The organism is Cyclobacterium sediminis (assembly GCF_054781075.1).
The window spans coordinates 115,344-476,410 of the sequence record NZ_BAAGVC010000002.1; the positions used below are offsets into that span (position 1 = coordinate 115,344).

General features: G+C 38.4%; 262 protein-coding genes, 3 tRNA genes, 1 pseudogene and 1 riboswitch (1 of these 267 only partly in view). Of the genes and pseudogenes, 169 read left to right on the forward strand and 97 right to left on the reverse strand.

Annotation, left to right across the window (positions count from 1 at the left end):
- The 36 genes from ACYVHJ_RS01075 to aroF form a co-directional block, all read left to right on the forward strand.
- Positions 1-303, forward strand: the final stretch of a protein-coding gene (locus tag ACYVHJ_RS01075; RefSeq protein WP_460511768.1) for a GumC family protein. Its footprint begins 2,127 nt before the window's first position; 303 of the gene's 2,430 nt are visible here — the last part of the coding sequence; the start codon falls outside the window, past its left edge; its stop codon occupies positions 301-303.
- A 512-nt stretch (positions 304-815) separates the two neighbouring features.
- Entirely contained in the window at positions 816-998 is a 183-nt protein-coding gene (locus ACYVHJ_RS01080) for a hypothetical protein (RefSeq protein WP_460511770.1), read from the forward strand.
- 1,002 nt (positions 999-2,000) lie between these two features.
- On the forward strand, positions 2,001-3,299 hold the full coding sequence (locus ACYVHJ_RS01085) for a nucleotide sugar dehydrogenase (protein ID WP_460511772.1): 1,299 nt from the start codon (positions 2,001-2,003) through the stop codon (positions 3,297-3,299).
- Between the two features lie 96 nt (positions 3,300-3,395).
- Positions 3,396-4,832 carry a lipopolysaccharide biosynthesis protein gene (locus tag ACYVHJ_RS01090; protein WP_460511774.1) on the forward strand — a complete coding sequence of 479 codons (1,437 nt, stop codon included), beginning with the start codon at positions 3,396-3,398 and terminating at the stop codon, positions 4,830-4,832.
- Positions 4,832-5,914, forward strand: a complete 1,083-nt coding sequence (locus ACYVHJ_RS01095; RefSeq protein WP_460511776.1) for a DegT/DnrJ/EryC1/StrS family aminotransferase — start codon at positions 4,832-4,834, stop codon at positions 5,912-5,914. Before ACYVHJ_RS01090 ends, ACYVHJ_RS01095 begins: the two co-directional genes overlap by 1 nt.
- A gap of 7 nt (positions 5,915-5,921) precedes the next feature.
- The gene (locus tag ACYVHJ_RS01100; RefSeq protein WP_460511778.1) at positions 5,922-7,328 is read left to right on the forward strand and encodes a pyridoxal-phosphate dependent enzyme; all 1,407 of its coding nucleotides are present in this window, start codon (positions 5,922-5,924) and stop codon (positions 7,326-7,328) included.
- Position 7,329: 1 nt separating this feature from the next.
- The gene (locus ACYVHJ_RS01105; RefSeq protein ID WP_460511780.1) at positions 7,330-8,337 is read left to right on the forward strand and encodes an ATP-grasp domain-containing protein; all 1,008 of its coding nucleotides are present in this window, start codon (positions 7,330-7,332) and stop codon (positions 8,335-8,337) included.
- 167 nt (positions 8,338-8,504) lie between these two features.
- Entirely contained in the window at positions 8,505-9,638 is a 1,134-nt protein-coding gene (locus ACYVHJ_RS01110) for a TDP-N-acetylfucosamine:lipid II N-acetylfucosaminyltransferase family protein (RefSeq protein WP_460511782.1), read from the forward strand.
- Positions 9,639-9,752: 114 nt separating this feature from the next.
- Positions 9,753-10,805, forward strand: a complete 1,053-nt coding sequence (locus ACYVHJ_RS01115) for an SDR family oxidoreductase (protein ID WP_460511784.1) — start codon at positions 9,753-9,755, stop codon at positions 10,803-10,805.
- A gap of 210 nt (positions 10,806-11,015) precedes the next feature.
- Positions 11,016-12,137, forward strand: a complete 1,122-nt coding sequence (gene wecB, locus ACYVHJ_RS01120; RefSeq protein WP_460511786.1) for a non-hydrolyzing UDP-N-acetylglucosamine 2-epimerase — start codon at positions 11,016-11,018, stop codon at positions 12,135-12,137.
- A gap of 187 nt (positions 12,138-12,324) precedes the next feature.
- Positions 12,325-13,797, forward strand: a complete 1,473-nt coding sequence (locus ACYVHJ_RS01125; RefSeq protein WP_460511788.1) for an oligosaccharide flippase family protein — start codon at positions 12,325-12,327, stop codon at positions 13,795-13,797.
- Between the two features lie 4 nt (positions 13,798-13,801).
- Positions 13,802-14,911: a polysaccharide pyruvyl transferase family protein gene (locus ACYVHJ_RS01130; protein WP_460511790.1), complete on the forward strand. Its 1,110-nt coding sequence runs from the start codon at positions 13,802-13,804 to the stop codon at positions 14,909-14,911.
- 16 nt (positions 14,912-14,927) lie between these two features.
- Entirely contained in the window at positions 14,928-16,136 is a 1,209-nt protein-coding gene (locus tag ACYVHJ_RS01135; protein WP_460511792.1) for a glycosyltransferase family protein, read from the forward strand.
- Positions 16,136-17,293, forward strand: a complete 1,158-nt coding sequence (locus ACYVHJ_RS01140) for an EpsG family protein (protein ID WP_460511794.1) — start codon at positions 16,136-16,138, stop codon at positions 17,291-17,293. Before ACYVHJ_RS01135 ends, ACYVHJ_RS01140 begins: the two co-directional genes overlap by 1 nt.
- A gap of 136 nt (positions 17,294-17,429) precedes the next feature.
- Positions 17,430-18,452: a glycosyltransferase family protein gene (locus tag ACYVHJ_RS01145; RefSeq protein ID WP_460511797.1), complete on the forward strand. Its 1,023-nt coding sequence runs from the start codon at positions 17,430-17,432 to the stop codon at positions 18,450-18,452.
- Positions 18,453-18,472: 20 nt separating this feature from the next.
- Positions 18,473-20,356: a heparinase II/III domain-containing protein gene (locus ACYVHJ_RS01150; protein ID WP_460511799.1), complete on the forward strand. Its 1,884-nt coding sequence runs from the start codon at positions 18,473-18,475 to the stop codon at positions 20,354-20,356.
- Positions 20,353-21,585, forward strand: a complete 1,233-nt coding sequence (locus ACYVHJ_RS01155) for a glycosyltransferase family 4 protein (RefSeq protein WP_460511801.1) — start codon at positions 20,353-20,355, stop codon at positions 21,583-21,585. Before ACYVHJ_RS01150 ends, ACYVHJ_RS01155 begins: the two co-directional genes overlap by 4 nt.
- A gap of 7 nt (positions 21,586-21,592) precedes the next feature.
- Positions 21,593-22,198, forward strand: coding sequence for a sugar transferase (locus ACYVHJ_RS01160; RefSeq protein WP_460511804.1), 606 nt, complete (start codon positions 21,593-21,595; stop codon positions 22,196-22,198).
- The gene (locus ACYVHJ_RS01165) at positions 22,185-22,838 is read left to right on the forward strand and encodes an LbetaH domain-containing protein (RefSeq protein WP_460511806.1); all 654 of its coding nucleotides are present in this window, start codon (positions 22,185-22,187) and stop codon (positions 22,836-22,838) included. Before ACYVHJ_RS01160 ends, ACYVHJ_RS01165 begins: the two co-directional genes overlap by 14 nt.
- 29 nt (positions 22,839-22,867) lie before the next feature.
- Positions 22,868-23,989, forward strand: a complete 1,122-nt coding sequence (locus tag ACYVHJ_RS01170) for a DegT/DnrJ/EryC1/StrS family aminotransferase (RefSeq protein ID WP_460511808.1) — start codon at positions 22,868-22,870, stop codon at positions 23,987-23,989.
- A 305-nt stretch (positions 23,990-24,294) separates the two neighbouring features.
- Positions 24,295-24,906 carry an acetyltransferase gene (locus tag ACYVHJ_RS01175; RefSeq protein ID WP_460511810.1) on the forward strand — a complete coding sequence of 204 codons (612 nt, stop codon included), beginning with the start codon at positions 24,295-24,297 and terminating at the stop codon, positions 24,904-24,906.
- A 41-nt stretch (positions 24,907-24,947) separates the two neighbouring features.
- A complete protein-coding gene (locus ACYVHJ_RS01180) occupies positions 24,948-25,070 on the forward strand; it encodes an acyltransferase (protein ID WP_460511812.1) in 123 nt (40 codons plus the stop codon).
- Between the two features lie 778 nt (positions 25,071-25,848).
- Positions 25,849-27,771 carry a polysaccharide biosynthesis protein gene (locus ACYVHJ_RS01185; RefSeq protein WP_460511814.1) on the forward strand — a complete coding sequence of 641 codons (1,923 nt, stop codon included), beginning with the start codon at positions 25,849-25,851 and terminating at the stop codon, positions 27,769-27,771.
- A 708-nt stretch (positions 27,772-28,479) separates the two neighbouring features.
- Positions 28,480-29,568 carry a hypothetical protein gene (locus ACYVHJ_RS01190; protein ID WP_460511816.1) on the forward strand — a complete coding sequence of 363 codons (1,089 nt, stop codon included), beginning with the start codon at positions 28,480-28,482 and terminating at the stop codon, positions 29,566-29,568.
- Between the two features lie 95 nt (positions 29,569-29,663).
- Positions 29,664-30,281 carry a hypothetical protein gene (locus tag ACYVHJ_RS01195; protein WP_460511818.1) on the forward strand — a complete coding sequence of 206 codons (618 nt, stop codon included), beginning with the start codon at positions 29,664-29,666 and terminating at the stop codon, positions 30,279-30,281.
- 140 nt (positions 30,282-30,421) lie between these two features.
- Entirely contained in the window at positions 30,422-31,189 is a 768-nt protein-coding gene (locus ACYVHJ_RS01200) for a hypothetical protein (RefSeq protein ID WP_460511820.1), read from the forward strand.
- Positions 31,179-32,315 (forward strand): YjbH domain-containing protein, encoded by a 1,137-nt coding sequence (locus ACYVHJ_RS01205; RefSeq protein WP_460511822.1) that lies wholly within the window; start codon positions 31,179-31,181, stop codon positions 32,313-32,315. Before ACYVHJ_RS01200 ends, ACYVHJ_RS01205 begins: the two co-directional genes overlap by 11 nt.
- 741 nt (positions 32,316-33,056) lie before the next feature.
- Positions 33,057-34,994: a polysaccharide biosynthesis protein gene (locus ACYVHJ_RS01210; RefSeq protein WP_460511824.1), complete on the forward strand. Its 1,938-nt coding sequence runs from the start codon at positions 33,057-33,059 to the stop codon at positions 34,992-34,994.
- 239 nt (positions 34,995-35,233) lie between these two features.
- Entirely contained in the window at positions 35,234-36,640 is a 1,407-nt protein-coding gene (locus tag ACYVHJ_RS01215; protein ID WP_460511827.1) for an anthranilate synthase component I family protein, read from the forward strand.
- 22 nt (positions 36,641-36,662) lie between these two features.
- A complete protein-coding gene (locus ACYVHJ_RS01220; RefSeq protein WP_460511829.1) occupies positions 36,663-37,244 on the forward strand; it encodes an anthranilate synthase component II in 582 nt (193 codons plus the stop codon).
- Positions 37,244-38,254 (forward strand): anthranilate phosphoribosyltransferase, encoded by a 1,011-nt coding sequence (trpD, locus tag ACYVHJ_RS01225; protein WP_339903007.1) that lies wholly within the window; start codon positions 37,244-37,246, stop codon positions 38,252-38,254. Before ACYVHJ_RS01220 ends, trpD begins: the two co-directional genes overlap by 1 nt.
- Positions 38,255-38,256: 2 nt before the next feature.
- Positions 38,257-39,078: an indole-3-glycerol phosphate synthase TrpC gene (trpC, locus tag ACYVHJ_RS01230; RefSeq protein ID WP_460511832.1), complete on the forward strand. Its 822-nt coding sequence runs from the start codon at positions 38,257-38,259 to the stop codon at positions 39,076-39,078.
- Complete coding sequence (locus ACYVHJ_RS01235; protein ID WP_460511834.1) at positions 39,075-39,749, forward strand: phosphoribosylanthranilate isomerase; 675 nt, start codon at positions 39,075-39,077, stop codon at positions 39,747-39,749. Before trpC ends, ACYVHJ_RS01235 begins: the two co-directional genes overlap by 4 nt.
- Positions 39,736-40,914, forward strand: a complete 1,179-nt coding sequence (trpB, locus tag ACYVHJ_RS01240) for a tryptophan synthase subunit beta (RefSeq protein WP_339903004.1) — start codon at positions 39,736-39,738, stop codon at positions 40,912-40,914. Before ACYVHJ_RS01235 ends, trpB begins: the two co-directional genes overlap by 14 nt.
- A gap of 5 nt (positions 40,915-40,919) precedes the next feature.
- Positions 40,920-41,693: a tryptophan synthase subunit alpha gene (gene trpA / locus ACYVHJ_RS01245; protein WP_460511836.1), complete on the forward strand. Its 774-nt coding sequence runs from the start codon at positions 40,920-40,922 to the stop codon at positions 41,691-41,693.
- Positions 41,690-42,709 carry a 3-deoxy-7-phosphoheptulonate synthase gene (gene aroF, locus ACYVHJ_RS01250; RefSeq protein ID WP_460511838.1) on the forward strand — a complete coding sequence of 340 codons (1,020 nt, stop codon included), beginning with the start codon at positions 41,690-41,692 and terminating at the stop codon, positions 42,707-42,709. Before trpA ends, aroF begins: the two co-directional genes overlap by 4 nt.
- A gap of 1,093 nt (positions 42,710-43,802) precedes the next feature.
- Here aroF and ACYVHJ_RS01255 read toward each other — a convergent pair.
- A complete protein-coding gene (locus ACYVHJ_RS01255) occupies positions 43,803-43,979 on the reverse strand; it encodes a hypothetical protein (protein WP_460511840.1) in 177 nt (58 codons plus the stop codon).
- 46 nt (positions 43,980-44,025) lie between these two features.
- Here ACYVHJ_RS01255 and ACYVHJ_RS01260 point away from each other — a divergent pair, with 46 nt between their 5' ends.
- Positions 44,026-44,223, forward strand: coding sequence for a hypothetical protein (locus ACYVHJ_RS01260; RefSeq protein ID WP_460511842.1), 198 nt, complete (start codon positions 44,026-44,028; stop codon positions 44,221-44,223).
- Positions 44,224-44,517: 294 nt separating this feature from the next.
- Here ACYVHJ_RS01260 and ACYVHJ_RS01265 read toward each other — a convergent pair whose 3' ends face one another.
- Positions 44,518-45,012, reverse strand: coding sequence for a DoxX family protein (locus ACYVHJ_RS01265; protein ID WP_460511844.1), 495 nt, complete (start codon positions 45,010-45,012; stop codon positions 44,518-44,520).
- A 52-nt stretch (positions 45,013-45,064) separates the two neighbouring features.
- Complete coding sequence (locus tag ACYVHJ_RS01270; RefSeq protein WP_460511846.1) at positions 45,065-45,631, reverse strand: Crp/Fnr family transcriptional regulator; 567 nt, start codon at positions 45,629-45,631, stop codon at positions 45,065-45,067.
- A gap of 344 nt (positions 45,632-45,975) precedes the next feature.
- Between ACYVHJ_RS01270 and ACYVHJ_RS01275 the strand changes: the two genes are divergently transcribed.
- From ACYVHJ_RS01275 to ACYVHJ_RS01300, 6 genes are all read left to right on the forward strand, one after another.
- Positions 45,976-46,752 (forward strand): phenylalanine-4-hydroxylase, encoded by a 777-nt coding sequence (locus ACYVHJ_RS01275; protein WP_460511848.1) that lies wholly within the window; start codon positions 45,976-45,978, stop codon positions 46,750-46,752.
- A gap of 69 nt (positions 46,753-46,821) precedes the next feature.
- Entirely contained in the window at positions 46,822-48,414 is a 1,593-nt protein-coding gene (locus ACYVHJ_RS01280; RefSeq protein WP_460511850.1) for a sialate O-acetylesterase, read from the forward strand.
- 96 nt (positions 48,415-48,510) lie between these two features.
- Complete coding sequence (locus tag ACYVHJ_RS01285) at positions 48,511-49,008, forward strand: DNA topoisomerase IV (protein WP_339904621.1); 498 nt, start codon at positions 48,511-48,513, stop codon at positions 49,006-49,008.
- Positions 49,009-49,027: 19 nt separating this feature from the next.
- The gene (locus ACYVHJ_RS01290; protein ID WP_460511852.1) at positions 49,028-50,932 is read left to right on the forward strand and encodes a DNA topoisomerase IV subunit B; all 1,905 of its coding nucleotides are present in this window, start codon (positions 49,028-49,030) and stop codon (positions 50,930-50,932) included.
- Positions 50,933-51,136: 204 nt separating this feature from the next.
- Entirely contained in the window at positions 51,137-53,731 is a 2,595-nt protein-coding gene (locus ACYVHJ_RS01295) for a DNA gyrase/topoisomerase IV subunit A (protein WP_460511854.1), read from the forward strand.
- 11 nt (positions 53,732-53,742) lie between these two features.
- Positions 53,743-54,435, forward strand: a complete 693-nt coding sequence (locus ACYVHJ_RS01300) for a TrmH family RNA methyltransferase (RefSeq protein WP_460511856.1) — start codon at positions 53,743-53,745, stop codon at positions 54,433-54,435.
- Between the two features lie 88 nt (positions 54,436-54,523).
- On the opposite strand, the gene ACYVHJ_RS01305 is transcribed toward ACYVHJ_RS01300, so the two are convergent.
- A complete protein-coding gene (locus ACYVHJ_RS01305; RefSeq protein ID WP_460511859.1) occupies positions 54,524-54,940 on the reverse strand; it encodes a DUF6157 family protein in 417 nt (138 codons plus the stop codon).
- A gap of 853 nt (positions 54,941-55,793) precedes the next feature.
- On the opposite strand from ACYVHJ_RS01305, the gene thrS reads away from it, so the two are divergent.
- From thrS to rplT, 4 genes are all read left to right on the forward strand, one after another.
- The gene (gene thrS / locus ACYVHJ_RS01310) at positions 55,794-57,749 is read left to right on the forward strand and encodes a threonine--tRNA ligase (RefSeq protein ID WP_460511862.1); all 1,956 of its coding nucleotides are present in this window, start codon (positions 55,794-55,796) and stop codon (positions 57,747-57,749) included.
- An 85-nt stretch (positions 57,750-57,834) separates the two neighbouring features.
- On the forward strand, positions 57,835-58,386 hold the full coding sequence (gene infC / locus ACYVHJ_RS01315; protein ID WP_339903834.1) for a translation initiation factor IF-3: 552 nt from the start codon (positions 57,835-57,837) through the stop codon (positions 58,384-58,386).
- 22 nt (positions 58,387-58,408) lie between these two features.
- On the forward strand, positions 58,409-58,603 hold the full coding sequence (gene rpmI / locus ACYVHJ_RS01320) for a 50S ribosomal protein L35 (RefSeq protein WP_339903835.1): 195 nt from the start codon (positions 58,409-58,411) through the stop codon (positions 58,601-58,603).
- A gap of 94 nt (positions 58,604-58,697) precedes the next feature.
- Positions 58,698-59,042 (forward strand): 50S ribosomal protein L20, encoded by a 345-nt coding sequence (rplT, locus tag ACYVHJ_RS01325; protein ID WP_014021145.1) that lies wholly within the window; start codon positions 58,698-58,700, stop codon positions 59,040-59,042.
- 601 nt (positions 59,043-59,643) lie between these two features.
- Here rplT and ACYVHJ_RS01330 read toward each other — a convergent pair.
- Positions 59,644-59,720 (reverse strand) — tRNA-Met (locus ACYVHJ_RS01330).
- 93 nt (positions 59,721-59,813) lie between these two features.
- Here ACYVHJ_RS01330 and ACYVHJ_RS01335 point away from each other — a divergent pair.
- The 8 genes from ACYVHJ_RS01335 (at position 59,814) to bshB1 (ending at position 68,692) form a co-directional block, all read left to right on the forward strand.
- Positions 59,814-60,215, forward strand: coding sequence for an START-like domain-containing protein (locus ACYVHJ_RS01335; RefSeq protein ID WP_460512238.1), 402 nt, complete (start codon positions 59,814-59,816; stop codon positions 60,213-60,215).
- Between the two features lie 224 nt (positions 60,216-60,439).
- Positions 60,440-62,269 (forward strand): LptF/LptG family permease, encoded by a 1,830-nt coding sequence (locus ACYVHJ_RS01340; RefSeq protein WP_460511865.1) that lies wholly within the window; start codon positions 60,440-60,442, stop codon positions 62,267-62,269.
- 63 nt (positions 62,270-62,332) lie between these two features.
- Positions 62,333-62,608 carry a 30S ribosomal protein S15 gene (gene rpsO, locus ACYVHJ_RS01345; protein WP_303612426.1) on the forward strand — a complete coding sequence of 92 codons (276 nt, stop codon included), beginning with the start codon at positions 62,333-62,335 and terminating at the stop codon, positions 62,606-62,608.
- Between the two features lie 100 nt (positions 62,609-62,708).
- On the forward strand, positions 62,709-64,844 hold the full coding sequence (gene pnp / locus ACYVHJ_RS01350) for a polyribonucleotide nucleotidyltransferase (RefSeq protein ID WP_460511868.1): 2,136 nt from the start codon (positions 62,709-62,711) through the stop codon (positions 64,842-64,844).
- A gap of 100 nt (positions 64,845-64,944) precedes the next feature.
- Positions 64,945-65,808 carry a sigma-70 family RNA polymerase sigma factor gene (locus tag ACYVHJ_RS01355; protein ID WP_014021150.1) on the forward strand — a complete coding sequence of 288 codons (864 nt, stop codon included), beginning with the start codon at positions 64,945-64,947 and terminating at the stop codon, positions 65,806-65,808.
- A 155-nt stretch (positions 65,809-65,963) separates the two neighbouring features.
- Positions 65,964-66,902: an NAD(P)/FAD-dependent oxidoreductase gene (gene trxB, locus ACYVHJ_RS01360; RefSeq protein WP_460511870.1), complete on the forward strand. Its 939-nt coding sequence runs from the start codon at positions 65,964-65,966 to the stop codon at positions 66,900-66,902.
- 11 nt (positions 66,903-66,913) lie between these two features.
- Entirely contained in the window at positions 66,914-67,945 is a 1,032-nt protein-coding gene (locus ACYVHJ_RS01365; protein ID WP_460511872.1) for a peptidoglycan DD-metalloendopeptidase family protein, read from the forward strand.
- Positions 67,946-67,975: 30 nt separating this feature from the next.
- Positions 67,976-68,692 carry a bacillithiol biosynthesis deacetylase BshB1 gene (bshB1, locus tag ACYVHJ_RS01370; RefSeq protein WP_460511874.1) on the forward strand — a complete coding sequence of 239 codons (717 nt, stop codon included), beginning with the start codon at positions 67,976-67,978 and terminating at the stop codon, positions 68,690-68,692.
- A gap of 85 nt (positions 68,693-68,777) precedes the next feature.
- Here bshB1 and pdxH read toward each other — a convergent pair whose 3' ends face one another.
- Positions 68,778-69,416, reverse strand: coding sequence for a pyridoxine/pyridoxamine 5'-phosphate oxidase (pdxH, locus tag ACYVHJ_RS01375; protein ID WP_460511876.1), 639 nt, complete (start codon positions 69,414-69,416; stop codon positions 68,778-68,780).
- Positions 69,417-69,514: 98 nt separating this feature from the next.
- Between pdxH and ACYVHJ_RS01380 the strand changes: the two genes are divergently transcribed.
- The 4 genes from ACYVHJ_RS01380 to ACYVHJ_RS01395 all read left to right on the forward strand — a co-directional run bounded on the left by ACYVHJ_RS01380 (position 69,515) and on the right by ACYVHJ_RS01395 (position 74,295).
- Positions 69,515-70,084, forward strand: a complete 570-nt coding sequence (locus tag ACYVHJ_RS01380) for a YqgE/AlgH family protein (RefSeq protein ID WP_339903033.1) — start codon at positions 69,515-69,517, stop codon at positions 70,082-70,084.
- Between the two features lie 59 nt (positions 70,085-70,143).
- Positions 70,144-72,177 (forward strand): DUF349 domain-containing protein, encoded by a 2,034-nt coding sequence (locus ACYVHJ_RS01385; protein ID WP_460511878.1) that lies wholly within the window; start codon positions 70,144-70,146, stop codon positions 72,175-72,177.
- 147 nt (positions 72,178-72,324) lie between these two features.
- A tRNA-Thr gene (locus ACYVHJ_RS01390) sits at positions 72,325-72,397 on the forward strand.
- A 611-nt stretch (positions 72,398-73,008) separates the two neighbouring features.
- Positions 73,009-74,295, forward strand: coding sequence for a sialidase family protein (locus ACYVHJ_RS01395; protein WP_460511880.1), 1,287 nt, complete (start codon positions 73,009-73,011; stop codon positions 74,293-74,295).
- A gap of 432 nt (positions 74,296-74,727) precedes the next feature.
- Here ACYVHJ_RS01395 and ACYVHJ_RS01400 read toward each other — a convergent pair whose 3' ends face one another.
- A complete protein-coding gene (locus tag ACYVHJ_RS01400; RefSeq protein ID WP_460511883.1) occupies positions 74,728-76,683 on the reverse strand; it encodes a hybrid sensor histidine kinase/response regulator transcription factor in 1,956 nt (651 codons plus the stop codon).
- A 443-nt stretch (positions 76,684-77,126) separates the two neighbouring features.
- On the opposite strand from ACYVHJ_RS01400, the gene ACYVHJ_RS01405 reads away from it, so the two are divergent.
- The 8 genes from ACYVHJ_RS01405 (at position 77,127) to ACYVHJ_RS01440 (ending at position 92,675) form a co-directional block, all read left to right on the forward strand.
- A complete protein-coding gene (locus ACYVHJ_RS01405; protein ID WP_460511885.1) occupies positions 77,127-78,023 on the forward strand; it encodes a phage tail protein in 897 nt (298 codons plus the stop codon).
- Positions 78,024-78,033: 10 nt separating this feature from the next.
- Positions 78,034-86,649 (forward strand): LamG-like jellyroll fold domain-containing protein, encoded by an 8,616-nt coding sequence (locus tag ACYVHJ_RS01410; RefSeq protein ID WP_460511887.1) that lies wholly within the window; start codon positions 78,034-78,036, stop codon positions 86,647-86,649.
- Positions 86,650-87,573 carry a hypothetical protein gene (locus tag ACYVHJ_RS01415; protein WP_460511889.1) on the forward strand — a complete coding sequence of 308 codons (924 nt, stop codon included), beginning with the start codon at positions 86,650-86,652 and terminating at the stop codon, positions 87,571-87,573. It abuts the gene before it with no gap.
- 3 nt (positions 87,574-87,576) lie between these two features.
- Positions 87,577-87,987: a hypothetical protein gene (locus ACYVHJ_RS01420; protein ID WP_014021175.1), complete on the forward strand. Its 411-nt coding sequence runs from the start codon at positions 87,577-87,579 to the stop codon at positions 87,985-87,987.
- Positions 87,988-88,056: 69 nt separating this feature from the next.
- Positions 88,057-88,740: a transposase gene (locus ACYVHJ_RS01425; protein ID WP_460511891.1), complete on the forward strand. Its 684-nt coding sequence runs from the start codon at positions 88,057-88,059 to the stop codon at positions 88,738-88,740.
- Positions 88,741-88,936: 196 nt separating this feature from the next.
- Positions 88,937-89,338 (forward strand): transposase, encoded by a 402-nt coding sequence (locus tag ACYVHJ_RS01430; RefSeq protein WP_460511892.1) that lies wholly within the window; start codon positions 88,937-88,939, stop codon positions 89,336-89,338.
- Positions 89,339-89,935: 597 nt separating this feature from the next.
- A complete protein-coding gene (locus ACYVHJ_RS01435; protein ID WP_460511893.1) occupies positions 89,936-91,141 on the forward strand; it encodes a glycoside hydrolase family protein in 1,206 nt (401 codons plus the stop codon).
- 208 nt (positions 91,142-91,349) lie between these two features.
- Positions 91,350-92,675: an amidohydrolase family protein gene (locus ACYVHJ_RS01440; protein ID WP_460511894.1), complete on the forward strand. Its 1,326-nt coding sequence runs from the start codon at positions 91,350-91,352 to the stop codon at positions 92,673-92,675.
- Between the two features lie 69 nt (positions 92,676-92,744).
- Here ACYVHJ_RS01440 and ACYVHJ_RS01445 read toward each other — a convergent pair whose 3' ends face one another.
- From ACYVHJ_RS01445 to ACYVHJ_RS01495, 11 genes are all read right to left on the reverse strand, one after another.
- Complete coding sequence (locus ACYVHJ_RS01445; protein ID WP_460511896.1) at positions 92,745-93,434, reverse strand: TVP38/TMEM64 family protein; 690 nt, start codon at positions 93,432-93,434, stop codon at positions 92,745-92,747.
- 126 nt (positions 93,435-93,560) lie between these two features.
- Complete coding sequence (locus ACYVHJ_RS01450; RefSeq protein WP_460511898.1) at positions 93,561-94,136, reverse strand: pentapeptide repeat-containing protein; 576 nt, start codon at positions 94,134-94,136, stop codon at positions 93,561-93,563.
- A gap of 462 nt (positions 94,137-94,598) precedes the next feature.
- Entirely contained in the window at positions 94,599-96,053 is a 1,455-nt protein-coding gene (locus ACYVHJ_RS01455; RefSeq protein WP_339902123.1) for a TolC family protein, read from the reverse strand.
- 56 nt (positions 96,054-96,109) lie between these two features.
- Positions 96,110-99,280 carry an efflux RND transporter permease subunit gene (locus tag ACYVHJ_RS01460; RefSeq protein ID WP_460511901.1) on the reverse strand — a complete coding sequence of 1,057 codons (3,171 nt, stop codon included), beginning with the start codon at positions 99,278-99,280 and terminating at the stop codon, positions 96,110-96,112.
- 19 nt (positions 99,281-99,299) lie between these two features.
- Entirely contained in the window at positions 99,300-100,523 is a 1,224-nt protein-coding gene (locus tag ACYVHJ_RS01465) for an efflux RND transporter periplasmic adaptor subunit (protein WP_460511903.1), read from the reverse strand.
- 167 nt (positions 100,524-100,690) lie between these two features.
- Complete coding sequence (locus ACYVHJ_RS01470; protein ID WP_460511905.1) at positions 100,691-101,026, reverse strand: hypothetical protein; 336 nt, start codon at positions 101,024-101,026, stop codon at positions 100,691-100,693.
- A gap of 286 nt (positions 101,027-101,312) precedes the next feature.
- A complete protein-coding gene (locus ACYVHJ_RS01475; RefSeq protein ID WP_460511907.1) occupies positions 101,313-102,887 on the reverse strand; it encodes an SLC5 family protein in 1,575 nt (524 codons plus the stop codon).
- Between the two features lie 71 nt (positions 102,888-102,958).
- Positions 102,959-103,840, reverse strand: coding sequence for an inositol oxygenase family protein (locus ACYVHJ_RS01480; protein WP_460511909.1), 882 nt, complete (start codon positions 103,838-103,840; stop codon positions 102,959-102,961).
- A 267-nt stretch (positions 103,841-104,107) separates the two neighbouring features.
- Entirely contained in the window at positions 104,108-105,790 is a 1,683-nt protein-coding gene (gene menD, locus ACYVHJ_RS01485) for a 2-succinyl-5-enolpyruvyl-6-hydroxy-3-cyclohexene-1-carboxylic-acid synthase (RefSeq protein ID WP_460511911.1), read from the reverse strand.
- A 2-nt stretch (positions 105,791-105,792) separates the two neighbouring features.
- Positions 105,793-107,001, reverse strand: a complete 1,209-nt coding sequence (locus ACYVHJ_RS01490; protein WP_460511913.1) for a chorismate-binding protein — start codon at positions 106,999-107,001, stop codon at positions 105,793-105,795.
- A gap of 5 nt (positions 107,002-107,006) precedes the next feature.
- On the reverse strand, positions 107,007-107,426 hold the full coding sequence (locus ACYVHJ_RS01495; RefSeq protein ID WP_460511915.1) for a hotdog family protein: 420 nt from the start codon (positions 107,424-107,426) through the stop codon (positions 107,007-107,009).
- A 53-nt stretch (positions 107,427-107,479) separates the two neighbouring features.
- On the opposite strand from ACYVHJ_RS01495, the gene ACYVHJ_RS01500 reads away from it, so the two are divergent.
- Positions 107,480-108,103: a histidine phosphatase family protein gene (locus ACYVHJ_RS01500; protein WP_460511917.1), complete on the forward strand. Its 624-nt coding sequence runs from the start codon at positions 107,480-107,482 to the stop codon at positions 108,101-108,103.
- On the opposite strand, the gene ACYVHJ_RS01505 is transcribed toward ACYVHJ_RS01500, so the two are convergent.
- From ACYVHJ_RS01505 to ACYVHJ_RS01515, 3 genes are all read right to left on the reverse strand, one after another.
- A complete protein-coding gene (locus ACYVHJ_RS01505; RefSeq protein ID WP_460511919.1) occupies positions 108,098-108,508 on the reverse strand; it encodes a hypothetical protein in 411 nt (136 codons plus the stop codon). The two genes, ACYVHJ_RS01500 and ACYVHJ_RS01505, sit on opposite strands and share 6 nt — an antisense overlap.
- A gap of 98 nt (positions 108,509-108,606) precedes the next feature.
- Positions 108,607-109,374 (reverse strand): zinc ribbon domain-containing protein, encoded by a 768-nt coding sequence (locus ACYVHJ_RS01510; RefSeq protein ID WP_303612464.1) that lies wholly within the window; start codon positions 109,372-109,374, stop codon positions 108,607-108,609.
- A gap of 3 nt (positions 109,375-109,377) precedes the next feature.
- On the reverse strand, positions 109,378-110,478 hold the full coding sequence (locus ACYVHJ_RS01515) for a Nif3-like dinuclear metal center hexameric protein (RefSeq protein WP_460511922.1): 1,101 nt from the start codon (positions 110,476-110,478) through the stop codon (positions 109,378-109,380).
- A 44-nt stretch (positions 110,479-110,522) separates the two neighbouring features.
- Here ACYVHJ_RS01515 and lpxK point away from each other — a divergent pair, with 44 nt between their 5' ends.
- From lpxK to ACYVHJ_RS01565, 10 genes are all read left to right on the forward strand, one after another.
- On the forward strand, positions 110,523-111,593 hold the full coding sequence (gene lpxK, locus ACYVHJ_RS01520) for a tetraacyldisaccharide 4'-kinase (protein ID WP_460511924.1): 1,071 nt from the start codon (positions 110,523-110,525) through the stop codon (positions 111,591-111,593).
- Entirely contained in the window at positions 111,574-113,532 is a 1,959-nt protein-coding gene (locus ACYVHJ_RS01525; RefSeq protein ID WP_460511926.1) for a putative porin, read from the forward strand. Before lpxK ends, ACYVHJ_RS01525 begins: the two co-directional genes overlap by 20 nt.
- Positions 113,533-113,541: 9 nt before the next feature.
- Entirely contained in the window at positions 113,542-114,153 is a 612-nt protein-coding gene (locus ACYVHJ_RS01530; protein ID WP_339901248.1) for a MiaE family protein, read from the forward strand.
- A gap of 232 nt (positions 114,154-114,385) precedes the next feature.
- A complete protein-coding gene (locus tag ACYVHJ_RS01535) occupies positions 114,386-115,630 on the forward strand; it encodes an ABC transporter permease (RefSeq protein ID WP_339901250.1) in 1,245 nt (414 codons plus the stop codon).
- 11 nt (positions 115,631-115,641) lie between these two features.
- Positions 115,642-117,330, forward strand: coding sequence for a GMC family oxidoreductase (locus tag ACYVHJ_RS01540; RefSeq protein WP_460511929.1), 1,689 nt, complete (start codon positions 115,642-115,644; stop codon positions 117,328-117,330).
- Between the two features lie 136 nt (positions 117,331-117,466).
- A complete protein-coding gene (locus ACYVHJ_RS01545; RefSeq protein WP_460511931.1) occupies positions 117,467-119,056 on the forward strand; it encodes a sulfatase family protein in 1,590 nt (529 codons plus the stop codon).
- Between the two features lie 657 nt (positions 119,057-119,713).
- Entirely contained in the window at positions 119,714-121,510 is a 1,797-nt protein-coding gene (locus tag ACYVHJ_RS01550) for a helix-turn-helix domain-containing protein (RefSeq protein ID WP_460511933.1), read from the forward strand.
- A gap of 101 nt (positions 121,511-121,611) precedes the next feature.
- Positions 121,612-122,256 (forward strand): CatB-related O-acetyltransferase, encoded by a 645-nt coding sequence (locus ACYVHJ_RS01555; protein ID WP_460511935.1) that lies wholly within the window; start codon positions 121,612-121,614, stop codon positions 122,254-122,256.
- A gap of 457 nt (positions 122,257-122,713) precedes the next feature.
- Complete coding sequence (locus ACYVHJ_RS01560) at positions 122,714-125,113, forward strand: TonB-dependent receptor (protein WP_460511937.1); 2,400 nt, start codon at positions 122,714-122,716, stop codon at positions 125,111-125,113.
- A gap of 24 nt (positions 125,114-125,137) precedes the next feature.
- Positions 125,138-126,082, forward strand: a complete 945-nt coding sequence (locus ACYVHJ_RS01565; RefSeq protein WP_460511939.1) for a DUF4249 domain-containing protein — start codon at positions 125,138-125,140, stop codon at positions 126,080-126,082.
- A 118-nt stretch (positions 126,083-126,200) separates the two neighbouring features.
- On the opposite strand, the gene ACYVHJ_RS01570 is transcribed toward ACYVHJ_RS01565, so the two are convergent.
- Positions 126,201-127,001 carry a response regulator gene (locus tag ACYVHJ_RS01570; protein WP_460511941.1) on the reverse strand — a complete coding sequence of 267 codons (801 nt, stop codon included), beginning with the start codon at positions 126,999-127,001 and terminating at the stop codon, positions 126,201-126,203.
- A 553-nt stretch (positions 127,002-127,554) separates the two neighbouring features.
- Between ACYVHJ_RS01570 and ACYVHJ_RS01575 the strand changes: the two genes are divergently transcribed.
- Positions 127,555-132,057, forward strand: a complete 4,503-nt coding sequence (locus ACYVHJ_RS01575) for a T9SS type A sorting domain-containing protein (protein WP_460511943.1) — start codon at positions 127,555-127,557, stop codon at positions 132,055-132,057.
- Positions 132,058-132,123: 66 nt separating this feature from the next.
- Positions 132,124-132,522, forward strand: a complete 399-nt coding sequence (locus ACYVHJ_RS01580) for a hypothetical protein (protein ID WP_460511945.1) — start codon at positions 132,124-132,126, stop codon at positions 132,520-132,522.
- 155 nt (positions 132,523-132,677) lie between these two features.
- Here the strand turns inward: ACYVHJ_RS01580 and ACYVHJ_RS01585 are convergent, their stop codons facing one another.
- Positions 132,678-134,225 (reverse strand): hypothetical protein, encoded by a 1,548-nt coding sequence (locus ACYVHJ_RS01585; RefSeq protein WP_460511947.1) that lies wholly within the window; start codon positions 134,223-134,225, stop codon positions 132,678-132,680.
- Between the two features lie 415 nt (positions 134,226-134,640).
- Here ACYVHJ_RS01585 and ACYVHJ_RS01590 point away from each other — a divergent pair, with 415 nt between their 5' ends.
- Positions 134,641-134,790, forward strand: a complete 150-nt coding sequence (locus tag ACYVHJ_RS01590; protein WP_460511949.1) for a hypothetical protein — start codon at positions 134,641-134,643, stop codon at positions 134,788-134,790.
- Positions 134,791-134,991: 201 nt separating this feature from the next.
- On the opposite strand, the gene ACYVHJ_RS01595 is transcribed toward ACYVHJ_RS01590, so the two are convergent.
- The gene (locus ACYVHJ_RS01595; protein WP_460511951.1) at positions 134,992-136,887 is read right to left on the reverse strand and encodes a tetratricopeptide repeat-containing sensor histidine kinase; all 1,896 of its coding nucleotides are present in this window, start codon (positions 136,885-136,887) and stop codon (positions 134,992-134,994) included.
- An 895-nt stretch (positions 136,888-137,782) separates the two neighbouring features.
- Here ACYVHJ_RS01595 and ACYVHJ_RS01600 point away from each other — a divergent pair.
- From ACYVHJ_RS01600 to ACYVHJ_RS01615, 4 genes are all read left to right on the forward strand, one after another.
- Positions 137,783-139,387, forward strand: a complete 1,605-nt coding sequence (locus ACYVHJ_RS01600) for a hypothetical protein (RefSeq protein ID WP_460511953.1) — start codon at positions 137,783-137,785, stop codon at positions 139,385-139,387.
- A gap of 234 nt (positions 139,388-139,621) precedes the next feature.
- Complete coding sequence (rbsK, locus tag ACYVHJ_RS01605; protein WP_460511955.1) at positions 139,622-140,533, forward strand: ribokinase; 912 nt, start codon at positions 139,622-139,624, stop codon at positions 140,531-140,533.
- A gap of 47 nt (positions 140,534-140,580) precedes the next feature.
- Positions 140,581-141,582 (forward strand): nucleoside hydrolase, encoded by a 1,002-nt coding sequence (locus ACYVHJ_RS01610; protein ID WP_460511957.1) that lies wholly within the window; start codon positions 140,581-140,583, stop codon positions 141,580-141,582.
- A 92-nt stretch (positions 141,583-141,674) separates the two neighbouring features.
- Positions 141,675-142,673: a GRP family sugar transporter gene (locus tag ACYVHJ_RS01615; protein WP_460511961.1), complete on the forward strand. Its 999-nt coding sequence runs from the start codon at positions 141,675-141,677 to the stop codon at positions 142,671-142,673.
- A gap of 107 nt (positions 142,674-142,780) precedes the next feature.
- Here the strand turns inward: ACYVHJ_RS01615 and ACYVHJ_RS01620 are convergent, their stop codons facing one another.
- The 5 genes from ACYVHJ_RS01620 to fabG form a co-directional block, all read right to left on the reverse strand.
- Positions 142,781-143,104 carry a four-helix bundle copper-binding protein gene (locus ACYVHJ_RS01620; protein ID WP_460511963.1) on the reverse strand — a complete coding sequence of 108 codons (324 nt, stop codon included), beginning with the start codon at positions 143,102-143,104 and terminating at the stop codon, positions 142,781-142,783.
- 65 nt (positions 143,105-143,169) lie between these two features.
- The gene (locus ACYVHJ_RS01625; protein ID WP_460511965.1) at positions 143,170-144,030 is read right to left on the reverse strand and encodes a serine hydrolase; all 861 of its coding nucleotides are present in this window, start codon (positions 144,028-144,030) and stop codon (positions 143,170-143,172) included.
- The gene (locus ACYVHJ_RS01630) at positions 144,027-145,574 is read right to left on the reverse strand and encodes an AbgT family transporter (protein ID WP_460511967.1); all 1,548 of its coding nucleotides are present in this window, start codon (positions 145,572-145,574) and stop codon (positions 144,027-144,029) included. Before ACYVHJ_RS01630 ends, ACYVHJ_RS01625 begins: the two co-directional genes overlap by 4 nt.
- 496 nt (positions 145,575-146,070) lie before the next feature.
- Entirely contained in the window at positions 146,071-146,904 is an 834-nt protein-coding gene (locus ACYVHJ_RS01635; RefSeq protein ID WP_460511969.1) for a sulfurtransferase, read from the reverse strand.
- A 96-nt stretch (positions 146,905-147,000) separates the two neighbouring features.
- On the reverse strand, positions 147,001-147,747 hold the full coding sequence (gene fabG, locus ACYVHJ_RS01640) for a 3-oxoacyl-[acyl-carrier-protein] reductase (protein ID WP_339905500.1): 747 nt from the start codon (positions 147,745-147,747) through the stop codon (positions 147,001-147,003).
- A gap of 218 nt (positions 147,748-147,965) precedes the next feature.
- Here fabG and lpdA point away from each other — a divergent pair, with 218 nt between their 5' ends.
- The 6 genes from lpdA (at position 147,966) to ACYVHJ_RS01670 (ending at position 153,821) form a co-directional block, all read left to right on the forward strand.
- Positions 147,966-149,363: a dihydrolipoyl dehydrogenase gene (lpdA, locus tag ACYVHJ_RS01645; RefSeq protein WP_460511972.1), complete on the forward strand. Its 1,398-nt coding sequence runs from the start codon at positions 147,966-147,968 to the stop codon at positions 149,361-149,363.
- Between the two features lie 52 nt (positions 149,364-149,415).
- Entirely contained in the window at positions 149,416-149,949 is a 534-nt protein-coding gene (locus ACYVHJ_RS01650; protein ID WP_460511974.1) for an RNA polymerase sigma factor, read from the forward strand.
- Positions 149,949-150,788, forward strand: a complete 840-nt coding sequence (locus tag ACYVHJ_RS01655; protein WP_460511976.1) for an anti-sigma factor — start codon at positions 149,949-149,951, stop codon at positions 150,786-150,788. Before ACYVHJ_RS01650 ends, ACYVHJ_RS01655 begins: the two co-directional genes overlap by 1 nt.
- Positions 150,789-151,026: 238 nt before the next feature.
- Positions 151,027-151,482: a DUF2721 domain-containing protein gene (locus ACYVHJ_RS01660; protein WP_339906096.1), complete on the forward strand. Its 456-nt coding sequence runs from the start codon at positions 151,027-151,029 to the stop codon at positions 151,480-151,482.
- Positions 151,482-152,516, forward strand: coding sequence for a threonine aldolase family protein (locus ACYVHJ_RS01665; RefSeq protein ID WP_460511979.1), 1,035 nt, complete (start codon positions 151,482-151,484; stop codon positions 152,514-152,516). Before ACYVHJ_RS01660 ends, ACYVHJ_RS01665 begins: the two co-directional genes overlap by 1 nt.
- A gap of 42 nt (positions 152,517-152,558) precedes the next feature.
- Entirely contained in the window at positions 152,559-153,821 is a 1,263-nt protein-coding gene (locus ACYVHJ_RS01670; protein ID WP_460511981.1) for a replication-associated recombination protein A, read from the forward strand.
- Positions 153,822-153,826: 5 nt separating this feature from the next.
- On the opposite strand, the gene ACYVHJ_RS01675 is transcribed toward ACYVHJ_RS01670, so the two are convergent.
- Positions 153,827-154,270 carry a hypothetical protein gene (locus ACYVHJ_RS01675; RefSeq protein ID WP_460511983.1) on the reverse strand — a complete coding sequence of 148 codons (444 nt, stop codon included), beginning with the start codon at positions 154,268-154,270 and terminating at the stop codon, positions 153,827-153,829.
- 114 nt (positions 154,271-154,384) lie between these two features.
- On the opposite strand from ACYVHJ_RS01675, the gene ACYVHJ_RS01680 reads away from it, so the two are divergent.
- On the forward strand, positions 154,385-154,957 hold the full coding sequence (locus ACYVHJ_RS01680; protein ID WP_460511985.1) for a TlpA family protein disulfide reductase: 573 nt from the start codon (positions 154,385-154,387) through the stop codon (positions 154,955-154,957).
- Between the two features lie 161 nt (positions 154,958-155,118).
- Here ACYVHJ_RS01680 and ACYVHJ_RS01685 read toward each other — a convergent pair whose 3' ends face one another.
- From ACYVHJ_RS01685 to proB, 8 genes are all read right to left on the reverse strand, one after another.
- Positions 155,119-156,270: an efflux RND transporter periplasmic adaptor subunit gene (locus ACYVHJ_RS01685; RefSeq protein WP_460511988.1), complete on the reverse strand. Its 1,152-nt coding sequence runs from the start codon at positions 156,268-156,270 to the stop codon at positions 155,119-155,121.
- Positions 156,271-156,284: 14 nt separating this feature from the next.
- Entirely contained in the window at positions 156,285-160,619 is a 4,335-nt protein-coding gene (locus ACYVHJ_RS01690; protein ID WP_460511990.1) for a CusA/CzcA family heavy metal efflux RND transporter, read from the reverse strand.
- 236 nt (positions 160,620-160,855) lie between these two features.
- Positions 160,856-162,247, reverse strand: a complete 1,392-nt coding sequence (locus tag ACYVHJ_RS01695; RefSeq protein WP_460511992.1) for a sensor histidine kinase — start codon at positions 162,245-162,247, stop codon at positions 160,856-160,858.
- Positions 162,244-162,912 (reverse strand): response regulator transcription factor, encoded by a 669-nt coding sequence (locus ACYVHJ_RS01700; protein WP_460511994.1) that lies wholly within the window; start codon positions 162,910-162,912, stop codon positions 162,244-162,246. The genes ACYVHJ_RS01695 and ACYVHJ_RS01700 overlap by 4 nt, the downstream gene beginning before the upstream one ends.
- A gap of 223 nt (positions 162,913-163,135) precedes the next feature.
- Positions 163,136-167,680, reverse strand: a complete 4,545-nt coding sequence (locus ACYVHJ_RS01705; RefSeq protein WP_460511996.1) for a malectin domain-containing carbohydrate-binding protein — start codon at positions 167,678-167,680, stop codon at positions 163,136-163,138.
- 380 nt (positions 167,681-168,060) lie between these two features.
- Complete coding sequence (locus ACYVHJ_RS01710) at positions 168,061-168,732, reverse strand: class I SAM-dependent methyltransferase (protein ID WP_460511998.1); 672 nt, start codon at positions 168,730-168,732, stop codon at positions 168,061-168,063.
- A 590-nt stretch (positions 168,733-169,322) separates the two neighbouring features.
- A complete protein-coding gene (locus tag ACYVHJ_RS01715; RefSeq protein ID WP_460512000.1) occupies positions 169,323-170,573 on the reverse strand; it encodes a glutamate-5-semialdehyde dehydrogenase in 1,251 nt (416 codons plus the stop codon).
- A 29-nt stretch (positions 170,574-170,602) separates the two neighbouring features.
- Positions 170,603-171,688, reverse strand: coding sequence for a glutamate 5-kinase (gene proB, locus ACYVHJ_RS01720; RefSeq protein WP_339903736.1), 1,086 nt, complete (start codon positions 171,686-171,688; stop codon positions 170,603-170,605).
- 334 nt (positions 171,689-172,022) lie between these two features.
- On the opposite strand from proB, the gene ACYVHJ_RS01725 reads away from it, so the two are divergent.
- The 4 genes from ACYVHJ_RS01725 (at position 172,023) to ACYVHJ_RS01740 (ending at position 179,764) form a co-directional block, all read left to right on the forward strand.
- Positions 172,023-173,381, forward strand: coding sequence for an alanine/glycine:cation symporter family protein (locus ACYVHJ_RS01725; RefSeq protein WP_339903733.1), 1,359 nt, complete (start codon positions 172,023-172,025; stop codon positions 173,379-173,381).
- Positions 173,378-174,484, forward strand: a complete 1,107-nt coding sequence (locus ACYVHJ_RS01730; RefSeq protein ID WP_460512003.1) for a glycerate kinase family protein — start codon at positions 173,378-173,380, stop codon at positions 174,482-174,484. Before ACYVHJ_RS01725 ends, ACYVHJ_RS01730 begins: the two co-directional genes overlap by 4 nt.
- Before the next feature lie 184 nt (positions 174,485-174,668).
- The gene (locus ACYVHJ_RS01735) at positions 174,669-176,696 is read left to right on the forward strand and encodes an LruC domain-containing protein (RefSeq protein ID WP_460512005.1); all 2,028 of its coding nucleotides are present in this window, start codon (positions 174,669-174,671) and stop codon (positions 176,694-176,696) included.
- 428 nt (positions 176,697-177,124) lie between these two features.
- Complete coding sequence (locus ACYVHJ_RS01740) at positions 177,125-179,764, forward strand: histidine kinase N-terminal 7TM domain-containing protein (RefSeq protein WP_460512007.1); 2,640 nt, start codon at positions 177,125-177,127, stop codon at positions 179,762-179,764.
- Between the two features lie 62 nt (positions 179,765-179,826).
- Here ACYVHJ_RS01740 and ACYVHJ_RS01745 read toward each other — a convergent pair whose 3' ends face one another.
- From ACYVHJ_RS01745 to ACYVHJ_RS01755, 3 genes are all read right to left on the reverse strand, one after another.
- Positions 179,827-180,147 carry a 2Fe-2S iron-sulfur cluster-binding protein gene (locus ACYVHJ_RS01745; RefSeq protein ID WP_339904341.1) on the reverse strand — a complete coding sequence of 107 codons (321 nt, stop codon included), beginning with the start codon at positions 180,145-180,147 and terminating at the stop codon, positions 179,827-179,829.
- A gap of 15 nt (positions 180,148-180,162) precedes the next feature.
- Positions 180,163-181,167 carry an NAD(P)/FAD-dependent oxidoreductase gene (locus ACYVHJ_RS01750; RefSeq protein ID WP_460512010.1) on the reverse strand — a complete coding sequence of 335 codons (1,005 nt, stop codon included), beginning with the start codon at positions 181,165-181,167 and terminating at the stop codon, positions 180,163-180,165.
- A 94-nt stretch (positions 181,168-181,261) separates the two neighbouring features.
- The gene (locus ACYVHJ_RS01755; protein WP_339904344.1) at positions 181,262-181,696 is read right to left on the reverse strand and encodes a MarR family winged helix-turn-helix transcriptional regulator; all 435 of its coding nucleotides are present in this window, start codon (positions 181,694-181,696) and stop codon (positions 181,262-181,264) included.
- Between the two features lie 168 nt (positions 181,697-181,864).
- On the opposite strand from ACYVHJ_RS01755, the gene ACYVHJ_RS01760 reads away from it, so the two are divergent.
- Positions 181,865-182,650 (forward strand): Rossmann-fold NAD(P)-binding domain-containing protein, encoded by a 786-nt coding sequence (locus ACYVHJ_RS01760; RefSeq protein WP_460512012.1) that lies wholly within the window; start codon positions 181,865-181,867, stop codon positions 182,648-182,650.
- Here the strand turns inward: ACYVHJ_RS01760 and ACYVHJ_RS01765 are convergent.
- The 4 genes from ACYVHJ_RS01765 to ACYVHJ_RS01780 form a co-directional block, all read right to left on the reverse strand.
- On the reverse strand, positions 182,645-183,625 hold the full coding sequence (locus ACYVHJ_RS01765; protein ID WP_460512014.1) for a c-type cytochrome: 981 nt from the start codon (positions 183,623-183,625) through the stop codon (positions 182,645-182,647). The genes ACYVHJ_RS01760 and ACYVHJ_RS01765 overlap by 6 nt on opposite strands.
- 128 nt (positions 183,626-183,753) lie before the next feature.
- Positions 183,754-184,770: an ABC transporter ATP-binding protein gene (locus ACYVHJ_RS01770; RefSeq protein WP_339902625.1), complete on the reverse strand. Its 1,017-nt coding sequence runs from the start codon at positions 184,768-184,770 to the stop codon at positions 183,754-183,756.
- A gap of 11 nt (positions 184,771-184,781) precedes the next feature.
- Entirely contained in the window at positions 184,782-185,765 is a 984-nt protein-coding gene (locus tag ACYVHJ_RS01775; protein ID WP_460512017.1) for an iron chelate uptake ABC transporter family permease subunit, read from the reverse strand.
- A 43-nt stretch (positions 185,766-185,808) separates the two neighbouring features.
- A complete protein-coding gene (locus ACYVHJ_RS01780) occupies positions 185,809-186,942 on the reverse strand; it encodes an ABC transporter substrate-binding protein (protein ID WP_460512019.1) in 1,134 nt (377 codons plus the stop codon).
- 104 nt (positions 186,943-187,046) lie between these two features.
- Positions 187,047-187,259, forward strand: a riboswitch (cobalamin riboswitch).
- Between the two features lie 187 nt (positions 187,260-187,446).
- Here ACYVHJ_RS01780 and ACYVHJ_RS01785 point away from each other — a divergent pair.
- Positions 187,447-189,333: a TonB-dependent receptor gene (locus ACYVHJ_RS01785; protein WP_460512021.1), complete on the forward strand. Its 1,887-nt coding sequence runs from the start codon at positions 187,447-187,449 to the stop codon at positions 189,331-189,333.
- The gene (locus ACYVHJ_RS01790) at positions 189,330-190,373 is read left to right on the forward strand and encodes a YncE family protein (protein WP_460512023.1); all 1,044 of its coding nucleotides are present in this window, start codon (positions 189,330-189,332) and stop codon (positions 190,371-190,373) included. The genes ACYVHJ_RS01785 and ACYVHJ_RS01790 overlap by 4 nt, the downstream gene beginning before the upstream one ends.
- Before the next feature lie 356 nt (positions 190,374-190,729).
- Here the strand turns inward: ACYVHJ_RS01790 and ACYVHJ_RS01795 are convergent, their stop codons facing one another.
- From ACYVHJ_RS01795 to ruvC, 4 genes are all read right to left on the reverse strand, one after another.
- Positions 190,730-191,326, reverse strand: a complete 597-nt coding sequence (locus ACYVHJ_RS01795; RefSeq protein ID WP_460512025.1) for a hypothetical protein — start codon at positions 191,324-191,326, stop codon at positions 190,730-190,732.
- A gap of 3 nt (positions 191,327-191,329) precedes the next feature.
- Complete coding sequence (locus tag ACYVHJ_RS01800; protein ID WP_460512028.1) at positions 191,330-192,604, reverse strand: LVIVD repeat-containing protein; 1,275 nt, start codon at positions 192,602-192,604, stop codon at positions 191,330-191,332.
- Between the two features lie 138 nt (positions 192,605-192,742).
- A complete protein-coding gene (locus ACYVHJ_RS01805) occupies positions 192,743-193,159 on the reverse strand; it encodes a nucleotidyltransferase substrate binding protein (protein WP_460512030.1) in 417 nt (138 codons plus the stop codon).
- Positions 193,160-193,230: 71 nt separating this feature from the next.
- Complete coding sequence (ruvC, locus tag ACYVHJ_RS01810; protein WP_460512032.1) at positions 193,231-193,806, reverse strand: crossover junction endodeoxyribonuclease RuvC; 576 nt, start codon at positions 193,804-193,806, stop codon at positions 193,231-193,233.
- Between the two features lie 38 nt (positions 193,807-193,844).
- On the opposite strand from ruvC, the gene ACYVHJ_RS01815 reads away from it, so the two are divergent.
- From ACYVHJ_RS01815 to ACYVHJ_RS01860, 10 genes are all read left to right on the forward strand, one after another.
- The gene (locus ACYVHJ_RS01815; RefSeq protein WP_460512034.1) at positions 193,845-194,963 is read left to right on the forward strand and encodes a glycosyltransferase family protein; all 1,119 of its coding nucleotides are present in this window, start codon (positions 193,845-193,847) and stop codon (positions 194,961-194,963) included.
- A 43-nt stretch (positions 194,964-195,006) separates the two neighbouring features.
- Positions 195,007-195,258 (forward strand): hypothetical protein, encoded by a 252-nt coding sequence (locus ACYVHJ_RS01820; RefSeq protein ID WP_460512036.1) that lies wholly within the window; start codon positions 195,007-195,009, stop codon positions 195,256-195,258.
- Between the two features lie 2 nt (positions 195,259-195,260).
- Positions 195,261-196,478 carry a PP2C family protein-serine/threonine phosphatase gene (locus ACYVHJ_RS01825; protein WP_460512039.1) on the forward strand — a complete coding sequence of 406 codons (1,218 nt, stop codon included), beginning with the start codon at positions 195,261-195,263 and terminating at the stop codon, positions 196,476-196,478.
- Between the two features lies 1 nt (position 196,479).
- A complete protein-coding gene (locus ACYVHJ_RS01830) occupies positions 196,480-197,106 on the forward strand; it encodes a polysaccharide deacetylase family protein (RefSeq protein ID WP_460512041.1) in 627 nt (208 codons plus the stop codon).
- Positions 197,107-197,109: 3 nt separating this feature from the next.
- A complete protein-coding gene (locus tag ACYVHJ_RS01835) occupies positions 197,110-198,210 on the forward strand; it encodes a glycosyltransferase family protein (RefSeq protein ID WP_460512043.1) in 1,101 nt (366 codons plus the stop codon).
- A complete protein-coding gene (locus ACYVHJ_RS01840; protein ID WP_460512045.1) occupies positions 198,207-198,989 on the forward strand; it encodes a TatD family hydrolase in 783 nt (260 codons plus the stop codon). The genes ACYVHJ_RS01835 and ACYVHJ_RS01840 overlap by 4 nt, the downstream gene beginning before the upstream one ends.
- Complete coding sequence (locus ACYVHJ_RS01845; protein ID WP_303612528.1) at positions 198,979-200,055, forward strand: asparaginase; 1,077 nt, start codon at positions 198,979-198,981, stop codon at positions 200,053-200,055. Before ACYVHJ_RS01840 ends, ACYVHJ_RS01845 begins: the two co-directional genes overlap by 11 nt.
- 160 nt (positions 200,056-200,215) lie before the next feature.
- Positions 200,216-200,302, forward strand: a tRNA-Ser gene (locus ACYVHJ_RS01850).
- A gap of 921 nt (positions 200,303-201,223) precedes the next feature.
- On the forward strand, positions 201,224-201,490 hold the full coding sequence (locus ACYVHJ_RS01855; protein WP_339905684.1) for a hypothetical protein: 267 nt from the start codon (positions 201,224-201,226) through the stop codon (positions 201,488-201,490).
- Positions 201,491-201,495: 5 nt separating this feature from the next.
- On the forward strand, positions 201,496-201,807 hold the full coding sequence (locus ACYVHJ_RS01860) for a type II toxin-antitoxin system RelE/ParE family toxin (RefSeq protein WP_339905686.1): 312 nt from the start codon (positions 201,496-201,498) through the stop codon (positions 201,805-201,807).
- A gap of 591 nt (positions 201,808-202,398) precedes the next feature.
- On the opposite strand, the gene ACYVHJ_RS01865 is transcribed toward ACYVHJ_RS01860, so the two are convergent.
- Both ACYVHJ_RS01865 and ACYVHJ_RS01870 read right to left on the reverse strand, forming a co-directional pair.
- Positions 202,399-203,622 carry a M56 family metallopeptidase gene (locus ACYVHJ_RS01865; protein WP_460512049.1) on the reverse strand — a complete coding sequence of 408 codons (1,224 nt, stop codon included), beginning with the start codon at positions 203,620-203,622 and terminating at the stop codon, positions 202,399-202,401.
- Complete coding sequence (locus tag ACYVHJ_RS01870; RefSeq protein ID WP_339905689.1) at positions 203,619-203,993, reverse strand: BlaI/MecI/CopY family transcriptional regulator; 375 nt, start codon at positions 203,991-203,993, stop codon at positions 203,619-203,621. Before ACYVHJ_RS01870 ends, ACYVHJ_RS01865 begins: the two co-directional genes overlap by 4 nt.
- Before the next feature lie 496 nt (positions 203,994-204,489).
- Here ACYVHJ_RS01870 and ACYVHJ_RS01875 point away from each other — a divergent pair, with 496 nt between their 5' ends.
- Positions 204,490-204,858 (forward strand): hypothetical protein, encoded by a 369-nt coding sequence (locus ACYVHJ_RS01875; RefSeq protein WP_339902466.1) that lies wholly within the window; start codon positions 204,490-204,492, stop codon positions 204,856-204,858.
- A 358-nt stretch (positions 204,859-205,216) separates the two neighbouring features.
- Here the strand turns inward: ACYVHJ_RS01875 and ACYVHJ_RS01880 are convergent, their stop codons facing one another.
- Both ACYVHJ_RS01880 and ACYVHJ_RS01885 read right to left on the reverse strand, forming a co-directional pair.
- Complete coding sequence (locus ACYVHJ_RS01880) at positions 205,217-206,389, reverse strand: PQQ-dependent sugar dehydrogenase (RefSeq protein ID WP_460512052.1); 1,173 nt, start codon at positions 206,387-206,389, stop codon at positions 205,217-205,219.
- A 332-nt stretch (positions 206,390-206,721) separates the two neighbouring features.
- Complete coding sequence (locus tag ACYVHJ_RS01885; RefSeq protein ID WP_460512054.1) at positions 206,722-207,633, reverse strand: class I SAM-dependent methyltransferase; 912 nt, start codon at positions 207,631-207,633, stop codon at positions 206,722-206,724.
- Positions 207,634-208,478: 845 nt separating this feature from the next.
- On the opposite strand from ACYVHJ_RS01885, the gene ACYVHJ_RS01890 reads away from it, so the two are divergent.
- The 7 genes from ACYVHJ_RS01890 to ACYVHJ_RS01920 all read left to right on the forward strand — a co-directional run bounded on the left by ACYVHJ_RS01890 (position 208,479) and on the right by ACYVHJ_RS01920 (position 213,903).
- On the forward strand, positions 208,479-209,294 hold the full coding sequence (locus ACYVHJ_RS01890) for a MotA/TolQ/ExbB proton channel family protein (protein ID WP_014021353.1): 816 nt from the start codon (positions 208,479-208,481) through the stop codon (positions 209,292-209,294).
- 60 nt (positions 209,295-209,354) lie between these two features.
- Positions 209,355-209,684 (forward strand): hypothetical protein, encoded by a 330-nt coding sequence (locus tag ACYVHJ_RS01895; RefSeq protein WP_014021354.1) that lies wholly within the window; start codon positions 209,355-209,357, stop codon positions 209,682-209,684.
- 1 nt (position 209,685) lies between these two features.
- Complete coding sequence (locus tag ACYVHJ_RS01900) at positions 209,686-210,324, forward strand: ExbD/TolR family protein (RefSeq protein ID WP_339902469.1); 639 nt, start codon at positions 209,686-209,688, stop codon at positions 210,322-210,324.
- A 1-nt stretch (position 210,325) separates the two neighbouring features.
- Positions 210,326-210,787 (forward strand): ExbD/TolR family protein, encoded by a 462-nt coding sequence (locus ACYVHJ_RS01905; protein ID WP_303612534.1) that lies wholly within the window; start codon positions 210,326-210,328, stop codon positions 210,785-210,787.
- 371 nt (positions 210,788-211,158) lie between these two features.
- Positions 211,159-212,580 (forward strand): MBL fold metallo-hydrolase, encoded by a 1,422-nt coding sequence (locus tag ACYVHJ_RS01910; RefSeq protein ID WP_460512058.1) that lies wholly within the window; start codon positions 211,159-211,161, stop codon positions 212,578-212,580.
- Between the two features lie 222 nt (positions 212,581-212,802).
- Positions 212,803-213,384: a YeeE/YedE family protein gene (locus ACYVHJ_RS01915; RefSeq protein WP_339902471.1), complete on the forward strand. Its 582-nt coding sequence runs from the start codon at positions 212,803-212,805 to the stop codon at positions 213,382-213,384.
- A gap of 27 nt (positions 213,385-213,411) precedes the next feature.
- Positions 213,412-213,903, forward strand: a complete 492-nt coding sequence (locus ACYVHJ_RS01920; protein WP_460512060.1) for a DUF6691 family protein — start codon at positions 213,412-213,414, stop codon at positions 213,901-213,903.
- Between the two features lie 107 nt (positions 213,904-214,010).
- On the opposite strand, the gene smc is transcribed toward ACYVHJ_RS01920, so the two are convergent.
- Positions 214,011-217,571: a chromosome segregation protein SMC gene (gene smc / locus ACYVHJ_RS01925; RefSeq protein WP_460512062.1), complete on the reverse strand. Its 3,561-nt coding sequence runs from the start codon at positions 217,569-217,571 to the stop codon at positions 214,011-214,013.
- Positions 217,572-218,068: 497 nt separating this feature from the next.
- On the opposite strand from smc, the gene ACYVHJ_RS01930 reads away from it, so the two are divergent.
- Complete coding sequence (locus ACYVHJ_RS01930; protein WP_460512064.1) at positions 218,069-218,530, forward strand: bactofilin family protein; 462 nt, start codon at positions 218,069-218,071, stop codon at positions 218,528-218,530.
- Between the two features lie 114 nt (positions 218,531-218,644).
- On the opposite strand, the gene ACYVHJ_RS01935 is transcribed toward ACYVHJ_RS01930, so the two are convergent.
- Positions 218,645-219,184: a hypothetical protein gene (locus ACYVHJ_RS01935; RefSeq protein WP_460512066.1), complete on the reverse strand. Its 540-nt coding sequence runs from the start codon at positions 219,182-219,184 to the stop codon at positions 218,645-218,647.
- 353 nt (positions 219,185-219,537) lie between these two features.
- Between ACYVHJ_RS01935 and ACYVHJ_RS01940 the strand changes: the two genes are divergently transcribed.
- The 4 genes from ACYVHJ_RS01940 (at position 219,538) to ACYVHJ_RS01955 (ending at position 223,396) form a co-directional block, all read left to right on the forward strand.
- Complete coding sequence (locus ACYVHJ_RS01940) at positions 219,538-219,981, forward strand: hypothetical protein (protein ID WP_460512068.1); 444 nt, start codon at positions 219,538-219,540, stop codon at positions 219,979-219,981.
- A gap of 47 nt (positions 219,982-220,028) precedes the next feature.
- Positions 220,029-221,225 (forward strand): NRAMP family divalent metal transporter, encoded by a 1,197-nt coding sequence (locus tag ACYVHJ_RS01945; RefSeq protein WP_460512070.1) that lies wholly within the window; start codon positions 220,029-220,031, stop codon positions 221,223-221,225.
- A gap of 82 nt (positions 221,226-221,307) precedes the next feature.
- Positions 221,308-222,324 (forward strand): NAD-dependent epimerase/dehydratase family protein, encoded by a 1,017-nt coding sequence (locus tag ACYVHJ_RS01950; RefSeq protein WP_460512072.1) that lies wholly within the window; start codon positions 221,308-221,310, stop codon positions 222,322-222,324.
- 10 nt (positions 222,325-222,334) lie between these two features.
- Positions 222,335-223,396 (forward strand): dihydrodipicolinate synthase family protein, encoded by a 1,062-nt coding sequence (locus ACYVHJ_RS01955; protein WP_339901630.1) that lies wholly within the window; start codon positions 222,335-222,337, stop codon positions 223,394-223,396.
- 7 nt (positions 223,397-223,403) lie between these two features.
- On the opposite strand, the gene ACYVHJ_RS01960 is transcribed toward ACYVHJ_RS01955, so the two are convergent.
- A complete protein-coding gene (locus ACYVHJ_RS01960; protein ID WP_460512075.1) occupies positions 223,404-225,164 on the reverse strand; it encodes a GDSL-type esterase/lipase family protein in 1,761 nt (586 codons plus the stop codon).
- 151 nt (positions 225,165-225,315) lie between these two features.
- Here ACYVHJ_RS01960 and ACYVHJ_RS01965 point away from each other — a divergent pair, with 151 nt between their 5' ends.
- Positions 225,316-227,499 carry a hypothetical protein gene (locus ACYVHJ_RS01965; protein ID WP_460512077.1) on the forward strand — a complete coding sequence of 728 codons (2,184 nt, stop codon included), beginning with the start codon at positions 225,316-225,318 and terminating at the stop codon, positions 227,497-227,499.
- 260 nt (positions 227,500-227,759) lie between these two features.
- Here the strand turns inward: ACYVHJ_RS01965 and ACYVHJ_RS01970 are convergent, their stop codons facing one another.
- The 5 genes from ACYVHJ_RS01970 to mtaB form a co-directional block, all read right to left on the reverse strand.
- Positions 227,760-228,467 carry a 3-keto-disaccharide hydrolase gene (locus ACYVHJ_RS01970; RefSeq protein WP_460512079.1) on the reverse strand — a complete coding sequence of 236 codons (708 nt, stop codon included), beginning with the start codon at positions 228,465-228,467 and terminating at the stop codon, positions 227,760-227,762.
- A gap of 24 nt (positions 228,468-228,491) precedes the next feature.
- Entirely contained in the window at positions 228,492-229,880 is a 1,389-nt protein-coding gene (locus tag ACYVHJ_RS01975) for a neutral/alkaline non-lysosomal ceramidase N-terminal domain-containing protein (protein ID WP_460512081.1), read from the reverse strand.
- 27 nt (positions 229,881-229,907) lie between these two features.
- On the reverse strand, positions 229,908-230,582 hold the full coding sequence (locus ACYVHJ_RS01980) for a ThuA domain-containing protein (RefSeq protein ID WP_460512083.1): 675 nt from the start codon (positions 230,580-230,582) through the stop codon (positions 229,908-229,910).
- Positions 230,583-230,587: 5 nt separating this feature from the next.
- Complete coding sequence (locus ACYVHJ_RS01985; RefSeq protein WP_460512085.1) at positions 230,588-231,973, reverse strand: BNR-4 repeat-containing protein; 1,386 nt, start codon at positions 231,971-231,973, stop codon at positions 230,588-230,590.
- A gap of 135 nt (positions 231,974-232,108) precedes the next feature.
- Positions 232,109-233,428 (reverse strand): tRNA (N(6)-L-threonylcarbamoyladenosine(37)-C(2))-methylthiotransferase MtaB, encoded by a 1,320-nt coding sequence (mtaB, locus tag ACYVHJ_RS01990; protein WP_460512087.1) that lies wholly within the window; start codon positions 233,426-233,428, stop codon positions 232,109-232,111.
- Positions 233,429-233,661: 233 nt separating this feature from the next.
- Here mtaB and ACYVHJ_RS01995 point away from each other — a divergent pair, with 233 nt between their 5' ends.
- Positions 233,662-235,824 (forward strand): glutamine synthetase III family protein, encoded by a 2,163-nt coding sequence (locus ACYVHJ_RS01995; RefSeq protein WP_460512089.1) that lies wholly within the window; start codon positions 233,662-233,664, stop codon positions 235,822-235,824.
- A 143-nt stretch (positions 235,825-235,967) separates the two neighbouring features.
- Here the strand turns inward: ACYVHJ_RS01995 and ACYVHJ_RS02000 are convergent, their stop codons facing one another.
- From ACYVHJ_RS02000 to ACYVHJ_RS02015, 4 genes are all read right to left on the reverse strand, one after another.
- Positions 235,968-236,438, reverse strand: coding sequence for a hypothetical protein (locus tag ACYVHJ_RS02000; protein WP_339901647.1), 471 nt, complete (start codon positions 236,436-236,438; stop codon positions 235,968-235,970).
- 98 nt (positions 236,439-236,536) lie between these two features.
- Positions 236,537-237,544, reverse strand: coding sequence for a zinc-binding alcohol dehydrogenase family protein (locus ACYVHJ_RS02005; RefSeq protein WP_460512092.1), 1,008 nt, complete (start codon positions 237,542-237,544; stop codon positions 236,537-236,539).
- Between the two features lie 125 nt (positions 237,545-237,669).
- Positions 237,670-239,640: a DUF3857 domain-containing protein gene (locus ACYVHJ_RS02010; protein ID WP_460512094.1), complete on the reverse strand. Its 1,971-nt coding sequence runs from the start codon at positions 239,638-239,640 to the stop codon at positions 237,670-237,672.
- Between the two features lie 4 nt (positions 239,641-239,644).
- Positions 239,645-241,474, reverse strand: a complete 1,830-nt coding sequence (locus ACYVHJ_RS02015; RefSeq protein ID WP_460512096.1) for a DUF3857 domain-containing protein — start codon at positions 241,472-241,474, stop codon at positions 239,645-239,647.
- 344 nt (positions 241,475-241,818) lie between these two features.
- On the opposite strand from ACYVHJ_RS02015, the gene yiaK reads away from it, so the two are divergent.
- On the forward strand, positions 241,819-242,835 hold the full coding sequence (gene yiaK / locus ACYVHJ_RS02020; protein WP_460512098.1) for a 3-dehydro-L-gulonate 2-dehydrogenase: 1,017 nt from the start codon (positions 241,819-241,821) through the stop codon (positions 242,833-242,835).
- 183 nt (positions 242,836-243,018) lie between these two features.
- On the opposite strand, the gene ACYVHJ_RS02025 is transcribed toward yiaK, so the two are convergent.
- The 3 genes from ACYVHJ_RS02025 to ACYVHJ_RS02035 form a co-directional block, all read right to left on the reverse strand.
- A complete protein-coding gene (locus tag ACYVHJ_RS02025; protein WP_460512100.1) occupies positions 243,019-245,877 on the reverse strand; it encodes a family 78 glycoside hydrolase catalytic domain in 2,859 nt (952 codons plus the stop codon).
- A 121-nt stretch (positions 245,878-245,998) separates the two neighbouring features.
- Positions 245,999-247,504 carry a pyruvate kinase gene (locus ACYVHJ_RS02030; RefSeq protein ID WP_339903853.1) on the reverse strand — a complete coding sequence of 502 codons (1,506 nt, stop codon included), beginning with the start codon at positions 247,502-247,504 and terminating at the stop codon, positions 245,999-246,001.
- 170 nt (positions 247,505-247,674) lie between these two features.
- On the reverse strand, positions 247,675-249,057 hold the full coding sequence (locus tag ACYVHJ_RS02035) for an MBL fold metallo-hydrolase (protein ID WP_460512103.1): 1,383 nt from the start codon (positions 249,055-249,057) through the stop codon (positions 247,675-247,677).
- A 592-nt stretch (positions 249,058-249,649) separates the two neighbouring features.
- On the opposite strand from ACYVHJ_RS02035, the gene ACYVHJ_RS02040 reads away from it, so the two are divergent.
- Positions 249,650-249,871: a FeoA family protein gene (locus ACYVHJ_RS02040; RefSeq protein ID WP_339903851.1), complete on the forward strand. Its 222-nt coding sequence runs from the start codon at positions 249,650-249,652 to the stop codon at positions 249,869-249,871.
- 3 nt (positions 249,872-249,874) lie between these two features.
- A complete protein-coding gene (gene feoB, locus ACYVHJ_RS02045) occupies positions 249,875-251,986 on the forward strand; it encodes a ferrous iron transporter B (RefSeq protein WP_460512106.1) in 2,112 nt (703 codons plus the stop codon).
- A 170-nt stretch (positions 251,987-252,156) separates the two neighbouring features.
- On the opposite strand, the gene ACYVHJ_RS02050 is transcribed toward feoB, so the two are convergent.
- From ACYVHJ_RS02050 to purL, 9 genes are all read right to left on the reverse strand, one after another.
- A complete protein-coding gene (locus ACYVHJ_RS02050; protein WP_460512108.1) occupies positions 252,157-253,635 on the reverse strand; it encodes an efflux transporter outer membrane subunit in 1,479 nt (492 codons plus the stop codon).
- 14 nt (positions 253,636-253,649) lie between these two features.
- Complete coding sequence (locus ACYVHJ_RS02055) at positions 253,650-256,805, reverse strand: efflux RND transporter permease subunit (protein WP_460512110.1); 3,156 nt, start codon at positions 256,803-256,805, stop codon at positions 253,650-253,652.
- Between the two features lie 45 nt (positions 256,806-256,850).
- A complete protein-coding gene (locus tag ACYVHJ_RS02060) occupies positions 256,851-257,996 on the reverse strand; it encodes an efflux RND transporter periplasmic adaptor subunit (RefSeq protein ID WP_339902275.1) in 1,146 nt (381 codons plus the stop codon).
- Positions 257,997-258,635: 639 nt separating this feature from the next.
- Positions 258,636-260,288 (reverse strand): hypothetical protein, encoded by a 1,653-nt coding sequence (locus ACYVHJ_RS02065; RefSeq protein WP_460512112.1) that lies wholly within the window; start codon positions 260,286-260,288, stop codon positions 258,636-258,638.
- Between the two features lie 500 nt (positions 260,289-260,788).
- Entirely contained in the window at positions 260,789-261,445 is a 657-nt protein-coding gene (locus ACYVHJ_RS02070) for a hypothetical protein (RefSeq protein ID WP_460512114.1), read from the reverse strand.
- A gap of 1 nt (position 261,446) precedes the next feature.
- Positions 261,447-261,962, reverse strand: coding sequence for an RNA polymerase sigma factor (locus ACYVHJ_RS02075; RefSeq protein ID WP_460512116.1), 516 nt, complete (start codon positions 261,960-261,962; stop codon positions 261,447-261,449).
- Between the two features lie 373 nt (positions 261,963-262,335).
- On the reverse strand, positions 262,336-263,340 hold the full coding sequence (locus ACYVHJ_RS02080; protein ID WP_460512118.1) for an LLM class flavin-dependent oxidoreductase: 1,005 nt from the start codon (positions 263,338-263,340) through the stop codon (positions 262,336-262,338).
- Between the two features lie 224 nt (positions 263,341-263,564).
- Positions 263,565-264,656 (reverse strand): alkene reductase, encoded by a 1,092-nt coding sequence (locus ACYVHJ_RS02085; protein ID WP_460512120.1) that lies wholly within the window; start codon positions 264,654-264,656, stop codon positions 263,565-263,567.
- A 498-nt stretch (positions 264,657-265,154) separates the two neighbouring features.
- Positions 265,155-268,847, reverse strand: a complete 3,693-nt coding sequence (gene purL, locus ACYVHJ_RS02090) for a phosphoribosylformylglycinamidine synthase (protein WP_460512122.1) — start codon at positions 268,845-268,847, stop codon at positions 265,155-265,157.
- Between the two features lie 344 nt (positions 268,848-269,191).
- On the opposite strand from purL, the gene ACYVHJ_RS02095 reads away from it, so the two are divergent.
- From ACYVHJ_RS02095 to ACYVHJ_RS02110, 4 genes are read left to right on the forward strand one after another with little or no spacing between them, the layout of a single operon-like run.
- Complete coding sequence (locus ACYVHJ_RS02095) at positions 269,192-269,800, forward strand: TetR/AcrR family transcriptional regulator (protein WP_460512124.1); 609 nt, start codon at positions 269,192-269,194, stop codon at positions 269,798-269,800.
- A 4-nt stretch (positions 269,801-269,804) separates the two neighbouring features.
- Positions 269,805-271,151, forward strand: coding sequence for a TolC family protein (locus ACYVHJ_RS02100; RefSeq protein ID WP_339904160.1), 1,347 nt, complete (start codon positions 269,805-269,807; stop codon positions 271,149-271,151).
- Between the two features lie 20 nt (positions 271,152-271,171).
- Entirely contained in the window at positions 271,172-272,302 is a 1,131-nt protein-coding gene (locus ACYVHJ_RS02105) for an efflux RND transporter periplasmic adaptor subunit (protein WP_460512127.1), read from the forward strand.
- Between the two features lie 7 nt (positions 272,303-272,309).
- The gene (locus ACYVHJ_RS02110; RefSeq protein ID WP_460512129.1) at positions 272,310-275,717 is read left to right on the forward strand and encodes an efflux RND transporter permease subunit; all 3,408 of its coding nucleotides are present in this window, start codon (positions 272,310-272,312) and stop codon (positions 275,715-275,717) included.
- 101 nt (positions 275,718-275,818) lie between these two features.
- On the opposite strand, the gene ACYVHJ_RS02115 is transcribed toward ACYVHJ_RS02110, so the two are convergent.
- Positions 275,819-276,526 carry an L-ribulose-5-phosphate 4-epimerase gene (locus ACYVHJ_RS02115; RefSeq protein ID WP_460512131.1) on the reverse strand — a complete coding sequence of 236 codons (708 nt, stop codon included), beginning with the start codon at positions 276,524-276,526 and terminating at the stop codon, positions 275,819-275,821.
- A 235-nt stretch (positions 276,527-276,761) separates the two neighbouring features.
- Here ACYVHJ_RS02115 and araA point away from each other — a divergent pair, with 235 nt between their 5' ends.
- Positions 276,762-278,237 carry an L-arabinose isomerase gene (araA, locus tag ACYVHJ_RS02120; protein WP_460512133.1) on the forward strand — a complete coding sequence of 492 codons (1,476 nt, stop codon included), beginning with the start codon at positions 276,762-276,764 and terminating at the stop codon, positions 278,235-278,237.
- A gap of 97 nt (positions 278,238-278,334) precedes the next feature.
- Here the strand turns inward: araA and ACYVHJ_RS02125 are convergent, their stop codons facing one another.
- The 4 genes from ACYVHJ_RS02125 to ACYVHJ_RS02140 form a co-directional block, all read right to left on the reverse strand.
- Positions 278,335-279,156, reverse strand: a complete 822-nt coding sequence (locus tag ACYVHJ_RS02125) for a hypothetical protein (RefSeq protein WP_339904523.1) — start codon at positions 279,154-279,156, stop codon at positions 278,335-278,337.
- 210 nt (positions 279,157-279,366) lie between these two features.
- Entirely contained in the window at positions 279,367-279,696 is a 330-nt protein-coding gene (locus ACYVHJ_RS02130; RefSeq protein ID WP_460512136.1) for a high-potential iron-sulfur protein, read from the reverse strand.
- Between the two features lie 108 nt (positions 279,697-279,804).
- Positions 279,805-281,703, reverse strand: coding sequence for a PVC-type heme-binding CxxCH protein (locus tag ACYVHJ_RS02135; protein ID WP_460512138.1), 1,899 nt, complete (start codon positions 281,701-281,703; stop codon positions 279,805-279,807).
- 128 nt (positions 281,704-281,831) lie between these two features.
- Entirely contained in the window at positions 281,832-284,231 is a 2,400-nt protein-coding gene (locus ACYVHJ_RS02140) for an alpha/beta hydrolase (RefSeq protein WP_460512140.1), read from the reverse strand.
- Between the two features lie 483 nt (positions 284,232-284,714).
- Here ACYVHJ_RS02140 and ACYVHJ_RS02145 point away from each other — a divergent pair, with 483 nt between their 5' ends.
- From ACYVHJ_RS02145 to ACYVHJ_RS02165, 5 genes are all read left to right on the forward strand, one after another.
- Entirely contained in the window at positions 284,715-286,940 is a 2,226-nt protein-coding gene (locus tag ACYVHJ_RS02145; RefSeq protein ID WP_339904035.1) for a sodium-translocating pyrophosphatase, read from the forward strand.
- 292 nt (positions 286,941-287,232) lie between these two features.
- Positions 287,233-287,910, forward strand: a complete 678-nt coding sequence (locus tag ACYVHJ_RS02150) for an alanine racemase (protein WP_460512143.1) — start codon at positions 287,233-287,235, stop codon at positions 287,908-287,910.
- 8 nt (positions 287,911-287,918) lie between these two features.
- Positions 287,919-288,872: a LicD family protein gene (locus ACYVHJ_RS02155; protein WP_460512145.1), complete on the forward strand. Its 954-nt coding sequence runs from the start codon at positions 287,919-287,921 to the stop codon at positions 288,870-288,872.
- Positions 288,869-289,288, forward strand: a complete 420-nt coding sequence (locus tag ACYVHJ_RS02160) for an adenylyltransferase/cytidyltransferase family protein (protein ID WP_460512147.1) — start codon at positions 288,869-288,871, stop codon at positions 289,286-289,288. The genes ACYVHJ_RS02155 and ACYVHJ_RS02160 overlap by 4 nt, the downstream gene beginning before the upstream one ends.
- Positions 289,289-289,766: 478 nt before the next feature.
- Positions 289,767-290,768: an N-acetylmuramoyl-L-alanine amidase family protein gene (locus ACYVHJ_RS02165; protein WP_460512149.1), complete on the forward strand. Its 1,002-nt coding sequence runs from the start codon at positions 289,767-289,769 to the stop codon at positions 290,766-290,768.
- A 55-nt stretch (positions 290,769-290,823) separates the two neighbouring features.
- On the opposite strand, the gene ACYVHJ_RS02170 is transcribed toward ACYVHJ_RS02165, so the two are convergent.
- On the reverse strand, positions 290,824-291,177 hold the full coding sequence (locus tag ACYVHJ_RS02170) for an Hpt domain-containing protein (RefSeq protein ID WP_339902920.1): 354 nt from the start codon (positions 291,175-291,177) through the stop codon (positions 290,824-290,826).
- Between the two features lie 148 nt (positions 291,178-291,325).
- Between ACYVHJ_RS02170 and ACYVHJ_RS02175 the strand changes: the two genes are divergently transcribed.
- The 3 genes from ACYVHJ_RS02175 (at position 291,326) to ACYVHJ_RS02185 (ending at position 294,779) form a co-directional block, all read left to right on the forward strand.
- On the forward strand, positions 291,326-293,590 hold the full coding sequence (locus tag ACYVHJ_RS02175; protein WP_460512152.1) for a Tex family protein: 2,265 nt from the start codon (positions 291,326-291,328) through the stop codon (positions 293,588-293,590).
- Positions 293,591-293,751: 161 nt separating this feature from the next.
- A complete protein-coding gene (locus ACYVHJ_RS02180; RefSeq protein WP_460512153.1) occupies positions 293,752-294,009 on the forward strand; it encodes a hypothetical protein in 258 nt (85 codons plus the stop codon).
- Positions 294,006-294,779: an XRE family transcriptional regulator gene (locus ACYVHJ_RS02185; protein ID WP_460512155.1), complete on the forward strand. Its 774-nt coding sequence runs from the start codon at positions 294,006-294,008 to the stop codon at positions 294,777-294,779. Before ACYVHJ_RS02180 ends, ACYVHJ_RS02185 begins: the two co-directional genes overlap by 4 nt.
- Before the next feature lie 12 nt (positions 294,780-294,791).
- Here ACYVHJ_RS02185 and ACYVHJ_RS02190 read toward each other — a convergent pair whose 3' ends face one another.
- Positions 294,792-295,553 (reverse strand): hypothetical protein, encoded by a 762-nt coding sequence (locus ACYVHJ_RS02190; protein WP_460512157.1) that lies wholly within the window; start codon positions 295,551-295,553, stop codon positions 294,792-294,794.
- Positions 295,554-295,711: 158 nt separating this feature from the next.
- On the opposite strand from ACYVHJ_RS02190, the gene ACYVHJ_RS02195 reads away from it, so the two are divergent.
- Positions 295,712-296,332: a 2OG-Fe(II) oxygenase gene (locus tag ACYVHJ_RS02195; protein WP_460512159.1), complete on the forward strand. Its 621-nt coding sequence runs from the start codon at positions 295,712-295,714 to the stop codon at positions 296,330-296,332.
- 13 nt (positions 296,333-296,345) lie between these two features.
- On the opposite strand, the gene ACYVHJ_RS02200 is transcribed toward ACYVHJ_RS02195, so the two are convergent.
- The 3 genes from ACYVHJ_RS02200 to ACYVHJ_RS02210 form a co-directional block, all read right to left on the reverse strand.
- Entirely contained in the window at positions 296,346-296,765 is a 420-nt protein-coding gene (locus ACYVHJ_RS02200; protein ID WP_339902914.1) for a DUF4174 domain-containing protein, read from the reverse strand.
- A gap of 140 nt (positions 296,766-296,905) precedes the next feature.
- On the reverse strand, positions 296,906-298,966 hold the full coding sequence (gene metG, locus ACYVHJ_RS02205) for a methionine--tRNA ligase (RefSeq protein ID WP_460512162.1): 2,061 nt from the start codon (positions 298,964-298,966) through the stop codon (positions 296,906-296,908).
- Positions 298,967-299,139: 173 nt separating this feature from the next.
- Positions 299,140-300,474, reverse strand: coding sequence for a sulfatase family protein (locus ACYVHJ_RS02210; RefSeq protein WP_460512164.1), 1,335 nt, complete (start codon positions 300,472-300,474; stop codon positions 299,140-299,142).
- A gap of 232 nt (positions 300,475-300,706) precedes the next feature.
- Here ACYVHJ_RS02210 and ACYVHJ_RS02215 point away from each other — a divergent pair, with 232 nt between their 5' ends.
- Positions 300,707-302,287, forward strand: coding sequence for a beta-N-acetylhexosaminidase (locus tag ACYVHJ_RS02215; RefSeq protein ID WP_460512166.1), 1,581 nt, complete (start codon positions 300,707-300,709; stop codon positions 302,285-302,287).
- 46 nt (positions 302,288-302,333) lie between these two features.
- Here ACYVHJ_RS02215 and ACYVHJ_RS02220 read toward each other — a convergent pair whose 3' ends face one another.
- Positions 302,334-303,632, reverse strand: coding sequence for a serine hydrolase domain-containing protein (locus tag ACYVHJ_RS02220; RefSeq protein WP_460512168.1), 1,299 nt, complete (start codon positions 303,630-303,632; stop codon positions 302,334-302,336).
- 300 nt (positions 303,633-303,932) lie between these two features.
- On the opposite strand from ACYVHJ_RS02220, the gene ACYVHJ_RS02225 reads away from it, so the two are divergent.
- Positions 303,933-304,952 carry a cation diffusion facilitator family transporter gene (locus ACYVHJ_RS02225; protein WP_460512170.1) on the forward strand — a complete coding sequence of 340 codons (1,020 nt, stop codon included), beginning with the start codon at positions 303,933-303,935 and terminating at the stop codon, positions 304,950-304,952.
- Positions 304,953-305,430: 478 nt separating this feature from the next.
- On the opposite strand, the gene ACYVHJ_RS02230 is transcribed toward ACYVHJ_RS02225, so the two are convergent.
- Positions 305,431-307,461, reverse strand: a complete 2,031-nt coding sequence (locus tag ACYVHJ_RS02230; protein ID WP_460512172.1) for a M3 family metallopeptidase — start codon at positions 307,459-307,461, stop codon at positions 305,431-305,433.
- A 45-nt stretch (positions 307,462-307,506) separates the two neighbouring features.
- Here ACYVHJ_RS02230 and ACYVHJ_RS02235 point away from each other — a divergent pair, with 45 nt between their 5' ends.
- Both ACYVHJ_RS02235 and trxA read left to right on the forward strand, forming a co-directional pair.
- On the forward strand, positions 307,507-308,040 hold the full coding sequence (locus ACYVHJ_RS02235) for a DinB family protein (protein WP_460512174.1): 534 nt from the start codon (positions 307,507-307,509) through the stop codon (positions 308,038-308,040).
- Positions 308,041-308,073: 33 nt separating this feature from the next.
- Positions 308,074-308,442, forward strand: coding sequence for a thioredoxin (trxA, locus tag ACYVHJ_RS02240; protein WP_339902681.1), 369 nt, complete (start codon positions 308,074-308,076; stop codon positions 308,440-308,442).
- 10 nt (positions 308,443-308,452) lie between these two features.
- Here the strand turns inward: trxA and ACYVHJ_RS02245 are convergent, their stop codons facing one another.
- Positions 308,453-308,932, reverse strand: coding sequence for a PaaI family thioesterase (locus ACYVHJ_RS02245; protein ID WP_339902680.1), 480 nt, complete (start codon positions 308,930-308,932; stop codon positions 308,453-308,455).
- Positions 308,933-309,243: 311 nt separating this feature from the next.
- Here ACYVHJ_RS02245 and ACYVHJ_RS02250 point away from each other — a divergent pair, with 311 nt between their 5' ends.
- Complete coding sequence (locus ACYVHJ_RS02250; protein WP_460512177.1) at positions 309,244-310,044, forward strand: M48 family metallopeptidase; 801 nt, start codon at positions 309,244-309,246, stop codon at positions 310,042-310,044.
- Positions 310,045-310,091: 47 nt separating this feature from the next.
- On the opposite strand, the gene ACYVHJ_RS02255 is transcribed toward ACYVHJ_RS02250, so the two are convergent.
- From ACYVHJ_RS02255 to ACYVHJ_RS02265, 3 genes are all read right to left on the reverse strand, one after another.
- Positions 310,092-312,506 (reverse strand): glycoside hydrolase family 31 protein, encoded by a 2,415-nt coding sequence (locus ACYVHJ_RS02255; protein WP_460512179.1) that lies wholly within the window; start codon positions 312,504-312,506, stop codon positions 310,092-310,094.
- A 200-nt stretch (positions 312,507-312,706) separates the two neighbouring features.
- A complete protein-coding gene (locus tag ACYVHJ_RS02260; protein WP_460512181.1) occupies positions 312,707-313,099 on the reverse strand; it encodes a hypothetical protein in 393 nt (130 codons plus the stop codon).
- A gap of 251 nt (positions 313,100-313,350) precedes the next feature.
- A complete protein-coding gene (locus tag ACYVHJ_RS02265; RefSeq protein ID WP_460512183.1) occupies positions 313,351-315,207 on the reverse strand; it encodes a M1 family metallopeptidase in 1,857 nt (618 codons plus the stop codon).
- 209 nt (positions 315,208-315,416) lie between these two features.
- On the opposite strand from ACYVHJ_RS02265, the gene ACYVHJ_RS02270 reads away from it, so the two are divergent.
- Positions 315,417-317,693 (forward strand): efflux RND transporter permease subunit, encoded by a 2,277-nt coding sequence (locus ACYVHJ_RS02270; protein ID WP_460512185.1) that lies wholly within the window; start codon positions 315,417-315,419, stop codon positions 317,691-317,693.
- On the opposite strand, the gene ACYVHJ_RS02275 is transcribed toward ACYVHJ_RS02270, so the two are convergent.
- Positions 317,668-318,723: an endonuclease/exonuclease/phosphatase family protein gene (locus ACYVHJ_RS02275; protein WP_460512187.1), complete on the reverse strand. Its 1,056-nt coding sequence runs from the start codon at positions 318,721-318,723 to the stop codon at positions 317,668-317,670. The two genes, ACYVHJ_RS02270 and ACYVHJ_RS02275, sit on opposite strands and share 26 nt — an antisense overlap.
- A 416-nt stretch (positions 318,724-319,139) precedes the next feature.
- Here ACYVHJ_RS02275 and ACYVHJ_RS02280 point away from each other — a divergent pair, with 416 nt between their 5' ends.
- The 4 genes from ACYVHJ_RS02280 (at position 319,140) to ACYVHJ_RS02295 (ending at position 324,840) form a co-directional block, all read left to right on the forward strand.
- On the forward strand, positions 319,140-319,610 hold the full coding sequence (locus ACYVHJ_RS02280; RefSeq protein WP_339905421.1) for a DUF2911 domain-containing protein: 471 nt from the start codon (positions 319,140-319,142) through the stop codon (positions 319,608-319,610).
- Complete coding sequence (locus tag ACYVHJ_RS02285; protein WP_460512189.1) at positions 319,607-322,015, forward strand: penicillin acylase family protein; 2,409 nt, start codon at positions 319,607-319,609, stop codon at positions 322,013-322,015. The genes ACYVHJ_RS02280 and ACYVHJ_RS02285 overlap by 4 nt, the downstream gene beginning before the upstream one ends.
- A 1-nt stretch (position 322,016) precedes the next feature.
- A complete protein-coding gene (locus ACYVHJ_RS02290; protein WP_339905966.1) occupies positions 322,017-322,379 on the forward strand; it encodes a hypothetical protein in 363 nt (120 codons plus the stop codon).
- Positions 322,380-322,665: 286 nt separating this feature from the next.
- A complete protein-coding gene (locus tag ACYVHJ_RS02295) occupies positions 322,666-324,840 on the forward strand; it encodes a bifunctional alpha,alpha-trehalose-phosphate synthase (UDP-forming)/trehalose-phosphatase (protein WP_460512191.1) in 2,175 nt (724 codons plus the stop codon).
- Positions 324,841-325,023: 183 nt separating this feature from the next.
- On the opposite strand, the gene ACYVHJ_RS02300 is transcribed toward ACYVHJ_RS02295, so the two are convergent.
- A complete protein-coding gene (locus ACYVHJ_RS02300) occupies positions 325,024-325,737 on the reverse strand; it encodes an NUDIX hydrolase (RefSeq protein ID WP_339904911.1) in 714 nt (237 codons plus the stop codon).
- 1,297 nt (positions 325,738-327,034) lie between these two features.
- On the opposite strand from ACYVHJ_RS02300, the gene ACYVHJ_RS02305 reads away from it, so the two are divergent.
- From ACYVHJ_RS02305 to ACYVHJ_RS02380, 16 genes are all read left to right on the forward strand, one after another.
- The gene (locus ACYVHJ_RS02305) at positions 327,035-330,298 is read left to right on the forward strand and encodes a SusC/RagA family TonB-linked outer membrane protein (protein ID WP_460512194.1); all 3,264 of its coding nucleotides are present in this window, start codon (positions 327,035-327,037) and stop codon (positions 330,296-330,298) included.
- Between the two features lie 18 nt (positions 330,299-330,316).
- The gene (locus ACYVHJ_RS02310; protein ID WP_460512196.1) at positions 330,317-332,089 is read left to right on the forward strand and encodes a RagB/SusD family nutrient uptake outer membrane protein; all 1,773 of its coding nucleotides are present in this window, start codon (positions 330,317-330,319) and stop codon (positions 332,087-332,089) included.
- Positions 332,090-332,659: 570 nt separating this feature from the next.
- Positions 332,660-334,525, forward strand: a complete 1,866-nt coding sequence (locus ACYVHJ_RS02315; protein WP_460512198.1) for a heparinase II/III domain-containing protein — start codon at positions 332,660-332,662, stop codon at positions 334,523-334,525.
- A complete protein-coding gene (locus ACYVHJ_RS02320) occupies positions 334,522-336,723 on the forward strand; it encodes a polysaccharide lyase family 8 super-sandwich domain-containing protein (protein ID WP_460512200.1) in 2,202 nt (733 codons plus the stop codon). The genes ACYVHJ_RS02315 and ACYVHJ_RS02320 overlap by 4 nt, the downstream gene beginning before the upstream one ends.
- A gap of 70 nt (positions 336,724-336,793) precedes the next feature.
- Positions 336,794-338,206: a BNR repeat-containing protein gene (locus ACYVHJ_RS02325; RefSeq protein ID WP_460512202.1), complete on the forward strand. Its 1,413-nt coding sequence runs from the start codon at positions 336,794-336,796 to the stop codon at positions 338,204-338,206.
- Positions 338,207-338,264: 58 nt separating this feature from the next.
- Positions 338,265-339,749 carry a hypothetical protein gene (locus ACYVHJ_RS02330; RefSeq protein WP_460512204.1) on the forward strand — a complete coding sequence of 495 codons (1,485 nt, stop codon included), beginning with the start codon at positions 338,265-338,267 and terminating at the stop codon, positions 339,747-339,749.
- Positions 339,750-339,768: 19 nt separating this feature from the next.
- A complete protein-coding gene (locus tag ACYVHJ_RS02335) occupies positions 339,769-341,904 on the forward strand; it encodes a heparinase II/III family protein (protein ID WP_460512206.1) in 2,136 nt (711 codons plus the stop codon).
- A gap of 20 nt (positions 341,905-341,924) precedes the next feature.
- The gene (locus ACYVHJ_RS02340) at positions 341,925-343,877 is read left to right on the forward strand and encodes a heparinase II/III family protein (protein WP_460512209.1); all 1,953 of its coding nucleotides are present in this window, start codon (positions 341,925-341,927) and stop codon (positions 343,875-343,877) included.
- Between the two features lie 908 nt (positions 343,878-344,785).
- Positions 344,786-345,736, forward strand: a complete 951-nt coding sequence (locus ACYVHJ_RS02345) for a hypothetical protein (protein WP_460512211.1) — start codon at positions 344,786-344,788, stop codon at positions 345,734-345,736.
- 1,025 nt (positions 345,737-346,761) lie between these two features.
- A complete protein-coding gene (locus ACYVHJ_RS02350) occupies positions 346,762-348,567 on the forward strand; it encodes a helix-turn-helix domain-containing protein (protein ID WP_460512213.1) in 1,806 nt (601 codons plus the stop codon).
- 959 nt (positions 348,568-349,526) lie between these two features.
- Positions 349,527-349,922, forward strand: a complete 396-nt coding sequence (locus tag ACYVHJ_RS02355) for a VOC family protein (protein WP_460512215.1) — start codon at positions 349,527-349,529, stop codon at positions 349,920-349,922.
- A 694-nt stretch (positions 349,923-350,616) separates the two neighbouring features.
- Positions 350,617-352,788: a ligand-binding sensor domain-containing protein gene (locus ACYVHJ_RS02360; protein WP_460512217.1), complete on the forward strand. Its 2,172-nt coding sequence runs from the start codon at positions 350,617-350,619 to the stop codon at positions 352,786-352,788.
- Between the two features lie 118 nt (positions 352,789-352,906).
- Positions 352,907-354,610 (forward strand): right-handed parallel beta-helix repeat-containing protein, encoded by a 1,704-nt coding sequence (locus tag ACYVHJ_RS02365; RefSeq protein ID WP_460512219.1) that lies wholly within the window; start codon positions 352,907-352,909, stop codon positions 354,608-354,610.
- A 1,403-nt stretch (positions 354,611-356,013) separates the two neighbouring features.
- Positions 356,014-356,712: a hypothetical protein gene (locus ACYVHJ_RS02370; RefSeq protein WP_460512221.1), complete on the forward strand. Its 699-nt coding sequence runs from the start codon at positions 356,014-356,016 to the stop codon at positions 356,710-356,712.
- Between the two features lie 289 nt (positions 356,713-357,001).
- Positions 357,002-357,472 (forward strand): DUF4738 domain-containing protein, encoded by a 471-nt coding sequence (locus ACYVHJ_RS02375; RefSeq protein ID WP_460512223.1) that lies wholly within the window; start codon positions 357,002-357,004, stop codon positions 357,470-357,472.
- Between the two features lie 163 nt (positions 357,473-357,635).
- Positions 357,636-359,174, forward strand: coding sequence for a rhomboid family intramembrane serine protease (locus ACYVHJ_RS02380; protein ID WP_460512225.1), 1,539 nt, complete (start codon positions 357,636-357,638; stop codon positions 359,172-359,174).
- Between the two features lie 287 nt (positions 359,175-359,461).
- Here ACYVHJ_RS02380 and ACYVHJ_RS02385 read toward each other — a convergent pair.
- Positions 359,462-359,709 (reverse strand): annotated as a pseudogene (locus ACYVHJ_RS02385) (IS91 family transposase); the annotation flags it as partial.
- Between the two features lie 424 nt (positions 359,710-360,133).
- Between ACYVHJ_RS02385 and ACYVHJ_RS02390 the strand changes: the two are divergent.
- Positions 360,134-360,415 (forward strand): type II toxin-antitoxin system RelE/ParE family toxin, encoded by a 282-nt coding sequence (locus tag ACYVHJ_RS02390; protein ID WP_460512227.1) that lies wholly within the window; start codon positions 360,134-360,136, stop codon positions 360,413-360,415.
- Between the two features lie 8 nt (positions 360,416-360,423).
- Positions 360,424-360,726, forward strand: a complete 303-nt coding sequence (locus ACYVHJ_RS02395) for a helix-turn-helix transcriptional regulator (RefSeq protein WP_460512229.1) — start codon at positions 360,424-360,426, stop codon at positions 360,724-360,726.
- A gap of 146 nt (positions 360,727-360,872) precedes the next feature.
- Here ACYVHJ_RS02395 and ACYVHJ_RS02400 read toward each other — a convergent pair.
- Positions 360,873-361,067: hypothetical protein (locus ACYVHJ_RS02400; RefSeq protein WP_460512231.1), on the reverse strand; the 195-nt coding region annotated here is incomplete at its 5' end.

Sequence of the window (361,067 nt, forward strand, 5' to 3'; positions counted from 1 at the left end):
ATATTGGATACCCCACCGGTGGGTTTGGTTTCTGAGACCTTAGACCTAATCAGGTTAGCAGATATCTCCCTCTTTGTGGTACGCTACAATTACAGTGAAAAGCAGTTCATAGACCATATCAATAATTTAAAAAAGCAGGCCATATTAAAAGAAGCTTATATGGTTTTTAATGGGGTGGATAAGGATGCCCAGCACTATGGCTATGGAACGGGCTACGGTTACGGTTATGGATATGGCTATGGCTATTATGCAGAAGACAATAAAGAAAGGAACTTCTTTAAAAAATTGTTTAAATTAAAGTAGCCAATAAGCTTAAGGCCATTATTAACCCTTTGCCCTATTATTTCACCTTTTAATCTCAAGGCTTTACTTGGGAGTTGTTAAATCTTTCTTTTGCTTACTGCTCTTTCCCATCAAATGGGACTGAGGAGGCGAAGCTGTATAAAGTTGGATACAGATAAGCAAAGCACCACTAATCAAATTCGAAACCGTCTCTCCTAGGATAAACAAACTTCCCCTTAAAAAGGGGGAGTTGGCTGCAAAAGAATTTTATCACAGGACTTAAGAAATTGAAGTGGACAAAAGCACTACAAATCAAAACTCAAACCGTCTCAATTAGAAAAATCAAACTCCCCTTAAAAAGGTGGTAAGGGGGATTTTGGACGGCTTTTTCTTTACCGGCGGCTGAGCGGAGTCGAAGCCATAGGTTAACCTATACTTAAATCCTCAAAAAACTCAGCAACAAAGTATCTCTAAAAGCCTAAAGGGCTGAAACTATAATAGTCAAGGGTGAAACCCCTTGTCAAAGAGTTGAAATGACCTTGATTTTGGAAATGGGGAGTCGGCTGGAAAAGAATTTTATCGCAGGACTTAGGAAATTGAAGTTGACAAAAGCACTACTAATCAAATCCGAAACCGTCCCACCTAGAATAAACAAACTCCCCCTTAAAAAGGTGGTAAGGGGGATTTTGGACGGGTTTTTCTTCACCGGCGGCTGAGCGGAGTCGAAGCCATAGGTTAACCTATACTTAAATCCTCAAAACACTCAGCAACAAAGTATCTCTAAAAGCCTAAAGGGCTGAAATTTTAATAACCAAGGGTGAAGCCCCTATTTCTTTTTGGAAAAAGGTAATTGGCTGCAAAAGAATTTTATCGCAGGACTTAAGAGATTGAAGTTGACAAAAGCACTACAAATCAAATCCGAAACCGTCCCACCTAGAATAAACAAACTCCCCCTTAAAAAGGGGGTAAGGGTGATTTTGGACGGCTTTTTCTTCACCGGCGGCTGAGCGGAGTCGAAGCCATAGGTTAACCTATACTTAAATCCTCAAAACACTCAGCAATAAATTATCTCTAAAAGCCTAAAGGGCTGAAACTATAATAGTCAAGGGTGAAACCCCTGGTAAAAGAGTTGAAATGACCTTGATTTTGGAAATGGGGAGTCGGCTGGAAAAGAATTTTATCGCAGGACTTAGGAAATTGAAGTTGACAAAAGCACTACTAATCAAATCCGAAACCGTCTCAATTAGAAAAAACAAACTCCCCCTTAAAAAGGGGGAAAGGGAAATTTTGGACGGCTTTTTCTTCACCGGCGGCTGAGCGGAGTCGAAGCCATAGGTTAACCTATACTTAAATCCTCAAAACACTCAGCAACAAAGTATCTCTAAAAGCCTAAAGGGCTGAAATTTTAATAACCAAGGGTGAAGCTCCTATTTCTTTTTGGAAAAAGAGAGTTGGCTAGAAAAGAATTTTATCGCAGGACTTAAGAGATTGAAGTGGACAAAAGCACTACTAATCAAATCCGAAACCGTGCCTCCTAGGATAAACAAAATATTCCTTAACAAGGGAGCTGCTTCTATTCTGGGATTTTCGAGAGTGGATTGCTAGTAAAAAAAATTATATTCCGTTATGATTTAAGTTATGATCAATAACATAATTTAAATTCACTTATATTTGTATTTCTATCTATTGTAATCATTACAACTAATATTTTTAACCTCATGAGTACTCCTTTAAAAGATGTAAAAATTGCTGTAATTGGGCTGGGATATGTTGGACTTCCCCTGGCTGTTGAATTCGCTAAAAAATTCCCGGTAGTTGGTTTCGATATAGCCTCTAATAGGGTAAAAGAACTAAATGATGGCCATGACTTTACCCTGGAGGTAGCTGATCAGGACCTACAAGCGGTGCTCTCTACCGCCAGCCCCAAAGAAAAAGGACTTTTTAATACAGACAATGCAGCTGACTTGGCAGACTGCCAGGTGTATATTGTAACCGTTCCTACACCTACAGATCGGCACAACCGACCGGTATTGACCCCTATGCTTAAGGCCTCTGAGACCATTGCCCAATACCTAAAAAAAGGAGATGTGGTCATTTATGAATCTACTGTTTATCCGGGAGTTACGGAAGAGGAATGTGTTCCTTTATTGGAAAAAATAAGCGGAATGACCTTTAATAAAGATTTTTATGCCGGCTACTCTCCGGAAAGAATCAATCCGGGAGACAAGGAGCATACCGTTGCCAAGATTTTAAAGGTTACTTCCGGTTCTACGCCTGAAATCGCAGAATATGTGGATCAGCTTTACCGGGAGGTAATTGTAGCAGGGACACATAAGGCCAGTTGTATTAAAGTGGCGGAAGCTGCCAAAGTGATTGAAAACTCTCAAAGGGATATCAATATTGCCTTTGTCAATGAATTGTCTAAGATATTTAATTTACTGGACATTGACACCCAGGAAGTGTTAGAGGCCGCTGGAACAAAGTGGAATTTCCTTCCTTTTAGACCCGGTTTGGTAGGTGGTCACTGTATCAGCGTAGACCCATTCTATCTTGCGCAAAAAGCCCAGGAAGTAGGGTATCATCCGGAAATTATATTAGCAGGCCGTCGATTAAATGATTCCATGGGCAAGCATGTGGCCACTGAGGTCATCAAGCATATGATGCGCAAGGATTTAAAAGTCATTGACAGTAAAGTTTTGATTCTTGGTTTTACTTTCAAGGAAGACTGCCCTGATGTTCGCAATACCCGCGTAATCGATATTTATTCAGAATTGAGGAATTTTGATATAGATGTAGATGTATATGATCCTTGGGCAAACCCTGCCGAAGTAAAGCATGAGTATGGTGTGGACATTATCGGTGGCAAGGATTGCCCTTCACTTGAGGAATATTCTGCAGTGGTATTGGCAGTGGCACACAAAGAATTCAAAGCCTTACCCATTCAAAAAAGCAAAAACTTAGTGGTATACGATGTTAAGGCTGTGTTGGAAAAAGACAAAGTGGACGCAAGACTTTAGTGGAAGCGCGACTTTGCCCGAATTATAACAAAGCTATAGTAGTTGGCCTTTTCAAAAGATAAGCTGGTACAAACCCTTAGGTTGAATTAAGCTTATATGTCATTAAAAAAACAGACGCTTTCGGGCATCTTATGGACCTTTACAGAGACCTTTGTACTCAGGGGTTTGTCCTTTATTGCTTCAGTGATTCTTGCCAGACTCCTTGGTCCAACAGAGTTCGGTTTAGTGGGCATGATCAGTGTATTTATTGCCTTGGGGAATTCGTTGGTAGACAGCGGACTATCAGCATCCTTGATCCGGACCAAAAATGCGGATGAGTCAGATTATGCCACTGTCTTTTATCTAAACCTGGCTTTGAGTGTGATAGTATACGGCGTTTTTTATTTGGTAGCCCCACTGATTGCCTCTTTTTTTGAGCAGGAGTTATTGGAATTAATTGTCAGGGTATACTGCCTTACCTTTATTTTTTCAGCTTTTTCTGCTGTTCAATTGGCCATGCTCCAAAAAAAAATGAAGTTTAAGCAAGTCATGAAGTGTAAGGTCCCGGGTACCATTTTAGGGGTCGTTGTAGGTATAGGTATGGGCTATGCGGGTTTTGGGGTTTGGAGTATTGTTTGCATGTTTATGTGTACCCAACTTGGAACCTCTATCATGCTTTGGTTAACTTCTTCTTGGACACCCCGTTGGGTATTCTCCAAAGAAAAACTCAAATACCATTATAATTTTGGTTACAAGCTTATGCTTTCAGGGCTTATCGATACCTTTTATAAAAATGTGTACAAATTAATCATCGGCAAGTTTTTTGCGGTTCAGCAGTTGGGCTATTATGAGCGGGCTCATTCTTTCAATAACCAATCGGTAACCATGTTTACCTCAATTATTAGCAAGGTTTCTTATCCTTTGCTATCTCAAATTCAGGACCAAAAGGAACGTATTGCTGTCATTTACCGACAATTGATCCAATTCTCCTTTTTTGTGATAGCCCCAATAATGTTGGGGGCAGCAGCTTTGGCAAAACCTTTGTTTTTGTTGGTTTTGGGAAAACAATGGTTACCTGCCGTTCCTTTATTTCAAATTCTTTGCTTGTCCGGAATGTTTTATCCGGTGCATTCTTTTAATATCAATGTATTGAAGGTGTATGGTAGAAGTGATTTATTTCTAAAACTGGAAGTAATAAAAAAAGCAATCATTACGGTAAGTATCTTAATAGGTTTCCAATTTGGAATATATGGTTTGGTTTGGAGCAGTGTATTTACTTCCCTAACCGGGCTGATGGTTAATACCCATTATAGCAGTAGAATGATCCAATACACCAGCCTCCAACAATTTAAGGATATTTTCCTTACTTTAATAAAAGCAAGTGTTATGGCAGGATTAATGTGGGGAATAACATTGTTGATGCAAAATAATTCTCAACTTTGGCAGTTAGTTTTAGCAGGTGCTGCAGGCCTTGTATTTTATTTTCTTTTAAACTATGCGTTGAAAAGCCCACAACTGAATTTTGCTTTGGATCTGATTAAAAAGAAAAATTAATGATTCCTGTTACCAAGCCATTTCTTCCTCCTCAAGCCGAGTACGAAAAATACCTTTCAGGTATTTGGAAACGGAACTGGTTAACCAATATGGGGCCGCTGTCCAGCGAGCTGGAGATGCAGTTGAAGGAACATCTGGGTATCCGTCATTTGTTGTATGTGACCAATGGCACCATTGCCCTTCAAATAGCCATTAAAGCGCTGGAGCTAAAGGGGGAAATCATTACTACTCCTTTTTCATTTGTGGCCACCAGCAGTAGTATTGTATGGGAAGGCTGCACCCCGGTATTTGTCGACATTGATCCCAATTCTTTAAATATAGATCCAAAGAAGATAGAGGAGGCCATTACAAAAAAAACAAGTGCCATTTTGGCCACCCATGTTTATGGTAACCCTTGTGATGTTAAAGCAATAGACAAAATTGCGAAGAAACATCATCTAAAAGTGATTTATGATGGAGCCCACGCCTTTGGCGTTACAATTGATGGGAAATCAATTTTTGATTATGGGGATATCTCTACCTGTAGTCTTCATGCTACCAAGCTTTATCATTCCATTGAAGGAGGATTAGTTGTTACGAAGGATGCCGGCTTTCTTAAGAAAATGGCGTATACCAGGAATTTTGGGTTCAATGGACCTGAGGCTTTTGCCGAATTGGGAATTAATGGTAAGAATTCAGAGTTTCATGCCGCCATGGGACTTGCCAATTTGAATCATGTGGGAAATATTCATGCCCAGCGAAAAGCCTTGACAGAACGGTATGACAAGGTGCTAAGAAACCTTAAAGCACAGAAACCTGAATGGCATAAAGGAGCAAGTTTAAATTATGCCTATTATCCTTTAATTTTTGATAATCAGACGCAAATGTTGAATAGCTTGTCAAAACTTCAAGGGAATGGGATTTTCGCCAGACGCTATTTCTATCCTTCTCTCGCGACTACACTTCCCTATTTAGAACCTAAGCGTATGGAAATTACAGATGATATAGCCGGACGTATTTTGTGTTTACCCTTGTTTTTTGACTTAACATTGGAAGAAGTTGACTTAATAGGTCGTTTATTACTCAGGGTACAAAACAATTGATTTTATAATGAACGACTTAAAATTTACAAATAAGGTTTCTTTAAAAAGCCTTTACACGTTCATACTTAAGTCTGACAATTTTTTTAATCCTTCGCTAAGTACTAGGGTTTCATTGGATGATTATGCCCAAAAACTTTACAAAAAAGCAACTGTTTTTGCATATGTAAATGGAGAAGGCAGCCTGGTAGGAGCAGTAGTTGTTTACCAAAATGATCCGGATAAAATATACGCCTACATTCCTTTTCTTTCAGTTGCTAAGGAATACAGAGGTAGAGGAATTTTTAAAGATCTTTTTAAAAAAGTTGAGTCAAACTTATATGAAAAAGGATTTCAATATTTAGGTTTAGAAACATGGTTGGGAGGGGATGCCCTGGCCTATTATTTGAAAAATGGCTTCTATATCAAAGACGTCATTAAAGATCGTCCTAACAATGGGATCAGTATAAAATTAAATAAAAGCCTTCAGTTTAAAGAAGATAATTTCCCGTTTTCGCCAACTCCTTTGCAAGCTTTTCCAACTTTGGGGCAAGCCCTTGGTATTAATCTCTTTATAAAGAGAGATGATCTATTTAATTTAACCGGCGGAGGTAGTAAAGCAAGAAAACTTCAGTACATTTTAAGAAAGGCTTATAATCAAGGTTGTAATGCCGTTGTTACTGCAGGAGGCTCACAATCCAACCATGTTCGGGCAACTGCTATTATGAGCTCGGAATTGGGAATGAGAATGAAGGCCATTATTCATGATGATAAAACAGAAAGGGTAGGAAACCTAAAACTAACCCAAATGGTAGGTGCTGACATTTCTTTTGTAGCAATGAAAGATGTGAAAAGTTCAATGGATAAAGCCACCATAGAATATGTTGAGAAAGGCTATCGCCCTTTTTATATTTGGGGAGGTGGTCATTCTGTAGAAGGGGCATTTGCTTATTATAGGGCCATCTACGAACTTAAAGATCAACTTGGGGATAAAGTTCCCGATTATATTGTATTGGCGAGTGGGACAGGAACAACTCAGGCAGGAATCGAAGTAGCTGTAAAAGAAATTTATCCGGATTGTAAAGTTCTTGGGGTTTCGGTGGCTAGGGATAATGAAAGAGGAACAAATTCAATCCTTTCCAGTATTCAAGAACTAGAGCGTACTTTGAAAATTAGTACCGGAAAAATCGAATCAATTTTCTTTGATGACAGTAAAATGGGTTCAGGGTATGAAGATGTTTTTCCGGAACTTTTAGAGGTCATCTCTAATATGGCTAAAGATCATGGTTTAATACTGGATCCAATTTATTCCGGAAAAGCCTTTTATGGGCTTAAGAAATATATAGAGGAAGGAATAATTCCATTGGGATCGAATGTTGTTTTTTGGCATACCGGAAGCCTAATTAATACGTTGACCTCTTCAAATATTGTAAATTGATATGAATATACTTTTAACTTCAGTGGGAAGACGGTCTTATATGATCGATTATTTTAAAGAAGTTATAAAAGGTACAGGCTTGGTTCATGCTGCGAATAGTGAGGAAACTTATGCTATGACTCTCGCGGATCAAAAAGTCATTTCTCCTCCTATATATGACAATTCCTACATAGATTTTTTGCTTAATTATTGCCAAAAACACCAAATAGCTGCTGTTATTTCTCTATTCGATATAGATCTTCCTGTTTTATCACAAAACAAAGAAATTTTTGAAAATCAGGGGGTAAAACTTGTTGTTTCCGATTTCCCGGTAACAGAAAGATGCAATGACAAATGGTTTACTTATTGTTTTTTAAAAGACAATGGAATTGGTACCCCTCTTTCATTTATTAGCCTTGAAGCCTGTAAAAAAGCTTTGCAAAATAAAGATCTCCAATATCCCTTAATAATAAAACCGAGATGGGGAATGGGGTCTATAGGTATCTATCAAGCTGATAATGAGCAAGAGTTAGAGGTTTTGTATAAAAAAACACAAAATGCGATTACTAGTTCTTATTTGAAATATGAATCCGCTGCTGACATAAACAAAGCGATTATTATTCAGGAAAAAATAAAGGGTGATGAATATGGCATTGATGTATTGAATGATTTAAAGGGAGAATTTATTTGCACCGTGGCCAAACAAAAAATGGCTATGAGAGCAGGGGAAACCGATATTGCACGGGTTATTTCACATCCAGATTTAGAGAAATTAGGTAATCAACTATCACTTTTGCTGAAGCACATTGGGAATCTGGATGTGGATTGCTTTTTAATCGATGATAAAATATATGTGCTGGAATTAAATTGTCGATTTGGTGGGCAATATCCTTTTTCGCATTTGGCAGGGGCTAATTTTCCAAAGATTATTGTTGATTTACTCAATGAAAAAGAGGTTGATGAAAATGATTATACAATTGCATCAGGTACGGTTGGATGCAAGGATTTAAAGGTTGTGCGTTTAAATTAATGCCTTTATAGAGTAAAGTTACCCTTTAGGGTTAGTGCCAAATCAATTAAAGCTTATACCTTCTGATCTTTTCCTGCTAAAACTTGTGAATTTTGTTCAGAAAGCCGGTTTGTTGAGCTGGATTTAAAATTAATTATTCCTGAAAGATTTCTTATTTACCGATTTAAATGAAGATAGCCCATTTTTTAAATGACAATAAATTTGTAGACAAGCACATTAAAAAATTCATTGACTGTGATTTTGAAAATGATTTTTTTTATCTAAATCCTAAGAATAACTATTCCGGAAATCATAAGGACAGGGTAGTTTATTTGGCTCCGGAATCGGAAGCTTACACTTCTGTAGTAAATACTATTGAAACCTATGATATCGTTATTCTTTACTATCTCAATTCTGATAAATTTAGATTGGTTGAGGCCATCAAAGACAGTAAAGTTAAGATCATTTGGTCTTTTTATGGCGCAGAGATTTATGATCTTCCCTCAGTTCGCCAGCAAATGCTAAGTGAGAGAACACAGAAAGCTTTAAAAAGAATTTCATATAAACTAAATTTTGCAAAATTAAGGAAGTTAATAGGTCGTTATCGTAATCGATTGAAAAAGAGAAGAACCAAAAGTCAGTGGATGCAGCAATCCTTTCAAAGAATAGATTATTTTCTTTGGTACAACAAGTATGAGTATGACCTTCTAAATGAACTTATGGGACAAAGGCTTCCTTCCTTTATGCAAGCTTCATTAAACAACCCATTGAATGAAGTGGTTCCTGAAAAAAATAAGACCAATGGAATTTTAGTTGGAAATTCGGCCTCTTATTTTAATAACCATTTGGATGTTTTGGATCTATTGACCACAAATCGATACAAAGGCAAGGTTTCTTTGCCTTTTAGTTACTTAAAAAACGACAACTATGTCCCTCTAGTTAAAAATTATGTCGGACGCTCAGATTTGGCGATCAGTATTATGGATGAGTTCATGACCTATACCGAATATATTGCATTTATCAATCAACATAAGGCCGCTATTTATCCTTCCTACAGGCAAATGGGCTTGGGCAATATTTTTATCGCCATTAGATGTGGACTTAAGATTTATTTAAGTGATAAGAATCCAACTTTAAAATGGTTACGGGAGAAGGGGATGAAAATATACAGTCTGGAAAAGGATTTTTCAAATGACCTAATTAAGAATAACTTAACTTTGGAAGCTGAATTTATTGATGAAAATAATAGAATTTATGGTTCTATGGTTTCGGCCGAGCAGGATAGGCTTATGTTTAAAAAATTTAGTAATATGATCAAATAGTATTTGCATTTTGTAGCTTTTGGATGAGCTAAAGATTAAGGTCCTGAAACTAATGAAGTCTCTATTGATCTGGGTTGAGAACCTAAGATTTAAAATAATTAATATTTGATTTTTATGAATTACGAAGTAAAACACAAAAAAGTACTGGTGACCGGAGGAGCGGGCTTTATTGGCTCCAATCTAGTAGATTCCTTATTGGATAACGGAAACACAGTAGTTTGTTTGGATAACTTTTCCACCGGTAAAATTGAAAACTTGAAGGATGCCCAAAGCAATCCCAACTTCACCTTAAAGGAAGGAGATATAAGAGACCGAAATACTTGCATGGAAGCAGTGGAAGGTTGTGATTATGTTTTGCATCAGGCTGCTTTGGGTTCTGTACCTCGTTCCATAGAAGATCCCATTACAAGTACTGAGGTAAATATTATTGGCTTTGTCAATATGTTATTTGCAGCCAAAGAGGCCGGAGTAAAGCGTTTTGTCTATGCTGCAAGTTCTTCCACTTATGGAGACCATAAAGCTTTACCCAAGGTGGAGCATGTCATTGGCAATTCCCTTTCTCCTTATGCCATTACCAAATATGTGGATGAATTGTTTGCTAAAAACTTTTCAGATATCTATGGGATAGAGACAGTAGGCCTTCGCTATTTTAATGTATTTGGTAGAAGACAGGATCCTAATGGTGCCTATGCTGCGGTGATTCCCAAATTTATTTCAAGTCTTATGAAACACGAGAGTCCAATTATCAATGGAGATGGCAGCAATTCAAGGGACTTTACTTATATTGACAATGTGATACAGGCCAATCAATTGGCAGTAGCAGTGCCCACAACAGTTTTTAAAGAAAGATTAAAAGAATACCAAAATCAAGTTCCGGGTGTACCTGGAATTAGTGAAGCCGCTACCATTTCCGAAGTTTTTAATGTGGCCTATGGAGAATCTTCGACACTTAACGAACTAGTGAATTTATTGAAGGAAGAACTTAATACATTTGACTCTCTAATTGCGGAAATACCCGTTGTTTTTGGACCAGAAAGAAGAGGGGATGTTCCACATTCTATGGCATCTATAGAAAAAGGAAAAGTAATCTTGGGGTATAAACCTTTATGTTCTTTTTCTTTAGGGTTAAAAAGGGCTTGTGATTGGTATTGGGAGAATTTGAATTAGATTATGTGATTACTAGAATAGGTTTTATTTAGGGATTCCTTGAAGAGTTTAATCGGAATATTATTTTTTATAATCCTTTTATATTAAATTATTTATTACAGTAGTAGTTATTTTTTAATACATTATTCTGATTATTAATAAGGTTGTTATAGAAACGCTTTTAGGTTGATTTTATTTAGTAATAAAAAAATAAAAAATATTATGACATCCATGAAAAAAGTACTTATTGTTTTTGGCACAAGGCCTGAAGCCATAAAAATGGCTCCTTTAATTAAAGAATTTGAAAAAAATTCAGATGTTTTCGAAATGCGGGTATGTGTAACTGCTCAACATCGTGAAATGTTAGATCAGGTACTTTCATTTTTCGATATTAAACCTCAGTATGATTTAGATTTGATGAAACCAGGACAGGACCTCTATGGACTTACTTCTGCTATAATACTTGAGTTAAAGCCGGTTTTGGAAGAATTTAAACCTGACTTTGTTTTTGTTCACGGTGATACCACTACCACTATGGCCTCAAGCATCTCAGGATTTTATAGCGGTGCTAAAATTTGTCATATAGAAGCTGGATTACGTACATTTAACAAGTACGCCCCTTTTCCAGAGGAAATAAATAGGCAGATTACAAGCCGAGTCACGGATTTTCATTTTGCACCTACTGAAGCCTCACGTAATAATTTAATAAAAGAAAATATAGATCCAAAGACAATCATAGTTACAGGGAATACAGTAATTGATGCATTGTTTCAAAGCGTTGAAAAGGTAAAACGAGAACCTAGTAAATTGGTTAAGAGTTTAGATCAAAAACTGAAAAACTCCCCATTACTTTTGGTTACTGGTCATAGGAGAGAAAATCATGGTGAAGGATTTGAACAGATTTGTGAAGCCCTAAAAACTATCGCCATATTACGTCCAGAAATAAAAATAGTTTACCCAGTTCATTTAAATCCGAAGGTAATAGAACCTGTAAACCGTATTTTGGGAAAAATAGATAATATATCTCTTATTGAACCATTAGCATATCATGACTTTATATGGATGATGGACCGAGCTAAAATAATTATTACGGATAGTGGAGGGGTTCAAGAAGAAGCACCTAGTTTAGGTAAACCAGTGCTAGTTATGCGTGAAACTACAGAGCGGCCAGAAGCAGTTGATGCAGGAACTGTAATTCTTGTTGGTACAAACAAGGAGAAAATTACAAATGAAGCATTAGCACTATTTGATGATACTATTCATTTTGAAAAAATGAGTAATAGACACAACCCATATGGGGACGGGTTGGCTTGTGGAAAAATCGTTAAATTTTTAAAAGAAAGTGTTGAGTAGTGAAATAAGTATTAATAAAGAAGAACCGATAAGAAATTATATCATTCTCAAAATTAATTGAGATAATGATATAATTTGATTCTTCAATTACCTCTTTTTAATTCTTTAGTAAAAAATCTTAATAGTACTACAAACAACTTACGAAATCTTTCATAGGTTAGTTGTGCGTTTATATTTAGACACGTCAATGAAGAGATTTCTATTAAAAAATAAACTAATTCAAAGAGTCAAGAGTTCACCAAAGGCAATTAACCTATTTAGAAATAGTTTTTGGTCTATATTAGGGGCGACTTTGTCAAAAGGTTTATTGTTTGTTACTTGGGTTATAGTTGCTAGAATTCTAGATTCCGATGGGTATGGACAATTTGGAATAATTCGAAGTACTGTTTTAATGTTTACCACCTTTGCGGGTTTTGGTTTGGGAATTACAGCATCGAAGCATGTATCCGAATTTATACAAAATGATAAAGTTAAAACCGGTAAAATTTTAGGTCTTACAATGGCCTTCGGAGTAATAATGGGATTATTAATTGGAATTACTTTCTTTTTTCTATCCCCATGGCTAGCAACTAACACGTTAAAAGCTCCCGAGATAACCGGAGAATTGAAAATTGCGTCTTTGATATTATTTTTTAGTTCATTAAATGGTGCGCAAATTGGTGCGTTGCAAGGTTTTATGTCTTTTAAAATAATAGCAAAGATAAATGTAATCCAATCGGTTGTTTCATTTCCCCTTTTTATTCTTGGGGCAATTTATGGTGGTGTTTATGGAACAATTTGGGCTTTCGCATTCAGTTATATCTTAATTTGTTTGTTAAGTAATTATGCTATCAAATTAGAAGCAAGAAAACGTGAAGTTATTATTAATTATAGGCAGGCTCTTGATGAACGTTCGTTAATATTTAGTTATAGTTTGCCAGCATTTTTAAGTGGTTTGATGGTAACTCCCGTTAAATGGTACACAGACTCCTTACTAGTATCTCAATCTGGATTTTCTGAAATGGGAATATTTACAGCTGCACTTACATTTAACAACATAATTCTTGTTGGTGCTGGAATGCTGAGTGCCCCTTTTATTTCCATTATGGCGCGTGATAAAAATAATGATGAGAACTCAAATTTTTCACGTTTTAATATTTTAGGTCCTTGGGCCATAGGTATATTTATTGCTAGCCCATTTTTGATTTTCCCAGAGCTTGGAGGAGCTTTATTTGGAAAATCCTATCAAGGAGAGTCTTTTAATTTAACTTTTGCCATAATAATGCTTTATACGGTTATAATTATGTTTAAGCAAGGGTTAGGAAGAATTATGATTGTGCATAACTTGCAATGGTGGAGCTTTTTCAGTAATCTATTATGGGGTTGTATATTAATTACTTGTTTTTTATTTGTTGAAACTAAAACAGCGGGTTTTCTTGCAATATCTTATTTGGTAGCCTATGTGGTAAGTACAGTAATTGTCCTTCCCGTCTATTATAAAAGAAAAATTATTCCATTGAATACAATAGAAACTTTGGAATCTTTTATTATTTGGGCTTTGGTAATTCTGATCACTTTTATTGGGTATTTTGTTATAAATATTTACTGGAAGATTTTACTTTTAATTGTTTGCTGGGCTTGTTTTATCTTGTTATTTAAAAAGTGTTTTCAGAAATCCTAAAATTATGAATAGAAAAATAGTATTAGTCAAAGGTGCATATGGCGATGCAAACATAGGTGATGATTTATTACTTGAAATTGTCATAGAAGCTCTCAATATTCAAGGGTTTAATAATAGTAATATAGTTGTAACCGCAAAAAATTCTAACTATATGACTAATAAATTTTCTAATATAAAAGTTATTAGTCCAGCTAGAAGTCGTTTTGTTAATTCGCACTATTTAATTTTAGGTGGTGGTACACAGTTTTTCTCATTTAAAAAAGTGCCAGTAAATAAAAAAAATAAATTTGGAATATATTTTAATATAATAATTAATGATTTCGGAATTATTTTTGATTTTTTAAAAAGTAAGTTCTCTAAAAAATTAGATTCCAAAAAGATTGCATTGGGGATAGGGCTTGGGCCATTTCACAACGAAAATAAAGAGAATAAAGTAAAATCCGAACTTGCTTCTTTTTCCCAAGTGCTATGCCGTGATAAACAATCATTATATTACTGTGAGAAATGGGGAGTTAAATCTGAATTAATTGCTGATATGTGTTTATCTGACTTATTTCGCAAAAGATATCCTTATCATCACTTTTTAAATCAAAATAAAAAGAAAGTTCTTGGAATTGTGTTACGTGATTGGATTCAAAATGATTCTGGAAATATTATTAATAATCAAATATTTGAAATCATTTCTGAATTTAGTGAATTTGAAGTTAAACTTTTTGTTTTTTCAAAAATCAAGGATAAAGAACTCATATCTCATATTAGAACAAACAATATAGTAAATGAAGACAATTTCTATATTTGGGATCCTGATTCTGACGATTTTTCTAACTATTTAAATAAAATTAACTTATGTGACTTTATAATTACAAGTAGATATCATGCAGCTATCTTTGCATTAAATTTTAATATTCCAACGATTTGTTTAGCAATAGATCCAAAATTAAAATTTTTAAGCCAAGAAGTAAATGGTTTTTCATATTGTGAAATTTCGGACATTCCTGACTTACGCAAATTAATTTTAAAGCAGCTACCGATTTATAATCAAATTCAAAAAGAAATAGCCAATTCCTATACTTTACTGAATAAAAGGGCTAATAAAATATTGAATATTTTCTAAATATTGAACTAATCTTATGAAAACTAAAATATTAATGGTTGCTCCTAATTCTATACCTTTATATGGAGCTGAATCAATAGTTAATGTTAAGTTATTAAAATTATTAACCAATAATAATTTTGAAGTAGATCTAATTTCGAAAAGAAATAAATGGGAAAACTATCCAGCAGAAGAAGATCTTAATAAGCTTGATGTTAAATTGAATGATTTTAAGATTGTAGTTGTTGATAATAAATTATCTTTTAAGACAATTTTACAACATATAAGGACATTTTTTACCTTTGGAACAGTGTTTAAAGGAGCTCACTGGGCTTTTATAGTGATTAGTGAACTAAAAAACAATTTAAAAAGAAATAAATATGATTATGTTATTACAAAAAGCTCTCCAAGTTTATTGGTTGGTTATTATTTGAAACGCAAATATGGATACAAATGGATTGCCTCTTGGAATGACCCTTATCCAAATTTGAAATACCCATTTCCTTATGGGAAAGGCATTGATGCTAAATTGCCATGGTTTCAAAAAAAAGTTTTGAAAATTATGGAACAGGCAGATTGTCATATTTTTCCTTCTGAAAGGCTTAAAGACTATATGTGTAAATATATTGACATTAAGGAAAGTAATATTCATATTATACCCCACATTGTATTTAAAGAAAAAGAAATAAAAAAGAATAATTGTACAGATATGCTCCGTATTTTGCATTCTGGTAACGTTAAATCACCACGTAATCCGCGCTCATTTATTTTAGCTATACGTAGGTTATATAATGATAATCCATCCATAAATTTAAAAATAGATTTTGTAGGGGTTTATGATGCAGATTTGAAAACCTTTATTAGTGATAATAAACTTAACAATATAATTTCATTATTACCGCCTAATAAATATCAAGATAGTTTGAAAATTATTCCTAACTATAATTTGGCTATTATTATAGAGGCTGAATGTGAAGAAGGTATATTCTTACCTACGAAAGTTGGTGATTATATGCAATATCAAATTCCTATTTTCACAATTAGTCCTAAAAATGGTTTGCTAAATGATCTTTATCAAAATAATTATATACAGTATTTTTCTGATAATTCTGATGTAGGTAGTATATATGATGAATTGAAATCTATAGTTATTGATTTCCAGAATAATAACCTGAAAAAAAGTAAATTTAACAATTCTTATAACTCTTCACATGTTTTACTTTCTTATCAAAATATTAATATATAATGTTAATATACTTACTAACTTTTTTAGTTTGCGTTTATTTAGATCAAGTTTTAGATAATAAATATTTGTTCTTAAGGCAAATATTTTTATTTTATCTTTATATTTTTTTTTGTTTTGGATATACAGTAGGTACTGATTGGAGATTTTATGAAAATCTTTACAATTCAGGTTCAGATAAATTCTTATTAAATTCTCCAATTGATCAAGGATTCTATTATTTTATTTATTTTAGCAGAAAAATAATACCTGATTTTTGGTTGTTTATAGGATTAGTAAAATCATTGTATTTATATAGTCTTATTCGGATAGTAAAAATTTTCTCTTCTAAAATTTTTACTATTATTGCTATTTTAATGAATTTTCAACTTTTATTTATGCTAGTTGATAATCCATTTAGATTTATGTGTGGATCTATTTTTTTATTATTTGCTACTCCATATCTTATAAATAGAAACTTCATTAAATATTATTTATTATCAATTTTAGCTATTTCATTTCATTATACTTTGGTTATTCCTGTTTTGTCTTCGCTCTTAGTTGGATTTCGAAATAATACTATATTTAAAAATAATTATATTTACATTGTTATTTATATATTTGCTTCGTTTGTTAGTTTATTTCCAATTTTTATTATCTTAATAAGAGAATATTTGGCTCAAATAATTCCTCTTTTATCGAATAAATTATTAGATAGTTATACAATTGAAAGTAATACTTCTAATTTTACAATAGGTAGTTTAATAAAATTATTATTTTTTATTCTATTGATTTTTAAAAGACATTTATTTGATCGTATTCACTATGGTCAATTTTTATTTTTTATGTCATTTTTATACCTTACTTTTTCGAGAGCTTTTATGAGTCTTCCCACGGGATTTCGGTTTAGTATCTATTTTTCATTATTTTTTTGTATAGCACTTTATTTTATTTTTATAAATAGTAAATTTTATTTAAAATCTGCTATTGTTATTCTTATTATTATTTCCATGTCTCGTGAATTATATTCATCTTATCATTTTATTCCTTATACAAATAGTATTTATTACATAGTTTTTGATAATCACCTTCCATATAATTATCGTGACAAATTTAACAAAAATGAATTTAATATTAGGACTGGTGGAGTTGTTGACGAGAAAGAATATATTATACCTTAGGTTTTAGTTTATTTTATTTATATTATCAATTGCTTTTTTTAAATTTAATATATTAAATCTACGCTCATTATTTTTTGCTTAATAATTTTATTTTTTACTTTTATACAAATAATTATTTGAAATCCATTTAAAAAATATGAAGAAGGTTTTATTTTTAATTGATCATGCTCCGAATTACAGGGAATCATTTCTACGTGAATTGTCTCATCTTTGTCATTTAACAGTTTTAGCACATTCCTGTGAAAGAGATAACCTAACCCCTCCTATTAAAAGGATAGGTTATAATTATATTGAACTAAAACAAACATATGGCAAAAAACTTAGGTTTAATTTCGAACTACCTAAAATTATTCGATCAATTGACCCTGATGTAATTTGTGTTGCCTTAAATCCTAGATATCCTGTAAGAATTATTAATTTTTTGTTTTCAATTTCATTATGGAGCAAATGGATATGGTGGGGGCAAATATTTGGAAGATCAAATAATTTTATTTTAGATAAATTACGATTATATCTGCTAAAAAAATCTTTTGGAACCTTGGTTTATACAGATGATATTGCTAATAAACTGAGTGGTATTAATGTGGTAAGTTTTAATAACAGTCAATTTTCTTCCAAAGAATTTAAAAAGTTGGATAATATCATTGATAATTCATTAAAATTTCTTTTTGTAGGACGTCCCCAAAAAAGGAAAAATTTAGAATATATAATCACTTTAGCTAATAAAAATCCTAATTTTAAATTTAGACTTGTTGGTCCTGGTATGTTAAATTATTTTAGTGATTATGATATCCCAAACAATATTGAATTATTTGGAGCTGCACAAGGTGAAAATTTGACTAATCATTTTAAATGGAGTAATTTGGTTTTGAACCCAGGGCATGTTGGTTTATTAGTTATGAATGCAGCATGCCACTGTAGACCTATTATTATTAATTCTGATGTGAATCATGCTCCTGAAATTATTTTGGCTCAAGAGTCAGATCAATTTTTTTTAAATTTTAATTCTGATCAAGATGTAGATCTCTTTTTCTCTAATCTTTCACAAAATAAAGATCTCATAATTAATAAAGGTAATTTATTATATTCTAATGGACTTAAAAAATATACTGTTGAGATGATGGCGAAAAATCATATGGAAGTATTTAATAATGTTTGAGTTTTTATATAATTTAAACAATGAATAAAAAAATATTTCAAGTATTAAAAAATATGGGGATTAAATACCTCATTTTTAGATTTTTTTTTGAATTCAAGAAAAAATCTGGTTTACTTAAGAGGAAATTCCCTGTAGCACCAAAATTGTTACATTATTATAATTTAAATAATTGGAAAAGTAATTTACCACCTTTCTTTTTTGAAAATATTGATTTTTATAAATTTAAAGGAGATATTCAAAATATTGAATTTATTATTTCTGAATATAAAAAAATTTCTTCATATAGATATAAATATTTCTCTAATATTGAATATGATTTAGGTCCAAACTATGATTGGGTTACTAACCCTGACACTAAATTTCAATATTCGAATCTAACTCATTGGGTTGATATAAATGATTTTTCTAAAGATGCCGGTGACATTAAGTATATATGGGAACCATCACGTTTTTCCCATATTTATACGATCATCAGGTATGACCTTCATTGTGACAAGGATTGTTCTAAGCAAGTTTTTGATGAAATTTCAAATTGGATTGATAACAATAAAATTAATGCCGGACCCAATTTTAAATGTAGTCAAGAAATTTCTCTTAGAGTTTTAAATTGGGTTTTTGCTTTATATTATTATAAAGATTCTAATAATTTAACTCCTGAATTATTTTCAAAAATTCAACATTATATTTTTTGGCAAATAAAACATGTTTATGATAACATCAATTTTTCGCGTATTGCTGTTCGAAATAACCACGCTATTACTGAAACTTTAACCCTTTATATAATTGGGACTTTATTTCCGAATTTTCCCGGGGCAACTAAATGGAAATATTACGGAAAAAAATGGTTTGAAGAAGAAATATCTTTTCAAATTCATGATGATGGTACTTATCTTCAATTTTCCATGAATTATCATAGAGTTGTTGTTCAATTATTGACCTGGGGCATTAAATTGGCAGAATTAAATGGAGATAAGTTCAAAGAAGTTGTCTATGTCAAAGCTAAAAAAAGTCTTCAATTTTTGATAAATTTAATGGATGTTAATACTGGGTGGCTTCCAAATTATGGTCCAAATGATGGGGCCTTATTTTTCAAACTCAGTGATAGTCATTTTAGAGATTTCAGACCTCAACTTGAGGCGCTTTCATACGCCTTACATTTACAATGGCCATTTAAAAAATTTTCTGATGCATTATGGTATGGGTTAGATCAAAACGAAATAACAGATAGAATTTGTAATGAAAATGGTTTACTGAAATATAATTCTGGTGGATTTTATTTATTTAAAAATAAAAATAGTTTCAGTTTAATAAGATGTGGTGACCATCGTACAAGACCTACTCAAGCAGATAATCTTCATTTGGATATTTGGTATCAAGGTAAGAATTTACTTCACGATGGTGGTAGTTTTAAATATAATACTTCTGAAAAAAATGTAAAATATTTTAGAGGTACAGAATCTCATAATACCGTAATGTTAGGAGATCTTGACCAAATGGAAAGAGGACCTCGGTTTATCTGGTACCATTGGACACAATGTGATTTTGCAAATGTAAATGAATATGATGAGTATTATCTCTTTGAAGGTCAAATTAAAGCTTTTCAATATGTCAGCAAAAATATTCGACATAAAAGAAAGATTAAATTTTATAAGTATTTACCTATCTGGGAAATTGAAGATGAGATTTTAGGAAAACCTGAAGATTTAATTCTAAGACAAATTTGGCATACAAATTTCCTCAATGAATTAAATTTTTCTTCTCGGAGTAATCATAATAATACTTTAAATCCCTCATATAAAGAAGGCTTTTATTCTGAATTGTATGGAAGTAAGTCATCTTGTGATCAAATTGAGTTTTCGACATATGAAAATAAAGTAATAACAACAATAGAAATTAAATTATGAAAATTCTTTTAATTCATCAATATTTTAAAGAGTCGGATGTCACAGGTGGCGCGCGTTTTAATGAAATGACAAGAATATGGCAAGAACAAGGACATGATATTACGGTTATTGCTGGAGATTTAGATGGACAATCCTCAACAAAACGAAAAGAATACAAAGGGAAATTCATATCAAAAAAGGATCAAAATGGAATTGAAGTATGGAGATGTCATGTTTCTGAAAGTTATAACGTTAATTTTTTAGGTCGTTTATGGGGTTATTTTTCATTTGTGTTTTCTGGGTTATTTGCTGGTTTATTTAAGGTTAAGGGCAAATTTGATATAATATTAGTTACCAGCCCACCATTATTTGTCGGGATTATTGGGTATTTTTTATCTATAATTAAAAGAACTCCATTTGTTTTTGAGGTGCGGGATTTATGGCCTGAATCTGCAATAGATACTGGGGTTTTAAAAAATAAACTTATTATAAAATTCGCTTATTGGTTCGAAAAATTTGTTTATAGTAAAGCTCGATTAATTAATGTTTTAACTCCGGCTTTTTATAAAACTTTGGTTACTTCCAAAAATGTTTCAAAGGATAAACTAATAATGATACCAAACGCAGCAGATTTTGCTTTAGCTGACGATTTGCTAGTTAATTTTGATAGATTAGCCTTTAGAAAAAATAATGGTTTTGAAGACAAATTTGTTATAACCTATGTAGGGGCTCATGGAGTAGCAAATGGCCTTGATCAAGTCTTGGAGACTGCAATTTTGTTAAAAGATACCAATGTTTTATTTGTGTTGGTAGGTGCAGGTATGCAAAAACAAAAGTTGATTCAAAAAGCCAATGATCTTAATCTTAAAAATGTTAAATTCTATGACCCTGTTCCTAAAAAAGAAGTATTAAAATTTATTTTAGCATCTGAAATGGGAGCTTCTGTATTACTTAAAAATGATACCTTTAAAACAGTTTATTCTAATAAAACTTTTGATTATATGTCTTGTAAAACTCCTATTTTGATGGCAATTGATGGAGTGTCTAAGGATTTAGTGGAAACGGCAGATGCAGGTGTTTTTGTAGAACCAGAAAACCCAGTAGATTTTGCTAATAAAATTAAGTCATATATTCATAATCCTGAGAAACTCGAAGTACAAGGTTTAAATGGCTTTAAATATGCAAAGGCTAATTTTGATCGTGATGTTTTGGCCAATACTTATTTGAAACATTTATTAAAAATTAAATAAGAATATAATGTATAGGTTGTACTTTAAAAGAATAGTGGATTTTTCTGTCGCTCTTGTTGGAATTATTTTACTTTTACCACTTTTGATTTTGATTTGGTTTATGTTGTTAATTGCTAACCAAGGAAAGCCTTTATTTTTTCAACCAAGACCAGGTAAAGATGAAAAAATTTTTAATATTATAAAATTTAAAACCATGAATGATAAGATAGATTCTGATGGTAATTTGCTTCCTGATTCTGATCGTTTAACTAAAGTAGGTAATTTCGTAAGAAAGACATCGTTGGATGAAATTCCACAACTGTTTAACGTTTTAAAAGGAGATATGAGTTTAATAGGTCCTAGACCTCTTCGAACATTTTATTTACCCCTATATTCTTCTGAACAAAATAGACGACATGAAGTGAGACCTGGAATAACCGGTTGGGCTCAAGTGAATGGAAGAAATACAATTAGTTGGACTGAAAAATTTAAATATGATGTATATTACGTGGATAACTTCAGCTTTAGTTTAGATATGAGAATTTTTTTTCTCACGATTTCGAAAGTTTTTAGGGCCAAAGATATTAACACAAGTGAAAAGGTAACAATGGAAAAGTTTAATGGAGAAAACTAATATGAAGAAATGCATAATAGTTGGTGCTGGTACTTATGGCCAAGTTTATTCTAAATACTTGTCCGAAGAATATGAAATTCTGGGTTTTGTGGATGATAATCCAGAACTATTCAATCATATTGTAAATGATTATAGAGTTTTGGGTGCTGTCGATGTATTATTTGAACAGAACAGATTCAATATTGAGACAATTAGCATATTTGTTCCAATAGGAGACAATTCCGTTAGAAAGGAAGTTTTGGAAAAAGCGAGAGCTTTTGGATATTTGACTCCTTCTTTTATTCATGAATCTGTAATTATTGATTCATCGGTACAAATTGAAGACCCTGTTTATATCCTTCCTGGAACAACCATTATGCCATATACTAAAATTTCTAGAGATGTGATGGTAAGTATGAGTGTAAATATAGCTCATCATGTTCTTATTAAAGAAGGGTGTTTTTTTTCATTGGGATCGAATGTAGGCGCCTCCATTGTGATAGAAGAATTAGCTTATATAGGGATGGCAGCTACATTAATGACCGGAGTGAAAAGGCTTGGGGCAAATTGCCTCATTGGGGCAGGATCGGTTGTAATTAGAGACGTGCCTGATAATGTTATAGTTGCAGGTGTTCCTGCGAAATTTCTTAAAAATAAATGATATTGTTTACTTTTCAAGTATAAAAATTAATGAACAATAAAATATGGCTTTCCTCTCCCCATATGGGAACGAAGGAGTTTGAATATGTAACAGAAGCTTTTGAAACCAATTGGATTGCTCCTTTAGGGCCCCATGTCAATGGTTTTGAAAGTGATATTGAGAGAAAATTAGGACAAAATGTTTATGCAGCTGCACTAAGTTCAGGGACTGCAGCATTGCATCTTGCTTTAATTTTACTGGATGTAAAGGCCAATGATGAAGTGCTTTGTCAAAGTTTGACCTTTTCGGCCTCTGCAAATCCTATTACCTATCAGGGTGCTAAACCTGTTTTTGTAGATAGTGAGCAAGAATCTTGGAATATTGATCCTGAATTATTGCGTGAAGCTATTTTGGATAGAACTGCTAAAGGTAGTAAACCAAAAGCAATTATTGTGGTGCACCTATATGGAATGCCTGCAAAAATGAAAGAGATTATAACAATTGCCAAGGAATTTGATATCCCTGTGATAGAGGATGCAGCAGAAGCTTTAGGATCAAGCTTAGATGGTCAAGCAATTGGTACTTTTGGAGATTTGGCAATCTTGTCATTCAATGGAAATAAGATCATTACTACCTCAGGTGGAGGTGCTCTGGTATCTAAAAATGAAAATTGGATACAAAAAGCAAGGTTTTTAGCTACTCAAGCCAGAGATCCCGCACCTCATTACCAGCATTCGGAAATAGGATACAATTATCGGATGAGTAACGTTTGTGCAGCCATTGGTCGCGGACAGATGGAGGTTTTAGATAATCGGGTTAAAAGTAGAAGAGAAAATTTCGACTTTTACAAAAAAGCATTGCAAGATATTTCTGAAATTAAGTTTTTAGAAGAGCCGCGTGGATTTTATTCTAACAGATGGTTGACAACTGTTTTGTTTCAAGAAACGTCACGCAGAGAAATTGTTCGCCTTGCATTAGAAAAAGTAAATATAGAGTCTAGGCCTTTATGGAAACCAATGCACCTGCAACCCGTTTTTAAAAACGAGACCTCCTTTCTCAATGGTGGTTCACAAAACCTGTTCGATAAGGGGCTATGCCTTCCCTCAGGGTCAAATCTTTCAGCCTTGGACTTAAATAGAGTAGTAGAGCAAATTAGGAATATTTTAGTTTGAGGTTAGCAATGCTTCCAGGTAATATTATTCAAACTAAAGAATACTATAAACTAGAAGAACTATATACCTGAATTTTTAAAATAATTCTTTTTATACCTTTTAAATTTTACTCCACCCATCTCTAGATTTAGATGTCATGATATATTCATTTAGGAATAGTGGAGCTTAGATGAAATTTTTAATTCTTGATTAAAAAAACCAATGATGTGATTTATGGTAAATAATAAGAAATTATATTTTTTTTTAAAAAACTGTATTAAATTGTGTTTTTGTGAATTGTTTTAACTTATTTAATTGTAGGATAAATGTATATTTTTGGTGCATCTGGACAAGGTAGAGTAATTATTGATATGATTGATTCCGGAGAGACCATTCACGGAATTTTTGATGATAACCCTCATATAAAGGAGGTGTTAAAATATCCGGTATCAACTCTAGATATCTATAACTTTGATTTTGACCATCCGTTTTTTATTGCTATTGGGGATAATAAAATCAGACAATCTATTGCTCATAAATTAAAGAATTACGTAAAGTTTGAAACTATAATTCACTCTTCTGCTATTATTTCAAAAAGGTGTGAAATTGACGAGGGTAGCGTTGTCATGGAAGGCGTAATTATAAAAGTTAATAGTAAAGTTGGAAAGCAAGTTATAATAAATACAGGGGCCTCCATTGATCATGATTGTATAATAAGTGACTTTGTTCACTTGGCTCCTCAAACTACATTATGTGGAGACATTTTTATCGGGGAGGGTACGGTTGTAGGAGCAGGTTCAACAGTTTTACCGGGAATTAAAATTGGTAAATGGTGTAAGATAGGTGCCGGAAGTGTTGTTAATAAAGATATGTCTGATGGTGCCATCTGGATAGGGTCTACATTAAAAAGTCATCGTGTTGGTAACATTTTAATTTAACATTTTAGTAAATCAATTGTTTTGTGTTAAATCTATACTAATTGCTAGGAGCAAATAGTACCGTGCTTCCCGGTGTAAAGGTAGGTAAATGGTGTTCCATAGCTGCAGGAGCCGTGATCAGCAAAGACCTTCCAGATGGAGCTTCACAGAAAGGCTATGGGTAATATTTTCTCATTTATAGGCCAAACCCCTTGCTTTTGCTCAATTCATTGCACACTAAATAATTACTCCAACTCAAAAAATTGGAAAGCTAAACAAAGATTTCAACAGCATTTATTAAGTTTACCATTTCTGGTCTCTAGCCATACCACTTATTATTGATTATAAAACCATGAGTTGTGTAGTGGCTCAGCTCAACTAACAATTTACTAATGATGTCTATGGATTATTTTTATAAAATTATAATAATCAGTAGAAATAGGGTTTTGCCTCAATAATATTAGCTCAAAGATGAAAAAACTATAAAGTGAAAATCGTATCTTTGTGCCTAAGAAAAATTAAAGTTTTATACCCCATTTGTTTCCTTGTTTTTAAAAATTAATCAACCTTGACCCAGTTGGATGGAAATAAAATGATTGAGAATTATATTAAACTAATCGATTTAAGCAACCAAAATATCAGTTTTTAGCTTTCATAACCTAATAAAGTATCAGGTTATTGATGTTAATGTCATATTATTTTGATATTTCTTGAACCTGTCTAGTTCATTGGTTTGCTATTAATATAGTTTTATTACTACCTTAAGGTGTGGAGCTATTAATTTCTTGGAAAATAGGGTGGCTATAATGGTTATTCCATTTTATGGTAAAACAAATATTTAATAATGTTGCGTAGTCATTGAAATATTGTTTGCCTTTGCCTGAGTCGTTTTTGCTAAATTTGTGTAGTCGGGATATTTATTGTTTTTATTATTGATAAAATTTTAAAGAAAAATTGAAAAAAGTGCTGAAATCAAATTTAAACCCGGTAAAGAATTTTTTGAAAAATGACCGCCATATTCATCCTTTGGTGATATTATCGGTGGATATTCTTATCGTATTTACTTCCTTTTCCCTGGCTTTTCTGATCATTGGTGGATTCGGTTTCGACCAGATGGAATTTGTTCAGTACCTAACAGCCACCGCTTGCTTTTGTGCCATCGCCTTACCTGTGGTTTATTTTTTTAAGTTACATACCGGATTGCTAAGGTATTCCAATACAATTGACCTTTTTAATATTTTGGCAGCGACCTTAACTTTTTCACTTCTTTATATATTATTTTATTATAGTTTGGGGCATTATTGGATAGCATTGAACGCCAAATTTTTAATGCTGGTTTTGCTGGTTAATTTCTTTATTAACTCCACTTTATTAATTGCCCTTAGGTTATTGGCTAAATCAACCTACCTTATTTTAGTGACTAAATTTATGAATAAGGCTCAGCATAAGGTGCTGATCTATGGCTCGGATCAAAATGCTGTATTGGTGAAGCAAGCCTTAAACAATGACCCTGATATAAATTATGTTGTAGAAGGGTTCTTAAGTACTGATCGCAGCATGCTTAATAATTACCTGGAGCAAAAGAAGGTTTATCACATTAAGGACTTATCCAAACTACAGAAACAAAAACAGATTCAGGAATTACTAATTACCAATGAAAATTTAAATGAGCGCGAAAAAAGAGTGGTAATAGAGCGATGCATTCGCTTGGGAATTAAAGTGCTGACCATTCCGGCGGCCAAAAATTGGCTTTCCGGAGAATTGCCCAGCAAACAAATTAAAAAATTACGGATTGAGGACCTATTGCAACGCAAACCCATAGTAATCGATCAACAGAAAGTAAAAAGTGATCTTCAAGGAAAGAAGGTTTTGGTAACCGGAGCAGCCGGTTCTATCGGTTCGGAAATTGTTCGGCAGGTGCTTTCTTATAAGCCTTCTTTATTGATTTTATGCGACCATGCAGAATCCCCCTTGCATGAGGTGCAATTGGCCATGGAGGATGAATTTCCCGGAGCTAAAATGGAGGTGGTTTTGGCCGATGTCAGCAATTATGAGCGGATGCATAAACTGTTTAATATTTGTCGGCCTCAAATGGTGTACCATGCAGCGGCTTACAAACATGTGCCCATGATAGAAAACAATCCTTTTGAAGCCATATCTGTGAATGTTGGTGGGACCAGAAATATTGCTGACCTGGCGGTTTCCTTTGGGGTGGATAAATTTGTGATGGTCTCTACAGATAAAGCGGTAAACCCTACCAATGTAATGGGAGCCTCCAAGAGATTGGCCGAAATTTATACCCAATCATTAAACGGACTTGAAACCTGTAATACCAGGTTTATTACTACCAGATTTGGCAATGTACTAGGCTCCAATGGTTCGGTAATCCCACGATTCCGTTCTCAAATCAAAAAAGGGGGGCCGATTACTGTTACCCACCCGGATATCACCCGTTATTTTATGACCATCCCTGAAGCTGTACAGCTGGTATTGGAAGCAGGAACCATGGGCAATGGCGGAGAGATCTATGTCTTCGACATGGGGAAACCCATTAAGATTGTGGACCTGGCCAAAAAGATGATTCAACTGGCAGGTCTTGAAGAAGGGAAAGACATTCAAATTGTGTATTCAGGATTACGTCCGGGGGAAAAGCTCTATGAGGAATTGCTTTCCAATGCTGAACTGACGCTCCCTACGCACCACCATAAAATTAGTATTGCCAAAGTAAAAAAATATTCCTATTCTGAAGCCAATAATTCCATTAGTGAATTGTTGGTCATTAACAAACATCATGACAACACCGCTGTTGTACTCAAAATGAAAGAGATCATTCCGGAGTTTATAAGTAAGAATTCTATCTATGAGGACTTGGATAAGGTTGGTTGATATAACTGACAAGAAAATTTTGCTTAATAGCAGATAGCCTCTTTCTAAATAATTTTTAAACCACCAATGGCCAAAGGATTTAATCCTTTGGCCATTGGTGGTTTAAAAAGACGCACAGTGAGGGGCCTTTTTTCCAAGCGAGTAATTTTCTGTTAGTATTATAATTCTATTAAGTTTATAACTGTACATTTTTTTCAGGACGTGCGGTCTATTAAATAAATTAGTATAAGGATAATAGTATAGGTATGCCAATACCTGATTTGGTATAAAATGCCAAAGTTTTAGGAAAGCTTTCTGACTATTTAACAATGACAAAATTTCGTTAATAAAATGTAAGGGAGCGACTTATTATGTGTTTAAATCCATAAAAATGTATTATTAACCTAATAAAAAGGTACTCATCTAAATTTTAAAGATTTTATAATAGGGATTTTTAGCAAAATAGTTTTTTAATTTATAATTTAGGTGTTCAAATACGATTCTAGTATAAAGCAGTTGTTTCAGAGCTTTTGAATTTCAGTATATAGAAAACAATGAATTCAAGCCAACATTTGATTATATAATGGTATAAAATAATTCGTGGAAGATTTGAGCAGGTAGTGTTGAAGTTGAGATGTAGCAGGTAGCGAGGGTGATGGCGGTGAGAAGGTGAGAATTATTTTTAAGCGCGTCTACAAAAACCAATGTTTATATAAATTCCAATCTTTCATGAAAAATCAACTTCTATTAAATCTGAAAAAAGGGATGGCTTGGCTTTCCTCCCTTATATTCATTTTTCTCCTTGTCTGTTGCGCTCCGGATGAGCTTGAGCTTATACCTTCATACGATCAGATGGTTGATGAATTTGAAGAGGTAAGTGATCTGCCTGAGCTGAATGATCCGGACCCGGATATTGATGATCCGAATTACGAACCTTTGAATACGCCGGTCTTGCTGTCAAATTTATTAAAAGAAATTGTCGCTTTCTCCGACGACGACAGTCCCATTTCTGAATTTTCCAAGAGCAAACTCCGAGATTTAAATTCAAAATTAAAAGAAAAGGGACTAAAGTCTGGTACGCTATCCGAAATTGATATGGATTTTTTAACTTACCTAATGAATCCTGACAATTCGATTGATCCTGAGTTGGATGTGCTATTGACTGAATTGTTTGAACTTCCCGATCTTAAGGCTTCCCTTCCCGAAATTCTCCAATACGGAGAATTAACCACTCCTGAAGCAATTTCGGACTACATTTCATCGTCTAAAATAGGAACGGGTAAAGAAGGGTTGCGGCAGCTAGATTCTGATCTATATGCCATCTGTGCCGAAAAGGCAAATAGAGCTTTTCAGCACAGGCTTGAAGCCCTCACCGAGCAGTTGGTAGAGCAAGAGGATCAGATCAATGACAATTACCTACGCAGGGCCTATGATGCCGAAGAAAGACTGATTGAGCGGAATGTACTTGTTCATGAGCTGCTAAAGGAACAGCTAGTAGAGTACCAGGTAATAATCAACAAAATCTTAAATGCAGCGAGAAAAGCTGTTCTGGCAGGAGATTTAGACCTTCAGGAAGACCTGTTGGCTTACGGTCTCATTTATGCTACCAATATTAGACTGCAGATGGCAGGTTGGTTCTTGAGTAGCATTTCCTACAACCATGTTTTCTACGAATTGGAAATTAATAGTATTACAATTTTGAGAGAGGATCGAATTGCGGCTGTCAAGCAATATTACCTAGAAGGGGTAGAAATGGCAGAAGAAATTCTGGCCAGAGCTATCCGTGTTTACTGTCACAATCAGGGGTCAGGAAGTTAAGACCTTGACAATTGGCTTCCATGGTATTTAAATGTATTAGTTGGGGACTGCTATTTTGCTGTTGGGCATGCAGTCCCCTTATTGCTCAAATAAAGATGAACCAGGTAAGTCTGGGACTCTCTTATTGGCAACGGACCTATTCGGGGGAAGATGAACGTGCGTTTTTATTCAATTATCCTGGTTCGGGTAATTATCAGTATGGCGGTCTACTGCCATCCTTATCTGGCGAACTTGGTATATATAAGGGGTTGGCTATCGAAGGACGAGTGGGGTATTGGCGTGGAAATTTTGAATCCCATGGCTTGACAAGGAATAATCTTAGAATGGCCGAGCGGATCGATCAGATCATAATTCCCGCCTATGGGGGAATGGTTTTTAATTTTCATAACATCATTCCCAAATACTTAAATGGTTACGTGGGGGCAGGTCTAAGTAGGTATTTCTTAAACAACCGCTTTACTAGAAAAGTGGAGAATGGTATAGGTGACCTGAAGGATTTGTCTTTTCGAGGAAACAATTATGGTGGCAATGTAAAGGCAGGAATCGAATACCTCTTTCGTAAATATTTTAGCATTGTGCTGGAAAGCCGTTACCATCTTGGCGCTTACGAGCAGTCCTTGCAAACAGACAATACTGCAACCCCAGTATTGCAAAGTATTGATTTGAGGGGACTTGAAACAGGTCTATTTATTAGGTATAGTTTTAGTTATTGACTCAGTCCGAACGTGTCTTAAAGTGAAAACCTCTGCAAGCTTGCATCAAATGAATTAATTATTACATGGTCAGCCACTATTGCCAATTATATAAAGTTTTTATTCAACGGCATTTGCCGGTGTTTTTTACCTGCTTGGTAATGTTCTCAACATTGGCATTGCCGGGGAGTCTCAATGCACAGATAAATGTACTAGCAAAACCTGGCTATATCATGACACCCAATGCCCAATGGAAGTCCGGAAATGAGCTTTCATTGGGTTTTTCCTATGTGCCGAAAAGTTATGCCATCAACCATTTTGTGGGGGACTATTATACCGAAAATATCTATGGAGTGGGCGTCAGACTGGCGCATTTTATGGAAGTCTATCTCAATATCACTCGAGTGGGAGAACGTGCAGGAGACATAGGTATAGGAGACCGCCATGTCAGTTTTCGGTTTCAATTGCTTGCTGAAGAAAAGCGTGGAATCAGCGCAGTACTACTTGTGTCAGCCCCATTTGGAACCAACCACCATCTAAATCATGATGCGCTTCTCTTAGAGAAGACAGGAAAACTTTCTCCTAGCGTTCGCATTAGGCTGACAGGAGGATATGCCCTTCCCTTTGTGGTTTCCATTCCTACGGGTGAGGGTGATCGGTCTCTATCCATTTTGCTAAAATCAAAGGAACAAGCAAATATCCGGTACCTCTCTGGTTTTTTTGGGGGACTTTCATTCGATTGGAAAGAAAAAGCAGGTTTTTCCCTTGATCACGATGGAAATACTTTGAACGCAGGCGTATTTGTCAAGCCCTTACCATGGTTACAGCTGCAAGGACATACCTTTGAGTGCAAAGAACTAGGATTCAACTTTTCTTTGCATTTCCCCCTTTCAGTTGCACCCAAAGAAATGCGCGTAGATGAGAAATAGTTGCTGGTTGATAGGATGGGTACTCTATATGGGCTTGGGTGTTCCTGGGTACGGGCAAGTAGACAAAGGGATACTCATGAAAAAAGGTTTTGAACAAGTTCAAGTGCTAAGGGCTGATAGCGGTAAAGTGATAAGTTGGGAACATCGAAACTTTAGAAATCCATACCACAGTTTGATATGGGCAGACCGGAAGGTAGCGGACACCCTTGTCACTGGATTTATCCCCCTTTACATGAACCGACCCATGGGCTATTACGATCGGAAAACATTGGTTTATAGTTCTATAACTCCCGAACAGAGAGCTTTTCTTTTGACAAATAACTCTCTTCCTGCCGGCTATCGGTGGAATTTCCGCATTGGCCCTGACTTTTCTGCTCGTTTTGGGGACATGGAGGCACCTTTCCGCTCACGTACCAACTTGATCCTGGATACCCGTGTTTACCTTTTGCCTGGGCTGAGTGTTCAGACCGGTATATCGGTTCCAATACAGAACAACCTTGGTCCTTGGGGGACCCATTGGCGTTTGGCACCATCGCATCTCCATTATTTTGCCATTCCCAAACCCCACCATTTTCTGGGAATCACAGCTGGAACCTTTTTTCAAGACCGATATGGTATTCATGTACAATATCGCTACGATGATTTTGATAAACTTTGGCGCATAGGGATTGAGTCAGCTTATACCGGCTATTATTTTATTCCTGGGAGTAAAGTTTATTTGGCCCAGCTGAAGGATCTAATTTTGCTGCTTGATGTGGAATATCGTTTGAGGAGTACGGACCTGACGCTTCGGTTCAGCGGTGGTCAGTTTATTGGCCGGGATCGAGGGGTTAGGTGTGATTTGATACGGCAATACGGTGGGGTAGACATCGGAATTTTTATGGTCAAGACCAATAATGGTACTTCAGGAGGCTTTCAATTTGCGTTTCCTCTTTTTCCCGGTAAAATCGCGAGAGGAAAAAGATGGGAACTGCGTACCACTGAGGAATTTCGTTGGGAGTATAACTATTCAAATGCCGCTCCAATAGGACGTAATTTCCGTCTGGGAATGCCTAAACTTTCGGACCAATTGCGCCAATACAATTCGGCCTTTATTCGGAACCAAAATGTTAAACGAAACCAATGATTGGATAAAAAAATAGTAATGGTTTGTATTAGTCTGTCTTATAAAAAGCTTCTTTGGTATATTGATTGGTGTTTTAATTAATTTTGCCGGAATGAAAATAAAATCTCATTTTTCATGGCCTTGACTTATTATATATAGAAAAGAAGAAGTTAAAGAGGTGCTTTTCTGCTTTATTTTAAAAAAATACGATTAAAAAAATTTTTTATATAGCACCATTTAAAAATTAAGAAGTGCAATTAATAATATGTGAAATGTGTAAATGGGTATTCAAACGATAATTTTGTTAAAATCACTTAAAAGAAATAAAGAATTGTTTGAGTTCAGTTTTATTTGATAATAGTACATTTTAACTTATTTTAGTATATTTGGGGAGTCTTGAAATGGCTTTAAATTTAACTGGTTTTTCATTAAATATACATCTGAAACTAGATCAAAATGTATCATCTAATTAACAAATCATTTTTCTGATGAATATGCGAATAATTCATTTTTCCGGTAACAGAAGGATATCCAAAAATAATTGAAACATTACTAATTATTATTATTATTAATTAGTAAATTTAAGTAATTTAAATAGAGCTAATAGGTTTAAAGTTAGTGTATTATAAGTTTTTGTCAAGGTTGCTAGTTTTTATAGATTCAATGATGAATAATTTTATTTGAGCAATTTTTAACAGGACTTTATTCCACAGATAATTTGTAAAGCACTATACAATGGGACTATTATAACCAACCTTTTTTATGATCAACTTGAGCAAAAAAATCAACATTCTTCCCAGATGGATCATTGCATTTCTGGATGGGTTCATCATGTTTCAATGTGTAATCCTGGCATTTTGGCTTAGAGCTAATTTTGACTGGGCAGCATTGACTGATTATCCGGTAATAAGGTCTGCAGCCTCCTATTTGATGATAGGTGCCATGGTAATGTTTTTTACGAAAAGTTATGTTGGGATTGTTAGGCATACTTCCCTAAGTGATGGTTTGTTGTTAATGAGAACCACCATAATAACGGCAGTGGTTGCCTATTTGGTTGATTTTGGCTACAGTGTTTTCTTGGTTCCTGGGAAGCATTTTCTTCCTTTGTCTGTATTGGTGATCACATCCGTATTGACCTTGTCTTTTTTAATGGTTTATCGCCTATTTGTAAAAGAAGCTTTCAGTCTTATCAAAAATAAAGTTGAACCGGATTTGCCGGAAAAAGATGTTTTAATTTTTGGTGCCGGCGAAGCAGGTATTCTTATTCATAAGGCAATCTTGAAAAATACCCATTATAAGTTCAATGTCCACGGATTTTTGGATGATGACCCTAAAAAGCAAAAGAAAAAGGTTGAAGGAATTAGGGTTCATGGTGGTTTGGATAGATTGGACAGCTTGGTGAAAGAAAAAGGAGTAAAAGAATTGATTATTTCGGTGATGGACCTTTCTCCGGCAAGAAAAAGAGAAATCATTGACAGGTGTATTACACTCAATATACATGCGCTTACCATCACTCCTGTAAATGAATGGGTGGATGGTAGCTCCAAAACTGGCAACTTAAGGGAAGTAAATATTGAAGATTTATTGAGTAGGGATGCCATTGATCTAAAAAATAAAAATGTAGCAAGTTACCTCAGTGGAAAAACCATTTTGGTAACCGGAGCTGCAGGTTCCATAGGAAGTGAGATTTGTAAGCAAGTGGCCAGAGCTAATCCCGGATTTTTGATCATGTTGGATAAAGCAGAATCGCCTTTACATGAGCATGAAATCAGGTTGGAAAGTGAGTTCAAGGATTTGGCTTTACAAACTGTTTTGGCTGATGTGACAGACGAAGAAAACCTGGAGCACATCATGAAAACTTACAGACCTGAGGTGATCTTTCATGCAGCAGCCTACAAACACGTGCCAATGATGGAGAGGTATCCTATTCAAGCAGTGCGCTGCAATGTGCTTGGCACCAAGACGGTAGCCGACCTGGCCGTAAGGTATGGGGTAGATAAATTTGTCTTGGTAAGTACCGACAAAGCGGTGAACCCAACCAATGTGATGGGGGCCAGTAAACGTATTGCTGAGATGTACATTCAAAGCCTGGATAAAAAGCTTAGAGAATCCGGTAATGGTGGCACTCGATTCATTACTACAAGGTTTGGTAATGTGCTAGGTTCCAACGGATCTGTTATTCCATTGTTCAAAGAACAAATTAAAAAAGGAGGTCCGCTAACGGTTACGGATGCAAAAGTTACCCGTTATTTTATGACTATTCCTGAGGCTTGTGACCTGGTATTGGAAGCCGGAGTAATGGGTAATGGTGGAGAGATTTTCGTATTCGATATGGGAGAACCGGTTAAAATCATTGATTTGGCCAGGAAAATGATTCACTTGAGTGGCAAAAAACCTGATGTAGACATCATGATTCGGATCACAGGCTTGAGACCGGGTGAGAAATTATATGAGGAAGTGCTTAATGACCAAGAGAAATCTTTGGAAACGCATCATCCGAAAATTAAAATCGCTCAAGTAAGGCCTGGAAATTTCGACGAAGTTAATTTGGATGTCTCCTTATTGATGGAAATGAAAGGCAATGAAGGGGAAATGACTTTGGTGGGACAAATGAAAAAAATGGTTCCTGAATTCTTAAGTCATAAATCAAGGTTTGAAGCCATTGATAATGAAGCGATCGTTCATGAATTAAAACCTTAAATTGATGCTTTATAGTATAGTAAAGGAACAATTTTAAAAATATCTTAAAATACCTTTTTAAAATCGACGCCCTTTTCTATATTTGCTCAACGTTATGAAAAATCAGAATCAAAATTGGTGGTGGCTTTCTTACTTCTTTTAAAGGGGAACAGCTAACTATTGCCAAATTTTGATCAATCGATATACTTAGGCTTGCTGGATTCCCGGCAAGCCTTTTTTTTATTTTAAATACCCAAATAATGAATAAAATAAGAATCAAAACCCGGTATAAAAAGCTATTGGCAGATACCATCACTCCGGTGAGTATTTACCTTCAGATTCGCGACAGGTATAACAATACCATCCTTCTGGAAAGTTCTGACTACCATGGGAATGAAAACAGTTATTCCTATATCTGTTGTGAACCCATGGCAACTTTTTCTCTAATAAACGGTGAAGTCCATCAGTCATTTCCCGACCAGAGCACTTCTGTGAAGAAGCTTGAGAAAACAGACAATATTATGGATGAGCTTAGGCAGTTTGGGAATACCTTTCAAGAAGAGGAGATGGACTTTAAGTTCATTACCAACGGTCTGTTTGGCTATATTCAATATGATGGGGTAAGTTATTTTGAAGACATCACCATCAACAATCCTCAAGCTTCAAGTATTCCCTTGATTCACTATGCGGTGTACAAGAACATGATTGTGGTGGATCATTTCAAAAATGAGCTTTATATTTTTGAACATTATTTGGAAGGTGGAGAAGAGGAGTCGGGAATTCCAAAAATTGAAATGATTCTCAATAATAAAAATATCCCAAGCTATTCATTTAGCCTGGATGGCAAGGAAACTTCCAATTATACCGACAATGAATTTTTAGATATTCTTGCCAAGGGAAGGGATCATTGTTTTCGGGGAGATGTCTTCCAAATAGTATTGTCCCGCTCCTTTTCAACCGGGTTTAAAGGAGATGAGTTTAACGTTTATCGGGCATTGCGTTCCATCAATCCTTCTCCTTATTTATTTTACTTTGATTACGGTTCTTATAAGATTTTTGGTAGTAGCCCGGAAGCTCAAATTGTAGTTAAGGGCAGAAAGGCAACCATTTATCCGATTGCAGGGACCTTTAAACGTACAGGAAATGATAAATCGGACGCTGAATTGGCAGTGAAACTTTATGATGACCCCAAAGAGAATTCCGAACATGTAATGCTGGTAGATTTGGCCAGAAATGATTTAAGCAGGTCTTCTGAAAAAGTGAATGTGGAAGTTTTTAAAGAGATTCAATACTATTCACATGTCATTCATTTGGTTTCAAAAGTGATAGGGGATCTCCCTGAGGGAGCCAACCCGCTCCAGCTGGTTGCTGACACTTTTCCTGCGGGTACCTTGTCAGGTGCCCCCAAATACAGGGCCATGGAACTGATAGACAACCTTGAAAATAGCGCAAGGAAGTTTTATGGGGGAGCCATAGGCTTTTTGGGTTTCAACGGAGATTTTAATCATGCCATTCTGATCCGTTCATTTGTATCAGAAAATAACCAATTGCGATTTCAGGCAGGAGCAGGTGTAGTGGCCAAGTCCTCCATTGAGAGTGAACTTCAAGAGGTCAGTAATAAGCTGGAAGCCTTGCGGGTAGCCCTTAAGTCTGCGGAGACAATTTAATTAAATAGAAAAGCATTTACAGATGAAAATACTGGTACTGGACAATTATGATTCTTTCACCTATAACCTGGTGTATATTATCCGAGAATTGGGTTATGGAGAATCAATGGATATTATTAGAAATGATAAAATAAGCTTAGAAGAGGTGGATGCCTATGATAAGATATTGCTTTCCCCGGGCCCCGGACTTCCTTCTGAGGCAGGGATTATGCCTGAACTGATCAAAAAATATGCGGCAAGTAAAGATATTTTAGGGGTATGTCTTGGGCACCAGGCCATTGGAGAGGCTTTTGGAGCAGGACTTATCAACCTAACAGAGGTGGTTCACGGTGTAGCGAGCAAAATAAAGATCAAACCTGATTTATTGTTTGAAGGCTTGCCTGAATATTTCACCGTAGGCAGGTACCATAGTTGGGTGATAGATGCCACGATGCTACCTGAAGTGCTTGAGGTTACCTCCAAAACGCCCGATGGACAGATCATGGCCATCAAGCACAAAGAATTTGATGTACGTGGCTTGCAATTTCATCCCGAGAGCATTCTGACTGAAAATGGGGTGCAAATCATAAAAAACTGGATTGAAGGTAAAAAAAATAACAATTAATGAAAGAGATACTCAACCACCTGATAGAACACAAAACCCTAAGCAAAGAACAAGCAAAAGGGATATTGAAAGAAATGACTTCCGGTGAAGTAAATACAAGCCAGATGGCTGCTTTCTTGACCATATTTATGATGCGAAGTGTGAGGGTTGAAGAGTTGATGGGATTTAGAGAGGCCATGCTCGAAAGGTGTATCGCTGTAGATATCCCTGAATATGATGCCATTGATTTGTGTGGCACAGGAGGGGATGGCAAAGATACCTTTAATGTCTCCACCCTGGCATCTTTTATTGTGGCCGGCGCAGGGCAACCGGTAGCCAAGCATGGCAATGTGGGGGTATCCTCGGTTTGCGGATCTTCAAACCTTTTGGCTCATTTTGGTTATGAGTTTACCAATGATGTGGATCAGTTAAAAAGCAGTCTGGATAATGCCGGGATTTGTTTTTTGCATGCCCCTCTTTTCCATCCGGCCATGAAACACATAGGTCCGGTGCGCAAAGAGCTGGGGGTAAAAACTTTCTTCAATATGCTGGGCCCTATGGTCAACCCGAGTTTCCCAAAAAAACAATTGGTAGGTGTTTTTAGTCTTGAACTTGCACGGCTGTATGGTTACCTGTACCAAAACAATGATGTGAGATTTAGTATCTTACATGCCCTGGATGGATATGATGAAGTCTCATTGACAGGTGATCTTAAGTGGATTTCTAACGATGGGGAAAAAATTGTTAGTCCGGAAGAATTAGGTTTCAATACCATAATGCCTGAAACCATCAAGGGAGGAACCACCATTGAGGAATCTGCAGATATTTTCATGAAGATTTTGAAAGGTAAAGGAAGCCCAGAGCAAGAAGCAGTGGTAATAGCCAATGCTACCCTTGCCCTCACCACGTCTAAGCCGGATTGGAGTCTGGATACCGCTAGAGAAAAAGCTACCGAAACCTTAAAAAATGGTACAGCACTCAAAGTTTTCAAAGAATTGATAAATCCTAAAACCTCCATAAATATTAGCTAAGAATGAATATACTGGAAAAAATAATTGCTCGAAAAAAGGAGGAAATAGAAGAGCGTAAAGCCCTTTACCCACAAAAATTGCTGGAGAAAAGTTTGTTTTTCGAAAGTGAGGTGGTTTCCATGAAAAAATATGTCAGCCACCCTGAGAAGACCGGGATCATAGCTGAATTCAAAAGAAGATCGCCCTCCAAAGGCCTTATCAATGGGACAGCATCGGTGGAGCAAACCACAATTGGTTATATGCAAGCCGGAGCTTCTGCTTTGTCTGTGCTGACTGACAAGGATTTTTTTGGAGGAAGTGAAGCAGACCTTGGCCTGGCAAGAAAATTCAATTTCTGCCCAATTTTACGGAAAGACTTTACTGTAGATGAATACCAAATCATAGAGGCCAGGTCCATTGGAGCAGATTGTATCTTATTGATAGCAGCCGCCTTGGAGCCAAAACGACTCAAAGAATTGGCTGTTTTTGCCAAAAACCTGGGTTTGGAGGTCTTGTTGGAAGTGCATGATGGGGAGGAATTGAAAAAAAGCCTTAACGAGCATGTAGACCTAGTAGGTGTAAACAACCGAAACCTAAAGACCTTTGAGGTGAATATTCAAACCTCTTTGGATCTGGTGGAAGCCATACCCGATACCTTTACCAAAATTTCAGAAAGTGGCATTGCTGATCCGGCCACTTTGGTCCAATTAAAACAGGCAGGTTATGATGGGTTTCTGATCGGAGAAAACTTCATGAAGACCATCCGTCCGCATCAGGCAGCCTATAATTTTATGCAACAATACAGGAAGTTATTGGCAGCTCCCAAGGGACAGGTAGCCGTATGATCATCAAGGTTTGCGGCATGGCTGAGCCTGAGAATATTTCAGGTTTGTTGGGAATAGCGGGAGTTGATTGGATGGGGATGATATTCTACCCTCCTTCAGGTCGTTATGTGCCTAATTTTGGACAAGATGCTACCCGCTATAAGGGTATCGCTTTACCCAAAGTGGGGGTGTTTGTCAATGAAAGCACAGAAGAAATCCTTAGAATAGTAAAGGATTACGGCCTTTCCATGGTTCAACTTCATGGAGATGAATCTACGGATCAGCTACAAGCCCTCAAAGAACAGACCGAAGTAAAACTGATCAAGGTTTTTAGGGTAGGAGCAGACTGGAGTTGGAAGTCATTGGAACCCTATATAGACCTGGTGGATTATTTCCTGTTTGATACAGATGGTCCTTCCTACGGGGGCACAGGCCATCAGTTCAATTGGGAGCTATTAGAATCCTATCCTTATGAGACGCCTTTTCTGTTAAGCGGAGGAATAACCCCCAAAGATGCGGAAAACCTTCTGGCTTGTTATGAGGCTTTTCCTGCCATGGTGGGAATTGATATCAATTCAAAATTTGAAATTTCCAAAGGCGTCAAGGATTTGGAAAAAATAAAGACATTTACGGCAGCAATCAGAGATAAAGCTGCCACAGCGAAAAAAAAGAAAACCGATGATAAAGATTGATGAAAATGGATTTTACGGAGATTTTGGGGGAGCCTACATCCCTGAAATGCTGTATCCCAACATAGAAGAGCTTAGAGAAAATTATGAGCAAATCATGGCTTCTGAAGCTTTTAAGGAAGAGTTTGATCGACTGCTCAAAGATTATGTGGGAAGGCCTACTCCTTTGTTTTTGGCCGAAAGATTGTCGAAAGAATATGGAGCAAAAATCTACCTTAAAAGAGAGGACCTTTGCCATACCGGAGCCCACAAGATCAACAATACCATAGGGCAAATTATCCTGGCCAAAAAACTCAATAAAAAGCGGATTATTGCCGAAACAGGGGCTGGACAACATGGGGTAGCCACAGCTACTGTATGTGCCTTAATGGGAATGGAATGTACGGTCTATATGGGCGCCATTGATATGGAGCGTCAAAAACCCAATGTGGAGCGCATGCGGATTCTTGGCGCCACAGTGGTGCCTGCCAATTCAGGTAGTAAAACCCTTAAAGATGCTACCAATGAAGCCATGAGGCAGTGGATTAACAATCCTGTTGATACGCATTATATTATTGGGTCGGTGGTTGGACCTCATCCATACCCTGAAATGGTTGCCAGGTTTCAGTCGGTAATTTCTGCTGAAATCAAAACACAACTCTTAGAAAAAGAGGGAAAAGATAGCCCGGACATAGTTGTTGCCTGCGTAGGAGGAGGAAGCAATGCTGCAGGGGCGTTTTTCCATTATTACAATGACGAGAAAGTAAGATTAATAGCGGTGGAAGCGGCCGGCCATGGCGTAAGTTCCGGTAAGTCTGCAGCCACCACACAACTGGGAAAACCGGGCATTCTTCATGGAAGCAAGACATTACTTATGCAAACGGAAGATGGACAGGTAGTGGAGCCCCACAGTATTTCTGCAGGCTTGGATTACCCGGGGATAGGTCCCGTGCATGCCCATTTATTTGCCTCAGGGAGAGGAGAGTTTTTGGCAGTAGAAGATGAAGATGCCATGAAAGCAGGAATAGAATTGAGTCGTTTGGAAGGAATTATACCGGCCATAGAATCGGCCCATGCACTTTCTGCCTTGAAGCAGCTAAAATTCAATGCGTCGGACATCATCGTAATCAACTTGTCAGGGAGAGGAGACAAGGATTTGGAAACATATATTAAATGGGGTAATTATTAATGACCATGAATCGAATAGACGAATTATTTAAAAATAAGGATGCCAATATCCTTTCTATATACTTTACAGCAGGTTTCCCAAAGTTGGACGACACCATGGAGATCATGGAAGCCATTGAAGAGGCAGGTGCAGATATTATTGAAATAGGTATTCCTTACTCTGACCCTGTAGCCGATGGCCCTACCATTCAGGATAGCAATAATGTGGCCCTTAACAATGGAATGACCCTTAAACTGTTGTTTACGCAATTGAAAGGCTTAAGGAGTAAATTAAATATTCCTGTGGTATTGATGGGGTATTTAAATCCTATTGTGCAGTTCGGAATGGAAGATTTTTGCAAAAAATGTCAGGAAGTAGGTGTTGATGGAGTGATTATTCCTGACCTGCCAATGCAGCAATATACCGATGCCTATAAAGATTTGTTTGACCATTATAACCTTAGAAATACCTTCCTGATTTCTCCGCAAACCTCTGAACAAAGAATTCGGGAAATCGATAGCAAAACAGATGGATTTATCTATATGGTCTCTTCGGCAAGTATTACAGGAGCTAAAAAGGAGGTAAGTCCTGAGCAAATTGCCTATTTTGAGAGGGTGAGAGATATGGGACTTAAAAATCCACGATTGATAGGTTTTGGTATATCAGATAAGGCCTCTTTTTCCACCGCCTCGACCTACTCACACGGAGCAATTATTGGGAGTGCTTTTATCAATGTTGTCAGGGAGGCAAAATCCCTCAACGAAGAAATTAAAACATATATTAAAGGCGTCATATCATGATCGTACAGCTAAAGACAGACATAAGCCCGCAACAAACCCAAAAATTGATCGAAAAGATCAATGGCTTAGGCTATAAGGTGAGCGAGGTCAAAACACAGGTTGGGAATTACCTGATAGGTATTGGAAAAGCTTCCTATGACATTAGAAAAATTGGGGCCATGGATGGTATTTTGGACATCCATGTGGTATCTGATGAATACAAACTAGTGTCTAAAAAGTGGAAAGCAAAACCTACATCCATTGATCTTGGAGATGGAATTGAAATTAAAGATGGAGATATGGCCATTATTTCCGGGCCTTGTTCCATAGAATCCGAGGAGCAAATCGAACGGGTAATTGCTCACCTAAAAGAGAACAAGGTAAGCATGATGCGAGGTGGAGTCTTCAAACCCAGGAGCAGTCCCTACGCATTTAGAGGACTGGGCATGGATGGCCTAAAGCTTTGGTACCAACATGCAAAGGCTGCAGGAATTAAAATCGTAACTGAAGTCATGCAGGTGTCGCAGATAGAAGAAATGCACGATTATGTGGATATTTTTCAAGTAGGCGCCAGAAATACACAAAATTTCAACCTTTTGGATGAATTGGGTAAAATTGACAAAGCCGTGTTAATCAAAAGGGGAATCTCGGGAACAATCGAAGAACTGCTTCAATCTGCGGAATATGTGTTTTCAGGAGGGAACGAAAAACTCATTCTTTGTGAGCGCGGAATCCGTACCTATGAAAGGGCAAGCAGAAATACCTTAGACCTGAATGCAGTTCCCATTTTAAAGTCTAAATCCCATTTGCCTGTAGTGGTGGATCCTTCTCATGGTATTGGTATTCGGGACTTTGTACCACAAATGGCCTTGGCAGGGGTGATGGCCGGCGCAGATGGAATCATTTACGAATCCCATGAGCATCCGGATAAAGCCTATTCCGATGGACAGCAGACCTTAAACTTTACCCAAAGTAGTGACCTGATTGGCTACATTAGGAAAATCTTTGAGATAAGAAAATCATTTGATTTGCATTAAGCCTTTGTCAGTGGATTGATCAATTTGTTTAACAGTTATATAAACATCTGTAGATCAGTTTTTTGCTATAATTTTGTCAGTATTGTAGTTTTTCTATGATGCTGACAAAATCTTTGTGCCACTCGATGGCAATAGGTTTAACTCGAATTAGGTGATCATCCCTCTTTTGGGCTAGCGGTTTTTCCAAGAGATGCTATCCCATATTCAGCAAAAGTCACCCCATTGCTGAAAGCTCAAATTCCCCCTTTTTAAGGAGGAAAAGGGTGTGGCAATCTCATCACTTAGGAGATTCCTTCGCCTTTCAACGCGCAAGGCCCCTGCAAAGACTCGGAATTATCTTTCGGCCACTGAGCCTGTCGAAGTGAGCCAGATGTGCTTGTTAAGTCATTGCGAACCCTTTTTGGGGAGGCTTTGCGGAGGAAAAGGGTGCGGCAATCTCATCACATTGAAGATTCCTTCGCCTTCCAACGGGAAAGGCCCCGCAAAGTCTCGGAATTATCTTTCGGCCACTGAGCCTGTCGAAGTGAGCCAGTATGTGCTTGTTATAGCGAACCCTTAGGGAAGGGCAGTGGTGAGGCAAGGGTGTGGCAGTCTCGCCACTGTTGAGATTCCTTCGCCTTCCAACGCGCAAGGCTTCCGCAAAGTCTCGGAATGACGTAAAATAATCGTCATCAGTCCCTATCTTTCGGCCACTGAGCCTGTCGAAGTGTGCCAGTATGTGCTTGTTAAGTCATTGCAAACCCTTAGGGAATGGCAGTGGAGAGGCAAGGGTGTGGCAGTCTCGCCACTGTTGAGATTCCTTCGCCTTCCAACACGCAAGGCTCCCGCAAAGTCTCGGAATGACGAGAAGTTACCCGTCATTGCGAACCCTTAGGGGAGGGCAGTGGAGAGGCAAGGGTATGGCAATCTCATCACTGTTGAGATTCCTTCGCCTTCCAACACGCAAGGCTCCCGCAAAGTCTCGGAATGACGAGAAGTTACCCGTCATTGCGAACCCTTAGGGGAGGGCAGTGGAGAGGCAAGGGTGTGGCAATCTCATCACCTTGGAGATTCCTTCGCCTTCCAACGGGAAAGGCCCCGCAAAATCTCGGAATTATCTTTCGGCCACTGAGCCTGTCGAAGTGAGCCATGATGTGCTTCTTTCGTCCCTGCGAACCCTTTTTTGGGGAGCGGGAGTGTAGGAAAAGGGTGTGGCAATCTCATCACATTGGAGATTCCTTCGCCTTCCTTCCCGCATGGCCATCGCAAAGCCTCGGAATGACGAATACATTCACTTCCGCCTTGTAGATTTTTGGCGTTAACAAATTTAAGAAGCGATGGCAAGGGCACAGGCACTGTATGACGAAGTTTTTGGTTTATTTAACATTAAAAAGCAACGAAACAATTATACCAAAAGCAAGGAGTTTGCCTGTGTGCGGGAGGCCTTAAACTCGAAATATGCAATAGACAATCTATTACGTGCTGAAATCGCTTCAAAATCAGCCACTTCGTTGCTGTTTTCAATTTCACTATAGCGGTGCTATGCTAAAATCTCCAAACAGCCTGATTTTCTTGCGATTGCAACACTCATCACGAATCCTATGACATAATCCGGGTTAAATTTTAGCCGAAAAGATACTCAGCGGCGGGGTTTTTCCTGACTAGCTCCGCTTGAGGACAGGCCACTGACTAGCTGCGCTGGGCTGGTTGCTTAATTTTTTAATCCCGATACGTTTCACTACTCGGGACATGCACTGCAGCAAAAAAGTGACAATCGAAATGGTGAAAGACTCCCCTTTTCTTTCCTATAAACAATAAAAATTTCTTAACTAAACGACATTGATAATCCGGGTTGAAGGTTTATTCCTTTTTTCGAATTTTATGGATGAAAAATACACCCATATAATAAATAAAAATTGCAAAGGAACCCTGAACCATAGATATGTCAATCCACTGCCATTATGGTTTGCCGCTTGATAATCGATCTGTTCAAAAGCCGCCTTGACATTTGCAGGAAGAATCAAAATAAAAAATAAGATCAGCAGGTATCCTGTCACTTTTCTAAACCGAGGCAGATGCAACCCAATGGCCCCAAATATTTCAATAATACCCGTAAAAAAAACAAGCTCTTTTTTATAAGGTAAAAAGTCAGGGACCATCATTGCCATCCCTTCTGTGAACATAAAGTGTCCCAAAGCGGTAAATAACAACATGGCAGAGAAGCCTATTCTGGCAGCTAGAGTGAAATTATATTTACCGTGAACAAGTTTGAGATAACCTGTAACAATAAGGGTTATGGTAATTAGAAGGATAAACGGTTTCATTTTTTTTTTTCCAAAGGTGGGGATAATTTTTCCTTAAGAAAATGAACCCGGGTTAAGAAATTCGCTTTCTTATTCTGCTGAGTGCCTGAGGAGTTACTCCCACATAGGAAGCAATGTATTTGAGTGGAATCTCCAAGATTAAATTTGGGCGCTTTTTAAAAAGAGCCCTATACCTTTCTTCCGCCGTTTGTTCTAAAAAGGAAAGTTCTCTTTCTGATTTGATTAGGAATTGGCTTTCAGCAGCCAGTCTTCCAATGGTATTCCCAATATTGGTGTTGTCGTATATAAACTGCAAGTCTTCATAGGAAATGCGCCAAAGGCTGGTTTGGGTCATGGTTTCTACTTGATAGGTACAAGGTTGCCGACTTAAAAAAGAATCATAAGCACTGACAAATTGCCCTTGAAAACAAAAGCCGAAAGTTAAATCATTTTCTATTTTAGGAATAAATAGCCTGACAGCCCCTTTTGCAATAAAAGACAAATGAGATTCTATCTCTCCAACTTTCAATAAGCTTGATTTTTTAGGGTATTCACTTTTTTTAAGTTTGGAAGAAAACAGGGCCCAATCTTCATCAGAGATAGCCACAAGCTGTTCAAAATAATTTCTTATTTGTTCCATTTACTTTTTTGACATTTTTGGGCAAGTTAATGTAAACCATTAAGGTAGCAAGGGGCAGCAAACTATCCTGCAATAATGGCTAGGTAATAAGGATGGCGTAATTCTCGGGGAAATTCAAATAACTTCAATCTGATGAAGTAAATTTTTAGCTGTTGTATGCTTTTAACAAATTTTAAAGTATATAAAATAGTGTAAATCAGTGATGTTTTTTTTATTGGAGCAAATCTTTTCCAAACAGAGATGAAATTACAATCCTTTGCTTTAAAAATTCGTTTAAATGCTAAGTAAGTTTTTAAAGGACGAAGTTAATGCCTTTAAAAGCCATTCAATTTTTGCGATAAAAAATGAAAAATATACGTTCCAAGAGAATATTCACTGACCCCGGCTTAGGCCTTTTTCAACAAGACATAAGGACCTATAATGCTGAAGATTATAAAGTTTGGGAAATCTTATTTAAGAAACAGTCAAAAAAACTGCAGGCCGTTGCTGCGCAAGGGTATTTGAAGGGGTTTCAGGCTCTGCACCTGAATGAAGAAAAAATAGTAAACCTAAAGGAAGTGTCTTACCCATTAGGGATGAACACAGGATGGCGGGTACAGGTGGTCCCGGGGCGGGTTAATGATGGCTTGTTTTTTACTTTACTGCAAGCCAAAAAATTCCCTGTTACTTCTTGGCTAAGAAGTTTGGATGAATTGGATTACCCGATAGCTCCTGATTTATTTCATGATGCTTTTGGCCATCTTCCCTTATTGATGAATGAAAGCTTTTCTCAATTTTTAGAGGGTTTAGCCACTATCTCCTTAAGGTATATCGACAATCCATTGGCTTTAGAATTGCTTGAAAGGGTTTATTGGTACACTGTGAAGTATGGTCTAATTAGGGAGAAAAACGAGATTAAAGCATATGGAGCAGGAATACTTAGTTCCTCCGGTGAAATACATTATAGCCTTTCGGATGAACCCAGACATTGTGCCTATGAGGTGGAGGCAGTATTGAATACCCCTTTTTGGAAAAATAAATTTCAGGACAGGTATTTTATTGTGAATGGTTTTGATGAGTTAAGGGACTCCCTTCCACTTATCGAGGAAAAAGTAGCCGAACTTTTGCAAAAAGCGGAGTGAAAACGGGTGATTTTAATGGAATTTTTTTAATCTTAGCACATCTTTTTCTATAAAAATCCATTCACCTTTATGTCCGTCCTTATAAAGAAGTTCTTATTGCTAGCATTTTTATTGCCCATCACTTTTATTCTCCAAGCTCAGGAGATTGATAGCTTGGATATTTATTTGGCCATAGGTCAATCCAACATGGCCGGGAGGGCAGAAATCATAGCGGATTTAGAAGCTCCGATAGAAGATGTTTTTCTTTTTACCGGAAAAGAATGGCTGCCGGCCACCAATCCATTAAACCTGTATTCAACAGTTAGGAAAGTGGTGAGCATGCAACGACTAAGCCCTGCCTATGGTTTTGCCAGAAAAATGCATGATTACAACCAGGATAAGAAAATTGGTCTGGTGGTCAATGCCAAAGGAGGAAGTGTAATTGATGAATGGATGCCGGGAACCTTGTTCTTTTCAGAAATTATCTCTCGTGCAAGACTCGCTGCAGAAAGTGGTAAGATCAAAGGCATTATCTGGCATCAAGGCGAAGGTGATGTAAAGGAAGCCGATCAGTACTTGGGGAAAATAAGTCACTTGATTACCGCCCTGCGTGACAGCCTCCATTTACCCGATTTGCCTTTTGTGGCCGGACAATTGTCAGAGGACAAAATTAGCCGAAAGGCGCTTAATGACACTTTGTTAAGCCTTCCGAAGTTGATGCCTCATACTGGACTGGCCCTTTCTTTTGGAACAACTACCTTCGATAGTACCCACTTTGATAGTCCGAGTCAGGTTTTATTAGGAGAGCGATATGCCGATCAAATGATACAATTAATGGAAGCAAAAAATAGTAGGAAGAGTTTTTCTTTTGGTGTATTGTCAGACATACAGTATGCCGACGTTGAAACTGCAGGAAAGCGAAACTACCGGGGGACTTTGGAAACCCTTAAACGAACCATTCCTTTTTTAAACGCCTATGACCTTAAATTTACTGTGCATCTGGGGGATTTAATAGACCGTAATTTTGAAAGTTTCGATGCCCCTTTGTCCATTTTAGAAGAGAGTAAAGCTCCTCTTCATTATGTTTGGGGAAATCATGATTTTTCAGTAACGGATAGCCTTAAACAAAAAGTAGGCAAAAAAGTAGGGAACGAAAATGGATACCATTCCATAGAGGTTGGAGACATGGTATTTATGATGGTCAATGGAATGGACATAAGCATGGAAGGACATCCGGAAGGTTCTACCCAACATGAGGAAGCTTTGATGATGATGGAAGGTTTAGAAGCAGAAGGAGCAAACAATGTGAAGCCTTGGAATGGAGGCGTAGGGGAGGAACAATTGCAATGGATGGAAGCTTTGGTCAATAAAGCAGAGGAGGAGGGAAAGCGTGTGGTGGCGTTTTGTCATTACCCGCTATTGCCGGAAAATGGGCTACATTTACTCAATCACAAAGAAGTGCTGGACAGAATAGGCCATTCCCCAGCCATGGTGGCTTGGTTTTCAGGCCACCATCACGCCGGCAACTATTACAAGGATGAAAACGGCATGCACCACCTGACTTTTTTAGGCATGGTGGAGGCTGAATCTCCTGCACTTGGCGCTATTGTCACAGTGGAGAAAGATAAATTAATCATTCATGGCATAGGAGATGAAGCGGATCGGATCCTGAATTTCAGGTAAATACCATGCCTTTGAATTTTCTTTTCAAAAAGGCCGGAGGACTTTCCGCTTTTGGTACTGGATTAATTTTTATATTTGCTGGCTAAATAGAAAATTATGTACACCCGTTTTGCTAAATTCTTTTACTTCCTTTCAATAGGATTGTTTTTGTTTGTTTTTATGTATGCTTATGCTTCCATGCCGGACTTTGCCACTTACGAGCAAAACAGCAAAGGATTGCCTGTAAAGCAAGTGAGTAAGGAAAGCTTCTTTTACTTTACAGTCATTCTGTTTTTTGTATACAATGTCCTATTGGTGATACCCGGTAAAATGATAGAAATGAAAGGCAGCAATGCCCTACACAGGCTTTTTCCGGTAGGAGATAGTTATAGGGATCGGATTTTAGCATGGATATATTCCTTTATCGGTGTGGGTAACCTATGCCTGAGTATAATGGTCTTTTATATCCATAGCCTTACCAATCAAAATGAGATTAGGAATACTGAATACAATGTTTTCTTTTACCTTGTCCCCATTTTACTGGCTGCATGGGTGATAGGCTTATTTATAGTACTGGTAGGCAAAATGAAACAGGTAAAAACAGGTACAGTTTAAGGCAGAAAACAGTTAAAATATGGCAGGAAACGTACAATACACTGAAGATAGTATAAAATCCCTCGATTGGAAAGAGCATATCCGATTAAGACCGGGTATGTATATTGGTAAGCTGGGAGACGGTAGTGCGCAGGATGATGGTATTTATGTTTTGGTAAAAGAAATCCTTGACAACAGTATCGATGAGCACATGATGGGAAATGGTCGAACCATTGAGGTGAAGATCAGTGAGCACAAAGTCGAAATCAGGGATTATGGTAGGGGAATACCCTTGGGGAAGGTCATTGATTGTGTTTCCAAAATCAATACGGGAGGTAAATATGACTCAGGTGCCTTCCAAAAATCTGTAGGATTAAATGGGGTCGGTACCAAAGCAGTGAATGCCTTATCAGAATATTTTAAGGTTCAATCTTTTAGAGAAGGCCAAACAAAAGTTGCGGAATTTAATAAAGGAGAATTGGTAGAAGATCGTCCGGTGGCCAAAACCTCGGAAAGAAATGGTACCAAGATTGTTTTTTCTCCGGATCCTTCGGTCTTTAAGAACTACCATTTTATACCGGAATACCTTGAAAACCAAATTTGGAATTATGCTTTCCTGAATAGTGGGCTAACCATTAATTTTAATGGGGTCAAATATTTTTCTCAGAATGGCCTGTTGGACTTATTGGACCGAAAGGTGGATGATGATAGCAGAAGATATCCTACCATACACCTTAAGGGCAATGATATCGAAATGGCCCTAACCCATACCAACCAATATGGTGAGGAGTATTACTCCTTTGTCAATGGGCAGTTTACCACTCAAGGTGGAACACATTTGGCAGCATTTAGAGAGTCTATTGTTAGGTCGGTCAGGGAATTTTTCAAAAAAGATTATGATGCTGCGGATATAAGGCAAGGTGTGGTGGCTTCCATTGCAGTAAGGGTGATGGAACCTGTTTTTGAGTCCCAAACCAAAACCAAATTGGGCTCTCACAGTGTAGGACCTGATGGACCTACTTTGCGGACATTTGTCAATGACTTTGTAAAAGTAGAACTTGACAATTACTTGCACAAACACCCGGACACTGCCAATGCTATACTGAAGAGAATTCTTCAATCGGAGAGAGAAAGGAAAGAAATCTCAGGCATCAAGAAATTGGCCAATGAGAGGGCCAAAAAAGCCAATCTTCACAATAAGAAATTGAGAGATTGTAGGGTTCATTATGATGACAATAAGGCTAAGGAGGAACAGAAGAATGAAACCATGCTCTTTATTACAGAGGGTGACTCCGCATCCGGATCAATCACCAAGTCAAGAAATGTGCAGACGCAAGCAGTATTTTCTCTGAGAGGAAAGCCACTCAATTGCTTTGGGATGACCAAAAAAGTGGTGTATGAAAATGAGGAATTTAACCTCTTGCAACACGCCTTGAATATTGAAGATGGGATAGATGGATTGAGGTATAGAAAAATAGTCATTGCCACTGATGCCGATGTCGATGGGATGCACATTCGCTTGTTGATCATGACCTATTTTCTACAATTCTTCCCTGATTTGGTGAAAAATGGACACCTTTTTATTCTTGAAACCCCACTTTTTAGGGTGCGAAACAAAAAAGAAACCATTTATTGCTATTCTGATGAAGAGCGTCAACGTGCCATTCATAAATTAGGTAAAACATCAGAGATTACGCGATTTAAGGGGCTTGGAGAAATTTCTCCCAGTGAATTTGGTGGCTTTATCGGTGAAAATATCCGTTTGGAACCCATTATCCTAAACAAGGAAACTAAAATTGCTGATTTGTTAGGCTTTTATATGGGAAAAAATACGCCTACCAGACAAGAGTTTATTATTAATAGACTGAAGGTTGAAAAAGACCTGGATCTGGGAGCAGAGGATAAGACTAACGGGGAAGAAAGTGAAGAAAAGGAAGTGGCCTAAAGTAAGGTTATTACTCCTGAATTACCCGCGAGTTAGCTGAGCTATAGCTTGTACTAATGTCTAGGGTTTTTGCTTAAGACTCCGCTCAGTATAAGGAAGAATAGAGGCCGACAGGAAAAATTTTCATACAAAATCAACCCTATAAAAGGGCTAAAGTATTTTGAGATTGTTCTCAAATACTCAAGTAAAAAATGAAGTTAATTCATGAGTGAAGAAAAAGATTTACCAATGGATGGAGATGAAGGCTTACAAAATGTTGTGCCTGTTTCCGGAATGTATCAAGATTGGTTTTTGGATTACGCTTCCTATGTTATTTTGGAGCGTGCAGTCCCTGCTATAGAGGATGGGTTTAAGCCTGTGCAACGCAGGATCATGCATGCCATGAAGGAAATGGATGACGGCCGTTTCAATAAAGTGGCCAATATCATAGGGCAGTCCATGCAGTACCACCCTCATGGTGATGCCTCCATTGGTGATGCCATAGTGAATTTAGGGCAAAAGGACTTGCTGATAGAAACCCAAGGTAACTGGGGGGATGTAAGGACAGGAGATGGAGCAGCAGCCGCTAGGTATATCGAGGCCCGACTTTCCAAGTTTGCACTTGAGGTAGTCTTTAACCCTCAAACTACAGAATGGCAGCTTTCCTACGATGGAAGAAAAAAAGAACCGGTTACCCTTCCGGTTAAGTTTCCATTATTGCTGGCGCAAGGGGTAGAAGGCATTGCTGTGGGCTTGAGTACAAAAATCCTTCCGCATAACTTTTGCGAGTTAATAGAAGGTTCCATCCAAATCCTTAAAGGTAAGAAAACGAATATTCTTCCCGATTTCAATATGGGAGGCTATGCCGATTTTTCTGAGTACAATGAAGGACTTAGGGGAGGGAAAGTTAAAGTCCGCGCTAAAATAGAAGAGGATGACAGTAGAACGCTGTTGATTAAGGAAATTCCTTACGGAACCACCACCAACTCCCTGATTGAGTCGATCATTAAGGCCAATGACAAAGGGAAGATAAAGATCAAAAAAGTTGTCGACAACACCGCCAAGGATGTAGAGATAATGGTGCAGTTGGCACCGGGGCAGTCACCCAATATGACCATTGATGCCTTGTATGCTTTTACAGACTGTGAGGTTAGCATTTCACCAAATGCCTGTGTAATTATTGATGACAAACCTGTTTTCCTTTCCGTTAACAAGATATTGGAATACAATACCTTCCAAACCAAGGATTTGTTGAATCAGGAGTTGGAAATCAGGAAAAGTGAATTGATGGAGAAATTGCTTTTCTCTTCTCTTGAAAAGATTTTTATTGAAAACAGGATTTACCGTGACATTGAAGAGTGTGAAACCTGGGAAGCTGTTCTTGAAACCATAGACAAGGGCTTGGAGCCTTTTAAGCCTGATTTTTACAGGGAAATCACCAAGGAGGATATCATTCGTTTGACAGAAATTAAAATCAAACGTATTTCCAAGTTTGATACTTTCAAGGCAGATGAGCTGATGCGTAAATTGAATGAGGAACTCGAAGAAGTGAACCACCACCTGGAAAACCTAACCGATTATGCCATTCAGTACTACAGCAATTTGCTGAAAAAATATGGAAAAGACCGGGAAAGGAAAACAGAAGCGAGAACCTTTGATACCATTGCAGCCAATATAGTTGCAGCAAACAATGCCAAACTTTATGTGAATAGGGCAGATGGATTTGTAGGCTACGGCTTGAAAAAAGATGAATTTGTTTGTGAGTGTTCAGACCTGGACGATATCATTGTTTTCCGAAGAGATGGTGTCTGTATGGTCACCAAAATTCAGGACAAAGGGTTTGTAGGTAAAGACATTATCCATGTGGCAGTCTTCAGAAAAGGGGATGAAAGGATGGTATACAACCTGATCTATCTGGATGGAGGATCAGGAAGAACCATGATCAAGCGATTCCAGGTTTTAAGTGTAACAAGGGATAGAGAATACGTGCTTACCAAAGGCACCAAAGGGTCCAAAGTACTGTACTTTACAGCAAATGCCAATGGAGAAGCAGAAATTGTGACAGTATTTCTTACTGCAGGCGCCAAGGCAAGGGTGAAGGTATTTGATTTTGATTTTAAAGATCTGGAAATCAAAGGGCGTGGGGCTAAAGGAAATATACTCACCAAATACCCGGTTAGAAAAATCCAGCTTAAAATGGAAGGCGTGTCCACTTTAGGTGGTTTGGACATTTACTTTGACCCATCTGTAGGTAGGCTAAACACAGATGAAAGAGGTGACTTTGTCGGTAATTTCTTAGGGGAAGACAAAGTGTTGGTCTTTTATAAAGATGGAAGTTATGAATTGACCACCTTTGAACTGACCAACCGCTATGAACCTGAGAACATTTTGCTGATCGAAAAATATGATCCTGAAAGCGTGGTGTCATCCATATATTATGATGGTGTACACAAGATGCATTATGTGAAAAGGTTTGTGATCGAAACCTCTACCTTAAACAAGAAATTTAACTTTATCTCAGACCATAAGCAATCCAAGCTAACCGTAGTCTCCACAGAAAAACAGCCTCAGGTAAAAGTAAAGTTTAAGCTGGATAAAGAGGTGGAAGAAAAGGTTTACGACATGGACATGTTGATAGATGTAAAAGGATGGAAATCTGTCGGTAATCGATTAAGTAACCATAAAGTGATGAACATTTCTTTGGTGGAATCAGCCAAACCGGAAAAGAAAAAGGAGAACACCGAAAAAGACAATGGATCGGGAGAATCAAAAGATGCTTCCGGAGATGATGATGACAAAGAACAATTAGGGCTGTTTTAACCCAAGCCGCTATGGAGCAATTGGACAAGGATGAACTGGCTTTTTTAGCCTATCTTTCCGAATTTATCACCCCCCATAAAAAAGCTTTAATAGACAAAGTACTGGGAGAGAGGACCCGGTACATTACCCTAGTTCTAGAAAATATTTACAAACCACACAATGCCTCAGCCGTTCTAAGAACGGCTGATTGCTTTGGTATTCAGGATGTCCATGTCATTGAAGGGGATAATAGCTATGATATCAATCCCTATGTGACCCGAGGAGCTGCTCAATGGGTAGATTTGCACAAATATGACGATGCATCGGGAAATGCAACAGCGGACTGTATCCAACAGCTCAAGCACAAAGGTTATAAAGTTTTGGCCACCAGTCCTAGAGAAGGTAGTTTGCCGGTGAGTGATTTGGCAATAGATCAGCCACTTGCTCTAATTTTTGGCAATGAGCATGAAGGGGTAAGCCAAACGGCCATGGATGCGGCAGACGGTTTGGTGCATATACCCATGAAAGGATTTACTGAAAGTTTTAATATTTCAGTCAGTGCTGCCATTTGCTTGTATGCCCTTCAAGAAAAAATTGGCCGGCATCCAATTGATAATTATTCCTTAAAGGAAGCTGAAAAGTTAAAATTAAAATACCATTGGTACCAAGAGATTGTCAAACATTCAGCAGCCCATAAACGGTCATTCTTTCAAAATAGAAAATAAGGAAGGGCATCTTTTTTTAGGCTGTTTGCACAATTGATTTCTGAAGAAAGCAGTGGCAGAATGAAAACTTGCAAAAAATCTGGATGACTTAGGCCTTTTTTGACCGCATGGCCTTAACTTTAGTAATGGAGTGGTCCTCAATCAATTTTTTGTACTCCCTAGTTTCTCTACCGAAAAGCGCAACTTTACCATCTTTATTACTATGGATTCCAAAACCATACCTTTTCGTTAATGGAGAAGCTCTCAGGCAAGCTTGACCTTTTGAAAAAAAATGGCTTTTGGCTTCGGGGTACTCCTCTTGGCTTAGGTCTTTGCGCAAGGCGTAAATAGCAAATAGCAACTCATCTGAAGTAAATTGGTAAGGTTTTTTGCTGATCATTTCATATTGCAAGTTGGCAACTGATTTTTTATTTCCCTTGAGTGGAGGGATTTCCCCCATCTCTGCCTGGCAATCGGCTGCAACTTCAATAAAAGTGTTAAGGTAATTGGTGGAATGAATTTTCATATTTTATAAGGATAGTTAAGCCGTTAATTGACCAACTTACGCTACCATAAAACCAAATGGTTACCTGCTCAATTTAATCATTTAAGCCTTCTAATCGGTGACAATGCAATCTTTTATTCAATTATTGTAGGTATTTCTTTTAAAATGAAGAAGTTTTTCAAAAGCCCTAAATACAATTGTTATCTTCTATTTTGAGACGATTGGTAGAAATGTTTTTTTGATAAAGGAGATTATGGTTTCTAGTTTGGATACAACTGATAGTGGCGATGGCCCCTGAATAGTAACCTGAGTTCGTTTTAAAATAATTAAAAAAATAATCTTTCCGGGAATTAATATTTTAATGTCGTAGCAATTGAAATGACAATCATTGTTTTTAACTTATTAAATATTTATTACCTAAATAAGAAAGTCATCGGTAACTATTGCGAGTAAATGTGTTGCTGAAGTCGAAGAAATCACAAAACGGCGAGACTGTCACACCCATGCCTCACCACTACCGTGGGAAGCTCCAACAAGAGGAGGCTGTTTCACTTTTTCTTATCTTAGTAAGCCCCAAATGGGTTCGCAGTGACGAGGGAGAGCCGTTTGTAAAGACAATTTAAATCTAGCTGAGGTTAGTAGAAGGAGTCAAAATAATTTTATTTTCCTAAAATCTGAAGTAAATGGTCAAGATATGCAAGGGCTAATCTTTTTTTTTACCCCGTTGAATTTGCATATTTGCAGTTCATAAATCAGGAAAATGCTTTACTTTTGAAGCCTTGCGCTATAATCGTAAAAAAATCACTGGTTTTGGCGAAGAATGAGTTTAAAAGCACCTGTTTGTAAAGGTGATTTATCATAAATAAAAGAATGCATGTCAAGTAGTGGTAATGAGATTAAAGTAACATTTCCTGATCAATCAGTCAGGGTTTTTGAAAAGGGAGTAAACAGTTTAGAAATAGCATTAAGCATCAGTGAAGGTTTGGCCAGAAATGTATTGGCGGCCAAAATCAATGGTGAGATTTGGGATGCTACCAGGCCGATTGACCAAGATGTAAGCATTGAGTTGCTTACCTGGAAAGATGAAGGTGGGAAATCTACCTTTTGGCATTCATCTGCCCACTTGTTGGCGGAGGCATTGGAAGCTTTATATCCCGGTATTAAATTTGGAATAGGCCCTCCTATTGAAAATGGGTTTTATTACGATGTAGATTTTGGAGGAAAAACCCTGGAAGGTGCGGAGTTAGAGAAAATAGAAGCCAAGATGATTGAATTGGCTCGTCAAAAGAATGAATTTGTCAGAAGAGACATTTCCAAGAAAGAGGCGGTTGACTATTATGAAGAGAAAGGGGATGAGTACAAACTAGACCTTCTTGAAAGGTTGGAAGACGGAACCATTACATTTTATGAGCAAGGAGGGTTTACAGACCTGTGTAGAGGACCTCATATTCCGCACACCGGATTTGTTAAGGCCGTTAAATTGCTGAACATTGCCGGGGCCTATTGGAGAGGGGATGAGAAGAATAAAATGCTTACCCGTATTTACGGCATAACTTTTCCAAAGGCGAAGGAATTGAAAGAATACCTTCATATGCTTGAAGAAGCAAAGAAAAGGGACCATAGAAAACTTGGCAGGGAATTGGAATTGTTTACTTTTTCAGAGAAAGTTGGCTTAGGCTTGCCTTTGTGGTTGCCCAAGGGTACCTTATTGCGTGAGCGGTTGGTTTCTTTTCTGAAGAAGGAACAAGATCATACAGGTTATCAGCAGGTAATCACACCACATATTGGCCACAAGGCATTGTATGAAACTTCCGGGCATTATGAGAAATACGGTAAGGATTCATTTCAGCCAATAGCTACCCCACATGAAGGGGAGGAGTTTTTATTGAAACCAATGAACTGCCCCCATCACTGTGAGATTTACAAACACAAACCGCGGTCTTATAAAGACCTGCCGGTAAGGTATGCAGAGTTTGGTACCGTATACCGGTATGAGCAGAGCGGGGAGTTGCATGGATTGACCAGGGTGCGTGGTTTTACCCAAGATGATGCCCATATATTCTGTAGACAGGATCAGGTAAAAGAAGAGTTTATCAAGGTAATAGACTTGGTCTTGTATGTTTTCAAAGCCCTGGGCTTTGATAATTATACTGCTCAAATTTCTTTGAGAGATCCTGAAAATATGGACAAATATATTGGGGATGAGGAAGCGTGGAATAAGGCAGAGCAGGCCATCATAGAGGCAGCCGAAGAAAAAGGCTTGGATACCGTTACTGAAAAAGGTGAAGCAGCTTTTTATGGACCGAAACTGGATTTTATGGTCAAAGATGCTTTGGGAAGAAGTTGGCAACTGGGAACCATACAGGTAGATTATCAGTTACCCCAACGGTTTGAATTGGAATATACCGGTTCAGACAATCAAAAACACAGGCCGGTGATGATTCATAGGGCCCCTTTTGGATCTTTGGAACGATTTGTGGCAGTATTAATTGAGCATTGTGCTGGGAATTTCCCGCTTTGGTTGGCACCGGAGCAGTTGGTGATCTTACCTATATCTGAAAAATATGCCGATTATGCCTCCAAGGTTAAAGCTTTATTGGCAGACAACGATATAACAGGCGAGATTGACAACAGAGATGAGAAGATTGGCCGGAAAATCAGGGATGCTGAAGTGAAAAAGATTCCTTTTATGGTGATTGTAGGAGAAAAAGAGCAGGAAGAAAATAAAATATCACTAAGAAAACATGGGGAAGGAGACATAGGCTCATTTGAATTGAGCGCATTTGTGGACTTCTTTCAGGGAATCATTAGGGAATCATTGAATAAATAACAGGAATATAATTTGTTGATTTTTAATATTTAAAAAATTATTAGATATTTGCAATCTGAAACTTTAAAAAACAACCATAGCTATTTTGAGAGGAAAAAGAACTTATACTCCGAGACAAGAGGAACCATATAAAGTAAATCAAAAAATTAGGGCCCGAGAGGTCAGGGTTGTAGGAGATTTTGTAGAGGGAGGAAACGCGGTTATGGCGACTGACAAAGCAGTAGCATTGGCCGAGGAAAATGGACTTGATCTCGTTGAAATTTCTCCTTCCGCTGCACCTCCGGTATGTAAGGTGATCGATTATGCTAAGTTCAAATATGAACAAAAGAAAAAGCAAAAAGAGATCAAATCCAATGCTGCCAAAACTGTAGTGAAGGAAATTAGGTTTGGACCCAATACTGATGATCATGATTTCGATTTTAAATTGAAACATGCCATCAACTTTCTAAAAGATGGTGCTAAAGTAAAGGCATATGTTCATTTTGTTGGTCGTACCATTGTTTTTAAGGAAAGAGGGGAAATGCTTCTATTGAAATTCGCTCAGGCCCTAGAAGACTATGGCCAGGTGGAGCAATTGCCAAAAATGGAGGGGAAAAGAATGAACATATTTGTTTCTCCAAAAGCAGGTAAGAAATAATTCAACTAATATATATACGGTAATGCCAAAAGTTAAAACTAAATCAAGTGCTAAGAAAAGGTTCAAGCTTTCTGGGTCTGGAAAGATAAGAAGGAAGCATGCTTTCAAAAGCCACATTTTGACTAAAAAGTCTACCAAAAGGAAGAGAAATCTTACCAAAATGGGAGTCGTTCATGAGTCAGATGAGGGCAGAGTAAAAGACATGCTTAGAATCTAATTAAAAATTATCAGGTTATTTAATTCACCAGACCTTTGGTTTACAAGTCTATTCAGAAACACTGAAAGCACCAAAAGTCAAAAACTAAAAAAAAATGCCAAGATCGGTCAATTCAGTAGCTTCAAGAGCTAGGAGAAAAAAAGTATTAAAAGCAACCAAAGGTTACTTCGGAAGAGGTAAAAACGTTTGGACTGTAGCAAAAAACAAGTATGAAAAAGGACTTCAGTATGCTTACAGGGATAGAAAAGTAAAGAAAAGAGAATTCAGAGCACTTTGGATTCAAAGAATCAACGCCGGAGCCAGACAATATGGCATTAGCTACTCTCAATTTATGGGATTGCTTAAAAAAGCGGAGATAGATCTTAATAGAAAGGTCCTTGCAGATCTTGCAATGAACCATCCGGTAGCTTTCAAAGCCATCGTTGAGAAAGTAAAATAAGAAGCTTTTAAGCTATATAATTTAAAACCCTCCTTGGAGGGTTTTTTTTATGCCTAAATTCCCTAAAAGACTTGAATATTGGTGCCTGGAGTAAGGAAACCGATAAGAAGGAATGGTTATGCCGTTCATGTTTTCCTTCACTTTTAATAATTGGCTAATGAAATTTATTAAGATTGCTAACCCTAAATAAAAATGAACCCTTGCAGTCTTTAAATAAAAACGATTTAAAAGACTGAAGTTGAATGTTTGGATGCTAAATCCCGATCCAAACAAATCCCATTCAATAATGAGGGGAGGCCGGATTTTTTTATTTCTTCCATACTTCGGATAAAACTGATATTCAGCTTAATTTCCCCGGCATAATTATTCCCAAGCTTTAGAATCCGGACTTAAAAAGGTTTATTTTTTGAAATTTTCATTATATTACTCAGGGTTTACCTATCTTTTGCAAGTCATATGGCTTATTTTGTTTAATTAAGCCTTAGTTAATAAAAATAGGGGTGTTTTACCACATTGGGTAGACCAATTTGAGGATGGTGTGATAGGTTTTAGAAAATGAGGGCCATAAAAAAAGGTCTCTAAATCTAAGAGACCTTTTAATTGGTAGCGAGGAGGGGAGTTGAACCCCTGACCTCAGGGTTATGAATCCTGCGCTCTAACCATCTGAGCTACCTCGCCAATTGGGAATGCAAATATGTGAGTATAATCCTTGAATTGCAAATCAAGTACCTAAAAAATATTGTACTTTTTACAACAAGAATTAAAAAAGCCATGGAGAAAATCAAATTTGTTTCAGATTATCAGATAAATAGCTCCAAAAAGATTATTTATCCATATTTAAGCACAGCAAGTGGATTGTCACAATGGTTTGCCGATGATGTAGTAATTAATGAGGATAAAGTTTATAATTTTATTTATGATGGTGAAGATCATTATGCGCGTGCAGTTATTATGCGGACCAATCATCATGTGAAATTTGAATTTTTCGATCCTGAGGAGGAGGAAGATTTCGATACCGAGCATTTCTTCATCGAATTTAAGTTGGATGAAAACGAACTCACCCAAACCATTTACCTGCGTGTAATAGAATATAGCGACGCCTTTGATGAGCAAGAGCAGCAGTCAATTTGGGAAGGTTTGATAGGATCTCTTAAAGAGATTATTGGTGGATAAAATGACTTTTAATTATCATTTTTAACATAATATGCTCAATTTTGTCAAGGGTTTAACCCATCGGTTTAAATGCAAAGCAAGCAGGTGCTGAATGTTGATGAAAAAAGCTTGAAAAATAAGTAGTGGCTTCTTCATCCGTTTTAAGTACAAATAGCGTTAAAGGCTATGGGCACTTGTATGGCATGGGCTGATTGGTGTTTGCAAATGAAAAGTAAAAGCATTGAATGAAAAAATTAGATAAGCTAGTATTGGGGTCATTCCTCAGTCCTTTTCTGCTTACTTTTATCGTGGTAGATTTTATTTTGCTCACGGTGAATATGCTTAAATATTTTGATGAGATTTTTGGTAAGGACCTGCCTTTTATGGTCTATATGGAACTCATTGGTTATTTTGTAATAAGCATTTCTCCCATGGCCTTGCCTTTGGCTGTATTGCTTTCTTCATTGATGACATTTGGAAACCTGGGAGAACATTTTGAATTAACAGCCATCAAGAGCAGCGGCATTTCCCTCAACCGTACCATGCTTCCGATTGGTGTTTTTGTAGCCATTGTTACCGTATTGGCATTTCTATCCAATAATTACATTGTTCCTCGTGTAAATCTCAAAACCTTTAGCTTGTTGTATGATATCCGGATGAAATCTCCGGCATTTGATATCAAGGAGGGGGTGTTTTACAACGGAATACCGGGATACAGCATCAAAGTCAACAATAAATTAGATGAAGTGCGCCTCAAAGATGTATTGATCTATGACCACACTTCAGGACAGGGTAATCTTCACATGATTACTGCTGATTCAGGTAGGATGGAACCCTTCTTTAACGATCGCTACATAATGTTGACCCTTTATAATGGGAACAGTTACCAGGAAGGTACAGGAAGAAGAGGTGGGGGAAAGGTTCCCCAGACTTTTAGCAGAACACAATTTGAAACCAATAAAATGGTTTTTAATTTGGATGCTTTTGAATTGGATCGAACGGATGAAAAACTTTGGTCCAACAGTAAATCCATAAAAAATATTAGTGAAATAAGGGTTGACTTAGACTCAATGGAAAGAGAAATCAATCACTTTCACTTTTTTAACTATGCCAACACTGAGGCTTCTTACAATTATTTTGGTAGATCCCGGAAGCTGACACCGCCCAAGGATATCTTGGATAAAAAACTGGAAAGTGACTCGCTTAAAAATTTAAAGTACCAGGCCGAACAAGACCTACTTCAAAATGATGTGAACATAGAGCGGGCAGGGGCGGAAGTTTCCGAAACACCCATTTCTCCTACCGCTGCAGGTGATACAAACACAAGCAACCCAACAACAATTGATTCAAGTGAGAGAGAGGCTCAGACTGTTAAACTGGCACAAAGAGCAAGCAGTAAACCTTCGGCTGAATTAAGTGACAGCCTTGCTCAATCCAAAGACAGCTTAGACAAAGTTTTGGAGACTAATAAAAAACCCGACATGCGGGAAATCAATAAAAACAGTGCTTTAAAGACCGAAAAGCAGGTCATACAGCCCTTATCTGCTGATCAAGAAAAGCGCCTGGACTCTTTATTGTCGACGCCAAGATACCGACACTCGCGGGCCTCTGTAGGACTCACATCAGCAAGAAACATTAAAAACAATTTCACTAAGAATAAAACCCAAGTCAATGAAGTAATGAGGCAATACAGGCATTTTACTGTTGCTTGGTACCAAAAGTATACCCAGTCATTGGCTTGCTTCGTAATGTTCATGATTGGAGCGCCATTGGGAGCTATTATCAAGAAAGGCGGACTAGGCATGCCGGTTTTGTTGTCCATCATTTTTTTTATCATTTATTATATGTTGACAATCACCGGAGAGAAATGGGCAAAGGAAGGTTTGTCAGATCCACTTTTCGGAACCTTTTTCTCCAATATGGCATTGATTCCGTTCGGTCTGTTTTTTTTAAAGCAAGCCCGAAAAGATGCGAGATTATTTGAACCCGATTTTTACCAAGGAATTTGGGAAAAAATAGTTAAATTATACCAGAAAATGATCCGGAGAAAAAAGTTAAAAGAAGATGTTTTATAATTTGGAATAAAACAGCTACCTTTGGCTCTGTTTTAAAAAATTTAACATCATATTTGACTAAGCATGTATTTAGCGAAAGAAGAAAAAGTAGAACTATTCAAGAATCATGGTCGGTTGAAGTCAGAAAGTGATACAGGGTCTCCTGAGTCACAAATTGCCCTGTTTACTTACAGGATTAAGCACCTGACGGAACACTTAAAGACCAACAAAAAGGACCATTCAAGCAGAAAAGGTCTATTGAAATTGGTAGGTAAAAGAAGAAGTTTACTGAATTACCTTATTAAAATTGATATTGAGAGATACAGGAATGTAATTGCTGACCTTGGTATCCGTAAATAATACTTGTAGGGTTCCTTTATATAAGGGACCTTACTTTTTTACTTCCTTCTGTTATTAAGCCTTATTTTTAAAACTATACACTTTACATACTCAAAAGTATATGTTACCAAATACAATTTCAAAAACTATCACTCTTGAAGATGGTAGGGAAATAATCATAGAGACAGGTGCATTGGCCAAACAAGCTGATGGTGCTGTTGTAATTAAAATGGGCAAAGCTATACTACTAGCTACCGTAGTAACAAAAAAAGAAGCAGGTGAGGGGGTTGATTTTCTCCCTATGTCTGTTGATTATCAGGAGAAATTCGCTTCTTCAGGAAAAATACCTGGAGGATTTTTGAAGAGAGAAGGAAGATTATCTGATTACGAAATATTAATTAGTAGGATGGTAGATAGGGCCATTAGGCCTATTTTCCCGGATGACTACCATGCGGACACGAACATAAGCATCACTTTGATGTCTTATGATGAAGACGTTTTACCTGACTGCCTTGCCGGTCTTGCTGCTTCAGCAGCACTTGCTGTATCTGATATTCCTTTCAATGGACCGATCTCGGAAGTTAGGGTAGCAAAGATTGATGGCAATCTTTTTATTAATCCTACTCCAACAGAATTAGAAAAGGCTTCTTTGGAGTTGATTGTAGCCGGTTCTGAAGAATTCATCCTTATGGTAGAGGGTGAAGGAGATGAGGTTTCTGAAGATGAAATGGTCGAAGCCTTACAGTTCGCTCATGAAGAAATCAAAAAACACTGTCAAGTTCAAAAAGAACTGACCAAACTTGTAGGCAAAGAAGAAAAAAGGGCCTATAGCCATGAAGTTAATGACGAAGCACTTCATGCTAAAATAAAAGAGGATTTGTACGATAGTCTGTATGACGTGGTTAGCAGACAGATCCCAAACAAATCGGAGAGATCCGAACTAGTCAAGGCTATCAAAGAAAAATTTGTAGAAAGTCTGGGTGAAGATCACGAATACGACGAAAGCCTTATAGGTAGGTATTTCGGTAAAGTTCATAAAGAAGCTGCCAGAAATTTCACCTTGAATGAGAAAAAGAGATTAGATGGCAGAGAGCCTGATGAGGTCAGACCAATATGGTCTGTAGTGGATTACTTGCCATCAGCTCATGGGTCTGCAGTTTTTACCAGGGGTGAAACCCAATCCATTACCACATGTACCCTAGGTACAAAGCTTGATGAGCAAATGGTAGATGGAGCAGTTTTATCCGGGTATAACAAATTCTTTTTGCATTATAATTTTCCTGGTTTCAGTACAGGGGAAGTTAAACCTAATAGAGGACCGGGAAGAAGGGAAGTAGGTCATGGTAACCTTGCCATGCGCGCGCTTAAGAAAGTGTTGCCTGCACCGGAAGACAATCCTTATACCATTCGGGTTGTTTCTGATATTTTGGAATCCAATGGTTCCTCATCTATGGCTACTGTATGTGCCGGATCATTGGCGCTAATGGATGCCGGTATTGCCATCAAAAGTCCAGTTACAGGTATTGCCATGGGCATGATTTCTGATGCAGAGACAGGAAATTACACTATTTTATCTGATATTTTGGGTGATGAAGATCACTTGGGAGATATGGACTTCAAAGTGACAGGTACATCCAAGGGGATTACGGCTTGCCAGATGGACCTTAAAGTAGAAGGTTTGGACTATGAAGTATTGAAAGAGGCCCTTTATCAGGCCAGAAAAGGAAGGTTACATATTTTGGATGAAATCAACAAAACCTTGCCATCCGCAAGACCTGAATTCAAGCCACATACCCCAAGATCTTATAACATGCAGATTCCTAAGGAATTGATTGGTGCAGTTATCGGTCCCGGAGGAAAAGTTATCCAGGAAATTCAAAAAGATACAGGAGCCACTGTCATTATAGAAGAGGTGGATAATATTGGGAAAATCAATATTTTCTCAAATAACCAGGAGTCTATGGATGCTGCCATTGGCAGGATAAAAGCAATCGTTGCGCAGCCGGAAATTGGAGAGACTTATACCGGTAAAGTGAAGAATATCATGCCTTTTGGTGCCTTTATTGAGTTTATGCCTGGTAAAGATGGATTGTTGCATATTTCTGAAATCAAGTGGGAGAGACTGGAATCCATGGATGGAGTCCTGGAATCTGGCGAGGAAATTGCAGTGAAGTTAATAGATGTAGATAAAAAGACAGGAAAATACAAATTGTCTAGAAAAGCATTATTGCCTAAGCCTGAAAGAAAGGACAAATAAGCTGGAAGTTCTCTAAATTAATAGGTCATGAAATATAAAATGAACTATTTTTAAGGGAACATCTGTTATCAATGCGTTAAAAAATAATCAATAAAATTGAATGAGGCAGCTTAAAATCAGTAAACAGATTACCAACAGGGAAAGTCAATCTCTGGATAAATACCTTCAAGAGATAGGTAAGGTAGATTTATTGACAGCAGATGAAGAAGTGGTTTTGGCCAAGAGGATCCGTGAAGGTGACCAATTGGCCTTGGAAAAATTAACCAAAGCCAACCTTAGGTTTGTTGTCTCCGTTGCCAAGCAATATCAAAACCAGGGCTTATCATTGGGAGATTTGATCAACGAGGGGAACCTAGGTTTGATTAAAGCCGCCCAGAGATTTGATGAGACCAGGGGTTTTAAATTTATATCTTATGCCGTTTGGTGGATTCGCCAATCTATTCTTCAGGCCCTTGCCGAGCAATCCAGGATTGTAAGGCTTCCACTAAATAGAGTGGGGTCCTTAAATAAGATTAGCAAAACCTTTTCTGAGCTTGAGCAAAAGTTTGAACGTGAACCTTCACCTGAAGAACTTGCGGAAGTTTTGGAGGTGACTGCGGGAGAAGTAGTGGATACCATGAAAATTTCCGGTAGGCACGTATCTATGGATGCTCCATTTGTTCAAGGAGAGGAAAATAGTTTGCTTGATGTATTGGAAAACGACGGTGAAATTAAACCTGATGATGGTTTGATGAATGACTCCTTGAGGAAGGAAGTTCAAAGGGCTTTATCTACGCTTACCCAAAGGGAAGCGGATGTCATTACCCTTTATTTTGGACTTAATGGCGAACATGCCATGACTTTAGAGGAAATAGGAGAAAAATTTAACCTCACCCGCGAAAGGGTAAGGCAAATCAAAGAAAAAGCCATTCGGCGACTTAGACATACCAGTAGAAGTAAAACTTTGAAGCCTTATCTGGGATAAAAATTTAAACAAAGTTAAGAATTAAGAAAGGGCACTTTGCCCTTTTTTTATATCCCACAAAAAAATCCCATTCGAGTAAACTTTTTTGTTTTGCTATGGTGTTAGTATTCGAAAGAATTTCACTTTGTGAGAAGTATTGAACAATTGATAAAACAATGGACAAAGAAATAGAAAAAATAAAGGTTCTTATTATTGGATCAGGTCCGGCAGGCTATACTGCCGCTATTTATGCATCTCGTGCAGGGCTTTCTCCTGTAATGTATACGGGCGTCCAACCCGGTGGTCAGCTGACCATCACCAATGATGTAGAAAATTATCCCGGATATCCAGACGGTGTCATGGGTCCCCAAATGATGGAAGATTTCAGAAAACAAGCGGAACGCTTTGGAACTGATGTGAGGTATGGGGTAGTGACAGACATAGATGCAGGTAATAGACCTTTTAAAGTTACTGTAGATGAGGGAAAAACCCTTCTTGCAGAAACCGTAATTATTTCTACCGGTGCATCTGCAAAATGGCTGGGTATAGAAAGTGAAACCAGACTCAACGGTAAAGGTGTATCTGCTTGTGCTGTTTGTGATGGTTTTTTCTTTAGAGGAAAAGATGTGGCCATCGTAGGAGGTGGAGATACTGCCTGTGAAGAAGCAAGTTATTTGGCCAATATCTGTAATAAGGTTTATATGTTGGTGAGGAGAGATGAACTTCGGGCTTCTCAGATCATGCAAAATAGGGTGATGAAAAACCCTAAAATTGAAATCCTTTGGAACCATGAAACGGTTGAGGTTTTAGGTGATGAAGAGGTGAGCGGTGCCAAGGTAAAAGACAGGATTACAGGAGAGGAGAAGGATTTGGCTGTGGAAGCTTTCTTTGTAGCCATTGGACATCAACCCAATACTGCTATTTTTGAAAATCAGATTGATATGGATGAAAATGGTTATATACTTACCCAACCGGATAGTACAAAAACCAATGTTCCCGGGGTATTTGCATGTGGAGATGCTCAGGATCATGAATACCGTCAAGCAGTTACTGCTGCAGGAACAGGCTGTATGGCAGCTTTGGACGCAGAAAGATTTTTGACTTCACAAGAATAGGTCTATAATTTATGCGTTTAAAAGAAAGGTGGCTCTTGGTTCTTCTTCTTTTGACGTCCGTAAGCTTTGGTAGTATCGCACAAAATAAAAAGAGAGATAAACATAAAAATGGTGTAGTAGAACAAAATCTGGCCGTTCCTTCTGGTGCGCTGAATTTTGATGCTGATCAATATCGCAGTGATTTAGAAAAGGCCACAGATGCTTTGATTTTCAAAGATGGCCTTGACCTAAAAAAGCGACTGTCTCTGGTAAGTGAAAATAGCGATGCTTTTATCTGGGCACCTACACATGTGATGGTGGAAGTGGCAGAGAAGGTATTGATTGATAGTATTTGGATTACAGCCCATGAATATTACGGACGCTGGGACAGTCATAAAATTAACAGTTATGATTTTGATCCAAGAGAGTTTAAAGATACGATTCCAGTAACATTATATAATTCCTATTATGGCTCCGGTTGGAGCGCTCCTCTGGAGAATACCAAAATCAATTCAGATTTTGGGAGAAGGCGCTACCGATGGCACCATGGGATTGATTTAAAATTAAAAACCGGTGACCCGATCAGGTCCGCATTTGATGGTATTGTTCGCATTACTTCCTATGAGCGGTATGGCTATGGGCATTATGTGGTGATTAGACATAGAAATGGGCTTGAAACCATCTACGGACATCTTTCGAAGAAGCAAGTGAAAGTGGGGCAGGAAATTAGAGCCGGTGATATCATTGGTCTTGGAGGAAGCACGGGTAGAAGTACAGGGCCTCATTTGCATTTTGAGATTCGGTATCAGGGGCTGTCTATCAATCCTAAAGAAATTTTCGATTTTGAAATTGGGAGAATTAAGTCGCCCATTTATACAATAACTGCCCAAAGTTTCGATCATGAAATTAAAATGCGGGAAGCTGTATATCACCGGATTCGAAGTGGAGATAATTTATCTGTCATTGCTCGGCGATACGGAGTTAGGGTAAGTCAGATTACCAGATTAAATGGAATTAGTACGCGAACTATTCTTAGAATAGGAAGGCGTCTGCAAATACAATAAGCGTTTTAAAATTCATTTTAAAGGATAAAAATGAAATTGGATATTTTGGCCATAGCTGCTCACCCTGATGATATTGAGTTGGCATGTAGTGGCACCTTGGCTTCTCATATAGATAAGGGCTATAAGGTCGGTATATTAGACCTTACAAAGGGAGAAATGGGTACCCGTGGCACACCGGAGATCAGAATGCTGGAGGCAGATGCTTCTGCAAAAATTTTGGGGCTTAGTGCCCGGGAAAATTTGGGCTTTAAGGACATCTACTTTAAAGATGACCTGGATCACCAAACAGCCATAGCTAAGGTGATTCGAAAATACAAGCCGCAAATAGTGCTTGCCAATGCTGTTAGAGACAGGCATCCCGACCATGGAAAAGGGGCAAGCCTGGCTTCCCATGCTTGTTTTATAAGTGGTTTGAGGAAGTTAGAGACTACATTGGATGGAGTTCCTCAGGAAGTTTGGCGGCCAAAGTATGTTTACCACTACATTCAAAATGAATATATAGTGCCGGATATCGTTGTTGATATTTCTGATTATTGGGAAACCAAAAAAGATAGTATTCTTGCTTTTAAGTCTCAATTTCATAACCCTGACTCCAATGAACCGGAAAGCTTTATTTCAAGACCTGAATTTCTGGACTTTATTGAAGCGAGATCTCGGGAGTTGGGACATAAAATCAATGTTGAATTCGGTGAAGGTTTTACCGTTGAAAGGGTTGCAGGAGTGAAAGATCTTTTCAACTTAATTTAACCCGTTGTTTTTACCCCAACAGGGACAGATCATTTGTTATCCATGTTGGGGTACTATTTTTAATAGCACTTTATTGCTATAGCTGTTAAGGAGCCAATCGCTCCATGCTCCATTCAGGTGCTCCCTCTTTGCGTTTGTATAAAACCCTGTCATGCAATCGTGCGGGTCTGCCTTGCCAAAATTCGATGCTAGAAGGCATTAGCCGATACCCTCCCCAATGTTCGGGTCTTTTCATCGCTTCCGATTGAAACCTTTTTTCAGTTTCCTGTTGTCTTTCTTCCAGAAAGCTTCGGTTAGGGATCACCTCACTTTGGGGGCTTGTCCATGCGCCTATTTGGCTTTGAATTGGCCTGCTTTTAAAATATTCATCAGATTCTTCAGTAGAAGTTTTAGTAACTACCCCTTCAATTCTTACCTGCCTTTCAAGTTCAGGCCAGAAAAATGTCAAAGATGCATTGGAGTTTATGGTGAGCTGCTGTCCTTTCTTACTGGAATAGTTTGTAAAAAAAACAAAGCCTTCGTCAGCCCCTTTAAGTAAAACAATTCTACCTGATGGATGGCCATTTTCATTTACGGTACACAGGTGCATGGCTGTCGGTTCATTTACTTTTGCAGTCAGTGCTTCAGACAACCATACTTTGAATTGTTCCAAAGGGTCCTTATTTACCTCATTTAAATTCAATTTCTTAGAAGAATATTCTATTCTTATGTCTGCTAATTTCATTTTATGATTATTTGTAGCTGAAATTTAAGTTTGGAATACAAATATATTGGTTTTAAGATTTTTTGCTTTATATTAATGCCTCATATAAATCACAGTTGATGGTTGATAGGTCCAATATAAAGCCAAAATCGGGAAGTTTGTTGATTTCTGAACCTTTTCTACAAGATGAAAATTTTGTTAGGTCTGTGGTTCTTTTGTGTGAAAACAATGAGTTAGGTTCTTTCGGTTTGGTGTTGAATAAGCTGTCTATATTCAAATTGGACGAGCTCATGGAAGGTTGTGAACTATTAGGTAAGGAAGTATATGTTGGTGGCCCCGTGGAGCAAAATACGCTTCATTTTATTTATTGTGGAGAGCAACTTCTGGAAGATAGTGTGGCATTAGGAGATCAACTGTGGTGGGGAGGTAATTTTAATGAATTAATGGAGAAGTATAAGTCCGGCTTACTGGATATTGCTAATTTTCGTTTCTTCTTAGGCTATTCAGGTTGGGAAGAAGGGCAATTGAGTGAGGAATTGCTGGAAAACACATGGATAGTTTGTGACAATATCCATACGAAAAAGATCTTTAAGGTAGCTCCGGATGAATTATGGCGAGTTATTTTAAAGAATATGGGGGGTGATTTCCAAGTATTGGCAAATTATCCGATTGACCCAAGACTAAATTAGCTCAAAATTGCTACTTTTGTTTAGTATGGATTGAATTACGCAGGAATATTTTAAATATTATGGATAACGAGAAAGAAATGTCTGAAAATGCAGACAAGGTTACTGAAGGATTGGCAAATAGTCAAAAATCAGGAGAAGAAGCTTCTACCGAAAAGGAGGAAACACCAAGCAGTGATGTGACTGGTGAAAGTTCACCAACAACTGACCCAAAGGATGAGGAAAGCAGTTCTTCATCAAGTGTGAATCAGAAAGAAACAGTTGCTGAGGAACAAAAAGAAATCAATGAAGAAGCATCTTCAGATAAAACTGAGGTGGCTGAGACTTCAAGTGAAACCAGCCCGGCTGCCAAAGAAGATTCAGAAGAAAGTGAAGAGGAAGAAGAGGAATTTGATTTTCACAATTACACCAAAGCTCAACTTATTAAAGTGCTTAAAGACTTTGTACATGAACAGAATTTTGTTCGAAGAGATAGTTTGGTACAAGAAATTAAAAATCAATACGACGAATATTATTTAAAAGAGCAAGCACAAGCCCTTGATCAATTTCTCAAAGAAGGAGGAGAAAAAGATGGTTTTGTATATAGAGGAACAGACGAAGACCGCGAGTTTTTCGCATCCTACCAATTGTTTAAAGAGAAAAAACACCAACAATTCAAAGACCTTGAAAAATCCAAGGAAAAGAATGCCAACAATAAAAACCTTATTCTAGATCAATTAAGGGCTATTGTGGATGGGGAAGAGACCACCAATAGTATTGAGACTATAAAAAAGATCCAAGATGAATGGAAAAAAATAGGCCCTGTTCCCCATAGTCAAAATAAAAATCTTTGGGCTTCCTATAATGCTTTAATGGATAGGTTTTATGACAACCGCAGTATCTATTTTGAGCTGAAAGAGCTAGATAGGAAAAAGAACCTGGACAGTAAATTAGAGCTATGCAGCAAAGCAGAGGCTTTGTCTGAGGTGGAAGATGTAAAGGAAGCCATTAAAAGTTTGAATGACCTGCACGAAGAATTCAAACATATAGGGCCTGTACCCAGAGAAGATCAAGAAGCCTTGTGGCAACGTTTCAAAAGTGCTTCCGATGCTGTCTACAACAAACGTAAAGCGTATTATGACAGTCAGCGAGAAGTTTTCAAAGCCAATCAGGTACTGAAGGAAAGACTAATTGAAAAACTAGAAGAATTCAAGTCCTTTAAAGCTGAGAAAATTAGAGATTGGAATACTAAAACCAAAGAAATCCTTGCCCTTCAAAAAGAGTGGGAGGCCATTGGTCCTGTACCTAGAGAAGCAGGTAAGGAGATCAACAAAACCTTTTGGGGACTATTTAAGCAGTTTTTTCACCATAAAAATTTATTCTTTAAGGAATTAGATGAGATAAGGCAACAGAACAAGGAAAAGGCTGAACAACTAATTGAAAGTGCAGAGTCTTACTTGGACAGTACCGATTGGAAAAATTCCTCCAATGAACTAATACAATTGCAAAAGCAATGGAAGGAATTGGGACCAATGCCTGAAAAATTCCGTGACGACCTATACAATCGCTTTAAAAAAGCATGTGACACCTTCTTCGATAATAGGAGAAGTGCAAACAAAGAAAACAATAAGGCCTTTGAAGAGAATCTTGTGGCCAAAGAAAAGGTATGTCAGGAGATTTTAGATGCTGCAAAGGATGAAGACCAAACAAGCTCAGAAAACCTCGAAAAGCTTATCCAGCAATACAATGAAATAGGTTTTGTGCCAAGAAAGAGCATGAAGGATATTTCCAATAAATTCAATACGGCTGTAAACGAATATGTTTCCAAACTAGAGCTTGAAGGGGAAAGTAAGGATGATTTTCTATTCAGACTTAACCTTAACAAACTTCAGGCAGACCCGAATAGCAATAAAGTTCTGAATAAAAAGGAGCACGGTATTCGCAGACAGATCACGGATTTGGAAAACAACATTACTTTGTGGAGAAACAATTTGGAGTTTTTTGCTGCTTCAAAAACGGCCGACAAGCTGAAAGATCAATTTGAGGAGAAGATTGAGAAAGCTGAGCAGGAAGTGGATAAACTCAAAAAGAAACTTTCAATTATCAGAGAATTTTAATGCCTTCACTATGAGTAAAATAGGTGTTTTGTTAGAAATTTCTTCTCAAAAGTTTTGATTTCATAGGAGTATAAAACTATATTTGCACTCGCAATCAGGGAAAAAGACTTCCTGATGACACTTTTAAAAGGGTGTATTTATAGAGAAGCCTCCTTAGCTCAGCTGGTAGAGCAACTGACTTGTAATCAGTAGGTCGTTGGTTCGATCCCGACAGGAGGCTCTTGATTTTCAAACCCTTACAGGATTTTTCTTGTAAGGGTTTTTTTGTGGCAGTGGTTCTATATCCGGTTAGTAAAAAGAGAAAAGAAGCAAAATTATCATAAAACATAAATATGGTATGGATTGCAAATTATTAATTGTACTTTTTAAGCTATCCTTCTCCCAATATTTTTTCAAAGGATAAGTCTTTCCTTGCAAAAGAGGTGAGGTTAGTTTTTTTGTTTATGCTCCTTTTGTTTTATAAATGGAATTAGAATTGGTGTTATTTTTTGTAATTTATGCAACCAATTCAAGATAAATAAACGATTAAGTCTCTTTTAGAATCTATGCTCTCAAAGAAGATTCTTATTTGTTGTTTTGATCCTGGCTAAAACTTTCTGGATTCTAATGCTGGCTTTAAGTGGTTGAATGAATATCTCTCTCCTCCAACTTGTCAATTTCTCAAAAAAAATGAGGTCAGAAGAAGTAAGGAATCAAATGCTATATGCTGAAGGAAGGATATTAACTCTAACGGTAGAACCCTTTAAAGTAGGGCTGGAAAGTGTAGGACTATAAAAAGAGATGACTATAATTACTTATTTTATTCACGATAGACTTTTACTCAGTAAGCAAATGTTAAGAACTTTCATCCAATTATTTTTCTGCCTTACCCTGGGAATAGCCATTGGCTGTAATGAAAAAAGAACTGATGAAGATGAAGCATACACAGTAGAACTGAAAACCATTGCCAAAGGCAATGAAAAGGAGTTTACCTGGACGCATGCGCGTTCAGCAGTAATTCCTTCTGAACCTCCAAAGGTAATCACCACCATGTCTCAAACCCTTAAAAAGGGCTCAGATGTGTACCATGATTTGTTTCAGATAGAAAGCCTAGATATGGGGGAAACCTGGACTTCACCTGAAGTCATACCTTCTTTGACTATCATTAAACAAGACAATGGCTATCGATCCCTGGTTGATATGTGGCCTCAATGGCATTCGAAAACCGATAAAGTAGTAAATATAGGTACCTCCCCTTTTTATTCTAACGCAAAGACACATGACGGTTGGAAAAAGAAAGTGGTCTATGCTTATCTTGATGCTGAAGCAGAACAATGGAGTGCTCCTCAATTTCTGGACCTTCCAAAACTGGATCATGACGGAATGCTTTTAATGGCCCCGGCAGCCGGCAGTGCTCAATGGTTGGAGTTGCCCGATGGAGATATTCTCCTGCCTATATTTTATTTTAAGGTTACAGAGGAACAGGCCTCCTTAGCAATGAATAACCCGGAGGAGGCGTTCAGTATTGGTAATTTGATGAAAAGTGATGATTTTGGGTTCAGTACTACTGTTGTTCGGTGCTCTTTTGATGGAGAGCATCTGATTTATCAGGAACATGGTGATGAGTTAATACTTAAGCAGGGTAGGGGAATATATGAACCATCCATTACCTTATATAATGGCGAGTATTATCTTACCATGCGCAGTGATAAGAGTGCCTATGTTGCCAAAAGTACAGATGGCCTGCATTTTAGTACTCCTAAGGAGTGGACTTTTGATGATGGTGCTGTATTGGGTAGTTATAACACACAACAACATTGGGTGAGACATAGTGATGCCTTATATTTGGTATATACGAGAAGGGGAGCTAATAACGATGAGGTTTTCCGTCATAGAGCACCACTTTTTATGGCCAAGGTAGATCCTGATGAACTTCAGGTAATTCGTGATACAGAGCGGGTAATGGTTCCTAACAGGGGAGTAGCTTTAGGTAATTTTGGCATAATGGAGGTCAATCAAAATGAGACTTGGGTTACAGTGGCCGAGTATATGAGAGGAGAAGAAAACGTACCAGCAGATAATAGTGTTTTTACTGCCAAAATCAAGTGGAAGCGTCCAAATTTGAATTCAAAACAATAATTAAAAGATTTAATTAATACTAAGAGAATTGTAGAGTTTCCTACTACTATTTTTTATGAGATGATAAGAGCAAAATTTTTTAATAAAAACAAACCCAAAGTAATAGGTACGTACATTACAACTTGTAAATTAAAAGGTGTTTGTAATATTTTAAGGATCATAAAATTACCCTTTAATGTTTATCCATATAACATTGGAAACTGAATCAACTTGGTGGATTGTTGGACTTTCAACGACACAAGCAAATGATATTTCTTCAACTTTTGGTCTGATTTTGATGTCGATTTAGTTAAAATCTAATTCAGCTGTAAGAAGAAAAAGGGAATGATCAGGAAAATAATCTCTTGTATTATTCTACATTACTTTGACCAAAACCTAGTTCCATTGGTTAGGTACTTAGTTGATTTTTCTTTTATCGTTCAAAGTCACTTGCTAGAATTTATAATTAGGCTTGCTGCCAAATCGCTCGTAGTATTTTTTTGAAAAATAGGAAGAATGTTTAAATCCAACCTCGAGAACAAGTTGTTTTAAGGAGTGAACCTGCCTATTTTCTAGTAGCATTTTAGCTTTCTGTAATTTAACTTCTGTTATAAGTTCATTAGGGGATAAACCTGTTTCACTTTTTATTTTTCTAAATAAAGAACTTGATGAAAGATTAAAATGCTCGGCAAGATCAGTTTGATTGATTTTACTTTTCCCGGATTGTTCAAAAATATATGCCTGTAATTTATCAATCCAATTGTTAGAATCATTTTGGGAGGGGTCTATTTTTTCCTCCAGTTGATACCTTGTACGTTTGTTGTTATTTATTAATGCATTATTTATCCGTATGATCAATTCTTCTTCTTCAAAAGGTTTAAGTAAATAATCGTCGATACCAAGTCTTAAGGTAGATAATTTGATTTGGTTATCTGCCCTCGCAGTAAGCATCAAAATTGGAGCAGAATGTTGTAGGGATTTAAGTTTTGAAATGAATTCTAATCCATTCATATTTGGCATCATATAATCTGTAATGATAAAATCTACGGCTTGACTCTTTATTATTTTCAAGGCTTCATGGCCATCCCCGGCTTCCAGACATTCGTATTTACATAGTAAATCTTTAAGGTAGAGTCGCATATCATAAGCATCATCGACCAATAAAATTTTAACTTTTTTATTAGAAGAAGAAAAATGTTCCAATATCTCAAGTTTGCTTATTTCGCTATTTTTAACACTATCTCTTTCCTTGATTTTCTCAACCTTAGGAAGGTGTATAACAAAAGTGCTCCCAACTGAAGGTTTGCTGGAAACCCTAATTGTTCCTCCAATTTTTGTAATTATCTCTTTGCTGAAAGCCAGTCCAACACCACTTCCACCGGATTTATTGAAAGAGTTGTTTGCTTGATAAAATCGATTAAATATTAATTCTAAATCATTCTTTTCTATACCTATGCCATCGTCCTCCACACCAATGGTTATTGAGGTTTGGTTTTCCTTTAGGAATAGGGTTACTTTCCCATTCTTTCCCGTATATTTTAAGGCGTTCAATAGAATGTTATTAAGTGCCCGTTCCAGATATAGCTTATCACCCAAAACGAATTTTGGTGAGGTACTTGTATTTACCTTGAACGTTATTTGCTTTTGCTTAAATAAAGGTTCAAAAGAAGTAGCTATTTTCTTCAATAAATCAGTCAAGTTTATTGGATGTAAGCTCATGCTGAAATTGGTATCCTGCATTTTGGCTAAATCGATTACATCATCTACTAATTTTTTTATTTTATCAGCTTGGTTATTGAGCTGGGTCACGATGGACTGTATTTGAGCATCATTTAATTCGGAGTTGTATTTTTTAAGTTTATTGATTTGACCTTTGATAAGTGTCAAAGGGGTACGGACCTCATGAGAGACATTGATAAAAAACTGAGACTGCTGTTCGTTAATATCGGCTATATTTTTTCGCTCTATTTCTAAAGCAATTTCACTTTTTAGATTTTCTTGTTTGAAATAGTAAACCAAAACAAATACAATTGCGAAAACCATGAAGATGAAACGATCAGGGCCGAAATAATTTTGTGGATAATGGAGAAAAAAAATATTGGGTATTATGAAAAGAACAAGGGACAATACAAATGAGGAAAAAATATAAAAACGATTGTTGGTAAACAAGAGTACAAAGGCAGGAGCTAAAAGGTATCCGGCTTCTAACATTTTACCTGATATAATGAAATTGGAGAACATAAAATTGCTAAAGTAAACCAAGAAAAAAAATAGGGCAATTGCCATTTTATTTCGGCTTATCCACTGAAGGTACAATACAAGTGAAATGCCTGCAAAATTGGCTAGATGGGTAAAGATATAAACAGGTGGCTTATTGGGTTCAAAAATTTCAGCAATAATTGAAGCCATTTCGATTAATATCCAAAATCCACAAAAGATATTTAAGAGCTTTATTTGCTTTTGTTTTTCTCTAGGTTTTTCAGGATCAAACCCGATCAATGAGATTGCTTTATAAAGGTTTAACCAATGTTGTCGAATTGTATTCAATTGAATTTAGGTGTTGAGTTATTGACCATTTTCCATTTAAAAATAGTTATTATAAAATTTTTCCAGCCGGTTTGACCGCAATAATTCAATACCAAACCTCCTCAAAGGTTAATTTGACCGGTTGATTACCCAAATTGACCTGTTAGTGATTCAGTTTGATTGATTTTTGACCTTTTCCTGATTTACTTTTAGGTGCGTTATTCCCATTATACTGCTTATAAATACCTAATAATATTTGGTTAAAAATTAGAAAGGAGGGTTGATAGTTCTCTTTTGTCTTGAATGTCTTTATTAAAATAATTACCATGAAAACTCAACTTATTCTCATTGTATTAATAGTATTCTCTTGTTCTTTTTCTTTGGCTCAGACTTCTGCTGAAATGGCTGATATAGCGATACAAGGTATTGCAAGAGATGACAATAATACGGCTAAAGCAAATGCCCAAATTTCCCTTACTTTCGAGTTTTTTTATTTTGATAGCAATAATGGAAATGCTAAAGTTGAAGTTGGGGCTCCAGAAACAGTAAGCCTAAATACTGATGCTTTTGGTGTATTTTCCCATGTTATAAGTCCTGCTGCTACCAATAATTCCATATTTGCTAATCAGCAAATCTATTTAAAAATTACTGAGGGGAATGTTCTTGTGTCAGAGGAAAAACTAAAGCACGTTCCTTATGCAATAGCAGCTAATAACGGGGTGCCGACCGGAGCTATCATGCCTTTTGTTGGGGCTACAGCTCCAATTGGTTGGGTGCTGTGCGATGGACAATCTCTAACAAATATCAATGGGGCTGAAAATCTCATTGCTTTACTGGGGAGTACCAATGCACCAGATTTGAGGGCTATGTTTTTAAGAGGGGTAGGGGTCAACGCTGATGCCCAGTTTGCCGATAATAGAAGGGATGGTGGTATAAATTCCACACAGCAAGATTCCAACATGGCGCACAACCACAGCGTGGATTTAACTACTTCTAATAATGGTGAACACTCACATCCCTTAAAGTTAATGAACAGGAAGTTTGTTAATGATGGTAATAGCGGTTCAACAGCGTTTAATATACAAGCCCAGGATGGAGGGGTATCTACAGTAAAAACCGATTTAAGTGGGATACATACCCATGCTGTTTCCGGAAATACGTCTTCTGAAGGAACTGAATCTCGTCCTATAAACTATGGGGTGAACTACATCATCAAATTATAATTTCAGGGGGATGAGAAAATTATTTCTTACACTGATATTGAGTATGTTGATTTCCTTCCTTTATGCACAACAGGAGGAAGGAGCCAAGGAAGTTACTGTCTCACAAGCCATACAAAATGAAGGTTTTACAATTCAGGTAGGGCTGCCTTTTTTAGGAACATCCAATAACACCACTCCAACAGATTTACGTTTTCCATGGGATGTACTTTACCTGTATGGTACTTTTGCAGAAGAATCTTTTAGTGTTTCCAAAGGTTATTTTGGTGATAAGATTTTGATAGAATGGCGACTTAGAAATAATATTTACAACATTACAAACATCAAAATTTTACGTAGAGAACTTGGAAGTAATGAAAATTTTCAACCAATAGCTGATATTACCCCACAGCCCTCCGGTACCTATGAAGACAAGTACGTGGATGGAGGAAAACTGTATGAATATAAAGTGTTGGCTGAAAATGTAATGGAGGATGAAGAGCTTTATACCAATTATATCACAGGTATAGGGTTTAGAAATCCTACTGCGGTCATTACCGGAAATGTTAATTTTGAAGGTGGAAATCCGGTGAAAAACGTAACGGTAGTTGCCGAATCGAGTGGGAGTTCCATAAGCTATGGGAGTAGTTTGAAAATCCCTTCTAACGCTAAGCTTGAGATCAATAAATTAAATAAACCAATTGATTCGTTGGCTACTTTACAGGCTTGGGTAAAACCGGACATCAATAGTCCTTATACTGATGATAATGGGAGCCCGATCAGGCTGTTTAGACTAACTGAGGCAAACGGTAATAACATAGATGTTAATGTCAGAGTAAAAATATTGGCAAACGAATTGGAAGTTAAAATAAAAGAGAGTTTGTTCCTTATCAAAAATGTATTTCCTTCTGGAGATATCGATGCCCGAGGTGATGATATTATGGTCCCTGTAGCTAATTTCAATGATTACTTTACTCATTTTTCGATACAGTTGAGGGATGGAATGGCTCCATCCCTATTTATCAATGGCCGCCCAATGACAAAGGAGTACCGGGATGCTGTACATAAAGCACGAGCCGAGATAGACCAAAATATAAATACTCCATATTTAGAGATTTCCGAGGATATAAGTCTTATTAATTTTCAACTAGGGAAGGCTGTTTGGAACAAGGTCAGAATAGGTGGTGGAAAAACAGCTCTGATCGATGAAATTCGCTTATGGAATCGCATAGAAACAGCCGCTGCTATCCGAACAGATTATAAAAGGTATATCAGTGGTGACGATCCGGGTTTGATAGTCTATTTAAGCGCCAACGAAAATCAAGGGGATTATGCCTATGATGCTTCACGAGAAGACTATACATATAATAGAAATCACGGTAAATTAGAAAATATCACTTTTGTATCTGGACCTGGTGCAATCCCATCTGCTAGTCAATTGGGAATCTTAGGGGTAACCGATGAAAATGGCAATTATCAGATTAATTCCATTCCCTACTCCGGAACAGGAGAATCATTTAAAATTACCCCTGTTTATGGCCAACACAAGTTTGAACCCAATCAACAACTGGTCTTTTTAGGTCAGGGCTCAGAGGTGGTAAATAAAATTGATTTTATCGATAAGTCCTCCTTTATCTTTAAAGGAAAAATATTGTACGATACCAGAAAGGTGTTCCCTTCCTACGTAGAGGTAAATGGTGGAAATTTGTCCGGATTGAATGATGGAGATGAATATGTTACAGGTCCCGGAATTATCGATGAAAACTATAATCGATATGAGAAGCTTACAGGAGTAAATGCAGGCACTTATAATAAAGGTGAATATTGGATTAATTACTATGATGAGAACGACTCTACCAATTTTCGACTGGAACGCTATGCCAGTATTCCAGTCTCCGGAGCTACGATCTACATTGATGGACAAATCGTAATTGATGAAAACAATACACCTGTACTGTCGGATGAAGCCGGTAATTTTGAAATTAGTGTACCTATTGGAAATCATTTTATACGGGTTGAAAAAAATGGTCATTCCTTTTCTTACAATGGTAGATTTCCTGCTGAAACCGGTACTTTTAAAGAATTTTTTGAAGATGCTCAGGAGCCGGTGGTATTTATTGATGAGACCAGAGTAACTGCGGTTGGACGTGTAGTTGGTGGAGCAGTGGAAGCAAGTAAGCCAATAGGATTTGGTGAAAATGGGCTTTATGTAATCAACGATACAATTGAAAATTTTAAGCCCATTCCTTTGGTTGTTAGTTCGAAAAATAATATAGGGGTGGCTAGTTTTGCGTTTCAGTATGATCCACCAGGTGCCGGAGGTGTCACCGATTACACAAAATTTAACTTTAAAACGAATAGCGAATCCGGCGAGTATCGTGTTGAAGTGATGCCATTGAATTATGAAATTGAAGGGGGAGATACACCAGGCTTAACAATTTCCAGTAATGAGAGCATTAATTCAGCTATAATTGGAACATCAAATGAAAGTATAAATTTTTCAAGTATTCCACCGCTTTTAACTCCGGAGTTTATTCTTCCAAACAATGATATTTTGGAAGGGGTACCCTTTCATTTTGAAAAAAGCTTTGTGTACCGTTCTACGCCAGTATTGCGTGTCATCGACCAAACTTCAACAGATTCACTACAGTTTTTTAATGCAGATAGTAGTGAGTACTTTATAAGCACTGAAGGGTTAACCCACCCGGCAGACGCTAGTAAAGAGGTGTTGATTTATGAGCAGGCTGCAAGTTATGCCATAACCCTATCCACATTTGAAAGATACGTGAACATGGATGGAGACAGTATAATTGAAGATGTTGTGCCAATTATAGATGGGGAATTAAAAATCAATAATAATTTAGCAATTTTAGGCTCTGAAGAGATCGAAAAGGATACAGTAGACAATAGTATTTCCTATTATTCGTTTCAAGGGGGTGTTCCCAATACTACGTTCCCATATACACGAAGTTTGGATATACAGTATGTTATTGGGGGGATTTCTTATCCGGCAGAAAATTATATTCCTGACGGGATTATACTAGGAGGGGCTCCTGATGGGACTTCTGCTCCACCCCTTACAGTAGCTCCTGAAATCCCGGATATTATTCTCCGAGACCCTCCCGGGTCCAACAGTTTTGCATCCATAGAGGCAGGTCAAACCTTAAGTTTTACCACAGAATCCATGTCCACCTTATCCGGAGGGCTTTCTCAAACCTTAAAATTAATGATGGGAGGAGCTGTTACCTTTGTTGGGGGAGTTCCGGGAGCCTCGATTGAGGTGAAAACAGAAGTGGTCAATGACCTTACCGGCAATATAACGCTGGAAACTTCTTCTTCAGATGCTTTAAGTTTAACAAAAACCTATACGTTTAATCAAACCATTTCGACCAGTGATGACCCGGAATTTGTGGGTGCTGATGGGGATTTGTATATAGGGAACGCTAGTAATTATGCCATAGGATCTTATGATGACTTTAAAGCTGACATTGCACCGATTGGAGATCCGAACAATAATTATAGGTTGACCAATGCAAATGGTGATGACATTTATTTAAATAAGCAAAAAGCTATATATATAAATACTAAACCGACCAATACCTTTTTTGTATACTCTCAAAAGTACATAATTAACGATTTAATACCTCAATATGAGTTGATTGCAGAAAATCTCAGAAATCATATTCCTGTAGAAGGCGCCAATAGTTTGTTTTGGTACGAAGAACAAATCAGGTTGTGGCGTAAGATTATTCTTGAAAATGAACGAAAGAAATATTTGGCTTTAAATGAATCTGATTCGTTTATAAAAGCTGCTGATGATTATTTAGATATTTATATGTCTGATTTAGAGAATGAATTAAATCGTTCAGATGTTGGTGTTCCTTACCAAGCGTTATTGAAGGAAAAACTTGACCTTGCCGCTAGGAATAAATCATTGGTAAACTCCCAATCATCCGGTAATATTTCATTTGATTCGGGTGTAGGCGAAGTAAGTAGGAGTGTAGAAACAGAGCTTATTAATTCCTCCTCTTTGGCTTATAATATTGAGTTGGAAGAAAGCTTGCAATATGATATAGGATTTGAAATTAATGATGCGTTAGGCCTTGTTTCTACCACTGTCTTTTCCTTGGCTCAAGATTTTAGTGCAGGTATTACCAAAGAAGAAGCTGAAACTACGACCTTTAAATATACCTTGAAGGACAATGATCCTGCAAACATTTTGAGTATTGATGTTTTTAACCTATTTGATGGTAACGGACCGATTTTCACAACTGTTGGAGGTAGAACATCTTGCCCATATGAGGGCAAAGAGTTGTCTCATTTTTATAATCATTCCTCCTATGATCCTGCTAACCCCATTGTTGCTCTGGCAGAGGCGGATAGGGAAACCTTAAGCAATGCAACTCAAAAGGCAGAAGATCCTCAAATTACCGTAGAGGTTGCAGAAATATTTAATATTCCGGAAGGCAATACCGCAGAATTTCATCTGTCTTTTCAAAATTTAGCAGATGCAACTAGTGATAATGCAAATTTTAATTACTTTGAGTTAATAATCGACAATACATCAAATCCTAATGCACCTGATATCAATGTATCGCCCAATGGAACCGTAATATTTGTACCTTACGGACAAACTGTAGATTATACTTTGACCTTGGATAAGAAAATTGCAGATGTCTACGATTATGAAAATATAAGGGTGGTTTTACAATCACTTTGTGATCCTGTAAACGTTTTTGATGACGTTTTAATATCGGCCCATTTTATTCCAACCTGTTCTCAAGTAAAAGTAAGTGCACCTCAGGATAATTGGGTATACAATTTAGATGCAGCTTATGATAATCATTCCGACCTTTCAAAGCCCTTGTTGATTACCTTATCAGATTATAATCAGACATTTGATAACTTCAAAAAGATAGATTTAGAATACCGTTTAGCAACATCGCCAAACTGGACACGCCTGTATACCTACTACAATACGGAGGCATTTTACGATGAGGCTGTCGGGAATGGCGAAACGGAAATTGCGTTGATTGAAAAACCAAACATTAATTTTCCTTTTGATATTGCAGGACTTCAGTTACAAGATGGAGTTTACGAAATAAGAGCAAGAAGTATATGTGAAAATGGTACAGTATATATTTCTGACGTAATTTCTGGAACAGTTAATTTAGAAGCCCCAAGGCAATTTGGTACACCATTTCCTATAGATGGTATTTTAGGAGTGGGAGAAGACCTCCGGGTAAAATTCAACGAAAATATGTATTTCAATAGTGCAGTAAGCACCATTGAGATAAAAGGACAATCCAACCAACTGCCAATTGATCATAGTGTTTCTTTGTATTTTGAGGGGGATAGTAACACGGTAACTATTGAAAGCCCAAGGTTAGTGTCCGGTGATTTGACCCTTGAGTTTTGGATGAATAATTCCACTACAGAAAGCACAGCTACAATTGTTGAACAAAAAGACGGGCTAACCATCAACTTGGAGGACCATGAGATATTTGTAACCCTTGGGGATATCACAGCCCATGGAACTATCGCAAATGACGAATTATCTCATCACTATACATTTTCGCATAACAATGAATTGGGAACGCTAAGTATATATGAGGATGATAGGGAAATAGGTGGGGGTGCCGGCTCGGCAAACACAGCATTTACAAATAACAACCCCTTAATTATTGGTGGAAATTCTTTCATTGGAAACATTCATGATCTCCGGTTGTGGTCAGTATCAAAAACTTTGAGCGATGCATATGCCGGGATGTATAGCAAGCTCCAAGGGAAAGAGGCTAATTTGGTAGGTTATTGGCCGCTGAACGAGGGACGTGGAGAGCTTGCTAATGATCTTGCACGATTTAAACATGCATTAGTGAAAGCGGAATGGGATATTAAGCCTAAAGGAACTGCTTATTCCTTTAGTAATGGGCAATACTTGGCCTTGGATGATGTTGGTTTTGTTCAGTTGACCAATGAAATGGATGCAACTATTTCCTTTTGGATCAAAACAGAAACTCCGCAAGAGGCAACTATTTTCTCAAATGGAAGAGGAATAGGTGATGGCACACTAGAAGGAAAGGATCCGATCCAGTCCAACGGTTTGGCGAACAAATGGTCGATCAATATGAATTCATCCGGAGCTTTGTATTTGGCCAGTGAAGAAAATACCTATGTGTTAACCGCTGCAAGTGTCGCTGATAATTCTTGGCACCACATCACACTATTATTCAATCGAAATGGTGCTCTAAGAACCTACGTGGATGCCCAACAAGTATCCTCCAATCCTATGACTGATATAGGTGGGTTTTCCGGAGATAAGGTTTGGATAGGAGCGAGAGGATTTAGAGATCTAGGGAATAATGAAACAGTGGACCGTGTTTTTACTGGAAAAATCGATGAATTCCGTCTTTGGAATACCCTTAGGAATGTTGATCAAATTTCTAGAGATAGGTACCATGAAATTGATGTGGAAAGTATTGGCCTATTACTTTATGCCAGAATGAATGCACCTAACACTGCAACTGATAAGGGGCCACTATATTACCACGTTGTCAGTGGTGGAGAAATGAGCACTTCCTATGGTACGATGAATGTCGGTGCTGTTAATTTTTCAAATGATGTTCCTGCCATAAAGCCTGAAAGAAACCTAATCAAATTCCAGGTGAATCATGTGATCAATGAAGATGAAATGATTTTGGAACCTGTGATTTCAGATTGGGCAGTGGTAGAAGGACAGGTATTAGATATTACCGTTCATCGAATGTTTGATGCTTCTGATAATATGCAACAATCCCCAATAACCTGGACAGCTTTTATACAAAAAAATGAGATGAGTTGGTTTGTAGACGGCCACAACGATGTTGTTGACCTTACCAAAATTGGTGAAGAAGCTACATTCTTTGAAATAAGCATCTTAAACAAAGGGGGGCAAACCCAGCCCTTTGCGATTTCTGGCATTCCAAGTTGGTTATCTTTGAGCAGTTCTTCGGGAACATTGTTGCCGGATAGTAAGGTAGTGATAACAGCTAGTGTTGATGAAGGTCTGGCAACAGGAGAATACATAGAAGACCTATATTTACAAACTGATTTCGGGTTAGACGAGAAACTACAATTGAAACTTAGGGTCTTAGCAGAAGATCCTGATTGGGTCATAGATCCGAATAGTTTTAATTATAGTATGAATATTGTCGGTCGGGTTAGCATAGATGGTGTTTATTCTGATGACATTTATGATAAAGTTTCAGCTTTCTCTAATGGTGAGCTAAGGGGCGTAGCGGACATGGTTTGGGATGAGGCCTATCAGGAATACTTTGTGTTTTTAACGGTCTATAGTGATTCGGCTTACAGTGATTTAATTAATTTTAAAATATGGGATGCTTCAAAAGGACAAGTTGTTCAGGCAACTTTAGATGAGAAGTTGACGGTTACTTTTAATGAAAACACCATAATAGGCACTCAGACTAATACCTCAATGTTTGAAAATTCAGGGGTTGTAGAGCAAATAATACAATTGAATCAAGGATGGACATGGTTGTCTCTAAATGTTGAGGATCAAAATTTTTCAAATTTAAATGTATTAACAGAAGGAATGGTTTTAGAAACGTCGGACAGGCTAATGAGCAATAGCCCCTCGAAATTAGAAACCTATTTTAAAAATGAGAATTCTCCTGAATCCAGTTCATGGAATGGTGAAATAAGTGAGCATGGTGGTTTATCTACTTCTTACATGTATAAAGCGAAGTTTAATAGTCGACAGGATTTAATTCTTTCCGGTTCTTCTGTCAATTTAGATTCATGGAGTTTTCCTATCAAGCTCAATTGGAATTGGTTACCCTATCCTTTAAAAAACAATGTTGCATTGAATGAAGGTCTGTCATCTTTCGATGCTCATGAAGGGGATGTTATTAAATCTCAAAATCAATTTGCCATATATGATGAGGTAAATGGTTGGAGTGGTACTTTAAATTATTTAGAAGCCAATAAAGGTTATATGCTGCGATCTAGCCAAGAGCAAATATTCACCTACCCTAGGTTTTTATGGGATTTCTCTAATTCCCGAATGTCGAATCTTAAGATTCAAACACCGGAGGAAGTGATACCGGCTGAATTTGCTAGATTTTCGGACAATATGAATGCAGTAGTGTTGTTACCCGAAGGCTACCACGAACTCTTTGCAATTGATGATAAGGGTGGTTTAAGAGGAAAAGCAGTAAATCAAGTGATTGGGAATCAAAATTTAAGTTTTATTACTGTTTTTGGGGAGACCAATAAGGAGTTAACCTTCTATATAGGTGATGGTGAGCACATGATTCCTACCCACAAAACTTTCCATTTCACTGCAAACAATGTGCTTGGAACGGTAGAAAATCCGGTAGTATTAGGGAATGAAATATTGGGTGGAATTAAAATTTTCCCCAGCCCTTTCAAAGAGGAATTGCAGATAAAGCTAATTTCCAACCAGGATGATTTTATCAATATTCAATTGTTTAATACGTTTGGTCAGTTGGTAAATACTTATGGGAAAAGTATAAATAAAGGAATTAATACACTCATACTTAACCCCGATGTGGGGAGTGGGCTTTATATTCTGAAGATTAAATTCAAGAACACATTCCTACCTTATACTTTTAAGGTTATAAAAGAATAGATGATGAAAGGATCAATTATTAGGCTGGCAATACTCTTTTTTTTCTGTACAAATGGTTATGGGCAAGAGCCTGAATGGGTGGTAGAGGAAAATAACTTCGAATATACCATGTCATTTGTTTCATTCTTAAATATTGACGGTCTTAATTTAAATAGTACGAGCGATAAAGTTGGTGCATTTGTAAATGGAGAATGTAGAGGTACTACCAATTTGATTTATGTGAAAAGCAAAGACAGGTATTATGCGTATTTTAATGTGTTTTCTAATACCCTAGGTGAAACCATCCATTTTAAGGTTTATGATTCTGAGAAAAATCAAGTATCAGATATATCCGAAACAGTAAAATTTGAAACCAATGCCTTACGCGGTAATTTATCGCAGGCTTTCAGTATTGCAAGTCCTGCGCTAAATAATGAAGCGCAATTACTTGACTTTAGTTTTAAGGATATTGAAGTAGTGAATAAAACTGAAAATGACCAAGAGATGGTTCTTTATCTTAACAAGGGGGTTAATCCCACCTTACTAAAAGGTGTTTTTGAATTAAGTGATGGTAGTAAATTATTCCATAGAGGTCAACAACTAATCTCGGGTACGAGTGTGCTGGATTTCTCAAGTCCTGTATACCTGGATGTTTTATCACAGGATGAATCAGTGAAAAACCAATGGATAATAAGTGTACGTTATAGCATAACATCAAGCACTATAAAAATATACAAAAAGGATGCTGTTTGTTACAATGGAGGAGCCATCAAAGTTGTATCGGATCAAAATGGAGGGGAAGTTATTTTATTTAAAGACCAGATTGAATATGCAAAATTGCCTATTGTCAATGGGGAGGTGCTTTTTACGGATTTACTGGCCGCCGATTATCTATTGAAAACGGGTGATCTTGAAAAAAACGTAGAAATAATTTTAAAAGAGTGAGTCATGAAAATTGCAAGAAATATATTTATACTAATTTTTTTGACCATTTATTGTGTCAGCTGTATTAAGGAGGACAATACAGGTCTTTTAGGGAATGAAGAAAGGTATCACCCAATTGGAATTAAATTTGTTTATGAAGATGGAACTGAAGTGCTAGATTCAGATTGTATTTCTCCCGATATTAAATACGCCGTTCAGATCGAAGTTACAACAAACAATAACCGCAATACAAACGCTTCAAAAATCGAATATACCATAAATGGGTCACCTTACAGTATGTCGTTTATAGAGGAAGGGGTAAAAAGTAATCCGGTGACACTGGTAAATGGCAAAAATATTGCAGAATTAGTGAAAACAGCCGTATCAACAGAATTGACTTACGTTGAACAAGGTGATTTTCAATTGATAGAATGAGAAGGAAGAAGGCATTTTTTCTAAGTTTCTTAGATTAATTAAAGACTTTTAAAAATGTAAACCAGTATATTGAATCTGGGTAATGATTTAGAGGAATTCCTTACTATTGGTTGCCCAAATGGATTTAGTTTTAAATTTAACCCGAAATATCAATGTCGTTTAGTTAAGAAATTTTTATTATTTTTAGGAAAGAAAAGGGAGCGTAGTTTTTTTGAAAATAATCTAACAACAATCAAGTCCTTTTCCTTTTCGAAGGACTTTTTAAAACTATTAAAAAACAATATAGAAAATGGATTAACACGCGATAGGTTCCGTACGACTGACACAGCGTTTGTTCGTCAGCGGTGTTTGGGTTTTACAGATCTTATCTACTTCATGTTGGGCCTGGGTAAATCGAGTGTTCAGCAAGAACTTGATAATTTTTTTTCCGACAAATCGGTCAGCTATTCCAAAGGAGCATTCAGTCAGCAACGATCCAAACTAAACCCGAAGGTGTTTACATGGCTCAATGAACAACAATGTTCTTTTTATTATAATAAAGCTAGCCATATCCGTAAATGGAAAGGTTTTCGGCTTATAGGTATCGACGGCAGTACTTTGCAGCTTCCTTACAGCAAAGAGTTGGCAAAAGGTTTTGGCCATTTCGAAACCCGGACTGAAAACGGGAGAAAAGTAGTGTTGGCCCGTGTTTCCCAAGCCTACGATGTACTCAACCAAATCAGATGCCAAGATCAAACATTACAGGACAAGTGAACTTGCTCTGTGTGAAAGTCATCTTCCCTGTCTAGGGCAGGGCGACCTGCTTATAATGGATAGGGCTTATGCGGCCTTTTGGCTCATGTCCTCATTGGTTCAGCAACAGAAATCCTTTGTCATCAGGGTAAAGGCAAACAGATGGAAACATGCAAAGGCATTTTTAGCATCTACCCAAAAACAGTAGATCATAGAGGTGTCCCCTTCCAAAGAGGCCTTAAACAGGTGTAGGGAAAGGAATATTCCTACTGAGGCACTCAAGTTAAGGCTGGTACGGGTACCGATTGCATCAGGAGAAGACCATATATTGATAACCAACCTAGTTGACCATAAGAAGTACCCTGTCAAGGAAATACGTGAGCTTTACAGGAAAAGATGGCCTGTTGAAGAGTCTTTCAAGCTACTCAAAACTAGGGCGGAACTTGAAAACCTGAGCGGAAAGACGGCCAGGGCCGTTCTCCAGGATTTTAATAGAATCATTCTCAGGGCCAACTTGAGCAACATCCTCAGTAAAACACTTACCAAAAAAGGGATTGACTACTGTAATAAAAAACGGAAAAAACACTTATCAGATCAACAGAACCCAGGCGTATCGTAAAACCAAATCTATAATTGATCAACTCAAACAAGGAATGGACAAAATCATTGGAAAAATATCTGATTATGCTTTCAAACTGTTGCTTCAACTTGAAATAGTACGGCCCAACAGGTCAGTTCCTAGAATAAAAAGGTATAGTGCCAGACCCAGTAATTTTATAACTTATAAACCTTAACTAAACGACATTGCCCGAAATATGCAATAGACAATCTATTAGGTGCTGAAATCGCTTCAAAATACCCAATCGTTGCTGTTTTCAATTTCACCATAGCGGTGCTATGCTAAAATCTACAAACAGCCTGATTTTCTTGCGATTGCAACACTTCCCGTAAACACGGGACAGGCTTCACCCCTATCCATTGTCAGGGCGGAGAAATCCTATTACATAATCCGAGTTTAAAATGGTTATAATATTGAATTTACTTACAATTATTCGATAAATTCATGTTTTAGTTATTTTCTCAATTGCCTAAATAAACAGTTGTGAAGATTAATCCATATAGATTTGAACTCCTTATGCCCAAGTATTTAATTGCGTTTGTAATAAGTGTCTTTTTCGTAAACTTTATATTAATAAAACCTGCTAATGTCTTTGCAATGACTGGGCAGGCATCAGTCAGCCCCAATGACTTTGATGGTACAGATACAGAGCGAATTTCACAAGCCATTCAAAAAGCCAAAAACACTTCGAATTTGGTACGTATACCAAGGGTTAATGCCAACGGTACCAACATTTGGATGATCGATAGTGCCATTTTATTGCCAAGCAATCTCACTTTGGTTTTGGACAATTGTACCCTTCAACTTTCTGATACCAGCAGGGACAATATGTTTAGATCTGATAATGTAGGATTAGGCATAACTGATCCTGGCTGGAATGAAAATATAAGCATTTATGGGGTTGGGAAAGCAATTCTGAAAGGAGCTAATAATCCACGGGCAACAGGGGATGGAGCGAGAATGCTTACTTTGAACCCAAAGCTTGAACAAGAAAAAGGAAATTGGAGAGTAAGTTACGGAACTGATGCCGGAAAACCGAACCGAAAGCAAAAAGGCGACTGGCGAAACATTATGATGCTAATTGGCTATGTAAAGCACTTTACTATTAAAAATGTAAGGTTTGAAAACACCCATGGCTGGACCATAAGTTTTGAACGCACTATAGGTGCCGAACTATCTGACCTAACCATTTTCAATGAGGAATTTGTAAGGGTCAATGGAGAACAGCATATGGTCTCTAACAAAGATGGGATCAATTTAAGGCAAGGCTGTAAGAATTTTAGAATTGACAATATTTCCGGAATTACCGGAGATGATTTTATAGCACTATCCAATCTCGATACAGCCCCTGAGCTTATTAAAAAAAGTGGCGACATTACCGATAGTATGGTTACTGCCAGTAGGTGGTATGGACCAGAAGATGATATAGAACAGGTAGTGATAACCAATATTTCCTGTGAAAACAGGTATCGGGCCATTGCAATCAGGGCCAGTGATCAGGCCGGAATTCACCATGTTTATATCAATGGAGTGATTTTTAAAGCCAACGAGGGTCGACATGACGCCATCCTTATTGGAGGCAAGGGATATGGTGAAGAATCCTTACCGGGTAAAATCAATAATATACATGCCATGAATATTATAGGGAATGGTCAATCTTTAGTAAGGATTCAGGCACAAGTAGCAGATTGTCATTTTATGAATGGAATGTACTCAGGGGAAAATACTTCTGCTACGCTGTATGAAATCGACTCTTTATCTACCTCCAATGTCACACAAAATACTTGGATCAAAGTGAAATAAGGAGTTTTATCCCTTTAATTCTTAAACTTTAATTTCTATAATTAGAAATAACATCTTAGCTTTAGAATAAAATGGTGGAAAAAGAAGGATTTTGTTTTAACAGATAAGGATAATTCTTTATTCTTAATAGGTTATGGTAACGTAAACTCTTCGGGTTTTTACCATTTCTTTTTCAATAAAAAGATTTCTATCACAAAAAATATAAAAAATGACCGGAGTTAAAAGTTCTAGACCCTTTATAGTATTATTGTGCTTTGCCTTGCTTTTTACCGGTAAGGTATTTTCCCAGAATGGAGCCAATCCTTCATTATTGGAGATAAACCCTCCAAATGGGCCAACGGATGATATGGTAAAAGCCATTGTAGGTGTTCGTCTCATCGATGGTTTGGGTGGTCCTGCCACTGAAAATGTGACGGTTTTGGTCAAAGGAAACAGAATTGTTGAAATCGGATCAAAAAATCGGGTGAGCATTCCTGAAGGTGCAGAAGTTACAGAAGGAAAAGGGATGAGCCTATTGCCGGGGTTAATTGACGCTCACTTCCACAGTGCCAATAATAATAAATCCCTAAGCAGGCTTTTAAAATATGGAGTCACCACCATGAGAGATCCGGGGCATCCCATCAGGTTTTATCAGGCGCAGCATTTTGCTACCGGCGAAATGCCTAGGGTTTATGTGACCGGTGCACACCTCGATGGCTACCCTGGGGTATATGTTCAACAAGCCACTCTGGTAAAAGATGCAGATCATATCCGATCACAAATTGGGGAGTATGTAGAAAATGGAGCTTCGGGAATCAAAATTTATTTTAGACTTCCATTGAAGTATATTGGAACAGTGATTAAAACAGCAGACTTTCACAAGATACCTGTTGTGGCACACCTGGAATTGGTTGATGCCGATGATGCAATTAGGGCCGGTTTAAAAGGAATTGAACATGTTACCTCTTTTGGTACTTCTATTGCTGATCCTAAAGATGCAGAAGAATTCAGGAAATCTGTTCAGGAGGACAGTAATAATAGAAGAGCAGGTAGGTATCAGTTGTGGTCAAAAATAGATTTGTCTTCAGACAGGGTGAAGGAAGTCCTTGCTTTGGCTGCCAAAAATAATGTTGTTTTGTCCCCTACCATTGCCACATTTGAAAAGCAATTTGGAGATGATGGCGTGAAAGAATATGAGGCGAAAGGGTTTAAAAACATGCTTGATTTTGTTGGCATGGCGCATAAGGCAGGGGTAAAAATTGTTACAGGTTCTCACAATACCGGAAGATACGTAAAACCGGGGCTTGCTTATCAAAGAGAAATGGAATTGCTTGTGCAAGCAGGAATGAGTCCCATGGAAGTGATCTCTGGCAGTACGATTATCAATGCAGAATATTTCCGTACGCAAGAAAGATTGGGAAGCATTGAGAAAGGGAAGTTGGCCGATTTAATTCTGGTGGAGGGGGATCCTTCTGAGGATATTAAGTCCATGTATGCTATCAATAGGGTGATGCTAAATGGCGCATGGGTAAAAAACAGTGGGACGATTGACTAATCGCTAGAAAATCAATTGAATTTCTCTTTATTGCTAAGTCCTCCACTTTATTGTTTTTAAGTGGGGGACTTAATTTTTATTTCTTCTTCTTTTATCCCACCAAACATAAAGTATAAAACTTACCAAACTCACAGCCCCTAACCAAATTAATCCGGTTTTCATATCCTCTCTGTTTTCTCCCAAGATAGCGATAGCTGCTGTTAAGGGCAATATGCCTAACATGGTGGAGCCGATAAATCTCCAATAACCCATGCGTAGCATACCGGCTATTATACTGATGGCATCATTGGAGAGGAAAGGGGATAACCTGGTAACAATAACAGCCCAAAATCCATAATCCTCCAAAAAGCCGGTAATTTTCTTATCGGTTTTTTCTCCGAGCAAACGGTCAATAACCGGTGTACCGAAATTCACACCAACACCATAGCCTATGGTTGAGGCTGTGAAGATAGCAATAAAAATAATTCCTGATCCTAGCCATGGCCCGTAGGCCAAAATGGTGACCACCATCAATAAGAAAGAAGGAATGATAAACATAAACATTTGGACCACCATTGCCGCAACAATTATTAATGGACCCCAAAACTCAAACTGGTTTACCCAATTTGATATTCTTTGTTCATCATTGCTTCCCAAAACCTCCCACGCTTCGTTGAAAAATTGATGGACGGATGAATTGAAGAAATACAAGCTGATCAAGCTTCCTAAAAATAAAATTGAAAAGATATAAGGCCATTTAGATGTTTTTCTTTTTGACATTTGCAAATTATTTGAATCAACCATTGAAAAATTTAATAGGTTGTTCACTAAAATAATGCCGAACTGAAACAGTTAGCATTAAAATTTCAAAACAGGGAATATTTATCACTAGGACCGATAAAAAGGTCAATAATCCACCTCTATATTGAATTTTGATAACAAACCGGGCAATCCGGAAAGGGAGAATTTCGCTTTTTTGATCTTGTTGTTTGCCGGATCAAGGTTGTAGTTAATAGCTGTTCTAAAATCAGCTTTTTCTAAAATGCTGTTATAAAAGGTGGCATGTAATAGGTCACAGCTATCAAAAATAGCAAAAGTAAGGTCGGCATTAGAAAAGTCAACATCCTTCAATGAGCAGTGGTCAAACTTTGTTTTCTTTAAGTTTTTGGCTTGAAAAATGGAGTAATCGAGAGTGCAACCGGTGAAAGAGGCAGCAAACAAAAAGTCATCACATTTGCTGAAATCTATTCCCATTATTTTACAATGTTGAAATGTCACGCTTTTAAAAGCAGCATCTACAATATTGGTCATGGAAAAGTTACAATTGGTAAATTGGCAATCCATAAACTCTATTCTATACAGGTCACTATTAGAGAAATTACAATTGGAGAAGTGACATTTTTCGTAGGCTTCACCGGCCATTCGGTTTTCTGAATAATCGATTTGATCAAAGGTAGTTTTGTGAAATGATTCACTTGCCATAGCTTATAAGAGTTGATGAAGGTTAAGGGGAAGTCTGACTTACTTTGGCGAATTTAAGTCAATGTGGGCATTAAAAAAATATCATTGCTTTTAATCGTGCATATTTTCACCTGTTCCATAGAAAGAAATACCCAGATTAGATTAGGGGCAGCAGTCTCACCTTGAGGGTGATTCTCATGGCTTTCAAATTCCCCCCAAAGCCCTAAAAGGACGGTTTTTTCATAAGTTTAAGTAGCACTCAGGTTTTTACGTAGTATCACTTCAAAATCAGCCTCATCTTTGTTGTTTGAGATTTTCTTGCGATTGCAAAACTCCCTGAGAAGGCTCAGGAAATCCTATGATGTAATAGGAGCTACAATAGTAGTTAATAATTTTGTCTGACTTAGAGAAACAAAAAATCCCCAAGGAATAATTGTCTTGGGGATTTGATAAGCAATTCGCTCAGTTTTGGGTGGAGTTTTTTTACTCTTCCCAGCCCCCACCTAATGCTCGGTAAAGGCTCACAATACTTTGTAATTGTTGAACTTTTAATTCTATATAATCTAGTTCAGAGGCCAAAGAATTGGATTGACTATTGATTACATCTAAATAATCTGCATAACCAACTTTAAACATGGTACTGGCATTGTCCACAGATCTTCTCTGCACGAGTACCTCATCTGTTTTGAGGGTTAACTCTTCTTTTAAAGTTTGGTACTCATTGACCAGACCTAACACTTCCAAATAACCACCCAAAACTGTTTGTTCATAATCATACAAGGCTACCTTTTGTTTGGCTTTGGCTGTTTCGTAAGCTGCCTTGATCCTGCTTCTGTTAAATACAGGAGCAACCAAGCCACCCCCTATTTGGTAGATTGTTGAAGCAGGGTTTAGAAATAGTTTGCTAAAATCAAAGGCATTGAATCCTGCCATCCCATAAAGGTTGAATGTTGGAAAAAAGGCAGTACGCGCGATACCCACTTCCAGGTTATTGGCCTGCAAGGTTTGTTCTGCAGCTCTAACATCAGGTCGTTTGGTTAATAGGGTAGAAGGTAGGCCTATTTCCAACACCGGAGGTAAAACATTGACTTCAGACAGTGATTCTCTTTGAATATTCGCAGGATAAGTTCCTATAAGGTAGGAAAGGTTTAACTCTGCTTGCTTCAATTCTCTACGTTTTCTTACAAGGATGCCTTTAGAATTCAACATCAATGCTTCAAACTGATCTATAGACAATTGACTTTCTTTACCGGCATTTTTTAAACTTTTTCCAAGTTCAAAAGCTTGTTCTTGAAAGGAAATATTGGACAATAAGGTTTCGATTTCTTCATCCAAGCCGATAATATTGTAATAGTTTTTAGCTATTTCTGCAATCAACCAGGTACGAGCAAGGTTACCCATTTCTACGGAGGACATGTATTCAGATAATGCCTGTTTTTTCCGCATATTTAGTTTACCCCAAATGTCCAACTCCCAATTGAACTCAGCACCAACCATAAAGTCGGTATATGGCTTGGGAATTCTTTTATCTTCGGGGACGGTAGAGGAAAGGTTGGTATCATCATTTCCTACACCATCCATGGTATAATCACCGAACTTTCTGACACTGCTTCCGGCGGTTAGATTGAGTTCTGGCAATTGCCCCATTTTGGCTCGGGTCATTGCTGCGCGCGCAATCCTTATATTCGCCAGGGTTTTTGCAACTTCCTGATTGTTTTCAAGTCCTTTTTCAATCAAACGATTTAGATGCTCATCAGCAAAAAAGGATCGCCATTGCACCATGGCTAAATTGGTACTGTCCCCTACAAGTTGGGTGCCCTGATAACTTGATGGTGGCACCTTGATATTCTCCAAAGAGGCTTTTTCTACCTTGCAAGAAGATAAGCTACTTAGTACCAAGAGGATTAATACGATATATTGGTATGAATTTCTGTTCATGATTTTGTTCAGTTTTAGAAACGATGGCAGGAATTAATCCGGCCATCGTCCCTTCCTTAGGATGTCTTAAGATCAGTAGAGTTGATCACCTTTTCGGCAACAGGGGCTTTATCCGGCTTATTATTTAGATATGCCGAAAGGGATTCAAAAGCCACATACAAACCAGGAATTAAAATAATCCCTACAAAAGTACCAATGAACATACCACCTGCAGCTGCTGTACCAATGGTTCGGTTACCAATTGCTCCGGCTCCACTGGCCAAAGCCAGAGGAATTAGACCACTAATAAAGGCAAAAGAAGTCATTAAAATAGGGCGTAACCTCTCTACTGCGGCATGTACTCCGGATTCCAGAATACCCATTCCTTTTTCTCTTGATTGTACCGCAATCTCAATGATTAGAATGGCATTTTTACCCAACAACCCTATCAACATGACCAAGGATACCTGTGCATAGATATTGTTTTCCAATCCGGTAATTTGTAACAATAAGAAGGAACCGAATATACCTGCCGGTAGGGATAAAATTACCGGAAGCGGAAGTAAATAGCTCTCATACTGGGCTGAAAGTAATAGGTAAACAAAAACCAAACAGATAAGAAAGATATACACCGCCTGATTACCTGAGGCGATTTGTTCTCTGGTAATACCTGACCAATCTATATTGAAGCCCCTAGGTAGGGTTGCTACAGCAGTTTCTTCGACCGCTCTGATGGCGTCACCACTTGAATAGCCAGGGGCGGCATCTCCATTAATCATGGCTGAGATAAACATATTGTACCTTGTCAATTGTTCCGGTCCATATATTCTTTCCAAATTGACAAAATTGGAATAAGGAACCATCTCCCCTTGATTGTTCTTGGTGTACATTTTCAAGAGTGACTCAGGGTTTGTTCTGAACTCAGGAGAGGCCTGAAGCATCACCTTATACATTTGTCCAAATTGGATGAAATTGGAACTGTAATAACTACCAATAAAGCTCTGTAGGGTAGCCATGGATTCTCTAATGTCTACACCAAGTTTGGCAGCCTTATCATGATCTACCCTTAAAATATACTGAGGGAAAGAAGGGTCAAAGTTGGTAAATACCTCTTGAATCTCAGGCCTGGCCCTCACTTCGTTTAGAAAATCCTCAACTGTGGAAGCAGTAAATGCTAAATCTCCACCGGTTCTGTCTTGCATTTGTAATTCAAACCCTGAAGCATTACCAAAACCCGGAACAGGAGGCGGAGCAAAAAACTGTATAGCTGCCCCTGTAATGTGAGCGGTTCTTTCTTGGTATTTTTCAATTAGCTGATTGACATCTTCCTCCCGGTTTTCCCAAGCCACAAGGTTAATCATCCCCATACCGTAAGAAGCACCTGCCGTTTCTGTTAATAAGCTATATCCTGCAAGGGTTGAAATAGTCTCTACTTCATCAAACGGTAAAATAGAAGCTTGCACATCATCCATTATTTGCTGTGTCCTATCCATGGTGGAACCCGGAGGAGTGGTCACATTGACATAGATCATCCCCTGATCTTCATTTGGGATAAAGCCTGATGGTAAGATTTGTGTCATTCCATAGGTCAGGAAGAAGAACAAAAGTAAAAGCCCAAAAGTAATGGTTTTTCTTCCTGCAGTTTTACCAATTAGACCGGCATATTTACCAGAGAATGCATCGTATTTTTCATTGAATTTTACAAAGAACCTGCTAATGAGGTTTTTCTTGCCTTCATGATGAACAGGCTTAAGTAAAATACTACACAAGGCCGGGGATAAGGTAAGTGCATTGATACCTGAGATTACGATGGCGATGGCCAGGGTTAAGGAAAATTGTCTATAGAAAATACCTACCGGACCGGAAAGGAAACTTACCGGGACAAACACTGCGGACATTACCAGTGTAATGGCAATAATAGCCCCACCAATTTCCTTCATTGCGGCAAATGTGGCATCTTGGGCATTCATTCCATCCTGATGCATTTTAACGTGCACCGCTTCCACCACCACAATGGCATTATCCACCACTATACCAATTGCCAATACCATTGCGAATAGGGTAAGCATGTTGATGGAAAAGCCAAATAGACTCATGAAAAAGAAGGTACCGACAAGAGATACAGGTACCGCAATGGCGGGTATAAGTGTAGATCTCCAATCTTGTAAGAAGATAAAAACCACAAAAGATACCAGCAAGAAGGCTTCAATTAATGTTTTAACCACTTCAGATATGGAAGCATCCAAGAATCGAGATACATCATAGGAAATATTATAAGACATGCCCGGAGGAAAAGAAGATTCCTCAAGTTCTGCCATTTTATCTTTGATGTTTTGAATTACCTCTCTGGCATTGGAACCCGGTCTTTGCTTGATCATAATGGATGCAGAAGGTTGTCCATCTGTCATGGATACCATATTGTAATCTTCAGAATCAAACTCCACTTCAGCAACATCTCGAATTTTTAACAAAGATCCATCAGGAAGTGCTTTTAGTGTTATATTTTCGTAATCCTCTTGACGATTAAATTTACCGGTATATTTCAATACATACTGTAAAGCCTGGGGATCCCTATCAGAGCTAATCCCTGATTTTCCCGGTGCTGCTTCTACGTTTTGACTTTGTATGGCGTCGCTGATATCCTGTGGGGTTAAGTTGTAAGCAACCATTCTATCCGGGTTTAGCCAAATTCTCATGGCATAATCCCTGTTACCCATAATTTCAGCCCTACCTACACCATCAATCCGCTTTAATTCTGAAAGGATATTAATGTCTGCAAAATTATAAACAAACTTTTCATCCTGAGTGGTGTCTGAGGTAATAAGGTTGAGGTAAAGCAACATAGAGTTTACTTCTTTCTCGGTCATTACACCTGCACGAATAACTTCTTCAGGAAGTTCATCTACCACTGTGGCCACTCTGTTTTGAACGTTTACAGCTGCCTGGTCAGGATCTGTACCTACATTAAAAAACACAGTGATGACAGAAACACCATCATTGGTGTTTACTGAAGACATATACGTCATTCCCGGCACCCCATTAATGGCTCTTTCGAGTGGGGTGGTAACAGCTTTGGTAACCACTTCCGCATTTGCACCTCGATATTGTGAGGTTACAGTAACGGAGGGAGGAACAATTTCCGGGAATTGTGTAACTGGTAATCCCAGCAGGGCTAATAATCCTAGCAAAGTGATCAAAATTGAGATCACCGTAGAAAGGATAGGCCTTTTTATAAATAAATCAAACATGTGAAAATATTTTTAACCTTTACAGGTTGATGTCCAAGGATTTGTAAATTTCTTCTTCTCCAACAGGATTTGTTTTGACGGTTGCATCATCTTTCAATAACTGTATACCTTCTAGAACAACTTTGTCATTGGGGCTGAAGTCTTGAGCGATATAAAATAACCCATGCCTTCCCAGGGGACGGAAACTACGGACATTGACTTTATTTTCACTGTCTACCAAATATACATAGTTGTATTCTTGAATCTCAAAAGTAGATTTTTGGGGTATAAGGTAAACATCATTAAGCATACTTTTCATTTGTACTTTACCACTAGCACCATGCTTGATCAGTTGATCAGGGTTTGGAAATCTTACCCTTAAGGCAATGGAACCTGTACCTTGTTCAAAATCTGCTTCCATGGTTTCTAGTTTTCCTTTATAAGGATAAACCACACCATCAGACATAATCAAAGAAATTTCTTCCTGTTCTTTTTGCAAGGTTTCTGTAACCTGCTGATTCATTTCCTCATCATCTGACTCCTTGTCTAATTCACCTCTCATGAACTCAAGGTATTCATTCTCTGTGATTCTGTAATAAGCGAAAATTTCACTAATATCTGTGATGTTGGTCAATAAGTCACCACTTTTTACAAGGCTACCGGTCTTATAGGGGATTCTATCAACAATCCCGTCAAACGGAGCCTTAACAGTAGTATAAGACAAGCCAACTTGAGCATTTTTTAGCATAGATTGTGCTTCCAAAATCGCTGATTGAGCCATCTCTTTTTTGGACTGGGCCAACTCTAACTCAGATTGGGAATAGATTTTTTTGTCTACAAGCACTTTAAGCCTTTCCACTTCCAGGCTGGCAGATTTTTCTTCTGCTTTGGCTTGCATCAATTTGGCTTGAGCGGAATTTACCAATTCATTGTATTCTGCTGAGGACAACTGAAACAATGGTTGGCCCTTTTTTACGCTTTGCCCTTCATCTACATAAATGTTTTCAACAAATCCTTCCACCTTAGATCTAACTTCAACAAACTGGATGGCCTGAAGGTCGCAAACATAGGTTTGGGGCACTTCGATGCTTTTGGGAGACAAAGTAAAGACCGGAACTTCCAATACTTCAGCATTCTTTTTGCCTTTTCCGTTTCCCTCACTACATGACACGGATGTGAAAGCAATCCCTGCCAAATAAAGCAATGTGATGATTGTTCGGTATTCCAAAAAGGAAGACCTGAACCATTGGTTTGTGTTTAACATTTCTTTTAAATAAAGTTAAAATTACAATAAATTGATACTAAGATTTTATGGTAAGACAGCCTTAGCAATGCTTATAAGACCTATTTACCGGATTATTAAGGGGTGTATGCTGACAATTACCCATACATTTTTGCTTTTAAAACTAAAATATACAGTTTGAACTTAACTCAAGGTGCATTTTTACAAATCACCAAAGAGATGATTCGTTTCAGTTGCCTGAGTGAAGTCGATGTACAGATTTTTTTGGGAATATTTAATGAAGTTATTATCAGGCTTTTGAAATCATTTGCCTTCAAATAAAAAGTGGGTAATAAAGCGTTTTTTTGGGGAGAGTAATTGGTGAATGCTCTGGTCAAAGAGGTTGGGAAATCCAAATAATCATAATCCAACATTCCAATTTCAAAGTCTGGCGAGGGGAAATTGTACATGGCCTTTTCTCCTTCTGCAACAGAAAGACTAATTAAAAAGATAGCCAATAAATTGGTCAATACCACTCTAGTCAAAAATGCCCCTATTTTATATTTGCCAAAATTCACAGCACAAAAATAGAAAAAAAATATTGAATAGACTGACCGCTTACAAAAGCAAACTAGGCCTTAATACAATTAAAACCCATGTTTTAAGATTTATTAAACAATAATTTTAAATTTTCTAATGCCCAATAAATTCAGAATTAGTTTAGAAAAAACGTACATTCTGAGCACTGTCAATTCGTAAGACTTTTCGAGAAAAACAAACTTTTCCCACGCTTACTATTCCTAGCCAAGCCTACTAAAATACCCTAAATTTTCAGCTACCTAACCAGATGTAAATTAAGATAGTAATGACACATAGGCCCAAGGACACTGGCTTGGCATATTTCCAAGGCTTCATTTCTAATACCGGAGTTTTTTTGACAAAAGTGTTGGGCTTTCCGGGAAAGTAATGGCTGACAGCATACATGACCAAAAGATTAATGATAAATTCTATGGCCCAAATATGAATAAAATGAATCCCTGAATCAAATATAAAAGTGGTCAACAAATAAAAAGACAAACCTGTGAATAAGCCAACCTTGGCGCCATTAGCAGTGATTTTTGGTATAAAAAAACCGGCAATTAAAATGGAGGCAATAGGAATAAAAAAGATGCCATTCAATTGTTGCATCAGTTGATAAAGCCCTTCAGGAGCATTCCCCACAAGTGGGGCAATTAAGATGGCAAATACCGCCAAGGTAAGGGAGCTTAAACGACCTACATAGACTAATTTTTTGTCACTAGATTTTTTGTCTATAATCTTTTTGTAAATGTCAAGGCTAAATATAGTCGCAGCAGAATTTAAAACACTATTAAAGGTACTTAATATTGCTCCCAGCACTACCGCAGCGAAAAACCCTAGCAAACCAAGCGGCATCACACGTGTTAATAAAACAGGATAGATAAAGTCCTGATTGTCATAATATTGGTCACTATAATAATAGTAGGCGATTATTCCCGGGATTACAATAATCAATGGAATGAAAATTTTCATCATTCCGGTAAACAATAAGCCTTTTTGGGCTTCTGCCATGTTTTTAGCACCAAAGGCACGCTGAATAATGGTTTGATTCATCCCCCAGAAATACAATTGGTTGATCATAAGTCCTGTGAAAATGGTGCTGAATGGAAGGACTGAATCTTCTTTTCCGATGACATTAAATTTCTCAGGAGCGTACGCATATACTTTGGACATACCTGTGATAATATTGCCATCCCCTATATCCCAGAGTGCAAAGATTGGAACCAACAGTCCACCAATCAATAGGCCAATGGCATTGATGGAATCTGATAAAGCCACAGCTTTTAGGCCCCCAAAAATGGCATATATGGAACCAATGACCCCAATGGTTACGACAGTAATCCAAATCCCTTCAGATTGACTTACATTAAACACCTCAGAAACATTAAATATGCTCTCCAAATTAATGGCTCCTGTATACAATACTATGGGGAGCAAGGTGACGACAAAGGACACCATCAATAAAAAAGCGACAATGGTTTTTGTGGTTCCGTCATACCTTTGTTCAAGGTATTGAGGGATGGTGGTCAAGCCCATTTTCAGGTAAATGGGTAAAAAGTACAAGGCTGCAATAACCAATGCTATGGCACTGGTAACTTCCCAGGCGATGATAATCATCCCATTTTTATAGGCAGATCCATTAAGTCCGATCAGGTGCTCCGTAGAGATATTGGTCAATATCATGGAGCCTGCAATTACTCCTCCCGTTAGGGATCTACCTCCTAGGAAATAGCCATCTCTTGAGCTGATGTCATCTTTCCTTAATTTGTACCATGAAAAAATTGCAACAAATAATGTAAATCCTAAAAAGGTTAAAGCAGTGAGCATAGTATAAAGTTAAATTGCTGCCCGGTTTTTTACGGACAGCAATCAAGGTTGGGTTTATTAGCTAGTAGTGTTTAAAACTTTAAGGTCGCAGGAAGATACTTTGCTACCAAATCTTCATAATAGGGCCGCAAAGCTTTTGCATCCGGTGGTACAGGGACTTTAGAATACAAGTCATAGGGATTGAATTTATCCACCCACTTAAACATTTCCCTGTCATGATCATTCATCAAATGATCATACGCATTCTCCCTGTGTTGGGCATAAAAAGAATGGTACCTAATCATGTATAAGGCCGGTTCCGGAAGGTGATCTTTCATCATTTGGTATAAATACTCATCGTGACCCCAAGACATATTGACATTGTCTAGCCCGGTGTTTTTTTCGTAAATACCATATTTGGTATTGTACCTTCCGTCATTGCTGTCTGGGTTTGCTTCGAAAAATTCAGGGTAAACAATTTTGTCTGAATGTTGACAACCTACTGGGAATGTATCTCCTACAACTGCCCACTGTGGTTCTCCAAACAAGCAGAGTATTTTTCCAAAATCATGAATAAATCCGGTTAGCACAAACCAATCAGGATGTCCATCTGCTCGTATGGCTTCCGATGTTTGGAGCAAGTGTTGCAGTTGATCCAAACTTGTGTCCGGATCAGAATCATCCACCAAGGTGTTGAGGTAATCAATGGCCTCCCAAAATGGCATTTCTTTTTTATCGAAATTGAGAAATTCCGCCTGTTTTTCCTTTACAAAATCGACTGTTTGGTATAGGTGATTGAGGCGATAAAATTCCTTGACCGTATCTACCCTTTCGGAGTCATGGTAATTGCGGTAATCAGATTTTTCCTTGGATTCTTCGGCTTTAGGCTTTGGATACCTTACTTTTAAATCAGCCTCCCAGTCTTCTATATTGTCAAGGGGATTATTTTCTTTACTTGTTAATTCCTGTCCCATGAATTAGAGGTTTATTATCAATGCGTTAAATTTATAAAAAACAAATGAATGTTTGTTCTAAAATCAAATTTTCAAGCTAAAAATTATTAAAATTTAGCAAGTATATAGGTTCATTCGTAAAGTAAGCGCTTAGTTCCGCTTTACTTTATTAAAATAAACATTTGAAAGCTCAGGTCAACAGGCATAATAGCCCTCTCAATCAGTGCAGACCATGATTGCACTGGGCGTTAAAAGAAATAATCTCCATTTACAATGCTGAGCTGTTGCTTATTTTAGCAGCAATGCTTCTTTTATCATTTTAAGGGTATTGGTATTGGTTTCACTGTCACACTTTATTTCCAGTAATTTGGGATTTAGGGATTTGTCAAAAAATGTTTGCAGTCCGGATTGAAGCCCATCCATACTTTTTACAAGCTGGTATTGGAAGTTAAATTCATCCGCCAAATTTTTACCATCCAGTTTTTGTTTGGTTTCAAAATATTCATCCAATTCGGGCAATTTAGAAGGTCCATCGATCATTCGGAAGATCCCACCTCCCTGGTTATTAAAAAGAATGACCCGTAGGTTAGGCAAATTGTATTGGTGCCAAAATGCATTTCTGTCATAAAAGAAAGCCATGTCTCCGGTAAGTAGCACCACCGGCTCTTTAGTAGTAAATGTGCATCCTACAGCCGTACTATTTGATCCATCAATTCCACTTGTCCCCCTATTGCAAATAATTTCAAGATCATCTCCACCTAGACCTAAAAAGTTTACATTTCTAATGGCCATGCTATTGGCGATATGTAGCTTTACATAAGCCGGTAGCGCTTTTAGTATTTTCTCTAATGCATTCAACTCCCCAAATGGGGCCCGGTCAAGTAAGGTCGGTAATTTTGTTTTGACAACTTCGTTTTTTTTCAGCCATTCATTTTCAAAAGAAGCCTCCAACTTGTTGGCTTCTTTTTGAAAGAATTCCAAAAATGTTTTCGGCTTTAGCCTAATGATTTGATTCAAATTTTGATAAGTATCAGGAACCTGATCATGTTGTTGAATGTGCCAGTGGGCAATTTTCTGTTTTCTTAAAAACAATTTTAAGGCCTTTGAAACAATGGATTTTCCAAAGCTTATAATGAGCTCCGGAACCATTTGTTCTGATTGATTGAGTAATAGTAAGTCATGGTGTTTGATTGTAGCCTCCTGAGCCATATTGCTGATGGCATCAGTAACTACCACAGCTTGGTGGTTCTCAGCAATAGACTTTAGTAAATTTTTAATCTCACAGTCAGGACGCTGTTGGCCCGGGATGATCAATACTTTTTGAATCTTTTTTAGTTCTGAGTTTAATTGAACTACACTTTCTTCTCTGAGTTGGGAGTTAGATAGGTGCAGATCTAAATCGACTTCAAGGTCGGTAAGCTCGAAAGGGTATGCTTCATTTGCTTGTGGATAAAAAGGCTCTCTTAAAGGAATATTGATATGAACCGGCCCCATAGGGAAATCCTCTGCTTGAATAAGGGCTTCTTTTACTATCCTTTTGGCATGCCATAATTTGTCCGGGTGAGATACTTCATCCGGGAAGGTATAGCTGTTTTTGATATGATGTCCATAGATGTTTTCCTGCCGAATGGTCTGCCCATCCCATTGTTCTATCCATTCCGCCGGTCTATCCGCAGTCAGCACCAATAGGGGGATTTGCTGGTAATAAGCCTCTGCAATGGCCGGTCCGTAATTCAATGCGGCTGAGCCACTGGTACAGATTAAGACTACGGGCTTGTTTCTCTGTTGGGCCATGCCCATCGCAATGAATGCGGCAGAACGTTCATCGGGAATAATTCTGCAATGGATATCTGGATGTCTAATAAAAGCCAAGGAAACTGGAGCACAGCGTGAACCCGGAGATAGGATCGCTTCAGTAACACCCTTATTGGCGCAGATAGAAGCTAGGTAGGTAAGGTGCGGAAGTATCAAAATTATTTTATGGTTTGTATAAACTGGCCTATTATATTACATTTCATTTCTGTCTCTTCCCATTCTTTTTCCGGTACTGAGTCTTCGGTTATTCCCGCTCCGGCATATAGCCATGTTTTTTTATTGGCCAATTTGGCGCATCTGAGATTGACATACAAAGTAGTTTCTTCATCCATATTTACAGGCCCGATAAATCCGGAGAAATAAGCACGATCAAATGATTCTTCCGATTCTAAAAACTCAAGTGCCTGGTTTTTAGGCATGCCGCAGATGGCTGAGGTTGGATGCAATAAGTCAAGCATCACACTTCCAAGTTGGGGAAAATTTGTCGCTTTCATGTCTACCAAAAATTCAGATTTGAGGTGCAGTAGCCCTCCCGCTACGGTGGTTTTCGGGCCAATTTCTTTGTATTCCCTTAATCGAATCTTTTTAAAGCAGTCTACAATGTACCGACTGACCAAAGCCTGTTCTTCTATCTCCTTTTGGGTCCAGGCTGCATTCTTTAACGGGTTTTCCCCTTTTGCTTTCTGCGTACCGGCCAAAGCCATAGTGAAGAATTCATCCCCCTTGGTTCTAATCAAAGTTTCAGGACTGGCACCGATATACAGCCCCGTTTTTTCACTATAAAAACAATTGATAAAGGCATTGGGATAAGCTTCGCAAAGGGAAAGAAAAACCGAAGCCAGGTCGAAATTGGCAGGCAGATCAATGCATTTGATCTTGGCCGGAACTACCTTATATAGATTCCCTGACTTAATGGCAGCAATTGCTTTTTCAACCGTACCTAAAAATGCCTTTTTGGAGGTGGAGGAGGTATTGGCCTTGCTTGGCGTATTGCTGATAAATTTTCTTATTTCAGAGGCGAGTATTCTAGTATCGGTATGTTCAAATTCTGAAATAATATTACGTTGTTCTTCATTTCGATTTTTACCATCCAGATGGATGGCATTATAACTTCCTGCCTTGATATAAATAGGTGCGTGAACCGCTGAGGTTTGGAAGGGATGAACCATAAAACCCGGAGGAAGATCATCCAAGTCTTTTAGGTTTTCTTCGACCCCTTTTTGGTCATCATCTATAATGATTTCAATTTTAGATGTAGTAGGTTTTCTCCAAACTGCTATGGCAGCATTTTTTCTTAAAGCATTAATAAAAAGGGAAGAAATAAGATGTTCCTTTGATGTGCTTATTTTAGTATTGGTGACTTCCATAAAATTTACTTCTGTAATATAGCCATGGTGATTCGGCTAATGCAGGAGAGCTTCCCTTGGTTATCAGTAATTTTAATTTCCCAAACCTGGGTTTTTCTCCCAATGTGCAGAGGAGTAGCTCTCCCAAGTACCTTTCCCTCCTTCACCGCTCTAAGGTGATTGGCATTTATTTCCAGTCCTACCGCATAATGGGTGTCTAAGTTTAGGGTAAGTATTGCAGCAATTGAACCTAAGGTTTCTGCCAGCACCACATTTGCCCCACCATGTAACAAACCCATGGGTTGTTTGGTTTTATTGTTTACAGGCATTTCTGCTTCGAGGAAATCGTCACCAATTGCTGTGAAATTAATTTCCAGAAAGCCGGGCATATTGTCCTTTCCCATTTGATTTATAAAATCAAGGTCGGGTTTTTTACTAAATACCATGTTATGTGGGATAAAATTTTTTTCTTTGAACCTTGAACCAAAATTAAGGAATCTTGAGCACTAAAAAAATATATGTAGTAAGGCATGGACAAACAGATTACAACCTGAAAGGTGTTGTACAAGGAAGTGGTATCGATGCCCCGATCAATGCCACCGGTAAAAAACAAGCTGCTGCATTTTATGAGAATTTTAAAAATGTTCCTTTTGACCATATTTATCATTCAGGACTCATACGAACAAAGCAATCTATTGCTCACTTTTTAAAGTCGGAAATTTACCAGGAACAGCTGGTGGATTTGAATGAGATATCTTGGGGAAATTATGAAGGCTTGCCTATGGATCAGGAGGAAAACCAATATTATGTAAATATGCTCCAAAGGTGGTCTACAGGAGAGCTGGATTTTAAAATTGAAGGAGGGGAATCGCCAAAACAGGTGGCCATTAGATTAAAACGTGCTTTTGATCATATCCTTAAAACCGGAGGAGAGAATATTCTTGTGTGCATGCATGGTAGGGCCATTAGGATATTAATGACCGTAGTGCTGGGTTATGATCTAAGGTATATGGACGTGTTCAGACATGAAAATCTCTGTTGCTACTTATTGGAAGTAAAGGAAGATGGAAAGGTCTATTTGGACAGCTACCACCCTTCACCATTAACGATGAAAGCATTATAAGTTAAGTTTTATTAGCGGGTTATTGACCATCTCTTGGTTTTCTTTGGTTTCACTAAGGAGGGATTTGAAGTTCTTTTTACTCGCCTCCATGTCAATGATCCTAAAAGCGATTTGTTCTAAAGGTAGCTCTTTGTTGTCAGAAACTTTTACAATGGACTGCCCCATATCACAGACTGTCCAATCAGCAAATGGAACCGTTACAATTAATGCTGTCTCAGAGTTGCCGGTGTATAGTTTGGTATCAAAAATGCTGGAAATATTCAATTCCATGAGACCTAAACTGGCTTCATGGTGTGCTAGCTCAGTCTTATCAAAAATAATCAAGAAGGTTTTGTCCGATCTCTCTTTTCCAAAAGAAAGAACCCCGATCATAAATGCCAGAAAAAACAAAAATACCTTTTTCATAGAATCGTAATATATGTAATATAGATATACGAATCAATAGTGAAAATGGATTAAGGCAAAAAAAAATCCGGAAATTTTATTTCCGGATTTACATGTTTTTATTTTTTGCTTCTTTTTCTTTTTGGTTTTGGCTCTTCGACGATCTCGTCTTCAACCCCGGCAAGAATTCTTCCACAGTGTTCACAAACAATTATTTTTTTCCTTTCCCTAATCTCAGCTTGTCTTTGAGGAGGAACAATATTGAAACAACCACCGCAAGCACCACGCTTCACCAATACTACGGCCAAACCGTTCTTTGCATTGACTCTAATTTTGTCGTAAGATTTGATCAATCGGTCTTCTACCTTTTTAGCAGCTTTCTCCCGGTCGTTCCTAAGCTTTTTCTCTTCGTTTTCGCTTTCAGAGACAATGGTATCCAGCTCCCCTTTCTTTTGATCAAGGTCTTTTTGCCTGTCTTTTAAGATTTCGTTAAGATCTGCAATATCTTTTTCCTTGTTCTCAATTCTTACTTGAGTCTCGGTTATTTTCTTTTTGGATACTTGGATCTCTAGATCCTGCAATTCCAATTCTTTGGTGATTGCATCATACTCCCTGTTATTCCGAACATTCATTTGCTGATCTTGGTATTTTTTGATCAGTTTTTCGGAATCCTTTATTGCATCTTTATACTTTTTGATTTCATCCTCCATTGAGGATATATCAGTATTAAATTTGCTTAAACGGGTTTCGTATCCTATTATTTCATCCTCTAAATCCTGGACTTCCTCAGGAAGAGCTCCCCTCACCTTAAAAATTGCATCAAGACGGGAATCGATATTTTGTAAGTTGAGAATTGCTTCTAATTTCTGTGCGACTGGACTTTCCATGTACTATAGGTAACTTATAGGATTTGTAATTACATTTGTCAAATAGGTTGCAATATTACTAAATTTTCGTGACAATATATCTTTTAAAAGTTCTTTTGTATAAATTTCGCTTTCATAATGTCCTATGTCTGTCAATAAGATACTGTTTTCTGCATCAAAGAACTCATGGTACTTTATATCTGAGGTGATAAAAACATCGGCTCCGGACCTTTTGGCCTGATTTAAAAGAAACACCCCAGCACCTCCACAAACCGCTATTTTCTCTACTTTTTTGTTTGATATGGCAGTGTGTTTTAGCACCTTTAGGTTCATTGAGGACTTGAGATGAAGCAAAAATTCTTTACCTTCCATGGGGTTGGGTAATCTTCCAATCATACCTGAGCCTACATCCTGATTTTTATTTTCCAAGACCTGAAGATAATAAGCAACTTCCTCATAAGGATGCGCCATTTTTAAGGTGTGGATGATTTTATTTTCCAGATGGCTTGGAAAAATTAATTCTACACGTGTTTCTTCCACAGAAGACAATTTTCCTTTTTCGCCAATGGTTGGGTCTGCCGCTTCTTTGGGAAGAAAACTTCCTGTGCCCTCTGATTTAAAACTACAATTGGAGTAATTCCCAATATTCCCGGCACCTGCCTCAAATAATTCATTTAAAACGGCATCTTCCTCACCTTTAGGTATAAAAGTGGTCAACTTGGTGACAAGGCCTTTTTTAGGGGCAAGAATTTGAGGGTTTAACAAACCTATTTTTTCAGCTATCTTGCGGTTGACCCCTTGGCTTACAGCATCTAGATTCGTATGGATTGCATAGATGGCGATGTCGTTTTTGATGGCGGCTATTACCGTTCGCTCAACATAGTTTTTACCTGTCAATTGCTTCAATCCACCGAAAACAATAGGGTGGTGGGCAACGATAAGGTTGCATTTTTTTTCAATGGCTTCCTGCACCACCTTTTCCGTCACATCAAGTGAACAAATTATGCCTTTTACTTCTTCCTGAGCATCACCAACAATTAATCCCGCATTGTCATAACTTTCCTGATAGGCTGTCGGTGCTAGGTTTTCCAGATAAGTTATGATATCCTTAATCAAATAAACCATATATTTGCTTTCGTTTTATTCTCAAAACTACAAAAAAAACACCAATGCGTTTTGTTGATTTTTTACTGTTTCCTTTTGCTCTAATCTATGATGGGGTCACTGCATTGAGAAACAGGATGTTTGACGTCGGTCTAAAAAAAAGTCAACCTTTCGAGGTACCAACAATTGTAGTAGGAAATTTAACAGTAGGGGGGACAGGCAAAACGCCTTTTGTTGAATTTTTGCTCAACAGGCTTGCAGGTAAATTTCATTTGAGCGTTTTGAGTAGAGGCTATGGAAGGAAAACTAATGGCTACAAATTGGCCACAAAAGATTGTTCTCCGGCAGAAATTGGTGATGAACCCTTTCAGATTTATTCAAAATATAAAAACAAGGTTTGCGTTGCTGTAGGGGAAGAGAGAATCCTGGCCATCCCGATGATTCTTGCAGAAAACCCAGAAGTGGAGGCCATTGTACTTGATGATGCTTTTCAGCACAGGTACCTTTTGGCAGACCTCAATATAATGTTGACCACTTATCAAAAGCCCTTTTTCTCAGACTATCTTTTACCGATGGGAAGATTGAGAGAAGGGAGAGTAAATGTTAATAGGGCGGATATTATAGTGGTTACTAAATGTCCACAAAATTTATCAGATCGAGAGAAGAACGATTACAAAGCAAAAACCTCGGCCTACCTGAATTCAGCAAAGCCGATTTACTTTGCAGGGCTTAAATATGGCGAACCTTATACTTTGATCAAAGAAGATGTGACGCTGAGAGACAATATTATTTTGGTGACAGGTATAGTAGATCCAGAACCTATTCGTTTAGCTTTAGAGGGCAAAGGAAAAAAAGTGCTGGAAATATTGGCTTTTCCTGATCACCATGCTTATAAAGGGCAGGATATGGAAAAGATCAAGGAAATTTATAAAAATCATTCTGCGAAAAGCGTATCCATTTTGACTACAGAAAAAGATGCAGTAAAATTGAAGGACAATAAATTGTTAGAAATGATAAAGGGTATTCCGGTTTTTGTCCTACCAGTGGAAATAGAAATGACTTTAAATGAAGAAGAACAACTTTTGAACAAGGTTGAAAGCTTGATTATAAATAAAAATGCTGAAAGTGAAATTTAACCTGAGACTCTTTTTCGCACTTTTAGGCGTATCTTTTTTGGTATCGGCTCCGATATTGGCTCAGCAACAAAGGCCCAATGCTCCGCTAACGGAAGAAGAAAAGAATGAGAAGAGTGAAAACGCCATGAAGTCAGGTTTACTTGACGATTCCACTAAAATGGTATATGGGCCTAAAACTTCTCTTTATTATTATGAGAAATTTGTCAAGAATAATAAATTCAAAAAATTAGAGCTGGATACCTCGCTTACGGGGTTTCACAATTATGAGCCGGTGGCCAATACCTGGTACAAATACCAAGACCTTGGCAATTTGGGAACTGCCGCCAGACCGGTTTTTTATGAGGTACCCATTCAGGTTGGCAGGACCTCAGGCTTTCATGCTTATGACTTGTACCACAATTCACCTGATAGTATAAAATATTACGATACCAAATCTCCCTATACCAAGATCGAAGCATTTTTTGGGGGAGGGAATCGCAATAAGTTGGATGTCGGTTTTACCAGAAATATCAAACCCAATTGGAATGTGGGAATTGCTTATCATACCATTAGGGCTACCAAAACCCTAAATCCTACCACAAGAGATGACCACAATGTGGTCAATGATTCCTACGAAATCCATACCAATTACAAATCTGAAAATGGGAAGTACTTTTTGCTGGCCAATATCACCAGGATGAAGCATAACGTCGACGAACAAGGGGGGATTATCCCTCCGGAAGTTGATACCACCTCCCTTTATTTTACCTATGAAGATGCAAAGGTTTGGCTGAGTAACTCCAAAGCGGTTGATTTAAGACAAAACTACCACCTCTACCATGAATATGAGATATTAAAAGGTTGGCAGGCGTACCACGTTTTTGATAAGGCAAAGCAGGCAGTCACCTTTGTTGCTGATTTATCAACTTCCGATGCTAATTTTTTTAATGAAAATCGATTCAATTCTGAGAATGAAGACCATCCCTATAGCATAGAAGAAACAACCAACAATCACAGCCACTTTTCTGAATGGAAAAATGAAGTTGGATTTAAAGGTGACTTTGGCCCTGTTTATTACAATGCATTCTTAAAATTTAGGACCGGTAGAATGGCGAGTCGCTTTTTTACCTCCAATAATTCCTTTAATGAATTGTCTCTTGGGGGTGCCTTGAGGGGTGAAATTAATGAAAATTGGATTTTTGAAGCTGAAGGAGAATACCTTATCCCTGATGGATACAGAATCAAAGGATTGTTTAAATCTCCTTATCTGGATGTCAGTTATACCAAGGCTCTTTACAAACCTAATATGATGCAACAGCAGTACAGTGGCAATCATTATAGATGGGACAATGATTTTTCAAGTACCGGAGTGGATCAAATTAAAGGCACACTAAAAGGAGATTTTAAGAATTATAGAATCAGGCCGAATATAACCATCAATAGAATTAACAATTATATTTTTTATAACCAGGAAATGGTACCCGAACAAATTTCCTCAGAAGCTTTTATGGTGATTCCCGGATTAGAGTCTCATTTGGTTTTTGCTGGGAAATTTCACTGGCAATCGGAAGCTTATTATACCTTAATTACCGGGGAAGCCGCAGATAAATTTCGTATACCGGATTTGTTTGTCAATACCAGAATATTCTTTGACGGGCCTTTATTTGATGATCATGTATATGTTCAACTGGGAATTGAAGGCCGATATAGAAGTGACAATTATGCACCCGCTTATATGCCGGCAACCCAGCAATTTTACCTACAGGATAGTTTCAATGTATATGCTTATCCGGTGGTCGATGCTTTTCTAAATTTCAGGATTAATAGAACGAGGGTTTTGTTTAGGTACAATCATTTGAATGCCGGGCAAATGTCAAATGACGGCTATTTTGTCACCCCTGATTTTACCGGATTGAAGGGGACTCTGGACCTTGGTATTAGTTGGTATTTCTTTGATTAATTTGTAAACATGGACTGGCAAGAATCGACAAAAAATAAAATGTTAAGGCTGGAATTGCCCACCGACCCAAGATGGGTAGACATTGCTAGCATTAGTTTGGAAGCCATTTTAGTGGATCATGCTTATTGTGAACAAAAAGCTGCTTCTTCTTGTATATCCCTGATCATTAAATTCCCAGAATTTGATGAAATGGTGGATGTGCTTACCCCTGTGGTAGCCGAAGAATGGCAACATTTTGAATCTGTAATGCAGCAAATAAGAAAGCGTGGATACAAATTTGGTTTCCCAAGGAAGGATCATTATGTGGTTCAGCTTCAGTCTTTTGTCCGTAAGGGAGGGAGCCGAAAAGATCAGGTGTCTGAGTTGTTATTGATGAATGCACTCATTGAAGCCCGGTCTTGTGAGCGTTTTAAACTGTTATCTAAAAACCTTGAAGATGAGGAGCTATCTGCCTTTTATCATGAGCTGATGATATCCGAAGCAGGGCATTATGTCAACTTTATCCAGTTGGCAAAAAAATACCAAGAGCCTGAAAAGGTGGAACAGCGTTGGCAGGAGTGGTTAAACCATGAAAAGAAGGTGATGAAAGACCTGGAGATCAGAGGTGACCGGATGCATTAAAGGCCGGTAATCAGGCCAATGATATTATTTACGGTATTCAATGAAGGTGGAGGTCTGATGAATTGCTATCGTAAAGTCACGGTTTGTTTGGGGAAATCCTACAGGAGATGGAAGGTTTGCCTTGTTAAAAACAATTAAAATCCTTCGATTTCTTTTTATGAAGTGTATTTATAGTTAATATTAATGTCAAAGAGGGGGATAAAATAAATTATTGCCCAAATACGGACAATCCATGAATTTGCTCGAAAATATCAGAGAGGCATTTAGATCGGTAAAATCTAATTTGCTGAGGACCATTTTAACAGGTTTGATCATTGCCATTGGTATCACCTCATTGGTGGGAATGTTAACGGCCATAGATGCCATGAAAGCCCAAATAGAGGAAAGCTTATCCGGGTTTGGTGCCAATAATTTTGATGTTAGAAGTAAAGGCTTTTCCGGTGGCAGGGCAAGATCCTCAGGGATTGCACCCAAAAATTATCCAAATATTACCTATAGGGAGGCCACCGAATTTAAGGAGAGGTACAATGAGCGAGGAGTTTCTTCGATTACTACCTTTGTTTCCGGTTCTGCTGAAGTGAAGAAAGGGTCAAAAAAGACCAACCCCAATAGTAGAATTATTGGAGGAGATGAAAATTATTTTTTAATCAAAGGGGTGGCCATAGAAAAAGGAAGGAATTTCAGCAACGTTGAATTGTCTTATGGCAATAATGTTTGTGTGATAGGAACTGAAATACAGCAAACACTTTTTGAAGATACAGAAGATCCTATCAATCAATACATCTCATTTTACGGAAGGAGATACACCATTGTGGGAATCATGGAAAAACAAGGTGGCGTTGGTGGTGACTCGGGAGCAGATAGGGCCATAATTATCCCCATTCTTAATGCAAGAAATTTAGATAGCAGAGGGAGTTTTCGCTATACCATTACCATTGCGGGGCAAGATCCCCTGAGGTTACAATATGAAATGGGACAAGCGACAGGTATCATGCGGGCCATAAGAGAAGACGGTGTGGGCATGGAAGATTCATTTGAGGTAGTCAAATCTCAGACTTTAGGCGAAAGCCTTGAAGAGATTGCCGGATACCTTAGGATTGGTGGATTTGGCATTGGCTTTATTACCTTATTAGGAGCATCTATTGGTTTAATGAATATCATGCTTGTATCTGTTACGGAAAGAACGCGAGAAATTGGCATTAGAAAAGCTATGGGTGCCACCCCGCTCCGAATTCGTCAACAATTTCTAATAGAAGCCATAGTAATTTGTGTCTTGGGAGGAATTCTAGGTGTGATAATGGGGATTGGGATAGGCAATATTGTAGGAAATACAGTGGGACCCGGTGGTTTTCTTGTTCCATGGGTTTGGATTATTTTTTCCTTTGTTGTTTGTATTGTGGTAGGTTTGGTCTCCGGGCTTATACCTGCTTACAAGGCCAGCAAGCTTGACCCTATAGAATCACTCAGGTACGAATAAAAGATTAAAGAATGAAAAGCAATACGTTTGATGCCATCGTTATTGGCTCAGGAATTAGTGGTGGTTGGGCAGCTAAAGAATTATGTGAAAAAGGGCTTAAAACCCTGGTGCTGGAAAGAGGAAGAAACGTAAAACACAAGGAAGATTACCCAACCATGCATACCCCTCCCTGGGAATTTCCTTTGCGGGGTCAATTGTCACTCAAGCTTAAACAAGACAACCCTATTGTTTCCAGATGTTATGCCTTTAAAGACGATGCAGATCATTTCTTTGTAAAGGATAAAGAACACCCCTACATTCAGGACAAACCTTTTGACTGGATTCGTGGATACCAAGTTGGGGGTAAATCTTTACTTTGGGCCAGGCAGGTACAGAGATGGAGTAAATACGATTTTGAGGGCCCCGGAAGAGATGGGTTTGCAGTTGACTGGCCCATACGGTATGAAGACATAGCACCTTGGTACAGTTATGTGGAGCATTTTATCGGTGTGAGTGGCAATAAGGATGGGTTGGATACATTGCCTGATGGGGAGTTTTTACCTCCTTGGGAAATGAATAAGGTGGAAAAAATAATCCAGGAAAAAGTAAATGCAAACTATTCAGATAGGAAATTTATCATAGGCAGGTGTGCTCATCTCACCAAGCCGGCAGCGCATCACCAAGCTCAAGGTAGAGGTCAGTGCATGGCAAGAAGCTTGTGCCAAAGGGGCTGTCCTTTTGGTGCGTATTTTAGCTCAAATTCCTCCACTCTGCCTGCTGCGGAAGCTACCGGAAACCTTACCATCAAACCTCATGCAGTGGTTCATTCAATCATTTATGATGATGCCAAAAGCAAAGTAACAGGGGTAAGGGTAATAAATGCTGAAACAATGGAAACTACCGAGTATTATGCCAAGGTCGTTTTTGTAAACGCTTCAGCATTAAACTCCAACCTTATTTTACTTAATTCAAAATCCAAAAGGTTTCCCAATGGTTTGGGGAATGACAATGGGCTCCTTGGGACACATATAGCCTTTCACAATTACCGGGGAACTCTTTCAGCAAAGATGGATGGATTTATGGATGACTATTATTATGGCCGCAGACCCACAGCCATCATGATGCCCAACTTTAGAAATGTAAAGAAACAAGAAATGGATTTTTTGAGGGGATATATGACCTTTTATTCCGCAGGAAGAGGAGGTTGGGGTAATGCAAGAAATGAAGCCTTCGGTCCCGGATTTAAAGAAGCCAACTCAGAAGCAGGGCCTTGGAGAGTTTTCATGATGATGCAAGGGGAAACTATTCCTAAGCCTGAAAACAGGGTATACCTGGATGATGAGTTGAAAGATAAATGGGGCATGCCTCAACTAAGAGTGGATGTTGGGTATGACGAAAATGATGATTTGTCTGTTAAAGATTTTTTGAATCAGGGGGCAGAAATGCTTGAAAAAGCCGGCTGTAAAGACATCCAACAAAATGATAGCGACCAGGCTCCGGGACTGGATATTCATGAAATGGGAGGTGTTAGAATGGGTAAAGATCCAGAGACTTCCTTGCTAGGAAAATACCATCAAATGCATGCCTGTCCAAATGTTTATGTCACGGATGGGGCCTCCATGACTTCTACAGGAACCCAAAACCCAAGCCTAACTTATATGGCTTTTACAGCCAGGGCCGTGGATCATGCAGTCAAAGCGTTAAAAAGTAAGGATATCTGAATTTTATCCGGCTGTTCAAAAGAGTAAAAAAACCTATTGACAGATTTTGGATACTTAATGATATGTAAAAAATTAAATTTATTTAATTAACTTACAGTTTAATTTTCTATTTAACCAGCCTGATAAATAAAAAAATATGAAAAGAATACTGTTACTTAGCTTTTACCTGGCCGTGGGTGCCGGCTTTATGGCTTGTAATCCGGAAGAAGAAAAGAAGGAAACAAAGCCTAATATTATTTTTATTATGAGTGATGACCATGCCTATCAAGCCATCAGTGCTTATGGTCATGGATTAAATGAAACGCCAAATATTGATAGAATAGCCAATGAAGGAGCCATCTTCCATAGGGCTACAGTTACCAATTCTATATGTGCCCCCAGTAGGGCCGTAATGTTGACAGGGAAGCATAGCTTTATCAATGGGAAAGTGGATAATATCCAGCCCTTTGATTGGGATCAGGATAATTTTCCTAAGTTGCTTCAAGCTAATGGTTACCAAACAGCCATGATTGGTAAGATACATATGGATGGGCTGCCACAAGGTTTTGATTTTTCTATGGTACTTCCCGGCCAAGGGCATTATTACAATCCCGATTTTCTAATCAATGGAGAGAAAAAGCGCATTGAAGGCTATTGTACAGATATCATCACAGATGCTGCTTTAAACTGGTTAAAGAATGATAGGAAAGAGGATGAGCCATTTCTATTGCTTTACCATCAAAAAGCCCCTCATAGAAACTGGAAGCCTGCACAGGAGTATTTGACTTTGTATGATGACAAAACCTTCGATCCTCCTGCAAATTTCTTTGATGATTATGAAGGTAGAGGAACGGCAGCCAAGACACAGGAAATGGAAATTGATGGCCATGCGCGATGGGGCCATGATTTTAAGTTTCAATTAGACCCCACCAATGGAGATACTACCTGGTTGGTAAATCAATTAAAGCGATTGAATCCCGAACAGTTAGAAGACTGGCTTGAGGCTTATGAGCCTAAAAATAAAGCCATGCAGGAGGCAAACCTAAGTGGCAAAGAATTGGCTTTGTGGAAATTTAACCGCTACATCAAGGATTACCTGAGGACAATTAAGTCTGTTGACGATGGAGTCGGTGAATTGTTGGACTATCTAAAGGAAACAGGATTGGATGAGAATACCATTGTGGTTTATACTTCTGATCAAGGATTCTACTTGGGAGAGCATGGCTGGTTTGACAAAAGGTTTATGTACGAGGAATCTTTTAGAACACCTTTGTTAATGAAATATCCTAAAGAAATAAAAGCAGGAAGTAGTTTTGATCAATTGGTGCAAAATCTTGATTTTGCACCCACCTTTTTAGATTATGCAGGGGTGGACATTCCTGAAGAAATTCAAGGAGAGTCATTTAGAGATGTGGTGTCAGGTAAAACTAAGGAGTTTAGGGATGCTGTTTATTATACTTATTATGAATACCCTGCTGAACATCAGGTTAAAAGGCATTATGGAGTGTCTACAAAACGTTATAAACTTATTCATTTTTACTATGATATTGATGAATGGGAATTGTATGATTTGGAAAAAGATCCTATGGAAATGCAGAGTGTGTATGATGACCCTTCATATGCTGAAGTTCAAAAAATGATGCATGAAAAATTAGAAGAGGTTAGAAAGAAATATGGGGATAGTGATGAATTAAACAAGCATTATTTGGACGCTTATTTGGAACATCGAGCCAAAAGAAACAGGTAATTTAAAGGTTAAATTCCGCAAGAAAGAAAGCCAATCCGGTAAGGGGCGGTTTGAGAAGGTATGGAACATTTGTTTCATACCTTTTTTAGTACCAAAAGGATGGAGTTTATCCTCGGCTTTGGTAAAGCTTAGGACAATTTTTGGGCACCTTGTGGTGAATTGAAAATAAATCTGCCCTTTTTCGATTAATAAGGTTCGGAATTATAGCCCCGAACGAAAGGACCATTTTACTTTTTCATTTTTGAGGCATTAATTATTAATGCCATAGTCAAATGAAAAAGTTTAAGATTATTCTTGTCAGCATTTTTACATCCGTTCTTTTCCTGTCAGATTTGCTTATTTCTCAGGCCAATTGGGAGACGGAAAATAATAGCACTGTCTCAATGGTTTTTAAGGTCAAGGACCATACAACTTTTTATTTCAATAAGATCGGTTTTCCAAAACTCCTTTACTAGGCGATTGGCTTTGCTGCTAGCATCAACGATTTTTTTATCCATCTGGGAAAATGCTTTAATGAGCCATTAAATGAAGTTTTTAGTACCAAATTATTTTGGTGGAGCATTGAAAAACATTTTTTATTATAAAAATTTATTATGCATATTTAGCTTTGGAAAAAATATTGTTTGTAAAATAATCTTTTAGTAAAGCTGGTTAGCTATGGGTGAAATTCCTGAAAGTAAAATCATAGAAGACAAATCTATTGTGGTGTTGCCATTTGTGAACATGAGCAACGATCAAGAAAATGAGTATTTTAGTGATGGTATTACAGAAGAAATAATCAATGCATTAACAAAGGTAGAAGGACTCAAAGTGATTGCCAGAACCTCTTCTTTTGCATTTAAGGGAAAGAATCTGGATGTAAGGGAAATTGGCCAACAACTTGGCGTAGCCAATATTCTAGAAGGAAGTGTCAGGAAGGTTTCAGATCGCGTTCGTATTACCGCACAGTTGATTAATGCCAAAAATGGAGTGCATTATTGGTCCAAGAATTTTGACCGGCAAATGCAGGATATTTTTGCTTTGCAGGATGAAATCAGCCTGCTAATTGCGGACCAAATACGAGAGAATTTTGGGCATTTGGTGATCAAGGATCATTTGATTCAAGCTTCAACACGTAGTGTTTCTGCCTATGAACACTATTTAAAAGGGCGTTATCACCAACTTCAATGGACTCCCGACTCTTTTATACAAGCCATCGAGCAATACGATGCAGCCATTGCAAAAGACCCTGAATTTGCCAAGGCTTATTATGGGAATTTACAATGTTATGGTTTATTGGCCATTTGGGGCTTTATGCCTGTCGAAGAAGCAATGGGCAAAGCCATAGACAATTTTATTATTGCCAAGGAATTGGATACTGAACTCCCCGAATACCCCATGTCATTTGTAGGACGAACCTTGTGGAAGGAATGGGATTATAAGGGGGGGTATGAGTACATTAATCAAACCCTGGCTATGAATCCCAAACATACGGATGCATTAGAGGCCATGGCAGAACTGCTTATTGCCTTGGGCTATTTTGATCAAGCCGAATTATTTGTGAAAAAAGCCTTAGAAGTGGATCCATTGTCTCCAAATCATCACTTTACCATGGCCAATGTTTTTTATTTAAAGCAAGCTTATGATATTGCTTTGCATTATATTGAAAAAGCCTTGCGGATCAACCCTCAATTTGACCTTGCCTTAAGGTTAAAGGTGAATGTGCTTGTTCTACTGGGCAAAGAGGAAGAGGTTAAAGAATTGGCTGAAAATTTTGAGGAAAAAGAATTGATCAACCTGCTTTTTGCAATTGTCAATAAGAAAATAGCACAGATTCCTAAAGAATTTTTGGATCAATGGGAAAGCTTGGAAAATGAGGAAGGGGAAATAACGCCCTATAAATTATTTATTCTAACCAATGGTAATTGCCCGGAAGCAGCCTTTAAGTTGTTAAAAAGCGGAATTGAGTTGCGTAGAGCGCAATTAATGAATTATAGATACGAACCCTTTTTGCAAAGCTTGAAAGAAATTGAAGGATTTGAGAACTTGCATCAGGCCAACTTTAGCTTGACTGGAAATGAAGAGTGGTTTGCCAAGGAGAAGCCATCCCAAATACTGGATGAAAAAGAAGCGGATTTGTTGAAGGAAAAGTTAATTAGGTATTTTGAAAAGGAAAAACCTTTCTTAGACCCCCAACTAAACTTAAACGCTCTTGGGAGTAAACTGGAACTCCATCCCAATAAATTGTCCTATTTAATTAATGATAAACTTCAAGCCAATTTCAATGAATATGTGAACAATTACCGATTAAATTATTTCAAAAAGATTGCGATTAATCCACGTTTTAATCACCTAACGCTGCTTGCACTGGCATATGATAGTGGTTTTAACTCCAAGACAGTTTTCAACTCTTTTTTCAAAACAAAAGAAGGAGTCACCCCAAGTGCTTGGTTGAAAAAGGCCAAATCGGAATAATAACAGGCTGGGAAGCAATAGGTATCACATTATAATTCAGAACGCAACAGTAGATGTAATGGCTCACATTTGTTCGGAAATATTTATCTAACTATTGTATTATGAGAACGAATCCATTACCAGGTCCGGATAAAAATGAATCCTTTCCTTTATTGAATCACAACAAACTGTGTTTCTTAAAGAATATCATCACCAACCCTAATATAGAGGTAGGGGATTACACCTATTATGATGATTTAGAGGATGTTTACAATTTTGAAAAAAATGTCAAATATCATTTCGATTTTATTGGGGACAAATTAATAATCGGTAAATTTTGTATGATCGCCTCCGGTGTTTCATTTATCATGAATGGGGGGAATCACCTCAGTACTTCTATTTCAGCCTATCCCTTTGCTATTTTTGGTCATGGCTGGGAAAAAGCCATGAAAGGAAAAAGCTACCCATATAAAGGAGATACCATTGTGGGTAATGATGTTTGGTTAGGTCATAACGTAACGGTTATGCCTGGGGTAACAATCGGTGATGGAGCCATTATTGCTAGTCATTCGGTGGTAACGGCTGACGTTTCCCCCTATGCTATTGTTGGTGGAAATCCTGCTAAATTAATTCGAAAAAGGTTTTCTGACAACAGCATTAGTCAGTTACTTGATATAAAATGGTGGAATTGGCCCATTCAAAAAATCACGGACCATGCACACCTTTTAACAGGTGACAATATAGAAGCATTCCTAAAACAGGTTTAGTTTAATGATTTACCAGCATTTGGCTAGTTGACTGCTTTGCATTTTAAGCTTCAGGTAAAAACCTGAAGCTTTTTTTGTGCGGTATAGAAGTGCTTTCAATAATCCCGGATTATGCAATAGGATTTGTTATGCCTGTCTTGAATTCTCTCAAGGGATGTTACAATCGCAAGAAAATCAGACTGTTTGGAGGTTTTAGCAGAGCACCGCTATGGTAAAATTGAAAAAGCAACGAAGTGGCGAATTTTGAGTCGATTATAGCACGGAATAGAGGGTCTATTGCATGTTTCGGGCTTAACAGCCGTAGTAAAGAAGATTCCCCCTTAATCGAAGTAATTTTTTTCTTACCAAAGAGGTTCACAATTATAAACTGGAACGTTCCTTAGCTCCCTGTCTGCTACTTTTGAATCATCAATTTTATTCACAAGTAGTTTTCGTATCAACCTTTAACTCATTTAAAATGAAATCATTTGTATTAGGAGGTCTATTCTTCCTTTCCTTACTCCCCGGATTTGCTCAAAGCAACTCCTTTACCATAAGCGGTTATCTCACAGACAAGACCAATGGGGAAGTGCTTATAGGTTCTACTGTAAGGGTAGAACAAATCAATAGCGGAACGGTATCCAATGTATATGGGTTCTACTCCATCACTTTGGAAGAAGGGGTTTATGACCTGCATTTTAGCTATGTGGGTTATAGAGAGGTTCAGAAACAAGTAAAGCTGGACAAGGACCTTAGATTGGATATATCATTGATGCTGTCGGATACCGAATTGGAAACAGTGGTCATTCAAAGTGATAGGATGGACGAAAATGTATCATCCGTGGAAATGAGTACAGCGAAAATGGATATTAAAACAATTGAGAAAATGCCGGCCTTTGTAGGAGAGGTGGATGTTTTGAAAAGTATACAGCTCTTGCCGGGTGTGAGTTCAGTAGGAGAGGGTACTTCAGGTTTCAATGTTCGTGGAGGTACAGTGGGGCAAAATCTAGTTTTATTGGATGAAGCCCCTGTTTACCAGTCCTCTCATCTGTTTGGATTTTTCTCTGTTTTTAATCCGGATGCGGTCAAGGATGTTAAACTTTATAAAGGAGGGATTCCAACCCGTTTTGGAGGAAGGTTATCCTCTGTTCTGGACATAAGAATGAAAGAGGGTAATAACCAAGACTATGATGTAGCCGGTGGAATAGGAACTGTATTTAGCAGGCTGTCCTTAGAGGGGCCAATCAAAAAAGGCAAATCCTCATTTATTCTTGCCGGACGTCGCTCTTATGCAGATGTATTGGCACGACCCTTTACAGACGCATTGGACAATGGAGCGGGCATGTACTTTTACGACCTTACTGCGAAGACCAATTTTGAACTAAATGAAAAGAACAAACTCTTTGTGTCCGGCTATTTGGGTAGAGACGTATTTAATTTTGATGAATCTCAAGGCTTTAACTGGGGAAATAAAACGGCCACTATTCGATGGAATCATCTTTATGGAAGCAAATTGTTTTCCAACTTCTCAGCCTTTTTTAGCGACTACAATTATGGTTTTAGCTTTGGAACCAATGAAAGCGACAAGTTTGACTGGCAGGCAGCCATTTCCACATGGAATTTCAAGCCTGAATTTACTTGGTTTGCTAACCCTTCACATGAACTTACCTTTGGAGGAGAATTAATTGCTTATCGATTTCGACCCGCAGATGCTACAATTATAAATAATGGAGAGCTGTCCAATATTAGTTTGGATCATCGGAAAGCAGTTGAGGGAGCTTTGTATGTCAGTAGTGAACAAAAATTTGGAGATAAGGTAGTGGCGCAATATGGCCTTCGATTCAGTTATTTCAATCATTTTGGAGAAAAGACTTATACGTATGGAGATACCTTGCCGGGCATAGAACGGCCTTTGATAGGGGTTACAGAAAATGGATCCTGGAATTCAGTGGCCCAATACAATAACCTGGAACCCAGGCTTTCAGTCAAGTATTCACTGAATGAATCCAGTTCCTTGAAAGCCAGTTATAACCGAATGAGTCAATACTTGCACCAAATTTCAAATACTACTGCCTCCTTACCTATTGATATCTGGCAACCTTCCGATAACAATATATTGCCTCAAACCGGGAATCAGGGAGCTTTAGGCTTTTTCAAAAACTTTTTTGGCAACCGGTTTGAAACCAGTGCCGAAGTCTATTATAAATGGAACCAAAACCAAATGGATTACATCGATGGGGCTGAGTTATTTATCAATGAATTTATGGCTTCTCAATTACTCTCTGGTAAGGGAAGGGCGTATGGCTTAGAGTTATATGCCAAGAAAAATCAGGGCAGGTTTACCGGTTGGATCAGTTATACTTTGGGTAAAACTGAATTGAAAGTAGATGGAATAAATTATGGGGATAATGAATTGACAAGAGAGGGGAATTGGTATCCTACAAGGTATGACCAACGCCATAATTTAAAACTGGCAGGATTTTATGAACTAAATAAGCGAGTGACCTTGTCGGCAAATTTCAGCTACTTGTCCGGTACGCCAACTACCTTTCCAACAGATCGGATTATTGTACAAGATAAGGTAATCCCTTATATCGATGGAAGTGATAGAAATAACTATCGGATTCCTAATTTTCATCGATTAGATATTGCATTAACCATTGACAATATATGGAGAGGCAAGAAACAGAGGAAAGGCACGGATAACCTTGTAGTATCGGTTTATAATCTTTATGGTAGAAAAAATCCTTTCAGTATTTATTTCTCTCAAGGGACATCCTCCAGACCACAGATGGGCGAACCATTAGCTACCTCTGCCCATCAAATGTCTCTCATTGGTACTTTAATACCTTCTGTAACCTATAATTTTAAATTTTAATCCTGACAAATCTATACCTATATCATGAAAAAGTTAATCGTTTTCTTTTTGGCCTGTCTTAATTTCGCATGTGATACTGAAATCAACCCTACCCTTAATCCTGCGGCAGAAGTGATGGTGGTGGATGCTTGGTTAAATGATAAAAATGAAACTCAGAAAATTTTTCTGACCATATCGCAGCCTTATTTTGATCAATCCTCACCTGAGATGGTGGAAGGCGCAAGTGTAAGTGTCAAAGATCTTTCTTCAGGAGAAACAATTACATTTGTTGAAACAGATGCCTATTATGGCTGGGAACCGGGAGATGAAGAATTTTTGGTAGTCGGTCATCAGTATCAACTACTTCTAGAAGTGGATGGGAAGGCTTATACTGCCAATGCGGGCTTGGGTGAAGTACCTGAGGTTGATTCCGTGCAGTATACCTATAACCCGAAAGACATTAATTTCAAGGAGCCTTATTTTACAGCAGAGTTTATGGCCAGTGATATTCCCGGTCGAGGAGATGCCTATTGGATCAAGGCATGGAAAAATGGAGTTTACTTAAGTAAGCCTTCTGAAATCAATATTGCCTTTGATGCTGGTTTTTCGTCTACTCAAACTATGGATGGTGTGCTTTTTAATCAGATCATTCGTAAGGATTTCGTGAATCCATGGGATGAAAATCCGGAAAAAGAAAATTCTTTATTGCCCCCATACGTGGTTGGGGACTCTTTGTATCTGGAGATTCATTCCATTGATCCTATGGCATTTGAGTTTTTGTCAGGCGTAATCTTACAGACCAATAGACCGGGTGGTTTTTCCGAATTATTTGCTACTCCATTGTCAAATGTTATCAGCAATATTTATCCGGTATCTGAAGAATCTTCTATAAAGGTTCAGGGATTCTTTAATGTTTCTGCTGTCACAAGTGGTGGCGGAAAGTTAACTGCTGCAATTGCAGAAACTGCAATGAACGCAGCAGAAGACTAATATCTCTTGAGCGACATAATTAATTCCGGGCAACAGCTTTTTTCAATAGGGAAATAGTTGTTGCCCTTAGTTTTATTTTATGGAATTTTCAGTATCTAAAATAAGAATTCGATAATGGCTAATTTTTGTAACCCAATCTTGCATAAAGCAATTTTTTGCTGTCACCATTTTTAGGTATTGGTAATTGAAAAAAGCTATCCACACCATTTCCCATGTTATTATTAATTTTTGGAAGCAGAATATGATTGTTTTTTATTTTATGCACCATGTTTAAGTTGAATACATGCTTTCTATTGAGTCTATAGAAATTTTTCAATAGGAAAATATTGTTCTGATAAAAGTTTTTTAATCCGGGAGATATAAAATCTATACTTTTTTTACTAGTAACGGTAAAGGCTCTTATGATTTTATCGTCAGCTTCCAAAAGGATTAAGTCATTTACCGGGATTGCGGTTATTTCATTAAAGCCGGTAGTGACCATTAATTTACTTTGGGTTCCATTGTTTGAATGTGTATTAATTTGACCGCTATTTTTTCTCTGGGATTGGTAAATTAATGCCAGTTCAATTTTTTCAGCCAATATATCGGGGTTAAATGGTTTGTGGATAAAATCAAAGGGGCATAAAAACTTGGCTTGATCAAATCCTATTTCTTTAGGTAGTCCTGATAAGAAAATGATAGGGATACATATCTGTTGATTGATAAAATGAGCTAGTCTTATTCCTGCATCTTTGTCCTCTCCTAGTGAGATGTCAAGCAATACCAAATCAGGAGAGTTGGTATAGGTTAAGGAAACAGCTTCTGAATAACTGGTTGCCGGGCCAATTACTTCGGAAATCTCTGTCGGAAATTTGGTTTCTATTTCAAATTTTAGGTCTTCTGAAATAAAAGGGTCATCCTCTACAATAAGTACTTTCATATAGGTTTGAAGTTTGGTGGGTGTCTCCAATCAAAATAAAACAGGTTCAATTTTTAATATTATATGTTATTGAGTAAAAAATTTACTCAATAAATATTTCTGACTTATAATAGTTGCAACCTAATAGCAGTATATTTTTATTAACCTGTATATATGTCTAATAATTTACAGAAAATTTCTTAATAAACTAAGCGAAAGGATTGGTTTTATATGTGTGGTCATTGAAGTGTTTATTTAGTTGGTTTATATAAAATAAAAATATATGATATTGTTTACGTAAACGATATTTAGTTATTATCATATTTTTAATTTTTCATATAAATATAACAATGATTCAGGTGATTTTTTATAGTTGTTTTTGTGCCAATTAAAAAATGTGTACTGCATTAATTGAATATTAAAATAGGTTTTAATAGGTGTGAAGCGTTTTTTGTGTTTTTTGCTTTATGTCTTTATATCCTACTTTCACGTGTCCATATCCTAGCTTCACGAAAATTATTTATAGAAGTAGTAAAACTCATTTACATTTAATTAGAACCTAAATTAAATCACTATGGAAAATAAGTTTTACTGTATTTGTTTGATGCTATATATTCTGGGAGGCATACCGAATGTTTTTTCCCAGGTAATATTTGAGGATGATTTTGAAAGTGGTGCATTGAAAACGGAATGGACAGCAATTCCGGGGGAGGACAATGCTGTGGTAGGGATAGAAAATCAGATTCAAGGACGGAATGTTTTTTATCAAGGGAGTAATGGTTTAGCCATGGGTAAGACTAGCTCAAAAGGAGGGTTAGTTACCAATAGATTAGATCTTAAATTAGACCTAAGCACCTATTCTCAAGTTGAAATGGATTTCTACCTTAATAATTATTTCGATGAGACCCATCCTCAGGACGGGATTTATATAAGTGATGATGATGGGGCGACCTTTACCAAAGTTATGGACTTTGATGGAGATAATTGGCAGGGTGATGTTTACAGCAAAGTGCCTCCTTTAGATATTGACAGGTTGGCGAGTCATTACGGATTAACACTTTCGACTACGTTTATCATTAGGTTTCAACAATATGATGACTCCTACTTTGGGGCTTATTCCAGCAGTTCAAGAGATGGAATCTTTATAGATGACGTTGAGGTCCGCGTACCTGACCAAACATATATTTCTACTTTCCCTTATTCTACAGGATTTGAGGGAAGTGTTGAGCTTCCTGCAGGTTGGAAACAGGCCAATCCTACATTTCCCTATATTAACTCTGTAGAAGCTAACTCTACCGGGTTGGTAAGTGGAGCTTCTACCGTAAGATTGGAAGGGATTGCTGCGGTTGGTTCTACTATTTCAGCCAGAAATGCATCTAGGGAAGGGTCCAACGGATTGATATTGGGAAAGAGAGTAGGTGGTGAACTTGGAGCCGTTGCTGTGGACCTTCACCTTGATTTAAGTAGTACTCCGGATATTGAATTGTCTTTTTGGATGAATAACTACTTTGAAAATACCCATCCCTTAGACGGGATTTTCTTTAGTGATGATGCTGGAGTAACCTTTACCAAAGTTATGGATTTTGATGGGGACAATTGGGCAAGTGCAAGCTGGAGTCAACTGCCTCCTCTGGATATTGACAGGTTGGCCAGTCATTATGGATTGACACTTTCCTCTTCATTTATTGTAAGATTCCAACAATATGACAATTCCTACTTTGGAGCTTATTCTAGTAGTTCACGAGATGGTATTTTTATAGATGATGTTGAAGTTCGTGTACCTGACCAAACCTATATTTCCACTTTTCCATATTCGACCGGTTTTGAAGATGGTTCTAAGCTTCCATCTGGCTGGAAGCAGGCCAATCCTTCATTTCCCTATATTAACCCTGTAGAGGCTAACTCTACTGGGTTGGTAAATGGAGTTTCTACTGTAAGGTTAGAAGGGATTGCTGCGGTTGGTTCTACTATTTCAGCCAGAAATGCATCTAGGGAAGGGTCCAACGGATTGATATTAGGAAAGAGAGTAGGTGGTGTACTTGGAGCCGTTGCTGTGGATCTTCACCTGGACCTAAGTAATACTCCAGATATTGAATTGTCTTTTTGGATGAATAACTATTTTGAAAATACGCATCCCATCGATGGAATCTTCTTTAGTGATGATGCTGGAGTAACCTTTACCAAAGTAATGGATTTTGCTGGGGATAAATGGGCAAGTGCAAGCTGGAGTCAACTGCCTCCTCTGGATATTGACAGGCTGGCAAGTCATTACGGATTGACACTTTCTTCTTCATTTATTGTAAGATTCCAACAATATGACAATTCCTACTTTGGAGCTTATTCTAGCAGTTCACGAGATGGTATTTTTATAGATGATGTTGAAGTTCGTGTACCTGACCAAACCTATATTTCCACTTTTCCATATTCGACCGGTTTTGAAGAAGGGTCTAAGCTTCCATCTGGCTGGAAGCAGGCCAACCCTTCATTTCCCTATATTAACCCTGTAGAAGCTAACTCTACAGGGTTGGTAAATGGAGTTTCTACTGTAAGGTTAGAAGGGGTTGCTGCGGTTGGTTCTACTATTTCAGCCAGAAATGCATCTAGGGAAGGGTCTAACGGATTGATATTGGGAAAAAGAGTAGGTGGTGAACTTGGAGCCGTTGCTGTGGATCTTCACCTGGACCTAAGTAATACTCCAGATATTGAATTGTCTTTTTGGATGAATAACTATTTTGAAAATACGCATCCCATCGATGGAATCTTCTTTAGTGATGATGCTGGAGTAACCTTTACCAAAGTTATGGATTTTGATGGGGATAAATGGGCAAATGCAAGCTGGGGTCAACTGCCTCCCCTCGATATTGACAGGTTGGCAAGTCATTACGGATTGACACTTTCATCTACGTTTATTGTCAGGTTTCAACAATATGACAATTCCTACTTTGGAGCTTATTCCAGTAGTTCACGCGATGGTATTTTTATAGATGACGTTGAAGTTAGGGTTCCTGACCAGACTTTTATAAATAAATTTCCTTATAATGAGGGATTTGAAGAAGGTACTAAAATGCCTAAGGGTTGGGCTTATAGCAATTCTACGTTTCCTTATGTTGATCCGTTATCAGAGTTTTCTACTGGAATGGTCGATAATAATTCAGTTGTTAGATTGGAAGGAGGGGTTGGTGTTGCAAGTAAATATGAATCACTTGCTGTAAGTAAAACAGGGCAGAATGGGCTGTATTTAGGTAAAAGCGCATCAGGAGAATTGGGAATCGTAAGTGCTGATTTGAAGCTTAATTTAAAAGAGGCTCAAAATGTAATTCTTAAATTTGATATTTTCAGTAGTTTTGAAGAGTTGAGCCCTCAAAATGGTATTTATTTAAGTGTGGATGAAGGCCTAACCTTTACCAAAATTCAGGATTTCACCCTTATTTCAAATAAATGGGGGTTTATGGAAGTGGATATTTCAACTTTGGCAGAAGAGAAAAAATTGACTCTTTCAGAGAAAACAGTGGTTCGTTTTCAACAATATGGAAGCAACCCCATTTATACTTATTCGTATTCCAGAGATGGGATCTTCCTTGATGACATAGAAATAACTACTAAAAGCAGAATAAGTCAAGTCATATCGTTTTCCTCCTTGCCTGAGATGCAATTTGGAGATGCTCCTTTTGATTTAGTGGCCACAGCAGATTCTGAGCTCCCAGTTCAATTTACTGTAGTCAGTGGTCCTGCCACAATTACAGGAAAGCAGCTGACCATTACAGGCGCAGGGACTGTAACAGTAAAAGCTGAACAACCCGGTGATAATGAATACCAGGCAGCGGAAGCTATAGAACAGTCTTTCGAAGTCGAGAAAGCCAATCAGGAAATTACTTTTGGCTCCATCTCCAATAAAACTTACGGCGATGCACCATTTACAGTGGTGGCCACGGCTGATTCCAAACTACCGGTTACTATTTCCTTGGTCGGTGGTCCCGGAACCATTAGTGGAAGTAAAGTGACTATTACAGGTGCCGGAACGATTACTGTGAAAGCCACTCAGGCAGGAAATGACAATTACAATGCTACTTCTGAAGAGAAGGAGGTTACTGTTGAAAAGGCAGGGCAGACCATTACTTTTGCCAATTTGCCTGATAAAACTTACGGAGACCAGCCAGTTAATCTTTCTGCCTCCTCAAGTTCCGGATTACCGGTAACCCTAAAAGTGAAAAGTGGTCCCGGAAAAATCTCCGGAACAAAGCTGACTATTGAGGGAGCGGGAGCAGTAGTCATTACTGCCAGTCAACCCGGAAATGACAATTACAAGGCGGCTAGTGAGGTGAACCGCACCCAGACCGTTAAGAAAAAATCTCAAACCTTAGATTTTACTGCGATTGAAGACAAAGCCTATGGCGCAGCCTCCTTTGATCTAATTGCAAGCAGTAGCGCTAATCTGGAGCCTACCTTTACCGTGCTCAGTGGGCCGGCTACGATAAGTGGTAAGACTGTTAGTCTAACGGGCGCAGGGAAAGTAGTTATTGAAGCCAGTCAAAGCGGGAATGACAATTATGCTGCAGCCGAAAAGAAAACCAATAGTTTTTGTGTTGCTCCACCTGTTCCTGAAATAGAAATCATCGGTTCTGAATTTTCTCCTGAATTGGTGCTTAAAGTAACAAATGCACCTGAAGGGAGTACTTATCAATGGAAGCTGGACGGTTCGGATATTTCAGGAGCTGATCAAGATGAAATTAACCTATCAGAAGGGGGAGCTTATTCGGTAATGGTGACAGTAGATGGTTGTAGCAGTATTTCTGAGCCCCAAACCTTGACTGATTTAGAAGAAAGACCAGGTGCTAAGGGGTTGGTAAACCTGTTCCCCAATCCAGCCAAGAACACCTTCTCCATCACTGGCCTTACCATAGGAGAGGCTTATGAGCTCACTATCAATGATCTCAATGGAAGGAGTAGGGTGGTTTTAGACTATGTGCATACGGAGAATAGCTTTATAAATATTTCCGACTTCAATGCAGGTGTCTACCTAATAGAGATCCAAGGCTATAGACTATTTGTAGTCCGGAAATTAATTATTAAAGACTAAGACAATACGGAGGGCGATTTATTTATCGCTCTCCTATACCTCCTTTTAACATTAAATTTATTCGCCATGAAATTGATTAATAAGCTATTTTGTTTTACTTGTTTACTGGTATTGGTTAGCCTCTTTTCTTGTAAGGATGATGAAGAGCCAGAGAAAACAAAGACAGAACTACTTACCCAAAATTGGAAATTAATTAAACTTACGGCCAATGGTTCTGATCAGCCCACTGATGGATACACGATTAGGTTTACGGCTTCCAACAGCTATACTGCTAGAGGTGCATTACTTTCGGTCCAAGAAACCGGGACCTGGGCCTTTAATTCCTCAGAATCTGAGATCTTACTGAATGGTGGCCCCGATAAATTCCTAATCAACAGCCTTACAGATACCCAAATGACCCTGACCATCAATCAGACCAATTATAAAGCTGGAGCTGTGGCGTTGAAGATGGAGTTTGGGTTGTAATAGGGTTAGTCTAAACTAATATCAATATCCAAGGTAATGTGGTATAATGGATAAACTTATATTTGTCCATTATACCACATTTTTCACCTCTTAATTTAGTTCGATTAGTTTGATTGAAATAACCATTTTTATTTTTAATTATTAAAATACTCTATTTATTTGTAGAGGGCTAAAACCTCATCAGAATGTTTGTTGTCGCTTAATATTTTCGTTCTAATTTTGTCAAATTGTTCATATTTAATATAGAATTCTATGCAAGTCTTATGAATATGTATGTTATTTGAGTGTAGGGTTGCTGTTTTATATAATTTATAAACATCTTCAGGTCCAATATTAAATTTTTTTGTTAATTTATTTTCTTTTACCATTCCCATTTCAAAGTAAATAGATCCAAATACTTCTGCATACTCAGATTTAAACCAGAACAATTGAATTTTATTAAAAATTTTGGTAAGAAATTTCTCATATTCTTCTGGTGAAAATAAATTTTTGTATCCTAAAAGTATTACAGCTGCTATGTATTCGAAAAATATAATTCTTCCGGGTTTGTTTTCATCGAGATTCTCATTTATGATTCTATTTTCTCTGGAGAGATTCCATTTACTGACTAATTGATGAATAATTGAACCATTTTGGTGATCCATAGGGTTCTCCCGTTTCATTTTTAGCTTAGTTTCTTCATAACTTTTACCCAAGGCAAGAGAAATTGTAGATATCACATGGTGGTCAACATATTTAGTATATTTCTTGTAGTAATAAATAACAGATAAACAGAGGTTTACTTCCAATAATTGATAGTTGTTATTTAATAATTTGCTAAAAATATTTATTGACTTTCTGCCATCTTTTCTGAGGGAAAGCCTAATCGCAGTTGTCCATAAAAAAATATTTTTAATAGGTTCCATGAATTCATTACCAAGTAAATTAATATGAAAGGTTATAGGTCCATGAGTATTTGACTCCCAGAAATAGCAAATTTCAGGTTTTAAGGCATAGCTTGAAAGATGGATTTGATTATTGTGGTCTAGTCTTCCCCAAATTACTAAATCAGCATGATAAGTGTTGCCTATTTCCTTAGCGTTTTTCCATCCAATTTTCCCCTCATCAAGAGGTGGTTGTTTGATTATTTCTAAATTTAATAGGGATTCTTTTTGAAGCAAATTTAACTCATATTCTAATAAATCTACAACAACATAGGGGTGTGAGTAGGGTTCCAAAAATGGCAAAAGTATTATTTTTATTTTCTCAGAAGCGGAGAAATATTTTCTGATAAAGGAATTAAAATTTTTATACTCAACCAAATTAGCTACTTGATCGAGAAATTCTATTGTTGGAAACTGGAGCTGTTTACCTGGTTTTATTTCTCGGAACTTACCTTTTCTTGCTCCATGCCAAAAAAGGTAACATGCTCTATTGCTATCATTAGTAAATGGGTAGTCTTCTGGATTTTTGTCTGTTAATATATAAATTAAAAAATCTCTACATTCCTGACTTACTTTGTCTTTTTCTCCCAACGGGACATATTTATTGGGATCATTCGTAAAACCGTAGCAGTTATTGGATTCATACTCATAATCCATGAATTGTACCACTTTTTCCTGGACCTTAGTAGCCAATTTGTAAAGTGGAATATACAGGTAATTTTCTTCGCCCCAATGTTTTATTAATAGCGGATTTTTTTCAATTAGATTTCGGTAAGACATCTATCTTGTGTGTTTTTTTAAGTTTATTCTATTTAGTTAGATAAAAAAATTAATTAATAAATTTTATTCATAGATTGAATTTTACTATACATGAATCGATACCATTTCATACATAGTTTATAATTTGTTATTAATGGAGTTAGAATTTCTATTAATTATCAACAGAATTATATTATTAATATTTTTATTAGTCAGTATATATAACTGTAAATACTTATAAAATCTTGTATATATTCTTTTAATTCGCTATATTAGTAATTGTTAAACGATTCAAAAGGAGTCGTTCCTAAGTGTTCAGGGAAACCTAATGAACCGTCTTGATATGTGGCCACAGGGCATTGTGAAAAACCGGATCGCTTCCTCGGAATGGAGCAATGCCCTTTAAATAGAGAAGCTTAACCTAAACTGTAAGGTTATGTGTACTATTAAATATTTGCTAAAGCTATTATTGTTAATTTCATCATTAACTTTTAGTAGCTGTGGATTGATAGATGATGAGGATGCCAATCCTAAAACCCAAGAAACCTCAACAAGACCTGTAGATGATCCAGGTAGAGGGAATTAATATTAGCAAAAGAAGGGTCTAAAGTGTTTTAGACCCTTTTTTATTTGGTAATAAGTTAGGGAATGTTGAAAAACTGGTCATTCATTTTTTCGTAAAAGTGATCAATTACTTCGTGAAACTGTTAAACTAATTCGACAAGCTTTTGATTAATAACTTATTTAACTCAAATTGTGTTATTATTATAATAATTAGTTGTAATGTTTACTTGGTTAGCATTTTTTTACCATTTACTTTAAACACCAATTGATGCCTTGTCCCTTGATGTGTGATGCTCTTTATTTCGGCTTTTAGATCCAAGGCAAATTTTTCTATAAGTTTGGTGCCGGTGCCTTTACCTTTCTGTCCACTGAAACCAACCCCGTTGTCCTGATAATCAATAGTGATATTTTGATCTTGTAGCTGAATCACAATTGTAATCTTAGGCTGTCCAATACTTTCAAAGGCATACTTTAAGCTGTTGTAAATCCATTCCGTCAATATCATTGAGATGGGAATTACAACTTCCACCAGTAGCACGATTTCAGCAGTTTGATGGTATACAATCTTCACATTTCGATTTTCTTTTGCTAACATTTCCCGGTGTTGTTGCATCAGGCCTTGGAGGAATTCCTGTAAGGGGACCTCTTGCTCATCTTCTATACTAAACAAGTACCTTTCCAGAGAAGCCGCAGCGTACAGGAGTTGTGTAGACCTCAACATTTCCTGTTGGGCAGTATTGTCCGGTACCCTTCTGGCAATTTCCTTAATTATACTCTGTAGCCGCATGATATTATTGGCAGTTCGGTGTCGCAATTCGGTTTGTTGAAGGCTGATGGTTTTGTTTTTAGCTCCAATAATTTGCGTTAGTCGTTTTTGGCGGTTAAGGTTTCTGAAAATCCAAAAGAGAAACAAGGTCAAGATTATTCCAAGGAATGCAAGGAACAAGCTGGTTTGCTGAAACTTGCTGCTTTGTAAGGCAAATAATTCTGCTTCCTGAGAGATTTTCTGATTTTCAAATTCCTTTTCACGTAAAAGATAAATATTGCTTATTTCTTCTACTTTTAATTTTTCATCCTGAAACAATTGGTTGTTCAAGGAGTCCAAAGATCTGTAGGTAACCAATGCCTGTTCGTATTGCTTGGTACTTTCCAATAATTTAAAACGAAGCTCTAAATTATCAACCATTAATTCCTTATCGGAAATTTCCTGAAGTATATGCAGGGCAGAGTCCAAGTGTAAGGCTGCCTTGTTTGTGCTGGCTTTTTTTAGCCAATAATCTGCAAAGTTATTGTGGCTAATTGCTAGACCCTGTAGGTCCTTGTTCAAATGGTTGATATGGTAAGACTTTAAGATATATGGGTAGGCTTCCTCAATCTTTTCTTGATCCAATAGCACGACCCCTATATTATTGTAAGTTGCTGTTCTGTCCTTAGCTAAGGCCGGAGTTGAATTAATATCCAAGTTCACTAATTCTAAAACCGATTTAAAATAATAAAGACTGGAATCCAAATTGTTAAAATGTTGAAAACTTACTCCCAAATTGTTTAGTAAATTGGCAGCCTTACTGGTGTCTCCTAGATACCGGTATAAACCTAAGGACTTGTGAAACAGCTCCAAAGATTTGGATTTATTTTGTGTATTTCTGTAAAGATTTCCCATAGAATTATATAAAGCAGCTTCCCTGGGAAGGTCTGTTTCAGCAAGCTTCAGGGCATCAAGCGCTTCTTGGTAATTTTCAATAGCCAAACCATAAAGACCTAAATATTGATAGTTTAGTCCTATACTTCGGAGAAATGTACAGGTACGCTTGTGGTCAGCTTGCGCTTTGGTATAGGTTAAGGCCTCCTTATAGCTATCAATGCTGTTTTGATATTTACCAAGATGGAACAAAACATAGCCCAAGTCTGCATTGTATTGTCTTAGATGGGTGGTGTCTTTAAAGTTAATCTCATTCAAAGCCCTTTCAAGCAATACTTTTGCTTCACCATATTCTCCTTCATTTATGCTAATATCTATTTTTTTATCTATCGGAGATTTATGGGCTTGGATTTGAGCATTGTAAAATAAATATGCTATAAGTAATAAAGTTATGTAGAAATTAGGTAAAATATTTTTCATTTGAGTAGAATCTTTAAAGGGAAATGACGGGCGATTGAATTGTTGGGTTTTATAAATATCTTTTTTCTTTACCATATATCCAATTTATCGTTGTCCAAACCTTAATTTTTATACAATTAAATTCACTCTCACGAATTTTATTGTTGGTTTTACACTATTATATAGGAGGTTCACGAATTTTAGTTCCACTATTACTTCTCAAGCTTTACCTTGTAAGTGTTTAAGAATGGAGATAGACACTCCAAATTATTTAGAATTCTCTTAAATGGGAAAAGGACCTGGGAAACCAGGTCCTTTGATTGAATAATTCACTATAAAAGAAAGCCTATCCCGACTTAGTAATAATAGAAAGAATCTCTTCCAGGTTCATCCTCCGCTTCGGTACTATGATAGTATATCTGTCTTTGTGGTAATGAAGTATTCTCACTTGCCGGATAGTCACGACTTCCAATGCTTGAAAACAACAAAATCTCGAATAATAATTTGAAATTTATCATTTGTTTAATGGTTTTATATAAAAGATTTATTTAAGGGATTGAGGTGAATGGTGTCGTCAATTGATGCCTCAATCCAAGCCTGCTGGCTTATAGTTTCGTCTAGAGAATCCTGTTAGATATCTTATCGAAACTCAGGCATTTATATCTTATATATAGCAAAAAATATTCCTAAACTAAGAAAAAATGGTAATAAACAAAGAGGTTGGAAGAAGTGAATTTACCGGTTGAAGAGGGTTAAAATATTTGTAAAGAGGTGAAATATACTTGTCAAGAGGCTAGAAGGAGAAGTCAAGAGGATAAACTAAGGGATGCAGATTTGATTTTATTTTTGGGTGATTTTAATTATATTTAAAATGACTTTTTTTACTGTTGTAAACCCTTTGTAAAAATATACTTGTATGCCATATTTGGATTATATTGAAAGTCATCCACTATTTGAAAAATACCAAAATAACAATAGGTACGACGCTAAAAATAAATGGAGATATGAACCATTTTATGTTTTAGGTAAAAAGGTTGAACAAAGAGTAAAGCAATTTTTATTGTATGAAAGAGAGAAGTACATTGATACCTTCAAAGACAGGTACTCTAAAGAATTAGCAGACTATATCCCATTCAATGAAGTTGGCGCTGTTAACAAACATCAAAAATGGCACCTTAGATCAATGGTAGAGGATCTATTAGGAGAGGATCATTGGCCCTATAAGTCTAATGAAAACAAAGTGGCTGCTGATTTTTGGAATGCAGCTTTGTATTATATAGAGGATGTGGATAAGGAGGATAAGGATCTGCCAGCTTTTTCAAGTATGAGGGTTCTTAATGTCATTGCTAAATTATGTAGATATGTAGATTTTGATGATTTTATTCGCCAATGTTTTTCAAAAGACCTTGAGATAGACATTGTTTTATTGCCTTTTTTTTGTCAAGATTCTCTGTGCGCTCAATTGGAGGATGAATTGGAGCACATCTGTAAAGAGCTAAAACAATGTCCTGAGTATGATTTAAATATTGAACGACTTCCGGTTGAAAAGTTTTCGGGCTTTACTCAATTTACAAATAGAGATGCTGAAAAGCATAGTGATGAAAAAATGGCAGATTTTGTGATTTGGGGCAAAATGTTGAGCCCTAGCGAAGTCACATTAACTTTGAAAATATTAAAATCGGATATTGATTTTTTTGGAGATGGTTTCAGTTTAAAAACAGATAACTTTAAATTTTTAACCTTTATAGGAGAGTTTAGGTCAAAACTTAAACAGATGATTTCATGGGCTTCTGCAATCCGGCATTTTTATCAGGGGAATTATGCTGAATCCATTGCCTTATTAAAAGATTTATTGGACTCGGGATATGAGGAAATTGAATTGAATTTTCGTATCGCAGTGCTCTACGACCTAATGGAACAATCTGTAGACGCTAACCATTATTATTGCAAAACCCTGAATCTTGTAGGGGTAAAAAAAGTTATAAATGGTTTTCAAGGTCTATTTGACCTTAATTTCTTTCAAGTGATAGAGGCTATAACCACTGATTACATTAGAGTTAATGGAGATTATATCAATAAGGAAAAACTTTTAGATCCTAATATAATGATTAATGAAGTTTTGATGCTAATGATTTTTGAAATCGTGAGGGTGAATCTTGCGCTTAAAAATAAAGAGGATTTACCTAAGGAGGTTTTTGAACGGGTTTTAGTAAAGACTATCAATCAAATTCAGCCCAGTTGGTTAAAAACCAAGTACAAGGATCTTTTCGGAAAAGCTTATTTTGAATTGGGCGTAATCAATGAGAATAGGTTAAAGGAACCAGGGGATATCGACCCGGAACATGTATATATTTTTTATGAAAATGCTGCTTTGAATCTGGATATAAAACATACGGAGCTACATGACAATTGCATACAATTTTTTAAGAAATACCGAAGGTTAAAAAGGATAATCGAAAGAATGGAAGGAAGTATGGAAAATGGTAATCCTTTGCTGATTAAATACAAAAAGAGCTTTTAACCAAAATTATATTCTTTGTTTATTGCTGAAAATTGTACCAAACCCCTGTTAATTTAAGAATTCGATCACTTAAAATAATGAAGGTTTGGCAATAGTTTATGGCATTGGAATGTCAACTTATCTTCTATAATCTATAGAAAGCAATATTTTAAAGTGAATATTCTCCATTCCCCCTTTTTTCTATGCATTTTTAATTTATTGTCATTAGATTTATGGGAGATCAGATGAGATAACATGAATCAAGGACATAAAATCCTAGTGGTAGGAAGTGCAAATACTGATATGGTAATAAGAGTGGATGAATTTCCTTCAGCAGGTCAGACCTTGATGGGACACAGCTTTCTGTTGAACCCTGGGGGTAAAGGTGCCAATCAAGCCGTGGCAGCAGCAAGGCTGGGAGGAAAGGTAGCCATGATGGCAAGGTTAGGAAATGACTTGTTTGGCAAACAAACGATTGAAAATTTTAAGAAAGAGGGGCTCAATGTGGAGGGGGTAGTACTTGACAATAAATTGCCTTCCGGTGTGGCTCAAATTGTAGTCGACAAATCAGGAGAAAACACCATTGTGGTAGCAGGAGGCTCCAATTTGGCATTGAATACCAGACAGATCAAAAAGTATTTTGGCTTGGTGCAAGAAGCCGAAATAATCCTTTTGCAATTGGAAATACCTATAGAAACCGTTTTATATGTTGCAAAAAAAGCTTCAGGCTTGGGTAAGAAAGTAATACTGAATCCGGCTCCTGCAAGTAAACTTTCCGATAAATTATATGCTTCAATTTACGCCATAACCCCCAATGAAACGGAAACTAAATTTTTGACAGGGATCAATATAACCGGAGAAAAAAGTGCGCAACATGCTGCGGATTTTTTTCATGACAAAGGGGTTAAGGTAGTCATCATAACCCTGGGCGCTGCAGGTGCCTTTCTTTCCACGGCAGATTATTCCGGTACCATTGCCACTTCTGAGGTGGAAGCTGTTGATACAACTGCCGCCGGAGACACCTTCAACGGCGCCTTGGCCGCCGCGCTATCCAATGAAATGAGTTGGGAAGAGGCAGTGGCTTTTGCCAATAAGGCCGCAGCTTTGTCAGTGACCAAACATGGAGCGCAAGCTTCTGTGCCATTTTTGCAAGACCTTAAAGTCTAATTGCCTGAAATTAAAAAAATAGATCTCTTACATTATATAAACTGCCCATGAATAAGTATAACATTGTCCTAATATTAGCCCTTGTTTTAATAGGATTTACCAGCTGTCAAAAATCCCTTGAATCTACTAAACATCGGGTGCTTTTTGATACAGATGCCAACAACGAATTGGATGATCAACATGCCATGGCTTATTTGTTTTTTAATGGTGATGTATTTGACGTGGTAGGAATAACAGTCAACGCAACCAGAAATGGAGGGAAAATAGACGGACACTATAAGGAAGCCAGAAGAATAATGGACCTCTGCAATGTGTATCCATCCATGCCTTTACACAAAGGGGCAAATGCATCGTTTGAAGAAATCAGAAAAAACTTGGGCAAGGCAGATTTTGATGGAGCTGAGGCGGTCAACTTTATCATTGAAGAAGCCCACAAAAAATCAGATGAAAAACTCATACTATTGCCGGTAGGAAAATTGACCAATATTGCCTTGGCATTAGAAAAAGATCCATCTATTGCCGATAAAGTAAGAATCGTATGGTTAGGGTCCAATTACCCCTATCCCGGCGAGTACAACCAAGACAACGATGAAGCTTCGCTAAATTATATTTTAAATGTTGACGTGCCTTTCGAAATGGTTTTGGTAAGAGGAGGGAAGGAAACAGGTACTGCCGCAGTTTCTTCCAATAGGGCAGAGATCAATAGTGTAATGCCGGGTAAAGGGCCTCTTGCAGAGAAACCCATCACTGGCCGACATGGGGATACCTTCGACCACTTTGGGGATTATTCTGTAAACCTGTATAGCAATATTCATACTTACGATGAAGCAGGAACCAGACCTTTGTATGACATGGCCGCAGTGGCTATAGTGAAGAACCCTTCTTGGGCTGAGAAAAAAGAAATTCCTGCACCGCTTTTGGTAGATGGTGAATGGCAAGAAAGACCAGACAATCCTAGAAAAGTGATGATATGGGAGAATTTTAACAAAGAAGCCATTATGGGAGATTTCTTTGATAGGATGGAAAACTATGTACTGGTTACCCCATAAATTTTTAAAAAAAAATATCCGATCAATATCAGTTTAAATAATTATCACCCTTGTTATCCAACTAATTTGCAATTAACATAACCCTTGACCCAATGTTTATAATCAACGATTACCCTTTGGCTGTCTTTTTTTGCTTTATTACCATGCTATGTTGGGGCTCATGGGCCAATACACAAAAACTGGCGGAGGGTAACTGGAGATTTGAGTTGTTTTACTGGGATTATGTACTCGGTATCGTCCTGTTATCCCTAATTTTTGGATTAACCTTAGGAAGTATCGGCGAGGGAGGTCGATCGTTTTTGGATGATTTGGGCCAGGCAGTCCCTACGAGTTATTGGAGGGCTTTGGCTGGAGGAGCAGTTTTTAACTTAGCCAATATCTTAATAGTAGCAGCAATATCTCTTTCCGGCATGGCCGTAGCTTTTCCTGTAGGCATTGGCTTGGCCTTGGTTTTGGGTGTTTTAATAAACTACATTTCAGAGCAAAAAGGTGATCCTATTCTATTGTTTTTAGGCGTCGCCTTGGTAACCGTGGCCATAATATTGGACGCTATGGCTTATAAGAAAAACAGTATGGACAAAGCTAAAAATGTATCCAAAGGGCTTAAACTGGCCCTGCTCGGAGGTCTTTTAATGTCTTTTTTCTATTTTTTAGTCCAGCAGTCCATGTCCTTAAACTTTCAAATTCCGGAGCCAGGTAAGTTCACACCTTATAGCGCTGTATTTGTGTTTTCCCTAGGCATCCTATTGAGTAATTTTGTTTTCAATACCATTCTTATGAAGAAGCCTGTTGATGGAACTCCTGTGGGCTACGGGGATTATTTCTCAGGGAATTTAAAAGTCCATTTGGTTGGTATTTTAGGCGGGGCAATTTGGTGTGTGGGAATGGCCTTTAGCATCATCGCATCAGAACAGGCAGGGCCAGCCATTTCCTATGGGCTGGGTCAGGGGGCTACCATGGTGGCAGCATTTTGGGGAGTATTCGTTTGGAAAGAATTTAAAGGAGCCAGCCCAAGCACTCAAACCATGCTTCAGAGTATGTTTGCCTGCTTTATCATAGGGATCATTATCATCATTTATGCCGGAATATAGGAAATGAACTTCCAGTTTAAGGGTTTTGAATAGGTAGCCATAACTGAATATTAAAGCTTGGGCTACATTTTTTGCGTAAGTGCTAATTGTAGGCTCCTCTATGGTGTTCAACCTTCCAGGATTTTCTCACAGGCCTCCTTACAATTGTTGCAGGCAATTGCGCAATTCTTGCAGTGGTCGTGTTCATGTTGACTACACTCTTCTGCACATCTCTTACACACACTGACACAGAATCGCAAGAGGTCGTCTATCGGTCCATAAGACATGGAAAGTATTTTGGCTGTGCTCGCACAAACTTCTGCACACACTCGATCGGTTCTAATGCAAGCAAGCATCTGCCCCACATTTTCTTCATCCAAGCAAGCATCTGCACAAAAATTACAGGCTATGGCACAATCATTTAAAGTTTTGATTAAGGCTTCATTTTTCATGACTTTGTAATTTAGGTTAGTTTTTTTAACCATTAATCCCAAAAATTATGCCTCTTTGGTATTTGTTACCTGGAGAATTCCAGAAAAGCCAGCTTACCAATTGTTGATATGATTCTGTCTGCTTCAGCTAATTCTGAGAAGTTTTCAACCATTACCGTAATGAAAATGGGCTTTTTACCAAAAATGATCCCTGCATCCCCACGGACATAATCCAAAGTCCCTGTTTTATGGGCGATGGCTACCTCTTCCGGTATTAGATGAGGTAAACCTGCGGTGTCCTCACAGTTTTTTAGGTATTCTATAACCTTTAAGCTTAGCTTTTTAGAAAGCAAGTCCCCATTGTAAAGATCAAGTAGTAGCCTGTTTATTTCTTCCGGGCTTAAGTAATTTTGCTTACCCTTTTCTATGGCCTCAAAATCCATCATGAACCTATTCAATTGCGTAGTCTTGAAACCATTTTCCTTCAACCACCTTTGGAATGCCTCCAATCCCAACTTTCTAATAATAATATTGGTGGCCGTGTTGTCACTAACCCTGATCATTTCTTTTACCAGGTATTCATAAGTAACACTTAAACCGGAAGGTTTAAATTGCAATTCACCGGCCCCGCCCACCTTGTCCTTATTTTTGAGGTGATAGCGATCTTGCAGAGAGAAAGTACCATCTGACATCTTTTGCATAAAGTAGATAAGCAATGGTACTTTAATGATACTTGCAGAAGGGATCTTTTTATCCGGGTCAGCCTTAGAAAGAATGTTCCCATGTTTGTTCTGGATAATGTAAGATAATGAAATAGAGGGGTCTAAGTTAGCCAAATATTCTTTTAACGACTGTTGTCCGGCAGCAGGTTGGGCAAATAAACACAGCAATATCAATGGTACACTTAATAAATGGAAATAGTATTTCAATCCCGCCATAATTGTCATATTGCCGGATATTCATAGGATGATTGCAGGCCTAATGGAATGCCTAAAGTCCAGTAAATCAACAAAAATATGGTCCAGATAATAAGTAAGTATACGGAATAAGGTACCATGATAGAAACCAACGTACCGATCCCCGTCTTTTTCACATATTTCTGACAGAAAATCACTACCAATGGGAAATAGGGAAGTAAGGGGGTGATAATGTTTGAGACAGAATCGCCAATCCTATAAGCGGCTTGGGTAAGGTCAGGAGAAATTCCCAATTGCATTAGCATGGGAACAAATACTGGGCTTATCAATGCCCACTTGGCTGACGCCGAGCCCACCAAAAGGTTGACAAAAGCACTGAGAAAAATTATACCCACCACCGTTACCTGGGAAGGCAATTGTAGGCTTTTCAGGAATGCTGCTCCTTTCAATGCCGTCATGGCTCCGATATTTGATTGTGAAAAGGCATCAATAAACAAGGCACAAAAGAAGGCCATGACAATATAATGGGCCATGCTCCCCATAGATTTGCTCATGGACGCTATTACATCTGCAGAGGATTTATAAGATTTTGAAAGAAAGCCGAAAATAATTCCAGGTATCCAAAATATAAGGAAAATCAAAGGCACTATCGAACGCATTAATGGTGCAGCAAAAGAGGTGATTTCTCCGGACTCACTTCTTAAGCTGGAGTCTATAGGGTATGCCCAGAAGAACAGACCGATAAGACCTAGGACCATGACCAAGCTAGCGACTTTAAAGGCAGTTTTTTCTTTAGGTTGCAATTCCTCCATTTTGGGTATGTCGGATAAATCTTTATCTACCGGGTTGGTTCGGATTAGGCGAGGCTCTATGATTCTATCTGTTAAATACCAGCCGACACCTACCACTACTATACTTGATATTCCAGTAAAGAGGATATTGTTTAATGGGTTAAGGCTTATGGATGGGTCTAAGATTTGAGCTGCTGATTGAGTGAAACTTTGGAGTAGCGGGTCAATGGCCGATGGGATAAAATTGGCACTAAACCCTCCTGAAACACCTGCGAAGGTTGCGGCAATTCCGGCTAGCGGATGCCGGCCTGCCGCATAAAATATTATTCCTCCCAAAGGGATTACTAAAACATATCCTGCATCTGCAGCAGTGTGGCTTACAATGGCCACTAAAATTAAAATAGGGGTTAGCAGACTTCTTGGAGTAAAACTCAAGAGGTATTTTAACCCCGCATTGATAAAACCTGAATACTCTGCTACACCTACTCCAAGCATAGCCAATAATACCACACCCAAAGGAGGAAAATTGATAAACACAACAATCATTCGAGAAAGAAAATCTGCCAATTTCTCCCCAGTGAGTAGGTTTTGAATAAACAATTTCTCCCCTGTTCTTGGATCAATCTCCCCAAAATCTATAGGAGCCAAGAGTGCTGAAAGTATCCATGTTACTAACATTAACACAAGAAATAAAACAGCAGGGTCCGGCAACCTATTACCCGCTTTTTCGATTGCATTTAAAAACCTGTCTTGTAGGCCTCTTTTCATGTTGGCTTTTCCCATTTTGCTGAGGTTAAATTCAAAAATAAGAAAGGAAACTGATAAATGATGAAAAGCGGTTTGAAATCTTAAATTGTGGTTTTGTAAAGCTAGGATTTGAAATTCAGGTTTGCTTCCATCTGTTTTATCCAATACTTCATAAAGTGAGTATACCTTTCACTTCCGGCAAACCTAATGTCACTTTTTTAAGAATTAAATTGGAGTGGTAGTTGCTGAAGCCAACCCCTTTGTAAAAAAGGTTGCCATCACTACAGCATTTTAGTGGAAGTTTATTTTGTTTTAATGTGTTGAATCCGAAATATGCAAAAGACAATCTATTCCGTGCTGATTCCCCACGGCGGACAAAATCAGCCACTTTGTTGCTGTTTTTAGGCCTGCCTAAGGCCGGCAGACACGTTGCTAAAGATAAAAGCCCCAAACAGCCTGGTTTTCTTGTGATTTTAACGGTTCCTGAAAGTTCGGAAATTCTATTAAATCATCCGGGTAAACAATTGAATGTTTATAATAATGTGGCTATAGGCAGGTTATTTCTAGACCACTCGCTCCAAGAGCCTACATATAGGTTGGGTATATCCAGCCCTGCAGTGCAAATGGCCAGAAGAGAATGGCAAGCTGTGACTCCCGAACCACAATGTACAATAATGTTTTCTGATGTCTGGCCTTTAAAAGTTTGCAGGTACTTTTCTCTCAATATTTCTTGAGGTAAAAAAAGGCCATTATCATCCAGATTTTCTGAAAAAGGCAGGTTTACTGCTCCCGGTATATGACCTGCAATTTTGTCTATAGGCTCCATAACCCCTCTATACCTTTCGTTTTCCCTTACATCAATAATTATTTTCTCCTTTAACATTGTTGCAGTCTTCACCTCATTGATACTTGAAATCGGTAATTGCCAATGGCTGGCAGGATAGGAAGCTGCTTGTTGACCAGTGGGCAATGTACTTTCCAAAGGAAATCCTTGCTTTTTGGCTGCTTGCCAACCACCGTCCAATACCTGAATTTTTTCATGACCCAAAGCTTTAAGCATCCACCAGAAACGAGCCGCAGACATGGATGCTTGTTTGTCATCATAGACTACCACATGAGTTTCGGGAGTGATACCAAGTTGTCCAATTAATTCTCCAAATGCTTGTGGAGAGGGTAAGGGATGGCGACCGCCATTTGCCGGATCCTCATCAATTTGAGATAAGTCCTTGTTTAAATCTACATGAAAGGCTCCCTCAAGATGTTCTTCAACATAGGCTGGATAATGAAAACGTGCATCAATCAGAATGAGGTTGTCCACCCCTTGAAGTTGGACAAGTTCATCCGCTTTAATAAGAGAGAGGGCCATAGTGATATAATTTAAATGGTTTTGAAAAAACTTTATAACGAAGCAGCCCAAGGTAAGCACCCCGGGCTGCAACAATATACATTATTTGGTGGTTCTTTAAGTATTCATGGCACCATTTACTTCCAAGGTTTGGCCGGATATATAAGTACTCATATCAGATCCCAGGAAAACGCAGGCGTCGGCAACATCTTCAGGACTTCCTCCTCTTTTCATTGGGATGGCATCTCTCCAACCCTGAACAGTCTTTTCATCAAGAACTGCCGTCATTTCTGTTTCTATAAACCCGGGGGCCACCGCGTTGCTGCGAATATTTCTTGACCCCAATTCTAGGGCTACTGATTTGGTAAAGCCAATGATCCCGGCCTTTGAAGCTGCGTAATTAGACTGTCCGGCATTGCCTCTCACGCCTACGACAGAGGTGATGTTGATAATGGATCCTGATTTGGCTTTCATCATGGTACGGGTTACTGCCTTCACAGTATTGAAACAAGATTTGAGATTAATATTGATCACTTCATCCCAATTGTCTTCCGACATTCTCATCAATAAATTGTCACGAGTTATTCCAGCATTATTTACAAGGATATCTATTCCTCCCAAAAATGCCACCGTATCGCCAATTAATTTATCTGCTGCCGCAAAATCGGAGGCATCGGAGCGAAAGCCTTTTGCTTTAATGCCAAAAGCCGTCAATTCTTTTTCGAGAGCTTCTCCTTTTTCTACACTAGATAAATATGTAAAGGCCACATCAGCACCTTCCTGAGCAAAACGGATGGCAATTGATCTGCCTATTCCTTTGGAAGCCCCTGTTACCAAGGCTTTTTTACCTGTAAGTAATCCCATAGTCAATGTTTTTATTGTTTAATTCAATTCAAAAATAGCTATTTATTATAAAATATGGGCTACTGAATAATTAATTAGTAGGCCTTACATTTTGATGATCGTTACCCAATCTGGTGGAAAATTGAATTTATATTAACTTTTATATGCAAAACCAAATTTTTTTCTGAACTAATTTATTATAAATTTGCATAGCAAAATAGTAATTAAAAGTCAAAAATATGTCTTCAACGAAATTCGATGTCATTGTTCTGGGCAGTGGTCCAGGTGGATATGTAGCAGCAATTAGAGCTTCTCAATTAGGATTAAAAACTGCAGTAGTAGAAGCTGCGGAACTAGGGGGAATCTGTTTGAATTGGGGTTGTATTCCTACTAAAGCTTTGATAAAAAGTGCGCAGGTATTTGAATACATTAACCATGCTGAAGATTACGGTATCTCCGTAGATAAAGCAAGCGTTAATTTTGAGAATATCATCAAGCGTAGCCGTAATGTAGCTGAAGGAATGAGCAAAGGCATTCAATTTTTGTTTAAAAAGAACAAAATTGAAAAATTGATGGGTTGGGGAAAAGTACAACCGGGCAAAAAAGTTGAAGTAGAAGACAAAGATGGCAATAAAACTGTTTATAGTGCTGACAGTATCATAATTGCTACCGGTGGAAGGTCTAAGGAGTTACCTGCATTAAAAATAGATAATGAAAAAATCGTAGGCTATCGCAAAGCCATGACCTTGGATAAATTGCCCAAGAAAATGGTTGTGGTAGGTTCTGGAGCCATAGGTGTTGAATTTGCCTATGTTTACAGTTCTATAGGAGTGGATGTGACCATCGTTGAGTTCTTGGATCGTATCGTTCCAAATGAAGATGAAGAAGTATCCAAGACACTTGAGAAAATTTACAAGAAGAAAGGTATTAAGGTGATGACCAGTGCTGAGGTAACCAATGTGGATACCAAAGGAGAAGGCTGCAAAGTAACTGTTAAGACCAAAAGTGGAGAAGAAAATATAGATTGTGATGTAGTACTATCAGCTGTTGGAGTGGTTTCCAATGTAGAAAATTGTGGACTTGAAGATGTTGGGATTCTAGTGGATAGAGGCAAGATAAAAGTTGATGAGTTTTACAAAACCAATATGCCGGGTTATTATGCCATTGGTGATGTAGTCCCAGGGCCTGCTTTGGCTCATGTGGCCTCTGCAGAAGGAATCATTTGCGTAGAAAACATAGCTGGTCAAAACCCAGAACCCCTTGACTATAATAATATTCCCGGCTGTACGTATTGTTTGCCTGAAATCTCTTCTGTGGGTTATACAGAAACCAAAGCCAAGGAAGCAGGATATGACATTAAAGTTGGTAAATTTCCATTTACTGCTTCCGGTAAAGCCTCTGCTGCCGGAGCCAAAGATGGTTTTGTTAAATTGATATTTGATGCCAAATATGGGGAGCTTTTGGGAGCTCATATGATTGGTTACAATGTGACTGAAATGATAGCTGAAATTGTAGCCATTAGAAAACTGGAGACAACAGGACATGAGATTATCAAGACTGTACACCCACATCCAACCATGTCTGAAGCTGTAATGGAAGCAGCGGCTGCTGCTTATGATGAGGTAATCCACCTTTAAGATTTTAAATAAGTTCAAAATTTGTAATTCTCATTATTGACCCATATCTTTTTTGGAAGAAGAAGCATTAATAAAAGGGCTGAGGGCCAGAAGTAAACAAAGCCAAGAGTATTTGTATGAAAAATACTCTGCAGCTTTGTTTGGTGTAATTTCCCGGATAATTTTTGATCGGGACATCGCCGAAGAAGTCTTTCATGATGCTTTTGTAAAAATCGTCACCAAAATTGATAATTATGATGAATCTAAAGGACGATTATACACTTGGATGGCGAATATATGCCGAAATTCAGCTATAGATAAAACTCGGTCAAAAGAATTTTCTAAAAAGAGTAAGACCAATACCATAGACGCTTACGTATATGGTATGGAAAGCACCGCAGATACCGCAGCAGCTGTTGACGGAATAGGTGTTAAAGAGTTGATGAATGACTTGAATGAGGAACAACGGTTCGTTATGGAGTGTATTTACTTTAAAGGATATACACATACTGAAGTGGCAGAGCAATACGCCTTGCCATTGGGAACCGTTAAGTCCAGAATTCGGTCTGCTATAAAAGTGTTGAAAAAGAAAGCTGATAAAATCTAGTGGATATCAAAGCCTACATATCGTCCGGTAAATTGGAACTCTTTGTTTTGGGAGATCTCAATGAGACAGAACAACAAGAGGTTTTGTCCATGGCAAAAAAGTATCCTGAAATCAATCAGGAAATTATTGCCATTGAAGATGCCATGCTTGCTATTGACCAAGCTTCAGCTGTCAAACCTTCGCCTAAGTTGAAGAATAAGATATTTGCCACCCTTGAATCGGAAGAAAAAAACCCTTTTTCCGTAAGCTCTGAGACTGAAGCATCTCCTGAAAAATTAAAGAATATTAAGCAGGTACCTGTGGCTAATCCATGGAAGACCTTTGCTGTAGCTGCTTCAGTGGTTGCAGTGATTTCTGTAGGTATGGCCATATATTATGCCAATCAATATTTTGATGTAGAGCAAAGGTTTGCCATTGCTTTGCAACAAAATGCAGTATTGGCAGAAGAAATGCAGACCAATCAGGTTCAATTAAAAGAACTGAATAGTGGGATGGAAAGATTCATCACCGGAGATTTTGAGAAAATTCTAATGAAAGGTGAGGGTTTACCTATGCAAGAAGATGCAGCAGTGGATGTGTTCTGGGATCAAAATAGCAAAGAAGTCCTACTTTCTGTAAATCAGTTGGCATCTCTTGATCCGAATAATGATTACCAGCTTTGGGCGATAGGGGAAGAAGGGCCAGTTGGAATCGGTTTGGTAGATCCGGAAAAAATACTTGATTTGCAAGTGATGGATATCGCTTCAGGAGCCCAAGCTTTTGCAATTACTATTGAGCCAAAAGGTGGTAGCGAAAGTCCTACCTTAGAAAAACTTGTAGTTTTAGGAGAGGTCTCATAATAGAAATACATACAAAATAAACCGAACCCCGTCATCAAATTGACGGGGTTTTTGTTTTAAATTGTGGCTTAACTTTTGAAGTGGAGTAAAGATTTGTATTGATTAATAGGATGGTAGAAATTCACGATTTTCACGGAATTTCAAACCAACTTCTTATCCGTTGGTTTGATGCTTATATTGTAATTATTTTCAGAGCTTTTGATAGAAACTAGGGAACCCTTTTAAATCTTAATGAATTATGGAATTGACACTTTCCACCCCGGCACTTCTTTTTTCTGCCATCACTTTGCTGATGTTGGCCTATACCAACAGGTTTTTGGCCATGGCCAGCCTGATTAGAGGTCTGCACAAAGAATATAAAGAAAGCAGTATGGATGAAGAGGTTATTATTGGACAGATAAAAAATCTTAAACGTCGGCTGACCATGATTAAAAACATGCAGACTTATGGCGTCATAAGTTTTTTTCTCTGTGTAATTTGTATGTTTTTATTGTACCAGGACTTCGATACAGCAGCCAATTGGGTGTTTATGGCAAGCATGCTTTGCTTGTTGATCTCCTTGGGCATTTCCTTGGTGGAAATTCAAATCTCAAACAATGCATTGAATATAGAGCTTTCAGATATTGAGGATTTGCTAAATATAAAAACCCGAACATCTTTTGGTCAAAGCATTAGAAAAAACGATAAAGATTAATGAGTAATAATCAATTGAGAGTGGATCTGAGAAGCGATACGCTAACCCTTCCAACCTACGAAATGAAAGAAACCATGCTCCATGCAGGCTTGGGTGATGATGTGTTTGGGGAGGATCCCACGGTAAGTATTTTGGAAGATAAATTGGCCGGCCTTTTTGGTATGGAGGCAGGACTATTTTGTCCTTCAGGAACCATGACCAATCAAATCGCTATAAAACTACATACCCGTCCCCAAACCGAAGTGATTTGCCATAAATCATCTCATATTTATTTGTACGAAGGGGGAGGGATCATGTCCAATAGCATGGCATCTGTAAAGTTATTGGATGGTGTCCTTGGAAAAATTGATGCGGAGGAGATTCGGCAGCACATAAACCCGGACGATGATCATTTACCGGAAACCACGCTGGTGTCTTTGGAAAACACCATGAACAAAGGTGGAGGTAGTGTTTATACCTTGAATGAAGTAAGACCGATCAGGCAACTTTGTAAGGAAACCGGGCTTAAACTTCATTTGGATGGGGCCAGAATTTTTAATGCCTTGGTCCATTCCGGTGAAAGACCTTTTGATTGGGGGAAAATGTTTGATACCATTTCGGTCTGCCTAAGCAAAGGATTGGGTTGCCCAGTAGGTTCGGTTTTGTTGGGTAGCCAAGCCGATATCAAAAGAGCAAGAAAAATAAGAAAAGCACTGGGTGGAGGGATGCGGCAGGCAGGAATGTTGGCAGCTGCTGGAATTTATGCGCTTGATCACAATGTTTTTAGGTTAGAAGAAGATCATGAAAGAGCAAAGGCAGTAGGAAAGATTCTAGAACAAACCCCTTTTGTGAAAGAAGTACTCCCTACAACCACCAATATAGTGATAGCTCGCTTAGCTCAAATAAGCCCAGAGTCCTTTTTGGAGGAACTGACAGAAAGAAATATATGGGCTGTAAAGTTCGGAAAAGATCAAATAAGAATGGTTACCCATATGGATTTTAAGGACCAACATCTTGAAGCTTTCGAAAACAGAATGAGGCGTTGGGAAAAATAAATTGAAATTTATACCTTTTTTAAAAATTAGACATTAACGATTATGGAACAAACTCCTTTGGCAGAGAGGATGCGCCCAACTACCTTAGATCAGTTGATTGGACAGGAACATTTGTCCGGGCCCAATACTTTTCTTCACAAGGCCATCAAAGCCGGAACAGTTCCTTCATTAATTTTATGGGGCCCTCCCGGAGTTGGGAAAACCACCATTGCCAATATAATTGCCAATGAAGTCAAGGCTCCATTTTATACATTAAGTGCTGTTAGCTCCGGGGTCAAGGACATTAGGGAAGTAATTCAGAAGGCGAAATACCAGCTTGGGGTAGTACTTTTTATAGATGAGATCCATCGTTTTAATAAGTCCCAGCAAGACGCTTTGTTAGGGGCAGTGGAGAAAGGAGTAATCAGGCTGATCGGAGCCACTACGGAGAACCCTTCCTTTGAAGTCAATGCGGCCTTATTGTCCAGGTGTCAAATTTTCACCCTAAACCCTTTGGGAAGGGAGGAACTGGAAGCCATGATGATTCAGGCATTGGAGAATGATACCGTTCTAAAGAAAAAAAAGGTGGTGCTCAAAGAAACAGATGCATTGCTCCGTATTTCCGGAGGGGATGGAAGGAAGCTGCTCAATCTGCTGGAAATTGTCATCGATAGTATAAAAGCAGAGGAGATCATCATAGAAAATGAGATGGTCATGCAGGTAGCCCAACGGAAAGTGGCCCTTTATGACAAATCAGGAGAGCAACATTATGACATTATTTCTGCCTTTATTAAATCGATCAGAGGATCAGACCCAAACGCTGCCGTCTATTGGCTGGCCAGAATGATAGAAGGGGGAGAAGATGTGAAGTTCATCGCCAGGCGGCTTCTTATTTTGGCTTCTGAAGATATAGGCAATGCCAATCCCAATGCACTATTACTGGCTACCAATTGCTTTCAGGCTGTGAATGTGATTGGATACCCAGAGTCCCGAATTATTCTTTCCCAATGTGTAACTTACCTGGCTTCTTCTCCGAAAAGTAATGCAAGTTATATGGCCATCAATTCTGCTCAGGCATTGGTAAAACAGGAGGGAGACCTACCAGTTCCTCTTCACCTGCGAAATGCTCCTACCAAGTTGATGAAGGATCTTAACTATGGTAAGGCCTATAAGTATTCTCATGATTTCGAAAATAACTTTGCCTTTCAAGAGTTTCTTCCGGACAAGATCAAAGGAACCAAACTTTATGATCCCGGATCAAATGCCCGTGAAAACGATCTAAGAAGAAACCTTCAAAAACTTTGGGGTAAGAAGTACGGGTACTAACCCGACTAATTTGCCTTGTTCAGCGTGTATCGGAGGCCTATCAATGCCCGGAAAGTTAAATCATATGCGCCATACATAGGCGTCCCCTCCATTAGTAAGATAAACTGACGGTGATTGGCTATGGGTTTAAGGCTTAGTCCAAGTGGTATTCCGGCCTGGGCATCCGATATTTCATTATAGCCTAACAATAGACCACCATGTAAGTTGTACCAATCAGTTTGCCGAAAATTATAATGGCCCAGCGCTTCTAAACCCATAAAAGGGTTTACCATACCTCCGGCAAACACTCTGGCTTCAGCAAATATTTTCTTTTCAGGATCCGAACCTACACCTATATGACTTAGTATGCCTTCATGATAAATGCCCACATGCACTTGTGCCATCCCTTGGAATGAAACGAACATTAATAGAATAGCAAAAAAAGCAGTAAATCTTAACTTTGTTTTCATAGGATTCGTTTTACACAAAGGTAAACAAGTCCTAATAATTTCGGTAACTATAGCGTGAGAATTGTCACCGATTACTAGATAAATAGTACTTATTTTTACAAAAAATTATAACAGATGAATTGGAGAAAAGAAATTAAAAGTTGGGGCATAATGTTGGGGGTATTTGGAATTCTGTATTTCACCGGCCTCATCACCCCAATAATGGGAGGAATTCAGTCTTTGGTATTATCTACCGGCTTGATTAAGCCTAAAGTGACTTTAGAAAACAAAGAAAAACAGGCCTTTGATTATACAGGGCAGTTTTTGGATGTTAATGGTGAAAGGTTGGGCTTGTCTCAGTATAAAGGAAAAACTATTTTTATAAATCTTTGGGCAACATGGTGTCCCCCCTGTCGAGCAGAGATGCCCCATATTTCTGATTTATATGATAAAGTGAAAGGGAAAGAGGATCTTAAATTTTTAATGATAGCTTTGGATGAGGACTTCAATAAGAGCATTAAATTGGTGGAGGAAAAGGAATATTCATTTCCCATTGTTCATGCAGCCTATGGGTTAAACCCTTCCTTACAAAGTCAAGCCATACCCACCACCTTGGTGGTAAGCCCGGAAGGAGAAATTGTCTTTTATCAGGAAGGAATGAGCAATTTTAACAACCAAGAGTTTCAGGACTTTTTATTGTCTTTGTGATTTTATGGATGAGATAGTTTAGGTAGCCCCAATGAAAATAGAGTATTTTAATAGGGGCTGAATTGGTGAGAATAATAATTCGAGGGTTTCTACCCTCGAATTATCATACAAATAAGTTTTGGTGGAAAAGTAGCACAATCCTCCGCTTGAGATGCGAGCAACTATTCTGTTATTAAATTAAATGCTCCTTTTACCAGAAACTGAGTGTTTTTTGAAAAATCGGTATGGTTTAAAATCTCCACATTTCCATCATTGCTCAAGCCTGTTTTTACCTCTTTTTTGCTAAAGAAATATTGATTTTGAGAATAATTATTGAGTATCAACACATAATATTTACCTTCAATGTCGACCAAAGCTTCTTGAGGTAGGGATAATTTACTTGTGGAATTTGCATAAATTTCAGCCTCTACATACATGCCTGGATTGAATCTTTGATTTAGTTTCTCATCAGATAAATGGCCATGGATTCCAATGGTTCTATCTTCAGGGTTTACTGTTTTGTTCACCAGATAAACAAATGCTTCATGGCTTTGCTTATTGTCCTCCTGTGTTTTAAAATGGATGATTTGGCCTTTTTGAATTTTAGAAAGATCTTTTTCAAATATATTTAATTCGAGATGCATATGATCTGTGTCTACTATTGAGATGGCTGTTTGAGAAGACTCCAGAAACTGTCCCCTCCTCGCATCTACTTGAGTTACGTAGCCACTTATGGGTGAACTGATTTGAATTGTGGTGCGAATATTTTCCAGGTTTAAGGTGTTGGGATCGATATTCATTAATGACAGTTTTTTTGCAAGAGAGGCTGCTTTTACCTTTGTGACGGTATAGTCAGATTCGGCTCTCAGGTAGTTCTTTTGGGAAGTAACTTTGTCTTGCACAAGGTTTTTCTGTCTTTCATAATCTGATTGAAGGTAGCTAAGCTGTCCTTTTGCCTCTAAGTAATCTTGCTGGATCTGAACAAAATCAGGGTTTTCTAAGGTTAATAGGTTTTGCCCTTTTCTTACTTTTTCACCGGGTAAAAGACGGATATCCTTTATCGTTCCGGGGAAATAGGAACTTACGGCCGCATTATTTTCCGGTGGAACATCAAATTTACCTATGGCTTTTATAATCTGATGAAAAGTAGAACTGTCAAAAGTTCCAAGGGCCATTCCTGATGACTTGAATTGGCTGGCAGTAAGTGTATAGGCACCCTCCATTGTCGCCTCAGTGACAGGTTCTTTCTGATCTGAAATATCTCCCGGAGATGAACAGGATAAAAAGAAAAGAAAGGAAGCAAAAATCATATAATTTAGTGCATGATTTTTCATGGGATGGTTATTATTTATTTATAATTCATTAAATAGTTTGCCTCCAATACCGTCTCATTATATTGAAAAAGATAACGAAGATAATTGGATTCGATGGTTTTGGAGTTTTCTAAAAACTGGGTGTATTGAAGAAAGTTTATTTCACCATTCTGGTAAGCCTTATTGGCATGGAACAGCGTTTCTTCTGATAACTTTTTACCAGTTTCTTCATAGTAAACTAATTCTTTTTCGAATTGTCTTAAGTCGGAAAGCAAAGCGTTGTATTGGGAGCGCAATTGTATGAGGTAATTGTTCCTTGCGGACGCAATTATTTTGGTTTGGGTCTTTGCAGCTTCAATTTTTGACTTTTGATATCCAAACCATAGCGGTAAGGCTACACCTACATGGAAACCTGAGTAGGTTTGCCTACCTACACCCTTGTTCATGCCTTGAAATACAGATAGATTTAAATCGGGTAGTAATCTTTGCTTCTCAAGCTTATAATTACTGGCCCATAAATTTATGGCATCTGCAAAATAATTGATAACAGGATGGCTAGCTGAGTCAAGTGGGCTTAAGGGGATTCTTTCAAGATTTTCTTCATTTACCCGGTATTCAGTATCAGCTTGTAACCATTGATTCAACTCGATATAGGATCTATTAATACGCTCGTTTATTTGATTCAGCATAAGGGAAATTTCTTTCCTTTTGGTGTCAGCGGTTAACTTTTCCAAATAGTTAGATTCACCTTGATCAAATCTTCTTCCCGCAGCATGCTGAAACTGGGAGTATAAACTATCTAGGTAAATGTAATTCTTTAGCATTTCCTGCCAGTAAATAATTTCGTAATAGGACTTAGATACTTCTTTTGTAATGAGGTATTGGTCCATTTGGAATTGATCCTTAATCACTTGTGATTTGTCTTTCATCACCTTTTTTTGAGCCCCATAGATGGTTGGAAATTGCAGGTTCTGCTGAATGCCCCAGACATTGAGGGGCAGGTTATTGGGGGCCAAATTGTTTTGGTCTTTGCTATAAAATATTTCTGTTTTATCGATATCTATGGCACTTCCAATCAACTGCTCACTTTGATCAATTCTTTGCTGGGATGCTTTTAAACTTAGGTTGTTTTCCAGCGCAATCTCTACAGCCTTTTCTAAGTCAATTTCACGGACTTGCGCTTGACTAATAATAGGTAATGAAAATAGGAATAGGACAGGAAGGGCTATTTTAAGTAGTTTGGCCTTAGGTAAAGGCCCTTGCTTATCGAAAAGGGCGTACAAAATTGGCAATACAATTAATGTGAGAATGGTTGAGGTAATGAGGCCTCCAACGACAACTGTGGCAAGCGGTCTTTGAACCTCGGCTCCGGCTGCAGTAGAAATAGCCATGGGTAAAAAGCCCAATGCATCGGTTGCGGCCGTTAGCAAAACAGGTCTTAACCTGCTTTTTGTCCCTAAAAGAATACGCCGGTTAATATCATATACCCCTTTTGCTTTCAATTCTTTAAATTCTTCTATTAGTATAATGCCGTTTAATACAGCGATGCCGAAAAGGGCAATGAATCCTACACCTGCCGAAATGCTAAAAGGCATGTCACGCATATAAAGTAAGGCTACGCCTCCTACAGTTGCCATTGGAATAGCACTGTAAATTAGCAAGGCCTCTTTTACTGATTTAAAGGCGAAATACAACAAAATAAAAATGAGAAGCAGGGCTATTGGGACAGCAACCAATAACCTGTCTTTTGCAGTTTTCAAATTTTCAAATTGTCCGCCATAATCAATCGTATAACCCACAGGAAGGTCAATGTCATTTTGGATAATTTCTTGCACATCATCCACCACGGATTCAAGGTCTCTATTCCTTACGTTGACACCAACTACAATCCTTCTTTTGGTATTGTCTCTAGATATTTGAGCAGGACCTTTTGTGTAGGTAATCTCAGCAAATTCCCGTAAAGGCAATTGGCTGCCATTTGGCAATTGGATAGAGGCGGTTTCAATATTGTCAATGTCTTTTCGGTGGACTTCATCATACCTGATAACCAAATCAAATTTCTTCTCCCCTTCAAAAATTGTCCCTGCCGATTTTCCGGCAAAGCCCATGGTAAGTATATTGTTTAATTCTGCTATATTTAAGCCATACTTTGCAATCTTTTGCCGATCATATTTAACGGACATTTGTGGTAGGCCTGCTATTTTCTCTACGGAAATATCCACAGCCCCCTCAACATTTTGAATGGCTTTCCCTACCTCTAAACCTTTTTCATACAAGATATCTAAATCCTCTCCGAAAATTTTGATAGCCAAATCTGCCCGAACACCTGTGATGAGTTCATTGAAACGCATTTCTATAGGTTGGGTAAATTCGTACTCCACCCCGGCAATCTCAGAAAGGGCCTCTTTAAATTTATTGGCTAAATCATCTTTACTTTCGGCCGTAACCCATTCATCTCTTGGGATAAGTTTAATAATGATATCACTTTCTTCCATTGACATGGGGTCGGTAGGAACTTCTGCGGCTCCAATTCTACTTACCACCTGATCCACCTCTGGAAATTCTTGGATTATTTGCTCCATCCTTGTTATGATTTCGATGGTATTGGATAAGGAGGTTCCTGTTTTGAGTACAGGCTGAATAACAAAATCACCTTCGTCAAGGGTAGGTATAAACTCACCACCCATCTGGGAAAATAAGAGCCCCGCCGAAACCATCAAAGCAACAGCCATTCCGATAACAATTTTCTGTTTCCTCAAGGCCCAAACGATGGCAGGCCTGTACCTGTTTTCTAAAAATGAAATCAATCCTGAAGAAATGGTTTTCTTTTTAGGGTCTGAAGGCTTGATAAAAAGGGAGGCCATCACCGGTACATAGGTAAAACAAAAAATGATTGCTCCAATCAATGCAAAACAAAACACCAAGGCCATTGGACGAAACATTTTGCCTTCCACACCTACCAAGGATAGAATGGGAATAAATACAATGATGATAATAAGCTGTCCAAATATAGCCGAATGCATCATCTTCGAGGCCCCGGAATAGGTGATTTTATCAATCAATCCTTGTCTTTCGATTTTGGGTAAGTGCAATAGTCTTGAACGCTCCGCTGTGATTTTATAGGCGATAAATTCTACGATGATTACTGCACCGTCTATAATTATTCCAAAGTCAATGGCTCCAAGACTCATCAAATTGGCATCCACCCCGAAGATATTCATAAGAGATAAGGCAAATAACATGCACATAGGAATTACAGATGCCACCACTAGACCGGATCTAAAGTTTCCCAAAAGAAGAACAACCACAAATACCACGATCAAACAGCCTAGAATAAGGTTTTCTGCGATGGTATATGTCGTTTTATCAATCAGCTCACTTCTTTCCAGAAAAGGATTAATGCTTATGCCCGGAGGGAGGGATGGTGATATTTCTTTTACTCGTTCTTTTACAGCATTGATAACTTCTTTGGAATTGGCTCCTTTCAGCATCATTACTTGCCCCAGCACTTTTTCACCTTCGCCATTACCGGTAATTGCTCCAAAACGAGTGGCTTTTCCAAAACCTACAGTAGCCACATCCCTAATGAATACAGGTGTACCATTTCTATTTTCTATTACTATATTTTCAATGTCTTCTATAGAACTTGCCAGTCCTTCTCCTCTTACAAAATAAGCCTGGTTTGTTTTTTCTATATATCCCCCCCCGGCTATACTGTTGTTTTTCTCAAGCACCTCAAATGTTTGGGCCATAGTAATATTGAGGCTCCTGAGTTTTTCCGGGTTGATTGCCACTTCATACTGTTTTAAATAGCCTCCCCATGTATTGACTTCTATAACACCTGGAATACCGGAGAGTTGGCGTTTGATAATCCAGTCTTGTATGGTTCTTATTTCTGTCAAAGAATACTGATCTTTGTAGGCAGCATCTACTTCTACAACATATTGATATATTTCCCCCAAGCCTGTGGAAATTGGTCCCATAAAAGGCTGACCAAAACCGGTAGGGATTTTTTCCTCTGCTGCTTTGATTTTTTCAGCAATGAGTTGTCGGGGTAAGTAGGTGCCAGTCTCATCATCGAATACCACTGTCACTACTGAAAGGCCAAATTTAGAGACCGAGCGGATTTCTTTCACATTGGGTAAATTGGCCATCTCCAACTCTATTGGATAGGTCAAAAATTTCTCAACATCTTCTGTTGCAAGGTTTCTAGAGGTGGTGATCACCTGAACCTGATTGTTGGTGATGTCCGGAACCGCACCTATTGGAATTTCAGACAGAGAATAAGTGCCGAAGGCAATTACAGCTGCTGAAAAAAGAAGCACGATCAATTTATGTCGTATGCTGTATTGAATAATTCGCTCTAACATTGTGACCAAAGATTATAAATGAATGCCTAAAGATAAAAGGTCAATACCTTGACTTTTCTCAAGCTTTTCTTAAGATTGGCTTAAAATATTTAGCTGAACATAAGGCATACATTTTGATTCCTGAATTTTGCCAGTATCAAGAAGTAAAGTACCTGTAATGCCATATGGTTAGGTTAAATTTCCACCAATTCGGTGGAATTACCTATTTATTATCCGAGCAACAAGCTCTAATCCAGCTAAGCCTGTATAATGGTAGATGGGAATAAAAGTGTAATGGTAGTCCCCTTGCCTTTTTCGCTAAGAATAGAAATTTTCACCTGATATAAATCACATAGTTTTTTTACAATAGATAGGCCTAGTCCGGCACCATTTATTCTTCCCAGTTCATGACTTTCTCCTCGAAAAAATGGCTGATAAATATTTTTTAATTCTTCCTCAGATATTCCGATGCCTTGATCAATGATCTTTAAGCATATGCCTGCTTTTTCTTGCGTTAAAACCAATTTAATTTCTTGATTATCAAGGGAATATTTTAAGGCGTTCTGAATTAAGTTCTCAATGATGATAGATACCGATTTTTCATTGGCTCTGATAAAACCCTTATCTTCAAGTTTTTCATTAAACATTATACTGCGTTTCGGATGCTGTTTTTGGGTGGAGTCAATGATGTCTTCCACAAGAAACTTTAAATCAACTTCCTCATTATTATGAATACCTTTTTGGAATCTTGCCAATGTCAACAATTGATCTAAAATAGCATTTAGCTTATCAATGATAAGAATTCCATCTTTAATCTTTGAAATGTATGCTTCCTGAGTTCTAGGTTTCCTAATCAAAACCTCAAAATTCCCTTTCAATACTGCCAAGGGTGTCCTGAGCTCATGAGAAGCATCTGAAGTAAACTGTTTCTCCCTTAATACCCCTTTTTCTATCCTTTCCAGAAGGTGATTAATAGAAACTGATAAGCTGTTAATTTCATCCTTATACTTGAGGCTTGGCAGTCTTTCATTAAGATTGTCTTTGGTGATTATTTCTGCTTTCTTAGTTATATCAATAATGGGTTGAATGCTTTTGGAAGCAAGCCACCTTAAGGTTAGAAAAAGGAATAATAAAACAATCGGGTAAAGTAGAAATAAAACCGTTTTGAGATTGTTAAGGAGGGACTTGGAATCTTCAAATGATGTGGCGAGTAAAAGGTATCCTGTCAATTCTCCTTCGGTCAATAATTCTACCTGCATTTGCCTCACTTCTTGTCCATTTAAGGTTAGGTTAAACCCCCGATCCACCGATGCAGTACCGGGTTTAAAATAGAGGTTGTTGCTTCCCAAATTCGGAGACTTGTCCATGGGCTTTCCTTCCTTATCAACGATTTCAATAAAAATAGGATTGAAAATTATTTCTTTGTGTTCTTCTTCCTCCCATTCTCCTTTGTGAGCAAATTTTATTTGACCATCCTCTATTTTAATTTGATTGACATGTTTATTGGTTTCATTTTCAAGGTTGTTGTCAATATTTTCCAATACGGTAGATCTCACTACCTGATAAATAAGTAAGAAGGATACCAACACCATTAAGGCAGATGCCATGGTTAACTTAAATGAAAGCCTGTTTTTGTATGTTCTTTTCATTCCTCTCTGGCCATATAGCCTACACCTCTTATCGTTTGAATGTAGTTGTTGTCCTTTGTTAAGCTCAGTTTTTTTCTGAGGGAATTAATGAATACATCAATCACACCTGTGTCATAATCAAAGTGTATGTCCCACACACTCTCAATGATTCTACTTCTCCGGCATACTTTGTTTTTGTGCCGGATTAGGTATTCCAGAAGTGCAAATTCCTTTTGAGTCAATATCACCTCTTTTCCATTGACTTCTACCCGGTGGTTTTCTGTATATAAACAGATGGGGCCTAAAGTTAAAGACAATTGATGATCGGATTGGTTTCTAAATTGAACCCTTATTCGGGCCAATAATTCTTCAAAATTAAAAGGTTTACGGATATAGTCGTTCGCTCCGGTTTGTAAGGCAAAAATGGCTTCGTCTGAGGTGTCCTTGGCGGTAAGAAAAAGGATTGGTGTGGAAGGAAATTCTTTTCTGAACCTTCTTGTAATTTCCACTCCACTCATACCAGGCAACATCCAGTCTACTAGAAGGATATCGTAATATCCTTCCAAGGCCATTTCTAAACCTTCCTTGCCATTTTCGGCAATATCCACAGCATAAGCTTCTTCTTCCAGTCCTTGTTTCAAAAAGCCTGAAATTCCCGGTTCGTCTTCAATTATTAAAATCCTCATCTCAAAACACTTTTAAGAATTCAAGTGCTAATTCTTAGCCTTCCCATTGTTGGAGGTTGCACCAAGGGTTCTTATAAAGCAAATTAACAGTTTCTTTCTTAAGATTTGCTTAAAGACTTATTAATATAGTCTAAAACTTAAAAATAGGATTTGCGAAATAATATTTAATTAGGAGTTAATTTACGAAGATTTACACCGATAATAATTGAATCTATGGCCTTACTTATTTTTTGATTATCCGAAACCGTTTATAAGCTTCGCCATTATTCACAATCAAAATATACAGGCCAGGTTTAATTTCGCTGGTGTCAAATGTTGATTCCAGTACCTCTTTTTTCTCGATCAAAACGGTTCCTGTAGGAGCGATTAGGGTTAAATTTATTGGTTTTAGAGAAGAGCTTTTTACCGTCAATAGGTCATTTATAGGATTTGGAAATAGGGTTATGGAGTTTTCCAATCCATCAACCATAGATACATTGCTTTCTGAATTTTCAGGTGTGATAGATATCCTGTCTGCATCTGATAAGGTTCTTAAAGCTTCATCATTTGCTTCAGGTGTGACCGTCATCGAGATCGTTTGGTCAAGTAAGCAACATGTGCCATTGTCTCCCCCGTTGGCTACTATAAGTTGATCTCCTATAATTTTCGCTGAAGGAGCGAGCAACCTTGCAGGTAGCTGACAAAGCTCAGACCAAGCATCAGAAATTGGATCGTACTCCGTTATATCGTCGAATATAAAGCTTCCTCTTCGGCCACCTACAATTATTATTTTATTGTTGTGGACGATAGTTCCAGGTTCGAAGTGAGAACGATCAGATCTTAAATCATTTTTTTCGGTCCAGCTGTTGGTTTGTGGATCATAAGCATGCAAGAATGCTTGATCATCTACTCCGGCATCATGGCCAAACTGACCTCCAATCGCATAAAGGATTCCATTTACCGCAGCAGCTCCCAGGTGGTTTCTAGGTTCAGGGAGAGGGGCCAAGGTTTTCCAACCTCCTTCTTGATCATTGACATCAAAGACAAAATGATCCCCAACATCGGTTATTCTATCTGGAAGTAATCCTCCAAAATAATGTATCTTGCCCTCACTATAAGCGGCCCCACCTGAGGCTCTGGGAAGGGGAAGTGAAGGCCCAGTAGACCATGTGTCTGTAGAGGTATTGTAAATTTGAACAAGATCGGTTGACTTGCCGGGATGATCCCCCGCAAAACCTCCCAATATCCATATTTCTTCGCCTACTGCTACTGCTCCCATATGGGTAACAGGAATCGGCATTGGTGCTCCGTAGGACCAAGAATTGCTTGATGGATCGTATATCTCAGTCACGGAGGTAATATCAAGATTCTCCACAAAACCTCCAAGGACGTATAATTTGTCGTTTATGGTAACACTTTGTGACTCAGTTTTGCTTAAACTAGATGGGCTTAAATTATTCCATGAACATGCCGTAGGATCAAATGTCAATTCACCATCACCGAAAACTTCTATAGCCGAAACTTTAGCCTGATTTCGGATGGAATTAAATGTGATGTCGAGAGATTGGTCTGTAACCTTTGTGCTAAAAGTCTCTATCACAGCAGTCATAGGGCTTACCACTGAATTAATGTCGTAACTATCTAAAACTTTTTCTCCCTCAATGATCACATCAAATATCCTTTTACCGGTACCTCCCTGTCCACCATTTGTGGCTCCAAAATAAATTTCAGCAAAATGTAAATTGATAAGGTAATTTCCGTTTGTAACGGGAATATTGTAAGTAAATGATGCCAAGTTTGAAGTGACCCTGCGTTCCGAGATATACAAGTCATCCTGAACAGTACCATAAATTTTATCCTTTAGGAATTCCTCTGAAGATTCGCTTCCTTTTCCTTCAAAAAATTCATCAGCCATGTATAGGGAATCTCCATAGATAACCGTTGGACCTCCACTATTAATTCTTACAACAGGGGCAAATTCATTTTCATCTATCGGATCGTCCTCCTGTAAAATTGTAAAGTTTATACTTAAAGCTTCTCCGGAAACATTGCTACCATTGTCTCCAGCATAGGCTGTTGCAACTATAGTGTTGTTTCCTAAATTAGGGTTCCATGCTTCATAATCATCTCCACTAATCCCTCCTATGGTATACAGAGGTGAATTAACCAGTTTATAAGATGGGTTTGCTTGATAACCAAAAATTACGCTTTCAGTATTTTGACTAACATCTGCCCTGATATTTAGATTAGCTGTCCCTATATTTTCTAAGTAAAAAACATCTCCCTCCTTAATTTCGCCAATGTCTTCATCAGTATCAGCATTGACTAAAATAAGTGCATTTACTGAAGGACTTACTTGAGTTGCTGTATCCAATACCGTGATCATGCATTGAGCTGAAATATCCCCATTGCTTAAACTGGTCGCGGTAACAACGATTTCCCCAGGGGATAATGCGGTCAAAACGCCACTTGAGTGATCAATACTAACCGCATCACTAGCAGTAAAAGCTACTGTTTTATTGCTTGTGTTGGAAGGGAAGAATTCCAGATCCAAATCAATCACATCACCCACATATAAAGTTTCTGTAGGGCAATTGATAAAGTTTAGGCTTTCGATGGTGACTTCATCAGGTTCTGATAAGAGGCTTCCCTCTCCAAAAATTTCAATGGCAGAAAGTTTGGGTTGATCCAGAGATGCACTAAATGTTATGTCTAGTGATTGGTCGGTTACAGAAGTAGAAAAGGTCTTTATCAAAGCAGTCATAGCTGGTACTTCCGCATTGATATCAAAATTAGAAAGGATGGGATTACCTTCAAGTGTTACGTCAAATATTCTTTTTCCTGATCCCCCGGGACCTCCGCCTGTTGCTCCCCAATAGATTTCAGCAAAGTGTAAGTTAATTTCATATTCACCATTTGTTACAGGGATATTATAAGTGAATGATTGTTTACTTGCGTTTGTACTACGTTCTGATTTGTAAATTTCATCTTGAGTAGTATTCGCTATTTCCGAGAGACTATTTTTTATATAAGGTTTTCCATTTCCTGAAAAATATTCGTCGGCTATAAAAATTGAACTGCCAAAAGATACTTCAGGACCACCGCTATTGATTCGAACTACAGCTGGGTAGACCACCTCCTCTACCTCTTCTTCTATAACTTCAAAATTTATGGTCAGAGAAGGCCCTGCAAGCTCAGAACCATTGTCTCCTGAATAGGCTGTGGCACCAAGGATGTTTTGCCCTAGTTCAGGAATCCAGGGATTATAGTCGTTACTATTGTCTCCTCCAATCGCATATACAGGATAGTTCTCTGTTCTGTAATTTGTAGTACCCTGATAATCAAAAATCACACTTTCTGTTCCTTCATCTACCTCAGCTCTAATGTTGAGGTTTGAAGTTCCTATCTCTTTTAAATTGAATACATCCCCTTCTCTAATTTCGCTAATGTCTTCATCAGTATCGGCATTGACTAAAACAAGAGCATTTACTGAAGGCCCTTTTTGGATTGCTGTATCCAACACAGTGATCATGCATTGAGCTGAAATATCCCCATTGCTTAAACTGGTCGCGGTAACAACGATTTCCCCAGGTGATAATGCGGTCAACGCTCCACTTAAATAATCGATATTTACGGCATCACTAGCAGTAAAAGCTACTGTTTTATTGCTTGTATTGGAAGGGAAGAATTCCAGATCCAAATCAATCACATCACCCACATATAAAGTTTCAGTCGGGCAATTGATAAAGTTTAGGCCTTCGATGATGACTTCATCAGGTTCTGATAAGAGGCTTCCCTCTCCAAAAATTTCAATGGCAGAAAGTTTGGGTTGATCCAGAGATGCACTAAATGTTATGTCTAGTGATTGGTCGGTTACAGAAGTAGAAAAGGTCTTTATCAAAGCAGTCATAGCTGGTGCTTCTGCATTGATATCAAAATTAGAAAGGATGGGATTACCTTCAATTGTTACATCAAATATTCTTTTTCCTGATCCCCCGGGACCTCCGCCTGTTGCTCCCCAATAGATTTCAGCAAAGTGTAAGTTAATTTCATATTCACCATTTGTTACAGGGATATTATAAGTGAATGATTGTTTACTTGCGTTTGTACTACGTTCTGATTTGTAAATTTCATCTTGAGTAGTATTCGCTATTTCCGAGAGACTATTTTTTATATAAGGTTTTCCATTTCCTGAAAAATATTCGTCGGCTATAAAAATTGAACTGCCATAAGATACTTCAGGACCACCGCTATTGATTCGAACTACAGCTGGGTAGACCAGCTCCTCTACCTCTTCTTCTTCCTCTACCTCTTCCTCTACTTCTTCTTCTATAACCTCAAAATTTATTGTCAGAGAAGGCCCTGCGAGCTCAGAACCATTGTCCCCTGAATAAGCTGTGGCCCCAAGTGTGTTAGGTCCTAATACAGGATTCCAGGGATTGTAATCATTACTTATGTCTCCTCCAATCGCATAGACAGGATGATTCTCTGTTCTATAATTTGTATTTCCTTGGTAATCAAAAATTACACTTTCTGCCCCATCTTCTACCTCAGCTCTAATGTTGAGATTTGAAGTACCTATTTCTTTTAAATTGAATACATCATTATTTTTTATGATAGCTATATCCTGATCCGTATCGGCATTGACTAAAATCAAGGCGGTGACAGCAGGACCTAGGGGAGGAGCGGGGCTTTTATCACCAATTTTGACGGTATAACCCATTAAAATTATTCCTCCTAAACAAATCATTATAACCCTGCTAACCATCAATAATTCCTTGCTTACCATAATTTTAATATTTCTGAGTTATTTGTGTTGGCTTTTTTATATGCTATTCTGTAAAAGAAAAAGTATTTCAAATTTGAGATGAACCACCCTCCAAATTCTCCAAAACAAAGTTTAATTTTAGAAAATCTCTTTTCTCAGCCAGGTAGAGTGTTTTTTACTCCGGTTAATTTGACTAAGGGTTATTACGATGTGTTAATGCAAATTTTGGTCTGTGTTTCAAAAATATGTATTTGAAATGCATTTATACAAACATATAAAGGTATGTTTGGAAAGTCAAATATTTCATCACTTTAAATTCTAACAATTAATGGTTTATATAGGATAAAAGAATTAAGTACTATAAAAATACAATGGTTTATACTTTTTAATTCTTTAACCCATCAATTTTCAAAATTGTGAACGACGAAAGATTTGGTCATTCCCATAAATTTTTCTTTGGTTAACTTACTGTCAGGAAAAAGTTCCTTCATATCTTTTCCTGACAGTAAAAGAATTTCATCGAGGTACTGTTGAGCCTCGTTCGAAGACCATTTTTTAAACCTGCTAAATTTAGTTTTTGTCAGGATAAAAAATCTGATGCTTTTTGGAATAAACTGGAAATATGGCAGTAAATAATGCGGTTCTATGATAAAAAATTTGTTAGGAGTTTGGACATAATGATACCGGCCCACTCTAACTATTTCCTCTGCCATCTTCTTTTGTTGCGCCCTGTTGTAAAGGTGTTCAATTACTGAATTGGAAAAACCAATATCAAAGGAGTTGTTTTTGTAAGCTGATAAATTTGTACCATCTCCTTTGACAATTTCAAAGTTAGTATAATTTGATATTCCCGCCTCTAAATTCAATATGGTGATTTGAATACCTTGAACATTGGCTAAGCCTGCATTTACCCAAAATTCTTCATAACCTCCTACATCTAGTATTTTTATAGGCTTTTGTAACTTTTGAAGTTGATTTTTAAATAATGCCATTCGTTTTTGACGAAAATTATTCCCCAGAGAGTTTTGAACAGACGAATCGCTAAATGCCCAAGTTTTAAAATTTTTGATCATAGGTTTTAATTATTAAAACACCTTAGTTTTAATAAGTTTGGTTATAAAGGGCTAGAGAAAATGCCTTTTGCTGAACCTCAGTAAGAAAATTGACATTTAATATTGATTAGCAGCCAAATCAGCTTACTTAAATTTTTCTTATTTAAGTTTAAAACATCACCCTGAATTTGGTTTTCTTATTATTCCTCTTTTTCGGTCTCAAAATTAAGGCCATTTATTCTTTTAAATAAATTAACCAAGAAGCTTTTAATGAAATTTAAGCACAGATTAACGCAAATACCCTAATTGCTCTTTATAAATTCGTATTAGATTTAGGAAATTCTTAGCAATTGAAAAGTAAGTATATATTTCAAACCCGAATGTATATTTAAATGTTAAAATAAAATTACTGGTAGCTGGTTGGAAGCGGATTTTTAGCGTCCCAAGTATGAAGAAAGTTTAATAAATACTTAAGATTGACCTATATAATGACTTGATAAAAAATAGTAGTTTTTCACGTATAAAAAAAGGAATTAAAGAACGTTGAAATAAACAACATCCTTCAATTCCCATTCATTTATCAAGCAGCAATAAATATTCCTTGTATGGAATTAATTTCTAACCTGACCCTTTCCTTTGATAATCCATTTGTAAGAGGTCATTTCTTCCAAAGCCATAGGCCCTCTGGCATGTAATTTTTGAGTACTTATCCCTATTTCCGCCCCAAGGCCAAATTGAGCTCCATCAGTAAAAGCAGTGGAAGCATTCGCATATACAGCTGCGGCATCTACCGCCTTTAGAAAATGATTGATGGTTTGGTCATCTTCTGCAATAATCGCTTCACTGTGTTTACTGCTATACTTAGCGATGTGTTCCAAGGCTTCTGTGGTGTCAGAGACAATTTTTAGAGACATTTTCATGGAAAGAAACTCTGTACCAAAGTGCTCTTGCTTTGCTTGATGCAAAAGGTTTTCAGGATATTTCCCTTCCAATTCTTTATAGGCTTGAGGGTCTGCAAATATGGTCACCTCTTTCTTTGCCAATGGCAAGGTCATTGCTTCCAAGTCGCTTATACGACTTTGGTGTACCAATAAACAATCGAGTGCATTGCAGACACTAACTCTCCTGGTTTTAGCATTGCAAATGATTTCAGTGCCCTTTTCTAGATTGGCCGACTGGTCAAAATAGGTATGTACAATACCGGCTCCAGTCTCTATCACAGGTACTTTGGAATGTTCCCTTACATAATTGATAAGCCCCTGACTTCCTCTTGGAATGATCATATCGACAAAACCGACGGCCTGCAATAATGCTTTGGCAGCTTCTCTCCCTGCGGGAAGAAGGCTGACAATATCAGTAGATACTTTGTTTTTTTTGAGGACTTTATGAATGACCTTTACAATACATGAGTTGGATGCATAGGCATCCGATCCTCCTTTGAGAACAAGAGCATTTCCGGTTTTTAGACACAAGCTAAAGACGTCGAAAGTAACATTGGGCCTGGATTCATAAATAATGCCAATGACACCAATAGGAACCCTAATTTTTTTAAGTACCAGACCATTGTTCAGGGTTTTTTCTGATATTATTTCTTCAAGTGGGGAATCCAGTTTGGCTACGTTGATAAGGTCACTAGCGATTCCTTCTAATCTTTCTTCAGTTAATTTAAGTCTGTCATATTTAGGGTCATTGGGATTCATTCGGTCTAAATCTTCCTGATTGGCATCCAAAATTTCCGGAGTGTATTTGATGGCTGCCATCGCCAAATCATCTAATATTTTGTTAATTTTATCTTCTGATAGCAAAGAAAGCTCTCTGCTTGCGGCCAGAGTTTTTACAAATAGGTCTTCCTGATTGGTCATAAGAAATATTTTTTATACCTGAATGGGTATTAATTTAAGTCAGAAATGTAAAGGTAATCATAATGTACCAATGGTTTTTGTCCGCTAAGCCCAATTTTCTCATTGGCGGTAATGGCATTGTACTCGGCTTTACCCAAACCAAGCCTTATGCCTGAAGGGTCAACGATGCGTATGATGTCCCCTTTTAAGAAATCTCCTTTTATTTTTGATATACCAACGGGTAACAAGCTTGTGATTTTGTCGGACAATAGAGCCGTTTTAGCACCTTCATTGATGGTAACTTCTCCTTTGGAATAGTTGTCACTATGGGCGATCCATTTTTTATGATTGTCCTTGATTTTACCGGGCTCAAAGTACGTGCATTGCAGTGTTTTGTTATAGTAGGCAACTAATACATCGTTTTTCTTGCCATTGGCTATCAGTACCTCAATACCCAGGTTGGCGGACTTTTTGGCCATGGTCATCTTTGTAAGCATTCCTCCTCTCCCAAAGGAAGATTTGTGGGTAGAAATATATTGACTCAAGTTTGGCATTTTCTGGCCAACATGTGTGATTAGCTCTGCAGAAGGGTCTGATGGGTGTCCTTTGTAGATGCCATCAACATTGGTTAGTAAAAGCAAGCTGTCAGCATCCACCATGGCGGCTACTAAACCTGCCAATTCATCATTGTCTGTAAACATCAATTCCGTTATGGCCACAGCGTCATTTTCATTAATTACCGGCACCACATTGTTCTTTAATAAGCCATCCAGACAATTTTTCATATTAAGATAATGTGCTCTGTCTCTAAAGTCTTCCTTTGTCACCATAAGTTGGGCAATGGGGTGTCCTTTCTTTGAAAAGAGTTCTTTATACTGCCCTATGAGTTCTATTTGTCCATAAGCTGCCCATACTTGCTTTTTTGAGATTGCATCGGTTTTGGGCATTAAAGAAAGCGATTTCCTTCCAAATGCTACTGCACCTGAGGAGACCAAAATCACCTTTAAACCCTTTTCTAAAAGGAAGGCCATTTGGTCTACTAAACCCGCCATGCGATTAAGGTCAGGGCTTCCATTTTCCATGGTTAGTACATTGGAACCTATCTTGATAACGATAGTTTTGCTTTTACGGGTCATTTTCATTTGAAATAGTAGAATGAGTGCAAAATTAGAAAGATTCATTAAATAGTCTAGCCAACAAAATTCATTTATTGGCTTAAAATTGTCTTTTCCTCTTAAAATTTACTTTTTAATCTGGCCTTATTTATGGGGATTCTGCAAATGTCAGTAATTCAGTGGTTATTATAGGGGGTTGCTACGGTTAAGATTTTTTTGCGGAAGGTAATTTCATGCTATTACAAATTCAAATGCCTCTCAGTCTAGAATATTACCTTCCTTTTTCTGGTTTAGATTATTATTGATTACTTTGTGCAGTTGAAGGCAATTGTATCAAGAAAAAATTATATCACGTTTGGGAGAGTATATCATAGCATTTAGTAATTGGATATGGGGAACCCCTTTGTTGTTATTATTGACAGGGGGCGGATTTTTTATGTTGGTTTATTCAGGTTTTATACCTTTTAGGGGGTTAAAACATGCCATGAAAGTAGTAGGTGGCAAATACGATGACCCCAACGCCTCAGGGGACATTACCTCATTACAAGCCTTGTCATCAGCCATTGCAGCCACCGTGGGCTTAGGAAATATCAGTGGGGTAGCCCTTGCGATAGGTACTGGAGGACCAGGCGCTATTTTCTGGATGTGGGTTTCGGCTTTCGTTGGGATGGCTACAAAGTTTTTCACTTGTACACTAGCCATCATGTACAGGGGAAAGGATTCATCAGGGCATATTCAGGGAGGCCCCATGTATGTTATTGAAGAAGGAATGGGTAAGAAATGGCGCTTTCTAGCCGTAATTTTTTGTGTGGCCGGTATTATGGGGTTGCTTGCAGTTTTTCAGGCCAATCAGCTGACGGAAGTGTTGCGAGTGGTGATGCTTAGGCCATGGGGACTGGATTACGGTCAATCAACCCGATGGATCATTGGTATTACTATGATGATATTGGTGGCAATCGTTATATTGGGGGGTATACAAAGAATAGCAAAGGTAGCTTCGCGACTTGTACCATTTATGGTTACCATGTATTTTTTAGGGGTATTTGTGATTTTATATAAAAATTTGGGAGCTGTTCCTGATATGTTATGGCACATAATCGAAGATGCTTTTTCCGGAAAAGCAGTACTGGGAGGAGCCGTTGGTCAGGTGATTATTACCGGAGCAAGGAGAGCTGCATTTTCCAATGAAGCCGGCATAGGCACGGCACCTATGGTGCATGGAGCCTCCAGAACCAATGAGCCTGTAAGAGAAGGACTGATTGCCATGTTGGGGCCATTTATAGATACTATAGTGGTTTGTACCTTAACCGCATTGGTGATAATGGTAACCGGAGTTTGGACGTCCGGAGAACAAGACGGTGTTTTACTAACCCTCTCGGCCTTTGAAAAAGGATTACCTGGTTTAGGAAAATATATATTACTGGTAGCAGTTTTGGTATTTGCACTTTCTACAATGTTTACCTACTCCTATTATGGGCACAAGTGTTTTAACTACCTGTTTGGTGCAGACAAAGCCGATTATTACAATTACTTTTATCTGATAACCATTGTAGTAGGGGCGGTGACCTCTTTAAAAGTCGTCATGAGTTTTGTGGATGGGGTATATGCTATTATGGCCTTCCCCACCATGCTATCCGCGATTTACCTTTCCCCGAAAGTCATCGCCGCAACAAAGGATTATTTTAAAAGGATGAAAATTTTGGACAAGCAATGAACTGGTTGATCGCACCTAACGCCTTTAAAGGAAGCCTGGAAGCAGATGAGGCTTCAGAGATAATTCGTGACTTGATTCAAAGAAGGAACGAAAACCACAATATAGTAACAGCCCCTATAGCGGATGGTGGTGACGGGACTTGTTATCTCCTGAATCAACATTTGGGTTTGGCTAAGCATTATGCCGTAGCCAGTGATCCCATTGGAAGACCTATAAAAGGATTTTATGGCTACGAGTCGGCTACCGATTCTGCTTACCTTGATGTTTCCACAGTGTCAGGGATCAAGTGGTTAAAGCCAAATGAGTTGGATCCTTGGAAGTGTAGTACCTATGGTACCGGGGAATTGATTAGAAAAGCCTATGATAATGGAGCGAAAAATATCATTTTGGGCTTGGGAGGAAGTGCGACAGTGGATATGGGAACAGGAATTTTGGCTGCTTTAGGAGTTCAATTTCTAGACAAGCATGGGGATAAATTGGACCTTTTTAGTTCTAACTTTTTAACTAAAATCGCAGCTATACAAATCAAAGAAAGACTTCCTGAATTGTCATTTACATGCCTTTGTGATGTGAGTAATCCTTTCTTTGGTGACAGAGGTGCAATTCCGGTGTTCGGACCTCAAAAAGGCATAAAACCTGAAGCCCAACCGATGTTTGTGGAGGCAGCAAAAAATGTTTATCAACTTTTTGAAAAAGCTAAAGGCAGTGAAATTCAAGACCAAGCTTGTTTTGGTGCAGCAGGAGGTATAGCGCTTGGCTTAGGTGCTTTTTTTCCTACCAAGATGGCACAAGGAGCCCATTTTTTCTTTGAGAAAATTGAAATGACTCAAAAGATTGCAGCAGCAGATGTGATAATTACCGGGGAAGGTAGGTATGACAACCAGTCTGCCGATGGCAAAGGAAGTTATGAATTGCTTCAATTGGCCCGTCGACAAGGAAAAAAGGTGTGGTTGATTACTTCCGGAAATGGAGCAGAGAAGGCAGGATTTGATGAAGTGATTAAGGTGGCAGATTTGGATTTTAGCCTTCCAGAGGTTCCTAAACGGGCAGCGACTAATTTGACATTGTCTTTGGACAATAAGCTGGAGGAAAAAGGGTTTTAAGATTTTTTTTTTTTATAATTATAATTTTATAAAAAGACTTTTTTACTATTTGAAGGCCATAAATTAAATTGTGAAAAATATTATTTGCTATTTTTTTATTTTACTGATTAATTAAGTGGAAAAAAGACATTTTTTATTAGTATATTTGTATGACTTGATTCGAGTTTTATTGACTTTTTTTACTATGAAAATTAACAGCTTATTACTTATTTCGGGGATATTGGTCTTTCTTTTGGCCTGTGACCCTACGATTGACAGCCCTGATCCCAGCATGAATGAAGGTTACTTAGGAATTGACCTTCCCACAGGTTTTGATTTTACAACCACCAAATCAGTAGAAGTTAATTTATCTGCAAAGGGGCGAGATAACAGCCCAATTCCTTTTGTCGTCTACAAAATTTATGATGGCAACCCTTTAAAAGAAGGAAAGTTATTGCAAACTGTTCGTTTGGGTGAGCAAGGAAGTGCAAGCATATTTATTGATTTGCCAAGTTTTCATGAGCAGGTATGGGTCAGTACCAGTTATATAGGAGTAGAACCTGTGGCTGTAATTTCTATTTCGGGTAATCAGGCAAACTACAGTTATGATGCGGCAAACCCGAATATACTCCCGGATTCTTTTTATGAAAGCGAAGAAAGCAGTAATGCCAGAATAGCAGCAACTCAGGAGGATTTTCTGACCTTAGGGAGCTGGTCAGGCAATGGTAAACCTTCCTACTTATTGGAACCGGATCAGATTTCAAATCAATTGCTAAAAAATATAAATACTAGTCTACCTGAACGCAAGGATGTTCGGTTTAACAATCCAAAAGCATTGGATGAAAAATACCAAAAGGAATTGTTTGTAAATGAACTAGCCGAAGTTTGGGTCACATACGTCCATACCGGAGGATCCTATCGCAATACGATTGGCTATTATTACTATAAGAAAGGCGAAGCACCTGAGACCGTTGCTGATATAAAAAATAAAACCATAATTTTTCCAAACGCCCAGTCAGGAGTGTTGAGTTCAGGAGCTAAGGTAAAACTGAAAGGCCCCGTAAACGGTGCATTTGAAAAGGATACCTATATTGGTTGGTTTTTAATATCTAATGGATGGCAAGGAGGTCAGGTTACTGGAGGCAATGGCATTTTTTATGCGGATAAGGACTTAAATACATCCAATAATAATGAATCTTTAAGAGATCAAATGGTGTTTTTGTATGATGCTACAGACCAATTGTTATTGATGGCTTGGGAAGATATCCGGAGAGACTATAGTAGTTGTGATCACGATTTTAATGATGTAATGTTTTATGCCAGCTGGAATCCGGTCACTAGTGTGGATGTAGGTGATTATGTTCCAATCGACACTGAAGAAAAAGATCAAGATGAGGATGGGGTAACCGATGATCAAGATGAGTATCCTGAAGATGCTGAAAGGGCTTTTAATAGTTTTTCTCCTGGTGTAAATAGTTATGGAACCCTTTTATTCGAAGATTTATGGCCTAGTTTTGGGGATTATGACATGAATGATTTGGTAATCGATTATCAAGTAAACGAGTTGTCAAATGCGAATAACCTTATCAAAGAAATTCAATTAACAACTGTAGTGCGTGCAACCGGGGCAGGTTATCGCAACGGGTTCGGTGTTCAATTGCCAGTTTCTGCGAATCAGGTGGAAAGTGTAAAAGGTGCTCGTTTAAATACAGGTAAAATAAATATTAGAGCCAATGGCCTTGAAGAAGGGCAAGAATTGGCTACTGTTATAGTAATGGATGATGTCAATGATCAATTGCCATTTCTGGCAAATGTATCTTCGGGTAGCCCCCACCAAGAGGAGGATACTGTGGTGGTAAGTATTGTTTTCAAAAATGCTGTTAGAAGGTCCGAATTAGGTAGTGCTCCTTATAATCCTTTTATGATAATCAATCAGGATAGGGGTAGGGAAGTACATTTGATGAACAGAAAACCTACAGATTTAGTGGATAAAGGATGGTTTGAGACAGGAGATGATATAAGTACTGCGAATGAGGGGAAATATTATATTAGTAAAGAGGGCTTTAATTGGGCGCTCCATATTCCCAAAAGCATTCCTTATGCCCTGGAAAAAGTGGATTTCACTAAAGCTTATCCTAAATTCTCAGACTGGGCCAAGTCTGGAGGAGCTACTCATTTAGACTGGTATTTAGATAGAGAGGGACAAATCAATGCTGATAATATATATATATAAAATAAGCTTCGGAAAAGTTTTTAAGTAAAGGTAAAGCTTTGAGAAGACTCTTTTCCTGATAGATGATGAATATTACCATTCATAAGATTTGTAATTATAATGGTCTATCGCCTTCCATCTCAATTTAGAAATAAAAAGAGTAAGAATCAACCCTTTTTTTATGGAGATAATGCAATCAAGCAGAAGATTTAGCCAATCATAAATTTTTGATTTTGTGTGAATTATCTAAAATTCCTTTATTTTAATAAATCAAATCAAGGTTTTAAATAATAAATATCAGTATTATAATATAAAATTTAATTGATATGACTGAAATAGCTTTTGGTTTTATTTTATTAAATCCTTAATTCAACACAGATAGTTAAGTAAAATATGTAAATTATGGCTAGAAGAGTTTTTATTCCCTAACAGTAATGCGTTTTATTAATATGCTATCATCGTTAAATCTGAACACAATATTGGTTTTGTTAGTGGTGGTAGCCATTGCTCCGGTTATCCTTATATTTTTTTTAAAAAAGGAAGTTCATGGCAAAGCAGCTTCATATTTTTCAGGTTTAATGGTTGCCTGCTTTGTTTACAGCATTTCAAATGTATTTGAACTCTCTATGACAAGTGTCTTCAGTAAGCTTTTGATGCTAAAATCAATGTATATTGGTGCAGTATCATTTGCTCCATTGGTATTGTTATTTACACTGATATATACTGAGCGAGAAAAGTGGATTACCTCAAGAAGGCTGTATTTATTGGCTATCGTCCCAATTGTAAATCTATTACTGGTATGGACGAACGATTACCATACTTATTTTTATAGCTCATTTGAATTGGTTGAGAGAGGGGATTTTATGATGATGGTGACGGGCAAAGGTTTTGGTTATTGGCTCCATCAGTGTTATACTTTGCTGTTGTTATTTGTCAGTCTCTATCTACTATTGGTTAGAATTAGGGAAGTGCCACCTGCGGATTATAAGCAGGTTTTTATGGTTATTTTAGGGCTTTGTTTTCCATTTCTGGTCTATATACTGTATTTAACAATCCAAGGTCCCATACTTATTGATTTCATTACCTTTAGTTTTCTCGGTACGGGAGCATTTTTCTACTTGGGATTAACACGCTACAATCTTTTTAAAATAGCACCAATAGCCTATAGAACACTGTTTGACAATATGCAAGAAGGTGTGTTGGTTTCGGATACATCCGGTGGCTTAATTACACTAAATCTAGCTGCTGCAAATATGCTTGAGTTGAAAACCATCAATCAAAAATTAGCTCTAAAAGTCATACAAAAAGGATGGCCCGAAATTAATGAATTGCTTACTTGCGCTGAAGAATACAGAATGGTAGAATTTTCATGCGAAAAGAATGAAATTTTAAATTGGTATTTGGTTTCAAAGTCTTCAATCAAGGGGCAGAACAGGCAGGTGGTAGGGAGCATTATATTGGTGCGCGACATTACCCAAGAGAAACTTTTTCAGTTTGAAATACAAAGGTCTAGGGAAGAGGCAGAAGAAGCCAATCGCGCTAAAAGTGAGTTTTTAGCGAATATGAGTCATGAAATAAGAACCCCTTTGAATGGAGTAATAGGTTTCACAGAGCTATTGTCCAATACACAATTGAATGGGCAACAGATTAAATATGCCAATACAGCTTTAAATTCTGCCAATGCCTTACTTGACCTTATTAATGATATTCTTGATCTGGCAAAAATTGAATCGGGAAAATCTGAAACCAATATTTATCAGCTTGATCTATATGAGTTTTTAGAAACCATCTTAGATGTTTTAAGTTTTCAGGCACACAAAAAAGGCTTGGAATTAATTCTTGACTTAGATCCACGAATCGGAAATCTTGTCGAAGCCGATGAATTGAAATTGAAGCAGGTGCTGATCAATTTATTGAACAATGCCTTGAAATTTACAAATAAAGGACAAGTGATATTGAAATTGACCCTGCTGGATTCACATATAGAGGGTGACAAAGATAAGCTAAAGATTCGATTTTCTGTAATAGATAGTGGCATTGGTATTCCTAAAGAAAAGCAAGAATTAATATTTGATGCCTTCTCACAGGCAGATTCCTCAACTACCAAAAAGTTTGGGGGAACAGGTTTAGGATTAACCATATCCAATAAACTACTTAAATTGTTGAACAGTTCGATTCAATTGAAGAGCGAATTGGATAAGGGAAGTGAGTTTTTCTTCGACTTGGACCTAATTGCTCATAAAACAAAAGGTGCTAAAGAGGACTTAAGTGAATGGGGGGAAGTATTGGTGGTGGATGCCAATAAAATATCCGGAAAGGTTACCAAGTCATATTGTGAAAATTTAGGTTTTAAAGTAACCCATACACCTGTCATTACTGATGGTTTTTTTGCCTTAGAAAACAATACCAATATAAGCCTGGTAATTTTTAATAATTCCATCATGGGAAGCAATAGTGTGTGGACCATGCAAAAAATGATGGAAATGGTAGCAGAAAGGTCCTCAAAAGTGAATTTTATTGCGGCTGTGGAAAGTATCGAACAAGAAGTGGTTGTGAAAAATTACAATTCCATTGGCTGTGAAGCCATTCTTTACAAGCCGGTTACCCCAAAGAAGTTGAAAAAGATATTTGATGGACTGTTGAAAACCACAACAAAGAAGTCTTCTGAAAACCCGGGAGATAATGATAAAGCTTTGGTTTCTAGTAATAAAAAAGCTTTTCGGCTGTTGATTGCAGAAGACAATTCCGTAAATCGAATGTTGGTAAAAATCTATATGCAAAAAATGGATCCTAGGGCCATTATAATTGAAGCGGATGATGGAGAAGAAGCTTTGGGAATTATTCGGGAAAACTCAAATATTGATCTGATAATTACAGATATTAATATGCCGAAGCTGGATGGCTATGAATTGCTTAAAGCCGTAAGGGCTGCACCCGCTACCAGTCACATTCCTGTTATAGGCTTTACAGCCAATGCTTTTAAAGATGAAAGCAATGAAGCCAAAAATTCAACATTTGATGGGTTTCTTACCAAACCGGTGGTGCAGGAGAAATTCCAAAAAACAGTCAGCAAGTGGCTTAATAAATAATAACCTGAGAAAAATGGGGCAAAAAAAAGGAGCTGATACTCGGTATCAACTCCTTGTATTAATTAATTGTCTTCTCCTCTAAGCTTGATAACTGCTCCCTCCAATTCGTCACTTATTCTTACCTGACATGCCAGTCGGCTGGTAGGAAAATATTCAGGAAGGGCTTCCAATTGGTCTAATTCTACATCGGTAGCATCGCCGAGGCCATCCTTACCTTCTAATACTTCAACATGACAGGTAGCACAAAGTGCCATTCCTCCACATGTTGCCAAAACCGGATACTCGGATGCTTTTAATATTTCCATTAAACTCAAGCCCATATCATCCGGTGCTTCAATAGGCTGGCGATTGCCAGCGTGATCTTCTACTGTAAATGTAACCATTTTGCAAAAATACGATTAAAATGTATTTACACCATTAACGGTAGTATATTTAAAGCTTAATTTTTGATCCGGGTACACAAACTTAAATGCGGAATGCATCATTATCGCGGCTTCATGAAACCCACAAAGGATCAATTTCAATTTGCCGGGATAGGTGTTGATGTCTCCAATGGCGTAGATCCTCTCCACACCGGTAGAATAATCCCTGGTATCTACTTCAATTGCATTTTTGTCTATGGTCAATCCCCAATCGGCAATTGGCCCCAATTTAGGGCTTAAGCCAAATAATGGGATGAGGTAATCTGTTTCAATCTGAAATTTAGACTTACTCTTATCTTCTAAGAATACTGTGTCCAAATGCCCATTCCCTCCGAGTTTTTTAAGATTTGTGGATAGGATTAGGTCGATCTTACCCTCATTGGCCAAGTCAAAAACTTTCGAGGCAGAATCTGGGGCACCTCTAAAGGTTTCATTTCTATGAACAAGGGTAACCTTTTCTGCTACATCAGACAGGTAAATGGCCCAATCAAGAGCAGAATCTCCACCACCGGCCAAAATAACCTTTTTATCTCTGAATTGCTCAGGATTCTTTACCATATAGGTAACGCCCTTTCCCTCAAACTCTGCAAGGTTTTCTAAGGCCGGTTTTCTTGGCTCAAAACAGCCTAACCCTCCGGCAATGATGATTACCTGAGCATGAACCTGAGTTTTGTCGTTGGTGGTGACAATGTAGGAACCGTCAGTTTGCTTGCTTAAATGGTCAACACGCTCTCCTAAAGAAAAGGTAGGTTTAAAAGGTTTGATTTGCTCCATTAAATTATCTACCAATTCCTGGGCTTTTACCTCAGGATATCCTGGTATGTCATAAATAGGCTTTTGTGGATAGATCTCCAAAAGTTGTCCTCCTACTTGCGGCAAGGCATCTATCAGATGGCAACGCATCTTTAATAAACCTGCTTCAAAGACAGCAAATAAGCCAACCGGGCCTGCTCCAATTATGCAAATGTCAGTAGTAATCATCTTTTAGTCGATTTTTATGTGTTAACCTCTTTAAAAGTCAATAGTTTGTGCAAATATAGTTAGTATAACAACTAATATTAAGTATCTGTTATATTTATTCTGCTAGATTATTGTAAATCGTGTTCAGTATTCGCTTAAATTCTTGAAAATCTTTCTCATCAAGATTTTCCCAAGCCTTTTGCCTGATGTTTGCAATTTGAGGTTTTAGGTCTGTTACCTTGTCTTTCCCCTCTTGCGTGAGATGCAATTGATAGCTTCTCCTGTCCTCAGGATGCTGTATCCTTTCCAGATAACCTTTCTTACAAAGAATATCTACTATTCTTGTTAAGGTAGGGTGATCTTTGAAAACCAAATGGGCCAACTCGGTTTGGCTCAGTCGTTCATTTTCGTTTAAATTCTTTAAGACCAGCCATTGGTCCACCGTAATGTCAAATTCTTTTAACTTGAACTTTTGCTGTGCGTATTGTTTAACCTTCCTTGCGGTCCTGTCCAACAAAAATGAATACCTACTAAACTGCTCGTATGTCATGCCAATAATTAGTACGACAAATATAATTAATATTTTAAATACAATCCCAACAAACCCTATAAAAAAGATAGGAATTGTTGAATAATAAATAATTTCTTAAAAATTAAGCTGATTTGGCTCGCCAATTTTTTAATTTTAAACGCAAGACAATTTCTAAATAAAAGCAACATGAACATAGATTTAAAAGGATATCGAGCAGTAGTAGGAGGAGCAACCAGTGGGCTTGGACTGGCAACAGCTCACCAATTAGCAAAATGCGGGGCTTCCGTGACCTTAATGGCCAGAAATAAAGAAAAATTGGCGGACACTGTTCGGTCCCTAGACAATAGTGCAGGCCAAGATCATCAAAGTTTGGCCGTTGATTTTTTAGATTTTGAATCCTTTAAAGCGGAAACTGAAAAATTTTTTACCGGAAAGAAAGTCGATATTTTGGTAAACAATACCAATGGACCTGAAGCCGGTTCTGTCCTTCAAAAAACTACTGAGAATTACCAACAAGCATTTGATCTGCTTTTCAAAACCTACCATCACTTGAGCCATCTGTTGTTGCAAGGGATGCAGCAAAGAGGTTATGGAAGAATCTTGAATGTTTCCTCAGTAACAGTGAAGGAACCCATCCCAAACCTTATTTTGTCCAATACCATGCGTACCGCGGTAGTGAGTTGGGCCAAATCTTTATCAAGGGAAGTGGCACCTTTCGGGGTAACTGTGAATACCATACTCACCGGTTCTTTTGAAACGGAAAGGATTGAATCGATTATCAAAAACCAATCAAAGGAATCAGGGGTGGATTTTGAAGAATTGCTACAGCAGAAAAAAGAGGCCATTCCTGCCAAAAGATTTGGCCAACCTGAAGAGTACGGTTATCTGGCAGCCTTTTTGGCCTCCCCTTATGCGGCTTATATTAACGGGGCAAGCATTCCAATCGATGGAGCAGCCTTGAATTGCTTATAAGCTTTCTGCTCGTGCGAACCGAACTACAGCATTTTCTACCGGCTTTAGGGTTTGCAGGTAACTGTAAATGGCTTCTAAATCCTCAGTTGTAATGTCGGCATACATGCTCCAAGGCATTATTGTCTGTGGTTCTCCTGCTTGAACTTTCTTGAGCTTGCTTCTGTCCTTGTATTGCTTAAATCTTTCGACAAACCGCTCTTTGCTCCAATTTCCAAGCCCCGTGGGGTGGGGAGTGAGGTTAGAGCTTGTTAGTACATTGCCCCCGGGCATGGTAAATACTCTTCCGCCTGCAAGGTTTTCACCGGTAAATTCTCCGTTTTTAAATTTGGTATGGCATTCATTACATGCAGCTGCATTTACAAGGTATTTGCCATAAGCAATAACATCAGAGGTTGGAGGTTTGGTTGAAAATTTGGCTTTTTGTGGGATGGTGCGCATGATTAAGCTAAATGGGAAATCTGCTTCAGATGCAGGTTGAATTTTATCAATAGCTTGTAAGGACCTTATATAGGCGATTACTGCCAGAATGTCCTCTTGATCCATTTTCCCGTAATTGGCGTAAGGCATGATAGGAAAAATGGGATTTCCATCTTTTTTTACTCCGGTCGTTATTAGCCGAAAGAGTTCACCGTCTGAATAGGATTTGAGGTTGAAGGGAGTAATGTTGGGTGAAATAAATCTACCCGGAAATCCCAAATCTTGATCGAAAATCTCTCCTCCGGCACCCTCTGTACCCGGGATCGGGGGACCACTATATAAGCTAAAATCTCTTTTGGAATGACAGTCAATACAAAGCATTACGTGATTTGCTAGGTATTTGCCTCGTTTCAGCGTTTCTGAGTTGTTGGTTAGCTTTATGCTTTCCGGGGGATCACCTACATCAGGCAAAACCATCTGTATGTAAACAATAGCACCAATTATAAACACCAGGAGGAATGAAAATATTATGAGCCCAAACTTTAAATACCGATTCATTTCAGATGAATTTTAGATTGTGGTTTGTTAGATTGATCTACTTTGTAAATTCAAAATTTTAATTTACAATTGTTTGATTATCAATATAATAATTTATCAAAATAATGAATAAAAAATTTTGTGATTTTTTATAATGTTCCTTTCTTGAAAAATCTAATCATCGCTGAAATACTCGAAAAACTGGTTGATTTTTGCGCTTTATAGACTATTATCTCCAAGGGATTGTCTGTGGTAATTATTTTTTCGGGCATTGGTAGGTCAATATTTTTCCGTAGTGCATTTCTTACCCAATGCCGCACATGTTTGGGGCCGGTTATTTCCGGTAACACACTTGGGTTCTTTAACCTGATTTTACCATTATTCGCATCAATTTCCCATTTATTTCCGGGCAATAATTTTTGAATCTGACCTTCTAGCATTAAATCCTCAGGGCTTCCTGAAACCAAAGGTTCCTGATGACTCATAATCCATAATTGGTCAGCTGTTTCCATGGCAACTTCCAGGTCATGGGTAACCACCAGAATAGCTTTATCGGCTTCTTTTGCCAGTTTTTTTAGCAAATACATGATTTCAAATCGATTCGTAAGGTCCAAATGTGCCGTAGGTTCGTCCAGAATTAAAATACCACTGTCTTGCGCCAAGGCCCTGGCAATCATGGCTGTTTGCCTTTGTCCATCACTCAGTTCAGCCAATTTCTTACCTGAAATCAAATCAAGATGAGTCATTTTAAGTACTCGGTCCACGATATCATTGTCTGTTTTGCTCAAATGCCCCAACCAACCAGTATGCGGCGTACGGCCCAAGGCGACGAGTTCTCGAACCGTCATAAGACCGGAACGAATTTTTTCAGTTAAAACCACTGCAATGGTTTTTGCTCGATCCTGATCATCAAGCAGTCCAATTTCCTTTTCACCCATGAGTATAGTTCCTTTTAATGGGAGATTTTGGTTCAGGATTGCTTTCAGTAAGGTAGATTTTCCAACTCCATTGGGCCCCATCATACAGGTTAATTCTCCACCAAACAGATCAAAAGAAACATTGGCTGCTACCGTGTTGATTTGCCTATCCTTTTCATAACCAAGCACCAGATTTCTGGCTTGAATACAAGGCTTCGCTTGTCTATGGTTATCTAGGTTGGTTTCCATTGCTTGAATAATTAAAATGCCTCACTAAAGTTTCTTTTCATGATCAGCCAGATGATTAAAGGGGCCCCAAAAGCCGTGGTAACCGCATTGATCGGAAGGCTTGTTGCAAATCCCGGCAACTGGGCAATGGTATCACAAGCCAACAGAACCAATATGCCCAAGATGGCGGTGGCTGGAAATAATATTCTGTGGTCGTTGGTTTTAAATAATAACCTGGCCAAATGTGGTACAGCTATACCGATAAAGGCAATGGGCCCACAGAATGCTGTTATTCCGCCGGTTAGTATACCGGTGCTGACGATCATGATCCACCGTAATTTTTCGAAATTTATTCCCATGCTTTTGGCATAGACTTCCCCTAAGAGCATGGCATTGTATGACTTTACGGAAAATAGAACCAATGATAAACCAAAGACTACGGCTCCGGTTAAAATCCCCAATTCATTCCACCCTGTATTCCCCAGATTGCCCATGGACCAAAGTGTAAACATTTTGAGTTCTTCAGCGGCACTGAAATAGGACAAAAGAGTTACCACAGAGGAGGCAGCACTGCCAAACATCAAGCCGACAATTAACAAGGTCATGCTGTCTTTTACCTTCCAGGCTGCCAACCCCATCAAAACTAAAACTCCGATGGCCCCTGCACTTGATGCGACAATGGCTGCCCAATAGTTGGGACTGCCTGATAATATTTGCCAGCCAAAAGCGGTTCCGGCCATTGACAAGATGGCCACTCCCAAGCCGGCACCCGAACTGATTCCTAAAACAAAGGGGCCTGCAAGTGGATTTCTGAAGAAGGTTTGCATTTGTAAACCACTAACTGATAGCCCTATTCCTGCTAAAATTGCTGTTAAAGATTTTGGAATCCGATAATCTATCACGATAATTTCCCAACTTTCTCTGGGAAAAGAGGACCCGCCTAGTCTTTCCAATAGCGAGACAAGCGGAATCGCAATGGATCCAAGGCTTAGGTTTAATAGCCAAAGTAATCCCATTAAAACCAAACAGCATATAAACTTAACACGGTGGGTCATGGGCCTAGTCCTCTAATTTTTGGAAATACCTAAACTGATGCTCATCTGCCTTTTCAGGATGAAGAATTTTGATCATGTCCAAAAGTACCAAATCAGGCCGTAAATAACCTTCTTCAAAATACCGATACCCCCCTGTTTCTCCTCTTCCCAAAGTATAAGTGAATACTTTTTTCTTTTTATACGCTTCAAAATCACTGTATTTAGGGTTTTGATCAACCATACTGCCTAAAGAAGTATGGTCAGCTGCTCCAATCCAATAGGCTGCCTGTCCTGCCTGATCTAGGACAAATTCATAATTTAGTGTCAAACTCCCCCTTCCTTCTATTTGGTCGAATAGGTATTGGCCGGCAGCATCCCCTATGATTTTAGCTGCCCAACTGTCTTTGGCCGGTGCATACCAAATGTCTTTGTACATAGAGCCTGAAAGTACGGAAGGTTTGTCTTGTGAAGGTATCTGGCTTACCCGTTCTAGTGCATTTTGGTAATTGTCGGCGATTTCAGTGTAAATTACCTCCGCTTTCTCCATTTTCCCCAACAATACACCGGTAATTTTGATCCACTCAGCCCTTCCCAATGGATGCTTCTCTTGGTACTCCTTATTTATTAGCACCGGTATTTTGGCGGATTTTAATCGGTTTTCCATTTGGGAGGTCTCACCAAACCCTGATACCATAACCCAGTCGGGCTGTAAGTCGATGATCTTTTCTAAATCCCATGCCGGTCCTTTACCCAGATCAATTATTTTGTTATCATTGATGCTTTTTCTGACTTTCTCTGAAGTGATCAGATCGAGGTCAGGGAAAGCCATAAGGTTTTCTGCAGCATCCAGGTAATCCAAATGAGCAACCTGCGGAGTGGCCGATAATATAATTTTATGGCTTCCAGCTACAATTTTTCCATCGATAGAGAGTTCAGGAAGTTCGATGCTTTCTTGCTTATCCTGCACCAAAAAACGTTGGTTTTCAGTATCCTGTTGAATAATTTCAATGATATAATAATTTTCTCCACGAAAAAGCGAAAAACCTTCGGCATAGCGTAAAGGAACTTCTTTCAATGCATCCAAACTACCTCTTTGATCGGATTGCCTGCATGATGAAATGATTAGTAGGACAAAAATTAACAAACGGATAGCAGCCATTTTTTCGTAAAAAAGGATAAATAAGATTTAATTTTCAGGTCAAAGTAAATCATTGCTAAGACCATTTCCAATAACTTAATTTTTTCAAATAGAGTTTTTAGCGTATGTTTGTGCCGATTTATGGTTCCCGATCCTTAACCAGGCGCTCGGGATTAATAGGGAATTTGGTGAAAGTCCGAAACTGTCCCCGCAACTGTAACCCAGTCTTTACTACAATAAAGAAAATGGAAATCCATCCTTTGCCATTGTCCTATTTGGGATGAGAAGGCGGATTTACCTTGGGAAGTCAGGAGACCTGCCATTAAAATCTTGTCATTCGTAGCTTTCGGGAGAAAGGCTGAGAAGAAAATTTTAGCTGCTTTCAATATTTTAATTGATTGAACATTGGTAACCAGGTCAGATGCTTTTTGGTGAAGGTCCAGGCTTGCTTACCTGTTAATATTCTCTATTCTCCTCTTTTTCCGGAATGTATGAAAACATGGATCATTAATTGTAAGAAAGAGGATGTCATTAATTGCTTGTTTGGTTTTTATTTTTGCAGGTTGGCAGAGCGAACCGGATTCCTCAATTGTGTCTCCTCAAGATACGCTAGTACTTTCTCAGGTGGAAGTCCATGCTGCTGCCTTGAGGAAGTATGCTTTTGGCCAGTATGTTAGGACACTCGATAAAGGCAAGTTAGCGCATTTGTCGGGATATTCATTGGGGGAGGTTTTACAGCAGGAAACAGGCTTGTTTTTAAGACAATACGGACCGGGAATGATCGCTTCTCTAAGCATACGAGGTACCTCAGCGGGACACAACGCTTTGTTTTGGAATGGATTGCCGGTAAACAGCCCTTCCCTTGGACAAGCAGATTATTCAATATTTCCGGTGGGAGGATTTGACGCGGTGAATATACATTACGGGAGTTCCGGGGCTTTATATGGTACAGACGCCATCGGGGGATCCGTTCATTTGTCCTCAGATCTAAAATTCAATACCGGAAATGAACTAAAGATCGGCACACTATTAGGGAGTTTTGGCCGATGGCATCAGCAGGTAAGTTATCGGCAAGGGAATGAGAAATTGGCTTTCAAAACCAACCTTTACCGAAATTACACTGCTAACAATTTCACCTATAAAGATTATGCGAGTCCCGGTACACCGGAAAAACGTCAAGATCATGCCAGGGTTTCTCAAATTGGTTTGGTACAGAATTTTGCTTATAGCATTAACACCGCACAAACACTGAAAGCCAACCTTTGGATCAACGCCAATAACCGACAAATCCAGCCCCTGCTTGGTTCATCAACCAATGATGTGCAGGAGGATCGAAGTATTAGGGCCATAATAGATTATACCCATTCCGGTGAAAATCTTACCTGGACTGCCAGCACCGGGATTTCCAATGATGTGATGGTATTCAATTCCGATAGGAATGAAACCCGTTTATTTTTACTAGGTACCTCCTTGGATTACGCTTTCTCTCAGAAATGGCAGTCCCTTGCAGGTATTCGTTTTTCACATATCAAAGGGCAATTAGCCACCTATAATCGACAGGAACAGCGAATAGAATTATACCAAGCGACCAATTTCAGACCAAGTCAAAATCTTGGGATTTCTATGCAGCTCAGGCAACTTATTCATGATAGTGAAGCTGTTCCTTTTACTCCTTCACTAGGCGTGGAATGGACTTTCTTTGAATCAACTGAATGGAATTGGCAACTAATAAGCAACCTGTCGAGAAGTTTTAAAATACCCACATTGAACGATAGGTTCTGGGTACCCGGTGGAAATCCCAATTTAAAACCCGAGAAAAGCCTCAGCAAAGAGATAGGGCTAACAGCTAAGGCCAATTTATCGGCCTTTAGTATTGAAAATAGGCTTACCTATTTTCATATGAATGTAGATGACTGGATTCTTTGGCTGCCACACAGTACTTATTGGCAAGCCGAAAATGTGCGTAATGTAGTCAACCAAGGCTTGGAGTATTTCTTCAAAGGAGGGTTTTTGCAAGGGGAAAATCTTTGGACCATACATGTGGACTATGGCTTAAATAGTGCAGTCAATCAGTCTGGCGATGTAGGGAATACGCTTAGTCAAGGTAAGCAGCTTCCATATGTGCCCAAGCATAAAATACGTACGCAAGGCAACCTTCAAAGTGGTCCTTACAAATTTTACATTCAAAACCAATGGACCGGTGAGCGCTATGTGACCACCGACAATCAAACGCAGTTAGCCGCCTACAGCTTGTGGGATACCGGAATCACTTATGCTTTTGACTGGAAAAGCAAACTTAAAGGGAATCTCGGATTCCATACCAATAATATTTTCAATGTGGATTATCAGGTACTTCGCCTCCGGTCCATGCCTGGAAGAAATATTCAATTTAATTTAAATATAGTATTATGAGAAAAATGCAGTTATTCTGTAAGTTGTTTTTATTTGCCCTGTTGGTATCATGTGGAACTGATCCGGTTGAAATACCTCAAGGGGCCTATGAAAATGGTGTGCTAATCATTAATGAAGGTGCTTTTGGTGCCAATGATGGTGAAGTTTTCCATTTTGATAAAAATACTGCCGAGCTTGAAGTTAATGTTTTTGAAAATGTAAACGGAAGACCTTTTGCAGGATTGCTGCAGGATATGATTAGCTATGAGGACTTTACCTACCTAGTGGCCAATACGGGTAAAGTGGAGGTCGTGCAATCTGCAGATTTTATTTCAATAGGAGCGGTTAATAATGACTTGGTAAATAGCCGAAGCATGGTTAAAGCTGATGGTAAATTGTACATTAGTGATTGGGGACCCTATGACGCAAGCTGGAACAATACCGAATCATTTGTGGCAGTGGTGGAAGATATCACAGGAGGAAATATCGCTTATAAAATACCCACACCATCAAGGCCTGAGGGCATTACTTTTATAGGGGACAGAATATTGGTGGCCTGCCAAATGGGAGCCATTGCTGTGATTGAAGTTGGAGATGATGAAGTGGAGAAAACGATAGCTGTAACAGGAACCCCGTTTTTCTTTTTTGAATATCAAGGCAGCAACTATCTCTATGCCAAGGATAGTGAGAAAATCTACCTGCACAAGTTAAATGTAGCCACTTTTGAAGTGGAGGAAAGCCTTGAGTTTTCTGTGGACAACAGCATCTACAATGGCAACTTTTCTGTGAGTAACAGTGGTGAATTATTTGTAATTAGCAACCAAGCTACAGAAGATGTGGTGGTAAAACTTTCCCTCACCACAGGATCAGTTGAAAATGAGAATTTTTATTCAGGCAGCAACTTCTATGGCTTGGGCTATGATGACAACACGCAAACTTTGTATATAGGTGAACACAATGGATGGCAGGGCAATGGCTCTGTGATGCGTGTAAATGCTCAGGGAGAACTTATTGATGAGGTAAGTGTAGGAAGAGGACCAAGTGGATTTTATTTCCCTTGATTGATTCAATTACCATATTGATTTCTGAAAGCTAGGGTTATCTACCAGATACAATGAATAACGAAACCACTTATCATCAGATTGTATTGTGGTTTCGCTTTTTTTAGCCGCAGCTGAGGGTAACCAAATTTCGGCGGCAGGTTAGAGTCAATTTCCGGCGGCTGAGCGAGATTAAATACTGACGGCTGATCGGGATCAAATGCCGGCGGCTGAGCGGAGCCGAAGCCAAAGGATAACGCACAGGTATACCTACTCCTTCGACTCCACTCGGGAACCGGTTAACCTGCTGTCATTAAGAATTATTAGTAGATCAAATACTAAACCTCGAACTGATTTTAATAGTAAAAAATATCTTATTAAAACCAATACCCAACCCTATAGACGAGATTATTGAAGGTCACCTTATCTTCCTCATAATAACTCCAATCTTCCATTCGGTTTCTGTCAGGAGATAACCTGGCAGGATTGCCTATATAAAAATAACTGATTTGTTGCCTTAAGGAGACACTTACCGTCCAGAAATTGGCTTTTTTGGTTTTGTATTTAAAGCCTAAAGTTCCTTGAGCCATTCTGCCTCCTTTTCGCCAATGGTGCTGATTCCATTCGTTAATTTCCATTTTTTCTAAAAGGGCAGAACCATAACCTAGATCTACAGCTCCATATACCTGCCATCTGTTTTGTGGGTTTAACACTCCTTTCCAACCTAATGCCAAAGGAAGGACGGAATAGTTACCGTATTGGTCTAAACCTGTCACAAAACCTAGATGATGTGTCCGATGAATTTGCAGCCCATTGAAAGTCTGAAAGGTGAAATTGGTGCGTGGACCAAAGTTGTCAGTACCGGTAAGCAGACCAAATTCCGTATGGTTAACAAAAGATAAGTCTTGCCCTTTGCTGGACAAAGGGCAAGACCAAATGAATGCTATAAAGAAAAGTGCATACAGGTTTTTCATTGATCAGTTGGCCACATTGATACAGCTAAGTTCTTTCAGTTGCTCCGGATTGGTGTAATCAAATTGACAAACGCCATCCGGGCCAATTACAATCAGGGATTTGGGGCCTGGGATTATGTCTGTAAAAACATAGTTTTTCAGGTGTTCAATCAGGTTGTTGCTAATCTCTTTTACATCTGCCACATTAAAACTTTTTAAGCCTTGGTCTCCCTCAGCAAGGTAGAGGTAGTCCCCGGAAAGTCCAAGTCCATGGGGGTTGTCCATGGGGTAGGATTGAATAAGGGTGGGGGCATTCAGGTCTTTGATGTCTAGTACATGGAGTTCATTGGCGCCATTTCGGCAGATGGCAGCACTTCTTAAGGTTACAAAGGCATAATTATCGTTTACCACCACCGGGTCGCAGGAAGTGATGTGTGAATATACAGCCATTTCCCTTGGTTCAGCAGGGTTGCTTGCATCATAGATGTGCATACCGGTCATAGATCCGATAAAGAGGTTTCCTTTGAAAGGGAAAATTGTTTCTATACCCCAGCCTAAATCAATGTCACTTAGGTATTTGGGATCCATGGGAGATTCTACATTAAATACCCGCATGCTGTATTCGTCTACCGTATAAAGGTGGCCTCCCAGTAAGGTAAACCTTGCCATGGAGCCTCCTTGTCCATAGCTTTGTCCTCCATCAGATTTGGCATAAGCTGCGGTTTCAAGCATCACCATATCGGTTCTAAAGGTAGGTCTTCCCCAGCTGTTCCATCGCATATTGGATTCAGTGGAGGTAATCAGCGTATCTTTGTAGGTGACGATCGTTCCTGTTTCTTCATTAGAATAGAGATTGGGGAATACGTCTTTTTCTCTTTTTACCAATTGAATATTTTCAGGGTTGGAGATATCAAAGGCCAATAAATCTACGTAATTGTCGGCATATAAAATGCTTTCATTGATGGCCATGTCACCTGTTCCGGGAATATTGATGAAATTTAGATTTTGAGGATTTCCGGGGTCAGTATTATCCAATAGGTGTATGCCTTTACCGGGTTCTGAAATAAAAAGATAATCTCCATAAATATAAATTTTCCCAGGCTGATCGAGAGGAATTCCCGGTTCAATGATAATGTCAGCTTCTCTAAAAGAATTTACTTCAATAAATACCGGCACCTGAGTTTGATAGGTATAGGTCGTTTCTATTTGGTCTTCACAGGAGGGAAGTACCATTACAAGCATAAAGGAGAGCATAAGCTGCGCTCCGAGAATAAATCGAGGGTGTAAATTTGTTTTCATGGCATGTCAGGAATAAGGTCAAAGAATAGCATTAGCATTGTTTGTGCTAATTTTCCCTGTCAAGACGGAATAAATTGTCAGAATGCTACACCTTTTAAAAAATAAAATAATAAAAGCTAAAGGATGGCTTTAAATTCCTCAATTATCAAGCTTTTTACTCATATTCCTCTCAAAGGATTCAAGAAAACCCAAGTAATTTTTGACAATATTTTCGGAGAGTGAGCCCAGATAATCTCCGGGATAGAGCGGATTGTATTTAATTCTATGGATAATCATGTCCAACCAGCCTTGCCCGTCATCGATCAGGTCTGCATGAAAAGCTTCCACAGTAATGTCCCTTGATCCTGAGAAAGGAGGCTTGCCTTGGTTTTTAAAATAGGCAGCGATGGTTTCAAGAGCCGCATCATGGGTTTTCTCAAAACTTACAATCAATTTTGACCGGACCTCATCATTCATTCCGTGACTTTTTCCTTCAAGAATCAAATCTTGTAGTTCATTTAACTGATTGGTAAATTCAGCAAAACAGTTCTCGCAGTCCAGCACTGGTTTTCTCATGGGTATATTGAATTAGTTCTTTACCAATTTATCAAATATGAGCTACAATTCTAAAATTTTTTAACAAATCTTTATTTTTTAATTCGGTCCGGATTTTCATTGATGAATGATTTCCATCCACCACTCCTTCCTTTCGTTTGAATCCTGCCATCATGAAAATGATGACACAAAGCCACTGCCAGGGCATCGGTCGCATCCAGTAATTTTGGTATCTCGTCAAAGTTCAATAAGGATTTAAGCATTTCAGCCACCTGTTCTTTGGAAGCATTTCCATTGCCGGTGACCGACTGTTTTACTTTTTTGGGAGAGTATTCTGTGATAGAGACTTCCTTGGCAAGGGCTGCTGCCATGGCTACCCCTTGCGCCCTGCCTAGTTTAAGCATGGACTGTACATTTTGGCCATAAAAGGGTGCTTCCAATGCCATAGAATCAGGTCCGTGGGTATCGATAATATAACTGATTTTATCAAAAATCTTTTTAAGTTTTAAGGCATGGTCACTGTACTTTTTCAAGTGAATTACTCCAAACTCCATGACAGTGTATTTATTTCCTTTGACCAATATTAGGCCGTATCCCATCACAGAGGTGCCGGGGTCTATTCCTAAAATGATTTTTTCCTTTATAGGATTTTTTACAATTTTACTCATCGGTGCAATTTACCACAAATCCTCAAATGCTCCATGAAATGCTTGCCTTAGGAATCTGCTATTTTTTATTTGCTGTTGGCCATACTTGGGGATTATACCATTTAGGCAAAACATGGGAGCCGGAGACAAGCGACTTGACCCAAAGCTTGCCAAGTTCTGCTGACTGTTGCATTTTGGTGCCTTTCAGAAATGAGGAACGAAACCTTGCAGCACTACTTCCAAATTTATTGGATTCCTTGCCTTTTGCCACTAAGGTTGTTTTTATAGATGATCATAGTGAAGATGGGGGAGAGGCATTAATCCGACGCTTTATACAAGCCTATGGCATTCAAAATTGGTTTGTAGTACCAAGTATAGGGCTGGGGAAAAAAGCAGCCCTCAATACGGGGGTTGAGGCAAGCCATTCAGAAATTATTCTTACAATAGATGCAGATATAAGCTTGTCAAAAGGCTGGTTAAAAAGCATGTTGGCCCCTTTTAACAAAGCGAATATTCAATTGGTGGCCGGTCCTGTTATGACGCATTCGGCAAACGGTATTTTCTATAAATTCCAGCAAATAGAGTGGGCAAGCCTGTTATTGATAAGTAATTATTTTTTTAAAAAAGGACATCCGCTTATGTGTAGCGGGGCTAATTTGGCTTTTCGAACAAGTGCATTTGAGGAAGTAGCCGGTTATACAGGCAATTTTCATATTCCTTCAGGTGACGATGAATTTTTATTAAAAAAGATGAATAAAAAGTATGGGGCTGATGCCTTGGTTTACCTGAATGGTCCTTCAGTCCTAGTCCAAACGCAACCTTTGACAACTCCGGGAGATTGGATTCGGCAACGAAGCAGGTGGGCAAGCAAGTGGAATGCACATGGAGAAAAGGGCCATCCGTTTACAGCTGTCTTATTGGCTATTTTTTGTTTGATTGTGTTGTCAAGTATTCCTTTGGCTTTTTTTTCATGGAAACTTACCTGTACATTAATTTTTGTATGGAGCTTGAAATTTATAGCGGAAAAGGCGGTTTTGGGAAAAGTTTTGAAACTTTACGGTCTTAAATTTTCAAATAAAAATTGGTTCTTGGCAGGTTGCATTTACCCTTTGATGGTATTGGCGACTTTGCCTTATGCTATTTTAGGAAAATATACCTGGAAAGGAAGGAAAAACTAATGAATCCCTTATTTTTGTCATTGGACTAAATGGCCACACGACAATGACTAATGATGAATTTGACCTTTTAGACGAATTGTATTTTCTTCAGTCTTTTCAATACTTGAAATCTAGTTTAGGCTGGGAGGATGAAAGACTGTTAAAGAATTTGGAGGTTTTGCTGAAAAAGGCCTGGGTAAGATGTTATGAATCTCCTGAAAATGAGATTTTTGAAGCACTGCCTCTAACGGAAAAAGCCAAGAATTATTATTTCCTTGCCACCAAGGAAGGTCTACTCAAACACAATACCTTATAATTATGACTGGGGAGACCATCAAATACCAAAGGAAAGAACTGGAATTAAAAGCATTGCTGGAGATCACCCAAGCCATCAATGAAAACAAAAATGAGCGTGTTCTTTTAAATATTTTCAAATTCACCTGTCTGGTTCATTTGAATATTAAATCCATGGTGCTGTATGTATACAACCAACAGGAACAATTTTTCCTTCGAAGAATTTCTCACCAGGTGAAAGAAAAGCTTCCTGAGGAAATTCAGAAGGGCGATGTTCAGGAAAACAAGGAATTAGGAAAATTGAGCCTTTCTCTTTCCGGGGAGTATTCATTTGCTGAAGTAAATATTTATGTGCCCGTTTATCACAAAGATAAAATGTTGGCCATTCTCTTCTTAAGTACAAAAGATGAAGATGCGGGTCTGGATTTGGATTTTACCCAAGCATTGACGAATATTTTGGTGGTTGCCTTGGAAAACAAGCGCTTTGCCAGAAAGCAATTGGAACAGGAAAGTTTTCGAAAAGAGATGGAAATTGCCAGCAATGTTCAACGGATGTTGTTTCCTGCCACCTTGCCCAACCATGAGAAACTCAAGGCGAAAGTAACTTATATTCCCCATTTTTCTGTAGGCGGGGATTATTATGATTTAATTCAGCCAACAGAAGATGATGTGTATTTTTGTGTGGGGGATGTGTCAGGAAAAGGAATGCCGGCATCTTTGCTGATGTCCAATTTCCAAGCGGCCCTTAGAACACTTTTAAGAAGTGGCACAGACTTGAAAACCATAGTTGAACAATTGAATTTGTCCATCTTTGATGCCACCAAGGGTGAACGATTTATCACTTTCTTTCTAGGACATTATTCCTATAGCCAAAAGAAGTTGACTTATGTCAATGCAGGGCATAACCCTCCAATTTTATGTTTGAATTCAAAAGATTCGGCAGAATTACTTGAGGCAGGCACCACTATTTTAGGGGCATTTGAGAACTTGCCCTTTTTGGAACTTGGAGAACGAGAAAATCTAGATCATTTTGTCTTGCACCTGTATACGGACGGATTAACAGAGGCCATGAATCCTCAGGACGAGGAGTATGGGGAAGAAAGGTTGCTAAGCTATATCAATCATTGCAGGGACAGTACTCCGGAAGACTTTCATGTAGGACTGTTGGAGGATATGGAAAAATTTTCAGATGGGGTTCCGGGAAGAGATGACATTACTTTATTAAGTCTTCAATTCAATTGATATGCGATTGTATAAAGTTCCGGGGATAGCCCAAAAGTTGATTAAAGGATATACCTGGCACAGAGATCGTAAGGAAAAAACGGTTTATTTGACTTTTGATGATGGGCCGGTTCCCGGGGTTTCTGATTTTGTGTTGCGTCAATTGGATGATTATAGGATGAAAGCCAGTTTTTTTATGGTTGGAGACAATGTCCAAAAACACAGCGCTTTGGCTTTGGAAATAGCCCAAGAAGGGCATGGGATAGGAAACCACACTTTTCACCACCTAAAAGCGCCAAAAACTTCACTTGCTGTTTATTTGAATGATGTGGCGAAATGCCAAAAAGTCATTGAAGAGAAATTGGGGATTCGTACAAAAATTTTCCGTCCTCCTTATGGCAGGTTGGGCAACAATTTTTTAAGCAGTTTGTCCCAAGAATATGAAATTGTACTTTGGGATTTGATATCATGGGATTTTAAACAAGAGCTGCAACCCATAAAAGCCTTGAAGAAAATAAAGCAACACACAGAAAATGGTTCGATTGTTTTGTTTCATGATCAGCAAAAATCAAAAGCAAACCTGCAGAAAATTTTACCACCGTATTTAGATTTTTTGGCTAGTAAAGGTTTCAAAACAGAAGTATTGTAAGCGATGATAGGTTCGGTAGCACTTTTATTGGTGATTTTAGTTTCCCTTCTTTATGCTACCTTGTGTGTTTTGATTCGGTTTAATTTTAAGCAATACGAAACCGAAGCACTTACTTTACCGAATATTACTGTTTTGTTGCCTTGTAGGAATGAGGTCGGCAACTTACCCGAATGCTTAAAGGCTCTGGAAGAAATTGATTATCCGCCTGAAAAAATAAGCTTTTTGGTAGCTGACGATCATAGTGAGGATCAAACCCTCAGCCTATTACAGGTTTGGGTAGGTAAAGCAGAAAATCGTACTTTGGTGCCCTTGCAGAAAAGACCTGAAAAAGGAGAAAATGGTAAAGCCAAAGCGCTGGAAGAGATGGCAAGGCAGGTCACATCCGGCCTTATGGTCTTTACAGATGCCGACTGTGTGGTTCCTGCCAACTGGTGTAAGGCATTGGCTAAAGTTTACAGAGAGGAATTTGGGCTCCTTACCGGAATCACTACAGTGGCTGGTGGAGGTTTGTTTGCAAGAATGCAGGCCTTGGATTGGTGGCTTACTTTGGGTAAGGTAAAAGTGGTTTCCGATATTGGATATTCTCTTACCGCAATGGGAAATAATATGGCCATGGGAAGAACTGCATATCAGCGTGCAGGAGGTTTTGGAGGGGTGGTAAAGGATGTAACTGAGGATCTGGCCATGTCTATCGCTTTGTATAATAAGGGCTACCGTCCCATTCATCTGGTCAATAAGGAGTCGTTGGTAAGGACCAAGCCGGAAAAAACCGTATGGAACTTACTCCAGCAAAGAAAACGTTGGATGCGGGGAGCCTTCCTTTTACCTCTGGTTTGGCAGTTATTATTAGGTCTTCAAGTTGCATTCTATGCCGGCTTAATGGTGGGTTTGTATTTTATACCTTGGTGGACTGTGGTTTTTTGGCTATTTAAAATTATCTTTCAATCCCTATTTATTCACACATTTGCCGGTAAAACAATGACCAGAGTCAGTATTTTTGATTTAATTTACTTTGAAATATACAATTGGTGGGTAAGTTGGGCAACGGTAATTTTTTACTTTTACCCTATTGAACTAACCTGGAAAAACCGAGAATACACATGAAATTTATTGAAACTCACGCACATATATACAGTAAGAAATTTAGTGAAGATGTCACAGCTGTGGTGGAGCGATCCATTGAGGCAGGAATAGAAAAGATTTTTATGCCCAATATAGACCTGGAATCAATTGAGGGGATGCTTGCCCTTGAACAAAGGTTTCCGGGCCATTGTTATCCCATGCTGGGTTTACATCCTTGTGATGTAGACAAAAATTTTGAAAAGATCCTTACCGAGATGGAAAAATGGTGGGACAAGCATACCTTTTATGGAGTGGGGGAAACAGGAATAGACCTTTACTGGGACAAGACTTACCTTGAGGAGCAAAAAGCTGCCTTGAAAATCCAGGTAGATTGGGCTAAAGAAAAGGAGTTGCCCTTGATTTTACATTGTAGGGAATCACTGGATGAAACCATTGAATTACTAGCGCCTTTGGCGGATAAGCGCTTGACAGGTATTTTTCACTGTTTTTCCGGAACCTTAGCCCAGGCCAAACAAATCATTGAAATGGGTTTTTATTTAGGAATAGGGGGAACCCTCACTTACAAAAACAGTGGGGTAGGTGCAGTGATCGGAGAACTTGGGCCGGAGCACCTTGTGTTGGAAACAGACAGTCCTTACCTTGCGCCTGTGCCTTTTAGGGGCAAGAGAAATTCACCGGAATACATTCCTTATATCGCCGAAAAAATGGCAGAATTTACCGGGTTTAGTATTGCAGAGGTTTCGGAAATAACCAACAGGAACGCATTAAAAGTTTTCAAATTGTTGCCTGATGAATTATAAAATAGTACGTCTTAATACAGCGGCACAGCAAGAGATTGAACATTCGGTATTGATCATCTATACCGGAGGTACTTTGGGGATGGCTTATGACGATGATGGGGCCTTGGTACCATTTAATTTTGGGAAAATACTTGAAAAAATCCCCAACCTCAATAATCTTAATATCAGTATTACGGTGATTTCCTTTCCGGAGCCCATTGACTCTTCCAATATCAATTTGCAGCATTGGGGAGACATGGCTTATATTATTTTTGAAAACTATGATACCTATGATGGATTTGTAGTGCTTCATGGAACTGATACCATGGCTTATAGTGCGTCTATGTTAAGCTTTATGCTAAAAGGGCTGAATAAACCTGTGATTTTTACCGGAGCACAATTGCCGATCAGTGCCATGCGGTCTGATGCCCGGGAAAATCTAATGACCTCATTGGAAATCGCCATTTCCAAGGCCAACGGAAAGCCTATAGTGCCGGAGGTATGTATTTTTTTCAACCATTTGCTATTACGTGGCAACCGTGCCAAAAAAGTACAAAGTGTTCACTTTGATGCTTTTGAGTCAGAAAATTATCCACCATTGGCTGAATCAGGCATTGTCATTGATTACAACTATTCAGCCATTCGACCTTATGAAGAGGGGAAGAAACTTCGATATGTTAACAAGCTGGATAAAAGTGTTATGGTGCTCAAACTGTTTCCCGGCATCACCCAACAAGTGATCCATCATAGTTTGAGTATGGAAGGCCTTAAGGGGGTGGTTCTAGAAACTTACGGATCAGGTAACAGTCCTAGTGAAAGTTGGTTTATCAAAGAGATGGAAGATGCTGTAGACCGAGGGATTTTGATACTAAACGTTTCCCAATGCAATGGGGGACGGGTAATTCAAGGGAGGTACCAGACCAGCATGGACCTGAAAAGGGTAGGGGTTTTGAGTGGTGCAGACATCACCACTGAGGCAGCAATCACCAAAATGATGTTTCTATTGGCCAATGAACCGGATGAAACCGAGATCAAAAGACGGATGATGATGCCCTTGGCCGGAGAAATGTCAGTTTTAAATCAATAGGGCCTATTTTCACAAAGGGTTGATCTTCAGTTTTATATCAGTCACAGCCTTTTTTTGGAATAAGATTAGGTGTTTTTTTCTAGAATAAAGCTTCCAATTATTTGCAAGAACTGATTTTTATATTTTTCTTTGTCGGCTCAAAGAAACGAACTATTTCCACAGAGAGGTGTCCGAGTGGCTTAAGGAGCACGCTTGGAAAGCGTGTATACCAGCGATGGTATCGAGGGTTCGAATCCCTTCCTCTCTTCATAGAAAAACCCTAACTGTCTGAAATATTGATAGTTAGGGTTTTGTTTTTTTTAGTCAGGGGCGAATTATTCAACTTTGTCAGTGCAAAAATAAATTAATTGTACATTGTCCACGGCTGGGTGTAGAATCCTCTACACCCTTTTATTCCTAACTTACTTTGAAGACGAAATCTTTTAAATGCCATTTGCAATGGCTTCTGAAAGACCTCTTTATCTAAGTAAACAAATTGACAAAATTTTGAATACCGTTTGACTGAGATTTGAGACCCCATCCAAATCAACGACACTTTATTCAGTTACTCGGGCAGACTTCATTTGCAATTCATTCAAGGATAGACTATTTTTAGTTATGGGAGAGGCTTACCAAATAAGAGATCAGGAAATTGAGCCTGCCTGAGGCAGACAGGCAAGACGAAATCGTAATGCCAAGGGATAATTATCGTGGCGAGAATCCACCCCGATAAACCGGGGCAAGATCTGACCTATTGAACTAGAAACAGATGAAATGCCCTATTTTTTAACATTCCAAGTGATGGGATGGGCAGCTATGTTTTCAAGAAAAGTCTATCGAGATTTTATCTTGGAAAACCTGGCTTATTGTAGAAAGGAAAAGGGACTTTTCCTCTTTCGGTTATGTCATCATGACCAATCACCTTCACTTGGTTGTTCAACAAAAAGATGCGAAATTATCAGAATGGGTGTGTGATTTTAAGAAATTTACAAGCAAGAAATTGCTCAAGATGGTATTGTGTAATTCGAAAGAGATAGAAGGACTTAATTGCAAATTCACAGCTGAGGCAAATACACTTCAGCGACCGAAAAATACAGCCAGGGGGAGAATGAAAAGCTAAAAAGTGCGATTTTGAAATATCATCCCATAAAATGAAACCTACAAATCCCAAAAAAACGTTAACTTTAAGGTGACGGTACATTATAGAGAAATGGATATCAAAGCAGAAAAATTAAACCTGATCGAACAGTTGGCAAAATTGGAAGATATAAAGGTAATCCTGCAGATCAAAGATTTGTTGAGTTCCCAGAAAGAACCAATAGCAGGTTATAAACCGGACGGTGGCCCCATCACTAAGTCAGAATTGATAGCTAGAGCAAAGGATTCAAATAAAGCCATTATAGAAGGAAGGGTGATCAGTATTGAGGATCTGGAAAATGAATCGGAAAACTGGTAACCGGGATGAATGTTTTAGTCACCGAGCCGGCCAATGAATCATTGAAAGAAATTTGTAAACACTACAGAAGTTTGGCGTTCGAAGCTTATGCTTTAAAGGTACGAAAAAAGATACTTGAAAAAGCCAAGAGTTTATCGGACAACCCGGAAAGAGGGCAGAAAGAAGAAATGTTAAAATCCCTCAATCAGGGCCATCGCTATTTACTGGTTGAATCCCACTTTAAAATCGTTTATCTGATAGACGAAAAACAGGTTATAGTGACAGATATATTTGACACCCACCAGCATCCCAAAAATATGCTAAAAGGGAACCAGTAACGTCGAATTAATATACTGCGTAGGTACGGGAAGTTTGCTGCAGGATGTCATTCATTCGCATGGAAATCGGTGTTCTCCGGGCTGGGTGTAGAGTCCTCTACACCCTTTTATTCCTAACTTACTTTGAAGACGAAATCTTTTAAATGCCATTTGCAATGGCTTCTGAAAGACCTCCTTATCTAAGTAAACAAATTGACAAAATTTTGAATACCGTTTGACTGAGATTTGAGACCCCATTCAAATCAACGATACGCTCGGGCAGCATTTATTTGTAATTCAATCAAGGATAGACTATTTTTAGTTATGGAAGAGGCTTATCAAATAAGAGATCAGACAAATAAGCATAATCAGCAATAGACACATTGACCGCTTACGGAATGAATCGATCACAGCATAATGCTACCCTTTTCCATAAACTGATTACCAGAATAGTTGAAGCTGAAAAATTGAAAGTTAAAAGTATGGATTGCTTTTGAATGTTTACATCTATTACAATAAATTAAAGCCACTGAGAATATCAATGGCTTTTAAGCAATAAACCGCTTGTCAGAAAATAAACCTACGATTATTTCGTAGGTCTTTTTAAATTTTTTAACGGGTATAAGTAAGGATTATTTTACCAGCAACAGTTCCCTGTGGCGTATCCATCTTTACTTCCTGAACGGTAACAAGCTTATTATCACTTAATTCTATAATTTCATAGAAGACTTCATTTTCTCTGGCATCAGTAGTTATAAAGCTATTGCCCTCTACTTTCCACACACCACTTCCATTTATATCCTCCTGACCAACTGTTATTTGATAAGTTCCATTCTCCCTAACAATCAGCCTACCGTCCATATGAAGCTGCTTGCCCCCTTCGATCATCTCTCTCATTTCAGGCCCTTCTGATTGCTCAAAAGAGAAGTCACTTCCCTCCCAAGTACCAATAATCTTTTTGTTCATTCCAGTCATATCGCAGGAGAAAAGCCCAATCATAAGCACCAACAAGGGTACTGTAAGCAGAAATTTTGCTTTGAGCATATTGTTTGATTTTGATTTGTTCATCATAATTATTCTTTTTTTGATTTGAAATTGATTGATATTATTCATGAATTGAAGCCCACAGTCAGCACTGATTTGCTTCAATAATAGTTTCGAATAGGCAATGGGTGAATAAGACTGCGTGACAATTTCATCAGCTTGAAACTCATGGGTTTCTCGTAAGCTTTTCTCCAACATATATATTAGGGGATGGAACCAAAATACCACTTTTGCTAACTGAATCAGCATAAGATCTATAGAATGACGTTGATCCACATGCACAGACTCATGCAAGATAATTTGCTGGTGCTCGCTATTTTCCGGATCAAAAGACGGTAACAATATGTGTTTGAAAAATGAAGAAGGAACCAACTTGGGATTTACCACTAAAGTTCTTCCTGCGTATTGAACCTTGTATGAATTTCGTATTAGCACTATTGTCTTTACAACTCCCAATATTAGTCTGGCCAAAGTGAAAACCACTCCCATAAAATACCCGAACATCAGGACTGCATGCCAAGAGAATGCAATTCCTTCGGATGCCTGATTAGTTGTAATGACTTTAACTTCAATCCACTGCATGGGATTATTGAAAGTATTCACTGAAGCGTTGTTGAAAATATTATAATCAAATGAAATTAAAGGCAAAAGCAAGGAAAAAATCACTATACCAACCAAAACAGCCCGATTGCCTTGGAAAAACGTTAAACGTTCAAATAGAACTTTGTAAAAGGCCCATCCATAACCAAATGCAAAACTACCTTCCAATAAGTAATTGATCAAGTTGTTCATGACTCGTTCTTTTTTTCGTAGCTATCTATCAATTTCTGCATTTCCTGAATTTCCTTTTCAGACACCTTGTTTTCCTTCACCATAAACGACAAGACATTCTCCATGGATCCATCAAAAAAGTTTTTCACCAAGTGATTAAAACTTTTCTTCCGGTAATCACTTTCAGCAATCAAAGGGTGATATTCATTGGTTTTGCCATAAGTCTTATGACCGAGATATCTTTTTTTCTCCAACACCTTTACAGTGGAAGCTAGCGTAGTATAGGGCGGCTTGGGTTCAGGAAGCTCATGTAATACATCCCGGAGAATAGCCCGATTAAGCCTCCAAAATATCTTCATTATCTGTTCCTCATACGTGGTCAGCTCTTCCATAAGGCTAATATATAAAATGAAACCTGAAAAACCTACGAATATTTCGTAATATTACGTAGTTCTCGTAAATAATGAAATGTAAGAAGTCATTTGAAAGTTTACCCATGGCTGGTTGTAGGATTATTTACACCCTAAAGAACCTATCGTCCAATAATTTGAATATTGTCAGCCTGAAGTTTGAAAATTGATTCTACTCAACCATAGAACTGGAGGAGGCTCTCACCTACACCCAGCTGAGGCATATTTTCATTTGCAATCATTGAATGTTATTTGCCTAGACTGGTAATGCTTTTCCCAATTGTAAATAGAAGTTTTACTAAGTATCGAGTATAACCTCCACCTTTGGATTTGTATGCTTGTCCAAATCAACAATTCGAATACAACCACTAGATCTTGCTCATTTAAAGCAATTTATTATCCGAAATGCATAAATGTAAACTATGGCATGATTATTTCTTCCTATTGTGCATATTGAGAATCACTAAATATTAAAAGAATGAAATTTATATATAAGACCATAAGTGCAGCCGCATTAGGATTTGCTTTAAAGAAAGGCATTGATGCCATTGAAAATGGTACCGCCAATAAGTCGATTATTGACCGATTCGGTAGACCTTTGAGGGATGCTCACCTTGGATTCAATAATACTGCCTACGTTCTTGGGTTAATTTCTGAAAAGAAAAAGGCAGAATGGAACAAGAATGTAGTAGAAAAGTACAATGCGGTCCATACTTTTCCTGAATCAAATCCTATACCCAATGGTAATTCAGGGAATCAAAGAGATATTTCTGCCTCTTATTTAGAAGGCGAGGAACATACCAAACCTAAAGCTACGCAGAATAGGATGCCTACTAAGAATATCTAAACTAGAAGACCAATTATAAAGCCTTTAAGTCGCCGTCTGGTCTAAGTTTAGTGAAGCGTCACTTAGACCTAAAATAATTAAAGTTTTTAACTTTTTATATGGAGCGTCAGGCTTTTTCAGGTTTAGGCAATTAGGAGTGGTGTTTAAGGTTAAATAAAGAGATTGCCAAAGCTTCTTCATTGACTCCGCAAGAGTATTCGCAGTCGCGAATTAAGCTAAATCAAGAGGTTTCAGCATGGACTTAGAACTTTAAAAAGATCAAGGTCTATACTTTATTAAAATCTAGTGCTAACTAGAAAACACAATTAGCAAAAGCATGCCCGACAAATTTGCCGGGCATGCTTTTGTTTATCATTTTTTACTCCAATTCAAATTTGTAAATTTTATCGTCAAAAGCACAGATATAAAGCTCTTGGTGTTGATCCATTCCAAAAGAGGAAATAGGAAAATCAGCTTTGAATAACTCAGTATTTACAGGGTTCTCAGGATCACTAAAGTCTAGAGACCAAATTCTACCCGATACATAATCTGCATAGATATAAAGTCCCTGCAGCCGGGATATGGCCTCGCCGTGGTATACAAATCCACCGGTAATGGAAATATCTCCCTCATCCCGATCATACTCCCAGATTGGCAATTCCAGGTTTTCTTGATCACATTCATCAGCCCTGAAGCAATGAAAGCCTTCCATGGTATTCCATCCGTAATTGCCGCCATTTTTTACGATGTCAATTTCTTCATAGCTATTTTGACCTACATCAGCTACCCACAGTTGATCTGTGGCAGAGTCAAAGCTAAACCGCCAAGGGTTTCGCATGCCATAAGCATAGATTTCTTCCTTAAAACCTTCAGTATTTCCGACAAATGGATTGTCCTCGGGAATGGAATAGTGTTTATCTCCATTTTCCTGGTCCACATCAATTCTAAGAATATTTCCCAATAAAGTACTACGGTTCTGACCATGTCCGTGTGGGTCTCCACTTTTGCCACCATCACCTACTCCTATATATAAGTAGTAATCCGGGCCAAAAGCTATTTGCCCTCCATTATGGTTGCCATAAGGTTGCTCATATTCTAACAATACCAACTCACTGTTTGGATCTGCCTCATTTGGGTTCGTGGAGGAAAGGTTGAATCTTGAAATCACAGAACGATCCGGATTGGATGCCGTGTAGTTTACGTAGAAATAGCCGTTGCTTTCAAAGTCGGGGTGGAAAGCCAAGCCTAGTAAGCCTTCTTCATTGTCCGAATCTTCCACGCGGTCTTCAATGGTTAAAAAGGTTTTTTTGGACCCAGTTTTTTCCTCATTTTCGAAAACAGAGATGACTCCTCGCTGCTCCACTACATAAAGCTTGTTTGACTTGTCTCCTGCATGCTGAAAATCAACAGGTCTGGTGAACGTTAATTCCGGAAAAGCCGGAACGAGGGTCAAGTTTGATGCTGACCCAGTAATTTTGTCTTCTGTTTCTTTGGTGCAGGCCGAGCTGATAAGCAAGAGCAAGACTAGAAAAATATTCAATTGTTTTTTCATAATGGGTAATTGTATTGGAATGGTTAAAGAAAGCTTGGTTCCTGTTTGGTTCGATAGAGGAATCAGATACAAAGGATTTACATTAGCTATTTGCCAACAAGAAAAGCAATTTAAGCTTTTTTTTTAGTAAGGTTGATTAAGGAAGCGGCTTGAACGATTAATAAATGGCCTTTTGCAAATTTAAAGTTATAATAGAATTAGCGCTTACCAGTCAGTAATGAATAAGGAGTGGTTAAGAAGCGTGAATCTTACGGTTTAAAAGGTCTTATAATAGAAATTCTTAATTTTTTATGCCGGTCTATATTTTCAGTTTTGTCAAAAAGCTTTGATTTTCATTGTTTTTTCTTCCTATAATAAAAACAGGCCTGATCACCTATTTTTATTTTATTGTATTGCAGTGCCTTATTCCTAAACTCGGCCAGTTCTTTTTTACTAAATTCATTGCCGATGTCGGTGCCAACCAAAGGTTTTCCTTTTTTGTACAAAGCTGTTCCCCAAAATTGACTGTCCATGCTATCAAATGTGGTATTGAAAAGTTCAAGTCCAAACCTCTCTCCTAAAATTTCCATGGATTTTGTGTTGGGAATAAATAAATGCCTTGGTGCATCCAGCTGAAACCAAAAAGTATGTTCTTCTTTCCAAACTTTGGCATCGGTGACAGGCACTCTGATCAATATTTGCCCTTCCGGATTTAACATGGTCACAAGTTTTGTAAAGACCTCAACAGGATTGGGTAGGTGTTCAAAAGAATGGTGAAACATTACCAAATCATATTTCTGATCAATTTCAAAAAAGTCCTTTTTATAAATAGAGAAATTTTCTGAAGAAAAAGCTGCTTGTATATAAGGGTCATACCCATCGAGTCGCTTAAAACCGGAATAGGCCATTTCAGCTAATAGTTGTCCATTCCCGCATCCTATATCTGCAATTTTACTGGTAGGAGTTAAGGTAAGAGGAGAGAGCCAGTCATAATAAACCGGAGAATTGAAAGAGAACCCCCGAGAAAATGCTTTATACCTTAGTTTTTTGAGAAGTGCCAAAAGGGCATTGCTAGGATTAAAGGAACCAAAAGAGTAATAATTTGAAGGATAATATTTACCTAGGTCTTCAGGAATGTCTGCCAAAAAAAGTGCTTTGCAAGAACTACATTCCTTATAATCAAAAATATCTCCGGTACCATACATTCGTTCTTGGGCCACAATAGCCTTGAATTCTGAGGATTGGCAAATTTCACATTCTTTCATATAGTTATTCATAGGATTCGATGAATGAACAAAATTAAGTTAAATATAGACCACTACAAAGTTCTGTAAAAGGACGGTAAGGGTGACTTAAATTAATTCATTATGGAGGTTTTTAATACTTGACCAGTCAGTTGCTTAAGAATCAATATTATATCCGATTAAAATAAGATTTTTCACTAATCAGGTATGAGCATCTATTAAAAGAAGGGGAATCCATATTCTTAAATCCTATAAATTTACGGGATATTTTAAGTGGAAAGGAAAAAGCAGCAGTGCATCTGTGCCGAAATTTTGAGACTATAAGGGCAGAGAAATAATAGGTCTGCTTTCAATTACACATAGGAATTTGCCAAAATTTCCACACTGGATTCAAGAGATTATTAAGGGCAAATCCTTTATTGAGTTACCTATGAGTTTGGGATTAATTTATCCTAAGGTAGGTATTTTCCATTACCTAGGATAAAAAGTAGCGGGTTTTTAAAAAATAATATTGGTCTTAAATATTTGATATTTAGTAAGATAGGTTTATATTAAGGAATGTTTTATTTGCGTTTTAACTTTTAAATAGTTAGTTTTATATAAGTGAATGCTTGCCTTCCTATACTAGATGCGGGGGGTGGCGTTTATGAAAATGAGTATTTTTTTTCTTACTATTGCAAATTAGAGAACAGTAGGAATTTCAAGGGCTTAGCCCATGTCAAATGAATATTACTTGAGGATTTGCGACAAATTCTTAGAAATAATAATGGAATCATTTGCAATTTGAGCCGAAAAAATTATAACTTTAAAAATCAATTTAAAATTAGAAACCGTTCAACCTTTAAATGTCTATTAAAAACTACACTATGAAAAAGTTAATCGCTTTGTTCATGCTTTTCGGAATTTTATTTGCTCCGATGATCACAAAAGCACAAGAAGAAACAGAAACAGAATCAGAAGCTGATACTACTGAAGAGGCCGCACCGGTAGAAGCTGCTCCGGCCCCAGCTCCAGTTATGACTGATGATGACATCGTTGCCGAAGAGCAATCTTTTCATCAAGTTATAAAAGACAAGTTTATTGAGGGTGATCCTACCTTTATGACACCAGTATTATTGTGTTTGATCTTAGGCTTGGCTGTAGCTTTGGAGAGAATCGTTACCTTAAACCTTTCTACGACTAACACAAAGAAATTGTTGGCCAAAGTAGAAAATGCTTTAGATGAAGGCGGAATTGAAGCCGCAAAAGATGTAACCAAAGGAACCAGAGGTCCTGTAGCATCTATCTTCACACAAGGTTTAATGAGATACTCTGAGGGTATTGAAATGGTAGAAAAATCTATCATAGCTTACGGATCAGTAGAAATGGGACGTTTGGAAAAAGGTCTTGTTTGGATATCTCTATTTATCTCTTTGGCACCTATGTTGGGTTTCATGGGTACGGTAATTGGTATGATTGGTGCCTTTGATTCCATTGAAGCTGCCGGTGATATTTCTCCATCTCTTGTTGCAGGTGGTATTAAAATTGCCCTTTTGACCACCGTTGCAGGTTTGATCGTTGCGATTATCCTACAGTTGTTCTACAACTATTGTGTGGCTAAAATTGATTCTATCGTAAATGATATGGAAGATGCTTCCATCAGTTTAGTAGACATTTTGGTTAAGCATAAATTGACTAGATAGATCTAGTCAATTTAATGTTTTTCAATAAAATGATTTATTCACTTATATATTTAAGATAAAATGGATACTACTGATATATTCTTATATGCAGGGTACTTACTAGTTGTTATCGGCTCGATACTAGCTTTAATTATGCCATTGATTAGTTCCTTAGGAGATCCTAAGAGCCTTTTAAAAACACTCGTTGGAGTGGTGATAATTGCTGCTGTATTTGGAATAGCTTATTCTAGCGCTAGCGGTGACGTAGCTGCAAAATATATGGCTGACCCATTCAATATTACTCCGGAAGGAGCTAAAATGGTCGGTGGTGTATTGATAACAGTCTATGCCCTGTTTTTACTTGCAATTGTTGGGATTGTAATTACAGAAATTAATAAAATAATTAAATAATATGGCTAGCAAGAGAGGTAGAATGGCTCAGGAGGTAAATGCAGGATCGATGGCAGACATCGCCTTCTTGCTCCTTATCTTCTTTCTCGTGACCACAACCATTGCTTCGGATAAAGGGATTATAAATTTTCTTCCTCCTAAGAAAGATCCGAATCAACCCCCACCGGAAATTGAATTAAATGAAAGGAATATTTTTAATATTCTTATCAATGCAAATGATGATCTCTTGATTGAAGGGGAGTTTAGGAATGATTTAAATGGCATTTCTGACGAAATCAAACGATTTATTCTGAATTTCGGAAATCCCGATGAAGATGCTATTGCTTTGTTTAATAGTTTGCCTCCTTCCTTAAAAGGATTGGCAGATCAAAGCCCTGAATCTTCAGATCACCCCATGTCAGGTGGCGCAGTAATCTCAATTAAAACCAATAGAGGTACCAGCTATGAGACTTATTTGGAGGTTTTGGATTTAGTAAAACAGGCTTACTTCGAGATTTATGGAGAGCGTGTAGGGCTTACAGGAGAAGAGTATAGAACCCTGTCAGGTCAGACCCCTGCTGAAAAGGAACTAATGGACAGAGGGAAAGAAAATATTCCAATGGCCATTTCCATTGCTGAACCTGATAAAACCGGAAGCTGATATGTCAAAGTTTAAAAAGAAAACCAAAGCGGATACCAATATTCCAACTTCGGCATTGCCTGATATTATCTTTATGTTGTTGTTTTTCTTTATGGTAACGACAGTATTGAGAGAACAAACAATATTGGTTGAGCAAAAAATCCCACAGGCGACTCAATTACAGAAGATTCAAAAGAAAACTTTGATTTCTTACCTGTACATTGGAAAACCTAAAAACACTTCATTATATGGTTCTGAACCTAGGTTGCAAGCCAATGATGTGTTGATCAATACTTCAGACCTTGTCCTTTGGGTAAACCAACAAAAAGACAACCTTTCTGAAGCTGAAAGAGACCAAATTTGGATTTCTCTCAAAGCTGATAGGGACGTCAAAATGGGACCAATAAGTGACATTCAATTTGAACTAAGAGAAGCAGATGCTAGGAAACTTATGTATGCTTCTGTTGGTAAAGTTGAAAACTAAGTATAGGATTTTATAAGTTATTAAGAAAGCTGTTTCTACGGAAACAGCTTTTTTTTTGTTTTTTTGTGTGACGTTTTAAAGGAATCGAAAACACTAAGTTTTATTAACTTAGATTTTTCCTTACTAATCGAGGGCTTTTAGCTTTTTATAGATAAGATTCAGGCCTCACTTGGGTTGACTCCTAGCGCCCCTAGTTTTCATAACCCTAGATTTTTCGAATAAATATTGGCTATTTTTTAGTTCCATTGAACGGATTAGCCTTTTCAATATGTTCTGCTTTCATCATAGCAATACTTGTGTGACTAATGTCATATTGGAATATAGATTTCCCTCGTAGTTTTATGCTATCATTAATTGAATAGAAATCTACTATGAAAATAGAACAAATTTATACCGGTTGTTTAGCTCAAGGAGCTTATTATTTGGAATCTAATGGGGAAGCAGCAATTATTGACCCATTGAGAGAAGTTCAACCCTATATTGATAAGGCCGAGGAAGATGGTGCCAAAATCAAATATATATTTGAAACACACTTCCATGCTGACTTTGTTAGTGGCCATATGGATCTGGCAAAAAAGACCAATGCTTCTATAGTATTTGGCCCTACAGAAATGAAGTTGGGTTTTGATGCCCTTGTTGCTCAGGATAGCCAAGAATTTATACTTGGTAAAAGTAAAATTAAAGTACTTCATACCCCGGGACACACCATGGAAAGTGCTGTGTATCTTTTGATCAATGAAGAAGGAAATCCCGAAGCATTATTTACAGGTGACACCTTGTTTATAGGAGATGTTGGAAGGCCTGACCTTGCCCAAAAAGTGGTCAAAGACTTAACGCAAGAAAAGTTAGCCGGGCACTTGTACGATTCCCTAAGGAATAAAATAATGCCGCTACCTGATGATTTGATTATCTATCCGGCACATGGTGCGGGAAGCGCTTGTGGAAAAAATATGAGCAAGGACACAAGTGATACCTTAGGTAACCAAAAGAAAACAAATTATGCTTTGCAAGAAATGAGCAAAGAAGAATTTGTTGAAAAAGTATTGGATGGCCTTACACCACCACCTGCCTATTTTCCTCAAAATGTAATGATGAATATTCAGGGTTATGACAGTATCGACGATGTGTTGGAACGTGGTCAAGAAGCCCTTAATCCTGAAAATTTTGAATACCTCGCCAACCAAACCGGAGCAATAATACTAGATACCAGAGATCCGGAAGTTTTTGCTAAAGGGTTTGTTCCTAACGCTATAAATATTGGAATCGATGGCAGCTTTGCGGTATGGGTAGGTACCCTGATACCTGATGTGAAACAAGAGCTATTGATTGTAGCGGACGAGGGTAGGGAAGAAGAGGTCATTACCAGACTAGCTAGGGTAGGTTATGATCATGCCTTAGGTTTTCTTAAAGGTGGTATGACTGCCTGGGAAAAAGCAGGAAAAGAAATTGATACCATTCCATCAATTACCGTGGAAGAGTTAAGTGAACTTTCTAAAAATGCTCCTGAAAATATTGTCTTGGATGTTCGCAAAGCAAGCGAACACTTTAGTGAGCATGTAATAGGTTCCATAAACGCTCCCTTGGATTATATCAATGATAGCATGAAAACCATAGATAAGGACAAAACCTATATGGTACACTGTGCAGGAGGTTACCGGTCCATGATTTTCAGCTCTGTTCTAAGGGCTAGAGGTTATGACAACTTAATTAATGTCAAGGGAGGATTTGCTGCCATTAAATCATCCGAAAAATTCCCTGTCAGTGAGTATGCTTGTCCAACAACCATGTTATAAGTAGGTAGGCCAATGCCTGTTTTGATATTGCCAAAAAACTAGAGGGTGCGCTTTGACACCTTTAGCACCCTCTAGCAATTGTCTTAATTATCCCATTCTTATCAAATGTAGTAATAAGTATTTTCAGCACATCTTTGGATGAGTTGATGGTACCTACGCATACCCTATTTAAGGTTTAGGGATGATTATAGTTCCTTTTGTAAACAATAATAATTTATTATAATGAATGATTTCTTGAATTGGGTCAGTCAACCCTGGCCTTGGTATATAGCAGGACCTATGATAGGTCTTACTGTACCGATACTCTTACTATTAGGGAACCGATCTTTTGGTATTTCCTCTTCCCTAAGACATGTTTGTGCAGTTTGTGTGCCGGCAAAAATCCCCTTTTTTCAATACAATTGGAAAGAGGAAATCTGGAATTTGATGTTTGTGACAGGAGTGTTTTTAGGAGGTGTAGTGGCTGCCTTATTTTTGTCAAACCCGGAAACAATTGTCATAGCTGAAAGCACTCAAAGAGATTTGAGGGCATTGGGATTGACTGATTTTAACAGCCTTTTGCCTGCAGAAATATTTAGCTGGGAGCATCTCCTTACCTTAAAGGGTTTCTTTTTCATGGTTGTAGGTGGCTTTTTGGTTGGTTTTGGTACAAGGTATGCTGGAGGATGTACTTCAGGGCATGCCATAATGGGCATAAGCAACCTTCAATGGCCTTCTGTAGTGGCTACCGTGTTTTTTATGATTGGCGGGCTGGTAATGACTCATTTATTACTGCCTTTCATTATGACTTGGGTAGGCTTTTAATTCAAATAAGAATATAAATTTATTGACATGTTAATAAAAGAAATTGATCAAAGAGAGATTGAAAAAAACAATGGCTCAAAGGACAAAGTTAAGCAAGGGGAATCAGGCTTGGCTTTATTAAAATACCTTTTTGTGGGGCTTTTTTTCGGGATTATTTTCGTAAAGGCAGAGATTATCTCATGGTTTAGGATTCAGGAGATGTTTCGATTTCAATCCTTTTATATGTATGGGGTAATCGGTTCAGCAATTCTTGTTGGCATGCTCTCCATCCAAATAATCAAAAGATTTTCGATTAAAACCATCAATGGGGAACCTATCCAAATTAAAGATAAGAAGTTCAATAGAGGTCAAATATACGGAGGTTTTATCTTTGGATTAGGCTGGGCCATTACGGGTGCTTGCCCGGGACCCTTGTTTGCCCAGATTGGGACAGGTTTTACGGTAGTTTTCGTCTCCCTGGTAAGTGCAGTAGCAGGTACTTGGGTATATGGTAGGTTTGCTGCTAGTCTCCCCAAATAAATGGGAATATGCGGATCAATAGGTATTTCCTTTCATGGGAACACCTGTTGCTCCCTTTCTCAAATGCCTTCGTCGCACAGTTGAAATAATGGGCTTATAGGGTAGGCCTATCCTTGAGAAGCCTCTTCATCTACCAATTCTCTTAAATCTACCGGCACCACTCTGGATACTCCTGCCTCTATCATGGTGATACCATAAATGATATCAGTGCTTGCCATGGTTCGTTTGTTATGGGTGACAATGATAAATTGAGATTCATTCGAAAATTTCTGAATGATCTGGTTAAATTTATCAATGTTGGCATCATCCAAAGGGGCATCCACTTCATCGAAAATACAAAAAGGAGCAGGCTTTAGCAGGTAAATGGAAAACAGCAATGAAGTTGCTGTTAAGGTTTTTTCACCCCCTGAGAGTTGATTGATTGTCAAAGGGCGCTTTCCTTTAGGTTTTGCAATTATTTCAATGCTACTCTCTAAAGGCATTTCCGGGTTGGTTAGCTTTAAGTCACAATCGTCCTCTTCGGTAAATAATGAGCGGAAAACTTTCACGAAATTTATCTTTATTTTTTCAAAAGCATCTATAAAAGTCTCCCTGGCCACTTGATCAATCTCTTTGATGGTCGACATTAAGGAATCCTTGGCTTGAATAAGGTCTTCCTTTTGAGCCGTAATGAAGGTATGTCGTTCTTTAATTTCGTCATAAGCTTCCATTGCCATGGGGTTAATTGGCCCCATTTTTTCTAATTTTGATTTGGCTTTTTGGACTTCCTCTCTTAATTCTTCTTCAGACTTTGAAGCATGTTCATCGTCCAAATCAGGGTTTTCAGCCATTATCTCATCCAAATCCAACTCAAATTCTACACTTAACCTTTCCTTAATTCCACTTAGCTTTAAATTAATCTCATTGGTCGTTTGCTTCAGGTCCATCAAAAGGGCATCAGATTGCTCTTTTTTTCTTTGAATTTCTCTGATGGCTTTTTCTACTTCATCAATTTCTCCCCTTGCAGCATAATAATCTTTTTCAGCATCATTTACCCCGGATTCTATACTGTCTTTTTCCGCATACAGTTCGATAAGCTCATCATCCTTTACCTCATTATTGTCAATCAAGGACATGATTTCCTGCTCCGTCTGCCCCATATCAGCCTGGGCCTTTTCAATCCTCTCCTTACTGCTTTCGTAGGTGCTCTTTTTGAAACTTATTTCTTGTTCAATGCTCTGAAGTTTATTTAAAAGTTGATGGTAGAGGATGTTTTCTTCATTGTATTGCGAGGAGCGGTGGGAAAGTTCTTCCGCGTCTTCCTGCAATTCAGCATTGATGTCGTTAATTTCTTCTTCCAGTTGATCAAAGGCTTCTTTTTCTTCCTTTAATTGAGGACCGATATTTTCTAATTCCTCAGTGAGGGTGAAAATTTTATCCTCAATGTCTTCTTTTTTATTGGCATTGGTGCTTAGCATCTCTGCCAATTGCTCTTTCTTCGTTTTAATTGAAACAAAGTCTTGGTTCAATTCATTGACCTTAAGCTGTTTTTCTTCAAGCGTTTGCTTGAAGTTAACGGCTTTTAATTTAGATAGCTCAGCTGTTTTTTTATCGAGGTTGGCCCTGGTTTCATTTATTTTTTTCTGGAGTACTTTTATTTCTTTGTCTAGTTTTTCCAGATTTTTTGCCCTACCTATCCTTTTACCTTCAAACAGACCTACAGAGCCCCCGGAAATGGTAAATTCTCTGTCGATAAATTTTCCGCTCTCAGTAATGAAAATTCCCTCTTGGGATTTTGGTATTTGGTGGATGTCTCCGGAAAAGATGTAGACATCATCTAATAGATAGGCAACTAGAGGTGCATACTTGGAATCATATTCTATTATTTCAGTAGCAGCTACTGCATCGGGAAATAGCTTGTTTTGACTGGACCTAAATTTTTCAAATCTTTCCAATACAAAAAAATGCGCCTTCCCTTTGCCCGAATCACTTAAAAGTTTCACCGCAGCAATCGCCTCTGCATCATTGTCCACTACATAATAATTCATGTAGTTTTCCAAGAAATTTTCTATGGTTACCCGATACCTTTCATCTGTAGTGATTATGTCAGACAACAAAGGCATGTTTTTGCCCCATTGACTGTTTTTTCTTAGGAATTTTATCGCCTCCGGGAATCCTTCAAGGTTGTCCACCAAGGATTTTGTCAGCTGGTACTCATTGCTTTTGGCATCAAGTTTTCGGTTGATTTGGGTAAGTTCCTCTCGAATCAATTCCTGCATTCGGGAGGTCTCTTCTTGCTTGGCCAGGTGCGCAGCTTCCTCTTTTTTTAATTTTTCAAAAGCTGCATTTTCCTCGTCTAATAGACCTTTTATTAACTGTAGTTTTTCTTCAAAACCAGCCAAATTTTCTATCTGGCTGTTGTCATCTGTTGCGGTTTTTTCTAACTCCTGTTTGATGGTTGTGAGTTGGATTTGCTTGATCTCTTGACTTTTTGATAATTGGTACAATTCATCTCGTTTTCGAGAGAATGTACTTTGCATGACTTTTTGTTTTTCGAGGGAGACATTGTGTTGGGCCTTTTTTTCCTCGTAAACAGCTTTTAGTTCTTCTACAGTCTGTTCTTTCTCTTGGGTAAGTTTTTCGGAAATCCGATGTTCCTGTTCCAGTGATTTGATGCTAAAACCGGCCCTTTCATTGCTTTTTTTATCTTGCTCAATCTGCGCTCTCAGCTGGTGAGACTTGTCTTGAAGAAAGCGAAGCCTTTCATTTTTTATTTTTTTGTCACTCTCAAACTGCCGGATTTTATGAACATGTTCATTTAAGGTTTTTTGCCTACTACCCAGTAGTTTCTCCTTATGGATCATTTCAGCTTTAAGGTTTTCCAAGAAGGCATCCTTATTTGCTAGTTCAGCATTTAACTGTACTTTTTGATCATTTTCATGTTCTAGTTTTTGGTTGAGATTTATTAATACATCTCGTTGATGAATTACTCCTTTTTTGGCAAGGGCAATGCTGGCAGATTTGTACCCTTTTTTTATTTCAAAATACCTTGTAGCCTGTCGGGCTTGTTTTTCTAAAGATTTTAAGTTCTTTTCTATTTCAAAGAGCAGGTCTTCCACCCTGTCCAGATCTGCATCCGTATCTCCTAACTTCTTTAGGGTTTCTTTTTTCCGGGTTTTGAATTTTGAAATACCTGCAGCTTCCTCGAATAAATCTCTTCTTGAGTTGTTTTTGTCATTCAGTAATTCATCGATCATTTTTAACTCTATGATAGCATAGCTATTGGAGTTAATTCCCGTATCCATGAAAAGATTCGTAATGTCTTTTAATCGGCAGGTGATGCCGTTTAACAGGTATTCACTTTCTCCTGAGCGGTAATACCTTCTTGTGATGGTGACGTGGGTGTATTCTGTTGGTAATAAATTTTTGGTGTTTTCGAAGGTGAGGGATACCTCCGCCATATTGAGCTGTTTCCTGTTTTTTGTTCCATTGAAGATTACATTCTCCATTTTGTCGGAACGAAGCATCCTGGTTTTTTGCTCCCCTAAAACCCACCGGATTGCATCAACCACATTTGACTTGCCACAACCATTAGGGCCTACTATCCCAGTGATTCCCTTGTCAAAGTGGATCATTACTTTATCACCAAAACTTTTAAAGCCTCTGATTTCTAATTTGGAGAGTTGCATGTATTGAATTTAATCCTAAACAAATTTAACCTAAACCATTCAATTTACAAATGTGTGTAAGTTGAGCTTTCAATAGTTTTTATTGGGGGAAAAATTTCTGATCCAAAAAGCCTACTAGAAAATCCATCAATAAACGCTTTTTAAAAGGAATTGTGACTTTTTTTAATTTCATTTTGCCTGAGGGTAGAAAAATTGGAAGGTTTAGTGATTAAAGGAAGCCTATTTTTAGCCAATTAAAATAATTTTTATTTGAAAATTTACCATAAGAATTTGAAGTGTTTTGTGAAATAAGAAAGGCTGATTATTGATGAATTTGTTTAACTAGGAAAAGTATATAATAATAGCATGATTTAAATTTAATTTTTTGTTATAATTGCTAAATAAACCTTTTATTTGCGATATTGTGATAATTCGCCAAATTTTATTTTATTTACATTCACCTATTATTTAGGAATATTGTGTATTAATAATCGGTATAAAGTTAGCCCACCCATACCATGAAAACCAATCTCAGTCCTTCAGACATTGTATCCTTTTTTTCAAGTGATTTTCACTTGGAAGGAGATATTACTTCCATAAATGATATTAGAATAGAAGGAGAAATTCGAGGGGATATTAGTGCTAAAAAGAAAATTATTATAGGAGAGAGTGGGAAAGTGTTGGGGGATATTGAGGCAGCGGATGTAGTATTGCTTGGAGAAGTGAAAGGAAAGGTTGTCGCTTCAAATAGGCTAACCATAGGGAAGAACGCATTTTTCCAAGGAATGGCTTACACGGACAATATTCAAGTGGAAATAGGCGCAAAAATGGAAGCCGGCATACAAAAATTTAGTAAGCAGGTCGCAGGAGGGAATTTACAGTTGTCTGTCAAGCCCGGTTCTTTATTAGATCATTCCCAAAAAAGCAAGGTATTAACTAAGGATCAAGAAGTGGATACTGCCATTGCCTCTGTAAGTTAAGAGGCAAGCTATTAAATCAGCCCTCAGACTTAATCACATCACACCAAGCTACTGAAGTCCATTGCCAACGGAAGGTATTTTCTACCTTTAAGGAATGGACCAACTTGTTTAATTTTAATTATCAACGGCCGACAATTCTTTGTCAAAATTTTGATTCGTTAAAACCATTTTGGAAGCCAAGCTTACAATATTACTCATGTCTTTATATTTTGGAATATCTCCATTTACAATGTATTGAGTGTTCCCTTTCTGATTGATAAAATAAATTGGATTATCAATATTAATTTTCATAGACAGCTTTTGTTCCAAATCTCTTTTCAAATCATTCATGGGTTGATAAAAAATGGGGAAAACCATATAGTCCTCAAGGTTTGAATTAAGCCAGTTGATGGCATACAAGTGTTTCTCGAATGAATCTATATTGAACCCAATGAGGTGATAGTTGAGCTCCTTTAATTTTGCTAATGCTGTTACTAGTTTATGCCGATCATCACCTGTTTTTGGAATTAATTCAAATGGATTGGTATAAATAATAATTCTTTGGTCTTTAATTAATGACTTTAAATTAACATTTCCGTAACGTGTTTTGACCAATAAGTTAGGGCAAGCGATTTCTTTTTCTAATTGAAAGGGTGTTAGCGGTGCAGTTTTCATGGCAGGGTTCAGGTTTTATGACAACTATAATCTGTATTTAAATATTATTATAATATAATTAATTTTTTTTAAATAAAAGAAGAAATATTTAAAATTTAACATTAGTTGACTAAGGTCATATTATGGTATAATAAAGCTCATTTAATTTAATATTTTGAGTGGCATAAGACGAATTTATTTAGCTTCATTTTTCAGAAAACCATTGAACCTTTTTATTTGATACCCGTCAAAAAAATAGCCTGATACCGGATTATTTTTGTAATTTTAATTTCAAGTCACTACGGAGGTTTATGGACGGTAGCACGGTATTATATTTAATAGCAGTAATTATCTATTTTATTTACACTTCTTTTGTGAAAAAGAAACCTGATGAGGAGTATGCTGAAAAGGAAGGGAATGAGCAAGCTCCCAACCAAGGACCTTCCTTTGAGGAGTTGTTGCGTGAAATTCGAAAAGATCAAACAGAGACAGTCCCTGAAGAGAGTAAAAACGAATGGGATGATAAGCATGGTGATCGTGAGTTCCCGGAGGTAAAACAAGAGGAATTTCCTGCTGAAGAAGAGGATTACAAGCCGAGAGAAAAAACACATACAAGTGCCTACCAAAGTATTAAACAGCCCTTGGTGAAGCTTGATGATCAGGTGGATATAGATGACAATAAAAAGATTTTGGGTGAAGTGGTAGATGTAGCTGGAGAATATACCGTAGGTAACAAGTATGCTAAAATTTTGAAAAACCCTGAGACTTTAAAAGATGCAGTGATATTGTCAGAGGTATTTAACCGAAAGCATTTTTAATTTTAACCACAATAAATTCACATTTAAATTTTGCATAAATTACACATATGATCCATCGTTGGTTTAAATCTCTAGGGCCAGGATTAATTACAGCCGCTTTGGTTTTTGGTCCCGGTAGCCTTACCATTACTTCTAAATTGGGTGCAGTCTATGGCTACAATTTACTTTGGGTAATCCTAGTGGCTGCTCTCTTAATGTTGACTTTTACAGGTATGGGAGCAAGGATAGGTTTGGCCTCTGATCAATCCCTCATCACTTTGTTTAGAAAAAAATGGGGAAATGCTGCTGCTTTAATTGCCGGAATAAGCATTTTCTTTGTTACCGCTGCCTTCCAAGCAGGGAATACGGTTGGTGCAGGACTGGCGCTGTCAGAGTCACTTGGGCAAACCAATAGTTTGTGGATTGTGTTGATCTCATTGATGGCTATTTCGTTGATGTTTTTTAAATCCTTTTATAAGATTTTAGAGAAGGTAATGATGATCATGGTAGGGATAATGTTAATTTCATTCCTTTTCACCCTGATCATTGCACCACCCGTATGGTCTGAGGTATTAGCGGGGCTGAATCCGAGTATTCCAAAAGGTTCTTTTATCTTGGTAATTGCTTTGGTTGCTTCAAGCTTTTCTATTGCAGGAGCTTTTTACCAATCTTATCTGGTGCAGGAAAAAGGCTGGGCAAAGAGTGAATCGACGGATGCCTTAAGAGAAAGTTATACCGGAATAGTTATTTTAGGGCTTATCTCTTCGATGATTATGGTTAGTGCGGCCACTATCTTGTACCCTAAGGGGATTACCGTCACCTCTGCTGGAGATATTGGAATGGCATTAGAGCCTGTATATGGAAAGTTTTCCTTTATGGTTTTCATGATCGGTTTGTTTGGGGCTTCCTTTTCCTCTCTTTTGGGAAATGCAAGTATAGGCGGAACATTGCTTTCAGACGCTTTGTCTTTGGGAAGGAATTTAAATGGTACACCAGTAAAAATTTTAATCACACTGATTATAATAATTGGGGCATCCATAGCACTAGTATTTGGAAGGTTACCTCTTGAGCTGATAGTATTTGCTCAGGGAATTACCATATTCGCAGTTCCTTTTATAGGCTTAGGACTCTTTTTAATTGGTAACGATACCAACATTATGGGCTCCCTAAAGAATAATAAGTTCACCAATATTATTGGTGTAATTGGCTTATTGGTGCTGTTTACTTTGGCATTAAGCAATGCTTATTCTTTGTTTAATGCATAAAAAATAACTTAATATATGGTTTTTTCTTTAGGCGAACCGGTTTAAGGGAATGATCAAACCACTAAAATTTACTATTGAATCCATGAAATCTATTGAAGAATTAGAGGAAATTCTTTGCAAGCCCACTGCTGGCTTGGTCAAGGACATCAAAGAAATAAAAGGTGATATCATTATTTTAGGCGTTGCCGGTAAAATGGGGCCTAGCTTGGCGAAACTTGCCAGCAGAGCCGTAAAAGAAGCCGGAATAGAAAAAAAAGTAATAGGTGTTTCTAGGTTTTCTGATGACAGCCTAAGAATTGATCTTGAAAATCATGGGGTGACCTGTATAGCTGCTGATTTATTAGATGACGAAGCATTACAAGCTTTACCTGACGTTGAGAATGTTATCTATATGGCAGGTAAAAAGTTTGGTACTACAGGTCAGGAGCACTCCACTTGGGCCATGAATGCCTACTTACCGGGAAGGGTTGCTACCAAGTATAAAAAATCAAAAATCATCGTGTTTTCTAGTGGAAACATCTATCCATTTGTACACCATGCATCCGGTGGTGCTTTGGAAGATACTCCACCGGAACCAATTGGCGAATATGCACAATCCTGCTTAGGAAGAGAGCGTGTATTTGAATACTTCAGTCATCAATACAACATCCCCATGTTGATGTATAGACTCAATTATGCCATTGATCTGCGTTATGGAAACCTCTTGGAAATAGGTAAGATGGTAAATACAGAAAAACCTATCAATTTAAGGAGTGGGCATATGAATGTAATCTGGCAAGGAGATGCGAATGAAATTGCCATCCGTTCATTGTTGCATACCAGCAGCCCCCCTAAAATACTCAATGTCACCGGTCCAGAGACAATTAGTATCCGTCAAGTTGCGGAGAAATTTGGTAAGTTATTGGACAAAAAGCCCGTCTTTGAGAATGAGCCGGAGCCCAAAGTTTTATTGAACAATGCCTCTCTCTGTCACCAACTATTTGGCTACCCTTCTGTTTCTTTGTTGACAATGATTGAGATGACTGCACAATGGATTCAGCAAGATGGTGCCACATTAAATAAACCAACCCACTTTCAGGAAAGAGAAGGAAAATTTTAATTATTAAATAATGAGTAATATTAATCCCGCAATCAGGCAATTATTACATGATGGGACCGTGATACCTGCCCATCCATTGGCTTTAAATGCAGATAGAGAACTTGACGAGAAATACCAACGTGCATTGTCTCGCTATTATATCGCTTCCGGGGCCGGAGGAATGGCAGTGGGTGTACACAGTACCCAATTTGAAATCAGGGAAAAGAAATATGGACTTTTTGAGCCGGTCTTAAGAATGGCCATGGAAGAAGTCAAAGCAGCAGCCATTACCAGACCTTTTGCAATGGTGGCAGGAATTGTAGGTGATACCAAACAGGCAGTAGCCGAGGCTTCTTTGGCAAAGGACTTAGGATATGACCTAGGTTTGCTGAGCGCAGGGGGATTGGGAGATTGGTCAGAAAAGGATTTGATAAAAAGAGCAGAAAAAGTAGCTGAGGTGATGCCTATTTTTGGTTTTTATCTTCAGCCTTCAGCCGGAGGCCGACTTTTGAGCTATGATTTCTGGAAGGATTTTGCTGATATCCCAAATGTTCAGGCCATTAAAATGGCACCTTTTAACAGGTACCAGTCATTGGATGTGGTTAGGGCTGTTTGTTCTTCCAGTCGCCATAAAGAAATTGCCTTGTATACCGGAAATGATGACAATATCGTGGCAGACCTACTTACGCCATTTACCTTCATGGTCAATGGAGAAAAAATCACGAAAAGAGTGGTTGGTGGGTTACTTGGCCATTGGGCAGTGTGGACCACTAAAGCTGTTGAACTTTTAGAAAAGGTAAAAGAATGTCGGGACAATAACCCTGCAGCCATGCCGGAATTGCTTGAGTTGGGCGTGCAAATAACCGATTCCAATGCCGTTATTTTTGATCCAAAAAATCAATTCAAAGGATGTATCCCTGGTATTCATGAAGTACTAAGACGACAGGGCTTACTTCAGGGAACTTGGTGCCTCAATCCCAATGAAGTTCTTTCTCCCGGTCAATCAGAAGAAATTGACCGAGTATATGAAGCTTATCCTTGGCTGAATGATGACGCTTTTGTAAAAGAAAATCTTCAAAGTTTCCTTTCTTAGGATTTTCTTATTTTAAGAAATAGTCAAAGAAATTGTATATGATTGCATTGGATTTCGGATTTGGGGAGTGCTCCGGCCGATTACTCATCCCTACTCGGTCATTGTAACCATACAATTTATTTGCTTGGATGCTATGGTTCAATGGAACCCATCGATGCTCCCCGTCCTCTTCTCCTCCGGAAACTAAAAAAGGGCGGGGAGCCATTAATACATGAAGTTCGTGAAGATCTCTGTTGTCTTTCAAGAGTTGAAGGTAGGTGCCTCTTGCAGGGTTTGCTGCATTAGGAACACCTCTCTCTCTTCTAGGTCTAGGGTGGTAGCCCAAGTACCAAGGTTCCCAGTAATTGATATTTGGTCTTTTTTGATCGAAAACAATTCCGGGATCTGACCATGCTGCTGCTGCAAATTTCTCGAATAAACAAGAAGCAAGCATGGCCCATTTTCCTCCATAGCTATGTCCCATTATCCCAATTTTCTCCTTATTTACTTCCGGTAATCCGGCAAGTAAATGCCAGGCATTCGCTGCTGCATACGCCAATAATGAAAGCGGTTCTACAGTAGCACTGTCTATATGTGGATGATAAAGAGCGTAAGTCTTGTTCTCAGTAGTTTCGGTGGTGCCGATTGATAGGGTCACAAAACCACGTTTGGCTAATTGTAAGGCGAAATCTCTCTCTTCTTTGCCTTCTCCTATCGCTGTTTCCGGTTCATAATATACAGTTACTACTGCCGGTAGATTATTGGCTTGATAAGGAACCAATAGGTATCCTTGGGTCATTTGACCCGGTACCCACTCGAAACGAATCTTTTTTTGAATATAATCCGCTTTGTTAATAGAAGATAGCACCTCATAATTTGGGTTTTCAATTAATTCAGGCCATTCTCCCATATAAGCATGCCAAGCATTAAGGATTTCTTGTCTTCGTTTCTTCCAGTCTTCCAAGGAAGTAACCTTTGATTGATCGTCAAAAATAAATGGATCCTTAAATGTTCCTCTTTCTTCCTTATATTTATCAGGGACTGTAAAATAGGGGGCAATTTTTTGCCAATTCACCAATTTTTCAAAGTGGTATTGAATGCTTTCAACCTTTTCCTTCTCGCGCGAAACCTTACTTTCCGTAGTAGCATCGCTCAAAAATAATACAGTTAATTTTTTATTCAGCTTCTTATTGTTTTCTAGGTATTGATAGGCCTGCAAGGCAGCAATTCGGTTGGCAATTTTGGGACTTATGGCTTTATCTGAATTAAACTTTGAGCCAGGTGTGCTATTATTTTTAGCATAGGCTGATTTTATATCAATCCATTTGATTTCGTTTGCTTTAGCAAGGCTTTGGATAATAGCATTCGCCTTGTTTAATTGAAATTGCTGTGAAGCCCTGAAATCAGGCAAATTAAAACCATTATTGTCCGTACTTAAGGAGGGAAGGTTGAATAGAACCGTTTCTATACCGTTTTGTTTTAACCCTGAAATAATTTTCTGATAGCTAGATTTAAAACTGTGCTCAGCTTTTGGGGTATGAAACTGAGTCATGTCATTTTTCCCTGCCATAATAAAAACTACATCGGGATTAATGGATAACAAATCTTGATCTATTTCTTGGGAAATATGCAATAAGTGCTTTCCCTTGGTTTCTATCGTACGAATTTCCAGTGTCGCTATAGGACCATTTTTTGATGAGGTGGAGTCGTTGTTATTTTCAGCTTGAGCCGGAAATAAGGCTAAATAAAAGAAGGAGAACAGAAGAAAACCGTGGTAATTGATCCGCATTTTTTAAATAATATGAGTAGGTTTAAAGATAAGAATTTCATTATGAATAATTGGCTGAACACCCTATTTTTCCGAGGTCATTTATTTGTTGCGGATAAGAAAATAACACCGTTTTTAATTGTGTCTAATTTCAGGTTAAGCTTGCTAATTAATGAGTATTTCTTCTATATTGCGGTTTTATGTGGAAAATAATTATTTTATGTATAGACGCTGGCTTTTTATAGTTTTATCAATCCTTATCACCTCTTGCAACTCAAGCTCAAAAGAAAAAATTCACATCGTAGGATCCCAAAACACGGATCTATTTCAATGGTTGGACGGTGAGGGGTATGACTTAGAGTTTCATAACGATATAATGCCGGCCATTGAGGAGATGAGCAGCGGTGAAACCTTATTGGTATTGTCTACTGAATACCCCAAGAACAGGGTAGCTATCCCAGATACGTTTTTTTCAGCGGTAGAAGAAAAAAATATTAAATATTATCTGGAGTACCCTGAGGATTTTGAAGGTCTGGAAAGTAACGGAGAAGTGTTGAAGACCAGGCTGGAAAGGGCGGTTGTGGTTTCAGATCAATTTGGCGACAGCCTTTATCCCATGAAAATATTGGGCATCAATGATTGCCATGTTATTGCTTCAGAGGTAAGGAATCCTTTGATGGTAGTGGCTAAGGTGGCAGGCCTTGACAGTGCAGTCTATGGGTTGGAAGGGGTTCCGGCTTACCCCTTATTATTTAAAAAAGACCAGGGCTTTATTGCCCTAAGTAAATTATCTGATTTTGCTAAAGGCAGATTTGGGCCGGAAGCACATTGGCAGGCATTGTGGTCACATATAATAAATGAAATTACGCCTCAAGATAAGCAATTTAGTTTTGATGCTTGGCCGCGGATAGTAGAACCTTCTTTTGGTGCCTCCGAAAATATAACCCGCAAGGATAAAATTAATTCAGTTAAAAAAGGGGTGGATTGGTTTGAAAAAGGAAAGTTTTACATCGCCGAAAATTGGAAAGATTACTGGTTAAAATACCAAGGTGATGGTACAAATCCTATTGGTCCTCCGGTTCCTGAAGATTTTCAGTCAGGAGATGGGACAGAGGGATTATTGGAGGGGCATTCTTCCAACATCTTTTACGATGGCACACAGCAATATCGCTATTGGATAAGGGCGGATGTACAAGGGGAGGGTGCCTATGCACTTGCTGCTGCAGCCAGTTTACTAGACGATCCAGCCTACAATATACCGGCAGAAAATTTAATTGAATTCTTGTACAGAGAAAACCTTACATCAGGCCCTCGGAGCGATCCGGATTCTGCAGCCTATGGGTTGATAGGCTGGTCTAATACCCATCCTTTTGTATACTATGGTGATGACAATGCCAGGGCCATCCTTGGCGTGATAGGCGCAATGGCCCATATGCAAAATGAGGATTGGAATGATGAAATGATTGCGGGCATATTGGCGAATTTTAGAACTACCGGAAAAAATGGATTTAGAGGTAGTCGTTTAAACAACACCAACCTGCAGCGATTGGGCTGGAAACATTATTGGAACCAAGAGACGATTAATCCTGCCCCTCATTTTGAATCTTGGATGTGGGCGATTTATTTGTGGCTTTATGACAAGACAGGATATGAGCCTTTACTTGCCAAGTCTAAAAAAGCTATAGAAATAATGATGGATAAATATCCTGAGGACTGGCATTGGACCAATGGCATCCAACAGGAAAGGGCTAGAATGATTTTACCTTTGGCCTGGTTGGTAAAAGTGGAAGATACCCCTGAACACCGCGAGTGGTTAGACAGAATTGTAAGTAAGCTTTTGGAGAATCAGGTGGAGAGTGGGGCCATCATGGAGGAATTGGGGGGAGCAGATAAAGGTAAATATGGACGGACAGCCTCAAACCAAGAATATGGCTTGCACGAAGCACCATTGATATTTGAAAATGGAGATCCTATAGCCGATATGTTGTATACCAGCAATTTTGCTTTCTTTAGCCTGAATGAAGCAGCCCATGCTACTGGGAATCCTGCTTACTTCGAGGCATTGGAGAAATTATCCGACTTCTTAACAAGGATTCAAGTGAAAAGTCAAACGCTCAAAGATCTTGATGGGGCTTGGTTTAGGGCTTTTGATTATGAAAGATGGGAGTATTGGGCCTCAAATGCCGATGCAGGTTGGGGCGCGTGGGGAACCCTTACGGGTTGGACGCAAAGCTGGATTGTTGCCACACAAGTATTGGTGTTGCAAGACCAGAGTTATTGGGATTTGACCAAGAAGTCTAAAATCGCTGATAACTTTGACCAAAAATCTTCCTTGATGTTGGAAGAGTATAAATAAACCTTTGAGGGAAAGAAAGGCCTATCACAGCGTAGGCGAAAGTAAAAAGCGCAATAAAAATGGTGGAGGAACAATATATGGATGGTTATTAAAGCAAGCCTTTGGTTGATCTCCTGTCATGACCTATAAGTAATAAGCCGTTATTTTTTTAGGAAGGAATTGCATTAAAATGCCAATTGCTGATGAAATACGTTTCTGTATTTCATCAGCAATTGGTAAATTAATTGTTTCAGAAACCCTTTAGCAAGGACCCTTCTTCACTATAACTTTTTGATTTTAATGTTACGAAAAAAGACTTTATCACCATGGTCTGTTATCAAGATATGTCCTTCTTTTAGCTCCCCATAATTTTTGTCATCTTTAAATTTGTTTTCTGATTTTTTCTTTAGAAAATCTTTATTCCCTCGGGTGTAACTCACTAATTTTTTCCCATTTAAATAATGACTTACCTTTTTTCCTTTGGCTACAATCTTGCCCTGGTTCCATGAGCCATGGGGTTTTAATTCTTTGTTTTTTGGTGGATAGAAAAGGTAAGCAGCTCCTGTTGAAGTGGTTCCATTAGGGTCGTCTTTCACTCCTTTGTAATTGTAATCATCTATAATTTGATATTCAGGTCCATTAACCATCATATTTCCGGTTTTTTCATTGTAAATGGTATCTACAAAATATTTTATACCACTATTGGCATTTTCTGTAAGGTTAAATTCAAAAACCAGTTCAAAGTCACTGTATTTTTCCTTGGTGATAATATCTCCACCACCTTCACCATCCATAAAAAGCATTCCGTCTTCAATTTTCCATCCTTTTATGGCTGAGTTAGGTGCATTTTTGGGACACCATTTATCCAAGGATTTTCCATCAAACAAAACTTCATAGGCGTTGGATTGGGAAAATGAGTCCAATGAAAGGGAGCTACTTATAAGAAATGTGACTATTACAGCGATAATTTTCTGATTTATTTTTCTCATGGGGTCTACTGGAAAAGGTTCGATTTATTTTATTGGTTGAATGGCTAATTTTGCTGCTAACTTATCAAAGGCTGAAAGGATTTGATCTTCTAAGCCCGGCTTCCATTTGCTTGGTAGCCCATATACCATTTGTGCAGTATGGCCTTCATATCCCCCTTCTTTAAGGATGATTTCAGTAGGGATATAGCTCATGACATCATTGGTATAAGTCATTACAAAAATGTCAGGTCCATACTTTTCTTTCAGTCGATTGGCATAACCTACCGTTACCTCACCACCCATGGTGAAAAGGGCTTGATTGCCTATTTTGATTACCTGTAGGGGGAAAGGGTAAGAAGAAGGAAGAGGGTTTCCGGCTTCTATTTCTCCTAATGTTCTTATTGCCCACCTTTTCATATAGCCGCTTTGCTCATTGATTATTTGATTAAGTTCGGCCTTGCTAGGAGGTGCTTCCAGACTCAAGTCTATTTCTGTATACGCACTTTTTAGGGAAGGCTCTAAAAGCTTCATGTCCTCTGAAAGCACTCTTTCAACTGTTGCTGCCAAAACTGTCCCATATTGCTTGGCCAGAGGCAAGGTTCTCCTTGGTAGTGGGTTTTGATCTCCTCCGGCGCCTTGGAAAAACATGGCCATGGCCCCCGGGTAATTCTTTTCCACTACTTCCTGGGCATACCCCGGATAATCTCCCGACCATTGGTAACCGCTAAGAACAGTTGGATGACAAGCGTAACCAAACAGGACTGTAGTAATTTGGTCTTTGTCGTCCATTACCTTAATTACAGGGACTGCATGGTCCATTGGCCCTTTAAGGTCTGTTGACAAATGTACTTCACTCTCTTTATTGTTTCTTCTATTGACTTGAAAGCGTGCCGTTCCGTTATTGGAAAAAATTTGGGAGGGTTTCATGTTGGAAAGTGCCTTGCCAATACTCGCTACGATATCGTTTTGAAGCTGATCTGTGTATTGCGCTACATCTTTGCGTTGCTGATCATTCATGGGGTAAATGTCAAACAAGGATTTCCCAAGAACAGGAGCGGAATGGGTATGGCTGCTGTTCAAAACAAGCTGTGATTTTTCAAGCCCAAATTTCTTGTTAACAGCATTTCTAATTTCGTCCGAGAGGTTTTTTGGGAGGCCTAGCAAGTCAGAGGTTACAATTACGGTTTGGTACCCGTGGGCATCTTCAATGGCCAGTACTTTTACCCAGAGTTCTCCATATTTGCCTTCTGCTGTATGGTCTCTATGTCCATAACCGGCCATCCATAATGAAGAGGAAGGGGTGATATTGATTTTATCTGTACCCGTTTTCCAGCCGGTTTTTTTCTGTGCCTTGCTTTGGTAACCAAGGGCTAGAAATAAAAACAGCAAGGAGGTGAATAAAATAGGTTGGTGGGTTAAAATGAAGCTTTTCATAGTTGAATGTATAAGTTTGTACTTGGCTTATTTTATATTGAGTGTCCAGTGTATTGCGTTTACCAGCATTTGATTAAAATTGGGGTGTACAAAATCAGTAGGATATCCCAAAGAGGTGTAGAATACGTTAACATCCCTATATTTTCTGGTATAGGCTATTGGCATGGTCTTACCATCAGAGGTTCCACTAAGTATTACTTTGGCTTTTTTATCCAGGCTATTCTCCAAAAGGTAGAGATTACCTTGGCTTTGCCATTCACTTTGAATAATGCCTTTCAATATTCCTTTACCGACCTTCTTCTCTGCCTTTACATGAGTTGCTGCTTTTGCAGGTCCATAGCCTTTGTTTTCATGTCCCAATACTTCTGGTACAAATTCCCACCAATCTTCATAACCGAAAGGAATGTCTTCCTCAGTTACAGAAAAGGCATGATTGGCTGTTCTTATACCTAATATAGGTTTTCCATCAGCAATATGGTTTTTGATCAGTTGCATTTGTTCAGAAGAAAGCGCCACTCTCCGCAGGAAAAGGACCAGAAGGTCACAATCCATATTTTTTTCTAATTCCGGTAGGCTGAATGCTTTTCTTTCCCCTTCTCCTAGAATTACTTTGGTCTCAAATCCATTTTCCTTGGCCAGTTTCATAGCAAAATAAGGAATGGTAAGGTCTGCTTCGTAATTGTTTGGATCCTTGCTGATCAAGAATGTTATCTTTTTGTTTTTTTTCTCTTTATCCTTTTTTTTTTATCCTTGATGACTTTACCATATACCTTCAACTGGTAGTCTTTATATGTAGTATACCTTCCTGTCAGCCACAGTACAATCTCTCGCTCGTCATCGGCCAAAACGATAGGCCTGAGGTTGTTTTCTTTTGAATTAAAGGTAACCGGAGTAAATTCCCAAGGGCTATTTTCATTCAATCTTTCCCCCCTAAAAATTTCATACCTTCTTTCTCCATCCACAAGTAGGGGTTCACCGGATACCGGGTGAACATCCGCAGAGAAATAAAGAATGTTTTTGTCTTTAGGGTTAAGGCTTATCAATCCAGTATATTCATTTTCATCCGGATACAAACGACTCCCGGCATAGGCAATTTCATCTTCTATCCACCGGCCATTTTCCCAGCGTGCATAATGGTACCTATTGTCAAATCCTCCTTTTGAAACATTAACCCTTTCACCTCTTGTTACCGGATCTTTGGCCACTGTAAATACGAAATAAGGTTCACCGTTTTCATCCAGTTGGATGTCGCTGGTCCAGCCAACATCTTCTCTTGTTTCAAGGTCTCCATCGAAGACTAAAGTAAAATCTGATGGTTGAAACTTGCTGCTCTCTGTAGTGCTTAGGGGGCCAACGAGTGATCCATCCGATCTATAAGCCTTACCATTCTCCACATATCCATGATAGATGTTATTGTTCATATGCCTGGGGTGACCATCTGTGGTAATGAAGTGTATGCGGTTTTTGCCATCTGAGGCATACCTCAAATAAGATCTTCCGGGAAATTCAAATAGCCTACCGCCGAAAGTCCATGTGTCACCGAAATCTTTGGAAACCATATAATGGGGGTTGTTTCCATTTCCTCTAAAGAAATTATAGGTAATGTCTGCTTCTTCTAGGTAATAGGTATTGGAATAACAAACCTTTGCGTTGGCAGTAAAGACTTTTTCTTCCGTCCACTCACTGATATCATAAGGATTGACGGTGGTTCTGTGTCTTATATAGGGGTCATAGGTGTGCCCTGAATAGACAGTTAAAATTTTCCCATCCGGTCTGAGCATAAGTGAACCCACATTGTGGTCATCAGCCGGAAGAGAACCTTCGGTAATAATGGTGGTAGCCGAACTATTGTCATCTAAATTCCACGCATTAACCGTATTGTACCCTTGAGATGTAACTCCGGTAAAGATTACTTTATTGTCAATCAATAATGCCCTTTCATCCTGAAACCAACACCAGCTTCCATCATCAGCTATTTTAACAGCTTGGTATGTGTCAAAGTCTTTCTTTTTGGTTTTCTGGGAAAAAGTGTGATTAATTTGTAGCAGAAGTACAAATGCTGTAAAGAGAAGCTTTTTAGAATGAATGAGCATTTTTATTAAATTGGATTAGGGATAAAATCTTTCTAAAAACCAATTTAACGCATGATATTCATTCTATCACTATAAAAATTATAAAATTAAAGATTAGTCGTATTATCGGTTGATTAACGTTACCAATTTATTTTTCTAATGGTGAATTGCTTCAATTTCAGGTTCTAAAACATCCATGCTTCCCTTCTCATTAATGCCGATTAAAGTCACTTCTTTAAGTTCGTTGATTAAAAGCGGATCGTATTTTGCGCTAACTCTAATATAGTTTTCTGTAAAGCCAAACATTTTACCATCTTCTACATCACCTTCAAATAATACAGTATATTTTTTGCCAATGTTTTCTTCATAGAAAGCTCTTTTTTTCTTTTCTGAAAGAATCCTCAACATTTTAGATCTCTTATTCCTTATTTTCATAGGTACTACATCATCCATTTCTGCAGCCCTTGTATTGGCTCGTTCAGAATAGGTAAATACATGCAGGTAGGAAATGGGGAGTTCTTTTAAGAACTCATAAGTTTCTAGAAATAATGCTTCAGTTTCACCTGGAAAGCCCACAATAACATCTACCCCAATACAGCAATGAGGCATTAGTCCTTTGATTTTACTGACGCGGTCTTCATACAATTCTCTCAAATACCTTCTCCCCATTTTTCTTAAGATGGTGTTGCTTCCGGATTGTAATGGCACATGAAAGTGAGGGACAAAATGTTTGGATTGAGCAACAAAGGTTATGGCTTCATTGGTCAGAAGATTAGGCTCTATGGATGAAATTCGAAACCTATCAATTCCGGAAACCTGGTCCAAGGCCTGAATCAAGTAAATAAATTTTTCTTTTCTTTTACCATTCTGAATACCATAATCCCCGATATTAACTCCTGTAATTACGATTTCTTTAACGTCAGTTACTGCGATTTCATTGGCCGCTTTCACTATATTAGAAATAGTATCGCTTCGACTTTTACCTCTTGCCAAGGGAATGGTACAAAAGGCGCAACCATAATTGCATCCATCTTGCACTTTCAAGAAAGTCCTGGTTCGGTCATGTATGCTATAGGCATTGTTAAATTCTTCTGCCTTTGCAATAGAAGAGGCATATACCTTGGCTTCCTGCCCTGCAGAGAAATCGTCAAGTAGTTCTATCAGCCTAAATTTTTCCGCAGCTCCTAGTACAGCATCAACCCCTGGAATGGTGGCGATTTCTTTTGGTTTGAGCTGCGCATAGCATCCGATGATGGCGATGAACCCATCGGGAGATATTTTTTTAGCTTCCTTGACGATCTTCTTACATTTTTTATCAGCATTTTCAGTTACTGAACAAGTATTGATGATGAATATGTCGGGAGATTCTTCAAAGCTAACCTTCAAATAGCCCTTTTTTTCAAACATACGGCTGATAGTGGAGGTCTCTGCATAATTTAATTTGCAACCGAGGGTATAGAATGCTACTTTTTTCAAACTTTTGATTTCTTTTATTTCGGTGCAAATTTAGTGAATATCATTGAGTTTTCCATTTTTGCAATAAATTTGACGAAAATGAAAAAAATCACCAGTTATGATGGATATTTAAGGCGCGTTTGTTGTCAAAAATGTAAAAATTACTAAAAAGACCTCTAAAAATGACCATTATAGAGAAAAACTCATTTATTTTTCTAATTTTGTAATTAGTTTTTAAACCATAAACTATACAAATGGCAACATTAAGACAAAAAGCGTTAATGAAAGTGCAAGGCAGATCTAAGGTCAATGCAGTAGCACCTTCTTTAAAAATTTCTGATTATTTCGGATCTCATGTATTTGGCTTAAAAGAAATGCAGGAAACCTTAGCTAGTCCTGTATTTAAAAAAGTCAAAACCGCGATTGAAAAAGGAACAAAAATTGATATGTCCACTGCAGATGAAATCGCTACTGCAGTTAAAGGATGGGCCATGTCTAAAGGAGCAACGCACTATACGCACTGGTTTCAACCATTAACGGGATCAACTGCGGAGAAGCATGATACTTTTTTCGACGCAATGTCTGGAATGGAGAGATTCAAAGGTAGTACCTTGGTACAACAAGAGCCTGATGCTTCTTCTTTTCCAAATGGTGGGATAAGGACGACTTTTGAAGCACGTGGTTATACAGCTTGGGATCCAAGCTCCCCAATCTTCATATTCGATCAAACCCTTTGCATCCCTACCATATTTGTTTCTTACACAGGTGAAGCCCTGGACTTTAAGACTCCTCTTATTAGGTCTACAGAAGCCATCAATTCAGCGGCTGTAGAAATTTGTCAGCTTTTTGACAGAAATGTCAAAAAAGTAAACCCTTCATTGGGTGTAGAACAAGAGTATTTCGTTGTAGACAGAGCGCTTTATGCAACGCGTCCTGACCTTGTAATGGCCGGAAGATCTGTTTTTGGTCACAACCCTGCAAGAGGTCAGCAATTAGATGATCATTACTTCGGGTCTATTCCTTCCAGAGTTAAGGAATACATGAAAGACTTTGAGATTGAGGCCTTGAAATTAGGTATTCCTGTTTCTACTCGTCACAATGAAGTAGCCCCGGGACAGTTTGAAGTAGCTCCTTTATTTGAAGATATCAATAAAGCTACTGATCATAACCTACTATTGATGGAAGTAATGGAGAAAGTGGCTGAAAAGCATGGCCTTAAAGTCCTTTTCCATGAAAAACCTTTTGCAGGATTGAATGGTAGTGGTAAACACAACAACTGGTCTTTGATTACGGATACAGGTGTTAACCTTTTCCAACCTAGTAATTCCGCTAGAGAAAATCTTCAATTCTTATGCTTTTTGGTAGCAACGATCAAAGCTGTATATGAAAATGCTGATTTGCTTAGAGCAAGCATTGCATCCGCAGGAAACGATTTTAGACTAGGTGCCAATGAAGCTCCTCCTGCTATAATTTCTATTTTCTTAGGAAGTACCCTTACCAGTATTCTTGACGAGTTAGAGAAAAATGGTAACCTGAAAATTGAAAAAGGAGACAATATGTACATGAAATTGGGAATTTCTAAAATTCCTGAAATCATTCTTGACAATACAGATAGAAACAGAACTTCTCCATTTGCTTTCACAGGTAATAAATTTGAATTTAGGGCTGTTGGTTCTACTGCAAACCCTGCAGGACCAATGACAGCTTTGAATGTGATTGTGGCAGATGTTCTTCAGGAAATGAAGAAAGATATTGATAAGGAAATTAGTGGTGGTAAAGAAAAGAAACTTGCCATTGTTAATGTGCTTAGAAAATACATTAAGGATAGTAAAAAAGTACGTTTCGAAGGTGATGGTTACTCTGAAGAGTGGGCCAATGAAGCCGAGAAAAGAGGGCTTTCTAACCTTAAGAGTACAGCTGAAGCACTTGATGTACTAATCTCTAAAAAGGTTACTGAGCTATATGGTAAGCATAAAGTATTGAATGAAAGAGAATTGCATGCAAGACATGAGATTCGCTTGGAAAACTATATAATGAAAGTTCAAATCGAATCTCGTGTGATGGGAGATTTGGCATTGAACCACATTATTCCAACAGCCATTCTTTACCAAAACAAGTTGATTACCAATGCCAATGGCTTGAAAGGTTTAGGTTTGGATAATTCTGCAGCCATAGAGACGATTGAGGAAATATCAAGGCATATTGAATCACTTAAGGCTGATGTTGGCAATATGATTGAAGCAAGGAAAAGGGTAAATAAAGAGGATGATATCGCCGTTAAAGCGAAACTTTATAGCTCTGATGTAAAAGAAGCCTTCTTTGATAAAATCAGATATGCTGTTGATAAGCTTGAATTGTTAGTGGATGATGAATCATGGCCACTAGTAAAATACAGAGAAATGTTATTTCTAAAATAGAAGTAAACGGATCTAAAAATTATAAAGCCCGATTTATTCGGGCTTTTTTTATTCCTACTCCCCCAAGAATTCTTACCATTTATTTTTAAGGCAGCATGTGAAGATAAGCTTCTAAAGGAATTTAGAACAAAGAGTTTTTGAGCCTAATACTGGAAGAGAGGAATATACCAAGAAATAAATTTGTCTTCCATTTTTGTGAGACACTCCTTATTTTGGTCAATTTTTAACTTCCTTTTAATGGTGGTTGCCAATCCATTAAAGTCTATGGAGTAATTCTCCGGATCATTTTCTGAAATGAAATACAGGTTTTGAATGGTGCCTGAAATGTCGATGTACACCCTTGCTTGAATTTTGATGTTTCTAAAAAGGATTTGGGTATCCTCATCAAAATAATTCGAAATATGACTAAAATTTAATTCGTTACTAAGGTTAGTGGTCGAACAGTCCAAACTCATACCCTCGGTATCTATTCTCGTGAAATCGATAGCATAGGGCTTAATAACAAAAGCATTGTTGGTTTTTAGAACCTGATACCCACTACTTACCTGACCTTGTGAAAGTAAGGGGAAGATTGAAAAAACAATGCTGAAAATAAAGATAGAAAACCTATTCATACAATGACTTCATTTAAAGCACAAATTTCGCAAATAAATGAATCAAGTTACAAAAGCCAATGTATAATCGGTGTTAGGAGTTTTTAAATGGTAATATTTTAAAATTTAATTAAGGCTTTGATAACCTGATTGTCAGCCTGGGTAAGCTCAGGAAATTTTTCTTTTGTTTGTGTAAAACCAAACTTATTGGTAGTATAATGCGCTGTAGGGAATTGTTTTTGGGCTAAGGTGTTGATAACCTCCAGAAAATCTTTCTTTGTGGCATTCCTACTGCATAGTATACTTAATTCCTTGGCATGTATTGAAGGGTGGTGAAAAGCCAATTGATCCTTATACAGTCCAACTAAAACATAACTGCCTCCATGCGCTGCATAAAAAGGGCCTGCCTCCATGGCCTTTTTGTTCCCTGTGGCATCAAATACAAGGTTGTATTGATTTTTATAGGTCTCTTTGAGAGAAGGATTTTTTTCTATTTCCAACGCGTTGATGCTATGGCTTGCTTTAAACTTTGCTTTAGCTAAGTTTAATCTCCAGGGATTTACGTCCAGAGCAGTAACCTCTGCACCGGCCAACTCCGCAAAAACCATTATGGCCAACCCTATGGGGCCACAGCCCATCACCAAAACCTTATCCCCCTTTTTAATGCCGGCACGTTTAACGGAATGTGCTGCCACTGAAAGCGGCTCAACAATGGCCATTTCATCCCAGGTCAATTGCGGCGTAGGGATGAGAATTGATTCGGGTAAGGCCATGTACTCTTGCATGGCCCCATCGGTGTGAACGCCCAATACTTTCAGCTTTTCACAGCAATTGGTTTTTCCTATTTTGCAAGCGCCACATTTGCCACAGTTTAAATAAGGGATAACAACCACCGGCTCTCCCTCTTTAAAAGAGGTGCCATTGCCAGCTACAACCTTGGCCGCAATTTCATGTCCAAGGATTCTAGGATAGGTGAAAAAGGCTTGGTTGCCTGCAAAGGCATGTAAATCGGTGCCACAAACTCCTATTTGCTGAATGCTTACCATAACCTCTCCGGAATTTGCTTGTGGGGTTTCAGCTTCTTTTGACACAAACTCGCCAGGATGTTCACAACTGATAATTTTCATAGGTATATCGCTAGTTTTTTTGGGAATGCAAAAAGTAAAAAATGCAGGAATTAACCAACAATATGCTCCTTTTTACTTATTGTTACCCTTCAAAGACTTGATTGTAGTTTGGATTTAATAGCGCTTTATTCAGCAGGATTACTTTCAGGCACCAAAGTTTGGTTTTTTACAAATACCAATGGTTCTTTAAATTTGCTGGAAATAATGTCAATGAGGTATTTCAAGTCAGGATACTCTTGAGGTCCAATGAGTGGATTGGAAACAGAGATTATTGAATTGATTATGGCAGTACCATTGATAATATTGACTTTGAATGAAAAAGACATGGCTCCACTCGGTAAGGTCATGGAGACATCTTCAGGGTAGTCATCTAAAGTATAGCCATCAGGGATTTCGATTTTAGCCCCATACCTGTCAGTAAATAGGTAATCAAAATCGATTGGAAATGTTCGCGTGGATCTCACAAATGGGTTCGGTTCCCATCTCAATAACTGAAATGGGTTTACATACAAGTTTTGACTTTCGTCTAGATCTTTCGTTGTTGTGTACTTTATGATGGTAAAGTTTGATTTTGGATTCTCTTCAAAGGTAAAGACAGGATTAAGATTTTCCTGTTGGTAGGTGATCAACTTTTCCTTTAGTGCAGCACTTGAGCTGTTTTCTGCCTTAAATAGGCCTGTATTATACACACCATCAAAGCCCATGGCTTTAACGGCAGTTTCCCTTTTTAAGGATGACTCATCCTCAATAAGAATATTGTCAAAAACGTAATAGCCTGATGAGTGATGGCTTTGGATATCAATGAGTCCACTATTCTCTTCAAGCATAAGAAAACCTTGATTGACTAGAAATTGAGAAGGCAGGTACCCAAAAGGGATGGATGAATCTGTGGCGTCTAAATAATATACTTTGTTAGCAATGGAAGTGACGACAATTAATTGGTTAAACTGGTCTACAAAAGGGAAAGGTACAAGATCAGACCTTCCATTTCCTTTGCTACTTATCAAAACCGGATAGGCTATAATGCCATGATTTCTAAGATGAGCTAGGAGAGATAAATTTATTTCTGCCCTATTTCCATTTTTACTTGCGATTGTTTCCGAAAAATTTTTAGAAGGAGCAATGGCAGAAAATCCTGAATAATTGTATTCATTGCTGACATGCTTATAGATGTCCTTGGCAAGCTGTAAAGTGTCTGTTCCTTCGGTATCCAAACCAGTAATTTCACGTGTTTTCTTTTTTGGGGACATGTAGCTTTTAAATTCTAAGCGATCCGCAAAGAAGTCTGTTAAATCCTGCCAAGTATCAAATAGTGATTTGTATTGATTTAAATCCGTACCAAAACTATCCTGTTGTCTAAATTCATAGCCCTCTAGCTGAAAACTTACTTTTTCCAAATAATCTTGGAAATGGGCCATGTAAGGTTCCGCAGTGAAACCCTTTAAACTGTCCAATTCCCATCTAAAATTGCCTTTGGTTTTTGTTTTGAAATCATGGGAAATGGTTTTGATTCCCTGTTTCAAAGACTTGTACCAAATAAAATCCGGAAAGGTGATGTCATAGATTGATTTTAGGGTAGGGATTTCATTTTGAAAAACCCAACCATCAATAGATAGAATGGATTTATCTGCCTTAACATAAGTGAAATCAATGATAGAGCCTACCTGTACTTGTGGAAAGGTAAACCTGATTTCCATCCATCCATTTCCCGCATCAACTTCATAAAAATCTGATTTAGATAATTTCTCAATTTGGATTTCTTTATTGACTAAATTAACAGTCTGTGCTTTTAGTTTATAGATATCTTGAATCTTGTCATTTCCTTTATAGTATTTCAATGTGACATTTGCTTGTTCTTTTCCGCTTTCTTTTAAAACTTTTATTCGCCGGTGTATTTTGCTTTCCAATACTACTCCCTGAAACATATTGTAACTGGATTCTTGTAAAACTACTGCATCTGCTTCCGGTTCAAATGCTACCTCGTTGTATATAAATTCAGCATCACTATATTTACCAAAGCGCATTTCTTGTGAGAATAAAAAATTTGGGGAAATGAGTAGTATAAGTAATCCTATTTTAAATTTTGAAAAAGTCATGATATTATTGTTTGGTAAAAACTAATTCTCCTTGTATTTTTTTGTTTAAAGCTGTGAGTAATTCGTCTTGCTCCTCATCAGAGAGGCGGTCGGTGTCAGTGAATTGTATGTGTTTTTTTATTGATATATTTTCATCATCAATTATAATCTCCATTTTTAGTTCATAATTATCCTCAGTGATGGATAGGGAAGGAGGGATTGATTCTGCGTTCAAGGAGCGATGCTTTCTGATATTTACTTCCTCTATGTAAAGTTCTGTGGATTTTTCCATGTTAGGTTCCCAAGTGTGCCATGAAATAGGGATGAACACCCGTTTGCCGGTACTTTTGTAATACCTTTGCACCATTCCTGAGAAGTTAATTTGAGTTTGAATATCCTGCCATTCAATTTGTTTGTCCAAACTGAGGGAATTAATTATTAAGCCATTTCCTCCTATTTGTCCATTGAAAAGGTTGTTAATTTCATCCTTCTTTTTGTCATAAGTTTTCATGACTGTTGTTTCGGCCGGGAATCCTTTTTGTAACAATGTTCCCTTAATTTCAGCATTCCCATTTTGTTGTAAAAGGATAGAAGAATTAACTACAGTGGTGTTAAATTCAGGGTCAGAATAAGTGGGCGTTTGATCTACTTCCCCACCTTCAGGCGTTATGACCAATACCTTTCGGTTCCTTGTGAATGAACCCAAAAATCCGGCAGGTAAATGGCTGGATGTGCATTCCAACCAATATTTTTTATCACCGGTTCTAACCCTTAAGATGGCATGATTGAATTGATTGGATGGAAAATCTTCGTCAAAAGTGGCATTTTCCCCTGCTTTTACCAGAGTGTAATCCGAAGAAATACCGATCTCGGATAGCATGGCTTGCATAAATAAAGTCAACCCTTTACAGTCCCCATACTTTTTAGAAAGTACCTCTTCACTTTCCATCGGACGCCAACCCCCCAAGCCCAATTGTATGCTCACATACCTGTAGTTTTTCTGTAGGTAGGTGTATAGTATTTGTATTTTTTCAATTGAACTATCTGTACCATTGACCATCTCCTGAAGCTCTTGTTTGAATCCTTCGGGAAGTTTGGTTCTACCTTTATTTAATTGATAAAACCACAGACCGAAATTCTTCCATGTGTCCATTCTTGCCTCAAACCCATCCATCCCAAATTTTTCGGGCGCTAAAATTATTTTAGTCAAATCTGTTTCTTCCGTGTCCTCAGGAACAGGAGCGAGGTTATTTATCGTCCAGACTAGCGATTGATGGTCGCCCATTGAATTGTCATCGAAAACACCTTCAAATTGCTGGGTTTTATAACGAATCCCTAGGGATTTCGGATAGTTTACTTCCAAGCGTGCTTGCTCTACTTTTTGATGGTAAAAATTTTGTGGCCTCCAGGAAGGGAAATAAAAATTACCTGATTTTCTAAGCTTTAGCTTCATTTCGACCCTTACCGGAAAGGAAGTTGACTGCAGGTTAAATTGTTTTAAGGTTAAATCTTGATAAATATTTCCACTTGTTATTAAATCTCTTTCTTGAAGGTCTTTGGCTTTTATTTTCTTTATGGTTTTTTCCTTTATGGGGTCTATTACCTTCAGATCAAAATTATCTAAGTTGGTGAATTGATCTATGATAAAGTGATAGGATGCATGTGATAATCCTTTTTTGTCATAGATGGTGGTTACCTGATTGATTTCAATTTCATAGGAGTAGTCCTCTGATAAAGTAATTTTATAGTCTTTCTTTATACTTGAATAGTTGGGGATAGAAAAGTTTGTTCCATTTAATACCAGGGGTGTAAATAGAAAAATATAAAAAATAGAAATAGATAAATACCTATACATTACTTTATGACTTAATCTAATATAAAAAAAATATCATAAATAAAAAAATGATATTGTAATCTGCGCAAATTATAAAATTGAGGGTAAAATAGATAATAAAATCATTAATTTATTTTTATAACGGCAATTGGTTTTCAGAAAAATTTAAATAGCTTATGGATTAATCGTTCATTTTATGGGGGTTAGGGTGAGCTTTTTAAAGGGCCGATACCTATGGTTTCAGAAATATTTTTAATGGATCGTTTAATAGTTATCACTTCCTTTAAGGGAAAATTGATTACTGGGTTTTTTCGGCCGGTAAAATTGCTTACTTTATTCAAAATTAATTTATACCCTATACCAATATGGACACTACCACTAGAATCCCATTTGAAATTTTAAAAACCACTTTTTCCAAGATCTTAATTCAGCATGGATTTGAGGATCAGAAGGCCAAAATTTGTGCTGAGCTTTTTGCCATGGCCAGTCTAGATGGAGTGGCTTCTCATGGATTGAATCGTTTCCCTGCCTTTTTGGAGCAGGTGGAGAAAGGGATGGTAGTTCCGGAGGTGGAACCCATACAAGAATTTGCTTTGCCAATCATGGAGCGCTGGAATGGACAATTGGGTGCAGGGATGTACAATGCCTCCATCGCCATGAAAAAGGCTGTCACCATGGCTACTAAAAATGGGATGGGTTGTGTTGCCCTAAGAAACACCAATCATTGGATGCGAGCAGGCAATTATGGCTGGCAAGCGGCGGAAGCAGGGTGTATCGGTATTTGCTTTACCAATACCATTCCTAACATGCCTGCATGGGGAGGAAAAGAGCCTAAACTAGGCAACAACCCTTTGGTAATAGGTCTACCATATCAAAACAAAGCCGTAATTTTAGATACAGCCATGACTCAGTATTCTTATGGTAAAATGGCGATTTATAAAAAATCAGGAGAGCAATTGCCTTATGCCGCTGGTTTTAATGCGGCCGGAAAGCTTAGCAATAACCCCATTGAAATTATTGCTGAGAAGCTTCCCTTGCCTATAGGTTTATGGAAAGGAGCAGGATTGTCATTGATGCTGGACCTTTTGGCTTCAGGTCTTTCTGGTGGGCAGTCTACTTATGAAATTGGTAGGCAGCAAGAGGAGTTTGGTGTTTCACAGTTTTTTTTATGCATTCACCCTGAGGTAATGGGAATTTCTAAGACCAAGTTGGATGAGAAAATTGAACAAACCATTGCAGATCTGAAAAAATCTAAGGTTTTTGATGGAATGGACATTAATTTCCCGGGAGAGCAGTCTTTTATCAGAAGAGAAGAAAATCTGCGGCTAGGTGTTCCGGTTGATGCCGATATTTGGGAAAAGGTTTTTCGAATGATGGATTGACTACCTTTATTCTTTGAAGAGAAAAGGTATTATCCCTTGTCTGTTTGGTATTTCAATCTATAGCTATAAAAATTAAGCCCGCCCTGCTGAGACATGTAAATAGGACGGGCTTAACTTAGCTGAGAGGTTAAAAGAATAAACGCTCGCAAATATCAGCGATTTATTATTTTTTTAGCGAATCATTTACTTTATGGTGCTTTCGAAACGATAAGTACCTGAACCTAACTTCAGGACTTGTTTTCCTTCAAGAAAATGACCCTTCTGCAGGTCTTCGTGCTGGTCCAGCCTTTGGTTGTCCATGGTTATGTCTAGTTCACTTTTGGCCGGAATAAATACGGTTGCTTGTGTATTCACAGGTATACTTACTTCCATATAGAGTTTTTCTCCTACTCTTTTCCAAGAGCTACTGATATTTCCATGGATGGATTGGTGGCTGGCAGCAACATAATTGATCTCCTTCTCCGGTATTTCAGGGGCAATTGTAAAGGTTTTGTAAGCCACTTCCTCGGTTTTGATGCCTGACATATTGTGAAACATCCATTCAAAAACTGAACCGAAAGCATAGTGACTAAAAGAGTTCATGCCATTGTTTAGGCTGGCCATTTTATCGGGGTCGTCTTTTACATAGCTGTCCCAGCGCTCCCAAATAGTGGTGGCCCCATTTTTTATTTCAAACCCCCAAGAAGGGTATTCCTCGTTGAGTAATAGTTGATAAGCCAAGTCACTGTGGCCTGTTGCCGACAATGCGGGTAAGAGCTGCTTGGCACCAAGAAAACCTGTGGCTAATTTCCCATCATTCTCATGGATGAGCTGAGCCAGGTGGTTTCCGGCTATTTGTTTTTGTTTGTCATCAAGAAAATCCAAGAAAATAGCATTGGCGTAAGCTGTTTGTGTATTTCCCGAAAATCCCATCTTTCCATCCACGTATCCGGCTCCATCACCATAAGCTGTAGCATCTGTCTTGAGCCTTAGATTTTCTTCGTTGAGGTAATGGGTTGCAAATGCTGATTTAATTTTTTTTGTCAAGTTTTGATAATGCATGGCTCTTTCCGGTTTGCCAATGGCTGTGGCCATTTCAGACATAAGGTCGGCCGCATGGCCATAATACATGGTAGCCAACATGTCCGGAGGGGTTTTTTTACCTATAGAGAGCCAGTCTCCATATCCCCCTTTAGGATTGAGGTCTGCAAAAGAACCTTCCGGATAGAAGTAAGCCCCTTTGCTTTTTTTATGATGAAAAGCCATGAATTTTTCCATGTTTTCCCAGCCCGATTCAATGATTCTGGTATCACCATAAGCCTTAAATTGTTCATAGGGATTGATAATACCTGCTTCCATCCATCCCGGAGCATAGGTATCTGTACTCCTCACTGGGGGAGCGGGGGCATAATCAGGATAGGCTCCATATTCCCATTGCGCATCGTGGAGATCCTGAATCCATTTGGTGAAAAAAGCAGAGACATCCATATTGATGGCCGCCGTTCCGGCATAGGTTTGGGCATCGCCTGTCCATCCCATTCTTTCATCTCTTTGGGGACAATCTGTAGGGATGTCCACAAAATTGGCACGTTGTGTCCAAACAATGTTTTTGTACAATTGGTTGACCATAGGGTGGTCTGTCTCGAACCGACCAACTCTAGGCGTATTAGAGCCAAGCACTAAACCTGTGATATTTTCCTCTGTAGGCTTGCCAGGAAATCCACTGACTTCTACGTACTGAAAGCCATGATAAGTAAATGCAGGGGTCCATTCCTCTCCCTCAGGATCTCCCTTGAGTATATAGGTGTCTGTTGCCCTGGCCATTCGAAGGTTTTCGTCCATCAACCTGCCGTCTGGGTGCAACATTTCCCCAAACTTTAATACTACTTTATCACCTGCATTTCCCTTTACTTTTAATTTTACCAATCCCGCAAAATTTTGCCCCATATTGAAAATAAAATTACCATTTTCTTTTTCATGGATTTCTATAGGTTTAATAAACTCAGTGACTTGTACCGGTTGAGCAGGGTATAATTGTAAATTACGCTTTCCACCATTTATAATGCTTGCATTCTCCCAGGCTTCGTCATTATAATTAGTTTGGCTCCAACCTTCAGGGACTTTTCTGGCATCAAAGGTTTCCCCATGAAGAATATCTGATTCTACCAGCCCACCGGAAGCAGCTTTCCATTGCGCATTGGTGGCAAAAATGGCTGTTTCTCCATTGCTGTAGGTGACTTCCAGCTGTGCTTTCAGTGCAGGTGTGTCACCATAAAAGGCCCTGACAACAGGGTTTCCTATCAATAATGCATAGGCTATATAGCCACTGTACCAGCCTGGTGAGAGTGTGGCTTGTAGCACATGTTCTCCCTGATCCAACTGCTGTGTCACATCGTATACATTGTAATACAGTCTTTTGTTATAATCAGTCCAGCCGGGTGCAAGAAAGTCTTTCCCTACTTTTTTGCCGTTGATTTTGTATTCATATAAACCCAGTGAGGTAATATATAAGCGTGCTTGGGCTACTTTATTGGGTAGGTTGATTTTGTTTCTTAAAATAGGAGAGGGGGGTAAAAATAATTCTTTGTTTTTATAGGGAATGGCTTGGGTATTGGCTGAAAAATCCTTTCCTATCCACTCACTTTTCCAATCATTTTCATTGAGAAGTCCCATTTCCCAAGTAGCAACTTCACTCCACTTACCGGCTTGCCCCTTCTTGTCCCAGCTCTGTACTTTCCAGTAACATTTCTGTCGAGATTGGAGCGGTTTACCTTGATAGACCACCTGAGAAGTAATGTCCCCCATGGTTTTTTTTGAATCCCATAGGTCCGCTTTCCCGGGTTCCAGAAGTTCAACTTTGCTTGCCACTAAAATTCTATAGGCAGTTTGGTATTGGTTTCTAACTTCAGAGGTTAAAATCCAGCTTAACCGTGGCTTTCTTTCATCGATAAAGGGATTTTCAAGGTATTCACATCTTAAATATTCTGCGGTTAAGTCTGACTCAGCCCTTGCATTGATGCCAAAGATTAAAGAAAGTAAGGTCCAAAAAGTCAATGTCCTCATGGGTTTATTTTATTATTGTTTGGGGCTAAATGTAAATGGTTTTTCTTTCAAAGGTATCCTGCACTGTACTGTTTAAGGAATAGTTAATTCCGTAAAAAAACTTTATGGTCAGGACTTTAAATTACTTTTCCTCGGCTTTTGGTGGGATGTTGTAGATGTTTTTTGATTCTATAAAATCAATGGCTATGCTCAAGGGGCGGAATATGAACCTTTTTTTGGTTCTGTGTCCTGCTGTTCTTTGCATTATTTCTTTTAATGTTTTCAGGACTCTTATGGTATGGTTGCCTTTGTTGATCATGACGCATTCAGCAAGAGAAGCTTGTACAGCATCAGTAATTTCCGATCGGGTGGGCATGCCGGATTTTTGCAGTTTTTCTAACACTTGTGTGGCCCAGACCACCGGCACATGGGCTGCTTCACAAATCCATGAAATTTGATCCTGAATTTCTCCCATTCTTCCAAAACCTATTTCTACAGCCAGGTCCCCTCTTGCGATCATGATTCCAAATGGCGGTGTCTTCATGGCTTCAAACAATAGGGCAGGTAAATTTCTTACGGATTCCGGGGTTTCTATTTTGAGAATAATTGCAGGATGTTTCTTTAATTTTAATTTTTTAAGTTCATTATTTAATTTGGTGATGTCACCGGGAGTTTTTACAAAAGAATAGCCCAATAAATCAGCATGCGCTGTGATAAAAGGAAGACATTCTTTGTCATAATCGGTTAAGGATGGGATGCTCAAGGGGGAATCGGGAAAATTGATTCCTTTTTCTGATTTAATTTTCCCTTTCTTGGATGCTACCCTTTCCAATTTTACTGCCGCTTTGCCTTGCATCGCCTTTATGACAACACCACTTATTTCGCCATCGTCAATGAAGACGCGATGGCCTTCTTGAAGAGAGGAAATAATACCTTTTTCATTGGGGCTTATGACAATGTCTTCAGCTGAAAAATCTTGTTTACTTTCTGCCAACCAGATTTCGTCTCCTTCTTCAACTTTCACTTTTCCCTCTTCCTTTCCCTTGGCCAGGAGGCTGGTTCTGATCTTTGGTCCGGCAAGGTCAAAATATATTTTGCAGGATAGGCCGGTTTTTTCCTCAGCAGCTCTGACTTGATCTATCATCTTCTGCCAAACTGCCTGATCGTCATGGGCGCAATTAATACGGGCGACTTGCATGCCATTCAATAACAACCGCTCAATAAGTTCAGGATTATCAGCAAAATCTGTAGCAAATGTGACCATTACAGTCGGCATTTTGGCTTGAGCTTGCTTTCCGAACAGTATTTTGCTGTTTTGTTCTAGTCGTTTTCGGCTAAATTTATAGGTGCAAGGGTTAAGTTCTCCTTCTTCATAAGTATGGCCTAATCGTTGCCTGATGGTTTGTACCTGCCTATGCAAGTGATTTTCTGAATTGGAAAGTGCTGAAAAACCGTAATAATGCAGCTTTGATTGGAGAGATTTTCTATCCTCGCTTCTGAAATATAAATACTGAATCAGGTTTATAGCGGCAACTCTTTGATCAACAGGTATCCGGTCTAGGTAAACATCAAACTCATGGGTAACTCCAATCAGTGAGGCTTCCAGTTCAGCCAGCTCATGGGCAAGTTCTTGTAGGGTAGTTTTCATTGCTATTGAATGTCTTAATAAATCAAATCACACCCAATATAAGGCATGATTAGATAAAATTATCAACTTGCAATTAACCAATTCTTATTTTAAAAACAATGCATAAAATAGGCTTCACTTGCTCAAAGAAACAACAGTTGGGGAGCAGGTTTCAACTTAAAATCGATGGGTTAATGCTGTTGCCAGTCCTGCCAACCGCCGGAGTAATTGTATACATTCTCAAAACCATTTGCCTTTAGTAAAGAATAAGCGATGGCAGAACGGCTGCCTGATAGACAATGCACGATAACCGGCCGATCTTTACTTACCTGATCAAGGTTTTCATTCAATTTTCCAACAAATAAGTTTACGGCTCCATCAATATGGCCTTTTTTGTATTCAGAGGCTCCCCTTACATCTATAATTTGTGCATTTTGGTTGACAACTTTCTCTTTTACTTCTTCTTTATCAATAGGTGCTTCTTTGTTAAATGATAGGTCACTGGTTTCCTTTAGCTCGGAAGGGCTGATGTAGCCAAATGCATTGTCTAGCCCAATTCTCATCAATTTCCTTGAAAGATCTTCCAATTCATCCGGCTCGGCAATTAATGCAAATGGTTTATCGTAATTCATATACCATCCCATCCAGGTAGGGAAGCTGTTGTTGTTTTCAATATTCAAAGTTCTGCTTAAAAATCCTTTGGCAAATGCCTCTGGAGTTCGGGTATCAATAATGAACATTTCTCCGTGTAAAATTTCTTTGAATTCGTTTTTATCCAAATGTCTAATCAGCGGAACTTCTGTAATTAGTTTTCGCTCAATTTTATTGAGCTGTTTCATTTTAGCAAAATACTTTGGAGGCTCAGGTTGGTCTTCCAATAAGGTGTTGGTGAAAACATCTTTGTCATCCAATAATTTAAATGCCCAATTTCTAATTTTCTCATAACCGACAGTAGTGGAGGGTACGGCTCCTAAAGATTTCCCACAGGCTGAACCTGCCCCATGCCCGGGCCAAACTTGAATAAAATCCTGAAAATTTTGGAAATGTTGCAGAGATTCAAATAGTTGGCTTGCGCCAATTTCTTGGCTTCCTTTGATTCCTGCAGCTTGTTCCAGCAAGTCGGGTCTTCCTACATCCCCAACAAATATAAAATCTCCGGTAAAAATCATGACTGGGGCATCGCTTGCGGCTTTGTCTGTAAGGATAAAACTCAAGCTTTCCGGAGTGTGTCCCGGGGTGGAGACTACTCCAAAATCCAAGTTACCCAATTCAATATGGTCACCATTAAGGGTTTTTTTATGAGGAAATTCATATTGCCAATCTTCATCTCCCATATCAGAAAGGTACATTTCGGCCCCTGTAATTGAAGCCAACTCCCGAGATCCGGATAAGAAATCAGCATGAATATGAGTTTCTAATATTTTAGTAATCGTAAAATTATTTTCTTCAGCAATTTTTAAATAGGTGTCCACATCTCTTTTAGGATCTATTACGGCTGCTACTCCGGCCGCCTGACAAGCGATAACATAACTGGCTTGCGCTAAACTTTTATCATAAACACGTTCGAAAAACATAACAATTTAGATTTTAATTAACAGCTTATTTTAAATTGATCGTGAATCTTAAGGTACCTGATCATTTAAATCAAGAACAGTGAGGACTTAAATTTTTTTAAATTCCTCTGCTTTTCCTAAAACAAATCCCATATCCAAATTGGTCAAAAATCCGTGCCAATTCTATACATTTATATGCTTTAGTAGATCCATTGTTTCAATCAATTTAAATTTAGTGATTTAATGCAAGCCGTTTTGTGACAAGAATTACCTAAGCCAAGGTTTATTTTTTATTATTTAAGTTAAATTTTTCCTCTTGCTAGGGAATTTCATCTTTATGATAAGGAAAGTAAGCCCAGAGGAAAGAGCATTTTACTTTAGTAGTAATTAGTAGCCAGCTATTTAAAGCAGCTCATTAAGGTTCAGTATGAATATATTTTTAAATGGTTTGGCTATTATCGAACTTCTAACTCATGTTTTATGGTTATTACCTTAAATCAGGTATAATTTATTCAATCTAAATAAAGGCTGAAATTCTTATTTTTACGAGAAAAATATGTTAAAATTGCGGATTGAAATGAAAGATGCAGAAAAGCTTTAAAATCAAATTCCTATGACTGCAGCAGGACTTAAAAACAATTTAGTACACGAAATTTCCAGTATTACCAATTCTAACCTGCTGGTAAGGATGATGGAAATGGGAGTTTTGCCCGGTAAGAAGATCAGCTTGCTAAAAAAAGCCCCTTTTAATGGCCCTATGGCCTTTATTATTGATGGCAATATCCTCGCCTTAAGGGTAGAAGAAGCTGATTTGATTCATTTAAAAGCAGAGTAGGGAATGGAAATAGCAGAACGATTGGGAACGCGAAGAATTGCCATCATTGGTAATCCTAATGTAGGGAAGTCCAGTATTTTTAACCAACTCACAGGCTTAAATCAAAAAATTGGTAATTATCCGGGAATGACCGTCGACAAAATGGTCGGTTATTTTCATAAGGGTGAGCAAAGATTTGAACTGATTGATTTGCCGGGTACATATAGTCTATTGCCCAAATCTGAGGATGAGGTCATTGCACACAAGGTGCTGAATGGACAGGGAGAAGCCAAACCTGATGCGGCCCTAGTGATTTTGGATGCTTGTAATTTGGAAAGAAGCCTTCTGCTTGGAACTCAAGTAATGGATTTGGGTATTCCTATAGCCTTTGTAATCAATATGAAGGATTTGGCAGAAAAAAGAGGTTTGTCTATCAAGACTTTTGCCTTGTACAAAGCCTTTGGAGTACCATTGGTAATGACAGATGCTAGAAATAATGAAGGGCTTGAAGAAGTTAAATCCTTGTTTACGGAGGATAAGTTTGTGGTGGGGAAAACTTTTCACACACCTGATTCGCCTGAATTGCTAGAAGAGGTACAGGAAAAGTTTGGATTTAGTCAACCATACCAAGCTTTTCAGCAATTAGTGTTTTCATCTTTTGATCCTACTTTGGCAAATGATAAAAAGATTTGGCTTGAAGAAAAAGCCAAGGCTTTTCATTTTGATCCTGAAGAACAGCAATCCAAAGAAACCACAGAGAGGTATAAGAAAATTGATACCTTGCTGGAAAAATCTGTGCTTTCCGGAGTCAATAAACCTAAAGAATTTCATAGTAAATTGGATGCTATTTTCTTGCATCCGGTATGGGGATATTTGACCTTTTTAGGAATAATGCTGCTTATATTTCAGGCCATATTTGCCTGGGCAGAAGCTCCGATGGATCTAATCGACGGAACCTTTGCTTTTTTAAGTAGCTGGGTTATGGAAACCTTACCTCCGGGAGTTTTTACCGATTTACTGGCCGAGGGAATCATCACCGGTATTGGAGGAGTGGTTATTTTTATTCCTCAGATAGCCTTATTATTTGGGTTTTTGGCCTTTTTAGAAGATACCGGATACTTTTCTAGAGTTGTTTTTTTAATGGATCGCATCATGCGTCCTTTTGGTTTGCATGGCAAAAGTGTTGTGCCATTGATTTCCGGAATGGCTTGTGCCATACCCGGTATAATGGCCAGTAGGAATATCAGTAATAGTAAAGAACGACTGATTACCATTTTGGTAACACCGTGGATGAGTTGCTCAGCGCGGCTACCGGTTTATATTATTTTGATTGGATTGACCGTGCCTGATGAAGCCTGGATGGGAATAAATTTACAGGCCATCGCATTGTTGGTCATGTACCTTTTCGGAACGGTTTTCACCCTATTGGGGGCGCTAGCCCTTAAGTTTATTATCAAGACCAAAGAAAAGAGCTTTTTGATGGCGGATCTTCCCATCTACAGAATGCCCAGATGGCAAACTGTATTGTTGACCATGTTCAACAAATCAAAAATATTTGTGCTAGAGGCAGGGAAGGTGATATTGGCAATTTCTATCGTCTTGTGGGTTTTGGCCAGTTACGGTCCATCAGGAAGGATGGAGGCTGTAGAAGCTGAAAAAATGGCAATGCTGGAGGAGGCAACTGAAAGTGAAAAAGATGAAATTAGGAATATTTATGCATCCAAGGAGCTTGAGTCGTCTTATATAGGGATTTTGGGTAAATCCATAGAACCGGCCATTCGACCTTTAGGCTATGATTGGAAAATTGGAATTGCACTTTTGACCTCATTTGCTGCGAGGGAAGTGTTTGTAGCTACAGTGGCTACAATCTATAGTGTTGGTGAAGATGTTGAAGACGAATTAACCATTCGGGAGAAATTAGCAAAACAAGTTCATGCTGATACCGGTGAAAAAGTATTTAATCGGGCAACAGGATTTTCTTTAATGGTTTTCTATGCCTTGGCCATGCAGTGTATGAGTACAGTGGCTGTGGTTTACAGAGAGACCAAAAGTTGGAAATGGCCTATCTTACAGACCATTTTCATGACGATTATAGCTTATCTTGGAGCTTTGGCAACGTATCAGATTTTCTCTTAGTTATGTGGCAGGAAATATTGGTTTTTAGTTTATTTATAGCCGTAATAGGTGGATGGGTTTATCGCACTTGGTTCAAAAAGCGCAATAAAGCCCAATCCGGTTGCGGTTGTGACAAATGTGGGTAAAGCGTTGTTAAAATTCTCCCTTAGGAGACCTTAAATCCCAGCTGCTTATTTCCAACCGCCTCCTAAGTTTCTATACAATTCAATATTGGCAATTAGCATTTGCATTTTCACGTCTACCATGTATAGTTCACTATCCAATGCATTACTTTGGGCATTAATAACCTCCAAATAGGTGGCATAACCACTGCTAAACAATAAATAGGATTCTTTTACCGCTTTTCTGGCATTAATTAAACGTTTTTCTGCCAAGGCATATTCTTCTTCAAGTTTTTGGATGGTAACCATCCCGTTAGAAATCTCTGCAACGGCTTGCAAAACTTTTTCTCGGAAAGAAAGCTCTGCGATATCCCTTTCTGATAAGGAAATTCTATACCTGGTTTTCAACTTTCTGTTTTGGAAAATGGGTTGTGTAAGCGAACCTACAAACACGCCAAACAGAGAGCCTGGATTTACAACATTCGAAAAATTGATTGCATCATAGCCTAGCTGGGCACTTAAGGACAAAGAGGGGTAACGCATGGCTTGAGAGACCCCCACCCGGGCATTGGCCTCTATCAGAGCCAATTCAGCTGCTTTGACATCCGGCCGGTTTTGAATAAGCTCAAAAGGAACACCCACAGCAATTTCGCTTAGCAATCTGGTATCGCCTAAGCCACTCACAACTTCCATTGAATCTTTGGGGTATTCCCCCAATAACTCGTTTAACCTGTTTTTCTGCACCTCTAATTCTCGTTCAATTTGAGGTACCAAGGAAGCAGATATTAGTTTTTGGGACTCTGTTTGGGTAATGGCCAATGAAGAAACTTCTCCGGCTCTATACTGAAGGTTTACAATGCTGAGCGTAGAATCATTCAATCGTAAGTTGTACTCAGCCACTTGTTTTTGTTCCATTAGCATAAGCAGCCTATAGTAAGAAGTTGCAATTTCTGCAACCAAGTCTGTTTCCACAGCTTTAGTGTAAGCCTCTCTTTGTCTCAATTGGGCCTGATTGGCTTCTTTTAAACGTCTGAGCTTTCCCCATAAGTCAATCTCCCAGCTGGATTGAACGGCTGCGAGGTTATTGGCTCTGGCCACATACCATTGGTTGGGAGTCTCCTTGTTCTCATAGTATTTTACATTTTCTCTGGTGGAGGAGTTCTCGGAATACCTGTCATCTCTTTTTTCAAGAATGGCGGTAAGTTGAGGTAAAAAATTCGCCTTCGACTGCTTATAACCTTCATTGGCAATATCCGTTTCCTTTTGCACTTGTTGAAGGTATAAGTTGTTTTTTAATCCTTTATCGATCAATTGCACCAAAGTGCTGTCTTCAAAAAATTCTCTCCAAGCCAGTTTCCCAATATTGGATGTGTCATTTTTAGAGCTGTCCGATTGATCGCTTGAAAGGGATTTAAATGTGGCGGGAAGGTTCAAGTCCGGCTGCACATAATTTTCTCCTGATTTACAGCCCCAGACCGTGATCATGGCCACCAAAATGATAGAAAGCGAGGCGTAAGTCCTGGTTTTTATTTTATGTTTTAATGGCATAATTTTCATTTTTTTTAAGCTTCTACGGGCTTGTTTTTATTTAACCTTCTGCTTGTTTTTTCATGTAAAGTCTGGAAGACCAGATAGAGGGTAGGAATAATAAAAATTCCAAGAATTACGCCGAAAAGCATTCCTCCGGCTGCTCCAATACTTACAGATTTATTACCTTGAGCAGAGGCTCCCACGGTCCGCATTAATGGAATCAAACCCGCGATAAAAGCGAATGATGTCATAATAATGGGTCTAATTCTTAATCGGGCAGCTTCTACAGCCGCATTAAAAATACTAAGGCCTTGTGCCCGTTTTTGAGCTGCAAACTCTACAATCAATATGGCATTTTTGGCCAGTAAGCCGATGAGCATGATTATACTAACCTGCACATATATATTATTGTCTATGCCTGCGAGATTAATAGCGACAAAAACGCCTAAAAGCCCGCAAGGTATGGATAGCAATACAGCAAAAGGTAACCAATAACTTTCATACTGTGCGGCAAGAAGAAAGAATACGAAGACAATACTTAAAATAAAGATTATTGCCGTTTGAAGACCGGATTTTTTCTCTTCCAAACTCATTCCGGTCCATTCGTAACTGTAATTGGTAGGCAGTTCGGCAGCGATTTCTTCTATAGCATTCATTGCATCTCCGGTACTGTAGCCATCGGCAGGGGTGGCATTAACGGTAATGGAGTTAAACAAATTGTACCGGTTAACAATTTCCGGCCCATTGACTTCTTCAAGTGAAACCATGGTGTTTACAGGAACCATTTCCCCCAGATTGTTTCGGACAAAAATGGCATCCATAGATTTTTTCTCTGTTCGGTAAGGAATATCAGCCTGAACAAAAATCCTGTATTGTCTACCGAAGCGGTTAAAATCACCTGATTGCAGCCTACCAAAGTAAGCTTGTACTGAGCGCATCATATTTTGAACACTGACACCCATGTTTTTTGCTTTTACATAATCAATGTTCATTTGATATTGCGGGAAATTAGCGTTGAAAGTAGTAAAAGCATTTTCAATTTCCGGTCTTTCATTCAATTCAGCGATAAACATATCAGCGGCATTGTTGAATGCTGTGAAATCTTCACCTACTCGGTCTTGGATGATCATTTCCAAACCTGAAAACTCTCCAAATCCTTGAACGGTAGGTCTTGCAAACACATTAATTTCTGCTTCAGGAATATGGGAGAGCTCACTGATAAGATTACTTATTAAAGCATCAATATCCTGAATTTCGCCCCGCTCATGAATCGGTTTTAGGTTAATATATCCCATACCAAATGATGGACTGGGAGCGTTCTCCATCACATTAAACCCTGAAATACTGTTGACACTTTTTACCGCAGGGTGTTGTCTAAGTATAGAATCTACCTGTTGCATTGGGCCTGAGGTCCTGTGCAATGAGGAACCAGGAGGCATGGTGAGGGAATATGTAAGGAAACTATCGTCTTCTGAGGGAATAAATGCACTAGGAGTACTTCTGAACAATAATACCGTTAAAGCCAACAAGACTACCAATGCACTTAAAGGGATCCATTTTTTTCTTAGAAGTTGGGTCACCAAGGTAATGTATTTGTTCGTAAAGGCATCAAATCCGGATTCAAAAGCGGTGAAAAGCCTGTGTTTTACTCTTCCAAATTTACTTGCTGTTTTATCCTCATATTCTTTCGCAGGCTTCAGCATAAGTGCACACAATACCGGGCTCAAAGTCAATGCATTTAATGCGGAGATAAGGATGGCAAATATTAAGGTATAAGCAAATTGTTTGTAAAATAAACCTACAGGCCCTTCCATAAAGCCTACAGGTACGAAAACTGCAGCCATCACAATGGTTATGGAGATAATGGCTGTAGAGATTTCATTCATGGCAGATACCGTGGCTCTATTTGCAGGCAATTTACTATGGGTCATCTTATGGTGAACAGCCTCTACGACCACAATGGCATCATCTACCACAATCCCTATGGCAAGAACCAGGGCAAACATGGTCAAAACATTTACTGAAAAACCCAATAATTGTAAAAAGAAGAAAGTACCTATCAGTGAAACAGGAATGGCAATGGCAGGAATAATGGTGGATCTCAGATCCTGCAAAAAGACAAACACAACAATAAAAACCAGAATACAAGCCTCGATTATTGTTAAGACTACCTGATTAATAGATTCATCAATTTGGTTTCTTACAGAATAGGATATTTCATAGGTGATTCCTTCTGGGAAATTTTTAGAAATGCGCTCCATTACTTCCCGAATATTCTGATCGATTTCCTTGGCATTGGAATCACTGGTCTGAGTAATGTTTATGGTAGCCGCTGCCTGGCCATTTACGGTGTTATCACTGCCTAAGTTGGAAGCTCCCAACTCTACACGTGCAATGTCTCTCAGGTACAGGATAGATCCATCTTTATTGGATTTGATCACAATATTTTCATACTCCTCGGGTGTACTAAACCGTCCTTTGTGTTTAATAATGGTTTCGAAAATTTCCTCAGATGTTTCGCCAAAGCGGCCCGGAGCTGCTTCAAAGTTTTGGTCATTGATTTGATTCGTAATGTCTTGAGGTACCAATCCATACAAGGCCAGTTTCTCAGGGTTTAGCCACACCCTCATGGCATAAGTTCTTCTACCTACAAATGAGGCTTGGGCTACCCCTTCAACCCTTAACAATTCCCTTTTCACATTAATCCTTGAATAGGACTGTATAAAAGTTTCATTATAGGGAGAGTTTTCTCCTTCAGCGATAATATTGATGGTCATGATATTACCACTGAGCCTTTTTACCACTGAAATTCCTTCTTGAATTACCTCTGGTGGGAGCTCACCAATTTCTCGGGAAATACTATTTTGCACATTAACGGCTGCAATATCCGGATCGGTACCTGGCTTGAAAAATATATTGATGCTTCCACGACCGGAATTGGTGGCTTTAGAGCGAATATAGGTCATGTTTTCAACTCCATTTATCGCCTCCTCCAAGGGGAGAAGCACAGACTTAGCCACTGTTTCTGCGTTTCCACCTGGATAACTCACCCCCACACGTACACTTGGGGGAGCAATGTCCGGAAACCTGGTCACCGGCAATCGCATTAAACTAATCAGCCCTGCGATAATTATTAAAATCGATATAACAGAAGCCAAGACAGGCCTCTCAATGATTTTCTTAATCATAGATATAAAAGTTGGTTGTAGTTAGATTATGGCTATTAGAAAAGCTTAATGGGTCGGCACTTGTTGATAGGGCTCTATCTTCATTCCATCTTTAATTTTGTTTACCCCTGATTGAATAATGGTGGCTCCTTCAGAAATATTGTTTTCGTTCAAAATGAAATTTTGCCCTGCTTTCCCATTTATTTTCACTTCTTTTCTTTCCACTGTCGAATCCGCCTTTAAAACAAATACAAAGTTCTTGTCTTGAATTTTGGTTATGGATTCCTGAGGAACCATGAGCACATCCGGATGTATCTGCTCCAAAATGATTTTACCGGTGTTTCCACTTCTCAGAAGTTTGTCCGGATTATCAAATTTGGCTCTTAAAGTGATGGCTCCGGTGTTTCTGTCTATTTGGCCCGCATCAGCATCGATTACTCCTTCCTCAGAATAGATGGTTCCGTCTGCCAATATTAACTTAACATTGGGGTTCAGTCGGCGAGCGGTGGAATCTTCTTTCATTTTTTTGTAAAATAGATAGTTTGACTCACTCATTGCAAAATATACATAGACTTCACTGATATCTGATAAAGTGGTTACCGGCTCATCATCTCCTTTGGCAACTAAATTACCTACACGCATAGGGATCAATCCTATATAGCCACTTACTGGAGCTTTTATTTGCGTGAATTGCATATCGATCTGACTTGTGGCCTTTAAGGCCTCGGCTTGAGCCAAAGAAGCCTTTGCTACCTCATAATTTGATTGGGCAGTCTTCATTTGTACATCAGAAATCACTTCATGATCAATCAAAGGTTGGAGCCTTTCCATTTCGATTTTCGCGTTTTCTAACTTTGCTTTTTCAACTTCTACTGCTGCCTGGGCATTTTTTAGCCTTTCCACATAGGGGAGTGCATTGATACTAAACAATAATTGCCCTTTCTCTACAAAATCTCCCTCATCCACATGGATTTTATCCAGTAATCCCTCAACTTGTGGTCTGATTTCAACGTTTACCTTCCCCTCAATGGCTCCTAGATACTCGAATGTAGTGATAGCAGAGTCCTTCTTCACAGTGGTAACAGGCAATGAAAGGGTTTCTACTTCTACCTGCTCCCCTTTACTGTCGCATGAATAATTTGCCAAAGAAATAGCTATTATTAGCGATGTCAACAAAATGTTTTCGTTGAATATTGATTTAAATAGTCTCATTATTTATATAAAATTTTAAATTCTAGTGGTTAGTTTAGTTGTTTTATAACCATTTGAATGCTTAGGTTTATCAGTTAATCAAAAAGCATTCCAACAAAACCTGTGATGAAAGGATTAAAGTTTGTTTGATCGGTAATTGTAGCGTAATGATATTACTTAAAAAAGAAAAAATAGCCTTTATTCTCGTCTATTGGCCGATTTTGGGTAGGGCAGGTTATTGGTTAAAAAGTTTTATTATGATAAAAAAAATTAATTTTATCCAAAAAATTAATTACTAAGTTAGAGATGAAGGTTAAAATAGGCTTTAGATTTACATAAATTTCTTAGAATGGAACATACCATTAAATAGAAGCCTAATTTCAACTCAAAATATGGATTAACCCTTATTAAAACGTGCTGAAAACATTGCTATGTTAAAATTTCCAAATAGTCTGAGCTCTCAGGGTTGCCCTCCTTCCCGCAATTAGGGCCCACTTGTATAATACGGGTAACATGATAGCCATCATGAAGATTTATATTGATACAGAAACAAAAAAAACACCCAGAAAACGAATTAAAGCTTTCAGGGTGTTTTTAAAGACCCATACCTGAATCGGGATATTGGCTGTGTATAATAGGATAATAAAATTTAGGTGAAGCTTATTTGGTAATAACCTTTACATCTTTAAACATAAATTTATTAGAACTTACACTTATTTCCTTGCCACTCGCTGTGCTAACATTTTTAAGAATAACTTTTTTGGTTATTACATTAGGGAATTTTTCTTGATAGGATTCGTCCGTTTTTTTGGAATTGAAATTTGAAAATATGGTTGGTCCTTTGTAGTCATCCGTGTGGTTGGAATCATCAATGTGTAGATTTTCAATTGTGATTTTCTCCGGCATATATGCAGTATATCCAAAATCATGTTGGCCGGAATATGATCCGCTAATTAATGTAGCATTGCTTTTATCCCCACCATTTGGAACAAAAGTACAGTCTTTAATGATCAATTCCCCTTGCCAAGTGCTTCCATAATCGGAGCGTAGGTTCACGAGGCTTCTTCCACGAAGAGTAGAGTTTTCTACCAAAAAAGTACCGGATCCAATGGCATTGATTCCCATATGACCCAAGGTAGAATTCCTAATCGTTGCATTGGCTACTCCTTTGTGCGCATCAAATCTGGAAAATGTGCAATTATCGAAAAGGAGATTCTTACAATAGTTAGAACCCATTATTCCCCAGTAGGTACCATCGTCAATATCATTTGTTTGACTACAGTTAATAAACGAAACGTTAAGCGCATGGCCCACCAAAATGTCGTAGGTTCCCATGGATACAGGTTTTCCTACAGAGCCAATTGTTTTGTAGGTTTTATGGCCTGTCAATACAGTGTTTTTAACGGTTACATTGGCACAATTACGGATACTTAAGAATCCTCCATAAGGGGCACCATGACCCCCCTCATCAGTTACGCGGTGCTCAAGTCCATCAATTATCACATTAGAACGCCTAACGGTTATGTTACGGCTGTAGTAGTTGTATTTTGATTCAGCCTGATTAGCAATGGTGACGAAGCGTCCACCCTTTATCGTTAGGGTTTCCTTGTCAATTGGAAGTGCAGTGATTTCAGTGATATTTTCAAAGTCCCATATGATAGGAGCATCCATATCCACTTTTCCATTTTCATCCACTAAAAAAATATCCGTTTGTGCGGAGCCATTGTCTTGATTCAATCCATACCTGATATAGTGTCTTACATTGTCATTGGTGACATTGATCAGCGATGGACCGGTAAGCTTGGCATTTATTTTCTTTTGATTTTTCTTTAAAGAAGTGATGCCTTCTAGTTTAAAAGGTTTTAAGTTGGAATTTACTATGAAAACAGAGGCTTTGATATTTTCCACGTCCTGATCGTCGATGATAAATGTAGCCGTTCCAAAATCAGTATTGGTTTGTATATAGGCAGTTCGATCTTTGCCTCCTATATAGTAACTGGCCCCATTATTGGCTTTTACGGATAAGTTTTGTTGATTGGCATACGAATGGGCTCCTGCAATGGCATGGATATCATCTGTTTTACCGTCTCCTTTAGCGCCAAAGTCACTGTAGTGAACAAAGCCATCCTCTTTAAACTTCAAAGCATCATTCGGAGCAACATTTACATGTAGTTCTCCATTTTGTTTTACCTGAACTTGAGTATTGCCACTTTTGGATGTGAGCACCACATTTCCGAATGGGGAAGTGGTCTGGCCTTGGGAGGCAATAATACCGGTGAATACAAAAAACAAGAGGAGCAATTTTCTCATCATATGGTTATTTATTTGTTGGATTAATCAGAAAGACTCAATGCTATTATCATCTGTCCTCCTGAAGTACAATACAAGATTAAATTTGAAACAGAACACAAACTGGTAATTTTATCTCATAAAAACAACAAACATTCTATCAGGTATAACTGGTAGAATGTTTGTTTGAGGTAATGGATTATGGCGTATAATATTGATCTCCAAACTACCCGGATGAAGCCTGTTAAAGCAATGGTTCTTTCTTTGCTTGGTGAAATCACTTGAAAATCAGCTGTTTTATGCTGTTTTCTACATTGCCTTTCTGACGATCAGTTGCCTATTGGCAAACAGGTTTTTCCTATTTTTCCTAAAACAGTGAATAAATAGGCTGGTTTTCCTGTGTTAAAAGTCCTAATATTGCACCCTTTGGTTGTCCGAGTTAAGAAGGGACACAACGCCATCGAAATAACTTAATTCTTGGCTGAAATTTCATCCCACCACCGTTTTACTTTTTCAGCAGATTTTTATAAATGGTAAGATTTAAGCTCCTCTAATTGTTCGGCTGCTTTATCAATTTGCTTCCCACTTGCTAAGTTTATTAACCAATTCACCTTTTTATCGGCAATGTTTTTCGGGTTCATGCGAATAAATATCCATACGGAGATGCTAGCTAACAATAAAGTGAAACTGCCTTGAATAATGACCCATGCCAAGGGAAATTCTCCAGAAAAATCAATGAACCCAATCTGTAGAAGGGTATAAAATGGTAGTTGTAGGTACCAGTAGCGCATGTTGCTGACCAAATTCAGTTTTAGATTCGACAATTCTTGCTGAATGGAAACCACGGGACCGGAAAAATCAATTTGATTGGCCATGACCAAGTGTTTGGCATAATCAAATAACACCTTAATGTTGGTTAACAATATGGCTCCTATTGAGAGCACAAAGAGAGGATTGGTAAAAGGTTGATTTTTAACTGTATACGACAGGATCGTTGCTAAAATTGCAATATAAATGGTTCCGAATACTAAACCTGTGACTTTTTCGGCCTTGAGACCAAAAAGTGCTTTACGAGAACGTTGACTCACCTGGTATTTTAATATTTGGGTATTCAGTTGAATTACCTGTTCTATTTTACTGTTTTGAACTTTCCATAAATTTTGAATGCTTTGCTCTTCCATTTTATTTTTGATTTATTGATGTGAATTTTTCTTTTAATGTACTTTTTAATCTATTGAGTTTTGTTGCCACATTGGATACCTTTATCCCCATGATTGCAGCGATCTCTGCATAACTTTTTTCTTCCAGGTATAACAGCATTAAAGCCCTATCAAAATGCTTGAACTCACTGATGAGAGAATAGAGTTGGCGGACGTTTTCATTTAAGGTTGTTTCTGCCGGAGCAGCAATCTCCACAAACCTATCATCCATCATGGTGTTTATGGCAGCTCTTTTACTCTCTTTTCGATAACTGGATATGGCTACATTTAATGCGATTCGATATAGCCATGTTGAAAATTTCAAAGTTGGTTTGTAACTTGGATAAGCCTTCCAGACTTGAATAGTGATCTCCTGAATTAAGTCTTTTACTTCCTCCTCGTCACGCTTATAAGACCTGGCAACTTTGTAAAGTATGCCTTTGTTCTCAGCGAGGTGTTTTAAGAAGGCATCCGAAAGCTTATTTTCTGAAACTGTCATTGGGATTACTTTTCTTAGTAATTCGTTATTTTAGTAAAATAATCACAGCATCATGGAAAAAAAATCAAAAAAAATATTTTACTTCCTGAAGTCCGGCCTAAGTTTGAGTTGTAAACAGTGCATCCTTTGTTAATCGGCTGGTCAAATAATAGATTGGATCTTGGGTTACTGAAATCAACAATGGCCTGAATAACCTTTAAAAATGTTTGATCCCGAAAGGGGAAATAGCTCCTCTTTTAGCTGCTATAATCGCTTCAAAATCAGTCTTATTTTCTTGCGTTTGCTAATCTTATCGCATAATCCTGATTAAAAAATTGGGCAAAAAAATAGGTGAATTTTACTTCACCTATATCTAGCCTTTAAATGCAAAAGCTTACAATTGATTTTGATGACTAAGAGATTGGAATGCCTTGGCGGTATACTGAAGTGAACGAAGCCTTTTTTCATGATCAAAAACATTAGTGGTAACCATTACCTCATCTATTTCATGTCTTTCTATAAAGGACGCTAACGCTTTGCTGACCTTTTCATAACTGCCTATAAAAGCATATTGCGTCATTTGTTTGATGGCTGCTTCCTCCTGGGGGCTCCATATCTCATCCATGTTTTTTACCGGGGGAGAAAGAGGGTAGGACCTTCCTCTGATGATCCCTAAAGCCATTTGGTAAAAGGATGTAGCCAGATAAGCTGCTTCGTCATCCGTATCTGCCACAACTATATTCAGACAGGCTACCAAATAAGGAAGGTTGCTTTGTGTGGTAGCTTTGAAGTTCTGTTTGTAATAAGTACTTGCTTGGCTAAAGTAAGTAGGTGCAAAGTGACTTGCGAAAACGTAAGGAAGTCCTTTTTTTGCGGCGAGCACAGCACTGTCCATGCTTGAGCCCAAAAGATAAATCGGCACATCGAGCCCTTCCGCAGGATAAGCTCGAACAGGAGCATCGATGTTTTCCTCAGAAAAGAACATTTGCAATTCCTCCAAATCTTGGGGGAATTCCTGAACCGTTTCTAACCTGCCTCTTCGTAGAACTGATGCCGTTTTTTGATCAGTTCCCGGAGCTCGGCCCAGACCCAGATCAATCCTGCCCGGATAAAGCGTCTCCAAAGTGCCAATTTGTTCGGCCACCATTAATGGACTGTGATTGGGTAACATTATACCGCCGGAACCCACCCTAATAGATTTCGTTCCTCCTGCAATATGTCCCATTAATACGGTGGGTGCTGAACTTCCCACATAGGGCATATTGTGGTGTTCTGCTAACCAAAATCGCTTGTATCCCCAGGATTCTGCATGCCGGGCTAGATCCAAAGACCTTTTATAGGCATCGGCAGCATCATGTCCTTCTTTAAGTATGGCTAAATCTAAAATTGAGTATTTCATAGTAATTTATATTGAATCTAAAACCTTTGAAATAGTTTTTAAGTTCCTCAAAAGGAGAGCCGGTTTGGTGAGCTAAATATGGGGAAAGAGATGGTGTTAAAGGGGCAAATAAAAGCCTTAAAAGAAGTAAAAAATATAAAAACCTCACCATAGCTGAGCTATGGTGAGGCTATATGTAAACCTAAATAACCTAAGTCGCAGTTTAGCTATTTATGGCCTTATATTCAATCCATCTTAGGGTAATCTGTATAGCCCTTTTCACCGGGGGTATAAAAAGTGGACTCGTCCCAATCTGCTAATGCTGCATTTTTTTCAAACCTCTCGGGCAAATCCGGGTTGGAAATAAACAATTTTCCGTAGGCGACTGCATCTGCCAATCCTTCCAGAATAAAGTTGTTACCTTTTTGTTGATCAAATCCTGCATTGATAATTAATTTACCGTTGTAGATAGGGCGGTAGCGTTTGGCAATTTCCGTTTCTGCATAGGGTATATCTGAAACATCATTAAATGGTTCTGAAAGATGCAGATAAGCCAGATTGTACTTATTGAGGTTTTCTATGATATAATCAAATGTAGGAATACTTTCTTCGTCCATGGTCATACCAAAAATCCCGTTCAATGATGGATTTAATCTTAGTCCAATTCTATTTTCAGGTATCACCTCTTTAATTGCATCGATGATTTCAAATAAGATTTTGGATCTATTGGCGATACTTCCTCCATATTCATCAAGCCTTACATTGGAAGTTCGACTGAAGAATTGATGCAATAGATATCCATTGGAGCTGTGGATTTCTACTCCATCAAATCCCGCTTCCCAAGCATTTTTTGCGCCATTCTTAAAGTCTGCTATTGTTTGTTTGATTTCCGGTAGGTTCATTTCCTTAGGGGTGACCGTGTCCTTAAATCCCTTGGGTGTAAAGGACTTCGCTTTGGGATTAATGGCAGAAGGAGCCAGAGGTAAATTTCCTTCATGGAAATCGGGATGAGAGATTCTGCCCACATGCCATAACTGCAAAAATATTTTACCTCCCTCATCATGTACAGCCTTGGTTACTTTTTTCCAACCAGCTACTTGGGATTTGGTATGGATGCCCGGGGTGTTGATATAACCTACTGCCCTTTGAGAAATTTGGGAGCCTTCAGTTATGATCAATCCTGCTGAAGCCCTTTGCCTATAATATTCGGCATGTAAATCGGTGGGCGCTTTATCTTGGTTATCTGCCCGGCTCCTTGTCATAGGGGCCATAACAAGACGGTTGTCTAATTTTAAATCTCCTAGGTTAAGGGATTCTAAAAGTGGTTGCTTTTGCATATTTTTTAATTTTTGTTGATCGATTGATAAGCTTTCTTCGTTAAATCAACTGAGAAATCTATAAAATGTTGGTCTAACCGATTTCATTTTGCTACTGCAATTTCTGATCCATTCTTCAACCCGAAATTTTCAATAGACCCTCAATTTGGTGCCATGACCTTCAAAAAGCCAGATTTTCTTGAGATTGCAAATTTTACATATACGAAGGAAATCCTATTGCATAATCCGGGTTGAAAATGTTAACCTACTAGTCGGGGAACGCCAAGAACAGCTGTTTTGTTTTGCCGAGAATACAAAATTCACCTGGGTAAGCATTTGCGCTCTTGGGTTATTTTTTATAAAAATAAAAAATAAAATGTTTAAACTAATCATGTAATAGAAACCCTTGTATAATACTGGGGGTTAGAAAAAAAATTCAGCCAATAAAATAAGCAAAAGAAAACCGACTCCCTGTCATAGACAAGAAGTCGGTAAATATCCAAAAACTAGACTAAGTTTTTACTGAGAAATTTTCTCAGCAACCCAGTTTTTAGCGTTTATAAAGGCATTGATCCAGGGGCTAACCTCTTCGTTCCGTATATCTTCAGGATAATATGGCCAGTTCCAAGGGGCAATTGCCCTTTCAATATGTGGCATGATTGCCAGATGGCGGCCATCTTTTGACACCAAGCCTGCTACATTATGGTCTGATCCGTTGGGATTACCGGGGTATGCGCTGTAAGAATACTCCATACCAAAATTGTAACTTTCTTTTTCTTCCGGAAGGTAGAATTTACCTTCTCCATGTGCTACCCATACCCCTAGTCTTAAACCGGACAAGGAGCCAAACATTACAGAATCATTCTCAGGAATGGTCACATTCACAAATGACGACTCAAACTTATGACTGTCGTTGTGAAGCATTTTGGTTTTTTGCTTATGTTCAGGATTGATCAGGTTCAATTCAACCATTAGCTGACATCCATTACAAACACCTAAACTCAATGTGTCTTTTCTGGCGTAAAAATTATCCAAAGCATTTTTAGCTTTCTCATTGTAAAGAAAAGCTCCGGCCCATCCTTTGGCAGAACCAAGAACATCGGAATTTGAAAAGCCACCCACAAAGACGATCATGTTTACATCTTCAAGGTTCTCTCTACCTGAGATCAGGTCAGTCATGTGGATGTCTTTGACATCAAATCCGGCCAACCATAAGGAATAAGCCATCTCTCTATCTCCATTGACTCCTTTTTCACGAATAATCGCTGCTTTGGCACCCGTGGTTGTTTTCCTATTGGAGTCCAAATTCAATGCTTCGTAAGTCCCTTTCCATTGCTCAGGAAAGGTATAGTTCAAAGGTTGATTTTTATAATTGTCAAATCGATCCTTGGCCAGTTCTTTTCCCGACTGCTGTTGATCCAACAAATAGGAGGATTTGTACCAAATATCTCTCAATACTGATACTTCCCAAGACTTATTTAAACCCTCAATTTGAATGGTGCCTGAAGTATTTACAGTTGCAATTTCCACAGCAGACACCCCTTTTGAATTCAATAATGAAGAGACATCGGCCGCATCCTTTACCTGAATAACCAAGCCCGGGTTTTCTGCAAATAAGGCTTTGATCAAATCTTTTTCCTTAAGATTTGAAGTATGAATATCTAAGCCTCTATTCTGGTCAGGGAAACACATCTCCAATAAGGTAGTGATCAAACCGCCGGATGAAATGTCATGACCAGCTAGTACTTTGTCTTCTTTGATCAGTTCTTGAATGGTTGCAAAGGCACTTTTAAAATAAGCTGCATCCTTAATGTTCGGTACTTCGTTGCCAATTTTATTTAGTGATTGTGCAAAGGAGCTGCCTCCCAATTTTGCTTCATCCTTAGACAAATCTATGTATAGCAATGTTGATTCAGGGCTAGCCTTTAAGCTAGGAGAAATAACATTGTTAATGTCCGAACATTCTCCAACAGTTGAAATGATAACCGTTCCGGGGGATTTTACCGTTTGACCACTTGGGTATTTCTGGGTCATGGACAAGGAGTCTTTACCCGTAGGAATGTTTATCCCCAATGCTATTGCAAATTCACTCGTGGCTTCCACTGCTCGATAAAGCCTGTCGTTTTCCCCTTCGTTTTTGGCTGGCCACATCCAGTTGGCACTTAGGGACACTCCTTTAAGTCCATCGGTTAGTGGAGCCCATATTAAGTTGGTAAGTGCTTCTGCTATTGCTAATCTAGATCCCGCTTCAGGACTTACTAAAGCGGCTATAGGAGAATGTCCGATTGAAGTAGCTATTCCTTTATTTCCAGAATAATCCATGGCCATTACTGCTACATTATTCAATGGAAGCTGAAGTTCGCCAGTTGTCTGTTGCTTGGCCACCCTACCGGTAACCGACCTGTCTACTTTGTTGGTGAGCCAGTCTTTGCAAGCCACTGCTTCTAATTGCAGTACATTGGTCAAATACTGCTCAAAATCCTGAACTTTGTATTCAGGTGCTGTGAAATTTTGCTTGGCCTTTTTGTCCACCAAAACAGTTTTTGGGGAAGAACCAAACATATGATTCAAACTCCAATCGACAGGTTTTTCTCCTGTCTGGGTGTTTTTAAATTTGAATTGCATGTCCCCGGTCGTCTGGCCTATGTTATAAAATGGCGCTCTTTCACGGTCTGCAATCTTCTTAATCTTTGCTAGATGGCTATCCTTAACCACCAATCCCATTCTTTCCTGGGATTCATTTCCAATGATTTCTTTGGCAGAAAGTGTAGGGTCCCCAACGGGCAATTTTTCCAAATTAATGGTTCCACCAGTATTCTCCACCAACTCTGAAAGGCAGTTTAGGTGGCCACCTGCGCCATGGTCATGGATAGAAATGATGGGATTGTCTTCACTTTCAGCCAAAGCTCGAATTACATTGGCAACCCTTTTTTGCATTTCAGGGTTTGACCGCTGAATGGCATTCATCTCTAAGGAAAGACTAAGTTCACCAGTATTCAAAGAAGATACTGCACTACCTCCCATGCCAATTCTGTAATTGTCTCCGCCCATCAAGACAATACGATCCCCTTTTTCAGGACTGTTTTTATGGCTATAAGGAGCTGCTGTAAACCCAACTCCTCCAGCCTGCATAATGACTTTATCGAAACCCCAATCCAGGTCTCCTTCTTTGTGCTCAAAAGTCATCAGACTTCCGCAAATAATAGGCTGGCCAAATTTATTTCCAAAATCGCTGGCACCGTTTGAAGCTTTGATAAGGATGTCCATTGGGGATTGGTAGAGCCATTTTCGCTCTTCAAGGTCTTTTTCCCAACTTCTTCCAGCTTCTGACCTCGGATATGAAGTCATATATACCGCTGTTCCGGCCAAAGGAATTGAGGCGGTGCCACCTGCCATCCTGTCTCTGATTTCTCCGCCTGAGCCTGTAGCAGCACCATTAAAAGGCTCTACTGTTGTAGGGAAGTTATGGGTTTCGGCTTTCAATGAAAGCACGGTATCTATTTCTTTAATCTCAAAAAAATCTGCCTTTTCTGAAGATTTTGGCGCAAACTGAAGCGCCCTAGGTCCTTTAACGAAAGCAACGTTATCACTATAGGCAGAAACGATCCCATTTTTATTGGCCTTTGAGGTTGCCTTGATCAACTGAAACAAGGTCATGGGTTTTTCCTTTCCATCCAGTATAAAGGTGCCATTAAAGATCTTGTGCCTGCAATGTTCTGAATTAACTTGACTGAAACCAAAAACTTCACTATCCGTTAATGGTCGCTCCAAAGATTGACTAACCCCTTCTAAATAAGCTACTTCTTCTTTACTTAATGCCAGGCCTTCTTTCTCATTGTAGGTGTGGATATCCTCAATATATTGTATAGGATCCGGTGTTTTGGCTATTGCAAATACTTCTTGGTCAAGTCCTTTGTACATTCGCTGAAGCATAGGGTCGAAAGAACTACCTTCAATCCATGGGTAGAAGGCCTCGATCCTAAGAATCCCTTTTATTCCCATATTTTGGCTTATTTCAACCGCATTGGTAGACCAAGGGGTAATCATTTCCTTTCTTGGACCAATAAACTCGCCGGGAATTTTAAGGTCTTCCAAATGGACAGCACCTCCAAATAGCCAGTTTAATTTCTCAAGCTCATTGTTTTTGTACGCTTCAGTGGTTTCCAAAGCGTAAATGGTCTTCTCCGGGGATTGAAAAAACAAAATCTTCATAAAGGGATCGATAGCTTTTTTTGAATGGGCAAATGTACAAAATTGGTTTTAAAATTTCGCAGTGCAGGTGGAGTAAGAAACTGATTAGCCAGTATAACTTGAAAAAAACACGGACTGCCCCTAAGTCAAAGAAATAAAAAGGATGAAATTGCCCTTCTGGCTTCAAGTTTAAGCAAGAAGAAATCTTCAGAAACCCAATTTAATATAGCCTTTTTGCAAAAAATAAATAGTTCCTTTGTAGAGCAAAGAAAAATGAGTGTAAAAATTATAGAAATTCTTGAAGAAACTCTGAACCTTTTGATAGTTTCTCTAGTTTATTCCCTGAGTTTATTATTAAGGGATATTTGGAAACGAGACAAAATATAATTCGAATAGCACTAGAAAATTTTTTAGTGTATGGGGTAAGAGCAGTCACTATGGATGAGATAGCCAGGATTGCGGGAATATCTAAAAAAACAATTTATGAAGAATTCTCTAGTAAGGAAGAATTGGTTAATGCTGCCATAGAGGCAACAATAAAAGAGTACAGGTGTGATTTAGATGAGATGGAAAGCATTGATGAAAGTGCCATTGACCATTTGTTGCGCATGACAAGGTATCTAAGGGAGGCATTTACCAGTATGAATCCATTGTTAATGCAAGACATCCAACGATTTTACCCCAAATGCTGGCAAAAGGTAAATGAATTTAAAACGGAAAAAGTACTTCAGAATATTATTATGGTATTAGAAAAAGGAAAAGAATCCGGGGATTTCCGAATGGAGATCAATTCAGAGTTATTGGCCTATATGCGTATGGATCAAATTACAAATACTTTAACTTTTAATTATTCGAAGTCAAGTTATACTTTGCTAGAATGCCAATTGGCGATTTTAGATCATTTTATACATGGAATTCTTACTGACCAGGGAAGGTCAAATTACTATAAAAAACTACAAACTCAGGAAATTTAACTTTATGAATTTTAAACCAATTATTCTTTCCCTTACGATTTGGCTGGTAGGCCATTGGTTAGCTGAAGTTCAGGCCCAGCAACTGCCTTTCTCTTTAGAAGAAAGTGTGAACTATGCCCTGGAAAATAACGCAGAAGCCCGAAATGCAAGATTAGAAATACAAGCTGCAAAAGGTTTGATCGGAGAACGAACCTCAGAAGGGCTACCTCAAATTACTACAAGATTGAATGCTACCAAAAATCTTAAGGTACCTATATCGCCATTTCCCGCTCAGTTTTTTGATCCGGAAGCACCTGAAGGTACTTTTATTGGGGTTCAATTTTCCCCGATTTATTCAGCAAATTTGACAGCTACCGTAAGTCAAATGATTTTCAACGGTTCTTATTTTATAGGCCTTAAAGCAGCCAAAACATATAAGCAATTGGTGGAATTTGATAAAGAGTTTACTGACCTGGAAGTGGTAGAAAATGTGAAAAAAGCTTATTTTTCTGTATTAGTGAGTAAAGAACGAGAGACATTAATTCAGGCAAACCTGAATCGATTAGATACGCTACTTAAAGAAACCGAGATTCTTTATGAAGAAGGTTTTGCTGAAAAGATAGACGTGACGAGAATAAGGGTTCAAAATAATAATATTAGAACAGAACTGAACAAGGCCAAAACTTCTACCAGTGTAAGCAAGGCCCTTTTAAAGTTGCAAATGGGCTTCCCTGAGGAGGAAGAAATTGTCTTAACCGATAAATTAGATGATTTTACCCAATACCTTGAAACCCAAAGATTATTAAGTGAAGAAGGTCAACAAAGAATAGAAGTAGATCAAATCAATACAAATTACGATTTGGCAGTATTGGATTTGAAAAACAATCAAATCCAATACATGCCCAGATTGGATGCCAATTACACCTTTCAAAGGAATGCTTTTGGAGGTAATTTCTCAAAACTCTGGTCAGGAGATTGGTTTACAGGTTCTATTGTTGGAGTTACATTAGAAATTCCAATTTTTGATGGGTTTCTCAAAAAGCATAAAATCCAGCAAAATAGGGTGCAAATGAGGCAATTAGAAGTTCAGAAAGAATTTACCATACAAAACATTCAATTAGAAAAATTTCAAGCCAAACAAAATTTGATCAACAGCTTACAAGAATTGGAAGTGCAAAAAGAAAACAGAGATTTGGCACTGGAGGTTTTCAATATGGCGAAAATTAAATACCAAGAAGGGGTAGGGTCTAACCTTGAGGTAGTGGAAGCAGATGCCACCCTTAAAGAGGCAGAGACCAATTATTTTTCTGCTCTTTATGATACGTTTATCGCAAGAGTAGATTTAGAAAAAGCATTGGGAATTTTAAAATAAGAAAAGGATTATACATGTTTATGAAAAATACATTTAAGTTTTTAACCCTATCCCTTGCGTTGGGAATGTTTTCTTGCGCTCAGCAAGAAGATGATCTTTCTTCCAAAAAAAACCAATTGGAAGCATTCAAATCTGAATCAGCAGCCTTAAAAGTTAAGATCGAAGAATTAGAGGAAGAGATATCCTCCTTGGATCCGGAATTTCGGAAAAACCGTAGGAAATCAGTATTGGTAACTACCGTAAAACCCGAAGTAGGTAAATTTGAACATTATGTGGAAGTGACCGGTTCTGTACTTTCCAAAAAGAATGTAAACATCAGTGCAGAGGTTTCAGGTAGGGTAGAAGAGATTGTTACCCGTGAAGGCATGTCTGTTAGAAAGGGCCAAGTAATTGCTAAAATTGATGCAGAATCCATTAAAAGAAATTTGGATGAAATTAAAACCCAGCTTGAGCTAGCCAAAACAATTTTTGAAAAACAAGAGAGACTTTGGAACCAGAAGATAGGTACTGAAATTCAATTTTTAGAGGCGAAGAACAGGAAGGAAACCCTAGAGAAAAACCTTGCTTCTATCGAACTTCAAAAGGATAGAACTACCATTACTGCCCCATTTAATGGAACAGTAGAGGAACTTACAGTAAGGGTAGGGGAGTTGGTACAACCTGGTTCTCCTGTAGTCAATTTTGTAGGGGAAGACGATTTATTTATTGAGGGAGATATCTCAGAAAGATTTGTAGGAATTTTGAATAAAGGGGATTCTGTAAGTATTTATTTCCCTTCTATAGACAAAAATATTAAAACCAAAGTAACTGCGGTTGGAAAAATTATTAATCCGGATAACAGAACATTTAAAGTAGAGGTTTTTCTACCGAAAGTAGAAAATGTAAAACCAAATATGATTTCGGTTTTAAATATTCAGGATTATAATGTTGATGAGGCGGTGATAGTCCCTACTTACCTCATTCTTAAAGACAATCAGGGAAGTTATGTTTTTGTAGTTGAAAAAGGTGTGGCTCACAAAAAATATGTGGAAAGAGGATTGACCTATGAAGGACATACTGAAATCACTAAAGGTTTAGATGGATCTGAAACACTTATTGACAAAGGGTTTAGGGAAGTAGGAGATAATTTTAATGTAAAAATCTCATCTTAATTATAATATGGCTTCAGAAGAAAACAAGAAAAAAGGAGTAATCAGAGAATTTGGAATTTCCTCACTGTCTGTAGATAATAGGACAAGTGTGGTAATCCTTACACTGATTATTACCTTCCTGGGGATGTTTGCCTACAGGACCATGCCTAAAGAAAGCTTTCCGGAAATTGTGATTCCTACAGTGTATGTAGGAACAGCTTATCCCGGAAACTCCCCCGTAGATATGGAAAACCTGATTTCCAGACCCATAGAAAAAGAGTTGAAATCAATTAATAACTTAAAAGATGTAAGCTCCACTTCCATCCAGGATTTTTCATCAATCGTGGTTGAGTTTAATCCCAATGTGGAAATATCCAAGGCCATACAGGATGTCAAGGATGCGGTAGATAAAGCTAAAAGTGAGCTGCCGAATGATTTGGATAGAGATCCGGATGTATTGGAGGTCAACACTTCAGAGTTCCCAATAATGAATGTAAACATTTCGGGAAACTATACAGAGCAAGAGCTAAAGACCTACGGTGAGTATTTGGAAGATGAGATCGAAAAATTAACAGAAATATCCAGTGCTGACTTGAGCGGGACCATTGAGCGCGAAATTCGGATCAATGCAGATCTCTATAAAATGGAAGCTTTAGGGGTTACTTTTTCCGATATCTCAGGCGCTGTTTCTGATGAAAATGTTACCATTTCGGGTGGTAATATTTTATCTGGTGATTACAGAAGAACACTAAGGATAGATGGTGAATTTGCCAAACCTATAGAAATTGAAGATGTAATCGTCAAGACTGAGAACAACAATATTGTTTACCTAAGAGATGTCGCCGAAGTTGAGGATACTTATAAGGAAAGAGAGAGTTTTGCCAGAAGTAAGAAGTTACCGGTAGTTACTATCAATGTCATAAAAAGAAGTGGCGAGAATCTTTTGGATGCTTCAGATAAAATAAAGGCCTTAATTGATGAAGTAAAAATCAACAAATTTCCTGAGGATCTGGAGGTTACCATTACCAATGATCAGTCCAAAACCACTCGTTCGCAAGTAGATAACCTTGAAAACAGTATCATTTCCGGGGTAATTCTTGTGGTATTGGTGTTGATGTTTTTCTTAGGCTTTAGAAACGCACTTTTTGTTGGAATTGCCATTCCACTGTCAATGTTTATCTCCTTCCTGGTGCTCAATTCTTTGGGTGTTACCTTAAACCTCATGGTACTGTTCTCCCTGATACTTGCGTTGGGAATGCTGGTGGACAATGGAATCGTGGTCGTAGAAAACATTTACAGGCTGATGCAGGAAGGTAAATCTCCAGTTAGGGCAGCAAAAGAAGGTGTTGGTGAAGTGGCTTGGCCAATTATAACATCAACAGCGACAACACTCGCAGCCTTTCTTCCCTTGGCATTTTGGGATGATATCATCGGGGAGTTTATGAAATACCTTCCCATTACTTTGATTATCGTATTGTCTTCCTCCTTATTCGTAGCTTTGGTAATCAATCCTGTTTTGACGGCCTTGTTTATGAAAGTACAGGATGTAGACAAGCAAAAGCCTGTTCAGAAACCGATGATCGTTGCAGCAGTTTTGACGGCATTGGCTATCGTAAGTTATTTCCTAGCTTGGATAGCATTTGGGAATTTACTGTTCTTGGCTGCTCTGCTGGTTATATTTAACGTTTTCTTCTTAAGAAGGGCTATTCGTTGGTTCCAAAATGTATTTTTGGTTCGTTTGGAGGACCTTTATGAAAAAACGTTACTTTTTGCCCTGAGAGGCTATAAACCCTACCTCTTTTTTGGAGGGACTTTGATTTTATTGGTGCTGTCACTAGGCTTACTATATGTAAGTGCGCCGAAGATATTGTTTTTCCCTGACAATCAGCCGGCCCTGATAAGTATATATGTAGAAAAACCAATAGGTACAGACATTACTTCCACCAACGAATTTATGGAGGAATTTGAAGATGATCTGTTTGCTTTACTTGAGCCATATGATGAAATCATAGAGTCTGTGATTACTCAAATCGGGGAAGGTACCGGCGACCCCATGGAAGGGCCAAGTCAGGCATCAACTCCCCATAAGGCAAAGGTAACAATTGGCTTTGAAGAGTATCAATACCGAGAAGGAATCAATACCAATGAGATCATGGAGAAGATCAGGGAATTGGCTGAGGGTTATCCCGGTGTATTGATGACTGTTGGCAAGCAACAAAACGGCCCTCCCGTTGGAAAACCAATCAATATAGAAATTACTGGAGAGAACTTTGAACAACTTATTGCTTATGTGAATTCAGTCAGAGAGCACATCAATGAGTCTGGGATACAAGGTATAGAGGAGTTAAAGTCTGATTTGGAGCTAGGAAACCCTGAGCTGATTTTAAACATTGATAGGGAAAAAGCCAGACGTTTTGGACTTTCGACTTCAACCATCGCCAATGAACTGAGAACAGCACTTTTCGGCTTAGAAGTATCTAAATTTAAGGAAGGGGAAGATGATTACCCCATTCAACTAAGGCTCGCAGATAAATTTAGGTATGATATCGACGCTTTGCTCAACAAGAAAATTAGCTTTAGAGATAAGTTTGGAAACAAAAAGGAGATACCTATTTCCTCCGTTGCTAGCTTAGAATACAGTTCTACCTATGGTTCTGTCAAAAGGAAAGACTTGGAGAGGGTAATTACTTTATTTTCAAATGTAAATGATGGGTACAATGCCACAGAAATTAATAACCAAATCAAGCGGTTGTTGCAGGACTTTGAAGTACCGGAAGGAATCAATATTAGTTTTACAGGTGAGCAAGAGGAACAAGCTAAGTCTGCAGAGTTTTTAACTAGAGCATTGTTGATTTCAGTTTCTTTAATATTCCTTATCATAGTAGCGCAATTCAACTCCATTACCACGCCATTTATTATCATGGCCTCCGTAATTTTGAGTACAATAGGTGTGTTTCTAGGGCTTGTGATATTCAATATGGACTTTGTCATCATTATGACAGGTATCGGGATAATTTCCTTGGCAGGTGTTGTGGTAAACAATGCCATTGTATTGATTGATTACACTGATCTAATAAGATCCAGAAAGCGTGAAGAACTTAATATTTCTGAAGATCAGAATCTTTCCAAAGAAGATCTCTTAGACAGTATTGTAAAAGGCGGGAAAACCAGACTTAGACCGGTGTTATTGACTGCTGTAACCACGGTGTTAGGCCTGATTCCATTGGCCATAGGTATGAATATTGATTTTTATGGATTACTGTCATCCTTTGAGCCCAAGTTTTATATTGGGGGTGATAATGCAGACTTTTGGGGACCAATGGCATGGACTGTAATATATGGCCTAACCTTTGCGACCTTTTTAACGTTAGTAGTAGTACCTGTCATGTATTTATTGGCAGATAAATTAAATATGGCTGTTCGAAAGAACAGTTGATTAGATTTAATTAAAGGTTGGTGGTTTTTTTAAGTGTTCAAACCTCCGGGATAATGTCCCGGAGGTTTTTATTTTTTGCCCAAGGCGATAAAATAGCCTATTTATTTGTCGGACTGACCATAATAAGCCTCTTTTCCATGCTTTCGTTCATAATGCTTTTTTATTAAAGCATCTTTCAATCTCGGTGCCTTGGGGTTGATTTGCAAGGTCAAATACGCCATACGTGCGATTTCTTCTAACACCTTGCTATTGTAGACCGCTTTTTGAGCATCCTTTCCCCAAGTAAATGGGCCGTGGTTTCCAATAAGTATCATTTCTACCTCATCATAAGAAATATTTTTTTCTGCAAGGCAGTCCAAAATTTGCTGTCCTGTCATGTGCTCATAGTCTCCGGAAATGTTAGCATCACTCATCGGAGGGGCACAGGGGATATCATTGGTATTGTGATCAGCATGTGTGGTTCCGAATAAAGGAATATCCATTTGAGCTTGAGCCCAAGAAACGGCATAGCAGGAATGGGTATGGCATATGCCTCCAATATTCTCCCACTGCTTATACAAGAAAGCATGGGTTTTGGTGTCTGAAGATGGTCTCATTTTCCCTTCCACCACATTGTTGTCAAAATCTACAATTACGATGTCTTCCGGTTTTAATGTCTCATAAGGAACTCCACTTGGTTTAATGGCAAATACTCCATTTTCTCGGTCTACAGCACTTACATTTCCAAAGGTATAAACCACCAAATCCAGCTTGGGCAACTCCATATTTGCTTTGTAACAATTGTTTTTCAGTTCTTCGTATTTACTCATGGTATTTCAAAGGCTTTAATTAATTAATTACATTAGGTTTATGGAGAATCAAGAGCTGATGTCCAATTCTATTTTTATATTTAGCATATTGTCTATTTTAAACAAGCCCTTTTTTTTCGATTAGTATGAATGGCTGGCCTTGTTTCGATGTAGCAAATATGTGAAAAGGAAAATTAGCATTTAATTATTAAATGAATTTTCTCTAAGTTTAATAAATAATTAAGTAAAAGATCGTATGCAGCTTAAAAAAAATGAGCTTTGGTTGGTTACCGGTAGCCAACATTTATATGGACAGGATATTTTAAAAGAAGTGTCTTCTCATTCTGACGTCTTATGCAAGCATTTGAATGCTTCCAATAATATAGCAGTTACCATTGTTTTTAAGGCGCTAGTGACCACTCAAGAAGAAATTTCACAGGTTTTTTTAGCGGCAAATAAAGCAGAGAATTGCATAGGTGTTATGGCATGGATGCATACTTTTTCACCTGCCAAAATGTGGATCAACGGCTTGAGATTGCTTGACAAACCACTCTTGCACTTGCATACCCAATATGGAGAAAACATCCCATGGGATAGTATAGATATGGATTATATGAACTTGCACCAGAGTGCACATGGTGACAGGGAATTTGGCTTTATCTGTACCAAGATGAATATACCTAGGAAAGTGGTGGTAGGCCACTGGAAAGACATTGATGTTCATCGGGAAATCGATTATTGGAGTAGGGCTGCTAGTGGATGGATGGACTGGCAAGGTGCTCAGTTTGTTCGGTTTGGCGATAATATGCGACAAGTAGCGGTTACCGAAGGCAATAAAGTGGAGGCGCAAATTAAATTTGGCTTTGGGGTTAATACCTATGGTGTGGGAGATTTGGTGGAAAAAATCAATGCGGTAAGTGAAGCGGAAATGGAAGAATTAATTGATGTCTACCACAATGCTTATGCTTTAACTGACTCTTTGAAAAAAGGTGGGGCCAGGCATCCTTCCTTGCGGGAGGCAGCCAGGATAGAATTGGGCCTTCAAAGCTTTTTAGAGGCAGGTTCCTTTAAGGGTTTTACCAATACTTTTGAAGACCTTCATGGGATGAAGCAATTACCGGGCTTGCCTGTTCAGCGACTTATGAATGCAGGTTATGGCTATGCGGGTGAAGGGGATTGGAAAACCATGGCACTAGTTCGTGCCATGAAGGTAATGGGTACCGGACTTCCCGGAGGGAATGCTTTTATGGAAGACTATACCTATGACTTTAAGGAACAGGGGGGGCTTGTACTTGGTGCCCATATGCTGGAAGTTGATGAATGCCTTGCAGAAGGCCCAATTCGCTGTGAAGTTCACCCTTTGGGGATAGGTGGAAAAGAAGATCCTGTTAGGCTTGTTTTTGATGCGGCTGCCGGGCATGCGCTTAACGCTTCTTTAATTGATTTGGGCAATAAGTTTAGAATGGTAGTAAATGAAGTAGAAGCTGTTAAACCACCTCATGATTTGCCTAAATTACCAGTGGCAAGAACCATGTGGCGGCCACTTCCTGATTTTAAGGGAGCCTGTGGTGCTTGGATACTGTCCGGTGGAGCACACCATACGTGTTTTAGTCAGAATTTGAATGTGCAGGTATTGGAAGATTTCTGCGAAATGGCCCAAATAGAATGCGTTACAATTAATGAAAACACCAACATCAAAAATTTCAAAACCTATTTGAAAAGTTTTGACTGATCCGGTAATTAAAAAGGTTTAGAATTACAAAAAAAAAGGCAGTCGGAGGAATAAATCCCCTGGCTGTTTTTTTAAGGGGCAGGGTCGTAATTGTTTATTATTCAGCAGGTAAAATAATTAGCGGGGTATTGCCGTCGTGGATCAAATCATTGATAAAAAACCTTCTAAATAGTTTGTCATTGAGATGTCTAGAACCCTTTTGAAGGACAATAAAGTCATCCAGGCATTGGCTAAACCTTTTTTTAATTTCAGCAAAGGCATCTGTATTTTCATAAATACTGATTTTATAAGAATACGCTTCACCAATCGTAGATCTAAGGTATTCCAAATACATTTTGCTAGGTTCTAGGTCTGCTCTGTTCTCAATTATGGTCAATAACTCAATTTCTTTAATTTTATTACCTACGGTATTTAGAATAACCTTTAGTGCAGCATCATTAAGGGGATATTTTTCCTGACAGGATAATACGAGTTTTTTAGGAATAGCAAAATCTATGCTTTGGGGAAGTGCAATTACTGTCTGATTGAGCTGATTAATTATGCTGGTGGCAGTACTCCCAATTAATATTCTCTTCAAAAAGCCAGTACCTTTTAATCCCAATAGTAAAAGGTCATCAGGTTTTAGAAAACCTTCCAAGAAATGGGTAAGTTGATGGGGAACAGCTTCAAAGGTAGTTTGATTTGGAATAGGGCTAAGCTCACAATCTTTTAGGTATTGTAAATATTTTTTCTCTGTTTCTGCTTTATTAAAAGCAATGATTTTATCACTTTCTCTGGTATTGGAAAGAGTAGGTGCCAGGCCATCCATCTTGTGCACAAATACCAAATCTAAACCATAAATTTCTTGCCAACTGCATGCCAACCTCAACTGAGTGGGCGTATATGGTGAAAAATCTACTAATACGATTAATCTGTTCATTTTGAGTAGAAAGTAGTGAGGGGGTTATTCCTGATTTGAAGATATAAAAATCCTTCTAAAGTTAAGAAGCTTTGTAGATGTTTAATGCTTATTTCTCATTATCTATTTCCTTAGCCATGAAAATAAAAGGTCACCTGCCTAACTTTAAGCAGGTGACCTTTATTAATAGTTCTCTTCTGAATTATCAGAAAAACTAAAACAATATATTTTCTAGGCGTTTTCTACTCTAGGTGCCCAATAGGTACAATAGGCATCCGCATTTACTGGCCCTTTAAATAATTGGCAACCTCCGCATTTACGTTTTTCTGTAGGCGGAAGGTACAATTGGCAGTTGTCACATTTATCTCCTTCTAATGGAGATTTTTCTTCATAGCCTAAACTTTTCCTTTTAGCAATTTCTTCTTCACTTAGCCCTGTTAAGTCCTCACAGTCTTTGATGTTTTCTAATTTGTAATCCTCCTGAGGTTTGCCACATTGGCTAAGGAAAAGTACGGCTCCTGTTGAGAAAACAAGGGTTTTTATTGATTTTCTTCTATTCATACTCGTGGCAGTGCTTTTTTTATAATAAATGAATTGGCAAACAGTTAAATACAGACTGCAAACCCTATTTAACTTGAACGCTTTTTAGTAAAACTATTCTGACTTGGTTCAGATACCTTTTTCAACAAGTATATGATCAACTTCCTTAAGGTAAGCTTCTTTCCAGTCTTCTTTTTGCGCTGAAAATTGATATTCGGATTCCAGCACTTTTGAAATGGCTTCACCTGAGCCTGCATTGGAACTTAATATAGCTAAGCGGAACCATTTGTTTTCTCCTTTTTCGACCAAGGCTTTGGCCAGTTGCTTGATGGTGAAATCATCTTCATAGTTACCTAGGCTAAGTATAGCTTGTAAGGAAACGATGGGGGCTTCATCATCGATCATTGCGGCAATGTCTTCCTTTAAATCAGGAAAAGCTTCTGCAAGCATTAACGCATTCTTTCTTATGCCGTAATAATCACTTTTCAATGCCGTTTTTACTAAGTCTATTTCCAATGCATCCATAGACTGTAACAAATACAATGCGTGCAGTTGGGCATTGGGGTCTTCGTTTGCGGCAAGTGTTTTTAATAATGGGATGTATTCATCTCTTGGGTTTTCCAATATAATTCTTTGGGCAGTTGTTCTCCACCAACCATTTTTGTGGGCCAAGTGAGAAACAAGGGTCTCTGGATCCATCCTAGTAAAGTCCTGAACCTCCATGGTAGAAACACCTGATTTAGGTACAATCCTATAGATTCTACCACGGTCCATCCCTTTCATAAAATCCATGTCTTCTTTTAAATCATCAGGAATAGAAACCGGTGTTTCAATGTGCTGTCGGTAAAAGTCCACCATATATAATGCACCGTCAGGTCCCACCGTAAAGCCAACAGGTCTGAACCAAGGATCTGTGGAAGCAAGGAATTCTTTGTCTTGCTCTTCAGAAGCTCTTTTGGCCAAAAGTGTAGGGCTGTATTTATCTTCCACAATAATGTCCCGATGAACCAAATTCCCGGCCACTTCCCCTGTAAAGATATTGCCATTAAAGCCTTCCGGAAAGTTCCCTCCATCGTAAACTGTACCACCTGAAGCACCCGTAAAATGATCTTCAGCATATTCTACACGGTTGAGTTCTTGTTCTTGGTATTGAATATTTCTTCTTCTTGTACGCTCAGCTCTCCAGTAGGGCGGAGGGGTCAATTGAAACATTTCTAGCTCATGGTCTGAAATATTATGGTTGACCGAGCTATTGGATAATTTCCCATGTCTTTCCAGATACCTGTTAGGGATTACTGTTTGTTGGATATGAAGGGTGTTTTGGGTGAAAAATTTATTTCCCCAATCATCAAATGTTTGACCAAATTGTGCCGTACCACTTTCTTTTTCGAACAATTCTTTGTCCAATCGAAACCTGAAATCAGCTCCTCGGAGTTGCAAGGGGCCTTCTTCCGGCGCATCCTTATAGGTGACATCACTCCGTTGCCCATTGTTGGCAGCATAGATCCAGTTGTCTATACCCAATCGAAGATTGGTGATTTGGGCTTCAGAATTATTCTCAAAAAAGCCACTAAAAACAGATGTTTTGGCATCAGCTACTCCATCATTATCGGTATCCTTTAGATAGTATATATGGGGGGCGGCGGTTACTAAAAGCCCTCCTTTCCAGGGCATTAAATTGGTGGCATCAGCCAAGCCCTCTGCAAATACAGTTGAAGCATCCACCAGGCCATCACCATCAGTATCTTCTAACCTTTTGATGACACCCTTTCCTTTCCCCTCTTCAGGTTTATAAGGGTAGTCGGGCATTTCTACAGCATAGGCTATACCTTTTTCATCAAAAACCACATTTACCGGGTCTTGGATATGCGGTTCTGCAGCGAATAGTTTTACTTCAAAATTTTCATGAACATTAAAGGTTGCTATGCTTTCTTCTGGACTAAGTGCTTCAGCATATTTATCCTCTTTACAGGAGTAAAATCCCAGTATTAAGATTGAAAACAAAATATGGGTAACGTTACCTTTCATAATTAATTTTAGCTAATGGTTAACTGATTAATAAACTAATATCTAATATTTCTTGAAAGAAATGAAATTTTTCACATTTCAATTGAATAAGTGCCTTTATTTTTTATTTAAAAGGGGAATGAAAGGGATCATTTTTCAAATTCCAGTTTTTTTATTGGGGTATAACCAAAAAAGTTGTCTAAAAAAGCATAAGCCTCTTTTCTGATGTTTTCAGGGAAATCATGGTCGACATTTGGGTATTTGACCACTAAATTGTCGGGGTAGCCCAACCAATTGTAAACCGGCTGAATCTCAGCTATTCCGGCTTTAACACCTTTTACTGAAAAGTTGCTATCATTTAAAGGTGCATTGGTGAAAACTGGTCTTGGAGCTATGGATGCAATTATCTGCGTAAAGTCAAAAGGCAGTTGGGCTTCCGGTAATAGTTTTTTGATAGCCGGCATGTACCTGTCTTGTGCCCAGGGTCCTAATCTTCCTCCATAATTTTTTATTCCTGCTTCCCCAATATCGTAATAGTCAAAAGGTGTCCAACCACAACTTGTAACCACGGCTTTGATTCTTTGGTCATGGGCCGCTACGAATAAGGCATTGTGGCCTCCTAAGGAATGACCAATAACGCCAATACGGTCCGGATCTACCTGCTTCATATTGGTAAGCACATCAACAGATCGCATGTGATTCCATACTGCCAGTAAAGTACCGGATTCAAAACCGTCTTTAGAAAAATCATGATCTTTTTGTTCCCCGAAACTAGGGTAATCCGGAGCAATGACCACATAACCCCTCTGTGCCAATTCCTTGGCAAGCCCTCGGTTTTTCCGAGGTCCTTGATCATCAACTATTTTTTTACCTAAATCCCCTGTACTGTGGAGAACAAGCATGGCCGGTGCTTTTGCCTTAATGGTATGGGGTATATAAAGGAAGGCAGTCACTTCGTTACGCTCATCACTTGCGAAGGTAATGTGATGTTTGGTGTAGTTTTCAGCAACGGCAGAATCTCCGTAAATTAAATCAGGTTTTTCCAAGTGACCCCTTGGAGGAAGCGTACCCATGATTGAAGCCATATTGCTTTTCCAAGAAGCCTTTTTAGCTTCCCATTGATCCAATGTTCGCAAAGGGTTTTTACTTTCGGATTCCAATACCATAGGACTCTTTGTTATATCGTCCGGTATTTCTCTATGAAGCATTTTTTTTATGGCTCCCATTATGATGGGTTCTGCGGCCGCAGTTACCGGGCTGGTTCCCACTTCATAACCGCCCTGTGAATAGGCTGAAGAGGGGCCAATGTAGAAAGGTCCGTAATCTCCATAGGCGGCCATGGTTACAAACAGATCTTCTCTTTCGGCTTTTGCCGCCAACTGGTATTCAACAAAAAGTTCTCCTGGAAGGTGAAGTATTCTTACATCAGCGATAGTCAAACAGCTAATATCTATTTTTTTCCCAAGAGCTTGCCTTTTGTACCAGGCCAATTTTTGTACATTATTGGTAAGCCACCTTGCATTTTGCGTCCGCATTTCCTGGGCGATTTCCGGTAGGCTTTCTTTGGGGGATAGTAATATTGGCTCTTGTTGCCAATAGACATCATCACTAGTGATTTTTGTTTTAACGGTACTTTTCCAGGCAGCTTCCATTCCCTTAGCGAGCCTTTCCGCAAGGATTTTTCGGTTGATCTTTGCACCATCATTGTATTTCCCGGCGGTAACATTAGCCCCTGCGCCATTAAAGTGAACATGCATGGCATCGGGAACAGCCAATTGACGCATATACCTTGCTATTCCCGGAAAATCCGGATTAGCAATTTTGGTCAGGTAATAACTTTGCGGGTGAACGGCATAATAACTAAACACAGCCAGAGGCTCCTCTTCATTCCAGAAGCTTACCAAAGAAACTTCAGGATCAATTAAGCCTTCCGGAAAATCCCTGATTTTCTTGTCCTTTGTGGAAGAAGTTCTGGTATAGGCTACATGCCCATCGGCTCCTAAAATCCTCCTGTTTGAGGCTACTTTTTCTACAATTCCTTTGCCTGTTCCTATATGTGTAATGGGTTGAGGGTTTTTCAACGCATTAATGATAGCCCTATCCAAATTATCTAGTAAAACCTTGTCAAAAGAACTTTCATAGGCCTTCGGATCCAAGTCAGCCTCTTTTAAAATCTTCTCTGCTCCCCAATCACTAATAGGCGCATCATGCTGGTGAAGTGTATGTACAGCTACCCGGGATGGTATAGTTGATGCTGCTTTGGCAAGTCGCGATTTAAAGGCATCCTGACTTTCATTGGCGATGCCAATCCAGTCTATGGCACAAATAACTATGGGTAAACCACTACCTGAAATGACCACTCCTTTTGCACGCAAGCCAAGATCGTCTTTTTTCTCTAAGGGGTCATAGGCCAGCAAGCTTCCAATGGGAGGGGTAGCATCTACATCAAATAGTGCCAAGGTAAGCCCTTTTTCTTGGGCGAAGCCTTTCAGTGGAAAGAGGTAAAGGATAGCTATAAATAGGTATAGGCTAAATTTGAAGAACTTCATAGTGGTTAAAATTAAGTTATATTAAGGTTTAATTCCTTTGATAGTCAGTCTATACTACATCTGCAAATGAGGGGCAATTAGACTCAGGAACTTCAATGGAGACATTCTCAAACCCAGAATCCTTTGTACCCTAGGTAAGTTAGGAAGTGCAATCCTTTTCAGAATAACAAATACAAATAAAAATGCAAAAATTCCTATCATGGATGTCTTCAGCGGTAAAATTCTTTCCTGATCGATGGTTTTTTAATTTTTAAAGAAAATAGGGTTAGATTAATAATATGGGAATAAATTTAGTTTAGAAATTAAAAATTGCGGTTATAGTGCGTGTTTAGGCAATAGATAATGCAATCTTTTCGAAATAGGATAGAATATTACGGTATTTCGGTGTAAGAAGTATCTTTTAGCTTTTCTTTCTTGGTGGCGAGTGGAATAATAATATATTTGTCCAAATTAAAATAAATCCAAATTCTTTTAACAGTCAGTATGGAACAATTATTTCTCTATTTGGTCCCTTTTTTGGGTATTCTAGGCCTTTTGATTATGGCCATAAAATCGGCCTGGGTTACAAAGCAACCTACAGGCGATGAAAAAATGGTAGAGTTGGCAGGGTATATCGCCAAAGGTGCCATGTCATTTCTAAAAGCAGAATGGAAGGTAATGGGCTATTTTGTGGTCATTGCTGCCATTATTCTGGGTTGGTCCGGCACATTGTTAGACAACTCCAGTCCTGTTATTGCTATAGCCTTCATAATAGGAGCGGTACTTTCTGCTTTTGCAGGTTACCTAGGAATGAAAATTGCCACTAAATCCAATGTTAGAACAACTGAAGCTGCCAAAACCAGCCTTGCTAAAGCGCTGAATGTCTCATTTACCGGAGGTACTGTAATGGGACTTGGGGTGGCAGGCTTAGCTGTATTGGGCATGGGAGGTCTGTTTATAATTTTTTACAATATGTTTGTAATCTCTACAGGCGGAGATGTGAATGGTCATGAAATGGAAACAGCACTTGAAGTGTTGGCAGGCTTTTCTTTAGGAGCCGAGTCCATTGCTCTTTTTGCCAGAGTAGGTGGAGGAATTTACACCAAAGCTGCAGATGTTGGAGCGGACCTGGTAGGTAAAGTGGAGGCCGGAATACCGGAAGATGATGTGCGTAACCCTGCTACTATAGCAGATAATGTAGGAGATAATGTAGGAGATGTAGCCGGGATGGGAGCAGACCTGTTTGGATCTTATGTAGCGACTATTTTAGCATCCATGGTTTTGGGTAGAGAGATTGTAAGTAATGATAATTTTGGTGGGATCGCTCCGGTGCTTTTGCCTTTGGTGATTGCCGGGTTAGGTCTGGTTTTTTCTATAGTAGGAACTTTATTTGTTAAAATAAAATCGGAGAATGGAAATGTACAAGCAGCATTAAATAAAGGCAACTGGCTTTCAATTTTACTTACTGTAGCAGCTTCTTTTTTCGTTATTGACTATATGTTGCCGGATGGTGATTTGGTAATGTCAAGGTTAAATTCCGCTTCCTTCACTAAAATGGGCGTGTTTGGAGCAGTTTTTATAGGTCTGATTGTAGGTGCCCTAATGAGTATCATTACAGAGTACTATACGGCAATGGGCAAAGGTCCCGTCAATTCAATCATTAAACAATCCTCTACGGGGCATGCCACCAATATCATCGGAGGTTTAGCTGTAGGCATGCAATCCACAGTACTTCCAATCTTAGTTTTGGCTGCGGGTATTTTTACTTCTTATATGTCCGCAGGCTTATACGGTGTAGCCATAGCTGCTGCAGGTATGATGGCTACCACAGCCATGCAATTGGCCATAGATGCCTTTGGACCAATTGCAGACAATGCTGGGGGGATTGCCGAAATGGCCGGTTTACCCAAAGAGGTAAGAGAAAGAACAGATATACTTGATGCTGTAGGAAATACCACAGCTGCTAGTGGAAAAGGATTTGCCATCGCTTCCGCAGCATTGACTGCTTTGGCATTGTTTGCAGCCTATGTAGGGATCTCAGGGATTACTACGATTGATATTTATAAGGCAGATGTGCTTTCGGGCTTATTTGTTGGGGCAATGATTCCCTTTATCTTTTCAGCCCTTGCAATTGCAGCAGTGGGGAGAGCAGCCATGGATATGGTGAATGAAGTAAGAAGGCAATTCAAGGAAATTCCAGGTATCATGCAATTTGAAACCAAGCCGGATTATGAGAAATGTGTAGAAATATCTACCAAAGCTTCCATTAGAGAAATGGTGGCCCCGGGAGCCATAGCACTTATTTCCCCTATTATTGTAGGCTTTCTTTTTGGCCATGAGGTACTGGGAGGGATGTTAGCCGGTGTAACCGTCTCTGGTGTTTTGATGGGAATTTTTCAAAACAATGCCGGTGGCGCTTGGGACAATGCCAAGAAATCATTCGAAAAAGGTGTAGAGATCGATGGTGAAATGTATTACAAAGGATCAGAGCCACACAAGGCTTCTGTAACAGGAGATACAGTAGGTGATCCATTTAAGGATACTTCAGGGCCATCTATGAATATCCTAATCAAATTGACATCCATCGTTTCCATAGTAATTGCGCCATATATTCCTTTGGATAGTCCGTTGGGTATTTCTGAAAATGTAAAATTGAAATCAGATACAGAAAGGATTGTTCAGGAAGAGTCTGTAAAACAACCTACAGCAGAATTGCTAAAGATTGATTAATAAAGGACTTGTTGGTCTCCATAATATATTATGGAGACCGTTTTTTTAAGCATTTTTCTCGCTGGATTTATCAGTTTGAGTTTTAATAACCCTCTCATATACCTTCTAAAAGATGTTTTGGGAAGCGATTGTACCTCGTGCCATTGTAAAAATACAAGGTATATTTATGTGGAAGTGGTTTTTTATTTTTTGCCTAAAAATGATATCCATAGGCTTGGATAAAAAGATAAAATCCAAAGGGAAAAGGCTTTGGTTAATAGTAGCTTAACTCAACCCTATTGAAATAAAAAAAATGGCGTACGAACTCTCATTGCCCCAGAAAACTGAGGTCCTAAGAGAAAACTATTTTCAATTTATTGGGCAACCTATAATTGATAGTTTCTTAAAAAGAGGTGGAACGATTTGTCTTGCCTGCAATGGTAGACCTGTGGAAGACCTTGTCTTTCTTTCTAGTCTTGGGCATATTGATTTTGGAGAAAAATATGTTCAAGAAGGTGTTCCAAAATTAAAAACCTTGAAAGCAAATCATCCTCAAATTATTAGGCAATATTTTGGAAAATTGCAAACAAATAAAATTAAGGCTGTGCTTCAAAATTTTGATACCATCGAGTCTGTATCATCAAAAAGGGAAATAGATTTTTTGGTGAAATATAAAGTACCTGATGGTATTCCTAAGGTGTTTTTTATGGAAGTAAATTTGGGAAAAGAGCCCCAAAAGAATGGTGTGTTTGAGCAGGAAGCAGAGGATTTGTTGATATATGCGCAAGATCAAAAAATTAATATTTCCGGCTTGATGACCATTCCACCAAAAAAAGATAACCCTATTCCTTTTTTTAATAAATTAAGAACGATGGCAGATCGGTTTGGCTTAGAGCAATGCCAAATGGGCTTTTCCAGGGATTATGAAATGGCCATTGATTGTGGTTCAACGCGGCTTAGGATTGGAGGAGCAGTTTTTAGTGGCTTATAGAAGTAATTATGATTGAAAAAAAGTACCTGATAAAAACTTTCTATTATCCGTCAGTCCTTATTTCAAGATGGTTTTCTGATAGGATGGTCAGTCATTGGGTGCTTTTTGATAACAGAATCTGGAATGTAGTTGGATCCTTAGCAATGGTGGAAGCTTTGTACAGGTCTGGAAGAGTTAAATATTCAGAAGACTTGTTGGAAAACCTTATTTCTCATTTTGTCGAAAAAAATAAGTTTATCCCAAATTATAAAGAAAAACACCTGATTGCCAAAAAAGTAAAGCCTGCTTTTTCGGTTTCATTTAAAGATACTCTCGAATTATTTTTAAACTTAATGTATCCCTTGGGATTAAAACCCTTTTTAGCTTTTGGGACTTTACTGGGGCATGAGCGGAATAAAGGCTTTATTCCATGGGATTTGGATATTGATTTGGGTATTATTGATGATAATATCGATTTTAATCTGCTGGTTTCGGCATTGAAAAAATCCCCATTTAAAATTTTAAAGTGCAGTCATTCGACTGTCCCTTTTAAAATAAAGTGCAGGATAAAGGGTGGTCCGGTAGTAGAATTGGTGCTTTTTGTAAAGCAAGGAGAACATTTTATAACTTATTCAGAGATTTTCGGGGAAGTTGTAGAAAGAAAGCGATGTTCCTTCGCACTAAAAAAATCCACCATGGAGGGTGTTTCGGTTTATGTGCCTGCGAATGCTACCCGTTTCCTTGAGGAAAACTATGGTGACTGGCGGAATCCCAGGTCAATTCATCATTTTCTTTTTGATAGTCAATTGACTGATTTTAATAGCCCTCTTGTAAGGGTATGTGCAAAAAAGTATTTTTTTGAGTTGCTATCTAATGGAGATCAAAAAAAATGTCGGCATTACTTGACCTTATTTAAAACAAAGTATCCTGAAGAAAAATTTTGGAAAAAAATAGGAAATAAATTAACCCAACAGTTGAAATGAAAACCATATACGCTAAAATGGTTGCAGATTTGCTCCATCCAGGTCATATTTCTTTCTTAAAACAAGCAAAAAGTCTGGGAGACAGGCTGGTTGTTCATGTAGTTTCTGATGAGCGAGTTCGTAAAGTAAAACGCTGTCCGATAATGAATCAATCAGAAAGAGCTATCATGTTAGCATCATGTAAATATGTAGATGAAGTAAGGCTCGATGGCCCCAGAGAGATTGACGATGGATTTTTAATTCAAAATGGGTACGACTTATTTGCTTATGGTTATGTGGATGACAAAGAAATGGAAATCAAAGCTAAAGAATACCGAAACATACCTGAGCACAAAAAGAGAGTGATTCCTTATTCCCATCATATATCTACCACCCTGATTATTGACCGTATTCGCAAAGGCCTAAAAGAGCATTGAATTTCCTGGATCAATTGATTAATAATGCGAATGAATGCCATCTTATACCCTTTTTCAATTGTGGTTTAATGTTGATCTGCCGTGGTGGAGAATCCCAGCCAATTAAGAGCTATTTCCGACTTCACCATAGAGCTACATTCTTCAGTATTTAAAAGGCTTGTTTTCTTGCGTTTATTTAACCTTTCCAAGAGTTGACAGGGCTACTATGGGTAAAAATACCATAGACTAATTGGATGGGTTTTTTACAGCCCCATTCGGTATTGTTTTGAATTTTTCCTGAAATAAACGTCTGGCCCTTGGTTTTCTAATGAATAAAACTTTAAACAGTTAATCTGAAGACAAAATATTTAATAAGGCAGTTAATTTGAACGCCTGAATTTTGGTTTTGTGCAATGCTATAAAAATAAGTTATATTTACACCCTTATTTAAGCGAATGCCTAATAATATTACTGACAAGGCATATATAAAAAACTACTCATGAGAATTGCACTAAAACCGATTGGTTTGGGGGGACTCCTAATTCTATTAATGTTTTACTCGGCTTCTATACCAGCTATGGGGCAAGTAAAAGCACTAGAAGGTAAAATCATATGCATAGACCCCGGACATGGAGGTACAGCTGCCACTGATTCTTATAGGGTAGGACCTTCAGGTGAAAGAGAGGAATGGATTAACCTTAGGGTTGCTTTGCTGCTTGGGAAGATGCTGGAGGGGGCTGAGGCCAAGGTTGTACTTACCAGGAACACGGACACTTTTATTCCTTTGGCTGAAAGAAGCAAAATAGCCTTAGAGAATAAGGCGGATATTTTTATTTCTATACACCACAATGCCACGGCCGACCCCAAGGTGAATTTCCCAATTATTTATTTTCATGGCAGTGCGGAAGAAAATCAGGCAAGTGTAACATTAGGAAAGGAAGTTGCAGAAAAGTTGGTCGACCAACTATTTAAAGGAAAAGGCCCTTATAGTTTGGTTTCAGATTTCACCATATTTTCTCAATCAGGATCAAGTGTGCTTAGAGGAACTTATGGCATCCCCGGTATTATTGGAGAAGCTTCATTTTTCACTTCCCCGAAAGAAGAAAAGAAGCTTAAACAATCGGAATACAATCAAAAGGAAGCCCAAGCTTATTTTGAGGCAATTGCTTCGTTCTTTGCCTCTTCGGAAATAGCTCCCATTGCAGAAAAAAAGGATCCTTCAGAAGTCGTTCCATTCAAAGTATTCCAAGAAGCTGAAAGGATGCGCCCCGAAGCCAAAGCTTGGAAAGCCAACTTTTTGAAAGGAAAAAAACTTTTAAAGAAAGGTGGTGATCAAAGATTGGTTGAGGCTTTTGAACTACTGACATTATCAGCCAGGTCTTTTCCGGATTCTTACGTTGCCAAAGCATGTCATGAACTAAGGGTGGAAATCCTCAAACAGCAAAATAAAGAAGAAGCAGTAAAAATAGAAGAAATGCGAATTAGGTATTTTTACCCTTAAGTCTACCTTGGGTCGATAAAGCGCATAAAGGAGTGAGGATTGCTGCAAAGGAGCTTTAGTTAAGCTCCAATTGCAATTGTTGGATTACAATTTCCAATTCACGATTTACGACACCAATTTTTGCGTCTAGTATTTCTAAGGTACTTTCGCTTTCAGCCAATCTTTCTATCTCTCTTATGATTGGCATTAATGTGGTGACTTTGATATTATCGATACTTGGCTTTATCTGGTGTGCAAGGTTACGGATGGTGGCGTAATCTTTTTGATCAATAGCCTGATTGAAACCGGTAATGGTAGTTTCAGCTTGGCTGATAAAAAGTTTTATCATCTCATGGATAAACTCTTGACTACCCCCACTAATTTCTTCTAAATTAACTAAATTGTATAGTTTTTCTTGGCTTTGATCCATTGTTTTCTAAGTATAAATTTGTTTGTAAATATACAATTTGCTTTGAAATAACCGAATAATCTTATTCTAAGTTTTTTTACAATATCCCAAAAAAATAGCTTTAAATTGCGCCCTAATAAACAAAATCAGGATTTAATTATTTTTATTCATGTCAGATTTGAATCATTATTCCAAGATTGCCACTGAGTTAGGTGTTCGAGAAAAGCAAGTAATCAGTACGGTCAATTTACTGGATGAGGGTGGAACAGTACCTTTTATTTCCAGGTATAGAAAAGAAGTCACCGGAAGTTTGGATGAGGTGCAGGTAGCAGCTGTCAGAGATAGATTGCAACAGTTAAGGGATCTGGACAAGCGCAAGGAAGCCATAATAAAATCCATAGATGAACAAGGTAAATTAACAGATACATTGGCCGCCAAAATAAATGCTGCGGAAACAATGTCCGTTCTGGAAGATATTTACCTACCCTACAAACCCAAAAGAAGAACCAAAGGTACCATCGCCAAAGAGAAAGGGCTTGAGCCCTTGGCGCAGTTGATTTTTGAACAAAATTCAATTGATTTAGACAAGTCCGCGGAAGAATACCTCAGTGAAGAAAAAGGGGTGGCTTCTATAGATGAGGCCTTGAATGGAGCAAGAGATATCATTGCTGAATGGATCAATGAGGATGCAGAAATTAGGAAAAAATTAAGGCAGCTATTTATTGAAGAAGGAGAGTTTGTATCAAAAGTTATTCCCGGAAAAGAAGAAGAAGCCATCAAGTACAAAGATTATTTTGACTGGAGAGAACCTGTCAAAACCGCTCCTTCTCATAGGGTTTTGGCCATGAGAAGAGGAGAAAAAGAACTTTTCCTGATGTTGGATACCGGGCCTGATGACCTAACGGCCACCAAAATTATTGAAAAGGCAGTTGTTAGAGAAAACAATACCTGCACTGATCAGGTAAGGTTGGCAGTGAAAGATGGCTATAAAAGGTTGCTTAAACCATCTATGGAAACAGAAGTGAGGCTATATGCCAAGAAAAAGGCGGATGAAGATGCCATTAAAGTTTTCACAGAAAACCTTAGACAATTATTGTTGAGCTCTCCTTTGGGAGAAAAATCTGTATTGGCCATAGACCCAGGATTTAGGACAGGGTGTAAGGTTGTCTGCCTGGGCCCCCAAGGTCAGTTTCTTCAGAATGAAACCATCTTCCCCAATGAGCCACAGAAGAAAACCATGGAATCCGGTGCCTTGATCAAACACATGGTGGCAACACATAAAATTGAGGCAATTGCTATAGGTAACGGAACAGCAAGTAGAGAAACAGAAAGCTTTGTAAAAAACATTGGTCTTCCTAAAGAGGTATTGGTGGTCATGGTAAATGAAAGTGGAGCTTCTATTTATTCTGCATCTGATGTGGCTAGAGAAGAGTTTCCGGATTTTGATCTTACTGTAAGAGGGGCGATTTCTATAGGTCGCAGGTTGATGGATCCTCTGGCAGAATTAGTAAAAATTGATGCCAAGTCCATTGGAGTGGGCCAATATCAGCATGACGTGGATCAGACTGCATTAAAAAATTCCCTAGATGATACGGTAATGAGCTGTGTAAACGGTGTAGGGGTAGAGGTAAATACAGCTTCTAAGCAATTGCTAACCTATGTTTCCGGTCTTGGACCTTCTTTGGCACAGAACATTGTTGCCTATCGAAATGAAAATGGCCCTTTTAAAAGCAGAGCAGAGATTAAAAAGGTGCCTAGGTTAGGAGAAAAAGCTTTTGAGCAGGCTGCCGGATTCTTGAGAATCCGTAATGGAAAGAACCCATTGGATAGTAGTGCCGTTCATCCTGAGCGATATGCTTTGATCAATAAGATGGCAAAAGACATGGGAGTATCTGTAGAAGAACTGCTGAAGAAAGAGGAGTTACTTCAGAAAATCCCTCTTAAAGATTATGTCAATGAACAGGTGGGTTTGCCTACCCTCAAGGATATTCTTGAAGAGTTGGGGAAACCGGGTAGAGATCCTCGAGAAAAATTTGAGGTTTTTCAGTTTGAAGATGGAATCAATGAAATGAAAGACCTCAAGGTAGGGATGAAACTGCCGGGCATTGTTACCAATATCACCCAATTTGGGGCTTTTGTGGATATAGGTGTACACCAAGACGGCCTGGTTCACCTAAGCCAAATGGCAGACAGATTTATCAAGGACCCTAAGGAAGTTGTGGCTGTCAACCAAAAAGTAATGGCGACAGTAATGGAAGTGGACTTGCCTAGAAAAAGAATTGGCTTAAGTCTCAAGTCCGATCCTTTCGCGAGCAATACCTCCTCGGGTGGTAGAAGAGAAAGACCTCGAAGAAAGCAACAAGGAAACCAAAAAGTAGCCGAGGAAAGTATGGAGGATAAGCTTGCGCTGCTAAAAAAGAAGTTTGGAAAATAACCTCTTTTCAAAATATTATCCGCCTTTAAGTAGGGAAAAGCCTGTGAATTTGTTTTCACAGGCTTTTTTCATACCTATGCCTCAATTTTATTCAATAGTAATAGGTTAATTAAAATAACATTTATATTTTCGTATTGTTTATTAAATAAACATATTGAAATATGAGAGACCTACACAATATTAGTTTTACGACAAAAAAATTGATGTCCGGCAACCTACAAGTTAAATTTCATATTCAAAATGCTATGAAGCCATATTATGGGTATTTGTTGGTGAATCAGGCCTTATCAGATGAGGAGATAATGGAGGAAATAAAACTGAGGTTAAATTTGCGTGAGCAATCTAAAATGGACTTATTGAAATTCACTTTCAAAAACCAATGGAAAGATGACCATCAATTTTATTTGTATTCGGCATGAGTTTTCTAGGGAGTAATATTAAGGCATTACGTAAAAAGTCAGGTTTGACCCAAACTCAACTGGCTGAAGAGCTAGGTGTTCAACGAACCATGATTTCTGCCTATGAGGATGGCAGATCCGAACCAAGGCTTTCAACATTGCTTACCTTGACCAATATTTTTGATGTTTCAATGGACGAGCTGACAAGTTGGGATATTGCTAGCAAAGGGCGGCAATTTCTCCAACGAGAGAAGTTAAAGATTCTCACAGTTACCTTGGATCAGAATGAGCAGGAAAGGATTAGCATGGTGGGTAAAAAAGCTTCCGCCGGCTATCTTAATGGATATGCAGATCCGGAGTATATGGAGAATTTACCCAATTTTAGGCTGCCTAATTTGGATGGCAATCAAACCTACCGGGCTTTTGAAATAAGTGGTGACAGCATGTTGCCCTTGATGCCGGGAACAGTTGTCGTGGGCGCTTATTTAGAAAGTCCAATGGAAATCAAGAATGGTAAAACCTATGTGTTGGTAACCAAAAACGACGGAATTGTTTATAAAAGGGTTTTTAATTACATTGAAGAGCGAGGTAAATTATTTGCTGTTTCGGATAATCAAACCTACAAACCCTACGATATCTCCATTCAGGAGGTAATGGAAATATGGGAAGCCAAGGCATTTATAAGCTCACATTTTCCAGATCCCACTCCATCAGCCCCGGTTTCTCTGGAAGAAATAGGTAAAATGATTTTAGAAATTAAATCAGATATCAGAAAAATATCCAACCACTAATGCCTTGAAAAATCATAGGAGCTGACTCAGTGCATGTTCGATTTTTTTCTTGGCATCGAATGATGGATCAAGGTTGATAATGCCTTTCTCAAAGTTATGCCAAATCCCATCCCCACAATCCAAATACCTGCCATTTTTCACGGGTTCATCCTCCATGGCTACACCATAATCGTAATCAGGAATGAAAATGAGTGAGGCAAGTTCCCTTCCTCTTTCCCAGGCCATTTCTTTTTGTTTACCATTAATATTAAGTAATACCTTTCTTACGGAAAACTTGTAAACGATTTCAACCATCGTTTTTTGTTCTTTCTTAATTTCCAAATACCTAATTTGCATGGGCGCCTCTTTCTTGCTGACCTCATAAATGGCTTGAATGAAATCTTGACAAGTAAAGTACCAATCTTCTTGGTTTAATGGGATGTCACGAATCAACTTTCCATGAATGTCCTTTGCCAATAATTTAATGCCACCTTTTTCCCCGAGGGTTTTCAGGTTAGACCATTTGGACGAAGAGTAAAGCTTTTTGAAGATACCTTCCCAAAGCTTGGGGATTTCACCCTTATAACTATAGTCATCTGCCATGGTAAAACCTTCATCAACGATTTCTTCAGGAGTCAAGGTTTCCCTATCGGTATATTGAATATTAAATTGGGTATTTACAAAGTTCTTGCTGAAGGAGAGCTTCAACTTAAAAATATGACTAAATGGAGGAGGTACCTCTCCGGTGATAAAATCAATTTCCAATCGTACAATGTCGTCTGATTTTAAATGCATATTTTTTATTTCTTTTTAGAAAAACAAAATTAAGGCTTAATACTAAAAATAAGAGATAAAATTGAGAATTTCACCCCCACATATTTTTTTAGGCTTATTCAAGATTTATTTGGAAGCACAAATGAAGAATATTTCGAATATTAGGCGACATTTGATCCATGGATGAATGGGAAAAAAAGAATAAGATAATAGTAGAAGATCTTTATGACAAAGGTTGGTGTGTCTTGGATAACTATATACCCGAAGAATTCAGGAAGGAGTTGCTCAAGGAACAGAGAGAATTGCTTATGCATGGGCAATTTAGGTTGGCCGGGATAGGAAAAGGAGAGTCTTTTGCCATAAAACCTGAAATTAGAAGTGATAAAGTCCTGTGGATGGATGAATCCCTCCTGACACCCCTACAGGAAGTTTATTGGGATAAGATGGAAAAATTGAGAACAGCAATCAATCAACGCTGTTATTTAGGGCTTAAATCTTTTGAAGCCCATTTTGCCATGTACCCTCAGGGTTCATTTTACCTCCGACACCTTGACCAGTTTCAATCTGTAAGTTATAGAATTGTGAGTGTGGTGTTGTATTTAAACGAAACTTGGGATGAATCGGATGGCGGGGAATTAAGGATGTACTACACCAGACCTGACGGGATAGAAGACTTTCAGGATTTCTTACCTTTGGGCGGAAGGGTAGTCGTCTTTTTAAGTGGAGAGGTTCCGCATGAGGTATTGCCGACAAACAAAGAAAGAATAAGCATCACCGGATGGATGAAGGATAGGGAATGAAAACATTATAGTGCTACTGAGGTTTATTATTCATTTCCCGAATACGCATGGGCATTGAATCAATGGTAGAAAAAAGCAATGGCCAGTTAATATCATTGCCGGATTCCTGTAATTTGGATCCACCATCTTTTCCTATCAACACGTAATTACCTTTATCGGTACCTGACCCGTACAGCTTTTGCAATTCTTTTTGATGATTTTTTGTAAAAGTATACTGGGAATTACTCTCCAATTCACCTCCAAAATAAAAATAAATCAGATCACGTTCGACAAGGTCTTCCTGAATCGCATCCGCTAAATCCAATCCTTTGGCATTTTTATCAGAAGGAAATACCAATAAAACCCTATTTTTCCACTGCAGGTCTTTAATTTCTATGTTGGTTTGAGAATTGGTACTTGCCATAATCAAAAGAAAAGTGATCAGAATATCCATGTTTTGTGCATTTTGACTTGAAAACACAACTCATATCATGAAAAATTGTTCTGATCACTTTAAATTGACCGCTAATCTGCGACAATAATTGCTGGACTGAGTCAAGTGTTTGGTTACCAATAAGGAATCCGATAGCCAGTTTAACTGATACTGGAACCTGGATTGGTGGCTTCGTGAGGATTTAATAATTTTAGTTTCCCTTCAGCATCTTCCGCCATCAAAATCATTCCTTCAGATTCAATGCCCACCATCTTTTTGGGTGCCAAGTTTAATAGCATTGTCACTTGACGTCCAACCAAATCTTCAGGCTTAAATTGCTCTGCCACACCACTTAATACTGTTTTGATACCAATTCCCGTATCTACTTTTAGTTGAAGAAGTTTCTTGGATTTTTTGACTTTAATTGCCTCAACAATGGTGACTACTCTTAAATCTAATTTCATAAAGTCATCAAAAGACACGATGTCTTTCATTGGAGCGGCTTTGTATTTGGCAGCTTCATTTTTCTTTTTACTGTCCAAAAGTTTTTGAATTTGCGCTTCGACAGTACTATCTTCAATTTTTTGGAAAAGCAAGGCTGCTTTATTTATGGTCTCTCCTTCTTTTATCAAATTCATTTGACCGGCTTTTTCCCAATTTAAGTTTTGAAGACCAAGCATGCCTTTTATTTTCTCAGAGGTAAAAGGCAAGAATGGCTGAGATAAAATGGAAAGGTTGGCAACAATATTTAGCGCAATATTTAATATGGTAGCGGTTCTTTCTTCGTTGGTCTTGATGGTTTTCCAAGGCTCTGTTTCCGCCAAGTATTTATTTCCTGTACGGGCAAAATCCATCATCAATGATAGGGCTTCTCTAAACCTGTATTTCTCTACCGATTGCGCAATTTTATCAGGATACTCCCCTAAGGTACGGATAAGTTCTTCATCGACCGGTTCTAAACCATGGTGTTTTGGAACCTTGCCTCCATAATACTTGTGGGTTAAGACAACCGCACGGTTGACGAAGTTACCGAAGATAGCGACCAACTCATTGTTGTTTCTGGCTTGAAAATCCTTCCAAGTAAAATCGTTGTCCTTGGTTTCAGGGGCATTTGCGGTCAATACATAACGTAAAACATCTTCCTGTCCGGGAAATTCTTCCAGGTATTCATGCAACCAAACAGCCCAGTTTTTAGAAGTAGATATTTTCTGACCTTCCAAATTTAGAAATTCATTGGCAGGTACATTTTCCGGCAAAATGAAATCTCCTAAGGTTTTTAAAATGGCAGGGAAAGTGATGCAATGAAATACGATATTGTCTTTTCCAATGAAATGAACCAGTTTGGTGTCCTTGTCCTTCCAATACAATTCCCAGTCCTTTCCTTTTTCTTTGGCCCATTCTTTTGTGGAAGAAATATAGCCAATAGGAGCATCAAACCAAACATACAAAACCTTGCCCTCGGCTCCGGTGATAGGCACCGGAATACCCCAATCCATATCTCTGGTCATGGAACGTGGCTGAAGCCCGTCACCCGTCTCTAGCCAGCTTCTGCACTGCCCCAAAACATTGTTTTTCCAGTCATTGGCATGGTCCTCAAGGATCCACTTTTTTAAAAAAGGCGTGTATTTGCCCAAATCCAGAAACCAGTGTTTGGTCATTTTTAACACGGGGGTGTTGCCACTAAGTTTTGAACGAGGATCGATCAGGTCGGTTGGGCTTAAAGATGAACCACATTTTTCACATTGGTCTCCATATGCTTCCTCGTACCCACAATTGGGACAAGTGCCTTCTATATACCTGTCTGCTAAAAACTGTTTGGCTTCAGCATCATAATATTGTTCGGTTTCTTTTTCATCAAACTCACCTTTTTGGTAGAGATCGGTAAACAATTGACTGGCCGTTTCATGATGTACCGGAGAAGAGGTCCGAGAATAATGATCGAAACTGATTCCAAATTTCTCGAAACTATTCTTCATTATGCCATGGTACCTGTCTACTACTTCCTGAGGACTTATTCCTTCATTCTTGGCTTTGATGGTGATGGCTACACCATGCTCATCTGATCCACATACATAGGCCACGTCTTTTTGTTGAGACCTTAAATACCGCACATATATATCTGAAGGAATATAACAACCTGCCAAATGACCTATATGCAAGGGGCCGTTAGCATAGGGTAAGGCAGAGGTAATTGTATATCTTTTAAATTTATTTTCGCTCATAGAATGCAAAGATAGCTAAAATTGATTTTGAGAGAAATAGCAGGATACATTTATACCACTTGAAATGTAAAGCCTACCCATTTACTTCAGCAAGAAAGATGTTATTTTTAATGTAAGGGATTTACTTTGGACTTTTTAGTAGCAAAGTTGGTCTTTTAGGCTCAATTATTTTTTTACTTAAGGCCCAAATCAGAGTCTTGGGCCATGCTTGTAAGCTTTTTAACAATTTCAGGGTGAAGTTCTGCAACATTGGTTTGTTCCGAAATATCATTTTCCAAATCATAAAGTGAAACTTGAAAAGTGCCTTCTGCATTTTCATTCCAGCCGATTGATTTTTTGATATGTAGTTTCCATTTACCCAAGCGAATGGCCTCTAGTTCACCATTTCTTGCATAAAAAAGGAAAGGTCTTTCCGGTAAATCTTCTCCCTTGGGGTTCTTTAGGAAAGTGCTGATATCCATCCCGTCAATTTTTATTTCTTTCGGGATACTTGTGGATGCTATTTGGGCAAAGGTTGGCAATAGATCCAGCGTACTGACAAACTCATCGGTTACTACCCCTGCTGGAATGGTACCGGGCCAAGTAATAATGCCGGGTACTCTTTGGCCACCTTCCCAAGTTTGGGCTTTCTTTCCTCTCAAAGGTTTTGCTGATCCTTTGGACGGGCCATTGTCGGAAGTAAAAACAAAGATGGTATTTTCATAAATTCCTTCTTCTTTCAATGCTTTGATAATTTCTCCCGCACTCCAATCCAATTCCATTATCACATCTCCGTATAGACCTTTTTTACTTTTGCCCTCAAAAGCAGGAGAAGCAAAAAGTGGGGTATGGGGCATATTGTGTGCGAGGTAAATAAAGAAAGGGGTTTCCCCTCTATTCTTAATTTGTTTTACCGTCTCATCAGTATAGCGTTTGGTCAGATACCTTTGGTCAGGACCATTTTCTATAAGGGTGGTGTTCCGATAAAAAGGAAGGGGAGGCGACTGAAAGTCAATGTCTTTGTAGTAATAATTGTCCATATCATTGGAGTAAGGCACACCATAGAAAGTATCGAAGCCTTGGTTGTTTGGCATGAAAGCTTCCTTATGCCCCAAATGCCATTTTCCTATACATGAGGTGGTATAGCCTGCATCTTTCAGCATTTCTGCCATGGTATACTCTTGGGGAGATAAGCCACCCTCTGAAAAAGGAAAAAGCACTGCTTCATGCAAATTACTTCTTTTAGGGTAACGGCCTGTCAATAGTCCCGCTCTTGATGGGGTACATACTGTTGCTGGAACATAAAAATTTGTAAACCTTATGCCTTCAGTGGCCAATTGATCTAAATGAGGCGTTTCAAAGCCCTCTGCGCCATAAATACCTAAGTCCGCAAAGCCCTGATCATCCGTAAAAAATACGATGATATTGGGTTGACTTTGGGAGGTACTGACTTCCTGCTTACAAGCAGCCAAGAGCATCAATAAAAGGAATATAGGAAATAGTTTAAAGGAGGGTTTTGTTAGGTGCATTATGATCAATTAAGAAGTTAGATAGTAAATATTTTATAAAGAATTGAAGTCAATTATATGTTATTTTTATTAAGCCAAATTTACAATATTATCCTGCTTTTTAATATCTAATAGTTAAATCTAAGGTGTGTTTCCTTTTTTGTATTTTAAATTTTAGATGAGATTATCATTTTAATAGCCGGCCCATCATTGAATTTTTTATAGTTTTGGCAAAATATTTAACCTTACCTCAATGTATTTAGTAAAACCTTTTTCTTTGGCAATTTTATTTGTTCTTTTTTCTCTAAACTTCACTATTGCTCAGCAACAGCCGGAGATTATTCCCATTCCGGCCAATTATCAACTTAACCCAGGAGCGTTTCTATGGGATAGCAAAGTTGGTATTAGGCTTGAAGGTTTTCCGAATCAAGGAAATTATTTGCAACAGGAAGCATTAAGATTGTTGGATATGCCACTTCTGGAAATTGAATCAGCTTCAAAAACCATAGTGATCAAAAAGGTTAATGACCTGAAGCCAGGCTATAAAATAAACATCCAGCAAAATTCAGTAACAATTGAAGCCTCAAATGAAACAGGAGCCTTTTATGGAGTGATTTCTCTGATTCAATTGGCACATGCTGCCAAGGAAAAACATGGAGAAATTGCCCTACCTAACTGGGAAATTCAGGACAGTCCAAGGTACGCATGGCGAGGGATCATGCTGGATGAGTCCAGGTACTTTTTTGGCATGGAAAAAGTGAAGCAGCTACTTGACCACATGGCTTATTATAAACTAAATACTTTTCATTGGCATTTGACTGATGCTCCGGGATGGCGAATAGAAATTAAAAGTTTCCCCAAATTAGCCACCGTTGGAGGAATTGGCAATCAATCAGAACCCAATGCACCTGCCGCCTACTATACACAGGAAGAAATTAAGGAGATTGTTAGGTATGCACGTGAAAGAATGATACAGGTGATTCCTGAAATAGATATGCCGGGACATGCCACAGCCGCCAATAGGGCGTATCCGGAACACAGTGGCGGTGGATCAGAAAAATATCCTGACTTTACCTTTCATCCTGCCAAAGAGTCTACCTATGCTTATTTATCCCAGATCTTGCATGAAGTGGATGCTTTGTTTCCCAGCAATATGATGCATTTGGGAGGTGATGAAGTGAGTTTTGGCAATCAAATGTGGCCTAAAGATCCGGATGTTCTCAAGTTGATGGCAAAGGAAGGTTTGACAGGCATGAAAGATGTCGAAGACTATTTCTTTGAAAGGATGGCCGATACGCTTTTTCGTTTTAACAATAAGGTTTTGGCCTGGGATGAGATGGCTACCGCGAATTTGCCCAAGGACAAAACAATTATTTTTTGGTGGAGGCATGATAAAAAGGAGCAACTGAGCCTTTCACTAAAAAATGGGTATCCGACTGTGGTTTGTCCTAGGATCCCATTCTATTTCGATTTTCTTCAGAAAGAAGATCATAAGTATGGAAGAAAGTGGGCAGGTGCTTTTGCTCCTTTAGAAGCAGTTTATCATTTTGATATGGATGCCTTTGGTATAAAGAAAGAAGAGGAAGACCTTATTTTGGGTATTCAAGCCAACCTTTGGACAGAAACTGTTCCCAATGAAGAGCGGTTTGATTTTCTGATGTATCCCAGGATAGCAGCTTTGGCAGAGGTGGTTTGGTCGCAAAAAGAAGATCAAGCTTACCCTAGTTTTATGAGTAGATTGGCGGCACACTTGAAGAAGTACAAAGCTGAAAAATTATATTATTACGATCCTTTGGACCCTGACCATCATCCGGAACCGGTGTATGAACCCTAACAGGAGTTTAAGTCCTGTTAGGGTTCAGTGGGACATGTGTAATGGATCAATCATCAATGCTGGCGCCTACCATTTGTTTGAATTTCCAGCTTGTTTGGTCACCGGTACTTCCTTGGGTTTGCTTGAGAATTACGCCTATGAGTTTTTCTTTAGGGTCTGCAAAATATTGGGTGTTAAAATAGCCTCCCCAGATAAAAGTTCCAGTAGATCCTAAGCCTGCTTTGGCTTGGCCATGGTCAGTTAACACACCAAAGGCCAGGCCATAATGCTGGTCGCCACCCCCATAGAGATCTCCGGTTTGATTACCCATCATTGAAGCAATGGTTGTTCGACTCAAAAAGCGTTTCCCGTTTAGTTCTCCTCCATTGAGGTACATCTGTAGAAAAGTCGCATAGTCTTTTGCAGTGCTGGAAAGTCCTGCACCTCCGGAGAAAAATGTTTTAGCCCCTTTGACAGGGTAATCGACATCATAAAAGGTATTGGGATAGTTTTTCCATTGACCGTTTTCTTTATGCTGGATGGCTACAAGTCGATCAGCTTTGGATGCCGGAAAATAAAAGTTTGTATCATTCATTCCTAAAGGGATGAACAAGTGTTTGAGTAAATAATCTTGAAAAGTCATTCCGGAAATGACCTCTACAAAGTATCCCAAAACATCTAATCCCAAACTGTAGGTGTATTTCTCTCCGGGGTGGTGGTGAAGAGGTAATTTGGCAATTTTCAAGGCTATTTCCTCAATTGTGACCGGTGAAGTTGTAAACAAGTCTATGGTACCGGCTTTTTCATAGATCATTTTCATTCTTTCATCCCTGTCTATTGCTCCATAACCAATCCCTGAAGTATGTGTAAGTAGGTGTCTGATCGTTATTTCTTTATTGGCCGGTTTAGTAGTATAGGTAGTGTCTGCATACTTGAAATTTACCAAAACTTCTGGGTTTTTAAATTCAGGAATGTATTTTGAAATTGGATCATCCAATCGGAATTTGCCTTCTTCCCAAAGCATCATCACTGCAGTTGAAGTGATTGCTTTGGATTGGCTGGCAATTCTAAATATGGCATCTTTTCTTAACTTTCTTCCATTGGCATCAGCATTTCCATAAGCTTCATGAAAAACAATTTTCCCGTTCCTGGCGATGAGGGCAACTGCGCCCGGATTGGTGTTGTCCTTAACTGATTCTTTTAGCATTTCGTCAATACGGGCTAACCTTTCCGGTGAAACACCTACACTGGAAGGAGAGGCTTGAGCCAATGGTGGTGATTGCTGTCCTGATTTCGTTTGTGCCTTAAGTGCGATGGAAGTGAGGAATAGAAAGCTTAAACAGAGATAAAAGTTTTTTATATTCATAAGTTTCGTGACAATTTGAGGTTAGCGTGAATTTGGTTGTCAAAATAGGCATTTTCTCAAGTATTTCCATAAGAATTCTCTGTAGGACCTTTCTTTTAAAACATAAATTATTAGGTGCGTCTTAATAATTGATTGCGTAATTTTATTTTAGTTATAAGCTGGCAGATCTCCTTTTTACACCTCTCTCAACTTAAGCCGAATAATTAATTAAAAAATAGGAGTGCTCTAAATTTTAATTATGGTCTTCCCTTTCTCAATTCCCTAAATAAGACTAATTTTGAAAAGTAAATAGTGGCAGGTGTGGATTCAGAAAAGCAGCGAATTATTCTTTGGTCAGTTGCTATCAGTATAATATTACTGGTAGTTAAATTTTATTCCTATCTCTTGACAGGGTCCAATGCTATACTTACGGATGCTTTGGAAAGCATTGTTAATGTAGTGGCTTCTTTTTTTGCGCTTTACAGTGTGAGGTTAAGTGCCATACCTAAGGATAAAAACCATCCTTATGGGCATGGTAAAATCGAATTTTTTAGTGCCGGAATCGAAGGGACTTTGATAATTGTTGCTGGAATTTTTATTCTTTACCAATCCATTAAATCGTTCTTGTTTCCCGAACCCCTGATTGAATTGCCTTTGGGTATGGTGTTGATAGGATTTTCAGGTGTGGTAAATGGGGTCTTGGGTTATGTATTGCAGCGAAAAGGGAAGGAGTTAAACAGCCTGACTTTGGAAGCTGACGGGAAACATATTTCAACCGATGCCATCAGCAGTTTTGTTTTAATTTTGGGAATTGCCATCATTTATTTTACCGGCTGGTACCTATTAGACAGCATTATTTCATTACTCTTTGCCTTTTATATTATTTATAACGGTTATTTTTTGGTCAGGAAGTCAGTGGCAGGACTAATGGATGAGTCCAATCCAAAATCCATCAATAAAACGGTTCAAATACTAAATGAACATCGGCAAAAAAACTGGATTGATATTCACAATATGCGGGTTCAGAAATATGGAGGCGACAATCATGTTGACTTGCACCTTACACTTCCCTATTATTATGACCTTGTGCAGGTTCATGACTGTGTACATGAGGTGGAGGAAGTGTTGGAAGAAAATCTTCCGGGAAAAACCGAAGTTTTTGTTCATGCAGATCCCTGTATCCCAGACCCTTGCTGTCATTATTGTCAAGTAGAAAGTTGTCCGGTAAGGAAATTTCCTCAATCGAAGAAGATCAAATGGACTGCCGACAATATGTCTCAGAATCAAAAACATTACCACGAGTTGGGCCAATTCAAAACGAAGCCGGACAAAAAGAGTTGAATTGTTTTACAGTGAATGAATCAAAATAATAATGATTCATTAATTTTATTTGAAGTATTTGACGCTTATGAAATTTTTTAGGGATAATATTAACTAATCAATAAAATTAAAAATTTGAATTTTATTGAGATATTAAAATTTTATTTTGGTATTATTTGCTTTTATGGGTTATTTTTCATACATTAATTGTATAAAAAGAATTAAAATTTCGGGGAGATGAAAGATAAACAATTCACCATATTATTAATGGTTTCAGCCCTAATCTGGTTGTTGATAATTGGTTTTATCATCATTTAAGAGACCAATATATTTTTTCCTACATACGGACTTAGACAGGTTTTTCCGAAACAAGTTTAAAAAGGGGCCATTCGAGCCCCTTTTGTATTTGTGGCCGAAGCTGAAATAACAAACCCGTCCATCCCAACAGTATTGTTGACTTGGACGGGTTAAGTAGGAATGACTTAATTGATATCCAATTTTATACCTCCAAACCTGCTCTTTTGATGAGTGCATCAGGTTTAGGAGCTCTGCCCCTAAAACGTTTGTATAAAATTGAAGGATGTTCTTTGCCCCCCATGGATAGGATATTATCTTTAAAAGATTGTGCAGTTTCTTTGTCGAAAACACCTTTTTCCTGAAATAATTCGAAAGCGTCTGCATCCAATACTTCAGCCCATTTGTAACTGTAATACCCTGCTGCATAACCTCCCTGAAAGATATGGGAGAAAGAGGTGCTTATCATGGTATTTGGGACCGGGTCCAGCAAAGCAGTGGGCTTCATGACCTCATTTTCAAATTCAAATACATCATCAATGGCATCAGGTGCAGTGGTGTGGTAGGCCATGTCCAGTTGCCCTAAGCTGATTTGTCTAGCGGTTTGAAAACCTTGATGAAAATTGGCCGCTTTTTTTATATTATCAATATATGATTTTGGAATGGGTTCTCCTGTTTCATAATGCTTGGCAAACAAGTCAAGACAGGCTTCTTCATAGCACCAATTTTCAAAAATTTGAGAAGGAAGTTCCACAAAATCCCAGTATACATTTGTGCCGGATAAGGACCCATAAGTGCCTTGGGCCAACATTCCATGAAGAGCATGACCAAATTCGTGAAATAAAGTGGTGACCTCATTGAAGGTTAGTAGACTTGGTTTCGTTTTAGTGGGTTTGGTGAAGTTACAAACGATAGAGACGTGAGGACGGTACTCCTTGCCGTCAACTTTTCGTTGCCCCCTATATACTGTCATCCAAGCACCATTTCTTTTGCCTGCTCTTGGAAAAAAGTCAGCATAAAAAACCGCCAAATGGTTTCCGTCTGCATCGCTGACTTCGTAGGCTTTTACGTCTGAGTGGTAAACAGGAATATCTTTATTTTCTTTAAAGGTTATGCCATAAAGTTTCTCTGCTGTGGTGAAAACGCCTTCAATGGTTCGATTTAATTCAAAATAGGGTTTTAATAACTCATCATCAACAGCATATTTCTCCATCTTCAATTTTTCAGCATAATAGCTGATGTCCCATTTGAACAGCTTTTCTATTCCGTCGGTTTTTTTGGCAAAGGCTTCCAGTTCCTTTAGTTCTGCAAGTGCGCGTGGTTTTGCTTTTTCTAACAATTCATCCAAAAAACTTAAAACTTTTTCACCACCTTCAGCCATCCTTTCTTCTAGGACAAAATCAGCATAATGACCATAACCTAAAAGCTTTGCTCTTTCATCCTTAAGCTTAAGAATGTCTTTGATGATTTGTCTATTATCCAAATCGTCACCTTTTGCCGATTTGGTGTTATAGGCAATGTATATTTCTTTCCTAAGTTCCCTGTTTTTTGCATAGGTCATGAAAGGGACATAGCTAGGAAAGGCAAGTATAAAAACCCATGTTCCTTCTTTTCCTTTTTCTTGGGCCGTCTGAGCAGCGGCTTCAATCAATCCATCAGGTAAGCCTTCAAGATCTTTGGCTTCTGAAATAACCAGTTCATATTTATTGGTCTCCTTCAAAACATTTTCTCCGAAATGTAAACCAAGCTTAGACAATTTCTGGTCAATGGCTCTAAGACGCTCCTTGTCATCCCCTTTTAAAAGTGCTCCATTTCTTATAAAGGATTTGTAACTTTTTTCCAGAAGTGTGCTTTGCTCCGGGTTTAATTTTAACTGCTCTCTTTGGTCGAAAACAGCCTTAACTCTGGTGAAAAGGGTTTCATCTAAAAGGATATCATTGCTGTGCGCAGACAAAAGAGGCGAGATTTCTCTGGCCAACTGTTGAATTTCATCATTGGTTTCAGCGGCATTGATATTGAAAAAAATGGAAGCTGCTCTTGAAAGCTTTTCACCGGCATTTTCTAGGGCTACAATGGTGTTTTCAAAATCCGGCGGACTTGAGGTTTTGATCTTTTTTATTTCTTCTTTTACTTCCTCGATACCTTTTTGAATGGCCGGAAGGAAATGTTCATTTTTAATTTTATCGAATGGTGCCGTTTCAAACGGAGTATTAAATTTTGCCAATAATGGATTCATATCGAATGATTATATTTAAATTTATCCTACAAAATTAACAAAATTATGGAGACTACTAAAGGACCTAAAATTCCCCTGCCGAAAGCGTACCCACCCTTTTATAAAGGTTATATTGATTTGGTTGCTGAAAAGGATATAAAGACCTTGTCCCTGGAGCAAGAACAATTTGTTAAAAACTTATTCGGTAATTTGACTACCGAGAAAGCTTTGCTTAGTTACAAAACAAACAAGTGGTCTTTTAATGAATTGTTGGGGCATATTATCGATACCGAGAAAATAATGCATTTCAGAGCCCTGAGTATAAGCCGAGGTGAAAAAAGTGACTTTCCGGGATTTGATCAGGACAATTATGTCAAAACAGCGGCTTTTAATTCTCAGTCAATAAATGAATTATTGGATACTTTTTTGTTGCATCGCCAATTGCTTTGGAACTTTATTGAAGCCATTCCGGAGGATCAAATCCACAATATCGGGTCTGTAGACGCTAAACCTATGTCCCTAAGCGCTCTCCTATACATTATTTTTGGGCATATGGAACACCATATTTCCATTATCAAAAAATATTATCTGTCATTGTAAGGGTTGGCTATTACTTTGTGAGGTAGATCACTGATGTTTTCCTATGAAAACAATAATTTTGTTTTAGATTTAAAGCTTACAAATATGGCAAAGGGAAAGAGTTTTTCAGAAATTATCAAAGGAGACCAACCGGTATTGGTGGACTTTTACGCCACTTGGTGTGGTCCTTGTAAAATGATGCAGCCTATACTTACAGAAACGGCCGGGAAAGTAGGGGGAAAGGCAAAGATTATAAAAATTGATGTTGATAAAAACCCCATGGCAGCCAGTAGGTATCAAGTAAAAAGTGTTCCTACACTGATATTGTTCCAAAAAGGCAAGGTGGTGTGGAGAAAAGCAGGGGTAGTACAAAGCCATCAGTTGGTTGATATAATCAACAAACAAGCAGGAATACCTACTTAAACAGGAGTATTTATTTCCTTTTAAAGGACCAGGTAATTTCAAATTTGGCAACGGTTTCATTGTGGGAGTCGTGGCCATGTATTATTGTTTTGAGCGTGGCAACATCCCCTTGCTTGCTAAGACCTGCGAGGGTCTCTTTGACCCGCCGGCCATCTTCACATTTCATTAGGATAGGAGTGTTGGCTTTTTTGATGAATTGTGCATTCATGTCCACAACAAGCATAGAAAAATTGCCATTTCCTGCCAAATGCAATTTGCAAAGTAAACCGGAAGAAAGTTCTGCTGCTCCACACAAAGCCGCAAAGTATATGGATTTAAATGGGTTTTTTGTCCGCCAATTAAATGGCAAGGTAGTATGGCAGGAGTCCAATTTAATATCCTTTACGCGTATACCCCAAAAAACAATTGAAGGTAGGTTCTTTAGCATATACCCGAAAAATGAAAAAGATTGGGTGACCAAACGGGCAAAAGACTGTTGATGCTTGTTCATGGTCATTAATTTAAGGATATAAAGTGAACTAAACAGCAACAGGGTCAAATTTAATTCTTGAATTAACCATTTACTCGAGCAGGGATGATGCATGATGCCTTTTTTATAGAAGGGAAAAAAATAAAGTGATTTACACTTCAGCTCATTGTCTTGGTAAATACGGAGAAAACGTTCTCATAAACAAACAAGTCCATACACGTGGAAAAAAAGGTGCAACATTTCATAGAAAGTGCCTATTTTTGCGTTAACTATTTATCTGGCACCTTTTTTGGAGCCTACTTTTTGTTATCTTGATCTGAAATTTATTACATATGAAAAAAATATTAACACTTCTTTTTGTAGGCCTCATTGTCTATGGTTGTGCAACTGTACCATTGAGCGGTAGAAAACAGCTTAGCATTGTTAGCAATTCTGAGGTTTTGCCTCTGGCTTATGATCAGTACGGACAAGTATTAAAAGAGAGCAAGGTACTTACCAATACCAAAGAAGGACAGCAGGTAGTGAAGGTAGGCAACCGGATAGCAAATGCAGTGGATACTTATTTGAAAGACAATGGTTATTCTTCTATAACGGAGGGTTTCGAATGGGATTTTAATCTTTTGGAGAGCGATCAGGTGAATGCCTGGTGTATGCCAGGAGGAAAAGTAGCTTTCTATACAGGTATTCTTCCCATCTGCGAAGATGAAACCGGTATAGCCGTGGTGATGGGGCATGAGGTGGCACACGCCATAGCCAGTCATGCCAGAGAAAGAATGTCTCAAGGATTGGTCGCCAATGGATTAATAGGTGGGCTGCAAGTAGCCATGGGAGAAGATCCAAGTTTAACTGAAACCATATTTTTGCAAGCAGTGGGAATCGGTGGTCAAGTTGGAATGTTGAAGTTTGGTAGGGACCAAGAGTTGGAAGCAGATCAATTGGGTTTAATTTTTATGTCTATTGCCGGATATGACCCTAGAGAAGCCCCGGATTTTTGGGAAAGAATGAATGCTCAATCCGATGCGTCTTCCAGACCGCCTGAGTTTTTATCTACTCACCCCGGTCCGGAAAAACGAATAGCTAAGCTGAACAGTCAAATGGATGAAGCGTTAAAGTATTACAACAAAGAGAAATAAAATTTTGAAACCTCTCTATTCTTTTAGAGAGGTTTTTTTATGCCCTATTAGTTCAAATGAATGCTACGGTTTTCTTTACCCTCAAGGCTTATAGAAAATCCCGAGACATTTTGACAGATTTTAAATGAGTGGTCAGCCTCAGGTAAGGGATCGTATTCTGAAATTTCATCCAAGAAAGCCACATTCTTATGGCTTATTTCAAGTTTTTTCCCCGCTAAACTTGCCTTGTGCAGCTGCATTCCATGAAAGAAAAAATTGGCAGTGTGGTATTCACTCTCATAATTAGCTGCAATTTTCTCAATGCTTAGTTTGTTTGCCGTAAAATCCATTCGGATCAGAGTTTTGGAAAAAGATGATTTTTGATAAGCTGTGCTTTTTCCATCATCTTCATAAATTAATTGTTCAGAAAGGCCCATTCCTTTGTAAATGTGTATGTTTATCTGACCATCTTTAACGTCTTCAGTATGGGTTTTTACAGATTGCACGGGTAGAATAGCCCCGGCTTTAACAAATACCGGAAGGTATTCAATGGGACATTCCCAAAGCAATTCTTGATCCCCATCTAATTTTTCTCCGGTAAAAAAATGATACCATGTTCCTTCAGGCAAGTAGATTTTAGTAATTTCCTTGTAGCTTTCCACTGCCGCCACCAATAAATGTTCACAAAACAGGTATTGATTTTCATAAGCACCATGGTAGACTTTGTCGTCAAAGGAATAATCAATAGAAAGGCTTTTACTAAGAGGAATGCCTGATTGATAACTCTTGTAGAAAGCGGTATAAATTAAAGGCAATAGTTTGTATCTCAACCGGATATAATTCTTGGAAATTTGTTCCACTTCTTCACCAAAAGCCCAAGGTTCTGAGGCATTGCTATTGATCATGGTATGTGCCCGAAACAAGGGGCAGAAGGTAGCTAAGGCTATCCATCGAGCGAATAATTTTGGTTGGGTGTTGCCAACAAATCCTCCGATATCGTATCCTGCAAAGGAAATGCCACCTAAGCCCAGGCTATTTACCAGCCTTACGCCGGCCAGCATATGTTCATCACTGGCCACATTGTCTCCGGTCCAGACCGCTGCATAGCGCTGTATGCCTGCAAAGCCGGAACGGGTCAAAACAAAAGGTCTTTTACCTTGGTGATAGTTGGCTAGCCCATTATTCGTACTTCTTGCCATCTGTAAACCATATACATTTCTACTTTTTTTGTGGCTGGCGATTTGTCCTTCATAATTAAACTGAACGAGGTCCGGGATGGTTTGGCCCCATGTTGCCGGCTCATTCATGTCTGTCCAAAAACCATCTACCCCCGCCTGTAAATAAAAATTTAACTTTTCTGCCCACCAGTCTCTTGTTTCAGGCTTAGTGAAATCCGGAAAGGCACACCAGCCCGGCCACACCTGTCCCTCATAATTTTTTCCATCGGGATATTTTATAAACAACTGTTGTTCATTTCCTTCTGTATAAGGAGGGTAGTCCTCGTCTACTTTTATACCCGGATCCAATATGACCACCACTTTAAACCCTAAATTCTTAATGTGTTTGATCAGTTCAGTGGGTTTCTCAAATCGCTTTTTATCGAAAGTAAAAACCTTACATTCTTCCATATGGTGAATGTCCAGATAAATGGTGTCAGCGGGGATTTCTTTTTCTCGAAAGGTTTTGGCCAAGCGGATAACCTCTTTGTCAGGATAATAGGAGTACCGGCATTGCTGATAGCCCAAAGCCCACTTAGGAGGCATTGGGGTTTTGCCTGTCAATGTGGTGTAGGCTGAAATGATTCCCTCAACATTCTTTTCATGAATAAAATAATAGTCGAGATCCCCATCTTCAGCGGTGAAGTAGGAGAATCGATTGTTTCCGGCACCAAAATTAAAAGTGCTTTTATGGCTGTTGTCAAAGAAGATACCGTAACAATTATCATGGTGTAAGCCTATATAAAAGGGTAGGGATAAGTACAAAGGGTCGGCATTGGTTCCATAGCCAAAATGATCTGTGTTCCAGTTGGTATAGGTTTGTCCATACCGGTTCAATCCACCTGTTTTTTCTCCTAAACCGATGAATTTCTCCCATTGCTGTAATTTCTTATAGCAACTTACTGCAGTACCTTGCCAATTGATACCAAAAAGGGCAGCATCCTCACTAAGGATAGTTCCCGAGCTGTTTTTAAAGATTAGCCTAAAATTATCTTTCTCAAGTATTAATTCTATCTTTTTCGTTTTTAAAACATAGTGGTCATTTTTTTCTTCCCAAGAAAATTTTACCTCCTCAGGAGAAGCAATGACACTGTAAGGGTTGGGGCTGAATTCGCTCTTAATTGAAACTTGGACCCGGATGCTGGTTTCATTGTAAACCGTTAACTTGAAATAGCAATTTTCAGTTTTTCCGAAAACTCCTGTACTTGAAAGCTTTTCGTTGGTTATTTGACCTGGTACTAACAAATTAGATTTATTGCTGTTCATTGATCTGAATCTTTGTTTGCTTCAATAAGAACAATTTTAACCTAAGATAAAAATGAATGGCAATCGTTTATATTAACTGCTCCAAGTTCTATGGAAATCAAGCTATTAAGCATTTTAATAGAAGGGGGATAAAAAAAATGGTATTGGGTGAAACCCAATACCTTTAACCTTAAATCAAAAATCTAAATCAATTAAAAAATTCAATTTTCTTTGGCCTTCACAAGCCGTTTCACTAAATATTGTTTGGGCTCAGGAAGCGTAATGTCTTTATTGGGCACAATAGCAGATTTTGGAGGAAGTGTGATTTTAATGATTTTAAAATCCCTATAGTTTCCCATTGGTGCAACCATAGTCGGTGATCTTTCAAATGCTAAGTCTCCCTCATTGCTAGTCGTGACAGAAACCTTGTCAGGATCAATTGCATCAAGCTGCATGGATTCAAATTCTTGGAAATGGTAGGTCTTGTCCCTAGTCTGCCTTTCTATTTCAGGAAAATCTTGTGCATACAATCCAACGGTTATAAGCGAAAAACAGAAAATGAATAAAGTGGCTACTCTCATGTCTAGATGTTTAATGGTTACTAATCCTTTCATAAGGTAGATATATCCTGATAAAAATCCCAATGATTAAAAGAAAAAATTGCAAATTTTATTTATGTGATCGGTTTATTAAGGTGTTGAAGGAGTGTTGGTATGGATGAAAGGGAATGCTGTTTTTTACTTCGATTTGTTGAAGAGGCTTGAAACTTCTTGGTAAAAAATAGTGAATCTCAAGTTTTTAGCTAAAAAAAAGCCCTCAAAAAGTGGTAAACTTGATGAGGGCTTTGTAAATCTTTTGTAGATACTTACTTGGCTGACGTCCATAGGTTATTGGACTTGTCAATATCTGCCATTCGCTCTGAAGGGTCAATTTGAATGGATGCCACTTTTGAGGTGGATTGGTCAATACTTATTTCTATGGTTTCGTTTGTCCAGGGCCATCGGCTTGTCTTTACTCTTTCAGGTAAATCGCTTTCCGCTGCTTTGCCACCGCGCATAATCGCCAATGGGAAATAATAACTTTCTTTTTCACCATTTTCATAGGTGACAATAAGGTCAATTGGCATTGGCATTAGGCCTTTTCTTTCCAGCATTACGGTCAGTGCATTGTCTTTTTCAGTAACTTCAGAAATGACATAATCTATTGTTTTGGTAGAGTTCACCCAATACTCCTTGTACCAGTCCAACTCGATGCCGCTCTCTTTTTCCATGATTCGGATAAAGTCATTTACATTGGGATGTTTGAATTTCCAGGCTTCCCAATACCTTAACATGGCCTTGTTTCTGGTTTCTTCACCAATAATGTAGCCCAATTGGGCCAGAAATAGCGCTCCTTTGGAATAAGAGGCAGAGCCATAAGCCGTATTGGTATGAAAATGATCTGCATGGGTAGACAAAGGTTCTTCAAGACCTGATTTGACAAGTCTTTCATAGCCTACATAGGCTCCTTTAAGAGGGTTTTCATTGGCAGTAGGTTTGAGGTAATTAGCGGACATACTCAGGGTGCTGGCATAGGTGGTAAATCCTTCGTCCATCCAGGGATAAAGGGATTCATTAGAGGCCAATACACCCTGAAACCAACTGTGAGCCAATTCATGCATCATCACACCTACCAAGCTGCCCATGGGTCTGTGACCGGTAATTAATGTTGCCATGGGATATTCCATACCTCCATCACCACCTTGGATGACAGAATATTGCTTGTAGGGGTAGGCCCCATATCTTTCGCTCAAATAAGCCATGGTTTTAGCCGTGTACTCCTTAAGCTTTGGCCAGGTATTTTTTGTTTCCTTGTTTTTAACATAAAGGTGGTGTAGCGTAATGCCATCTTCTGTTATTAATTTCTCATGGGTATAATTTGGATCTGCAGCCCACATAAAATCATGAACCTTGGGGGCATAAAAATGCCAGGTATGGGTAGCTCCCGAAGGGTTTTTTACCTCTACACCTTCGTCTTCGTAACCATATCCTATTTCATTGTTATTTTGAAGGTAGCCCGTTCCTCCAAGGATATAGGATTTATCAATGGTGATTTTCACATCAAAATCTCCCCAAATTCCGTAAAACTCTCTTCCGATATAAGGATTCGCGTGCCAACCTTGTTCATCATAATTGGCCAGCTTAGGATACCACTGCGACATGGAATACCTAACGCCCTCCGCATTGTCTCTTCCTGCTCTACGGATTTGAAGGGGCACCTGGGCGATAAATTCGCTTTCCAAAAGTACAGTACTGTGTGGCAAAATGGGTTCCGGTAGCTGCACTTCCAGTATGGTTCCTACCTCTTCCATCTCAACTTCCTGTCCATTTATTAACAAAGATTCCACATGGATAAAACCGATTTCCTCTGGCGAGAGCTTGGATATTCTATCCCCAACCCGCCTGTCAGGATCTGAAATGGACCTTGAGCGAACATCCATCATGCTATTCGGCTGAAAAGCATTGTAATAAAGGTGAAAAAAGAGTTGATTGAGTGTGTCCGGAGAATTATTGCTATAGGCAATGGTTTGCTTTCCTGTATATTGATTGGTTTTTACATCCATTTCAATATCCATCTGATAACTTACCGACTGCTGCCACCTTTGAGATTGGGCAAAAATTTCTTGGTCGAATAAGAAATGGATACTCATGACTGCAAGAAAAAGTACCGTGATTTTTTTCATGTGTGCCTAATTTTTGGCCCTAAATTATGGTAAATTATGCAAGCTGCCAAAACCTTTGATCAACGCAGCTGTTTTAATGGTCAATAAAAAGAATTGTATACAACAGGTGAAAAAAATATTCTAAGTTTACTTTTCCTTCCTTCTAAGTTGAGCAATAAGTTAGAAAGAGGAATGTATAAATCGTGTTTTAAGACTAAAAAGCGCAAATAATGAATAGGAAAATGTCCAAATGGGCACTTGTTTTTGCAGGAACGCTGTCAATACTTTTTTTGCTTTCTTGGAAGGGTGTAAGTTTTAATTATGACTTTGAAAATTTTTTTCAACAGGATGATCCTGACTTGGATTTTTACCAAAGGTATAGGGCCACTTTTCAAAATGACAATGACTATTTGTTGCTGGCACTTGAAAATGAACAAGGAATATTCGACAGCACATTTTTAGCAGAGGCATTGGCATTTTCTCAGGAGCTGAAGCAAATGGAAGGGGTAGATGAGGTGATTTCAATACTTGACCAGAAAGAACCGGTTATCAGCCCATTTGGGATTAATTACAGGCCTTTGTTAGACTGGACTTCCGGTGAAACCCTCTCCACAAGCGCTGAAAATATCAATCAAGACAGGCAGTGGAAGGGGAATTTGTTTGATGAGAAAAGCAATACTCTTCTGTTGCTGGTTGAAAATAAGCAAATGATTGCCAAAGAGCAGGGAGATGCTTTGTATGAAAATATAGAGCAAAAGTTAAAAACCTACGAATTTGACGGCTTTAAGGCTGCAGGGAAGATCAAGGCTCAAGGGGCATTTGTAACTTTGCTTCAAGAGGAATTTTCCTTCTTCATGACTTTTGCCATGTGTGGTGTTTTGATATTACTCTGGGTAATGTACCGCTCTTGGTGGGGTGTGGTTTTACCATTTGTTATTATTATCACAGGTATTTTTTGGAGTTTGGCATTTTTGCTTTTGACGGGTGGAGAATTGGATGTGATGTCCGTCATGCAACCTCCCATTTTAATGGTGATAGGTCTAAGTGGGATGGTTCATGTGGTCAACCATTACCAAAGCGCTTTAACCTCAAAACTCCCAAAGGAGATAGCCATTTTTAATGCCTTCAAAACCCTTGGTCTACCGGTTTTTTTGACAGCCCTCACTACTGCACTAGGGTTTGTGTCCTTGTATTTCACCAATGTTCCCAGCTTAATGTGGTTTGGTGTATATACCGGTTTCGGCGTAATGTTTATGTTTTTGGCTCTTTTTTCCATATTGCCCTTTGCCTTATTTCAGCTTCCTCCTTTGCCATCCTCCAATCGGGAATTATGGGCAAAGAGATGGAATGGACTTTTAAAATACTTCTATATTAACGTAATAAACAGGCGCAAGCTTGTTTTCATTGTTTTTGTGCTGATTACCCTGGTGGCGGGGTATTTTATGTCCCGTGTAAAAACCAATGGGTATTTGTTGGATAGCCTTCCGGAAGACCATGCCCTATTGGAGGACTTCCGATTTTTTGATCAAAATTATGGAGGATCCAAACCCTTGGAAATATACCTTCAGACGGCAGACAAAGATGGAAGCTTGTTGGATTATCAAGTCCTTCAAGAAATAGAAAAGTTGGAGGAATTTGTTGTTGAGAATTACAACTCAGCCTTTATTATGTCTCCTTTGACGGCTGTAAAAGCGGTCAATAAAGCACAAAACCGAGGGAACGACAAGGCTTTTACTTTGCCTTCTGCCTTGGCATACGACAGGATGCAACCCTTGATAGAAAGAATTGGTACTACTCAAAATTTGAAAGTGTGGACGGAAGATAGAACAGAAGGCAGGCTTTCTTCTAGAACAGCAGACAATGGTAGTTTAATAGGCAAAAGGCAAAAGGAGGAATTAGAAGCCTTTGTGGCAAAGAATATTGACGAGAAGGTACTTCAAGTCAGGTTGACAGGGACTTCTTTTTTAATTGACAAGAGCCATGAACTGGTAACCTATAAGGTTTTCACCGGCCTTGGTTTTGCCTTTTTGCTTGTAGGTATTATCATTGGGTTTCTTTTTAGGTCCTGGAGAGTATCTTTCCTTGTCCTTTTGCCAAATATCGTTCCCTTGGTTTGGGTGGGTTGTGTCATGTATTGGTTTGGAATAGAATTTAAACTGTCCACCTCCATCGTTTTTGCCATTGCTTTTGGCATCGCAGTGGATGATAGTATTCATTTTATGACCAATCTAAGGATGCAAATGATGAAAGGTCAAGACTTGCCAACTGCCTTAATTAATACTTTTCTGACCACCGGAAAAGCCATTGTCCTAACTACCATTATTTTGGTTTCAGGCTTTGCGATGTTGACATTTAGTGATTTGGAAATCCCGTGGTTTACCGGAATTTTGGTAAGTCTTTCTTTGATTTTTGCTGTTTTGGCAGACTTGTTTTGGCTGCCGGTTTTATTGATACCTTTCAAGCAGGTGGTTGAGCAAAAAGTCAATCGCCGGCTTCCTTCTGGCTAGGAAAGGCAAAAAGCGCAGAAATGGGGTAATGATCTGAATAATCTACCTCCCTTAAAGTTTTAAACTGTAATACTTCCAATGCTTTATCAAAAAACATATTGTCAATACGCAAGAAAAACAAAACCTTATTATAGGTAAAACCAAAGCCCCTGCCTTTGCTTTCAAAAGCATTTTCAAAATCCTCCCTAAGTTTGAAGTAAGTATAGCTGTATGGCAAATCATTAAAATCCCCTGCTAAAATAAGCGGGTATGGGCTATCTGCCATGTGCTTTTTTAAGAGCAACATCTGAGAAGTTCTAAGCTTTATTCCCTCCTTTAATTTCTTAATTGTAGCCCGGTATTGATTTTTTATTCCATCCAGATTGTCAAGGTCTGCAGCTTTGATATTCATGGATTCCAAATGGGTATTGTAAACCCTTATGGTATCTTGGTTAATTTTAATATCGGCAAACATGGCTCCGTTATTTCTTTTATTGTCAAAGACCTTACCACTATTGATGATAGGGTATTTACTGAATATAGCAATACCATAGGATTTCTTTTTTTCATTCCCATTTGCAGAATAATAGGCATATTCATAAGTACCATTATCACTGATCATCTTTAAGGAATTTCTCGAGGGGGTGGTGTAATCTTGATAAAACTCTTGAAAACACTTGATGTCAGAGGGGTTTTCTTTTGCCCATTTTATGGAATTTGTTATCATATTTTCGTTATCCTTGCCCCAGCTATTGTTAAATAACATGGTATTGTAACTCAAAAAAGTAAAGCCTTCAGTGCTGGTATCGGGCTCGTTCCACTGAAAAGTTACCACTAGAAACTTCCATCCAATAATTAATGCCAGGATCGGGTAAATAATTAATCGAAATCTTCCGAAAAGCAATAAGACAACCAAAAAAATATTGAGCATTAGAAAAACAGGAATGAGCAAAGGCAAAAGGCCGGTATAATCCCATGTTTCAGGTGAAATATGCACGCTGAAAAATAGGGCCATAGAAATAAAAAAAATAGAAATGATAATAAAGCGCATAGTGAAGATTTAAATAATTCACAAATTGGTAATAATTTTGTGCGATACCAATAGATTTATTTTTTTCTCAGGGTATTGCTCCAATATTAGCCCTGCCTATTTTTCAGGCCATAAATTTTTTTCCAAAATTAAAAATATCCTGCCAACCAAAAAAATGAAGTTTCCACAAGTCCTAAAATAAGGTTTTAACTGGTATCAGGAATTTAATTTAAACCATAGATTAACCATGGGTGGCATGAAATTGATATTTAACCTTTAATGCATGGCTGATTAAGGAAAAAATACATAGATTAGTGTGAAATTTAATCTTTATCACTATGAATGACCTTAGAAAACTATTTTTTAGTTTATTAGTTTTTTCCATATGCTTTGGGGTTTTCTCTTGTTCAAATCCCTCTTCAAAGTCAAATGAAACGATGACGGAGGATACAACAAATGACGTCAAAGAAAGGGCCAGTCCTTTAAAAACAACTTCCGGTAATATTGGTGGAAAAGCTGTGGCTGTAGAATATGGTGCACCTTCAGTTAAAGGACGGGTTATCTGGGGAGATTTGGTGCCCTATGGTGAGGTTTGGAGAACAGGGGCGAATGAAGCAACAAATGTGACCTTCGAGAAAGGAGTTAAAGTAGAAGGAGAAGCGGTGGAGGCAGGAAGGTATTCTTTGTTTACCATTCCTAAGGAAGATGAGCCTTGGACAATCATTTTAAACTCGGATTGGGATCTGGAACATGGTCATTTTCAATACAATGAAGAGAATGATGTATTACGGGTAGATGTCAGCCCAACTTTTGGAACTGACCATCAGGAAATGCTTTCCATCGAAGTGGTAAATAAAGGAATAGAAATTAAATGGGAAAAAGCTAAAGTATTGGTAAATATTGAATGAAATATATAGGGTTCTTTTTTTCATTGCTGTTTTCACTATTATTGGCTGTAAGTTTATCAATAAACATGGCCAGCTTACCTCCTTTGGCCAAGATTTTTGATCCCTTCAAAGGGTTCTGGCAAAATGCATACAGTGAGGATTATAATCCTGATTCGGAAGTCAACCTAGCCGGACTTCAGGCGGAAGTGGAGGTAACCTACGATAAAAACCTCATCCCGCATATTTTTGCGGAAAATGAAGAAGACCTTTATAAAGTCCAAGGTTATACCACCGCCAGACATAGGTTATGGCAAATGGAATTTCAGGCTTTGGCTGCTGAAGGCAGGCTTTCTGAAATTGTCGGAGAGATAGCTTTAAAAAGAGATAGGGAAATGCGCAGAAAAGGCTTGGGCTTTGGAGCAAAAAATAAGCTGAAGTATCTTAAAAAAAATGATCCTCGAACTCTGCAGTTGATGGAGGCTTACGCCGAAGGAGTGAATGCTTATATCGACCAACTTTCTCAGGCAGAATTGCCTTTGGAATACAAACTTTTAGATTATTACCCCGAGCCTTGGACTCCCTACAAATCGCTTCTATTTTTAATGAACATGGCGGAAACCTTATCGGGAGATAGTGATTTGGCCAATACTAATTTCCGCAACTTGTTTGGTGCCGAGTGGCAGCAAAGTCTTTTCCCGGAGCATCCCCAAGGAGTGGTGCCTGTGGTAGCTAAAGAAACCTGGGACTTTGAGCCGATTAAAGTAAAAGAGCCTGAAACAACTTACATTGACTCTATTAAAATCACCCAATTGCTACCGGAAAAAGAACCCGGTTTGGGTTCAAACAATTGGGCCGTTTCAGGAGAGAAAACTGCTTCAGGTTTTCCGATTCTGGCCAATGACCCGCATTTGGCGCTTAACCTACCTTCATTATGGTTTGCTGCTCAGCTAAGCACTCCTGAATATACGGTAAAAGGAGCCACCTTACCCGGGACTTTAGGCGTTATCATTGGCTTCAATGAGAATTTAGCCTGGGGAATGACCAATGCAGACAGAGATGTAAAAGATTGGTACAAAATTACCTTTAAGGACTCCTCCAGGGAAGAATATTTATACAATGGGCAATGGATCCAAAGCAGGCGTCAGCTTGAAACTTTCACAGTAAAAGGACAAAATGATTTTGTTGATACTGTGATCTATACCCATTATGGTCCGGTCGTTTACGACAGGAATTTCAAAATGAAAGGAAAGCCGGCAAACTTTGCCTTGAAGTGGACGGCCCATGGAGACTCCAATGAACAAAAAACATTCATTAACTTAAACAAAGCCAAAGATTATTCCGATTTTGAGGAGGCCCTGACCCACTATGCTGCTCCGGCGCAGAATTTCGTATTTGCTTCCCGAAACGGAGATATCGGCATTAAGGTGCAGGGGAAGTTTCCCTTGAAATGGAGCGGGCAGGGCAAATATTTGATGGATGGAAGCAAGCCAATTTACGAATGGCAAGGCTATATTCCCGAAGCCCATAATGCCGAAGAAATAAATCCCGAAAAGAAGTTTGTTACTTCCGCCAACCAACATCCGGTTTCTGATAATTATCCTTATTTTGTTTACAACAATAATTATGAATATTTCAGAAATAGAAGAATTTCAGACCAATTATTGCAACGTACTGCTATTACAGTTGACGATATGAAGGCATTGCAATTGGATAATTATAATCTACATGCTTCGGAAATATTGCCCCTGATGCTTGATAGTCTAAATAGGCAGAACAAAGTGTTGGGAGAAAAGTGGTTGGCTCGATTGGAGGCCTGGGACTATGATGCTGCTGCTGATGAAATGGCTCCGGCATTGTTTCAATCCTGGTGGAATCAAACGGAAAAGGCTTTGTACGCCTCCTGGGATACTGAAGGTTTGCCAATTTCCTATCCCAATAAATTTAACCTCGCCAACCTTATAAAAAATGAGCCCAATGGAGTCTGGTTTGATGATGCCAAAACCAAGGCGAAAGAAGGAGCTTCTTTTTGGATCAATATAGGTTTTCTAGGGATGGTGGAAGAGATGGGGGAACTTACTGTAGGTAAAGATTCGATCAGCTGGTCCACCTATAAAAACACTCATATAAGCCATTTGATCCCCAATTTAACTCCTTTTGGAAGGTATAATATTCCCATTGGAGGAGGGAAAGGTATTGTCAATGCTTCGGCTTCAGACTGGGGTCCGGGTTGGAGAATGATTGTAGAGATGGGGTCGGAAATTAAGGCAGTTGGCGTTTACCCCGGAGGACAGTCAGGGAATCCCGGTAGTAAATACTATGATAATCTAGTAGATGCATGGGCTTCCGGAGAGTATTTAACCATAGGCTTGCGGGGTAGGAATAAAGCAGCAGGCGATTTGTTTTATACAAAATTTAGCCCAGATTGATATGAAATTTATCATACACACACTAGTTATTGCGCTTATCGCTTTTCTTTTGGGTTCAATTGTTCCTTATTACGTAATGATGATACTTATAGGGGCAGTGTCGGCTTGGTTTAGAGGAGCAGCTTTTCTTGCTTTCATAGCAGGAGCCATAGGGGTTGCGAGTGTTTGGGTCATCGCCCCATTGGTAATTTGGTCAGTTTCCGGATCGGATCTACCCGATAAGTTTTCTCAGATAATGGGTTTTTCAAATGGAACAATTTTAGTAGGAATTACCGGCGTTATGGGTTTTTTGATAGGAGGCTCTAGTGCATTGACCGGTAATTTTTTAGGGAAATTATTTAGGGAAAGAAATGCCGGATACTGAGGCAATTAACGGAAGTACATAAGGCCTGTAATTTATTTGGTGGTTTTTATTTCCTTTCAATTTGATTATATTAGAAAGGAAATAATACCCAAAATGACATTTTTCCCCGGGATATTCACTAAAAGGATTGATTCTTGTTAAGAGAAGAAGGGTTAGTCAGGAGCTTTAGGTAAACCAAATAGACTAATGATTCAATCGAGGCAATTGACTTTCTATTTTATAGATTCAGGTTAAAAGTAGTATACACTTTTGTAAAAATTTTTAAAATATAAACCAACACAATAAAATGTCAAAAACAATTATCGTTTCAAATAGGCTACCGATTAGTTTGCAGCATAAAAACGGGAAATTTGAATTTAAGCCAAGTGCCGGTGGTTTGGCTACAGGCTTGGGTTCAATTTATAAAGAAGGGGAGAATATCTGGATAGGCTGGCCGGGAAATGACGTGGAAGATGAGGGGCAGCGGCAAGAGGTGATTGATGAGCTTATAAAATTGAAAATGGCTCCAGTATTTCTCACTAAAAAAGATGTGGAGTTGTATTATGAGGGATTTAGTAACGAAACCATATGGCCTGCCTTTCACTATTTCACCCAACATATTAATTATGAGGATGAATATTGGGAAGCATATTGGAATGTAAACAAGAAATTTTGCGATGCCATTTTAGCCAAAGCAAGTGATGATGATACCATTTGGGTACATGATTACCAGCTCTTGTTACTCCCTATGATGTTGAGGAAAAAGTTGCCCAATGCAACCATTGCCTTTTTTCAGCACATTCCATTTCCTTCTTACGAGATCATGCGAATGCTCCCCTGGAGGAAACAAATGCTTGAGGGAATGGTTGGGGCAGACCTGATAGGCTTTCATACCTATGATGACATGCGACACTTTTTAAGTGCCGTGGGAAGAATCTTGGGGCTTTCCAATGAAAGTGGGTTTATTCAAGCAGATAATAGGTTGATAAACGTGGATGCTTTTCCGATGGGGATCGATTACGAGAAATTTGAAAAAGCAGCCATCAGTCCAAAAACCCAAAATTTCGTAAAGAAATTTAAGCAAACCTTGGGAGACCAAAAATTGCTGATAACGATAGATAGGTTGGATTATTCCAAAGGAATACCTAACCGAATAAAAGTTTTTGAAAAGCTTTTGGATGAAAATCCCCAATACAGAGGGAAAGTATCCATGATAATGGTGGTGGTCCCTTCCAGAGACCAGGTACAATCTTATCAAACTTTAAAAGAAGAAATCGACACCTTAGTTGGGCACATCAACAGTAAATTTTCAACCTTAAACTGGGTGCCCATTCATTATTTCTACCGCAGTTTCCCTTTCAATGAGTTAAGTGCTTTTTACAGTATGTCCGACATCGCTTTGGTGACGCCTCTAAGGGATGGAATGAACTTGGTGTGTAAGGAATTCGTAGCCAGCAAAACCGATAAAAAGGGAGTGCTTATTCTCTCTGAAATGGCCGGAGCCAGTAAAGAATTGGTGGATGCTATTTTGGTCAATCCAAATGATCAGGAAGGGGTAACTAGTGCCATTGTAGAGGCACTATCCATGGATGAGGAAGAGCAGGAAGTGAGGATAAATTCCATGCAGGCAAGTTTGAAAAAATACGATATTTTTCAGTGGGTCAAGGTGTTTATGGACAGGTTACAGTTTGTGAAAGAGAAGCAAGCTGATTTGGAATCAAAAGCCCTTGATAAGAAAATTATTGCCCAAATGAAGAAGGCATTTGATGCCGCTAAAAAACCATTACTATTTTTGGATTATGATGGTACATTGGTTGGGTTCAAGGGAAGGCCACAAGATGCTTACCCAGACGAGGAGTTGAAAGTATTGGTTGCTAAACTGGCGAAAAAATGTCAGACAGTGATCATTAGTGGTAGGGACAAGGAAACGCTTGGGACCTGGTTTGAAGGGCAAAAAGTTGACATGATTGCCGAACATGGTGTTTGGCTAAAAAGAAAAGACCAAAAAGAAGATTGGATTTTATATGCTGAGGTGGATGACAGTTGGAAAGAGGACATCAGAAAGGTGATGGAGTATTATGTACTGCGTACCCCTGGAGCTTTAATTGAGGAAAAACACCATTCCCTTGTTTGGCATTTTAGGAAAGTGGAGAGTGGACTAGGTGATCTACGGATGAGAGAATTGTTTAGTCACCTGAAATACATGGCCAGAGGACATAATTTACAAGTCCTGGAAGGCAATAAGGTCCTTGAAATCAAAAGGCCGGATATTAATAAGGGGCGTGCAGCAACAGCCATGATGAAAGGAGAGGATTATGATTTTATCATGGCCCTGGGAGATGATTGGACAGATGAAGATACCTTTAAGGCCATGCCAAAGAATGCTTATACCATAAGGGTGGGCTATACCTACACGCAGGCCAATTACAATATAAAAAATCCGCAAGCAGTGCGTGAATTGCTGAAAAGTTTATTGGAGTAAAACGGATTTAAAATTTTACGCTGAAAAAGATGAGAACCGTAGTATTTTAATAATGCTACGGTTCTTTTTATATTCTATCCATTGAATTGTGCCGGCTATTATTGGAAGTTTGCTATTATAGTGCGATGACATTTCATTGGGTGATCGAATCTCTGGAATGACAAAACTATCAACCTATTTCCCTTATTCTATTAGGGAAGGTATTTCACTTTTAGGAATTAGGTTTAGTGTTCTTTGAAAATTCTCCTTGTAAGTAGAAGGGTTCAAAGTATAGTAGAAGGCGCCCTTTTTTGAAGCGGTCATGTCTTTTTCTTCAATTTTTTGAATGATTTTACTGGAGAGCAATTTTCGGGTAAAGTTTCGTTTGTCAATTTTAGTGGCAAACAATTTTTCGTACAATGTTTGAAGTTTGGGCAATGTAAATTTCTCCGGCAATAATTCAAATAGGATGGGGTGAAAGGCAGCTTTGCTTCTTAACCTATTAAAGGCCATTTCGACCATCTCTTGGTGGTCAAATATTAATTTCGGAATTTGGTCCATTCGAAACCAGCGGGCTTGGAAATCATCGTGTGGCTGGTGTTGGTATTTTTTAATATCAATTAGGGCCATATAGACTACACCTACAACTCTTTCTATGGGGTCTCTATTGGGTTTGCTGAAGGTGTGCATTTGTTCCATAAAGACATTTTCTAAGCCTGTGAGTTCATATAGAATTCGATTGGCTGATTCATCAAGGGATTCATCTGCTTTTAGAAATCCGCCCATGAGGCTCCATTTTTCTTTTTCGGGAGAAAATCCCCTATGCACCATTAATAAATTGTAATCTGTACCATCAAACCCGAAGATTATACAATCCACAGCCACTAAAACCCTGGTTTGACTCGAATATTTAAACATTGCTAATTTTATTTTTGTTAATAAATAACCCAATTAATGGGAATGTCAATAATATAAACTTCACTAAATGAGTAACGTACCCGTGAAGTTCTTAGTTCTAATTACTTAATTATTTATGGTTTTATTGCTTTATTGCGATTCGGTAAATTTCGCTATTTTTTTTAAATGTACTCTTGTTTTTAACCAAAAAATTCAATGAATACATTAATTTAGAATATTTTGGTTTAAAAAAATGTCGTAAAATACTAGGTGATTATTTTTTTTATATTTAACGGATTATTTTACTGCATTGTTGTTGAAAATTATAAATTCTAGGGATAAGGTTTTTTGACATTTATTTTGGTTAATTAATTAACTTGGCGGTCAATACCTCAGCATGCCCATAGGGTAGCTTACCTTTTTTAAATAAAATCCAAATATTGTTACATTACTACATACTCGTTTTTACAATTGATAGAGGTTGAAATTTGGGTAATAATTAAATTAATTCCTCCGATGTTTTTAATCTCAGCTTGATAGAAATCAAATTAACGGTGGAATTGGTGAGATTTTAATGAGAAAAGGCAGGTTTCGTTAAATATTTGCACAAATACATTCATATAATTTTTACCGCTTGGCTGTTAATCACAATCGAAAAATATTTAAAATGTTCAATTTAGATCGGTGGCTTATTGGATCAAAATTCTTCACTAATTAGAAGGATAAAGTTTTTTTCTTTTTGTAATCGACTAAGAGAGGATTAACTAATTAATTAAGTTTTTTTGTCTTTAGAAATAACTGATGAATTTGTGAAATAAATATAAATTATTTACTCTATGATATAATAAAAAAGGGATGTCTTGGACATAAAGCCTGATTAGTTGATGGTCGTAAATTCACCGTTAAAACTTTTTTTTGACCACTAAAATTAACTAGTAGGGATTAATTAAAATTTAACATCTTTTTAAGGGTTAAAACTAAAACGTTAATGTTAAATTGTTTCTTGAATATTTACATTTTTTTTCGATTAATTTTTTTCTTTATAAAAATATAACTAAACTTCGACAATGTAAAATTTCGGAGAAACCTAAAATAACCATTCTTTCCCAAGTAAATATGGTTTCATTCAGTTAGATTTTACTTAAACTTAGAAAATATAAAGTATTAGGTCTATTTGCAGATCAATATTTTGATTTATAAAAGTAATTTTGAGAACTATACTTAACGATGCCTATGAAAGAATAATTCAGAAAGAGTTACAACAAAAATTCGGGAGAAGGTCCTGAAAAGAATTAAAACAATTAACAAATAATCCACTATGAAAAAAAGTTTACATTTTTACCGGGTCATGCAACCGATGTCATGGCTACCGGCAATCCTTTTTTGTTTGTTTTCCGTGGGATTAAAAGCCCAGACGGAAGGTTTAGACAAAAATTTGGAAAACATAAAAAAGGTACCAACGGAATTGGCCAGTGCTAAGAATACGAGTGCTGAGGCTGATATTACCGTATCGGGTACCGTTACAGATGAAAATGGCATGCCAATACCGGGAGCAACAGTTTCAGTTCCCGGAACCACTATTGGTACTGCAACAGACTTGGATGGTAAGTTTTCAATAACTGTTGACGAAAATGCTAGCATTGTATTTTCATTTATTGGTTTTGAAAGCCAAACCGTAAATGTTGGCAACCGTAGCACAATCAATATTACCTTGGTAGAAGATACCCAGTCTCTTGATGAGGTGGTAGTAGTAGGTTATGGTACCCAAGAGAAAGTTAACCTTACAGGTGCTGTTGGTGTAGCCACCAGTGAAAGGCTTCAAAACAGACCTATTGCCAATGTGGGCGAAGGATTGCAAGGTGTAATACCAAACCTTAACATTGCTCCAAGAAATGGTGACCCTGCACAAAGCCCTAGTTTTAATATCAGGGGATATCAATCCATTAATGGAGGTTCTCCACTTATATTGGTAGATAACGTACCAATGGATCTGAATAGGATCAACCCAAATGATATTGAAAGTATCTCAGTACTGAAAGATGCTTCAGCTGCTGCCGTATATGGAGCAAGGGCTGCATTTGGTGTGGTATTGGTAACTACCAAAAGTGGTAAGGCAGGAAAAGTAAGGGTTTCTCTTAATAGTCAAATGTCATTGGCTAAACCTATTTTCAATATGGATCCGGTGACTGATCCTTATGAGTTCGTTCAAGCAAGAAACCTTGCCAATATTCGTACCAACGGAGTACCTAGCTATGATCAAGACATGGTAGATGGTACCAAAAGATGGTCTGAGAACCCAATTCCTGAGAATGAATGGGGCGTTGCAAATGGTAGTCTAAGATTTTATGGGTTTAATAATTACCAAGAAAATATCATGACCACCTTTGCACCTACACAGCAGCATGATCTTTCTATTTCAGGTGGATCGGAAAATGCCAATTACTTTGTTTCTTTAGGTTACCTAAACAAAGATGGTTACTTGGATTCAGACAGAAATGAGAATTTTAAGCGTTATAATATCTTGATGAAGGCAGAGTTTAAGGTTACAGATTGGTTGACCTTGGATGAAAAGATTGTAGTTAATTCTCAACAAAGTGATAAGCCATATTTCTATAACTGGGATGTAAATATCAACTCCCTGGCCAGGGTAAACCCAATTATGCCTATTCAATTTCCTGACCTTCCTTACTATTTGGAACCGGGAGATAGGGATGAATATTCGCAGTATATCGATATGTATTTTGGAGGTACCAACTTTTGGCCATACTTGGAAAATGGTGGACGATCCACTTGGACCAACAATGACATCTGGTTGACCCAAGGTGTAACCCTTACACCGGCAAAAGGATTGACCGTTAAGTCAAATTTCTCCTATAATTTCTTCCATAGAACAGCCCAACATGTGGCAAGTAAGATTGAAATTGTAGATACTAACTTACTGGCGGCAGACATGGTGAGCAATGGTTTTAGTGGTAATGATTTTATCAATGAGCAAAGCAATTACAATCAATACTATGTATTCAATGCTTACGCAGATTATAAATTTCAGCTACCTGAAATTCATAACCTGACCACTATGGTAGGTTTTAACCAGGAGTGGGGGCAAAATAAATACATCAGGGCACAAGCCAATACACTATTGACTCCGTTGATTACAGACCTGAATGCAACTACAGGTATGCAACAGACTTTCGGAAGCAGCAGTCATGTGTCTTTAAGAGGTGCCTTTTATAGGGTCAATTATATCTTTGATGAGCGATTCCTTCTGGAAGCCAATGGCCGTTATGATGGAACTTCAAGGTTCCCTTCAGAAGACCGTTTTGGATTTTTCCCTTCATTTTCTGCAGGTTATAGAATTTCCAATGAAAGCTGGATGGCTAGCACCAAAAACTGGATGGAAGAACTTAAGTTAAGGGCTTCTTATGGTACCTTGGGTAATCAGTTGCTAGGTAACAATTATTATCCGTATATACCTACAATGGGTATCGGTCAGTCAGGTTTTATGTTGACAGCAGGTCAGCGTACTCCATTTGTTTCTGCTGCAGGTTTGGTTAGTCCAACCCTTACTTGGGAAACTGTAGTATCCAAAAACATTGGATTGGATGTAACTTTATTTGGTGGTAAAATTGACGCTTCTTTGGATGTATACTCAAGGGAAACCAAAGACATGTTAATGCGTAGAGATTATCCATCTATCTTGGGAACCAGTGCTCCTCAATCCAATGCAGCTGACTTAAGAACTACCGGTTGGGAATTGGCCCTAACCTGGAAAGATCAGGTTAACAACGACCTAAATTATGACATCACATTGGCTTTGTCTGACTGGTCGGCCGAAATCACCAAATTCGAAAACCCGGAAGGTGTTATCAACCAATATTATGTTGGACAAAAATTAGGTGAGATTTGGGGTTATGAGACGGTTGGAATTTTCCAAACCCAAGAAGCAGTAGACAACGCCCCTGATCAGTCAAGGCTAGGTGCCAACTGGAGACCGGGAGACATTCAGTATGCTGATTTGAACGGTGATGGTGTTATTTCCCCGGGCAATGGTACATTAAGTGATCCGGGAGATAGAAAGATTATTGGAAATACCACGCCAAGACTTAGTTTTGGTTTGAACAATAATTTCCAGTGGAGAAACTTTACCCTTAATCTCTTCTTCCAGGGAATCTGGAAAAGAGACCACTGGCCTACCTCTGGAAACTGGACTTGGTTTTTCCCATTCAATGCTGGACACGTAGAGAAATACTTTATTACAGATTCTTGGTCTGAGGACAACAGGGACGCCTATTTCCCACACCCTCATATTTCTACCAATGATAAGAAGAATATTCAGACACAAAGCAGGTTCTTGCAAAATGCAGGCTACATCCGTCTGAAAAATATGAACCTAGGATACAACCTTCCTCAAAATTGGATGGAGACCGTTGGTTTCCAAAATGCCAATATTTATTTCGCAGGTATGAATCTTTGGGAATATTCTCCTATTCGTAAGCCTTTGGATCCGGAATCCATTTACTCCGGAGCTATCGAATACCCAATGCAAAGGGTGTATACTTTGGGTGCAAGAATTACCTTCTAAATATAAAATCGAAGAAGAATGAAAAAATACAATATATATACACTTGCATGTCTGTTAACCATAGTGTTTGCAGCATGTAATGACGATTTTCTAGAGCGTTATCCTCTCGATGAGGTGAGTAATGAGACTTTCTGGAATACAGAGAATGACCTGATGGTATATAACAATAGCCTATACCATTTGGCATTAAATGACGATAACGTGCCGATTATGCATGCGCATTTTGCTGGGTTTAACAGCCACTGGGGAAGTTACTGGTTTTTGGATGGGTTTTCTGATAACCTAGCTCCCCGACATGACAGGCATGCTTTCTTTCAGCAGGTAAGGGCAGGTAGACAACTGGTGCCAAATGGTCCTCAGCGTTTCGGGTACAAAGGCTGGAACTTTGTAAGAGCAATTAACGTAGGTCTTGAGAATTACGGCACCGCTGATATTCCTGAAGCAACCAGAAATAAATACGTAGGTGAGGCAAGACTGCTTAGAGGCTGGTTCTATGCTGAAAAAGTTCAAAAATTTGGTGATGTTCCATGGGTGGACAGAGAATTGAATATTGATTCTGATGAGCTATTTGCGGCAAGAACACCTCGAGAAGAAGCAATGAACAATGTACTGGAAGACCTTAACTTTGCTACAGAGCATATTCCTGAAGACTGGGGAGATGGAAACGAACCAGGAAGACTAAATAAATGGGCTGCACTAGCTATCAAGTCAAGACTTTGTCTTTATGAAGGAACATGGAGAAAATACCATGGAGGCGCAGATGCTGATATGTGGTTGAGAGAAGCCGCTGAGGCAGCTCAGGAAGTTATTGAAAATAGCCCTTATGCTATTTACAATACTGGCGATCCGGAAAATGACTTCAATTCCTTTATGCGTAAAATTGATATCAGCGGAAACCCCGAGGTGATGGTTTACAGAAGATACCAACTGGGGATCTACACCAACCACGTGCAAAGTTACTTTAGCTACACCGGTGGTGCTACCAAAAGTTTTGTAGAAGACTTCCTTGATACTGATGGATTGCCTATTACGCTTTCTTCAAAATACATGGGAGATGAAACCTTTGAAGCAGTATTTGAAAACAGAGACCCAAGACTTCGTCAAACCATTCTTCACCCTGATGATACCGAAAAATACAAGTACCACAGGGCAGATGGTCGTGACTATCCTAGAATTGTGGGTATGCCGGGTGGTTATACTACCACTACAGGATACCATATCATCAAGCATTACAATGCGGATGATATGATTGGTAAGGCTTATAATACTGCTGAATCTCCTGGTATTATCTTAAGGTACGCTGAAGTATTGTTGAATTATGCTGAAGCAAAAGCTGAATTGGGAGAAATAACTCAAGGTGATTTGGATATGAGTATTAACTTATTGAGAGATAGGGTTGCAATGCCACACCTTACTTTAAATCCTCCAATGGATCCAAGGTATGCCAATGATGGAGTTTCTTCTTTGATCGTAGAAATCAGAAGAGAAAGAAGAGTAGAGTTATTCTTAGAAGGTTTTAGGTACAAAGACCTTAAGCGTTGGAAACAAGGTAAGAAACTTGAAATTCCTGATATGGGTATCAGATGGAGCCCAGAAAACCAGGCAAGATTTGCGGAAGCTACTGTTCAGACAAGCGTAGATCCTGAAAGTGGAAATACCTATATTGATGTATACAAAGGCACTGACTGGGCAGACCCTGTATTTGATGAAGCCAAACATTACCTATGGCCATTGCCACTGGATGATTTAGCTCAAAATCCTCAATTGCAGCAAAATCCTGGTTATAATTAATTGATATTATTTTATATAAAAAACTGCTATGATTTGATTCCATCAGATTATAGCAGTTTTTTTTTGTCTTTTTTATAAACGGAAAGGAAAATTAATAAGGATATTTTAAATTGATCCTTTAACTCGGATTATGGAATAGAATTTCCTACACTTTCTCCATGAGGGTTGTAATTTCAATTATATCAGGCTGTTTGGAGATTTTATTATAGCATGGCTATGGTGAAATGGATAAAAGCGACAATTGATTGATATTGAAGCAATTTCAGCAGGTTATAGGAGCTTTATTGCATATTTCGGGTTTCATTGTAAACCCAATTTATCCCCAAATATGATGAAAAGATTGTACCAAAGGAGACAATTTTATTTTTTCAATTGTCGGCCTAACCCATTATACTTTATAAAGCCGTTTTTCCAAGCACCCTTATCCCCCGCTTAGTTAAGGTGTTTTACCATTTTAGCTGGCTTTCAAATTCATTTTATAGGAAGGTATTGTGCTAAATACAAAGTTCCAATGTGTTGAATAATCATAACCAATAGAAATAGATAAACTTTATGATAATTTTTAGTACCATGAAAATAAAATTAATTACCCTTCAATTGCTGATGATTACAGCCCTGCTTTTGAGTCCACTTATGGCTGCAGTTCCCGAGGATGCCGCGATGGATACGGTGAAATTGGAGAACCCGATAACTGTAAACTACCTAAAGCGGCACCTGAAAAAGTCAGGCCCTAAATTGGCCCTTACCTCGGCACTTGAAAGAAACCTTAAGCGTAAGATAAAGAGTGACCCGTTAGTGGACAACTATTACCAAGCCTTGAAGGCAAATGCAGACAAAGTAATTACTGAACCTGTACTTACAAGAAATGTAATTGGGCGTAGGCTATTGCGTACCTCAAGAGACATGCTGCACCGTGTCAATGTATTGGGAATTGCTTATATCATCGAAAAGGACAAGAAATACCTTGATAAGATAAATGAGGAAGTTATCGCTGTAAGCAATTTTTCTGATTGGAACCCATCCCATTTTCTTGATGTGGCCGAGATGGCGACGGCTGTTGCCCTGGCAGTAGACTGGGTAGGAGATGACTTACCGGATGCTACGGTAAAGCTAGCAAAAGAGGCTTTGATCGAAAAAGGAATCGCTCCTAGTTGGAATGGGAGTAAAGCAAGAATGTATGGCACCAACAACTGGAACCAAGTGTGTAACGCAGGGATGATTGCAGCCGCTATTGTGATTGCTGATCAAGACATAGAATTGGCAGCCAAAACCATTCACCGTTCACTGGATGGAATTCCTAATGGCTTGATGCAATACGGACCGGATGGGGCTTATCCTGAAGGTTCCACTTATTGGGGATATGGTACTGCTTTTACAGTACTTACCTCTGCCATGCTAAAAACAGCTTTTGGTACCGATTTCGGTATTGGTGATTACCCTGCCTTTAAAGAAAGTGCCGATTTCAGGAAATTGACAGTTGCCCCATCCGGCAACTATTACAATTATGCAGATTGTGGAGATCGTCACAGTAATGCTGGCGATATAATTTTAGCTTGGTTTGCTACCCAGAGTGGGAATTCCCTGTATATAGAAGATGATAAATTCACTCAACCGGTGGCTGATTTTGGAAAGCTTCACAGGATTGCAGGAGCCGGATTGGTGTGGTTGGCACAATTTGAAAAAACTGATGAAGCGGAATTACCACTTGTTTACAAAGGAGATGGTAAAAACCCCATTGTAATCATGCGTGATGGAGAAGGCTACTACTTTGGAGGAAAAGGCGGCAAAGGTACCGTTTCACATGGTAATTTGGATGCGGGCTCATTTATCTGGGAGCTGAATGGTGTTCGATGGAGCATTGATCCTGGTAACCAGGGCTATAATGCCTTGGAGCAAACAGGTTTTGACCTTTGGAATTCTTGTCAGGAATGTGAAAGGTGGACATTGTTGACAAAAAATAATTATGGACACAGCACATTGACCGTCAATGGTGAACTCCATGTAAATGATGGTTTTGCCAAAATGCTCGATGTAAAAGATGGAGACCAGCCTGAAGCTTCTTTTGATTTGACACCTGTTTTTGGTAACAAATTGAGAAAGGCTACCAGAACATTTATCAAACCTGACAATCATTCATTGGTCATCGAAGATCAGATTGAAACCAATGTGCATACCAAAATGATCACCTGGCAAATGATGACCCAAGCGGATGTTAGCATAGTGGATGGTGGTGCCATCCTAAGCCAGGCCGGGAAAAAGATTAAGTTGGAGAACCTCTCTCATCCCGAAATCATGGTATCCGTTATCTCACTCGACCCGGCCCCGCTTGAGCTAGACAGGCAAATTGAAGGGTTAAAAAGACTGGAAATTAGGATTCCCGCTTATTTGATTGAAAATAATACGGAGAAAATCAAGGTTAGATTAAAAGCATTGTGATAACATATAACTCAACTGCCAAAGGAAGATTATCCTCCTTTGGCAGTAATCTTTTTTTAGGGGCCTTCCTCTTTTTCTTACTGACGGACTATGCGCTCGCCATTCCTGCATCCACAGATTTTGATCTGGTGAAGGAGAGGGTAGTGGCTGAGTACCTGGCATCCGAGGTGAATGCGGAGGCGATAGAAGAGTTGCTTACTTCTCAAAATCCTGACGGAACCTGGCCCGGTATCAATTACCAAGATGTATCGAGAACAGGCTTTGAACATTATTTCCACACAGGAAATATGGTGACTTTAGCAAAAGCCTATAGACAGCCAAATTCCAAGTATATAGGAAGTCCAAAAGTAAAACAGGCAGTTACGGATGCCTTGGCTCATTGGGTAGAAAATGATTACTTCTGCGACAATTGGTGGCACAATCAAATAGGAACACCTAATAATCTGGTGGCCGTTATGTTATTGTTAGGAGATGAATTACCGGAAGAACTGGTAAAAGCCGCCCAACCCATTATTGGCAGGGCCCATCTCAATGCTTCAGGAGCAAGACCCAGTGGGGATCGAATAAAAATTGCCGGTATTTTGGCAAAAAACCTTCTGTTTTTAGGGGAGAAAGAAAAATTCGAAGCTGTTTTAAAAGTTATTGAAGGAGAAATTAAGTTCTCTACAGGTAGCCGAGGTCTTCAGAGAGACTTTAGTTTTCACCATCGGGTAGATCGGGTAAACAATACAAGTTCCTACGGTTTAGGCTATGCAGATGCTTTTGTAGAATGGCTTGTATATACTGCAGACACTCGGTACGCATTTTCTTCTGATAAAGTAGCCATTTTGGTTGACTATTATTTAGATGGAATCAGTAAAAACCTGGCTTACGGAAAATATTTAGAGGCAGGTGCAAAAAACAGGAGTATTGCCCGACCCGGTGCTCTTCGAGGTCTGGATGCCAAAACGCCAAGAAAATTACTTCAGGCCACTGATTACCGAAAAGTTGATTTGGAAGAAATTGTAAAGATTCGAGAAGAAGGTATTCAATATGCGTCCCTGTCCTATGCCAAGTACTTTTGGCAGACGGAATTCTTCACCTTTCAGCGGCCGGACTATTTTACTTCTGTAAGAATGTTTTCCACCAGAAATGACAATATGGAGGTTCCCTATAATAGTGAAGGATTGAAAAACCATCACAGAGGAGATGGCACCAATCACCTTTCTATCACAGGAAAAGAATATTTTGATATTTTTCCGGTTATGGATTTTCAGAAAATTCCCGGGGCAACCATTCTGCAAAAGGAAAGGCTTCCGGGTCCGGATCAAATTCAAAAACCCGGCTATACAGATTTTGTGGGAGCGGTTACAGATGATTTATATGGAAGTGTAGCTTTTGATTTTATCAGTCCCCTTGATCCCTTAAAAGCCAAGAAGAGTTGGTTCTTCTTTGACAAGGAATACGTTTGTTTGGGAGCAGGAATAAACGCTAAAGGTAAACAAGCGGTTTTTACTACCTTAAATCAATTGCTGCTCCAAGGAGAGGTTCATGCAAAAGTAGGTCAGGAAACAAAAATTTTAGAGCGCGGGAAGCATGAGCTTAAAGACTTGGACTGGATTTACCATGATCGAGTAGGCTATTTTATGTTAGCACCTCAGGAGGTAGAACTGTCTTTCGGAGAGGTCACCGGAAATTGGACTACTATTAACCAGCAAACAAGGGCACCCCGGGAAGATGTAACCAAAGATGTTTTTAGCCTTTGGGTAAACCATGGGAATAATGTCAAGCAGGCAAGTTATGCTTACCTGATATTACCTAATGCCGGCTTGGAAGAAACCAAGGCTTATCAAATTGAAGACCAAATTGAAATTTTGTCCAATACTCCTGCTCTGCAGGCTGTGCGGCACAAACAGTTGTTACAGGTGCAGGCTAATTTTTACAAAGCAGGTAAACTTGATCTGGGAGATGGATTAGAATTAACCATGGATGGTCCGGGATTGGTTTTGCTTCACTTAGATGATCAAAATATAGTGAAAATGGCCGTCTCCGATCCCAGTCGGAAATTAGACAAAATGCACTTTCAATTAAACAGTAAACTGAATCTACAAGGGAATAAGCAACAGGTAGAATGGGATGCTGAACATTGGATCAGTAAAGTGACGGTACAACTTCCGGAAGGTGAATTTGCCGGAAGTAGTGTGATTTTAGGAGATTAAAACGTAACATTTCCAGTATCCTTTAAACAACCCTAAACTAGATACTGCTTAAATTTAAGATAATAAACAAATGATGAATCGGATAATGCGTGTCAATTTATGTCTTGTGGGGCTTGTGTTTTTGGCTTTGGTTTCATGCCATCAAAAGAGTCAGGAAACATCGAATGAGCCCATTGTAATCGATGAACGAGATCAAAAACTTAACCTAAGTAAAGTCATCCCTGTTGACAGTGTCTGGGCAGGTCATAGGGTAGGCTTTTCCATGCTAACCCATAAAAACCGTCAATACATTGCCTATTACAACAAAGACAGGCACATGACAGTAGGGCAGAGAAATCTTGATGAGGATCAATTTGAACTGTACCAATTGCCTGTATTCGATAGGGAAGAAGGGCAGGGGACCAGTACCCTACTTGGCTGGGACAGCCACAATTCGGTTACCATAGGCATTGATTCAGAAGGGTATTTACACCTGGCCGGCAACATGCATGTGCATCCTATCACTTATTTCAGAGGTAGAAAGCCCAATGATATCAGCAGCCTGAAGCAAGAAATGAAAATGGTAGGCGAAAACGAAAAGCGATGTACTTACCCTCACTTTATGAAAGACAGGGAAGGGCATCTATTGTTTCACTACAGAGACGGGGGAAGTGGCAATGGCAATGAGATTTACAATATTTACGATGTAGCTTCTAAGGAATGGACACGTTTGCTAGACAGTCCCCTGACAGATGGACAGGGAGAGATGAATGCCTATGCCTCTCAACCTTCTTTAAGAGAGGACAATTGGTACCATATGTATTGGGTATGGAGGGATACACCTGATTGTGAAACCAATCATGACCTTTCCTATATCAAAAGCCCTGATATGAAAAATTGGTACGATGCATTTGGCAATAAACTAACCGTACCTGTTACCATTGATCAGCAATCAGTGATAGTGGACCCGGTACCGCCCAAAGGAGGGATCATCAATTTGGCAGCAAAGTTATGCCTGGATGAAAACAATAAACCTTTGATGGCCTTTCATAAATACGATGATGAAGGTAACCTGCAGTTTTACGTCAGCAGGATCGAAGAGGATGCCTGGAAAGCCAAACAAGTAACCGATTGGGATTACCGCTGGGAGTTTTCCGGTCGTGGCAGTATTCCCTCTGAGGTGCGGTTGGGAGACTTTAATCGGAGGGAAGACGGGAACTATGAATTGGGTTACCAGCACATAAAATATGGTGAAGGAGTATTGCTACTCGACAAGGATTTAAATACCATTGGTGAGGTATTGAAACCCGATAGCTTTGGTGCTGATCTGGAGCTTGAAGGCGACTTTGAGGGTTTGGAAATAAGAAGTACCAAAGACCTGGGAACGCCGGAAAATGGCAAAACCTACCGTTTAAAATGGGAAACCCTACCTCCAAACCGAGACAGGGCCTATCCAAAACCCTGGCCCAAACCTTCGGTACTGTATCTGTACGAAATGGAGTGATTCATAAAAAAAATAATTGTAATGGCTTATCCTTCCTTTAACCTTTACTAATAAAAAAATGATTAACCCTAAATCCATTAAATACTTACTCCTTTTACTGGTTTTTATTTGCAATAGCTTTACTGAAGGGATGGGACAGGTAAATGGCAATGCATCGAAGGAGGAGAATTACCTATTAAGAGTAAAAGCTTATGCAGATGAAATGATTTCCCGCGGAAGAGATCGTTACGGAGAGATAAGCTCTCCGTTATTTGCTTCAGCTTTGGACAGAAAGTCCATGGAAATAGCTAATGTTGATGTTTTTGGAAGCATAGATGGGATTAGAGAAACAGACAGGTCGCTTGGAGGCTCCAATCCCCTATGGGAAATTGGCTTGTATGAAATCCTTTATGAACTCACAACCATTACCGGAGATCCCAAATATGCCGCTGAGGCAGACCGGGCCATAGGCTATTTCTTCGACCACTGCCAAAGTGAAACAACAGGTTTATTGGCTTGGGGGGAGCATTTGTTTTGGGATTTTAAAAAAGAAAAGTGTGGGTTTGTGGCTAAAGATTACCATGAGGCCAATGTTTGGCCTTTTTGGGATAAAAGCTACCAATTGAGTCCTGAAGCCAGTTGGCGCTTTGCGATTGGGGAGTGGGACCATCAAATCCAAAACAAAAGCACAGGTGATTTTAGCAGGCATGCTACCTATTCCGCTCATGGCCCGGAAAAAGGTTCTGACTTTCCTAGGTATGCCGGCCAAATGATAGAAAGATGGGCAATAGCCCTGGGGCGTAAAGAGAATTTAAATCGACCAAGAAGGGAAGAACTGCTGGAAGCCATAGAGGTTTTGGTTCGGAGAATGGAAGAAAACAGTCAACAAACTGCCACCGGGTACCTTCCGGCTCTGAGAGGGGCTGATTATGTCTGGCCCACCAGTAATTTAGAGTTGGCAAGATGTCTTTTTGAAGCTGCCAAACATTTAAATGAACCCTTGAAACAGAGGGTGTTGGATTTAGCATTGAAACAGGATACCGATTTTCTAGCTGCAGCCCACCAAATTCTAGGTGGAGGTGGCTTTGCGGTAACCTTGCATTCGGAAACCGGAGCGCCCAGAAACCGATCCATGAACAAGCCTTATACCCAAACCTGGGCGACTGGTTATGGCTATGGAACGCATGCCGGAACGGCCAATCTCTTGTACCAAAGATACGAGCAACTTTTGCCTTATTATTCAAAAATTGCCGACCAATATAAATCTATGATAATTGCTGCCGCTGATCAATACCTGAAAGCAAGTCCTGATTTGTCTGTACCTCAGAATCCGGATGCTTTTGCGGATGTAATACAACTTATGAGCACCTTATTTCAGTTGACAGGAAATAAAGCATACAAGGAGCGAGCTGATTTTTTTGCCCAAATGGGCATAAGGCTTTTTTTGGATGAGAACAGTCCTTTACCAAAAGCCACCAGTAAGCATGAACACTATGAAACCATAACAGGAGGGCCTGCTTTTATGCAGCGTCTTTTGGCGCTTTACACATTAAATTTGGATTAAATACCTAATTTTTAAATCAATGAATAAATTCAAGTTAACCTTAACTGTAACACTTAGCATTTTTTTAATGTTGGAGAGGTCTTCGGTTTTTGCCCAATCCCTTAGCCATCCTTTTCTAATCGTAACCCAAGATCAGTTTAAGGCACTCAGAGAAAAAGCATATTATGAACCCTGGAAGTCCATGGCTGAGGATGCTTTGAAGATCACCGAGGAAGGTTTCAATCAACCCATTTCCGGAGCCTATGATTTACAGGATTATATGGGGGCTGTGGCTCTATCTTATATCCTCTACCCTAAAGACAAAGCCAGATATGCCCAAAGAGTCAAAGCCCTTATCTTAAATGGTTATTCAAATTTGACGCTTACAGAAAAAAGGGATTGGGGTGGCGTAGTGCCTCCCATGAGTTCGTTTTTTGTAGCCATACTTGCCCTAGATATCGTGTACAATGACTTATCCAAAGAAGAAATCCTTGCCTGCGAAAAGTTGATTGAATCACAGCTTTCCAAGATCAACCGCAAAGGCAGTTGGGCAGATGTAAGGCTAGGTACGCATGGGACTTGGGACATTTACAAAGGGGTGCGAACCGAGCCTGATGATGCTTATTTTAAAGGGATTATGCATCAAATAACCCCTGATGGCGTGTCACCGGTCACCATCCATTACGCTTGGGAAAGAGTAGGAGGTGGGGACAGCCGCATTTCCAAAGCCGGCTATATGGATGTACTGGAATTTACCGGGATAGATCAAAGGTATTATGCCAATGAAAGACTGCAAAAGTACCACCGATGGCTCTTTAGTGCCAGTGTAAACAACAACAAAGAGATGGCCATCATAGGAGACATGCTACCCAGTCAAACCTTGAATAATGATTTATTACATGCCAGGGTAGGTAATTTTGATGAATTGGCGGCTTCTTATGCCTCCTGGTTTCACGAGCATGACAAGAAAAGGGGACATATCATTTCCTATTTGCTACCGCGAAAAAAATTGCCCTATCCAAGATCTCCCCAAAGTACTGTGTACGAAAATGGCGGAGCTTTTCTCAGGGAAAGCCCCAATGATTCCCTGGGTATGCATGCGGTCCTTTACAATATAAAAAGCCAGGATGAATGGCATACCCATCAGGAAACCAATGGTTTGGCCTTATCTGGAATGGGGAACAGGCTTTTGGTTAATGGAGGTAGACTAGGGGAGCCCACCCGGTCTGCCGCTTTAAACAATACCCTTACCATAGATGGAAAAGACCATGATTCCCGATTAGGAAATGGAATTGTGGAGCACATTAGCCGACAAGATTTTGATTATGCCATGGGGAATGCCGGGCCTGCCCTTCCTTCCGCTGTTCACAACCGTAGCATGATATTAATGCACAAAACTCCTACGTCAAAAGCATACCTACTCCTTTTGGATGAGGTGGAGGTAAAAGAAGGGCAAAAGATCGTTTCTTACCTGCATCCGGCCAATGAAAGTCATATTGATACCCTTTCAGTGAATGAATCTTATCGGGCTGCTATCGATCATTTTCCCACTGTAACAGGAACTGCCTTGGGTATTCATTACCTTACAAGCCCAGCGCAGGTCAACCAAAGCCTGGTGGCCTCTGCCATCCCCTCAAGGTATCCCAATCACCCAAAGCATTCCAGATTGGAAGCCATTTATTCCCCGGAGGAATCAGGCAAGAAAAATATTGTGACTTTATTAAACCCTCTGGCTGAACCGGACAAAGGCATGCAGCTTCAGCCAAGTTTGCAGGCTACCTATGATGCCCATTTAATACAACATAAGGATGGGGCAGAGGACCTTGTTTTGAACAGCCATACACCGGATCGTACCATTTCCTTTGATAAGTTTCACTTTCAGGGAGATTTCTTTATCCATAGAGAAATAGCCGGAGCGAGCAATTTTATATTCGTTAAAAATGCCACAGATTTTTCTGATGGAGAGCTGGAATTTAAAGCAGATCAAAAGCTTACCTTATGGATGAATCATCGATTTATAAGTGTCATTGCTAGGGAAAAAACAGCCATTTATTTAAAAAATAAAACTTCGAAAAGACTATACATTGACGATAAATTAATAGAACGGCCGGAGACCGAGGATGGATGGATGAAAATCCTTTTACCAGAGGGATCGCACAGGCTGTATTATAAGTAATTGAATAAACCCACAAAAAAATGAGTAAAACAAAACACCTATTCCTGCTTATTTCAGGGATTTTATTATCCGCAAATTTGCTCGGCCAGCATCTGGTCAGTAGCAAGTACAGTGAACAAGAGCTTGCAGAAGTATTGATTCCAATGAAAGATTGGCAACCATTTCCGGCATTGGCCAATAGGGAAGCCTGGAGCAAGGCGGACAAAGAGCAAATGGAGTTTTTCCTTGATTATGCCAATGAGCATATCGATTATTCCTGGCCTTATATTCCTGCCACCAAGTCTTTGTTAATTCACAGAAATGGAAACCGAACAGAATACCAAGACATCACCTTTGAAAAAAGGAGGGTTTTAGGCGCCATGATTTTGGCGGAGCTTTATGAAAACAAAGGGAGGTTTATTGATCCCATAGTCAATGGCGTCTGGTCCATTTGCGAAGAATCTTTTTGGGGAGTACCTGCCCATTTGCCAAAATCGGATGAATACTCCGGTTTGATGGATGTGTCCAAGCCATTTGTAGACTTATTTGCCGCCGAAACGGCCACTTATTTGGCTTGGGCAGATTACTTTTTGGGAGATAAATTTGATGAGATTTCCCCGCAGATAAGAAAAAGAATCCGGTATGAAACCAACTATAGAATTTTTGAACCTTTGATGAACAAACATCACGGTTGGATGGCTGCCAATGAAAATGGAAGACCACCTAACAACTGGAATCCATGGATTTGCTCCAACTGGATCAATGCAGCCTTATTGCTGGAGGATGATGAGGAAAAAAGAGTAGCCCATATTAATAAAGCCATCCAAGTGCTGGACGAGTTTTTGACACCCTATCCTGAAGATGGAGGTTGTGATGAAGGACCGGGGTATTGGGGCGCTGCTGCGGCTTCTTTGTTTGATAACCTTTCCTTATTGAATGAGGCTACTGACGGTGCTTTTCAGTTTGCTTTCGAAGATGAAAAGGTAAAAAATATGGGGCGCTTTATTTATAGGGCGCAGATCAGCAAAGATTATTTCTTGAATTTTGCGGATGCAAGTCCCAAACCAAAAATGGCAGCAGCCATGATTTACAGGTATGGCAAGGCCATTGAGGATCCGGACATGATGAAGTTTGGAGCCTACTATATAGACCAAAATGAAAAGGCCCTGCCAAGGTTTCATTATTTCAGGCATTTCTTTGAAGTGTTTATGCAGGAAGAATTGGACCATGCAGAAAAGGGGCTTCCCTTGCCTAAAGATGTTTGGCTAAAAGACATTCAGGTAATGGTAGCCAGAGACCAGGAAGGAAGTTCAGATGGCTTTTTTCTAGCAGCAAAGGGTGGGCACAATGATGAAAGCCACAACCACAATGATATCGGAAACTATGTAGTGTTTTACGATGGGCTTCCTGTACTAATCGATGTTGGAAGTGGCACCTATACCCGAAGGACCTTCAGTGGGGAGCGGTACTCCATTTGGTTCAACCGTTCTGATTACCACAACCTGCCTACTATCAATGGAGTAACCCAAAAAGCCGGTAGGGCCTACCAGGCCAGCAAGGTGTCATATGAAGCCAATAAAAGAAGTTCATCCATGACTTTGGGTATTAGCGAGTCCTATCCCGAAGCCGCAGGTCTGGTTTCCTGGCAGCGAGACCTTGCGCTAAACCGCGGAAAGAGGGTAACGGTAAAAGATTCCTACAAGCTATCCCAGGCCGGAGAGATTATCCAACACCTGATGACCGTTTATCCTGTAGAGGTGGTCAAACCCGGTCTAATCTCCATTGCCTATAAGGGCAAAGACGGAAAGGTGTCACCATTTGAAATCCATTACAATCCAAATGACATGGAGGTAGCAGTAGAGAAAATGCCTTTTGATTTACCAGAAGATGAAGGCGTAGCAAGCAAGTGGGGACAAGAAATGTACCGAATCAACCTTACAAGCAATGGCAATGTACAGGCCGGCAAGATGGATTTTACCATCAGCAAGCAATAAACCTCAATAGCCCAAAGGGTCACAAAAAAGAAATAAGCGTGGATAGGATTCACGCTTATTTTTTTTTAGGCTTACTTAACCCCTCTGCTTTGGAGGCTGAGCCTGTCAAAGCCGTAGGAATTCCCTCCCGGAGGCTGAGCTTGTCGAAGCCTTAGGAATCGAAGAACGTTTAATACTTACCCGATAAATTCAAACCGGATTGATATTTAAGAAAGTTGAAAACTTTCAGCATTGTAGGTCCAAGTTACACTACGTTAAACTTGGACCAGTGTTAGAGAGAATCTTACCGGAGGCTGAGCTTGTCGAAGCCGTAGGAATCCCTCTCGGTGGCTGAGCCTGTCGAAGCCAGGATACTTCAGAACCTACCCATTGCAGTTATTTACTTCAAAATTCCAGTTATAAAGTGGGTAATTGAACCTTTTAGCCGGAAATTTCCGCCTTTTTGGCAGTATTTTTTAATTTTTAACCAAATCATTTGACCAAAAACTGACAAGAGAGAAGGTTTAAATTAAAGCATTACAGTAAATGATGGTTTGCATTGGTTTTTTTAATTAAACTCGGATCATTACAGGATTTTCTGAGCGCTCTTATATAGGGTTAAAATCACTAGAGAATCAGCAGTTAGGAGATTACAAGGTAATAGTAGGGCAATTGACTATTTGGGGGTAAATCTTGCGAATATGGAAGCAAACATTTAACAAACGCTTTGGAGGAATTTGGTGCTTCGGTTCATTTTTCTGTAAAAAACCCCTTTTTAATGGCTGTAAAGGGCTTTTTTATTTATAAGTTTTTAGTTAGTTTAGGGGAATATAATAGATATATATATGTAACTTTTAGGGAGGCTTGATTATATACAATTGTTAGCGTTCGTTCTTTAAGATAAATGAATTAGGGTTATTAAATTAACTATGAATAAAACAATAAAAATTTTACTATTGATCCTATTAATACTAGGTCTTTTGACAATTGTATTAACATTTATTAATTTCTGGATTAATGGACATATTCATTGGTTTTCGGAAGTTGATAAAGAATATTTTGGCATTTTTGGAGATTTTATAGGAGGTGTATCAGGAACCATATTTACCATTGTGGCAACTATTATAGTTTGGTTGACCTATAATAGTCAACGTGAAGAATTGAAACAAACAAGAAATCTGCTAATTAAACAGTTGGAGCTATCATATAAACCCGACTTGTTTGTTAAAGACACTCAGATTTATATTTATGGAATAGTTAAAGATAAAATGTTATGTCCAAATTTATTTACCAACACCAAAGAGTATTCAGAAGGAATAAGAAGTGATGCATTTGCTGAGTTGATTAATGTTGGAGGAGAAATATCAAAACGGACTAATTGCTATTGGGAATGTGATATAGAGAAAATTAAGCACTTTTTTGATGAGAATTTCCCAGATACTGTTAAAGTATCGTTTGGTCCTGAAAATAAGTTCATAAAGTATAATAGTTTAGATGGGAGTTCTATAACGGGACCATTTCACATGATTTCAATGAATCATACAATTGATTTTGTTCTACCATATAAAACTAATGAAACAGTTGTGAAAATAAGAATGCCAAATTTATATATTGAATGGTTTATGTCTTCAATAATTTTAGAAGATTTTGCACGAAAGAAAGTTTTTAACGATATGTTTAATCCTGTTGAATTTCCAAAACTCTTTTTAAATGTATCCTTTAAAGATATACTTGGTGAAACTCGTGAAAAACGTTTTTTGGTAGAAATTAAATTTCAATCTGGTATAAGAATTAAATCAGAAAAAGAAGAAGACCAAAATAAAGTACTTGATATTACTACTATGCAAGTGGAATTTAAAGAACAAAGAAATCATGAATAATGCACGAAACGCTACCAAACGCTAAATTTCATGGGTGCTGATGAGCAGTTCGAAAGTTTAGTACAATTTAGAAACACCAGCAAGCCAATTAAAATTGGTTTGTTCTAAATATAAACAATTCCACTCGGCTTGCTTTCTTGGCAGTTTGATAAGATTACTCTTTTAATCCCCCCCTAGGTGTAGTCTATGCCTTCGTGAGCTGGGTGTAGGTTTGCAAAACACCCTTCTATCCTTTCCAATTTGCAATTGGAAATGGACGGAATTACCGATCCACGGTTATCAAACCTTCTAATCCAGCATATTTTCATCTGTTTTTCAAAGGTCAGAACTTGCCCTGGTTTATCGGGGTGGAATCTCGCTACAATAATCATTTTTTGCCCTGACGATTTCGTCATGCCTGTCTGCCTCAGGCAGGCTCGATTTCCTGATCTCTTATTTGATAAGCCTCTCCCATAACTAAAAATAGTTTATACTTGAATGAATTGCAAATGAATGCTACCCGAGTGTAATGTTGATTAGGATGGGGTCTCCAATTTCAGTACAGTATTCAAAATTTTGTCCATTTGTTTACATAAAGGGGGTCTTCAGAAGCCATTGCAAATGGCAAAAGATTTCGACTTCAAAGTAAGTTAGGAATAAAAGGGAGTAGAGGATGCTACACCCAGCCGGGGAAACTGGTTTTACCACTGCTTCATTTGGTCATCGATCTAAGGAGCTTTTTGAGCTGTAGAGCATAATTAAGCACACTTTTACAGACTTTCTCAATGATAGATTGCATTTTTTTTCATAGCTTAAAAGGTTGAAAACTAACGCATAAATTACAAGTTGGATGAAATGGCAAAAACTGCCGGCTTCCTACCTTGGCAGGATTCGTTCATCATTAGGTGTCCAGTTAATTTAACATGCTTTAATAGCCCTTATATTGTTTTCTTTAAAAATAGGTACCCTGTTGGTGTAGCCAATTAAAAGAAATATGATAAAATTTAATGTCAGTGCATAGTAACCCTCATAAAGTGTAGTAGAAAATGAGCGACCATCTGACCCTATCATCATCCAATAAGTCCATTGCGGTTCTCCCTTTTGTGAATATGAGTACCGACCCGCAGAACGAATACTTTAGCGATGGCATTACCGAAGAAATAATCAACGCCTTGACCACGGTAAAGGGCTTGAAAGTCATTGCCCGCACATCCTCTTTTGCATTTAAGAATAAAAATATGGATGTAAGAACTATTGGTGATCAGTTAGGGGTGAGTACAGTATTGGAGGGAAGCGTTCGGAAAGCCAAAAACAGGGTCCGTATTACAGCGCAGTTGATCAGTACAGATAATGGCACTCACTTCTGGTCAAAAAATTTCGATCGAGATTTGGAGGACATATTCGCAGTCCAAGATGAAATAAGCTTACAAATTGCTGACCGGATCCGGGAAAATTTTGGTCATCTCAACATTCAGGAACATTTAATTGAAGCACCAACTAAAAATATGGAGGCCTATGACCTTTATCTTAAAGGTCGTCACCAGCATTTAATGTGGGATGGACAAGGAATGGTAAATTCAATAGCTCTCTATGAACAATGTGTAACCATAGACCCCTTATTTGCTTTACCTTATTTTGGCTTGGCGTACAGTTATGCCATGTATGGATCATGGACAAATAATAAAGAATTATTACGGTTATCAGAAGCGAACCTTAGCAAAGGTTTTAATCTGGACAAACAATCCTACAGAGGTTATTTTGGCAAAGCAACACTACTTTTTTGGGGGCATTGGGACTTCATCAACGGGCAAAAGGTTTTTCAACAAGCAATAGCACTGAATCCTTCCTATACAGAAGCAGAAGAGGGTTTATGTGAATTGTATACAGCGATAGGGTATTTCGAAAAAGCACTCCGCCATACTGATAATATTTTAAAAATAAACCCTTTATCCCCGAATCACTACTTTACTAAAGCCAATATATATTTTTTAAATGAGGAATATACGAAAGCTTTAGAATGTATAGAAATATCATTAAGCATCAATCCCAATTTTACACATCCCATTGGGCTAAAACAACTGTGCTTAATCTTAACAGGAGATTACGAAAAATTAACTGTCTTTTTAGATAAAACCCCTTTGGCAGAGAGGGCGGAAGAATGCAGGGTATTGTACAAATTGGTCAATCCAGAGGATAAAATCGATGTAGATATCAGCAGGGCGAAGTTCATGATAAAAAAGGAAATTGGGGAGGCGCTTTTTGCCTGGCCCTTGTTTTTGATGGTCCATTTAGGGGAACATGAAATGGCATTGGACTTTTTGGAAGAAAACATCAAAATGCGCAGAGGGCAAATTATAAACTTCATGAATATTCCCTTGCTTAAACCTTTACACCAGTATCAGCGATTTCAGGATATGGTACAAGCTGTTTTCGGTGTAAGTTTATTACCAACTGATTCCGAAAAACAAAAACGCATTGCCGCTCCCAAAGCCCTAATGTCGGTTACCGAAATCGACCTAGTTTTAAAAGTTTTTGACAAAGGGATGAAGGAAGAGAAATGGTTTAAAAATCCATCTATATCTTTAAGAGAGCTGGCCGAAAAGGTGAATATTAGCGGAAACAAGCTTTCTTGGTTGCTGAATGAACGAATGGGGCAAAACTTCAATGAATACATCAATAGTTTTCGTGTAGAGAACTTTAAAGAGAATGCCTTAAACCCTGCTAATAGCCACCTTACCCTTCTAGCACTAGCCTATGAAAGTGGCTTTAATTCTAAAACAGTATTCAATTCCTTCTTTAAAAAAATCGAAGGGACGACACCAAAAGCTTGGTTGAGGGCTAATCAAATTTAGCTTGATTAAGAAAACCAAATTTCACTACTAAGTCTGCAATTTCAAACCTATCAGGATCTAGACGGTAACAAAGTTGGAAATGGGTTTTAAATTTATAAAACATACCATTTGGGTTACCCTATTGCAATTGGTAAGAAAAAACGATTTTTTACAGCACCTCAAATTCACTTCAACCACTGGATGTTTGATAACAATGCGCCTGATGGATTTAAGGAGTTGGATGATAAATGGGCAAACTACTTTGCTATAGAACCAAACATATACCTGGGGGTGAATTTTTAAGCTATAGTCTGATAAGTCAGGATTCGCAATTCCTGGCTTGTCAATCTTAGGCACAAAACAATAATAGCTGTCCAGCAAAGAGAACGATATTAACTAACACGTTGACTTGACCAATCCCGGATCTTTGAAGAAGCAATCGAAAGAAGTAAGTCCATGAAACTTAAGTTTGCTTTTCGTACTAGAAGGAAAGCGTTTTTCTCAGATACAATCCATCGATTTTGGAAGAATGATCGAGACCATCACAGATAAATTATTTAATCCTATTCTAAAATTGATTCAAACGGTAGTAAAAGAATTGAATAATGGCTGCAATAACTAAGCATTCTGACGGCTGGAACAGCCTGGTATAAATACCGTGTTGCACCATGAGAAATGTTCAGGATCCCTTCGGCACCCTTCGACAGGCTCAAGGACCGTGCTCAGGACTTCCGGCAAAAAGCTACGAAATAGGATAGGGTGTTAAAAGTGATGGAAGCGATAATATTAATACCGGATTATCCCATTAGCTGTCTGAAAGGCTAGGGGCATATAGCGCGTATAACCTGTCCTGTATTTTACAGGTTAGGGCTTGGTGCAGGGGGCTGATTGTTTGGTACTTCTTATTATCTTTATAGGTAATTATAAAGTAGGTTATCAGGCACTTCGCGACCCTACAAGCAAGAAAAAACCGAAAGAAAATGGAAAAAATAGAATTTGATGGTGGGATAAACATTGCAATAAAAATTCCGAAAGCTAAATATGAAAAAACAGTTGAATTTTACCGTGACATACTCCAGCTAAGCGTATCCGAAAAGCCGATCAGCAATCCAACTGTTTCACGTACTCACCAAGTGAAATTTGGTTCGAATACGCTATGGTTGGATTGCGTGGACAATTACACCCATTCAGAAACCTGGCTTGAATTAAAAACCCCTGATGTTGAAAAGGCGACGAAATACTTAAAAGACAAGGGAGTGGAAACTTGCGATGAATTGGAACAAATACCTAAAGAAAACCATTGGATTATGGATCCGGCAGGCACCGTTTTTATAGTTGGGAAAGATCGCTCAGCAGGCCCCGTCCTTAATCCCTGATCCGGGAAAAAGCCTTTGGATATGAACCCAATGATCAGGACAAGTTATATCCTTTGCACCTTCTTAGGGATTCTAAATCCTTTGGTGTGCCAATTTCTTTTTCACCCTGTTTCCTTTAGCCCTTTACTATAAATTGAGCCTTAGAGGACACTTTATTTCACAAAATTGCAATAAGCAAGAGCAACAAGGAAGACCCAAGCGAATCAAACCGGCTTTATCTGGCTTTTTTGGTGCTTTCCACTTGTCCCTAAGCAATGGGTAAGAATTTTTTACCATCACCCAGTCGTTAGCCAATTCATTTAGATCAAAATAAGTAGGGAGGAATGGGCTGTCCTCCCGATAGTCCATAAATGATAGACCCAGCGAGCCCTGATGGATTTTCCGGTGGCCTGCAGGAAAATAAATTTATTATGATCCTAATACTGCACCGACCAAGTGGCCCAATAGCCTGAGAGAGAAGTATATTCAAAGAAATGATTCTTTCTTGGAAAAGGAAGCAGGTTGGGAAATTGGCCTATGACAAAAGATCTGCATGGTATGCTTGTCACTCCTAATACTTTAAATGCTTAAACCCGGATTAGGTCACTTCCTTAGAAAGAGTTGGAATCGTAAGAAAATTAGGTTGTTATTAAAGCGATTGCAAGAGGCAATTGGAGGCCTGATCTTTAATAAACAACAAAAAAAATCTTGAAAGATGCGTATGATTAAATGGTTTATAGTTGGGGTAATTGTTTTGTTTGCAAGTGGACTTTATGGAGCTGAGCCTGATAAAGGGTTTTTACAGCCTGTTTCGGTCAAATACAAATTGAATGAGGATATTAAAGGGGCCACAATGCAGAAAATAGTGGTGGATTATGACAATAATGTTTTTGTATTGTCCAACAAAGGCCTTCTAAGAGGCTTCGGCGATGTGCTTGCTAAGGATAATCTATATTCCCCACTTTCCAAAAGAGTTCCTGTAGACATCTGTTTACAAGAAAAAACCCAATACATCTATTATTTGTATGATGATAAATGGTTGACCAATGCCTATGCAGGAGTGCCCTATGGGAATCTAAAGAAGGGCAAGCATAAAAAAATAGCAGTATCAGCAGATGGTACAGTTTATCTTGCCGGGGATAAAGTTGTAACAATGGTTTCCGAAGGAAAGGAAAAAGAAATTAAAATTCCGGATGGGAGTTTAAAAGCTGTATACATTCATAACGGCACCTTTTTTACCTTGATAAACAATACGATTTATCGCTTAGCTAACCAATCAAAGTTTGTTGAACTGCATAAAAAAAGTAGCATTAATTCAGTTGCTTTTAGAAATAATGAGGTATTGATAGGCAGTCCAGAGGGATATTATGGAATTGACATCAGTTCAGGTAAGGAAACATTTGCTCTCCAGACCAAAGTACCTGTTCCGGATATTCGTTCAATTGTAGTGAACAATAAAGGATTATGGGCCGGTACTCCTCAAGGTGCTTTTCTTCGGGAGCCCTCCGGTAACTTCAGGTATTTTGCTTCAAAAAGATGGTTGAACAGGGATAAAGTCATTGACATGGCTTCAGACAATGAAGGAAACTTATTTTTACTTACTCCTTCCGGACTCAATAAAGTAGTATACAAGGAAATGACATTGGCAAAAAAGGCTGCGTTTTTTCAAAACAAGATACGTCAAAGGCATATGAGATATGGTTTTTCTTCAGAGCTTCACCTGAAAGTGCCGGGGGATGTGACCACTGCTGTGGCGACGGATACCGACAATGACGGAAGCTGGACATCTTTCTGGCTTGGTAGCCAGGCCCTGCGATATGCCGTTACTGGTGAGGAGATAGCACTTCGCTATGCCTGGGAATCTTTTGAGGCATATGAGAGGTTGCATTCTGTCAATCAAATGGATGGATTTCCATCAAGGACATTTGAGCGGAAGGGTTTCAAATATTCAGACGTAGATAGATGGAGAGATTCTCCAGACCCGGAATGGGAATGGAAAGGACATACCAGTGCGGATGAATTTGTAAGCTATTTGTTTGTCACTTTTATGATGGACAAATTTGTAGTCAAAACTGAAAGTGAAAGGGCGAGAATAGCACACTTTTTCGACCAGGTAATGAACCATTTGCTTGAGAACGACTACTATTTTACTGATATTGACGGAAAACCAACCAAATGGGGGAGATGGAACCCTGAATATGTCAACTGGTTCCCGAAGACCATTGTAGACAGAAGAACCCGAAGTGTGGAACTGATTGCGGGTTTGCAGATGGCTTATGCCCTTACAGGGAAAGAGATTTATAAGACTGAGGCTTACCGCATGATAAACGAGCATGGCTATTTGGATAATATGCTTATGGATGTAAACAAATTCAAAGAAACACCCGGTTATATTCACGATGGCGCTGATATGGGCATGGGCGGATGGAACCATGTTGATGATCATCTCGCTTTTATGTCGTACTGGGTGCTTACAAGTTATGCATTCCCTGAATTTAAAGAGTCCTACAAAAGAGCGATACAAAACCATTGGGAAGTTGAGAAGGTGGAAAGAAATGCTCTTTGGAATATGATAGCCTATGCTTCAAGTGGCTTGAATGATGAAGCCTCTATTTTCTGGCATTTAAGAGAGTATCCGCTTGACCTGGTAAGATACAAGATCAATAATTCACACCGTAAAGATTTGATATTCAGCCCACCGAATTTCAGGAATGATTACCTTAGCACTCCTCTTTCACCAATGGAAAGGTGCATGCACCGTCATAATACCAGTTCTTTTCAGGTCGATGCAGGATTCTTTGATCAGGATGTTAGGGAGCTTTGCGGAGATGAATATCTTTTGCCATATTGGATGGCACGTTATTTTGAGATAATCAAGGAAGAATAATTTACCTCTACATTCAATGAGCGATAAAATGATCCCAATAAAGTGCACTCAATTCTGTCAGCTAACACTAATTATCATTCTGGGATGCTCCCTTTTTTCATGCAAACAGCAGCAAAGTTTGCAAAGTAGGATTGATCTGTCTATAAAAAATAAGGATTCGGTATTGGTGATTCCCGATGGAAAGTACGTCGTAGACCAACCCTTACGTCTCTCGGGTGTAAATAACCTTGTGATCAAAGCCGAATCGCCCAATGGGGTAACCATCACCTCCAGCATGGACCTGCCAATTGAAGACTTAACCTGTCTGGATAAAGCCATCGGGTTGTATGAGTATACTGACTCAAAGTTAATAATGACCCCTTGGCCGGATTCATTCAAGGGCTATGCCGGTTGGCCCGAAATCTATATTGCCGGCAACCCATTGTCCATATCGCGTTATCCCAATGAAGGCTTTATACAAGCAGATTCAATCATTAGGGCCGGTAAAAAGCCAAAAGATAAGGAAACCAAGCATTTGCCTCCGAAATTCTTATCCGCTCAACTCTTACAAAATTATAACAAAGATTTGCCCTTGTTTCTAAATGGGTACTGGACTTATAAATGGGCGGATGAAATTATTCGGGTGGACTCCATCAACCCCCTATCCGGTGAGATCCAACTTGCAGCGCCACACAATTATGGAATGGGAGCGCCCTCAGGGGGACTCTTTTACGCTATCAATCAACCGGAATATGTGGATACAGAAAATGAATATTATTACAACCCCAAGACAGGAACCATTCGTTTTATTCATTCTTTTTCAGATGAAGAAGTCGAGTCCATTCAGATTGCCTACCAAGATTTCACCCTTTTGGAGATTCAAGATTGCAATCAAATAAAAATTGAAAATATAAATTTTAAGTATCATAATAATCTGGCTGTCAATATTACCAATTCCAAATGGGTAACCATTGATCAGTCTGAGATGTATGGATTAGGCAGGTCTGCTGTAGCCATAACTGACGGATATAACTGTGGGGTAAGCAATAGTACGCTTAAATATTTAGGAGACGCCGGTATTTTGCTTTCAGGTGGAGATAAAAATACTTTAACAAAGGCATCTCATTTTGTAGAAAACTGTTCCATCAGTTATTTTTCAAGGCATGTAAAAACGTATGCCCCTGCGGTTAAATTGACTGGGGTAGGGCATATTGTGAAAGGAAACCATATTAGTTTTGCGCCTCATAATGCCATTCTATTTTCCGGGAATGATCATTTGATAGCTGAAAATGAAATCAGAAAGGTATGTTTAAATACCTCGGATGCCGGCGCCATTTATTGCGGTAGAGACTGGACCATGGGCGGGACCGTGATTCGGGACAATACTATCGGTGAACTGGGACAAGCAAGTCACCATCACAATTGGGCCATTTATTTAGATGATTTGGCCTCAGGAATTAGTGTGGTCAATAATCACATTGAAGACAGTCCTTCCGGAATATTGATTGGTGGTGGTCGCCACAATCAAATTAGTAACAATACGATAAAAAATTGCCCGCTTGCATCCATTGTATACGATGCAAGAGGATATGATGATTGGTTTAAACACCACCTGGTCGACCGTGAATTGTCCTTATGGCCTCGATTGAATGCAGTTCCCATCAATCAAGCCCCCTGGAGCGAACGGTTTCCCTGGTTGCAAGAAATACACAGTGATGATCCGGCAATTCCCAGAGGAGCTGAAATAAAAAACAACCAAATCATAAGTTCTGCACCACCTCAAATTCATGTTAAAGTACATGAATACGGGCAGGTAGCTAATAATACTGAAAACACCAATTAAAACCAGAAGGAGGAAGGGCAACAGGCTATCCAAGGATAAACCATGCGACTAAAGCTACCTGAGTTGAACTTAGGTTTTTTTTAAGAAAGTTGAAAACTTTCAGCATTAAAGGTCCAAGTTACACTACGTTAAACTTGGACCAGTTGGAAACCGAAAATGTTAATAACCTACCCTCTCGGAGGCTGAGCTTGTCGAAGTCGTAGGAACCGAAAATGTTAATAACCTACCCTCCCGGAGGCTGAGCTTGTCGAAGCTGTAGGAATCGAAAAACGTTAGCAACCACCCGGCTATTTCTAGCTGAATTGAATTTAGGATCTATTTAAGAAAGTTGAAAACTTTCAGCATTGTAGGTCCAAGTTACACTTCGTTAAACTTGAACCAGTTGGAACTTTCAGCATTCGTGGGTACCCTCTCCCGGAGGCTGAGCTTGTCGAAGCCAGCGGAGTCGAGTATCTAATTTAAAATCGAATTGATTTCTGATTATCAATAGCCCCCAGCTTCAGCTGGGGGATTAGATTGTAATATTATATTTCGGGGCTTTAGCCCAATCTTCACCTTTCAAGAATAAAAAGATTAATTAGGCGCTAAACCTTGGTTGATGGCTAATTTTTCCAGCACCCATCTCTCCTCCAAATTTTGGCTAAAGCCGGGTGAATTGTTATGGCTTTTATAAATGGGCTAAAGCCCATTCCTATTGAGCAGATTTCGTTAATCAATTTGAATGAATTCGAAAACTTTCAGCATTGAAGGTCCAAGTTACACTTCGTTAAACTTGGCGGAGACTGAGCCTGTCGAAGCCGTAGGAATCCCCTCCCGGAGGCTGAGCTTGTCGAAGCCGTAGGAATTGAAAATGTTGATAACCTACCCTCCCGGAGGCTGAGCCTGTCGAAGCTAACCTACTCGTTGCAGTTATTTACTTCAAAATTCCAGTTATAAAGTGGCTAATTGAACCTTTTAGCCGAAGATTTCCGCCTTTTTGGCCGCATTTTTTAGTTTTTAACCAAAGCATTTGACCAAAAACCCCTGTTTAAGGGTTCAATGGTTTTTTTATTTAGTATTTATTCCTTAGTTTTAGAGGTAGTTGGAAGGCGAATAAAGTGCACTTTTGCTGCACCTTAGCACCAATCCTCTATATATGAAACTTATTTATTTTTAGAGCTAAGGGGGGGGTAGGTTAAATAATCAGTATGGTTAACCGCTGACAATCAGGATTATTTAAAAACGTTAATCAGAACGGTTTTGATATGGATTGGTAAGAAAAACATAAATATCAATCCTTCGGAATTTAAAGGAGATATTCTAAAAATAAAAGGTAATAAAATTACACCAATTCAACCACATGCGGATATATTGTGTAATAAAATTGCGCATATAAATAAGTTGGCGGTAATTTGAAAAAACAAATGAAGTACATAATAATAGGCGTAATCGCAATAGTAATTATTTTAATTCTTTTCAATCAGTTTGGAGGGAAAAAGGAAAACAATCCAATTAGTCAAAACACTAATAGTTTTGAGACTAAAGAAAATACCGCTGAACAAGAAAAACCGACCCTCGGAAAATTAAAGAAAATAAAGAGCGAAGATTACGACAGATTTATACTTACAAAAAGCACAACTGAAAGTTACATTCTCAAAGGAATTAAAGAATATGGAGAACTTTCAGGAAATGAAGAATATAAAATATACAGTTTCGGAATTGCGGAATACGGAGATTGGAAAATAATCAAAGTTGACCACCCGATTAGTTTTTATGTTTATCACAATCTTGTTGGTTGGTTAAGTGGATATGAGGAAAATACAGCGATTCCCGAACTTTCAATTGGATTTTCTAAAAATAAAACTGACACGCAAGAAGACTACTTGTTCTTTTTAGACCCTGAAAACGAATATGGAGACACGCAAATTGGAACCTTTAGAAATGGAAAATCTTTTTCAATCTATTTACCAGAAGCCTATGAAGAATATGGAAATCTGACCATTAAAAAAGAAATTCAAGTTTCAATGAAAGAAAATGTGGACTATATTTCTGAACAAGGATTTAATATTTCGGACATTGAATCTTTGAAATATACTGAACACAAAATAAAAATGAACGAATAAAAAACTACCGCCAACAATGGCTATAAGTAATTGCTTGTTCTCGCCTACTTTGGAAATTCCTGCGGAATTTCCAACTTGGTGTGTACTTGCAAAGTTAAGTGCTAACCCACGCAACTACTCATAGCCGAGACCGTTGTTGTGTGCAACCTAAAAAATAACAATGAGAAACCAATTCTTGATATTGATATCGACTCTTTTGCTTTTAGGCTGCGGAGAACAAAAAAATGACGAAAGAACAGCTGACCAGAAAATTGAAAAAATTGAAAGCACTAATGAGTAAATCGACACCTTGACCATTTCTGAAAATCAAAGGTCAAATGATGTAAATGTCATTGAAAGATACTTCCCTGAAGAAATTGTTACTGTAGAATTTGACACAATCATTTCTTCTCAGAATCTGAAAATTTCAATTAAAAGTAAATCCCTTGACTCATATGTGACTAACGAATTTGTAATTGAAGGAAAAAAGTATATTGACAAATACAGAGACAGCGAAAAGCACTTACTAGTAAGAAGATCAAATGAAATTCTGATGGACACTGTTTTGAGAAAAAGTGACTTTTTGGAGTTGACAGGAGATGACTTTCTAAAAATTGCTGATTTTCACGGATATTGGTTTAACGGAATTGAAAATGATACAATTGAATTTTTTGGAGCTATAAACAAACCAGAAACTGATTGGTCTGTCGCATTTTATCACTATTTCGACTTGAAAACAAAGACCTTTAAAATAAAAGAACATATTGACGAAGAAATATAAAGGCAGCACACAACATCGGCTATAGCAAATGCGGGCTGACTACTTAAAAATGACGATATTACAACTAAATAACATTCGGTCCGGCGGACAAAGAATCGCTTTCAAAATCCCGCACTTGCCATAGCCAGGGCCGTTAGCTTGCATTAAAAAACCGAATCGAACATTGAACAACATTGGAATAAAAATAAAGGAAGTATACTTACCATTTTTAGTAGTCTCAATTGGGACTATTCTTTTTTACAACCTATTCAGGTGGACTTTTGACATTAAACTCGGAGTTCTTCCATTAAAAGAAGACTTGCTTAATTTTTGGATTCCCTTTGCTCTTCCATGGATACCAATACTAATTTGGCTTAGAAGGAGAATCAGAGTTCTAAACATAAGAGGCAAAAGAGATAACGGATATTTCGGCTATCAATTTGCTATGGCGGCAGCAATTGCAGTCCCCATTATTGTAAGCCAGACTTATATTGAAAAAGCTTCATTTGACTTAGTGTCAATTACCAACGCTTACGAAACTAAAAGCCAGAGCGATGAAAAGTACTTCGATATCAGCTCATTTAGAGTTGACAAAAATGCCAGTCTTGCATATGTCACAGCAAGGACTTCAGGCAGAAACAATGACAATCTAAACTTCTATCTATATCTATCCTGTCCTTTTGAAAATTCCGATAATGTTTGGTATGGAGTTGAGTACACAAAGAATTTGAGCAATCGAATTAGTGATGATAAAAAAGATACTGAATACAGAAGTTTCCTTGAGAAATCTGAAAGAGAATTTGACACTTATAATTTCCAAAATGCGAAATACTTTGAAAAACTTGGTTACTCGGACGACAGAGACGGTTTTATAGAAGCAATCAAAGAAAAGAATCCCAATATCAAGGAATCGGAACAAATCATTCTTGTCCCTAAATCTGACGTTTTTGAGCATAGACTTGGGAATACCTTTCCGTGGATATTCGGTTCATTTGGGATAGGAGCTTTTGTTCTGCTATTGATGGTAATCATTCCAAAAATTGACGAAAAAGAACTAAGAGACTTTAAAAAGGACAAGCCATTAAAAGAAGATGACCTTAAAGATATATTGGAATTTCTCGACCCAAGAGGACCAAATAAAGCGACTGCAATCCTTCTTCTTTTGAATATTCTTGTTTTTGTGGTAATGATATTTTCAGGACTTAATATTATCTCACCTACACCAAAAGAACTTTTAGAAATTGGTGGAAATAGAAGGTTTGAAGTAATGAACGGAGAATATTGGAGACTCTTTACTTCCGTATTTATTCACGGAGGACTACTGCATTTGTTTATGAACTTGTTCGGTTTAGGGTTAGGTGCAAGTCTATTAGAAGGAATACTAGGAAGAACCCAATTGTTATTGAGCTTTATAGTCTGCGGAATTCTTGCCAGTTTAACCAGCATTTATTGGCACGAGAATACAATTAGTGTTGGAGCTTCGGGAGCAATTTTCGGGCTTTATGGTTTAATTTTAGCCTTTACCGTATTCAAAATCTATCCGAATCATATGCGTGGAATGACTTGGATGCTACTAGGACTTTATGCAGGGGTAAGTTTGCTATTCGGATTACTAGGCGGAATTGATAACGCTGCCCACATTGGCGGGCTAATTAGCGGATTCATAATAGGAGGAATATTGATACTAATTGAAAAAGAAAAATTAATAAAAAACGCAAGCTAATAACTAAGCATTCTGATGGCTGGAACAGCCTAGTCTGAATGCAGTGTTGAACCCTGAGAAACTTTCAGGGTAAACTTCAATGAAACATTGAAGGGTGTTGGGAACTTGGTTTACTATGGGGAATGATTTTCTTCTTTTGCTTTTTTAGCGATGTGAGGATGAAAAAGTTGCTGTTTTTAAATTGTTCTTTGTCCTAGAGTTCCTTTTTTTAGTATTTATTATTGAATAGGTAAACGGTTTTGGAGTGAATTTTAGGCTGTTATTACCATTTGGACATACCTGTCCCTTTAAGCTAATTGAGGCTTATTATTTTGTTTCTTGGTTTTGTTAAACCAGGTGACTGGAGGCCCTCTTTGGTCGAAGCACGCCAGAGTATGCTTTCTTCCGTTTTGCAATAAGAACACTTTCTGAACAGGGAAGCCGGTTTTTCTCCTACTTCTATTACGACCTGACCGATCTGACTGTCGATACTGACCTTATGTGTTGCCTTGAAGGCACTGGCCAAGATGCCATAATGCCTGATGCGGGTAAAACCCTATGTAAGATCCCAATTCTCTGGGGAAGTTATGAAGTGTCCCCGAAATGGTTATTGATCTACGGAGTCTTTTGAGTTGTAAATCAAAGCCTGGTACATTTTCACAGGCTTTTTCAATGATAGATTGCTTTTTTTCATAGCTTAAAATGTTGAATATTAATGATAAGTCTAATGTAGGAAGAAACGGCACTAAAGCCGGCTTCCTGCCTTAGCAGGATTCGTTCAACATCGGCTATAGCAAATGCGGGATGACTACTTAAAAATGAAGATATTACAACTTAATAACATTCGGTTTGGCGGACAAAGATTCGGTTTTAAATTCCCGTACTTGCCATCGCCAGAGCCGTTAGGCACCATTTGAGAAAATCCGTTGTAAATTAAAATATTTTACTTATCTTTGACGTTAGTAACGTAAGACGAAATTATGATTATTTCCTTTGGCTCGAAAAAGACCGAACAGATTTGGAACGGAATCCGGGTCAAAAAAATGCCGATAGAAATTCAGAACGTTGGACGTCGGAAATTGAGAATGTTGAATAACTCGCAAGACATTGCAGATTTAAGAATTCCACCCTCAAACCGACTTGAAAAACTGACTGGAAAATTAAGCGAATATTACAGTATTAGGATTAACAAACAATGGCGGATTATATTCATTTGGGACAAAGGAAACGCAAGTGAAGTGGAAATAATTGATTATCACTAAAAAAAAAAATGGAAAAGTTAGCAAATGTACATCCTGGAGAAATCTTGAATTTTGAATTTCTTGAGCCTCTAGAAATTACTGCTTACCGACTTTCAAAGGATTTGAAAATCCCACAAACCCGAATTTCGGAAATTATTAAAGGAAATCGTCGAATTACTGCTGACACGGCTTTACGATTAAGTAAATATTTTGGAAATTCTGCAAAATTCTGGCTTGGAATCCAAGACGATTATGATATTGAGGAGGAAAAGGAAATGAAAGAATCTGAACTGAACGAAATCAAACACTTCAAAAATAAAAACGTTACCTAATAACTAAGCATTCTGACGGCTGGCCCCCCTAGGTGTAGTTTAAGCCTTCGTGAGCTGAGTGTAGGTTTGCAAAACCCCCTACTATCCTTTCCAATTTGCAATTGGAAATGAACGGAATTACCAATGATCCACGGTTATCAAACCTTCTAATCCAGCATAAATTCATCTGTTTCTATTTGTTTTTCAAAGACCAGAACTTGCCCCGGTTTATCGGGGTGGAATCTCGCTACAATAATCCGGTCGTGTACTGAAATAGGTTGACACAATTTAATTAAAAATTGTAAACCTATAATCGGACAAAATGAGTGAATTACAAAAGTTCTCCGAAGATGCAAGGAGAA

Bases quoted from the DNA above. Each gene is read 5' to 3' on its own strand.
- ACYVHJ_RS01755 (WP_339904344.1), bottom strand. From the start codon at position 181,696: ATGACATACGAGCAGTTTAGTAGGTATTCATTTTTGTTGGACAGGACC.
- ACYVHJ_RS01915 (WP_339902471.1), top strand. From the start codon at position 212,803: ATGAATGATTTCTTGAATTGGGTCAGTCAACCCTGGCCTTGGTATATA.
- ACYVHJ_RS02115 (WP_460512131.1), bottom strand. From the start codon at position 276,526: ATGAGTAAATACGAAGAACTGAAAAACAATTGTTACAAAGCAAATATG.
- ACYVHJ_RS01800 (WP_460512028.1), bottom strand. From the start codon at position 192,604: ATGAAAACAAATTTACACCCTCGATTTATTCTCGGAGCGCAGCTTATG.
- ACYVHJ_RS01480 (WP_460511909.1), bottom strand. From the start codon at position 103,840: ATGGGACAGGAATTAACAAGTAAAGAAAATAATCCCCTTGACAATATA.
- ACYVHJ_RS02245 (WP_339902680.1), bottom strand. From the start codon at position 308,932: ATGAACAAGCATCAACAGTCTTTTGCCCGTTTGGTCACCCAATCTTTT.
- ACYVHJ_RS01420 (WP_014021175.1), top strand. From the start codon at position 87,577: ATGAAAATTGCAAGAAATATATTTATACTAATTTTTTTGACCATTTAT.
- ACYVHJ_RS02000 (WP_339901647.1), bottom strand. From the start codon at position 236,438: ATGAATAGGTTTTCTATCTTTATTTTCAGCATTGTTTTTTCAATCTTC.
- ACYVHJ_RS02080 (WP_460512118.1), bottom strand. From the start codon at position 263,340: ATGAAATACTCAATTTTAGATTTAGCCATACTTAAAGAAGGACATGAT.
- ACYVHJ_RS01285 (WP_339904621.1), top strand. From the start codon at position 48,511: ATGTACACCCGTTTTGCTAAATTCTTTTACTTCCTTTCAATAGGATTG.
- ACYVHJ_RS01340 (WP_460511865.1), top strand. From the start codon at position 60,440: ATGAAAAAATTAGATAAGCTAGTATTGGGGTCATTCCTCAGTCCTTTT.
- ACYVHJ_RS01840 (WP_460512045.1), top strand. From the start codon at position 198,207: ATGAAATTTATTGAAACTCACGCACATATATACAGTAAGAAATTTAGT.
- yiaK (WP_460512098.1), top strand. From the start codon at position 241,819: ATGGACACTACCACTAGAATCCCATTTGAAATTTTAAAAACCACTTTT.
- smc (WP_460512062.1), bottom strand. From the start codon at position 217,571: ATGCAACTCTCCAAATTAGAAATCAGAGGCTTTAAAAGTTTTGGTGAT.
- ACYVHJ_RS01885 (WP_460512054.1), bottom strand. From the start codon at position 207,633: ATGAAAGAATGTGAAATTTGCCAATCCTCAGAATTCAAGGCTATTGTG.
- ACYVHJ_RS01175 (WP_460511810.1), top strand. From the start codon at position 24,295: ATGTATATTTTTGGTGCATCTGGACAAGGTAGAGTAATTATTGATATG.
- ACYVHJ_RS01090 (WP_460511774.1), top strand. From the start codon at position 3,396: ATGTCATTAAAAAAACAGACGCTTTCGGGCATCTTATGGACCTTTACA.
- ACYVHJ_RS01190 (WP_460511816.1), top strand. From the start codon at position 28,480: ATGAAAAATCAACTTCTATTAAATCTGAAAAAAGGGATGGCTTGGCTT.
- ACYVHJ_RS01365 (WP_460511872.1), top strand. From the start codon at position 66,914: ATGCGTTTAAAAGAAAGGTGGCTCTTGGTTCTTCTTCTTTTGACGTCC.
- ACYVHJ_RS01690 (WP_460511990.1), bottom strand. From the start codon at position 160,619: ATGTTAGAGCGAATTATTCAATACAGCATACGACATAAATTGATCGTG.
- ACYVHJ_RS01490 (WP_460511913.1), bottom strand. From the start codon at position 107,001: ATGGAAGTCACCAATACTAAAATAAGCACATCAAAGGAACATCTTATT.
- ACYVHJ_RS02275 (WP_460512187.1), bottom strand. From the start codon at position 318,723: ATGCGCTTTATTATCATTTCTATTTTTTTTATTTCTATGGCCCTATTT.
- purL (WP_460512122.1), bottom strand. From the start codon at position 268,847: ATGAAGATTTTGTTTTTTCAATCCCCGGAGAAGACCATTTACGCTTTG.
- ACYVHJ_RS01575 (WP_460511943.1), top strand. From the start codon at position 127,555: ATGGAAAATAAGTTTTACTGTATTTGTTTGATGCTATATATTCTGGGA.
- trxA (WP_339902681.1), top strand. From the start codon at position 308,074: ATGTTTTCCTATGAAAACAATAATTTTGTTTTAGATTTAAAGCTTACA.
- pdxH (WP_460511876.1), bottom strand. From the start codon at position 69,416: ATGAAATTAGCAGACATAAGAATAGAATATTCTTCTAAGAAATTGAAT.
- ACYVHJ_RS01595 (WP_460511951.1), bottom strand. From the start codon at position 136,887: ATGAAAAATATTTTACCTAATTTCTACATAACTTTATTACTTATAGCA.
- ACYVHJ_RS01745 (WP_339904341.1), bottom strand. From the start codon at position 180,147: ATGGTTACATTTACAGTAGAAGATCACGCTGGCAATCGCCAGCCTATT.
- ACYVHJ_RS02065 (WP_460512112.1), bottom strand. From the start codon at position 260,288: ATGATGAGAAAATTGCTCCTCTTGTTTTTTGTATTCACCGGTATTATT.
- ACYVHJ_RS01550 (WP_460511933.1), top strand. From the start codon at position 119,714: ATGGGTGAAATTCCTGAAAGTAAAATCATAGAAGACAAATCTATTGTG.
- ACYVHJ_RS02165 (WP_460512149.1), top strand. From the start codon at position 289,767: ATGAGAATTGCACTAAAACCGATTGGTTTGGGGGGACTCCTAATTCTA.
- ACYVHJ_RS01875 (WP_339902466.1), top strand. From the start codon at position 204,490: ATGAAATTTATATATAAGACCATAAGTGCAGCCGCATTAGGATTTGCT.
- ACYVHJ_RS02265 (WP_460512183.1), bottom strand. From the start codon at position 315,207: ATGAAAAAAATCACGGTACTTTTTCTTGCAGTCATGAGTATCCATTTC.
- ACYVHJ_RS01165 (WP_460511806.1), top strand. From the start codon at position 22,185: ATGGAGAAAACTAATATGAAGAAATGCATAATAGTTGGTGCTGGTACT.
- ACYVHJ_RS01965 (WP_460512077.1), top strand. From the start codon at position 225,316: ATGAGTATTTCTTCTATATTGCGGTTTTATGTGGAAAATAATTATTTT.
- ACYVHJ_RS02130 (WP_460512136.1), bottom strand. From the start codon at position 279,696: ATGAATAGAAGAAAATCAATAAAAACCCTTGTTTTCTCAACAGGAGCC.
- ACYVHJ_RS02085 (WP_460512120.1), bottom strand. From the start codon at position 264,656: ATGCAAAAGCAACCACTTTTAGAATCCCTTAACCTAGGAGATTTAAAA.
- ACYVHJ_RS01530 (WP_339901248.1), top strand. From the start codon at position 113,542: ATGGACTGGCAAGAATCGACAAAAAATAAAATGTTAAGGCTGGAATTG.
- bshB1 (WP_460511874.1), top strand. From the start codon at position 67,976: ATGAAATTGGATATTTTGGCCATAGCTGCTCACCCTGATGATATTGAG.
- ACYVHJ_RS02250 (WP_460512177.1), top strand. From the start codon at position 309,244: ATGAAAAAAATATTAACACTTCTTTTTGTAGGCCTCATTGTCTATGGT.
- ACYVHJ_RS01910 (WP_460512058.1), top strand. From the start codon at position 211,159: ATGAAAATAGAACAAATTTATACCGGTTGTTTAGCTCAAGGAGCTTAT.
- ACYVHJ_RS01150 (WP_460511799.1), top strand. From the start codon at position 18,473: ATGAATAAAAAAATATTTCAAGTATTAAAAAATATGGGGATTAAATAC.
- ACYVHJ_RS02335 (WP_460512206.1), top strand. From the start codon at position 339,769: ATGAATAAATTCAAGTTAACCTTAACTGTAACACTTAGCATTTTTTTA.
- ACYVHJ_RS01935 (WP_460512066.1), bottom strand. From the start codon at position 219,184: ATGAAAACTGCACCGCTAACACCCTTTCAATTAGAAAAAGAAATCGCT.
- ACYVHJ_RS01475 (WP_460511907.1), bottom strand. From the start codon at position 102,887: ATGCTCACTGCTTTAACCTTTTTAGGATTTACATTATTTGTTGCAATT.
- ACYVHJ_RS01415 (WP_460511889.1), top strand. From the start codon at position 86,650: ATGATGAAAGGATCAATTATTAGGCTGGCAATACTCTTTTTTTTCTGT.
- ACYVHJ_RS02140 (WP_460512140.1), bottom strand. From the start codon at position 284,231: ATGAAGTTCTTCAAATTTAGCCTATACCTATTTATAGCTATCCTTTAC.
- ACYVHJ_RS01355 (WP_014021150.1), top strand. From the start codon at position 64,945: ATGAGGCAGCTTAAAATCAGTAAACAGATTACCAACAGGGAAAGTCAA.
- ACYVHJ_RS01680 (WP_460511985.1), top strand. From the start codon at position 154,385: ATGAATTGGAGAAAAGAAATTAAAAGTTGGGGCATAATGTTGGGGGTA.
- ACYVHJ_RS01770 (WP_339902625.1), bottom strand. From the start codon at position 184,770: ATGGAAACCAACCTAGATAACCATAGACAAGCGAAGCCTTGTATTCAA.
- ACYVHJ_RS01385 (WP_460511878.1), top strand. From the start codon at position 70,144: ATGGATAACGAGAAAGAAATGTCTGAAAATGCAGACAAGGTTACTGAA.
- ACYVHJ_RS01750 (WP_460512010.1), bottom strand. From the start codon at position 181,167: ATGATTACTACTGACATTTGCATAATTGGAGCAGGCCCGGTTGGCTTA.
- ACYVHJ_RS02350 (WP_460512213.1), top strand. From the start codon at position 346,762: ATGAGCGACCATCTGACCCTATCATCATCCAATAAGTCCATTGCGGTT.
- ACYVHJ_RS01950 (WP_460512072.1), top strand. From the start codon at position 221,308: ATGAAATCTATTGAAGAATTAGAGGAAATTCTTTGCAAGCCCACTGCT.
- ACYVHJ_RS02295 (WP_460512191.1), top strand. From the start codon at position 322,666: ATGTCAAAAACAATTATCGTTTCAAATAGGCTACCGATTAGTTTGCAG.
- ACYVHJ_RS02170 (WP_339902920.1), bottom strand. From the start codon at position 291,177: ATGGATCAAAGCCAAGAAAAACTATACAATTTAGTTAATTTAGAAGAA.
- ACYVHJ_RS02010 (WP_460512094.1), bottom strand. From the start codon at position 239,640: ATGACTTTTTCAAAATTTAAAATAGGATTACTTATACTACTCATTTCC.
- ACYVHJ_RS01610 (WP_460511957.1), top strand. From the start codon at position 140,581: ATGAATAAGTATAACATTGTCCTAATATTAGCCCTTGTTTTAATAGGA.
- ACYVHJ_RS01130 (WP_460511790.1), top strand. From the start codon at position 13,802: ATGAATAGAAAAATAGTATTAGTCAAAGGTGCATATGGCGATGCAAAC.
- ACYVHJ_RS02210 (WP_460512164.1), bottom strand. From the start codon at position 300,474: ATGCACCTAACAAAACCCTCCTTTAAACTATTTCCTATATTCCTTTTA.
- ACYVHJ_RS02025 (WP_460512100.1), bottom strand. From the start codon at position 245,877: ATGAGGACATTGACTTTTTGGACCTTACTTTCTTTAATCTTTGGCATC.
- ACYVHJ_RS01700 (WP_460511994.1), bottom strand. From the start codon at position 162,912: ATGAGGATTTTAATAATTGAAGACGAACCGGGAATTTCAGGCTTTTTG.
- ACYVHJ_RS02355 (WP_460512215.1), top strand. From the start codon at position 349,527: ATGGAAAAAATAGAATTTGATGGTGGGATAAACATTGCAATAAAAATT.
- ACYVHJ_RS01295 (WP_460511854.1), top strand. From the start codon at position 51,137: ATGAGTGAAGAAAAAGATTTACCAATGGATGGAGATGAAGGCTTACAA.
- ACYVHJ_RS01970 (WP_460512079.1), bottom strand. From the start codon at position 228,467: ATGAGAAAAATAAATCAGAAAATTATCGCTGTAATAGTCACATTTCTT.
- ACYVHJ_RS01495 (WP_460511915.1), bottom strand. From the start codon at position 107,426: ATGGTATTTAGTAAAAAACCCGACCTTGATTTTATAAATCAAATGGGA.
- ACYVHJ_RS01100 (WP_460511778.1), top strand. From the start codon at position 5,922: ATGAACGACTTAAAATTTACAAATAAGGTTTCTTTAAAAAGCCTTTAC.
- ACYVHJ_RS02040 (WP_339903851.1), top strand. From the start codon at position 249,650: ATGACTGCAGCAGGACTTAAAAACAATTTAGTACACGAAATTTCCAGT.
- ACYVHJ_RS01270 (WP_460511846.1), bottom strand. From the start codon at position 45,631: ATGGAACAAATAAGAAATTATTTTGAACAGCTTGTGGCTATCTCTGAT.
- ACYVHJ_RS01195 (WP_460511818.1), top strand. From the start codon at position 29,664: ATGAACCAGGTAAGTCTGGGACTCTCTTATTGGCAACGGACCTATTCG.
- trpA (WP_460511836.1), top strand. From the start codon at position 40,920: ATGAATCGAATAGACGAATTATTTAAAAATAAGGATGCCAATATCCTT.
- ACYVHJ_RS02030 (WP_339903853.1), bottom strand. From the start codon at position 247,504: ATGAAAACTACCCTACAAGAACTTGCCCATGAGCTGGCTGAACTGGAA.
- ACYVHJ_RS01140 (WP_460511794.1), top strand. From the start codon at position 16,136: ATGTTAATATACTTACTAACTTTTTTAGTTTGCGTTTATTTAGATCAA.
- ACYVHJ_RS01765 (WP_460512014.1), bottom strand. From the start codon at position 183,625: ATGAATCGGTATTTAAAGTTTGGGCTCATAATATTTTCATTCCTCCTG.
- ACYVHJ_RS01785 (WP_460512021.1), top strand. From the start codon at position 187,447: ATGTCATTAATTGCTTGTTTGGTTTTTATTTTTGCAGGTTGGCAGAGC.
- ACYVHJ_RS01080 (WP_460511770.1), top strand. From the start codon at position 816: ATGACCTTGATTTTGGAAATGGGGAGTCGGCTGGAAAAGAATTTTATC.
- ACYVHJ_RS01865 (WP_460512049.1), bottom strand. From the start codon at position 203,622: ATGAACAACTTGATCAATTACTTATTGGAAGGTAGTTTTGCATTTGGT.
- ACYVHJ_RS01600 (WP_460511953.1), top strand. From the start codon at position 137,783: ATGCCATATTTGGATTATATTGAAAGTCATCCACTATTTGAAAAATAC.
- trxB (WP_460511870.1), top strand. From the start codon at position 65,964: ATGGACAAAGAAATAGAAAAAATAAAGGTTCTTATTATTGGATCAGGT.
- ACYVHJ_RS01570 (WP_460511941.1), bottom strand. From the start codon at position 127,001: ATGAAAGTACTTATTGTAGAGGATGACCCTTTTATTTCAGAAGACCTA.
- ACYVHJ_RS01170 (WP_460511808.1), top strand. From the start codon at position 22,868: ATGAACAATAAAATATGGCTTTCCTCTCCCCATATGGGAACGAAGGAG.
- feoB (WP_460512106.1), top strand. From the start codon at position 249,875: ATGGAAATAGCAGAACGATTGGGAACGCGAAGAATTGCCATCATTGGT.
- ACYVHJ_RS01585 (WP_460511947.1), bottom strand. From the start codon at position 134,225: ATGTCTTACCGAAATCTAATTGAAAAAAATCCGCTATTAATAAAACAT.
- ACYVHJ_RS02235 (WP_460512174.1), top strand. From the start codon at position 307,507: ATGGAGACTACTAAAGGACCTAAAATTCCCCTGCCGAAAGCGTACCCA.
- trpB (WP_339903004.1), top strand. From the start codon at position 39,736: ATGATAAAGATTGATGAAAATGGATTTTACGGAGATTTTGGGGGAGCC.
- ACYVHJ_RS01825 (WP_460512039.1), top strand. From the start codon at position 195,261: ATGACTGGGGAGACCATCAAATACCAAAGGAAAGAACTGGAATTAAAA.
- ACYVHJ_RS01395 (WP_460511880.1), top strand. From the start codon at position 73,009: ATGTTAAGAACTTTCATCCAATTATTTTTCTGCCTTACCCTGGGAATA.
- ACYVHJ_RS01930 (WP_460512064.1), top strand. From the start codon at position 218,069: ATGAAAACCAATCTCAGTCCTTCAGACATTGTATCCTTTTTTTCAAGT.
- fabG (WP_339905500.1), bottom strand. From the start codon at position 147,747: ATGGGATTACTTACAGGTAAAAAAGCCTTGGTAACAGGGGCTTCCAAA.
- ACYVHJ_RS01290 (WP_460511852.1), top strand. From the start codon at position 49,028: ATGGCAGGAAACGTACAATACACTGAAGATAGTATAAAATCCCTCGAT.
- ACYVHJ_RS01515 (WP_460511922.1), bottom strand. From the start codon at position 110,478: ATGGTTTATTTGATTAAGGATATCATAACTTATCTGGAAAACCTAGCA.
- ACYVHJ_RS01675 (WP_460511983.1), bottom strand. From the start codon at position 154,270: ATGAAAACAAAGTTAAGATTTACTGCTTTTTTTGCTATTCTATTAATG.
- ACYVHJ_RS01565 (WP_460511939.1), top strand. From the start codon at position 125,138: ATGAAAAAGTTAATCGTTTTCTTTTTGGCCTGTCTTAATTTCGCATGT.
- ACYVHJ_RS01280 (WP_460511850.1), top strand. From the start codon at position 46,822: ATGTCCGTCCTTATAAAGAAGTTCTTATTGCTAGCATTTTTATTGCCC.
- ACYVHJ_RS01465 (WP_460511903.1), bottom strand. From the start codon at position 100,523: ATGTTAAACACAAACCAATGGTTCAGGTCTTCCTTTTTGGAATACCGA.
- ACYVHJ_RS01620 (WP_460511963.1), bottom strand. From the start codon at position 143,104: ATGAAAAATGAAGCCTTAATCAAAACTTTAAATGATTGTGCCATAGCC.
- ACYVHJ_RS02005 (WP_460512092.1), bottom strand. From the start codon at position 237,544: ATGAAAATTATCAGTTGTGAACATCCTGGCGAGTTTGTGTCAAAAGAA.
- ACYVHJ_RS01445 (WP_460511896.1), bottom strand. From the start codon at position 93,434: ATGTCAAAAAGAAAAACATCTAAATGGCCTTATATCTTTTCAATTTTA.
- ACYVHJ_RS01955 (WP_339901630.1), top strand. From the start codon at position 222,335: ATGAGTAATATTAATCCCGCAATCAGGCAATTATTACATGATGGGACC.
- ACYVHJ_RS02200 (WP_339902914.1), bottom strand. From the start codon at position 296,765: ATGGATATTCTGATCACTTTTCTTTTGATTATGGCAAGTACCAATTCT.
- ACYVHJ_RS01460 (WP_460511901.1), bottom strand. From the start codon at position 99,280: ATGTTTGATTTATTTATAAAAAGGCCTATCCTTTCTACGGTGATCTCA.
- rbsK (WP_460511955.1), top strand. From the start codon at position 139,622: ATGAATCAAGGACATAAAATCCTAGTGGTAGGAAGTGCAAATACTGAT.
- ACYVHJ_RS01200 (WP_460511820.1), top strand. From the start codon at position 30,422: ATGTTCTCAACATTGGCATTGCCGGGGAGTCTCAATGCACAGATAAAT.
- ACYVHJ_RS02105 (WP_460512127.1), top strand. From the start codon at position 271,172: ATGAAAAATACATTTAAGTTTTTAACCCTATCCCTTGCGTTGGGAATG.
- ACYVHJ_RS02145 (WP_339904035.1), top strand. From the start codon at position 284,715: ATGGAACAATTATTTCTCTATTTGGTCCCTTTTTTGGGTATTCTAGGC.
- ACYVHJ_RS01155 (WP_460511801.1), top strand. From the start codon at position 20,353: ATGAAAATTCTTTTAATTCATCAATATTTTAAAGAGTCGGATGTCACA.
- ACYVHJ_RS01845 (WP_303612528.1), top strand. From the start codon at position 198,979: ATGAATTATAAAATAGTACGTCTTAATACAGCGGCACAGCAAGAGATT.
- wecB (WP_460511786.1), top strand. From the start codon at position 11,016: ATGAAAAAAGTACTTATTGTTTTTGGCACAAGGCCTGAAGCCATAAAA.
- ACYVHJ_RS02300 (WP_339904911.1), bottom strand. From the start codon at position 325,737: ATGTTTAAATATTCGAGTCAAACCAGGGTTTTAGTGGCTGTGGATTGT.
- ACYVHJ_RS01815 (WP_460512034.1), top strand. From the start codon at position 193,845: ATGCTTGCCTTAGGAATCTGCTATTTTTTATTTGCTGTTGGCCATACT.
- ACYVHJ_RS01710 (WP_460511998.1), bottom strand. From the start codon at position 168,732: ATGATCAAAAATTTTAAAACTTGGGCATTTAGCGATTCGTCTGTTCAA.
- ACYVHJ_RS02325 (WP_460512202.1), top strand. From the start codon at position 336,794: ATGATGAATCGGATAATGCGTGTCAATTTATGTCTTGTGGGGCTTGTG.
- ACYVHJ_RS01695 (WP_460511992.1), bottom strand. From the start codon at position 162,247: ATGAAAAGAACATACAAAAACAGGCTTTCATTTAAGTTAACCATGGCA.
- rpmI (WP_339903835.1), top strand. From the start codon at position 58,409: ATGCCAAAAGTTAAAACTAAATCAAGTGCTAAGAAAAGGTTCAAGCTT.
- araA (WP_460512133.1), top strand. From the start codon at position 276,762: ATGCAGCTTAAAAAAAATGAGCTTTGGTTGGTTACCGGTAGCCAACAT.
- ACYVHJ_RS02215 (WP_460512166.1), top strand. From the start codon at position 300,707: ATGTATTTAGTAAAACCTTTTTCTTTGGCAATTTTATTTGTTCTTTTT.
- ACYVHJ_RS02035 (WP_460512103.1), bottom strand. From the start codon at position 249,057: ATGTTTTTCGAACGTGTTTATGATAAAAGTTTAGCGCAAGCCAGTTAT.
- ACYVHJ_RS01555 (WP_460511935.1), top strand. From the start codon at position 121,612: ATGAGAACGAATCCATTACCAGGTCCGGATAAAAATGAATCCTTTCCT.
- ACYVHJ_RS01085 (WP_460511772.1), top strand. From the start codon at position 2,001: ATGAGTACTCCTTTAAAAGATGTAAAAATTGCTGTAATTGGGCTGGGA.
- ACYVHJ_RS01540 (WP_460511929.1), top strand. From the start codon at position 115,642: ATGAAAAGCAATACGTTTGATGCCATCGTTATTGGCTCAGGAATTAGT.
- ACYVHJ_RS01995 (WP_460512089.1), top strand. From the start codon at position 233,662: ATGGCAACATTAAGACAAAAAGCGTTAATGAAAGTGCAAGGCAGATCT.
- ACYVHJ_RS01880 (WP_460512052.1), bottom strand. From the start codon at position 206,389: ATGAAAAAACAATTGAATATTTTTCTAGTCTTGCTCTTGCTTATCAGC.
- ACYVHJ_RS01440 (WP_460511894.1), top strand. From the start codon at position 91,350: ATGACCGGAGTTAAAAGTTCTAGACCCTTTATAGTATTATTGTGCTTT.
- ACYVHJ_RS01805 (WP_460512030.1), bottom strand. From the start codon at position 193,159: ATGAGAAAACCAGTGCTGGACTGCGAGAACTGTTTTGCTGAATTTACC.
- ACYVHJ_RS02110 (WP_460512129.1), top strand. From the start codon at position 272,310: ATGGCTTCAGAAGAAAACAAGAAAAAAGGAGTAATCAGAGAATTTGGA.
- ACYVHJ_RS02290 (WP_339905966.1), top strand. From the start codon at position 322,017: ATGAAATTTATCATACACACACTAGTTATTGCGCTTATCGCTTTTCTT.
- ACYVHJ_RS02135 (WP_460512138.1), bottom strand. From the start codon at position 281,703: ATGAAAGGTAACGTTACCCATATTTTGTTTTCAATCTTAATACTGGGA.
- ACYVHJ_RS01525 (WP_460511926.1), top strand. From the start codon at position 111,574: ATGCTGAAAGTGAAATTTAACCTGAGACTCTTTTTCGCACTTTTAGGC.
- ACYVHJ_RS02370 (WP_460512221.1), top strand. From the start codon at position 356,014: ATGAAGTACATAATAATAGGCGTAATCGCAATAGTAATTATTTTAATT.
- ACYVHJ_RS02390 (WP_460512227.1), top strand. From the start codon at position 360,134: ATGATTATTTCCTTTGGCTCGAAAAAGACCGAACAGATTTGGAACGGA.
- ACYVHJ_RS02395 (WP_460512229.1), top strand. From the start codon at position 360,424: ATGGAAAAGTTAGCAAATGTACATCCTGGAGAAATCTTGAATTTTGAA.
- metG (WP_460512162.1), bottom strand. From the start codon at position 298,966: ATGAGCGAAAATAAATTTAAAAGATATACAATTACCTCTGCCTTACCC.
- ACYVHJ_RS02150 (WP_460512143.1), top strand. From the start codon at position 287,233: ATGGCGTACGAACTCTCATTGCCCCAGAAAACTGAGGTCCTAAGAGAA.
- ACYVHJ_RS01730 (WP_460512003.1), top strand. From the start codon at position 173,378: ATGAACTGGTTGATCGCACCTAACGCCTTTAAAGGAAGCCTGGAAGCA.
- ACYVHJ_RS01235 (WP_460511834.1), top strand. From the start codon at position 39,075: ATGATCATCAAGGTTTGCGGCATGGCTGAGCCTGAGAATATTTCAGGT.
- ACYVHJ_RS01435 (WP_460511893.1), top strand. From the start codon at position 89,936: ATGACTGGGCAGGCATCAGTCAGCCCCAATGACTTTGATGGTACAGAT.
- ACYVHJ_RS01830 (WP_460512041.1), top strand. From the start codon at position 196,480: ATGCGATTGTATAAAGTTCCGGGGATAGCCCAAAAGTTGATTAAAGGA.
- ACYVHJ_RS01305 (WP_460511859.1), bottom strand. From the start codon at position 54,940: ATGAAAATTCATTCCACCAATTACCTTAACACTTTTATTGAAGTTGCA.
- ACYVHJ_RS01670 (WP_460511981.1), top strand. From the start codon at position 152,559: ATGGAACAAACTCCTTTGGCAGAGAGGATGCGCCCAACTACCTTAGAT.
- ACYVHJ_RS01105 (WP_460511780.1), top strand. From the start codon at position 7,330: ATGAATATACTTTTAACTTCAGTGGGAAGACGGTCTTATATGATCGAT.
- ACYVHJ_RS02175 (WP_460512152.1), top strand. From the start codon at position 291,326: ATGTCAGATTTGAATCATTATTCCAAGATTGCCACTGAGTTAGGTGTT.
- ACYVHJ_RS01960 (WP_460512075.1), bottom strand. From the start codon at position 225,164: ATGCGGATCAATTACCACGGTTTTCTTCTGTTCTCCTTCTTTTATTTA.
- ACYVHJ_RS01615 (WP_460511961.1), top strand. From the start codon at position 141,675: ATGTTTATAATCAACGATTACCCTTTGGCTGTCTTTTTTTGCTTTATT.
- ACYVHJ_RS01455 (WP_339902123.1), bottom strand. From the start codon at position 96,053: ATGAACAGAAATTCATACCAATATATCGTATTAATCCTCTTGGTACTA.
- ACYVHJ_RS01275 (WP_460511848.1), top strand. From the start codon at position 45,976: ATGAAAAATATACGTTCCAAGAGAATATTCACTGACCCCGGCTTAGGC.
- ACYVHJ_RS02125 (WP_339904523.1), bottom strand. From the start codon at position 279,156: ATGAACAGATTAATCGTATTAGTAGATTTTTCACCATATACGCCCACT.
- ACYVHJ_RS02315 (WP_460512198.1), top strand. From the start codon at position 332,660: ATGAAAATAAAATTAATTACCCTTCAATTGCTGATGATTACAGCCCTG.
- ACYVHJ_RS01160 (WP_460511804.1), top strand. From the start codon at position 21,593: ATGTATAGGTTGTACTTTAAAAGAATAGTGGATTTTTCTGTCGCTCTT.
- ACYVHJ_RS01405 (WP_460511885.1), top strand. From the start codon at position 77,127: ATGAAAACTCAACTTATTCTCATTGTATTAATAGTATTCTCTTGTTCT.
- trpD (WP_339903007.1), top strand. From the start codon at position 37,244: ATGAAAGAGATACTCAACCACCTGATAGAACACAAAACCCTAAGCAAA.
- ACYVHJ_RS01705 (WP_460511996.1), bottom strand. From the start codon at position 167,680: ATGGTAAGCAAGGAATTATTGATGGTTAGCAGGGTTATAATGATTTGT.
- trpC (WP_460511832.1), top strand. From the start codon at position 38,257: ATGAATATACTGGAAAAAATAATTGCTCGAAAAAAGGAGGAAATAGAA.
- ACYVHJ_RS01735 (WP_460512005.1), top strand. From the start codon at position 174,669: ATGAAAATTAACAGCTTATTACTTATTTCGGGGATATTGGTCTTTCTT.
- ACYVHJ_RS02155 (WP_460512145.1), top strand. From the start codon at position 287,919: ATGATTGAAAAAAAGTACCTGATAAAAACTTTCTATTATCCGTCAGTC.
- thrS (WP_460511862.1), top strand. From the start codon at position 55,794: ATGTCAAGTAGTGGTAATGAGATTAAAGTAACATTTCCTGATCAATCA.
- ACYVHJ_RS01400 (WP_460511883.1), bottom strand. From the start codon at position 76,683: ATGGCTTCAATTATTGCTGAAATTTTTGAACCCAATAAGCCACCTGTT.
- ACYVHJ_RS01715 (WP_460512000.1), bottom strand. From the start codon at position 170,573: ATGACCAATCAGGAAGACCTATTTGTAAAAACTCTGGCCGCAAGCAGA.
- ACYVHJ_RS01260 (WP_460511842.1), top strand. From the start codon at position 44,026: ATGGCAAGGGCACAGGCACTGTATGACGAAGTTTTTGGTTTATTTAAC.
- ACYVHJ_RS01900 (WP_339902469.1), top strand. From the start codon at position 209,686: ATGGCTAGCAAGAGAGGTAGAATGGCTCAGGAGGTAAATGCAGGATCG.
- ACYVHJ_RS02230 (WP_460512172.1), bottom strand. From the start codon at position 307,461: ATGAATCCATTATTGGCAAAATTTAATACTCCGTTTGAAACGGCACCA.
- ACYVHJ_RS02015 (WP_460512096.1), bottom strand. From the start codon at position 241,474: ATGTATAGGTATTTATCTATTTCTATTTTTTATATTTTTCTATTTACA.
- ACYVHJ_RS01625 (WP_460511965.1), bottom strand. From the start codon at position 144,030: ATGACAATTATGGCGGGATTGAAATACTATTTCCATTTATTAAGTGTA.
- ACYVHJ_RS01450 (WP_460511898.1), bottom strand. From the start codon at position 94,136: ATGGCAAGTGAATCATTTCACAAAACTACCTTTGATCAAATCGATTAT.
- ACYVHJ_RS02050 (WP_460512108.1), bottom strand. From the start codon at position 253,635: ATGCCATTAAAACATAAAATAAAAACCAGGACTTACGCCTCGCTTTCT.
- ACYVHJ_RS02070 (WP_460512114.1), bottom strand. From the start codon at position 261,445: ATGGAAGAGCAAAGCATTCAAAATTTATGGAAAGTTCAAAACAGTAAA.
- ACYVHJ_RS02190 (WP_460512157.1), bottom strand. From the start codon at position 295,553: ATGCATTTAAAATCAGACGACATTGTACGATTGGAAATTGATTTTATC.
- ACYVHJ_RS01590 (WP_460511949.1), top strand. From the start codon at position 134,641: ATGTGTACTATTAAATATTTGCTAAAGCTATTATTGTTAATTTCATCA.
- ACYVHJ_RS01685 (WP_460511988.1), bottom strand. From the start codon at position 156,270: ATGAAAAATCATGCACTAAATTATATGATTTTTGCTTCCTTTCTTTTC.
- ACYVHJ_RS01860 (WP_339905686.1), top strand. From the start codon at position 201,496: ATGAATGTTTTAGTCACCGAGCCGGCCAATGAATCATTGAAAGAAATT.
- rplT (WP_014021145.1), top strand. From the start codon at position 58,698: ATGCCAAGATCGGTCAATTCAGTAGCTTCAAGAGCTAGGAGAAAAAAA.
- ACYVHJ_RS01215 (WP_460511827.1), top strand. From the start codon at position 35,234: ATGAATAAAATAAGAATCAAAACCCGGTATAAAAAGCTATTGGCAGAT.
- ACYVHJ_RS01820 (WP_460512036.1), top strand. From the start codon at position 195,007: ATGACTAATGATGAATTTGACCTTTTAGACGAATTGTATTTTCTTCAG.
- ACYVHJ_RS01630 (WP_460511967.1), bottom strand. From the start codon at position 145,574: ATGGGAAAAGCCAACATGAAAAGAGGCCTACAAGACAGGTTTTTAAAT.
- lpxK (WP_460511924.1), top strand. From the start codon at position 110,523: ATGCGTTTTGTTGATTTTTTACTGTTTCCTTTTGCTCTAATCTATGAT.
- ACYVHJ_RS01905 (WP_303612534.1), top strand. From the start codon at position 210,326: ATGTCAAAGTTTAAAAAGAAAACCAAAGCGGATACCAATATTCCAACT.
- ACYVHJ_RS01300 (WP_460511856.1), top strand. From the start codon at position 53,743: ATGGAGCAATTGGACAAGGATGAACTGGCTTTTTTAGCCTATCTTTCC.
- ACYVHJ_RS02180 (WP_460512153.1), top strand. From the start codon at position 293,752: ATGAGAGACCTACACAATATTAGTTTTACGACAAAAAAATTGATGTCC.
- ACYVHJ_RS01545 (WP_460511931.1), top strand. From the start codon at position 117,467: ATGAAAAGAATACTGTTACTTAGCTTTTACCTGGCCGTGGGTGCCGGC.
- ACYVHJ_RS02260 (WP_460512181.1), bottom strand. From the start codon at position 313,099: ATGAAAGGATTAGTAACCATTAAACATCTAGACATGAGAGTAGCCACT.
- ACYVHJ_RS01145 (WP_460511797.1), top strand. From the start codon at position 17,430: ATGAAGAAGGTTTTATTTTTAATTGATCATGCTCCGAATTACAGGGAA.
- ACYVHJ_RS01780 (WP_460512019.1), bottom strand. From the start codon at position 186,942: ATGGCTGCTATCCGTTTGTTAATTTTTGTCCTACTAATCATTTCATCA.
- ACYVHJ_RS01975 (WP_460512081.1), bottom strand. From the start codon at position 229,880: ATGAAAAGCTTCATTTTAACCCACCAACCTATTTTATTCACCTCCTTG.
- ACYVHJ_RS02055 (WP_460512110.1), bottom strand. From the start codon at position 256,805: ATGATTAAGAAAATCATTGAGAGGCCTGTCTTGGCTTCTGTTATATCG.
- lpdA (WP_460511972.1), top strand. From the start codon at position 147,966: ATGTCTTCAACGAAATTCGATGTCATTGTTCTGGGCAGTGGTCCAGGT.
- ACYVHJ_RS01580 (WP_460511945.1), top strand. From the start codon at position 132,124: ATGAAATTGATTAATAAGCTATTTTGTTTTACTTGTTTACTGGTATTG.
- ACYVHJ_RS01895 (WP_014021354.1), top strand. From the start codon at position 209,355: ATGGATACTACTGATATATTCTTATATGCAGGGTACTTACTAGTTGTT.
- ACYVHJ_RS01560 (WP_460511937.1), top strand. From the start codon at position 122,714: ATGAAATCATTTGTATTAGGAGGTCTATTCTTCCTTTCCTTACTCCCC.
- ACYVHJ_RS02195 (WP_460512159.1), top strand. From the start codon at position 295,712: ATGGATGAATGGGAAAAAAAGAATAAGATAATAGTAGAAGATCTTTAT.
- ACYVHJ_RS02185 (WP_460512155.1), top strand. From the start codon at position 294,006: ATGAGTTTTCTAGGGAGTAATATTAAGGCATTACGTAAAAAGTCAGGT.
- ACYVHJ_RS01775 (WP_460512017.1), bottom strand. From the start codon at position 185,765: ATGGGATTACTTTGGCTATTAAACCTAAGCCTTGGATCCATTGCGATT.
- ACYVHJ_RS01505 (WP_460511919.1), bottom strand. From the start codon at position 108,508: ATGAAAAAGGTATTTTTGTTTTTTCTGGCATTTATGATCGGGGTTCTT.
- ACYVHJ_RS01125 (WP_460511788.1), top strand. From the start codon at position 12,325: ATGAAGAGATTTCTATTAAAAAATAAACTAATTCAAAGAGTCAAGAGT.
- ACYVHJ_RS02310 (WP_460512196.1), top strand. From the start codon at position 330,317: ATGAAAAAATACAATATATATACACTTGCATGTCTGTTAACCATAGTG.
- ACYVHJ_RS02270 (WP_460512185.1), top strand. From the start codon at position 315,417: ATGAATAGGAAAATGTCCAAATGGGCACTTGTTTTTGCAGGAACGCTG.
- ACYVHJ_RS01535 (WP_339901250.1), top strand. From the start codon at position 114,386: ATGAATTTGCTCGAAAATATCAGAGAGGCATTTAGATCGGTAAAATCT.
- ACYVHJ_RS02060 (WP_339902275.1), bottom strand. From the start codon at position 257,996: ATGAGACTATTTAAATCAATATTCAACGAAAACATTTTGTTGACATCG.
- ACYVHJ_RS02340 (WP_460512209.1), top strand. From the start codon at position 341,925: ATGAGTAAAACAAAACACCTATTCCTGCTTATTTCAGGGATTTTATTA.
- ACYVHJ_RS01335 (WP_460512238.1), top strand. From the start codon at position 59,814: ATGGAGAAAATCAAATTTGTTTCAGATTATCAGATAAATAGCTCCAAA.
- ACYVHJ_RS01795 (WP_460512025.1), bottom strand. From the start codon at position 191,326: ATGAAAAACCTGTATGCACTTTTCTTTATAGCATTCATTTGGTCTTGC.
- ACYVHJ_RS01985 (WP_460512085.1), bottom strand. From the start codon at position 231,973: ATGCTCATTCATTCTAAAAAGCTTCTCTTTACAGCATTTGTACTTCTG.
- ACYVHJ_RS02160 (WP_460512147.1), top strand. From the start codon at position 288,869: ATGAAAACCATATACGCTAAAATGGTTGCAGATTTGCTCCATCCAGGT.
- ACYVHJ_RS01945 (WP_460512070.1), top strand. From the start codon at position 220,029: ATGATCCATCGTTGGTTTAAATCTCTAGGGCCAGGATTAATTACAGCC.
- ACYVHJ_RS01760 (WP_460512012.1), top strand. From the start codon at position 181,865: ATGAACATAGATTTAAAAGGATATCGAGCAGTAGTAGGAGGAGCAACC.
- ACYVHJ_RS01095 (WP_460511776.1), top strand. From the start codon at position 4,832: ATGATTCCTGTTACCAAGCCATTTCTTCCTCCTCAAGCCGAGTACGAA.
- ACYVHJ_RS01890 (WP_014021353.1), top strand. From the start codon at position 208,479: ATGAAAAAGTTAATCGCTTTGTTCATGCTTTTCGGAATTTTATTTGCT.
- ACYVHJ_RS01220 (WP_460511829.1), top strand. From the start codon at position 36,663: ATGAAAATACTGGTACTGGACAATTATGATTCTTTCACCTATAACCTG.
- ruvC (WP_460512032.1), bottom strand. From the start codon at position 193,806: ATGAGTAAAATTGTAAAAAATCCTATAAAGGAAAAAATCATTTTAGGA.
- ACYVHJ_RS02280 (WP_339905421.1), top strand. From the start codon at position 319,140: ATGACGGAGGATACAACAAATGACGTCAAAGAAAGGGCCAGTCCTTTA.
- ACYVHJ_RS01110 (WP_460511782.1), top strand. From the start codon at position 8,505: ATGAAGATAGCCCATTTTTTAAATGACAATAAATTTGTAGACAAGCAC.
- ACYVHJ_RS02305 (WP_460512194.1), top strand. From the start codon at position 327,035: ATGAAAAAAAGTTTACATTTTTACCGGGTCATGCAACCGATGTCATGG.
- ACYVHJ_RS01255 (WP_460511840.1), bottom strand. From the start codon at position 43,979: ATGTATTCGTCATTCCGAGGCTTTGCGATGGCCATGCGGGAAGGAAGG.
- ACYVHJ_RS01135 (WP_460511792.1), top strand. From the start codon at position 14,928: ATGAAAACTAAAATATTAATGGTTGCTCCTAATTCTATACCTTTATAT.
- ACYVHJ_RS01870 (WP_339905689.1), bottom strand. From the start codon at position 203,993: ATGGAAGAGCTGACCACGTATGAGGAACAGATAATGAAGATATTTTGG.
- ACYVHJ_RS01380 (WP_339903033.1), top strand. From the start codon at position 69,515: ATGGTTGATAGGTCCAATATAAAGCCAAAATCGGGAAGTTTGTTGATT.
- ACYVHJ_RS01205 (WP_460511822.1), top strand. From the start codon at position 31,179: ATGAGAAATAGTTGCTGGTTGATAGGATGGGTACTCTATATGGGCTTG.
- ACYVHJ_RS01835 (WP_460512043.1), top strand. From the start codon at position 197,110: ATGATAGGTTCGGTAGCACTTTTATTGGTGATTTTAGTTTCCCTTCTT.
- proB (WP_339903736.1), bottom strand. From the start codon at position 171,688: ATGACCCGTAAAAGCAAAACTATCGTTATCAAGATAGGTTCCAATGTA.
- ACYVHJ_RS02100 (WP_339904160.1), top strand. From the start codon at position 269,805: ATGAATTTTAAACCAATTATTCTTTCCCTTACGATTTGGCTGGTAGGC.
- ACYVHJ_RS01265 (WP_460511844.1), bottom strand. From the start codon at position 45,012: ATGAAACCGTTTATCCTTCTAATTACCATAACCCTTATTGTTACAGGT.
- ACYVHJ_RS01510 (WP_303612464.1), bottom strand. From the start codon at position 109,374: ATGGAAAGTCCAGTCGCACAGAAATTAGAAGCAATTCTCAACTTACAA.
- pnp (WP_460511868.1), top strand. From the start codon at position 62,709: ATGTTACCAAATACAATTTCAAAAACTATCACTCTTGAAGATGGTAGG.
- ACYVHJ_RS02360 (WP_460512217.1), top strand. From the start codon at position 350,617: ATGCGTATGATTAAATGGTTTATAGTTGGGGTAATTGTTTTGTTTGCA.
- ACYVHJ_RS01210 (WP_460511824.1), top strand. From the start codon at position 33,057: ATGATCAACTTGAGCAAAAAAATCAACATTCTTCCCAGATGGATCATT.
- ACYVHJ_RS01660 (WP_339906096.1), top strand. From the start codon at position 151,027: ATGGAATTGACACTTTCCACCCCGGCACTTCTTTTTTCTGCCATCACT.
- ACYVHJ_RS01115 (WP_460511784.1), top strand. From the start codon at position 9,753: ATGAATTACGAAGTAAAACACAAAAAAGTACTGGTGACCGGAGGAGCG.
- ACYVHJ_RS01410 (WP_460511887.1), top strand. From the start codon at position 78,034: ATGAGAAAATTATTTCTTACACTGATATTGAGTATGTTGATTTCCTTC.
- ACYVHJ_RS02330 (WP_460512204.1), top strand. From the start codon at position 338,265: ATGATTAACCCTAAATCCATTAAATACTTACTCCTTTTACTGGTTTTT.
- ACYVHJ_RS02220 (WP_460512168.1), bottom strand. From the start codon at position 303,632: ATGAATATAAAAAACTTTTATCTCTGTTTAAGCTTTCTATTCCTCACT.
- ACYVHJ_RS01920 (WP_460512060.1), top strand. From the start codon at position 213,412: ATGTTAATAAAAGAAATTGATCAAAGAGAGATTGAAAAAAACAATGGC.
- ACYVHJ_RS01665 (WP_460511979.1), top strand. From the start codon at position 151,482: ATGAGTAATAATCAATTGAGAGTGGATCTGAGAAGCGATACGCTAACC.
- ACYVHJ_RS01740 (WP_460512007.1), top strand. From the start codon at position 177,125: ATGCTATCATCGTTAAATCTGAACACAATATTGGTTTTGTTAGTGGTG.
- ACYVHJ_RS02345 (WP_460512211.1), top strand. From the start codon at position 344,786: ATGAATAAAACAATAAAAATTTTACTATTGATCCTATTAATACTAGGT.
- ACYVHJ_RS02075 (WP_460512116.1), bottom strand. From the start codon at position 261,962: ATGACAGTTTCAGAAAATAAGCTTTCGGATGCCTTCTTAAAACACCTC.
- rpsO (WP_303612426.1), top strand. From the start codon at position 62,333: ATGTATTTAGCGAAAGAAGAAAAAGTAGAACTATTCAAGAATCATGGT.
- aroF (WP_460511838.1), top strand. From the start codon at position 41,690: ATGATCGTACAGCTAAAGACAGACATAAGCCCGCAACAAACCCAAAAA.
- ACYVHJ_RS01635 (WP_460511969.1), bottom strand. From the start codon at position 146,904: ATGGCCCTCTCTCTTATTAAAGCGGATGAACTTGTCCAACTTCAAGGG.
- ACYVHJ_RS01790 (WP_460512023.1), top strand. From the start codon at position 189,330: ATGAGAAAAATGCAGTTATTCTGTAAGTTGTTTTTATTTGCCCTGTTG.
- ACYVHJ_RS02285 (WP_460512189.1), top strand. From the start codon at position 319,607: ATGAAATATATAGGGTTCTTTTTTTCATTGCTGTTTTCACTATTATTG.
- ACYVHJ_RS02255 (WP_460512179.1), bottom strand. From the start codon at position 312,506: ATGAACAGCAATAAATCTAATTTGTTAGTACCAGGTCAAATAACCAAC.